Source organism: Paenibacillus sp. 2003, from assembly GCF_031455635.1.
Taxonomy (GTDB): domain Bacteria; phylum Bacillota; class Bacilli; order Paenibacillales; family Paenibacillaceae; genus Paenibacillus; species Paenibacillus amylolyticus_B.
The window spans coordinates 576,715-1,038,087 of the sequence record NZ_JAVDTB010000001.1; the positions used below are offsets into that span (position 1 = coordinate 576,715).

Here is a 461,373-nt window from a genome sequence, read left to right on the forward strand (position 1 = left end):
TCCTTGTCGCCGATCGAGTGGTACCAAACGGTAAATGAACTGCATGACCGGATCGCACGGAAAGCAGTAGAGTTATGCATTCAGGGGATGGTTGAGGAAGGCTTCGGCCAACCTCCCGTCCCCTATGCCTTTATCGTATTTGGCAGTTCCGGCAGGGAAGAAGCGACGTTATGGAGTGATCAGGATAATGGCATGATCATTTGCGATACTCCGCATGAAGGTAAAGAGGAATATTTTGCTCAGCTCGGACAGCGAATGACGGATATGTTGGAAGAGCTTGGTTACGCCAAATGCGAAGGCAAAGTCATGTGCTCTGAGCCACTCTGGAGAAAAACGCTGGCGTCATGGAAGCATCAATTAGCAGATTGGAGCTCGGATCTGAATTGGGAGCCCGTTCGTAATCTGATTATTGCTTCAGACATGCGTTTTGTTGCAGGTGAGCAAAGTCTGGCGGAGGAATGGATCACGAGTTTTTATGAACAGTTCAGACTGGTTCCTGAACTTTCGGATGCAGTTCTTCGCAATACGGTTAAACATAAAGCTACATTAAATGTACTTGGACGTGTGGTCACAGAACGATTTGGTGAACATGCAGGCGGATTTGATGTTAAGTATGGTTTGTACATTCCACTGGTGAACAGTGCCCGTTATTTGGCTTTGCAACATGGGATCAAGGAGTCATCTACGTTAAAAAGAATGGAGAGACTGACTTCACTTGAAGCTGTTCCGTTTACATTACTGGATGCATGCCAGCGGGCCTTCTTAGCCGCTTTGAAGTTTCGTAGAAGTACACCGGTTGTCATCCAAGGGGATTTGCAACATAGCAGTGGGTTCCTGGATGAGAAACAGATGAAACAAAAGCAAATTCATTATGAGCTCAGGGATACGCTCGGGTTGGTACGACGAGTGCATCGTGCTTTGCAAAGACAGTTGCGTTTTGCGGAAAGGAGACGTCCATGAGAGAGCCGGCAAGGGGCAATACAGGATTCTGGAATTCGCTGCGTCAGGGAGGGGTCCCTTCCGCCATCGCTTCCATTATGGGAGCCCCTACGGCGCAACACATGGCGTTTATCCGCTCTATGATGAGAGAACAGCGCAGACCTGAGGTTCTGCATACGCCTCTAAATGAGCTGGACGCAGTTGTATTTGATCTGGAAACGACGGGTTTTTCGCCCCAGCATGGGGATGAGATTATCTCATTTGGTGCGGTCCGTATACATGGTGGTGTCGTGCTGGAAGGAGAGCAGTTCTATACGGTGGTGCAGTCCAAGACTGCGGTTCCGGAACATATCACTGAACTTACAGGTATTACGCAGGAGATGACGCTGGACGCACCGACTTTGCTGGAAGGGCTGCATGATTTCATGTCTTTTGTAGGTGGAAACGTTCTGATTGCACACGCAAGTGCGCATGACCGAGCTTTTCTGAATGCCGCTCTGTGGCGGACTTCAAAGGTAAGGCTGACACATCGTTTAATTGATACGATGATGTTGGCCCGCTGGCTTGAACCAAGCAGGCCGGGGTATGGTCTGGATGAATTGCTGGAATCCAGAGGGATTCCGATCTATGGGCGTCACCATGCACTGGAAGATTCAAAAATGACTGCGCAGTTATGGTCTTGTTACTTGGAGGACATGATGCGTAAAAATGTGGAGACCTTGGGTGATTTGTATACCCAGCTAAGTCACGCATAACGGAACGGGAAGCAGATTGTACGAAGGCACAACGCGGTGTGTCGGATCCTGCGATTCCTTCGAGGATTCAATCAGATAACCGTTCAGATGCATATGAGATCTTAACCCGCTTGTTTGGTCGGGTGAGCCGATGAGGTACATCTGAAGCAAACCGGCGAAGGCCGGAAGAGCTTGCAAGTCCTCTAAGGAAGGAACAGGCCTGGTCTGCGGATGAGAATGGAAGATACCAATGAGCTTAGGTTCGTAAAATACGCACCGAATCCATTCGGCATCGTCCAGAGTAAAATGGTGCAGCGGGTCAGGTGCTACGTTACGAATGGGCTGAAACCGACTGATTCGTATACCGCCCGCTGCGGTTTCACCCAGCATAACCCCGCAGGCTTCTTGCGGCAGCGAAAGGAACATGTGCTTTGACATCTCTTGTTCTACGGAAGAAGGGATGTAGAAGGCGTTTTGCTGCCCGTGAAGTGCTGCCATTTGTATTCACCCCTCTCTCTTTGGCTCCTGCTATGGCAGGAGTCCTTTTTTCATTTTATTTTCTGTAATCCGGATTGTAAAATTTTAAAGGAAAAGGGTACAATAATAAAGAGAACATTTGGGAATCATGTTCTGGTGAACTGTCTTAGAGCGTGATAAACACTTAGCATGTGCAGAAATTACGGTTTTAGTTTCAACAGGCTAATTATATAAAAGGGTGGCGGGTTATGAAACGAAACATATACATACTCCTTGGTGTTGTCTTGCTGGTTGGTATTGCACTGGCCCAGAATGCGGGTGACGGCATTGCAGCCGTCTTTAAGCAGGAAGAACCCATGCCTACAGAGACGGGACCACGTGCGGGTCTTCTGGCACCTGCTTTTTCTCTGACAGCAATGGATGGGAAGACGTACAGTGTGGGCGGTGCCAAAGATAAGGCCACGTTCGTCAGTTTCTGGGCATCCTGGTGTGAGCCGTGTAAGCAGGAAGCTCCAGAGCTGAATAGAATGGCCGCGAAATACAAGGATAAGCTTGACATGTATGGGGTTAATGTAACATCATACGATAAACTCAAAGATGCCAAAGCTTTTGTGGATGAGTACCAACTGAATTTCCCTATTCCCTTGGATGAGAAGGGGACTGTGTATGCTCAATACAATGGGGTGGCTTTTCCAACGAATGTTCTGATTGACTCCAGAGGAGTTATACATGAGATTGTTCTGGGCATATTGCCCGAGAAAGAGTTGGAACGTAAGATTAAAGAGTTAATTGCGAATTAATTTTCTGCAAAGAAAGAAGCCTTTGCATCCATGAATCATGGGTACAGAGGCTTCTTTTTATTTTCCGGGAAATATGGGGTATTAGTGGTTGCTTATCCCATGAGCAGGAATAGGGAGTTTGCCCGGCTCATCCTGCAATTTTTCTTGAAGCAATGCATAGCGGAAACTGTGAACGAGCGCTTCCCAACTTGCTTCAATTACGTTCTCGGATACACCAACAGTGTTCCATGTGTTCTCCGTATTTTTGGATTCGATCAATACACGAACTTTAGCGGCGGTGGCATCTTTCTCATCCAGTACACGCACTTTGTAGTCCGACAGATGCATGTTGGCAAGTGAAGGGAAGTATTGTACCAATGCTTTCCGAAGCGCATTATCGAGTGCGTTCACCGGACCGTTACCTTCAGCAGCGGTATAAACACTTGTTCCAGCTACATTAAGTTTGACAAAAGCTTCAGAAACAACGGATTTCCCCGCCGTTTTCTCCACAAGCATTTTGAATGATTCAAAAGTGAACAATTCTTTCATGTCACCGTTCGCTTCACGAATTAACAATTCAAGCGAAGCATCTGCACCTTCGAACTGATAACCCTGATGCTCCAGGTCTTTGATCTTCTCAATAATCTGACGTGAATTGGCACTGCTTGGATCGAACTCAAGCCCCAGTTCCTGCGCTTTGGATACAATATTACTCTGTCCGGCAAGTTCCGAGACCAGCACACGTTGTTTGTTACCGACCAGTTCAGGGACGATATGTTCATAGGTACGTGAATCCCGCAGGATGGCAGAGACGTGAATCCCACCTTTGTGAGCAAAAGCAGCATTGCCGACATAAGGCTGATTAATCGGCATATTCACATTGGCAATCTCGCTAACATAACGAGCCACGTTTGTAAGTTGTCTCATGGAATCCTCAGTAACACATTCATAGCCAAGTTTCAGTTGCAGGTTCGGGATAATGGATGCGAGATTGGCGTTACCACAACGCTCTCCATAACCGTTCATTGTTCCTTGCACCTGACGGGCTCCGGCTTGTACAGCGCTGAGTGTGTTGGCCACAGCCAGTTCACAATCATTATGTGTATGGATGCCGAGATGTGCGTGAGGCAGGCTTCTATGAAGTGTGGATACGATCTCGTGTACCTCGTTTGGCATCGTCCCGCCGTTGGTATCACACATAACGAGCCAGTCCGCTCCAGCTTCGTGTGCCTTGGTCAAGACCGCTTGAGCATACTCCGGGTTATGTTTGAATCCGTCAAAGAAGTGTTCTGCATCAAAGATCACTTCCATACCATTCTGCTTCAGATAGGCGATGGAATCATAGATCATGGACAAATTTTCTTCCAATGTAGTCTGCAAAGCGGTATGCACATGGAAGTCCCATGATTTACCGACTAAAGTTGCAGCCTGAGCACCAGATTCGATCATGCGCTTCAGGTTGGCGTCTTCACTAGCAACGCTGCCTTTACGGCGGGTACTGCCAAAAGCAACAACCTTTGCGTTCAGGTTTAATTCCTTGACTCTTTTGAAAAACTCAATGTCCTTGGTATTGCTGCCGGGAATTCCGCCTTCAATATAATGGACACCCAGGTCATCAAGCTTCTTGGCAATTTTGAGTTTGTCGTCTGCCGATAAGCTGACACCCTCCCCTTGTGTGCCGTCACGTAAAGTCGTATCGAAGATGGAAATGGCCTTTGACATGAAGATCCTCCTTTGAGATAAAGCGCTCTTTTAAAAGTTTGGATTGTAAGTTGGGAAAAGCTGTTAAGTACGTTAGTGGACGAATCCTTCGATTCGGCAACGCTACACTGTGTTAAACTGGGTGCGCTGATTTGTCCTAAAGTCGTCAATTTGTATAATTAATTATTATAGCACCATTATAGCCAAATGCTACATAGAAATCGCAGTTTCATGTAACAATTAACGGATTCTAGAGAAAAAAGAAGGAGGGTAATCATAATCCGGATGTATGTTATAATCTATTATTGAGTTTTAATTGGAATATATGGAAGAAAAGGAGGGTTGATTTTTGACTTTTGTATGGGAAAATACGGCTATTGCCCTGATCACTTTGATACTTTTTGTGAGTGTAGGCTGGTTGATTATTCGGTCTCTGATCAGATCTCGCAGAAAATAAATGTTCGTGACTGAATTAACATAACGGGTTTGATATACTATAGAAGAAAGAAATTCGTTTCATTAATTAGTGTGCAAGAAAGGGCGGGGGTTCATGATGTCTTCAGACGGCAATCCTCCAGCGAATGTGGATCAATACTACCCTACAGCCGGACGGGTGATTCTGCATGTCGATATGAATGCTTTCTACTGCTCTGTACATGAAGCCGAGGAACCAGATTTATATAGAGGAAAAGCAACGGCCGTTGCGGGCAGCAGTGAACTGCGAAAGGGTGTAATTGTAACCTGCTCATATGCCGCTCGTAATCGAGGCATCTCAACAGGTATGGTTGTCCACCAAGCCTTGAAAAAGTGCCCTGATCTCATTGTGATTCGTCCTGATTTTCATTTATATCGTCAATATTCAAGAGCTTTCATGCAGATTGCGTATAGTTATACCCCTCAACTTGAGGCAACGTCCATTGATGAATGTTATCTTGATATTACAGGGTCAAGGCAATTCGGGAATCCAATGGAGATTGCGGAGAGCATTCAGCGTAGAATCAAGGATGAATTGGGGCTGCCATGTTCCATTGGCATTGCACCCAACAAATTATTGGCAAAAATGGCTTCGGATCTGAAAAAACCGAACGGTATCTCCATTTTACGTATGAGGGACGTACCCCGGATTCTTTGGCACAGGCCATGTAACGAGATGTTTGGCATTGGCAAAAAAACGGCTGAAAAGCTGAAAAAACTGGGCATTGGAACGATTGGTCAATTGGCCAAGTCGGATGAGAACATGTTGACCGAACTATTCGGAGTTAATGGAGCATGGCTCAAAAATTCTGCGAATGGCATTAACCATTCCGCAGTTCACGCGGAACGGGAAGCCAATAAATCCATTGGACATACAACCACTTTACCGGCGGATGTATCGGATATGAATGAGATTCATCGGGTATTCCTCAATATAAGTGACCAGGTAGCCAGAAGATTGCGCAAGCACGAAATGTTCAGCCAGGGTATTCAGATTACGATCCGCACACCGGATATGAAGACAATCACCCGATCACGTCTAATGGAAGTTCCTACGGAGGATGCAACGGTCATTTACCGTGAGGCCTGTAAACTATTTGAGAAGCATTGGGGTAGTGGCAAGCCTGTACGCATGCTGGGTGTGACACTTCAGAACCTGATTCCAAGAGAAGAATCCGCTGTGCAGATGGACTTGTTTGAATATGAGCAGAAGCCCAAGAAGGACAATCTGATTCGGATTATGGATCAGTTACGTGATAAATTTGGTGAGAATGCTGTTGTGACCGCAGGCATGCTTGGGGACGATCCTTCCGTGCTGCTTCGGAATCATAAAGTGCGCGGTACTTCCCTGCAAAAAGATAACTTGCAAAGTCTTGATTAAATAAGGGATAATAGAGACTTGTGGTTGCAAAATGATTTGTAATTATCCTTACTTTGTATTAATATGTTTCTAGATAAAAACACTGTACGTTTCGAATTTTAGGAGGAGAGAATGTAAATGAGTAAATATACTTGGGTTGAAAAAGACACATGCATCGCATGTGGCGCTTGTGGAGCAACGGCTCCAGACATCTACGATTATGATGATGAAGGTTTGGCTGAAGTTATCTTTGACGGCGATGCTAACCATGGTGTCAAAGCTATACCAGACGACTTGTTTGACGATATGCAGGATGCATGCGATGGCTGCCCTACAGATTCAATCAAAGTAGCGGACGAGCCTTTCAATAAAGAAGGCTAAGTATTTCTCACATGAACATAGAGCACTTTCTTTTGTCTTAACGACAAGGGAAGGTGCTTTTTTTGCATTCATTTAACTGTGATTATCTGACTATAGATCAAGGACGAACATTGTCGAACCCCCTTTTTTCCACCGGGTACTCAAGTCCTATGGATTCAACGCTTGGTTATGCCGATATATAATGATATACGGAAAAAGGCGAAATAGTGGAGGGTCGGATGCAAAATACTCATCTAAGAACATATGTCAAGAAACATCCCGACAATAAAATGGCCTGGTATCTGCTTGGAAAGGAGTACTTGGGCGAAGGGCAGGAGGCCAAAGCCAATTATTGTTTTCAGCAAGCGGGCGAGGTTTACGAGGCATTTGAACGTAGTAAAGCTCCTGCTGACATCTGGGTGGACTATCAGGACAAACTGGTGGAAATGTCTGAGCAAAAAGAGAAAAAACAACGTAGACGCAAAATGTGGCTTACGTTGTTCATGCTGCTTGTGCTGGCAGGTCTGCCACCTGCGGACGCTCCGGGTTTCAGTCGTGAAGCGGCCGACGCACTGTCAGCAGCATTGGAATCCACAGAGGATATCGCAGCGCCTGTAGAAGCGGATAAACAGGTTGGAACTGCATCCATTCCACCAAGTAATGTGTTCACCGCTGCGGCATTTGTTGGAGGCAACCATGGGGAGGCTGCGCTCGCAGCTGCCTGGTCCGGGTCTGGCCCGAAAATAGAAACTTCGGCTGTACTGGGTATGCAAACCTCGGATGAATGGTCTTTATGGAAGCGAAATATGCCTGTGAAATACATAGTACAAACCAACACAAGCGGGAAATTGACTGTACAGAGTTATGATGCCAAGCAATGTAACTGTGAACCTCCTGAGATCACGCCGAAAATCAAAAAGATGGCCTTGGCGTGGACCGCCAAGCAGGAAGCCGCTGCATCATTATCAAGTGCAATCGTTGCCTATCGCAAAAAAAATGACGCTTGGCCCAAGAGTGTAACGCAATTGGCCCAGCCATTTCCGAACAATATTCTGGGAGAGACTGCGCCAGGTATGACCGAGATGTTTCCGAAGCTGTTAGCTTTGCATCAAGGAAAGGCACAGGAAGGAAAGAGCGACTCAAATGGTAAAGAGAACGGTTCGACGACTTCGAATTCGTCTCAAGGCAAAAATGCCGCTTTTGCAGATACGCTGGGAGGTCAGCCTTTTTTGCAGGAGCCGCTGGAGATTGTCATTGATAAGGATAAACATAAACTTGCATTAATCAGTGGGGATACCATTGTTCGTATGTATGATGTGGGACTTGGCGGTGATCGAACACCGGAGGGGTCATTTGTCATTACAGATAAAGTCGTCAATCCGAATGGACGCTCGAACGGGGAGTTCGGAAGCAGAGGTATGCAGCTCTCGAATACGAATTATGCCATCCATGGGACCAACGAGCCAAACAGTATCGGACTGGATGAGTCCCTTGGATGTGTGAGAATGCGTACAGGAGATGTAGAAGAGTTATTCGCTCTTGCTCCGCAAGGCACTCCGGTACGCATTGGAGAAGGTGTACTGCCAGATCTGACGCTTGTTCCAGAAGCAAAGCAGCGTTATCAGCATACACTTGTTCCAAAGCAGAATAATCCGAACAAAACGTATCACTGGCTGAATTGATTTGTTTGATATGTAGAATCAGATGGATTCAGCCTGAATCATCTACATGTTGGCAATAATGATAAGAGCACCAATGATGATGATCAAGCCGCCTACACTCGCTGCAGTCCATGCAATGGCTTTGCGATTCACTTCTTCTTTCTTTTGCTGTAATGCAGGTGGTTTACGTTTGGGAGCCATGAGTTATTCCTCCTTATTTGGAATAGAACTGGTGTAGAGTAACCATGCTCTCATTGTAAAGAATTCAACTCGTCATTACCAGTGGGCGGGTGGATTTCTTGTGAGCATTTTGTATTATTCGATTTGTGCTGTCTATGCGCAAATTACTTTCCTTTTTAATAAGAAACAGATAGACTTGTGTGTAGAGTGTTTTTTTACATATGAAAAGACGGACAACGGCTTTTTGGCGTACCGGACCAGAACGGAGTGAGTGATTTGTTATACAGAAGTCTTGCTAAACCTTTGTTGTTCAAAATGGACCCTGAACAGGCCCATCATCTGATTATTGGCGGCCTTAGTGGCATGGGTAGCATCCGTCCGGTTCCTTCCGGACTGCGAGTGATGTACGGCGTTCGTGAAACGTCTGATCTGGCTGTTGACATGTTTGGGTGTCATTTCCCTACACCTGTTGGTCTGGCTGCGGGTCTGGACAAAAACGGGCAGGCCGTAACGGGCTTTTCTTCCATCGGATTTGGATTCATGGAAGTGGGAACCGTGACACCACTTGCACAACCAGGTAACGATCAACCACGGCTGTTCCGTTTGCCTCCAGATGAGGCTTTGGTGAACCGGATGGGCTTCAACAATCTTGGTGCGGAAGCGATGGCAGGTGAATTGGCACGTCTACAGGATCGGCGTATTCCAGTGGCTGTTAACATCGGCAAGAATAAGGCAACGTCTAATGAGGAAGCTCACTTGGACTATTCGAAGTGCATTCAGGCATTATACGATTATGCTGATCTGTTCGTGGTTAATATCAGTTCACCAAATACACCGGATTTGCGTAATCTGCAACATGGGAATGAATTGAAGGAACTGCTCGCTGCGGTTATGAACGAGATGAACGTGCAGCATGCACGAGCGGGCGGAGCGACCAAATCCGTTCTGGTGAAGATCGCACCGGATGTGAATGATCAGGAACTTGAATATATGGTTCGCACCATTGCAGACAGCGGTGTTGCTGGCATTATTGCAACGAACACAACCATCAGTCGTACAGGACTTTCCCACCAACATGCGAAAGAAACTGGCGGTCTGAGCGGCAAACCTCTGCGTGAGCGTTCTACGGAGATTATTCGCCAGATCTATCGTCAGACCGAAGGCAAACTTCCGATCATCGGTTCAGGTGGTATTTTCACAAGTGAGGATGCTTACGAGAAAATTAAAGCCGGAGCAAGTCTGGTCGAAATATATACAGCATTAATCTACGAAGGACCTGAGGTGAATCGGCGTATTCATGCCGGACTGCGTGAGTTACTGCGCAAGGACGGTTATCGTCATATCTCTGAAGCGGTTGGTGCGGAGCATCGTTAAGAAGGAATGTGGATCCCCGGATTGAAAATATAGAAGCATGGAAGAGCGTAAAATGGTTCGGGACTCTTCCCCCCACCAAACATCATGTATAATGGAATAGAACAGGGGACGCTATAGAGACAGGAGGCATAAGCATGGACGGTAGAGACTGGGGTACATTTTTACTTCCTTATGAACAAGCGGTAGAGGAATTAAAAGTTAAGTTTAAGACAATGCGGGCGGAGCTGAAAAAACGGGAAGAGTATGCCCCGATTGAATTCGTTACCGGTCGTGTCAAAAAAATATCCAGTATTCTGGAGAAATCCAGACGACTTAATGTGTCGCTTGATGACGTGGAGACAGGCATTGAGGATATTGCAGGTATCCGTATCATGTGCCAATTCGTAGATGATATCCGTCGGGTTGCCGAATACATTCGAGGCCGCAAGGATCTCACGGTACTCATTGAGAAAGATTATATTACGAATTTCAAAGAGAGCGGCTATCGCAGCTTCCATATGATTATTGAGTATCCCGTTCAGACGGCTCTGGGACAAAAGATCGTATTGGCCGAGATTCAGATCCGTACACTTGCCATGAATTTCTGGGCTACCATTGAACATTCTCTGAGTTATAAATTTCGGGAGAGTTTACCGGATGATATGCGAGCCAGGTTGAAAAAAACAGCGGAGGCCGCTTTTGTACTGGATAATGAGATGTCTGCCATTCGTCTACAGATTTTGGAGGCACAGAAGGCATTTGAGGATGATTCCAATATCGTGTCAAGAACATTGAATATCATTCATCAATTATACTTCTACCACCTTGTCAGTGAAGCGATTGAAGCACAGAAGCGTTTTAACGATTACTGGGAACGACATGATATGGAAGGGCTCAAAGACTTGCTGGATGACGTGAAAACACTTCTGAACAACGCCAGAAAGGGCGAAAACCCGGATGAGCATCTATGAGCCACTGTACATTGACTACTTAATCTACTTCAATCGGGATCAGGATTATTTCGAGTGCCATGAGGTGCTGGAAGAATTGTGGCTTGAGCGGGACCGGGATTCTCTCTATAAAGGATTGTTGCAGATTGCTGTTGGATTATACCACTTCAGGAATGGCAATCTCCGCGGAGGCACGATGATGTTACAGAGCTCACTTGACCTTCTGGAACCTTATCCTGATACGATTCTGGGCATTGACCTTGGGACTTTGGTGCGGGATGTACAGGAAATCGTGAAGGAACTGTCCCAATCAGATGCTCAGTCTGTGACTTATAGGGATTTGTCCATACGAATTGTGGATGAGGTCTTAGAACAGGAGATATCTAGAAGATCGCTTGAGCTAAAACCTAATATTCCGCAACGCCGGAGTCCTACCAGAGGGCGAATATACGAAGAGAAGATGAAGGCCATGGAGCAGGGTAAAAGTTAAGCCGTAATCAGTCTTAGCATTCAAATGAGCATCCAATGGATATGAAGTTCCATGATTATGAAACACCCCGACGATTCCTGTAAAGGGAAAGATCGGGGTGTTTTTGAATGTTGCGTCATATTCAGATAATTGCAGGTGGCACAGCCTGTCCTTCAACAGAACAGTGTCTGGTGATATAAGTACCTTTATTGTGCTTAATTATGAAAATGATCTATTAGTTAGCTTGCCGAAGGAGTGGCACTGCCTTTATATTTTTGGAAGAATTGTTTGTAATCATCCAGCGTATAGCCTTGGTCACTGCCATTCTCTTGAAGTCCGCCAACCATACGGTCTTTCTCGACACCGGCCTCATAATAGACGAGTGTAGGCGTGAACTCGATGTTGTAATCGGTCCATCCTGCTTCGAATTCGCGCAGATTGAACTGCGGAAGCTCAATACCTTCACTGTCAACCAGTGGCATCAACTGAGGTGTTGTGGCACGGCAGTGCGAGCAGTCGGAAGCGAAGAAATAAACAAAAAAGCTGTCTTTGTTATCGATTTTGGCTTTGAGATCAGCGGGCACAATAATTTGTTGATAGTTGGGATCACTAAGCAATTCACGTGTAGCTGGATTAAGCTTGGAAGCAGCGATGCCATAAGCATTTTCCACTGAATCCATCTGTTTTTTGGATTGTTGGTCTACGACAACCAATGCTGCAATCATAATGATTAAAATACCCAGGAATATAAGGATCGCAGCACTTTTCTTTTTCTTCTTGGATTTCATTGGACATCCCCCATCGATCATATCGAAATATAGTTTGGGCAAAAATAAAGGTTGGGATAATATGCATAAACACCCGAATTTTTGCTCAGGAATCAATCTACTTGCCATTATACTACATTACACGCTGTAGTGGAATAGATACGATATGATAGGAAAGCAAAGCTTGGATATGATAAAATAAAACGATATTGCAATCTTACCAAGACAGGATGAGTGGGAATATGGGTGTAAAGTTACCTTTGATATTTGCTGAGCGAATGAAAAGTTTGCTGGGTGATGAGTTTGAACAATTTATGAAATCTTATGAACAGTCTCCCCATGCGGGACTGAGAGTGAATACGCTAAAAATATCGATGGAACAATTCGATGAGATTGCTCCGTTTGACCTAAGACCTATTCCGTGGTGTGAGACAGGATTCTATGTACCTCATGGTGTTAAACCGGGGCTGCACCCTTATTATCATGCAGGTCTGTATTATATACAGGAACCAAGTGCAATGGCTCCAGTTGAATTATTGCAGGTGGAGCCTGGAGATCGCGTGCTTGATCTATGTGCTGCTCCGGGAGGAAAAACGACACAGATTGCTGCAAAGCTGCAAGGCAAGGGTGTACTCGTCACGAACGATATCCATGCTGAACGCACAAAAGCGCTGGCCAAGAACGTGGAATTGTACGGGGTACGTAACGCCGTTGTGTTGAATGAATCGCCAGAGCGGATCGCAAATGCATTTCCTCATTATTTTGACAAAGTATTAATTGATGCGCCTTGCTCAGGTGAAGGCATGTTCCGCAAGGATGAAGACATGGTGAAATCGTGGGAACATCATTCGGTGGAAAAATGTGTGCTCATGCAGCGGGATATCTTGGAGACTGCGGCACGATTGCTGGCTCCGGGAGGTACCATTGTATATTCGACATGTACCTTTGCGCCGGAGGAAAATGAAGCGATGATTGCGGAGTTCCTGAATGTAAACCGTGATTTCGTAGTCATGGAAATTCCTGAAGAGACAGGGTTTGCTCCAGGACGTCCGGAATGGGTACGTCAGATGATGCCTGAGAAGGCGGAAGAGACGGAAGCTGTGTTGGATCAAACGCGTGGTACCGCAAGATTGTGGCCTCACCTTTTGGAAGGAGAGGGACATTATGTCGCTGTATTGCAGCATCGTGCAGGGCAAGGATTAGAAACAGATCAACCTGGAGTAGTTAAAGAAGGAGCAATGGAGTATGGACAGGTCGAAGATGTGTCCAGGATTGAAGTAGAGGGGAACAAGGATCACTCTATTGCTGCTTCTTCAATTGCTATGACCAAGGCTGATCGTAAAAAGGAACGTTTGTTGCGAATCGAATCCCGAGAGTCCCATGACAGACAAGCTGATGGCGGCAAGAATTCGGGTAGACAGAGCAAAAAAGGTAAAGATCACGGTGGACGTAAATCGGAACGGGGTCAGGGACGCGGAGCTGATCCGGCACGTATTGATCCGGTTGCGATCTACACTCAGTTTATGAAAGAACAATTGGAGATTGAGTTAACTGGAGAGACGGTATGTTACGGAGATCGTGTGTATCAATCATCGGTTGGTGCAGCTCGGTTGAAGGGACTGAAAGTCATTCGTCCAGGCTGGTTTATGGGCACGATCAAGAATGGACGATTTGTTCCGTCCCACCCGCTTGCGTGTGCTCTGAATGCATCTGAAGCACGGAGAAGCGTAAATTTGTCATCCGCTGATGGCGAAGCCGTGAGATACCTCAAGGGTGAAACGTTAAATATTGAAGAAGAACGAGTGGTGCTCAAGGCGGATACGTTTGCCAAAGGGTACGTTCTTGTATGTGTAGATGGTTATGCCGCTGGCTGGGGAAAATGGCTGGATGGTGTACTGAAGAATGAATATCCGGCAGGCTGGAGGTGGACATCGGTATGAGTGGAAAAGGGAAACAAACACTGCGTCTAGATAAGATATTGAGTCATATGGGTGTGGGAACACGTAGTGAACTCAAAAAGATGGTGAAACAGGGCAGAATCCATGTAGATGGCAAAGCAGTGAAAGACAGCGGCGTACAGGTGAATCCGGAGGTTAACGTCATTGAAGCCGATGGGGAGCGAATTGTGTATCGGGAGATGATCTATCTGATGCTGCATAAACCTCCTGGTGTCGTGTCTGCTACCGAGGATAACAGAGATAAGACGGTACTGGATCTGCTGCGGAAAGAGGATAGGGTCTTCAACCCGTTTCCTGTGGGACGACTGGATAAGGATACGGAGGGACTGCTCATTCTCACGAATGACGGTCCACTTGCCCATGATCTGTTATCTCCACGCAAGCATGTGCCCAAAACCTACGAAGCCCGTGTATTGGGAAACGTGGAGGATGCAGATGTGCAACGTTTCAAAGCGGGCATTCAATTGGATGACGGATACGAGACATTGCCTGCTGAGCTGACTATACTTGGCCGGGAAGAGACCGAAGAAGGCATGATCTCGTCGATCTCGCTTATTATTCACGAAGGGAAATTTCATCAGGTGAAACGTATGTTTCAGGCGGTAGGCAAGCGAGTGATCTATCTGAAACGCGTCGCCATGGGTGAGCTTGAATTAGCTTCCGATCTTGCTATCGGAAGCTATCGTGAACTAACCGCAGATGAGTTGAGCCTTCTGCGGAAGTAAAAGCTCCCGTCCTTCGCGAAGCGGAGCAGGGAGTTGTGGAGGGAAGCGAAGCCCCGATACTAACGCCGCAGGCGAAAAAGCTCCCGTCCTTTGCGAAGCGGAGCAGGGAGTTGTGGAGGGAAGCGAAGCCCCGATACCAACGCCGAAGGCGAGAAAGCTCCCGTTCTTCACGAAGTGAAGCAGGGAGCCGGGCAGAGAGCGAAGCCCTGCCCGTAATGGTCCCGGTTAAGCTTGGGCGGGACCGCCGCTGACCAGCGGTGTGCCCGGCAACAAGCGTTCCTACGACAATCGTTACATAGCAAGACCCGACCTAACACCGATGAGCAAGACGGGAGTCCAGAGGGCAGAGCCCTCTGGGGCCCTCCCTCGGAAGGGAGGGTTTGGGTGGGTGCGACAACTAACAGATGAGGATGAAGCCAGAATGACTTATAAATTAATTGCACTTGATGTAGATGGAACACTGCTGAATGATCATCATGAACTTACCGAATGGACTCAGGAGACCTTGATCCAAGCTTCCCGTCAGGGAGCAGAGATCGTTCTGTGTTCAGGTAGAGGTCCTGCCAACACGATTCCTTTTATGGAGCAGATGGGACTGGATGGATATGTGATTACGCATAATGGCGCCGTAACGGCGCAAGTCGATACCCGTGAGGTGGTTCATCATTTTGCATTAGATGGACAAGGACTGGAGCCAATCATATCCTACTGTCGAACCAATGGAGTACATTTTGATATCAATACAGCATTTGGTCTGTATGTGGATCAACCAGAAGGTTTGGGTTTGCAGGTGCGTGAGATGTATTACAACTTTATGGCAGAGCCACTGAAGTTACCCAAGTGGGTTGACATGACAGAACCGCTGGCGAAATTCACTGCATTTGGTCCGATTGAACAGATGGATGCAGTACTTCAGGAATGGTCTACTTGGAATCTGCCTTATTATATGACACGGAGTGGTGACTTTTTTATTGATCTGATGCATCCCGAAGCGTCCAAAGGCGCTGCGCTTAAAAGGCTTGCCGAATCAAAGGGAATCATGCCTTCGGAGATCATGGCAATTGGTAACTACTTTAATGATATTACGATGCTGACCTTTGCGGGCAAAGGTATTGCCATGGATAACTCACCGGACGAGGTGAAAGCTGCTGCGGACGAGGTTACACTCTCCAATAACGAGCAGGGTGTGGCACACGCGATCCAAAAATATGTGTTATCCGTTTAACCTTACATCTTATATTTGATATCCACGGTTCCCTCATAATCTACCGTCTTTAGGGGCATCCTAAGAGAATAACTTTAGGAATGGAGGAGGACACGTGATGAAATATGATGTGGAATTGGTTGCAGACCTGCGGACATCAGGTGGAGAAGTACAGGACGTGATGGTCAATGGTCAATATGCAGGCTCACTTTTCCTTGTGTACAGAGAAGGAGATCGTTTATCAGGTAGTCTTCAGATCGAGCAGGAGTCTCTGCCAGATGGTACAGAGGAACGTATCGTGGAAAAAGTACATGCCTATGTCCAATCTCTTGCAGATGCGTTGGAAGCTGCATATTATGAAGTGCTGGTTAGTTGTGGCTCATTACATTCGGTTCTGCATAAGCCTGAGTCAGAGACAATGTGGCCGTCTGAAGAGATGAATCATGACGAAGGCAGTTATGACGATATAGACAGCAGCAGTGGCAGTAAGGTAATCCCTGTTTCTCAAGCCGAATCGTTTACATATGAAGATCGGGATCAGGTTCTGGAGATGGAAATGGTAAGCGCAGGACGCAGCATATCGACGTATATATTCAATGATGTCGAAGGGCAGGAACTTGCAGAAGCTTCCTTAAAACAATATGGCGCTGATGTACAAGGTGAAATACACTGGTATGACGAGCCGGAAGAGAATCAATTGGAAGCTGCGGCAGAGTTGCTGGTCAGAGAGCTGGATGAAGATATCATCGATACGATTACAATCCGCATGTGGCATCAGGGCAACGAACTTGAGACGCTAGAGTGGGTACATCGCGATTTCTCCGAGGAGTTTGAGGATACCGATGAATCGGATCTGGATGAGTTGGAAGCTGCTGAAGAAACATGTTATGTCATGTTGAAGCGTAAGGATCGGGAGTTCCGGATATATGAGCTGTTTCTTCAGGAACGAGGTGGATTGCCTGTGGGAACAGCAACAATAGACACTTCTCATTCGGATCTTACGGGATACATTGATTACGAGGTTCCTGGTACTAGCATTCAGCGAAAGAGTCTAGTCGAAGTGTTGATGCAGGAGTTGGAAAAGGAAATGGAGTTTGATACCCTGCACCTGACGATGTTGTATCGAAATCAGATTATTGATGAAGCCAGAATAGATGGGTAAAAGGCAGCTGCCTTTTACCTTTTTTATGTTCTCATTTTGACGAAAAATCCATTTCCCGGTATAGTACCATTAGTTTAAAAGAGATCAGGAAGCGGAGGAGAACAATGATGCACTCATTCAGGATCAGTAGCGAATATATTAACGATGGTTTTCAAGCGGTTCATGCGAAGCCGGAAGATACGGAGGATGTGATGTCGCTGCTGGTGGAGACAGCCGAATGGTTACAGAGCCAAGGTTCTTCCCAATGGAACGCTTTGCTTAAAGGTGAAGATTCACATGATACGGCAGGGGCGATTCGGCGTGGAGATGTGTTTGTATTTAAAAAAGGAGCGGACGTAGCGGGGATGGTCATCCTTTTGGTTCAGCCAAGCCCTTGGGATATTCATCTTTGGGGTTCAAAAGCTCATGCCGAGGATGGCGCAATTTATCTGCATCGGCTAGCAATTCGAAGAAAATATGCTCAGAGCGGTCTGGGACGATCCATTTTGCAATGGTCCAGCAGCGGCATACATTTTGAAGGCAAACAAACTGTTCGGTTAGATTGCGGAGCGAGCAATGCTACGTTGAACGCCTTTTACGCGCGGAACGGGTATACTTTTTTGGGAGAGACCGATGGTTACAGTACATATGAGAAGCCCGTGGAGGTATTAAGCTGAAATTCTGGTTATCCAATGAATATGTTGACGACAAGCACGAGCGGTTGACTGCTGGATTAAGCTTTTGCTTCTGAGGGGAACGTTTCATGAATATGTTGTATATACGAGTTATCGTAATATAGATGTTCCGGCTTCCCTATGTCATAATGGATAGTAGAGCAGTACGTAAGTTAGAAAGGGGGAAACTAACGGTGAAATTGCTGCAGGCGCTTTTCTTTCCTCCGGAGCAGCCCGGAGGTGTATCCTCTATGATTCCGTATATGCAAGAGAGATTTACAACCCCGAGGTGGGAAATGGATCTATTCTCGTTGCCAAAGCGAATTCGCAACAAGGGCAGAGAGGAAGTTCAGTTCGAAACGTTTGACTGGACGGAATATCAGGATAGTCCTGTTGTCCAAAAATATATTCAAACCTATCGTGATTATCTTTGGTGGACCAAACTGCGTATTCAGAAGCCCTATGATCTGATCCATGCACACCACCCAATTGCAGGACTTGCGATGAAAACGGTTTTCCCGGATACACCCCTTATTCAGACGATTCACTCCAGTTATGAACGAGAATTGATCCTTAATGGACGCATTGAAACGGATGGACCGGAGCATCGATTCCTGCTTGCGATATATGGTGAGCTGGAACATCAGGCAGAGCGCCTCTTGACGGTGTCGGATTCGTTCCGTCGTTATCTGGCTCCCTATGTGAAGGAACCTGATGTCATCGGTGTGATTCCCAATGGATTTGATGAGAAGCGCTTTAAGCCGATTCCTCATGATAATGCGATACCACAGCTGGTCACGGTATGTCGGCTTGTTCCGGCAAAAGGGTTGGATATTCTTTTCAAAGCCTGTGCGGAGCTGAAGGGCCGAGGTCATGATTATGTGTTACATATTATTGGAGACGGACCGATTCGTCCTGATCTGGAAGAATTGGCGCAGCGATTGGGAATCTATAATGAGACCATTTTCTATGGTTACACACTGCACCCTGAGGAATTCATGCCATTCTTTGATATTTTTGTACTTCCTTCACGGGCAGAGGCATTTGGTTCCGTCTTCGCTGAAGCGGCGCTGAGTTGTCTTGCTCTTGTGGGTACGGATGTAGGTGGTATACCGGAACAGATCGAGAATGGTAGCAATGGGTTGCTTGTACCGGCAGAAGATCCTTCTGCACTGGCTGAAGCGCTTGAAAAGGTGATGCTCGATCCGGCTTATCGTTATGAACTTGCCCGTTCAGCGTGTGAAAAAGCCAAAACACATTACTCGCTCGGCAGATCGGTCAATGAGTTGAAGAAGATGTATTTACAGTTTCCCAGCAAGGCCTAAAAGAGAGAGCAAAAAGTGCGAGCCGCTGTGCTAAACAGCGGCTTTTTTTCATGCAAAAGGAAGGCGCATGAGTGATGAATTATGGTATGAAGCAAACGGATGCTCATATTCATGAAGTACATCACCGTTTATATATTTTTGCGTCCACGGAAGGCACCCCAGCGGTTTAATACCAATTTGGCTGCCCAGAACAGTGCCAAACTTCCGAAGATAGGGTAAAGGATGGATAGTAGAGAACTGAATCCAAACTGACTGAGTGAGTAACACAGCAGCATAATGGTTAATGTAATGAAACGGGGATGAACGCGTATATGTTGTCTGAGTTGCAAGGTCATGCCGTAGATATCGGCAACAAATGTACTGAATATTTCCATGAAAATAAGGGATACATATACAGATTGTACTGCCCATCCAAGTTGAAAGGCAATGCTGCCCATCGGAATTTCGAATTGGATGATGCCTGGCATCTGTGCTGACATGGCAAAATGAGCTGCCATCAGCATGAAACCTACGCCAATTCCACCCAATACTCCGCCCCACTTCAGCACATTCCGACTGCGAATCTGGTTGCCAACGGGCACAAGAACAGCTTGAGCTAACGCCAGATTGAACGAACTATACAACAGTGGAGACAGCCATACTTGAATAGGATTTGAGTCTGTCGTCAATGTGATGAATCGGGAAGCTCCTGGATGATGGATGGTACTGGTGATCATGAGCAGAGATAACAGCAGCATCATGGGCACGACGATGCTATTCATTTGAAGGATAGCCTGGATGCCCCGACCGAGAAGCAGATATGTCCCTACAAGTGTGACGATCAGACCTGTCTGATAATGCAAACCCAGATGTTCGACAAAAACGGAACCCGCTCCGGCAAGCATGACGCTGTTCACGCCAATGAGAATGAGAAGGGTCACCCAGGTGATCCATTTGCCCGCCTTGGGCCCGAATAAATGTTTGTTCAGGTCCTCATAAGAGCGGGACCCGGTATCGTGAGCGATCAGCATCATTTTGGTACCTAACCAGACAAAGAGCATGGTGGATAAGCCTATGGTGACGGTGGCCCATTTGCCATACTGGGTAAAAAACTGCAAAATTTCCTGCCCTGTAGCGAAGCCGGCTCCGACAACCGTTCCGATGTATGTAAATGCGATCTGCAGCACCCGAAATGCCTGTTTCATGTGTTTCCCCTCTCAGGCCCCTGAATAGTTTGGACATGCGGGTACCATGGTACAAGGTATGCTTGACCCACGAAAGTCATGACAATCGATAATGTGCTTTGGCTTGAATTGTGTCTCAAGGACAGCGCCCAGGCAATTTCGCTTGAACTTATAGATAGATATATGATACTTTTACCTCATAGGATAGGCTTGGGAGGTCAAATCATGGAATTATTGAAACAACGAATTTTACAAGAGGGTGTTGTTATCTCGGATCAAGTATTGAAACTGGATGGTCTGTTGAACCACCAGATTGATCCTGCATTAACGATGGAGATGGGACGTGAGTTTGCAGCCCGTTTTCGTGAAAGTGGAGTGACTCGGGTAATCACGGTAGAATCCTCAGGGATTCCGGTTGCGTTTGCAGCAGCCTATGAACTTGGGGTGCCACTTGTATTCGCCCGTCGCAAAAAAACACTTCTGGCTGATCCTGATGCTTACTGTGAGCGCGTACCGTCCTTTACCAAAGGAATTGTAACTGACATTATGGTATCTCGCGAGTTCATTCATGAGAATGACCGCATTTTGTTCATTGATGATATTATTGCCAATGGCGATGCTGCTCGTGGCGTCATCAAAATTATCGAGCGTTCCGGTGCGGAACTTGTCGGATTCGGCGTTGTGGTCGAGAAAAGTTTCCAGGCAGGGGCACGCACGATTCGTGAACAGGGTATTCCGGTGGAAGCCTTGGTACGCATTCGTTCCCTGAACGATGGTACGGTACAATTTGACGATAACGAAATGTGACATTTTAAAGGAATAGGGCCTATTTTTTGAACTATGCCTTTGCATGACCGCGGATTTCATTTATAATGGGGTTATGTTAGGGAGAGGAGGCAACACCATGGGGAACCAACCGGCAACAGAACAATTTTTTAATGATAAGCTGGCGGAATCGAAAGTTCATTTTGAACGTGCCCTGGATTGTAAACATACGGAATTCGATGACCTTTATCCCTATATGATTGAACATCCTCAATTTTTCTGGTACAAACGCTATGTTGCCTGGTCAGAATTACTGACGATTGTAGGCTTGTGCGAAGAGTTGTCCTTCTCTTGGAAAGAACAATTTACACCGCATCAAGTGGAGTACCTTGAAGAACGTGTGATGTCCGCCAAAGTGCTTGATTTTTGGTTCGAGAAGAACGACAGCAAAGAGCACGCGCAGCGGTAACTTTCAGTCGGGACATAATTTCGAATGACATGACAGTCCGATACAGTCACGTGAGACCTAAATGACATTTCATTTAGGTCTCTTTTTGTAAATAAATTTGGAATATAGGAGCCATGAAGATGATCAGTGATACAGAACTGGACGCCCTGCGTCTGTCAGGTGAGAAAGTAAGAGTAGTACGGGACGAGCTGGAATCTAACGATGTAACCGGGATTGTTGTTGCCTGGGATGGCGAGCAGGTACTTATCCGGCGTCAGAATCGACGTGTAGTTAAGCTGGATCGCAGTTACAAATATCAGCTGTTCAGCGAGCCTCGCCAGAGTCCACTTGGTGAGTAATAGCTTATAATTATGGCAGAGCCATGAGCGTTTAAATGTTTGGAATTACCATGATTTCTTGGCATAATTGACTCACTCGGGAGAGAAGATAGGTACAGTGAGGAAGATCTGTAACTATAAGCCGAGAGGGTGTGCTACAAGCCATGACATTGATGAATGATAAAGTTCATGCCTACAAGGATCAGATTGGAGCATTAAGCGATGTACTGCCAGGTGTGGTGAAGTCGTATCATGAGTTTACCGGAGAATGTTTCCAACCTGGCGTGATTGATGCCAAGACAAAACAGCTAATTGCGCTTGGGATTGGATTATTCGCCAACAATGAGGTATGTACCTTCTACCATGTAGAAGAAGCCCGTGCCAAGGGAGCAACAGATCAGGAGATTATGGAGACCGTTGCGGTGGCCGGAGCTGTTGGAGGAGGACATGCCCTGTCTCAGGGTGCGATGCGAGTGCAGAAGGCGCTGCATTAATAAGCAATACAACATACATTTTAAGTACAAAAAAGGCATCCGGTTAATAACCGATGCCTTTTTGTATGTGAATTACATTTTACCTAACATTTTATCATACATAAACTGTCCAGTTACCCGACGTGCTGTTACGTAACGATCATTGAAGTATGGATTCGATAACTTCGTGATGCTTACACCTTTACTGCTGGAGGCATGAGCGAATTGTCCGCCGCCGATATATACACCTGTATGTGAAATGCCTTTGCCCATCGTATTGAAGAACACCAGATCACCTGTGCGAATGTTGCTTTTCGATACAGGCGTACCTGCTTTGGCTTGCTGCTGTGAAGTACGTGGCAATTCAATGCTGTATTTGTTGAAAAGATATCTCATAAAACCAGAACAGTCGAAGCCGGCTACAGTCGTGCCACCCCATTTGTAAGGTATACCTGTCATGTTGTTCACTACGGAGTTGATACTGCTTGCCTCTGTGCTTGTTGCCCCGGATGTAAATAATACAGCTGCTCCAAAAATGGAGATAATCAGTTTTTTCAAAATCAATGTTCTCCCTTCGATGCCTACGGAGTTAGCTAAGGGTTCGGTAGAAGGTTCCCTATATTTCCTATGTATAAGAATAATTCACCCAAATTGGTTCCCCCGTTTTCAAACATGAAACTCGGCAATGAATAATTAAGTTTTTGTAACTATTTGAAACTATATTGCATAAATGCGTAATTGTCAAACCCATTTAAAACCCTTCGTAATACCTCAATGTTAGCGGAATTAAGGTTTTTATATGAAAGAAGGGATCAAGTTTGGGAATCATTCATGACAAAAACGTCATTAATGATTCGTTTAAGACGAATTTGGATAAATAAATAGGTTTGTCATGAGTTAAAAGAACTATCCCGTTATGTAGAATTAGAGAGATTATATTCATTAAGTTGCATATATTGACAAAAATCGATTTTTTGCATATTATCTGATTATCCAATCCACATATTGGATTTAAATTGATTTTATTATGCGATAAATACAAATAAAGGAGGTTTGGGGGCGTATATCATAGGTAAAGTAGAAGTGGAAGATTTATAAAAATGAACATAGGAGAGTGTTACATTTGAAAGCGAAGAAAATAATTACTTTTGTCCTGGCATGTACGATGGTGTTCTCAGCAGTTGGAATGGCAGTTCTTCCTGTAGGGACGGTATCTGCTGCGGATGCATCGGGTACTACAGCGAGTATTTCTGATATTTTGAAGAACCAGCTGCCGGATGGAGGTTGGAGAAAAGATTATAAACAGACAAGTGGAGAGTGGGCGAAGTCCACGATTGACAACAAGGCTACATACTCAGAAATTAGAAGATTGGCGAAGGAATTTAAAAAGACAAATGATCCGCGATACTCCACAGCTGCAATCAAAGGAATTAACTTTTTGATCAACATGCAGTATTCAAACGGCGGATGGCCACAAGTTTACCAAAGCTCCGGATATCACAAGCACATTACCTACAATGATGATGCCATGATTAATGTAATGATCATGCTGGATGAAGTAGCAGCACGCAAAGGTGATTTCTCGTTTATCGACAGCACACTTGCTAACCGTAGTAAAAATTCAGTTGCCAAAGGTGTGGAGGCGATTTTGAATACACAAGTCGTTTCAGGTGGTAAGCTGACAGCATGGGGACAACAACATGATTCCAGTTCCCTTAAACCAGCGAGCGCAAGAATCTACGAAGTGCCATCGCTGACAGCTGGAGAGAGTGTAACGATTGTTAAATTTCTGAAAACCAGACCTGCTAACGCTAAAATTACCGCATCCATTAAAGGAGCGGAGGCTTGGTTTAACAAGGTGAAAATTACGGGGTATAAATATGAAAGAGCTAATGGAGATAGTAAAATTATCGCTGATTCCAAAGCTGCACCAATTTGGGCACGCTTCTATGAGATAGGAACGGATAGACCAATCTTTATTGGTCGTGACGGGGTAGTTAAATACAAATTAAGTGATATTGATAAAGAAAGAAGAGGCGGTTACGCATGGTATGGCAACTGGCCTTCCAAGCTGTAATTTGCAGTATGCTTCCGTTTTAATGAACCAAGCTATTAATAGTTAAAGGTAAAACCCGAATCGACATGGACGTCTGGTTCGGGTTTTATTGTTATTATTTTCAGTGTTGACATGATAGATACCGCATGATATATTATTTCTTGTCGCCGATATTGATCACGGAGATACAATATGCGGTCGTGGCGGAATTGGCAGACGCGCACGGTTCAGGTCCGTGTGGGCTAACCCCCGTGGAGGTTCGAGTCCTCTCGACCGCATCTAATAAAAAGACTCCTTAAGCTAACGCTTAAGGAGTCTTTTTTTGCATTTTTTGATATAACATTAACTTTAGATTTGAGTATCCAACAGGTTAGTGCTTAGCTGCACGTACAGCAAATGTCTTCCATCAGCCCATACGGAACGTTTATTGTGCTGCGGTAACATTAACGCTGTCAATATTCGGTCCTTCGGATCCGGTGGTGACCACTTTCAATGTATTGGTCCCCGTGTTCATGGGGACCTGTATTGTTTTTTCAACCCATGTGGACCAGCTTCCCGTAGCCGGAAAGGGCTCGTTGCTAATGACTTTGGTTCCGTTCACAAAAATGTCGAGGTTCCGAGTGCCGCTTTCCAGCGCATAACGAAACTTTACATTTTTGGTGCCTGTAATCGTATTGTTAATGGCGTTCCATTGAATGGCTGAACCAGTCATCGCATTGAAGTTAACATACCCGGAGCCAGTGTAACCAGGGTAGATCGTTTCAATGGTAGCATCCGTAAGAGTTGTTCCGGTCTCGGCTTCATAAGTAGTGCCACTACCTGTATTTCCGCCGTTATTCCCGCCAGTAATGTTGGCAACAAACGTTGTTACGCTCTGAGGTGGGAGCTGTGCCGTGAAGGCCCCATTGGATACGTTAAGCGAGGCCCCGCTTGCCAGGTTGCGACTGCTGTCCGTAATCCATGAGGACACCGTGGAGGCATTACCATTTTGCAGAACGAATTTTTGGCTTGTGGCCGAAGTTCCACGGTTAATTGCTACGACAACGACCTTGTTATCCCCTTTGTAGGCAGAAACAAATGTGTTCGTATCCGGGTTTTTGGTTGCATCCACTCTGAGATAGCCAGGACGTACAAATTTGGAGAAATGGGCCATATTATACCCGCGTTTGCTTATGGTACCGTCCTCTTTCATCGGACCATACTGTCTGCGGATGTACCACCACACATAGGCCTGGAAATCACCTTCTACCATGGCATTGTGCATGTGATAGGAAACGTCTAGTGCTTCAGGCCAGCGGTCTGCTGAGTTGTTGTCACTGTTCGGAACATACACCTCAGTCATCCACAGTTCTTTGCCAGCTCCTTTTTGCTTGAAGAGAGGGTAGGCAAAATTCGAAATCTGAGTTCCGTACGTATGTGCTCCCAGAATGTCCATGTTGGCAAGGGCCTGCGGATCATTCAGGATTGGGTCGGATATGTTCTTTAAGTACTGGAAGGATTCAGGTGCCATGACTTTGGTACCTTGAATGGAACCAGCATTTTCTTTCATGAATCGAAGGATCTCTTGTGGAGTCCACCAGGTCCAGTCATGAGCATAATCCGGTTCATTTTGTACCGAAATGGCATACAGATCTACACCGTTATTTTTCATGTAGGATACAAAGTCGTTCAGATGTTGCGCATATGCGGCATATTTGTCGTATTTCAGACGTTTGGCATTGGTATCCCCATTACGGTTGAATGTTTCAACCATACTGCTCGGAGGATTCCACGGGGATGCGAATACGATAGCCCCCTTTTCAATAGCCCGTTTGGCTGTGGCAACTTCACGATACCAGTTATTAGAATCTGGATCAACGTAGATCCTGAGAATTGAAAAGCCTAACTGATTCTGGTCGTTACCAAAAGCAGTTTCACGTTGAGCGGGCGTCAGATCACCAATCCAGGCAGGAAGGTTAATGCCCCCAAAGCCCTTGATCAGCTGTTTTTCCGAGGACAAATTAATGTTGGCATCGCTGGCTGCTGACACATTTGTCGGGGTTAACATCAAAGGCAGGGCTGTTAAACAGGCCAAAAGAACATTAATCGTCTTTTTTAGTTTGAATTTCACTACTTTCATCCTCCTCGATAATGGTAAATGGTTACATAGATAAAACGCGACCAGGGATAACAAACAAGAATAGCGGATTGCCTGGCATTTATTTTATGTAAACCCTTTCAAAACCTCCTTCCATAAATCATAGGAAAGAAATGAAGCACATGAATTCTTTCATGTGTTGATTCTACTAAATAATTCCTAGACTGAAAACCTGACAAATTACAGTATTTTTTCTAATTAATCTCTATTTTCTAACTGTTCAATGACAGTTCTTGTCTGAATACAAAGGAGAAAACTGGAATGATGGAGATCTTCGTTTGAAATAGAGGTCTCCAATGGCGGGGATGTCGTTATTAAGGAAGGCTTTGGCTTACATATTCCTGCCTTCATTATCAAACAATGAGATCACAGAAGTTACGGGGAGGGAATCATGATGAAAGTACAGAGAAAGATTTATCGATTAACTGCAGGTATTATGGCATTTTTGATTGTGATTTACGCAGGCATATCAGTAGGAGGGCCAACAGTAGCAGCTTCAGAGTCCACATCGAATCACAATCGGTTAGCGATTATCATCGATGATGTTGGTAATGACATGAAGGGTACGGCCGAGATCCTGGCAATGCCAGTTAAACTAACGGTAGCGGTCATGCCTTTTTTGCCAACAACGAAGAAAGATGCGATAGCTGCACATGAAAAGGGGATGGATGTGATTGTGCACATGCCCATGGAACCCAAGAAAGGACGACCTGAATGGCTGGGCCCGGGTGCAATCACATCCAATCTAACAGATGAAGAAGTCCGCTCACGCGTGGAGAAAGCGATTGATGATGTGCCCCACGCAATTGGCATGAACAATCATATGGGTTCCAAAATTACTTCGGACAAACGCATCATGTCAATTGTGCTCGATGTATGCAAGGAGCGGGGCCTCTTCTTTGTAGACAGCCGTACGAACTTTCGCTCCGTGGTGGGGGAACTGGCCGTATCCAAAAATATGCCACCTGTAGGTAATGACATTTTCCTGGATGATCAAAACTCCAAGCAACTCATTCGCAAGCAACTGGATCTGGCTGCTCAGCGTGCGATCGACAAGAATATCTGTGTTGTCATTGGTCATGTCGGTCATTCGGGGATGAACACATCCGCAGTAATTCGTGAATCCGTCTCCCGTCTGCAAAATCAGGTTCAATTTGTAGGAATCGGTGATCTGGTTCGAGATGTGTGGCAATGGCATTCTGCTCCTACACTACCGACAGGTAATAAATAATGCCATTGGCAATGGACTGGGCGATTCGTTTTTGCTCAGCGGGGTCATTCATTCTGGCTCGATCTGCCGCATTGCTCAAAAATCCGGTTTCAACGATGACGGCAGGTTGCTTCACGTAATTTAATATATAAAAGGGCTTGCCCCATACGACCCCGTGCTCCGTTCCGTACAACTTGTTCATGGCATCCTGAATGGATTGGGCCAGCAAGTAACTCCTGCCTTCCTTCTGGTGCAGTACCACCGGGCCGTGTGCATTCGATCGGGGGCTCCAGTTCGCATGAATGCTGACCACGATATCTGTACTTACTTCTTCGCTAAGGCTTTTACGTTGGGCAAGATCTCTGGTATGACGGGAGCGGCTGTTCAGCCAGCGGTTCTCATCACTAAGTGCATAATCACCAAGTCGATTGATGATAACGGCATAACCTTTGCTGCGAAGCAGGAGATAGACCTTTTGGCTAATGGCCAGGTTGATATCTTTTTCCAGCACTCCTTGGGCTGAGGTACCACCGTCAATACCGCCATGGCCTACGTCGAGCAGGATAACGGGTGCTGCAAAGGCATGATGACTTGAGCGATAAGCATCTCCATCGGTCACCGGAAGCATGGATGGACTGTTCTGGGACGGGGCTGCTTTTCCATAAGCGACATGAGGCAGCATGAGAAGGCAATGGAAGCTGATTAGCAAGGCTACCGAAGCGGTCAGCAGCTTATACATGGGAATACACACTCCTTCATGAAATAGGTATCGAATGCAGATTAACGACTCGATGGATACCTTTGGCATTAGACTGTGCATTCTGAGGGTTTTCATACTTCTTTCAATAAAAAATGTTTAACCAGTACACATCCTGCACACAATAGAACTATCGTAAGATCCGCGAATGTGCAGGAGCGAAGGAGGCAGAATTATGGCCAAAAGTGATGAGTTGGTAAAATACATTACGCAGCGTGTTGTTCATTATATCGATACGCCGAAGGATGAGAGGAAAGGCCGCACCAAAAGGAAAGAGCCGTGGGCGATGAAGTGGTTTGGTATGATCCCTTTCGCTGTATCCCTGTGGGTGGGGAAAAAGGAAAAAGAATTCGATACAGAGTCTCATAAACGAAGTTCTTCGGGTAAAGGGTGACAATCGCTTACCTATTTCACTAATGTTAAACCAAAAGACGCAATCCCTTAATATAATGGGAAGGCGTCTTATTTGTTGTGGATGTTTATAATTTTAAAGTTATCTGACCGAATCTTAAGAATTTGCTGATGATCAAGGATTTACGATGTAAAAATGACCATCTTGCTGCAATGTGCTCAAAGGGACAAAGCGTTGAATGGATGATTTTCCACCTAGCGCTACATATAGACTGGACTCTGCTTCCTGATCTGTATGCCACAGCTGATAACCGCTAACGGGTAAAGGACCGCCGTATACGATATTACGATCACCCGCTGAGAAAACAATCCCTTGATTCTCCCCGTGTTGTATTACATCTTGTGCCCGGTTGGCAGCAACAGGCTTGGCGGTAATCCACAACAGATTGTCAGCCGGATTAAAGACGGGTCTGAGATAAATTGGATCGACTGAAAAAGATGGCGTTGTGAACAAATCAGTTATGCTGGCAGAGATCTGTTTGGAATCAGCCTCCAGCAGGTTCAGGAACTCTGACGGTAGTACATCTCCGTTCGTAGCATCAATATAAAGTGCAGGATGGTTAGGTTGTTCCACTTTCCAATAAGCCAGCAGGGGAAGAGCATAACCAAGATGAAGCTCTCCTCCGCCAGCAAGTAATGCCTCAAGGTTCACATGTTGTTGATCCAAGGCTTGTCCAAGAAGTTCATTGTTGTATGGTGACTGTTCTCCATGACCATATTCACTAAGCATCAACTGACCCTGCTCTGTGACTGTAATAATCATATATCCGATAGGTTTGCCTTCAAATACAGCTTGTACGAGCCAGCTATGTGTACCTGGCCCCAGAGGGTAGAAGTCCAGATCGGCGTTCTTCCAATGTGCTTCGGCGTTCGCTGTACCAAGTGTAACAGCTTGTTGCTCTGCAAACCGTTGCACAGCAGCGGGAGCAAGCTTTTCATTCTGAATGGCATGATGTTCGGGACTATATTCTCTTGATGATGCGCGGGATAGCGAAGACGTTTTTTGTTCCTCTGCATGGGCTATCGACCAAAAAGAGAATAGGGCAAGACAACTGAACAAGCCCAAGGTCATACAAGTTGTTTTCCGAGCGTTGTGCCAACACGTATGAAAGAATCGTTTCAAATTTACACCTACTTTTCATTTATCCGTTGCCTGAGCGGGTCCTAGTTTCATTCTAGGGTACAGGCTATGCAAAGGTTGCCGCAACCTGTCGGGCAGCTGATCATGAATAAACACTACTTTTGCCAGCATTTGCAGGAAAAGTAGTGTCTTCGTCTATCTTAAGTGAAACATGCCGCTGCTAATGGCAGTCACTTTCACTTTGGGTTCATATTGCCAGATCATCTCGGTCCGGCGTGTCTCGTACTGCAGTTTCATAGCTTCACGATCTATTACCGCCTGTTTTGCTTTCTCTTCTTCGGCATCTGTCTCGGAGTCGATCGGTACTGCGGCCTCTGCCGCCAGTTCTACATCTGCTCCAATGGGTTTAGCGTTAGTTATATCCAGAACTTTTTTCAGTGGTGCAGGTGGCGTGCGGTTAGAATGGACATTTTCCGTGTCTGAGGTTATGTTACCTGGTGATTCTACTTCAGGCATATCTTCTCGGAGTACCGCCTCATAGTAGGTGTCCAACACGTCCAGCTCCAGATCAAGCCGCTCTTGGGCTTTCTCTGCCCAGCTATAATCGAGTTCCTGCAAGCGGTTTGTCAAATGAGATTCCAAAGCAGCTCCGGCATCAAATAACGAAACTTTAGCTGTCTGTACATGCATGTTCTCCGCAAGCCTCGGACTAAGATCACGTCGGTTCAGCTTAGTGCCGAATTTCTCTATAATTTCACCCGAGCGAAGGGAGATGCCGAGAAAATGCAATTCCTCCCGTTTCAAATCACAGGCGAATTCCACCTTGAAACAGACACCAAGCCAAGGCTCATATACGGCTGGCGCTGTAGCGCGCAATTGCCGTTTGGCAGCCTGTTCGAACAGGTTTACGAAGGCACCGCCTTCACGGGCAGCGCCGAAAATCTGCTGCAGTCTGCGACTGCCGTACACCACTTCTTCACGTAATATTCGTCCTGGCCCCAGCTGTGGCAGTGATGGCGTAATACCAAAGTAACGGCCTAGAATAGTTTCTTTTGGTGGCTCGCCTTGAGGACTGCCGTTGGTTACGCCATTCGTTTCAGCAGCGTTAGGTGATGCTTGTGCAGCTTTGGCTTCTGCTGCTTCAATGGCCTGCTGATAACTGTCAGGATCAAATATAAATGTAAAGGACATCGTCTCAGCGGGTGCTCCGGTTCGTTCCACGAACCCCCAATAATAGGGGCGATTGGTCAACGCTTTGTCCGCCTCAGGCGAGAGTTTGACTGTAACATGGGCAGGGGAACGCTCCATAATTTGACAATCAAGTGCTTCCAGATAGGTGAGAACATATGCCTGCACTTCATGGGGAGACATGGTCATGAGTTAGCTACCTCCTTTGCGAAGATCTAACAACCCGGATACGGGAGGGCCTTCATCGGCAACCTCACGTTGAATGGAGTTCAGCGATTGTCCAAGTGAGTCCATTTTACGGCGAATATCTTCATCAGTTTGTGATTCCAACATGATTTTGTACAAACTTTTCTCAATAGACTCCTTCTTCTCCAACCGTTCCAGAATGACATCCAGCCCGCCGATCACCATCTCAAACATATTGATCTTCTCATGCAGCAGATTCAGAATATGTTCCTCAATCGTTCCAGTCGTGGATAAATTGAAGATGTTCACGTCATTTTGCTGTCCAAGCCGGTGTACCCGACCGATCCGCTGCTCTACCCGCATGGGGTTCCAAGGCAGATCAAAGTTGATCATATGATGGCAAAATTGCAGATTGATGCCTTCACCACCTGCTTCGGTTGCAATCATGGCCTGCACACGCCCGCGGAAGAGATCCATCATCCAGTCTTTTTTGCCTCGATTCATGCCACCCCGATAGGGTACCGCCGTAAGCCCATTGTTGCGGAAATAGTTTAGCAGATACTCCTGCGTGGCCCGGTATTCAGTGAAGATAATTACTTTTTCATTCATGTTCCGAATCAGTTCCATTGTTTTCTCGGCTTTGGTATTTTCCTTGATCGCTTTAATATGGGCAACGAGTTCCCAAATCTTGTCCCGAAGGGGAGAGTCCAGCGGAAGTTTCTTTGACAGATTAACCAGCGTCACGAATACAGCATCCCGACTGCTGCACACTTCACGCTGCAATGTAACAAGGGAGAGCATGCTGCTCAGGTTGCCACCAGCTTCCTGGTACTGGTCTTTGACAAAGGAAGTCACACCATCATAAAGCGCTTGTTCTTCGGGCGATAGTTGCAGATTCACGTTGGAGACGTTCCGTTTGGTAAATTGAACGGGGCCTTCGCCACGGCGGTTACGAATCATGACTTTGGATAACTCGTTCTTAAGCTGCTCCTGATTTTTCGGAACCCGTTTGTCTACAACAAAGTTGGCCGCAAAGTCACCCTGACGACCCAGTTGACCGGGCTTCAGCAGGTTAATCAGATTGAACAATTCGCTCATATCGTTCTGCACAGGTGTAGCTGTGAGCAGCAGACAATACTTTTTGCGCAATTTCAGCATGAATTGATAGTTGGTTGTTTTCTTGTTTTTGAGCTTATGAGCCTCGTCAATAATAATCATGTCGTAATCGGTATTCAGCAGCATATCTTTATGCGGGTCACGTTTGGCTGTATCCATGGAAGCAACAACCACTTCATTCTGCCAGGAATAGGCCTTTTTCTGGGCAATGGCAGGGATGCCAAATTTCGAATTCAACTCCCGTACCCATTGCAGCACAAGAGACGCTGGCACGAGAATGAGTACCTTGGATACGAGACCCCGAACCATATATTCTTTCAGAATGAGACCGGCTTCAATGGTTTTGCCAAGACCCACCTCATCGGCGAGAATGGCCCGGCCTGACATTTCAAATAATACTCTGCGAGCAGTGTCCATCTGGTGAGGGAGTGGAGTAAGGCCTTGTAGATGCTTCAAACACTGGATCTCGTCAAAATTGGGAATCAGATTGGTTTCTTCAGCTTGAATGCCCAGTTGGAAGAGTCGATAATCCCCCCAAGGACCTCCTTTATCCAGTCGTGATTCCAATTGATTAATCCAGCTTCGATCAAATTCCAATGGAACGGGCAGCTCGGCTACAGGTTGATTCGTGTGGTGCGGGTTTTTCCGGTTCATGGTGCTTCCTCCCCTGCCATACGTGATGACGTTTTATTCGTAGGTAATAGTATGGACGAATGAGAGTCAGTTCATAACTATACAAGTTGAACTACAGTTTATTTGCACGAACACTACGATGACAGAACAACCTTCCAATCGCTGTTATCCCCAGATTTCTTTGATTCCCTTTTTCTGAAGGGGAAATCCGGGGATAAAGGCGAACGCTTCGCTTTTTCAGGTTTTTTCTGTCCTCTCCGTTGACGTGCAAATGAATAGTTAACTTATATTGAACCCAGAAATTTAGTAAAGGCACATGTTTTTTCTGTGCCAAAAAATTCACAGATGTCGTATTCATGCGTATGAGGGTGTGTGAAGAAGTTTGTCCGAGCAGAGGAGTCTATAAAATAAGGTCTGTGATAAAAGTCATATAGAAAATCAATATATGGTGTATTATACTGGATTTAAATCACTATATGTGGTGTTTCATCATAATTTATTCTTATAGTGAAAATGGAGCTTGAATCCGGGGAGGTTGAACGTAGCGATGAAATCGAACCAACGATCGTACCAATTAGAAGGACTTAGCGAAAAAATATTCCTGGACCGATACGCCTGGAAGGACGCTGATTCAAATCATGCCAAGGTCGGAGATGTGGTACTCGTATTAACTAAGGATGATCCCAAGTTCCCAACCAAGGAAGTGGGCGAAATCATAGAACGTCAGGGTCAGCTTGTACAGGTAAGAACTCGAAGCGGAGAGATGATCGAGACAAACGTGGAGAAATTGACACTCAACATTGAAAAAACACCGGAAGAGATGTGGGACCGTCTTGCCAAAGCGATGGCTTCTGTCGAATCCACAGCCGATCAGCGGGCAACGTGGGAGTCCAAGTTCCGGTCTGTGTTGGAAGGTTGGAAGTTAGTACCTGGAGGACGCATTGCTGCGGGCGCGGGGGCAAGCGATGAGCTGACACTCTTCAATTGTTATGTCATTCCGTCTCCACAGGATAGTCGGGGTGGCATCATGAGGACATTGACCGAGATGACGGAGATTATGGCACGAGGGGGAGGCGTGGGTATTAATCTGTCCTCTTTGCGTCCTCGCCGAGCGGTGGTGAAAGGTGTCAACGGATCATCCAGCGGTTCCGTATCGTGGGGCGGATTGTTCAGTTATACGACTGGACTGATTGAACAGGGCGGAAGCCGCCGGGGTGCGCTCATGCTCATGATGAATGACTGGCATCCGGATGTGCTTGATTTTATTACCGTGAAACAAACGATGGGGCAGGTGACCAATGCCAATCTGTCTGTATGTGTGAGCAACGCATTTATGGAGGCTGTCAAGCAGGACGGAGATTGGGAGTTGGTTTTCCCCGATACGAACGATCCAGACTACGACACCGAGTGGAACGGGGATATGCAGAAGTGGAAAGCCGCAGGTCATTCGGTGGTGCACTATCGTACGCTGAAAGCTCGTGAAATCTGGCATACCATTATTGAATCAGCCTGGAAATCGGCAGAGCCTGGTGTGGTATTCATGGAGTACTACAACCAGATGTCCAACAGCTGGTACTTTAACCCGATCATCTGTACTAATCCTTGCGGTGAACAAGGTCTGCCTGGCTGGGGGGTATGTAATCTGTCTGCGATCAATCTGTCCAAATTCTATGATGAAACGAATCATGATGTGGCATGGGATGAACTGGCGGAAACCACTCGTATCTCGGCTAGATTTTTGGACAATGTCATCGATGCAACACCATATCATTTTGAGGAAAATAGACTGAATCAGCAGCGTGAACGCCGGGTTGGGCTTGGCACCATGGGACTGGCAGAGCTGATGATTAAGCTGCGTATCCGATACGGCAGTCCTGAATCCCTTATTTTTCTGGATAAACTGTATGGATTCATGGCGAAGGAGGCCTATCTGGCATCGGCAGAGATTGCAGCAGAGAAGGGAGCTTTCCCAGCTTTCGAAGCTGAACCGTACTTACAGAGTGGATTCATGAAAAACATGGTTGCAACGTACCCTGAAGTGGGAGAGGCCATTCGTAAACAGGGCATTCGAAATGTCACGCTGATCACTCAGGCGCCAACGGGAAGTACTGGTACGATGGTGGGCACATCCACAGGTATTGAGCCGTATTTCGCCTTCAAGTATTTCCGTCAAAGCCGTCTAGGTTATGATGAACAGTTCGTACCCATTGCGCAAGATTGGCTGGATGAACATCCGGGTGAAGCTTTACCAGACTATTATGTGACGGCGATGGATCTGTCGGCTGAGAATCACATCCGGGTGCAGGCTGCGATCCAGCAATGGGTGGATAGTTCCATCTCGAAGACGGCCAACTGTCCGGCTGATTTTACGGTGGAGGATACGGCTGAGCTGTACGAACTGGCCTTTGACCTTGGCTGTAAGGGAGTAACGATATATCGCGACGGCAGCAGGGATGTGCAGGTGTTGTCCACGTCGAAGAAGGAAGAGGCCAAGACCGAAGATGAAAACACGGGGGAAGCAGGAGAGAAGACTGCCGTATCTGCAATAGATAACCCGAATAATATTGGAGGGCAGGCAGGTGTTGGATCTTTCAGTAGCGAGGTTGATGTTGAGACTCTTTCTTCTGATCAAGCCCCTTCTTCTGCTACAGTGCTGGATAAACAATACAGAAGCCGTCCTCAAGTACTGCGCGGTGCAACATACAAAATCAATACGCCATTCGGGATGGCTTACATTACGATCAACGATCTGGAGGGAACGCCGGGTGAGATCTTCCTGAACGTGGGCAAAGCGGGATCGGACGTGTTTGCCATGGCTGAGGCACTCGGTCGAGTGTGCTCTCTGTTCCTTCGATACGGAGATCATGGGCACAAGGTTGAACTCTTGATCAAACATCTCAAGGGAATCGGCGGTTCGGGAGCGATTGGCTTCGGAGCCAACAGGGTTGAATCGATTGCTGATGCAGTCGCCAAAGCATTGGAAAGTCATGTACAGAGCAACGCTCAGGAGAACGAAACTGGAGTAACAAAAGAACAGAACCAAGTGAAGAGCGTATATCCACAAGTGGAGGATCAGAAAACCTTTACCGAATCGAGAGATTTATGTCCTTCATGCGGCTCGGCATCCCTGATGAATGTGGAAGGTTGCAAAACATGCAGCAACTGTGGGTACAGTAAGTGCAATTAAATACCTTTTGAAAAAAGAGAAAAAGAAAGACACTCCTGACTCCATTACGAAGTCAGGAATGCCTTTTCGTCATTTAGCTAACTGACACCAATCCTGGCATCGATCTGCAAGTGATTGCAGTTCATTAAATAAAACGCCAGCATGGTAGCCGTCGCACACGGCGTGATGTAACTGAACGGATAAGGGAAGATATACTTGATCGTTTTGTTGAACATATTTCCCCATCGTGAAAATAGGCAACAAGTAGGTTCCCTCATTGTAAATATTCAGATTAAATCCAGTAAAGTTCACCCAGGGAATGCTGGAAACGGGAAATGTATTTGGCGGTTCATTGGGTTTGGCAACAAATTGTTTGTGATCTTTGTAATTCCTCATATCTTCCAGATAACGAATGTGGAATGTCTCGAAATCTTCATGGAATGTCGTCCAGATCGTTGAGAAACTCTTGTCGTCCTCATGAAAAATCGTATAACTCGGAGACATTTCGTCCCAGTAGCCCAATCTCCCCTCGGCATCAAAACAGGTTCGGAATTCCCTGTGTGCATTGACGACCGTAGAGATCATATGAATAAGAGCGGGATAGAACTTCAATCCTTTAAGCTTCAGTTCGTTGATCAATAGAGTGATATCCAGATTAGCAGTTATGCTGTAAGTACATCTGACCTGATTCAAGTAGTGGTCAAAGTATGGCTTTCGATCCCACTGATCTAACACGATTGAATTAAACATAAGTTATAACCTCCTAAATTTGAATATTGCCTTCATTTAGGAGGTATATTTGACTGATTTGACCATATCCTATCACATTCCCAGTATCGTATTTTTAGAAATTGACCATCTCAGTATAACATGATGCTGAATGTGTCGCTTATAGCGAAATCCTCTGCAAAACGCTTTTTCAACCAGATTTTTTACTTTATAATTAAAGTTGTGTTTATAACGAAGAAGAGAGGGGATTAGATGCGTCAGCCGATAGAAGAACCCATATTTTATTCTTATCCTGGAATGGTAGCGGTGGTGACTTCACGTCATGAGGGAGTTCAGAATGTGATGGCGTCCGGATGGCATACATACATCGGATCATCACCAGGCGTATATGGCATCTCCCTTCGTAAGGAAACATACTCCTATGAACTCATTGAGAAGAGTGGCGTATTCGGTGTTCATTTCCTGCCAGGTCATCGATCGGAGTGGATTCAAGCTGCAGGAACGTTCAGTGGAAGAGCTACGGATAAATTCACAAGATTCGGCATTCCATATGAGGAAGGAATCAAGGTAAGTGTACCCATTTTGACAGACGCTTATTTTGCTTATGAATGCAAGGTTATGGAGATTACGACATATGGTGACCATGAATGGATTGCAGGCGAAGTGTTGCAGCGATATCAGGATCAGAAGTATTTTCTGGAGAATGGAATGGTTGATCTGGAGAAGTTGCAAATCCCAATGTACACAGGGCGTTCAACATACCGGATCATGGATGCGAGAACAGAAGAAAAGATTCACCCGTTCCACCTCTAGGGTCCTAGGCAAGAAGAAGCAATTATGAGCAAAACTTTCAATCCGGTCTGACATAGGTTTATAATGGATATTGGCTGCTGAGCAAGTCGGCAGCCTTTTGTTATGGATTCAATTGTTTCAATCGATGTATGCGTGGGTATGCCGGTTTGCGCAAGCGGGACAGGTAATTTTAGCCACTCGATGAAAAGTACTATATTTAACGACAAAATTAGAGTATGATTTTACAGCTATATGAGCTGGCAGGAAAGGTTACATCGGTTTAATCGTTTGTAACTATTCCTGTAAAGTATGAGGCTTATTTCGGGCGTATAATGCTAAACGTGAACTCACGAATGAATATAAAGAATATTTTAATGATTAAACTTAATGGGCAGGCAATTCGTCTTCTTTAAGATTATAGAATTCACACAGAATGTAGCATCATCGGATCGTGCTTCAAACAGAAGCTTTTCTTATGTTGTAAATGAAAGATGGAAGGTGCAATACGTATGTTAATGACAACCAGAACGATCAGGAGTTCCTTTATGCCCCCAACACCGATGTTGTTGACTCACAGTAACAAGGAGGGGCATGCATGTCACAATCGTTAAATCGTAAGAGACATATGAATGGACTTGACGGTTTGCGAGCCATCGCTGTACTTGCGGTAATCGCGTATCATCTGAATTTGGATTTTATTCCGGGCGGACTGCTCGGTGTAGGGATATTCTTTGTTCTCTCGGGATATTTAATTACAGATATTCTCGTGTCACAGTGGCAGGAACATGGACGCATTTCACTCGGTGACTTCTGGGTAAGACGGGTAAGGCGTTTGCTTCCAGGCATGCTGACCATGACAGCTGTGGTGATGATCTGGTTAGCTTGTACAGACCCATCCCGGCTTGCTGCGCTTCGTGGTGATATCGTTTCGGGTGTATTATACATAAGCAATTGGTGGTATATCTTTCACAACGTTTCCTATTTCGAAAGTTTTGGCCCTCCATCACCGTTTGGACATTTCTGGTCACTGGCTGTGGAAGAGCAATTTTATCTTATATGGCCTCTTCTACTGATCGCAGCAATCGTAGTGTTCAAAAGAAAGGGATGGCTGGTCGTCTTCATTGTCGTCGCGGCTGAATTGTCTGCTGGCGCAATGGCCATCATGTATAATCCGGATCTGGACCCGAGCCGTGTATATTATGGAACAGACACGCGGGCATTCGCACTGCTTGCCGGTGCTGCTCTTGCAGTGGTGTGGCCTAGTCGCAAGCTGTCGAACTCTCTGTCTGGCATGAACCGGCTTGTGCTCGATGTGTCGGGACTTGCTGCGCTCGCTTTGTTAATCTACATGATGCTGAACAGCAGTGAATATGATGCGTTTCTGTATCAAGGGGGTATGGTGCTTCAGGCTATCGCAACAACGTTGCTGGTAGCGGTGTTGGCTCACCCATCGTCTTTCCTGGCACGTATCATTGGAGCGAAGCCATTACGCTGGATCGGAGAGCGATCCTACGGATTATATCTGTGGCATTATCCTGTCATTATGTTAACCAATCCCGCGGTGGATACGGGAGGAGCACATCCTGTACGAATCATTTTACAGGTTGCTGCAACGGTTGTACTGGCCTCATTGTCCCTTAAATATATTGAAAATCCGATTCGGTACAACGGATTCCGTGATTCTTGGTCCCGATTATGGGGAAGAGGGCGGTCATCGATCGGTATACGTAACGTATGGTGGAAGCGGGCAGGTCTGTTGATGACGATTCTGCTGTTGTCCTATACGGTATCTCAGATGATGGTCTCACATGCAGCGAACTCCGATTCCCATTCGGTATCGATGTCCAACACATTGAATGGAGAGAATTCCGTAGAAGAAGAACAGGGACAGGATGTGTTGCCAGCTATTACAGCGACGTCAGGCTCTGGTCAAAAGAAGAACGATGCTCATACCCATAAACCGGAAGCAGGAACGAAAGATGATCCGGGGAAAAACGAGAAACCAACAGGAGAGTCTGCTCCAGACTCAAAACCTGACGACCAAGACAATTCAGTGAATCCTGGCAAGGACGGTCAGTCTGAAGATAAGCCGGCTGATGACTCCGTGACTAACGAGAATGATACACCAGATGACGCTGGAGCGAATCAATCCGATAATAAGGATCATGCGGTTGATGCACCTGATTCATCTCAGGACAATGAAGAAACGGCTCCTCCTGCCCAGGATGGCAAGGTTCATTATACCGTCATTGGAGATTCGGTGATTTTGGATGCAAAACCGTATCTGGAGCAAAGTATATCGGGAGTGTATGTGGACGGACATGTCGGTCGTCAGATGTGGCAGGCAGGTGATGTATTGGAAGGTCTGAAGCAAAACAACCAAATGGGCAGCAAAGTGGTGCTGGAGCTCGGGACGAATGGTTCCTTTAACTCCAAAAACTTGAATGCTGTGCTTGATTATCTGAAGGATGAGGATCAGGTATATCTGGTTACTGTGCGTGTACCTCGTCCGTGGGAACGAACGGTGAACAGAGCTTTGAATGAGGCAGCATCCAAATACAGCAATGTCTCGTTGATTGACTGGAACAGTGCAAGTGAGGGACATGACGAATATTTTGAAAAAGACGGCGTACATCTCACTACGCAAGGATCCGAAGCTTTTGCAGATCTGGTGAAAAACAGTATCCAATAATACGCAATCCATATTTAATACGATTTAGCACTTATTCATTATATATAGCCTGGGTTGAAGCTACCGACGGCTGCAACAAGAAAGAGCTCTCATTGTGAGGGCTCTTTTTATATGTTATGAACAAATAAGTCAACAAAGCAAATTCCAAACAGGGGAACCGATATTTTTCACCCCTGCATCCGTGGATCGTCACCTTACGGTATGATAGCGTTAACATTTACAATAAGTGTATTCAAATCGCCGAGGGGGATTATAGAGATGTTGAAAAAATGGCTTTCGGGTTTCCTGGCAATAACATTGTTCTCCATTATTCTGGCTGGCTGTGCTGGCGGGGACACTTCAGAAGGAGGCAGTGGCAATGACAAAGTAACCGTCACTCTCTGGCACAACTGGACCGGACAGGATGCAAAGGCGGTTGCGATGCGCAAAATAATTGAAGATTTTCGCGCGGCGCATCCAGATATTGAAGTTGTGGATGAAGGCCTGCCAACAGATGGTCTCAAAACCCGGCTTCGTACGGTGGCAGCTGCCAACGAGATGCCAGACCTGTTCGTGATGTGGCCGGATGCCATGACAAAGGAATTTGTGAAAGGTGACCTGTTACAGCCCATTAATACCGAGCTGGACGCAAAGCCGGAGTGGAAAGACAACTTCATCCCGAATGCATTAGACGGATACACCGTGGATGGGAATATCTACTCCGTGCCGATGAATCTGGCGCCAAGTTCCTTCATTTATTACAATGAAGCTTTGTTCAAACAGTACAACGTAAAAGTGCCTGAGACCTGGGCGGAACTGGAACAAGCGATTGCTACGTTTAATCAAAATAAAGTCATTCCCATGGCACTTGGCAACAAAGCCAACTGGGTAGCTCAATCAACGATATTTAGTACACTGGCTGATCGGATTACCGGCACAGACTGGTTCCTGAAAGCGACAGCACAAGATGGTGCAAGCTTTACCGATCCGCAATTTATTGAAGCCTTGAACAAGATGCAGGAGCTTGGCAACACCAAGGCATTCCAGGATGGATTCAACAGTATCGATGAGACACAGATGATGCAGCTTTATTTCCAAGGTAAGGCAGCGATGGTCATGAACGGTGGATGGGCCTTGGCAAATCTGGTGAACAATGCACCTGAAGAGGTGTTGAACAACACCCATATTACGATTCTTCCTCCAGTGGACGGAGGTCAGGGTGAACCAAGAACAACATCCGGTGTTGTAGGAACCGGGTTGGGTGTAAGTAAAAAGCTGAGCGGTGCACAAAAAGAGGCAGCGATGAAGCTGTTCTACGCGCTGGCAGGACCTGATGGTCAGAAGGCCACATTGGATAGCAGCACATTGGTGAGTTACAAGATTGATCTGGACAAAACCAAAGCACATCCATTGTTCGTAGAATTATATGATCTGATGCAGGAAGTGAAGATCACGCCAGTATACGATTCCAAGCTGGGATCGGCAACGGTTGAGGTTATTAATAATGCATTGCAAGAGTTGCTTATGGGCGGCAAGGCCGAAGACATTGCGGCTAAAATTCAGGCGGCTCAAGCCAATGCAGTTAGTCAGTAACCATTCGTTAAAACCCCTTCCCGGCAGGGGAGGGGTTTTAAGTATGGATGAGATAGTCAGTTGCAAGTTGATAAAGGCATTTATGGAAGGGAAGTGAACAGATGAACGCACTGCGCAGTCGGCGTTTTATTATGCTGGGGCTGGCCCCGGCAGTCATCATTTATGCATTGTTTGTATTTGTACCGGTCGTGTGGTCGGCATACTACGGTTTCTTCAACTGGTCCGGCATCGGCGCATCCAAATATATTGGTGTGGATAATTACGTGGAGATCTGGCATGATCCTGTGTTCTGGCGGGCACTGAAAAATAACGTTATTTTTGTGTTGGCATCGGTATTTGGACAAATTCCGTTAGCGCTGATGCTGGCGGTCATCTTACACAAAAGCAATCCATTACAGCGGTTTCTGCGCTCAGCCGTATTTCTGCCGATGGTGTTATCCACTGTAGTTATCGGTATGATCTGGCAGTATATCTATCATCCGCAGATCGGGATATTGAACTTTCTGCTGGACGCACTGGGGCTGGAAAGTTGGAAGCTGCAATGGCTGTCCGATGACAAGATTGCAATTTTCTCATTGGTACCGCCGCTGCTCTGGAGCTTTGTCGGGTTGTATCTAATTATCTTCATCTCGGCGCTACAGAATATTCCCGGCGAGATTCATGATGCTGCCAAAATAGACGGGGCTTCAGGAATCCGGAAGCTGGTATCCGTCTCTTTGCCCATGATCTGGGGTACGGTTCAGGTAGCGATCATTCTATGTATTTCGGGTAGTCTGAAATCATTCGATCTGGTCTACATCATGACCAAGGGTGGTCCGGCACATGCGACAGAACTGCTTGCAACGTATATGTACAATTCAACCTTTACAACATACCGATATGGTTTTGGTAGTGCGATCTCAACAACCATCGTACTGATTTCCCTGCTGCTGATCGGAACAAGCCAGTGGCTAACCAGTCGCAAACGAAAAGAGAATCAATAGAGAGGAGGAGTTATCATGCAAGTGACACCTGTATCCATGCCATCACCACGAAGCAGCTCGGGCCATCCGATTCGCCGCCTACGTAGCGGAATTGTTTGGACGCTGCTAACGGTCTATGGTATTTTAACATTGTATCCGTTCTACTGGCTCGTGATTAGTGCATTCAAAACAAATGAAGATTTCTATAGCAGGCCCTTTGGTCTGCCGGAAAACTGGAATGTTGCCAATTTCAGCAATGCATGGGAAAGCTCCAGGCTGGGGACCGCTTTTGGCAATTCACTAATCGTATCGGTGGGTTCACTTATTCTAACGCTGTTTATTGCAGCGCTGGCTTCATTCATCCTGGCTCGTTTCCAGTTTCGCTGGAAAGGGTTAATCATGACCTTCTTTGTTGTTGGCATGCTCATTCCGATCCATAGTACACTTGTCCCCTTATTTATTTTAATGAAACAGATGTCCCTGCTAAATACGTACTGGGCCTTAATATTACCTTATACGGCTTTTGCATTGCCTACGGCAATTTTTGTGCTTACTGCTTATCTGACAAGTGTTCCACGTGATATTGAAGAAGCAGCTTTTATTGATGGAACAGGACTTTGGGGGCTGTTTACCCGGATCATGTTACCCATGTCCGTACCTGCGTTGTCAACGGTTACGATCCTGAGTTTCTTGCATGCGTGGAATGACTTTTCATTTGCGCTTGTATTCATCAACAAAACCGGATTGAAAACGTTACCGCTGGCCATTGCGAACTTTGCGGATGGGTATCAGACGGATTACGGATTAACGCTTGCTGCCATGACCCTGTCGGTCATTCCAACCATTATCTTGTATCTCGTATTCCAGGAACAGGTTATGAAAGGTATGACAGCCGGAGCTGTCAAAGGGTAAGCGAAAGCGCATCCAGAGGAGGAGAAACGTTTGGCACGCTGGCTCACATCTTCGTTACAAAGGAAGCTATCCGTCGTTGTGACGGCTTCAATGATTGTGCCTTTGCTGGCCTTGGGCCTGTTTGCCTTTCTAATCTCTTCCCGCATCACAGAGCAAAAAACAAAGCTGTCCGGCATGGATACGCTGAAACAGGTAGAGGCCAATCTTCGTTATATGTTGCAGGATGCCGAGAATCTCTCCATTTTCCTGATTGGAGAACGGGACATCCAGCAGTATCTTAGCCACAATGAAGATCATGAGCTGGACCGGGTGGATATCCTGGGCAGGATGACCAATCTGGCGGCTTCCAAGAAATATATTGCGAACATCGCCATATATCCAAGCCGATTCGATGCCACATTGTCTACGGCTACCTGGTATGAATCCAATAATTCAAGTTTATCTTATCCACCAGTGCCGAGCGGAGAAGCAGTGAAAAAATGGACGGGGGTATATCCGGTCCAGAATTATGCGGGTATACAAAATGTGATCACATTGGTTCGGCCGATTCGCAGTATCCATGATTATCGACCCATCGGCTGGTTAGCCATTAGTCTGGATGAGAAGGCCATATCCAAGGGATGGGCCGCTCTGGGATTAGGCAGAGGGCAAGGCAGACTGGAGCTCATCGGCAGTTCTGGAGAAATTCTGTCTTCGATGGACAAATCCCGGCTTGGACTCAAGCTGGAAGGTGTCGAACCAGGGATTTCGACGTTAATTCAGGATGGCGGTAGCGGAACCACCACGTATGGCAGTGGTGACGATAAACGGACGTTGCTCTATTATCCGGAAGAATTGACGGGGTGGACGTTGGTTGGAACGGTTCCTTATGACCAGTACAAGTCGGAGAATCGGTACATTCTTATTCTAACCGGCTGCGCCGTTGCGATGTCTGCTGCGATCAGTGCTGGCTTGGTCTGGTTTACGGTGCGGCGTGTGACGAGGCCGCTTCGTGTGCTTACCCGGCATCTGTCCCGAATTGATCCAGAACGTCCGCTTCCTTTGTTTCGATCTGAAAGTGATGACGAGATTGGCAGGCTTGGGGAGAGTTACAATCTGCTCGGTGCACATATTCAGTTATTGAAGGAAGAGGTTATTCGAGGTGAAGCTCGCAAAAAAGAAGCGGATCTTCGTGTGCTTCAGGCGCAGATTAACCCGCACTTTCTGTATAACACGCTCTCTTCAATTCATTGGATTGCCTTGATGTCTGAAGAGAAGCGGATCGCGGATATGGTTGAGGGCCTGAGTGATTTTCTACGTATCAGCTTGAATAATGGTCAGGATTACTGCCCTGTGGAACAGGAGATCGCTCATACTCGCCATTATGTGCGTGTGCAGTCGATTCGTTTCCCTGATCAATTTGTGTTGCATTATATCGTAGATCCAGCGCTTGAGAAGCGAATGATGCTGAAGCTATTGCTGCAACCGCTTGTTGAGAACGCCATGATTCATGGCATTCAGCCCAAAGCAGGCGTGGGCACCATCACCATAATGATTCGCAAGGATCCGGATAATGAACAGATGAATGTGCTGGTGCTGGATGATGGTGTCGGCATGGAGCCGGACATGCTGGAACAATTAAGGATTAGCATTAGGGAATGGAAGGGAAAACAGCCGGAAAAACAGCTAAACCAAGGCGGTTATGGGCTCTGCAATGTGAATGAGAGGCTGCTGCTCCATTATGGAGCGGATGCACAGCTTGAAGTAGACAGCAGGGTTGGGGGAGGTACCCGGATTTCGTTTTCCATTCCAATCTTGGAGGGTTCGCCATGAGACTATTAATTGTTGATGATGAAGTGATTATCCGTACAGGGCTTGCCAGCGTTATCGCTTGGCATGAACTCGGAATTGAACTTCTTCAACCTGCTGCCTCGGCAGAGGAGGCGTTAACACGCATGGCTGAGGAACGTCCGCATATCCTGATGACGGATATTCGGATGACAGGTAGATCAGGGCTGGAACTTGCAGAAGAGGGCCTGCGATTGCTACCTGAGCTGGAGGTCATTATTTTGTCCGGATACGATGACTTTTCTTATGCGCAACAGGCGATTCGCCAAGGTGTCACAGATTATCTGCTCAAAACAAGCAAGCCGGAAGAGATCATCAAGACCGTATTACAGGCCAAACAGCGAATCACGGAACGTTGGGCAGAGAAGTCCAGAGAGGGCCAGCTTATGCGGGAAAATCGGGAGCGGTTATTTGCTGGATGGATCATTGATGGTGACACCGCTTCGGGCCATTTTCCTTCATTCTTGCGATCTGATGTTGGAAAAGAGGCAGGGGGTGGTGGCCTTGATGATGAACAGCTTCTCAGACAAGTCATTATTCTTCGAGCAGAGGGTTGGGATCGATCCTCGGATGCGCTATTACGATTTGCGGTGCAGAATACCCTGGAGGATATGTTACCTGGTGCCATTGCTCATGTAGAGAAACAGCAAATTATTTGTGTAGTTGCATGGCCGCCTGTGGAACATGAAACTACGTTCAGGCTGGAGAGTGCATTACGTCGGGTGGAGCAATTACTGAAGTGCACCCTGCGCGCAGCGGTAGGTCTGCCTGTGCGTGGATATGCAGATCTGCACGAAAGCTACAGAACTGCTTCAGCTGCATTCCGATATCGGGGTTTGATGGATTATAAAGTATGGCATTATGAGCACATTCAGGATCGTCAAGGTGGCAAAACCGTACTTACGCACGAAGAGGAGACCACACTTGGTACATTATTACTGGATAATGATTCAGTCACGTTAACGACATGGACGCGGGAACTTGTGGCTAAGTTGATTACAGAACCGGAGGTCACACCAGAATCGTTCAGTGCCTGTCTGCACTCAGCCGTTATTGCAGGTCATCGCTGGCTGACTCGCACAATGCGAGCCACAGGGCGTGAAGAACCCACAAGGCTCGAGCCATGGTTGCCGGAACCCGATGCCGAAGCTGCGGAGCTCGGGGATATGCTGTTCCATCATCTGTATGGTCTGATGCATGTCTATCATAGCCGAATGGCTCAGGGACAGGCTGCCCATGTGCAGAAGGCTATCGGTTATATTGAATCTTCATTGGCGCAGGATATTAATCTGCAGCAGGTAGCTGGACATGTTCATTTGCATCCGGGTCACCTCAGTGAGCTGTTTAAAAAAGAAATGGGTGTGACCTTCGGAGATTTTGTCACCGATATGCGTATACGAAGAGCGATGGATATGCTCGCGGTGTCTCCAGCGAAGGTTAGTGAGGTCGCTGCCATCAGCGGCTACGAGGACGTGAAATATTTTAGCAGACTGTTCAAAAAACATACCGGCAAGACCCCGAGTGAATATCGCGAAGAGGCGTTGTCGTTCAAGCCTTCGGGAAGTTAGAGATGAGCAGATTAGGAAACATGTCTTGCCTTACTGCAAACGTTTTCGATAGGGTATTACTCAGGGTTATTGGAGAGTGAGGGCATACTGATGAAGACCTATAGTTCAAGTCAGGATTTATCGGGACAATGGAAGATACAACATTTTGAAGTTGGAGAGAAGCGGGCAATGGATGTGGCAGCAGCTGCGCTGGATGACCGTTTCTGGATTGGGGCTGAAGTGCCTGGCGATGTACACGCTGCACTGGTTGAGCGTAGTATCATTGATCCGCCCTATTATGGACATAATGATGCCAAAAGTCGCTGGATTGAGCAAAAGGAATGGTGGTACCGCACAACCTTCAATCTGGTGAGAGATACAGAGATCGAGGAGCACTTTGAATTGGTGTTCGAAGGATTGGACACATTTGCAACGGTGTATGTGAATGGACATGAAGTTGGAAAAACGGCGAATATGCTTATGTCACATACTTTTAACGTAACGTCTCTGGTACGCAGTGGGTGGAATGCGATTGCTGTCAAGTTTGATCCGCTTCATCTGCATCACCGGGACAAAGAAACCTTCGACTGGTCCTCGTATACGAAGGAACGGCCATGGCTGCGCAAAGCAGCGATGAACTTTGGCTGGGACTGGGGGCCGCGCATGGTTACGGTGGGGATCTGGGGTGCCGTACGACTGGAAAAACGAACAATCGCCAAGCTGGAAAGTGTGTATGCTCGAACGGAATCAGTCAGTACAGAGCTTGCTGTATTACGCGTCACGGCGGATGTGAAGTCAGTCTTGTCTTACCGTAGCAGACAGAAACGTGAGCAGGCTGTGGTTGCGACCTGTAATGTTCGTCTGTTGGATCGCAGCGGACACGAGGTGGCAGGTGCCAGTGAACTACCTCTAGAAGGTGGTAAGGCAGAAACCACATTAAACATTACGTCACCTCAGTTATGGTGGACTCATGATCTGGGTGAACCTTATCTGTATACGCTGGAGGTTACATTATACGCAGATGGCGTTGAGGTGGATCGTTATAGCGAGCCTTATGGGTTACGAACGATTGAGCTGGCTCTTCACAATGAACGGGGTGAAGATACATTTACGTTTATTCTGAACGGAGTCAAAGTATATGCCAAGGGTGCCAACTGGATTCCGGCTGATCATCTGATTGGTGCCATCAAAACTTCCCGGTATCGTGAGCTTGTCGAGCTGTCGGTGGAAGGGCATATGAACATGCTGCGTGTCTGGGCTGGTGGTATATATGAGAAGGATGCCTTCTACGATGAGTGTGATCGGCAAGGGGTGTTGGTGTGGCAGGATTTTGCATTTGCGAATGCATTGTTCCCGGATTTCAATCGTGATTTCATGGATAATGTGCGGCAAGAGGTAGAAAACAATGTCCTGCGCCTGCGTAACCGTGCCTCGCTTGCCATCTGGTGTGGTAATAACGAGATTGACTGGCTCTATGATATGAAGTCGGCAAGTGGAGATATTACCAGTCCGTTCTACGGCGAACAGATATATCATGAGCTAATCCCTGAAGTGCTGGAGCGCTTGGATCTGTCTCGTCCGTACTGGCCTTCTTCGCCGTTCGGGGACAGCAACGGTCAGGATGCGAATGACCCGGATGTGGGGGATCGCCACAATTGGCAGGTATGGCATGGTTCGGTCTATCCAAGGAAGCATGGAGAGCCACCTCTGCTGGACTACAGTATTGAAGGTGTGACGTTCAAAAATTATAAAAAGGATCGTGCGTTGTTCAGCAGTGAATTTGGTATGCACGCCTCGGCCAATCGTTACACCCTGGAGAAAAATATGCCCGCAGGTCAGTTTTACTGGGGCAGTCCGGAGATGGCCTATCGTAACAAGGATACCAATCATCAAAAAGGTATTTTGCTAATGGAGGGTTACACAGGGATTCCGCAAAATATAGAGGAGTACATGAATTATTCCATGCTGACTCAAGCAGAAGGATTGCGCTATGGGATAGAACATTTCCGGCGCATCAATCACCGTAACAGCGGTGCGCTCGTGTGGCAATTGAATGACAGTTGGCCAGGGACAAGCTGGTCCATGATCGATTATGAACTGCTGCCGAAGGCATCCTTTTATTATGGGAAAATATTCTTTCATCCTGTCCTGTTGTCACTGGAGCATGAGCCGGGTGATCCGCTTGCGTTGTGGGTTGTGAACGATACACGTGACGTCTTAAATGGGGAGCTTCGACTTAATGTCTATGCATTGAGTGGAGAGAAGATCTACTCCAGCTCACATGCTGTTGAAGTAACATCCCAATCCTCACGGTGTATTGCTGAATTAACTGAAGTAGAGGTGCTACAGGGTAGACGCGCGGAGGAAGTAATGGTTGAGTTGGTATCCGAAGGATTTGCGGCACCGAGCAATCGATACTTCTTGCGTGATCCTAAGGATGTGACGTTGCCAGAGTCGCAATTGAGCGTACATGTGAATGAAGAGGAACAGTCTGTAACGGTTACGGCCAGTAGTGCGATTGCACGATTGGTGAAGCTGGAGCTTCCCCTTGGACGTGTACGATTCAGTGACAATTATTTCGATCTGCTCCCCGGTGAGAGCCGAACAGTGAGACTACGTCATCCAGAGCAAACGTCTCTGCCTCTGACGGAACTTCGAGTTAGTGCCATGAACGGCAGAGAAGGATAAAATAATAATAACAGACTTCGAATCTTATTCGAGGTTCAAGGTGGTAATCCTGATCAGGGATGCCACCTTTTTTACTTTTGCAGCAGGGTGAGTTCCTGTCGTTGTGTCAGGTGGTTTTGTCCTTATTCCACAAGCGAAACTTCCAATCGGGTTCACATCTTGGATCATTAAGGTTAGAATGATATAAAGAAATCGTTTTCAAAGGAGGTGGATTCATGTCATTTGTCTTTTACCCGGAGATGGTTATATTCTTTCTGATGTTGATCCTGCTGATTGTTGGTATTGTATATATCGTTCGTAAAAGCAAACAAGTATTGCGCCGCTTAAGTAATCTGGAGAAAGCAGTATATGAAAAAGACAACATCTCATCCTATCCGAAGGACCTTGATACTGTACAAGAAACACCCAGAGAAGACACGTTTGCTCCACGCAAACGAAAATGAAGATACGGAATTACATAAAAAAAGATAAACCAACAAACCAAAGAGCCGATTCTTCTCTATGAGGAAGTGATCGGCTGTTTGGGCATATAGGCATTTTATCCGTATTAACTAGGTTTAGAGAAAGGATTCATAACGCTGTTGGAAAGAGGATTCCATCTCCACTTGTCGAGCAAGTTGCTGCTGTACCTTTGCACCGCGAATCGTCTGAAGTTCCTGAAGTTGTGCAGTGGAACTGAATTGATCTGCAGCCATTTGGACAAGTAATTCGGAGAGCACATCCGCATCTTCGAGCGCGGCATTAAGTCCAAACGCACCGGTTGGCGTCATGGTATGAGCGGCATCACCGATGAGTACAACATTGTCCTGTGCCCACGACTGGCAATAGCTGCTTTCGACAGATAACAGAACAAAATCACTCCAGCTCTGAATATTGGCAGCTACAGAATCAGACAGGCAAGGAAAAGCAGATACAAGTTTATCTACAAAAGGAGCAATCGGCTGCTCTCGCAGCTTGGAGTAAGCTCCCTCGGGAATGTTCCATCCAATCTGAACATAACCGCCGAACTGTGAGAACAGTGCGAGCTGTTGACCATCCATGCTGGCCATCCGAACAGCGGGTTCCCAACCTACGGGTGCCGGAATGCGTGCCCAGAGCAGATCATACCCGTGCTTGCGAATCTCCGGGGTCATACCGGAATGTTTGCGTACAGCAGAGTATCTGCCATCAGCACCAACAATTACAGATGCTTCAATGGAGGCAGGAACGCCGTTCTGCCGAATGTTAATACCCACGACCTGGCCGTTCTTGTCTCGTAACAAACCGGTCATAATCGTATTGAATAGTACTTGTTTATATGAACTGTGCTGCTGAGCATGCGACACGATGGCTTCCAGGAGATGATCTTGGGGTACATGAATACCAACATGAGATTCTCCATTGCCCGGTGATACCGTATGAATAATCTGCCCATTTTCCCAATACTGAATCTGTTCCAAGAGCAGCGCTCCGCGTTCCTGAATGAGGGAATAGAGGCCGTGTTTATTCAAAATGGCTTCGCCATCCACATTGAGCAACTCCCCGCGAAAAGACTTGTGCAGGTGGGGCTGCCGCTCAATGAGCATCGTGGAGATTCCTTTTTGATTCAGTAAATAAGAAAGCAAAGCACCGCCAGGACCTGCGCCGACGATGCAAACATCTGTTTTAAGTTGAGATTGTATATTCTGATTCATGTGCATAAGTCCCTTGCATTATAATGGTGACGCTTTATTTACTTTATAACAACAGATTTATTAAAATCATTAAGTAACTAAAAGTAACTTTAAAGATATAGGTTATTATAAACAAACCCGTTGCCATAATGCAATAGGTGAAACCCAAAATATAACAAGAGTCTTGTAGTCAACTAAAGGGTGTCGGATACAAGCGCATTTTTCACAAACATCATAGTGTAAATATGTTACAATATAAGGTAGGTTATGATGAAAGGCAGGAGGAACGTTTATGAGCCCGGATACGGAGCGAAACTCTCAATTGGCAAATGTAGATCAATTGTTGGAGGCCTTCTTCAGATATAAAAATAAAGTATTGGATCAGCAGCAGAAGACCGAAACCAACTGTAAACTGAATCCGACAAAAAGTCATATATTGGGCATGATTTTACGTGAAAAACGCTGTATGGCGGTTGATGTGGCCAGACAACTCAGCTTGTCTTCCGGCGCAACCACCATTGTACTGAACCAACTGGAGACAGAAGGGTTGATCCAGCGTGTGCGCAGTGAAGAAGATCGGAGAATTGTGTGGCTGTCCTTAACGGATGAAGGCGCGCAACTTGCCAAGACACTTAATGCGAATCGCGGCCGAATGACGTGGGAATTGTTGCAAGCACTTTCCGAAGAGGAGCAACAGCAGATGTTTGGCATGCTGAAGAAAATTGAACTGAAACTGCTGGAGAACATGAAGTCGTTTGAGCAGATCCACCGGTAGTCCATATATGACTTGATTCCTTGAAGACGTCAGTCCTCATGAGTTTATCCCTATTTGCGGGGGGATGAACCTTGAAGACTGGCGTTTTTGAGTTGGTTTACAAATGAAAGCGAACCACATGATCCGTTAAGCCTTCCTGGATCAAAACTTCTTTTTGTTTGCTGCCCATCAGGTCAAAGTGGGGAAATGGCTGCCGCCGATGAATGTATCGGGGGTCCAGCCCATGATCGTTGCACCAACGCTCGAGACGTTCCAGATCTGCGCAGCCAACTTTGGTGACACTGGTGATACCGGGAAATCGATTGTCAATCCAAAAATGAGTGAGGTACGCAATCTCACCACGAGCCACTTGTTCCTTCCACGCAGCAAGCTCTTGTCGTTTAATTCCAAATGCCATAGATGCAAGTTCCTTTCCAAACGGGTATTGTCCTGAGCATATTGTAACATCTTATATACAGAATCCATCAGAATTCTTCAATCTATATAAGTTAACTAAAGATTATTTACACTGACACTACGATGACAGAATAACCTTCCAATCGCTGTTATCCCCAGATTTTTTTGATTCCCTTTTCCAAAGGGGAAAATCCGGGGATAGCGTATGCTTCCGATGCAGCTTTCTTTCAGAAAGCTTTTAGGCGAACGCTTCGCTTTTTCAGGTTTTTTCTGTCCTCTCCGTTATCGTGTAAATGAATAGTTCAACTTATATAGACTAGTCTGAGAGCAGTTAAATGGGTATATGAATATGACAACATTTTTATAATGAAGTATGGATTATGTTAAAATAAACCTATACAACAAAGGTTTCACCACTTCTATAGCGGAAAGGGATTGTCATCATGGAAATATTTATTGCCGTACTTGTGTTACTTGTCCTGATCGGTTTATCCAATATTTTAAACCGGTTTGTACCCTTTATTCCCGTTCCGCTTATTCAAATCGTGCTTGGTGTAGCTATAGCTTTGCTTCCCGCAGGTGTTCACCTGCCGTTGAATCCGGAATTGTTCTTTGTACTTTTCATCGCACCTTTGTTATACAACGATGGTAAACGAACGCCAAGAAATGAATTATGGAATCTGCGTGCACCGATACTTCTGCTTGCATTAGGGCTTGTATTCGTGACAGTAGTCGTGGCGGGATATGCCATTCACTGGCTGATTCCTTCGATTCCGTTACCTGCTGCTTTTGCTCTTGCAGCCATATTGTCCCCGACAGATGCAGTGGCCGTTGGCGCCATGGCAGGGCGAGTACATTTGCCCAAAGGCATACATAGACTTCTTGAAGGTGAAGCATTAATGAATGATGCATCCGGCTTGGTCGCCTTCAAATTCGCGATTGCAGCCACAGTTACAGGTGTATTTTCCCTGGCGAATGCAACCTTCAGTTTTATTCTGATTGCGATTGGCGGACTTCTTGTCGGGGCATTGTTATCTTTTCTGTTAATCAGGCTAGGGGTATGGATCCGTAGACTGGGCATGGAAGATGTGACCATTCACATGCTGCTGCAAATCCTGACGCCATTTATCATCTATCTGGTAAGTGAAGAAATTGGGGTATCAGGTATTCTAGCGGTAGTGGCAGGCGGTATTATCCACGCCATTGAGCGTGACCGCGCTGAATCGGTTCAGTTAAAAATGCAGGTGGTATCTGCGAGCACATGGTCAGTCATTTTATTTATACTAAATGGTCTGGTGTTTGTTATTCTGGGTGTACAGGTCCCGGATGTGTTGAGTACCATATTTGAAAATGTTTCGTTTAATAATCTGCAGGTGTTGGGGTATGTGGGCTTGATCTCGGTGCTACTGCTGGTTCTGCGTTTTCTCTGGATCTATCTGTTCTGGCAAGGGAATGAATTGCTGCGTACCAAATCCTCTATTGGCCGGCCCAGATTCAAGGATATTACGATCATTTCCCTCTCTGGGGTGCGGGGGGCTGTAACATTGGCGGGTGCGTTCTCCATTCCTTATGTGCTTCAGGATGGATCACCTTTCCCTGAACGGGATCTGATTATTTTCCTCGCGGCAGGAGTTATCCTCTTCTCCCTGATTGCGGCGAGCGTGTTTCTTCCAGTTCTGGCCAAGGACGATGGGAAATCCACAGAAGAAACACCGCAGAAGTCAGAACGAAAAGCACATGACATTATGCTGAATGCGGCAATACGAGCTGTCAAATCCGAAATGAACGATGAGAACAAAGCTGCGGCACTCGCGGTTGTCTCCGACTTGTCCAAGTACATCAGACAGGCCGCAGGTCAGCTTACCGCCGATAAACGCAAAGATATTCAGAAACAAGAAACGGCTATTAACCTGATTGCCACCCGGGCGGAGCGTAAAGAAGTTGAAGTAATGTTAGACGAAAATGCAATTGCTTCTGATGCGGCCTTCAAATGTGACAGCTGGCTGGATCGCAAGGAAATGATGCTGGCGAATCGCGCGAACACTCAGTTCATGACCTCGATCAGCGAGATCGGGCGTGTGTTAGGACATCTCTTCACCAACCGGTCCCAGAAGCCGAATCAACCATTCATGCTTGAAAATGCAGAACTGTTTCGTCAGGTGAAGTTACGTACCTCTGAAGCGGCAATTAAGGCTATTCGTGCCCATATGAACGATGGGAATCGAGTCGTCGCACTGTCGGTCATTGCCAAGTATGAGCGTGTAATTGCCAAATTGCGCACCTGGAACCAAGGTAAAACGGAAGATCCATTTAATCAGGAGAAATTGGAGTTGCAAATGGTGGCGATTCAGGAACAGCGCAATACGGTTCAGCAACTGTATGAAAACGGTGAAATCACCCGTGATGTGGCTGCGAAACTGCGCCGGTTTATTAACGACGTGGAAGCAACTGCGCTGAAAAACACCTAATCCGATAAATCCGATATTTTAAATATGCTAAAGGGTTTGATATAATATGGGACAAGAAAGACGTTACAAGTAAATTGTACTTATTCGATCAGTGAAGGAGAGATGAGACATGGCAGAACAACAAATTCGGTTGGGCAAGACGGATCTGATCGTGAATCCCATTGGACTGGGTGCGAATGCAGTAGGCGGACATAATATCTATCCGGACATGCTGAATGATGAGACGGGTAAGGAAGTGGTTCGTACAGCTTTGAAACAAGGTATTAACTTTGTGGATACGGCATACATCTATGGACCGGAGCATTCCGAACGACTGATTGGTGAAGTACTGAAGGAAACCGGTCAGCGGCAGAATACCATCATTGCAACCAAGGCAGCTCATAAATTAGTGGATGGCAAGATTGTCATAGATAACTCACCTGCTTTTCTGAAAACAGCAGTGGATGAGGCGTTGAAACGTCTGCAAACCGATTACATTGATCTGTTCTACATCCACTTTCCGGATGAACATACGCCTAAGGATGAAGCGGTAGATACCTTAAAACAATTAAAAGACGCTGGCAAAATTCGTGCCATTGGCGTATCTAATTTCTCCATTGATCAGTTGCGTGAAGCCAACAAGGACGGGTATGTAGACGTACTGCAATCTGAATATAATCTGTTCAAAAGAGATGCGGAGAAAGAGCTATTGCCGTATACGGCTGAGCATAACATTTCTTTTGTTCCTTACTTCCCTCTGGCAGCGGGACTGCTGGGCGGGAAATATAATCGTGATACAACCTTTCAGGATGGACGGGCGAAGAACCCGCTGTTCACAGGTGAAGCTTTTATTGAAAATCTCGATAAAGTTGAGCAACTGCGCAGCATAGCACAATCCAAAGATGTTGAGGTTGCTCATCTGGTTTTGGCCTGGTACCTGACTCAGCCTTCCATTGATGCATTGATTCCGGGTGCCAAGCGACCTGAGCAGGTCATTAACAATCTGCAAACATTAAATGTGGAATTAACTGCTGAGGAAATTGCAGTCGTGGATCAGATCTTTCGTTAATGAGTTCGGGTGAATCGGGAAATGCTAACAGGGAGTTTACGTATGAAGACAAAGTGAGGACACCACATGAACCTGAAGGCAGCCCGAGTCATCGGAATGTTCACGCTAATTATTTTGCTGGGTAGCAGTTCTGCCTATGCAAAGCCTGTACAGAAGAACCGTCAGTATTATGAGGAACGAGGAGAGATTGTGTGGGAAGTTCCCACACAGGATAAACTCATCGCCCTTACCTTTGATGATGGACCAGATCCGATTCAGACTCCGCAGATTCTGGCTTTGTTACAGCAGTATCATGCTAAAGGAACTTTTTTTGTACTTGGCAAATGGGCAGATAAATTTCCTGAACTGATTAAGCAGGAACAGCTCGAAGGGCATGAAATCGCCAACCATACGTATGCGCATACGTATGCAGTTCGATCAACTAGTGCGGACAAGTACATGAAGGATATGAACGAAGCGGAAAGTTCCATCATTAAAGCAGGTGCGGAGCGTCCCTTGTTGTTCAGGCCACCGGGCGGCTATTACAATGACATGGTCATCCAGGCTGCCAAACAAAAAGGGTATACCATTGTACTCTGGTCTTGGCATCAGGATACACGGGACTGGGCTTCTCCAGGTGTATCGGCTATCGTTAACAAAGTGTTGAAGAACGCACGTAATGGGGATATTGTACTTTTTCACGATAAGGTGGAAGGCAAGTCGCATACGGTAGCAGCACTCAAAACGATTCTGCCGAAACTGCAGCAGCAGGGGTACCAATTTGTTACGGTGTCTGAGCTACTTGCTGTAAAGGCACGCGAAGCCGCGAAGGATGGAACTTCGCCTTCGTCTATATTGAAGCATGTGCAGCCCTGAACATGGTAATCCAATTAGAAACCGTAGGTCTCAGTTGAAGAGACCTGCGGTTTCTTTATCTTGGTCTTCATATCAACCATGGAATCAGGCGTAGGAGGTTATTGCCGTGTCCCTTTTGTTTTGAAACCAAAACGTCTACAATAGATGGAGCTTTGTGTTTAAGGGTTATATAGTATACAAGATATGAATTACGACATAGAGGAGAGTGAACATAATGAATGGACAACAACGTGTAAATATTAAGCCAGGTCTGGAAGTGGACATTGTGCTGAAGCAGGATCAAGCTACAGGTAAGCTGACACGTGGCATTGTGAAGGATCTGTTAACCAAGTCACCTACGCATCCACATGGAATCAAAGTACGACTGACGAGTGGTCAAGTGGGACGTGTGAAACAGGTCATTACAGGAGGCTCGAACTAACTGTGGCCCAAGGTGGGGAGATGAGTACTACCGCAGAAGTAATGGCACATCTGGCTTCGGGTAATACACGTCAGCAGGACGCCTATTATGTGTTACAGAGCAGTGGATTGCTCGAAATATTAGCTGACTATCACCCGTATCCAGCAGGAACGGTACCGATTGATATTGATATTCCGGGCAGTGATCTGGATCTGCTGTGTTATGCAGAGGATCTGGATGTGTTTGAAGCCGAGATATACAATCGAATCGGAGCCGTTGCTGAATTTCAATGTGTACGTGGTGGGGATCTTCCAGACCAACGTCCTTATGTGACTTGTAATTTGCAAGTGGGACATTGGCCTGTGGAGATTTTTGCCCAATCCGTGCCAGTTTACAGGCAGAATGCATACCTACATATGATCGTAGAGTGGAGATTGTTGCAACTGTGGGGAGACGCGGGACACCGCGAGATCCGCAGACTCAAACAGGCAGGGTGGAAGACGGAGCCTGCATTTGCTTCTGTACTTGGATTACAGGGAGATCCATATGTGGACATGCTGCATCTGGCCGAGATGAAGCGAGAAGATCTCTGGAACTGGGCGCGTTTACGCACGTTTTTTTGAACGGTTTAGCATAATCTTTGGTCAGATTAGAAAGATGGCTACAATTGTTGTTACCGTGAGTCCCAGAAGTACAGGCTTCAGGTTGCGTCTTGCAAGTTCAAAAGGATTGACTCCGCAGATTGCAGCAGCAGGAATCAGTGCCCATGGAATCAAGGTTCCACCACCTACCCATATAGCTGCAACCTGACCTAATGCTGTCAGTACAGGTGCGGAATCTGCCGAGCCTGCAAACATGGACGCAATCGAGCCAACCAGGGATATCCCCGAGAACCCCGAACCATCCATTCCGGTCACTGCTCCGGTTACCGTCATTGTAATGGCGCCCACCGTATCATTTAATGGCACCAGCCCAGCAAGCGCGACCCCGAGATCATTCACAATCCCGTGTGAACCTTCAGGAAGAGGGTTGATGAACAACTCCGTAATTGCAGCATCTCCCAGATAAAAAAATGCGGCTATGGGAATAACCGGTCCAAACACCTTGAAACCAAACTGAAATCCTTCTATTAAATAGTTGGTCGTTTCCTCTGGTCCCGCATGTTGATGTGCGGCAAGGGTGACAGCGATCAGTATAACCACAGCGGTTCCGCCAATCAGAGCTGTTGCGTCGCCACCTTGCAACTTCAATACAAACATCAGAATCACATCAACTGCGAATAACAGAGGGATAAGCAGAGCAAACGCCTTTTGCAGACGGGGCGACATGGCTTGACGTTGAACAGGCTGATTAGCGGGTAGGGAGGTGGACACAGCCTCTGATGAAGAAGAAGGTTCCGTGCTCACGGTACCTGATGTAACGTTTGGGAAATGAACAGGTGAACCTGATTTCATCTCTTTGCGCAGCATCCAGAAGGCTGTAAGTGTAGATACAGTGCCCATGACAATGACCAGAGGTATGCTGGCCGTCATGACGGAAGTAACCGGTATACCCGCCGCATCAGCTGTAAGTTTGGGAGCCCCCTGAATAATGTAATCTCCCGACAGTGCTATTCCATGTCCGAACAGGTTCATGGCAATAGCAGCTCCAATCGGAGGAAGACCTACACGCACGGCTACAGGAAGCAGTACTGCACCGACGAGTGCTACTGCCGGGGATGGCCAGAAAAATAGCGATACTACCATCATGATCAATCCGATACCCCAATACGCGACCTGAGGAGAACGGATAAACCGGGTGACGGGTGTTACCATGACCTCATTAATGCCGGTTCTGATTAGAACACGGCTCATCGCCACAATAATCGAGATGATGAAGATCGTACTCAACAATTCTTTTGTTGCATAGATAAAACTGCTGAAGATCCCAGCAACTGACCCGCTTAAGGTTTCGGTTGCCAGAAGTCCAATGGTCATAATACCTGCGACACAGATGATCGTGGTGTCCCTGCGCCGGATCATAACTGCGATGATCAAGACGATAAATGCCAGATAGACATAGTGTAACGCAGTGAGTTGAATATTCATCGAACAGGCCTCCCTACATCCTGGTGACTAACCCGAGGAGTGATATATCGTATGCATGTCAAGATCGGGCGTTCGTGGAGTCCGGGGCTTGCCGCAGCATTTATTTTTAGGGAGAAGCTTCAGAGTAATAAATGAAGGATTTATTTTACAACTGGAGAATTTATTACAACATGAAGCTTGTTACTCTTGAAATTGGAGCGGATGAAAGTCACCAGAAATGATATGTGAAGGTCACGGGACCCCATAGACAATGGCAAGCAGGGGTGATTACAATAAACATGCCATCGTAAGGAAGAAAATAGAAAAACTATGTTGAACTAAAAGGGCGGGAATCCATAATCCATGAATTTTATCCGTTCACTTCGTTTTAAATTTATAGTGGGTCTTACATTGATCATGCTGCCATTATTCATGCTGCTTTATTACAACAACGTCTACGCTATGAAAGTTGTACGCGACAAAGTATCCCTCACCAATATGAATCATCTCGCCAAGAGTGTGGAGCAGAATGAACGTGTATTACAGGAGACAAATCGGTATTTGTATAGTCTGGGTGAGCGGGACCCGGATATTATCTCTCTGTTTTTTCTGAAATACGGCAGCGGTGATTATATCATTGCAAAGCAACGGATTATGAACAAATTCATGACAGATATCGGTTTTTATAATCTAATCGATTCTTTTTTTCTATATGATGCCGTGAATGATGATCTGCTGCTCGCCACTTCAGGCAATTATGATGTCAAAAAGTCGGTTGTGCAGGAGAGTATGCCAGTCCAGATGCAGCAATTGGAAGGGGATATCCAGAAGCCGGAATGGAGCATCGTGCGTGGCGGGACGTGGAATGCGCTGGTGAAAACGGTGCGAATCAACCAGCAGTTCTATGCAGGTGCACTTGTTGATATGAATGCACTGAATCATACACAACAATTCACTGAATCCGGAGATCGGGGAGGCGCAGTCATTGTTGGAACAGACGGTGGGGCACTATCGGATTCCACATTAAATACTGCACAGATTCAGCTGGCTGCAGCGCATCTTCCCGGCCTGAAGAATCCGTATCAGGTTATCTCTGAAGTTGTGAACAAGGGAGAAGCACGTCAATATTTGATGCTGGGTATTGCCTCGGCCATGTCCGAGATGAATTATATCGTGCTGCTGCCTGAGGAAGACATGATGCGTAACCTCCCGTTTTTCCAGCAGATCATTCGTCTGCTTCCCATTGGTGCGGCAGTAATTCTGGTTACTGCACTGATCTTTTTGCGGCATCTGTTATTCCGCCCGATGAATGCGTTAATCCGAGGCATGAGAAGGGTGAGCCGTGGAGATCTCGATGTGAAGCTGGACCCGCCATCTTCCTCGGAACTTGAATTTATGACACGAAGTTTCAATCAAATGACCAGTGAGATCAGGCATCTGAAGATTGATGTGTATGAGGAACAGCTGCGGACGCGGGAGGCAGAGTTCAAACAACTGCAGATGCAGATCAATCCTCACTTTTACCTGAATTCACTCAATATTATTCATAGTCTGGCTTCCTTGCAAAAGCATGAGTTGGTGCAGCAGATGGCTGGTCATCTGGCCGATTATTTTCGATTCAGTCTGCGTGCAGGCAAACGTGTTATTCGTCTGGATGAAGAGCTCGAGCACATTCGTCATTACTTAGAAATTCAAAAGCTGAGGTTTCCAAGCAGATTCGATTTTGAACTGGATGTCGAACCGAATCTGGGACATTATGTGATTCCGCCATTAACCATTCAGCCTTTTGTAGAGAATGCCATTATTCATGGATTTCAGCGCCGGACACAAGCATTTGTCATTCGGATCGTGGCGCGCCTCGGTGAGAAGTCGTCCGGTCAGATCGATGGGACGGTGCTTCAACTGATGATTGTGGACAATGGTGTCGGATTTGAAGAGGAGTTGTTGGGGCGTCTGCAACATGGTCAATACGCTGAAGACCCGAGTGGACAGCATATCGGTATATGGAACGTGGCTCATCGGCTTTTAGTAAAGTATGGTGATCAGGCCAGTTTGCAGTTTGGCAATGAGGTGGATCATGGCGCCAAAGTCATCATTGATTTACCCGCTCAGACCGAAGAGGAAGAAGGGGGAGCCTATGCGGAACCTGTTGATCGTGGATGATGAAGTGTATGCATTACAAGCAATGGTGGAAGGAGTCGATTGGCAAGCAGCAGGTATTGACCAAGTATACAGTGCTGGTGATGCCGAAGAGGCAAGAAAGATTTTAAGGGCAGATGCTATCGATATCATGATCTGTGATATCGAGATGCCCGGTGAAACAGGGCTTGACCTGCAAAGCTGGGTGTTGAAACATGATCCAGGCATACTGACCATTTTCCTGACAGGGCATGCTTTATTCGATTATGCTCAGACAGCCATTAAGCTAAACAGCTTTGATTATGTGTTGAAGCCGGCTCCAGCTGATCAATTGATTAAGGTAGTAACTCAGGCAGTGGAAAAGATCAAGGATGGAGAGCAGCGTACCCGTACCAACGAAGTTTATGAGACCGTATACAAACGCTGGAAAACCCATAAACCGCTGCTGACGGAACGCTTCTGGAAAGATGCCATCTCACAGCGTATCACGTTAACCGAACAACGGTTGCAAGAGCTCGCAGAACTGTATGGTGCCGAGATTGATCCGCAGGCTCGTGTGTTACCCATTGTGATCTCGGTAGAGGAATGGGTGCGTGATTTTGATTTGCGTGACGAAGAGGTATTGGAATATGCCCTTCGTAATGCAGCCAAAGAGATGCTGCTTGGCGACAAGCCCGGTGAGGTGTTTCAGGATCAAAGTGGATTAAATATTGTGCTTGCTTATGAGCAAGATGGCATCATTCCGAGTGCGAGCGAAGTGGCACAACGTTGTCAGGGGTATATTCAGGAATGTGGTACGTATTTCTACTGCCGGTTGTCCTGTTATGTTGGTGCCTCGGTTGCTGTAACTGAGCTGCAAGGCATGTTAAATGAACTGATGGATATGGAACGGCGCAATATTAAGGAGCTTGAAGAAGTTTTTGTCTATGATGAGCGGGGAAGAGATCAGGAAGATCGCTTTTTGCCCATTCCATGGTTTTCGGAATTATCCATTCTTTTTGAGACGGGTAAAGTAGGGGATTTGCGAGAACGTGTGGATGAGATTTTTGAGTTGCTTGCTGCCCAGGAGGGATTGTCTCCTGAAATGCTGCATCTCTACTATCATGCCATGCTGCATGTGGTCTATCCGCTACTTCATCAGAAAAACGTATCAATACGCAGTCTTTATCCGGGTGAACGGGAGCCGGAAGAGGGTATGGTGACAAGGTCGTTGCCGCAGTTGAAACAGTGGACGTCGGATCTGATTGATCGTGTTATCCCGGTGTTGTACCCGGACGATCATAGCCCCATGACCATTGTGGATCAGTTGTGCGTTTATATTGAAACTCATATTGGTGAAGAACTTATGCGAGAGGAGCTTGCAGCTTTTGCCGGATTCAATCCCGCTTATCTATCGCGTCTATTTCGGAAAGAGAAGGGGATGTCCCTATCTGAGTTTATTCTGCAGGGCAGAGTAGCCAAAGCGAAGACATTGTTGTCCCAGTCCACCGTCAAAGTGACGGATATTGCTGGCAAGGTGGGGTACTATAATTACTCGCATTTCACCAAAATGTTCAAAAAGTGCACGGGTATAACGCCACAGGAGTTTCGAAAACAGTCACGTACCGTATAGTTCAGGGCGCAGCATGCTGCGCCTTTGTTTTGTTTATTTTGGCACTAAAGTCATAATTTGATAAGTCAACAGGTCACCACAGCAGATAGAGGTCTTACTCGCCCCGCCGTATACTTGAACCACAGGAGCCGCAACGGAGCTTCATCCTGAGGAAGAATTCAAGAGGAGTGAGGGAGAACAAGTTATGAAGACACAACCCCAGGCGGGTAAGGGAGTACGGATATCGGAAATACCGGGAGAAACAGTCCGAAAGCGCAAGTCTGTGTGGCACAATCTTGGCAAATTCAAGGTGCTGTATCTCATGTTCTTGCCAGGTGTCCTGTTTCTGCTGGTGAACAACTACATGCCGATGTTCGGCGTTCTGATCGCATTCAAAAATGTAAACTATGCTGATGGTATTTGGGGTAGCCCATGGAGTGGATGGGACAATTTTAAATATTTGTTCTCCACCAGTGATGCATGGGAAATTACCCGAAATACACTCGCGTATAACACGGTGTTCATTGCACTGAATCTCTTTGTAGGTGTCGGGCTTGCTATTCTGCTCAATGAAGTGAAGAACAAGGCAATGTCCAAGTTATATCAATCACTTATGCTATTACCGTATTTCCTGTCCATGATTGTGGTCAGTTATCTGGTACTGGCTTTCCTGGGCAAGGATTCAGGCTTCATGAACTCAACGATTCTGCAGATGTTCGGTGGTCAGCCGATCGACTGGTATTCAGAGCCGAAGTATTGGCCGTATATTTTGCCACTGGTGAACACATGGAAGAATATTGGATATTATGCCGTCATTTATCTGGCAGCTGTCGTGGGTATCGATGAAGAATATTATGAAGCAGCTGTGCTTGATGGTGCAACCAAATGGCATCAGATACGCTTCATTACCATTCCGTTTCTCGTCCCATTAATCGTCATTATGACGTTATTGCAAATTGGCCGTATATTCTATGCAGACTTCAGTCTGTTCTACCAGGTTCCACTGGAATCAGGAGCACTGTTCCCTGTAACGAATGTACTGGATACCTACGTATATCGTACGTTCCTTATCGGTGGAGATATCGGGATGTCATCAGCAGCCGGTCTATACCAAGCAATCGTTGGATTTGTGCTGGTTCTTGTATCCAATACCATCGTAAGGCGAATAGATAAAGATAATGCATTATTTTGAGAGGAGGCAAGTCAGCTGTGAAATCACGTGATCCACTAGCCGTATCGAAGCGTTCCGCATCCGTTATTCATGCGATGTTTCTATTCTATGCCATTGCCTGTATCGTGCCGATCCTGCTTGTCTTCGCCATCTCATTTTCGGACGAGACAACAGTAATTGCCAATGGATATAAGCTTATTCCAGAGAAGTTCAGCCTGACGGCTTATGAGTTTCTGTTCAGAGATATGGATCAGATCATTCACTCGTATGGTATATCCTTTATCGTTACCGTTGTAGGTACCATTACAAGTGTTGCGCTGACCGCATTGTATGCGTATCCACTCTCACGGAGAGATCTGCCTTACCGGGGCTGGTTCGCCTTTTTCATCTTCTTCACAATGTTGTTCAATGGGGGTCTGGTACCTTGGTACCTGGTCTATGTCAACGTATTGGATCTGAAAAACTCCCTACTGGCACTCATTATGCCGCTACTGCTATCCCCATTCTTTGTACTGGTCATGCGTACATTCTTCGCGAACTCCATTCCGGTGTCCATTCTGGAATCGGCTCGGATTGATGGTGCGGGAGAATTGAGAACGTTTGCACGTATCGTGCTTCCGCTCTCTCTTCCCGTAATGGCAACCGTCGCGTTGTTCAGTACATTGAATTACTGGAATGACTGGTACCTTAGCATGATTTTTATATCAGATAACCGGACGATCAGCCTTCAGTACCTTATGTACCGGACGCTGCTCGATATTCAATATTTAACAACCAACTCCAACGTCTCTTCACAGATTTCGTCGCAGGGTGGATTGCTGAATCTACCTAACAAAACTCTGCAAATGGCGATGGCTGTGGTCGGTATTGGTCCAATTGTACTGGCATATCCGTTCTTCCAGCGTTATTTCATCAAAGGTCTTACGGTTGGCGCTGTGAAGGGATAACTCTAAACCGGTTAGCGGAGTGGGCAAGGTAAATAAAGATGGACTGAAAGGGCATATACAGAAGTAGTTATCGGTTTAATTGTGAATTGGGGAATTCGGTTGTATGGTTCAACACATGACAGGAGGGGTTCAATTGGTTAGATCATTAAAGGTATGGTCACGCATGATGGCAACGGTTATGGCGCTGAGCCTGGTGCTGGCTGCTTGCTCATCAGACAAGGGTGGAACAACAACACCTGGCGCAGAAGGCGGAGGAGCAAGTGAAGGTGGGGGCAAACCCTATGAAGTGACACTGTTCTATCCAGGGACACCACAGAAGGATGTCGCTCTGGTGGAAGCCGAGATTAACAAAAAGATGGAACCGAAGATCGGAGCCACGCTTAAGATCAATGCGATTGACTGGGGGCAATGGGATAACAAGCTGAATCTCATGATTTCTTCAGGTGAAAAATCAGACATTATCTTCACAGCAGCTTGGCAGAACTACACGGTGAATGTAGCTAAAGGCGCATTCTTACCATTGAATGATCTGCTTGATGCACATGGTCAGGATATTAAGAAAAACCTGGACCCTGCCTTCCTGGAAGGTTCCCAGGTAGACGGCGTGAATTACGGCGTTCCTACGAATAAGGAACTTGCTGCCACACGTGGTGTGTTGGTACGTAAAGATCTGGCTGACAAGTATAAGCTGGACCTGACAGCTGTAAAGACATGGGCTGATCTGGAGCCTCTGCTCAAAACAATCAAGGAAAACGAGCCAGCCATCACACCATTCTATATGTCAAACACCAATGGTAACGGGCTGTTAGAGAATCTGGATTGGGATTATCTCGGTGATGCTTCCGTACCTGGAGTCATCTCCAAAACAGCAGGCGGAACAACGGTGCTGAATGAAGTGGAGACTCCAGAATTCAAAGAAGCGGCTGAACTCGCTCGCAAGTGGTATCAAGCGGGATATATCAACAGTGATGCTGCTACTTCTAATGTGTTCCCGAAAGACCAGGCGAAGGCTGGAAAAGCGTTTCTCTGGACAGATGGCATGAAGCCAGGCAAGGATAAAGAAGAAGAAGGGTATGTGGGCTTCCCACTCACTCAGATTGAGATGACACAGCCGACAATCACGACGGGTGATGCGTCTGGAGCGATGCTTGCAATCTCCCGTTCTTCCGAACAACCGGAGAAAGCGATGCAGGTCATTAACCTGCTGCATTCCGACAAGGAAATTAACAACTTGCTGAACTTCGGAATTGAAGGTACACATTATGTGAAAAAAGACGGACAGGATAATATCATTGCGCTCCCTGATGGCGTAGATGCCAACAGTCGTACCTATAACCCTGGTGCCCAATGGCAGCTTGGTAACCAGTTCCTGAACTTCCTCTGGGATAATGAAGATCCACAGAAATGGGAGAAGTTCAAAGAGTTTAACGCCAAAGGTGTGAAGTCGCCAGCACTGGGCTTTACGTTCAACAGCCAATCTGTTAAAAATGAAATTGCGGCGGTCAACAACGTGAACAAACAGTTCAAGCCGGGTATGACATCGGGCGCCGTTGATCCAAATGAGATGATTCCGAAATATCTGGAGAAATTGAAAGCAGCGGGAATTGATAAAATTATTGCAGCCAAACAGGAACAACTTGATGCATTCCTTGCCCAGAAGTAAATGATTATCAGCCATGACAGAGAGACCTGTGTTACTACAAGCTCTTGTCAGCGGTGAAAATGGAGGACGTTTTCGGTGAACAACCGAAGACGTTCTTTTTATTGTTGTTTTTTTGATTTGGATTGTTAATCATAAATAGGAAAAATATGATATAATAAGGTGGTTGATTAGGGGGTGTTCGTGTGTCGAGAACCAGACTTGTGTTCTCAGGGGCTTTATTGCTATTTGCTATCATCTTTACATTTAACCATCATCTTGGTTTTTCTGTTGGGGATACCATGCTGTCAGCAATAGGTATATCACCGTATACTACGTCTTATTTAAGTGGTGTACATATCACACTTTTCCTAGGATTGGGGATCTTCGCTTGCGGATTTTACCTTACACGCAAAGAAATCGGGAAATCATTCCCCGGTCTTGCAAAAGGGTTATGGATCGTAGTTATCGCTATCGTTTTCAGTTACTCGTACATGACGGATAAATTCATGTATGTTGCCAAGTGGGGAGCTACAGGCATTAATGCGGTATCCTATGTACAGAATGCAAGCTCTTGTACCTTTAACGTGCTGAAAACGGGTGAGACCCGAGCAACCTGTGACCTGACACTCAAAAATTACGGCAGAGATTCCGTATCCGCCGTGTTATTGCCTGATCTCGCACGCAGTTATAAGTTTAAGGACGATCCACTATTGGAAGCTTTGCAGTCTGTCCAATTAAGGCCCGTACATGTTGAGATTGAACGTCATGGAACGTTTACAGGTAAGTTGGAGTTTTACGGGAAAGCGGAATCCCCTCTGTTCGTCAATGGGAAACTTATGGATATTGTGCTGGATGTAGGCGTGGACGGAGCAAATACGGTATTTGATTATGATATTCCATAGTTGATATTTTTATAGAAAAAAAGAATAATTACATAAACAGAAGTGGAATAAGGTTTGAGTTGAATAGAAAGATCAAAGATATATACTGAAATTAGATAGAGAGCTGGCTAATCGCTGGCTCTTTTTGTGCGTGGAAGTTGCATTTAGTGCAGATATATTGGTTTTATCTCCTTCCCCCTTGAATTGGTAACGCTTACGCTAGATAATGAATCAGTTTGTCTCAAAAAAATAGTTTGTCTTTAGCGCTTACATCATTACAATTAATGTCACGACAAATTAAGACAAGGTGAGATGAAAAGATGTCATATCGGACAAACCTGTTTTCCAAAATGGTCATTCTTATTCTGATTATGCTGATTCCTGTAGTGCTTTTGTATTGGTACTCCAATCACAAAACAACAGCTGTTCTCAGAGATGAGTTGAATCGATCAAATAGTAACCAGCTTGAATTTTTCCAAAATCAAGTGAACACACACATCGAACTGTTATCCTCATGGCCGAATCTGCTCATACATGATCCTGATATTGCCAGCTTCAAGCGAATCTATGCGGATAGTAACTACTTTGATCTGGATGCGATCAACCTGGTCAAACGTATTCAGAATAAGCTGAGTATTCAGGAAAGCTCATCCAATTGGGCTACGAAATTATATCTGTATTCTCCTTCGCTGGGCAGAGTGGTTTCCGAAAGGGACGCACGTTCTTACGATAAACAAGCGCTAAGAGAGAATATCAGTTCCGGCTGGGATGTACGCAAAATTCAGGATGGGGAAGATGACCGGTTCATGTTTAGCTGGATTACGGTATCTCCGTACGGTATTAAAGACCCAGCTAATAATGCGGAAACGATTATTAAACTGGAGTTTGATAGTGACAACATTCGGGATATGCTCGACAAATTCAAAGACGATGGCAGGCATGATCCCTTCTATTTCCGAGAAGAATCGGGAGTTATCTATAACCGGACTTCAGATCGTTCCCTAACGAATCAGTTGATGGAAGAACTGTCCGTTCATAAACTTCAGGACGTTGATAACCGTACAGTGGTGATCGGGGACGAGCCTTACATGGTTAACACGGTGAAATCCAGTACAACAGGCTGGTATTTGGTGGACTACATGCCCCTGTCAGATATTCTGAAGCCTATTCATCAATCCAATATGCTGTTCTATTCTTCCATGATTTGTTTGTTGTTAATGAGTTTTGGTGTGGCGTATTTGTTCTATGTTCAGGTACAGGTACCAGTGAAACAACTCATTCGCGGGTTCCAGCGGTTGAAGCAGGAAGATTATTCAGTGAGGATTAAGCCAAAGGGCCGCAATGAATTCAGTTTCCTGTCCGAACGTTTCAACTTGATGGTGGAGCAGATCCAGCAGTTATTTGAACACGTTTACCTGGAACAGATTCATGTGCGTGAAGCCCGGTTGAAGCAGCTGCAATCGCAGATTAACCCGCACTTTTTCTATAATTGTTTCTCCTTCATTACGAGTATGGCGAAGCTGAAGCGTATGGACGCTGTTGTAGCGATGTCGCATAACCTATCGCGATATTATCGGTATACGACAAGACAGGAGCGGGACGTGGTACCGTTGACAGAAGAGATTGAATTTGTCAGCTGTTATCTGGAGATCCAACGGATGCGTATGGACCGGATTCATTACAAGCTTGATCTGTCTGATGAGATGTTAAGACAGGAGGTACCGCCACTCATCGTGCAACCATTGGTGGAGAATGCAGTGATTCACGGCATCGAAGCGGACGCGGAAGCAGGAGAAATAAGAGTATCCGGGGAGAAACAGGGCGGTGTCATGGTTCTTGTGGTAGAAGATGATGGGCAAGGTATGACGCAGGAGGCACGTGAGGCGCTTCTGAGTAAGCTCAGGGGAACGATGGATCAGGAGATGGGCTGTGGCCTGTGGAATGTGAATCAGCGACTCCAGCTTCGATATGGGGAGCAGGCTGGGCTTGATATAACGGAATCGGAACTTGGCGGGTTACGCGTTACACTGTCATGGCCTGCCGAGCAGGAGTTTCTTCTGGAGAATGAAGGATAAGCACTTGGAATGTGTAGCGCATGATGCACGATGGAATCCATTTGCAGAATGAACGAAATAGGGAGTGAATCACTTGATTGATATATTGCTGGTAGATGATGAGACATACGTAACAGAAAGTCTGGAACTTACGATCCCCTGGGGAGAGCTTGGAGTAACGACCGTGCTGCGTGCCGCATCCGGTAAGGAAGCGTTGGAGATTATGGAGGAAAATGCAGTAGATATCGTAGTTACCGATATTCGCATGCCTGGCATGTCAGGACTGGATCTCATTGCAGAGGTAAGCAAGCGCTGGTCTCATATCCGCTGTATTTTACTAACGGGTCACAGTGATTTTGATTATGCTAAAAAAGCCATTCAATTGCAGGCAGCGGATTATATCTTGAAACCCGTAAACGATGATGAGTTTATGGGATCGGTGTCGGCAGCCATCACGTCTCTTCGCGATGAGTGGGATGAATTTGATAAATATCACCGGCTTTTATACAGTCGGAAGTCTGACTATAAGATTTTACGAGAAAATCTTATGCATGATCTGCTGCTGGGACGTGAGATCACGGCCCGGGCGCTTCGGGAACAACTGCAACAATATGAGATTCATATTGATCCGGAACAATCGGCTGTGATGATGCTGATTCGCCTTACAGGACGCTTCTCATCAATGGACCAGCAGTCTCTGGATCTGATGGATTTTGCGGTAGGTAATATTGCAGAGGAAGTACTCGGAGAGCAATTTAACGTGTGGTTTGGTCGCGGACCCCATGAGTGTCTGGTTATGTTCTTGCAGAATCAAGATCAGATCGAAGCTCCGCAGATGGACTTGGAGACGCTGAGAATCTCAGCTGAAACTTTCCGTGAGCATGTCATTCGATATTTACAGGGAGATCTGTCCATGGTAGTTACACCGTCATTTCCCTTTAATGAGTTGACAGCAGCTTATCGAAAAAGTCTGGGTTCGCTTGTCCTTTCAGGACCGGAAGAACACAAGATTATATATATGGACATGGATCAGGCACTCAGCAAAAGACCGGAGAATGATGCGACGCAGGCGCTCGAAGAGCTGTACAAACCGCCTGTACTTCCGCAATTGCTTGAGACCAAGCAATGGGAAGCGGCAGCGCGTAAGCTGAACGCGGTCTTTGACGCGGCAGAACAGGTTCGATTGTCTAGAGAACATGTGTATGAGATGTATCTGTCGGTAACCAATGCATTTATGTATATCGCCCATAAACAGGGGCATCTGGTGCATGAGATTGATCATGCGGGATTCGATCTGCTCCTTGCTCATCAACTGATTCAATCCCCCGAGAAGCTGCGGCGCTGGGCAACCGAGATGCTGGCGAAGCTTCAGGAAGAATTGTCCGATCAGGAAGGTGTGCAGAGCCGCAGACATGTGATCAAGCAGGTTCAGGAGTTGGTTACAAGAGATACAGGACAGGATCTGTCAGTGAAGATGATTGCGGACAAGGTATATTTACACCCCGTATATCTATCGAAAATTTACAAGGCAGAGACAGGGGAAGGTCTTGGGGACTACATGATTCGTATGCGCATGGAACGTGCTCTGTATCTGCTTAAGAATACCAATAAAAAAATATACGAGATTACGAGTGAACTTGGCTATCAAAATCCGCAATATTTCAGCAAAATGTTCAAAAAACATTATGGTATGACACCAAATGAATTTCGGGATCAGGCATAATTACAACAACATTCCAGAATATAGGTTGGCAAAGGTGCAGAAATCTTGATTTCGTATCATAGGCTCAAAGGCCTGGTCAGCCTATAATGAAAGGGTAACCAAAACGATTTAAGGGGGAACAACATGAGAGCGCAATCAACGAAAAAGAGATTCTTGACGCTTCTCGCTACAACGCTGAGTCTAACTGTCGTTCTTGCAGGATGTTCAGGAGGCAGTGGGGGCGGAGATAGTGCAACACCAAGTACATCTGGAACCCAAAACGAATACAAAGAAAAGTATGATCCGGAAGTAACCATTACAACAGCATGGGGAATTGACCCTGAGCTGAAGTTTAAAAATGGCGAATCCATGGAAAATAACGTGGCTACCAAGTGGGCCAAGGATCAATTCGGGATTAATATTAGCTCGCTCTGGTCTGTAACGGATACGAATGGCGCATTTGCAACCAAACTTCGCCTGGCGATGTCTTCTGGTCAAGATATGCCTGAAATTGTAACGGTGGGTGACAACTTGCTTGCTCAGGATCTGATTGATTCCGGCATGTATCAGGAAGTTGGTCCACTGTTCGACAAATATGCTTCAGACACATGGAAAAAAGCGATGGAGCAAGATCCTAACGTATGGAACCAATATAGCCGTGATGGTAAAAGAATGGGTATCCCTGTTCTGGACTATGCATACAACAATGATTACTTGCTCTGGATTCGTCAGGACTGGCTGGATAAGCTGAAGCTGGAAGCTCCAAAAACAATCGATGAGCTGGAAACCGTTATGGAAGCTTTCAAAAACAATAACCCGGACGGTTTGGCTCCTGAAAAAGTCACTCCGCTCAGCATTGGTTTCAAAACATCCATGAATACATGGATGGGAGACCCATCCTGGATTTTCGGAGCATATGGAACATTACCGTTCCAATGGAATCTGGCTGCGGATGGCAAGCTGGAGTATGGTTCCATCAATCCCGGTATGAAGCAAGGTTTGGTCAAATTGAGCGAATGGCTTAAAAAGGGGTATATCCCACAGGAAGCAGCGCTATGGGATGAGAACAAAACAGCAGAGCCCGCAGTTGCAGGAACCGCCGGCATTATCCCAGGTCCTTACTGGATGAGTGGATGGCCGTTGACTGACACAGTGAAGAATTCGCCTGGTGCCGTTTGGAAACCGATTGAAATTCCAACGGGTCCTGAAGGTAAAGCAATGCGTCATGGAACACAATTCGTAAACGGTGTTACGTTGATCAAAGCAGATATGGAACACCCTGAGGCGTTCTTCACGTATCAGAACTACCTGTTTGACAATTATGCTGATCCTGCACCGGGTAGCCCGTATGATAACGGTCTATTCGACGGATATGACTACCAGCTGGACGCGAACGGAAAACAGAAAAAGCCAGACGAAATTGATGGCGGATATGTCAATGTCGTACGTTACCTGTTAGTTCGTGATGGTGCACGTATTCCAGATGCACAGATGAAAGCGTTGCTTAATTTGGCTGATGGCAAAGAGCCTGAAAGCAAGCTGGAAAAAGACGTGGCCGTAAACTATGGACCAGAAACTCCTGCAGCAGCGAAAGTGTTGCTGAGCCAAGAAGAAATTTCCTTCAAAAACATGTTCACAGGTCCAACAACACAGACGATGAAATCCAAGTTGGACTATTTGAATAAAATCGAGAATCAAGCATTTAACGAAATTATCTATGGCAAAAATCCGGCGGATGCGTTTGATACCTTTGTACAAACGTGGAAATCGGGTGGTGGTGACCAAATCACGCAAGAGGTTAACGAATGGTATGACAGTGTGAAAAAATAGTTACAAGCAGCGCTCAGACGACTAACGTCTGGGCGCTTTTTTTGTTTATTCAAGTTAAGGCAAAGTGGTTGAATTTGTGCCATTTATATTGCTTTTATGTGCTGTTTGGGCCCCATAAAAGGTTGATATAATCGCATTATAAGCCACTCAGGGAGTACTTGAGTAGGAAGAAATACAGGGGGAGCAATCATGAGAACTTTGAAACGCACTTGGCCATTCCACGTTATGCTGTTGCCAGCCATTATCTTTCTGATTATCTTCAGTTATGTGCCTATGGGCGGGATCATTATGGCATTCCAGAACTACAAGCCATGGCTTGGGATTAGCGGTTCTGAATGGGTTGGGCTGGACAATTTTAGATATCTGTTTGAACGTGAAGACAGCTTACAGGTCATCTGGAACACATTGATTATTGCTGTACTTAAACTGATTTTTAATTTATTTGTTCCATTTGTTTTTGCCATTCTTTTGAATGAGGTTCGCAAGATGGCTATACAGCGAACGATCCAAACACTTGTCTATTTACCTCACTTCTTGTCCTGGGTCATTCTGGGCGGGATTTTGATAGATCTGTTGTCAACAGGCGGCTTGGTTAACCGGGTTCTGGGAACCTTTGGACTCGGGCCATATTTCTTCCTTGGAGACAACAGTTGGTTCCGATCTACGGTCATTCTGACAGATGTGTGGAAAGAATTTGGCTATAACATGATTGTCTTTCTGGCTGCCCTTGCCGGAATTAATCCAGCATTGTACGAAGCAGCGGAAATTGACGGAGCAGGACGCTGGAAACAGACACTGCACATTACAATTCCTTCACTTGTGCCGATGCTGATGGTTGTAGGAACACTGGCACTTGGTAACGTACTGAATGCCGGATTTGACCAGATTTTCAACTTGTATAACCCGCTCGTATATCAAACGGGTGACATCATTGATACATTCGTATATCGTTCCGCAATGCAAAATGGTGAGATGGGCTTTGCAACGGCGATCGGATTATTCAAATCGGTTATTAGCATGATCTTGATTCTTGTATCTTACAGCTTAGCCAAAAAATACGCTGGATACCGCATATTCTAAACGAATGAACAGAGAAAGAAGGGACCACGATGTATCATAAATCATTGCCTTATCGCGTGTTTAATATAGTCAATACCTGCTTTCTGATTCTAATTGCCATCATGTGTATCATACCGATGGTTCATGTACTGGCGGTATCCTTTAGTACAAAGGCTGCTGCCGATGCAAATTTGGTCAATCTCTGGCCTGTAGGTTTCTCCCTTGAGGCATACAAAAAGACAATGAACAATCCAATTTTCTTGAACTCGCTCTGGATCTCACTGTTACGTACAGTGATTGGTACAGCTATCACCTTGCTGATTACGTTCCTGGCGGCGTATCCGTTGTCCAAAGAGAATAGTGAGTTCAAAGGCAGAACGATTTACTCCTGGATTTTTGTATTTAGCATGATTTTCAATGGAGGGCTGGTTCCATTCTATATGGTTATCCAGAAGATCGGGTTGATGGATTCCTTCTGGGTACTTGTACTACCGGGGGCGGTTAATACATTCCTTGTCATCCTGATGCTGAACTTCTTCCGTGGTATTCCAAAAGAGCTGGAGGAAGCAGCGCTGATGGATGGAGCTAACCATTTCAGAACATTGTTCAGTATCTTCCTTCCCATTTCGATGCCGTCCATTGCAACAATTGCATTGTTCAGTATGGTGTTCCACTGGAATTCCTGGTTTGATGGCTTGCTCTATATGAATAACGCCAAGGATTACCCACTTGCTACATTTATGCAAACAGTCATTATTGGACGTGACATGAGTAGCATGAGCATGAATCCCAAAGAGATGGAATCTCTCTCTCAAACTACGGTAAGGGCAGCTCAGATCTTCATCGGAAGTGCACCAATCTTGATTGTGTATCCTTTCCTGCAACGTTTCTTTGTCAAAGGTATGACGTTGGGCTCAGTTAAAGGCTGAGCCTGTACCCCAAATTAATGGAGGTTGATACAGTGAGCAATTTGACGGAAAAGACATTCATTCTGGGAATGGATGTGTCCTTTATGGATGAAATCGAACAGCATGGCGGGAGTTATAGTGATGTGGATGGCAAGGAACAAGACTTGCTGTCCATCCTGAAGATTAATGACGCTAACGCGATACGACTTCGAATCTGGAATGATCCTGTTGGTGGATTCTGCAATCTGGAGCGGACGGTGGAGGTAGCCAAACGGATCAAGGAACAGGGATTGAAATTTTTGCTGGATTTCCATTACTCTGATCGCTGGGCTGATCCAGCCAATCAATGGAAGCCGAAAGCATGGGAGAATCTGTCCTATGAAGAGCTTCAACGTGCGGTATGCATGTATACGGCTGACGTTCTGAGAACGTTGAAGGAACACGATGCGCTTCCAGACATGGTGCAGGTGGGCAACGAGATTACCCCAGGCATGTTATGGAATGAGGGACGTGTTGGTGGAGAAGAGCATGATACGGATGAACAGTGGGAGCGTTTTGCCGGCCTTGTGAAGTACGGAATTGCTGCGGTCAAATCCGTTGACGCGGATATTCAGATTATGATACATATTGATCGTGGTGGAGATAACGCCGAGAGCCGCAAGTTTTACGATCGCTTTGAAGCACTGGGTGTGGAGTTCGATATCATTGGTCTCTCGTATTATCCTTGGTGGCATGGCACACTTGATGCGTTACGTGATAATCTTCATGATCTGGCTGAGCGTTATGGCAAACCGATCAATGTAGTTGAAACCGCTTATCCATGGACGTTGGAGCAGCCGGAAGGCATTGAATGGATTTTGAATCAGGAAGATATGTTGTTGCCAGGATACCCTGCAAGTGTAGAGGGACAGACCAAATATCTGAAGGATTTATTGCAGATTATCCGCGAAGTTCCTGGTGGTTTGGGGCACGGATTCTATTATTGGGAACCTGCCTGGATACCAAGTAAAGAAGAATGGTCCGTCGGGCACCCGAATAACTGGGGCAACCTCACCATGTTTGATTTTAAAGGTCGCAAGTTGGAATCGTTTACAGCACTCGCTACTGCAGAAGAATCTGATGTCGTGACATACGTGTAATCTAGCGTAATACGTATCTTCTGTGAAGTCGTTGTTATCGTATATAAATTAAAAAAACAGTAATTAAAGCAAGGGAGTTGTCCTTATGACATACAAATTTCCACCTGTAAGTTCCAAAGCCCCGCACATGTTGCATGGCGCAGACTATAACCCGGAGCAATGGCTCCGCTACCCTGAAGTTCTGGAAGAAGATATTCGCTTGATGAAGCTTGCCAAGTGTAACGTGATGTCCATTGGTATCTTCTCATGGGTATCCCTTGAGCCGGAAGAGGGTGTATACACGTTTGAATGGCTGGATCAGGTATTGGATCGATTTGCAGCAAACGGCATCTATGCATTCCTGGCTACACCAAGTGGTGCCAGACCTGCCTGGATGTCCGCGAAGTATCCGGAAGTGCTCCGTGTATCCGAGAAGCGTGTCCGCAATCTGCATGGTTTCCGTCACAACCATTGTTATACTTCCCCGGTATACCGTGAAAAGGTTACTGCGATCAACACAAAACTGGCAGAGCGTTATTCGGATCATCCGGCTGTAATCGGCTGGCATATCTCAAACGAGTTCGGCGGAGACTGTCATTGTGATTATTGTCAGGAAGCGTTCCGTGGTTGGGTTCAGAATAAGTATAAAACACTCGATGAACTTAATCATTCGTGGTGGACCACATTCTGGAGCCATACGGTTACAGACTGGAGTCAAGTGGAATCTCCTGCTCCACACGGTGAGACACAGGTACACGCGATGAATCTGGATTGGCGCCGTTTCGTTACGGATCAGACAGCTGATTTTATCGTGCATGAAACGAAACCTTTGAAAGCTCAGAATCCCGATCTGCCAGTCACAACGAACCTGATGGAATTCTATGGCGGTCTGAACTATTGGAAGTTCGCCGATATTCTGGACTTCCTCTCTTGGGACAGTTATCCGACTTGGCATGATGCAGATGACGACGCGAAACAGGCATCCCGTATCGCAATGATGCATGATATCGTTCGTTCCATCAAAGGCGGTCAGCCGTTCTTGCTGATGGAGAGTACTCCAAGTTCTACGAATTGGCAAGATGTCAGCAAGCTGAAAAAACCTGGCATGCATCTGCTCTCTTCTCTCCAGGCTGTGGCACACGGTTCCGATAGTGTTCAGTACTTCCAGTGGAGAAAAAGCCGGGGGTCCAGTGAGAAACTTCATGGTGCGGTGGTAGACCACGTAGGAACGGAACACACTCGAGTGTTCCAAGATGTCACCGACGTAGGAACGGCTCTTGAAGGTATGGAAGCCATTGTAGGAACAGCGGTTCCGGCAGAAGTTGCAATCATATTTGATTGGGAAAACCGCTGGGCCGTTAATGATTCCCAGGGTCCACGCAATATCGGTGTGAAGTATGAGCAGACCGTGGAAGAGCATTACGAAGCGTTTTGGAAAAAGGGAGTCGCTGTAGACGTTATCGATATGGATGCAGATCTGTCCAAGTACAAGCTGCTGATTGCGCCAATGCTCTATCTGGTACGTGAAGGTGTCGGGGAACGCATTGAGAAGTTTGTAGAACAAGGTGGTACGTTTGTAGCAACTTACTGGTCTGGTATTGTAAATGAAAACGATCTGTGTTTCCTGGGTGGATTCCCAGGCCCACTGCGTAAGACACTTGGCATCTGGTCCGAGGAAATTGACGGACTGCATGATCGTGATCTGAACGGAATCATTCCGGAGAAGGGCAATGAGCTTCAGCTCAATACAGCGTATGATGCAATTGAACTGTGTGATCTGATTCATCTGGAAGGCGCGAAGTCACTGGCTACTTATCGTTCTGACTTTTATGCCGGACGTCCGGCATTGACGGTTAACCAGTTGGGTTCAGGAAAAGCATATTACGTAGCGACACGTCTGAAAGCACCATTCTATGATGATTTCTATGCGAAACTAATCGCTGACCTGAACATTGAGCGTGGACTTGAAACCGAGTTGCCTGCCGGAACAACGGCACATACACGTACAGATGGTACAGCAGATTATGTGTTTGTACAGAACTACACGCCAGATGAGAAGCTGGTTGAACTAGATGGACAGTCCTATACCGATCTGCTCAGTGGTGATGCCGTGGAAGCAAGTCTCAGCTTGAAGCCATATGACATTTGTGTTCTGCGCAGACCGGCTGCCCGGAAATAATATAGGTTCTATATGTTACTAAATAAATGAAGTTAGTATTAAGAAGAGATTGCCCTGAAACGCCTGCATTGGTGTTCAGGGCATCTTTTTTATTTTATGCATTTGGCTGTTGAACGACTTTTTCTGGACAAGATAAAGGATAAACGTGTCCGCGCAGCGAAGACAAACACGTAACATGTAACTCAAGACTTTCAGTCTGGGAGGAATGGAAATGAATCAAAGAAATCTGGATGGTAACAGCATTATTATTCGACTGGAAATGACAACTAAGGATATCAAGTTTGGCGAAGTGGCTTCGGCCATCTCGGAAGCTGGGGGAGACATCATTGCAATCGACGTGATTTCCACCAATCAGGATGTAAGCGTGCGCGACTTGACGGTCGCAGTTACAGATGCACAAGATAACAGTAAAATTATAGAAGGGGTGCGCCAGCTTAAAGGTGTGTCCATTATTAATGTATCGGATCGGACGTTCCTGCTTCATCTGGGCGGTAAGATCGAAGTAACACCAAAGACCCCGATTCAAAACCGGGAAGATCTGTCACGTGTGTACACACCGGATGTGGCTCGTGTATGTTCAGCCATTTCAGAAGAACCTGGCAAAGCCTTCTCATTGACAATTAAACGGAATACAGTGGCCGTCATATCTGATGGCAGTGCGGTGCTTGGGCTTGGTAATATTGGGCCTCGTGCAGCGATGCCTGTCATGGAAGGTAAAGCGATGTTATTCAAACAGTTTGCTGGTGTGGATGCTTTCCCAATCTGCCTGGACACACAGGATACCGAGGAAATCATACGTACTGTGAAAGCGATATCACCTGGTTTTGGCGGCATTAATCTGGAGGATATCTCGTCACCGCGTTGTTTCGAAATTGAACGTCGTCTGAATGAGGAATTGGACATTCCTGTATTTCATGATGACCAGCATGGCACAGCGGTTGTGTTATATGCCGGTCTGATCAATGCGCTCAAACTGGTGGGCAAGTCCATTGAAGATGTGAAGATTGTGGTCTGCGGTATTGGTGCAGCAGGTGTAGCTTGCAGCAACATATTATTGTCTGCAGGAGCCAGTCGACTTATTGGTGTCGATCGTGAGGGTGCGATTGTACGGACACAAACCTATGAGAATGAAGTCTGGAGTGATTATGCAGCTCGTACAAACCCGGAACTGGAAACCGGATCACTGCGCGATGTCATCCGTGGAGCGGACGTGTTCATTGGCCTGTCCCGCGGCAATCTGTTAACTCGCGAAGATGTGCAGACCATGGCAGAAGATCCAATTGTGTTTGCAATGGCAAACCCGGTACCTGAGATAATGCCTGCATTGGTGGAAGACATTGTGGCGGTAATGGCAACAGGCCGATCCGATTATCCGAATCAGATCAACAACGTGTTATGTTTCCCGGGTATCTTCAGGGCAGTTCTGGATTGCCGAGCCACCGAAATTAATGAAGAAATGAAGTTGGCAGCTGCGCAAGCGATTGCTTCGGCCATTACGGATGAAGAGCGTACACGTTATTACATTATTCCGAGTGTGTTCAATGATAAAGTGGTCAAATCGATGCGCAGTCGCGTGATTGAAGCAGCTATTAAGACGGGTGTAGCTCGGCGTATTCCGCGTGAACAGGCCCGTGAAGGCGGGGAATCGTAAGATGTCAGAGAACCCTCTTCAATCTGGTGGGAATCTGCAGGAATTAGGGCACATGCATAATATAGATGGAATAACGGCAGGAGAGGCAGTTCTGCGCGACGCCCGATCCTTTGTTCAAAGGGACTCATCCAAGCATAGTGATGGTCATGACTGGCCGCACATTGAACGGGTAACCGCACTTGCGGTTGAACTCGCTCACCGCATGGGTGCAGATCCATTTGTCTGCGAACTGGCTGCTTTATTACATGATGTACCGGATGAGAAGCTGAATGAGAGCTTGGAAGCCGGGATGGCCAAGCTGAATGACTGGCTGGATACCCAGCCTCTTGACCCGGATATACGTAATAAGGTTGTAGGTATTATTAACACTATCTCATATGCGGGAGGGCAGCGCCCTGCAGTCAGTTCGCTTGAAGCACAGGTTGTGCAGGATGCAGATCGACTGGATGCACTTGGTGCGATTGGGATCGCGCGAACCTTTGCCTTTTCAGGAGCCAGAGGGCGCGAGATGTACAATCCCTTCCTCCCCCCACGGGAGCAGATGACCCGTGAGGAATATCGTAATGGGCGCAGCACAACGATAAATCACTTTTACGAGAAGTTGTTCAAGCTCAAGGATCTGATGAATACCTCCTATGGCAGGGAGCTGGCGGAACAGCGTCATGATTATATGGTGCAGTTTGTGGACCAGTTCAAAAGGGAATGGGAGGGCACGGACCGTTAGGCAGGCATAATAAGCATGAGTATTCCACAGAGGTATAATAAGTAACAGAGGCGAATCTTTGAAGTGGAGAAATCCATTTTGAAGATTTGCTTCTTTTTGGGTTAATAATGTGTATTAACATACATAAAGAAATCAATTTCACAATACCTCTGACTTATGACATGGCAACGGAAGACCTTACATGGTACAATAAATCGTTCTCCTGAATGAATTCAGGCAAAAAAAGAAATATGGGGTAATAATGAACATGATCATCAAATGTAAAATTTCAGGTTCGGTAAAGAGGAGGGGTCACCACCATGTCGTTTGGTGCACGTGTACTTAAGACGGGGATCGCGGTCACGCTTGCCTTGTACCTAAGCAGCCTGTTCTTGAACCCGCAATCTCCCGTGCCTGCCGCAATCGCGGCTATATTCGCCATGCAGCCTTCCATCTATCGTTCCTGGAAATACTTCCTGGATCAATTGCAAACAACCACGCTGGGAGCTATTGTCGCCCTGGTGGGGGGCATGGTGTTGTCCAATGAGCCAATCGCCGTTGGATTAATTATTGTACTTGTCATCATGATCTGTCTTAAATTGAATATGGGTGAGACGGTTGGCCTGACACTGGTCACGGTTGTATCCATTATGGAAGCCTCGGGTGACTGGCATTTTGCACTCAATCGTTTTCTGTTGACACTGGTTGGTATCGTATCGGCGTTTCTCATTAACATTACGGTATTTCCTCCGAAACCGAAGGTTCAGTTCGTGAAGCAGATCCATAGTGTATTCAGCGGTATGTCGTTACTGCTGCGAACCTCGATCTCGGATGAGATCAAGGAAGTTGTATTCCGGGAGGAGAAAAGCAACCTTGGTGGTTCCATTAAGTCTTTGTCCGACAAGTATAATTTGTTCGAAGAGGAACAGAAAAAGATGAAACGTTCGAAATTCAGCGAAACTCGTCAGATGGTGGTCTACAAACAAATGCTGCTGAGTCTGCAAAAAGGGTATGAGGTGCTGGATTCGGTGGAACGCCACTATTTCCAGGCACCGCGGACAACGGCCATGGATCAGTTTTTTGACTCACATCTTGAACTGGTTATCAAATTCCATGAGCATGCACTGCTTAAGTTCGAGGATAAGCTGAAACCTAATGGAGAAGAGGCCGCACAGTTTGTATTGGATAATGACCGTTTCATGGAGCAGGCGATCACCCAGTTTGATATCGACAAGGAAGGGATGTTACGATTGTCGATCGTGGCTGCTGCGATCTATGATTACGGATATCAGTTGGAACGTCTGAATCGACTTGCCGAGCATGTGCATAGTGCCAGTGAAGACAAAGAATCACAGGACAAAATTTTAAATTGGCTTAAGTGGCCTTAAGTGCGAGTTCAAAAAGGCTGGTTTTCAGTACCGAGAAGATGGAATGAAGCTAGAAATGGAGTAGCGGAGCGTAGGAAAAACTACGTGAGCAACGGACATTTCGGCTGAATTTCATATTCGATGCTGATGATGCCGTTAGGCATGACTCGTAATCAAAAGTAGACTTTTTGAACAACCTCTCTAAGTGCGAATTGCGCACCTGCTTGGCGATCATATACAATGTAGTTACAACATTGCCCGGACCATCGTGTCCGGGTTGTTTTGTCATACATAGGGCTGAAGCGCATGAATGATTTTTAACGAACTGAGGGATAGAGACATGATTATAGAGGAATTGGACGCTGAACTAATGGAATGGTTGAGTGGGACAAATCTGGAGCATAAACAGCATGAAGCCATGCAACTGCTAACCGTATCTGAGGATCAATGGCCGCATCAGGCGATGATCAGTATGGGGGAAGTGATTGCGATAAATCCGCATCAGCTTAGACTTGCTTTATGGCCAGGTACACAGACCAGTATGAACATGAGTAAAACAGGCAAGGCTACCTTGATTGCGGTTCAAGGACATCGATTGCTGCATATCCGTATAGAAGTAGAACGGCTGTCTGAGATTAAGGGCGCTGTTCATCTGAGAGATCGTTTTGAAGCACAAGTGCTCCATGTACGTGTGGATCACGCGCCATATGCGGAGATCACTTCAGGAATAACCTTTCAATTAAAAGATGAATTTGGAGCAATTACACGCTGGAAAGAGACGATTGAAGAATTACGAAAATAGGCAGGAGTAGCTAAATCAGATGAGGACCCGGTGATTGGGTAATAATGAAGAAGAAAACAACAAAAAACGCCTCCGCTTGCATCGGGACGTTGTCACTGGTACAATAAAAAATGGTTTTCAGAAATTAGAACTAATTAACATATAATTAAAATGTTTACTTTCTAATAATTATACCATTGCCTTTTCGGGCTTGTCAAATGGGATTTTGAGGACACAATCCGGGGAAAGAGGGGCTATTAACATATGAGTACAGATCAGCAATGGAATGAGGAACAACAACGGGTCAACACCGTGACCGATCAGATTGAACGCAAGATCACAACGTTAGAAGATGAAGTAGGCTCCTTTCGTGACGAAGTGGTTGGAATGAGAAAAGACTTTTGGGACGAAGTCACGATGAACTTTAGTGAAGCGGACGATGTCGGAGAGACATCAACCAGCATGCGGCAGCAGTCACAGGTACTATCCGATCGGGAGCGCAGCCATCTAAATACAGCGGCTGCATTGGACAAAATGAAACGACTGCATCACTCACCATATTTCGGGCGTATTGATTTCAAGGAAGACGGGTATCCAAATGCAGAACGCATTTACCTGGGCATTGCCTCGTTGCTGGATGAAAAAGAGGAATCCTTTCTGGTCTACGACTGGCGTGCACCGATCTCAAACCTGTATTATGACGGGGCGCCAGGCCCAATTACGTACCAGACACCAAGCGGGGAGATCAGCGGTGATATAAAGATGAAGCGGCAGTTTGTCATTCGGGACGGACGTATCCGGTTTATGTTTGACACAGGGGTTACGATTGGTGATGAGCTGTTGCAGGCCGTGCTCAGTCGAACTTCGGATGCACAGATGAAGAGTATTGTAGCGACCATTCAGAAGGAGCAGAACCGGATTATCCGTAATGACCGGACACGCATGCTCATTGTGCAAGGCGCAGCTGGCAGTGGCAAAACATCGGCGGCTCTCCAGCGTGTGGCATATCTTCTCTATAAATACCGCGAGCATCTGCAAGCGGATCAGATGGTTCTTTTTTCACCAAATCCGATGTTCAACAGTTATGTCTCCACGGTACTGCCTGAGCTTGGGGAGGAAAACATGTTGCAAACGACCTTCCAGGAGTATTTGGAGCGCCGTTTGGGTCGTGAATATCAACTGGAAGATCCGTTTATTCAACTCGAATATGTACTTACAGGGACGGAAGATCCCGATTACGATGTTCGCATGTCCAGCATTCGGTTCAAGTCGTCCGAAACTTTCCTCAAGGTTATTACACGTTATAAGGAAAGCATGTTGTCAGGTGGCATGAAATTCAAGCCGGTACGCTTCCAGGGCCGAGCGATTGTCACGTCAGAGGCTATGGCTGAGAAATTCTATAGTTTCGAATCGTCCGTTAAGCTGGTGAGTCGACTGGAGATGTTGCGGGACTGGATGCTGAAAGAACTGTCTGCCTTTGGTAAAGGTGAACTGGATGCGCCTTGGGTTGATCAGCAGCTTGATCTAATGGAGCCGGAGGATCTGCAACGTGCGTATCAACGGTTGAAGCGCAAGCAAAAAGGAAAGACCCATACGTTTAATGACTTCGAGCAGGAAAGAGAAATTCTGGCACGTATGGTGGTCAGTGACCGACTCAAACCGTTGCGGAAATGGATCAAGTCCTTACGATTCGTTGATATAAGACAATTATATTCACATCTGTTCAACGATCAGGCTCAGATGGAGCGATTGCTGGGTGATGAAGCGCTGCCTGCTCAATGGGATGAAATCTGTAAGATGACTTTACGCAGATTGAAGGCTCAGGAGTTGGCATATGAAGATATTACCCCATACTTGTACTTGCGTGAGCTTATGCTTGGATTCCATATTAATTCCAATATTCGCCATGTCATCATTGATGAAGCCCAGGATTATTCTGCGTTTCAGTTGGCATTTATGAAGAGATTGTTCCCACGGGCGAAAATAACAGCACTTGGTGACTTTAATCAGGCAATCTATGCCCACTCTTCTGTACTAAGTGGAACAGGACCCTTGACTAACCTGTACGGACCAGACAACACGGAAGTCATTGAGCTGACCAGAAGTTATCGATCTACCCGGGAGATTGTGGAGTTTACCCGTGGCATGGTGCCTGGTGGGGAAGAAATTATTCCATTTAACCGCAGCGGTGAGAAACCTAAAGTTATCGTTTCTTCTGATTCAGAGCGTCATATAAACGTCATCACGACAGACCTGAAGCACTTGATTAAGGAAGGGTACGAATCGGTTGCAGTCATCTGCAAGACCGCCGAAGAGAGCAGAGACGTACATGCTGCATTGGGTAAGGCGCTGCCCACAGCACCGAAGTTAATCAAGAAAACGACGCTGGCTTTTGAGCAGGGTGTTCATGTGATCCCGGCGTATCTGGCCAAAGGTGTGGAGTTTGATGCTGTCCTGATCTATGACGGCTCTGCGGAGCAGTATGCTCAGGAACATGAACGCAAATTGTTCTATACGGCTTGCACACGAGCAATGCATCTGCTGCACGTTTACTGTGTGGGCACACCGAGTCCGTTCATTACCGCCCAGTCGGAAGAATGGTATGATCTTGGCAAGGTGTCTGCTGCGCAAGTGGACTGACATAACACCTCATATGCATGAAGAAGGCTTCCGTTCAATGGAACGGGAGTCTTTCTGTATATGATACATAGATCGGGAAGAAGCTAGCTTAGCGAGGGAATTATACGTGATGAGGTTACAGCCATATAGGTGATCGTATTGATAAAAATACCTAACGTAAATTCGTAAGGATTGGTCCCGTGGATAAATATGACTGCATAATTTGTATTTAAGCACAATGGATGTGATTTTTCTTTACACATGAAGTCCGGAATCATATAATCGTAACAATATATTTTTTTTGGATCGTTTATTAAAGGAGGCAACAAAATGAACAAACCATCTTTTGAACGGCCACTTATGGCCGATTGTGTACCTGATTTGGTCGCTACAGCACGGGGAGATTTGCCAGCGACTTTGGTCATTCGGGGAGGTACGCTGGTAAACGTGATATCGGGTGAGATTTTGCCGGAGATGTCCATAGCCGTACAGGGAGCTCGAATCGCTTATGTCGGTAAAGATGTAAGCCACACCATTGGAGAACATACCCGGATTATTGAAGCAAACGGTAAGTATATCGCTCCTGGTTTGCTGGATGGACACTGCCATATTGAAAGTACACAGATGAAAGTAACCGAGTTTGCGAGAGCGGTATTGCCTTCAGGCACGACCGGAGGTTTCTTTGACCCACATGAGATCTCTAACGTGCTTGGTCTCAAAGGGCTGAGACTGATGCTGGATGAAGCGCGGACCACACCGATGGCTGCTTATATGCAGGTGGCTTCCTGTGTGCCTTCCACCCATCCAGGATTGGAGACAACAGGTGCGTATATCGGGCCTGAAGAGGTAGCTGAGGCTCTTTCCTGGGGGCCGGACATGATTGGCCTTGGTGAAGTGATGAACTTCCCTGGGGTAGTCTATGGGGACGAGACGATGATCGGTGAGATACAGGCGACCCTCCGGGCAGGTAAAGTGGCAGACGGTCATTTCACCTGGGCTGCAGATGACTGGCGTCTGCCAGCGTATGCAGCGAGTGGCGTTACAGGAGATCATGAATGTGTGACCAAGGAAGATGTGGTCGAACGTCTGCGACTCGGGATGTACGCGAAGATGCGCCAAGGTTCGGCATGGCATGATGTAGCAGAGACGATTAAAGCCTGCACTGAACTTGGACTGGATACACGCCGGATGATGCTGGTGACCGATGACCGAAGCTCTGAATCCCTGCTCAAAGAAGGACATATGGATTTTGTTGTGCGTCTCGCAATCTCCCAAGGCGTGAAGCCTGTCACTGCTTTCCAGATGGCAACCATTAACACGGCTGAGCGCTTCGGAGTTGCGCGTGACATTGGAGCGATTATTCCAGGCAATATAGCCGATATTCTTCTGCTGGACGGCCGGTTGGCGGATGTACGTGTGGGCATGACGATTGCTGCCGGGCAAGTTGTAGCCGAGAACGGGAAAATGACGGCGGTCTGGGACAGCTTCACGTACCCTGAGGAAGCGCTGAACACGGTGAAGTTAGAAGCTAATATTCAGCCGGAAGATCTGGAGTTGGCTGCGCCGATTCAAGAGGGGATCATTGGTGCCAAAATCATTCATGTGACAGAGAACCATGTGGATACAAAGGAGAAACACCTGCCTGTTACCGTAGAGAACGGCAAGGTTGTGGTTTCAACTTCAGGGGAAGTATGCAAAATTGCGGTATTGGAGCGTCACAAACAAACCGGGAATCGAGCGGTAGCGCTTGTTGGGGGCATCGGCTTCACATCCCCTGCAGCGATTGCGATGACGGTTGCTCATGATAGTCACAACCTGTTGATTATCGGTAATGATGATGCGCTAATGGCTGAAGCCGGTAATCGCGTCATTCGTATGCAGGGCGGGGTCGCCGTGGTAACGGCAGCAGGTGTAACCGAATTCCCGCTGCGGATTGCAGGTTTGATGTCAACCGAGCCATTCGAAGTCGTTGCAGCCCAATCGGCAGCAGTCAGTGAAGCTTTACAGTCCGCAGGATGTACATTAAATAATGCGTTCATGACACTTTCGTTATTGGCGCTGGTTGTGATTCCGGAATTACGTTTGTCCGACAAGGGGCTTGTGCGGATCTCGGCAGAAGGTATTGAACTGGTGTCCCTTTTCGATGAAGTGGTTGAGAATACACCTGTAGCTCCATCGGGTAATGAATGAACGGAAATGTCGACTAGAACATCATTAAATAGGGTTCCATATAAAGCCGCCTTAGGGCGGTTTTTTGGTGTGCTTTTGGAGAAAGCGCTTTCTAGGTCTTCTGGAGCTTAGTGTAAATATGGCAATAATGACTGAAGTCATGCTGAAATAAGGATTGAATTTGAAAATAATGAATAATTGCGACTTTTGAACTATACATACAGAACTACGAATTCCCGAAATATAGTTATATGATTCTTTCGTCGTAAGTCTTGAAGATGATATTGCATATAAAAGCAATCCAAATTCGTCGTACCTAATAAGTATCCATTAAATGAATATGAAACGACACAATTTCATCCAGATTTGCACGTCAGAGCTGATAACTTCAGAGGGAGTGTACAAATATGAAAAGCAAAAGGGGTTACCGTTTTATCTTATTACTGAGTTGTTTGATCCTGTGTGCGAGCACGGCCTGTTCTTCCAAAGCCATTGCGGATGGTTCAGTCGACAGTTATGCAACGATTCATGGAGAACTTGATATGCCAGTGAGAGCGACTTGGGTATGGGATACCACCCAGATCCGAAGTAATCCTCAAGAGGTGTTGAATTACGCTACAGCGAACAAGATCAATACGATCTATCTGCAGATGAACCGGGATATCAAAATTCCTGAGTATAAAAGTTTTATCCGTCAGGCGAGAGCCAAGAACATTGCGGTGGATGTCATGGATGGAAGATCAGCTTGGGGCTTGACGGAAAGTCGGGAGCAGATTGCATCTTTCCTGGACTGGATCGAGGCATATCAGGCGCAGGCGTTGTCCAATGAGAAGTTTGCTGGTATTCATCTGGATATTGAGCCACATGTGCACCCACAATGGAAAATAAATCAGGCCAGTGTGATTACCCAGTGGCAAGGAAATGTGGAGTACATTGTTGAGCGAGCATCACGGATGAAGATGCCGGTAGCGGCAGATCTGCCTTTTTGGCTGGATAACTACAAAATTCCGGGTTCAACAATGGCCGTAAGCAGCTGGATGATTCGCAAGTTCGATTCCATCACCATTATGGCTTACCGCGATACAGCTGCTGCAATCTATAGTGTAGCGAAGGATGAACTTGCAGAAGCAGCTCTGCTCGGCAAGACGATCTCAATCGCCGTGGAAACAAAGCAAAGTAAGGAAGGCGACTTCATTACTTTTTATGAAGAGGGATCTGCTTATATGGAAGCACAATTGAAGTTGGTCGAAAAAATGGCTTCAGTACATGCGTCCTTTAACGGTTTCTCCGTACATGAGTACACTTCATGGAAGACGCTGAAAAAGTGAGACATCAATAAACTTCTTAGCGCAATGTTTGTAGCAGCACATGAACTGAGTTCTAACTGAGACAACGTGCCTCAGAGCGTTACTTTGTTAGTTCTTGGGAAGTGGAAGTTGATAAAGAAGGTGTTTGCAGCGGAATAGCTGTGAGCACCTTCTTCTTTTACACCTGAACTAGGGCAGACTCCATTCCTACGTTCTCATAGAACATTTTGCGATACTGTGAAGGTGTGGTAGCTTTATGCTTTTTAAATGTAGTGATGAAGTAGCTTAGATGCTCAAAACCCACATCCATGGCGATATCAACAATTTTGTGATCCGTATTCTCAAGCTGAACACAGGCCTGTTGAACGCGGTAATAGTTAATGTAATCAACCGGGGTTTTCTGCACCATCTGTTTGAAGAAACGGCAGAAGTGTCCTTCGCTCATATTGGCTTCATCGGCCAGTTCTTTCAGCTTTAATGGTTCAGGATAACGTTTGTGGATATACCCGAGCACGGATTTCAGGCGCTCTACCTTGTCATGACTCCCTGTAGCTACGGTGCCTTTGAGCGGAGCAGGTCTCATATGTTCGAACATTCGGGCAAATATGAGGTACAGGTACGCTTTTGTTGACATTTCACACGTTTCGGTCCGGGTAGCATGGTCCGCAAATATGCGTTTCAGGTGATCCAGAATTTCTTGTCCCCAATCCTCATCTGCCTTGATATGACTGGGGGGAATCACCGTTTTGCGTACCAGTGGACCGATGAATTTCTCTTGGACCGTATCGAAGGTGCGGCTGCCGAGCAGCTCCGGATTAAACACAATGGAAGAGAATACACAGGGTACATCGCCCTTCAGATAGCCCGCATGAATTTCACCTCGATTGATAAAAATCGCTTCTCCAGCTTGAACCTCAACGGTGTTCATATCGATCTGAAAGACGGCACAGCCTTTGGTCACCATGGTGAACTCCATCTCATCATGCCAGTGGCAATCGAGAATGCTATCCCCGTTCAGTTGTTGAATATCCGGGTACACACTGACGGGATACATGGCATTGCCGTGAATCCGGTCTTCTCGTAATCGTTCACGTTCCATATCAGATTCTCCTTTTGTATCATTATTAATGTAATCGTTTCCATAGATTGGTGGTGATGTTCAAGAATCGGATGTTTATTATCAAAATCGTGATATATTTGGTCAAAATAAGAGAAGAAATTCGTTATTAATATCAATATTATTATAATATAACCAAAGGGGGAAAGAAAACATGAAATTTACTGATGGATTCTGGATGACTCGTGAAGGGTACCAGATTCAAAACCCAACTGACATTCGTGATATTGTGCAAAAAGAGAATTCTGTGACCGTATATGCGGCAACTAAATATATTCGTAGCAAAGGCGACACTCTGAACGGTACATTGCTGAAAGCAACGTACAGCTCACCAATGCCTAACGTTATTCGTGTAACTCTGAATCACCATAAGGGCGGAGTGAAAAAAGGGCCTGAATTTGAGCTTAACACACAAGAAGCAAACGTTGAGATCTCAAAAAATGAACAAGGCGCTGTTTTGAGAAGCGGCAATCTGGAAGTTCAAATCGACAAAACAAACGGTTGGGACATTAGCTTCCTGTATGGAGGAAAACGGATTACAGGTAGCGGTCAAAGAGCTGCTGGTTATATTACAGGTCCAAGTAAGGAAGCATACTTCCGCGAGCAGCTTGATCTTGGTATTGGTGAATACGTTTACGGACTTGGTGAGCGCTTCACGCCGTTTGTTAAGAATGGCCAAATCGTCGATACCTGGAATGAGGACGGGGGTACAAGCAGTGAGCAGTCCTATAAGAACATTCCGTTTTATTTGTCCAATAAAGGATATGGCGTATTTGTAAATCATCCTGAACGCGTATCATATGAGATTGCATCCGAGAATGTATCTAAAGTTCAGTTCAGCGTAGAAGGCGAGACGTTGGAGTACTTCATTATCGGCGGTGACAATCCTAAGGATGTACTTGATAATTATACGAAATTAACAGGTAAACCAGCGCTTCCACCGGCATGGACTTTTGGTCTGTGGCTGACAACGTCATTCACAACGGATTATGATGAAGCAACGGTTAACCATTTTGTAGATGGCATGGCTGAACGTGATCTTCCGCTGTCTGTATTCCATTTTGACTGCTTCTGGATGAAGGAATACCAATGGTCTGATTTTGTATGGGATGAAGCGATGTTCCCGGATCCGGAAGGCATGCTTGCACGTCTGAAAGAGAAGGGCCTTAAAATCTGTGCTTGGATCAATCCATATATTGCAGAAAAATCCTACTTGTTCGATGAGGGTATGGAGAACGGTTATCTGGTGAAAAGAGCCGATGGCAGCGTATGGCAATGGGATATGTGGCAAGCAGGCATGGCTCTGGTTGACTTCACGAATCCGGATGCTGTGAATTGGTATAAGAGTAAGCTCGAAGTCCTGCTTGATCAAGGTGTAGATTCCTTCAAGACCGACTTCGGTGAAAGAATTCCGACAGATGTTGTGTACTTCGATGGTTCTGATCCAGTTAAAATGCACAACTATTATACACAACTCTATAACAAAGCTGTATTTGAATTGCTTGAAGAGAAGATTGGCAAAAACGAAGCTGCCCTGTTTGCACGCTCTGCAACAGCAGGTGGGCAACAATTCCCGGTTCACTGGGGCGGTGACTGCTCTTCCACGTATGAATCCATGGCTGAATCGCTTCGCGGTGGCCTCTCACTGGGGCTTTCCGGTTTCGGATTCTGGAGCCATGATATCAGTGGTTTTGAAAGCACAGCGAGCCCTGACGTATACAAACGCTGGGTACAATTCGGACTTTTGTCTTCCCACAGCCGCCTGCACGGAAGCACTTCGTATCGTGTGCCTTGGTTGTTTGACGAGGAATCCGTGGACGTTGTTCGTGACTTTACCAAACTCAAAATCAGCCTGATGCCGTACCTGTACAATTCTGCGGTAGAGTCAACGGTAAAAGGTATTCCGATGATGCGCGCTATGCTGCTGGATTTCCCAGAGGACCCAACAACATACAGCCTGGATACGCAATACATGTTCGGTGATTCAATCCTGGTGGCTCCAATCTTCAACAAGGAAGGCGATGTGCGTTATTACCTGCCTGAAGGAACTTGGACGAACTATCTGACAGGAGCGAAAGTACAAGGTGGACGCTGGATCAGTGAAAACCATGACTTCAAAACACTGCCAATGATGGTTAAGCCAAACAGCCTGATCGCTGTGGGTGCGGTGGATAGCAAACCGGATTACGATTTTGCGAATGATGTGTCCTTGCACTTGTTCGAACTGGCTGATGGTCAAACGGCTCAAGCTGTCGTTGTGAACCAAGCGGCAGAGCAGGAGCTGACAGTTAACGTTACACGTAATGGATCAGTGCTGGATGTTCGTGCTGAAGGTGCAGGTAAACCTTGGAACATCGTGCTTCGTGGTATTGAAAGTGTATCCAGCGTTGAAGGTGGTTCCCAAGTGTCTGGTGCAACTGGTGTTGTCGTTACGGCAGCAACAGGCGCAAGCGCGCTTACAATCCAACTGTAAAATGATATAGTAAAAGAAAAGGACGGTGCCGAAAGGTGCCGTCTGTTTGTCTACGATGATAGGAGATTGAATGAAATGAGTACAATGAGTTCCGGTTTGCACTGCACGATATCAGCAGAGATGCTGCATCAACTGGTAGAGATTAATTTTGGAAGCGATGCCAAAGTGAAGGAGTTTGGTCTCCTGCAAGGTGGACTTTTTAATACAACCTATCGGATTCACCTTGAACATACATCCTATACGGATGTGATTTTACGTTTGGCTCCAGAGCGGGGAGAGATGGCGGCTGGTTCTGCGAGTGACCCACTCTTTTCTTTTGAACGTACGATGATGGCGGCTGAACCGATTGTGTATGAATATTACCGTAAGGCAGGCATTCCTGCTCCCAACATTATCGCCTGTGATGACAGCGGATCCATCATTCCAAGAACGTACATGTTTATGGAATTTATCCCGAGTAAGCAGCTGGATCACGCATCGATTTCAGACATAGACAAAGAGCGATTGTATCATCAGCTTGGCGTCTATACCGCCATCATGCATCAGATCGAGGGGGCATCGTTTGGGTGGCCGCAGGGTGATGGGACGATTAGAGGCTCGGATCAATGGTCCGAGGTGCTGCACTCTTTTGCAGAAGAAACGGCACTTAAAGCTGCTCAAGCCGATTATATGTCAGGGGTAGGAGAAGAAATCGCAGCTATATTCATCAAAAATAAAGACTTATTTGATCAAGTGACCCGTCCAGTACTCGTTCATAATGACCTGTGGGAAGCAAATGTACTTGTTCATCAGGAAAATGGTGAGCTGAACATTGCGGCCATCATTGACGGAGATCGTTCCATGTTTGCCGACAGGGAGTTTGAAGCCATATTGTCGACAGAATCAGCGGCTTTTCATGAAGGATATGATCGTCCACTGGACTCATCCGCTGAAGGACAGGCACGCAGGCTTGCGTACCGAATACTGTCTTCGTATTTTAATGCCTACGTTCATGAACATCAGGTCAATCAACCTGAAGACGGTCAGAAGTATCGCCAGCGTACGCTGGATTTACTGGAGCAATGGAAGCAACTTGGACTTAACTAATTCGTAGGAGGAATGAAGGATGAAGGAGTATCATCAATACCCGATGTGGGATGCGTCACTTTCACTTGAGGAAAGGTTGGATGACCTGATTGCACGATTGACAACGGAGGAGAAGATCAGACTAATTCCTACACGCGAAGCAGCTGTACCAAGACTGGGCATTCCAGCCTACAACGTTGGGGGCGAAGCTGCCCACGGGGTTGCATGGAAAGGGGAGGCAACGGTATTTCCACAACCGCTCGGTCTATCAAGTACCTGGAATACAAGGCTCATGCGGGAGATTGGTTCAGTCATTGGTGATGAAGCTAGGGCATACCATCACCGTGATCCTGAGGTTCACGGGTTAACATTGTGGGCACCAACGGTTGATCTGGAACGTGACCCACGCTGGGGCAGAACGGAAGAGGGATATGGCGAGGACCCGGTCCTCACGGGAGAAATGTCGGCAGCTCTCGTCAAAGGTATGCAGGGAAGTGACCCTTTTTATCTGAAAATGGTTGCTACATTGAAACACTTTTTTGCCAATAATAATGAGAAAGATCGGCTGAATTGTTCATCCAGCATCGATCCGCGGAATCTGCGGGAATATTATTTAAAAGCTTTTGAGACACCATTTGTGGAAGGCGGAGCCTTGTCCATGATGACAGCTTACAATTCCATCAACGGTACACCTGCCATTGAAAGTCCATATGTGAATGATGTGGTTAAGGGTGAGTGGGCGATGCCAGGTTTCATTGTATGTGATGGTGGAGACCTGTCACAGACGGTGAACTATCATGGTTATCACACCAGTCATGCCGAATCAGCAGCAGGTGCGTTGAAGGCAGGAGTGGATTGTCTTACAGATGAAGTTGATCTTGTTGTATCTGCTCTGGAGGAGGCTCTTGACCGGAATCTGTTGGAGATCGCTGATTTGGACAGAGCCATCCGCAACATCTTTGGTGTGCGGATGCGACTTGGACAACTGGATCAGTCGGGGCAAAATCCTTATGTGTCTATACCTGAATCTGTATTATGTGCACCAGAGCACGCCAAACTTAGTTATCGTGCGGCTGCCGAATCAATTGTTTTGCTCCAAAATGATGGATTGCTTCCCTTGCAGCCAGAAGCGTTGCAGAAAATCAGTGTGATTGGGCCGCTTGCGGATGTTGTCTATACCGATTGGTACAGTGGCACACTGCCTTATCGTGTATCCGTCCTCGATGGATTGCGCAATCGACTACCTCATTCAGACATAACGTATTCAGATGGGAATGACCGTATTCAGCTGAAGATAACAGACGGTCAGGTTATTACCTTGGGTGCGGAAGGTACACTCGTCGCTGTGCCGGAAGCCAGTGCACCTACAGCCGCCGAATTTGTACATCAGGATTGGGGTTGGGGAAGTCACACGCTGAGAAGTGTGAAAAATAACCGTTACGTTAGCTTAACCGAGCAAGGCATCTATCAGGCAAACGCACCGCAGATCGGTGGCTGGTTTGTGAAGGAAGTTGTTCGCATAGATCCTCTAACGGACGGAAGTAACACCTTGCGGACGTGGAACGGTATCCCTGTTGGACTGAGCGAATATCAGGGACAGTCTGCTGTATCACCACCACGGCCACAAGGAGAACAAACTACAGGTACAAGTACAACTCAGGACAATGTGAGTGCCTCTGGACACGCAAGTCAATCACCAGGCAATACACAGATACCTTTTGCATTCAATATTGATATTGTGACCAGCGGAATACAACAAGCCGTAGAAGCTGCACGTAGCAGTCAGGCATCTGTCGTTGTTGTTGGCAACAGCCCATATATCAACGGCAAAGAAGAAATTGACCGCCCAAGTCTGCTGCTTCCGCCGAGTCAGGTCGAACTTGTCAAAGCCGTGTGTGAAGCCAATCCCAATACGGTGGTTGTCATTATGGGCAGTTATCCATTTGCCTTGCAGGAGTTGAAAGGTATTGCCCGCGCAATCGTTTATATGACACATGCTGGTCAGGAATTGGGGAACGCGCTTGCAGATGTGCTGTTAGGTTATTATGCCCCGGCAGGCAGATTGAATATGACATGGTATGAAGACGAATCACAGCTTCCTGACATGATGGATTATGACATCATTCAGAATGGCATGACCTATATGTATCATGAAGGACCGGTTCAATATGCATTTGGTCATGGCCTGACGTATTCCGAATTCGAATACGAAGCGATTCGTGTAAGTCGAAGTGCTCCGAGTGAATCCACCACCACAGATCAATTAAAGATTGAAGTGGAGGTACACAATACAGGTGAACGTGACAGTGATGAAGTCGTACAGATCTATGGATCTTCATATACCTCCCGAGTGAAACGTGCACAGAAGCAACTGCTTGCTTTCCGTCGTGTTCATGTCAAAGCAGGGACGCATATTACGATAAGTTTCGAGGTTCCTGTTCAGAAGCTGGCGCTATGGGATGTTACCCGAGATCGATACTGCCTGGAGACAGCGACCTGGGCCATCCTGGCAGGGCGTTCTTCGGCAGATATACGTCAGTCGGCTGATATTGAAATTGAAGGGGAGACGATTCCTGATCGCCCGCTGCACTTGCTTACCTTTGCCGAGAATTACGATGCTTGTGCAGGTGTTCAACTGGATGAATGTCTGGAAGGACGTTCGGCAGTTCGAGCAATCACTCGGGAAGAACCCTTATATCGAGAGGAGCAGTTGTCCTGGATCGCTTTCAACCATAATGCTGTTCAGGAAGTACAAGGATTTGAAGCCAGAGTGGCAGCTTTTGGGGAAGAGGGCAGACTGGAGATTCGTTCCGGAGGACTGGAGGGCGAACTGCTCGGTGTGTGTGAAGTTTCTGGACCCGGAGGCAGTGTGAACGGAAAAGATATCAAGTGGACAACAGTCCAGTGTTCGCTTGAGGCACCACATAAGGTGAATGAGCTGTATATTATTTTCAAAGGTGGAGCAGCGTTACGGCACTTTAGATTGTTGTAGTTGTAGACATCATTGAACCAAAGAAGCTGTCTTGCATGAATACGTGCAGGCAGCTTTTGTATGTGAACAAGCGGTAACATCCAGCATGTCCTGAATAATCAACCTCCGAAACAACCACAATAATGCTGTTGTGTGTAGAATCTGTAAAGGTGGTTGTGGTATGAACGACAAAAAGTGGGACCTCGTCGCACTTGCTTCCATCCCTTTAATTATGACCTTGGGAAACTCCATGCTGATACCGATCTTGCCACAAATTGAACGTGAGTTGAACGTATCTGCATTTAAGGTCAGCATGCTTATTACAGTCTACGCTGTAGTTGCTATCCTGCTTATTCCACTCGCAGGATATTTATCTGATCGCTTTGGCAGAAAAGCAGTCATTATTCCAAGCCTCATTATTGCAGCCGTCGGGGGTGCTGTAGCTGGTGTAGCTGCATGGATGCTGGATGGAAACGCAGCATACTGGTCCATTTTAGGTGGCCGATTATTGCAGGGGGTTGGAGCAGCCGGTGCATTCCCTATTGTCATTCCGTTGGTTGGGGATATGTTCAATGATGAAGATCAGGTAAGTAAAAGTTTGGGAATCATTGAAACCTCCAATACATTTGGTAAAGTGTTAAGCCCGATTTTGGGTGCAGCGCTGGCTATCTGGTTGTGGTATTTACCATTTATGGCTATTCCTGTATTATGTGTCCTTTCACTGATTCTGGTTATTTTCCTGGTGAAGACACCCAAGAAAAAAGAGAAGCCACCCACCTTTACGGAATTTGTGGCTTCCATTCGGGACGTTTTGAAAGAAAAAGGGCGATGGTTGTACGCTCTGTTTGCGATCGGCGGAATTTGCATGTTTATTCTTTTTGGCGTGCTTTATTATCTATCCGAGACATTGGAGAGCGAGTTCGCCATGAAAGGGATCGTAAAAGGTCTCGTGCTTGCCATTCCGTTGGCGGCGCTGTGTCTGTTTTCCTTTTTCGCAGGAAAATGGATCGGAAAGAGTAAGCCTCGTATGAAATGGCTTGGGTTCGCAGGACTTGTTCTTGTAACCGTTTCGCTGGGTGTTATTGGAATTTTCGATAATATCTATATTGTGATTGGACTTTTTACATTGGGGAGTGCCGGAATAGGAGCAACCTTACCGTGTCTGGATGCCTTAATCACTGAAGGTATAGATAAGAAACAGCGAGGCACGATTACGTCTTTGTTCAGCAGCATGCGATTTATCGGTGTATCCCTTGGCCCCCCTGTTGTGTCTTTACTGATTGGCAAACAACATTTTTTGCTTTTTGGTGTGCTTGCTGCATCTGGAGCCGTAGGCGGGTTGCTTACATTATTTGCAGTGAAGCCGGATAAGGGAGATCAACCTACTTCAGGAAGCGGACAGAAACAGGATGAACGACATATCGATCGGATCGAGACGAGTAGAGGTTATGCTCCCATAGGTCGCAAGAAAAGTCCATTTTAGATAGACGGTGTTGTATGCTACGTTCATTCCGAAGTTGTATTAAGTTTGTTTAACATTCAGATCTGTTCCAATAAAAAACGCGTTTACGCCTAAGAAAGCGGATGAATTTGCTTTCTCGGTGTAAACGCGTTTTTATGTTCAGAATGACTTTAACCGATCATTCGTGTTTGCTCTTATTCGACTGGCTAGTTTCGGTGTTGCCAGCTCCAGATTTCTTGGATTGATCTTGAGGTGGTTCCGTTGCAGTGATATGAGTATGAGCGAGCAGAGCATGAGGTTCAATGGAGAAGCTGCCGCTTCGTTTTCCCTGAATCAGATATATAAGCAAGAACAGAATCATAAACATCACGGAATATCGATACATATCAGTATAACTGGTTATGGCCGCAATGGCGCCAAGAAGAAGGGCACCGGTCGCAATACCCAGATCCAGCGAGTTCAAAAACATACCGTTAGCCATACCCCGTTGAGTAGGAGATACAACTTGAATCATCCAGGTCTGCAGAGACGACTGCATGGAACCATAACCGATTCCGTAGATAAAGGCAGCGATGAACAGGACGGACATGGAGGTTGCATACGAGAGCAGAATGAGGCCGACTGCAACGAATATTGCCCCTGGAATGAGCAGTGCTTTTGGACCTTTATTGTCATAGATCCGTCCTGCAAATGGTCTAACCAATAACACGGCGAGTGCATTGAACAAAAAGAACAGCGCAGGATTGGCCAGATTGGCTTCCTTACCATACAAAACGATGAATCCGACAAGCCCACCATAGGTGATGGATAGTAGGCAATTCAGCACACTGGGCAGAATCAGCTTGCGGTTGAAAGGTGTCTTCTGTTTCGGGTTGGACCCTGAAGCACTTGTTGTGGCTTGTGGCATGATGGTTGTACTGTTATCGGTTCTGGCTGCTTTTTTGCGTGTCAGCGAATAACTCAGTGGATAGATCACAGCGAGGACACCCGCAGTACATAACATCAGGGTTACAAATCCAGCACCTTGGAGCAGAGTAACCCCAATGATTGGCCCCATAGACATAGCCAGGCTAGTCGATAGACCAAAGTAACCCATTCCTTCACCCATTCGTTTGACGGGCACAATGTCCGAGGCCATCGTTGGAAAAGCGGTACTGCTCATACCAAACCCGATACCAAACAACATTCTAAGCAACAAGAGCACAGCTATACCAGCAGCAAAATAATAGCCGAGCGTTGCCAGCAGGGCTACGGACAGGCCTATATAGATCATGGCGTTACGATGGCCCTTCTCCAGTGCTTTCGCGGAATAGAGACGGGCTGCAATGGCACTTAGTGCAAACAGACAGGTGAATAAACTTACTTCAAATGCATTGGCGTGAAATCGCTCCTGAACGTAGGACGGAAGCGGAGAGACAATCATGTGCAGTTGCAAGAACAACAAGAAGTTGCACAGCATCAGCAGTATAAAATCGGTGGTCCATAGTCTAACTTGTTGTGTAGATTGTTCTTTCATGATGATGTATTCCCCCTGAGTTGTGATTCATTACAAGTTGCGGTTAATGAGGGAAAGAGTATGTTTAAATGCTTCCATCTGGTCTTCGGATATACCTTCAGCAAGTTCTTTATTCATTTCTCTTTCAATCGGAACGAGGATATCAATTAACGCTTTGCCTTCCGTGGTGAGATATAACAGATAGGCTCTGCGATCCTGTTCGCTGGTCCGGCGTTCTACCCAGCCTTTTTTCTCAAGCAGATCAATAATCCGCGCAGTGGTGGGTTGGTCTTTGAAGACACGTGCAGCGAGCTCCTTCTGATTAACACCTTCACCGCGGTCAACATTAAAGAGAACAGAAAATTGCTCTGTCGTAATATCATAAGGTTTGAATCGTGTCGCAAGTAAAGCTACAGCTTTACGATGTGTGAAACCCAGCATGAATCCAACAGATTGTTCCAGTGTATAGTCCATGTAATTGCTAGACCTCGCTTCCATAATAAAATGTCCCAATCAATTAGTTGTTATAACAACTATATGTCGAACAAGTATTTTTGTCAAAATGAAATATTCTCATATCGAACGTACGTGTGCACTGTGCAATCATCCAAAAATACTGTTAGAATAGTGATGAAACCGCTTTTATGGAATCGATATCTAGAGTGCTTGAAGAATGGAGAAAACCAATCTGCTCTAACTAATGTTGGAGATGACCAAGGAGAGCTGTGTATGCTAAAGAATATACCCGCAATAATACCTCCAGAGTTACTCAAAATCATGTCCGAAATGGGCCATGGAGACGAGTTGGTTTTGGCGGATGGCAATTTCCCCGCAGCCAGTCATGCCAAGCGACTGGTACGCTGTGATGCACTGGGAGTTGTTGAACTGCTGGATGCCATCCTGCAATTATATCCACTGGATACCTATGCTGAGCGTCCCGCTGCTGTCATGCAGGTTGTAAAAGGGGATCAGGTGATCCCGATCATATGGGAAGACTATCGCCGGTTGATTGAAGAATACGAAGGCATTACGGATGCTTTTGATCATGAAGAGCGATTTGATTTTTATAAACGGGCTTCGAATGCCTATGTGATTGTTGCAACGGGTGAGCGAGCGCAATATGCCAATCTGATTTTGAAGAAAGGCGTCATTTTCCCCGATGCTGATCCCGGTCAGGAACAGCAGAATGCTGAATCGAACTGAATAATTACGGCGACGGAGCAGTGGATGCTTTGGTCGCCTTTTTATTTTTGCCAATATGAAGTCAATATAACAAAACGTACAGAATTGGTATGGACTAGATAAGTAAGATGTAATCTGGAAGCGCGCATGAACGAATGTCAGCTCACTGCTCAGGATACTACAAACTTTGATGCAGATGATGAATGGGGAAAAGGAAAGGACTGTTTTACAATTGAAGAAATACAACCGATGAGACGATGGTCTCCATCCCAGAGGAGTTGAGTGAAATGCAGCACCGAATCAGACAAGCGGGTCTTCTTGATAGTAACGAAGTGGGACGATTGTTCAATGAGTACAGGATGTTCTACAACCAAAATGCTGACATTGAGGCAGCACGTCAGTATATTAGAGAACGAATGGAAGGCCATGAATCGGTGATTTTGGTAGCAGAAAAGCCAATCTCCAATGGCTTAATCTGTACTGGATTCGTTCAACTGTATCCCAGTTTCAGTTCGGTATCGATGGGGCCTGTCTGGGTGCTAAATGATCTATATGTGCATCCGAATTATCGTCAGCAAGGTATTGCAAGGAAGCTCTTGCAAGCAGCCAAGCGATTGGCATTTGAGCGTGGAGTTCTTCGTATATCACTTTCTACTGAGTTAAGTAACAAGCAAGCCCAAGCTTTATATGAATCCGAAGGATATGCACAGGATACCAAATTCATGTATTATGAACTTAATGTATAAGAGGTTGATCAAAAAGACGCATTATATAAATGAATGGCAGACTCGTGTCGTCGGGAAAGAGGGAGGGGAGTCGCAACATGATGCAGTGGATTGCCATGATCACGATGTTAATTGATCATATAGGAGCTGTCTTTTTTCCACATATTATAGAACTGAGGATCATAGGTCGTATCGCTTTTCCAATCTATGCTTTTGCAGTGTATATCGGTTATAAACATACACGAGACGTACAAAAATACATATGGCGCCTGTTCTGGATCGCGATCATATCACAGGTGCCGTTCATGGCTGCGTTTAATCATTATTCTCTGAACGTGGTATGGACATTGTGGTCAGCCCTGTTGGTATTATTCGTTATCGATAAATTGCCATCCCGTCTACTGGGCATTCCGATTGTAATTGGAGTTGGTTGGTTCATGGAAATTAGCCATATGGATTACGGGATGTACGGGTTGTTATTGGTTCTGTTATTCCGTTATTTCCAGGGTCCTGTGCTTGTCGTGGCACATGTCTTGTTAAATGCACTATATCTTCTGCTGCATAACAGCTCTGTGCAAATGTATAGTGTGCTCGCAACCGCCGGCATTGCTATTGCTCAGTATTACCAGGCGGGTTTCCGTATGAAAGGGCCGCGTTGGGTCTGGCGTTATTTCTATCCAGCTCATCTTGCCATCATTGCAATTATCCGATGGGTCTAAAAGAATGATCCGAAAATGCGAAGAAAAGAAGCCATCTTATCGTCAGTGAATGACGATAGATGGCTTCTCTTTGTGTGACCTTATTTATTAAATGCTAATGATAAAGTGAACTTACTCCATTGCTGTAGAAGTGCCGTTATGGCGCCGGATTGCAGACGGGAAATATCCAATCTGAACGGCGTAGTCTAACATGGCGGAGATGAAGCGATCATCTGTTTTTGCACATGAGATTCCGGCAGGTTCCACATAAGCCGTTGTGACAGGGCAAGCATAGACATATGCTGAATCCTTCGCACCGTCGCCTTCAAGCTGTGCAATAGCCAACTGAAGAGCTTCCGGCTCTTTGCTGATGCTCGCATCGAACAACCAACGGGTGTAATCCGCGAAAGGTAGCGTTTCAACTTCGTAACCAGCCCGATTCACAGAACGGATCAGCTCATCATAGCGGATGGGCTCCGGATTACAGATGTGGAATACACGACCGGCGGTATCCTGACGTAAGGCCAGATGAACGATAGCTTCACTTGCATAGTTGATCGGTGTAAAATCAACCATCCAGTCAGCCGCAGGAGCCTTGCCGAGCAATAACATCGCTTTGATCATACGATAGAAGGCGTTGCTATCAATATTGGACTGGAAGCGTCCAGTTTCGGAGTGGCAAGTGAGATTACCAGCACGATAGATGCTGACAGGTACACCTTCCTCTGCCGCAATCATGAGCACTTTCTCGGCTTCAAGCTTGCTGTCCGAATACAGGTTGTCCACATGCAAGTCAGCCGGGAACCGATCATATTGCAGAGAAGATTCCCATTGTCCGCTGAGTGCCAGATCTTCCGTAATACCCATCGTGGATACATGGTGGAAGGAAGCACCTGGTTTGCTGCGAATCAAGTCTAGCAATGCGACCGTTCCTTCCACGTTTGTTTTGGCGAACTGATCGGCATCGCCAAAATGACGTACGTCTGCAGCGCAGTGGATGACACGGTCAATTCGATCCTGAACATAAGCCGTTTGGTCAGCTGACAGACCGAGGTTAGGTTGTTCGAGATCCCCTTCAATAATCTCCACACGAGTGGAAAGCTGGTCAGTCAGTTGTTTGCCGAAATAACCTTCCAACACGTTAGTCAAACGTTCCATTGCAGTTATTCCATTGGATGGTCGACGAACAAGGGTGTAGATTCGTGTGCTGGAATTCAGAATTAACTGTTGCAGCACATGAGAGCCCAGATAACCTGTTGCTCCGGTAAGTAACACATGCTCAGGTTCACGAATGAGCGGATACCCCAACTGGGATGTTAGCTCCACAGGGTGTTCGGATAATTGTGTAATCATACCGTCGGTCACCACTGAATCCGTAACTTCTGCAGCACTGAGAGACAATACTTCCACACGACGAGCGAGAGCACGGACTGTTTTTTCGGCAAAGAAGTCGGCAATTTTCAGCTGTGGATAATGTGGCTTCAGAATAACCAGTACATGAATGACCCGGAGTGAATCACCACCGATATTGAAGAAGCTGTCTTCGACACCGAAGTCATCGTGCTGAAGGATTTCTTTCCATGCGTCCAGGATAATGGATTCCGTCTCCGTCTCAGGCATGACCCGGTCAGGGCGATCTTCATGTCGTTCCACATGAGGCAGGGATACCATCGCTTTGCGATTGATTTTTCCAGTTGGTGCAATCGGCATTTCATCCAGCTGACAGATCCACTTCGGTACAAAATAAGAAGGGAGTTTCTCCGTCAGTTCTGCCTTGATGTCCGAAACAGAGAGGGTACTGCCATCTTTCGATGTAAAGTAACCAACCAGCATATTTTGTCCATCGGATTCTTTCTTCGGAATGACGGCAACGTTCTGGATCTGATCAAGCCGTGCAAAGTGATCTTCAATCTCCCCGATCTCAATCCGGTGACCACGAATTTTTAGCTGAGAGTCACTGCGACCAACATATTCCAGCAAACCGGTATCCAGCAATTTGGCAATATCGCCAGACTTGTAGATTTTCTCACCTATTGCAAACGGGTTCTCAATGAATGCTTGCTCTGTACGTTCTGGCTGATTCAGATAACCTTTGGCCAATGCAGGGGTAGCAATATATACCTCACCAGGTACACCTGCCGGACAGAGCTGTTGTTCTTCATTTACAATGTATACTTTGTAGTTATGAATCGGTTTACCGATAGGGATATTCACCACATGTTCGGGAACCTGTTCACTGATGCGGTGAGTAGTTGTGGCTACTGTACATTCGGTAGGTCCGTACACATTAACAATATCAATCTGGTTCCCAAATTTGCGCTGGAAGGCACGAACTTGTTCACCATATAACGCTTCTCCGGCTACAGTAATGATTCTGACTTTGGCCAGCTTGTGGAAACCTTCATCGGATAAGTAGGAAGCAAGCTGATTGAAGAAAATCGTAGGCAGTATCGTAATGATGTTTGTTCCTGTCCGTTCAATTGCACTTGCGAATTCTTCAACGGATACCCGTTCTTCCGCAGACAACAGATATAATTCTGCTCCATAGAACAAGGCGCCAATGGTATCCCACACGGATGCATCAAAGCTGTATGTAGCAAACTGGGTTAATACATCACCTGGTTGAATGTCACAATCACGCTGAACCACACTGCCAAGATTGGTTACACCCCGGTGGGCAATCAGTGCACCTTTGGGTTTACCGGTCGACCCTGACGTGTAGATAATATACGCAAGATCATCTGGCTGAATATCCAGATTGGGATTACTTGCTGCAAAGCCGGCTAAACGACCATCCACAGCGAGAATCTGACGGACCGTAGCTATACTGGAGAATAAGCTGGAAGCTTGGGCATAAGAAGCCTCTGTTGTCAGCACGAATGAGGACGCCGTATCTTCCACGATATAACTGTTACGTTCTTGTGGATGCTCAGGGTCGATCGGAACATATGCACCACCTGCCTTCAGAATACCAAGCAGGGAGATGATGGTCTCCAGACTTCGATCCATAAAGATACTGACGAATTCACCTTTCTGCAATCCATTGGATAACAGAACACGTGCAACCTGATTAGCTCGTTCATTCAATTCCCTGTACGTATAACTTTTGGATGGCGATGTTATCGCCGGTGAATCCGGATATGCCGCTGCCGTTGCTTCGAACCAGCCATGAACCGTCTGATTCTCTGGTTCGAGAACAGAAGTATCATTCATTTCACGGTAAAGCAATCGATCTGAGGCAGAAAGAATATCTACCGTACCGATTGCTTTCTCACCGTCACGCACAAGGGCGAGTAGAAGAGTCTGATAATATTCTGCATATCTCAGCACGGTAGACTCTTTTAACAGTGAACTATCATAGAACAGATCGAGGATGAGCATGTTCTGATCATCTCGAACGTTCCAGTTTAATATTTGAGGAGCTTGAGGCAACTGAACACTATTCAGCATAAAAAACGATTCAGGGTATCCACCGTTTTGCAACGTGTATTCAATCTTGAGCTGCTCTGAAACCTGATGACATAGTTGGTTAAAGGTCAATTTGCCCTGAATCTGTAATGAAAGATAGGAAGCTGCCTGATCGGGGGACAGTATACCTATGGCAAGTTCCTGTTCAGCTGACAATCGGAATAACAAGGCTGCATAAGCTGAGAGGAGTACCGGGTACACCATCTGTTCTCCATACTTCTGTTTAAGTTCACGGCTCAGAGAAGCATGTAATGTGATTTGAGCAGACTGATAAGAGAATGATTGTTGACGTCGCCCAAAATCCAGTGGAATCTGCAGAACGGGCAAGCTAGATTCCATGGAATGGGAAGAAGATGGTTGGTTTTCAATCACTTCAGTTATTCCTCCTTGGTTCAAACCGAATGTTTGTGGATTTGAATTATTGTTTGCTTACATTGAAATGAGAGATCAATTCTTGGAGTTCCTCAGACATGGTATTAAGACGTGTGGAGGAGTCTACCAGTGTAATCAAAGATGCTTTTTGCTCATCAACAGATGAGGAAATTTGTTCACTGCTGTTTGCTGTCTTACTTACGCTTGAAGACAAGTCGTCCGCTGTAGCGGTCATTTCCTCCGTACCCGCAGAGATTTCTTCCGTCGCGCTTGATACTTCCTGAATCTGATTAGATACTTTTTTCGCTGCTTCTAAAATATCTTCGAAAAGTTGTCCTGTTTGATCGGCTACGCTGAGTCCTGTATCTACTTCTGACGTACCTTGTTCCATTGCACGTACAGCTTGTTTAATTCCAGCTTGAATCTCTTGGATCAATACGCCAACCTGGCTGGTTGCTTGTTCAGACTGCTCGGCAAGTTTGCGTACTTCACCTGCAACAACTGCAAATCCTCTTCCTTCTTCACCAACACGAGCTGCTTCAATGGATGCATTAAGAGCAAGCAAGTTGGTCTGGCTGGAGATTCCCGAGATGATATTGAGAATATCGCCAATTTCCTGTGAACGACTCTCTAGAACCTCAATGGCAGAAGCGGTATTCTTAACCGATTCGGTAATCAGATTCATCTGTTCAGATACCTGACGGACAACACTGTTACCTTGTTGTGAACGACGTTCCATTTCATAGGCTTCATCGGCTACACTTGCCGAGCTGCTGGCAATCGTCTGGATTACGGTAGCCATCTCGGACATGGCACGTGCACTATCCCGGGTTGCCTGTTCCTGTGAACGAATGTTGGAAGTGATTTGAGTCACATTATTATTAATAGAATCTGCATTCTCACTGTTGCGCTCGGAAACTTCATATAGCTCTTTGGCAGACTGATTTACTTCTTGTGATGTGATTTGAACTTTAACGATAGTATCGTTGATTTTGCGAACCATGGTGTTGAACTTCTCGTTAACGAGTCCCAGATCGTCTTTGCCTGTAGGAATGTTGACATTCAAATTACCCCGACTGACGTCATCAATTCCTTTGATCAAGTGACGGATAGGGGAAAGTGTGTTTTTAACTACAAGGTATTGGATAATCAGGAATAACAGCAAGAAGGCCACAAGGATGATAATTCCGTTTTTAAGCAAGGAGTTCAGTCCTGCGGGTACGGCTGATGCATCTGCATCAATGGCAAAATATGAGAAAATCTTACCGTTGCTGTCTTTGATTGGATATGCAATGGTTGTCCATGTTCCGAAATCATCGGAATAAAATGTTGTGAATGTTGGGCGATCCGTATTAAGCATTTCTTTCAGTGCATTGGCTACAACGACCGGCTGCTCATACATATCACCAATATTTACGTTCTCACTTTGAAAAGCCTCTCTTAGGTTGGTCGGCATCGCTACAAGGGAAGTTTGTCTCTTGTTATCGCCACCGAGCTCAACACCGAAGATGTAGGCTTGTGCAATGTTAGGATAATATTCTTGCATTTCATCGAAATACGCTCGTAATTTCGTTTGTGTTGCTCCATCATAGCTACCTTCTTCAATAGCAGCTTGTACCTCGGCAGGATTGATATCTTCAGCCCATTTTTTGGTGATTTGTTCCACCTGTCCATGCAGTTGATCAACAAGAACTGTTTTCTGGAAATAGTAACTGCTTGCGATAAGTGCTACCCCGATGATAATGATATTGGTAAATGAGAGTAACAAATTTTTGGAGAAAAACGACATGCTTTTCCAACTTAATGATTTCACTAAATTCCACTCCTGATCTTCTTTAAATTAAGAAACTTTAGGTTTGCTTTGGTACAGTGAACTAGATCATTCCGTGATCCCCTCCAAAGGAAATTTATGCGACCATGGTCTTGGTTTATCAGTCGCTTTCGTAGAGACTTATGTACCGTATGAACCATAGGTGTCTAATTATTAAAACACATCTATAATTAATATGTCGTATAAAATGTCGTTAAATTGAATAGTATCGTTAAAATTTTTTTAATATTTTACGTATTTATGGACATATCAGATGTATTATAGGTATTTAGAACTGTTTATTTTAAAATTTCCCATTTTTTAGCTTCATTCTGTATTCTATAACATGGTGGGTAAAAATACATCCTTCAACAAAACAAAAATATGATGGCAAAGATGCACCAGAAGGCACGGATATACATCGGAAGCGGTTTTATCTATAATAACTACATATGCATTTCTCAAATTATGAGCAGCGGGGGTTTATAGATGAATCTTAAACAGATAGCAGCAGAGCGTGCGGCAGAATATGTTGAAGATGGAATGAAGGTTGGATTGGGTACAGGTTCAACAGCTTATTATGCCATCTGCCGGATCGGTGAGCGGGTACGTGATGGATTAAACATTCAAGCAGTTGCCACTTCAGAGGCTTCGGACAAGCTTGCCCGTGAATGGGGGATTCCCATCATCCCATTTGACCAGATTGGACGTCTGGATCTGACCATTGATGGCGCTGATGAAGTAGATCCCGAATTTAACCTGATTAAAGGGGGGGGCGGGGCTCTTTTGCGTGAGAAAATCGTGGCGGCCAATAGTGACAAATTGATTATTGTAGCGGATGGCAGCAAAGCCGTGCAAAAGTTGGGGAAATTCCCGCTTCCAGTTGAGGTGGTTCCATTTGCTTCTGAGTGGACCTTCCAGGCGCTCGAAAAATTGGGGTGTCAACCACAGTGGCGGATGGATGGACAGCAACGTTATCTGACAGACAACGGAAACCTGATAGCGGATTGCCACTTGGAGGCGATTGATCATGCTGCGGATCTTAATGTTCAATTGAACATGTTACCAGGTGTTGTTGATAACGGACTATTTGTTGATATGGCTAGTACAGTCATTCTTGCCAATGCGGACGGAAGTATCGAAGAGCTTCATCGTTCTTAATATGGAAGAGGGTGCTTTTCATCGTATGAAAGAACTGCCAATCGTTGATGGTGAACTTGTGCTCAGGTGTGTGGAGAAACAGGATCTGAAAGAACTCTATGAATTGATCTACAGTGATGACGTACCCGAATGGAAGCAATGGGATGCACCCTATTACCCACTTAAACACGAAAGTTATGAAAGTTTTGAACAAGGTATGCTCAAACGTATGGACGTAGATTCAGGCGATTCCAAACCCGTATCAATCCGTATTATTGAATCCGACAGACAAATTGTGGGTACAATCAGCTATTACATAGAAGATGAGTTATCCATGTGGCTGGAAATGGGGATTGTAATATACAGATCTGTCCAGTGGGGACGCGGGGTTGGCACACGCTCACTTGTCATGTGGTCAAGTCATTTGTTCGAACAGCTGCCTTTGGTTCGGGTTGGATTGACTACTTGGTCTGGTAATGAACGAATGATACGTGCGGCTGTGAAAGCCGGATTACAGGTGGAGGGGCGAATGCGGAAGTGTCGTATCGTTCGCGGGCAGTACTATGATTCAATTCGTATGGGGATGCTCCGTGAGGAGTGGGAGCAGAAACTGGCCTCTCATACGAGCCGAAATGTAAACAACTGATGGAGGATTATTGAAATGCTGAACACGGAGGACAACCGGGAACTGTCTTTACAATTATTCGTGGTTCTTGTTCGGGCCTACAATTCTGTGACCTCACGTTCCAATCGGGACATCCAGAGTCACGGACTGAATACGACAGAATTTGGTGTGCTTGATTTGTTATATCATAAGGGACCGCAGGCATTGCAAAAGATTGGTGAAAAGGTGTTAATGTCCAGTGGTAATATTACGTACGTTGTAGATAAGTTGCAAAATAAAAATCTGCTGTTTCGTCGACCATCCAAGGAAGATCGGCGTGTCATTTACGCTGAGTTAACCGAGGAAGGAAGAGAATTGTTCACACAGATATTTCCTCAACATCATCAGGTCATCATTGATGCTTTGGAAGGACTTGACCCTTCCGAGAAAGTGGATGCGATTAAGATGTTGAAGAAGCTGGGATTGGCGGCAGAAGGGAAAGCTGACTTGCGTTCATAACGCAGGTCAGTTTTTTTGTGGATCTCGAAAAGTACAGGTATATACTGGCTGACTGACTTGCAAGGCCCTCCATAATATAGGAAGATTGTTCTATACATTCATCGTGTGTAAAACATGATTATCAAAAGTTCATGTATAATGGAACAGAACGATTAAGAGCGGAATGGATGGATTGGATCAAGTAGAAGAACCTATCCCGATTGCAAGTTAGCTAACATCGATCTCATTCTGGATTAGTCACGAATGATGATAGAGATGTGATGCGGGTAGAGGAGGGGTGCATCTATGAGTCATCAAGAAGCAGGAGAACGTTTACTCCAGGAATCGGGGAACTTGGCTGATAAAATAACGGAGAAACAGTATCTCAGACAGCCCGATTTACTTGAGCGATTTGGCGAGAACGGAAAAATGCGAACCAAACAGGATTCTCAGTATAGCTTGAACTATTTGGCAGAAAGTGCGCTCTTACAGAGTCCTGGCCTGTTTACTCATTATATTGCGTGGCTGAAAGTTCTACTTGAAGGTTACAAGGTATCACAAGAAGACCTGGCGATTAATCTCAACCTGATTAAAGAGACATTGGAAGAAGAATTTGACCACCCGTCAAAGGCACTTCTGCTCGATTATCTGGAGATGGGAATATATAGAACAACACAAATGGAGTCACAGGCGGGTTACATTAACGAATCCATGCCATATGGAGATGCAGCGCAATCGTACTTGCAGTGTTTGCTTGAGAATAAACGGAAAGAAGCCTTCGAGATCATTGAAGCTCAGTTAGAAGCTGGGGTGACGATTCGTGATATTTATCGATATATTTTTCAGCCTACCCAATATGAAGTCGGGCGATTGTGGCAGAGCCATCGGATCAGTGTGGGGCAAGAGCACTTTTGTACGGCAGCGACCCAATCATTCATATCACGTCTCTATTCTCGTTGGTTGATTCATACGGGTCAGGGTAAAAGGCTAGTTGCCACCTGTGTAGGCAGTGAACAACATGAGATCGGACTGCGTATGCTCACAGATGTGTTCGAGATGGAGGGCTGGGATACGCACTATCTGGGAGCCAATGTTCCTAATGGAAGTGTAGTAGAGGCTATAGAGCGCCATCAGGGTGATGTTATTGCGATTTCAGTTACGATGACGTATCACCTTCATCTGGCCAAAGAATTGATTCAACTGATTCGTCATCATCCGGCAACGGCACATGTGAAGATTATGGTTGGGGGATATCCTTTTAATATTGATCAGGATTTGTGGAAAACGATAGGAGCCGACGGTTATGCTCCGGGAGCCGATGAGGCAGTTGCGGTTGCAGAACAGTTATTGGCTCAGCCAGCTACATGCAATCATCTGGATCTGGATATGGTTAGGGATTAGGAGAGGGATGATGTGATGTCTAATGAGAACGGAGAGATACAGAGGCTACGCAGAACGATTGAGCAGTTATCGGATCAGATGATCCGGAGCAAAGAGCAAGAGGAACGGATACTCGCGGAATTCTCGGATATGAATAATGAACTGGTAACACTCCAGCGTCTGCTTGCGAAGAACAATAACAGTCTTGAAGCTGCACGTCAGCAAGCAGTAGATGCAGGGGAATCCAAAAGCGCATTTATTGCAGGCATCAGTCATGATTTCCGTACGCCATTAAATGGCATATTGGGGATGGCTGAGATGCTTAGGCTGTCTCCCTTGTCTGAAGAACAGGAGAATTCCGTTTCCGTTATACAGGATGCTGCCAAACTGCTGCTTAAGCTGATTCAGGATCTTCTGGATCTGTCCAAACTTGAGGCGGGGCAGATGCGACTTGAAATGGGAGAAGTCGATCTGCAAGAGACGATAAACTATATTGTTCGTTTGCTTGAACCCCAAGTCAGAAAGAACGGAAATCAGTTATCAGTAGACTGTGATCCCAGCATCTCTAATCTTCTTGAAGGGGATTCAACGAGAATTACTCAGATATTAATCAACCTAATACAGAATGCGAACAAATTCACTTCAGAAGGTACGGTGCGGATACGAGTTACCCTTATGAAAGATGATGAGATTACACAAATGATCCGCTTTGAAGTCGAAGATACGGGGATTGGTATCTCCGAAGAAGATCAGAACCAGTTATTTCAACCCTACATGCAGACTGAACGTGGACGATCAAGTGAGTATGGAGGAACGGGCCTTGGATTATCGATCTGCAGGTCGCTCGTTACACTGATGGAAGGTCATATTGGAGTAGACAGTCAGGAGGGTGAAGGATCAACATTCTGGTTCGAACTTACACTTGGTAAGAAAGACGGTAACCAGTCCGCTAACCAGTCTGTTGCTTCCGCTCAAGAGCATCAGGGGCAGGATATGGATGATGAAGCTCCTTCTGTATCTGTATTGCTGGCCGATGATAATGTCATCAACCGACAGCTTGTTATGTTACAGCTCAAGAAACTGGGAATAACCCAAGTGGACGCTGTAGTGAATGGGGAAGAGGCAATAGCTGCTTTTCTCAGCAAAAAATACAGTTTGATTCTTATGGACTATATGATGCCATTGATGGACGGTTTGGAGGCAACACGCAAAATCCGCTCGATAGAAATGGATGAAATGCGCCATACCACACCAATCATTGCAATGACAGGTAATGTCATGCAGGGAGAGAAAGACAAGTGTATGGAGGCCGGGATGAACGACTTTATTGGCAAACCCTTCACGCTGGAAATTCTGAGTAAGATGATACAGAAGTGGCAGCAATCCTCCGATGCGACAGAGGTACTGAATATGAGCATCGTGCATGAGATTGCGGAATTAAACACCGATGGCGATCGTACACTCCTTGGTATGTTGTTGGACATGTATCGTACCGAAACACCTGGAAAAATTGAGGTGCTGCGCAGAAATATTGTGTCCGGTGACCATGTTGCTGCAACTGAAGTAGCTCATGACCTTAAATCAGGGAGTCTGAGTCTGGGAATTCGTTATTTATCAACTTTGTTTGCCCAGATAGAGCAATTCGCGAAGGAAGGTCAATCACGGAAAGCAGAACCTTTGCTGGATGCTTTGTTACCTGCCTATCAAGCAGCATGTGCATCACTGCAACGAGTAAGTAAAGATTGAAGATATCTTAATAAGGAAAGAGGGTAGGACCCCTTCATGTTATTCTACGTACTTGCAGCACTGGTACTGATCCTTCTTGCTCTTCTGTGGACAGGTGGACTTTATTTTTTCAAAACCGCCATCCGCCGTACGCCAAAAACGTTTTTGGTGGATAATCCAAATCTGATGCCTGAACCGGACAATGAAATCATCAGCAGTGCTTCTGACCTGAAGTGGCTGGATGTTCAGCCTACAGAAGAGATATCTCTTCAATCGCATGATGGATTAAAACTGCACGGTACATGGCTTAGTTCCAATAAGGGGTCAGATCAGACAGTGATTCTGGCACATGGTTATTCGGGGAAAGGTAGAGAAATGGCTGGTTTTGCCCGATTTTATGCTGAAAAACATGGGTATAACGTGTTAATGCCGGATGATCGGGGGCATGGCCGCAGCGAAGGTGACATCATCGGTTTTGGCTGGTTAGATCGGAAGGATTATGTCCAGTGGAGCAACTGGGTGCTTGAAAAAGTGGGTACACAAGGGGAAATCCTATTGCACGGCATATCCATGGGAGGAGCAACCGTACTGATGACTGGTGGTGAAGTTCTGCCAAGCCAAGTTAAAGCGATTGTCTCTGATTGTGCGTATACCTCCGTAGAAGAAGAACTGACATTCCAGTTAAAGCAATTATACAAACTTCCTGCATTTCCGTTTATACCTGTCACAAGTCTGATCTCCCGGTGGAAAGCAGGGTATTCCTTTAGAGAGGCTTCGGCTCTCAAGCAGCTTGCCAAAGTTAACGTTCCCGTGTTATTCATCCACGGTGAGGCTGATACGTTTGTACCGACGGAAATGGTGTACAGGTTGTATGAAGCTTGCCGAACCAAAAAGGAATTGCTGACCGTCCCGCGTGCGGGTCATGGCACAGCGTTTCAAGTTGATCGCACTGGATATGAGGCGGCACTGGAATCCTTTATGAAGAAAAATCTGTCGCCTTCGTGCCTCGTACCTGAAAGTTCAGAGGCCAAGTAATGCGATGATCTTGTGTTTAGAGGTATGCCCATGATCAAGGGGGCGCGGCGTTAAATTGATTTTTTTGTGACAATCTGGGTATTAAGTAGAAGATGCAAATCATTTTCTAAGCGATGGGGGTATCTTGATGGGAAACGAACAATTTGAGGCTGCGCGAAAAGCAGAGGCAGGTTATCATTCCAATTTCTATCAGAATAATGAATTATTCGCCTCTGGCACCTGGATGTCCAGGCCAATGCCTATGGTTATGGATATGCTGGAACGTATCCTTGCTCACAAGGAGGAACTGCGTGTCCTCGATCTGGGATGCGGAGTAGGAAGGCATACGATACCGATTGCACAGCGTCTTGCACAAACGAACAGTGAAGTCATCGGGGTGGATTTACTGGATGAGGCAGTAGACGGACTTCGCAAGTATGCGAAGGAATATCAGGTTGATCATATCGTACAGGCAGTGAAAGCAGATGTTGAACATTATGCTGTGGAGTCAAACTATTTTGATTATATCGCTGCTTGTTCTTGTCTGGAACATGTTTCGAATAAGCAAGCCTTCATGGAAGCACTAGAGCGATTACAAGCAGGAACTCGAACAGGTGGTATTCATTGTATTACCATGAGTACCAATGTGGAGGAAAAAGAAATCAATACAGGCAAGGAGATTAAACCATTAATTGAGCTGAACCTGCCCACAGCCGAGGCGATTGCTATACTGGAGGATGCCTACAAAGGCTGGAATATTCTGCTTCAGGAACACGTTACACAGACGATTGAAGAGGAAAAGTATGATGAACCGACACAATTTCGTTGTGAACTGCTTCGTTTCGCTGTGCAAAAGCAATAAATTCTCTGCCGGGACCTGACAATGGACCCGGCACTTTAATGTGTGGTCTGAAGGGAGATCGTTAAGGATGAATACATATGTAATAGGGATGGATGGAGGAGGGAGCCACACGCGTGTGGCTGTCGCAGATCAGAACGGGAAGATTTTATCCTATGTACAAAAGAATGGTTGCAACCGCTATCACGATACCAATGCTGAGCAAAATGTGCTGGAGGGTATCGCTGAAGCCATAACTCAGGCTGGACTCCAATCAGATCAGATCGCTGCCATTCAGGCAGGAATGGCGGGTCTGAATCGGCCTGAAGATACAGTTTGGGCGGAGGCATTACTCGCTCGTACGGGGATTACAGGCAGGATCAGTGCGGTAAACGATACGCACATCGCACATACAGCGGCCTTCGACGGTGAGCCAGGTATTGTCGCTATTGGAGGAACAGGATCTCTGATCCTTGGCAGAACCGAACAGGGAGCTTGGCTCCGAAATGATGAGTTCGGACATTACGCGCCTACAGCAGCACGTTTTTTAGCTTACGACACGGTGCATTCCATCCTCGCGGGGCGTTATGGGCCGCAGGACCAAGCTTGGATTGAGCAGGTGTTGAAATATTGGAATGTAGCCTCAATTCGAGAGCTCGCTACGCTGGGGATAGCCGGTTTTGCCGAAAATAAACAGGCGACCAACCGGAAATTTGGTCAGATGGCGTCTATGGTGACTGAAGCTGCTGATCGGAATATTCCCCTTGCAGTTAGGGTGTGCGACTCGGCTGCCGATACGGCTGTTGTGGGAATCCTCATGCTGGCGTCCTGTTTCGATCAGCCCACAGTGTCCATGACGCTTACCGGAAGCTGTCTGAGTTCACCATATATGGTGAAGGCTGTTCAGAAAGGACTGGATGCTACTTACAGGCCCGATGGGAAAAGAATTCAGTACATAACCAGTGACTTGTTGGCAGTTGGGGGCGCACTGCTGGATGCTTATCATTTGGCGCAGATCAACGTATCGGATAACATCTCAACTGTGCTTCAATCGGAGCTGAATCGGCACACGACTTGAACTTTGAGAGCCTAACGACTACAATACGATAACGGAAACAAGCAAGGTATAGGAGGAATCAAGGTGTTAATTAATCTGAAATCACGCATACAGGAGCCGGAAGTACAGGAACTGTTGTCCTACTCGGTCTTTCCTGATCCGGATCACTTGAACCGTGCGTTGCAACAATATGTAGAGAAAGACGAACTGCAAATGGCCGGTTACGAAGATGAGGGACAATTGATCGGTCTGATTGGATATGAGAAGACAGGAACAAGTGAGGTTACCATTCATCATATCTCGGTTTTGCCTGAAAACCGCTTTAAAAATTATGGACGTGGTATGATCTCACAACTGTTGGCAACATACAATCCCGATAGACTGATCGCTGAGACCGAGCTGGAAGCCGTCGAGTTTTATCGGAATACGGGATTCGTGGTATATAGTCTGGGTGAATTATACCCAGGTGTGGAGCGATTCCGTTGTGTGCTTGAAAAAGAGGAAGATACAGACGAAGAGTAGCACAGAGGCATTTTATTACTAAGAAATATATGGATTATAATCATTACAGGATGTTGGATTTGGCAATGAGCTGAGTCGGACGTCCTGTTTTTTTGTCGTTTTCATCAAAAAAGCAGGAAAAAAGTATTGATTTATAAGATTGTTTCATTATAGAATAGTTTCACATAAGAATAGTTCGTTAAGTGAACTATATAGATTCGGGAAAGGAGAATGAAGAATGAATACACCGGATGCAAAAAGTTTGGTAAACCGCTATTTGGATGCTTCTTTTCTGGTAAACAAGCGGTTTGATACGCGGATACGTGAACAAGTGGGGCAGACCATAACGACCGATCAGTTCTGCGCACTTCGTCTGATTGAAGAGAAACCTTCCTGCACACCCTCTGATCTGGCAGAGCTTCTGTGCATAGGCAAGAGCAGCATTACCGCTTTGGTCAACAAGCTGGTAGATCGCGATCTTGTCCATCGGGCAGGGGATGAACGCGACCGCCGCGTTGTATATCTGACACTGACGGATACCGGACGACAGGTATACAGGGAAACAGAACAGGAAATACAGCAGATTCTGGAGCCGTATCTGGTTCATTTTAAACCGGAAGAGGTTCGAATTTTCATTGAATCTTTTGAGAAGCTTGCAGCTTTGCTAACGCATGAAGGAGGACAGGAGAACGAATGAGAGCGATACTAAAAGCAAGATGGTGGTTAATGGGGCTATGGGTTGTTGTAGCTGCCGTGTTGATGTTTACTGCCCCTAACATGAGTGAACTGATTCGGGAAAAGGGACAGTTTTCGGTTCCGGAAGGGTACTCTTCCACCCAGGCAGCAGCAATTTTGAATGAAGCTGCAGCACAAAAAGGAGAACAGCAAGGCAGCCAGATCGCTCTTGTATTTTATAATCCGGAAGGTCTGGGTATCACGGGGAAACAAGAGGCAGAGAAGGCCGTTAAAAACTTGGAGGCCGACAAGGAGAAGCTGGGCATTCTGTCCATTCTGGAACCTTTCTCTCAGCCTGAACTGTCAGAGAAGATGATCTCAGCTGATGGCAAAACGATTCTAACATCGCTATCCATTGATCAGGGAGATCGTACGGTCAAGGAAATGCGGGAAGACCTGAATGAAGCATTGAAGTCCGTCAATGTGGAGCACTACATAACCGGTAAAGGTCTGATTGATGAAGACACCATTGAAAGTTCACAAGAGGGGCTTAAGAAATCGGAATATATTACAGTTGTCTTTATTTTACTCATTCTGTTCCTGGTCTTCCGTTCGTTTGTAGCTCCGTTTGTCCCGCTGCTGACGGTGGGGATCAGTTACATTGTATCGCAACAGATTGTTGCATTCCTCGTGGATGGAGTCGACTTCCCGATATCAACGTTTACACAGATCTTTATGGTCGCCGTTATGTTCGGGATTGGTACGGATTACTGCATCCTGTTAATCAGTCGGTTCAAGGAAGAACTGGCTCATCATGAGAATACGTGGGACGCCATCATTGCTACCTATCGTACGGCCGGTAAAACGGTACTCTTCTCAGCACTAGCTGTGCTGGTTGGATTCATTGCGATCGGCTTTGCCCAGTTTATGTTGTACCGCTCTGCGGTTGCCGTAGCTGTAGGTATTGCTGTGATGATGCTTGCCTTGGTGACCATCGTACCATTCTTCATGGCTGTGCTGGGCAAGAAGTTATTCTGGCCGTCGAAGGGTTCACTTGAACATGCAGAGAGCAAGATCTATGGTGCAGCTGGTCGCTTCTCGCTGAAACGTCCATGGGCTGCGCTGCTCATCGTTGCAGCTGTCTGTGTGCCTCTTCTGGCAACCTACGATGGCAAACTGTCGTTCAACAGTCTCGATGAGATTGGCGAGAAATATGATTCCGTAAAAGCATTCAACATTATCTCTGACAGCTTCGGTCCGGGTGAATCGCTGCCGGGTCAGATCGTCATCCAGAACGATGAAGCGATGGATAATGCGAAGTATATGGCCGTTGCCGAGAAAATTAGCCGGGAAGTAGAGAAAGTAGCCGGAGTCTCTGGTGTCCGTAGTATGACACGACCTACGGGGGATGAGATTAAAGATTTTGAAGTTACACAGCAAGTCGGAACATTATCGGATGGACTGGGTGAAGGCAAGACGGGTCTGGACAAAATCCGTGATGGTCTGAGTGAAGCCAGCAGTCAGCTAAGTAAAAATGAACCACAGTTAAAAGAAGCTGCTGATGGAGCAGGTGAACTTACTAAAGGAACCTCCCAGTTGCAATCGGGTATCACGCAACTCAGTCAGGGACTTGGGCAGATTGAAAAAGGTATTCGAGATGGTTCCGCAGGTGCTGGGGATCTGAAAGCAGGGCTCCAGCAAGCCAAAACAAGTGCAGATCAACTTGCGCAGGCGAACAATCAGTTGCTTGAAGCCTATCGTCAGGCGGGAGCAGGGGTCGCTGCACTGGGGGATGGAACCCGCGAACTGGAACAACAGCTGAACGGGGTTTCAACAGCTCTAACCAGTCTGTCCGAATCCTTTACAGCACTTGAAGAGCGTTATCCTGAATTGCAGCAAGATGCTGACTACCAGCGTATCAAAGGCACGATTGGTGAAACAGGTTCTGGTACAGCGCAGCTTGCTCAAGGTTTGGGTCAGATTAAAACCAAGCTTGGAGAAGCCGCTGCTGGAATTAATCAGGCCAATGAAGGGTTTGCCTCCGCAGCAGCCGGACAAAAGGCGCTTGCCGATGGCCTGGGTCAAATTGTAACGGGAATCGGTCAGTTGCAATCCGGTCTCAAACAGGCTGCGGATGGTCAGGGCAAAGTGATTAGCGAAATTCCTTCCATTCAGGATGGACTTGGCCAGCTTCAGGGTGGTCAGGAGAAAATTCAGCAAGGCTTCTCGGATCTGAGTGGTCAGCTGACACAACTGACAGATGGACTGAACCAGAGTGTCGATGGTATTAAACAGGTATCCGGGGGACTGGATTCCGCGCAGGACTACCTGACGCAATTGCAAGATTCACCAGATTCCGATCTGGCAGGCTGGTACGTTCCTGAAGAAGCACTGAACAGCAAAGACTTCACACAGGTGTTTGATACGTATCTGTCCCAAGATAGGAAAACGATGACGATTGATGTTATTTTGGCCGAAAATCCATACGGAACAGAGGCGATTGATCGTGTTCCTGACATTGAGGCGGCAGTACATCGTGCGGTACAAGACAGTACGCTTGAAAAAGCAGACATCGCCATAGGTGGCGTTACGAGTACATTTGCAGATCTGCAGGAGATCTCGAATAACGACTATACACGTACTGTAATGTTGATGCTGGCGGGTACATTCATTATTCTGGTCGTGCTGCTTCGCTCGGTCATTATGCCATTGTATCTGATCGTTTCCTTATTACTGGCTTATTTCACATCGATGGCGTTAACCGAAGTGATCTTTGTTAATATCCTCGGATTTGCAGGCATCAGCTGGGTTACTCCGTTCTTCGGATTTGTCATGCTGATTGCACTTGGTGTGGATTATAGTATCTTCCTGATGGACCGTTTCAATGAGAACAAAGGTATGAAAGTACAGGATGCGATGTTGTACGCGATGAAGAACATGGGAACCGTCATTTTATCTGCAGCGGTCATTCTGAGCGGTACATTTGCTGCCATGTATCCATCCGGTGTTCTCTCGATGATGCAGATTGCCACAGTAGTCCTTAGCGGACTGATCTTGTACTCTCTGCTGTTCCTGCCATTCTTCGTCCCAGTGATGGTGAAGATGTTTGGCCGGGCCAACTGGTGGCCATTCCCGAACAAGGAACAATCAGATTCCGTTGATTCGGATCGAACCATAGGCATGTAATGCATTGCAATGGATTAGGCTCTGCCGCGTTATGCGGCAGGGCTTTTTTCTTTTTTTACCTCTACAGAAGAACAATGGTTTTATGCAAAAGAAAGGTGCATGCCTAAGGACACCATCCCGCGCCTTGTCTCGCCACTCATCATAAGATATAGAGCAGTTCATTATTGTTCAGAGACATCACAGCAGAGAGGGGCGACGGGATGGTATATCGATACGTGGCTATAGGCGATTCATTAACGGTAGGTACAGGAGCGTTGCTGGGCACCGGCTTTGTTCCTTTATATCGGCGAATGGCAGAAATGAATGTTCGTACGTTTGTATCCATGGAAAATATGGGCGTGAATGGACTGACGTCGGGGGAAATGTTGCAGATGATCTCTTCGCATCCCCGAGTGCGGCAATCGCTCCGTGAAGCGGATATCATTACCATATCTATTGGCGGGAATGATCTGATTCGTACGTTCAAAGCAAGTAATGGCATTCCAAATGCCAGCAAAATGACACAGGTGCTCGGAGAAACCCGCAGTAATGTATCCCAGATCATGCGACACATTCGGCAGTTAAAGGGCAACCATGAGTATATGGTCCGATCCATCGGATTGTACAACCCGTATCCACAAGCGACGGAAGCTGCGTACTGGGTGCGCCAATATAATTCGTTTTTGAATGGAGCGGGATCAGGCAACTATGTGTGTGCTCAGGTGTATGACAGGTTTGAAGGTCGTGAGCGTGAACTGTTGTTCTGGGACAGAGTGCATCCCAATGCAAGAGGATATCGTGTCATTGCAGAGCAGCTTAATCGGACGGGATATTATCCGTTCTCTTGATCACTTTGGAACAGAACTAGACCGAGCGATGGACTTCCTTTAAGATAAATAGAAGACAGTTCCATTTTGTGAGATAAAGGGGTTAATTTTTGGTGCAAAATATCGATTCCGGTTCCCTCCATCATTCAGAGCAGCAACGTATATCCGAAGTGTTGGCCTTATATGGTTTCACATCGGACTGGAAAGGCGAACGTGGAAAGGGTGGGATGAATAATTCTACTTACATGCTCCATGTAGACGGGACTAATTACGTCATGAGACAATATGAAACACATAATGATCCGATGAAAATCGCCTTTGAACACGAGGTGCTGGAAGCCCTCCAACGTTCAAACTTTAAGCTTGATACACCTTCACCTGTAAGGCGGTTATCTGGTGAGCGAGGTACATTTCTTCCTGTAAAAGATACCCTCACAGGTCATACCAAAATCGTGACTCTGTTTCATTATAGGGAAGGAGTCAATCCCATCTGGCATACACCAAATCAATTGATAGGGCTCGGTAAAGCGGCGGGGGCTCTTTCTTCTGTTATGGCTACGTTGGATATACCACTTGAACCTGTGTATCCACCGTACTATCGAATTCAGGATGCGTATCCGCTCTGTTCACCAGAACGATTATTACAGCTATGCACATCGCCGCCGGAGCAATTGGCCGCATGTGCGAATGAGTTGAAGCAACTGAGAGATGCGCTGCCAGATCTGTTTGAAGCCCTGCGGGGAATGGAACATCTGCCGCATCAATTGGTTCATGGGGACGTGAATGCCTCGAATGTATTGGTAGATCAGCAGGATGGTGAAATCTGTGCCATTTTGGATTTTGAATTTGCGACATGGGATTTGCGGGTAATGGAGCTGGCTGTTCCGATGTCTGACCTCCTTACCATGGACAAGAGTGAAGATTGGATGTGGCAGGCACAGGAGGGACTGATCAGGGGATTTCGGGAACAGGTCAGCCTGGAACCGGAAGAGTTGCTGGCCATACCTCGATTGATTTTGCTGCGCAGTCTGGATGTGGTCATGCATTTCATCAGTCGGATGTTTGAGGGTACAGATGAGCCGGAAGTGGCTGTGGAGCAGATTGTGAAACTCAAACAGCGGATGGACTGGATGCGTCTTCATGAAGAACGACTGCGTGAGATATTGGTGTATTAATATCGTTGTTAAGAATAAAGTGCACTGGTTCTGCTCATACGAGGGCAGAGATCAGTGCACTTTTATTGGTTAGAAAAGTGATATATGAAGATTACGGCGTATAGCGGATGACATTACAATCCACGTTTGCGGAACCAACTGCGGACAGCCCAGCGGCGCTCCTGACGTTTTTTGTATTTGGGTAACGAACGATAGACGTTCAACGATTGCTCGTAAGCCTGTTTTGCATCAGCATTACGTCCGAGGGAACGATGAACCGAGCCGAGCAGATAATACGCTTCACTGGAAGAGGAATGAATCTCCTGAAACTGATGCACATAATCCAACGCCTTATCTTCATGCGTATCTTTGAAGGCACCAGCAAGGGTTAGGTACGGGCGTCCGTACTTGACTCTGGGGTTGATCTCGAGGGCTTTTAAAATATGACGTTCTCCCTGTTCGATGTTACCTAGATGAAGCTCAGTCGTCCCCAGTGCCTCCCAGTACTCAGCCGATTGTTCGTATGGGCGCTCCAGTTCAAGTAATAACGCATGTGCCTCACTGTAACGCTTGCGCTCAATTAACAGGCGAGCCAGTTCCAGCTTGGAGGAAACTTCATTGGGACTCATGGCAAGCTGTTGCCGAAGCCGGGAGATGTTACGCATACGCTTCAGAGGTTTCGTGAAGCTTGGGAATACGCCAACATAGCGACGATCCAGGAAATACAGTATAACGAGTAAAATGAGGATGGCAATGAACGGATTACCTACAATCCGCCATAAAAGGCCAAAGATAAGAAATTTAATAAGCACAGGTTCAACTCCATTTATGATGTAATCGCGTTTCGTACACTTAAAATATATTTCGCCTGATCCAGCGGGTTAACTCCTCTGCGTTTGCGAGTATGATTCACATCCGCAGTACAATCTTGATATCCGGCAAACGAAGTCGTAAGCACCCCGCGGCCACTTGTCTCGGAACGCAGTTTCACCGGATAATCCATTGAGGTGGCAAGAGGCATAACTCCTTCAATAATGCAACGTCCGCTACCAATGACGGGGGCTTCGAAGGTTGCCCGCATATGTACCAGATCGCTAAGGGCCTTACCGCCGTATTCTTCCGGGACCGTCAGTCGGAACTGAAGAAGGGGTTCCAGCAACGTGGTACCTGTTCTCGACAATCCAGCCATGATTCCCATAGGCGTGGCTACGACAAAATCCAATGGATGCGTATGCCAGACATGATGTTCCCCTTCCACCAGCGTGATGCGCAGATCGGTTACTTCCCAACCGAGCATACCTTGAGACAAGGCTTCCGGAATTCGTCGTTCAACTTCATTCTGATAACGTAACAGCAAATCATCTGTCCTTACGGTCGAGGCATAGATCAGACCGCTTCCGCGAGGCAAGGGTTCAATCTTGAAGCGCAGGATGGCCCAGCAGGGCTTAGGCATCGTATAGGCGATGTAACCTTCTCCGGCTGTACGGGGTGTCTCCTTATAGATGACGGATGGCGGATCAAACACGACATCCAATCCGAAACGACTCAGCAACAGGCTGGATAAAATCTCAAGCTGTATGGTTCCCATGACCTTGAGATGCAGTTCTCGTTCCTCCGGCAACCATTGCAGGTCGAGTAAGGGATCTTCATCCGTCAACTCTTGCAATGCTGCAACAAGATCGGGGTACTGTACAGGGTCCTTGCCATGCACTTGTACGGTCAGCAAAGGTACAGCCATCTGTGGCAGAGGAGGTACACCCTCAGGATTGCCGATAATGTCACCCACATGTGTGTCACTCAGTCCGTACAGCACAGCAATCTGTCCCGCGTGAACGGCACCGGTATCCGCCCATTTTCGTCCATCCATGCGGCGAATCTGTGTCACTTTCTCTTCAAGCTCCCGCGTCGAATTATGGATGGTATCCCGATTGTGTAAGCTGCCACCATACATACGGACGTAAGCCGTACGTCCCATCGTGCGATCACGTTCAATTTTGAACACAACACCGGATACGGGAGAGTCCACTGGTTGTGCAGGTGCAGGCAGAAATGCAAGGACCGTGTCCAGCAATGCCGTGACGCCAATTCCTTTGCCGGAAGCGCCATAACACACAGGGAACATCTCACCCTGATGCACATAGCGCAGGAACGCTTCATTCAGATCCCTTTGCGATAACGGAGTTTCCTGAATGTAGGCTTCCATGACCTCTTCGTCCAGCTCGGCAAGTATCTCGACCAGACCTGGAATGGAAGGTGTACCATCTGACAGAGAATCTTGATTAGGGTTCCATAGGGAGTCGATGCCATGAAATGAATCTTCATGGAGCTGATACGTTTGGATTTCGCATGCGAAAGGGGACAGGGTAGAACGAATCTGCTCCATGACTGCTGGGGCAGATGCGCCAATCCGATCCATTTTATTAATATAAATGATGGTTGGGATGCGAAGTGAACGAAGGGCATGCCAGATGGCTTCACTCTGGGACTGAATGCCTTCAACTGCCGACAGAATGAGAATAGCGCCATCCATTACCCGTAGCGTTCGCTCTACTTCGGAGCTAAAATCAATGTGACCAGGCGTATCAATGAGGTCAATGATGGTGTCTTTCCAGATCAGAGAGGTCATGGCTGCTTGAACGGATATGCCACGTTCTTTCTCAATGTCCAGGGAGTCTGTGGCTGTTGTTCCGTCATCTACACGTCCCGGACTGCGGACGACACCACTCTCAAATAACATATGCTCGGTGGTGGTTGTTTTCCCCGCATCCACATGGGCGAAGATGCCAATATTCCTGCGATTCAATTCGTTTAACATGGAATGCTAAGCTCCTCTGACAACGGAATGCAATGTTTCCGACAAGTAATAATCCAGATTATCATACCACATCTTCCATATGGAAGAATATGTGGATATATATGATTAAAGCGTGGGACCTAAGCCACGGCTGGTTCTATTTTAACGTGAACTGTTCATGGTTCTGCGGTAAGCTGCGGGCGTTGTGCCGGTTAATTTTTTGAATTGACGGTAAAAGTGAGGCAGACTGTCGAACCCGCAAGCATCGGCCACGGCTGCCATCGTCTCATCACCTTGCACCAGATGCTCTTTTGCCATAATAACCCTTCGAGCTAAAGCGTAATCCGTCAGAGTCATTCCCGTGTATCGTTTGAAGGCACGACTGAAATGGGCAGGGGATACAGAGGCGTACTGCGCCAGTTCAGGGAGAGAGAGGCCATTCCGAAGGTTATCGTCAATATGAGAGATCGTAGAAGAGAGCCATGAGGGACCTGGAGCCGATTTACCCGGATTCGCAGGTCCCGCAGCTTCCAGACGTTCCAGAAAAATGAGCAACAGTTGCAGCCTTAACAGGGCCGCATGTGCGCTTAGATGATGACCGAGCTGGAATTCGGTCTGAATATCATCAATAAGGGCGGCCACCTGTGATTGCTCCTCCGTGTTCAGATGCCTCTTATACACGCGTTGTTTACGACAACGTTCAAACAGACTCAGCAAGGAAGAAGCAGCGCCTCCGGCGGTGGATGCCAGCAATCCCGGGCTGAAGAACAATGCGGAAGATGTGACCGGATTGCCTGCATCCGGCAAGGCACGGTGAACCGTACTGCCTGGAATAATGAACAAATCTCCTTCCTGCATATCCTCAAGTCCTGTATCAATAAAGATGCTTCCCTGTCCACGATATACATAGATAATTTCATGCCAGTCGTGAAGGTGATCTGGTAATTCGTTCTGAGGGGATTTGGTGTCGCTGTACACCAGGCGGAACGGAATACCGGATTCTGCTTGAATAGTCGTACGAACAGGTGAACGTTCCATAAAGCTCCTTTCCAGACGATCGTCTTCAACGAGATGTTATACCTGGTCATGAGAGAGTATATTTACCGCAATATAAGCAATTTAATTTCCTTTTATTGATGATACAATGAATTTAAAGCGTTTACAATAAAAGGGTGCAGAGCCTTCGAGCTGCATTCCGACAGTACAAATAATCGATGAGGTGAGTGTCCATGTCGGCAAGCACGAAACGGCCAAGGTTGAAGCTGAATTTACTGGGGAGCGATGGTCAGCGCAAGTGCAAGGAGATTATGGAGCGTCCCGTGAAGGTTTTGCAGATTGGAGAAGGTAATTTCTTGCGAGGATTTGCAGACTGGATGCTTCATGAGAGTGCCAGACAAGGCAAATTCCATGGAAGTGTAGCCGTTACCCAACCACGACCGGGAGGCAAAGCCAAGCTGGAGCAGATTCGTGATCAGGACGGATTATATACGATGATTACGCGTGGGCTGTCTCAAGGAAAGCCGGTTGAGCGGACAGAGTTGATCTCCATTTTCTCACAGTGTATCAATCCGTATGAGGAATGGGATACCTTTCTGAACTTGGCGGAACTGCCTTCACTTGAGTTCGTTATTTCCAATACAACCGAATCAGGATTGAAATATACGTATACGGACTATATCGAGGGTGAACCGGTCCAATCATTTCCGGGGAAATTAACAGTTTTCCTGCATCAGCGATATTTGAAATTTGATGGTGATCCATCCAGAGGTTTGATTCATCTGCCATGCGAACTGCTTGAAGGCAATGGTGACGTGCTTCGCAGTTGTGTTCTCCGTCATAGTGAGGATTATGGGTATTCGGAAGGCTTCCGCTCATGGATCGAGAACCATAATCACTTCTTGAACAATCTGGTAGATCGAATCGTAACAGGTGCGCCGACCCAGGAGGAAGCCGATTCCCTGACGAATCGCTGGGGGTACGAGGACCAATTGATTAATACGGCAGAGCCATATCATTTCTGGGCTATTCAGGGTGATGAATCATTGGACAAAAAACTTCCTCTCAAGCAGGCAGGTCTCAATGTACATTGGGTGAAAGATCTGAAGCCTTTTCAGGTACGCAAAGTTCGTATTTTGAATGGGGCGCATACCTTAATGTCATCACTAGGTATTCTCCAAGGCAAGCAGCATGTGAGAGAAACGATGGAAGATCCACATTTTGGCACTTGGATCAGGGAAGCTGTGCATCAGGAGATTGTGCCTGCTCTGGATATGCCCGATCATCAGCTGGACCAGTATGCAGAAGAAGTGTTCGAACGGTTCCTTAACCCATATATTGATCACAAATTGCAAGATATTGCTTTGAATACGATCGGAAAATTCAAGGTGCGTGTGCTGCCTACACTTTTGTCTTATGAGCAAAATCAGGGAAGTTGGCCAGAACGTTTAATTCAAGGGTTTGCTGGATTATTGTGTCTCTATCGTCCGGTAAATACGCCAGAAGGTTACAAGGGACAACGACTGAATGGGGAGGACATTCTGTTGCGGGATGACCCGGATGTCCTGGCTGCTTTGGCTGCACACTGGGACGGTTATGACACGCTTAACAGGGATCAGAACCAACTGGATGACCGGGTAGCGGCTGTGTTGTCGGATACCCTGATCTGGGGCGAAAATCTGGATGCAAGAGAGGGGCTGCGTGCAGCACTTGTTCGTGAAATCGGATTGTTGGAAGGTGAAGGGAAATGAACACAACAAGTACAATCAATGACTGGATTGCCATTCAACCACAGGATGACGTCATTATAGCGCTTCGTGACTATGCCAAAGGAGAACAAATTACACTGCCAGACGGAGTTTCTTTTAATTTGGTGGATGACGTGCCCAAAGGGCATAAGATTGCTGTGCATACCCTGGCACCGGGTGATGATGTGATGAAGTATGGTTTCTCCATCGGGATTGCCCAAGAGCAGATCGAGCAGGGAAGCTGGATTCATAGTCACAATCTGAAGACGGGGCTGCACGGATTGCTTGAATATGAGTATCAACCGGGAGCTCAGGTTCAGACGGACATGCCTCCGGAACATCTGCGCTCATTCGATGGATATTTGCGCCCCAATGGTGAAGCAGGTATTCGTAATGAGATCTGGATTGTGAATACGGTTGGATGTATAAATAAAGTGTGTGAAGCTTTGGCACGTATGGGTCAGTCCCAGTTTGGAAGCCGGGTAGATGGTGTGTTTCACTTTCCACATCCATTCGGGTGTTCACAGCTTGGTGATGATCTGAAGTATACACAACAGCTGCTGGCCTCCTTGGTGGAGCATCCGAATGCAGGAGGCGTGCTCGTCATCGGTCTGGGCTGTGAGAACAACCAAGTAGACGAGTTCCGTGAGTGTATTGCTCCGGAATACCGCGGCAAAGTACGGTTTCTCAAAGCACAGGAAACTGATGACGAGCTTGAGGAAGGGCTTCGACTGATGGAAGAACTTGTGGAGATCGCTGAACATGAACAACGGCAGCCGCTTCCGCTCAGCAAACTCAAAATTGGTTTGAAGTGTGGCGGTTCCGATGGTTTATCCGGCATTACAGCCAATCCGTTGGTCGGTGCAGTTGCTGATATGCTGGTTGCTGCCGGGGGTACGGCTATTCTGACGGAAGTTCCGGAGATGTTTGGTGCGGAGACGATCTTAATGAACCGGGCTGCCAATGAGCAGGTATTTCACGATTTGGTGGACCTCGTGAACGGCTTCAAGCAATATTTTGTGAACCATGGCCAGAACATCTATGAGAATCCTTCACCCGGTAATAAGGCTGGTGGCATCACAACGCTGGAGGAAAAGTCACTTGGATGTACGCAAAAGGGAGGACGTTCTTCCGTAGTCGACGTTCTGCGCTATGGCAAACGTGTAACTCAAACCGGTCTGAACATTGTAGAAGCACCGGGTAATGACCTGGTATCTGTAACGGCACTGTCTGCGGCGGGTGCCCATATTGTGCTCTTCACAACAGGGCGGGGGACTCCCTTCGGAGGTCCGGTACCTACCGTCAAGATTGCGACCCAATCCGATCTGGCAAATCGCAAAAAACACTGGATTGATTTCAACGCAGGCCAGCTGTTGGAGGGGCAGACGATGGATGAGGTCAAAGTACAGCTGTTCAGCCAGCTGATTGACATTGCTTCAGGACGGTCCCATACACTCAGTGAGCAGCATGGATTCCGGGAGATTGCCATATTCAAGGATGGCGTAATTCTCTAAATCCATTCTGGATGGAGGCTTTTAATCGTTTGGGTTACATTATATGATGAACCACAGCCAATTCCGGTTGAAATCTGCACTACAACCGGAATTGGCTTTATTTAGATTCCACGGATGCCAAGCGCTTTGGAGATGCTTGATAATGCGGCAGGTGAAGCATGTTGCTGTAGTTGCGCAGTCAACAGTTCACGTGCCTCTTCTATGCTGCCTTCAAATGGCTTAATGTCATGACGTTGCATCCAGTGATCTGCGGTTTCATATGCGGAGCTGTTCCATGCAACTTTGCCTTCTGCGAGCCCCTCTTTTTCTTTGGTTCCACTGATCACAATGGCTGCACAGCCCTGAAGGTCCAGAAGTCCACGGTCAAATGTTTTTTTGTCCTCTTTTGCCCCGAAACCGGCTTGTGATCGCAAGGCACGTCCATCGATGCCTTCCTGTTCTGCAACTAAGGCATGGAGTTTGAACGCTTCACGGGAGAGCAGACCCGCTTCATACTGTTCCTTGATGGTTCTGGAATCGGCAAGCAGTCGGTGTACCCAAGGGAAGTATTCAGATGAGACAAGAAGCGCTTTCTTTTTGACAAATTTTCCATATGCAGCAATGCCCTCTTCAGCCAGGCGTGAACGCCATAACCAGGGATCGAATTCATCATCCTTGTGCCAATGCTCTTTGGGGGTTAGCGATGACAAAGAAGGATATTCGGCAAATAGTGGTGCCAGAGGCAGCAGCCCCATAGACTGGATACGCTGTACTGCTTCTTCGTACGTTATAACGGCTTCATATGTCATGATATCAGTAGGCTCCTTTTTGTGTGTAGTCAGGCTACGACTTGGTTGAAGCAAGGTATCTCCGGCTCACTTCCTCGGCATGCTGACGAATCTCACTGCGAAGTTGGAGGGGTTCGATCACTTCGGCTTCACGTCCCAATCGGTAAAAGAATCGTACGGCCCAGTCCCATTCCCCTGGTGGACAAAGGAATGATAATTCCCAGAGATCCGGGGCAATTTCAATCATCTTTTCACCAATATGCTCGTCCTGTTCGGCTTCAATCATTCCCCGATAACTCAGTTGTGCCTTGACCAGGGTTGGCGGCTGTTCTGGAGGGATCGGCTTGCTCTGCTGTTGATCCACCTGTTCGTTAAGCACCTGTGCATCCTGTGGTTCGATCGCTTTGACATCGATAATTCGGTCAACCCGGAACAGACGCTGTTCACCATGTTCGAGGGAATATGCTTCACAGTACCAGAAGCCGGAGGAAGCATATACCCGTGCGGGACAGATATGCAACCATCGCTGACGCGATACGGAGCGATACAGCACACTGAGCCACTCGTGTTCGGGTATGCATGCCAGCAATGCGTCCAGATGAGGAAGAATGTAATTGCGGTCTGGAATATGATGATGCAGCTGTTTGAGCATGGGATCAATTCGCGACATAATATCATCCGGAATGATGGCCTTAACTTTGTTCATCAGGGTCCAGCGTTTCTCATGAAAGGGTGTGTCGGCGTAGCGACTTAGACCTTCAAGAGCGAATAGGAGCGTCGCTGCTTCTACCGGGTCCAGCTGTAATGGGGGTAAAACGTAACCCTCCATCAGTCTGAAACCGCCTCCCGGACCGGAAATGGCAATAATGGGCACATTCATCTCGGAGAGGGACTGAATATCCCGAAGAATCGTGCGACGGGAAACTTCAAATTTCTCACCTAATGAGTGTGCCGTTTCGTGACCATGCTGTAATGCCATTACGATGGCAGCAAGCCGATTTGTTCTGTTCATGTCAGCCACTCCGTTTCGATCTGCGCCGCCGGAAAGTGAAGTCGTAGTTATATTTCTATTGTAACAAAGAATAAGTGACATCATGAGTGTCACCAATATTTCAACTGTTCATTATTTTATAATGGATCAGCATCAGGATTCACAAGCATGTTCCGGCAGGCTTTGTTAAAATGTGTTTCTCGTCCAATTCGCTTTGCATACTGATATTTCCTTCTATCAAAAATACCACAGATCATGCCAAAAACCCGCATCCGGTGTAGACGGATACGGGAAGTAGCAGCTTTTGGCTTACAGAAGACGATAAAGGTCTGAAATCTATACCAATATCCTCGCTGAAGACAATAACAAGTATAAAAGGAATGAATATGTGACACTTTGTATCACGGGTATTTCTATCACATTATATTATTCCGAATGATTTCAATGAAGTGAAATCGCTTATTTCATTTCGAGCAGTTGCACTCCACGGGCTTCAATCTCAACACTTCCCGAAAGCTCACGATTGGTGAGCAGATCATGTGCTTTAGCTGTTCCCAGATCATAGGATTGCGTGGTTGCGTTATGGTTCATGACAAACAGGTACGGTTTACCTTCTTTGGTTCGTGCGCTTACTTCAACACCTTCTGGTGTCTCAAGCAAGGACTCTACGTTCTTGGCTGCTGCAAGCTGTCCCAGCAAACCATCCAGGAAGCGCTCATCCGGGTCGGATGCAACGTACCAGGCTTCACCTTGACCAAAGGTATTACGTGTCACAACAGGCATGCCTTTATAAAAGTCGTCTCCATACTCCGCGATGACTTCGGCTCCTTCACTGTGCAGCAGGTCACACAGCATGCCGCAGCCATACTCTCCTTGAAGATCACCGTACGTTTCTTTGAGGACAATGCGGTTCTTTTGCTCAGGCAGCAGGGCATCAATCTCTTCCACCCAGATTCCGAGCAGTTTACGGAGTTCTCCCGGATATCCACCTGTAGTCACGAGATCGTTCTCGTTCACAATGCCACTGAAGAAGGTCGTCAGGAATGTTCCACCTGCTTCAACATACTTCTCCAGTTTGGTGGCAAACCCTGGTTTTACCATGTAAAGGACAGGGGCAAGGACAATGTCGTATTTGCTCATATCCGTATCCACACTGATGATATCTACCTGGATGTTGCGACGGAAGAAGGCTGCGTAGTATTTATGGATCTGATCCACATAGTTCAGGGCAACCGTAGGTCCGCTTGATTTTTCGATGGCCCACCAGTTATCCCAGTCGAACACAATCGCTACTTTGGATTCAACAGATGCATCCAGCGTGGTATCTCCAAGGATCTGCAATTCCTTACCCAACTCAGCGACTTCGCGGAATACACGTGTGTTCTCATGCCCAGCATGCTCAATAACTGCACCATGATACTTCTCACAGGCACCGATGGAGCGGCGAAGCTGGAAGAACATAATGGTATCGGCCCCGTGCGCAACAGATTGATAACTCCACAGACGCATGACACCTGGACGTTTCAGTGAGTTATACGGCTGCCAGTTCTGTTGACTTGGTGTTTGCTCCATCAGCATGAACGGTTGACCATCCTTCAGTCCGCGCATAAGGTCATGAGCCATTGCCGTGAAGCTGACAGGAGTGGCGAGACCAGGATAACTGTCCCAGGAGACGATATCCAAATATTTTGCCCATTTGAAATAGTCCAATTGTTTGAAGAATCCCATCAGATTGGTAGTAACGACGGAGTCCGGAATATGTTTTTTGATCGCATCGTATTCCAACAGATAACAATCCAGCATACTGTCTGAGTTGAAGCGAGAGTAGTCCAGCGAGATTCCCTGGAACGTTGAATTATTGTTACCCCAATGTTCGCTCAGGTTGCTTGGTAATACAATCTCGTCCCAATCGTAGAAGGTATGCCCCCAGAAATTCGTGTTCCATGCTTTGTTGACCTGTTCCAGAGTCTGATAGCGTTCTTTCAGATACACGCGGAATGCTTTCTCACAGTTGTCACAGTAGCACTCACCGCCATATTCGTTGGAGATGTGCCATACGAGAACCGCGGGGTGATCCTTGTATCGTTCGGCCAGTTTATCTGCAATCTTCTCAGCATATTTGCGATAGGTCGGGCTGTTGGGACAGGAATTATGGCGCCCACCGAATTTGCGTTTGCGTCCATCGGCATCTACACGAAGCACGTCTGGATATTTCTTTGCCATCCAAGCCGGATGGGCAGCAGTGCTTGTTGCAAGGCATATATAGACACCATTTTCATATAAACGATTAATTAGTTGGTCGAGTTCTTCAAAACGGTAAGTAACTTCATCAGGCTGAATCAGTGCCCATGAAAATACGTTGATCGTGGCAATATCAATGCCTGCCAATTGGAACATGCGCAGGTCTTCAAGGTGGGTTTCGTGATCCCACTGTTCCGGGTTATAATCGCCCCCGTAGAACATTTTGGGCAGTTTGCTGCTAATCAATGTGTTCACCTCTTGTATAAGAATAATCCTATACTATATGATACATATGACTTTTAAAATATAATAAAAGTAATGACTCATATAAGAATACGGAAGTGTATTTCAGCTTATACCCAAGGAGGCATCCCATGTTTATCTCCCCCCGACATCAACGATATTTCATGACATCACGTGATCAGCCGCTGCCCCTTTATATTGAGAGCCTGGGTTATAACGGCAATCAGGAGAAGGTGTCCAGACCTGTGGGGTATCCCTGTTACCACTGGCTTCAGACCGTGAAGGGAGCCGGAGAATTCAAGTTTGCCGGGTCCACGGTCATACTGGGGGAAGCATCCGGTATTTTGCTGCCACCGAATGAACCGCATGAATATGTGCGCGCCCAAGGAGAGTGGGAGACCCTTTACATAACATTTGGCGGTTCCCAGTGTCCGGCAATCTTGGAGTCACTTAGTCTGGGTGAAGCGGCGTTCCATCAGTGGGAGCAGAGCAGCCCGTTCAACGATTACGGCCAGGAAGTGCTGGATTCGATCAGAAGTGATCAGGATTTGTCGGGACTCGAGGCGTCAGCGGATATATACCGATTTCTGATTTTGCTCAAAAAACATGGCATGACGGGCAATCGTTCTTCCATCTCACATGCCGTGGAGAGACTCGCTCCGCTCATTGCATTCATGGAACAGCATTATGCGAATCCCGAGATTGGGCTCGAACATATGGCTGACCTCACAGGGATCTCATCCAGACATCTGAACACCTTGTTCAAGCAGTCCTTTGGCATGACAGCCTACAGTTATTTCATTTTGCTACGCATTCGCAAAGCCAAGGAAATCATGACCGCAGACCATAGACCCACGATTAGGGAAACTGCAGTTAGGGTTGGCTTTCGGGATGCAAGCCATTTTGTAGCAACCTTTCGCAGGATTGAGGGGGTGACTCCTGAACAGTTCCGTAATTTGTACTAACATGTACCCAAATGAACAAAAAGTGATGCCAGGAAGGTATTGATGCGTTAGGGTCATTACCGTTATGATGGTATCGATTCCTGAGATTCGAAAACGTTTAAACGGACCCATGTATCCGTTCTATTTGGAGAGGATGATTGAAGATGACAACGACTATACCCTTATGGGATCATGCTGCACCTTATGCAGCCCAGGGCCATGAAGACGAAATGCCACATTTGATTCCATTTATTCACCCCGGTTCAGAGAGCGCTGTCATTGTGTGTCCAGGTGGCGGTTATGGATTTTTGGCTGATCATGAAGGTGCTCCAATAGCTGAATTGTTGAACCGTGCAGGTATAAGTGCATTTGTCCTGAAATATCGGGTGGCGCCTCACCAGCATCCTGCACCGATAACAGATGGTCAGCGTGCCATACGTTATGTTCGTGCTCATGCTGAGCAGTATGGCATCAACCCTGCCAAGATTGCAGTACTCGGTTTCTCCGCAGGCGGACATCTCACAGCAACATTGGGAACGCTGTATGATGAGGGACAACCGGATCATGAGGACCTCATTGAACGCCAGAGTTCACGCCCGGACCGAGTTATTCTCTGTTATCCGGTAATTACGATGGAGTCCTATGGACATGCCGGTTCCCGTGAGAATTTGCTTGGGTCTGATGCGTCTGCCGAGCAGATCAAGGCTTTCAGTGCGGAGCAGCAAGTGAGAGCGGATGCTCCTGAAGCGTTCATCTGGCACACCAGCGCTGACCAGGCAGTGCCTGTAGAGAATAGCTTGCGTTACGCACTTGCATTGGGCGAGCATGGCATTCCCTATGATTTGCACGTTTTTGAGAAAGGTTCACATGGTCTTGGATTGGCTGAGGACAACCATGCGATTCGGGTATGGTCGGATCTGTGTCTCACATGGCTCAAGAATCAAGGCTGGTAATTTTTCTGGCTGGTATCAAGTGAACGGTCCTGACTAATCGAGTAATCCATATATTAGCGCTTTGAAGCGAAGGAGAAAATAACGATGAAATTGCAAAAAAACGACAAACTTCTGTTTATCGGGGATTCGATTACAGATTGTGGTCGGGAGCATCCTGTAGGTGAAGGCAGTTCAGGTCTGGGCCATGGTTACGTAGCGCAAGTGTATGCCCTCTTGCGGTCCATCTATCCGGAATTGATGTTGCGTGTCCAAAATGTGGGTAATGGTGGAAATACGATTCGTGATCTGAAACAGCGCTGGGATCGTGATGTGCTTGACCTTAAACCGGACTGGCTGACGATCATGATTGGCATTAATGATGTATGGCGTCAGTTCGACAACCCATTGTCAACAGACTCACATGTGTTTCTTGAAGAATACGAATCCACATTGCGTGAACTGGTGGCTTCGGTTCGTCCCAACCTGAAAGGTCTGGTACTAATGACGCCTTATTATCTTGAGGCCAATCCGGAAGATCCGATGCGGGCAACGATGGATATCTACGGAGAAGCGGTACGCAGGGTAGCCAGTGAGTATGATGCGGTGTATGTGGATACACAGGCTGCATTTGCTCCATTTTGGGATCATTTCTATACGTCTGTGTTGACTTATGACCGGGTACATCCGGATGCAACGGGCCATATGGTACTGTCCAAAGCATTCTTGGATGCCATCGGATTCGAATGGTCAGGCGGCGTCAAATCTGAATAAGGACGTGATGGCATGAGCGACGTAACTGTAGCAGTACAAACCCCGGCATTACTGGGGGAAGGACCAAGCTGGGATGCGGAGAACAATCGATTATTGTGGGTAGATATTGAAAGCTTTAAGGTGCATGTGTATGATCCGGCTACAGGGCAGGATCAGGCTTATGATGTCGGTGAACATGTCGGGGCTGTTGTTCCCTATCGTGGTGACGAAGTTTTGGTTGCTTTACGCAGTGGATTCCATACGTATCACTTGCATACGGGTGAGCTGCATGCCATTGAGGACCCCGAACAAGATAAGGATACCAATCGTTTTAATGATGGAAAATGTGATGCGAAGGGCCGATTCTGGGCAGGCACGATGAGCATGAATAATGAAAGCAAAGCCGGATCGTTGTATTGTTTGGAGCAAGGGCAACCCGTTCGCACAATGGTACAAGGTGTGTCTACATCCAACGGCCTGGGCTGGAGTCCGGATCGGCAGACCATGTATTACATTGATACCCCGACACGTTCTATTGACCGGTTTGATTTTGATCTGACGGCAGGTACGATACAAAATCGGACAAGTGTCATTCACATACCGGAGGAATTCGGTTTTCCGGATGGGATGACGGTTGATGGTGAGGGCATGCTGTGGGTTGCGCACTGGGGCGGAGGAAGAGTCACTCGCTGGAACCCGCATACATCAGAACTGTTGCAACAGATCGAGGTGCCGGCAGATCAGGTAACATCCTGCTGTTTTGGTGGACCGGATCTCGAAGAGTTATACATTACAACAGCACGTATAGGGATTAAGGAAGAACGTCTGAAAGAGACACCGGATGCGGGCTCACTTTTTGTCATCAGACCGGGGGTTAAAGGGCAGGAGACTCACACTTATGGTAGCCAGAAATAATATGTAGGAAAGGGTGTAATTATGAAATTAAATCATCTGAACCTAACAGTTACTGATGTTCCAGCTGCTCGCGAGTTTTTAGAGACTTATTTTGGTATGACATGTGAAGGTACGAGAGGAAACGCATTTGCAGTTATGTTTGATGATGAAGGTTTTATTCTCACTCTAATGAAGGGTAAAAACGTACTCTATCCAATGACTTTTCATATCGGATTTCCCCAACCGACCGAACAAGAGGTTGACAGGATATATAGTCTTTTGAAAGACAATGGTTTTGAAGTAGACGCACCTAAGCATGCACACGGTTATACTTTTTATGTTGAAGCCCCTGGTGGATTTACTGTTGAAGTCTTGTGTTAATCTATATCCCATTGAAGTCGCTATTTTAGCGGCTTTTTTGTTGTATAAACAAGTTTAAACACTGAAAAAAATTTACAAAAATCGGAATTCGACAGAGGGGTTTGGAGATTGCCAGCGAATGTTATTTATTGAAAGTATTATCCAGATAACCGCGAATCAAGAACAATTATGTAAGCGCTTAACAATATGACTGGAAGGGGGTGAGGCTTCTTGTATCGAGGGATGCATTGATTCGTCTGGCACGCCATCATCAGCACGATGAGACAGCGAGGATAGACCGAAATGCAGTAACGAAGTAGAAGAGGAGGATAAGTTGATATGAGAAAGTTTATGAGGAAATTGCGAATGATGGGTCTGACGGTTGCCGTAGTAACCGCCTCGCTGGGAGGACTTGCTGGAACGACAGCGGCGGCACCAAGTGAAGCCTATGAGTGGAAAAATGTGGTGACGGGTGCAGGAGGCGGGTTTGTACCAGGCATTATTTTCAACGAGTCGGAAAAGGATCTGATCTATGCCCGTACGGATATCGGGGGAGCCTATCGCTGGAATGCGGCTGACGAGAGGTGGATACCCTTAACGGATTTTGTCGGCTGGGATGACTGGAACAAGAATGGTGTGGACGCACTGGCTACGGACCCGGTTGATCCCGATCGTGTGTATATGGCAGTTGGGACGTATACGAATTCGTGGGACCAAAATAATGGCTCCATCTTACGCTCTACGGACCGGGGAGATACATGGCAGACCACAACACTTCCGTTCAAAGTGGGCGGCAACATGCCGGGACGTTCAATGGGAGAACGCCTGACCGTGGACCCGAATGACAACAGTATTCTGTATTTCGGTGCACGAAGTGGTCATGGGTTATGGAAAAGTATCGATTACGGTGTGACCTGGAACGAAGTCACAAGCTTCCCGAATCCGGGAAATTATGTGCAAGATCCTTCGAATGAATATACCAGTGACATCGTAGGTCTGGCATGGATTACGTTTGACAAAACAACAGGTTCGGCAGGGCAAGCAACCCAGACAATCTATGTGGGTGTTGCGGATAAAGCTCAAAGCGTGTATCGCAGCACAAATGGCGGCCTGACCTGGTCAGCTGTTGCTGGTCAACCCACAGGTTATATCCCGCATCATGGTGTGTTTGATTCAGACGGAAGCCTCTATATTACGTACAGCGATGGTGTTGGACCTTATGATGGGGAAAAAGGTGACGTGTGGAAACTGAACACGTCGACAGGTGTCTGGACCAATATCAGCCCTGTTCCAAGCAGCAGCACGGATAATTATTTTGGATATGGCGGATTGGCTGTTGATGCCCAGAATCCCGGTACATTGATGGTTGCGACATTAAATTCCTGGTGGCCGGATGCCACCCTGTTCCGTAGTACAGATGGCGGAGCGACATGGACACGCATATGGGAATTTGAAGGATATCCGAACCGGAAGTTACGTTATACACAGGATATTTCGGCAGCGCCATGGCTCACATTTGGCACCATTCCTGCCCCACCCGAAACAACCCCGAAACTGGGCTGGATGATCGGTGATCTGGAGATTGATCCGTTTGATTCGGATCGCATGATGTATGGAACGGGTGCTACGATCTATGGAACGAAGAACCTGACAGACTGGGATGATGATGAAAAAATCAATATTTCAGTGATGGCGAAAGGGGTTGAGGAGATTGCCGTACTCGATCTGATCAGCCCGCCAAGTGGTGCACATTTGATAAGTGGAGTGGGGGATGTCTCCGGATTCCGTCATAACAATCTGGACCAGGCGCCAGCTACCATATTTACGAGCCCGAACTATTCTTCCACAGAAAGTCTGGATTTTGCAGAGTTAAGTCCAAATACGATGGTTCGCGTAGGTAAAGCAGATTATGCTGCTGATCCAAATGCAAAATCCATTGGTTTGTCCAGTGACGGAGGTACTACGTGGTATAAGGCCAATGCAGAACCTGCCGGCACAACCGGAGGGGGGACTGTAGCCATCTCTGCGGATGGTAACCGACTGGTGTGGAGCACATCAGACAAAGGTGTACATTACTCGACTGGCGGCAATTCCTGGACGGCAAGTACGGGGATACCTGCACAGGCGAAAGTGGTTTCAGATCGTGTAAACCCAAACAAATTTTATGGATTTGCAGCGGGTAAAATCTATGTGAGTGTGAATGGTGGTGCTACCTTCACGGCATCACCTGCGACCGGACTTCCGATGGAAGGAAATGCCGATCTGGATGCCGTTCCAGGTGTTGAAGGCGAACTCTGGTTTGCTGGTGGTAGTGAGGAAGAAGGTCCTTACGGATTATGGCATTCTACGGATTCAGGAGCGACATTCACAAAGCTTGCCAATGTAGAGGAAGCAGACAGTATCGGATTTGGTAAAGCGGCCCCTGGGCAGAGCGTTGTTGCGTTATACACGGTTGCACAGATCGATGGAACACGTGGATTCTTCCGCTCCGATGACGGTGGTGCCAATTGGGTTCGTATCAATGATGATCAGCATCAGTATGCTCGTGTAACTACTATTACGGGTGATCCGCGTTTGTATGGAAGAGTATATCTCGGAACAAATGGCCGCGGAATTTTGTATGCTGACCGTGTTGGAGGTAACAATGGCGGAGGAGACGGCGGGGGTACTCCAGTGACCAACTCTGCGATTACACCGGTTACAGCCGAATTTGATCGCAAAGCAGGCAATCAGGTTAATATTCCAGTCACGTTAACACTTAACGGCAATACACTTGCATCCATTCGCAACGGGAATGCAACGCTGGTTTCAGGTACAGATTACACGTTGACAGGCAATGAGGTCGTATTAAGTAAAAACTACCTGGCTTCACTGCCAAATGGCGCAGCGACGCTAACCTTTCAATTCAGCGCAGGCGCTCCTGCGACCTTGAATCTGCTCATTAAAGACACGACAGCTGCACCTGTTGGAACCATACGTATTGAGATGTTTAACAGCAACACTTCAGCAACGGGCAGCTCGATTAGTCCCAAATTCAAACTGACAAATACGGGTACTACAGCCTTGAATCTGTCTGATGTGAAAATCAGATACTATTACACGATAAACGGTGAACAGCCTCAGAACTTCTTTGCTGACTGGGCGACTGCTGGCAGTGCGAATGTAACAGGCACGTTCAGTGCACTCAATCCGGTACGGACAGGTGCTGACCACGTGCTTGAGATTGGATTCACAGCTTCCGCTGGAACTCTGAATGCAGGACAAAGCACGGAAATCCATACGCGCATCTCCAAGAACAATTGGACCAACTATACGCAAACGGATGATTATTCTTTTGCAGGTAGTCAGACTTCCTATACGGACTGGTCCAAAGTCACCGGTTATATCGCGGGAAGTCTCCAATGGGGAATTGAACCATAAGTGAGTGATTTAACGAAATAGGATTGAAATAGGGGTCCTGATTCGCCAAATGATCAAATGGCGAGTCGGGGCTTCTTATTTTGTCGAAATATAGTGTAAACTATAGATAGTTACCATTGCTTAAAGGATCGTTTTAAGATATAAAAAGATGTACAATCAATTTAAAATTAATGTAACCGCTAACACTGGAAAGTGTTTATAACCGATATATAATAGTTGGTATAGCCTGTACAGATATAGAGGAAAGATTAGACAAGGGGGTCGCGATCATGAACCGGTTGTGCAAGGTGCTGATTGTTGACGATGAGTTTCTGGTAAGACAGGGCATAAAGCACCATATGAACTGGGAAGCGGAAGGATTTATCATTGTGGGTGAAGCTTCCAACGGTGAAGAAGGATTACAGCAGGTGAACCTGTTAAAACCGGATATTGTGATCACCGATATTGTCATGCCTGTCATGGATGGCGAAACGTTTGTCCGTACACTTAAAGCCAGTAATCCACAGATTGAAGTTATTGTACTTAGCAGCTTCAGTGAATTCGAGTATGTGCGTTCAACGCTTCAGCACGGGGCAGCCGATTATATACTGAAACCCAAGCTGGATACAAATGAATTATTGCAAGTCCTTCAACGCACAGCGGGTAAAATTCCCGAGCTACAGTTCGAGCCTTCGCACGATGGCTGGAGACTTGGGCAACTGATGGAGAAGATGCTGTCCGGATTTACACTGGATGAAGATAGCGAAATGCCGATGATTCGAGATACCTTTCCGTATGAATCCTTTCGCTTGCTTGTGTATAAACCCGTGGGTGCTGGAGGGTATCCACTGAAGCTGGATCAAGAACAGATTGAATCCAAGCTCCGCAGCGATCTGCCTGAAGTAGAATGTGCAATGGTTCCCGCAGAGGGTACATTACCTGTGATGCTTCTTAATGTCGATCCTGCGCGAGATGAATGGATGCTTGAACGGATCAGACAGTTGGCCAGTGAAAATGCAGCAGGAGAAGGCAGTCCTGGTTGGGTGCTTAGTGAAAGCTTTACTTCATTTGAACAAATGGGTGTTGTTTACCGGGAACATCTGATTAAGCTGATTGAATATCGCTTTTATTATAAGGATCGACCAATCCTGGTGTATGGTGAACTGCCTCCAATGCATCCCGCAGGTTACCAGTTTAATGTGAATATGTTTTTGCAGCATGTGAAGCGTAACCGGGTCGAAGCGGCAAGGGAGTATTTACAGGATCATGCAAAAACACTTGGACGGGATTATATTGCCGATGTGTTTGAGATCAAATCATTTCTCGGTAACTTGATCTTTAACGTGACCATTACCCTCGCGGATATGGATGTCCAGTCCGCCGGGCTGGAAGAGAGCAAATATACGTATTTTAAAAATGTGGACGGGGCTTCAAGTCTGGACGAAGTTATGACTGTGCTTGACCAATTCATGACGGAAGTTCAGGAGTGCACCGTTGGTGCGGGTGGAAAACGAAGTGATCCCAACATGAAGATGCTGCTGGATTACATGCATGAGCACTTTGATCAGCCGCTCGGGCTTGCTGAAGTAGCCAAGCATTTTCATTTTAATCCATCGTATTTATCAAGTTATTTCTCATCTCACAAAAAAGAAGGATTTAATGAATACTTAAATAAAATTCGGATAGAAAAAGCCGAGGAATTGCTCCGATCCGATGATGTAACGATCTCTGAGATTAGCAGTATGGTAGGCTATTCCGATCATAGTTACTTTTGCAAAGTGTTCAAAAAATTCACCGGATTATCACCAAGCCGATACCGGCGCAAATTCTGGGCATAAAGTCAGAAGGATAAGATCATGAAAAAATGGATGAACCAATTATCTCGTCTCGGATTGTTTCCCAAGTTGTTTTTGGTTATGGTGGTCAGTATTGTCCTCGTTTCTGTACTCATCTTATGGACGACCATTCACATGTCAACCAATCTGTTTACCGAGACGTTCAGTATCACAAACTCCAAGGTGCTTAATCAGATCAAGACAAATTTTGAGTCATTTAACGAGGCCATTGCTGCCGTATCGAATAATGTGACGCAGAGTGGATCGATCCGAGGATTCCTGTCGGAAGGAGATGCCGATTCCCTCACGATGGCCAAATCCTTCTATAATATGAGGGAAACGATGGATCGAATTCAATCCATAACCGAATCCTACGAAGTAGGGATAACGATTATCGGGATTAATGGACGGAGCTATTCCACGAATCGCGCTCACCTTCAGTTGTCCGTGGATGAATTGAAGCAAGAGCCAATTACGATGGAAGCTGCTGAGACGCCCAGTCGTCTTATCTTTGATGATTACCAAAACGAGGCAATGATCGGGAGTCAGCAGATGATCTCTGCGACGAAGGCGTTGACGGACCGAACACGCAGCCGAATATACGGTACGCTCTATGTCACGATGAGAGAAGACATATTCCGGCAATTTTACAGCAGCTTTACAAGTCGTGGCAATGATGTGGTCATTATGAATGAAAAAGGTGAGATTGTATCATCGAATCGTGAAGACTGGATCGGAACAACCCAGCTGGATTTGCTATCGTATGCCCGGGATATGAACAATAACTCTCCGAGAAGTATTAATGCTCGTGTGATGGATCAGGATAGCGTTGTGCTATCCGAGTATCTACCGTTCTATCGGTTTTACATTGTCAATGTCGTGGATAAGGATCTGGCGATGGGTCAACTCATCGACATGAAGACGGTTGCCCTGATCTGTGCAGCTATTGTTGTAGGTGCCCTTATTCTGGTATTTCTCATCACCAGCCAGATTACCAAGTCCCTGCGCAGACTTGTGAAGCAGATGTCCAATATTACGAAAAGTGATCTGGACAACTATATTCCGGTGAGTGGAAGCTACGAGAGCAGGCAGCTGGGCCATGCTTACAATTACATGCTTGATGAACTGCATGATTATGTGGATCAGTTAGTACAGACCCAGCATGAACAACGTAACGCAGAGCTTGCGGCATTACAGAGTCAGATTAATCCTCACTTCTTGTACAATACACTTGCATCTGTCAAAGTTCTGGTGCAACAAGGCAACAAAGACAGGGCTGCGGAGACCATTAATGCATTAATTGGATTGCTGCAAAATACGATCAGTGATGTGAGTCAGACTGTTACAGTGGAACAAGAAGTCGAGAATTTGAAAAATTATGTCTTCATTAATCACGTCAGATATGGTGGCCGGATTAAAGCAGCTTTCTACGTGGCTCCGGATTGTACACACTATCATGTACCCAAACTGATGATCCAGCCGTTTATCGAGAATGCATTTTTCCATGGATTCATCAAGAAAGAAACGGGTACGATTCATGTCATGGTTTCCAGAGCGGGAGAATCACTCATCTGTGAGATTATGGACAATGGGGATGGAATTGAAGGGCTTGTCATGGGAGAAACGTTGCCCAATCCAAAGAACAATCGTCAACTATTCAGCGGTATCGGTATTCGCAATGTACATGACCGTATTGAGTTATTATATGGTTCACCTTATGGTGTCACCATTATGAGTACGGTTGGGGAAGGAACGAGAGTCACCGTTACACTGCCTTTAATCACGAGTTGAATCGAAACCCGATTCGATTAAATACACTTAAAATCGAGATCCCTCGCTTCTGTTTTCTACAGAGACGGGGGATTTTCACGTGTCAGAGGTAAAGCGGGTGAAATCATTTTTGTACTATTTCAAGATCAAGAAATTACAAAATCAAAAGAAATTACAAAAAACCAAATTTAATGCAAACGGTTTCTGTAAAGGTTTTCATTGTGGCAATAAGATGACAAATCCGTACAAAATTATTACTAACGAATGGAGATATGGGAATGATAAGATGAATACATCGAAAGCAACCGCTTTCAGAAAACGCAAACAAATTACACACAAAGAGGTTGAAGGGGAGTTGAATGTTTTGAAAAAAATGTGGGTATTGATGCTCGTTACAGTACTGCTGTTGTCCGCATGTTCATCCGGTGGCGGAGGTAAGTCCGCTAGTGGTGGTGACGAAAAAACAAACGAAATTACGGTCTGGGCTTGGGACAAAGCTTTTAACGTAGCTGCAATGGAAACAGCAAAAGAAGCATATCAAAAAGCAAATCCTGATGTGAAAATTAACATCATTGAATACGCTCAAGCTGATATCATTCAGAAACTGAACACAGGTCTTAACTCCGGAACTGCCAGCGGTCTTCCAAACGTAGTTCTGATTGAAGACTATCGTTCACAAAGCTTCCTGAATGCATATCCGGATGCGTTCAAAGATCTGTCTTCCAGTATCACGGCTTCCGATTTTGCAGATTACAAACTCGGACCAACAGCGTTTGATGGCAAACAATACGGAGTACCATTTGACTCTGGCGTTGCTGGTTTGTACTACAGAACAGACCTGCTGGAGCAAGCTGGCTACAAAGCAGCTGACCTGCAAGACATCACTTGGGATGATTACATCCAAATTGGTAAAGACGTAAAAGCTAAAACAGGTAAAGAGCTTCTTTCTCTTGACCCGAATGACCTTGGTTTGATTCGTATGATGATCCAAACTGCAGGTAAATGGTATTCCACAGAAGATGGTAAAACACCTGACATTGCTACTAACGCTGCACTGAAAGAAGCTTTCATCACCTACAAAGCGATGATGGATGCCAACATTGTTAAATTGCACTCTGATTGGAGTCAATTCGTTGCCAACGCCAATAACGGTAGCGTAGCAACAATTCCTACAGGTAACTGGTTCTCACCATCAGTACGTCAAGAAGCTTCCCAATCCGGTAAATGGGCTGTAGCTCCAATGCCGAAAATGGCTGGTCAACCAAACTCTGTTCACGCATCCAACTTGGGTGGTAGCTCTTGGTATGTTATGAACAACGTTCCTGGTGCAGATCAAGCAGCTGATTTTGTAGCAAAAACATTTGGTTCTGACAAACAATTGTATCAAGATCTGTTGAACAACATCGGCGCAATTGGTACGTACAAACCAGCAGTTGATGGCGAAGCTTATGCGAAAGCAGACGAGTACTTCGGCGGACAAAAAATCTTCACAGACTTTGCGAATTGGACGAAAGAAATTCCAAGCGTAAACTATGGTATCAACACATATGCCATTGAAGATATTCTGGTTGTAGAAATGCAAGCATTCCTGAACGGAAAATCAATCGATGACGTTCTGGCTGATGCACAAAAACAAGCTGAAGCACAATTAAACTAAGATACCCAAGGTAACTTATAGAACCCTAGGAAACATCGGAACCGTCTCCCATGTCCGGCGCAAGTCGAACCGGATATGGTGAGAGGCTCCGTGGGTTCTACCCATGTTCCATGGAGAGAGAGGAGCCATACTGTGAAAGCCATGAATACAGGAGACAGTCTCCAAAAGAAAAATAATTTGACTGGATGGGCTTTTGTTTTGCTGGCTGTTGTCGGGATTGTTGCATTTTACTTCTACCCGATGATCCAAGCGCTGCTCTTATCGTTCAAGTCTGGTGTAGGAGCCAATCTTGAATTTTCGGGCCTTTCTAACTACAAAAGATTGTTAGTGGATACAACGTTCCGTACAGCATTATCGAATACATTTATCTACTTGATTATTCAAGTGCCTGTAATGATTATTCTTGGTTTGTTTATTTCCGTATTGCTGAATGACAGCACACTACGCTTCCGGAGCTTCTTCCGTACAGCGATTTTCTTGCCTTGTGTAACTTCATTGGTAGCGTACTCTGTTGTATTCAAATATTTGTTCGCACCCGATGGAATGGTGAATCAATTCCTTATGGGCTTGCACATTATTGGCGATCCAATTCAATGGATCACAGACCCGTTCTGGGCTAAAATTACGATCATAATCGCCGTTACTTGGCGTTGGACCGGATATAACATGATTTTCTATCTGTCATCCCTGCAAAACATCGATCAATCGATCTATGAAGCTGCAAGAATTGACGGAGCGAATGCTTTTACACAATTCTTCAAAATCACAGTACCTTTGCTTAAACCGATTATCCTCTTCACGTCCATCACATCAACGATTGGTACATTGCAAATCTTCGATGAGATCATGAATATTACCAAAGGTGGTCCAGGTAATGCGACCATGTCGATTTCACAATACATCTACAACCTTTCGTTCAAATATTCACCGGACTTCGGTTATGCAGCAACAGTGTCTTATTCCATCGTAATCTTGATTATTGTATTGTCCATCATCCAGTTTAAAGTGGCAGGTGATAATAAAAATGGCTAAAGCTAAAGCAAAACGGATTTTCACGTATGTGTTCCTATCCATCGTCGCCTTTGTATCCATTTTCCCTTTCTTCTGGATGCTGGTCAGTTCAACAAATGCATCAGTCGATGTCACCAAGGGTAGACTGCTGCCCGGTTCAGCTTTTATTGATAACTTCAACAAACTGATTGATTCGACAAATCTGGTACAGGCTCTCGGAAACTCGGCGATTATCTCTGTAATCTCCACTGTCTTGGCACTGTTTATTGGTTCCATGGCAGGTTATGGCTTCGAGGTATATCGCACGAAGTCCCGTGATGTCGTGTTTAATATCCTGTTGTTGTCCATGATGATCCCGTTTGCAGCGATTATGGTACCATTGTATCGTATGTTTGCAACAATCTCGGGAGTTGCACCGGTTATCGGAATCAACACGATGGCAGCAGTGATCCTGCCAACCATCGCAACAGCGTTCCTGATCTTTTTCTTCCGTCAGAACACCAAAATGTTCCCAAAAGACTTGCTGGAAGCTGGACGTATTGATGGTTTGAGTGAACTCGGCATCTTCTTGAAGATCTATATGCCAACCATGAAAACAACATATGCAGCGGCAGCAATCATTACATTCATGAGTAGCTGGAACAACTATCTGTGGCCACTCATTGTATTGCAAACACCTGACCAACAAACGATTCCACTGTTGATCTCAAATCTGGGTGCTGGTTATTCTCCGGATTACGGAGTAATCATGACAGCAATCGTGATTGCAACACTGCCTACAGCAATCGTTTTCTTCATCATGCAGAAACATTTTGTTGCAGGTATGGTAGGTTCCGTGAAGTAATGAAAACAGCATAATCCGTGCAAATGACGGATGCAGGAAAGAAGAGAGGGCGCTGTTATGGCGTACCTCTGTCTTTTTTGTTTATGTAAAGCAAAAGGAAATCCAGCGTAAACCTTGAATAAGTCAAACTATAACGTTTTAAAGGGAGAGAGAGCCGATGAAAGCAACAAAGGCAGATATCAACTGGTTGGGGGACGTAAGTGTATTTGAGGTGAACCGTCTTCATGCCTATTCCGATCACCGTTACTACCAAACAATGGACGAGGCTGTAGGTTCAGGCGCGATGTCCATGCGTTATGATCTGAATGGTACGTGGAAATTCAACTATGCAATTCGTCCAGACAGCCGTTCTGAGTTTTTCTATACATCCGATTTTTCCAGTGAAGGCTGGGATGATATTGAAGTTCCGGGGCATATCCAACTACAAGGATACGGACAGATTCAATATGTAAATACACAATATCCTTGGGATGGACTGAACGAAATTCGTCCGCCGGCATTGCCACAGGATAAAAATCCGGTTGGAAGTTACATTCGCACATTCCACCTGCCGACAGGTTGGGAGTCGAATCCGGTATATATTTCTTTCCAAGGTGTAGAGTCTGCATTCTATGTATGGCTTAATGGACAATTCGTAGGATACGGGGAGGACAGCTTCACGCCATCTGATTTTGACCTGACGCCATTCCTTCAGGATGGAGAGAACAAACTCGCGGTTGAGGTGTATCAACGCAGCACAGGCAGCTGGCTGGAAGACCAGGATTTCTGGCGTTTCTCCGGCATTTTCAGAGATGTGTATCTGTATACCGTCCCGACTGCACACGTACGTGATGTTCATGTTCGCACAGATCTGGACAAGTCCTATACCAACGGTACTTTGCAAGTGGATCTGAAGCTGGAAGGAAAAGCGGTTGCAGGAGCACGTGTAGAGGCTGAACTTCGCGATCGTGAAGGTAATACCGTTAAAACGTTTGAATCCAAAGTTAACGATGGACAAGTAAGTCTTCGGGAAGATATTGGTACAGTGAATCTGTGGAGCGCAGAGATTCCATACTTGTATCGCCTTTATATTCGTGTATATGATGCTGCGGGTACACTGGTTGAGGTTGTTCCTCAAGCCGTTGGTTTCCGTACATTTGAAATGATCGATAAAGTGATGCACATCAACGGTAAACGTATCGTATTCAAAGGTGTGAATCGCCATGAGTTCAACCCGCGTCGTGGACGTGCGGTTACGAAGGAAGATATGCTGTGGGATGTTCGTACGATCAAACAGAACAACATGAATGCCGTACGTACGTCACACTATCCAAACCAAAGTCTTTGGTATGAGTTGTGTGATGAATACGGACTTTATGTTATTGACGAGATGAACCTGGAGACACACGGATCTTGGCAGAAACTTGGCGCCGTTGAGCCTTCATGGGTTATTCCAGGTGACAAACCGGAGTGGCATGATATCGTTATGGACCGCGCTGTATCCATGGTGGAGCGTGACAAAAACCATCCGTCCATTCTGATCTGGTCTTGTGGTAATGAATCACATGGTGGTGAAGTCATCTACAAAGTATCCCAATACTTCAAATCGGCTGATCCAACACGTCTGGTACATTATGAAGGTGTATTCCATGATCGCCGTTTCGATGAAACAAGTGATATGGAGACTCGCATGTATGCCAAACCGGCGGACATTGAGGAATTCCTGAATGCAAACCCGACGAAACCTTATATCAGCTGTGAGTACATGCATGCCATGGGTAACTCTATTGGCGGTATGCACAAGTATACGGAGTTGGAAGACAAATATCCGATGTATCAAGGTGGATTCATCTGGGATTACATCGACCAATCCATTTATAAAAAAGATCGTTACGGCAAAGAATTCCTCGCTTATGGCGGAGATTTTGGTGATCGGCCATCAGACTATTCGTTCTGTGGCAACGGTATTGTCCATGCTGATCGTAAAGTAACTGCGAAAATGCAGGAGGTTAAATTCCTGTACCAGAACATCAAGCTGTTCCCGGATCGTGAAGGCGTCAAAATCGTAAACGGTAATCTGTTCGCAGATACATCTGTATTGGAACTGGTATACAGCCTGGAGCGTGAGGGACATGAAGTGCTGCGTGGAACATTGGAAGTGAACGTGGATGCGCAAAGCGAGACAGTAGTTAAGCTTCCGCTGGGTACAGAATCCCTGGTGGGCGGCGAGTACGCTGTGAACACCGCATTTGTGTTAAAAGAAGCTACACTGTGGGCTGACAAAGGCGAAGAAGTGGCATTTGGACAGTTTATTTTCACACAGGATCAGGTAAATGATGCAGCCCAGACGGACCTGAACCTTGTAAGTGATGTACAAGTGGTTGAAGGTGACGTTAACATCGGTGTTCGTGCTGGCAAAACGCATGCGCTGTTCTCCAAACAGTTTGGCACACTGGTTTCCCTAAAATTGTCCGGTCGTGAGACCATTGCTGTACCACCTGCACCGCTCTTCTGGCGTGCAATGACGGATAATGACAAAGGAATGGCGATGGGCTTCGAACTGGGTGCCTGGTATGCAGCGAGCCTGATGCCACGTTCTGTAGAGTGGAAAGCGGAACAGAAACCGGATCAATACCGGATCGAGTTCACGTACAAGCTCAACATTTCGGAGGATGTACAAGTGAAAGTGGTCTATACTGTACATGCAGATGGAAGCGTGCGTGTGCATAATACGTACAAAGGTACAGCTGGATTGCCTAACCTGCCAATCCATGCATTGTCCTTCAGAACATCACCTGACTTCGAAAACGTGGAATGGCTCGCGATGGGACCCGAAGAAAACTATGCAGACCGCGCATTTGGCGCACGTCTGGGTATCCATGGAAGTAAGGTAGCTGATACCGTGGCTCCTTATCTGGTACCGCAGGAATCGGGCAACCGTACGGGCGTACGTTGGGCCAAATTGACAGACAACGCGGGACGTGGCTTCAAAATTGAAGCGTCAGGAACTCCGGTTGAGCTGAATGTATCACCATATACAGCATTTGAGCTGGAGAACGCACAGCATGCGTACGAATTGCCTCCTGTGCACTATACGGTCGTGACTGTAGCAGGAAAACAAATGGGTGTTGGCGGTGATGATAGCTGGGGTGCTCCAGTTCATCCGGAATACCTGATCCCTTCAGACGGCGAACTGACATTTGAATTTGTCATTCGTGCACTGTAAGTAAAAGAATCGTACAGAATAAAGAATGTATACTATAAAGAACAGAGGTCTTCGCTCATCGGAGGCCTCTGTTTTGTTATGTCAACGAACAGCTTGAGAGGCATTGTATGAAACCGTTCTCTCTCCAACCTCGTAATGTACGAGACAGGAAACATAAGAGGGGGTTCAAGATGAGTAAAAAAGCAAAGACAGGTATATGGGTGACGGTGTTGGTCTTTCTGGGCATCATTGTTGGATGTTTCATATGGTATTTCAATACCGCTTCAGGTGAACGTGCACTCAAAACGATGAGGTCCAATAACTCGGGCGGCCTGGAGAGGGTTGTTAAAGTGTACAGCAATAATGGTGAATTGATTCAGACCTATGACGGCAAAATTGACGTGGAAGATACGGAATACGGCAATAAAGTATTATTTGATCTCAATGGGAAACGCGTTGTGATCTATAATGCAACGATTGTTGTAGAAGAGAAGTAAAGCGTAAATCGCAGTCTTGAAGGAACGCTGGTTCGGAATTTGGAATGACACCCTATTGCTTATATGGTAAAATTAAGGAAATGATATTAGGGTCGGGTGAGATTTTTATGGTGGAGATGTACCTCATAATCACTGTTGCAATTTTGGGAATGATCCTGTTCTATAGCTTGATCGCTTATTTTTTGATTCGTTTCATTTCGAGAAAAGCATTCAAGCTTCTTACGTTAACCAAATATGAAATGATGGAGATTATAATCTGGCTCGCCGTGCTGTTTATTACCTTCATGATGATTAAGACGGGTTCGATAAATCTTCTCTTGCCGGTTGTTTTACTTATCATTCCATTGATCAATTTACGACTTTCCAATCGGAAACATAGAGAGCTGAATTAGCATAGCTTCCTGTTGTAATACACAAGAATGATAAACATTAGGAAAGGTTGACGGAGTTTACATCACTAGTCAGCCTTTTTTAGTTTCATTACGAATGTTGAAAATGAACAAGGAGGAGTTTAGTGATGATTCTGGGCCGATCAACTGACACTTCAGGTTTAACGCAAGTTGCCAATCTTTCGGATGAGTTGCAGTCTGTGTTTGATAAAGCAGAAAGCAAATATCAAGTAGTCGATATAGAACTCTTCTTTGTTTTCAGGTGTCTTCCTGAAGAATACGATAGAAGGTCCACGGTTAGGCATGTGAAGAAGGAGAAGGTCATCTATTTTGATCTGGTGGTCAGTGAGGATCGGTATAAGACATTAAGCAAAAGCAAACAACGGTATGCGTTAAGCCATGAGTTTTATGCTTTTTTGAGTGAAAAGATACAGAAATACAAGATTGAACATTTAAAAGTGAATGAGTTTATCGCAGATATGGGCATGTGGCTGAGGGAGATTGGATGGTTGCAGACTGAAGAGGAAGCCGAAATAAGTGAATTTGAAGAAAAATATAACTAACATAATAAATGAAAACTTAAACAACAAAAAGAAGCCCTCTTTCGAGAGCTTCTTTTTCATGGGAGAGGAGAAACCGGACGAAGAGCTTATGGGGAAACGTAAGTCTTCTCCGCGGTTGTCTACGACACTTGTGATGTCGATAATTATAGAATCGCCCGATTGTTTCCTTTTTATACATATGCGTCAACAATTCGTCAACAATTTTCCAAGGGAAATGAAGACCGCACATTTTTCAAACTGAACCCGAGTGTGGTACGATAGTCGTATCAATAAACTTACATAGAGAAAAGGTGACTCGTCAAGTGAGAGTGGTATCTGGGAGTGCAAAAGGCAGGCCGCTAAAGGCTGTTCCTGGCACGGGTACGCGGCCGACCACCGACAAGGTGAAGGAAGCGTTATTTAGCATGGTTGGTCCTTATTTTGAGGGCGGCACAGCATTGGATCTGTTTGCAGGCAGTGGAGGTCTCGGTATTGAGGCGCTGAGCCGCGGCATGGACAAGGCTGTTTTTGTTGATTTGGAATCGAAAAGTATTGAAGTTATCCGCATGAATCTGAAGGCGACCAAGCTTGAAGACCAGGCGGCCGTATATCGTAATGATGCAGGTCGGGCATTGAAGGCACTCGCCAAACGAGGCACAACGTTTGATCTGGTGTTTCTTGACCCGCCATATCGCATGAAGAACGGGCACGAGTTGATGTTAACCATGCACGAACTGGAACTTTTGGAACCCGAAGCAACCATCGTGCTTGAATATGAATCCAAACATGATTACCCTGAGCAATTCGGCCCGTTTGAACAAACGCGCAAGGCTTTGTATGGGGAGACGGCAGTATCCATCTACTATTATTCGCCTGAAGCAGTTGAAGATGGAGAATCCATTACACCGGAAGAGGAGGCTCCTCATGACTGAAATGATACATCGACAGGAACGGATCGCCGTATATCCTGGAAGTTTTGATCCCGTAACGATGGGGCATCTGGATATTATCGCCAGAGCGTCGAAGCAATTTGATCGCGTCATTGTGGCTGTGTTGAACAATATGAGCAAAAATCCGCTGTTTACGGTGGAGGAACGCAAAGAACTGATTACGGAAGTAACCCGTCATCTACCAAATGTGGAGGTGGACAGTTTCCGCGATCTGACGGCCAATTACGTCCGGCAAAAGGAAGCTCAGGTCATCGTTCGTGGTATACGCTCGGTAACCGATTTTGAATACGAGTTGCAATTGGCATCGACCAACAGCAAGTTGAACCCGGATGCGGAAACGATATTTATGATGACAAATCCGAAGTATTCCTATTTAAGTTCCAGCATCGTCAAAGAAATCGCTCATTATCATGGAGATGTTACAGATCTTGTCTCACCTGAAGTGGAAGCTGCGCTCCGTCAGAAAATCAGCGAGAAAACCGGCGGTTAAACCAGAAGGTAAGACCCGATAGACTAATCATGACTGCAAGAAGTAACGCAAGACCCATACATGCAGCAGGGAAGACACTCCAAATGGTGTTGATCGTGTATGTGTTACCTGGACTATGTATGAATAGCCAACCGAATGGTGTTGAGAGGTCTTGCTCTGCATTCGTCTGTAATGTGGTCCAGACTTCTGTGCTATAACGGCTGAACGGCATCCATAGGAACAGACTGATGAAAAAAGCGATTAATCCATGAGTCAGGCGAACTCCAGCAAAGTACAACATCGATTTGGTGCCCGGACCAGTAGTTTTCAAGACAGCAGAAACTTGCAGATGGGAGCATAAACCACCCCATCCGAGAACGGCTGCAAGTAGAGACATGAGCAGCATGGGTGTTAATGAAGTCTGGCTCAAATGATAGGTGCCCAGGTGAAGCTCGAAGAAGGCTGGCCAAAGCGCAGCAGAGGAGCCGGGAGTCAGATAAAGGGAGACCAACCGGATAAACACGGCAAAACCGATCATGTATCCTCCAGTCATCATCAAGGTCTGTACAGCTTGGGATACGGTGTCACCGAGCAGTTTGCCAAATCCTCTTCCATCACGACTATGGGCTTCTCTGGCTGCAATCATCATATCGGACCATATACTGCGTCGTTTAGACGTAGCATGGTGGGGTGCAGATGAGCGACTTGTGCAACTTGCAGGACTTGTAGGCTGAGAATCAAGAGAGCTGTTATCTGCTTGCAGGGCTGTCGAGCCAACCCTGTTTGTTCGGTTACCCGCTGCAGGCAGGAGACGCGTGGCAAGAATGGCAGCAATCCAGCCGCTGATCCAGTGGACCAGGAGTAGAAAATATCCGGCCGCTGGCTGGTGGAGAAAAGCAGCACCGACGACCAGTATGATCATCATTGGATTGGCAAAATGAGATGCCGCCGCAAGGACAACCGCCTGCTTGGCGGTAATTTGTCTATCCTGAAATAAACGGGATACCGCATCTGCTCCTGCGGGGAATCCGCCGCACATGCCAACAGCAATCGCCAGACCTGCGTTGCCTGGAAGTCTAAACCACCGTTGCATCAACGGTCCAAGCAAAGCCCCGATTGCATGGGTGAAGCCAAACGCAGTGAGCATTTGGGATAACATAAGGAACGGGAGCATGGCAGGGAAGATGATTTTCCACCATATATCCAGACCTTGAATAGAGGCGTCAAACGCTTCTTTGGGGGACGCAACTACCGCAATGACCAACATTAAAGCGCCGGTGCTTAGGATTATCGTTCGTAACGGGCCAGAATCTCTAACCTCGCTCTGTAATGTCATCGTTTCACCTCATATCAGATAACGCCGATTTGGCATCTGAATCGTTATGGACGGCCGAATGACGCCCGAAGGGCGGTTCGGCCTTGACCGGACAGGCTATTGTATACAGCGGCCTATCCGGCCTGTACCATTGTATGCACAAGGACCAGAGTGTTAGACTTGAAAAAATGATTAAACAAGATGGAATTACTATCGCTGATTAGTGTAGAGTTCAGCTTATATAGAGATACAAAGAACGGAGGCTCATGCGATGAATCGGATTCGGAAATCTGGCGGATTCAGAGCTTCGATCTTTGTGATCGTGGTAGCTCTGGTCGTCTATGTTGCCGTGTACATGCCAACGCCGTATATCATATATATGCCTGGCAGTGCAGATGAAGTAAAACCAATGGTAACCGTTAAGGGTGGAGACCAGGAAGAACGCGGTGTGTTCATGATGACGACCGTGTCGGCAACATATGCCAATGTGTTTTTGCTAGGAACCTCTCTGTTCAATAAAAATGCTCAAGTGGATAAAAAGGAAGACCGACTGCGCGGCAAAAGCGAAGCGGAATACTCTGCTGAACAGGTGTGGTTCATGAGTGACTCACAATCCTCCGCAATGGAGGCTGCATATGAGCAGGCTGATGTGGCTTACTCTATTGTACCTGAACATATCTTTGTATTTGGACTGTCCGAAGACCCAAAACCGGAAGGAGACATTGCTCCGGGAGATATCATTCTGGGAGTGAACGGAACAGCTACGCCGGATAATACGGTGCTTTCTTCCCAGTTAAAAGATAAAAAGGTCGGAGATACAGTCGAAATGCAACTGGAACGTGGTGGAGAGACCATTAGCCGGGACGTGAAACTGATTCAGGTAAAAGACAGTAAAACGGGTGAAACGCGCCCGGGACTCGGCGTTATGATTGGTGCGGTTCAGAAGGTGAAAGCTGAAGATCCGGACAAACAGATCTCCTTTACAGATACTCAGGTTGGTGGTCCGTCTGCCGGCTTGATGTTTACGTTGGAGATCTATAACCAGTTAACACCTGGAGATCTGACCAAGGGGCATCGAATTGCGGGTACGGGTACCATTACCAAGGACGGTGTGGTGGGTGCCATTGGTGGTGTAGTGCACAAGATTGTAGCCGCTGACCGAAAAGAAGCGGAGATCTTCTTTGTGCCTAAGGATAACTATAAGGAAGCAGCAGCCAAGGCTGAACAGATCGGCACCAAAATGAAGCTTGTGCCTGTGGGCACGGTGGATGATGCGCTGGCTTATTTGAAAACCTTGTCCGTGAAATCATAGGTTATAATCGGGCGGGAAGAGATCGAGCCAACGTTGAACCGCATGAATAAAGAACGGATGAAATCAGAATAATTGATTGCATTGGAATGAAGTGTGATCAAGAGATTTGAGAAGATCAACAGAAGTTAATAAGGAAATCCCCTTGTTGCGAGGTGCCTGAGCGGCGCGCAGCAAGGGGATTTTTTTAATTGTATAAAAGCGAATTACAGCCTTACAGACGACTCATAGTAGTCACTGAACATCTTGCGTGTGTCCTTATGCTCGCAAGCGAGCCCATACGCAACCTGAGCTTGTATATCCAGTTCAAGTTGATTGTGTGTGAACGTCGACGGTTTCAGTACAACAGGCAGTGAGGCGGTCTTCTTCATTTGTTTAAGCAGGCTCTGCCCTTGAGCATTAAATCCGAGGACTCGGAGATATCCAGGTCCGGTAGCCAATTGCTCTGGTGAACACTCGGCTTTGGTGTGATTCAGGAGCAGGTGGGCGAGCATACGCTGGAGTTTGGTGCGTGTGTATCGTTTGGTCTTCAGTGCATTCAGGAGTGCTTCGACTGAAGGCTCCGGGAGCTGAGCGAGTGCACGGCTCAGTCGGTGTTCCAGGCCTTCCGTGACTTCGGCGATGCGTTCCAGCTCGGAGGCACGGCGGGTGGCCGCAAGGTGCAACAGCGGCTGCGCAAAGCGCTCCCAGTGTATGGGAGCGCGCCCTTCCTGCCATTCGCGATGCAGAATGGCAAGAGTTGCCGCCGGCACGTAGGGCGCGGCGGCGTTGGGTCCGTCCGCCATCAGCAAGCGGCGGACGGCTGTGGCACTGGCGATCGCCCCCGGCCCGGGCGTCGCCTCATGATACGCGGCACCGGTACGCGCCGCCGTAAAGGGCTGGATCGCGCTGCCAAGTCTTTGCAGCGCGATCAGGTAGTGCAGCCCAAGCGAATTGTTGGGCTGCTCCAGCAGTGCAGCGGCGTCGTGAACATCGACGCCGCCGGGCGCCAGTGCCGCCGCCGCGCCTGCGTACGCGGCGGGGTAACTGGCGCCTTCCCGCAGGCGGCGCGCGATGTCCTCGCGCATCCCTGCGGGCTCCACAGCCAGCACGCGCGCAATGCGCTGCAGGCTGTCCAGGTCGCCGGACTCGCTGCCGAAGCAGAGCGAGTCCACAATGCCGGTGCGGTGCAGCAGCGATACCGCACCGAAGGCAAACCACTCGGCCGGTTGGACCGCGTACGCAACCGGCAGTTCAAGCACGAGATCCGCGCCTGCGTGCAGCGCCATCTCGGTGCGTGCCCTTTTACCAATGATGGCGGGTTCGCCACGCTGGAGAAAAGGGCCGCTCATAACTGCAACAACGGCGTCTGCGCCGCTTAGCCGCCGAGCTTCTTGCAAATGATAGACATGCCCATTGTGCAAGGGGTTATATTCAACAATGACGCCTACGGCTTTCATGATTAGACGTACTCCTTTCGATTGGATAACCGAGTATGTATAACATCCATTCCATCATAGGGGATGTCATGTATTAGATCAAATCATGCACCAATTCAGACAAGAAAAAGGCACAAATCCAACATCAGCAGATGTCAGACTGTGCCTGCAAATCTATTGTATATTACAGATTTTCAATAATCGGAGAACGACTTCTTCATCTTAATAAATCATCATAATAGGACACTTACCCATACACTTATATACATTAGGAAGAAGTTAGGCTAATCACATCTCGCAATCTCAGCACGCTTAGACACTTTCCGGCGCGGGAGATAGACTTGCTTTCGGCCCAAAAAATTCATAATGAATGTTGTCCGCTGTAACACCAAGCGCCTGAAGTTCCGTATAAATCGCCCGCATAAACGAAACCGGCCCACACAGATAATAGGTGGCATCCAGTTCATCAATCACTTGACGAAGCCAGGTGGCATCCATATAACCTTCCTTATGAAAATACTCATTTTCACGATCAGCCTCCTCAGGTTGAGTATAACAATAATAAGCTTTAACGCCCTGATTACGTTTGGCCAGACTGTTCACATGATCACGGAACGCGTGCGATTGACCATTGGGACTTGCATGCAAAAATGTAATGGTGCGATTTTCACTCAAGTTAACCAGTGTATTTAACATGCTGATCATGGGCGTTAGACCGACACCACCACTCAGGAGAACAACAGGTCGTTTATCGTCTGCAATCAGCGTGAAGTCGCCAGCAGGAGCGGATAGCTCCACCAGACTACCTTCTTCAATGTGATTGTGGAGATACGTGGATATAACTCCGTCAGGGCGCTCTAATACACCTCGCTCACGTTTAACGGAAATGCGATAGTAGGGTTTACCCGGGGTATCTGAAAGGCTATACTGACGAATCTGGGTAAATGACTGTGCCTCTGGCTGGATTTTGATACTGATGTATTGTCCCGATTCATAACTGGCAATGGGCTGACCATCGTCTGGAACGAGGTAAAAGGACGTGATGATTTCACTTTCCTGCACTTTCTTGGCAACCTTGAAGGTACGAAATCCTTCCCAGCCACCCGTCTGGTTTTCCGCTTTTGTATACATATCCTGTTCGATCCCGATAAAGGCACCTGCGATGACATTATAGGCTTCGCCCCATGCTGTGATAATCTCATCCGTTGCTGCGTCTCCAAGGACATCTTTGATGGCTTGAAGCAGATAGGTGCCGACAATCGCGTATTGCTCAGGAACGATACCCAGGCTGCGATGTTTATGTGCAACTTGCCGGACGGCAGGCAGGATGGATGACAGATTATCGATATGCAGGGCAGCGGTGTATACCATATTGGCGAGGGCGGCTTGCTGTCGACCCTGTTTCTGATTTGCGTGATTGAAAATATTCAGTAGTTCCGGATGAGCTGCGAACATCGTTTCGTAAAAATGGCGTGTGATCGCTTCACCGTGAACTTCAAGTACGGGTACTGTAGATTTAATGACTCTAATGGTGTGCTCACTTAACATACATTTTCCCTCCCGATATGATATGAAATAGTTGGATAATAAATCGGTCATGGAGCTGATCGTGCTTTGGTTTATAGCAAGTATAGATAGGGGGCAAGCGGGTCTGTGTGATATAGATCACACTAAACGTTAACGAAATGTGACCAGTGTTTGCAAGGAACTACAACTAAAATGACGACTTGTGATTTATCTTGAAGTGAGTCTATAATAGACCAGATGGAGTAAACGGTTCTGAGCCATTGGTTTTAAAAAGGGTGTAAAGTTAAAAGTGTTGACAAACGTCTTGAAAAATCGGTATAATGATTTTTGTTTGTTAAGTCAATTTCATAATACTTTTAACGATGAATCGTCAGAATACATACAGTCAGGATATATTGCTTTACAAAAGCAGGCTTGACCTGTATAACTGTCGTGATACGTTTGACATGAATTATGAAATTGGTTTCGTTTGGAGTGATGGAAATGTTAATGCCATTTCGCAAAGTGGCTACCAGTGATGGCCCCCTGAAGTTTAACGAACAGTGGGATATCAAGGAACTGGTTTCTAACCGACAAGATATCACAGCCGTTACCCCGCTGACTGCGGACTTATCTGCAGAATTCAGAGAAGGTGACGTTGTGGATGTTCATGGCAAGCTGACCATAGGAGTGGACATGTTGTGCTCCCGTTGTCTTAAGCCGATCAATGAACATTTTCATATTGATTTTCATGAGCAATTCAAGCAGGGAAAACAGCCAGAGGAATTACACGAAGACGATGATACGCTCTATGTGGATGGAGATAGCGTTGATCTGAAGGGTTATGCCGAGGAAGCTTTTCTGCTGGATCTTCCGTTTATACCGCTATGTAGCGATACATGCAAAGGGTTATGCCCCAAGTGTGGCCATGAGCTGAACGAAGGTGACTGCGGTTGTGATAACCAGGTTATCGATCCGCGGCTTGCAGGGCTCAAGGATTTTTTTAAATGAGCATGATTGAAAATCGAACATTTTAAGACTACCTGCAAAGGTTGATTTTGATAAGGAGGTGGGAATAATGGCAGTACCTCAACGGAGAACGTCCAAGACGCGTCGCGACAAACGTCGCACTCACTTTAAATTGGCTGTACCGGGCATGGTGAAATGTGAACAATGTGGCGAACTTAAACTTAGTCACCACGTGTGCAAAGTGTGCGGAACGTACAAAGCAAGAGAGATCATCTCTCAATAATAGTTGGACATTAAGTAGCACTTCATTTCGATGAGGTGCTACTTTTTTTGGATTAGAGAGTGTAGGTAGAGTGAGCTAACAAACATGAAATCCTTGCTCCACAAGGGTGAATTGTTTTTGTTAGGCCAGTCTTTCTTTTTGACACGGGATGAGATATACTATAGTTTAGTACCAGGTTCTAAGATTTGACGTTACATATAGATGAACCATAATCCGTTTGAGAACGACCCTGGTGACCAGGGATGCAACTATAGAAGCAACACGAAAGAATGGTTGAACTGGCCGGACGGGACGGTTCCGTAAACGATACAGCGGGGGGTGTCAGGCATCGAACGTGTACCGAAGAGACAGAGGCAACAGCAGTTAACCAAAATGATAGAAGAGAACCCGTTTGTGACGGATCAGGAACTTACACGCCAATTGAAGGTGAGTATTCAGACGATTCGTCTTGACAGGCTGGAACTTGGAATACCCGAACTTCGGGAGCGGATGAAACTGATGGCAGAGCTCTCGTATGATCAGGTACGCTCGTTGCCCTTGCATGAGATTATCGGTGATATTGTGGATCTACAACTGGATAAAAGCGGGATTTCCCTGTTTGAGATTAAGGAAGAACACGTGTTTTCCAGAACAGGCATTGCACGTGGACACTATGTCTTTGCACAGGCTAACTCCTTGGCTGTAGCGATTATTAATGACGAGATCGCGTTGACTGCATCAGCAGACATTCGCTTTGTCCGTTCGGTTCATTTGGGAGAGAAATGTATTGCAAAGGCTTATGTGAGATCGATTCCGGGTCAAAAGGGCAAAGCCAAAGTGGAAGTATTCACTTATGTAGGTGAAGAAATGGTGTTTCAAGGCAACTTTGTAATCTACCATTCAGGTGGAGAAGACAGCGGAGAAGGAGGTCATTTGGAATGAAAATCGTCATTGATGCCATGGGAGGCGACAATGCACCTGCATCAACGGTAGAAGGTGCGATTGCCGCAGCCACGGATTGGGCGGATACACAGATCGTCCTGATCGGCGATGAAGCCAAGCTGGAGCCTCTTTTGAGTCAGTCAGGCGTGAGACCTGCCAATCTTACGGTCCGGCATGCTTCCGAAGTTATTGGTTCGGATGATGAACCCGTCAAAGCAGTGCGTCGCAAGAAGGATGCCTCCATGGTGGTCGCAGGCCGCATGCTGAAAGAGGGCGAAGCGGACGCGATGATCTCGGCGGGCAATACTGGAGCGTTGATGACAGCGGGTTTGCTTGTTGTAGGTCGCATGGAAGGCATTGAACGTCCGGCGCTTGCGCCTATGATTCCAACGATTGATGATGTAGGTGTGCTTGCGCTGGATCTCGGAGCGAATATGGATGCCAAACCGGAGCACCTTGCACAATATGGCCTGATGGGCAGTTTGTATCGGCAAAAAGTACAGGGCATTGAGTCCCCACGAGTGGGCTTGCTCAATGTAGGAACAGAGCCAGGCAAGGGAAATGAGTTAACCAAACATGCATACCCTTTACTGGAACAACTCCCAATTCGGTTTGTCGGTAATGTGGAGGCACGTGATGTGCTGACTGGTGCTTGTGATGTGCTTGTATGTGACGGTTTTGCAGGAAATATCCTGCTGAAGTCGCTGGAAGGCACAGCAGGTGCCATTTTCGCCTTGCTTAAGGAACAATTTTCATCTTCTCTCAAAAGTAAACTGGCTGCAGCTGTACTAATGCCTGAGCTGCGTGGGTTGAAACGAAAGCTGGATTATACGGAGCATGGCGGAGCGCCACTCCTCGGTTTGAGCAGACTGGTTGTGAAAAGTCATGGATCTGCTGATGGCAATGCCATCAAAAATGCTGTGCGCCAAGCTCGGATTGCAGTGCAGAACCAGCTGGTAGAGAGCATATCTAAGGAAATTAGCGGGAAGTGAGTGACGATATGAATAATTTGCGCCCAGTAGGGGTTATTGGTACAGGGAAATATGTGCCTGAGAAAATTTTGACGAATAGCGATCTGGAGAAAATGGTCGATACCAATGACGAGTGGATCGTCAGTCGTACAGGAATCAAAGAGCGTCACATCGCTGCACCTGATCAGGCAACTTCTGATCTGGCATACGAAGCGGCTATTAAAGCCCTTGAATCTGCAGGTATGACAGGCAGTGATCTTGATCTGATTATTGTTGCAACCATTACTCCGGATTCTTCGTTCCCGTCGACAGCCTGCATCTTACAGGACAAATTGGGTGCAAAAGGTGCCGCAGCATTTGATCTGTCGGCTGCTTGTTCCGGATTTGTATATGGTTTGGCTAGTGCTACGAGCTTCATCCAAAGCGGTATGTACAACAATGCACTTGTTATCGGTGCGGACTGCTTGTCTCGCATTACGGATTATACAGACCGTAACACATGTGTCCTCTTTGGTGATGGAGCTGGCGCGGTAGTCGTTGGTGAAGTTCCGGAAGGTCGCGGCTTCAAAGCATTCGATCTAGGTGCTGAAGGTTCTGGCGGTAGTCTTCTTCAGATGGAAGGCGGCGGTTCCCGTCTGCCTGCTTCCGCAGAGACCGTTGAAAATAAAAAACATTACATCTACATGAACGGTCGTGAAGTGTTCAAGTTTGCGGTACGTGTCATGGGGACGGCTACCATTGAGGTATTACGCAAGGCTGGTATGGAGCGTACGGATGTGGATCTGTTTGTTCCTCACCAAGCGAATATTCGGATTATCCAATCTGCGATGCAACGACTTGAACTTCCTGAAGAAAAGGTTGTAGTCAACGTGGATAAGTATGCAAACACATCGGCTGCTTCCATCCCGCTTGCTCTGGTAGAAGCTGCGGAGGAAGGTCGCATGAAAGCCGGAGATACCGTCCTGATGGTTGGATTCGGTGGCGGTTTGACATGGGGTGCATCGGTACTCGTTTGGTAAAATAGACATCTGGGAGATGAATGAGATGGGTAAAATAGCATTTGTATTTCCCGGACAGGGATCACAGGCTGTAGGCATGGCCAAGGACGCGTATGAGTCCGTGCCTGCGGCAACCGAGATTTTTCGCACAGCAGATGAAACATTGGGTTTCTCGCTGAGCAACCTTGTATTTGAAGGACCGGAGACCGAGTTGAAACAGACATCAAATACACAACCGGCTCTGTTGACAGCAAGTATTGCCTTGCTTGAAGCTTTCAAAGAAAAAGGAATTCAGCCTGACTATACGGCTGGACACAGTCTGGGAGAATACAGTGCACTGGTGGCAGCGGGCGTTCTTTCGTTTGCTGACGCAGTGAGCACTGTGCGGGCACGTGGTCAGTATATGGAACAGGCAGTACCGGGTGGACAAGGAGCGATGGCTGCTGTATTGGGTGCGGATCGGGAAGCGCTGGGGGTGCTTTGCCGTGACGTATCTGAAAGTGGTCATGCGGTTGAACTTGCCAATATGAATTGTCCGGGACAAATCGTCATTTCTGGTGTGAAGGAAGGCGTAGCTGCTGTCGCGGAACGAGTGAAAGAAGCAGGCGGTAAACGCGCCATTGCATTGGAAGTAAGCGGTCCGTTCCACTCTTCATTGATGAAGGGTGCAGCCGAGAAGCTGGCAGAGAAACTGAAAACCGTTACGTTCTCACCAGCAGCGGTCCCCGTAGTCGCTAATGTGACTGCAAGACCTGCAGAGGATGGACAGGTTCAGGATTTGTTGACAGCTCAGGTCTATTCTCCTGTATTATGGGAAGACAGTGTGACATGGCTTATTGAGCAAGGCGTGGATACGTTCATCGAGATTGGATCTGGCAGTGTATTGACCGGTTTGATTAAAAAAACAGATAAAACCGTAAAACTGTACAATGTGAACAGTCTTGAAACGCTCGAAGCAACGGCAAGTGAATTAGAAGGAGTTATATGAGTTAAACTAAACTTTTTACACGAGAACGGAGAGGACAGAAAAAAACTGAAGAAGCGGAGCGTTCGCCTAAAAGCTTTCTGAAAGAAAGCTACATCGGAAGCATACGCTATCACCGGATTTTCCCTTTAGAAAAGGGAATCAAAAAATCTGGGGATAACAGCGATCGGAAGTTTATTCTGTCATCGGAGTGGCAAGTGTAAACATTCTTTGGTTGAACTGATATAGATTTGGGGAAAGGAGGAATGATTATGTCTAAACCATTAGAAGGTAAAAATGCACTCGTTACCGGGGCATCCCGGGGCATTGGGCGCAGTATTGCGCTGGCACTTGCAGAAGCTGGAGCGAACGTAGCCGTGAATTATGCGGGTAGCCAAGCGGCAGCTGAGGAAGTGGCGGAAGCGATTCGTGCCAAAGGGGTCAAGGCGATTACACTTCAAGCCAATGTTGGCCTGATGGATGAAGCTGAACAAATGGTCAAAGCTACACTCGAAGCATGGGGCAACGTTGATATTCTGGTGAACAATGCCGGTATTACCCGTGATAATCTGATCATGCGTATGAAAGAGGAAGAATTCGATCAGGTTATTGAAACCAATCTCAAAGGTGTGTTTAACTGCCTTAAGGCGGTTACACGTCCAATGATGAAACAACGGTCGGGAAGAATTATCAATATCTCCTCGGTTGTAGGTGTTCTCGGTAATGCTGGACAAGCAAACTATGTTGCTGCCAAGGCAGGAGTCATTGGTCTGACGAAGGCATCTGCTCGTGAACTGGCTTCCCGTGGAATCACAGTCAACTGTGTAGCACCAGGTTTCATTGAGACGGATATGACAAAAGAGTTGTCCCAGGAGCTGGTAGACGGTATGCTGAGTGGTATTCCGTTGTCCCGTTTGGGTCACCCGGATGAAATTGCCGGTGTAGTTACGTTCCTGGCTTCGCAGGCTTCATCTTATATGACAGGGCAGACGCTGCATGTCGATGGTGGCATGTACATGTAATTCTTCCCGGACTTGAACAATAGTCGGGGAACAGGCGCTGGACGATCCGAAATGCCGGAAAAAGGCCGGGTTCCCCGGCCGGGAGCCGCATATGTCTTCTATGGCATTTTGCCTGCGATTCTCGTATAATACCAAAGAAGGAGGTGAACCGGATGTCCGATGTATTGGAGCGTGTAAAACGCATCGTCGTCGACCGCTTGGGCGCAGACGAAGCTGAAGTTACACTTGAAGCATCTTTCAAAGAAGATTTGGGTGCTGATTCTTTGGATGTAGTGGAATTGGTCATGGAATTGGAAGATGAATTTGATTTGGAAATCTCTGATGAAGATGCAGAAAAAATCACGACCGTAGGTGAAGTTGTAAACTACATACAATCTCATACCTAAAGTCATTTTTAGTCCCGCACATGTTTTCGAACAGGCGGGACTTCTCATCATTCATTGGTTTTTCTCATTCCGCAAGCAGCTCTACTCAAACAGGCCTATCTTGGTTGAGTAGATGTCTGTTCGCGGATATTCCCACAAAATACTTGCGTAATGCAGTCGATATAGAGGTGACTCGGTTTGAAACAAAGAGTAGTAATTACCGGAATGGGCGTAATGACATCGCTCGGAAAAGATTTGGAAACGTTCTGGGGCAGTTTAATGGCAGGAAAGTCCGGAATTTCTCAGATTGAGGCGTTTGATGTTAGTGAATACACGACACAGATTGCAGCCGAGATCAAGGATTTCAACCCGGAAGAATATATGGATCGCAAGGATGCTCGCAAAATGGACCGTTTTGTACAGTTCGCTGTGGCAGCCGGCTTCAAAGCCGTTGAAGACAGTGGTCTGAAAATTAACGAGAATATTGATGCAGAGCGTTTCGGTGTATCCATCGGATCAGGTATTGGTGGATTGGGTACGTGGGAGGACCAACATAATGCATTGTTGCAAAAAGGTCCAAAACGGGTAAGCCCATTCTTTATTCCCATGATGATCTCCAACATGGCTTCAGGCCAAATGTCCATTTCTCTTGGTGCCAAAGGTCCTAACATTAACGTTGTTACGGCTTGTGCAACAGGTACACACTCCATCGGAGATTCCTTCAAGCTGATTGCTAATGGTGATGCAGATGCCATGATCTGTGGTGGTGCGGAAGCAACAATCAGACCAACGGGTCTTGCAGGGTTCTGTGCGATGCGCGCAATGTCTACACGTAATGATGATCCTGCGAAGTCCAGCCGTCCTTTTGATACAGAACGTGATGGTTTTGTTATGGGCGAAGGCGCTGGTGTTCTGATTCTGGAATCCCTAGAGCATGCTCAAAAACGTGGTGCACGCATTTATGGTGAAGTGATCGGTTACGGTCTGACAGGTGATGCACATCACATGACAGAACCAGATCCAGACGGAGCAGCACGTTGCATGAAGATGGCACTTCGCAATGCGGGTATTGAGCCTGAAGAAGTGGATTACATCAATGCACACGGAACTTCGACGCCTGTAGGTGACAGATCCGAAACGCTTGCGATCAAAAAGGCGTTTGGTGATCATGCGTACAAGCTCGCAGTGAGTTCCACTAAATCCATGACGGGCCACATGCTTGGCGCTGCTGGTGGTGTAGAAGCGGTCATCTGCGGATTGTCACTGACACATCAGACACTGGCTCCAACGATTAACCTGGAAAATCAGGATCCGGAATGTGATCTGGATTATGTACCAAATGTTCCACGTCAAACCAAAGTTAATATTGCCATGTCCAATTCATTTGGATTCGGCGGTCACAATGCCACCATTATTCTCAAAAAATTTGAAGCATAAGGGGCTAGTTCGTTTGAGTGAAGATCTGAAGCAGTTACAACATAAACTTCAAATCAAATTTGACAACAGGCAGCTTTTAAAACAAGCGTTTACCCATGCTTCTTATGTAAACGAACACCGGTTCAGTCAGCATCAGGACAACGAGCGCCTGGAGTTTCTGGGCGATGCCGTGCTGGAACTGACTGTATCGGAATACTTGTATCATTTGTATCCTAACCGTCCGGAAGGTGAATTAACTAAGCTGCGGGCATCCATTGTCTGTGAGCCTTCCCTCGTCAAATTTGCTGAAGCGTTGGGTTTTGGGCAGTATGTACTTCTTGGTAAAGGTGAGGAACTAACTGGAGGACGGACACGGCCGGCTCTGCTGGCGGATGTGTTTGAATCTTTCATTGGTGCATTGTATCTGGATCAGGGGCTTGCGCCTGTCCGGGCATTTCTCGACCAGCATGTCTTCCCATTAATCGTATTGGGCAGCAAGCTGCAAATGAGTGATTACAAAACGGAACTGCAGGAACTTACTCAGCATCACAATATGGGAGCTTTGGAATACCGTATCGTTGAGGAACGGGGACCTGCCCATGAACGTGAGTTTGTCTCGGAGGTCCATATGGGTCAAGAACGGCTTGGTAGAGGCACAGGACGTTCCAAAAAGGAAGCGGAACAACAGGCTGCATCTGCAGCACTTGATCGACTGAAGCTTCCGGAAGCCGGAGCTTAACCGATAGCGCATAGACAAACGAAGAGCAAAGAGCAGCCCGTGGGTCCGCCCCGGCGGAAGTAATCGGCCGGACTGCTTTTTGCTCTTTTTTTTTGTAAAGAGGTTCAGGGGAGTTGGCCTGATACTTAGGCGCTGGAATGCAATACTTGAAATTTGCAAGAGGAGGTGACGAGAAACCCTATGTTTTTAAAACGGATTGAATTGGGTGGATTCAAGTCATTCGCCGACAAAACGGAGATGGAGTTCGTTCGTGGCATTACGGCTGTTGTAGGTCCGAACGGAAGTGGCAAGAGTAATATATCGGACGGAATCCGCTGGGTTCTGGGGGAACAAAGTGCCAAGTCGCTGCGTGGTGGCAAGATGGAAGATATCATCTTTGCAGGCAGTGACGCACGGAAAGCCGTTAATTTCGGTGAGGTGTCGCTAACACTCGATAACGAGGATCATGCACTTGCATTGGATTTCGGTGAGGTGACGGTGACTCGTCGTGTACATCGCAGCGGAGATAGTGAATATTTTATTAACAAGCAATCTTGTCGTTTGAAGGATATCACAGAGTTGTTTATGGATACCGGCATCGGTAAGGAAGCCTACTCGATTATTGGACAGGGGCGAATCGAAGAGATTCTCAGTACCCGTTCAGAGGATCGCAGAGGTATCTTTGAAGAAGCTTCAGGTATCGTTAAATATAAATCCCGCAAGCGGGATGCAACGCGCAAACTGGATGAGACAGAGCAGAATTTGCTGCGTATTCATGATCTGGTGACTGAACTGGAAGATCAGATTGGACCGCTAAAGGAACAATCGGAGAAAGCGATCCACTATAAAGAACTTCGTTCACAGCTCAAATCGCAGGAAATTTCCATGTATGTGTACCAGATCGAACAGATTCATGCATCCTGGAGTAAGGCCAATGAGCGACTGCAATCCCTGAAGCAGGAAGAGGTTGGACTCGCAGCGATTGTCTCTACCCATGATGCCAAGCTGGAAAATGATCGGAATGCGCTGCGTATCCTGGAAACAGAGACAGAGCAACTGCAAGCCGCTTTATTGCAATTCAGTGAAGCGACAGAGAAAAGTGAAGGGCTTGGAGAATTGCTCAAGGAGCGCTCCCACCATCTGCAAACAAATCAGGAGCAGCTCAAAGTAACGCTTGCCGCCAGTGAGGAGAGACATCGCGAACGGGAAACCGAGCTGCTTGCACTGCGTGAGAAGTTTGGCAAGCTTGAGCATGAACTGAATGATGTGAGAAATCAGTTGTCTCAGGAAGAAGCCAAACTCATCGGTGTCACAGGCGGCATTAGTCAGCAGCAAGAGGAAAGCCTCAAAGGCAATTTGCTGGAACTGATGAATCAGATGGCTCAGACACGCAATGAAATTCGTTATGTGGATCAGCAGAAAGAAACGCTGGAGCGCAGAATGAATCGCGCGGCTGAGGAATCGGGCAAATGGGAAGATCAAAAAGAGACACTGGAAAGTCGCAAAGCGGACATTGAGCAAAAAGTTGTTCGCTTGGGCAAAGAAATCAGTGATCTGCGTGGTGGTTACATTACGGAAAGTGAACGACTCCAGTCGCTGCAGAAGCTGCTTGAAGAAAGTCGGGGCACAGTTCGTAAATGGGAACAGAAGCGTGAAGCTCAAGTTTCCCGCCGCGATACGATGAAAGAGATGCAGGATGATTTTGACGGATTCATGTTGGGTGTCAAGGAGGTCCTCAAGGCTTCACGCAAAGGCACACTTAACGGTGTTCATGGAGCTGTAGCTGAACTCGTCAAAGTTCCAGAAAAGATTGAACTTGCTGTAGAGACAGCGATGGGAGCATCCTTGCAGCATGTGGTCATGGAAAATGAATCAGTTTCCAGACAGGCAATTGCTTTCCTGAAGCAACGCCAGTTGGGGCGTGCAACGTTCCTGCCTCTGGATGTCATTCGTCCTCGTGCCATTGGAGCAGCTGAACGTTCCATGATCGAAGGTATGGAGGGTTTTGTGGGGATCGGTGCTGATCTCGTTCAATTCGAATCCAAGTACGCTTCGATCATTGGCAGCTTGCTCGGTAATGTTATTATTGCCGAAACGCTGGAGGTTGCGAATAAAATTGCGGCGCGCTGCCAGTATCGTTTCCGGGTTGTGACACTTGAAGGTGACGTGGTCAATGCGGGTGGTTCCATGACGGGTGGTAGCCAGCACAAGAAAAATGTGAGTCTGCTCAGTCGGAAACGGCAGCTGGACCAGCTCGATCAGGATATTTTGGATACGGAAAATCAGATCGTGAAACTGCATCGCAGTGTGGATGATGTAAAAGTTCAACTGGAGCAGTGTCAGGACAAACTGGATGAACTTCGTCAGTCCGGTGACGATACCCGAAATGCAGAACAGCAGGCTTCGATGGAAATGAAGCAGGTAGAGCATGAGCTTCGCCATGTGCTTGAACAGGTTGCCGTTGCCGGGCAGGAGAAGAGCGGCTTTACTGAAGAGATCAAAGAGCTGGATACGGCTCGCATCGTCGCTGTGAAGAAGCTGGAGCAGCTTGAAGAGGAAGAAAAAGCGACTCATCGTGCCATTCATGCAGCTGAGTTTGCTCGGAAAGCCAATGAATCCGCGAAGGAAGAATTGCAGAGCCAACTCACCGAATTGAAAGTGCGCGAAGGCAAGCTCGATCAGGAGCGATTCTCCAATGGAGAACAATTGCGACGTCTGGAGCGGGAAGTGGAGTCGCTGGTGAAAGATCTTCGTCAGAATCGCACGTTGCTGGCTTCGATGGAAGCAGATCTCAAGAAAACACAGACCGAGAGTGTCAAGCAGATTGAAGATCTGAACCAGTACAAGCTGAAAAAAGCGGAAGCTTCCCAGGAGCTGGACTTCAAACGTGCTGCCCGAAGTGAGTTGTCTAAAAAGCTTGAGCTTGCCGAGAGCGAAACGAAGGAACAGCGCACGCAGTTAAAAGCTGTGGAAGAGCAGATGCGACAGACGGAAATTTCCGTGAACCGGCTGGATGTTGAGCTGGAAAATATACTGCGAAAACTGACGGATGAATACGAACTGGGCTATGAACTGGCCAAAGAGCGTTATCCTGTGCCGGAAAATGTGGAGCATACACAGGCAGAAGTACAGAAGCTGAAACGCAGTATATCCGCCCTGGGTGATGTTAACCTGGGAGCGATTGAGGAGTTCCAGCGAGTCAATGAGCGATACGAGTTCCTGAGTGAACAGAAGAATGACTTGGTGGAAGCCAAAACAACGTTGTATCAGGTTATTCGGGAAATGGAAGACGAGATGGCGAAGCGATTCAAGATCACGTTTGATGCCATCCGCCGTGAGTTCGGCACCGTGTTTACCAAGCTGTTTGGCGGGGGACGAGCTGATCTTGTTCTGATGGACCCGGAGCGTTTGCTAGAAACGGGAATAGATATTGTGGCTCAGCCACCAGGCAAGAAACTGCAAAACCTGCAACTGTTATCCGGTGGGGAGCGGGCTTTGACGGCAATGGCTTTGTTATTTGCCATTCTGCATGTCAAACCTGTACCATTCTGCGTGCTGGATGAAGTTGAGGCAGCGCTGGACGAAGCTAACGTCGTACGTTTTGCCCAGTACTTGCGTGAATTCTCCGAACAGACACAGTTCATCGTTGTTACCCATCGTAAAGGTACGATGGAAGAGGCAGATGTGCTGTACGGTGTTACGATGGAAGAGGGCGGAGTATCCAAGCTTGTTTCGGTTAAACTGGAAGATGAGGAAGCAGTAATTGCCTGATCTGATCCAAACCTGCGAGACAAATGAACTCATTGTAATCATTGAAAATCATTCAGATTGAGCATTTTTGCAAAAGCGCTTAGATTATGTACACGATGGAGGGGCTTTATGAGTTTTTTTAAAAAGCTGAGAGACAGCATTGCAAGCAAAACGGAGTCGGTCACCAAACAGTTCAAGGATGGATTGGAAAAGACACGTAAAGGGCTAGTGGAAAAAGTGTCGGATCTCGTAATCCGCCGCAAAAAAATCGATGAAGAGTTCTATGAAGAATTGGAAGAGATTCTGATTGGAGCAGACGTTGGCGTTAATACCGTTATGAATCTGATCGAAGATCTGCGCGTTGAAGTGAAAAAACGCAAAATTGAGGACGCGGCTGAACTGCAGCCTGTGTTGTCTGAGAAACTGACGGATCTTCTTCGCGGTGAACAGAATAACGAATTGAAAATGAACCCGAATGGCATTACCGTTATTTTGTTCGTTGGCGTTAACGGTGTTGGTAAAACAACAACGATTGGCAAGCTGGCACATCGATTTAAACAGCAAGGTAAAAAAGTCATCATGGCAGCTGGAGATACGTTCCGTGCCGGAGCCATTGAACAGCTGGAAGTATGGGGACAACGTGCCGGTGTAGATGTTATCAAACAGCAATCTGGTTCTGATCCAGCAGCGGTTATGTATGATGCGGTACAGGCAGCGAAACAACGGGGTGCGGATGTTCTGCTCTGTGATACAGCAGGTCGTTTGCAAAACAAATCGAACCTGATGGACGAGCTTAACAAGATCTATCGTGTCATTCAGCGTGAAATTCCGGATGCTCCGCATGAAGTACTGATGGTACTGGATGCAACAACAGGTCAAAATGCTTTAAACCAGGCTAAACTTTTCGGTGAGAAAAGCGGTGTAACTGGCCTCGTACTGACGAAACTGGATGGAACAGCCAAAGGGGGGATCGTTGTTGCGATCCGTCAGGAGCTGGACTTGCCTGTGAAACTCGTGGGACTTGGTGAGAAGATTGATGATCTGCAACCGTTTGATTCTGAGCAATTTGTGCATGCTTTGTTCGCCGGATTGATCCAGGAGCAGCCAGCGGAAAGTGCTGAAGAAGAGGAAGCTAATTCCTAGAATCATTAATAATAGGATGAATTAATAATGTTAACCCTATTGCCAGTGATATACGTGATAAGTGTCACGTGTAATGTCACTGGCAATACGTGTATAATGGAGGAATAAAGAAGGCAATGTTAAAGGGTTAGAAAGGACGGTTGAAAATGGCCAATACGTATACCTATTCTCGCCGTGAAGAAGTCGCCAATGCGGTGACACATGGAATCGGCGCTGCACTCAGTGTAGCTGCACTGGTGATATTGATTGTATTTTCAAGTATGAAAGGCACGGCTTGGCATGTGGTCAGTTTCACGATTTACGGGATCACCATGCTGCTGCTCTATACAAGTTCTACACTCGTGCATGCATGGAAAGATGGAAAAGTGAAAGATTTATTTGAGATTTTCGACCATTCTTCCATTTATTTGTTTATTGCGGGATCGTACACTCCGCTTTTGTTTATTGCTGTTCGCGGTACACTTGGATGGACCCTGTTTGGTATAATCTGGGGTATCGCATTATTCGGCGTGATCTTTAAGGCGTTTTTTACGAAAAAGTTTCTATTCATGTCCACGATTTTCTATATTGCGATGGGCTGGCTCATCGTTATTGCCTGGCAACCTCTTATGGCTGCCATTCCTACAGGCGGCATTATGTTGCTGGTTGCTGGAGGCCTGATGTATACACTGGGTACGCTCTTTTATGTGTGGCGTGGATTTCCGTACCACCATGCGATTTGGCATCTCTTTGTGCTAGCAGGAAGTATTCTTCATTTCTTTATGGTACTGCTGTACCTGACACCACTTCGTTAGAACACCATAAACGGATGCATCTCCACGGACTGAGACGCATTCGTTTTTCTTCTACATAGAGGTGATCGCAGAGATACAGATAGGATTTCCTTGTTGTAAAAAAGGACATAAACCACCGGTTAAACATCGAAATAACATATCATCAGAGCTGTTTTGATTGTGACAAGTATTTTTGCTTGACAACCTGATTTGTTTTAGGTATTATTAGGAACGTTGCAAGAGTGTAAAGTGTTTTTCCTTGACGAAGGGAGTGCCCCGATGTGAGTCAAGAAAATCGGCTTGAGAAGACAAACCGGATTAACTTGCTGTTTGCTTTTTATGAATTGTTACTTACCGAGAAACAGCAGACTTTTCTAAAGTATTACTTTCATGACGATTTCTCACTTGGTGAAATTGCAGCCGAGTTTGAGATCAGCCGCCAGGCGGTATACGAGCATATCAAGCGTGCCGAGCAAGTGCTGGAAAATTACGAAAGCAAGCTGGGCTTGCTGGAAAAGCATGAACGGCGTAATCGCAATCTTGAAGATTTGCAAAATGCATTGGAACGCGCAGGCGTCTCCATTGATAACAACAAACAAATACACGATATTGTTGCTCAGCTTAGTGAATGAAAAATTGGCTGAGCGGAACGTATCGGTCTTGAAAACAGTATTAAAGCTTAAGGAGGTGGGATCATGGCATTTGAAGGATTAACGACCCGATTACAGAATGTGTTCAGCAAGCTGCGCGGCAAAGGCAAGGTGTCTGATGAAGATGTAGCCGAGGCTATGCGCGAGGTACGTCTGGCATTGCTCGAAGCGGATGTAAACTTCAAAGTGGTCAAGGAATTCATCGCCAAGGTGAAAGAGAAGGCTGTTGGCAAAGAAGTGATGGAGAGCTTCACGCCGGGAATGGTCATCATCGACATCGTTAACAAGGAACTAACGGATTTGATGGGTGGAAGCCAAGCCAAATTGGCTAAAGCGAACAAACCGCCTACGGTGCTGATGATGGTTGGTTTGCAGGGTGCTGGTAAAACAACCACATCGGGTAAACTGGCTAAAATGCTGCAAAAGCAAAACAGCAGACCATTGCTTGTTGCAGGAGATATTTATCGTCCGGCAGCGATCAAACAGTTGCAAGTACTTGGCGAGCAGATCAAAGCGCCGGTATTCACACTGGGAGATCAGACAAGCCCTGTTGAGATCGCACGTCAAGGTCTTCAACATGCCAAAGATAACGGTAATGACTATGTTATTATCGATACAGCTGGACGTCTGCATGTTGATGAAGAACTGATGGAAGAACTTCGCCAGATTCACAGCGTAGTGAATCCAGATGAAGTACTGCTTGTCGTAGACAGCATGACAGGTCAGGATGCGGTTAACGTAGCAGAACACTTTAACCAGCAGCTTAATCTGACCGGGGTTGTCCTGACAAAGCTGGATGGAGATACTCGTGGTGGTGCTGCGCTTTCTGTCAAAGCAGTTACGGGTTGTCCAATCAAGTTTGCTTCCCTTGGAGAGAAACTTGACGCTTTGGAGCCGTTCCACCCGGAACGTATGGCTTCACGGATCCTCGGTATGGGTGATATGTTATCTCTGATTGAGAAAGCACAATTAAACATTGATACCGATAAAGCCAAGGAAATGGAACGGAAGATGCGTAATGCAGAATTCACGTTTGAAGATTTCCTGGAGCAGATGGATCAAGTGAAAAAGCTGGGACCAATCGATCAGATCATGGATATGATTCCCGGCATGGGCAAGATGAAACAAGCCAAGGATCTGAAGGTTGATGATAAACAGATGGGCCGGATCGAAGCGATCGTTTACTCAATGACGACCGAGGAGAAACGCAACCCGGACATGATCAACCACAGCCGCCGGAAGCGTATTGCTACCGGAAGCGGAACATCTCTGGCTGAAGTAAATCGTCTGATCAAGCAATTTGATGAGATGCGCCGCATGATGAAACAGTTCTCGGATATGATGGGACCTAAAGGCGGTAAAAATAAAGCGATGAAGCAGCTTAAAGGTATGGGTAAAGGAATGAAGTTTCCTTTCCGTTGATTTAAGCGAAGCTGGATCATATACAGATTTCATTGAAGGAGGTGAATTTTCAAATGGCAGTTCGTATTCGTCTGAAACGTATGGGTGCTCACAAAGCTCCTTTCTACCGCGTAGTGGTATCGGATTCCCGTTCCCCACGTGACGGTCGTTTTATCGAGGAGATCGGTTACTACAACCCGGTTGAACAACCGGCTGTTGTTAAGATCGATGAAGATAAAGCATTGGCATGGCTTCAAAACGGTGCACAAGCATCTGACACTGTCCGCAACTTGCTTAGCAAAGCGGGCGTGATGAAGAAGTTCCACGAGTCTAAATTATCTAAATAAAGTGCTGATTCGGAGGGTCATCTATGGAAGAATTAGTAAGCATAATTGCTAAGGCTTTAGTCGATCATCCGGAAGATGTGGCGGTTCGGACGGTTGAGAAAGACCGGCTTGTCGTTTATGAGTTAACCGTACATCCTGACGATGTCGGGAAGGTAATTGGTAAACAGGGACGAATCGCGAAATCACTTCGTACGGTCGTCACATCAGCAGCAGTTAAGATGGATAAACGGGTTACCGTTGATATCATATCTTAAAGATATACGAAAGGGGGTTAGGATGCATGTCCTAGCCCCTTTTCGTGCATGCTGAACTTAATAGGTTGGATTAGATATTGAATTAAAATATTTTTGGGTATGAGTGACTTCGGAGTAGTGTAGGGGACGGGATCGATTCTGGAGAAGCGTTAGCGTTAGCGTTCGCCTTTATCACCTCATTTTCACCTTTTAAAGTAAGTTCGAAAAATGAGGGGTAACAGCGATCGAATGAACGAACCGTCGCCGGAACGACCGTACGAGAGTCGAAGTAGCTGTTTAGTTTGATTTAATTTCGTAGGAGGAATTATGGCAGATTTTATGAATGTAGGTAAAATCGTTAATACGCATGGAATTCGCGGTGAGGTGAGAATCATGCCTTTAACCGATTTCCCGGAAGTGCGTTTCGCGAAAAATGCAGAGTTGTTTTTCTTTACACCAGATAATCATCCAGTCATGGTTAACGTGGAATCTTCACGTTTGCATAAAAATATGTATATTCTTCGTCTGAAAGAGTACGGCAACATTAATGAAGTAGAAAAGTTTAAAGGCGGCATGGCCAAAGTGTTAAAAGAGAACCTGGCTGAGCTGGACGAAGGTGAATACTACTTCCATCAAATCGTTGGGTGTTCGGTCATAACCGAAGAGGGTGAAACGCTTGGAACCATCTCTGAAATTTTGACTCCGGGTGCCAATGATGTATGGGTTGTCAAAACGCCAGCAGGTAAAGAAGTGCTGATTCCCGTTATTGATGATGTAGTGCTTGATGTAGATATCGAACAGAAGCAAGTGAAGATTCACCTGATGGAAGGGCTGCTGTAACATGAAAGTGGATGTATTAACGCTATTCCCGGAGATGTTTGACGGTGTGTTCGGAGCAAGCATTCTGGGTAAAGCTCAAACGAAGGGGCTCGTATCCCTTGGTGCAACCAACTTCCGAAATTATGCGACCAATAAACACAATACAGTAGATGATGCTCCTTACGGCGGAGGTGGCGGCATGGTGCTGAAACCAGATCCGATCTTTGCTGCTGTAGAAGATGTTCTGGAGCAACGCGGAGAAGCTGCATCGATGAAACCTCCACGTATCATTCTAATGTGTCCGCAAGGTGAGACGTTTACACAGAAAAAAGCAGAAGAACTTGTGCAAGAAGATCATCTGATTTTTATATGTGGACATTATGAAGGTTACGATGAGCGTATCCGCGAATTTCTCGTGACGGATGAACTATCCATTGGTGATTACGTACTCACGGGTGGGGAGTTGCCTGCAATGGTTGCGATTGACAGCATCGTACGCCTTATTCCCGGTGTGCTTGGCAATGAGACAAGTGCCGTGACAGATTCATTCAGCACTGGACTCCTCGAATATCCACACTACACACGTCCACCCGAGTTTAGGGGCATGAAAGTACCGGATATGCTGTTGTCGGGACATCATCTGAACATTGAGGCATGGCGCAGAGAACAGTCGTTGCTTCGTACGCTGGAGCGCAGACCGGAGATGTTGGAAACGGCCGATTTGACGGATAAAGAACGTATTTGGTTGAAAAAGATACGCTCAAACCGTAAACATAGCACAGAGTAAGTATATGTATCGTATAAACACGTAAATATTATTTTCCAGAGTTCGAAAAGGTCGACCTTGATACCAAAGGTTGGCTTTTTTTGTGTACATTGAAAAGAATACTGGATTTCCATTAGTATATTTTGGGCTGGACGGAGATTCCCAAACCTGAAATTCTGAGAAAACGAGGTGGTGTATGGTTCGAGTGTGGCAGACACCAAGTGCATATTGGAGTACAAAAAGATTTTATTCCCGCCACAAAAGCTCATCCGGCATTTCATGTACAACATTTGGATCAGTTACGTAATCAGCTCATTCATAACCAAATTCATATCGTAGATGACGAAGCAAGGGTAGATGAAGGTGTAAGACGTTTCTATATAAATGATCCTTTTGGCAATCGTCTTGAGTTTTTAGAGTGGGTTTAAAATCATTCATTTAAATCGTTTAATTACGTAGGCACTTTTTTGCAGCTTTGAACTTTTTTGCATGATTCTAAATAGGGTTGTAAAAGAAAGGGATTTTCTTTATGGTGAACTCAGCTGGATTTGAATAATAAAGATAGCTGAGGAGGAAGGTTATGAATCATCAGCCTTATGAAATCGCCAGAGTAGATATTAGCCAAGCTGGAGAACGCTGCAAAATGCTTTTGGGAGATCTGAATGGGGATGGCAGACTTGAGATGTTGCTGGTACAGGCAGATGGGGGTATAGACGATCGGTATGTCCCACATCAGGTATGTTGTTTGACTGCGTTTGATCTGGAAGGAACATTACTATGGCAGGTTGGAACTCCTGATCCCGATGCAGGTGGTCCGGGTTCAGACTATCCCGCTCAGATCGCAGATTGGGATGGAGATGGAAATAATGAAGTATTGTGTGTTATGGACAAACAATTTCTCGTGTTGGATGGCCGGACCGGAGAGATCAAAGAAACACGTGATCTGCCAGGGGATGAAGCACATGACTGCATTATTCTCGCCAACCTGACTGGTAACCAGCAGAAAATGGACATTATTACTGAAAGACCGCTATAAGACGTTATGGGCACTCGACCATGATTTTAATTTGTTATGGAAGCATGAAGGGAATCCGGGACATTTTCCATGGGTATATGACATCGATGGAGATGGGAAAGATGAAGTGATGGCCGGATATGACATGCTGGATCATGATGGGACGTTGTTATGGTCTTGTCATAATCTCGAGGATCATGCTGACTGTATATGGTTTGGAGTCGTTGACGGTGATGGGGAAGTTGAGGTTGTTATCGGTGGCAGTGTCACGGTCATGATGGACCGCTATGGTAATGAGAAGTGGCGTTATGAAGATTCGATTGAATCACAGCATATTGCATTGGGTCATTTTTGTACTGGAATGGAAGGTTTACAGATTGCAGGCCTGGACCGGATTGTCCGAGGGGATGAGCATGGTAAGGATGGAATGTTCATGCTGGATAGCGCAGGGCAAGAAATTTGGAAAGAAAATCGCACGACTCGGGGCTGGTTAACCATTATAGAGCCTGTGTGTAACTGGGATGAGGGTGGACTCGATTATATTTTGGCGTATCGCAGAGGTGGAGATGTGTTGCCTTCTTTGGTAGATGGAGATATGAAAACGGTTACTGAATTCCCGAAAGAGGGATATGCGGTACATGCAGATCTGGTTCAGACAGGGAAAGAACAGATCATTATCTATGACGCAGAGGAAGCGGTGATGTATTCCAGCTCTCCGATGACATTATCACTTACCGATGCAAAAAAAGCCAAGCCACAGCTTAAAAGGCTGTATAGCTCGACTCTGTATCCAGGCGGTGAAGTTAATCTCTAGGTTTCACTGCTCATTCTCAGATGCAGGTAATCCATTCTGCGGACTGGATTCCGGCTGAAGCAAGGACGCCAGGTCAGTACCTGTCGTGACCGTCAAGCGAGGTAGCTTCATGGGATGATCTCCTGGATGCACAAATCCAGACTTTACGGTAAAGGCCATGCGATATCCATGTTGCTGTAACTTGTAGATCATCTGTGTGCTGGTATAACCAAAAGGATAGGCCAAATAAGGTGTGTCTATTCCGGTTTCCTTCATTTGCTCGATATCATCATCCAGAAGACTGGTGTCCAGACCGACAGGTACGCTGTTCCCACAACGCATAAATCCCTTATGATGCAGGTTATAGGTATGGCTGTTGAACTCAAATACGTCGGTTGCTGCCTGCATCTCTGGCTTGGAGATGAAACTGTTGATGGCGGGCTCAAATACCGAAGGTTTATCCTGAATTTTACTGCCTATGACAAACAGCGAGGCATGAAAATTATATTTCTGAAGCACAGGGTAAGCTAATGTATAATTGTTCTGGTATCCGTCATCAAAGGTAATAACAATGGACTTCAGTGGTAGGGAAATCTTCCCGCTAACATATTGCTCAAGCTGATCCAGTGTAATCGTACGGTAGCCTTCATCGTGCAGGTATTTCATATTTTGCTCAAAATCCTCCAGATTAATGATGGATTTATTATCTGTCTCGTGATTGTTCAGTTTGGGCTCTATGTAATGATACATCAGTACAGGAACTTCTGTAGCAGTACCTTGTTCAATCTTGAAGGTAGAACGATCCAGTGCAGATTGGTTAGAGAAGTCAGTGTGTGACAGCTCGAATGCTTTGCGTTTGACTATGTCCCAAGATGTGCAGGCTTTGTGTGACAGTGCGTTCGTTGGATGAGTTACGGCATATGCATATAGTGTAATGGAGCATGTGAGCATGGCAAGTAAGACAAGTGTGATCTTTTTCCAATATTTCATAAGTCTAAGAGTTCTCCTTTTAAAGTGGTCATTAAGTTATATCATAGACGATATTTCTACACCGGAAGTTACAGTATTTTTTCCTGTATCAGGTTGACTTGCAGAGGAGAGCGTTGATTCACGGTCCATATGAGAGAATGTATTTTAGAATGAAGTCAACATGAGATGGATGAGTATCAGCGTTGCTCATTGATCAATAGGCATTTTGTATAATTTCTCTTGTGTTTTGATATGCTGCGTGATACAATAAGTCTGTTATGTGGAATACGGCGGTCCTCTATGGATAATGAAGGAGACAAGGTGATCTCTGGAAGAAGTATGAACGCCTGTACGGAAGGAGGGAGTCATAGATGAATATCGTTCAAGCGATTACACAAGAACAACTTCGTAAGGATATTCCGAGTTTTCGTCCTGGTGACACTTTGAAAGTGCACGTTAAGGTAATCGAGGGAACTCGTGAGCGTATCCAATTGTTCGAAGGTGTTGTGATTAAACGCCGTGGTGGTGGAATCAGTGAGACTTTTACAGTTCGTAAAATTTCTTACGGTGTAGGTGTGGAAAGAGCTTTCCCGCTTCATTCCCCAAAAATCGATAGAATCGAAGTGGCTCGCCGTGGTAAAGTGCGTCGTGCGAAGCTTTATTATCTTCGTGAACTACGCGGTAAAGCAGCGAGAATTAAAGAAATTCGTTAATATAACGGATACCGGGAAGGGCTTGGAGACAAGCCCTTTTCGTTTTTGTCCGGGAAAAGTTGAACCGGAGGTACACTTCCGAGTAAAATGGTATGGCAACACATGTGGTGAATAGTCCGGGAGGCTTGTAAAATCAGTTATTGAAGTGCGTGTTCAAAAGACCGGTTTTAGTACCGACTTTTTGAACAACCTCTTGAAGGCATTTGAATTGTGGATTAAATGTACTGTAATGCTTGGTGAAAGATTACATAACTGATGTGAATGTTTTGTATCCATCCATTGAGTTATTGGAACGATACAGAATGCTGGATGTGTGTACTGCTATAAACATGTACTGTGAAGAGAGGAAGATCTTGAATGGAACAAGAAGTTCAACATGACCGGGGCAATCCTGCCGAAGAGAAAAACAGTCGATCCAAAAAAGCCAAAAATGAAATTGTTGAATGGCTTAAAGCCATTGTTATCGCATTAGTTCTCGTCATTCTGATTCGGTGGTTGCTCTTCAAACCGTTTGTTGTGGACGGTCCGTCCATGCAGCCGAACTTTGAAACGGGTGAACGTGTGATCGTCAACGAGATCTTATATGATATCAGAGAACCGAAGCGCGGTGAAGTTATCGTCTTCCACGTACCATCCGAAGGTCGAGATTTCATTAAACGTGTTATTGCTGTAGAAGGTGATACAGTTGAGGTTCAGGACGATACCGTGATGGTTAACGGTAAAAAGGTTGATGAAACATATATTCAAGGAGCCATTGATGCAGCTGAAGCCAATGGTGGAACCTATAACGTGAAGGATTTCCCGAATGAGCAGTTCCCTGATGGCAAAGTGCCGGCAGGTCATGTGTTTGTCATGGGAGACAACCGTCCAAATAGTACAGACAGCCGTATGATCGGTTATGTTTCGTTAAAAGATATTATTGGTCGTGCAGATGTGATTTTCTGGCCGATCGGTGAGATTAAGTGGATCAACCACTGAAATTGAAGTAAATAATGAGGTGAAGACAAGTTGACGATACAATGGTTTCCAGGTCATATGACTCGAGCCAGACGCCAGATACAGGATAAGTTAAAGCTCATCGACGTGGTCATCGAACTATTGGATGCCCGTCTGCCTGTCTCCAGCCGTAATCCGATGATTGACGAAATATTGCTGGATAAACCCCGGATGATTTTGTTGAACAAATCGGATTTGGCAGATGCTAAAGTGACGCAAGAATGGATTGAATATTTCAAAAAAGAAGGAATTACTGCTTTTCCTGTAGATGCTTCGACGGGAACCAATGTTAAAGATATTCCCGTGCAGGCCAAGCTTCTTCTTAAAGAAAAAATTGACCGTCAAATTGCTAAAGGGATTAATCCTCGTGCGGTTCGTGGGTTGATCGTAGGGATTCCCAATGTAGGTAAATCAACACTGATTAACCGACTGGCTGGACGGAGTATTGCGTTAACAGGAGATCGTCCTGGTGTGACGAAGGGGCAACAGTGGATCAAGGTAGGCAAAGAAATGGAGTTATTGGATACTCCGGGTATTCTGTGGCCTAAGTTCGAAGATCAAAATGTAGGTTATCGTCTTGCCGTAACAGGTGCGATCAAAGAGGAAATTTTGAATGCAGAGGATATCGCCTTTTTTGGAATCAGTTACCTGATGCGTTATTACTGGGACGCTTTGGAAGAGAGATACGGACTTCAGGAATTCTCCAGGGATGCAGATGATTCAGACAGTGTTATTGCGATTATGGAACAAGTCGGACGTATCCGTGGATGTGTTGTAAGCGGTGGACGCATTGATCTGGAAAAGGCATCACGAGCATTTCTGCGTGAACTGCGAGCGGGTAAAATGGGACGTTTCTCTATGGAAGCCCCCTATTAAAAAAATGGACTCTACACGATGAAGATCATTATCTTCATTTGTTCATTTCATATATACAAGTGCCGAAAGAAGCGGCCGTTACCGGATTACCGGGAGCGGTCGTTTTTTTGTGTATACAAACGCGGAAGTAGAGCTGGAACATACGTTGAAAACGATAAAATGGAAGAGGATTGAAGAACAGTACGCTTTATGGAATTGGCTGGCCTATATATCAGGTGGGTCAGAATCGTGCTATGATAAATGGTGGTGCAATTTAAACTAGACGAGGTCTGATATATTCAATTTAAACCATCAAATACCGATAAATGAAGACATCACTATCTTTATATTGTAAATCTCAAGGAAAAGTTTTGCTGAGAGAGACAGGTTGTACAGAACAAAAGACAGAGGATCTACGTCTATATTATAAAAAGTTGTAAGTGATACGCATGCTGAAAAAGCGTGGGTAGAGGAGATGAGTATTATGTTTGAAAATAATGAAGAGATCGGGTTGAATCTACTGGATACCCCGATTGGACAAAAGAAGAAAAAAGAAGCCAGTGAACCTCGAGACCTGTTGCTCTACGAGCGGGAGTATTGGGACAGTGGATTTGAACGTATTGCTGGGATTGATGAGGTAGGACGGGGCTGTTTGTTTGGGGATGTTGTTGCAGCGGCGGTTATTTTACCGAAGGATCTCATCCTGGAAGGTGTGAATGACTCCAAGAAATTAACGGAGAAAAAACGAGATGCATTATATGACGTCATTATGGAAAAAGCGCTGGCGGTAGGTATCGGGTACGCGGATGCAGAGACAATTGATCGGCTTAACATCAAGCAGGCTGCGAGACTTGCGATGAAACGAGCTGTTGAAGCATTGGGAGAAACTCCTGATTATATGCTGGTGGATGCCGAGAAGGTGGATGTGAATGTACCTCAACTGTCCATTATTAAAGGTGATGCCAATAGTCAATCGATCGCAGCGGCATCTATTATTGCCAAGGTAACGCGAGATCGGCTGTGTAAGGAAGAATGGGATACGTTATATCCGGAATATGGTTTGTCGATACATAAAGGATATGCAACAAAAGTTCATCGGGAGCAAATTATGGCATTGGGGGCGACCCCGATGCATCGGCGCAGTTTTCTGGGCAACCTGCTTGGAGAGCAGCAATCTTTGTTTTAACACAGGTTTGAAGAAAGGAGGGGGAGAGATTTGAATATCGGTTCCATGATAAAGGGGTTAATGGGAGATAGTAAGCCCGGCAATGCCAAACCGCTTGAATTAAAGGAAGGTCAGGTGGTTCGTGGCTCCGTCGTTAGTGTATCCGATGATGGGGGAGAAGCAGTTCTGCAGATTCAAGGTGTGCAGGTGCGCGCCAAGTTGGAGACTCCACTCCGTCCGGGTGAGACCACGTTGCTGCAAGTGCAGCCTCCAGGTGAAAATGGCATAACGGTAATGAAACCTATGTCGGGAACACTTGCTGAGCTGCCACAAGCTTCGCTGAACAACCTGCTTAAGGATGTAGGACTGCCGGATACAAAAGGGAACCGGGAACTGTTACTTGCCATGCAGCGTAGCGGAGTGCCGCTAACGAAGGATAATGTGGCAATGGTCCAGAATATGATGACTGCCAAACCTGCACAGGTCTCTGTGGAAGAATGGGTGCAGGCGACAGGGATTGCTTTTCAGCGTGGTCTTCCGGTTACGGCGGAAACAGTAAAAGGATTACACCAGACGGTGTTTGGACCCCCTCTGCATCAGTTGTTAAGCGGGTTGGCTGATCAGTTGGAAACGATGCTGACTCAAACAACAGGTAAACCGCTATTGCCTGGAGAACAATCTGCTACGTTGAAACCAGCAGTCATGGCTGGTGTACCTGTTGTACCGAATGCTTCACAGACGGAAGAAGGATTAGCTGCATCAGGCAATGGTCGTCAGGTGACTGGAACCGGAACACCTGCTTTGTCAACGCAACAAGGACAAGCGGGATTGGCAGGATCTATATCCATGACGGATGGAGGAGCAGAGGATGCAGGTACTGCGGTGAAAGGAAACTTGCAGGCCGGCGGAGGCACAGGAAATGCTGAAGCCGGGGCAAAGGCAGTTGCCAGCAACGTTGAAACGGCTGGCAAAGGGGGCGCAGGTATTCCGTCTGGAACCGGAATACCTGGAGAGAGCCCGCGAGGGGCTGACGCGGGGCAAGCTGGGAGCAGCCCGGGTACACCGGGGGCGGCAGCTGAATCTGTGGCTGGCCGTGTAAGTGCGGGCCAGCCTGAAGCAGGCGCGGCCGGTCGGACTGACGGCCGCGCTGAAACGCCTGCTGCTGCGGGGACTCCGTCCGCTGCAGGCCAGGCGGCGCCAGCAGCGCCTACGGCAGCGCAGCTGGCGCCCAAGCTGCTGGCGCTGCTGGACGCCCTGCGCAGCGCGTCCACTGCCGCACCGGCACAGCCTGGTGCGGCAGCACAGGCCGCCCCTGCATCGCAGGGCGGCCAGGCGGCTGCGGCTGCCGGAGGCGTGCCGCAGCCGTTGCCAGCCGGCGCTGATGCGCCGCCGGCTGGTGGTAGTGCCGCAGCACCTGCGGGAGCTGCGGCAGTGCCCGCGCCTGTCACCCACGAGGGGGACCCGTGGGTGGGGCGCGTGCTGAAGCTGCTCGGTGCGGAGCACGAGCAGCAGGCCGTTCACGGCGCGGCAGCGCAGCCGCGCGTGGGGGATGCGGCGAGTCCGGCGAATGCGGACACGCTGAAGGGCTTGCTGCTGCAGCTTGCCAGCAGCGAAGGTGCACCAGCGGCGCTTAAGGATGCCGCCGGACAGGCCGTGCAATATTTGACAGGTCAGCAGTTATTGCTGACGACAGATCGCAGTGCTACCTTTGCACAGATGCACTGGTTTATTCCGATCACTGGACCAGACGGGGAAGAAACGGCGTCTGTTCAGATTCAATCACGTCGTGGACCTCGTGGAGAGCTGGATGCGTCCAACTGCCGTCTATGGTTTGATCTGGACATGAAAAGTCTTGGGCCTACTCTGGTAGATGTCCATGTGGTTAATAACATTGTTAGTCTGCGTGTATTAAATGATCGCGAAGGAATGGGACCGCTCCTGGAGAGCGGACGAGAGGTCATCCATCAGGCATTGGACAAGCTGGGCTATCAACTGCTGACCTTTAAGGCGGAACCGTGGCCTGTGGGGCAGGAACCGGGCGCGGAACGAAAAACGAGGGCCTCGGACTATAGTCCTGAACGATACAAAGGGGTGGACTTGAAGGTATGAAAGACGAGTCGTCACAACCGGACCTGCTTTCCAAAAAGGCGGTTGCCCTAAAATATGTCCCTGGAGAGAGTGAAGCACCTGTTGTTGTAGCCAAGGGGCGCGGCAAAGTGGCAGAAGCCATTCTGGATAAAGCCAGAGAAAATGGCGTGGCTGTTCAGGAGGATGCAGCACTTGTGGAGGTGCTCTCCAAATTGGATCTGGATGAACAGATTCCGGCAGAACTGTATCAACTAGTCGCAGAGGTGCTAACGTATGTCTACCGTGCAGATCGACTGGCCTCAGGACGTGAGGAAAATGAGTCATGGTAGAACGTAGATTGGGCCAGGGGCCGGATCTAAAGCTCACACGACAGCAGAAGGGTCGATTAGGTGAAGAGGCTGCCTGTCAATGGTTGCGAGAGAACGATTATCGGATCATTAGACAGAACTGGCGTTGCCGTAGCGGTGAGATTGACATCATTGCTTCCTGCGAGGGTCTGATTGTCTTTGTAGAAGTAAGAAGCAGAAGTGGAGCCGCTCAGTACGGTACACCTCAGGAATCGGTTGATATGCGTAAAATGCAGCAGGTGCGTTCAACCGCATCCGTTTATTTGCAAATGACGGGAGAGACGGAACTTCAGATCCGTTTTGATGTAATTGCCGTAATGCTTGATCAAGCAGGAAAAACTGTCTCTGTGAATCATATTGTTAATGCTTTTTAAGAATTACACTAGAAGTTATTGTTGTATTATGTGATACGAAATGTATCTTTTTTAATGTGAGTCGGTCAGTGATTTCGAAGTACAAGTTTAATTATGTCTTATCTTTGCATTCGTTTTAGTTTTAAAATTAGTTAATATACTAAAGCCGTAGTTCCTCTTTATACAGGAACTGCGGCTTTTTTTGATTTAACTATGAAATCACTAAACAGAGGAGAGAGCATTGATAATAAAATCATTGTATTTCAGAAATTTATAGATACAAAATGTATCATTTGTAATAAACTAAGAAAGTTGAAAAATTTAAAGAGAGGTTGGTGGGATGTATGAAAGAGCTTCAGAATACTTCGAACAACACAGTAAAAAAAGTATGGGAGTGCCCTCGGATGGAAGTGATGGATATCAGCGAGACCATGAACGGTGGACAGGGGATTTGGCAATATGTTTGGGACGGAGAATTCTGGAAGCTTGAACTTATGGTCAGTTAATTTAAGAGGCTAAAGAGGAATGTTTGATCAATAAAATAAATGGTGAGGTGTAGTGAGAAGATGCAGATAAGTATCAAATGGATAATTCGACTAAGTACACTATCTTTATGTTTCATTTTGTTTGGAATCATGTATTCCGGAGTTTCTTATGCAGCCGATCCATCTACACAGGCAAGTGTATCAGGTAAAGTTATTGATCGTCAGGGACTACCTGTCAAGGACGCTACTGTCAAGTATTGGCTTAATTATCGTGGGGATACGTCAGAAAAAAGCGTGAAGACGGATGGGAATGGACGGTATCATATTATAGAGTCCGTTGAAGACAATACGGAAATTACTTTTGTAGTTGAAGCAGAGGGTTATGTGAGGTACAGACACTATAGCTCCTACGGATTGTCCGGTGGAGAACAAATACAGCTAGATTTTCGTATTTATGAACCTTCCACGATTGTGGGAACAGTCAAAGATCAGGCGGGCAAACCTGTTCCAGATGCTCGTATAAAAGTATCAAGTGTCTTTGATCGTATAGTGAAATCTGATCAGCAAGGTCGATATGTGGTTACAGGAATTGATTACGCATATAATCCAAACACTGCAATATGGGTAGATGCCGATGATTATATGCTATATGAACAGGGTCGCTTGAGTGTCCGTGAGGGAGGAACCTTGAGAGTGGATGTTGTTTTGGCAGAGGCGGCACACGTGCGGGGAAAAGTTGTAGATGAGTCGGGCAATCCAGTAAGTGGGGCTAAAGTTAATGCTGGAGGTTCGGCAACAACAGATGCTCAAGGTAACTATTTTATAAAGCGCGTGCCAACAGGCACCAGAACAATAACGGGGGAAGCAACAGGATACTTAAAATCTACTCAGAACGTTATCCTCGTACAAGGAGATCATAATACGTTTAATATCGTACTTAAGAAAGATGCAGATATTACACCTCCAGTAACCAAGTACAGATTAGTTCCTATTACAGATACTGTGAACGGGAAAATATACATCAAAGGATTTACATTCAGACTTCAGGCAACAGACGAAGTCAAAGGTTCGGGCGTAAAAACAACGCAATATCGAATCAATGGGGGAGAATGGAAGAACTATGAAGGACCCGTCAAGTTTTATGCCCCTGAAGTCAAGGTGGTAGAGTACTATAGTACAGATGTTGCAGGTAACCAGGAGAAGTACAACAAAATGGATTTTGTTAATGGCACATTTGAAGGGAATGGCACGTTTGAAGGGGAGAGTTACGACGATTGATTAATCGTTGATATGATATGTGAATGAATAACATGAGAATAAAAGACGGTTCTGACTTGATGATCTCTCGTGGTGAATCAAGATTCAGAGTCGTCTTTTCTGTTCGTAATGACCTTAACGGTAATGATCTCTGCCGCCCCTTTGAATCTCGTGATCAGATGGGTGTATAATCAAGAAGGTAAACTGGTATTTTTTTATGTCATAAAGAAATTATATTGAATGTACAAGACCGCGAATCACTATTGCGGCTGCAAATGATTTTATAAACAGGAGGTACGGCCGATGAGTAAAGCTACGAAAACAATAAATGAAGTCAGGAACGCGATTCAAAACCGTCGTACGGTGAAAAAATTCAAAAAAGAAGCTGTTCCTACACAGCAGATTATAGAATTGCTGGACACCGCAGTCTGGGCTCCTAACCATAAACTGCGTGAACCTTGGAGATTTTTGTTGTTTACCGGAAATGGACGGAAGAAACTGGCTGAGGCTATTGATGCAGAAATGGGAGAAGACAACAAATTCTCAGCCAATATTATGCAAGTTCCATCCGTTATGCTTGTCGTGCTGGAAGAAGATCCAAGACAGAATATCTGGGACGAAGACTTCGCTGCGGTCAGTGCATTGGTCCAGAACTTTATGCTTGCAGCCTGGAGTGAAGACATTGGAACGTTCTGGGTGACCAAGCCATTCTTGTACGCTCCCAAATTCCGCAAACCGCTTGGAATAGAGGCGGGAGAGAAGATTGTAGGCATGATTTATATGGGATACCCTGATGTTATTCCTTCTGCCAAAGAACGCACACCAGCTAAGGACAAACTCACTCTTTTTGAATAATAAATTATTAAATTATTGTAGACCTTAGCTATATACGATCCCCTTATGTTACAGGGGAATTTACGTACAAGTACCTTTCTTCACAGAAGAGAAGGGCTTGTACGTTTTTTGTCATGTTGGCGTATCCGCATTGCAGAATCTGCATAAGAAATCTTTCTCGATCTTCCTCTGCTGTCTGCAGTTTCATGCCCATTTCACTGCCTTTGGGTAAATTGGCCTGTTCTTTCCTCCATATGCTTCTAAAATAGCTTCAAAATAAATTAAGATCCAGTTGACGATACTGGATGGCTTCAGCCACATGAGCTGTGACAATTTCACCTTCATGGTCCAGATCGGCAATTGTCTGTGCCATCTTGATAATCCGATCATGTGCACGCATGCTCAGGTTTAACGTTTGCAGCGTTTGCTCTAACAGTTGCTCTGCCTCTTGGGGGAGATGGATTGTTCGTCGCAAAAGCGTGCCGGATAGCTGGCTATTCCAACGAACCGAACTTTGGGCATAACGTGTAGCCTGAATTTGATGAGCGTGGATCACTTTTGCCTGCATTTCTTCAGAGGAAGGGGAAGCAGCAGACTTGCGCCACTCGCCTGGTGGAGGAACCTCAACCTGAAGATCAATGCGGTCCAGAAGTGGTCCTGAAATCTTAGCTCGGTATGCGGCAACACGGGCTGGACTACATATGCAGCGTTGCTCCTCCGAATGAGCGGACAAATATCCGCAGGGACAGGGATTCATGGAACATGCAAGCATGAACTGGGCCGGAAAGGTGAATGCAGCGCGAGCCCGACTAATTGTCACTGTGCGATCCTCTAACGGCTGCCTTAATACCTCCAGCACTTGGCGTTGGAATTCAGGTAATTCATCCAGAAACAATATGCCCCGGTGGGCAAGGCTCACTTCACCCGGTTTTGGGATACCACCGCCTCCAATCAGACCAGAAGTGGATATTGTATGGTGAGGTGAGCGAAAAGGTCTATCTGCAATCAGGCCTTGAGGCGCTTCTTTCAATTTACCTGCGGCACTTAATACTTTGGTTACTTCTAACGCTTCATCTTCTGACAATGGCGGAAGGATGCTAGGCAAACGTTTGATTAACATCGTTTTGCCCGTGCCCGGCGGTCCAACGAGCAGTATATTATGCATACCGGCTGCAGCGATCATAAGCGCGCGTTTTACATGATGCTGCCCCAGAACATCGCTATAGTCATCTGCAAATGATGGTATTTGACTCGGATTTCTATCCGCTATCTTATGAGTTTTATCTGTTATAGGAGCAACGAGGTGAGCATAGTTTTTCAACACAATTGGTCCTGCATTCGAATTATTTGGTATTCCCACTGAACTAGCGGGTTGATCTGGGTTTTCTGGAGCAATATCTTGTAAATGACGAATGCCAAACACCTGGATACCTCGAATCAGTGACGCTTCCTCCACGTTATTCAAAGGCAAAAGCACGGAAGTAAAGCCTTTTCGTTTGGCCAGATCCACCATGGATAAAATGCCGGGCACGGACCTGATCGAACCGTCCAACGCCAGTTCGCCAACCACTAGTGTCCGTTCCTGGGGAGGAAGTACAAGCTGGCTGCTTGTCATAAGTAAAGCAATAGCAATGGCTAGATCAAAGGAAGATCCTTCCTTGCGCAGATCAGCGGGGGCCAGATTGATTGTGATCCGCTGTAACGGATACTGATATCCGCAGTTTTTAATCGCTGCACGAACACGTTCAACGGCCTCCCGAATGGCTGAATCCGGTAAACCGATGATGGATGTCTGTGGCAGACCATTGGATAAATCGGTTTCCACTTCGATCAGAACGCCATCGATTCCGTACAAACACGCACTGTGTAATTTTCCGTACATGACAAAGAAACACCTCACTCGATTCTTGACTCCGCATAATACGGGCCAGTCTACGAATTAAGGTGCTTCCTCAGCTTCTACTAAGCATTTTATATAAAAGGAATCATGGAGTCAACCTGTCATTATCATTGCTGTAGTCATCATTCCAGATCCCTGAATTTTAGTTATGGAAGGAAATCATTAAAGCGAATTTATTCCATTGACCTTATGTATTATTTTTATTGAATCATGGGATGTACTGCTGGTCATCTATTCATATTTATATTTTACACAATCTAATTTAACATAATTAAATTGAATGGTAAAATCATTTGTGCTCAATTATTCTGTTTTTTTTCTAATTTGTGATAAGATAGATTTATAGTTCCTTTTTTATAAGGAATAGAATGCACAATAGGCAGGTGAGAAAGATATATGCAGACTGACAGTTTGAAGCTGGATAACCAATTATGCTTTGCCATATATGCTTGTTCACGTGAGATTACGAAGATGTACCAGCCCTATCTGGAGGTGCTCGGCGTAACGTATTCACAGTATCTGGTTCTGATGGTATTGTGGGAACGTGAAGAATGCACGGTTAAGGAGATCGGGGAGGCGCTGTACCTCGATTCGGGAACGTTGACACCACTTCTCAAACGGTTGCAGTCAGCAGGACTTATTAATCGCGAACGCTCTGCTCAGGATGAACGAAAAGTATTAATTACATTAACCGACTCCGGCCGTGAGCTGCGGAACAAGGCATTGTCCATACCTGAATCCATTCAGGGAGATGCGTGTTTGAACAGTACAGAGTTTGAAGCTTTGCTGGGTCAGTTCAAAGGGTTGCTGGAAAAAGTTCACGAAACCAACACGAACGCAGCCAAAAAATAAAATGTAGTTTTACATCAAGGAAACCTTAGCTTTTAGCTGAGGTTTTTTCCATATATACCCAAGCATTCACAATATGGGATCATACTCATATCAAAATACTGTCTATTAACCATTAATTTTTTAAGGAAAGCGTTTTAAAAACGTGTTACAATGAATTGGGTTTAAGTGAAAATAGTCAACATTTGTCTTTTGTTAGTCTACCAACCCGCCTTGTTGCAGTCATGTTGATAGGAGGATTCGAGAATGAATATCCATGAATATCAAGGAAAAGAAGTACTGAAACAGTATGGAGTTACCGTTCCAAACGGAAAGGTTGCTTATACAGTCGATGAAGCGGTTGCGGCCGCAGAGGCACTGGGCAGTCCGGTGACTGTTGTTAAAGCGCAAATTCACGCAGGTGGCCGGGGTAAAGCCGGCGGCGTAAAAGTGGCGAAGAGTACGGATGAAGTTCGTGCCTATGCTTCCGAAATTCTGGGCAAAGTATTGGTAACACACCAGACTGGACCAGAAGGCAAAGAAGTGAAACGTCTTCTGATTGAAGAAGGATGCGATATCCGCAAAGAGTATTATGTGGGTGTTGTTGTGGACCGTGCCACAGGCCGTGTAGTTATGATGGCTTCCGAAGAAGGCGGTACTGAGATTGAAGAAGTAGCTGAAGCTACACCTGAGAAAATTTTCAAAGAAATCATTGACCCTGCCATTGGATTGCAAGTGTTCCAGGCCCGTAAACTGGCTTACAGCATTAAGATTCCGAATGAACTGGTGAACAAAGCTGTTAAGTTCATGCTCGCGCTGTACACTGCATTTGTCGAAAAAGATTGCTCTATTGCCGAGATCAATCCTCTCGTTGTTACCGGAGATGGAAACGTTATCGCGCTAGATGCAAAATTGAACTTTGACTCCAACGCCCTGTTCCGTCACAAAGACATTTTGGAACTGCGTGACCTGGATGAAGAGGATGAAAAAGAAATCGAAGCTTCCAAATACGACCTCAGCTACATAGCACTTGATGGCAACATCGGCTGTATGGTCAATGGTGCGGGACTTGCGATGGCGACGATGGACATTATCAAATACTACGGTGGAGACCCGGCCAACTTCCTTGACGTTGGGGGCGGTGCAACAACGGAGAAGGTGACTGAAGCATTTAAGATCATCTTGTCCGATGCCAAAGTAGCTGGGATCTTTGTTAACATTTTCGGTGGCATCATGCGCTGTGATGTTATCGCCAATGGTGTTGTTGAAGCCGCGAAGCAGCTTGGCCTGACCAAACCGCTGGTTGTTCGTCTTGAAGGAACTAACGTGGAGCTTGGCAAACGTATTCTGGGTGAATCTGGCCTGAATATCGTTCCTGCTGATTCCATGGCCGATGGTGCACAGAAAATTGTTGCCCTCGTAAAATAAGTTCATTCCTTAGTACCGGAGCTGTCCGGGAATTGAAAAATAACCGTAAGGATGTGAAGCAACGTGAGTATTTTGATCGATAAAAATACAAAAGTCATTACGCAAGGCATTACGGGTTCAACGGGAATGTTCCACACGAAGGGCGCATTGGACTACGGAACCCAGATGGTAGGCGGAGTTACACCGGGTAAAGGCGGAACTAATGTGGATATCACGTTGGAAGACGGTACAGTAGCTAGTCTGCCGGTGTTCAACACTGTGCAGGAAGCGAAGGAAGCTACAGGCGCAACAGCGAGCGTCATTTACGTTCCTCCTGCATTTGCAGCAGATTCCATTATGGAAGCTGTTGATGCTGAGCTGGACCTCGTAATCTGTATTACAGAAGGTATTCCGGTTCTTGACATGATCAAGGTTGACCGCTTCATGGAAGGTAAAAATACCGTCCTGATCGGACCAAACTGTCCAGGTGTCATTACACCAGGCGAATGTAAAATCGGTATCATGCCTGGTTATATCCATATGGCAGGGCACGTAGGCGTTGTTTCCCGTAGTGGAACACTTACCTATGAAGCCGTTCATCAACTGACGACACGTGGCATTGGACAATCTTCTGCTGTAGGAATCGGGGGAGACCCTGTAAAAGGCTCCGAGTTCATTGATATCCTCAAACGGTTCAATGAAGATCCACAGACTCATGCGGTCATCATGATTGGTGAGATTGGTGGTACAGCTGAAGAGGATGCTGCAGATTGGGTGCGTGAAAACATGACCAAACCGGTTGTTGGTTTTATCGGTGGCGTAACAGCGCCTCCAGGCAAACGGATGGGCCATGCTGGCGCTATTATCTCTGGCGGTAAAGGTACAGCCAAAGAGAAAATTGCGAAGCTGGAATCATGTGGAATCAAAGTAGCACCAACTCCTGCTGAGATGGGTTCGACTTTGGTGAGTGTACTTGAGGAACGCGGTATTTTGAATTTGTGCACGACACATTAATTCTTTTTCGTTATAATAGAAGAAACGGCTCGGAAATGATCTATTTCTGGTAGACCGACTATTATGGTTACGGAAAAGGTAAGCAACCTTTTGTCCTTGAACAGGGCGAAGGGTTGCTTTTTTGCGTTTTTTTACGGAAAAAGAGGGAGGAATTGTCCCTCATCCGCGTAAACGCTTGCATTCCGTGGTCACTTAACACACAATATGAGGGAAGATCTCTTCCCGCTCTGGGAGGTTTATGGTATGGAAGAACGATGGATCTTGTTTGGGTTACATGAGATGGAGGGCATTGGCAAAAAAACAATCTCGAAACTTATTCTGGGACAACATGAATTACCCGATCTATTGAATTATGGGGAAAGCGACTGGGTAGCAGCAGGCTTGCGCAAAGATCAAGCTGCACGTTTGACTAGCCAATTTACTATCGACTGGATTGAGAGTAAAAGAGAACACGTTTACAATCAGGGGATAGAGGTTATTACTTATCTGGATCAGAATTATCCCATATTAATGAAGGAAACCGTTCAGCCTCCCTGGGTAATGTATGCTCGAGGGGATGTTAGTTTGCTACACAATTCGTCTATTGCCATGGTGGGAACTCGTATGCCGACCGTGTATGGGCGCAAAGTTGGAGAAAAGCTGGCAGAGCAATTATGCAATGCAGGACTGACGATTGTAAGCGGGCTTGCCCGCGGTATTGATAGCGTATGTCATGAGGCAGTACTACGTGCTAAAGGAAAAACGATTGCAGTATTCGGAACAGGGATTGATAATATATACCCACCCGAAAATACAAGTCTCGCTGAGCGAATCGCGGAGACGGGGCTGCTTTTGTCGGAATATCCACCAGGTACGCGAGCGCGCCAGGGATTATTTCCAGAACGGAATCGAATCATTGCCGGTCTTACATTGGGAACATTGGTTGTTGAGGCTGACACTCGCAGTGGTTCACTCATTACAGCAGATGCTGCGCTTGAAGCAGGCAGGGATGTATTTGCAGTCCCTGGACCTATTACATCGCCGAAAAGTCGGGGAGCACATAATCTTATCCGTCAAGGGGCCAAATTGGTCACTTGTGCAGCAGATGTATTGGAAGAGTATCGATTGGGCTTGCCAAATGCAGAACAACTTCCTTACAATAGAGGACGTTCGACTGAAACAACCGAGCCTTCCGGGCGAGGGATATTCCCTGAGGTTAAGCTCTCTCCAGATGAACAACGTGTGATTTATCTGTTGGAACAGGGAGAACAATCATTGGATCAACTGGTTGAGCTGCTTGGTTGGGATTTTGGACATTTGCATTCAGTTCTGTTATCTTTAATCATAAAAAAGCAGATTAGCCAATTACCAGGCACTAAATACGCGAGGGTATGACGAAGCTACAACCTACGTAGTGCGTGGAAATATATAATTAGCAGAAGTTATTAACTATGCATAAGCTTACAGAAACAGTTTCATGACAGTTTCATGACTGAGAGGAGGATGAACCTATGGCGGATGCACTCGTAATCGTGGAGTCGCCCTCAAAGGCGAAGACGATAGGCAAATATTTAGGCAGCAAGTTCATCGTAAAAGCTTCGATGGGGCATGTTCGCGATTTGCCAAAGAGTCAGATCGGCGTTGAGGTAGAGAATGATTTTAATCCGAAATATATTACGATCCGCGGCAAAGGTTCAATCTTGAAAGAACTGAAGGATGCACGGAAGAAAGTGAAAAAAGTGTATCTCGCAGCTGACCCGGATCGCGAAGGTGAGGCTATCGCATGGCATTTGGCCCATGCCCTTGAACTGGACGATACGGCAGATTGCCGGGTTGTATTTAATGAAATTACAAAACAGGCGGTCAAAGATGCGTTTAAAACGCCGCGGAAAATCAATATGGATTTGGTTAACGCGCAGCAGGCAAGACGTATTTTGGATCGGCTTGTTGGATATAAAATTAGTCCGTTATTATGGAAGAAAGTGAAAAAAGGTTTGTCTGCAGGCCGGGTTCAGTCCGTGGCTGTTAAAATCATTTTAGATCGTGAAAATGAAATTGATGATTTTGAGCCGGAAGAATACTGGAGCATTACCGCCAAACTGACAGCAGACGGCAATCCGTTTGAAGCCAAGTTTCATAAACTGAACGGGGCCAAAACAGAGCTGGGCAGTGAAGCGGAAGTGCAAGCGATCCTGAAACAGATCGAAGGTGCAGACTTTACGATCAAGGAAGTTAAAGAGAAAGAACGGAGCCGTAACCCTTCCGCCCCGTTTACGACGAGTTCTCTGCAACAGGAAGCGGCGCGTAAATTGAATTTCAGAGCTTCCAAGACGATGTCGGTCGCCCAACAACTATATGAAGGTGTAGACCTTGGAAAAGAAGGCACAGTAGGTCTCATCACGTATATGCGTACGGACTCCACACGAATTGCGGCATCTGCACAAGAAGAAGCCAAAGAATATATCGTTGGTAAGTATGGTGAGCCATTTGCACCTGAGACTCCACGAAACTATTCCAAAAAAGCAGCTAATGCTCAGGATGCGCATGAAGCGATTCGTCCAACTTCAATTCTGCGTGATCCTGACTCAATCAAGTCATTCATGAGTCGCGATCAGTTCCGGTTGTATAAACTGGTATGGGAACGTTTTGTAGCGAGCCAGATGTCTTCGGCTATCCTGGATACACTCTCTGTAGATATTGCTGCGGGGGACACCATTTTCCGTGCAGCAGGTTCGAAGGTACGGTTCCAAGGTTTCATGAAGGTATATGTTGAAGGAAACGACGATGGTACAACCGATGAAGATCGTCTGCTGCCTCCGTTGAAAAGTGGAGATGTGCTTGAGAAGCAGGAGATTGAGCCAAAACAGCATTTTACACAACCGCCACCCCGATATACGGAGGCAAGGTTGGTTAAGACGCTTGAGGAATTGGGTATAGGGCGTCCAAGTACATATGCGCCAACACTGGAGACCATTCAGAAGCGCGGATATGTTGCGATAGAGGAAAAGAAATTCATGCCAACGGAACTTGGCGAACTGGTCATCGAACAGATGGAAGAGTTTTTCCCGGAAATCCTGAATGTAGAGTTTACCGCAAACATGGAAGGTGATCTTGACCATGTGGAGGAAGGTTCCGAGGATTGGGTCAAAGTACTCGCAGAATTCTATGAATCTTTTGAGAAACGCCTTGAGTTTGCGGAAGAAGAAATGAAAGAAATCGAGATTGAAGACGAAGTATCGGATGAGATCTGTGAGAAGTGCGGCAAACCGCTGGTTTATAAACTCGGACGTTTTGGCAAGTTTCTTGCGTGCTCTGGCTTCCCTGATTGCCGGAATACCAAACCGATTATTAAGGATATCGGCGTGACTTGTCCGAAGTGTAAGGAAGGTCATGTTGTTGAGCGTCGTAGCAAAAAAGGACGTATTTTCTACGGTTGTGACAAATATCCTGAATGCGATTTTGTCTCATGGGACAGACCTTCAGCCAAACCATGTCCAAGTTGTGGATCGCTAATGATTGAAAAGCGGAACAAAAAGGGAGCACGATTGCAGTGTACTTCATGTGATCATCAGGAGCCGGTGGATGAACCGGATGACGAATCAGCAGATTAGTATGTATATGAATCAATTATAGTGAAATATGAAATTGCTTTATGGGGGTAAATAATTTTGACAAATGAACAACAAGTAACCGTTATTGGTGCCGGGCTGGCAGGAACAGAAGCGGCCTGGCAGATTGCAAGTCGCGGCGTACGCGTAAAATTATACGAGATGAGACCTGTTGTGAAAACGCCAGCTCATCATACGGATAAATTTGCAGAACTGGTATGTAGCAATTCGCTGCGTGCGAATGGATTGACCAATGCAGTGGGTGTGTTAAAAGAAGAAATGAGAATGCTCAATTCTCTTGTATTGTCAGCAGCAGACAAACATGCAGTTCCAGCAGGTGGGGCACTTGCTGTGGACCGAGATGGATTTTCAGGTGAGATTACATCCACGTTGCACCAACATCCGCTCATCGAAGTGGTGAATGAGGAATTAACTTCTCTGCCGGAAGATGGCATCGTTGTTGTTGCAACGGGGCCGCTGACTTCACCTGCTTTGTCTGAGCAAATCAAGGCACTAATGGGAGAAGAGTATTTCTACTTCTATGATGCAGCTGCACCGATCATCGAAAAAGATTCAATTGATATGAATAAAGTGTATCTGGCTTCCCGTTATGATAAGGGTGAAGCGGCATATCTGAACTGTCCGATGACAGAAGAAGAGTTTGATGTCTTCTATGAAGCTCTCATTACTGCTGAAGTCGCTCAATTAAAAGAGTTTGAGAAAGAAATCTACTTTGAAGGCTGTATGCCAATCGAAGTGATGATGAAACGCGGAAAACAGACGGCTCTGTTTGGTCCAATGAAACCGGTAGGTCTGGTTAATCCTCATACAGGAGAGTTGCCACATGCGGTTGTTCAGCTTAGACAGGACAATGCAGCTGGAACCCTGTATAACTTGGTGGGCTTCCAGACGCATCTGAAGTGGGGAGAACAGAAACGTGTCTTTTCTCTTATTCCTGGACTTGAAAATGCAGAATTCGTTCGTTATGGCGTAATGCACCGTAATACATTTATTAACTCTCCTAAACTGCTTCTTCCAACGTATCAGTTTAAAGAGCGTCCAAACCTGTTCTTTGCAGGTCAGATGACGGGTGTAGAAGGATATGTGGAATCTGCTGCATCAGGGCTTATTGCCGGCATGAACGCAGCCAAAGCAGCACTTGGGCAGGAACTGGTGGTATTGCCCGTAGAAACAACACTTGGCAGTATGGCTCAGTATATTACAACGGCTGACTTCAAGCACTTCCAACCAATGAACGCAAACTTTGGTTTGTTGCCTAAGCTTGAAACGAAGATTCGTAACAAAAAGGAAAAAAATGAAGCTATTGCACAGCGAGCACTGGATGGCATCACTAGTTTTGCTGCGGCAGAAGGTCTAACTGTTCCGGAACGCGTATAAATTATTCGTGGGAGGATGCTGATATCATGGATATGTCATTTCATGCTACAACGATCTGTGCTGTTCGTCATAATGGTAAAGCTGCAATCGCAGGAGATGGTCAGGTGACCATGGGCCAAAGTGTTGTGATGAAGAATACAGCCAAGAAGGTAAGACGTTTGTACCGCGGACAGGTTGTTGCTGGCTTTGCTGGTTCTGTGGCGGATGCGATCACCCTGTTTGAGAAATTCGAAGGTAAGCTGGAGGAGCACCATGGTAACTTGCAGCGTGCCGCGGTAGAGCTTGCCAAGGATTGGCGTCAGGATCGGATCTTGCGTAAGCTTGAGGCGCTCTTGATTGTGATGGACAAATCAGGTATGCTGCTCATTTCAGGCGGCGGGGAGATTATCGAACCGGATGATGACGTTATTGCTATCGGATCAGGTGGAAACTTTGCCTTATCTGCTGCGCGTGCGTTGAAACGTCATGCAGTAAACCTGGAAGCGAAAGATATTGCGCGTGAATCGCTTCAGATTGCATCGGAGTTATGTGTATATACCAATAATAATATTATTGTAGAAGAGTTATAAGCCAAAGAAATCTCCCGTAGTGGAGCATGATTCTGTAATCTGCTCCAGGACGTCTAGGGGATTCTTTGTCCTTGTTAGGTAAAATAAATTCAACATACTGCTAGGAGGGAAGCAATATGAATACTCAAGCGTTAACACCGAGACAGATTGTTGCAGAGCTTGACAAGTATATTGTAGGTCAAAAGAAAGCTAAAAAATCGGTAGCCGTGGCCCTTCGTAATCGTTATCGGCGTAGTCTTTTGCCTGAGCACACTCAGGACGACATTGTGCCTAAAAATATCTTGATGATTGGACCTACCGGTGTGGGTAAAACGGAGATCGCCCGTCGCCTCGCTAAACTGGTAGGTGCGCCATTTGTGAAAGTGGAAGCTACCAAGTTCACTGAAGTAGGTTACGTTGGTCGTGACGTTGAATCGATGGTGCGTGATCTAATTGAGACATCACTGCGGATGGTGAAGCTGGAGCGGACTGAAAAAGTGAAGGACAAAGCTGAAGAAGCTGCCAATGAACGAATTGTACATATTTTGGCTCCTTCACAGTCCAAGTCCAAGAATCAGCGTAATCCCTTTGAGATGATCTTTGGGAATAATGGCAACAACGTTCAGGAACAGGATGAGCCTGAACCGGATACTGGGGTTGCCGAACGCCGCCGTAAGATCAAGTTTGATTTGTTATCTGGCAAGTTGGAGGATGACATCATTGAAATTGATGTCGAAGACACTGCACCTAACATGATGGACATGTTTGCTGGTCAAGGTAATGATCAGATGGGCATGAACATGCAGGAGATGTTTGGTAGCTTGCTGCCTCGTCGTACGAAAAAACGTAAACTCGCTATTAAAGAAGCGCGTAAAGTGTTGATCCAGGAAGAAGCAGGGAAATTGATCGACATGGACGATGTTACCCAGGAGTCCATTCGCCGGGCGGAGCAGACAGGTATCATATTCATTGATGAAATTGACAAGGTTGCCAGTCAAGGACGCGGTAGTGGACCCGATGTATCCCGTGAGGGTGTGCAACGTGACATTCTGCCTATCGTAGAGGGCTCTACAGTAATGACGAAGTATGGTCCTGTCAAAACGGATTATATTCTGTTTATGGCAGCTGGCGCATTCCACGTCGCCAAACCCTCTGATCTGATTCCGGAGCTTCAGGGACGCTTCCCAATTCGTGTGGAACTAAGCAGTCTAACACTGGAGGAGTTTGTATCCATTCTGACTGAACCCCAAAATGCACTGACCAAGCAGTATGTTGATCTGTTGCGGACAGAGAATATTGAGATTGAGTTCTCGGATGAGGCCATTCGCGAGATTGCCAAATTGGCTGAATCCGTCAATCAAAATACAGAAAATATAGGTGCTCGTCGATTGCATACGATTCTTGAAAAGCTTTTGGAGGATTTATCCTTTGAGGCACCTGAGCTTACACTGGAACGTATGGTGATTACTCCGGAGTATGTCCGGGAGAAATTAAATGATATTGCGCTTGATCGTGATTTGAGCCAGTATATCCTGTAACATGCGGCTAGCAATGTAGCTGTTAAAACGATGCTATAAATGAACGATATGCACGAGAGTAGAGGACATTTGTGTGATCGACAAAGGGAAGCAATCCTTTAGCGAATCACAAAGGCCCTCATACTTAACGCATATCGTTTATTTTTGTTTCCATCTAAAGGATTTCGATGTTACAACCGATAAAAGATGTGGGGTTGTTGTACGGGATCGACAATACCTAGGACTTGTGCCGCATGTATACGAAGTTAAAACCTATCAGAGTGATAATTATTCTTCGTTTCAATACCCAACGATTCCCATTAAAAGGATTTTCCTTATTCCAAGTCTGGTCATCGGTTTAGTCGATAGATTGGTAAATGTTGCGTAAATGCGCAAAATGATGAATTGTAGAAAAGTGTGAAGCCACTAATTGTTTTCTTAAAATTAAAATATAGAGACTCTACTTAATTGTTAAGAAAGTGTTGTGTAGGAAGGACGAGTTTTCTTCATTCTTGAAAGATAACTTGTCAATTGATTAATATACAGCTTTGTATGTATACCTATCGTATTGTCCATAAACCCTTAGTATAACAGCAAAAAATTCTAACATTATCAACTATGAAATATTCGGAAATATACATAATTACGGGCGTTGTAAGCTCATGTTGAGACTTGAAAGTTTTTTTTTATTTTAAGAATGTTTAAGAACAATAAGGGAGAGTATTAACATACTTTTGTTTTGGGCCCGAACATTTACGAAAAAATTCATAATTTGCAGAAAATACACAAAAAGCCCCGTCTTTCAGAAAAGATAGGGCTTTTTTCTTATTGTAATATATCCCAAACTCGAAGAAACTTATGTTATACGACAACATCAGAGTTAATTCTACTTAAGTCCTAGAAAACCGTGTAAAGACGAATGTTTTTGTCGAAAAAACATAAGAATTTTCAAGGGAAAAGATTCAATCTTTTTCCATTACTTCTAAAGAGAGGAGGGGGATTGTGAATCTTTTAAACGATATCAGCTTTAAAAGATTGCAAGGTGCACTCGATGCGTCCAATATCAGACAACGAACGATTGCTGACAACATCGCGAACGCCGATACCCCGTATTTCAAGCGCTCGAACGTTTCTTTTGAAGAAATGTTGCAAGGGCAAATGAATGGAGATATGCCTGTTCTTAAGGGTAAAGTAACTGATGCAAGGCATTTTGTCATAGGTCCTTCCTCTTCCGTACCAACGCCAGTAGTTAATATGGACCAGTCAACCTCCATGAATAACAACGAAAACAATGTCGATATAGACAGAGAAATGAGTCTTCTGGCGGAGAATCAGTTGCGCTATAACGCTTATATTCAGCAAGTGAACGAACAAATTAAAATCATGCGTGTTGGCGTGGAAGGGAGATAACCTAAATTGAACATTAGTAATAGTTTTAGTATTAGCAGCTCAGCTCTGACAGCCCAACGGTTGCGGATGGACGTTATATCTTCCAACATTGCCAACGCAGAGACGACGCGCGCGAGCGTATCTAATGGTGAAGCGGTCCCTTACAAACGTAAAATGGTTGTGCTTGAGCCGAATAAAACGTCATTTGGTACGATGCTGCAAAATCAGATGAGAGGTAGCGGTTCAGGAGATGGCGTAAGAGTAACGGAGATTCGCGAGGATCAGTCACCTTTGAAACCTGTGTATGACCCTTCTCATCCGGATGCCAATGCAGAAGGATATGTATTTATGCCTAATGTGGATATTGCGAAAGAAATGGTCGACATGATTTCTGCCTCGCGTTCCTATGAAGCAAACGTAACAGCACTGAATTCAACCAAAGCGATGATCTCCAAAGCTTTGGAGATTGGAAGATAATCTGCTTAGAAATGAAAATAAGAAAAATACAAACCAGGGATGAAGGGGAGGGACATTAATGATTCAGAACAACATGTTTAGCACACAGGGGATACAACCGCTACAGATGAAGAGTGCAACCGAAAGTAAGCCTTCTACACCAGCCGAAACCATTCAGAGCTTCGGTACATACTTACAGAATGCATTAGGGTCCGTTGCAGCACAGGAGGCTCAATCGCATGAAATGTCGAATCAATTTTTGGTCGGCAAAGCGAATGTGGATCAGGTGATGATTGCTTCAGAACAGGCCTTGTTAAGCCTACAACTCACAACTCAAGTCCGAAACAAAGTGGTCGAAGCATACCAGGAAGTTATGCGAACGCAGTTATAAAATAACCTACTTGCGCTTCGATAATAGCGCTGATCATTACAACAAAGCAGCTGCGATGCTGCTCCTGATCGTCAACCTATGAAACGGCTAGGGTTGAGTAAGGACAGACTAAGCAAAGTTTCGGATGGGGTGACAGAGTGAATGAGAGAATCGCCCAGTACAGGGATAAGGCATCCCAGTATTGGAATAGTTTTAGCAAAAAACAAAAAGTATTATTTATATCCACCTTCCTGTTTCTGATTTTGGCTGCAGTTGTACTCACGATGCAATTGTCAAAAACGGAATATGAAGTTGCTTTTACAGATTTGAATGCAAGTGATTCAGCCGGCGTGATCAGTTATCTCGATTCATCTAGCATTCCATACAAATTAAGTTCAGATGGCAAGACCATATCTGTACCGAGTACAAGTGTTGCAATTGCAAAGGTGAATGTTGGATCTCAAGGGATTATTCAGAATGGTTCATTAGGATATAAGTCATTCGAGGAGTCATCATCCCCCATCGGGATGACGGATAAAGAGTTTGATGTAAAGTACAACAACGCTATAAACGGAGAAGTTGAACAGTTACTTCAGCGGATGCAAGGGATACAGGATGCCAAAGTACTCGTTAATATGCCGAAAGATAACATCTTTGCTGGTTTAGAAGAACAAGACAAAGCATCAGCATCGGTAGCTCTCCAATTCAAACCGGGTTATCACCCAAATCAGGCAGCGGTAGATGGCTACTTTAACTTGGTTAAGACTGCAATTCCTAATCTGCCTGTTGAGAACATCACAATTACAAACACAGATGAAGCAGAATTGATTCCAACTGCCCGAGGTGGCAGTGGCGGGTTGTCTTCCGAAGTTCAAGAGAACATGGCATTACAGAAAAAGTTTGAAAACGATGTCCGTAACAACGTAAAGCAATTCCTTTCCCAGATTGTAGGCGAAGATAAAGTTAATGTTTTGGTAGCCTCCAAACTTAATTTCGACAAAGAAACACGTAAGGAAAATCTGGTCACACCTGTTGATGTAGATAATATGAAAGGCATCGAAATCAGTGTGCAGGAGATTCAAAAGAGCTACACTGGCGCAAGCAACCCAACAGGTGGTGTTGCTGGCACAGGACAAGAGGAAGTTCCGGGTTACCCTTCATCTGATGCAACCGGTAATTCTACCTCTGAAGAATCATCAAGCACTATAAACTACGATGTTAATCGAATCGCCAAGGATATAATTTCCAGTCCGTATACTGTAAAAGACTTAACCATTAACGTTGCAGTTGAACCACCAAATGGAGAAACAGAATTACAGGGACCGGTTCAGGACGCAATTGAGAACATTTTGGTTAACATTGTTCGTGCTTCACTGGCAGACTCAGGTACTGTAATAAGTGACGCCGATCTGACAAAGAAAGTTTCAGTCATGTCACAAGGATTCCAGTCTGCCTCTGCAGACAATACAGGTTTCCAGCTTTCCTCAACGATGATGTGGGGTGGAGGCGCACTCATAGCGGCATTGATCGCAGCGGTAGTTATTTTGTTAGTACGCCGTCGCCGTAAACAAAACGAAGTCGAAGAAGAAGAGATTCCTCTTCCAATAGCAACAGAGTTCCCGTCCATTACGCTGGACAGTGTAACGAACGAAAGTCAGGTGCGCAAACAATTGGAGAGTTTGGCCAAGAAAAAGCCAGACGAATTCGTCAATCTGCTGCGTACATGGCTGGCTGACGAATAGAGGTGAACGCATTGGCGAAGGCAAGCAGTCAAGGTTTGACTGGAAGACAAAAAGCAGCAATTTTGTTGATTACATTAGGTCCGGAAGTATCGGCTCAGATCTTCAAACATCTGCGTGATGAGGAGATTGAGCAACTTACGTTGGAGATTGCCAACGTTCGCAAGGTTGATTCTTCCGAAAAGGACATGATCATGGCCGAGTTTCACCAGATCTGTCTGGCGCAGGAATATATCTCTCAGGGCGGTATCAATTATGCGAGAGAAATCCTGGAGAAAGCTTTGGGTTCTTCCAAAGCACTTGAAGTCATTAACCGTTTGACAGCTACGCTGCAAGTCAGACCGTTTGACTTTGCACGCAAAGCTGATCCAAATCAAATTTTGAACTTTATTCAGAATGAAAGTCCGCAAACGATCGCGCTGGTTCTGTCTTATCTCCAGTTCGAACAAGCTGCAGCGATTCTGTCATCTTTACCACAAGAGAAGCAGGCAGATGTCGCTCGCCGCGTCGCAGTTATGGACAGTACTTCGCCAGAAGTTATCTCTCAAGTGGAGCGGGTTCTGGAACAGAAGTTATCTTCTACCGTAACGCAGGATTACACCAATGCGGGTGGTATCGAATCGATCGTTCAGATTCTGAACGGAGTCGATCGGGGTACAGAACGTACCATTTTGGACTCGCTCGAGATTCAGGATCCGGAGCTTGCAGAGGAAATCAAAAAACGCATGTTTGTATTCGAAGATATCGTCAATGTGGATGATCGATCGATTCAGCGCATTATTCGGGATATCGACAACGCAGATTTGCAGCTGGCACTCAAAGTGGCAAGCGAAGAAGTTCGGGATGCCGTGTTCCGGAATATGTCGAAACGGATGTCCGAAACATTCAAAGAAGAGATGGAGTTCATGGGACCTGTGCGATTGCGTGATGTTGAGGAAGCTCAGACACGTATCGTAGGAACGATACGCAGATTGGAAGAAGCCGGTGAGATCATTATCGCACGCGGTGGAGGAGATGATATCATTGTCTAATTTGATTAAGTCTTTCCAGTATGTACCCGTTGATGACCGTAAAAAACTTGAAAATCATCATCATTATGTTGGTGCTGAGGAGTCTGAAACGGAATTATACGGTGATAGTGCTGAAGATTCTGAAGCAGAAACGCTTCAAGCACGCGTGGACGAAGAAACAAAACGTCTTACCGCAGAGATGCTGGAAGATGCCAAGGAGTTTGCAGAAAAGCAAGTACGTGAAGCTTCAGAAGAGGCAGAGCGCATGCTTCAAGAGGCCCGTGAACAGATCGACAGCTGGTGGCAGGAACAACGACAACAGGATGAACATCTCACCGAAGCGCTACGTTCACAAGGTTTCCAACAGGGTTTTGAAGAAGGCAAAGTACAAGCTGAACTGGATCTCCAGGTGCAGATCGAAAAGATGATGATTGAAGCCCAGGAAGTGCTCAAGGAAGCTTATGTAGCTAAAGAACAGATCATTCAGGAAGCCGAACCGTTCCTCGTGGACCTCGCTTGCGGGATCGCTGAGAAAGTCATTGATAAGCAACTTACCATTGAACCCGATCATACATTGGAACTGATTCGTCAGAGTTTGTCACGTAAACGGGAGCAGGGTTTGATCACACTCTGTGTGGCACCTGATCAGTTTACATTTGTACAGGCAGCTCGTGAAGAATTGTCTCTGTCCATTGACTCTCAGGCAGAATTGCAGATTTTGCCTGATTCAACGGTCAAAGATAAGGGATGTGTCATTCGTTCTTCGTTCGGAAGTGTAGATGCGAGAATTGATACACAGCTTGCTGAGATTAAAAAAGAACTGGTCCGCATAGCACTTGAGGATGAGGAGCGAAAAAATCAACATGAAGGTTCTTAGTTCACAGCGATATATGGAACATTTGCGCCAATTCGATCCTGTTCGTATTAACGGCAAAGTCACTCAGGTCATTGGTCTTATGGTGGAGTCAGAAGGGCCAGATGCAAGTATCGGTGACGTATGTTATATCTATCCTGGTAAATCAGCCAAGCCTCTTCAGGCCGAAGTTGTTGGGTTTCGAGATAACAAAGTGCTGCTTATGCCACTGGGTGAACTTCAATCCATCGGTCCTGGTTGTGATGTAGTAGGTACGGGTAAACCACTTGGCGTTCAGGTAGGCTCCGAATTGCTCGGTAAAGTATTGGACGGACTTGGACAACCGCTGGACGGTTCCCTTCTCCCATCCAGAATGCCGATGTACTCTACCTCCAATACACCGGTTAATCCAATGGATCGTCCACGTGTACTTGAAACGATGGGTGTTGGTGTAAGAGCTATCGATGGATTGCTGACCGTAGGTAAGGGACAGCGTGTAGGTATTTTTGCCGGCTCTGGTGTTGGTAAGAGTACATTGATGGGCATGATCGCTCGTAATACAGCAGCAGATGTCAATGTCATCGCGCTTGTGGGTGAGCGTGGACGTGAGGTGCGCGACTTTATTGAACGGGATCTGGGTCCAGAAGGACTGGAACGCTCCGTAGTCATTGTTGCAACTTCAGATCAGCCTGCCCTGATTCGGATTAAGGGAGCAGTTATTGCGACCACTATTGCAGAGTATTTCCGAGATCGTGGAATGAACGTGATGCTCATGATGGATTCGGTAACCCGATATGCAATGGCACAAAGGGAAGTTGGTCTGGCCGTAGGTGAACCTCCGGCAATGAGAGGATATACGCCATCGGTTTTTGCAAGTTTGCCCAAACTGCTTGAACGGGCGGGTACAGGACCTACCGGTTCGATTACAGCCTTTTACACCGTTCTGGTCGATGGGGATGACATGAATGAACCAATCGCGGATGCGGTAAGGGGTATTCTGGATGGACACATTGTGTTGAATCGATCCATTGCAAATAAAGGTCATTTTCCGGCGATTGATGTGCTAGCCAGCATAAGTCGTGTTATGAAGGATATTGCTCCGGAAGAGCAGTTGGAAGCCGTTAATAATATGAAACGTTTGATGGCTGTGTACAAGGAATCGGAAGATTTGATCAATATTGGAGCTTACCAGCGGGGATCAAATGCAGCCATAGATGAATCGATAGACCAGATTGATAGTATATGGAACTTTACCAAGCAGAAAGTCGACGAGAAAGTCACTTTAAGTGAAGTACAGGAACGTTTGATTCTTGAATTTGCAAGGAGATGAATGGTTAAGCGATGAAATTTCGATATCATTTCCAGAAAGTTGTTGACCTGAAGAGTAATGAAAAAACACAGGCAGAGTGGATGTTATCCACAGCGATCGGTAAACTTCAGACGGAGGAAGAACATCTGATACAACTTCTGAACGATAGAAATAATCTGATCGGGATTATCCAATCTGCTACGGAAAATACAGCGTCTGTAAACAGTCTGCAGGAGATGCAGCGTTATGTACACCACCTTGACGAGTGCATTTCACGCAAAAACAGTGATGTTAAACACGCTCAGGTCAATGTGCAGCGGAATCAGACGTTTCTAAACGGTAAGATGATTGACGAAAAAGTATGGCTTGGAGCGAGAGACAAGGCCAAGATCAAATTTCAGCAGGAGATGCTCCTCCGGGAACAGAACGATCTGGACGAGATGGCTACTGTACGCTTCGCTGCCAAAGCCGGACGCGCGAATTGATGTGAGCCGGACGCGAAGTTGTCTCGTGAAGGAGGAATGAACGATGGCTGTTAAAGATGATAGCGACATGGAAAAAGAGTCGGGAGGCGGTTGGGAAAAATTTCTGATGATTTCAATCCCGATTGTATTCACCGTAGTACTGCTAGGTGTACTACTTACGCTATTTAATGTAGATATTCGTAATAATTTGTTTGAATTCGCCAACAAGATACCAGTAGTCAAGGAATGGGTACCTGATCCTGTACTGGATCCGGAGAAGGAGAAGCTGGAGAAGAGTGAGCAGCAGGTTGAAAGTGCTGAAGCCACAATCGAAAAGCTGAAATCCCAGGTAACTGCCAAAGAAACAGAGCTCAAGGCAGCACAGGAAGCGACAACAACCGAAGCAAAGAAGGCCACGGACCTTCAGAAGAAGTTGGATGATGCGGAAAAAGCGGCTGAAACGGCTACAACAGCAACGCCAGAGACGGAATCTGATTATCAAAAACAAATCAAAGATTTGGCTAAAATGTATGCGGACATGAGCCCAAGCAAAGCTGCACCGATTTTGCAAAATATGACGAATGAGGAAATGGTATTGTTGTTGAATGCCATGCAGTCATCTGCTCGGACCAAGGTGCTTGAGAAGATGGACCCGAAAACAGCAGCCGATGTCACCATGATGATGAAGGATGCTAAACCGTCCGGGGATCTGGCACTGGATGCACTGCAGTCCAGATTGAAGAAAGAAACCGCAGCAACTTCAACTGCATCCACAACCACAAGCAAAAACCTGGATAAAAACCAGCTTAGTCAAACATTTGCTTCGATGTCTGCTTCAAGTGGTGCCAAGTTGCTATTGGAAACATACAAGTTAAGTCCTGACAAAACTTTGACCATCCTGAATTCAGTTGATGATGCAACACGTTCTCAATTGCTTGAGAACATGTCTTCAGAGGACTCGGTTGCAACTGCAAAAATTTTGAACAGATTAATGGGTAACAAGTAGAGTTGATTACACTGTATAACCGAGAGGAGGTGAAAATAAATGTCGATTGTCTATCAAATGGCATCCACAGCATCTTCAAAAGCAACAGGAGCAGGTCAGACAACCGGAGCACAATCGAAAGGTTCAGCTGCAGGTGCTAGCGGTGAATTTCTCCAAACTCTTGCACAATCGCTATCTGGAGGAAACACAGAAGGTGATAGTTCAAGCGCTACTGGAAGTTTAACTGCCAATCCGTTGGTGTTTTCCTTTGATACAAGTGAAGAAGGAGAAACGGCATCAATCACGGCTATACTGAATTCGTTGTTCACGGACTTGGATTCACTTGACGAAGCTTTGGAAAATGACCCAGCTCTACTTGCAGGTTTGCAAACTCTGATTCAACAGATGTATACACAATTAAGTAATCCTTCAGGTACTAATGCAGAAGGTTCCGACGAGTCTTCGAACGGAGCGGAAAGTGTAAAAACAGTACCCGCAATTGAACTGTCGCAGCATCCGGCAGCAGTACGTTTTGTTCTGCAAGATATGCTTACACAATTAGTAGCTGGAATGAATGACCCTGAGAGTAACGTTGCAAAGAACGCTCCTGAATTCAAACATTTGTTACAATCTCTGCAGAGTCAGCTTCAAGAGGCTGGAGTGGATACCACCAGTAACAAAGGATGGACTGAACTGAAATCCATACTGGATACATTGACTGCAGTTAAGGATCAGACTGCACAGGTCGCTCCAAGTACTTCGCTTCAAACATCCAAACAGGATTCGGTCGTACCACAAGTTCTTGTTGCGGCAGTGGCAAATTCTGGAACCCAGGTGAAAGCTGAGGCTGAGACAACATCTGCTTCAAATGCAGGTGGAGAAGTGGAACACTCAACCATCATTACTGCAGGAGAGCTGTCCTTGCGTTCATCAGGTACTACAGCAGGAAAACCGGCTGAACCTGTAATGCAAACATCACAGTTTGCCAAGGAAATGACACAGTTTGTTGTTAACAAGCTGGATATTGTCCAGCAAAAAGGATTTTCCGAGGCGACCATCTCACTTCGGCCTGAGCATCTAGGTAAATTGGATGTTCAAATTACCTTGCAGAACGGGCAGTTGGTTGCACGGTTTATGACTGAGCATACGATGGCTAAAGACATGCTTGAACAACAAATGACGCAGCTGCGTTCTTCACTTCAAGCCCAGGGGATTCAGGTGGAACGACTTGAGGTTACCCAGAACAGTTCAATTGGATCACAGATGTATCAGGACGGAGGCCGTCAGCCGGGAAGTAACTCTCAGCAACAACGCCGTTCGCGTGAGCGTGAGGAACAATCGGATGATGCTATAGCTACAGCAGGGATTCAAGAAGAATTGCGTAACTGGCGTAGCGAGCAAGTCGAAGGAAACGAATTACAGAGAGATACATTTAGTGCTAAGGCTTAAACAGAAATGAGGTGAGCATATGGCTAATGAAATTGTTTCAACGAATAATACCTGGCCGAACTATTCGGCAGCCAATAAAGCAACCACAAGTGCTGCAACAAAAGAATTGGGTAAAGATCAGTTTCTAAAAATCCTGATTACCCAGCTGCAAAATCAAGACCCGATGCAGCCGATGGAGGATAAGGAATTTATCGCTCAAATGGCACAGTTCAGCTCAGTGGAACAACTGGTCAATATTTCTACGCAGCTTAAAACATTGAACCAGTCCCTTGGTGCTGTATCTGGCATGATTGGCATGGAGGTAAGTTGGCTTTCTTCTAATAAAGATGATAACGGAACTCTTCGTCAGGGTATTGTAGATTCCATCATTGTAAGAGATAGCGTTCAATACGCAAAAGTGGGCAACGACGAGATTAAGCTGGATGAGATTATTCAGGTGAATTATCCAAAACAGGCAGAAGAGAGTCAAACTCCGGTACAGAACGTTCAGGATGTAACCCCTGAAACGAACGAGAGCCAGGCAGTTGAATCATCCGCTGAAACGGGTGATACGGAAGATAGCGGGAAAACGATATGAGTGATCGCATAACGGTTGGACAATTATATGCAGCCCCGATTACACCGAATATGCTTCAAAGACCCAAAACGGGAGAAGCTTCGGCTATACCCGAAAAACCTTTTGCAAAGGTGCTGGAAGATAACCTTCTGAAATTGAGCAATCATGCTGCCAAACGATTGGAACAGCGTGGTATTGAACTCAAGACCGAGCAAATGGAACAGATTGGTTCTGCTTTGGACAAAGCTGCTGCCAAAGGAGCCAAAGAGTCATTGATTTTAATGCAGGATATGGCTTTTATCGTCAATGTCAAAAATCGTACTGTGGTTACAGCTATGGATAGTGAGAGCATGAAGGATAATGTGTTCACTCAGATTGATAGTGCCGTAATCATTTCTTGACCGGCTGGCCCTTCTCGGGAGCCGGAATGCCGCTGACCGACTGATGCGGTAACCAAATGAAGACTGGGAGGATTTTTTAAAATGTTGAAATCAATGTACTCAGGCGTTTCCGGGATGCGGGGTTTCCAAACAAAACTCGACGTAATTGGTAACAATATTGCGAACGTAAATACGGTTGGCTTCAAAGGCAGTCGGGTTATGTTCAAAGATATTATGAGCCAAACAACGGCAGGGGTAACTGCCCCTGGCGATGCAAGTGGTGGTGTCAATGCAAAACAAATCGGTCTTGGTGTATCGGTAGGTTCAATTGATACGCTGCATCTGGCAGGTAGCCCTATGACAACGAATAATCCAACAGATCTTCGGATTAATGGAGATGGATTCTTCTTGGTACGTTTGAGTGAAGATCAGGAAGTACCTTACCTAACTCGTGCGGGGGATTTCCATGTGGATGCTGCACGTAACCTTTTGACTTCGGATGGATTGTTTGTTCTGGATAACGGTGGTGGAAATATTACGATACCGGATGATGTTGTTTCCTTCACGATTGGTCAGGATGGAACAATTAACCAGACCATGGCAGACGGAACCATCGAAGCAGGTCCACAGATTGGAATAGGTAAAGTTGTCAATCCAGAAGGCCTTGAGAAAATTGGGGGCAACTTGTACCGTATGACAGCAAACGCGAATCCGGATGGGGTGCTGGAACCATTGACAGCGAACAGTGCTGAGGACGGAACAGGAGCAATCATTGCTGGACAGCTCGAGATGTCTAACGTGGATCTCACTGGAGAGTTTACTGAGATGATCGTAGCTCAACGTGGATTCCAGGCAAACTCCCGGATCATTACAACGTCGGATGAAATACTTCAGGAAGTTGTTAACCTGAAACGTTAATAACTGATTAATGAATTTTTAAAACGTGGGGGAGCTTGCTCCTCCCACTCTGATCAAGGGGGCTTAGCATGATTTCGGTTACGCGGTTAAATGGTTCTCCCATGTGGTTAAATGCGCTGATGGTTGAAATTGTGGAAGAGACGCCGGATACGTATATTACTCTGGTAACTGGAAAGAGACTGATTGTGCTTGAAAAAGCCGCAGACGTTATTTCCAAGATTAAAGATTACAACCGTGAAATCGGGGTTCAGGCAGCCACTATTAAAGTGCAGCAAACGGAGGAATCCTGATGAAAAAAATGATGCCCTGGCTTGCAACAATGTTGCTGGCGATAACACTCATTGTGGTGGTTGTGTTTGTATTTATGCAAGGACAGAACGGGAATAAGGACGACACACATACGGCGGCAGCTTCAGAAGCCAAGAAGATGACTGCGGATGAGATTGTAGAGGTTTCCTCTGAACTTGGAGAAATTAAAACCAATTTGGCTGATACGGATCATGTTGTAATCGTCAGCTTCTCATTCAAGTTGACTGACAAAACTGCAAAAGAAGATTTTGAGAAAATCAAAGAAATTGTGGTGAAACCAATCATCATTCAGACACTTGCAGATACGAAGTCTGAGGAACTGGCTACAGCGAAGGGCCGAATATTATTTAACGAGAAATTGACCGGTCTTATTAATGAAGCTTTACCAGAAGGTAATCTAAGTAGTACGAGCTTTTCATCCATTGTGATAGCAACGATGTAAATGAACAGAACATGCTGTAGACCTGTAAGGGGGTGAGAACATGGTGGATGTATTATCACAAAATGAGATTGACGCCCTATTAGCAGCCCTTTCTTCTGGTGAAATGGACGCAGAAGAATTGAAGAAGGAAGAAACTCAGAAGAAAATTAGATCGTACGATTTTAAGCGGGCAGTGCGTTTTTCCAAAGACCATATCAGAAGCTTGACTCGTATTCACGAAAACTTTGCACGCTTTCTCACCACTTATTTTTCAGCCCAACTGCGGACGTTCGTTCAAATCAATGTCGTTCAGGTCGAACAGTTGCCTTATGATGAGTTTATCCGTTCTATTCCTAAGATGACGATATTGAACATTTTTGAAGCGGAGCCACTACAGGGACGAATGGTGATGGAAGTCCATCCAAACGTGGGATATGCGATGCTGGATCGCCTTCTTGGTGGAACCGGGAGTGCTCCAACAAAGATTGCATCGATGACGGAGATTGAAACGACCATCATGGAACGAATATTCAGCCGTGCATTTGAAAGTTTGCAAGAAGCATGGAAGACCGTGTTGGATATTACCCCGAGGATGGAAGCGCTCGAGACCAATCCGCAATTTATGCAGATTGTATCTCCCAATGAGACCATTGCTCTGATCTCGCTCAGTACCAAAATTGGTGACACGACAGGCATGATCAATCTATGCATACCGCATGTCGTTCTTGAACCTATTATGTCACGGTTGTCAACTCATCAGTGGTTTGTTTCGGAGAAGAAAACGAGAGCTCCAGAGGAGTATGATGCTCTAAGAGAGCGCGTGAACAAAGCCAAGTTACCCATCGTTGCGGAATTGGGAGAATCCAGAATTTCAATTGCAGAATTTCTGGGTCTATCCGTTGGTGATGTCATTACGTTGAACAAACCAGTTGATGAGGGACTTTCCATTAAAGTGGGTGACAAACTGAAATACATGGGCAGTCCGGGAACAATCAAGGACCGTGTGGCTGTGCAAATAGACGAGATTGTCACCGAAGGAGTTGAAGAATTTGACGAGTAAGGATTATTTATCCCAAGAAGAAATCGATGCTTTGCTCAGGCAATCGGAATCGATAAACAGCTCGGAACCCGCTGAAAAGACGGTTGATGATTTTTTGACCGAGCTGGAGCAGGATGCCTTGGGGGAGATTGGTAACATTACATTTGGTAGCGCGGCAACAGCCTTATCCACGCTATTAGGCCTCAAAGTAGATATTACAACACCTAAAGTTTCTATCATTAGTCGAACGCAGTTTGAAGAAGCTTTTCCTAAGCCACATGTTGCCGTTCATGTAAATTACGTGGATGGATTCGAAGGCATTAACTCACTTGTTATCAAGAAGAGAGATGCTCAAGTCATCGCTGATTTGATGCTGGGTGGCGAAGGAAATCCGGTCGATGAAGAACTGAATGAAATCCATATTAGTGCGGTACAGGAAGCGATGAACCAGATGATGGGTTCCTCTGCAACCTCAATGTCCACGATTTTTAATCGTTTTGTGAATATTTCCCCTCCGGGAATCGATATTCTCAATCTGGAGAGTGGAGAGGGTGTAAGTAATCTTCCAGCAGATGAGACCCTCATTCAAGTTTCATTTCGTTTGTTAATCGGGGATCTGATCGACTCCAATCTGATGCAGTTGCTTCCAGTTCATTTTGCCAAAAACATGGTAGATATGCTAATTGGAGGCGCTCAGGAGTCAACTGCCAGCGCACCGGTGGCATCAACACCTGAACCTGCGCCAGCAGCTGTACCAGCAACGCCACCACCGGTTGCGGAGCAGCCGCCCGTTCAGCACCAACAGGCTCCACAACAGCCTGCTCAGGACTATAACGGATATGGACAGGCCCCGATGGGTATGCCTCAAGGAATGCCGCCACAGCAGCCGTATGGCATGCCACCGCAGCAACCTTATGGTGCACCTCAACATTACGGTGGAATGCCAAATAGGAATGTTAACGTACAACCAGTTCAATTCGCCAATTTGCAAAATGGGTCGTATGGTCAGGTAGACGAAAACAATTTGAATTTATTGATGGACATTCCCCTTAAAGTCACCGTAGAATTAGGAAGGACCCAGAAGCAAATTAAAGATATTTTGGAACTGTCACAGGGTTCGATTGTCGAACTGGATAAGTTAGCCGGGGAACCTGTCGATATTTTGGTGAATAACAAACTGATCGCTAAGGGAGAAGTTGTCGTTATTGACGAAAACTTTGGTGTTCGTGTTATAGATATCGTTAGCCAATGGGACCGAATTCAGAAATTACAATAAGCACAATTTAGGGAGGACTTGAATCAAGATGGCAAACCGAATTTTAGTCGTAGACGACGCTGCATTTATGAGAATGATGATCCGGGACATTTTGTCCAAAAATGGATATGAGGTTGTTGGTGAGGCACAGGATGGCTCACAAGCAATTGAGAAATTTAAAGAGCTTCGTCCGGATCTGATCACAATGGATATCACGATGCCTGAGATGGACGGCATTGCAGCTTTGAAAGAAATCAAGAAGATTGATGCTAACGCAAAAGTGATTATGTGCTCTGCGATGGGTCAACAAGCGATGGTAATCGACGCTATTCAAGCAGGTGCTAAAGACTTTATCGTTAAACCGTTCCAATCTGACCGGGTTATCGAAGCGATCAGCAAGACACTGGGCGTTTAAGAGACATGATGATGGCTCAGGGTGATATTCCAGGAGGAGCTGGCGTGGGAAGTAATTATTATTTACAGCTTGTGTGGGTGATTGTTGTCCTGGCCGTCATCCTGGCCCTTATTGTTTATCTGATTCGTTTTTTAAACAAACGGAATCAGCAAATGTTCCGGCACGGCACAATTCGTACCCTGGGCGGGGTTGGACTGGGGCAAAACAAGTCGTTGCAAATTATGGAGATTGGTGGATGTGTATATCTGCTTGGTGTAGGTGAAGACATCCAGTTGATAGACAAGGTTTCGGATCTGGAAGAGGCCCAAAGAATCATTGATTCCTTCGAACGAGATGCTGCTGCACAACAAGGAAATCTCTCACCTCTCATTGCCAAGCTCACAAAACGTTTCCGTAGAGAAGAACCGCCGCGGGAAATGGAACTAGAGGACACAACTTCTTTTCACGAAATGTTTGAATCCAAACTTCGGCAGATGCCTAACCGTAAAGAGAAGATGGAAAAGCTCCTGGATAAAGACAATACTACAGATCGGTCGAGGGATTCATGAAGAAAAAGATTTGGTTAGCGTGTTGTTTATTAGGACTTATCAGTCTGGCATCTGTAACGGTTGCCTTTGCCGAACCCATTCCGAATATTGATATTCAGATTGGAAACGGTGATGGAGGGACACCAAGCACGAGTTCACTGTCCATCATTCTGTTAATTACGGTGCTTAGTATTGCTCCAGCAATGCTTGTACTGATGACCAGTTTTACTCGGATTGTGATTGTGCTCGGTTTTATACGTACATCTTTGGGTACACAACAAATGCCACCCAATCAGGTGCTGGTCGGATTGGCGCTATTTCTGACACTTTTCATTATGTCGCCGACGTTGTCTTCCATAAATCAGGTAGCGCTTCAGCCCTATCTCCAGGGAGAGCTTACGCAAACCGAGGCACTTGAAAAAGCAGCGGATCCCATAAAGAAATTTATGTTTAGTCACACCAGAGAAAAAGATCTGTTACTGTTTATGAAGTACAATCAGACTGAACAACCAAAGACCTACCAGGATATCCCAATTACTGTTATGGTGCCGGCATATGTAATCAGTGAGTTAAAGACAGCATTCCAGATGGGGTTTATGATTTTTATTCCGTTTCTGGTTATAGACATTGTTGTCGCGAGTACACTCATGGCAATGGGGATGATGATGCTTCCGCCGGTCATGATCTCATTACCTTTCAAAATACTGCTCTTTGTCCTTGTGGACGGGTGGTACCTGGTAGTCAAGTCACTGTTGCTGAGTTTTAACACTTGATCCGGAAAGTTAAAGGAGGACGGTCATGACTTCGGAATTTATTATCGGTCTGGCCGGGAAAGCGGTATACACGTCATTGCTGGCCAGCGCACCCATGCTTATACTAGCTCTGGTTGTAGGACTTGCAATCAGTATTTTTCAAGCGACAACTCAAATTCAGGAACAAACATTAGCTTTTGTACCCAAGATTGTTGCCGTACTTCTGGCAGTACTTTTGTTTGGACCTTGGATCTTAAATATTTTGGTCGATTTTACGTTTAACATCCTCGATAATCTATACAGATACATAGGGTAGGCTTTAGCAGATGGAGACATTGTTGCAAAGTTTCCCTGTCGCTCTGCTTATGTTTTGTCGAATCACATCATTTTTTGTAACTGCGCCAGTTTTTTCGGCTCGAAATGTGCCGGCTTCAGTTAAAATTGGTATCTCTGCATTTGTCACATTATCTGTCTATCTGATTTACGGAATAGACCAGACCGTACCCACAGACCTGAGTTATGTCTTATTGATCATCAGAGAGATTCTAATTGGCTTGCTTTTAGGTTTTGTGGCTTATCTGTTGATGACAGCTGTTCAGACTGCGGGGACCTTTATCGATCTACAAATCGGTTTTGGGATGGCTAATGTATTTGATCCGATGACAGGCGCTTCAGCACCACTTACGGGTAACTTGAAATATGCATTTGCTATGCTTCTGTTTCTAACGATGAATGGTCACCATTATTTACTGGATGCGATAGTCTACAGTTACCGGTGGGTTCCGTTATCGAATATATTTTTCCTGCGGTTGGCTGACGGAAGTATTGCTGAATTTTTGGTCCGGACATTAGGCCAATCATTTATGCTGGCCTTTCAGATGTCGGCTCCGATTGTAGTTGCGTTGTTTTTGACGGATGTTGGATTGGGTTTTTTGGCCAAAACTGCTCCTCAATTTAATGTCTTCGCAGTCGGAATGCCGCTTAAGCTACTTGTAGGTCTTGCTATTTTGCTTTTGCTGGTTCCCAGTTTCTCCTTTGTATTTAGTCAATTGTTCGAAGCGATATTCAGATCGATGGAAAAATTGCTTGGAACCATTGGACAAAGGCCCGGCTGAGTGAAACGGAGGAAAAGACACGGATGAAACTTCAACTCGACCTCCAGTTGTTTTCAGGGGAGAAGACAGAGAAAGCTACCCCGAAAAAGAGACAGGATACACGAAAAAAAGGACAGGTTGTCAAAAGCGCTGAATTATCTGGCGCATCCATTCTCCTAATCGCGTTTTTGATCATGATGGTATTCAGCAATTTCTATAAAGAACGTATAGTTCGTCTGTTTACAGATATCTTCATCAATCGATTGAGTATGGAAATCACCGGAGAGAATGTGATGGCGCTTATGATGCGCTATGGCATTGAAGTTTTGTTATTGATCGCTCCCGTTTTGCTGGGTGCGTTACTGGTTGCTTTGATCGTTAACTACATGCAAGTTGGTTTTCTTCTTGTAGGGGAAGGTTTGAAGCCAAAACTTGAGAAACTGGACCCGATTAAAGGTTTCAAAAATATATTCTCTCTTCGCTCATTAGTGGAATTTGCTAAATCCATTTTGAAAATGTCGATTATCGGTTATCTCGTTTACAGTGCAATTAAGGGCTATCAGTCAGATATTGCTTCACTTTCTCATTTTTCATTGGATGCTATTTTACATTTCGCTGCGTCGATCACTTTAAGTCTTGGTATCAAGATTGCAGTGGCATTAATGATACTTGCGATATTTGATTACATGTATCAGAAGTATGACCATGAGAAGAAGATTCGTATGTCCAAGCAAGACATCAAAGACGAGTACAAAAAAATGGAAGGTGATCCGCTGATCAAAGGTAAAATCCGGGAACGCCAGCGTCGTATGGCTATGCAGCGTATGATGCAGGAAGTGCCGAATGCGGATGTAATCATCACGAACCCAACTCACTTTGCGGTTGCGTTAAAGTATGAAGGTTCCGAGATGGAGGCACCACAAATTATTGCCAAAGGTCAGGATTATGTCGCCTTGCGTATTAAGGAAATTGCCAAAGAAAACGGTGTTATTACGATGGAAAACAAGCCGCTGGCACGGGCATTGTTCCAGAGAGCCGAGATTGGTGACGCTATACCGGCCGATTTGTTTCAAGCGGTAGCTGAAGTGCTGGCTTATGTATATAAACTAAAGGGCAGAAAGAAATAAAAGGGGATCGGAGGCCGTACATTCATTGAAGATTAAAGATATAGCTGTCCTTGCGGGTATCATTGGCATTGTGTTGATGATGATTCTTCCGATCCCAACCTGGCTGTTGGACTTGTTGCTGGTCGTCAATATTTCAATTGCACTGATGATACTCCTTGTTGCAATGAACAGCAAAGAAGCGTTGCAGTTTTCTATTTTTCCAGCTTTGTTGTTGATCACTACACTATTCCGACTGGCACTGAACATTTCGACAACCAAGCTAATCCTTGGTGATGGGGATGCCGGAGCCGTAGTTGCTACCTTTGGTAGCTGGATTGCTGGAGGGCAAATTGCGATTGGATTTATCGTGTTTTTGATCCTCGTTGTTGTTCAGTTTATCGTCATTACAAAGGGGTCTGAGCGTGTAGCTGAAGTTGCTGCCCGATTCACTCTCGATGCGATGCCTGGTAAACAAATGAGTATCGATGCGGATCTGAATGCGGGTCTAATCAACGAGCAACAAGCTCGTGAGCGTCGTTCCAAAATTGAACGTGAAGCCGATTTTTATGGAGCGATGGATGGAGCAAGTAAATTCGTAAAAGGTGACGCAATTGCAAGTATTATCATCCTCCTGATCAATCTCATTGGTGGATTTATAATCGGTATGACTGTGCATGGGATGGCTTTTGCAGATGCAATGTCAACGTACTCTGTATTGACTATCGGAGATGGACTGGTAAGCCAAATCCCTGCTTTGCTTATTTCCACAGCAGCAGGACTTATCGTCACCAGAGCGTCTTCAGAAGGAAACCTGGCAGATGATATTACGGGGCAACTGTTTACATATCCAATACTTATTTATATCGTAGCTTTCGTTATTGCCATGCTCGGTTTCTTCACACCAATTCATGTTATTACTACACTTCCGTTGGCAGGTGTGTTGGCATATGCCGCGTGGCGTATGCAGAATAATCTGAATTTGAAACAAGTAGCGGAAGAACAGTTGGAAGAAGAACAGCAGATTGAAGAGGTTAGAAGTCCTGAAAGTGTAATTAACCTGCTTCAGGTGGACCCTATTGAGTTTGAATTTGGTTATGGTTTAATACCGCTTGCTGATAATCAGCAGGGTGGGGACTTATTGGATCGGATCATTATGATTCGGAGGCAGTGTGCTCTTGAACTGGGGTTGGTCGTTCCGGTCATACGGATTCGAGATAATATCCAGCTCAGACCTAATGAGTATGTTATCAAAATCAAGGGTAATGTGGTAGGTGGCGGAGAACTGTTGTTGAATCATTACCTTGCCATGAGTCCTGGCTATGATGAGGAGTCTGTGACAGGTATTGAAACGACAGAACCTGCTTTTGGACTTCCGGCACTATGGATTGATGAAGTAACCAAAGACAGAGCCGAACTTGCAGGATATACGGTCGTTGATCCGCCTTCCGTTGTGGCTACACATCTGACGGAACTGATTAAGAAACATGCGCATGAGTTACTTGGAAGACAAGAGACAAAAGCACTTGTGGATAATCTCAGAGAGAACTATTCTGCCCTTGTGGATGAACTGATCCCTTCTCTACTTTCCATTGGTGATGTACAGAAAGTGCTTGCTAAGTTATTGCGTGAGAAAATATCTATTCGGGATATGGTTACCATCTTCGAGACACTGGCTGATTATGGTACGTATACGAAGGATCCTGATGTGCTGACTGAATACGTCAGACAATCCCTCTCACGTCAGATTACTCAGCAGTTCTCACAGAAAGGTGAGACACTTCGAGTGATCACGGTTGGACCTGGTCTTGAGAAGAAAATTGCTGAAAGTGTGCAACAATCGGATCAAGGCAGTTATCTTGCGCTAGACCCTGTATCTACACAAAGTGTATATCAGAAGCTGAGTGAACAAGTGAACCGATTGATTCAATCAGGTCAACAACCTGTTGTATTAACTTCTCCAACCATTCGGATGTATCTGCGTCAGGTTATTGAACGTACTATGCAGGACATTCCTGTGCTTTCCTACAGCGAGTTGGAGCCGAATGTTGAAATTCAAAGTATCGGGGTGGTGAACTTATGAGAGTAAAACAATACGTTGTTGAGACCATGCCCGAAGCTATGCTTCAAATTCGCAAAGACCTGGGAAGTGATGCCGTTATTCTGTCCACCAAAGAGATTAAGGTGGGCGGTGTGCTGGGAATGTTTCGTAAAAAAAGGATTGAAGTTGTAGCTGCAGTGGATAAGGAAGAAAACAAGCAAACAACAAAGCCAGTACAAAATCAATTCACACCTGTACCTCGTGCATTTGTACCTGAGGCTTATCGGCAAGCAGCTCGTTCGTTTGTTGCGGCTTCTGATGAGTCGGCTACAACGAATACAGCTGATCAAAGTGTACAGGACCAATCTGCTGCTGCCCCGTCTGTGTTTGAATCGCGTAATATCGGTTCAGACATAGACAGCGGCTCAGGTTCTTCGAGCACGGATCATAAACCGCGACCGCAAGGGGCGGATTTTTCGGGTTCAACAACTGGTCCAAAGCCAACAGGTTCAGACCTGCAGCAGGATAAGTTGATGACTGAATTGCAGGATCTTAAACAAATGGTGACTAGGCTTTCAAAGCAAGGTACTTCTGCGGACCCTGTGCCAGAGGAACTGCATACGATCCGAGAACGTTTGACAGAACAAGATGTCTGGCCTGAAGTATGGGAATCCTGGTTTGATTCAATTCAAGCAAAATGGTCTGAGGATGGATTGAAAGAACAGGATGTAGAACAAGTGGTGAAGCTTGAGGTCATGCACTTTTTGGAGCAACGTATTGAAGAAGGCATTCTTCCTACCACGCGAATCGTCTATGTAGCTGGACCAACCGGTGTAGGGAAAACGACGACAATTGCGAAATTAGCCGCTGAACAAATGTTCAAAAAACAGCGTAAAGTTGGATTCATTACATCAGATACGTATCGGATTTCGGCAGTAGAACAGCTTAGAACGTATGCATCTATACTGAATGTTCCGCTTGAGGTGGTGCAATCGCCCGGTGATACACAACGTGCCATTTCTCGATTAGAGAATTGTGATTTGATCTTTATGGATACAGCGGGTAGAAACTATAGAAATGAATTACTTGTTTCGGAACTGCAAAGTTTGCTTGCTCCTGTAGAGAATAGCGAAACCTTTCTGGTCATGAGCATGACCTCCAAAAGTGCTGATATGGTTCAGATCACGGAACATTTCAGTAAATATGGTCTGGATAAGGTGATTTTCACCAAAATGGATGAGACTGGGAGCTGCGGTCCGCTATTTAACTTGTTACACCGTTTTCCACTCAAGCTCGCATATGTGGCAAATGGACAAAATGTTCCGGACGATTTGTTGAAACCAGATGCAGATTCGTTGTCTAAACAGTTGCTGGGAGAATGGTCACAATGAAGGATCAGGCAGCTGCACTTCGAAGTATGGTCTCTGCGCCATTGGAATTGGAAGGCATTGAGCGAGATATTCGATCCTCAAAAATCATTACTGTGGCCAGTGGTAAGGGAGGTGTTGGTAAATCCAATTTCACACTGAACTTTGCCTTGGCATTGCAGGCTTTGGGGCAAAAGGTACTTGTATTTGATGCCGATATTGGAATGGCTAATATTGATGTTCTTATGGGTACGTCTTCTTCCTATAATCTTTACCACCTGTTGTACCGACAAAAATCCATAAGGGAAATCATACAACTGGGTGCCAGTGGCTTGCCTTACATTGCTGGAGGATCGGGCATGAAAGAGTTGTTCTCATTGTCAGATCGTGATCTGGAGTTTTTCGCCAGTCAAGTCGAGGATATTGCCCAGGAAATGGATTATGTCATCTTTGACACTGGGGCAGGACTCTCCAGAGAGAATATGAAGTTCATCGGTGCTGCTGATGAATGCCTGATTATAACTACACCTGAACCGACTTCAATAACCGATGCTTATGCTTTAGTCAAAGTTATGCACGGCCAGGAAAATGCTACGCCCTTTCGGATGATCGTTAACCGGGTGGAAGACGAACGAGAAGCGGAACGGGTGGCAGAAAAAATAGCTGGAGTGGCGAGGCGGTTTTTGCAGACGGATATTCCGCTGCTTGGGTATATTTCAGAAGACGCCCAGGTAGTCAAGGCGGTTAAAAGGCAAATGCCCTATAGTCTGGCTTATCCGAATGCCAAAGCCTCCAAAGATATAGAGAAACTTGCTCTTCGTTATCTGGCTGTACCTGCAACTCCGGGATCCGGAACCTTGACAGGAATCAGGGGATTTATGAATAAGTGGCTTAAACGGACAACATGATTTCTGAATAAAGGAAACAGGGGTGACACAACATGGCGGTGTATCAAGTATTGGTTGTCGATGATTCCGCTTTTATGCGTAAGATTGTTACGGATTTGATCCAAGCGGATCCGGAATTCAAGGTTACGGCAACGGCATCAAACGGTAGAGAAGCGATTCAAAAATCACTAGAATTGAAACCCGATATTATTACAATGGACGTTGAGATGCCCGAAATGAATGGGTTGGATGCATTAAAATCAATTATGAAGGAATCCTTCGTTCCTGTGATTATGCTCTCTGGTATCAATGAACAAGGCATGAAAGAAACCATTATGGCGCTTGAAGCCGGGGCATTTGACTTTATTCGCAAACCATCTATTTCACATGACCAGGATATTGCTCAAGTAGGTAAAGCCTTGGTTGAGCGCATGCGTGCTGCGATGAATGAGATCAAAAGAAAAGCTGATCGTGAGTTATCCATGAAAAATAGAGACATGTTGCGAGGAGCAGTTGCTCCCCCAACTCAGCCAGTGCAGAAAGAAATGCCGGTCAGGGATCCAGCGGAGCCTGTGAAAAAAACGATCGAACCTGTCCAAACGAGTCAACGCTCTCTTCGAGAGCGGACTGAAGCCTTTCAGGCCAAATCAAAGAAACCAATTGAACCAGTGTCACCTTCAAAACCAGGTCGCGTAGAGAACAAACCGGAGCCATTGCCAAAAGCTGAGCGCAATTTGGGGACGAAGGCAGAAAAAGCAGTGAGGTCAGCTAATCCAGTACAGACTCCAAAGGAAGTTCGACTACCTAATGCAGCTAGAGTGGCAGCTGATCAAATAGCGGCAACCTCTGCCTCTGCAAAAGCCAAGGATGTAATCAAGCCCAATCCTGTCCCCAAAGGTGGAGGGGGGCTGGAAGGACCATTCAACAAACTTGTGGCAATAGGTTGTTCTACGGGTGGACCGAGGGCTCTCAAGACATTGCTTGAGCAGTTGCCTGCTGATTTGCCTGCACCAGTCATTATTGTGCAGCATATGCCGCCCAATTTCACACGTTCTCTGGCTCAACGATTGAATACATTCAGTCCACTGCATGTGGTTGAAGCTGAAGAGGGCATGGTTCTGAAAAAAGGAACCGCCTATATAGCACCCGGCGGATTCCATGTGAAAGTTAACAAAACAGCAGACGGGAAGTTTATCGTGAAGCTGACTGAAGATCAACCAGTGAATGGACATAGACCTTCAGTGGATACGATGTTTGAGTCACTTCTGCCGTTTACATCTTTACAAAGGCATCTTGTTTTGCTAACGGGAATGGGAAGTGATGGAGCACGTATGATGAAGAGATTATACGAAGCTGGAGTTACATCAACCTTTGCCGAGAATGAAGAAACATGTGTTGTATATGGTATGCCGCGTTCTGCTGTAGAGCTGCAATGCGTTCGTCATCTTCTGCCATTGCAGGAGATTGCTTCTAAACTTGTTCAAGCAGTGAAATAACGGAGTGTAACTCACGGAGGAGGTGCCTCACAATGGACATGAACCAATATTTATCCATGTTTATTGATGAGTCTAATGATCATCTGCAATCGCTTAACGAAAACATGCTTCAACTTGAAGGCAATCCGGAAGACCTGGGCATAGTTCAGGTTATATTCCGCTCTGCTCATACCTTGAAGGGTATGGCAGCAACTATGGGCTTTGAAGATTTGGCATCACTGACACATAAAATGGAAAATGTGTTGGATCTGGTTCGTAATGAGAAGTTGAAAATGCAGGATTACATTTTTGATACCATGTTCAAGAGTCTGGACGCTTTGGAAACCATGGTTCAGGATATTACCGAAGGTGGACAAGGTAAAGCAGATGTGTCGTCAATCGTAGCTTCACTTCAGGCCATTGAAAATGGTGAAATGACAAACGGAAATGGACCTGCTGCAGAAACAAACAAGCCGGCTAACGCTTCAATCTCTTCGGCTGTTGAGCTGGATGAATTCCAATATTCAGTGCTGGATCAGTCGATCGCCGAAGGTCATCGTGTGTTCTACGTGGATGTGCTTGTTAGCGAGCATAGCCAGTTAAAAGGTGTACGGGCTTATATGGTCTTTGATATGCTGGAACGTTCAGGTGAAGTGGTTAAGGCTTACCCATCCGTTCAGGATATTGAGCAGGAGAAGTTTGAGCGCAGTTTCTCGTTGTATTACATAACAACTAAAGAGGCGCATGAACTGGAAGAAGGCATCATGAGTATCTCTGAAATTGAAAGTGCGAAGCTCATTCAACTGGATCAGGAGACTCTTCAGCAGATGGCCAATCAGATAGCAGCTACAGTTGAAGCGCCACCCGCTCCAACAGCTGTAGCTGAGGTTGCTTCGCCGGATAAGAATTCTGTACCCAAAGAAGAAGCCACAACGGCAACAGCTAAAACAGCTGCACCGAAGCAAGCTGCTGCACCTTCACGTACCATTCGTGTGGATATTGAACGTCTCGACGTATTGATGAACCTGTTCAGTGAATTGTTGATTGACCGTTCACGTCTGGAGCAACTGGCCAGTGAAACAGGCAACAATGATTTATCCGATACAGTAGCTCATTTAAGTCGAGTTAGCACAGATTTGCAAAATATTGTACTGAAACTGCGGATGGTTCCGGTAGATACCGTATTTAATCGATTCCCGCGCATGATCCGTGATCTGGCTAAGACACTTGATAAAAAAATCGATCTGGTGATTACAGGTGCTGAAACGGAACTGGATCGTACGGTAATTGATGAGATTGGTGATCCGCTTGTGCATTTACTGCGTAACGCGGTTGACCATGGTGTGGAATCCATTGCAGAGCGTGTAGCTGCAGGTAAACCAGAGATGGGTACAGTAAACCTGCGTGCCTTCCACAGTGGAAATCACGTATTTATCGAGATTGAAGATGATGGTAAAGGTATCTATCGCGACAAGCTTTTGAAAACCGCGATCAAACGTGGTGTTGTAACCGAAGAACAAGGTGCCAAGATGAGTGACGATGAAGTGAACCAACTGTTGTTCGCACCTGGTTTTAGTACTGCTGATATTATCTCGGATATCTCTGGCCGGGGCGTTGGCTTGGATGTAGTAAAATCGAAGATTACTTCGCTTGGCGGTAATGTAACGATTCATTCAACTCCAGGCAAAGGCACGAACTTCTCTGTTCAGCTTCCGTTGACTCTATCCATTATTGCTGCAATGCTTGTACGACTTGGTTCAGAGAAATACGCTGTTCCGTTGTCCTCCATTGTAGAGACGGCCATTGTACAACGTGAGCAAGTTCGTAATATTCACGGCAATAAAATGATCACGTTCCGTGAGTCACTGATTCCGTACTTGTCTTTGAGCGAAGTTTTCTCCGTACCGGATTTCAATGACGCTGATGAGCAGGAAACAGAAATTGTCGTGATTCGCAAAGGCGACCGTCTTGCAGCTGTAGCTGTTGAAGAATTTATTGGACAAAGTGAGATTGTTCTCAAATCAATGGGAACCTATCTTCCTGCTATTGAAGGAATCTCTGGAGCAACCATTCTCGGAGATGGACAAGTAGCCCTGATTCTTGATCCTAATGCATTTATTAAATAAGCATAGATCTAAGTCTTACATTTAATAGGGAGGTTTTTTACATGGAAGAAGAGTTGAAAGTCATCGTCTTTAAATTGGGTTCCGAAGAGTATGGTATTGAGGTAGATAAGGTTCAGACGATTGAGCGCATGATGCCAATTACCCGTGTTCCCAAGACACTTTCCTTTGTAAAAGGAGTTATTAATCTACGCGGTGTTGTAATTCCGGTCATTGATCTACGCGGTCGTTTCTCTCTTCCGGAAACGGAATACACGGATCAGACTCGTATTGTTATCGTAGGTGTAGACGACATGCAAGTAGGCTTTATCGTAGATTCTGCCAATGATGTTATTGATATCAAGAGCAGTGCGATCGATAGCCCGCCAGAAGTGGTTGGCGGCGTCAAAGCGAGATACCTGCGAGGTGTTGCTAAATTGGAGGATTCACGCTTGTTGATTATGCTCAACCTAAATGAAGTATTAAATAAAAGCGAGATTGTACAGCTGGAAAGTGTTGAGGGCTAGTACCGTGGAGATGTTCAACCGATTTGAGGTATTCCAGATGGATGTGCTCAAAGAGGTCGGTAACATTGGAGCAGGCAACGCCGCAACGGCGTTGTCTCAACTCCTCAACAGACCGATTGACATGGGTGTACCTACAGTACAAATGCTCCCTTTTGAAGAAGTTGCCGAAAAAGTGGGCGGAGATGAACGCATCGTGGTTACCGTGTTTCTTCGTGTAGAAGGCGAAGCACCGGGAAATCTTTTCTTTATGATGACACCAGAGGCTGCTAAAATGTTGTTGAATAGACTTGCAGGGTTTGATCTGAAAGAAGGGCTCGCTTTTACAGATATGGAACAATCAGCGCTTTCCGAAATTGGAAATATTTTGGCCGGATCCTATCTCTCTTCTTTGGCAGATTTCACAAAGTTGTCTATGTATCCAACTGTTCCAGGACTTTCCATCGACATGGCAGGTGCCATTCTAAGTTATGGTTTGCTGCAATTTGGCGAGATGGGTGACGCTGCATTGTTGATTGACACATCTTTCTTTGAAGGTGAAGATCAAGTGGAGGGTCAGTTTTTCCTCATTCCGGATCCACCATCCTTTGCAAAGATATTTGAATCGCTAGGGGTGCCACTGAGCCATGATTGAGGACAAAAGCGTCGTTAAAGTCGGTATGGCGGATTTAAACATCGCTCATCTTCCTGGTGTGATCCGTACGACTGGCTTGGGTTCGTGTGTGGGATTAACAATGTATGACCCACATTTGAAGCTGGCTGGAATGGCGCATGTCATGCTTCCTACTTCAGAGATCGCCCGTGAAGGGAAACTGAACACTGCGAAATATGCGGATACGGCGTTGCCTGAGCTTTTGGAAAAGATGATAAAACTAGGCGCTTCTCACTCACGTATTGTGTCTAAAATGGCCGGAGGCTCTCAGATGTTTGCCTTTGCTGGCGCTGGAGATACAATGCGCATTGGACCAAGGAATGCAGATTCTTGTCGAGAGTGGCTTCAAAAACTCAACATCCCTCTTCTAGCAGAAGATACGGGTGGGAATTATGGACGAACGATTGAGATGGATTGTGAAACTGGACTTTTGACTATTCGAAGTGTACAAATGGGTGTAAAGGAACTATAAGACTATGATAGGAAACTACCGCATTAATCTTGGAGCAGGCATCGTTGGGTTTATTCTTACTTTTTTTGTAGCATACAGCAGCAATGTGCTGATGACCAGTTTAATTCGCGGATTGATCGGATTCGTAGCCTGGTTTGTCCTTGCATATGGTTTACGCTGGGGATTGGGATTGCTGCTGAACCCTCAGATCGAGGGAAATGGGTATGGTTATGATTCACCAAATGCTCAAGATCAAAGAGGTTCACAGGTGGACATTAAAATCGAAGACGATGGACAAGAGCTGAATGATTTGCTCAAGAGTGGACAGAACGCTTCATCTGGGGACGATCTTCCGCCATCTGAGACGAAAGCTCCAACGGGATTCGCCCCTTTGGATCCGCCTAAACTTGTCCGGACCAAGGATCCGGAGGAATTGGCGCAGGCCGTTCGTCACCTGACAGACAAATAAGGAGGGTGAAAGCAATTGAACGAGCGTAAAGCTTCACATTTGAACCATTCTGATCTGTGGGAAAAGTGGAAAGAACATGGAGATCTTGAAGCCAAGAAAACTTTGATTGAAAAGTATCTTCATATTGTAAATTATGTATCCGGTCGACTGGCTGTGGGTTTGCCCAAAAATGTTCCCAAGGATGACTTGGAAAGCAATGGCGTTATGGGTTTAATTGATGCATTGGAGAAGTTCGACTATGAACGTGGTCTGCAATTTGAAACTTATGCATCATGGAGGGTCCGCGGAGCCATTCTTGACGGTCTGCGTCAAGGTGATTGGGTTCCGCGTTCTGTGCGGGAGAAGGCCAAGCGAATCGAAGACGCCTACCAACAGCTGGAACAAAGTTATCTCAGGTCTGTTAGTGATGAGGAAATGAGCGAGTACTTGGACGTATCCACTAAAGATTTTCAACATATGCTTCAGGAAGTGGCAGTCATGTCACTTTGCTCGCTGGAGGACCCAATTCGTGAGGAAGAGTCTGAGACTCGTCTGTCTTTGATGGTGGATGAGAAAGCCAAAAATCCGGATTATAAAGTGAATGAGTTTTATTTGAAGGAAGCTTTGGTGCAAGGGCTTGACAAGTTGACGGTAAAAGAGAGAACGGTTGTTTCACTATTGTATTACGAAGATCTTTCTCTTAGTGAAATTGCTGAGGTTATGTCTCTTTCTCCGTCTCGTATATCCCAGTTACATTCCAAGGCAATATTACGATTACGCGGCACGTTGGACAAACAGAAAGATTTGTTGATGCGTAAAGATTAATAGAGAGAAGTAATATCATTGGAGTTTGGGGAGTGGAAAGTCTAAAAGGGGGAAGAATTGCGGTGACACAGCGGACTGCTTTGGAACAATGTTTAAACGTTGTTTTATCGGACGACAAATGCACAGCCTACCTTGAATTTTCCAAAGAGGAAGAAGGCTTTGCCTGCACGATCGATGAACTTGAACAATTTGTGGCAAACAAGGGCATCAAACAAGGTGTATCGCGAGAGGCACTATTACTTTTTGTGAACAACCCTGAAACCTATTTGAAAGATAAATACAAGATTGCAGAAGGTGTCGCTCCCATTCAAGGAACAGATGGCTTCATCAAGGTTCTGGTTGGAATGGACGATACGAATGAACGACGACCACTGGAATCGGAAGATGGAACTGTCGATTACAAAGAAGTGACCCGGTTAAACAATGTCCGTAGTGGTCAGATCATTGCAGAGCGGATCGCTCCTAGCGATGGCATACCAGGCAGGGCAGTAACGGGTGAGGAAATTCCTTATCGTCCGGGAAAAGAAGCTCGGTTTAAAGTTGGGAAAAACGTTGTGATTAACCCGGATGGTTCTGCGATGTATGCTGCACTGGATGGGCTGGTTACCAAAACGGACGGTCACAAACTGAATGTTTTTCCGGTCTATGAAGTCAATGGTGACGTTGACTACAATAACGGTAATATCGACTTTGTAGGCACAGTTGTCATACGAGGCAATGTACTTACCGGGTTTAAAGTAAAAGCAGCAGGTGACATTCGTGTCGTCGGAGGTGTCGAAGGAGCTGAACTGGAAGCAGGCGGCTCAATCGAAATTACCGGTGGTATTATTGGTTATAACAAAGGACTGGTACAAGCAGGCCATAATGTTAAATGTACTTTCATTCAAGAAGGCAACGTGGATGCCGGTGAAGATGTTCTGGTTTCCCAAAGTATTATGCATTCCAATATTCGTGCAGGCCATGGTGTCATCTGTGCGGGCACCAAGGGTCTTATCGTTGGTGGCTCGATCCAGGCTGGTCAGAACGTCTCAGCGCGTGTTGTGGGCAACAGCATGTCCACGGTCACTTCCATTGAGGTTGGTGTGCTACCAAAGCTGCGTAACGAACTCAATGATTTGCGCAAGGAAGTCAGAGAGCAGATGAATTCCTTGGATAAAACGAAGAAAGCTTTGACATTGCTGGATCAATTAGCTGCCGCTGGACAACTAACTCCAGATAAGATGTCGATGCGAATCAAGCTGAATGCTACGCAGAAATCTGCTCTTCGCATAAGTGAAGAAACGAAAATGCGTATCTTTGAAATTGAAAAGGCACTTGAAGATACAAGTAAGGCTCGTGTTGATATTCTGAAGATGATTTATGGAGGCTCTAAAATAGTTATCGGCAGATACACGAAATTTATTAAAGATCCAGTGAGTCGAATTTCATTTTATTATCACGATGGTGATATTACGATGGTTCCATACGTTTAAGTACAGCATTCAGGCACAGGAAGAAATCCATTCGAAACCGTGAGGTGAGCGTATGAGTTTCAAAGCAGTGGAGTTGCAGATTGCGGTACCACGAACAAGTGAAGCGGGACGTTATCAAAGTGAAGCCCAGCAGCGACCGATTACGGATCAGAATCTTTTGGCAGAGCAAACGTCGAAAGAAGCAAATGAAGCAAGGCAACGAAGTGAAGCAATGGACGAAACTTCACAGACTTCGGTGCGTGATGGTCATAACCATGATGGGGATCAGCAGAGTGGTTCCGATGGACAGGAGACTGCTCAGGGTCAAGAACATGTCAAACCTGCAGAGCATCCGTATAAGGGAAAACACATAGATCTGTCTTTATAATAAATGGTTGTTATGGACATGCAGACTTGCGCACCGATGGTTGAATCAGAAGGAGAGAACCCAATTTGTCACCATGGATCATTATTGTCATATTAGGGGCCTGCGCCATCGCCTACGCTTATATTATGCCTCGGAAAAACAAGGCGCAAGAGCCTGGGCATCAACTGGTGCAGGAAATGGAATCTACGCTTGAACACTACATGACCGAGATCGAAAACGATAATGATGCTCTTATTCAACGTGTGGCTGAAATGAAGGGAGAAGCGACAGCAGCCGATCAACGTATGCAATTGCAACTTCAGGAATTACAGCAGCGGTTGGATCAGCTGGAACAGAGCAAAAAGAATGAACCTGTCGCAACTGTTCCACATTCCGGTAATGTATCCGTACAATCTTCCGAAGGTTTGCAAGCACAAGCGCTCGTGAAAAGTGTACAAGCAGAGGCAGCCCAGCAGGCGTTAGAAGCAGACCTACAGACCAGTGAAGTCGAATCTTTGCCTGGGCGTGAGTCGATTAAAGATCGATATGCAGAACTCTTTAATCTACATGCTGAGGGTAAGTCGATGGATGCCATATCCAAGCAGACAGGCATTCAGCGTGGTGAAGTACAGTTAATACTGCAACTGGCAGAACGGGAGGAAAGCTAAGTCATGGACAAGCGATCCTTATGGATTGGTCTGGGGAGCGGTATGATTATTGGTGCAGTTTTGCTTCAACTGGCCACAGTAGGACAAAATGCATTATCTGATAGTAATCTTGACCCTGAGCAGACCGCCAATATGACGAAAGAACAGCTGGAAACAGTCGCAAAAAGCCTGGATATGAAGTTGATCGGTTCTGAAGAGGAATTGTACACAGAAGCTGAGTGGGTAGAGAAGAAAAAGCAGGAAAGCAGTGAGTTGCAAGGGGAAACAGCAACACCACCTGAGGCAGTAACCTCTACGGAAACACCTGCAGAGCCTGAGAAGCCACAAGAGCCTGCTGCAAGTGAAGGTGAAGGGCAGAAAGAGATAACTGAACCGAAGACAACAGAACCTGTAACGCCGAGCAATCCGAAAGGCGCAACAGTATCATTTAAAGTACGTTCAGGCAATAGTCTGGCGATCGTTGCAGCAAACCTAAAAACCGCGGGAATCGTAGATGATGCTCAAGCATTCATAAAGGCTGGCAAGGCTGAGCGAATCAATACCAAAATCCAAGTGGGTACCTATGCGCTTGAAAAAGGCGAAAGTTTCAAATCCATTATCGCAAAAATTACGAAAGAACCGTCAAACTGAGCATGCTCGGACAGGACGGTTTTTGCGTATTAAACGGTGCATTTTCAAAGCTTGATAATAATTAGCGTTGAGTTACATATCAGGTTTAAATTGATTCGATACTAGGAAAAAACGAAAAGTAGATTTTAGCTTTAAAGACTGTTGCATCGGACAGTTAGTTATGCTATATTAGATAACGGTGTTAAAACACACGCATGTGCTAATTTTGTTGAGGGTGCTTTCCTTATGGAGAGTCTTGGCGAAAAATGATGCCGGCGGAGGACACAATAAAAACCATATTAGGAGGTGTGTGAAGATGGCAGTAATCTCCATGAAGCAGCTTCTCGAAGCTGGGGTACACTTCGGTCACCAAACTCGTCGTTGGAACCCAAAAATGGATCGTTATATCTTCACTGAAAGAAACGGAATTTATATCATCGACTTGCAAAAGACGGTGAAAAAAGTCGAAGAGGCTTACAACTTCGTTAAAGGAATCGCAGGAGAGAATGGTAAAATTCTTTTCGTGGGTACTAAGAAACAAGCTCAAGATTCCGTTAAAGAAGAAGCTGAACGTGCTGGTCAATTCTATATTAACCAACGCTGGCTCGGCGGTACCCTGACTAACTTCCAAACTATTCAAAAACGTATTGATCGTTTGAAACAGTTGGAAGCTTGGGAAGAAGACGGTACATTCGCTGTATTGCCTAAAAAAGAAGTTATCTTGCTTCGCAAAGAAAAAGATCGTCTGGAGAAATTCTTGGGCGGTATTAAAAATATGAAAGGCCTGCCAAGCGCCCTGTTCATCATCGATCCACGCAAAGAGCGTATCGCTGTTGCGGAAGCTCGCAAATTGGGTATCCCAATTGTTGGTATCGTTGATACTAACTGCGATCCGGACGAGATCGATTATGTTATCCCAGGTAATGACGACGCGATCCGCGCTGTTAAATTGCTGACAGGTAAAATGGCTGACGCTGTAATCGAAGCTAACCAAGGCGAAGAAACTTCCGCTTAATAGATTCGAACATATGTTATAAACTAAATGAAAAGGGTGGTTGGCAGGTGGATAACCTCTCACTGCCCTTTTTTTAGAGTGTACGTACAATACTTAATTTTGGAGGGAATTTATAATGGCAGTTAATGCGAGTGCAGTAAAAGAACTTCGCGAAAGAACGGGCGCTGGTATGCTCGATTGTAAGAAAGCACTGGAAGAAGCAAACGGTGATGTAACAAAAGCAGCTGAATTGTTGCGTGAGAAAGGTCTTTCTGCAGCAGCAAGCAAAGCAGGCCGTGCAGCAACTGAAGGCGTTGTAGAATCTTACATCCACGCTGGTGGACGTATTGGTGTCTTGGTTGAAGTTAACTGTGAAACAGACTTCGTTGGTAAAACGGATCAATTTAAGGATTTTGTTAAAGATGTAGCTATGCAAATCGCTGCAGCTAATCCTAAATTCGTTACACGCGAAGAAGTTCCTGCAGATGAGCTGGAAAAAGAAAAAGAAATCCTGAAAGCTCAAGCTCTTAACGAAGGCAAACCAGAGAAAATCATTGAAAAAATGGTTGAAGGCCGTATCGGTAAATACTACGAAGAGTACTGCCTGATGGAACAAACTTTCGTTAAAGATCCAGACAAAACGATCTCTCAATTGCTGAACGAAAAAATCAGCCAAATTGGTGAAAATATCTCTATCCGTCGTTTCGTTCGTTACGAACTGGGTGAAGGTCTTGAGAAAAAAGTAGACAACTTCGTAGAAGAAGTAATGTCCCAAGTAAACAAATAAGACGGTTTCTATAAACCGGCGAGCAGAATTGATTTTCGAAGATATAAGAATGATGAAACTTCGAAGCGTAAACTCCCTTATATCTCAGGAAAACAGTGCCTTACCGGTTAAACGTTTTTCCTAAAAGAGCGGAACACAACTGTGTTCCTTTCTTTTTAAGCAGGAGGCCATGCGCGAGAAGTTTTGTTGGTTGGACACCAAGCGTGTTCGATTCAAAGTGGAGGGTGAATAATTGGAACAGCCAGTATTTAAACGTGTTGTCTTAAAGGTCAGCGGAGAGTCTCTTTCCGGTCAAAACGGCTACGGTATTGATGCAGATACGATCTCGTCGATTGCCCAACAGGTAAAAGAGGTTGTTGCACTTGGTGTACAGGTTGCTATTGTATGTGGCGGCGGAAACATCTGGCGTGGAATTGCCGGTAGCGAAAATGGCATCGATCGTGCAACTGCCGATTATATGGGTATGCTGGCGACAGTAATGAACTCGCTGGCACTGCAAGATGCTTTGGAACAGATTGAAGTGCCTACGCGTGTACAGACATCTATTGCAATGCAACAGATTGCAGAGCCTTATATTCGTCGTAGAGCTATTCGCCATCTGGAGAAAGGCCGGGTCGTTATTTTTGCAGCAGGTACAGGTAACCCGTTCTTTTCCACGGATACAACAGCAGCACTGCGCGCAGCGGAGATTGAAGCAGAAGTTATCTTGATGGCCAAAAATAAAGTTGATGGTGTATACTCAGCAGATCCGTTTAAGGACAGTACAGCTGTGAAATTTGATCAGTTGACTTACATGGATATTCTTAACAAAGACCTTGGTGTAATGGATTCGACGGCATCCTCGCTTTGTAAGGACAACAACATCCCGTTGATCGTATTTGCCATTACGGAACAAGGTAACATCAAACGTGTTGTTCTGGGCGAGCGTATCGGAACAATCGTTAAAGGGAGTGTAGATTAATGCCACAAGCGGTTAAACAACATGCCGAAGAGCGTATGGAAAAAGCAATTCAAGCATTGCGTCGTGACTTGGCTACTTTGCGTGCAGGCCGCGCAACTCCAGCTCTTCTGGACCGAATTCAGGTAGAGTATTATGGAGCAATGACGCCATTGAATCAACTCGCTAATATCAGTACTCCGGATTCCCGTACACTGATGATTCAGCCTTGGGACAAATCCTCCATGGGTGACATCGAGCGTGCCATCATGAAATCGGATCTGGGTCTTACTCCAGCCAATGATGGTAGCATGATCCGTTTGTCTATTCCGGCATTGACGGAAGAACGTAGAGCGGAACTTGTTAAGTTGACGAAGAAGTTCGGTGAAGAAGGTAAAGTAGCGATTCGTAACATTCGCCGTGACGCGAATGATGACATCAAGAAAATGGAGAAGTCAGATATTTCCGAGGATGAATCCCGGAGACATCAGGACGATATCCAAAAATCGACCGACAAGTTTATTGCTGAAGTCGATAAGGTACTCGCTGCCAAAGAAAAAGAAATCATGGAAGTGTAAGACAAGCGCAGCCCCTCCAATACGGTGGGGTTTTGTCTCTTTTTCCAAGCTTCAGATAAAGAAACTTCAGGGATTTTGGAGGAACAGGAATGATCAAACGGGTTCGGTCGTGGTGGAATGGGGCTGACAAGCAGGAAACGCTGACTATATCCGAGGACAATATCCCGCAGCACGTCGCCATCATCATGGACGGCAATGGACGATGGGCCAAACGTTTGGGACTCCCGCGTATAGCCGGGCACCAAAATGGTATGAAGGCGGTCAAACGTGCGACCATCGCGGCGGATGAACTGGGCATCAAATATCTGACGATGTACGCTTTTTCGACAGAAAACTGGACGCGTCCAAAAGAAGAAGTGGATTTTCTGATGCGACTTCCGCAAGAATTTCTAGCCATAGAGCTGGATGAACTTATAGAAAAAAATGTGCGCATTCGCATGATGGGTCAAGAAGAACATTTACCTTCTCATACCATTAATGCCTTGCGGGAAGCCATTCGTCTTACGGAACATAATACAGGTCTCGTTTTGAACTTTGCAATGAACTATGGAAGTCGTCGTGAAATGACGGACTGTGTTAAACAGATCGCTCTGCAGGTGAAATCGGGGGAACTATCGGCAGAGGACATAACACCTGAACTCATTGATAGACATATGCTTACGGCTGACATGCCCGATCCGGATCTGCTGATTCGGACGAGTGGAGAGTTGAGATTAAGCAACTTTATGCTCTGGCAGCTTGCATATAGTGAATTATGGTTTACGGATATATACTGGCCCGAATTTGGCAAAAAGCATTTGCTTGAAGCAGTAGCCGAATATCAGCGCAGAACAAGGCGTTACGGCGGTTTGAAATAGATGGAGGATGAAGCCGTTGAAACAGCGATTAACGACAGGAATCATAGCAGGTGTGTTGTTTTTAGGTTTTTGCATGCTGGGCGGACCCTGGTACCATGGTTTGGTATTGCTTATGGCTCTCATCGGTTATTATGAATTTGTTAAAATGACCGGGGTGATGCCTTTTTCAGGTGTGGCCCTGATTGGATATGCTGGTGTTTTTGCCATCGTGTTTCCTTGGGAAATGCTTTGGGAGGTAAGACCGCTATCCTTATTTCAGGTCATCTGGATAGTAATGCTTGTACTGATGACAGCTTCGGTTGTCACCAAAAATAAGGTTTCCGTGAATACAGTGGCGATGCTTTTCCTTGGCGTGTTGTATATAGGAATCGGTTTCTATTACATTGCAGAATCCAGACATCTGCATCATGGATTGTTCTGGACGTTCCTGTTGCTGGGCTCCATATGGGCCAGTGATGCAGGAGCTTATTTTGTAGGGAAACTAATTGGTAAAAACAAACTGTGGCCTTCCATCAGTCCAAACAAAACCGTGGAGGGTGCACTGGGTGGCATCGTGATTGCAATTGTTACTTCTGTTATTTTTGCATTAGTATCAGATGGTTTGCTTTCCTGGCAGAGAGCGATTGTGATCGGAATTGCGTGTGCAGTTGTAGGTCAGATGGGTGACTTGATCCAGTCTGCATACAAACGTGTATATAATATCAAGGATTCAGGCAGTCTTCTCCCAGGGCATGGAGGCATTCTTGATCGGTGCGACAGCTGGATTGTTGTTTTTCCATTCGTACATATACTAATGCTACTGCCCTACTAAAGAAGAACATGAGTCTGAGATAACAGCATTGTTCGCCGTAGGCATTGGATAATTAAAGATGAGGTGCAGCATGAAAAAAATTGCGATTCTCGGGTCAACCGGTTCCATTGGAACCCAGACACTGGACGTAGTTGATATGCATCCAGAACTCTTTCAAGTGGAGGGACTGGCTGCCGGAGGCAATACAGACCTGCTGATCGAACAAACCAAACGTTACCGACCGAAGAAGGTATCGGTGGGGTCCAAAGAATTAGCGGAGAAGGTAGCTCCACATTTGCCTGCAGGAACGCAACTGTTTTATGGCACAGAAGGACTCGTAGAAGTTGCGGCAGGAACCGATGCGCATACGGTTGTTACAGCGGTGGTGGGGAGTGTTGGATTGGAGTCAACGCTTGCTGCCATAGACGCAGGCAAACAGATCGGGCTGGCCAACAAGGAGACATTGGTTACGGCGGGGCATATTGTTACTACAAGAGCGGCTGCCAAAGGAGTCTCTTTGCTACCCATCGATAGTGAGCACTCTGCGATATACCAATGTTTGAATGGTGAAAACAGAGAACGCTTGGCAGGTATTACACTCACCGCTTCAGGTGGATCATTCCGTGATCTTACCCGTGAACAGTTGAAGAGTGTGACTATAGAGGATGCGCTTAAACATCCGAATTGGTCAATGGGGTCCAAAATTACGATAGACTCGGCAACGATGGTTAACAAGGGTCTCGAGGTCATTGAAGCACATTGGTTATTTGGTCTTCGATATGATCAGATTAATGTATTGCTTCACCCAGAGAGTGTTATTCATTCCTATGTGGAATTTGATGACACAAGCATCATCGCACAACTGGGTAATCCGGATATGCGAGTTCCAATTCAATATGCACTGACGTACCCTGACCGCTTGCCATCACCAGCACAGCGTCTGTCTCTTGCTCAAGCTGGGAAATTACATTTCCGTGAGATGGATATGGAACGGTTCCCGTGTTTAAGAATGGCGTATGAGTGTGGTAAAATGGGAGGAACCGCAACAACGGCGTTTAATGCAGCCAACGAGGTTGCTGTAGCCCGTTTCTTGCGTAAAGAGATTTCATTCCTTAAAATAGAAGATATTATTGCTTCTGTGCTGGAAGCACACCACAATGTAGACAAGCCTGATCTGCAGGAGATCGCGCGTTGTGATCAGGAGAGCCGTAAGCTTGCGGCCAGTCTGTAATCTCTTTTTTCATAACAAATTGGAAGAAGTGATTCTCTTGTGCGGCATCAGAGAATAATGATAATCTAGAGGGACAGACTGCGGTATGTGCCGTGAAGGAGGATGGATAGGGATTGGAAACCATACAAGTGGTATTTCTAACGGTGCTCATGTTCTTTGTCATCGTGACGGTTCATGAATGGGGGCATTATTATTTTGCCAAACGCGCCGGTATTCTTGTACGGGAGTTTGCGATCGGTTTTGGTCCCAAATTGTTCTCATATAAAAGAAACGAGACTCAGTTTACATTACGTTTGTTGCCTTTTGGTGGATATGCACGGATGGCAGGGGAAGATCCGGAACTGGTAGAGATCCAGGAAGGACAGACCATCGCGGTAAGATCAGCGGATGACCAGGTGAAGATGATTTATCTGGATCAGTTGGATAACCGTAAAAATGTAATACGTGGTGAAGTCATCTCCATTGATATGGAGAATGCACTGAAGCTTCAACTGGATGTAGATGGTGAGATTCAGGAGTATCGTATTCATCCTCAAGCAATGTTGGTAAGCCGTGGCAAACAAACGCAGATTGCACCGAAAGATCGTCAATTCGGCAGCAAAACCGTTGGACAGCGTGCATTGGCTATTTTTGCGGGCCCACTCATGAACTTTATCTTGGCCTTTGTGCTGTTTGCTGTATATGCACAGATGGCAGGAGTTCCGGTGGAAAATCCAAAAAATCTTGAAATTGGTGAAGTCCTTGAAGGTGGGGCAGCCGATCAGGCGAACCTGCAAAAGGGTGATATTATTGAGACGATCAATGGTACTGTTATTGGTACAGATTCACAAAAAATGGTGTCGATGATTGCCGATTCCAAAGACAAGCCGATGGAATGGACGCTACGCCGGGGTTCGGATACGTTTAATATAACGATTACTCCACGTGCTGTAGAAGGACAAGAGGGCGGTAAAGTGGGAATCGTACCTACGCTACCAACCCGATCTGTTGGATTTGTAGAGACATTTAAAGTCTCAGGCGTGGCCATGGTTGATACAACCAAAATAATATTTGAAGGTTTTAAACATCTGATCAATCAATTCAACATGGATGATATTGGTGGTCCAGTTCGTACATTTGAAGTGACAGGGCAAATTGCTAAACAAGGGATTGAGCAGTTAACGAGATGGGCAGCGATTTTGAGTCTATATCTTGGGATATTTAACCTGCTACCAATACCTGCACTGGACGGCAGTCGTCTGGTATTTTTGGGAATTGAAGCGCTGCGTGGCAGACCTGTTGATCCCAATCGTGAAGGCATGGTGCATTTCATCGGATTTGCGATGTTGTTTGTGTTAATGCTGGCAGTAACTTACAATGATATATTACGTTTAATTAACGGATAATTACGGTTGGACTAGGCTCTGGACATTCAGAGATAGTCGTTATGGGAGGACGCTGGAGTCTTATGTCAAAGGAAAATGATAAACAGTTCGTGACTGAAATCACACCACAGGGTGAGGACTTCTCACGCTGGTACATTGATGTTATCAAAAAAGCTGATCTCATGGACTATGCACCCGTACGCGGTTGTATTGTGTTTAAACCAGACGGCTTTGAAATCTGGGAACATATTAAGGATGAGTTGGATCGTCGTTTCCGGGAAACGGGTCATCGCAATGCGTACTTCCCGATGTTCATTCCTGAGAGCTTCTTTCAAAAGGAAAAAGAGCACGTGGAAGGTTTTAATCCTGAATTACCATGGGTTACGGAAGCCGGCGGAGAGAAGCTGGAAGAACGGCTGGCAATCCGTCCTACATCCGAAACGATTATTGGTCACATGTATTCCAAGTGGATTCAGTCTTATCGGGACCTTCCGGTACTGATCAACCAGTGGGCTAACGTAGTTCGTTGGGAAAAAAGAACGTTGCCTTTCCTTCGCACAAGTGAGTTCCTGTGGCAGGAAGGTCATACTGCGCATGAGACGGAAGAAGAAGCACGTGAAGAAACGATGAAAATGCTTGAGATTTATCGTGAAGTGGTTGAGGAATACTTGGCTATTCCTGTAATTGTGGGTCAGAAAACCAAGTCCGAGAAGTTTGCGGGTGCGGTGGATACGTACTCGATCGAAGCCATGATGAAGGATGGACGTGCAGTACAAGCAGGTACATCTCACTACATGGGGACTAACTTTGCAAAAGCATTTGAAATCCAGTATCTTAGCCGCAATAATGTGCTGGAGCTGGCTTACACTACTTCATGGGGAGTAAGCACACGTTTGATCGGTGCATTAATTATGGTTCACGGAGATGACCGTGGTCTAGTACTTCCTCCTAAAGTCGCACCAACACAAGTGGTTATGATTCCAATTGGCCCTCCGAAAACGCGTGATGCTGTTGTTGGGCGTGCAGATGAGTTGTTCACTGAGTTGAAAAAAGCTGGAGTCCGTGTGAAAATGGATGATCGCAGCGATGTTCGCCCAGGTTGGAAGTTCAATGAATACGAGATGCGCGGTGTTCCGATTCGTCTGGAGATTGGTCCACGTGATATGGAAAATGGCGTTTGTGTACTCGTATCACGCATCACAGGTGAGAAGAAAGTGGTAGAACAAGCAAACCTGGTAGAAGAGATCCAGGCTATGCTGACACAGATTCAGGTAGATATGTTAGAGCGTGCTCGCACATTTATGTCGGATAACTTCTACTCCGTGGATACACTCGATGAGATGAAAGAACTGATGGAAAATAAACGCGGGTTTACACTGGCTGGATGGTGCGGTTCAGAAGCTTGCGAAGATAAAGTAAGAGAAGTCACAGGTGCAACAAGCCGGAACATTCCGTTCCAGCCTGCGGAAGAAAAGCATACGTGCCTGGCTTGTGGTGAACAGGCAGAACACACAGTTGTGTTTGCTAGAGCGTATTAAGTCAGGATAACCTGACTATATACATTGAACTAAACATTTACATGAGAACGTAGAGAACAGAAATAACCTGAAGAAGCAAAGCGTTCGCCTTTATCCCCGGATTTTCACCTTTGTAAAAGGGAATCAAAAAATCTGGGGATAACAGCGATCTGAAGGTTGTTCTGTTATCGGAGTGGTAAGTGTAAATATCTCTTTGTTCAATTTATATAATGACACGTACGGACTGTAAGAGTAATGAATGGAGAGCTTCTGTCGGATAAAATGAGTCGGTGCGAGTTCGGATCGGTGACATTTTTGAATGCAGGGGCTTTTCATGCTTTAAGGGGGTACAAGGAGGAACACGATGAGCGGATTCGAGGAGAAGAGAAAACGGTTTGAGTTGTTGATGAAACAGGCAGAGCTTCCGGCTGGTCTGTTAGAGCCCTATTTTTTGGATGGATGGATTGAACAAGTAGAGACCAATCGAAGTAATCGGGAATGGAATATTCTGATTGCGAAGGATACGTTGGTACCCGCTCCAATCTATCGCACATTTTGCCTGCATATTCAAGAGAAGATGAATCATATCGCCAAAATTTCATTTGGCTTCAAATACACGGACCAAGTACAAAATGGTGATATCGTCAGTGAATATTGGAATCTGTTTCTGGAGTGGGTTACCCGTGAGATTCCATCTGTAAATGGTTGGATGAACCGGACAACCTTTGAATGTGAAGAGGATCTTCTACAACTGACAATGAGTGATGCAACGTCGATGGAATTGGCTCGTAAGAAACAGATTGATCAAGCTATTACAAAATTCTATGAAAAATACTTTCATCTACCTCTTCGCATCAAGATGCAAGTGGGTGAAGTGGGAAGCAATAAAGAGGCCATGGAACAGTTCCAAGCCCAAAAACGTGTAGAAGAACTTGAGGTCATCGAGAAGATGATGAGTGAAGTGGACACAGAAATCCAGGTGGATGAGGAGCAGGGTGATCTGCGTTTGCAAATGGGTTATGACATCAAGGAACCTGCGGTACCTATGCAGGAAATTCAGGATGAAGAGAAAAAGGTCACGCTTCAAGGTTCGGTGTTTGGACTGGATCGTAAAGAACTGCGAAACGGAAACACATTGTTTACCTTCTACCTGACCGACTTCACGGATTCAATGCAAATGAAGATGTTTGCCAAAACAAAAGAGGATGTAAAAATTCTCAGTTTGTTGGCTAACGGTAAATGGGTAAAAGTGCGTGGTCGTGTAGAATATGACCGGTTTATGCAAATTCCTGAACTCGCCATGATTCCTTCGGATTTGATTGAAGTTAAAGCACCGCCGTCTCGCAAAGATAATGCACCAGAGAAACGGGTGGAGTTCCATTTGCACTCTACAATGAGTACGATGGATGCTGTAACTTCAATTGACAAATACGTGAAAATGGCAGCCGAGTGGGGACATAAGGCGATTGCTGTCACTGATCATGGTGGGGTGCAGGTATATCCCGAGGCTTCCAAGGCTGCTAAGAAAAACGGGATTAAGATGATCTACGGCCTTGAGGCCAATGTCGTGAATGACTCTGTTGCCGTTGTAATGGCTCCTCAGCCATTGGATCTCCAAACAGCAACATACATCGTATTTGATATCGAGACCACAGGTTTGTCGGTAACACAGAACAAAATCATTGAGATTGCAGCCGTGAAGATGCAAGATGGTAAAGAAATCGACCGGTTTGCAACGTTTGTGAATCCGCATGAACGTATTCCCTACAACATTCAGCAGTTGACCAATATTAATGATGACATGGTAAAAGACGCACCTGAGCTGGAGCCTGTTATTCGTGATTTTGTACAGTTTGCTGGTGATGGTGTGCTTGTTGCGCATAATGCACGTTTTGACATGGGCTTTATCCAGGCTTCGTTGAAGCAAATTGGATTGCCAGAGCTTCCTAACCCGGTCCTTGACACATTGGAACTGGCGAGATTGTTATTTCCAAAAAACAAGAACCACCGTCTGAATACAATGGCGGATAAGTATAAGGTTGGACTTGAAAGTCATCACCGTGCCATTGATGATACGGTTGCACTCGCGGGTATACTAATCGGATTATTAAATGATGCTGCTCAGATGAAAGGATTAACGAGGCTTGATCGCTTGAACGATTATGTAGGTGTCGACTTGTCGAATACAAGACCTTTCCATTGTGGAATCTATGCATTGAATGATGTCGGTAAGAAAAATCTATATAAGCTGGTATCTCTTTCTCATACGGAACATTTCAAGCGGGTACCGTGCATTCCCAAATCAAAACTGATTAATTTGCGTGAAGGCCTTGTAGTTATATCGGGCTGTGAAAAAGGGGAGTTTTTCGAAGCGGTGCTTAACAAATCGCTCGAAGAAGCGGAAGAGATCGCTGAGTTCTATGACATACTGGAGATTCAACCACTTACCATGTATATGCATTTGGTGGATAAAGGGTTGGTGGCTACACCCGAAGAAATCAAAACAGCGATCCGTAAAGTCATTGATATAGGTGCAAAACTTAATAAACCGGTCATAGCTACAGGTAACGTGCACTATTTGGAACCACGTGACAAGTTATATCGGGATATCACCATTCACGGTATTACAGGATTTAGTCCACTGAAAGATCAACGTAAACCGGATGCACATTTTAGAACAACAGAGGAAATGCTGGAAGAGTTCCAGTTCCTGGGTCAAGACAAAGCATACGAGGTCGTTGTTACAAATACGGTGGAGTTGTCTGACCGATTTGAGGAAATTAAGCTGTTCCCGGACAAACTGTTTACTCCGATTCTGGAAGGTGCGGACGAAGAAATCCGTAATACCTGCTATAACACTGCCAAGTCCATCTATGGTGAGGAATTACCGGAAGTAATCGTGGCACGACTAGAGAAAGAACTCATTCCAATCATTAAATACGGTTTTTCTGCCAACTATCTGATCTCGGAACGCTTGGTTAAAAAATCAAATCAGGATGGTTATCTCGTAGGTTCGCGGGGATCGGTAGGCTCCTCGGTTGTTGCTACATTCCTGGGGATATCCGAGGTTAATCCACTGCCTGCTCATTACATTTGTGTGAATTCGGAGTGCAAACACAGCGAGTGGTTCCTGGACGGCAGTGTTCGGAGTGGTTTTGACCTTCCAGAGAAAGAATGTCCGAATTGTGGTGGTACGCTTAAAGGAGAAGGCCAGGATATCCCTTTTGAGACCTTCCTTGGATTTAAAGGAGATAAAGTTCCCGATATTGACTTGAACTTCTCTGGTGATTATCAGCCTCATGCCCATAACTATACGAAAGTACTATTTAGTGAGAAGAGTGTTTTCCGTGCGGGTACCATTGGTACGGTGGCTGAGAAAACAGCATTTGGTTTTGCCAAGAAGTATGAGGAAGAACATCACAAGAAATGGCGCGGAGCGGAATTGAATCGATTAGCTTCAGGGTGTACAGGGGTAAAACGGAGTACTGGACAACATCCCGGCGGTATTGTCGTGGTACCTGATTATATCGAGGTCGAAGACGTTACACCTGTTCAGTTTCCGGCTGACGACGTTAATGCGGAGTGGAAAACGACACACTTTGATTATCATGCTTTTGAAGAAAACTTGCTGAAACTTGATATTCTGGGGCACGATGATCCAACTATGATGCGGATGTTGCAGGATTTGACAGGGGTCGACCCAACGACCATTCCGATGAATGATCCCAAAGTCATGAGCATGTTTAACTCAACCGATGCTCTGGGTGTTACACCGGAACAGATTAGGTCGCCGGTCGCGACGTTTGGCGTGCCAGAGATGGGAACGAAGTTTGTACGTCAGATGCTTGTTGAATCCCAACCGACGTCCTTTGCCGATTTACTGCAGATTTCCGGATTGTCCCATGGTACAGGGGTATGGCTTGGAAACGCTCAGGATCTGATTAAGAACGGAACGTGTAACATTAAGACGGTAATTGGTTGTCGGGATGATATCATGTTATTCCTGATCTATAAAACGGGCATGGACGCAAGTCTTGCCTTTAAGATTACCGAGAGTGTTCGTAAGGGACGGGGGCTGCCACAGGAATGGATTGACGAGATGAAGAATTGTAAAGTGCCTCAATGGTACATTGATTCGTGTCTCAAAATCCAGTACATGTTCCCGAAGGCTCACGCGGCCGCTTATGTTATTTCGGCAGTACGTACGGCGTTCTTCAAGCTGTATCATCCGATTGAATATTACGCAACTTACTTTACCGTGCGGGCGGATGAGATTGATATCGAACTGATGTGTCAGGGATATGACGCGATCTATCGCAAAATTACGGAAATTGAGCAATTGGGTTTCCAAGCACCTCCAAAAGAGAAAAACATGTTACCTGTCCTGGAAATGGGTCTGGAAATGGCAGCACGCGGATTCTCGCTGAAGTCCATTGACTTATACCGTTCGGAAGCGACAAAGTTCATCGTTGACGGAAAATCACTAATCCCTCCATTTTCGGCGTTGGCAGGAATCGGGGATAATGCTGCTCGCAATATTGCTGCAGCAAGAGATCATGGTGAGTTTCTATCGGTTGAGGACTTCCAGCAGAAGTCGAAAGCAAGTAAGACCATTGTTGAACTCCTGTCCAATATGGGATGTTTCCGTGGCTTACCAGAGAGCAATCAGCTTTCTCTTTTCTAGGATTGAATTTGGATCTAAACATAGCGATTGCTGGGGGAACGTAATTTTTCCTTCATTAGTAAGTAAACTGCCTGAACCATCGCTTACTTGTCACTATTACCAGACTATGTTATAATTTTTGAAGTGAACGAGATAGTACGAATTTCTAAAGAGTGGGGAAACCCACTCTTTAGTCTTTGGTATACAAGAATCTTGGGTATTGAATAATCTGCCAGTGCTTTTTTGCTGGTGTAACCTAAGTTGGAGGTTATTGGTTTTGAGCACAACGAACATTAAATCTACCGTGGAAGAAATGATCCAACCCTACTTGAACGAACAAGGCTTCGAGCTGGTTGACATCGAATACGTCAAAGAAGGCAGCAACTGGTTTTTACGGGTGTATGTCGACAAAGAGGGTGGCATCGACATCGACGATTGCGTCTTGATCAGCGAAAAGCTGAGCGCCAAGCTGGATGAGAACGATCCGATTCCAACCATCTATTTCCTTGAAGTGTCTTCTCCCGGTGCGGAGCGTCCACTGAAAAAACCTGAGGACGTTACCAAATCTGTAGGCAAAAATGTTTTTGTTACAACCTACGAGCCGGTGAACGGATTGAAGGAATTTGAAGGCAAGCTGCTTTCCTTTGATGACGGGGAACTCGTGATCGAAGCAGGCAAAAAACAGCATGCCATTTCTTATGATAAGGTTGCCAGTGCGCGCCTAGCTATTTTGTTTTAAGTGCCTTGTTCACTTTATTAATGAAAAAGACACATCTCACGATAACGGCAAGGTGCTCATGAGTTCAGAGCCTTTCGCCGTTTTACGTATGAGATGCCATGTTTGAAAGGGGGATCAACATTCATGAGTATGGATTTTATTGAAGCAATGAATGAATTGGAACGGGAAAAAGGGATCAGCAAGGATGTGCTGTTTGAAGCGATCGAGGCTGCACTAATTTCCAGCTACAAGCGGAATTTCAACACGGCCCAGAATGTGCGTGTTGACATGAACCGTAATACGGGAGTTATTCGGGTATATGCCCGTAAATTGATCGTGGAAGAAGTCCTGGATTCACGTACCGAAATTTCATTGCCTGCTGCACGAGAAATCAACCCACACTTCCAGCTGGAAGATATTGCGGAGATTGAAGTTACGCCGCGTGATTTCGGACGTATCGCCGCACAAACTGCCAAACAGGTAGTGACCCAGCGGATTCGTGAAGCCGAACGCGGCCTGATCTACAACGCTTTCGTAGATAAGGAAGAAGATATCGTTACGGGAGTGGTGCAGCGTCAGGATTTGCGCAATATCTACATCGATCTGGGCAAAATCGAAGCGGCTTTACCGCTGACCGAATTGATGCCGAACGAGAAGTTTGTTCATGGTGACCGTATTAAGGCGTATATCACCAAGGTCGAGAATACGACGAAAGGGCCGCAAATCATTTTGTCCCGTACCCATCCGGGCCTCTTGAAACGTCTCTTTGAACTGGAAGTGCCCGAGATCTTTGACGGTGTAGTTGAAATTCGCTCCGTCGCTCGCGAAGCAGGGTTCCGCTCCAAGATTGCCGTTCATTCCCGCAACGAGGAAGTTGATCCAGTTGGATCATGTGTAGGTCCTAAGGGAATGCGCGTGCAGACCATTGTGGGTGAGCTGCGCGGTGAAAAAATCGACATCGTTCGTTTCTCCGATCAGGTAGACGAATATGTTGCTAATGCACTGAGTCCTTCCAAAGTATTGGAAGTTCATGTATTTGAGGAAGAAAAGATGGCTCGGGTTATCGTTCCGGACTATCAACTGTCGCTCGCAATTGGTATCAAAGGCCAAAATGCCAGATTGGCAGCCAAATTAACCGGCTGGAAAATCGACATTAAGAGCGAGAGCCAGGCGGAACAGGAATTCGGCAGAGAAAAAGATTCTTCTTCTGAAATGCATCAGGATTCCGTCTCCGTCGACTAAAGTAAAGTACGGGGGGCGCTGACGTATGAAACCAAAAAAAGTGCCGCTGCGCAAATGTGTGGCATGCCAAGAAATGATGCCCAAAAAGCAGCTGATTCGCATTGTTAAAACGCCAGAGGATGAAGTGCTGATCGATTTGACTGGCAAAAAATCCGGACGTGGTGCCTATTTATGCGGCAAAGAGTCCTGTTTTAAGCTCGCACTCAAAAACCGGGCTTTGGATCGGGCGTTAAAAGGCAAAGTCTCACCTGAAATTTACGAGCAATTATCAGCTGACTTCATCGCGGTTGAGGATGAATTCAAAGCAGCACAGGAGCGTGAACATGACTAATATTAAAACGCTGTCTTATTTGGGACTCTCTATGCGTGCAGGTAAACTTGTAACAGGTGAAGAAATTGTACTTAAAGCGATCCGTTCTTCCGAAGCTAAAATGGTTATTGTTGCGGGTGACGCCTCAGCCAATACACAAAAGAAATTTCGCGATAAATGCGGAACTTATAAGGTTCCTCTGTTGATCGGATTTGACCGGGATAGTCTGGGTTCAAGTATCGGCAAAGACACGCGTGTTGTTCTTGCAGTAACGGATCGAGGGTTTGCAAAAATGATCTCCAAGCAAGTCGGTATAATGTCGGAGGTGGAGTATATTGAGTAAACAGGAAAACAAGGATAAATTGCGAGTTTATGAATATGCGAAGTCCCTTAATATGAGTAGTAAAGAAATTATAACCATTCTTAAAAAGCTGGAAATTCCCGTAAACAATCATATGAGTGTCATGGAGAATGGTTCAGTCGGTAAGGTGGAACAATTTTTTAAAGATATAAAATCCACTGCTGCTTCGAAACAAGGCAACGATGCAAAACCAGTTGCTACTTCGGCAGTGCGCAGTGACAAACCAGTGGACAGCAACAAGCCGGCCGGCGGAGTGAACACGCCGAAGAGCAGTAACCCATCCGGTAGTCCCGTACAAACAAAAATACAACAGGAAAAGCAGGTAGGTATGAACAATAGACCAAATTCCAACAATAACAATGGCACCCAAAGACCCAGCGGCCAAGACAGCCGCAACAGAACGAACTCTTCCCAAGGCTCAAGCCAAGGAGGACAATCAACTAACCGTCCAAGACCAGCTCAAGGTGGACAAAGCAGTACTGCATCCCGTCCGCAAGGATCGGGTCAACGTCCAAATAACAGCGGTGGCGGTCAAGTAAGAACTTCAGGACCTAACAGCGGTGGTAATACAGGTACTGCTGGCAACCGTAGCGGTGGCCAAGGTCAGAGCCAAGGACAAGGCCAACGTCGAAGCGGCCCAGGTGGTACTACTGGCAGCAACAACAATAGTGGTAACCGTTCGAACAGCGGTGGCGGTGGACGTCGTTATGATGACAACCGTGGCGGCAACTTCCGTGGTAACCGTGGTGGCAAGAACAACCGCAACAGAAATCAACAACAGTACCAACAACGTGAGAAAATTGATAACACACCTAAGAAAATCATCGTTCGTGGTGATATGACTGTAGGTGAAACAGCGAAGTTGCTCCATAAGGATGCTTCCGAAGTTATCAAAAAGCTCATCGCTATGGGCGTTATGGCAACAATCAACCAAGAGCTTGATATCGAAACGATCCTTCTGCTTTCAGGTGAATTCGGTGTTGAGGTTGAAGTGAAGATTGTGCTTGAAGATGACCGTTTTGAAACACTGGAAGAGAATGATGATGCTGCTGACTTGCAAGCTCGTCCTCCGGTAGTTACAATCATGGGTCACGTTGACCATGGTAAAACAACTTTGCTGGATGCCATTCGTTCCACGAATGTAACAGGCGGCGAAGCAGGCGGAATCACGCAACATATTGGTGCATACCAAGTCGAAATCAACAACAAAAAAATTACGTTCCTGGATACTCCGGGTCATGAAGCGTTTACAGCGATGCGTGCACGTGGAGCACAGGTTACGGATATTACAATTATTGTTGTAGCTGCCGATGACGGTGTTATGCCACAAACGGTTGAGGCAATTAACCATGCCAAAGCTGCGGGGCTTCCAATTATCGTGGCTGTCAATAAAATTGACAAACCGGGCGCTGATCCGGATAAAGTAAAACAAGAATTGACTAACTATGAACTCGTTCCGGAAGAGTGGGGCGGAGATACCATCTTTGTTAACGTATCAGCAAAACAAAGAATGGGTCTGGAAGGTCTGCTTGAAATGATTCTGCTCGTTGCAGAAGTGAACGAATACAAAGCGAACCCGGACAAACGTGCCCGTGGTACAGTGATTGAAGCCGAGCTGGATAAAGGACGTGGCCCAGTTGCACGTATCCTCGTACAGCACGGTACATTGAAAGTCGGCGATGCTTTCGTAGCAGGTAACTGCTTCGGTCGTGTCCGTGCGATGGTCAATGACAAAGGTCGTCGTCTGAAAGAGGCTGGACCTTCAACACCTGTAGAAATCACAGGTTTGACTGAAGTTCCAGGTGCGGGAGATCCATTCATGGTGTTTGAAGATGAGCGCAAAGCGCGTTCCATCGCTGACAAACGTGCGATTACGCAACGTGAATCCGATCTGGGTACACATACTCGCGTAACGTTGGATGATCTGTTCCAACACATCAAAGATGGCGAGATCAAAGATCTGAACGTAATCATCAAAGGTGACGTACAAGGTTCGGTTGAAGCATTGAAAGGTTCCCTTGCGAAGATCGAAGTTGAAGGTGTACGCGTGAAAATCATTCATAGCGGCGCTGGTGCAATCACTGAGTCCGACATCATTTTGGCGGCAGCATCCAATGCCATCGTGATTGGTTTCAACGTTCGTCCTGATAACCAGGCGAAAGCAACTGCAGATCAAGAGCAGGTAGACATTCGTCTGCATCGCGTAATCTACAGTGTTATCGAAGAAATTGAACAAGCGATGAAAGGTATGCTTGATCCGATCTACAAAGAAAAAGTTATCGGTCATGCTGAAGTTCGGAGCACGTTCTCCATCAGTAAAGTGGGTACCATCGCTGGTTGTATGGTTACCTCGGGTAAAATTACGCGTTCTGCGGAAGCACGCCTGATTCGTGATGGCATTGTCCTTTACGAAGGTAAGCTGGATTCCCTGAAACGTTATAAAGATGATGCCAAAGAAGTAGCACAAGGTTACGAGTGCGGTATCACACTTGATAAATATAATGATCTCAAAGAAGGCGACGTTATCGAAGCTTTCATTATGGAGACAGTACAACGATAAGCAAGGAAGCATGAGGTGAACAACGATGGCTAAGATTCGTACAGGTAGAGTGGGCGAGCAGATCAAGAAAGAAATCAGTCTGCTCATCCAGTCTGAACTGAAAGATCCACGTATCGGCTTTATTACGGTAACGGGAGTCGAAGTGACAGGAGACTTGTCGCAAGCCAAAGTTTATCTGAGTGTCTTCGGTGAACAGGAGCAAAAAGATAACACGCTCAAAGCTCTGGCAAAAGCAAATGGATTTTTGCGTTCCGAGCTGGGTAAACGTATCCGGTTCCGGCATGTTCCCGAATTGATATTTAAGATTGATGAATCCATCGCTTATGGCAGCCGAATTGAGAAGCTGCTTGGCGATATTGGTTCCGACAAGAACGAATCCCAGTAACAGAATAGAGGAGACGGCAATGCACACTTATGAACAGGCGCTCCAGGCCGGAAAGCAATTTCTGCTGGAGCATGATGATTACCTGGTCGTGTCGCATGTACAGCCGGACGGTGACGCAGTCAGCTCGACGGTAACGGTGGGCTGGCTGCTGTCATGTCTGGGTAAGACATTCACGATGATTAATGAAGGCGAAATCCCCGGGCGCATGCAATTTTTGTGGGAAGCAGGCAACATTGTGAACATGACCGAACAACCACTGCAGCGAAAATATAAAGCTGTTATCTGTGTGGATTGTGCAGACTTTGCCAGAGTAGGTTTGACACGTCATTATTTCGAAGACGATGCTGTTATTTTGAATATTGATCATCACCCTACAAATGACGGTTATGGTACAGTCAACATCATTAAGTCAGATGCTGCTGCAACGGCTGAAATTTTGTTCGATTTTCTTAACCTGTTCCAAGTAACATGGGATAAAGATGTTGCGACGGCAGTTTATACAGGATTGCTTACCGATACAGGTGGGTTCCGTTATGCCAACACCAGTCCAAATGTAATGACAACGGCATCCAGACTGCTTGAACATGGCGTGGATGGACCCTATCTCGCCCAGACTTTGTTGGAGCAGGTGACTCTTCCACAAGTTCGGATTTTGAATCAGGCACTATCAAGCCTGCGGATGACAGATGATGGAAAGATAGCCTGGGTTGTTATTACACCAGATGATATGGTCGCTTGTGGAGCAGCTAATGAAGATCTTGAAGGGGTAGTGAACTATCCGCGCAACATTCAGGGCGTGGAAGTTGGTATCTTTTTCAAAGTCATCAACGAGAATGCAGTCAAGGTTTCTTTGCGTTCAGCTGGTAAGATTGATGTTGCTGCACTAGCACAGACCTTTGGCGGAGGCGGGCATGTGCTTGCAGCCGGATGTCGTCTGGAAGGCAGACTTGATGATATTGTCGCAAAAGTACTGAAGCAGGTGAATTCACAATGGTAAAGCCATTTGAAGGTGTACTTCCGGTATATAAACCGGCGGGATTTACTTCTCATGATGTTGTAGCCAAAATGCGTCGCATTCTCAAAATGAAGCGCATTGGCCATACGGGCACACTTGACCCACAAGTTACAGGCGTTCTGCCGCTCTGTCTTGGACGGGCGACACGTGTGGTGGAGTACATGCAGGAGCTTCCGAAGGAATATCTGGCTACGCTTAGATTGGGACTGTCTACTGACACAGAGGATATGACAGGGGAAGTCATTGAGCGGGCTGAAACGACTGTGGAAGTAACACAGGAACAGGTTCAACAGGTGCTTGAGCAGTTTCTGGGCACGATCTCACAGGTACCACCTATGTATTCTGCGGTAAAGGTAGACGGCAAACGTCTTTATGAGCTTGCTCGTGAAGGTAAGACGGTAGAGCGTAAGAGCCGTGAGGTCACAATCTATGAGCTCGAACTTACAGGAATTGAGACTCAGGGTGAGACCACCGATATATCCTTCCGGGCCTTATGTTCAAAAGGTACCTATATTCGGACATTGTGTGTAGACATCGGCCGACAACTCGGATATCCATCGACCATGGTTCGACTGGAGCGTACGATATCGGCAGGTATCTCTGCAGATCGTTGTCTTCGTATTGAAGAAGTGGAACAACTTATGGCTGATGGGACTTTGGCGGAGGCGCTGATTCCTGTTGACGAGGCTATTGCTTCGATTCCGGCCCACAAGGTTGGAGAAGAACAGGCCAAAGGAGCACTTCAAGGACAGAAACTGTCTGCACGTCTTCTGGAACCCCCTGTAGAGCAACCTGGTTTGTTACGGTTGTATGCTCAGGATGATACGTTTCTGGGGATATTTGAACGGGATGAACTAAAACCAACGGTGAGGGCAGTTAAAGTCTTTTTGCCGGAATAAAGAGGTCTCGGGCTTGAAGCTGTTGTGGTGATGCTCAAGCTTGGCCTATCTAGTGAAATGCAGGTGAATGATTGTGAAAACCGTAATGCTAACCTATCCGCAGACGTTACATTCGACTGAGCTGAGCACACTTCCGCAAGTGCTTGCGATTGGTCAATTCGACGGACTGCATCTCGGACATGCAAGTGTCATTTTATCAGCTGTCCGCATTGCGCGGGAAACGGGCATGCAGGCAGCGGTCATGACCTTTCATCCACATCCGAAGGAAGTTATGCGCAAAGGGGATTACGAGGGTTATTTAACTCCCTTGAGAGATAAAGAAGACATCTTGGCAGGAATGGGCGTTGATGTACTTTATGTGGTGGAGTTCAATGAAGATTTCTCCCGGTTGACGCCACAACAATTCGTACAGGACCTGTTGATTCCTCTTCAGACACGAACAGCAGTGGTGGGTTTTGACTTCCGTTTCGGTCATAAGGGTGCAGGGGATGAACAGCTTCTTCGTACTTTGGGAGAAGGAGAGATGACGGTGGAAACCGTTCCTCCTTTCTTGTTAAATGGTGAAAAAGTGAGCAGTTCTCTCATTCGGGGCCTGTTGAAACGTGGGGAGATAGATGAAGCCAGTCAGTGGCTTGGTCGACCTTACAGCATTAGAGGAACCGTTATTCACGGGGAGAAGCGTGGACGAACGATTGGATTTCCTACAGCCAACCTTGAACTCACGGATCATTACGTTACCCCGTCGAAGGGTGTTTACGCTGTTCGTGTGCAGTATGGAGAACAGGAACTGCACGGCGTAATGAATCTCGGTGTGAAACCTACGTTTCACGAAAGCAGGATGAAACCTACGTTTGAAGTGCACCTGCTTGATTTTGACGGACACTTGTATGACCAGGAACTAAAGGTTGATCTCGTTCACTATATTCGTGCAGAACGAAAGTTTGACTCCATTGATGCATTGATTAGCCAGATTCGTGAAGATGCATTAACTGCCGGCCGCCTGTTATCTTAAAGGTTCTGGATTAAATGCATGTTTACATTTACTTTAACTAGGCAATTATGATATACTGTACTACGTTGTCGATTGAGACAACATTAACCTTGGCTTGGTTGCTTGCTCTCACCGGCGGTGACGAGGCTAATGGCGATTATATTGAAGGAGGTGAACAGGATGGCATTGACTCAAGAACGTAAACAACAACTGATCGACGAGCACAAAACTCACGAGTCCGATACAGGATCTCCAGAGGTGCAAGTTGCTATCCTTACGGAAAACATCAGAAGTTTGACAGACCACTTGCGTACGCATAAGAAAGACCACCACTCACGTCGTGGACTTTTGAAAATGGTAGGTCAACGTCGTAAGCTTTTGGCTTACGTGAAAAACAAAGATGTTAAACGTTACAGCGCACTGATCGAAAAACTCGGATTGCGTCGTTAATTATCGTACATGTTTTCAAAACCAACCTGGCTGTTATCCGTCATTCTTTTGTCTAAAAGGACAAGCGGAACTTACAGCCGGGTTGTTTTGTAGATGAACATGTTGCCATATATTTGTAGATGGGGCTCCGTGAGGAGCTTTTGTTGTGCAGGTTAGCATGTTGAAAGTTCCATACATAGCTAATGAATGCAGGACAAGCAGGAAATACTGTAAATATGCAGAATCCATTGAATTAGGAACGAATAAAAGGAGGGGTTTCATGGAACAGCGTGTAGAAATGCAGCTTGGTGGAAGAAAGCTTACGTTTGAGACCGGGCGTTTGGCCAAGCAGGCTAATGCTGCCGTTAAGGTAACATACGGGGATACCGTGGTATTGTGTACCGTGACAGCATCAAGTGAGCCGAAAGATCTGGACTTTTTCCCATTAACGGTGAACTATGAAGAAAGATTGTACGCCGTAGGTAAAATTCCGGGTGGATTTATTAAACGTGAAGGCAGACCGAGTGAGAAAGCTATTCTTTCAAGCCGTCTGACAGACCGTCCAATTCGTCCATTGTTCCCGGAAGGCTTCCGGAATGATGTACAAGTTCTGAATATCGTTATGAGTGTGGACCAGGATTGCGAACCGCAAATCGCTGCAATGATCGGTACATCAGCAGCATTGAGCATTTCGGATGTTCCATTCAGCGGACCGATTGGTGGCGTGAAAGTTGGACGTATTGATGGCGAGTTCATCATTAACCCAACGATTGCACAGCTTGAAGTCAGTGAACTTGAGCTGGTGGTTGCAGGAACTAAGGATGCCATCATGATGGTTGAGGCTGAAGCAAACGAATTACCGGAAGAAGTAATGCTTGAAGCAATCATGTTTGGACATGACGAGATCAAAAACATTGTTGCGGTAATCGAACAACTCGTGCAAGTTGCTGGTAAAGAAAAAATGGCTGTTAAGTTGCATGCCGTTAATGCTGAAGTCAACAGCAGTGTGCGTGATTTCGCAAGTGCTCGTCTGGTTGAAGCCGTTAAAATTGCCGAGAAGCATGCTCGTCAAGATGCAATCGATCTAGTGAATGACGAAACTGTTGCTCACTTTGAAGAGAAATATATTGAAAGTCCTGAATTGCTTAAAGACGTGAAGGAAGTCCTGCACGATATCGTTAAAGAAGAAGTGCGCCGTCTGATCACACATGATAAAGTTCGTCCGGATGGACGTGGACTTGCTGAGATTCGTCCAATTGAATGTGATACTTCCCTGCTGCCACGTACGCACGGTTCAGGTTTGTTCACACGTGGACAAACACAAGCACTTAGCATCTGTACCCTTGGTGCACTGGGCGATGTTCAGATTTTGGACGGAATCAGCCTTGAAGAAACGAAACGTTTCATGCATCACTATAATTTCCCACCATTCAGCGTAGGTGAAGCTCGTCCATTACGTGCTCCAGGCCGTCGCGAAATCGGACATGGTGCTCTGGGTGAGCGTGCGCTTTCCAAAGTCATCCCTTCCGAAACAGACTTCCCATACACGATTCGTCTCGTATCTGAAGTTCTGGAATCCAACGGTTCAACTTCCCAGGCAAGTATCTGTGCCAGCACACTAGCTATGATGGATGCAGGTGTACCAATCAAAGCTCCAGTTGCGGGTGTAGCTATGGGTCTGATCAAAGATGGAGATCATGTATCCATTCTGAGTGATATTCAAGGTATGGAAGATCACCTCGGTGATATGGACTTCAAAGTAGCCGGAACACCTGAAGGTGTAACTGCGATTCAAATGGACATCAAAATTGATGGTATTGATCGTCAAATTTTGTCTGAAGCATTGGCTCAAGCCAAAGAAGGTCGTTTGCACATCTTGAGCAAAATGACTGAAGTGATGAATACGCCACGTGAGCAGTTATCACAATATGCACCTAAAATTACAACGATGCATATCAATCCGGACAAAATCCGTGATGTGATCGGTGCAGGTGGTAAAATTATCAATAAAATCATCGAAGAAACCGGTGTTAAAATTGATATTGAACAGGATGGACGTGTCTTTATCGCTTCTTCCAACCAGGAGATGAATGATAAAGCCAAAGCGATCATCGAAGGTATTGTGCGCGAAGTATTGGTCGGCGAGATTTATGTCGGCAAAGTAAAACGCGTAGAGAAATTCGGTGCATTCGTTGAAGTACTTCCGAACAAAGAAGGTCTGGTACACATCTCGCAACTGTCAACTGAACGTGTTGCCAAAGTGGAAGATGTTGTAGCTATCGGTGATTCCATTACGGTAAAAGTAACGGAAATTGACCCACAAGGTCGAATCAACTTGTCCCGTAAAGCAGTTTTGACTGCTGAAGCTCCGGCTCAATCCTAGGATACCGAAGCGACAGGTTATAAATGGATAGATTGAATGAAGAGACAGAATGTGAATTTCTGGCTCTTTTTTTAACGTTTAAATATGTAAAGCAAGGATGAAACCATGGCTTAGCATTCATATTTTTGCCCTTGTCCTCATATGATGGGGACAAAGACGGCGGGAGGATGGAGCTGTGGGAAACCAATCCAAAAAGCTGGCGGCTGTTCTGGCGGGTGTGACTGCGGTCATATTGATCGGACAAGTTGGCAGTGTACGTACATACATTACGGAGATCCGTGATGGACCAGGTACGCAAAATGCTTTTGACATGTTTAAGGAGGCAACTGGAGAAGATGCGCTGTTGTCTGCGATTCGGGATAAAGCGGCTGAAACGAAAATTGCTCCGGTGAATGCCAGAGTGGATCGGGTATGGAAAGCAATTCCTGGTTATAATGGCATTGAGATTGATGTGGAAGCGACATACCGTAAGGCGCTGAGTGGAACGTTGAATACCAAAATAGCGTATGTCTACCGTCAGATTGAGCCGGAGATTCAGCTTAAAGATTTGGGTGCACATCCGATCTATCGGGGCAATGCAAACAAACCGATGGTTTCTTTTATGATTAATGTGGCCTGGGGGAACGAGTACATTAAACCGATGCTGGATACGCTTGATGCCGAGAAAGTGAAGGCTACTTTTTTTCTGGATGGAAGTTGGTTAAGCAAAAACGTTGAACTGGCCAAAGAAATTCAGAAACGTGGGCATGAGATGTCCAACCATGCATATTCTCACCCTAATATGAGTCGATTGAGCGCAGAACGGGCCAAGCTGGAAATTAGCAAAACCCAGGATCTGCTCCATAAAACACTGGGCGTAGAGAATCGTTGGTTTGCTCCGCCTTCCGGTGACTTTAATCAAAAGACCGTTGACATTGCTTCATCCATGGGACTGCAAACCGTGTTATGGACAGTAGATACTGTGGATTGGCGTAAGCCAAGCCCGGATGCCGTTGTTGCCAAAATTGCGAAAAATACCGAGGCAGGCACGTTAATTCTAATGCACCCTACAGCTGCTTCTTCGGGAGCTCTAAAGGGCATGATTCAATCCATACGGGCCAAAGGTTTGGTGCTCGGAACAGTAAGTGAGACGCTGTCTTCGGAACGTGTAAATACCTCTGCGGTTGAGTGAACGTTGTTTTTTTGTTAATATCAAACAGTTGGAACCAAATGTCGATTTCAATTTCAAGGTTGAGATCAAGGCAATTATAGAGATGTAGGAGGGCCACCATGAAAAAAATTCAGCTGGGCAATGGCCTCAGAGTTGTCATGGAACAGATACCGACCTGCCGTTCTGTGTCTTTCGGAATATGGGTCAAGACAGGTTCGCGCAATGAGCAACCTGCAAGTAACGGAGTATCACATTTTATTGAACACATGTTGTTCAAAGGAACAGATCGTTATGATGCCAAGGCGATTGCGGAGCAGTTCGATGCGATCGGTGGTAACGTGAACGCGTTCACTTCCAAAGAATACACGTGTTATTATGCTAAAGTGTTGGATGAACATTTGCCGATTGCGGTTGATGTATTGTCTGATATGTTTTTCCGCTCCAAAATGGATGATGGTGAATTGATCAAGGAGAAAAATGTCATTCTGGAAGAAATCTCGATGTATGAAGATACGCCTGATGATATGGTTCATGATCTGATGGCCTTGGCCGCCTATGGTGAGCATCCACTCGCATACCCAATCCTGGGTACGGAAGAACGTCTCAAAGCGATGGATTCCAGTCATCTGCGTGCATATATGAAGGAGCACTACACGATTGAGAACACAGTCATTAGTATCGCGGGTAATATTGATGACAGTGTAATCGATCTGATGGAGAAACATTTTGGTGCTTTTGATGTAAATGGAGTAACCGAAGCAGTCACGATGCCAGCCTTCCAAAGCGGACAGCTCTTTCACAAAAAGAAAACGGAACAGAATCATATCTGTATTTCGTTCCCGGGCTGTAAAATCGGAGATCCCCTGCAATTCGCTATGGTTGTTCTGAATAACGCCATTGGTGGAGGCATGAGCTCCAGACTGTTCCAGGAAATTCGTGAGAAACGGGGTCTTGCGTACTCCGTGTATTCCTATCATAGCTCTCATGCGGACAGCGGACTTTTCACGATATATGCGGGTACAGCACCGAAACAGACCAAAGAAGTGCTTGATCTGACCAAAGAGGTTCTGCGCGACCTGGCTGTAAACGGCTTGTCCGAAGATGAACTTCGTAAAGGAAAAGAACAGCTGAAAGGCAGCTTGATTCTGAGCTTGGAAAGCACAGGCAGTCGCATGAATCGTCTGGGTAAAAACGAACTCATGCTGGGCAGACACCATACGCTGGATGAGATGATCACCAAAATTGAGCAAGTTACCATGGACGATATTAACGCGGTACTTGATCTGATGTTTGCTGAACCTTTTGCACTTGCTATGGTTGGCGCTTCAGATAAGACGATCGCTGGATTGAGAAGGGATGATTTTGTTGCATTACGTTCAAATACAGAAACTGCCGGGCAATGAAGATATTAAACTGCCTCAAAAAATGTCGGAGCTGGCATCCGGCTTTGATGTAGTAGCTGCACTTCAGGAAGATGTTGTGTTGCAGCCGGGTCAGCGTACGCTGATTCCTACCGGACTTGCGATGGCAATGCCAGCTGGATTGGAAGCACAGATCCGTCCTCGGAGCGGACTGGCTTTCAAACATGGAATTACCTGCCTCAACACACCGGGGACCATTGATGCGGATTATCGCGGAGAAGTTAAAGTTCTGTTGATTAATCTGGGTCAGGAACCGTTCACGATTGTACGGGGAGAGCGCATCGCACAGATCGTCTTCCAGACCGTGCCTGCGGTTGAATTGACGGAAGTGAATGAACTTTCGGAAACGGTACGCGGTGAAGGCGGATTCGGTCATACCGGGAAATAAGCAGCGTAAATATACCCATTCTTTAGAGTCGCCCCTGACAGGGGCGGCTCTTTTTTACATTCGAGAAACGGAAGGTGGAATGCAATTATTGTTTTCACCCCCCTGTGGGCCCCTGCATACGATAAGGCATACATGTGGTGAAAGGAGTGACGTCCCGATGCTGACCGGAGTCCGGATTGTAGTCCTGGGCGGAGATGCGCGGCAGCTTGAAGTCATTCAAAAGTGCGCTGAGCTGGATGCAACGGTAAGTGTGGTGGGTTTCGATAAAATAGAGCGTTCCATTCCAGGGATTGAGCACCAGGAACTGGAGGACGAAGTGTTTGCTTCCGCAGATGTACTGGTACTGCCTGTCGTCGGTTGCGATGACCTGGGAAAAGTAAGTACTTCATTCAGTGACACACCGATCTATTTGAAAAAGGAACATATTGCAGCATTACCGGAGCATTGTATTGTGTTCACAGGTATGGCAAAGCCGTTCTTGCGCGAACTTTGTCTTGAAAATGGGCTGCGACTTGTTGAAGTACTTGATCGTGATGATATTGCACTTTACAACTCTATTCCAACAGCTGAGGGAGCCATCGCCATAGCTATTCGGGAGACGGACTTCACAATCCATGGTTCGGAATGCATTGTGCTTGGCATTGGTCGAACAGGATTCACAATGGCCAAAACATTGCAGGGACTTGGAGCAAATGTACGGGTGGGAATCAGGCGGGAAGAGGATGCTGCCCGCGCTACAATAATGGGCTGGAAGCCTTTCATGACAACGGATTTGGCCGCTCAAACCGGGGAAGTTGACTTGCTTTTTAATACGATACCGACTATGATAATCACAGCACAAATCCTGTCCAGAATGCCGCAAAAGGCTGTCATTATCGACCTCGCATCCGCTCCTGGCGGCTGTGATTTCAGGTATGCCGACAAACGCGGTATCAAAGCGCTACTTGCGCCTGGCCTCCCCGGCATTGTTGCTCCCAAAACGGCTGGCGGCATTATTGCCGACGCGTTGATCCGTTTGCTTTTGGAAGAACAGAACGCACGGGAGGTTAAATCATGAACTGGCAGGGAAAAACGGTAGGTTATGCAATTACGGGTTCTCATTGTACGTTTGAAGAGGTTATGCCGGTAATTAGCCGCTTCGTAGCTGAAGGTGCCAACGTCATTCCGATTATTTCGAATTCGGTTCTGACGACGGATACACGCTTTGGTACGGCGCAAAATTGGCAAAAACAGTTGAAAGATATAACAGGTAATGATATCATTTCTACAATTGTTGAAGCGGAGCCATTAGGGCCTTCCAAGCTGCTTGATGTGCTGGTTATTGCTCCATGCACAGGGAATACAACAAGCAAGCTGGCTAATGCGATGACCGACAGTCCAGTGCTAATGGCAGCCAAAGCGCAGATGCGCAATCAGCGTCCGCTTGTGCTCGCGATTTCCACGAATGACGGTCTGGGCTTGAATGCTGCGAATATCGCCAAATTGCTCGTGGCTAAATACTTGTATTTTGTGCCATTTGGGCAAGACGATCCAGTGAAAAAACCAAACTCGTTAGTCGCCAAAATGGAATTGATTCCAGAGGCTTGCTGGAGTGCTCTTGAGGGCAAACAGTTGCAGCCGATGATTGTGGAGCGTTCTTCACAGGCTTGATGGAACAATGATTCGGTGACAACGTTTATGCGCTTGGAGAAATGAAGAAGGGTTCGAGAGACAAAGAAAATCATGGGGGACGATATGCTGGATTGAACAGCTACTATGTCCACGTTCCTGTCTATAAGGCATTCCTGCTTGCGGGCAGTACAGGTTAAGCAAGCGGGAGAGGTCTATTGTGAATGTATGCGTCATGACCTCGATAACTGAAATTATCGCATCAGAACGCTCCCTAGAGTGATCCATTTGTTGATTTGACCCGTGTCCAGTCTTCTTGCGTACACAAATGGAGGAATAAAGATGCGTATCATGGTACAGAAATTCGGAGGCACGTCTCTCTCCACTGTTCAGGCGAGAGAGCATGTGCTCCGTCACGTTAAACGTGAACTTGAAGCAGGATTGAGTCTGGTCATCGTTGTGTCTGCGATGGGACGCCGCGGCGAGCCATATGCGACTGATACGTTGCTGGACTGGGCTGCACAGAACGGAAACGCACTATCCGCACGCGAAAAGGATTTACTGCTGTGCTGTGGTGAAATCATATCTGCGACAACATTGAGCAGTTTACTCGAACATGAAGGCATTCCAACTACAGTGCTGACCGGTGCACAAGCAGGTTTTGTGACGGACGACAATTTCGGGAATGCCCGGATATTGGATGTCCGTCCTGTTCGTGTGTTGGAGCAGCTTCAACTCGGCCGTGTCGTTGTTGTAACCGGATTTCAGGGGCAGACAGAGAACGGAGACTTCACGACACTGGGTCGTGGGGGAAGCGATACGTCTGCTACAGCTCTGGGTGCAGCATTACGTGCTGAAATGGTGGATATCTACACAGATGTGAACGGGATACTTACCGCTGATCCGCGAATTGTTGAGGATGCACGTCCACTGACTGTTGTGAGTTATGCAGAGATCTGTAACATGGCCCACCACGGGGCCAAGGTAATCCATCCACGTGCGGTTGAGATTGCGATGCAATCCCAGATTCCAGTAAGGGTAAGATCTACTTTTGCAGACACGGAAGGAACGCTGGTTACGCATCCGGAAGGATTCCAGGATGTGCAGACAGGCATTGTTGACCGTTATGTAACAGGCATCGCCTACGTGAGCAATGTAACGCAAATTACGGTGGATGTGCCTGGTGGTGCAGATCGATTGCAACTAAAAGTGTTCAAAACCATGGCTGAGAATTCAATCAGCGTTGATTTTATTAATGTTACCCCCTCGGGAGTTGTCTATACGGTTTTTGACAGTGATTCCGAGAAAGCCATACAGGTATTGCAGGAGATAGGTCTCAAGCCACAAAGCCTTTCCGGTTGTGCCAAAGTGTCCGTCATTGGCGGAGGCATTAATGGTGTACCTGGAATCATGGCTCGAATCGTGGAGTCCTTGACACTGGCAGACATTCAGATCCTGCAATCGGCAGATTCGAATACAACGATCTGGGTACTCGTAAAAAAAGAAGATATGGTTCAGGCCCTGAGGGCACTTCACGCCTCATTCGAACTTCATTTGTAAATAACTGAAGTTAGAGGAGCCAAACCTGTTTTGAAGGAGGAATCGAATTGGACTTTGGAAGATTGATTACAGCAATGGTCACTCCGTTCAATGAACAAGGAGAGATTCATTGGGAGGAAACGGCACGTCTAATCGACTATCTAATTGTAGATCAAAAGTCGGAGACGCTTGTGGTTTCTGGAACAACAGGGGAGTCTCCAACACTTAGTGATACTGAGAAAGTTCAATTATTCGAATTTGCAGTGAAACATGCGGCCGGTCGGTGCAAAATTATAGCCGGAACGGGAAGCAATAACACGGCACATTCCATCCATTTGACACAGGAAGCTGAACGTGCCGGAGTGGATGGCATATTGTTGGTTGTTCCGTATTACAACAAACCCAGCCAAGAAGGTTTGTTCAAACATTTTGAAGCGATTGCAGGCTCTACCAAGCTGCCAATTATGCTCTACAACGTGCCTGGACGTACAGTAACCAGCCTGTCAGCAGCGACAACGCTTCGTCTTGCACAGATTCCTAACATCGTCGCTACGAAGGAATGTGCGTCTATGGAGCAGGTTACTTTGATTGCAGCAAGTGCTCCAGAAAATTTCAGAGTTTATTCCGGTGATGATGCTTCAGGCTTACCAGCGATTGCGGTTGGAGCACATGGAATTGTCAGCGTGGCCAGTCATGTCGTAGGGGCAGAAATGAAGAAGATGATTGACGCCTTCTATGGCGGAGCACCTCTTCAGGCTGCTCAGATTCATCAGCAGTTGTTCCCGGTGTTCAAAGGCCTGTTTGAGTGTCCACAGCCTCTACCAAACCCTGTAGCGGTGAAATATGCGCTGACATTGCGTGGTCTAGACGTTGGTTCCGTACGGTTGCCACTTATTCCGCCAACGGAAGAGGAGCAGGTTTATATCAAAGGTTTGCTTAATTTGTAATCATTTTGGTTGTATATGGACTATTTTATTAATCATGGAAATATCCTTCAGATCAGCAAAAGAACCGCTCCTCTTCGTAGAGGCTGCGGTTCTTTTTTTTACGAGTAATGTGAGGTTTCTTTTCCACTGCCAAGGGGAAACCTACAGGTTAACGAGAGAGTGACTTGTTTTTTTTGTTTTTAATCATGTATAATGATGTCAAGTGACTGGGTGCGGTATTTTTTTGAAATTGAAAGCGACATCGTTTCGTGGTGTAGCTTTGCGGTGAAAAAGGAAGGAACGGCTAAGAGGGAATTTCAACTCCAACTTGTTGGTCAAAGGGAATAACTTCGAAGAACTTCTTCCAAATATCGTGAATAAAGGTGTTCTTTTGCATTCATCCCGATAGGTGGGTATGTGATGTATGGACTACTTTTCTTAACTTACAATAAATAATAAGGTACGACGTCCAACTACCATAGGAGGTTTAGATTCATTTGTCTAAGAAAAATAATAACGATAAACTGATGATTTTTGCTTTGGGCGGCGTAGGCGAGATTGGTAAAAACATGTACGTCATCCAATACGCCAACGACATTGTAGTCGTAGATGCTGGTCTTAAATTCCCGGAAGAAGATATGCTTGGTATTGATATTGTCATCCCTGACATTTCTTACCTGACTGAGAACCGTGACAAAGTAAGAGGAATCATCCTTACTCACGGACATGAAGATCACATTGGTGGTCTGCCATATGTTCTCAAACATCTGAATGTTCCTGTATACGGAACAAGACTTACGCTTGGACTTGTAGAAAACAAGTTGAAAGAAGCGAATCTGCTGGGTGAAACAAAACGTATTCTGATTGATGCTGATTCCGAGATCCAACTTGGATCTGTTCTGAAAGCATCGTTCTTCGCTACTAACCATAGTATTCCGGATTCTGTTGGTGTATGTGTCGAAACACCGGAAGGTGCAGTTGTTCACACAGGTGACTTCAAATTCGACCATACTCCAGTCAATGGTCAATATGCAGATCTTCAGCGTATGGCACAGATCGGAACAAATGGCGTGTTAGCGCTGTTGTCCGACAGTACGAATGCTGAGAAACCTGGATTCACACCATCGGAGAAAAATGTGGGTATCGTTCTGGAAGATATCTTCCGTAAAGCTAGTCAACGTGTTGTTGTAGCGACATTTGCTTCCAACGTACACCGTATCCAACAGGTGATCAATGCAGCAGAAGTGACTGGACGTAAAGTTGCAGTTATCGGACGGAGCATGGTGAACGTGGTTGGTATTGCTTCAGAACTGGGTTATCTTGAGATTCCGGATGGCATGATCATTGAACCTGAAGAAGTAGGCAAAATGGCTGCTGATCGTGTCGTGATTCTCTGCACAGGAAGTCAAGGCGAGCCAATGTCAGCATTGACACGTATGGCTCGTTCCACACACCGTAAAGTGGACATCCTGCCAGGCGACACCGTTATTATCGCAGCAACACCGGTTCCAGGTAATGAAAAATATGTAGGCCGTACGATTGATGAACTGTTCCGTCTGGGCGCTAACGTGCATTACAGCGGTGCTAACAGTGGTGTCCACGTATCTGGTCACGGTAGCCAGGAAGAGCTGAAACTGATGCTCAACCTGATGAAACCGAAATTCTTCTTGCCAATTCACGGTGAATTCCGTATGCAGCGTCGCCACGCGGTTCTTGCTGAATCTGTAGGGGTAGAACCTGAGAACATTTTCATCACGGATATCGGTGAAGTGATTGAAATTCAAGGTGGAGCAGCACGTAGAGCAGGTAAAGTTACTGCAGGTAATGTGTTGATTGACGGCTTGGGTGTAGGCGATGTGGGTAACATTGTACTTCGTGACCGCAAATTGTTGTCACAAGATGGTATCCTTGTTGTTGTGGTAACACTGAGCAAACAGGATGGAAAAATTGTTTCCGGTCCTGACATCATCTCTCGCGGATTTGTGTATGTACGTGAATCGGAAGGACTACTGGATGAGGCCAACCGGATCGTTAGCAGCACATTGCAGAAGTTGATGAGTGAGAACGTTAACGAGTGGGCTTCACTCAAAACAAATGTTAAAGATGCACTGGGACGCTTCCTGTATGAGCAAACTCGTCGTAGACCGATGATTTTGCCAATCATTATGGAAGTTTAAAATAGGCTAAACAAAAACATATATTCAGGCACACAGTCGCCCCTTCTCTACGAGTAATATTGGACGGTTCCTCGTAGAGAAGGGGCTTTTTTGCGTTTTCAGGAAGATCTGCAATAGGGTCAATATGTGAAGCAATTTGATGTAGCGGGTATAAGGCGGTTGGAAAAATCCCCATACTAAGGAAATACATTAAATGTTTCTGGAGAAGGGGATTATTGAAATGAATGAACGTATGAATGGCAAGCAGGCATCAAGATCCAATCAACCGGAAGTTGAAGCACCGGAGATTCCGATTCAGGAGGACAAGGCCATCTCTCCCGTGACAGAGACTATTCAGCAATTTGGGCAGACACAGTCGCCTGCAGGTGAATCGAATATTTTCTGTATGACCATTATTGGACAGGTCGAAGGGCATTTGATTTTGCCACCACAAAATAAAACAACAAAGTATGAGCATATCATTCCACAACTGGTGGCCGCAGAACAGAATCAGCGTATTGAAGGTATACTGATCATTTTGAACACGGTAGGGGGAGATGTAGAGGCGGGTCTGGCCATTGCAGAGATGATTGCTTCTCTGAGCAAACCTACGGTTACTGTGGTCATTGGAGGCGGGCATAGCATTGGAGTACCGATTGCTGTAGCTTCAACATATTCCCTCATTGCCGGAAGTGCAACGATGACGATCCATCCCATTCGGATGAATGGTCTTGTCATTGGTGTACCTCAAACGTTTGAGTATATGGAGAAAATGCAGGAGCGGGTTGTTCGGTTCGTGACTTCGCATTCGAATATCTCTGAAGAGATGTTCAAAGAACTGATGTTTAAGACCGGTGAGTTAAATCGGGATATTGGTACAGCTGTAGGAAGCGCAGATGCAGTGAAATATGGATTGATGGATGCGGTAGGCGGGATTGGGCAGGCTATTGCTCAGTTAAATCAGCTCATAGGAGACAAGAGACAGACCCTGCAGGCGGGAGGTTATACCCAATGACATTATATACAGTGATGCCCCCGGAACAACTCTGGTCGGGAATGTGGAAAGAGGGCGAAGATACAAAGGAGATCAAGATGAATGGTTTATTGATGCAGGTGAGACCTGTTAATGACAATGAAGCCGTTATTGTACGTTTGCTGGATTGTCCACTTGAAGCTTATCTCAATCCTGCTAATATGCCCGGTTCGACCATTCCGCTTTCGGGTAACTTGGGATCAGCATAACGCGACGAATTCAGACAAATTGAGCAGAAAAAGAACATATGTACGGATTATATTTGTATGGTATAATATTCTTCTGGGGGTGACCTGATTTTGGCCAGAAGAAAAAAGAGGAAAAAAAAGGGCGCTGGTTTTAGTGGCGTTTTAAAATATGAAATTTACGGGATTGTGCTTATTACCCTTGCTGTCATAGCATTATCGGGTGAAGCCACCGTTGGACGTTCGCTTTCCAAGATGTTCGGACTGATGCTTGGTAAGTTTTATTTTGCGATTCCACTTGTTGGTATTTATTATGGTCTCATGGTGATGATTCACCGGAAATGGCCGAGTGGCTGGACTACACGCAAAACAGGACTGGTATTGCTGGTCTTTGCTTTAACCTTGATGAGTACCGTCTCTGCAATGCACCAGAAACTCATTCCGGTTGGTGCGCTTGAGCCTGGTGCTGTGATTACGCAGGTACATAATGATATGCAAACTGAGTTGCTAACCCCTGCTGCGCCAGGGGAGAGGGACTCCATGCTTAACAAGGACATCAGCGGTGGTTATCTCGGAGCTGGGCAATTTGCTCTTTTCCTGTGGCTGTTCGGCAGCCTTGGGGCGAGACTCATCATGATTGTCATGTTTATCATCAGTTTTATGCTGATTACAAGTCTATCTTATGTGGATCTGATTCGAATATTCCGAACCAAGATCTGGGATGCCGGGAGTTCGATGTACAAGAAGCTGGAGTCGAGGCCTTCTGCACGTTCTGCTTCAGCATCTGATGGAAGGAAGAAAGGTAACGCTCGTAAAGTGGTGCCTGTTCCTGTTGAAGATGACGAAGACGAGTATGAGGATGAATTAGAGGAACAGCATCTGCCAAAACGAAAAGCGCCAATATTCTTCCAACTTTTCGGGAAATGGGGAGCTAATCGTGAACAGGCGACATCAGGACGTGAAATGGATGAGGTCGATTCGGCAGAAACAGAACAGATTGTGTACCGCGCCGAACAAGATCACAATGTAGAGGCGTGGCAGGATGCGACCGAAGACGTAGTGAACAAATCAGCTTCATCACGTGTTCCTGTTCAGGCTAAACCTAACTCAGCGCCGATCATTCGAGACTTTTTCGAGCACGTCAGAGCAGAAGAGGCAAGCATTGAAGATGATCTGGACGATGCTTATCCGTTCCCGGATGATCTGGCCGATCCAAACGTAGTACAACAGGGCGAGCATGCCATTAAAATAACGGATGAACTGGTTGAGACAGAGTGGTCTGCATCCGATGCGGGTACGAACGGATTGAATGCTGTGGATGAGATTCAGAGTGGAGAAGAAGTACCTAATGATGCAATGCAGGGAACAGATACTCCTACTCCTGAAGGGCAGGACACACAACCGGTGAAACCACCACCGCCACCTCCTAAGCCGTACAAGCTGCCGTCATTCCGTCTCCTTGCCAAGCCAAACAATGGGGGCAAGGCGGGTGACCAGAAGGATTATATGCAGACAGCACGCAAGCTGGAAGCTACACTGGAGAGTTTTGGTGTTCGCGCCAAGGTGCTTGAAGTGGTCCGGGGCCCTGCCGTTACAAGGTATGAAATTCAGCCTGATATTGGTGTTAAGGTCAGCAGGATTGTCAGCCTAACTGATGATATCGCGTTGGCTCTGGCGGCAAAGGATATTCGGATGGAAGCACCGATTCCCGGAAAGTCTGCTATTGGTATCGAAGTACCTAATGGTGAGGTATCGGTTGTAACGATGCGTGAGGTAATGGAGACGGCGACGTTCCAGGATGCAGAATCCAAAGTGACCATTGCATTTGGCCGAGATATCTCCGGACAGACGATTATTGGTAACTTGGCTCGTATGCCCCATTTGCTGGTCGCGGGTGCTACAGGTTCCGGAAAGTCGGTGTGTATTAACGGTATTATTACCAGCATATTGTACAAAGCCAAGCCGGATGAAGTGAAGTTCCTGATGGTCGACCCCAAGATGGTTGAGTTGAACGTATATAACGGAATTCCACATCTGATGGCGCCAGTAGTAACGGATCCTAAACGAGCGTCACTTGCTCTCAAAAAGATTGTGGTTGAGATGGAGAAACGATATGAACTGTTCTCCAAATCAGGCACGCGTAACGTCGAGGGTTACAATAATCTGATGAAAGATAATCCTGCGGCTGTTCTGCCTTATATCGTTGTCATTGTGGATGAGCTTGCAGATCTGATGATGGTTGCAGCCGGAGATGTGGAGGATGCCATTGCACGACTCGCTCAGATGGCTCGTGCAGCCGGCATCCATCTGATTATTGCCACACAGCGCCCTTCTGTTGACGTTATTACCGGGGTAATCAAGGCTAACATTCCATCGCGGATTGCCTTCGGTGTATCCTCACAAGTTGATTCCAGAACGATTCTGGATATGGGTGGGGCTGAGAAGCTGTTGGGTCGTGGAGACATGTTGTTCATGCCTATGGGCGCATCAAAACCGGTTCGTGTACAAGGTGCATTTATGAGCGATGAAGAAGTCGAGAATATTGTAAACTACGTACGTGGTCAAGGTGAAGCGCAGTATGATGAATCCATTGTACCTGAAGTGGATGATTCCATTCAGGCAGCAGATGAAGTACAGGATGAGTTATATGAGCAAGCTGTACAGATTATTTTGGAGGCAAAACAAGCTTCAGTCTCCCTGTTGCAACGTCGTATGCGGGTTGGTTACACACGTGCAGCGCGTTTAATTGACTCCATGGAAGCCCGGGGTGTAATTGGTCCTTATGAGGGCAGCAAACCAAGAGAAGTACTGGTTTCACTTGAACAGTATCAGCAGAATAAAATAAGCTCGTAGTGTAACATGTAACATGGTTAAAACGAATCGTTTAAGCCCTCAACCGTATTGGTTGAGGGCTTTTTGCTTGCTGAGCAGACTGAAGTTTTGCCATCTACTCCAAAGATCGGATGATTTGGTGCATAGGAAACAAGCAGGCTTGTCATAATAACCTTAGCGATTCTGTTAATCCCACAAGAGAAAGGTAGAGCACAGTCGATGCGAAAAATGAACCTATGGCTTTTCACTGCTATTTTGCTGATATCCGCATTGGGGATTCGTTATTTGCTTCCTGGGAATACAGCAACTGAAAGTTCAGCCGAGCGTACACCGCGGGTAGAAGAAAAGGCCTTGCCTACGTTTAGCAGCAATACAGTGAAATATGGAAGTTACGGTCAGGATGTATATGAGCTTCAGGGGCGTCTGAAGTACCTGGGATTTTACAATGGTAAAATCGACAGTAATTTTGGCAGCAGCACGCTGAAATCCGTCAAATGGTTTCAATCCGAGTTTGGCATGAAGGCAGACGGTGTGGTTGGAGCTGAGACCAAGCTCAAGCTGTACAATGCCTCAACCAAATGGTCGCCAACAGAGCCGCCGCTACACAAGGAATCCTCAGGTGGCGGTGGAGGCAGCAACAATACGGCAGATAAAGAGCAAGACAATATGGGATCTGCCAATGCACTTGGTCTCTCGGAGAATGAACTCAAGATTATGGCTAACGCAGTATATGGTGAAGCCCGAGGGGAACCGTTTGAAGGTCAAGTCGCAGTAGCAGCAGTAATTCTGAATCGCGTAAATTCACCAAGTTTTCCAAGTACGCCTTCTGGTGTGATTTTTCAACCAGGTGCATTTACGGCTGTAGCGGACGGACAGATCTATCTGGAACCGAACGCACAAGCCAAAAAGGCAGTTGAGCAGGCCTTAAATGGATGGGATCCGTCCGGTGGATGTCTCTATTATTTTAACCCGAAGACAGCAACATCCAAATGGATCTGGACCCGTCCACAAGTGAAAACAATCGGACAGCATATCTTTTGTATGTGATGATGTTGGAAGCAACCAGAAGGCGTGACTTCGGTTGCTTCTTGCCTTTTGAATGGGTTAAAATGGTTGTTACGTTTAGCTTAATACGATTGCATGATAAATGACGCCGTAAAGGGGTTTTGACATTTGAATACATCAGGATTCGAAAGAGGTAGCAAGAGAGAGTTTCGTATACATGTGCTTCCGACTAAACGTTTCAAAACGTTTGCTATATCGTTATATGCAGGAGTTCCCTTACGGGAAGATACAGTAACCAAAGTAGCACTGACACCTTTTGTTCTGCGACGCGGCACGGAGTCCTATCCAGAAACAACGCAATTTCGTGAGCAACTGGAGCATCTGTATGGAGCAGGTTTTGGTTTTGACGTTTATAAACGCGGGGATTACCAGATTGTACAGTTCCGAATGGATACCATTAATGATTCTTTTGTTGGAGGGGATGAGCAGTTACTGGATCGTTCATTTGCCTTCCTTGGAGAGGTTCTTACACGACCTGCACAGGAGAATGGACATTTCAGGACGTCTTATGTACAAGCAGAGCGAGAGACTGTTCGTAAAAAGCTGGAGTCCATCGTGAATGATAAAATGCGCTATGCCGCTGAACGCAGTATCGAGGAAATGTGCAAGAACGAGCCGTACCGTCTTCATCCCCTGGGTGAGCGAAAGGATCTGCCCGGGATTGAGCCTGACACACTGACTGCGTCTTATCAGGAGTGGCTGCAACAGGCGAGTATGGATCTTTACGTGGTAGGGGATACGACACTGGAGGAAGTGGAGAACCTTGTTCAGCGTCATTTCAATGTAGATCGAACGTCCTCCTCCGATTACCAGACACAGGCAGCAGTTCGAGGAGATAAGGAAGTAGAGACCGTTATTGAGCGACTGAATGTGAGTCAGGGAAAACTCAATATGGGACTCCGTACATCGATCACTTATGGAGATCCTCAGTATGCAGCAGCACTAATGTACAACGGGATTCTCGGTGGTTATCCTCATTCCAAACTGTTTGTTAATGTTCGTGAAAAAGAAAGCCTGGCGTATTACGCTTCTTCGCGATATGACGGACATAAAGGCATTGCCACGATTCAATCCGGGATTGAAATCCCTAATTATGAGAAGGCTGTCACCATCATCAAGCAGCAGTTGGAGGAAATGAAAAGCGGCACAATCAGTGATCTGGAAATGTCCCAGACCAAAGCAATGATCCGTAACCTGCTTAAGGAAATGCAGGATTCGGCTTTTGAGATGATCGCTTATGATTTCAATCGACAGTTGTCTGGCAAAGAGAGAACGGCTGAAGAACTGCTGGCTCAGGTAGAACATATTAGCAAGGAAGATGTTCGTGAGGCGGCAGAACAGTTCCGTCTGGATACGATTTATTTCTTGCGGGACGAGAAGGAGGAATAGTCGGTGGAGAGCATTCGGTATGAACATTTGCAGGAGACACTATATTACGAAGTAATGGATAACGGACTGCATGTCTATATTTTGCCTAAACCGGGATTCCAGAAAACGTATGCTACGTTTGCAACCAAGTATGGATCGGTGGATAATCATTTTCAGGTTGAGGGACAGGAAGCAGTCAAGGTTCCGGATGGAATTGCCCATTTTCTGGAGCATAAAATGTTTGAAGAACCAACAGGCGATATCTTTGCAACATTTGCGTCTCACGGTGCCTCAGCTAACGCATTTACGAGCTTCGATCAGACGGTTTATTTGTTTTCAGCGACCGAATATGTGAATGAAAATATACAAACATTAGTTGACTTTGTGCAAAATCCTTACTTCACGGATCAAAATGTGGAAAAGGAAAAAGGCATTATCGGACAGGAAATTGACATGTATGCTGATAATCCGGATTGGCGTGTTTATTTTGGATTGATTGAGGCAATGTATCAGAAACATCCGGTGCATATCGATATTGCAGGAACGGTGGAATCCATTCGTACGATTACCAAAGAGATGTTGTATGAGTGTTATAACACCTTCTATCACCCGAGTAATATGCTCTTATTCGTGGTAGGTGGTGTAGATCCACAGGAAGTCATTGATATGGTCCGTTCGAACCAGGAACAGAAAGATTATAAGCCACAGGGGAGTATTCAACGTTTCTTTGAGCCGGAGCCTGAGCAGGTAGGAGAAGCCAGAAGGGAAGCAAAACTGGCTGTTTCACTGCCCAAATGTCTGTTTGGGTTCAAGGAGACGGACGTTGGACTTACAGGGGAACAATTGTTACGGCGGGATATGACAACACAGCTGATGATGGATCTTTTGTTTGGCTCAAGCACACGATTATTTCAGAAGCTCTACGATGAAGATCTGATCTCGGACAGCTTTGGACATGAGTATAACAGTTCGCCGCAATACGCGTTTTCAGCTATTGGTGGTGACACGAAAGATCCGGATCAACTGCTGGCACGTATACGTGAAGAAGTGGATGCCATTGTAGAAAAGGGGTTCGAATCCACGGATTTTGAACGTGCACGCAAAAAGAAAATAGGCGGATATTTGCGTATGCTCAATTCTCCGGAGAACATTGCGCATGAATTTACACGTCAGCAATTCCGTGGCGGTGATTTCTTCAATATGCTTCCGCTTTATGAATCGATTACACTGGAAGATGTAAATCTCAGACTGAGAGAGCATATTCGCTGGGATCAACTGGCTGTTTCGCTAGTCGTGAGTCCTTGATATGGAGAGGGGAACAGGACAATTGAAGGCAATTGGGGAAATGACTGTACTGGTGACTGGAGCAAGCGGTGGCATCGGAGCCGCTATCGCAGAACGTTTCGCCAGAGTGGGAATGAATGTTGTTATACACTATATGAAATCGCATGAAGCAGCGAATGAAGCCGCCAGACGGTGCATGGAACAGGGCAGTGGAAAAATCATGACCGTGTCTGCGGATCTTCGCAGCCGGGAACAGATTGAACGTATGCGTGAGAAGCTGGAGTCACACAATCTCATGCCAGATATCCTCGTGAACAATGCAGGCATCTCGCACTATGGGATGTTGTCTGATGTTACAGAGGAGATCTGGGATGAAGTGATGGCCATTAATCTCAAAGGCACGTTTATGTGTACACAGGAAATGATGCCTCACATGATCTCCCAAAGGTATGGTCGAATCATTAATGTATCGTCGATCTGGGGGCTGTCCGGTGCCTCTTGCGAAGTGTTGTATTCTACAACCAAGGGCGGGGTAAATGCATTCACCAAGGCACTTGCAAAAGAACTCGCACCTTCTGGAGTAACCGTAAATGCTGTTGCTCCTGGCGCCGTTCAGACATCCATGTTGAACCATCTGGATCAGAGTGAACTGAAGATGCTGGAAGAGGAAATTCCGGCAGGAAGACTTGCTCAACCTGATGAAATCTCATCACTGGTTTATTTTCTGGCCCTCCCTGAATCGGGTTATATCAATGGGCAGATTATTAGTCCAAACGGCGGTTGGTTAACGTAAAAAACAAGAAAACTTGACTGGCTGTGAACAAAACAGGTGAAGGTTGCTGAGAAGCAGCCGTCTTCCGGATTATTTTCAAAATGCTCGTATATAAAATGCCTCGAAAGCACATATTACAACTGTTGATTTTAAATCTCATGCGTCATCTAAGGAGGATTTATCATGTCAACAGAAAAAACAGTGCTCTCCAGTTTTGACACATGGAAGAAGTTTCTGGGTGACCGCGTACTGCAAGCAGAGAAGATGGGAATGAGTGAAGAAACCATCAACAAACTTGCGTATGAAATCGGCGACTTCCTTGATGAGAAAGTCGATCCGGCGAACCATTCCAACCGGGCATTGAAAGAGTTATGGGATGTCGGCGATGCAGATGAGCGTCGTACGATTGCGTGCCTGATGGTCAAATTGGCCAAACAAAACGCATAAGATTACAGATGAAGAGCTCCCGCAAGGGGGCTTTTCTCTAATGATTACAAACGGATTACAGAGCTGTTCTTGTAATTCATTTTCATTTTATATATCATTAACGTGACCCATTTTTAGAAGATGTCTCAGATTGTTGTCCAGTGGACACGTTCTGTTGCTGTCGAATAATGTGGAATAATGCATTACGGGGTGTTGAAATGGAATCTAAACAATGGTACATGGAATATAAAATACATAAGAACAGACCCGGTTTGTTAGGTGATATCGCCTCTATGCTGGGGATGCTTGAAGTGAATATATTGACCATTAACGGTGTTGAAGGCAAAACTCGAGGCATGCTGCTTGAATCGGATGATGATGAAAAAATCCGTTTGCTTGGTGAAATGCTTGGCAAAGTAAACAGCATCACCGTATCGGCTTTGCGTCAACCTAAATTGGTGGATATTTTGGCCGTGCGTCATGGCAGATACATTGACCGTGACTCGGATGATCGCAAGACATTTCGTTTCACACGAGATGAACTTGGGTTACTTGTGGACTTTTTGGGTGAAGTATTTAAGAGGGAAGGCAATCAGGTCATCGGTTTGCGCGGAATGCCTCGTGTTGGTAAAACGGAGTCTATTATTGCGGGCAGCGTATGTGCAATGAAGCGATGGACGTTTGTTTCCTCCACACTTCTTCGTCAGACGATAAGGAGTCAAATGTCCGAAGACGAATTGAACCCGAACAATGTCTTCATCATTGACGGAATTGTAAGTACGATTCGTTCCAGCGAGCGGCATTACAATTTGTTGCAGGATATTATGTCGATGCCAAGTACCAAAGTTATTGAACATCCGGATATTTTTGTGCAGGAATCCGAATATGATTTTAATGATTTTGATATTATTATTGAACTTCGCAACAATCCGAATGAAGAAATTATTTATGATACGTTTACGGCTAGCTACACCGACGAATTGTAAGGAACCGTACGGAATCATGAAATAGATTAGCAACAACTCAAGAGATAAACATAAGGAGGAGATGGCATGTCTGAACTGGGTCAGCAGTTAAGGGAGGCCCGGCTGCAAAAAGGGATGAGTCTTGACGATGTACAGGAAATGACAAAAATTCGCAAGAGGTATCTGGAGGCCATAGAAGCAGGAGACTATAAAGTGCTGCCGGGTAGCTTCTATGTGCGTGCTTTCATCAAAACCTATGCGGAGACCGTGGGACTGAATCCTGATGAGCTGCTGGAGGGACACAAAAAAGACGTACCCGCAGAAGAGACGGAAGCAACGATGGAACCGGTTATTCAGAAGCGTTCCAGCCGTCCGGTTGAGCGTAGTAATCGGTGGATGTCTGTCGCGCTGATGTGGACATTCCCTGTTTTGATCGTAGTACTGTTGTATGTATACGTGGTGTATAACAATGGTGATGAATCAGACAATCCGGGGCTTGATTCAGTCAAAATTACAGACAGTCAACAACAGCCTGAGGATAAACCGGATCCACCTGCCGACAACGGACAGGCAACTAATCCGCCTGCGACAGATTCAGGTACTGACGGTACTGGTGAGGGCGACGCTGGCGGTAATGGTGGCGGTACAGACACTGAAGGACAGACGGACGGTCAAACTGATGGCCAAACTGATGGTCAAACCGACGGACAAACGGGAGAAAATCAGGAAGAACCGACAGACAATTCACCGTCTAATGTGACTGTTGCAGAAGATGGGAAATCAGGAAATATTACGAACTTTAAAGTTAACGGTAGTGCAGGGCAACCTGTAACGGTTACGATCAAAGCAACAGGTCATAGCTGGCTGGAAGTGTACAAAGGCGAAAACTCCAGTGGAGAGAAGTTGGAGTATGGTAACACAGCCGAAGGTGACAGCTATACCTTTGAGTTGGATAGTACAGGAATGTATATTAAGTCCGGTTACGCTGCAGCGACCACGATTGAGGTTGGCGGGCAAGTTGTAACGGATGGCAAGGCGACCAATCGGATCCGTCTGAAGCTTGGTGAAGACAGTAGTAACACTACTTCTTCCACAGGTGTTGAAAATGGATCAACGGACGGTACAGGGGGTACCACGGGTAGCGAATAACCAGGTCAACTGCAGGAGACAATAATCGTGTCTTAACTTGCAGTTAACTTTTGGTGAAGTGAGGTGGATGGCTGTGACAGTCAGCTGGATCGTAACAGGTTTAGGGATCATTGTCAGCCTCCTGGGTTATTACCTGACTCCAAGTGCTTGGGGTTACGGAATATTGGGTTTTGGACTTGCACATGTACTTTTGGGTGTGCTCGATATGTTCAGACAGCCCAACCGCAGCCGCTATTAGTTGGAAGCTGGATCAGCAAGCATTTTTGGCAGCCACTTGAAGTGGCTGCCAAAAATGCTTTTTTCTTTGTGTAAAACAGCTTGAAATTAGACTTTTGCTTAAGGTATCCTCTATAATGTTACAGAACATACGATTAACTGAAAGGGTGACTGGTTTGAGCTCAGAAAATTCATTTGATATCGTGTCCAAAATGGACTTGCAAGAACTGACAAATGCCGTTACACAAACCGAGAAAGAAATTGGCACTCGTTATGACTTCAAGGGCAGCAAGAGCAGCCTGAAACTGGATAAGGATGCGTTAACGATCGTATCTGATGATGAGACCAAACTCAAGGCTGTCATTGACGTGCTGCAATCCAAAATGGCGAAGCGTGGTCTACCATTGAAAAACATCGATTACGCAAAGGTAGAGCCAGCGTCTTCTGGTACAGTCCGCCAGCGTTTGAATTTTAAACAGGGGATTGATCAGGACATCGCCAAGAAAATCAATATTCTTATTCGGGACTCCAAGATGAAAGTGAAGAGTCAGATTCAGGGAGACCAGCTGCGGGTAACTGGTAAGAGTAAAAATGATTTGCAAGCTGTCATGCAGCTGCTAAATGGTGCTAATCTACCTCTGGATTTGCAATATACAAATTTTAAGTAATATGGTCATTTTGTAGCTAAAGTGTTTTTTGACACGGTATTGGGCGTATATTATACTAAGTGTGCATTGCTGGCAGTCAAGCATCAAGTCCAGTCCTCATCGTTTGCTGACTTTGTGAAAAGCAGTACATCTTCTGGAAGTCACCGGAACGTTTAAAGCGGTTTTGCTTTTGAGCGGTTGACTTTATTTTTTGCGTTTCTACATAGTGGGATCATGTTAATCTGGATTGACATTGAAACTGTACATTTCATGTTCCGGATGATGATAACGGGATTATGATGATTGTTTGGAGTAATGGAGGATATGAGGGAGGGCGTCTTGTGAATTTACCCAACCGGATTACGCTTGCACGAATTTGCTTAATCCCTTTTTTGATGGTGTTCCTGCTCGTGGATTTTCCATTTTATCCAGAGCCGTTGCAGCTTGGAAGCTTTTCGCTTCCGTATAATCAACTGATTGCTGCTGTTATTTTTATCATCGCCGCAAGCACAGATGGAATTGACGGATACCTTGCGCGGAAAAATAACATGGTTACCAATCTGGGGAAACTGCTCGATCCACTCGCAGACAAGCTGCTGGTTACTGCAGTATTGATCTCGCTTGTGGAGATGGGCAAGCTGGATTCCTGGATTGCAGTTGTTATTATTAGTCGTGAATTTGCAGTTACCGGCTTGCGTCAAATTGCATTGCTTGATGGTTCGGTTGTTGCCGCCAGTGCTTGGGGCAAGCTGAAGACTGTAGTGCAGATTGTGGCGATTGTGCTGTTGCTGTTGAATAATTTCCCGTTTTCATACACGGGTATTCACGTCGATATTATTGCGGTATGGGCAGCAGCGCTTATTACCATCTGGTCGGGTATCGATTACTTTATCAAAAACAAAAATTTGCTTCATTTAACAAAAGCATAATGGTTTGTTCTTAAATGGGTAATCATGAAGGAAGCATTGGGTCAGGGGCAATAGGAAATTATCCTATTGCCCTTTGATCACTCACCACGTGTATAGGAGGATGCTCAATGAAGGCAGAAATCATTGCAGTTGGCACAGAGCTGCTGCTTGGACAAATCGTCAATACCAATGCCAGATACCTATCCCGTGAATTGGCTGCGATGGGGATCGATGTATATTTCCAAACGGTGGTTGGGGATAACCTGAACCGACTTAGTGAAGCTATTCGCATTGCGCAGAGCCGTGCAGACATTATTTTATTTTCCGGTGGCATCGGACCTACCCAAGATGATCTGACCAAGGATGCGCTCGCAGCTGTTCTTAACCGAAAACTGCATACAGATCGAATGGCAATGGACAAAATTGAGAGCTTTTTCAGAGATCGTAATGTGGACATGACAGAGAATAACCGACGTCAGGCGATCGTTATTGATGGCGGAACACCTCTGGCCAATGAAACGGGCCTTGCGGCAGGAAATGCGATTTCTGACAATGACAAATATTATGTTGTGATGCCTGGACCACCTAAAGAGCTGATTCCAATGTTTGAACAGGAAGTCAAACCTTGGCTGTTCCAGCATGTACTCACAGAAGAGATGCCGATCTATTCCCGAATGCTCAAATTCGCAGGTATTGGTGAATCTGCTTTGGAAGATCGACTATTGGATCTGATTGACGCGCAGACAGACCCTACGATTGCTCCTTACGCGAGCGAAGGCGAAGTTACGGTACGTGTATCCACAAAGGCTGCGAGTGAGGGAGAGGCGAAGCTGAAGCTGGATGCGATGGAGGTTCAGATTCGGGAGCGTTTGACAGAACATCTCTACGCGAATGAGGATGTGCCTATAGAGTACACGATTGTAACCATGATGTCTGACATGGGGCTGACGCTCAGCGCTGCTGAGAGCTGTACAGGAGGGCTTGTCATGCAAAGTCTGACCTCTGTACCCGGAAGTGCGTCAATGCTCAAAGGTGGAATTGTTTGTTACTCCAATGAAATTAAAGAAAAGCTGCTGAATGTGCCTCATGATTATCTGGAAGGTGAAGATGCACCAGGGGCGGTAAGTCCTGAGGTTGCAAAAGTGCTTGCTGAGCAGATCCGCATGATTGGCGATGCTGATTTTGGCTTGGCTGTTACCGGTGTAGCTGGACCGGGATATTCGGAACGCAAACCACCCGGACTTGTCTTCATCGCTCTTGCTGAACGTGGAAAAGAAACGGAAATTCATGAGCTGCGTATTAATGGTAATCGCGAGACGGTTCGCATTCGTTCAGCCAAAGCGATTCTCTATCGTTTATGGCAAAAACTTGTGGCGATGGATTGATTAGTTAATAGCTTCGATTGCATTTACAGTTCCAAGCAAGTATAATTAAGGAAGACGGAAGAACCGTAGAATTAGGCTTTACAGCCTTGTTTACGGTTCTTTTTTCTGTTTAATGGAAAGTTTCCTTGAGGAAGAGGCGCCTCGGCCTTTACAAAAAAAACGAATGTATGTTCGAAAAAAAGCTTGGCAAACGTGTTAAAACAAGGTATCATTATCTTATAAACAGTAAAGGGTGTGAGCTTATTGTCAGACCGTCGTGCCGCGCTTGATATGGCGCTCCGTCAAATAGAGAAGCAATTTGGTAAAGGATCCATCATGAAACTGGGTGAGTCCACGCATATGAATGTGGAAATTATTCCCAGTGGTTCCTTGGCTTTGGATATTGCATTAGGAACAGGCGGCTTGCCTAAAGGCCGTATTGTTGAAATATATGGACCTGAATCCTCAGGTAAAACAACTGTCGCATTGCATGCGATTGCTGAAGTACAACGCGTTGGTGGACAAGCAGCATTTATCGATGCCGAGCATGCTCTTGATCCTCAATATGCAAGCAAATTGGGTGTTAACATTGACGAATTGCTTCTATCTCAGCCAGATACGGGTGAGCAAGGGCTGGAAATTGCAGAAGCTCTTGTGCGCAGTGGTGCAGTAGATATCGTTGTTATTGACTCTGTAGCCGCATTGGTACCAAAAGCAGAGATTGAAGGCGAAATGGGTGATTCACACGTAGGTTTGCAAGCGCGTTTGATGTCTCAGGCGCTGCGTAAATTGTCTGGTGCAATCAGCAAATCCAAAACAATCGCAATCTTCATCAACCAGCTTCGTGAGAAAGTCGGCGTTATGTTTGGTAACCCAGAAACAACACCTGGTGGTCGTGCTCTGAAGTTTTATTCCACAGTACGTCTGGATGTGCGTCGTATTGAGAGTATCAAATCAGGCAATGACATGATTGGTAACCGTACTCGTATTAAAGTCGTGAAAAACAAAGTAGCACCTCCGTTTAAACAAGCGGAAGTGGATATCATGTACGGTGAGGGTATCTCGAGAGAAGGCAGTATCATTGACATTGGTACAGAGCTGGACATCGTTAATAAAAGTGGTGCATGGTACTCATACGAAGGCGAGCGTTTAGGACAAGGCCGTGAGAACGCGAAGCAGTTCATGAAAGAGCATAAAGATATTGCTGAAATCATTGAACAAAAAATTCGTGTAGCAAGTAACTTGACTACTGCAGTTCCTGCGCCAACTAGTGAAGAGCAACAAAAAGAAGCAGCAGAAGAACAAGAATTGTTTGAAATCAACGAGTAATCTCTCAAGTCCTCCCTTGTTGGGAGGATCCTGAGGGTGTTGCCCTCTGGACTCCGTAAACTTATCTGATTGAGCTTGGATCAATCTGGATAATGGATTGTAGTGGGTGTACTCGTGCTGCCTAACAGCCCCTGTCCCAATGGACAGGGGCTGTTAGCACGCTAACTGTGGAGTAAAGGCCGGGCTGAGTTCCCGGTCTTTTGTATTATTAGTGTTCTTTGTCTTCTTTGTCTTATGTGAAGATGTGCTTGGCGTAGTCAGAATGAAAATGTTATGAAAGGGGAGACCAGAATGGATCAACATGACGAGGACTTATATGAAGAAGCAGAACAGGACGGCCTATCCCAATTTCCGGACAACGAAGAACTGGCTATTACACGTGTAGAACGAACGAAGAGCAGGCAAGCTCGCTATCGAATCAATTTTGGTATCCACTCCATTACGGTTCTTGAAGATGTGATGATAAAATACAGGATGACTCAAGGCAATACGTTTATGAAGAAGGATCTGGAAGAAATCATTGTAGCTGATGAGCGACAGCGGACGTATGCACAGTCTCTGCGCTTTTTGGAGCATAAGCCGCGAACACGCCATGAATTAAGTCAGAAACTTCGTCAAAAAGAGTTTGCTGCACCATTAATTGAAGAGACGCTGGATCGACTTGAGCGGGAGAAGTTAGTGGATGACGATCTATTTGCGAAGGAATGGACAAGACAGCGTATGGAGGGCAAGCGGAAGGGAAAACTGTGGATAAGGCAAGAGCTGCGTCAAAAGGGCATTGCCAATGATCTAATTGCTGAAGCACTGGAAGGTGTTAGTACGGATGCGGAATTTGAGACTGCTCTGAGTGCCGGACGCAAAAAATGGAATCAGGTCAAAGGGGACGTCAAAGCAAAGAAAAATAAAACGCTTCCCTTCCTAATGAGACGTGGTTTTTCAATGGATATGGTGCGCCGGGTCGTGAATTGTTTAATTGAAGAAGATGAGGCTGGGGACCCTGAAGATGACGAAGCGTTGTTATGGGATTAGCAGACTAGAGTCTCTATACTGCATTCTCTTGACAATTTCTTTCGTCAAATACTAAAATGGACATGAGTCTGTAAGAAATGGACAACCCTTTTTCCTTCCAAAAAAGCGGTTTCGGTTTCTTAAGATTTATACCATTCTTAATTATGGGTTCGCTGGAAACAGTGAATAGTACGTGGAAACATGTACATGTGAAATGAAAATCGGCGGGGGATCGCCGTGAGTATTCGTTATTCCCAAACATATGTAAGGTTTGAAAACTGCAAATTGACCCAAGGAATGCCTTGGAGGAACCAACGAGGAGGTGAACAGTATGGAAATTGCAATCACGATCGCTCTCGTTGCAGCCGCGCTATTCATTGGGTTCGGAGTAGGATATTTTATTCGCAAATCTCTTGCAGAGGCTAAAATCTCTAGTGCGGAACAAGCTGCCGTACAAATCGTGGAGAACGCGAAGAAAGAGGCAGAAGCACTGAAGAAAGAAACGGTGCTGGAGGCGAAGGATGAAATCCATCGCATTCGCGCTGAAGCTGAAAAAGACACTCGTGAACGTCGAAATGAAATTCAACGACAAGAAAGACGATTGTTGCAAAAAGAAGAGTCGCTGGATAAAAAATTGGAATCACTCGAACGTAAAGAAGAGCAAGTGGCTAACAAAGAGAAACGAATTGATGAGACTCAGCAGCAGATCGAAATGATTTACAAAAACCAGGTGACAGAGTTGGAACGTATATCCAACCTCACCATGGAAGACGCACGCAGTATCATACTGTCCAACGTAGAACAGGAAGTTCGTCATGAGACGGCTCAAATGATCAAGGACATTGAACAACAAGCGAAGGAAGAAGCGGACAAAAAGTCCCGCGAGATTATTACACTCGCCATCCAACGCTGTGCGGCTGACCACGTAGCGGAAACAACGGTATCTGTTGTTACCCTGCCAAATGAAGAAATGAAAGGCCGGATTATCGGTCGTGAAGGACGTAACATCCGTGCGCTTGAAACCCTTACAGGGATTGACCTCATTATCGATGATACGCCAGAAGCTGTTATTCTGTCGGGCTTTGACCCGATTCGCCGTGAGATCGCCCGTACTGCCCTGGAGAAACTGGTGGCTGATGGACGTATTCACCCGGCACGGATTGAAGAGATGGTTGAGAAATCCCGCAAAGAAGTGGATGAGCGCATCCGTGAGTACGGTGAGCAAGCTACCTTTGAAGTGGGCGTGCATGGTCTGCATCCGGATCTGATCAAAATTTTGGGCCGGTTGAAGTTCCGTACAAGTTACGGTCAAAACGTCTTGAAACATTCCATGGAAGTCGCTTATCTGGCTGGACTGATGGCTGGCGAACTCGGAGAAGACGTAACTCTGGCAAGACGTGCAGGTCTATTGCATGACATCGGTAAAGCGCTGGATCACGAAGTGGAAGGATCACACGTCGAAATTGGCGTGGAACTGGCGAAGAAATACAAAGAACATCCGGTTGTAATCAACAGTATCGCGTCCCATCACGGAGATTGTGAAGCGACTTCGGTCATTGCCATGTTGGTTGGCGCAGCAGATGCGCTCTCCGCAGCAAGACCAGGCGCACGCCGCGAAACGCTGGAAACGTATATCAAACGACTGGAGAAGCTGGAAGAAATCTCAGAATCCTTCGAAGGTGTCGAGAAATCGTACGCCATTCAGGCCGGACGCGAAGTTCGCGTTATGGTACAGCCTGAGAAGATCGATGATGCTGAAGCCTTCCGCTTAGCCCGTGACATCACGAAGATGATTGAGAATGAACTCGACTATCCGGGTCACATCAAAGTCACCGTCATCCGGGAAACCCGTGCGGTTGAATACGCAAAATAGAGCATTACGGAAAAGTGGCCGCAGTAGTGGGCCACTTTTCCTGTTGATAGCCTGTTAAAATGCAACTACACATCATGGAGCATGAGATAGAGTCCTGCAAAGGTTCAACATTTGAAGTAAGAGGACTTTGCAGGAATTGAGGAGGCAGTAATCAATGAAAGTTTTGTTTATTGGTGACATTGTAGGTAACGTGGGACGTAAGGCACTAAAGGAAAATTTACCATATCTGAAATCGAAGTATAAGCCACATGTGGTGATTGTGAATGGTGAAAATGCGGCAGCAGGTCGCGGCATTACCGGTGCAATCGCAAATGAGTTTTTCAACTGGGGTGTACATGGTATTACACTTGGTAATCATACTTGGGACAATAAGGATATTTTTGATTTTATAGATGATGAGCCGCGCATGATTCGTCCAGCGAACTTTCCACCAGGAACACCAGGACGAGGATACACGGTTGTCAAAGGCGAAGGGAAAGAGCTGGCAATTGTCAATCTGCAAGGAAGAACGTTCCTGCCTGCTCTGGATTGTCCATTCCGTGTAGCTGATGAAATTGTAGATGAGCTGCGCCAAGACCATAAATGTATTTTGGTCGATATGCATGCTGAAGCGACGTCAGAAAAGATTGCCATGGGATGGCATCTGGATGGACGTGCGTCTCTCGTTGTAGGTACACATACGCATGTACAGAGTAATGATGATCGGATTTTGCCTGGAGGAACAGCTTACTTGACGGATGCAGGCATGGTAGGGCCTCGTGACGGCATATTGGGCATGGAGCGTGAGGCCGTGCTGCGTAAGTTCTACACTCAGCTACCTGTACGTTTTGTTGTGGATGATGGCAAATGGCACTTCCATGGTGTTTTTGTTGAAATTGATGAAGCTACAGGTGCGGCAACACGCATCGAAAAAATTCGTCTGATGGAGGACGAGTGGCGCATGGAATAGGGGTATTGTCCCAATTTGCAGGGAAACCCGTCTAAAAAGAAGGAATTTTTTTGCCTCCCGCGAATAACATCTAGTAAGTGGAAACAAACTTTCAACATTCCCAGGGAGGTACTTACCATGGATGTATTAAAAGTTTCAGCAAAGTCCAATCCTAATTCTGTAGCCGGCGCTCTTGCAGGGGTTCTTCGTGAACGTGGAAATGCTGAACTGCAGGCAATTGGAGCGGGAGCACTGAACCAAGCCATTAAAGCGGTAGCGATAGCCCGGGGATTTGTAGCACCAAGCGGAGTTGACCTGATTTGTATTCCAGCTTTTACAGACATTGTGATCGACGGCGAGGACCGAACGGCCATTAAGCTGATTGTGGAGCCCAGATAATACATGCAGTATGCATTGAACCTGTTTACGATGGATGTAGACAGGTTTTTTTGCGTTTTTTTTGCAATAAATATTGAGGAGGGTATAAGATGTCCATGTCTGATTGGCGTGTAGCTGATTTTCACTGTGATGCACTGAGCAAAATTTTGATGCAGCCTGCTCTTTCATTCCAAGATGCTCCACAACTGGATGTGAACTTGCAACGTTTGAAAGAGGGGAATGTAGGGTTGCAGGCGTTCGCCATCTATTTACCCGAAGTGCTTGGCAGAGGCAAGTTTGAACATGTGATGGGGCAGCTGGAGATTTATCGTAGACGTGTGGAGAGAAGTCAGGCGCGGCCTGGCGGTACACAGACGTTGTTATGGCGGGAACAGGTGGCTCAGGTGGGGCAAACCGAGGGTCCGTGGGGATTAATCACACTGGAGGGTGTGGATGGCCTGGAGGGCAACCTGTTCTATCTGGAGTTATGTTATCAGATGGGCGTTCGAATCATTGGACTAACGTGGAATTATGCCAATTGGGCGGCTGACGGAGTATTGGAGAAGCGTGGAGCAGGTCTGACCGAGAAGGGGAAGGAACTGGTGCGCCAGTGTAATGAAATCGGAATGCTGCTCGACGTGTCACATCTGACAGAGAAAGGTTTTTGGGAACTGGCTGACTTGAGTAAACGTCCTTTTATCGCCTCCCACTCCAACAGCTATAGCGTATGTCCCCATGTGCGTAATCTGAAAGATGATCAGATTCAGGCTATCATTGCCCGGGAAGGGCGGATTGGACTGACGTTTGTACCCTGGTTTGTCAAGCAGGAGGGTGAGGTACGTATAGAAGATCTGTTGCCTCATATTGAGGAGATCTGCTCTCTGGGCGGGCAACATCACCTGATGATGGGGTCCGATTTTGATGGAATTTCAACGTATATTCAGAGACTTGAACATTCAGGACATTATCCGAGACTGACGGAAATCTTGCTCAAACATTATGATGAACATCTGGTTCGTGGCTGGTTGTGGGGGAATGCAATGAGTTATCTGGGGGAACACTTGCCAGAGAGCAATCCAAAGATAAAGGGGGCTTCCATGAAATAGTGAACTGGTGTGTGCGTTGAATGTGTTGAATTGAAACTAGTTTTCCAAATAAAGGACGGGAATGATGGTGAAATAAGTGTATTTCATGAATTTTCACCAGTTCGTTTTCATTTCACTCCAAAAAGGGGTATAATACCATTGGATTGTTAAGAGCCTGAGTACAGGCCATAGATAAACAAGGAGTGAAATTTACAATGAGTAAAACAGTACCTGTGGGCGTATCTGCCCGTCACATTCATGTATCCCAAGAACACGTTGAAATTTTGTTTGGCAAAGGTTATGAACTGACTGAATTTAAACCTCTGTCCCAACCTGGCCAATACGCTGCTAACGAGACAGTAGCGGTAATTGGTTCGAAAGGACAGTTTGATAAAGTGCGTATCCTTGGACCTGTTCGCCCTGAAACGCAACTGGAGATCTCCATGACAGATTCATTTGCGATTGGTGTTAAAGCACCTGTACGTGAATCTGGAAGCATTGAAGGTACACCAGGAATCACAATTAAAGGTCCTGCTGGCGAAGTTACGATTGATAAAGGTGTTATCGTTGCTGCTCGTCACATTCACTTCCATACTTCTGATGCTGCTAAATGGGGTATCGAGGACAAACAAATGCTGAAAGTTCGCCTGGGCGGAGATCGCGGTCTTGTACTGGAAAATGTACTGGCTCGTGTATCCGATTCTTTCGCACTGGACATGCATATTGATACAGATGAAGCTAACGCTGCTGGCGCTCGTAATGGCGACACTGCTGAAATCATCGATTAATTACATGTAATAGCTTTAGCCGCCAATTGGGGCGGTCTGAATAACATATAAACCTGAGCACAGCCACAGGGGCCGGTTAATTCCAGCCCTGATGGCAAGGCTCAGGTTTTTGTATTTTCTGAGTGTTCTTCTGAACATGGCATGTTACGGATTAGACGAAGGGACATGCGCTTTGGATGTGGAACTACAGCCCAATTCATGCTATAATTTGCTGTAATGCTCTTTTAGTGTTCCAAGCAAGAAATTCACCTGGAACAGGGATGAATGAACGATTTTTTATTAATAGAGGCTGTAAGGAGTGACCGAAGGAAATGGCTAAAGACTCAAAAAAGGATTACTCCCAATATTTTGATTTCTCCGATGCCAAAGTAATTTCGCAAGATGAATTCAGCAAAAAGATAAGAATCCGGGGCCGTGAGATTAACATCAAATCGGAACCCAATCATCGTCAGGAGAAACAGCGGGGCAAGGAAGACGTCCAGGTGCTTTACGAAAATGCCGTTCCCGATGAACTGAAAAACATAGGGAAAGGCAAACATTATATTGTATATACGTATGGATGTCAGATGAACGAGCATGACTCGGAAACCATCAAAGGACTGCTTGAGTCTATGGGATATCAGGCTACAGAGAATCGCAAAGAAGCTGATATTATTCTGCTCAATACGTGTGCCATACGGGAAAATGCGGAAGATAAAGTATTTGGTGAGCTTGGTCACCTGAAAACGCTAAAACTCGAACGTCCGGGATTGTTACTTGGCGTATGCGGGTGTATGTCCCAAGAAGAAGGCGTCGTCAACCGAATCATGCAGAAGCATGGCTTTGTGGATATGATCTTTGGTACACATAATGTGCATCGACTGCCACATCTAATCCAGGAAGCACTGTTCAGCAAAGAAATGGTTGTTGAGGTGTGGTCCAAGGAAGGCGACATTATTGAGAACCTGCCGAAGAAACGTGAGGGTATGCGCGGCTGGGTGAACATTATGTATGGCTGCGACAAGTTCTGTACATATTGCATCGTTCCGTTCACGCGGGGCAAAGAACGCAGCCGTCGTCCTGAAGATGTCATTGCCGAAGTTAGGGATTTGGCACGACAAGGCTTTAAGGAGATCACGCTGCTTGGTCAAAATGTGAATGCGTACGGCAAGGACTTCACCGACCTGAACTACAGCTTTGGTGACTTAATGGATGCCATTCGCCAAATTGATATTCCGCGAGTACGGTTTACAACCAGTCACCCACGTGACTTCGATGATCGCTTGATTGAAGTGCTGGCCAAGGGCGGAAATTTGGTGGAGCACATTCATCTTCCGGTGCAATCTGGCAGTTCAGAAGTACTCAAACGTATGAGCCGCAAGTATAGCCGGGAACACTATCTGAAGCTGGCTGACAAAATTAAAAAGGCCATCCCGGATGTTGTGTTGACAACGGATATTATTGTTGGTTTTCCGGGGGAAACGGAAGAACAGTTTGAAGATACACTTTCCCTTGTCCGTGAAGTAGGGTATGATTTTGCCTATACCTTTATTTATTCCCCACGGGAAGGTACACCGGCTGCGGTGATGGAAGACAACGTACCGATGGAAGTGAAGAAGGAACGTTTGAAGCGCTTGAACGAAACGATCAACGAATACAGCCATCGAAGCAATGAAGAGCAACGCGGCAAAATCGTTGAAGTACTCGTTGAAGGCGAGAGCAAACGGAATTCTGAAGTTCTGGCAGGACGTACGCGCAGCAACAAGCTGGTGCATTTTGAAGGACCTAAAGATTTGATCGGTACTTTCGTACAAGTGGAAATCACCGATCCGATGACTTTTTATATTCGGGGCAACCTGCTCTCCGAGCCGGTAGCTGCCAATCAGTAATACACACAACAATAAGATGAGAATTTTGGGGTTCAATATCAGGTTCGGACATTTGCGCAAGTAGCGGAGGGGACGGAATCGGTCTGTAGAAGCGAAGCGTTCGCCTTTGTCTCCGGAGTTTAACCTTGAACAGTTGTAATCAGAAAAATCCGGAGACAACAGCGATCAAAAGAACGATCCGTACCTGCAGCGGTCATGGAGCAGACGTTTGAACTCATTTGAGCCCAGGTTCTCATCTTATATCATCTCATAGAATGGAGCGATTTCAGTGGCGCAGGAAGAAGTGCAGTACAACCATTATGGAATGCCAACCTACGATACGCGCAATCTGGTCATACGCGACGACATTATGGGAAAAGCCAAAGAATTGGCTGATATGCTCGGAACGAGTGAGGAAGTTAGACAGTTTCAACAGGCTGAAACCAAAATTCGTGATCATGAGCGCATCCAGCAGTTGATTGCAACGATCAAGAAAAAACAAAAAGAGATTGTTGCTTTTGAAAGCTTCAAAAATGTAGAGATGGTCAGCAAAATTGAACAGGAAATTGACGATCTGCAAAGCGAACTGGACAGTATTCCATTGGTTACGGAATTCCAGCAGAGCCAGAGCGACATCAACTACTTGCTTCAACTCGTGATCTCTGTAATCCGGGATACGGTTTCTGAAAAAGTAAACGTGGAGGCTGGAACGGATTCACCTCCGACCAGTTGCGGTTAAATGACGGAAGGGTGCGGACGCTGTCCGCGCCTTTTTTGACATTACATAACCGTTAACAAGTTAACGTGGAGTGGCTATCGCCAAGTACTCGGAATATAATTCCAAGCAAAGCTCCACGCTGTGGGGTTATTTTGTGTGGCCTAGCTGATTTTTAATGATAAAGGCACATGACATCAAGAGAGCTTGATACGTACAGTAAATAAAGGAGAAATGAATAATGAGTATTTTGGACAAAATGGTGGAAGACGGAGACGGACGATTCTGGGGATTTCTCGGCTGTCGTTATATTAAAGGAGACGGCAAAGAAGTACAGATCGCGTTGACAGCAGGCGAACATCATACCAACTCCATGGGGATTATTCATGGGGGTGTATTAACTTCACTGATGGATCAGGCGATGGGTATGGTAGCAACAGCAGCAATGGAAGTGGACGGCTGTGTGACAACGAATCTGAACGTACATTTTCTCGCACCAATGAAACAAGGGGAGTTAACGGTGACAGCTACGGTACTGCATCAAGCAGGACGCAGTGTGACGACTCAATCGGAGGTTCGTGATGCATCGGGCACGTTGGGATGTATGGCTACGGCGACATTCCGCATAGCACGCCCTAGAACGTAACGCACGAATCCTGCGGTTGACAAAATATATTATTATGTCATAATGAAATTATCAAAATGAAAATAGTCGGTGGTGCCCATGAGCGAAAACTACGAACACTTCAATGCAGAGAGCGACGAACAAGCAGCACGTGCCTATAGTTCCAAAAAATATCGTACCCCCGATGGTGTTCCTGCGGATATCGTTATGTTCACCTTGACCAAGCGGGAGCGCAAGACGGTGACGAAGACACTTCCCATTCGGGAACTGAAAGTGATGCTAATCAAGCGCAAAGGCTGGCCTTTTGCAGGAAGATGGGCATTACCCGGTGGATTTTGTCAGGAGAATGAATCCATCTACGGTGCAGCTAAGCGTGAGCTGATGGAAGAGACAGGTGTAGATGGTGGACATCTGGAGTACTTGAATGTATACAGTCAGCCGGGTCGTGACCCGAGGGGCTGGATTATCTCTCACGCATTTTTCGCGCTTGTGGAAGAATGGATGTTGGATCAACGTCAAGCAGCAGATGATGCTGAGGATGTTGGATTGTTCACCATTCAGGAGGCGCTGCAAGAACTGGAACTGGCCTTTGATCACAGAACAATCATCGAAGATGCTTATCGACGTATTCAACAGCAGATGCTGGAAACGACGATTGCTCGTCAGTTCCTGCCACGTGATTTTACATTAAGTGAATTATATCAGGTTATTCAAAGTGTTGTACCGGATTTTGAAGAACCAAACTTCATTCGCAAGATTACGTCTACCCGCAGCCGTAAAGGCATTGTGGAAGAAGTACGGGATGAAGAGGGGAACCTGGTGAGTTCCAACCAGTACTCGCAGCGTCCGGCGCAGCTATATCGTTTTACAGAACTCGTACCACGACTTTCCATCTATACGTAATAAGGTGTAGGTGCGTCAATTGGATTGAATCAGAATCAACCATTTCTGGGATAAGGGAGTGTTGACGATGAAAGCACTGATTGTCATTGATTTTACGAAGGATTTTGTGACAGGTTCTTTGCCTGTAGGTCAGCCGGCAGTAGAGATCGAAGAGACGATTGCAGCTGTAACCGAGGCCTATTGTAAGAACAAGCATGAGGTAATCATGGCTGTGGATCTGCACGAAGAAAATGATCCGTACCACCCGGAGACTGTACTTTTCCCACCTCATAACATCAGAAATACGGAGGGAAGACAGTTATATGGACGTCTTGCCCAAGTGATGGAAGAACGAAAAACCGATATTCGGTGGATGGATAAGACGAGATATAGTGCATTCTGTGGGACCGATCTGGAACTCAGACTGCGTGCACGTGGTATTACGGATATTGCACTGATTGGGGTATGTACGGATATTTGTATATTGCATACTGCAGTGGATGCTTACAATAAAGGTTTTCATATTACGGTATATGAAGATGCTGTTGCCAGCTTTAATCCGGCAGGACATGAATGGGCGCTAGGACATTTTCGTTCCAGCCTGGGTGCTTCGGTGGTTAAGGCGAGTGAGACAGTCCTTGCGTAATTTAATCGATAATCCTGTTGGGTTGACCTCCCTGTTAGGAACCGGATGAATGTGGTGAATGGTGTATAGAGTTTTGTTACGGGAGACTTGTTTGTTTAATACGGATGAACAGAATCATGAAGAATAAGTCTCCATATGTTAACCCGTGTCCACAGATGAAACCTGGGGGCACGAGCGGAAGTCAGAGAGGATGAGACAAATGCAGACAACTAGCCTGGCTTTACATACGGATAAATATCAGATCAATATGATGTACGCCCATTGGGTGAATGGTACTCACAAGCGGAAGGCGGTATTTGAAGCCTATTTCCGTAAGCTTCCTTTTGGCAACGGATATGCGGTATTTGCCGGATTAGAACGGATTGTGAACTACATCAGCCAGCTTCGGTTTACGATGGACGACATCAAATTTTTATCCAAACAAGAGGAAAATTACGATCCGGTCTTTCTGGAAGAGTTGCTCCAGTTTTCATTTCAGGGGACGATTCATTCCATGAAGGAGGGCGCAATTGTTTTCCCTGACGAACCGCTCATTCGGGTAGAAGGCTCCATTATGGAGACACAATTGGTGGAGACGGCGATACTTAACTTCATGAATTATCAGACGTTGATTGCAACCAAGGCTTCGCGGATCAAACAGGTGGCACAACAGGATACGTTGCTCGAATTCGGTACACGGCGTGCACAGGAAGCGGATGCTGCCATCTGGGGCGCACGAGCTTCGTATGTAGCAGGCTTCCATGCAACGTCCAACATGCTGGCCGGAGAGCGCTTCGGAATCCCAACAGCAGGTACACACGCCCATTCCTGGGTACAGAGCTTTATGAGTGAACAGGAGGCGTTTGACGTGTATGCCAAAGTGTTGCCTGATCAGGTTACATTATTGGTTGATACCTTTGACACGTTGAACAGTGGAGTACCTCACGCCATCAAGACAGCCAAGAAGTTGGAGAGCCAAGGCAAAAAGATGAACGCGATTCGTCTGGACAGCGGTGACCTTGCGTACTTGTCGATTCAGGCACGTCAGATGCTGGATGAGGCTGGGCTGGATTATGTGAAAATTGTAGCATCCAATGATTTGGATGAAAATACGATTTTCAACCTGAAGGCTCAAGGAGCACGGATAGATACATGGGGTGTTGGTACACAGTTGATTACGGCTTCTGACCAGCCATCTTTGGGTGGAGTGTACAAATTGGTGGAGCGTGAAGTGGACGGTGCCATGCTGCCTACGATCAAAATATCTGCCAATCCTGAAAAGGTGTCCACTCCAGGTAAAAAGGAAGTGTTCCGGATCATTGATCCGAAACATGGCAAAGCGATTGCAGATTATATCTGCTATCCAGATGAAGAGCAGCCGCTACAGGGCGGACCGCTCAAGCTGTTCAACCCGCTACACCCTTACCTGAAAAAGACGGTTACCCGCTACGAAGCGGTTAATATGCTGGAGCCAATCTTTGTGAATGGACGTAAAGTGTATGAACTGCCTAATCTGGATGAGATTCGGGCGTACCACCGGGAACAGATGAACCTCTTCTGGCCGGAATACCAACGGAAACTCAACCCGGAGATCTACCGTGTGAACATCAGCCCTGCGGCATGGAATATGAAGCAGAAGCTCATTGCGGAACATGTGAAATCCACAGAGGAATGATCTACACATAAGAATTACAAAGAGGCATAACCAGTGGGGATACTGGCTTATGCCTTTTTGATGCCTATAAAATGTATACGTTCTTAGCGGAGTTGAACGATTCAATGATCGCAAGCAAAATTTCCCGCTATACGCGTTCTGTCTTCTGTGAAAGTACGTCGATAGTTGATAGACTTTATTCTTATATGATCCCGATGAGATGGACCAGTGATGTAAGAAATCTCATGGACAGACTGCCCAGGTAGCAGGCTATACTGGAATTTGTCTTGTTCAGTTCGAGAGGTTGTTCAAAAATAGACTTTTGAACATGTATTTACAGGGGGAACAGCAGTCATTATTTCTCGGGAAAGCGCAGGAGACGCCAAATTCTGCAACTATTGATTCAATCCCGCAGCTGCAGGGGATGAAAGTAAGAGGAGGTGCAGACATGAGATGGATACTAGGACTGGTCTGGATCGCTTTTATTGCCTATGCATTGTTGTTGGCACCGGGGCAGTCACCTGGAAGTGATCCGATTTTCAAAGAACTGATTACAATGCAAAGCAAAGAACCTTGGGTACTTACGGTATTTTCGTGGTTAGGTATTTTCCCGGCAGTTTATACTTGTATGCTGTTAAGAACATCTGTGAAAGAACGAGGTGGCCGTGTACCGGCTTGGCCTTTTGTTATACTTTCTTTCGGACTTGGTGCTTTTGCGCTGCTTCCCTATTATGCATGGTCGTCATCCGCAAATAGAGCTTCGGGTTACACAAGCTTGCATTTTGGTCGTCAGCGGGAGTCGGTAATTGGACGGGTAGCAGCCCACAAGTTGACGCATGTAGTCCTTCTGCTGTTGACGCTGGGTACGGCATTCTATGCCGTGACGCAAGGTCATCCGGATGTATATATGGACGCGTTCAAGCAATCTGCCTTTGTACATATCATGACGATTGATTTTGTACTGCTGACCTTGCTTTCCGTGATTGCGATATACAGGGATGCCAGAGGCAGTCGACGTTCACCAGCTTGGGCCGCGGCAGGCATCATCCCTATTGTGGGTCCGCTAATCTATCTGTTGACGCTCAGGAGAGACAGAGCTTGATCATCAACATCTGAAGAATCCAGAAGTAAAAGGTAGCCGTTAAGCCTGAATACGAACAATTCATGTGCTTAATGGAAAAATATATAAAATCCAAAGAAGGAGTGGCTATCGATGAAAAACCATTTTAACGCATATGTTGTCCGTAAAGAAGAACAGGGAGGAGTGAAAGCTGCTATAGAGCAACTGAAGAAGGAAGATCTGCCAAATGGAGATGTAACGGTACAGGTGCAATATTCCAGTGTCAATTATAAAGACGGACTCGCGACTCTTGAAAAGGGTGGTGTCGTTCGTGAGTACCCGATGGTACCGGGAATTGATCTGGCTGGAACGGTAGAGGAGTCGGTCAGTGGACGTTTTGCACCAGGAGATCGGGTGATCAGTACAGGATTTGAATCTGGCGTATCCCATTACGGAGGGTACAGCGAGTATGCGCGTCTGCGCAGTGAATGGCTGGTGCCTCTGCCACCGGGTCTCAGTGAGAAAGAAGCCATGGCAATTGGAACCGCAGGATTTACGGCTGCACTTTCGGTAGATGCGCTGTTACAGGCTGGAGTGACACCGGCGATGGGCAAGGTTCTGGTTACGGGTGCAACGGGTGGCGTTGGCAGTATGGCGGTTGCCATTCTGGCGAAACTTGGCTTCCAAGTAACAGCCAGCACAGGCAAGAAGGAGCAGGAGGAGTCATTGCTCCGAAACTTGGGCGCCTCAGAGGTTATTACTCGTGAAGAAGCTGATGCTCCAGCTAAAGGAGCCATGGGGAAACAGCTATGGGCGGGTGTTGTTGATCCAACAGGAGGACCGGCTCTCGCGGAGCGATTGAAACAGATTCAATATGGAGGTGCAGTAGCGGTATCCGGGTTGACCGGAGGTACAGCTTTTGAATCTACGGTACTTCCGTTTATTCTGCGTGGTATCCAGCTTATTGGTATAGACTCTGTATATTGTCCGATGGAACGTCGGGAACGATTGTGGAAACTGCTCGGCGGAGAATGGAAACCGGAGCGCGCGCTGGAACTGGGAATCCGCGAAATTTCTCTGGACCAGTTGCCTCATACGCTTGAGACGATACTCCAAGGTGGTGCGGTAGGTCGGACTGTGGTCAATACAATATCAGATCTGCCATCCGCATAAGTTTCCAAGTCCTAAGACATGCTAATTCTACCTGATTGGGTCACAGTACATGTGACTGGAAAGGAAGGATTGGCATGTGTTTTGATAGAAAAGGACGAAGTCTGGTTCGAAGAACAATGAAGTCGATACTTGTAAGTGGTGTGTTGATCACAAGTGTCTGGTCCCTGGTGGCTTGTTCGGCATCATCCATTGAGCAGGAGCGGAAGGTCTACACCCGTGAAGCGACAGATGAAGGAAATATGCGGGCACAGAGTCAGGGACACGGATTAAACGGTGAATTGGTGAGTGAGATCAGTAAGAGTTTTGAAGCAAAAGGCATTCAGCTGATGAATAATATGTCTGCCGATGACGGGCATGGTGGGATCTCTTATATGTATTTGTTGAATGGAAGTGGCAGACACATCGTGAAAGTCCATATTTTCAGTGATGCAGCTACCCGGGCTGCGAGCATGAAACAAATGTATAGTGAGAATCGTGATGAGGCTGTCTTGGAGAATGCGCTTGGCCGGACAACGATTCGCAGCAAAGGATACGTCTCACTTGTTTATACAGCTTCGGGTGGGGAAAAGGACAAGTATGAACAGGATGTTATGCAGGTGTTCCAACATGTGCTGGGGCAAATAAGGTAAGTTGAGCGAGATCCCCTTCGTACTTTATTATACAGCTGAAAATAAACCCGAAAAACCCGTCTGATCTCTCAGACGGGTTTATATATTTCACGCATCACATGCCGCAGCTCGGGCAAAATGAGTTTTTCCATGGCCAATTTGACAGCTCCTTTGGAGCCCGGCATGGAGAAGACGGCTGTGCGTCCAATTGTTCCAGCGACGGCTCTGCTCAGGATGGCAGCGGAACCGATATCTTCGGTGTAACTGAGAAAACGGAAGATCTCACCAAAGCCCGGAAGTTCCTTGTCGAGTAGCGAGGATACCGCTTCGTAGGTTGTATCTCGGGGTGCAATTCCTGTTCCCCCGCTGAGCAGCACGGCTTCGATATCATCACGAACAGCTGCATCTTGCAGGATGCTTCGAATGTTCTCCGTTTCATCTGGAGTGATGATGTATTCAACAATCTGATAACCCGCTTCACTCAGAAGCTGGTGCATGAGCTGGCCACTGGTATCGGTGTCTTTGGTGCGTGTGTCCGACACTGTAACTATCATGCACGATACCGTGGTCGGAGCTTCCTGGCGATGTTGTTCCACTGAATTAGTCATGAAACTTCCTCCTTCAATCAACATGTCCTCATAGCATAGACCATCCGTTAGCATCAGGCAATGTACTGGGGAAGAATTGAACATGATTGCATAACGAATGCGGGATGGTGTACACTCGCTAGATATAGATAGACTAGGTTACAAGAAGGACAATCAGAGAGGTGTATACGCATGAATGAAACAATTTTAAAAGAACAATCCATACCTGTATATATACTTTCAGGTTTTTTGGGAAGTGGAAAAACAACACTGCTTGTTCAGTTGATCGAACATTGGCAACAGCAGGGTTTGCGTCCCGCAGTGGTTATGAATGAGTTAGGCGAAGTCAATCTGGATGGTCAGATTGTGGATTCCACCGTTCCGATGACCGAGATGTTAGGTGGATGCATCTGTTGTACCGTACGTGGTGACTTGGGATTGCAGCTTGCTGATCTCGTTCAAGAAGAATCACCGGATGTGATCATCATTGAAGCCACCGGTGCCGCGAACCCAATGGAGATTCTGGATGCAGTTACAGAGACCTCACTTTACATGCGATTGGAACTGAAAAGTCTCATTACCGTTGTGGATGCAGCGCATCTATCAGGTCTGTATCAGGAGCAGAAGGGGCAGACCTTCAAACTGATGCAGGAGCAGATTCGTTGTGCGTCTGTGCTTCTTTTGAATAAAACGGATCGGGTGAGTGCACAGGAACTGCAAGATTTGGAACAGCTTTTGGCAAAATGGAATGGCTTCGCACCTGTAATTCCTACGGTCAAGTGTGAGGTGGAGATGGATCTGTTGCTTCGCAGCGGGGCAGACGTGCATATACGTGATTCAGCTTCTGAAGCAGGTAAGCCGGCTCACCAAGAGCATCATGTGCATACGGAAACCTGTGGTACAGATGGATGCAGTCATGGACATGAACATACACATCATACAGTCCAAGGCGATGCTACGAATACTGCCTCATCCCATAGTCATGACCACGGTCACGAGCATTCCGCTCCTCATGCATCACACGAACATGTCATGGTATATACGCATTATTTCAGTCATCCGGTGAATAGCGAAGCGTTTGAACAGTTTGTATCTGCTTTGCCCCGGGATGTCTATCGAGCCAAAGGCATTTTATCGTTTAGTGACACGGCGAGCCGTTTCTGGTTCCAGTATGCCTACCGTGAATCGGACTATATGAAGATCACACCTCAGGGAGATGTCCCTAATGTTGCAGTGTTTATAGGTGAACATTTTGACCAAACTGTCATTCGTGACCAATTACTGGAATTGGAAGCGATAAAGTAGGTTAGATGATTCAATGTTCCTCCGAACTGGGTATTAAGATGCATAGCAAACTTTGCCTGGGAGGTAACTTTAAATGACACAACAACAATATCAACAATGTATCGATGCTTGCCTGGAGTGCATGAATGCTTGCAACGTATGTTACATATCGAGTCTGAAAGAATATGATCTGGCGATGCTGCGTGATTGCATTCGTTTGAATCGGGAATGTGCGGAGATCTGCAGTTTTGCTGCACAAGCGATGACACGTGGAAGTGATTTCATTGCTGAAATATGCGAATTGTGTGTGAAAGCTTGTGAAGCTTGCGCCGCAGAGTGTGGCAAACACCACCATGATCACTGCCAAGCATGTGCAGAGGCTTGCCGCAGATGTGCAGAAGCTTGCCGGTTGATGGCAGCAGTAGCGTAAATATTATTTCACTGGAATATTTAATTAAAAACGATAATGACCTTGGTCCCCTAAGGGAAGGCAGTGAACACAGGCATCTGAGACGATGTGCCTATGTATTGCCTTTCAGTAGGGGATTTTTAATGCAGGTTGCCAAGTCTGATCGTGGTATGTATAATGATGGCAATGAATTGAAACGAAGAATATCAATGATCGGGAGAGTAGCCAGATCCATACATGACAGCGAGCCGGGAGAGGTGGAAGCCGGTATGACATGACCTGAGTGAACCGCACCCGTGAGATGATTATCCGAAAAGATGTACGTATCCCGATTGGGGATAGGCCATATCTGTCTGAGGGTAACCCGGCTTGCGACCGTTATACGCATCGAGCGGAACGGATTCTATTGGTATGTATGTTGATGCATATTAAGAGTAGCTGTTCACCTAGAGTGGTACCGCGGGAACTGTTAAGTCAGCTCTCGTCTCTTATTTAGAGACGAGAGCTTTTTTGTGTTTATTTTCACCCAATAATGAATGGATAAGGAGTGTTTGATATGTTGATGAAGCAGGCTGCGGCCGATATTGCCCCTTTAACGGGATTGAATGAAAAAGAGGTTATGAGATTACTGGAAGTCCCACCACAGGCGGAGATGGGTGATGCAGCCTTCCCTTGTTTTGCATTGGCGAAGTCATTAAAGAAAGCACCGGCAGTCATTGCGACCGAGCTCGCAACGGGATTGCAGGCATCTGGAATTGAAGCTACGCCCGCCGGACCGTATGTAAATATCCGTTTCAATCGGGAGAAGCTCGCGCCGAATCTGCTGAAAGAACTAGGGGATGCCGCATTCGGTAAGCTTCAGCTTGGTCAGGGTTCGCGTGTTGTGATTGACATGTCTTCCCCTAACATCGCGAAACCCTTCGGTATTGGACATTTGCGTTCTACTGTAATCGGTGCAGCGCTGTATCGGTTGTATAACGAAGCCGGTTATACCTCCGTAAGTGTGAATCATCTGGGAGACTGGGGAACCCAGTTTGGCAAGCAGATCGCAGCATATAAACGGTGGGGCAATGATGAAGCGTTGCAGGCAGACCCGATCCGTACGTCTCTGGAGCTGTATGTGCGCTTCCACGATGAGGCGGAGAACGATCCTTCACTGGAAATTGAGGCACGCGAGTGGTTCCGCAAGCTGGAGCAAGGGGATGAAGAAGCACAGCGGTTATGGGCGTTCTTTGTGGAAGTAAGCATGAAGGAATTCAACCGGATGTATGAACGTCTGAATGTACAGTTCGACCATACGCTGGGGGAGAGCTTTTACAATGACAAGATGGCCCCGGTGGTTGAAGAACTCAAGGCGAAAGGTTTACTTGAAGAGAGTGATGGAGCACTCGTGGTACGTCTTGAGGACGAGAACATGCCCCCGTGCCTGATTATCAAAAAAGATGGAACAACCATCTATCCTACCCGGGATCTAGCCACAGCGGTGTATCGTCATGAGGTGATGAAGGCAGATCGGTTGTTATACGTGGTTGGAGGCGAGCAGAAGCTACATTTCCGGCAGGTATTTGCGGTCCTATCCCGTATGGGGCATGAATGGTCTGCGAAGTGTGAACATATCCCGTTTGGATTAATGCGTTTTGAGGGACGGAAAATGTCTACACGCCGCGGTAAAGTTGTCTTCTTGCAGGAAGTGTTGGATGAGGCAGTCGCTCGTGCCTTGCAGATTATTCAGGAGAAAAACCCGGATCTGGAGAACCCTCAGAAGGTGGCCGAGGCTGTTGGTGTCGGTGCCATTATCTTCGGTGATCTGCGTAATAATCGGCTTAACGATGTGGACTTCTCATTGGAGGATGCAGTGAGTTTTGAAGGGGAGACCGGACCTTATGTGCAATATACCCATGCCCGGATTCAAAGTGTACTTGCCAAGGCAGAAGAGGCGATCCATGTGGAACATGAAAACCCTCTGCCTAACCCCAGCCTTGCGGAAGGTGAGAATGACACAGTAACCACTCCATCCCTTATCGGAGATACCGCATGGGCGTTGCTGAAACTGCTGGGTGAATATCCCGAGTATCTGGAAAAAGCAATTCATCGGAATGAGCCTTCGGTCATTGCCAAATATACAATAGATGTCGCTCAAGCGTTCAACCGCTTCTATCACGCTGAACGGATTGCGGATGCGCCATCTGATGTAAGATTCTTCCGGGTGGCATTGGCCAAACGGACTGCCGAACGCCTCGCGTACAGTTTACATTTGCTAGGTGTGCAAGCTCCGGAACGGATGTGATCCCAGTGATATGGAGTGCACGTGGTCTTTTCAAGAAGTCCGATCAAGCTAGACCAGACTCATCAGGTCGAGTTATATTGCTTCAACAAGTGAGCAAACGATTAGGTCATGCTCAGGTACTGAATCAAATTAATCTGGAAGTGAAACAGGGCGAATGCGCTGTGCTTGTGGGCAGAAACGGTTCTGGCAAAAGCACGTTGCTACGTATATTGGCGGGTAGTTTGTTACCTGATACAGGATCGATTCATTGCACATTAAAGGGTTCTGCAAAGTATGCAGTAGATGGCCTGCCACGTGTACCATTTACATCTGGAGAGTACTTGTGGGAGATGGGACGGATTCGGGGCATTCGCCCCGAATTACTGCGTGAGCGGATAAGAGAACTTAGTGAACTTTTATATCTGGATACCGCGATCGATCAGAAGTTACCCCTATTGTCCAAGGGCACATTGCAAAAAGTAAATTTGATTCAGGCCCTGTTACCTGGACCGGGTGGTCTTTTGTTGCTGGATGAACCGTTGTCAGGCTTGGATATTCCAGCTCAAGAGGCAGTTGTATCCTTACTGGGACAATGGAAGGTTGAGGGGACATCCATCGTTACAGCTTGTCATGAACCGTTGCTTATTGAACGTTTGGCAGACCAAGTGGTTGTGTTGCAGAAAGGTCGTGTACTCCGCTACTGGAGTCGCAAGGATTTATTACAAGCTGGCGAACCAGTTGTACATATTCAAAGTCTGATGGAAACTGAAGAGAATTTGGCTAACGATCCATCCATTTTAAAACAACCTGGAGTGCTGTCTTTAGTTCGTAATACAAGTTCGGAAAAATCAAATTCACGGATGTGGGATTGGAAAGTAGTTCAACAATCAACAGATGATGTCCTCAGAATGATTTTGGCATCCGGAGGTTCGATTGTGTCTGTACAACAGGAGGAAAGTCAATTACATATGGAAAGTCTGCTGGAAGGACAACATCCAGCTGTACATGCGAGTCGTGGAGGTGTCACAGAATCTGTGGACTTAAGTTCTTCCATGGATGATGCGGGGGGAGAAGCCGAATGATCTATCTGACCCGATATTTGTTAAGGCATCACATTCGCTCACAGAAATATTTTGCACCGGTTATCTTTTATATCATCGCCATGCTGCTGATCTATTCCTACAAACCCAACCCTATTGCGGACAGTTACAGTGTTACGGCTATGCTGTTATTTCTGGCAGCTGCTTGGCTCGGAGTAATGGTGATGAATACCGAACCTGCAAAGCAGGTTCAATTACTCGTCCTACATGCAGGAAGCAGGCGTAAGGTAGTAACAAGTCAACTCATCTGTGCCTGGATAATGCAATTCCTGCTCACCGCAATCACTGTGCTGTATCCCGTGTTCGCGGGAATGTTCGAGAGACAACCCACAGGTGAGGAGTGGATGATTACTTGGTTAGGACATCTGGGGTTATCGTTGCTGGGATTGAGCATCAGTGTATTCTTTCAAAAATCGTACATTCCCTTGCTTAGTCGAAGTATGCCTGCCCTCATGATTATATTATTACTATCGTTTATCCAAGGTTCCTTAAGTGAACGTTTGCCTGAATCGTTAGAATGGCTTGGCCGCATTCTTCCGCCAGCCTTTTATCTGGTTCGTGAGATGATGTTATTTGATGAATCAAAGATGGACTCTTTTGTTTGGGTTACGCTATGGACTGTATTTTATGCATCGGTATTACTAATCATCCATGTGTGGCTGTCCGGAAGAAGAGATCTGCGGAGTTAGAAGACGCGCTCCCCGATAACTTGAATGTTGCTCTTGGTTTGGTTAGGATAGAGGGACATGGAATGGTTAACATTGTACGGTTGAAGGGGGCGCTCGCAATGCAAAATACAGATATCCAGAATGGTGACATGCTGGACAGCGAACACTCCAGGGAATTGTTTGCCTATTACGGATTGGCAGTGTACTACGGGCAGGCGCTTGAACAGCAGCTGGTCAATCTGATTTTATTAATGAAAATGTCTCAGGGCAAAGCCGTGTCTGAAGAGGATCTGGAAGATCTGTACGAACGAAAGATGAGCAGTTCACTGGGGCAGCTCATTCACGAAGTGCGCCATCATTTTACATTTTCAGAGGAAGAGACTCGCCAGTTGAATGAATTATGGCAGCAACGTAACCGTATCGTACATCATTATTTCAAGGAACGAATTCACGAGACATTCAGTCCGGAAGGACGATCACGCATGATTAAGGAATTGGAGGATTTCAAAGACCGTGCACAGGAGTTGGAGATCCGTCTTCAGCAATATACGGGTGCTTGGATTGCAGAGCTTGGTCTGGATGCCGAATCCGCAGCAGCTCTGCAAACGCTGGAGCGTATGCATACCGAGAGTATGCAAGCAAGGGCTTTGGAAGAGGATGAATGACAAGCAAACAGATAACGAAACGCTGGATATTAATGACGGCTCTGGCTGTAGTATTGGTTGGAATCCTGTGGACTGTGGTTACCGCAATACGCATATCAGCATATACGGATGAGGATTCATCCAGGATATCGGATGCAGCGATCATTCTGGGCGCAGCCGTGGCGGGGGATAACCCTTCACCTGTATTTCGCGAACGTATTGAACACGCGATTGAATTATACCGTCAGGGTACAGTTCGTAATCTGCTTTTCACAGGCGGGTCAGGTGATGATGGAGAACATACGGAAGCTGAAGTTGGTCAGAAGTATGCCATCGCACATGGAGTAGATCCTGCGGACATTCGCATAGAGACCAAATCCAGAATTACCGAGGAAAATCTAGTCAATTCAATTCCAATTGGTGAACAGGCCGGTTATCAAACCTATACGATTGTGAGTGATCCGTTACATATGAAACGGGCCATGAAGCTGGCTGCCGGACTGGGTATGGATGCCGTACCATCTCCGACACGAACTACGGCGTATCGAACCTGGCGCAGCAAGTTTCCTTTTCTCGGAAGGGAGACTGTAATGTACATGGGATATACAATCAAAGGATGGATAGATAATCCGCAGCAGCCATGAGGCTGCATGTGGATTTTTTTTGTCTGGGCGAAATAAACATTATCGGAACATGCCTCCAGATGTAAGTACAAAAAACCGATCTACACCGCAAACCCTGAGGTAGCTGTGTAGATCGGTTTTTGTTTTGCCGTCGAGTACGTCAATTTGACTGGTTACTTAAAGAGCGTTCTGTTTTACTCTGTTATGCATTTCCTCCTGCAAAGGAGGCTGATGTTCGAACGGTCTCGCCTGACGGATTCTCGAGCGTTGCGACCGCTGCTGCTTGCGCACCTTGCTGAAGCTGATACATCTTATAATAGCGGCCTTTAAGCTCCATCAGTTCATCATGTGCACCTTGCTCAACGATACGCCCGCGATGCAAAACCAGAATCTGATCTGCTGAACGGATGGTGGAGAGACGGTGAGCAATAATGAAGGTGGTACGTCCTTTTTTGAGGACTTCGAGTGCGTTTTGAATTAAAGCTTCCGTTTCCGTATCGATATTGGCTGTCGCTTCATCCAGAATGAGGATGGCCGGATCAAACGCCAGTGCACGCGCGAAGGAGATCAATTGACGCTGTCCAGCGGATAATGTGCTTCCTTTTTCGATGACAGGTTCGTCAAAGCCTTGAGGCAAATGAGCCAGTATGCGTTCGGCTCCTACATCACGCAGCGCCTGTTCAATTCGTTCACGGGAGATCTTCTCATCGCCTAGACTGACGTTGGAAGCAATGGTGCCTGTGAACAGATACGGGTCCTGCAATACAATCCCCATATGCTCGCGAATCCACTGTTTAGGCAGATCTTTGACGTTCTGACCGTCAATCGTGATCTTGCCTTTTTGCGGATCATAGAACCGGAACAGCAGGTTGATGATGGAGCTTTTACCCGAACCGGTGTGACCGACCAGAGCGACCGTCTGACCTTGGGATGCTTTAAACGAGATATTATTGAGCACATAATCCTTTTTATAGGCAAAGGATACATCGTCGAAGACAACATTTCCCTTGTATCTTGGCATGGAGCCATCGGTTACGGGTTCTCCCTTTTCATCCATCAGCTCAAAGACGCGACCAGCAGATACGAGGGAGGAGTCCAGGTTGGCGAGCTGATTCACCATGCCGGTAATTGGCTGGAACAAGCGGCCCAGCACATCCACGAAGGCATACAGAACACCCAGGGAGATAATACTTGTGCCATCCAGCACACTGGAACCGAAGTACCACAGGACCACCGCAAAGGCGATATTCCGTAATACGTTAACCAGATTGTGTGAGGTGAAGGCATTCAGGTTCAGCATTTTGTTCTGGTGTTTCATATAGTCATCATTCAGATCTTCGAATTCCTGTTTGGTTTGTTTCTGATGGCGGAATACGCGGATAATGGACATCCCCTGAATGGACTCGTTAATGATTGCATTGATCTCACTCAGTCGTGATCGAATGATCGTGTTGTAGCGAGTGGCGAATTTGCGATAGAGCACAATCCAAGTAATGAGCATCGGCACAACGAATAATGAGATCAGACCCAGGCGAACATCAAGCAGGAAGAGTGCAACATACACACCTGTAATCGTGATGATTCCTGAGAAAAAGTTCGAAAGAACGGCAACGAACAGATCCTTGACGGCTTCTGTATCGTTCGTGACCCGTGATACAACTTTACCTGCGGGCAGGTTATCAAAAAAGTGCACCGGCAGTCGCTGAATATGGGCATACACATCGTTTCGCAGTCTTTGAATGACCTTATTGGCCGAGGATTGCAGCCAGAAAGTTTTACCAAACTCCATAATGACCGAGATCACGAGGAAGATCATGTAGTACACAATTAATTGATAGATGCTGGGCATCTCCGGTTTGTAAAAAGCAAACAGTTCACCAGCGGACAGGGGTGTTGCCGCATATTGGCCTGTCACTTCACCTGCGCGTGTAACCGTGAGGGTTCCATCCGCATATGTGCGGTCCCCGTCAGGTGCATTGACCGGTTCATTTACAAAATAAAAACTTTTGCCGGCTTGTAATACCCGCACTTCGTTACCTTTGTTTTCATCCGGTTCGAACAAGCCTTCGCGTTTGTAGTTCTTACCGTTGTAGACTGCGGCTTCATCTGAAGCTGTCGTCTCATAGAAAGGCTGCTCAATCGCGAGCAAGTGATTGTCGATCATGGATTTGGCGATGAACGGCCCGGCAAGCTCGGCCGCAACACCAATGGTAAGCATAATTAATGCAGCGATAAATGTTCCTTTGGCTTTCAAGGCGTAATCAAGCAGCCTTTTGCCTGTATTAGACTTCAATGCATTGACCTCCTACGTGGACAGATTGGACTCGACCTGTTGCCGTTCATACTGTTCACGGTACCAGCCGTTCATGGCTAACAGTTCCTGGTGAGTGCCTTCTTCCGTAATTTTCCCGTGCTCCAGTACGATGATTCGGTCAGCATGTTCAATAGCAGACAGGCGATGAGTCGAGATCAGCGTGGTTTTGCCCGAGCGTTTGTTGCGTATATTTTCAATAATTTTGGCTTCAGTACGTGCATCGACAGCAGATAAAGCATCATCAAGGATCAGAATATCAGGATTAGCAATAAAGGCACGTGCCAGCGATACCCGCTGTTTCTGTCCACCGGACAGAGAGATTCCTTTTTCACCAACAAGTGTATCCAGTCCATCGGACAAAGTCCCCAGATCCCCGTCAAAAGCGGCGGTACGAATGGCTTCCATAATGACTTCATCACTGGCCCCAGGTTTACCGAATTGAATGTTCTGACGAACTGATTTGGAGAACAGAACTTGTTCCTGTGGTACGTACCCAATCCAGCTGTGCAAGTCATCTTTGGCGATATCCTGAATCGGATGACCCGAGATGCTTAATGTGCCCGAACCGGCAGGGTATTCATGAAGCAGTTGTTTGAGCAAAGTAGACTTACCGCTACCCGTACGACCCACAACACCCAATGTTTGACCCCGTCGCAGCGAAAAGCTGATATGACTGAGATTGTTGACAGTGGAACTTGGGTAACGGAATGTAACATCCTGCATCGCAATTTCTTCCGGATTCGTAACGTGAGCAGGTTGCTCCACATCCTGTACGGCAGGTTCTACCGATAAAGTCTCGTTGACCCGATCAAGGGAAGCGCTACCGCGCTGCATCAGGTTAATCAATTCGCCGATGGCGAACATGGGCCAGATCATCATCCCCAGGTACATGTTAAATGATACGAGATCCCCCAGGGTAATTTCATTATGAAATACAAGATATATGCCGTAGGCAAGTGCAATCACATAACTGAGTCCAACGAAGAGTCGGATGGTGGGTTCGAACAGGGCATCCATTCTGGCAACAGCCAGGTTTTTGCGATACACATCTTCGGTCACGTCGGCGAACCGTTTCTCGTCCAGACGTTCCTGCACATAGGCACGTACGACACGAATACCGGCGATGGATTCCAGCACCTGGTCGTTCATGTCTCCGAATGCGTCCTGTGCCAGAGTGTAACGTTGATGTACTGCTTTACCATAGATCATCATGGCAATGGCGATAAAAGGTAAAGGCAGGATTGCCGCCAAGGTCAGTTTCCAGCTGACCAGAAAACCCATGGCGAACAATACGGTGGCCAGAAAGGCTGTAGAGTCTGTTAAGGTCAGCATGCCGAAGCCTGCTGTAGTGGCAATGGAACGAAGATCATTGGTGGCCCGAGCCATCAGATCTCCTGTTCTGTTTTTCTCAAAAAAGGGAGGAGTCATCCGTAACAAGTGGTCCATAAAGCGTGAACGAAGCAGCCGTTCCACCAGATTGGCACCACCGAACAGTTTGTGCATCCAAACGTATGTAACCAGATAGATTATGATGACCGTTCCTAGAATAAGCAAAATATAACGGGTAAGTGAGGTGCCGGTAATGGAACCGCGCACAATCTCGTCGATGGCATTGCCAAGAAGACGGGGAGGCAGCAGTTCGGCAATGCCCACCAAAATAAGCAAGATGACACCGGTCAGGTATCGTTTGCGTTCCAGCCGGAAGAACCAGGCCAGGTTTTTAAGTACAGAGAACAAGTGTTATCCCTTCCTTTCGATGTCCAAGAAATGCAGATTCCGTTCATGTATGCCGAAATGTACCCACAAAAAAAGACATACCGCACGCAGGCGGTATGTCTTCATATAATCATACGGCAGCATGGCTCAGAGAACAGAGCCGCCACCATATATAAGTTCGATTGTGAGTAAACATCACAGAGGTTCTAATGAAAGAACGCCTTGTCATGCCGACTTATGAACGGAATAATGATTTCGGGTGTGCTCCGGTATTTAGTTGTGTGCTGAATTGACCAATCATATGTTTGTTAAACACCGTAATCACCCTTTCTTTTTTGGAAATAAATACAATGTAGACCTCGTATGTTTGCATCTTAACACCGGCTTTTACAATCTGTCAAACATTTTTCACAACTTATTTTGTCTTTATGTGGTCACTCGGGTTTGTATTCAAGTCCCTGTCGAGATATGATGGAACATATATATACAGAAGGAGCTGACACCAAATGAGTACCATACATGTATCCGATCAAGCTGCTCGCTGGTACAAAGAAGAACTGAATTTGAACGAGGGAGACAGCATTCGATTTTTTGCCCGTTATAGCTCTGGCGGAGGTCTTCACCCTGGATTTTCGCTAGGTATTGCTGTGGAGAAACCAAGACATCCTGCGGATCAAACCGAAGTGTCGGGGATTCAATTTTTTATGGAAGATCATGATTATTGGTATCTGAAAGGGCACCAACTGCATGTGGATATCGTGGATGAAGGTCAGGATATCGAATATCGTTATACCGAAATCTAATCCTTGAAGTATTGCTAAGCAATAGATGGATTACAGGTCGCCACCGGCTTCCGAGTAGGAGGAGGGGATAAGCAGTGAATCTGCCAGCACGAGATTTGGCCCAGTATATCGCGAAACGCTCTCATATTGTTGTAAAGGCGGCTGTGCGGGCTGAGAACGAACAAGGTGAATTACTGCTGATTCAGCATGCTGAACACGGTCACTGGCGGTTGCCAGCAGGTGAGATGCGCCCGGGTGAGGCCATTGAAGATGCTGCACATCGGGAGTTATGGGAAGAGACAGGTTGGACTGCTGATACCATGACACTGGAAGGCCTCTATTCGGGGCCAGACCTTCGGTATCTGCATTCAAGCGGAGATGAAGAGTATTATGTCATTGCCCTGTTTCAGACAGTGATCGTTCAGGATGACCTTGTCGAGTCGCGTGTAAATAGTGATGCGGGTCTGAAGTTTTTTGCGCTGGAGTCGTTACCACCTCTGAATGAGATTAGCCGAATTCTGTTAGCGCGGGATATTGCAGAATAAAATAAGTGTTGACGCAAAAAATGACCTTGGCATCCACGATAAAGTGGGTGACAAGGTCATTTTTTTTGAATATCCGATTCACGTGCTCAGAGCATGAATTACACCTGATCCAGTGGTTCATCATCCATCGCAAAATCAAAATCATCAATATCAAATACCTGTACAGGTGATTCTGACTCAATGATGCGTGCGATCAGTTCAACCTGATCGGTGAGAATCGGTATACTCAGGCGCTGAGATGTCAGCAGCAGTTCTGTTTCAATGGGATCGAAATACTCCCCGTACTGTGCCGTATCTATTGCATTGATAATGGCAATGGATACTTGGTCACCAAATAAAATGGAGGGGCTTTTGGCCCATGGAACAAGTAACGCACGCTCTATTTTTTTCTTATTCAGCGGTTCCTCGAAATAAGAAATCATTTCATTGATTTTGGATTTCACATGCTGATCATCTGCCGGGTTATCCATCATGGGATCAGGACTGGTCTGGAATTCATATAGCTCAAGGATGGTGGTATAAGGAACAATATATTCAACAGGCGCGGGCGGCGCTAACAATTGACCGTAAATGGCCACCATCACGGCTTCTGTAATAAACTGACGTGACATGGTTCCTGAATCCTCCTGCGCCATTAATAGTTGCAAAGTGAATCTATATTTTCATGCAACAGCATAACCATAATAGTACGTGTTCAAATAGGACGGTTTTCAGTACCGAGAAGATGGGATGAAGCTAGAAATGGAATAGCGGAGCGTAGGGAAAACTACGTGAGCAACCAAAATGTTTCCTTCGGAAACATACTTCGTAAGCCTCCCGCTTATTTCGGCTGAATTCCATATTCGATGCTGATGATGCCTCTAGGCATCCTTCGTAATCAAAAGCGGACTTTTTGAACAACCTCTAATATGCATTATTCTGCTGTAGACTCGTGTACATAATTTGCATGAATAGAAGTATATCACACAACGGTGGGAAATACAGCCAATCTGCATAGCATGTCAGGTCACAACCTTCACAACTTGAATCAGGATTTGCCCAGTAGCAATGATAAAATTCCCGCCGCAATCAATGGACCCACAGGTACACCCTTGAACAGGGCAACCCCAAGTACCGTTCCGATTAACAGCCCTGCAACGACAGTTGGCTGTGTACCCATCAGCGTAGCGCCACGTCCTCCGAGATATGCCACCAGTAATCCTACGCCAATAGCGAGTAGTGATTTCCAGTGCAGGAAAGACTCGCCGATCGTCTGCAAACTCATCTTACCACTGGCAAGAGGTGCCATCACGCCAATGGTCAGAATAATAATGCCCAGTGTAAGTCCGTATTTTTCAAGCCATGGAAATGCCTGATTCAGGTTCAGGACTCGTAGCAACAACAGAAATACCATCGCTACAGTCACAGGTGTGTTGCTGCTGATAATCCCGAGAGCCGCAAATACGAGCAACAGCAGGGAAGTCATATCCATTGTTTTCATTTCCCTTCGGTCTGTCCACGTTGTTTGCTAACGATATGTTCCGCAATGTAACGTCCATGCCAGCGCCCGGATTCAATAAAAACTTCATTGGCATTACGACCCGAAGCGATGACTCCGCCCACATATACACCAGGTACGCTGCTTTCCATCGTTTGTGCATCATATAGAGGTTTATCCATATCATCAGACATCTCCACACCTACCGACGTGAGTAGTTGACGATCCGGACGGAAACCGGTCATGGCCAGTACGAAGTCATTATCCAGTTCCCGAGTGGAACCATCCGTGTGTATCAGACGAATCGAATCATCCAGTATTTCATTCACGCGTGATTCCAAGTGGAGTGTGATACGCCCTTTTGTCACCATGCTCTCGAATAGCGGACGTACCCATGGTTTAATATGCTGGGACAGACCACTGCCGCGATAAACCATATCAATATGCGCTCCGACCCGAACCAGTTCCATGGCCGCATCCACGGCTGAGTTGCTTCCGCCAATAATGGCGACACGTGTACGGGTATAAGGGTGGGCTTCCCGGAAGTAGTGGGTTACTTTATCTTTATCTTCTCCAGGAATGCCCAGATAGTTAGGATGGTCAAAATAACCGGTAGCTACAACTACATTACGTCCAACATGTACGATGGCCTCCCCGCGGCGATTGAGCGTATGTACCTCAAACGTACCATCATCCTTGCGTTTAATTTCACGGGCTTCCTCATAGTTATGAACACGCAGACCAAAATGTTCGGCTACCCTGCGATAATAGGCAAGTGCTTCATAACGAAACGGTTTATCATTAGGTGTGCTGAACGGAACGTTTCCGATCTCAAGCAGCTCGGCTGTGCTGAAAAACTGCATATGGGTTGGATACAGATAAATAGATTGAACGATATTGTATTTCTCAACGATCACAGCGGACAGTCCCAGCCGCTCACATTCAATGGCAGCAGACAGACCGCATGGGCCTCCGCCGATAATAATGACATCTTCCATGTTCTTAATCCTCCTTATTTCAAGCAATATAATCCTACCGTAAATAACGAGCCAATGCCAGTTCAAGCGTGAGTTTAAATTAGACAAGCTTACTTGAATCCAAAGGAGTTGACGTGGAGAGGAGAAAAGAATAATATCAAATTAGATATATATCTAAACGAAAGCGAGATGAACGATGATGCAGCTGGAGAAAATTGTGGCTTATCATAAAGCGTTGGCTGATCCGACCCGGCTTCGCATGCTGCTGTTGTTGGCACAGGGTGAACTGCACGGACAGGCACTTGCCGAGCGGCTGAATCTGTCACAACCAACCGTGACACATCATGCATCCAAGCTGAGAGAGGCGGCGCTGATCAAGGAACGACGAGAGAAAAATACAGTGTATTTCACACTCAATCCTTCGTTTATCCGCGAGAATGCACAGGCTTCGGTTGATTTTATCTTTAAGCGAGAGGAGGTTGCGGATATGAGTGATGTGAATGAAACATTGAAAGCGTCTGTCATGAGAAATTTTTTCTCCAAAGATGGACGACTGCGTCAGATTCCGGCTCAATACAAGAAAAAACTGATTGTACTTGGTCATCTGGTCGAGCAGCTTGAATTTGGTCGGAAGTATACGGAGAAAGAAATCAATATATTTATAAAGCAATACCATGAAGACTTTGCCACGATTCGGCGGGAATTTATCATGCATCAGTTCATGTATCGGGAAGAGGAGATCTATGAATTGAATCCGAAGGAAATGTGGACACGCTGGGATCAGGTCAAATAGAGTAGGCTGGTGGTAAAAATAGTTTGGGCTTGACAACTGTAAAGCTCAGTGTGTAACATAATGGATAATTCTACAAGGGAGGCGATTGTTTATGACAAACTTAAATGCAGTATACGTTAATTTGAATATGAACAGCGTCTCCGGAACGGATCAAAGCATGTAATTTTGCGTTAGCTGGATAGCAGTATCCATTGTAACGTGAAGTATCGCATGCTCAGATGAAGCCACGGGTGACGCACCCGTGGCTTTTTTGTTTGCCGATAAAAGGGTGTTCCTGAATTGTTTATAGCGGAGGGTTAAGTATTCTATCCGGTAGATCTACAAGAAGGGATGATCTTTGATTCGGCTAACTACTTATTGCCGCGGGTGTATTTTACTCGTGGTTTTTTGTTTTGATCTGAACCGGAGATGATTGTTCACTCGGTTTGAACGAAGTAAACAAACTTATTTTGGGAGGAATTTTTATTTTAGATAACCATATTGAGAAGTACGGCTGGTCTGCAAAGTGGCAGGAACTGTGGCAAGAGACAGGGATGGAAGAGCAGGAGAAAAAGCCAGCCAGAATTATCGCAGACCATGGACATCTGCAACGTCTGATTACAGAAGAGGGCGAATGCTGGGGAAGAATTTCGGGCCGAATGCGTCATGATAGTCTGGAGACCAGCTTGGTACCGGCGGTTGGAGATTGGGTGGCAATTACAGGTCAGGCAGGTGAAGAAGCAATTATTCACAATCTGGTGCCACGTCGGAGCAGGGTATCGAGACAGGCGGCAGGTCCAGTGACCAAGGAACAATTAATCGCCGCAAACGTAGATACACTGTTAATCGTGGCTGCACTTAATCATGATTTCAACCTTAGACGACTCGAAAGATACGTGCTGATGGCCTGGAATGGTGGCGTAAGGCCAGTCATTGTTCTGAGCAAAAGTGATCTGTGCAACAATGTGGAAGAACAGATCCGAAGTGTAGAGGGAATTGCTCCAGGTGTTGAAGTGTTTGCGATATCTGCAGTGGAGGGTCAAGGGAAATCCTTGCTGGAACGATATTTGCAGCCAGGGCTGACTGTTGCGCTCACAGGATCATCTGGCAGTGGCAAGTCTACGCTGGTGAACTGGATGATGGGTGAGGATGTGCAGCTTACGCAATCCGTCCGCGAGGGAGACAGCCGTGGGAGACATACGACAACACACCGGGAGATGTTTGTACTTCCACAGGGAGCCGTATTGATCGATACTCCAGGTATGCGTGAGCTTAATCTCTGGGATGAGGGCAATGAGGGGCTGTCGCAGGCGTTTGGAGAAATTGAAGAACTTGCCGCCACGTGCAGATTTCTGGATTGCAGTCATACACGGGAAGCTGGATGTGCAGTGAAAGAGGCCATACAGGATGGTTCATTGGATGAAAAAAGACTGAATAATTATCTGAAAATGCAGAAGGAATTGCAATATCAGCAACGCAAGGAAGAAGTGGCATCCAGAAGGCGTACCGCTTCCAGCAAACCGGCCAATAGTCGCAAACCCAAGCACTCCCGTAGTGTGAAAGAGTGGGAGGAAGCCTGAAATCAGGCGGGCATCATCCGGTATCTTGCATAAGATAGGTCAGGAGGGATGTCATTATGCCAGATTACAGGATTATTGTAGATCTGTCTGACCACATGTTATATCTTCTGGATGGCAATCAGGTGATTAAGGGTTATCCCGTAGCCACCGGCAAGATGCTCACACAGACTCCAAACGGGGAGTTCACTATTATTAACAAACAATCCAATCCAGGTGGGCCATTTGGCGTCTTGTGGATGGGACTGTCTGCTCCCCATTATGGCATACACGGAACCAATGAGCCTTGGTCTATTGGCAAATCCGTCTCCCATGGTTGTATACGCATGTACAACTCGGATGTACTGGATCTGTCTTCCAAGGTATCCGTAGGCACTAGAGTAACGATCCGGCCGTAGGGCCGGATTTTACTTTATAAGAGGTAGTTCAAAAAGTCCACTTTTGATTACGAATCATGCCTAGCGGCATCATCAGCATCGAATATGAAATTCAGCCGAAATGTCCGTTGCTCACGTAGCTCTATCTACGCTCCGCTACTCCATTTCTAGCTTCATTCCATCTTCTCGGTACTGAAAACCAGACTTTTTGAACACGCATTATAAGGTCAAGAGTAACCGGGTAGCAAATAAGTTCATAATGGATGAATTTGGAATTATAGAAAGAAGAACATATAATATGGTAAAGTTGCGGCAGTTACGAGAGAAAGTGAGTGATAGCTATGCTGATCAGGCGGGCGCGTGAAGGGGATGCGCAAGGGATAGCCCATGTACATACGGAGAGTTGGAAAACAACGTATCGGGGAATTGTGCCTGACGATTTTTTGGATCATTTGACTATAGAATCAAGATTGTCCCAGTGGGAGAAGACCATTCGTTCTGGCGAAAAGGATCAGATCCTGGTGGTAGCTGAACAGGATCATGGGAACATTGTCGGATTTGCTTGTGGGGGTAAGGAGCGAGAAGGCAAATTACCTTATGATGGAGAGTTGTACGCTATATATTTGCTGAAGGAAGTGCAACAAACGGGGATAGGTCAGCAACTCGCGACACATGTCGTTCATCATCTGCAAACCCACAATATGAAACGTTTGATCATATGGGCTTTGGAGCGTAATTCAGCTTGCCGCTTCTATGAAAAGATGGGAGGCACTCCAGTCCAGACACAGTCCCTCCGTATTGGTGGTCAAGATCTGATCGAAGTTGGCTATGGATGGGAAGACTTGAGCCTCTTTGGAGAGAATCGCCTGCCTGACAGATGAAAGACGTGCAGGGGCGGCAAAATACAGTGGAGTGTGTTGTTTCCTTAAGCTTAAGGAATGGAAGGTGAATTCAGATCTACACGTTTGCGTAATTCTGAACAAGGTTAATGAAGTATTACACCGTTATGCAGGTGTGACATTTAATCTTGATCAGGAGGCGTATTCACATGACTTTAATGGACACTGAACATACAACATGGACGAAACAATATATTAATGGCAAATGGGTAAATGGCTCCGGTGAGAAAACAATGGAGAATATCAATCCTTATACGGGAGAAGTTACTGCCACATGGCGCTCTTCCAATAAGAAAGACATAGATAAGGCTTATGAGTCAGCTCAGAAAAATTCGATGGAATGGGCGAAGTCATTACCTGCTGCGAAAGAAGAGGTATTGCGTAAAGTTTCATCCCTGATGGCAGAGCGAAAAGAGGAGATCATTCAACTGTTGATCACGGAATCCGGGAGTACCCGAATCAAATCGGAGGCGGAGTTTGCAGCGGCTAAACGCATTGTGGATGAAGCAGCATCTTTTCCTTATCGCATGAAGGGTGAGATTATTCCATCCAATACTCCTGGCAAAGAGAACCGTGTGGTTCGTGAGCCGAAGGGAGTGATTGGTGTTATCGGGCCATGGAACTTCCCTCTGCATCTATGCCTTCGATCCGTAGCTCCAGCGATTGCTCTTGGTAATGGTGTGGTGATTAAACCAGCATCGGACACTCCGATTACGGCAGGTTGGCTCATTGCCGATTTGTTTGAACAAGCTGGTCTGCCTGAGGGCGTGCTGAATGTCGTTGCCGGAAGTGGCAGCGAGATCGGGGATTACTTTGTCGCTCATCCGGTTCCAAAAGTAATTTCATTTACGGGTTCCACAGAAGTTGGACAGGGGATCGGTAAACTGGCGGGTGAACATTTAAAAGAAACAGCACTGGAACTAGGCGGCAACAACGCCATGGTTGTGCTGGAAGATGCGGACATTGAACGTGCTGCCGAAGCGGCGGTCTTTGGCAAGTTTCTGCATCAGGGACAGATCTGCATGGCGCTGAATCGTATCATTGTGCATGCCGATATATACGACCAATTCGTCGAATCATTTGTTGCCAAAACGAAGAATGTCCAGGCAGGTGATCCGGCGGATGTCAAAACACTCGTGGGTCCTCTCATTCGGGAAAAAGAGGTAGATCGATTGCTGGAGCTTGTGAACAAAAGCAAGGCCGAAGGGGCACGGTTATTGCTCGGGGGGAACAGTAAAGGCAGCGTGCTGTCTCCTACTGTACTTGCCGATGTTAAACCTGAACAGGATATCGTGGAGCAGGAATTGTTTGGCCCAGTAGCAGTGATCATGAAGGCTCATGATGAGCAGGAAGCTGTACGTTTGGCGAATGATACTCCTTATGGACTTAGTGGTTCCGTATTCACCAAAGATCTGAATCGAGGATATCAGGTTGCCCAGCGCATTGAATCGGGTATGGTGCATGTAAATGATCAGTCTGTGAACGATGAAGCGCATGTGATGTTTGGCGGTGAAAAAGCTTCAGGGATTGGACGTTTCGGTGGTGATTGGGCCATTGAGAAGTTTACACGTACTCGTTGGATCAGCATTCAGCACCAATATCGGGAATATCCGGGAGTGAAATAAGTCGAAAAAGAGTGAACTAACAGGGGCATTTATGAATGAATAGAATGGGTAACAAAAAGATCGACAAATCATGCGAAAGTCCGTCTCCAGCTTGGTGGAACGGGCTTTTTGCACAATTTTACACCTCAGCAAAATACGGCTTAATATAAGAACGGAAAAGCTGTTTGGGGCTTACGCTATCTGGTTATTTATGGATACACGGAAGAATCGATCCGTAAATCCAATGGCAAAGGGGCTTTAATTTCATGTCCATTGACCGCTTTATTCTGAGGAAACTGAATACCTGTCAGGAAGAACATACACGTGCCAATTTGGTTCGGCTGTTTGTCATTCGTATTCGTAAAGCCGAGATTGCGGAAGAACATGATGCCGCCTATGTCCTGAGCAAACTGCACTGAGTGATGGCCGATAATGATTGTGATCCGCTGTTAGCGTGTATACAACTCAAAAAAGGAAGCTTGTCTATAACGACAGCTTCCTTTTTCATGTCTTGTAATAAATGTGTCTTGGTTGACTCCTTTTAATATAAGGATAAAGCAAGGGAGTCGTTTTCACTTCGACTGTGGAGAATGGCTTCTCCATTAACAATCTCAATACTAATTAAAGAATGCAGACATTTTTGAATGGCGCGTTTACCGTTGCTAATTTTATGCTCAAGAGCACTGCTAAGCAATCTTAATGTCTTCTGCATAGGTTGTTTGTTTTCTTGATTAAAATATACAGGGATTGATTTGTTTTGAAAGGTTATTAGGGTTCTCACTTGAAATCACCTCACGGTTGTTATTTCATACAGCTAATATTAAATTCCAATGCTTAAAATTACCTTAAAATCAGCTTATGAAAACATAAAGGTGGGTAATGTTTGAAAAGTGTTCACAATTCAATTGTGAGCGAAGGAATAAAAGTCCTGAAAAACGTAACTTAATTACCATTAAAATGGAACGAAAAACGAAAATTTTCGTATCCTCGCAATATTTAATTGCATACCTGCCACGAAAGTTCTGAGTCGAATGTACGATATTTTAATATATACGTGGGTCATATGTAACAAAATTACAGGTGGTACATTGCAAACAGGGTGTTTATGTAAGAAAATAGGGTTGATATAACGATTCATTCTCTTTTTTTTGATTTATTCTGACATTAGGACAATTTACATATGAGACCATGGGAGGGATTCGGATGATTCTAACCGTGTATTCCGGCCGCGAGGAAGGAGAATGGTTCGACATCGATGTTCCGGACGAATGTACCATTGAACATTTGAAGACATTACTCGGCGTTCGCATTTTTGGACAGGCACCGGGAGACGGCATTCAGTACATCCTTGAAGCCAAGTTTCCGGAAGGTCTGTGGTTCTCTCCACAGAACGCACAGCAGTTAATGGAAACAGGGCTGCGACAAGGCAGTTGCGTACGTGTCCAGCGGGCTTTTTCAACGACTTCGGAAGAAGCGCCTGTATACGGAAGACGTTCATTGTTTCAACAGGACAGCAACGAATAGGGCTTTTGAACGTATACATTCATTATTGAACGAACTAAAGGAGGTCTTCTCTTCGTGAATGTGTTATATCAGCGTTCTCCAAGAATGACACCGGTTCTCAAGGAAGAGAGACTCGAAATACTCAGGCCTCCAACAGAACCGAGCAAACCCACGTTTTCCATGATATCCATTATTGTGCCGATCATGATGACCATGGTTAGCATTGGTTTCTACGTATATATCAATATGACCGGCAAAATGGGCAACAGCAATTATATGATGTTTCAGATGATGACGGTCATGATGATGCTTACTTCTTACACCATTCCATTCTTCGTGTATCTGAGCAACAAGAAATCATATCGCAAAAAATTGGAAGAACGAAAAACAATGTATCTTGCCCAATTGGACAAACACCGGGAAGAACTGAAGGAAGCTCAGGCGGAGCAAGTGAAGAGCCTGTACGAAATTCATGGTGATCCGGGTGTGTGTCTTCAAGTGGTGAAGAACCGGAACAGTTCCTTGTGGGAGCGTTCACCAGAGGATGATGATTTCCTTCAGGTACGCATTGGTACGGGAGAGATTCCATTCCGCATCAAACTTCAGGTTCCGCGGATTGATGGTTACGAGAAGGATGAGCTGATTGAAGCGGCCCATGAACTTGCGGCTGAATTCCAGACGGTACCGGAGGCTTCCATTACATTGCCTTTGTTCCAATCGAAGGTTATGGGACTTGTCGGCGATCGGGAGGAAGTGCTTGCTTCCCTGCGAGTCATCATCTCACAACTGACGGTACGCCATTCCCCGGATGAACTGAAGCTTGCTGCTTTCTATGAAGAAAAGGACAGCAAGGAATGGGACTGGCTTCGCTGGATGCCCCATATCTGGGATGAAGACCAAGGACAACGCTATATGGCCGACAGGCACAGCGGTGCGCATCAATTGGCGGACAGCTTGTTTTCCGTGTTGAACCGGCGCCGTAACAATAAGGAAGACCGTTATAAGAAAAGCGTACAAACGCCGTGTTACGTTGTGATTCTCTCCGATACGCAATTGATTGAAGAAGAACCGTTACTTCCGCTGCTGTTGGAGTCGGCTCAGGACATTGATGTATGCACCATCATACTGGCTAATCGCAAGGAGTCTCTACCGATGCATTGTCAGTTGATTATGGATGCCTCCAAAGGCAAAGGGGTGTATATCAAAAAAACGGAAGATGCGGATGTTATTCAACAAACGTACAAGCCTGATGTGATCTCAAAGGAAATGGCAGAGGCGCTTTCCCGTTATATGTCACCGATCCGGTTAAAACGGTCATCTGCATCAGATATCCCGCAAGTGCTTCCGTTATTCGATATGCTGAGTACATCACGCGTGGAAGATCTGGATGTGGTGTCCAGGTGGGGACAGACGAGATATCCTGACACGCTGCCCGTACCCATGGGTGTACGAGCTGGCGGCAAAAAAATAGCGATAAATCTGCATGACAAAATTGAACGTCAGGGTCATGGTCCACATGGTCTGATTGCAGGTACAACCGGTTCAGGTAAAAGTGAAGTTATCCAGTCCATCGTAGCTTCACTCGCTGCTGAATTCCATCCACATGATCTGGCCTTCATGCTGATTGACTATAAAGGTGGCGGGATGTCCAATACATTTGTTGATCTGCCACATGTGGTAGGGACGATCACCAATCTGGATGGGAATCTGATCGAGCGGGCGAATATCTCACTTCGTGCCGAACTGGTCAGAAGGCAAAAAATATTAAATGATGCGGGAAACCTCCAGCATATTGATGAATATTACAAGATTCTGCGTTCCAGACATGAACAGCCTCTGCCACATCTGGTTATTATCATTGACGAGTTTGCTCAATTGAAGCGGGACCAGCCGGAGTTCATGGATGAATTGATCAGTATCGCGGCCATTGGCCGGACACTTGGGGTTCATCTAATTCTGGCAACCCAAAAGCCGGCTGGTGTTGTGGACGATAAAATATGGAGTAATTCGCGCTTCCGGATCTGCCTTCGCGTACAGAGTGAGGGAGATAGCAGGGACATGATCAAGATTCCAAATGCTGCCTGGATTACAAAGCCTGGTCGTGGATATTTCCAGGTTGGTAGTGATGAAGTGTTTGAAGAAATGCAATTCGCCTGGAGTGGTGCACCTTATAACCAGCAAGAGGATTCAACAACGGTATTGCCTGTTATGGAAGTGCGCCTGAACGGTAAGCGGGAGCCTCTGTTAACTGGAGAGCGCAGAGCCGTTCTCAAAGGTGAAGATGTTCCGAAACAGCTTCAGGTATTTATTGATTATGTTGCGCAGTCTGCAGCGGATGCGGGTATCCGTCGTTTGCCAGGCCCATGGTTGCCACCTCTACCAGAGACACTGGAATGGGAAAGTCTTCAGGAATGGCAGGAAGAAGAGAAACGGGATCTGCTGCTTGATGGCGGGGCGAGTGGTCTGAAACCACTGGTTGGTTTGCTGGATGATCTCCCTAATCAGCGCCAACAGCCGCTCGCATTGCCTGTGGATCAAGGCCATTTGGTCGTGTACGGCATGCCAGGACTGGGCAAAACAACATTTGTTCAGACCTTGCTTATGTCTCTGGCCCGTTCCCACAGAACTGAGCCTTGGCATGGTTACATTATCGACATGGGTCGCATGATGAAGGACTTTGCAGCACTACCTCAGATCGGTGGCGTGATGATGGCTGAAGAGGAAGACCGGATCAAGCGGTTATTCCGCTATATTCTCAAGCTGTCAGCACAACGCAAAGATATCATCTCGGAGGCGGGTGTTAAAACGATTTCGGCGTACCGCCGTTCAGCTCACGCGGCAGTCCCGCAGGTTGTGGTCGTCATTGATGGTTATCTTTCATTCCGCAATGCCTATCCGGAAGAAAATGAACTTCTGGAGACGATCCTGCGTGAAGGCGGAAGTCTGGGTATCACCTTTGTGCTTACTGCGAATCGGGTAACCGATGTATTTGAAAAATTCAGAAGTAATATTCCCAATGCGGTTTCATTTGAGTTATCCGATCCAAGCGATTATTATTATGCCGTGGGGAGACCTTCCAAGGCACCAAGCCAACTTCCGCCAGGAAGAGGTCTGGTCAAAGGGCAAGTGCCTCCATTAATGTTCCAGGCGGCATTACCTTCTTCAGGGGAAGATGAGGGCAAGCGTTCATCGGCACTGCGCCGTACGATTGCTGAGATTCGCCAAGGCTGGACAGGGGAAGAAGCGCCGCAGATTGCTCCACTTCCGGAAGAGATCAAACTGAAAGATCTGCTCATTCGGACAGGATCATATGGTCAGGCTTGGGATACATCGTCTGTAACTGTCCCTGTGGGATTGCTTACGGATGATCTGGAACCATTCGAGCTTAATCTGCGTGAAGGTCCGCATTTCATGGTAACGAGTCCGATGGAAGGCGGCAAAACGACATTTTTATTGACATGGATGTTATCACTGGCTTATCATGCTTCTCCGGAAGATGTGCAAATATACACAGTAGATATGCGTTATGGCTCAGGTGGGCTGGGGGAAATCAGCAGTTTGTCCCATGTCCGTGGACATGTATCGCGAGAAGAACAGCTTGCACCTGTCATTCAACAGTTGTACGATGAAGTTCTGAAAAGAGGCGAGATTTCCGGTGGACCGGAACTTGTGCTCGTCATCGACGATGCGGACACCTTGTCCAAGCAGCTAAACGATTTTAATGTAAAAGATCAATTGGGAGCGATTGTTCGTCAAGGAAGGGATCGCGGTGTACACGTGATTCTATCCGGGGTTCCGGCAGACTTCCCGACCTTCGGTTCTGACTGGGTAACGGATGTGAAGGCTTCCCAGAGCGGAATGCTGTTCGGGACTTTAGACCCTAACGATCTTTCGTTCTTCCGTATACCTTATTCCGAATCTGGAGGTAGTTCAGGTGGGCTGAAGGTACTGCCTCCGGGTCAAGGTTATTATGTAAAACGTAAATATTCCAGGGTTAAAGGTGCAGTTCCATGTGATGACAGCTGGAAAATGACCGATTGGATTTCTGAAATTCGTGACCGATGGCATGTTGTAGTTTGAGGGGAGGTGGCTCATAATGTTGACGGTTCATGATTCTAAGCAAAAGGTAGTCACGTTGCAAACAAAGGAACTTTTTTTCCTGGCTGGTATTCTCGGTTCAGACCGACTGCTTGGTGTGGAAGATCCGTTTCGCGGCTATATGGCTGAGGATATCGCGAGGGAGTGGGAGCGGGTCAAAACCTCCCTGCTTGACAAAGGATATCTGATTCGGGATCAGGATACCGATGAGCTGATCATGACACCGACCGTTTTCTCCAGGGTAGCCATTGCCGGATTGTCCGACAGAGCTTGTTGGATTCGCTACACGATCAACGGCAAGTCGTATGAGAGTTATATACATTGCACGGATGAGCGGGTCGTTGAAGTTTCCCGTGTTGACGACGTACCGGACTCGTTCCGGCTCAGTGATCTGGGAAGTGTTCGTGAAGCCATCGATGTTCTGATAGAGCGGATGAAATGGAGCGGCCATTCTCCTGCTGAGAAACCGGCCCTTATGTGCTCCAAGAAAAAATTTTATGATGTCATGAATGAGCTCGAAAACAGCGGAGTACAGACCGTAGCAGCGGAACTCGAACAGGAGACAAGTGATCCTGAGGGCTCACTTGCACTGGCACGCTGTCTGGTGGGTAAGGAGTCAGACGGGGAGCTCAGGTTGCTTGTATGGAATGAAGACGGGTGGAAGTCGCAGTCGGCAGCATTTGCTGCAAGTGCGGTATCCAACTGGTTGTTCCGGATGAGCACTGCGGCTTCAGATGATTGGCTTGTTGCAGCACTAACGACTAGAGAACAGTTTCACGAGATGCTGCTGGACTGGCTTAAACAGCCTGCAGGGGAAGAGGAAAGGTGATGGTAAATGCGCATTCGTGTGGAACCGGATGTGCTTCGGGCACTGAGCAAGCAGATTCAGTATGCAGCGGAGCAAATACAGCAAAAGATGACAGTGTTGGATCAGGCGATTCATTCGCTGGAGTGGGAGGTTGAATCCCGTGCAGCGGTGATGAATGAATGGAATCACAGTAAACGACTGGGCGAGGATGCGCTGCGTCGATTAATGGACTTAAGCGTACAGCTGGGACGCAAAGCGTTGTTATTCCAGCAGGCAGACATGGAGTATCGTTCCGTGCTGAGTCATGTGAACACAGCCTATGGTAATGCGGTCAATATGCTGAATGTTCTTCAGAACAATCGTACAGGAGAAATCATGCCTGCACATTCTGCAACTGTAGCTGTAGTATCCGATCCCCTTTCCGCAATGGCGGCCGTATATCGTGTTCAGGATGCCGCTCCGCCTGATGGCTCCCCGGCTACACTGGTGCAGGCTATGCAGCCTGAGCCTGTAGCATGGAGATTCACAGATCCTTCCTTTCGGGGAAGAAGAGGGACCGAGCCTGTGGTTTCCTGAACAGCATGAATAAAAGTGACAGCAGAAAGTGAATATTTTTTTGTAAATAGGCTGTTAGGAGAAGTTTCAAGTGCTGAAAATGGGGTAAATAGGATTAGGTCCTTCGGCTTTTGTCCGATTGATCCTGGTATAGTACAATTTGAATAAGTAAAAATTTAATTGCACAAACCAAGGAGGAATTTACAAATGGCAGGACGTATTTTAGTTACCCCAGAGCAGCTTGATCAGGTTTCCAATCAATTTAAACAAAGCGGTGAGCAAAGTCAGCAAATCGTATCTACATTGACTCAATCCATCACAAGCATGGAAGGACAATGGGAAGGTATGACAAAACAACGCTTCTTCCAGGAGTTCCAAGAAGCTAGCAAACAAATGCAATCATTCGTTCAAACGCTGAACAGCATCAGCGCTGAACTTACAGCTATTGCTAACAAATTCCGTACAGCTGACCAAGCTCGTTAATCTGCTTTACATAGATCAGGCCGATGTGAAGTCTGAATTCGTCCTGAGTTATAGGTGGATAGCAAGCTGAAGATGTACAACTACAGCAAAAACCGGGCGTTGTCACAACACCCGGTTTTTGCTGCAACTATGACACTAGGACAGAGAGAGGGATAAGCATGTCTTTTCAACCAAATCCCGGGGATGAAGTGGTGATTAACGACATTGCCTATACGATTGGGCAACATCCGGCTGCGCCGGGTCTGGCTTATGCCCAAGCCGGAAGGCAGGGGATTGTTTATCAGTTGATACCCCGTAATGGTTCCATTCATGGGGCTAAAGCACTAAAAGTATTTTTTCCTAAATTCCGTATTCCGGCTATGGTATATCAGTCTGAGCATATGGAGTCTTATAGTGAACTGCCAGGTTTGCAGGTATGCAAGCGTGATGTGCTCACTCCGGAAAGAAACGGAGCGCTCATTGGAAAACATCCCGATCTGTTATATGCGGTGTTGATGCCATGGGTGCAAGGTCAGACCTGGTTCGATGTGATCAGTGATCAGAGACAGTTGACGGCTGAGGAGAGCCTGAAGCTGGCTAGAGCGCTTGCAGGAACGGGTTCGGCTATGGAACAACGTGGACTGGCTCACTGTGATATGTCCGCTCCCAATGTAATGATTCCGTTTTTTTCCGAAGTGGAGAACCTGGGGAAGACGTCTGCGGTAGAACTTGTGGATGTCGAGCAGATGTACGGTTCCAAGATGGATCGTCCGGATGCCTTGCTTGCCGGGTCACCCGGTTATGCAGCCCATCGAACAGTGCACAGCGGTTTGTGGAGTTCATATGCTGACCGATTTGCCGGAGCTGTTATCATTGCTGAAATGTTAAGTTGGTCGGACCCTGTGATTGTAGAGAAAGCGTGGGGCGAAAGTTATTTTGACCAGCATGAAATGCAAACGGTGAGTGAACGGTATTATGCGATGCGGGAGTCCCTTGAGAAGCGTTGGGGTTCCAAACTGTCAGATCTGTTCATTCGAGCTTGGGAAAGTCACGATCTGAGCAGCTGTCCGACGTTTGGTGAGTGGTATGTTGCATTGGCTGCGGTAGACGTGGATCAGGCCAATGCGGCGGCTGCTGCGACATCGGAAGAAGAAGCTGCCAATCCGTCGGAAGCTGATGTGAATCTGAAAAAGAGCTCAGAACCAGTAAGTGAACCGGTGAATACGCAAGACGGGAACCGTCCCCAAACGCCGCACTCTCCCGATCAGGAAGCGGTTGTGAACCGTCTGTTCCTGCAAGCAAGAGCCCTGGAGGATGAAGATAAACCGGCTGCAGCACTGGAAGTGTACCGCTCGCTTTATCATTTTATTCCTCATAACAGCGCGATGCAGATGGAAGTGGAGGCTGCAATCAAGGAACTGGATGCCAAGCTTAATCCAAAAGAAGACACAGACAAACCTGTACCTGTGCCATTCTACAGATCCAAAAAGTTCATGATATCCTCCGCTGTGCTTATTGTATTGCTGGCAGGTGGCGTGCCAACGGTCAAAATACTCGCCGATCAGGCAGAGGTGAAACAGAAAGAACAGCAGGAAGCCACACGACTGGCAGATATCAAAGCTGCGGAAGAGGCTGAAGCAGCAAAGGCAGCTGCGCTCAAACAGCAGGAAGAACAAGAGAAGCAAAAGGCCGCAGATGCTGCAAAACTGGACGCAGAGGAAAAGAAAAAGCTCGCTGAAGCCAAGCAGAAGGCAGCTGATGCAAAGAAAAAAGAAGAAGAACGTAAGGCGTTACAGGCCAAATACGACAAACAGGCGAAATATGAGGCCTTTCTGGTGAAGCAGGAGCAGCAGAAGAAAGAAGCCGCTAAGAGAGCGCAGCAGGAGAAGTACGATAAACAGGCAAAATATGAAGCTTATCTGGTCTGGAAAAAAGAGAATGATGCCAAGCTTGCAAAACAGGAAGCGGAGCGTAAAGCGGCAGCTGAAGTTAAACGTCAACAGGAGATTGCTCAGAAAGCAGCTCTGAAGAAAAAACGTGCCCAGAATGTGGTCACGCTGATTGCTCATTACAATAAGACGTATAACGCGCAAAAAGGCAGAAAAATTGAAAATGCGGAAGCATATGCCCGTGATTTCAAAAATCTTTACAATACCGATGCTTCCTATTTCAAAGGTGTCGGCAAAGTGGCGGCTCGAATGAGTGCCATTAACAAATTCCTGAGCAACAACAGCTACACGTTGCCCAACTTATAGTACGTGTTCAAAAAGGACGGTTTTCAGTACCGAGAAGATGGGATGAAGCTAGAAATGGAGTAGCGGAGCGTAGGGAGAACTACGTGAGCAACGGACATTTCGGCTGAATTTCATATTCGATGCTGATGATGCCTATAGGCATCCATCGTAATCAAAAGCGGACTTTTTGAACAACTTCTTATAAATTAATGTGAATGATGGAGGTGACTCACCCTAGATGAACTACACGATTCAAGCATCACAGCGTACACCTGCACTTATTATATATTTAATTGATATTAGCGCCTCCATGAACATGGTTCTGGAAAATCGTCGACGGATTGACGTCGTCTATGATGCCCTATCTCTCGCGATCCGCCAAATGGTATTTCGCTCTACTAAGGGAAATCGTCTGACGCCTCGCTATCGTATAGCCATATTGGCTTACAGCGATGATGTATATGACTTGTTGAACGGAATCAAAGGGATTGACGAGATTGCTGCCGTTGGTTCTTTGCCTGACCTGACCCCGAGACGGTTTTCAGATTCTGCGAAGGCTTTCCTACAGGCGGAAAAGATTCTACAGGCCGAAATTCCGAATATGCAGGACTGTCCTGCGCCACTTGTATGCCACATGACCGATGGGGTAGCCACAGGTGAAGATCCCGAACCTATTGCAAAAAGAATCATGGGGATGAGTGTACCTGACGGCAATGTACTGGTGGAGAACATTTTTATATCGGATCATCTGCTGGATGGGCCAATTGCTGAACCTAGAAGATGGAAGGGAATCTCTTCGGAAACGAATCTACAGGATGAGCATGGAGAGAAGCTGCGGAATATGTCATCCGTCCTGCCCGAAAGTTATCGGGAAATGCTTGTTGAAGCTGATTATTTGCTTGCACCCGGTGCACTCATGATGCTGCCAGGTACATGTGCAGAATTAGTATCAATCGGGTTCCAGATGTCCGCTGCTACGCCTGTGAGATAGGAGGGGAATCATGAGAGCGATGCGTTTGGCAACATTGTCTGCTGGAGATAAGGGGGGCCATGCCGAGCAACGGCATGGCAACTTTCGCTATGTGAGTGTACAGACCGGGGAACAGCCGCTAACTCGCTATCAGGGCACATTTAAGTGCAGATATGGTTATGGCAGAGCGGCTGAGACGGTACATCAGGGAGATACCGGACAGGACTTTGCTGCGGTACGTATGAAAGGGAATATCTGCAATTTTGTTTTGTGTGATGGCGTAGGCATGAGTTACCTGGGCGATTTTGCAGCGCGTTTTCTGGGGAATGCTTTGCTGGATTGGTTGGAAACGACGCAACACACAACGGTAGAGGGTGTTGAGCGTCTTCTCCATGATCTTACCCTTCCCGCATCTGAGCAATTGGAGAAATTACAGCCACTGGAAAGTTCCCCTTTGTTGCTGCGTGAAGTGTTGATGGAAAAGCGAAGTCGGGGCAGTCAGGCCATGTATGTCTGTGGGCGGATTGAGCTTACGGGAGGCGGCCGCAAAAGCCGTGTATGGTTAGCGTGGCAAGGAGATTCCCGTATTCGTCTGTGGCGTAATGGCCAGGAACAGTCTGAATTATTTCAGACTCACTGTAAGACAAATGAGCGTTGGTCTACACTTGAAGGACCTGTTGGTGGTAAGCCGCACATCTGCGAGATGAAAGGGTCGGCAGGGGATTCACTGCGTCTTCAGTTATATACGGATGGACTGAACGACCTGGATGCCATTCAAGCCTATGTCCCGGATGAACACATTCAGGTATTGCTGGATGCTACACATACCGGCGGACTTGAAGATGATGCCGCTTTCATTGAGCTGGAATGGTGAGTGCCAGTCATCAAGTTGTGGATCGATCTTAATGTTGCTGTGACATTGGTGTAGGTCAACGGTGAAAAAACTTGCTGGTGTTGATTTAAAAGACACTCTTTTTGGGTAATCTTGTGAAGAATTGACTTTGAGCTTGAACGTACATTCTTACATAATTGCTAATCAAAGGAGTGGAATGGATAATGACACAACATAACGGCAAGTCACGGTTCCAAGGCAAGGTTGCGATTATTACCGGAGCAGGATCCGGGATTGGGAAAGCCACTGCGGTCAAGCTGGCTAAAGAGGGTGCACATGTTGCATTGTTTGATCTGGTGAATGATCGGATCTCGGAAACGGAAGCAGAGATTAATGCGCTGCACCCTGGTGCGGCAAGAGCATTTGATGTAGACATTTCCGACCCGGCACGTGTGGAAAAGGCTGTACTGGAAACCGTTGAGTTATTCGGCGGTTTGGATATTGTTTTTGCCAATGCGGGCATTAACGGTGTCTCGGCACCCATTGAGGAAATTCAGGTTGAAGATTGGCAGCAGATTATTACAACCAACCTGAATGGTACATTTTTCACGATTAAATATGCATTGCCTCACGTAAAAAAACGGGGTGGCGGCAGTATTATCATTACGAGTTCCATCAACGGCAATCAACGCTTCTCAAGCTTTGGCATGTCGGCGTACAGCACGTCCAAGGCAGGGCAGGTTGCTTTTGCCAAGATGGCTGCGCTTGAGCTGGCGAAGTTCAAGATACGTGTGAACGTGATCTGCCCAGGAGCGATTGCGACAAATATCGATCAAAGTACGGTCAAAACGGATGATCTGCAACAGATCATTATACCGATGGAGTTCCCGGAAGGACAGCAACCGCTTGCGGACGGGCCGGGTCAGCCGGAACATGTTGCCGATCTGGTAAGTTTCCTCGCATCGTCCGAATCCAGACATATTACCGGAGCAGAGATCGTCATTGATGGTGCCGAATCATTGCTCAGTTAAGTGAGCATTCTGGATAAATTTCATTATTACTTAGGTGTGTCTTAGGGTGTGTCTGGGATAGTCGTTCCTCTGGAACGGCTTTTTTTGTTATAATGCTAACATTCGAATAGAGATACTGAAGAGCAGTAGGGTACATTCATTAGGAGCGATCATATGCATATAGAGTTACCGATACAAGAGGTTATTCCTGAGTTAAGACAATTATTTCGGGATCAAGATACAGGGGTGTTAATTGCAGAGCCGGGGGCGGGAAAAACAACTGTTGTACCGCTGGCTTTGATGGAGGAGCCGTGGGTTGTGGGACGGAAAATCATTATGCTGGAACCCCGAAGGCTGGCTGCGCGTTCGGCTGCATCGAGAATGGCGGCTACGCTAGGGGAAAAAGCGGGTCAGACCGTAGGATATCGTGTACGCATGGATACCCGGGTGAGTCAGGGGACACGCATTGAAGTTGTGACGGAAGGGGTATTGACCCGGATGTTGCAGCAGGACCAGGGTCTTGAGGATACGGCGATGATTATATTTGATGAATTCCATGAGCGGCATCTACACGGGGACTTGGGCTTGGCCCTGGCATTGGAATCCCGAGCGATGTTACGTCCAGATCTGAAATTACTGGTGATGTCGGCGACCCTTGATCCTGTTCCCGTCTGTGGGTTGCTTGGCGAAGGTACAAAATCAATTCACTGTCCCGGGCGCACCTTTCCGGTGGAAACACGATATGTGCCAAGACCGGCAGCTATGCAGTTGGAACAATTCACGGCTCAGAATGTGACCAGGGCATTAGCTGAACAGGAGGGAGACGTGCTTGTTTTCCTTCCTGGCGCAAGAGAGATACACCGCACAGAGCGAGAGTTATTAAACGGTTCTCTTCCTGCGCATGTGAAAGTTCATTCCCTGTATGGCAGTATGCCGGTGGAACAACAGGATGAGGCCATACGGCCGGCCCCTGAGGGGTCGCGCAAAGTTGTGCTGTCCACTTCCATTGCGGAATCCAGCCTCACACTCGCTGGAGTCAAGATTGTGGTAGACGCAGGGCTGAGTCGTGCATCGGCATTTTCGCCGCGCACGGGCATGAGCCGGCTTGTCACCCTGCCGGTGTCCAAGGCGTCAGCCGACCAACGGCGGGGGCGTGCAGGGCGAATTGCCCCGGGGGTGTGTTACCGGCTATGGAGCGAAGAGGTTCATGGGGGACTGCCTGAGGCAGCTCGCCCGGAGATCACTTCCGCGGATCTTGCGCCGCTGGCGCTGGAGCTTGCCGTCTGGGGTGTCCAGTCCCCAGCAGAGCTGCAATGGCTGGACACCCCGCCTGACGCCGCCTACGGCCAGGCACAGGCGCTGCTGCGCCAGCTGGGCGGCCTGGACTACGCAGGCCGCATCACGCCCTTCGGGCGGCGGATGAACACGCTGGGCGTGCATCCGCGACTGGCCAGCATGCTGCTCCGCGCGGTGGAGCTTGGGCTGGCCAGCTACGCCAGCATGATGTCGGCACTGCTGCAGGAGCCTGCCGGCCTCCGCAGCAGTGGCAGTGCAGGCGCGGGCACGGACCTTCGCCCGCGCGTAGAGGCGCTGCTGACCGCGGACAGCAGCGGCATGCCGCAAGCGGCAGTGGCTGTCGCAGACGGCGCGGCCGTGCGGCGCATGCTCCAGGAGAGCCGCCAGCTGCGCTCGGCGCTCGGCCCGGCGGCCGATCCGGTGCGGCCGGATGAGGACAGCTGCGGATTGCTGCTGTCCTTCGCCTATCCGGACCGGATCGGGCAACGCCGGGAGGACGGCCGCTATCTGCTGAGCAGCGGCCGCGGCGTACGGCTCGCAGCGACAGAATCGCTGAGCCGTTCAGCGTATCTGGTCGCAGCCGAGGCAGACGACCAGGGCGCAGATGCGCGCATCCTGCTGGCTGCGCCGTTGCAGGAGCAGACATTGTTACAGGCAGCTCAGCACCTGCTGCAAGATGAAGTGCAAGTGGCCTGGGATTCCAATACCCGCAGCGTGCGAGCGCATAAGAGACTTCGTATTGGAGCCCTTGTGATGAAAAAGAGCAGTGTTGCACAGCCACCTGAAGATCAGGTGCTGGAAGCACTATTAACCGGAATTCGAATGGAAGGGCTGGATTGTCTGCCATGGACCAAAACGTCCAGACAGCTTGCGGACAGGCTGCGGTTCCTGCATCTCCATCTACCTGAGTGGCCCGACCTGATCGAAGATGATCTGACCGAAGAGTTGGCTGAGCATCTTACACCTTATCTGACAGGCATGCGATCGGCAGCCGACCTCAAGAGATTGTCGATGCAAGATGTATTGCTTGGTGGTCTGAGCTGGGGGCAACGACAACAACTGGACGATGAAGCTCCGACGCATATACAGGTGCCCAGTGGATCGCGTATTCCTGTGGACTACAGCCGTCCCGAGGCTCCTGCTCTGGCGGTGAGATTACAGGAGATGTTTGGACAACAGGAGACACCGCGTATAGCTGGTGGGCGAGTCCCAGTGACCATTCATTTGTTATCGCCGGCTCAGCGACCTGTACAGGTCACACGAGATTTGGCCAATTTCTGGCGTGAGACCTACTTTGACGTCAAAAAAGATCTGAAAGGACGTTATCCGAAGCATTACTGGCCGGATAATCCACTTGAAGCAGTGGCCACCAATCGGGCCAAACCACGGGGGAAATAGATGAAAGATTTCATTTTTTCAGATATCAACGATGTGGTTCCCAAAGGGCGCGCTCTTCATCAGGGTTAGAATCTGCTGAACAATTCTCAGTTTTGTAACTGATCGAATCAGTCTCTACCTTAAAAGCATCATCCTCTAACCAGGACATGTCTCAAAACTCGCTAACATGCAACTTTTACGGCCTTTTCGCTCCATGCTACGTTACTTTCCCTTGACGTGCCCTTGTACGCCTGCCGAAAACTTCCGGCATGGGACGAGAATTCGGCAAAATCTGCTTCTTTAGAGGTTGAAGGCACGCCCCAGAGCGTATCTTCAAACCTGCCGAGCCGAAGCGTAACTGCACGTGCCTGGGGAGCTGAACATGGAGCAGAACCATGGAGCGGAGCGCTAACACTAACGAACTTGTGACGTCTTATTCAGCGATTTGAAGCGCCCGCAGCAATCTAAGGAATCTGAAACACCTTATATCTGAATAACCAGCTGTGTACAACAGGTTTGCAGGTGATTTTGGTAAATAACATGTCTCAGATTCATTAAAAAATAAAAGGAGTGCCCGAAGGCTAAATAAGACGTCCTCGGTTCCTTAGAAATCGTCTGGACAATTCACCAGGATCAGCCAGTCTGGACTTCAAGATGTTCTGGACGCCCACGTCCTTCAACGTAGAGCATGCTTGACAACGTATTACATGCCTGAGTTGAACGCATACTCTGATGAGGAATAAAAAGGGATGAACTTCAGCAATTCATTGCTATTAACACATACGATATTGACTTGCAAGCGTTTGAAAGAAACGAAGACGGGTAATAACCTAACGAACCACTCAATCAGATGAGGAGGGATTCATTATGCAAAAGAAAATCGTAGGTGTGTTTAATACAGAACGTGAAGCATCGCAAGCTATCGAGGGTCTGAAAGCACAAGGATTCACTTCAGACGAAATCTCCGTTGTTACGCAAGATCGGGATGAACTGAAGGCAATTCGGGAAGAGACAGGTACCAAAGCCCCTGAAGGTGTGGCTGCAGGTGCAGCAACAGGTGGTGTACTTGGTGGCGTAGCCGGTCTGCTAGCAGGTATCGGTGCACTGGCTATACCCGGTATAGGACCGATTCTGGCCGCAGGACCCATTGCAGCAGCATTTACCGGTGCAGCTGTAGGTGCAGGAGCTGGCGGATTGGTGGGTGGACTTGTGGGTCTTGGTATTCCGGAAGAGGACGCTAAACAGTATGAGGAGTATGTACAGAATGGTAAAATCCTGCTGCTCGTAGATTCTACGGATCGGGACTCCGATGTGTACGATGTATTCAGTGGCAACAGCCAGCTTAACCGGGACAGAGCCGAAGCAGCTCATCGCGGAGATGTGCCAGCCGAACGTCCGGATCTGGATATGGAAGAACGCAGACTGGAAGCCCAAAACAAGGCAGCGCGATTCGGTAACAATACATTCCTGTAATATTGCCGCAAATATAATCGATATGAAATAGAACCCAATGACTTAATATCTGTAAAATGGAATGACATATATGATCCACCAGATGGTCATTAGCCGGTTTCCTTAAGGGAAGCCGGCTTTTGTCCCTGTGTTGCATATGGGTGGGTATGGGTGTCAATAATGTCGGATGGTGTTTTTACCCAGTCAAGCAGGGAATAACAATACATATAACAGTACAGCCAAAGCGAGTCCAATCACCAGTAGCATCCATGTGAGAAACCGAATTAAACCGGTCGATGCCTGAAACGTCTGTTCATTGATTTGTGTACGCTTCCGATGATAGGCTGCTGCAGAATACACAATGATGGATATGCCGCCAATCAGAGAAGTGATACCCGTAATAATCGCCGCAATATGTGCAAGTTGATCATACGCCGACGAATTGAAGCCAAATCCGGCAGCAAGAAAGCCGATGCCCGCCATGGCAATACCGGTGCGTACCCAAGCCAGAAAAGTTCGCTCGTTAGCTAGATGTTGTTGGACATACTTGGAATCGGTAGTGGTTAGGTCTTTGTCTGTTAACGAAATGTGAATCAACCCCGTTCATTAGATATACGGCTTCATTGTACGTTGTTTTTATTGCAAAACCAAGAAAAGGAGTCTGAATGTATGCCTCGCAAAGAACGAATTACAGAAATAGAAAGTTTAAGGGGAATCGCCTTTGGAGCGGTGGTTCTCCAGCATTCCATCGCACATTACTCTCTGGTCCCGGAAACGAGACTGGAGGATGGGGTGTTACTGGCCATACTGCTGATGCTCTCCAAATTTGCAGTTCCTTTATTCATATTCATAACAGGGATGGTGCTTTTTTATAACACGGGAGACAAGCTGCACTATGGCCAGTTCATGAGAAAAAGAGTAAACGACGTGATCGTGCCTTATCTGATCTGGTCACTCATTTATTTTACACTTGCACCGGGTGGTTGGACCGGATTTGGATGGAATGACATCCCAGACCTAGGCCTGAAGTTGCTTACGGGCAAAACGACTTCACACTTTTGGTACATCATCATGTTGATTCAGTTTTATCTGTTATTTCCGCTCTTTTTGCGAGCCATTCGTTATGTATATAACCGATATGAGGCCAAGGGGCGCTTGATCGCATTACTGATTTCTGGTGTGGTGTATCTTGTACTTGCGGATCAATTAAGAAACATCGCCAAGTTCATGGAACGGGTGAATATCCCGGTGCTGACAGATGCTTTTACAACGTATGCAGACCGCAATTTCCTCTATTTCTTTATTTATTTTGTAATTGGTGCAGCAGCGGGGTTATCCGTCCAGCACTGGAATGAATGGATTCAACGATTGCGCTGGATATACTGGACAGTGTTTATTGTTCTGGGTCTGCGGTTTACTTATTTATTAATGCTGGAGTTTCAGAAGCCGGAAGGAATCAAAATTACATTCTACACAGTCAGCTTGATCCGCCCTGATATGGCACTCTTTCTGATTGCTTCAATTATGGTCATGTACCAGCTGGCCGGGAAACTGCATAACCTCAGGGCTACACGATTGCTGGGATGGATTGGTGGTGTATCGTATGGCGGTTATCTGATGCATATGTTGATGCTGCGGTATAGCTACATTCCGGATGAGTTATTTTACGTTGCTATGGGCTGGAACCCTGTCGTCCGAATGATCATCACCTGGTTGTTGGCTCTTACATTATCCTGTGTACTGACATGGCTTATCTCGCGTGTAAGCTGGGGCAAATGGATTGTGGGGACTGTATCCAAGCCTGCCCGCAATAAATGAATATATCAACATATGAAAAATTCACAACAGAATCACAGCTTTACAGGATCGTACAGGGTCTATGCCGATATTGGAATTCAGGATTCAGCTATGCAGGAAACAGCATTCAGGACTACAGATGTAACAGCCTTTAAAATTCGATGGAACGACTCGCTGGGTTCCTGAAATAAAACAAACTTTCCAATACTATTTAAAATTTCATTACATGAAAAATTCACAACAAAAAACCTTTTTCCGTGCTTCCCCCAGCTTAACGCGTATTCACACGATTTCTTTCTCACCTTCTTTGAAGATGGATAAAAGGCAGACCAAGCGGAGAAAGATGGCAGAACCCGAACATAAGTTTTATAATACTAGATATATAGGTTCTGACAGGAGGGGAATGAACGTGGCTTTTATGATTGCACAGCGGGCATTTATCAAGCTGTATCTGATTACGATGGTTGAACAGCACAGGGGGTATGGTTACGAGATGCTGGAGGCGATGAAGCAGGAATTCAAAGACTACGGTTATGTACCACCCCAGAGCGAGGTATATCGGGCACTGCATGAATTGGTACAGCAAGGTGTTTTTTATCGCACGAAGAAGCTGAAGGGCAATGATCCAAAGGTCGATTTTCAGGAAATCGTTCTATATCATTTCACAGATGATGGTGCGGAAAAAGCTGAGTTATATAAGAAACAGGTCAAAACGGATCTGGATCGTTGTCTCGGCATGTTACACAAGGCAGAAGAGGACAATTACGGTACGAAAGGAAGATGAGCATGAACAGACACTTACAGTGGGGAGTACTCGGTACGTCAACCATTGCCAAAAATGCAGTCATTCCGGCGATCCAGCAGTCTGAACGTGGTGAGGTGTTGGCGATTGCCAGCCGTAGCAAGGAAAAAGCGGAAACCCTTGCCGAAGAACTCGGCATTGCCAGATCATATGGCAGTTATGAAGAGCTCATCGCTGATCCGGACATTGAAGCCGTCTATATTCCTTTGCCTAACCATATGCACAAAGAATGGACCATCAAAGCGGCACAGGCTGGCAAACATGTGTTGTGTGAGAAACCAGCTGCCCTGAATGCAGATGAATCAGCAGAAATGATCGAGGTGTGTGAGCAGCATGGTGTTCTTTTTGCAGAGGCGATTATGTATCGATATCATCCCAAGCACAGACGTGTGCAAGAGATTATAGCTAGTGGAGAGATTGGCATTGTCAGAGCCATCCATGGTAACTTTACCTGTAATACCGCTGATGACAAGGAAAATGTAAGGTTCAAAAGAGAGATGGGCGGCGGGTCATTATTTGATCTTGGCGTGTATCCGATCTCGGCAGCCCGGATGTATCTGGGACAGGAACCGGAAGCGGTGACAGTTCACGCTCTATTCTCGGACGAGCATGATGGCGTGGATATGATGGCGTCGGGACTGGTAGAATTTCCGAATTCGGTCGCTTTAACTTTTGACTGCGGCATGTGGGCTTCAGGACGGGCGGAGATGGAGATTCTCGGGACGGAAGGGCGGATCGAACTGCCAAAAGTATTTGGCTGGGAGAATAGTGATATTCCACCTCAGATTATTGTGCACACCGATTCGGTCAGCCGTGAGGAGCGTGTATCCGTGTCGAATTCCTATGTGCTTCAGGTAGAGACGTTTGCAACGGCTGTGCTTGAAGGAGAAGCCTTGCCTTTCAGTCCGGAAAATACCATTCAAAACATGCGCGTTATTGATGCGTGCCTGGAATCGGCTCGAACTCGTCAACGTGTGCAACTGATCGATTAGGTCAGGTCAGTTTAAACATACTAGAAAAGTAGACTCCATCTTCTGGGATGAGAGTCTTTTTTTTGTCTTAAAATGTTACAATTATAATATTTTACAATTTAAACGTCTTCATTTGATATTTCTACCAAAATGATGTGTTATAAATAGTCATGAGATGACTTGTTTACTATAATCTAGCAGAACGCAAAACTAGAAAGTTATAGCTTGCAGTATGCATATCGTGACAACGTTCATCTAATTTGAGGGATCGGGAGGCCGGATTGATGAAAAAGTTGATATCCACCGCATTACTGGCATTGTTGTTAACGTTTGTTTTCCTCACAGGATCACAGTTCACTCCAGTCGCACAGCAGAAGGCATCTGCTGCAACATGTACCATCATCAATACGTTTACAGGTGTAGCAAACTATTTGAGTGCAAACGGAACGTTGCCATGTAACTTTATTACCAAATCACAGGCAACAGGACTCGGCTGGGTAGCGTCAAAAGGAAACTTGGCTGTAGTGGCTCCTGGGAAAAGTATCGGTGGGGACACATTTGGCAATCGGGAGGGACTGCTGCCTTCGGCCAGCGGACGTACATGGCGCGAAGCGGATATTAACTATACTTCCGGCTTCCGTAATTCGGATCGGATTGTGTACTCCAATGATGGACTCATCTACAAAACGACAGATCACTATGCATCATTTACACGTTTGAAATAGAGGAAGGAGCAGCCATGATTACCGTGATTCTGGATGGAGAAGACTTTGCTAGTAGCGCTGAACTTCATCAACAATTAAAGGATAAGCTGAAGCTACCGGATTTTTATGGCGGTAATCTCGACGCTCTGTGGGATTGTCTGACGGGTACGATTGAACTTCCACTAGAGTTAAAATGGACCAACTATCAAATCAGCGAAGAACGACTAGGGAATGAAGCAGGCCGGATACGTGATTTGATGTTGGAGGTACAGGCGGAACGGTCTGGATTTATATTGCGTGTTGAGAAGTAGCAGCAAATAAAGGCAGTTCAAATACATTCCATCCCGAGCAGACCACTTGTGGTCTGTTTTTTTGTGTGTTATAGGAGATTGTTCAAAATTCCGCTGTTAATTACGAATCTTCTGAAAGCAGAGCGAGATTTTACTTTGCCTACTTAGCGTTAAAATTATTTTCACGGAGGCATTGATTTCTTCATAATTTACGTTAAAATAAAATTAACATGAAAAATATTTTAACGTTGAGGAGAGAAAAAGAATGAATGATAGCTCAGCAGTTAGCAAGCAAGGTATGGGTGAGTTAATACGAATCAGACCGTATATGCAGTTTATGCTTAGTAAAGTGGTATCCAGATTTGGTGATTCAATTGATTCGATTGCCTACAGTTGGATGGTGTATATTCTAACCGGTTCAAAAGTGTTGATGGGTACGTTGCTGGCGGTGAATTTTTTGCCCAATATCCTTCTGGGTCTGTTCGCCGGGGCTTTGGTTGATCGCATGTCTCCCAAAAGAGTGATTGTGATTACCAATACTGGTCGCGGATTATTTGTTGGTATTACAGCTCTACTGTTTGGATTGGGCCAACTTGAAGTCTGGCATCTGTTTGTCATTACAATTCTGAATTCTTTGCTGGAATGCTTCACTAGTCCTGCGGAAGTATCAAGTGTCCCCCGATTGCTTCCCCCATCAATGCTGCTTTCGGGTAATGCGATGTCCTCTTCTGCAACCAGAGTGGCCGAACTCGCAGGACTTGCAGTGGCGGGTGCCCTTATTGCTACAATAGGCATTGCCTGGACGATCCTGATTGATGCGGGGTTGTTTGCGCTAAGTGCTTTAATTATGAGCCGAGTGGGCTATCCTGAAGTATCAACATCTGCTAACAATGAAGATAAAACAACAATGGGAATAGATTCTCTTCCATCCGACAAAAGTAGCATATTCTCCGAAATGGCAGAAGCTTTTCATTTTCTCCGTAAACATGCCTTATTGTTAATTGTCTCCATCCTGTTTGCCTTCGTTAATTTCTGCCTGATGCCGTTCAATGTTCTCCGTACACCCTATGTCATTGAAACGTTGCATGCTGGCGCTGGGGGATTAAGTCTGCTCAGTGGGCTGATGGTGGGAGGTATGCTGCTTAGCGGTGTATGGTTGACACAAAGGGGAGCGAATTATCGTAAAAGTGTGCTGGTCATCAGCGGTATTGTCATGCTGGGTCTCAGTTATGCCATGACGGCACTACCAGCCTATATGACTTCCTTCCAATTGCCAGTTGCGGCTGCCTTTTGTCTTCTGATGGGGATGGGGATTCCACTGGCTACAACCCCGCTAGGTACCTATCTAATGGAAGTTACCCCTTCGGAGATGCTGGGCAGAGTGTATGCCCTTCAGACTATGCTCGTCTTGAGTGTTGCACCACTTGGGAGTCTGGTTTCGGGAGCACTTGCAGATTGGATGACCATGCCTGTTCTGTTTATCGTTTTTGGTATTATGCTTGCCATGTCAGCAGGTATGCTATTATTTAGCAAAAGTTTTCGAAGTGCTCTGTGAAGATATTGAGAAGTGATCATTAGCCGATTTTCTGTATCCAGTCATTTCTGGCTCGTTTTGACCGAAGTCCTGACGCAGCGGTATAATAGAGATATCGATGGACAACAGGTACCCGGAAATGAGGCTACAGGGATGCAGCACAAAGTTCTTTCAACAATTGAAGAAATTAAAATCTACTCCGATCCGTATCGGATACAGATTATGAATATGTTTAACAAGCAGGGCAGACCATCCACTGTCAAAGAGATCGCCGACCAGATGGGTGAGGTGCCAGCCAAAGTTCACTATCATGTAAAAAAGCTGGAGAGAATTGGTCTGCTGACGATCGTTTCCACACGTGAGATTAATGGGATTATCGCAAAATATTATGAACCATTCACCGGAGAGATCCATCTCCGTCACGAAGATGAAGACAAGGAAAACTCACCATTAAAACAGGTGTTTCGGTCCGAGACGCTCAAATTATTAAATGAGATGTTCGAACAAAGTCGTCAGCGATTCATGCATCAGGCGGAAAATGAAGATCGGATGTTTCTCTCGGACATCACGTTGTATGCAACTCGTGAGGAAGTAGAGCAGTTGTATAAAAACATCATAAAAATCTGTGAACCCTATACAACAAAAGAGAATCGACAAGGGGAACAGGAGGTCTTTCAGTTATTCTCAGCGCTCTCCAAACCTATAGTGAAAATACCTGTTTCCAAGACAGATGCAAAAGAGAAAAAGAAAGCTACGTCTGATAAGGGCAAATCAACTTCGAAAACGTCTCGATCTGTGTCGAAGCGGCAGGGATCTGCATCATCTGGTCGTGAGTCTGAAGAATAAACGAACGGAATATATGGGTTCAGTGTTATCGCTGGAAGCAAGTAACGGCAAACGTGAGAGACTGCTATGGAGAAAACTAGAAAAAGCCGCCCAATGGCGGCTTTTTAATGCGTGATAAGGAAGGCTAATGGTGGAACAGCCTATTGAATCCAATTCAATTTTGACGCCTACCGTTTCAGTTCATAACGAAGTTACATGTTCTCATCGTAACCCTTCACATCACGTTTGGCTGCGGTTGCGGGGGAATTAGATGTGCCATATTCTTCGACCGCTTCCCAAGCATCTGCGTTGTCGAACTTACCGGCCCGCTGCTGTCTTCCTTCTCCAGCACCACTCGGAGGCATGGTCATCACTTCTTCTTCAACGGGCCGATCGTTGCTGATCTCCCGATTAGGCGTGTCGTCAATACAGTAAGCGGTATAGGGGATAGCCTCAAGTCGTTCGAAGGGAATATCTTCGCCGCACGTTACACAGGTTCCATATGTACCTTGCTCCATACGTTCCAATGCGTCGTTCACTTGATTGAATTCGTCTGTTAATGTATCGTCGATCGCCAGATCACGGCTGCGTTCAAATGTTTCCGTACCGGCATCTGCCGGATGATTATCGTAGGAGGACAGCTCACCGGTTGAATCTTTCAGCGACTGGGCCGGAGCACCGTCTTCCATGCTGGATTCAAAATGACGCTGCAAGTTTTCACGTTGCTCCAAAAGGGCGTTTTTCAGTATTTGATGTTGATCTTTAGTTAATGTACTCATAAGGACATGCTCCTTTCCCGTTGTGGGGTGTAGTGTGTCTTTACCCGAAATGGATGAAAAGCAATCATTTTCGTGAGGAATAGGGCTGTATCGTTTTATATCTGACGGATTATGTGTTATAAAAAATAGAGAGAGAAAATGCCGTATGTTCTTCAAGGAAATAGAACCACGGCTTGGCCTATAATGGAGGTTGTCAATATGGATGAACATATGAAACGAAGATTGGATAAACAGAGACAATTGTTCAAACAATTGGGAGTGCAGCTAGATGCGTTATCGATTCATGAAAAACAATTTAATTATAAACTTCGTGGTTATGATCCGGATGAGGTAGATGCTTATCTTGACCTGGTCATCAAAGATTACGAACGTTTCTATGCCAATATTGCAGATCTGATGGACAAATGGCAAGAGCAGCAGTTAACGATCCGAGATCTCAAGTCGTCCGCAAAACCGGTGGAAGATCCAACCAAGATTGATCGCAAACAGCTGGATGATATTGTGAAACAACTGGAATATAGTGTGCGACAGCTCAAGATCAGAGCACGTCCCGAGAAGGATCTGTTCTCTGAATAAAATCAGCATGACTAGGATTATATTAAATAAAGGTGGTTAATCATGAGTACTCATTTTTCGGTCAGTGTGCATTGTTTGTTGTTATTGTCACTCAGCGCGCCTGAACGAATCACGTCTGCACATATTGCAGGTAGCGTGAATACCAACCCTGTCGTCGTCAGACGTATACTGGGCGGGCTGAAAAAGGCAGGATTAGTGAACTCTTCTCCTGGAACAAGAGGTTTCTACCTGGCGAAGCCATCAAGTGAAATCACATTAGACATGATCTATCAGGCTGCGAAGGACGAAGGTCCATTGTTCCCGATTCACGGCAATTGTAACCCGGATTGTGAAGTGGGCTTGCATATAGACAGCTTGCTGACCAATCTGTATCAGGTTGCGGAGTCCAAGGTGGAGCAGTTCTTCGCATCCATTACCCTTGAAGATATGGAACGTTCCAGTTCCCAGATGTTAGCTGTCCCATCGCAGTCAGAGTAGATTGTAATCAGAGGTAAAGGAAAGGTGGGTTGTTATATGAAAATCGTAGTAATCTCTGACACGCATTTATCACGTAAATCACGGAAGTTACCGACTAGGCTCCTGGATGTATTGCCGAGTGCAGATCTCATTCTTCATGCCGGTGACTGGTCGGATTGGAGCGTATACCCATTGCTTAGTGAGTATGCACCAGTTGAAGGTGTAGCTGGTAATACGGACCCGTCCGAAATCGCTGAAAAACTGGGGTATTCCCGTATTGTTGAAGTGGAAGGACTTCGTCTGGGTCTTGTGCACGGGCATCTGGGATCAAAGGGTACGGAGCAGAATGCAATTCATACCTTTGCAGGCCAGCATGTGGATGCTGTGATCTACGGACACTCACACATCCCGGTGATGCATACCGTGGACAACACACTGGTATTTAATCCGGGGTCGCCTACGGATCGGCGTTTTCAGAAACAATACTCATTTGGCATCATGACAATAGATCAGGGGAAAATACAGGCTGAACACGTGTTCTTTGATCGGGATTAGACAAAGAAGCTCGGTTATACAAATTGGACGAGTACAATAGCCAGAACCAGAATCTGCTACTGAAGTCGCGATTGGATAACTGATAGGGAACCTTTTCCTCAAATTTCACCTTATATATAGTTGTTGTACAAGGCATCTTTGAACAGAATTGAAATCTGTTCCAAGGATGTCTTTTTGATATGCGATCACATGATTCTCTTGGGAAGTTATCTCTGAATGGGGAATGTGCTCTGTTCGTTATCTGTCATTCATCTGTTGTTGTTTTCCCCTATGGTGACGTTCAGTGGAGTGATACAATGCCTTTACGACATAAAATGAATACGTTTACATAAGGAGATGGAGCATGATGAAACTGTCTGTATTCACTGTGGCTACCCCTGATCTGAATGCAGAAGAATTGGCATCGGCTGCGGCAGCAGCGGGGATTGATGGTATTGAGTGGAGATTCCGTGGAATTCCTGAAGAGGCAATGTCCGAAGAGCCGTCTTATTGGAGAAATAATCGATGCTCGGTAGATCCGGGCCGTTGGCAGGAACAGATTCCTGTTTTTCGTGAAGCAGCGTTAGGGCAAGGTCGGAAATCCATTGCACTTGTGCCGTATCTGAACTGTGGAGATCTGTCTGCCACCAAGCAAGCGTTTCAGGCTGCGGCTGGTTTAGGAGCATCTATGATGCGTGTGGGTGTCCCTGGATATGATCGCAAGAGCAGTTATCCTGAGTTGTATCGTAAAGCCGTTGATTACCTGAGTGAAGTACAGGATTTAGCCAAACAGTACAACATCAAGGCAATTGTAGAGACACATCATCAGACGATTGCACCGACGGCATCGCTTGCCTATCGGCTTGTGCAATCGTTCGACCCGCAGCATGTGGGTGTGTTGTACGATCCAGGCAACATGGTGCATGAAGGGTATGAGAATCATCGGATGGGACTTGAGCTGCTAGGTCCGTATCTCGCTCATGTGCATGTGAAGAATGCCGGGTGGTTTGAACCCGAAGTTAAGGATTCGCAAAAGGATAATGTGACTGAGAAGAATAGCGGATTGGCTCTGAATACAGCCTGGAAATGTCAATGGACCCCCCTGACTGAAGGCATGGTCGATTGGGTACAGATGGTGCGGGATCTTCGTGCCGTCGGGTATGACGGATATTACGGAATTGAGGACTTTAGTGGAGCCTTGGGATCCAAGGCGATGTTACAGCATTTTGCAAACGTTTTTGCCGAAATTGAGCGTCGTGTGGACGAGGAGGAGCAGTCATGAGTATCGTACGAGTAGCGGTGATTGGTATTGGAAACATGGGAGCAGCTCATGCCAGAACATTGGTTGCTGGAGAAGTACCGGGTGCAGAATTGGTCGCCGTATGTGATGTAAGAAAAGAAATGGAGAGCTGGGTATCCAGTCATCTTCCGGCTACGGTCACCTATTGGCAGGATGCAGAGCAGATGATGGCTTCGGGTACGATTGATGCGGTCATTATTGCAACGCCGCACTATGACCACCCGGAACAGGCGATTCAGGCTTTCCAGCATGGCTTGCATGTCATGATCGAGAAGCCAGCAGGCGTGTATACGAAACAGGTACGCAAGATGAATGAAGCGGCCGCAGCCAGCGGTAAAGTCTTTTCCATGATGTACAACCAGCGTACCAACCCACTCTACATTAAACTGAGAGACTTGATTGCTTCGGGAGAACTGGGAGAGGTACGGCGCACCAACTGGATTATTACGAACTGGTATCGGTCCCAAAGTTACTATGATTCCGGCGGCTGGCGGGCAACCTGGGCAGGTGAAGGTGGTGGTGTGCTGATTAATCAGGACCCGCATCAACTGGATCTGTGGCAGTGGACGATCGGCATGATGCCGGTGCGAATGCGTGCTTTCTGTTCGTTTGGCAAGTATCGGAATATTGAAGTGGAAGATGATGTAACCGCATATGTGGAGTATGAAAATGGTGCAACGGGTGTCTTTGTAACGACTACGGGCGAAGCACCAGGTACGAACCGATTCGAGGTCAACGGAGACCGGGGTAAAATCGTAATTGAAGATGGAAAGCTTACGTTCTGGCGACTTCGGGAAACTGAGCCGGAATTCAATCAGCGGTTTACCGGAGGTTTTGGACAGCCAGAATGCTGGAAATGTGAGGTTCCGATTACAGGTGTGGAAACGGGTCACCCGGGTCTGATTCGTAACTGGGTTGATGCGATTCGTACAGGCGCACCCCTCATTGCTCCCGGTGAAGATGGTATACATGGATTAACATTGTCGAATGCGATGTTGCTGTCTACCTGGACGGATAACTGGGTGAATCTGCCGATCGATGAGGATCTGTTCTACGAGCATCTGCAGGAACGCATTGCTGGATCAACGACGAAGAAAGACAAGACATTCAGTGGCAGTCAACCTGCTGATCTTAGTCAGACGTTTAAATGAAGACGATTTGTTATATAAGTTAAACTAATCATTTACACGTAACGGAGAGGACAGAAAATACCTGAAAAAGCGAAGCGTTCGCCTTTATCTCCGGATTTTCCCCTCTGGAAAAGGGAATCGAAAAATCTGGGAATAACAGCGATTGGAAGGTAATTCTGTCATCGTAGTATCAGTGTAGATAATCTTTAGTTCAGCTTATATAGGCGAGTTCATTGTAATCAAAATTTTATAATAAGGATGGGATGACATGGCTAAAGACGGAATGTTCTATGCACCGAAAAGTGTCACAAAAGAGGTCGTATGTGGTCCGGGTGAGTTCACTATTGCTGCAGTTGCGCTGGATCATGGGCACATCTACGGCATGGTTGGGGGATTGTTGGAGGCAGGGGCTACCCTCAAGTGGGTATACGATCCGGACCCGAAGAAGGTAGAGGCATTCAGGAAGCAGTTTCCACAGGCTCAAGTCGCTGGATCTGAGGCAGAAGTGCTTGCAGATGATGAGGTGTTATTGGTGGCAAGTGCAGCGATCACTTCAGATCGTGCGCCGCTTGGCATGAGAGTTCTGGCCGCAGGCAAGGATTATTTTACAGACAAAGCCCCATTTACCACGCTGGAGCAATTAAAGCTTGCACGAGAAGAAGTGAAGCGAACAGGCAAGAAGTACATGGTGTATTATAGTGAACGACTGCATGTAGAAAGTGCGATCTACGCAGGACAGCTCATTGAACAAGGGGCAATCGGCAAAGTAGTGCAAGTTATGGGTACAGGCCCGCATCGCCTGAACGCCGGAGGAAGACCCGACTGGTTCTTCAAGCATGAGCAGTATGGCGGCATTCTCTGTGATATCGGGAGTCACCAGATCGAACAATTTCTGACGTTTGCATCATGTACGGACGCGGAGGTAGGGTTCAGCCGGGTGCATAACTTCAATCACCCACAGTTCCCGGAATTGGAAGACTTCGGCGAAGCTTCGCTGATTGGGGATAACGGTGCTTCCGGTTACTTCCGAGTGGACTGGTTCACACCGGATGGTCTGGGCACATGGGGCGATGGGCGTACAGTTATTCTGGGAACGGACGGTTATATCGAGCTGCGGAAGTATATCGATGTAGCGAGAGAACCGGAAGGAGATCAGGTCTATCTGGTAAACCATGAAGGCGAGTTTCGCTACAGCGTGAAGGGCAAGGTCGGTTATCCGTTCTTTGGTCAACTGATTCGCGATTGTCTGGATCGCACCGAGACAGCCATGACACAGGAACATGCATTCAAAGCGGCAGAACTCTGTCTGATTGCACAGCATAAAGCGATGAGCGAGCGCGTGGTGTGGAGTAGCGGAGCGAAGTAAATGTTTTAGGTGAAAGGAAGCAAAGGTTGATCACTAAAGGTTAACCGTAATTTTTCTTTTATTGAGTGAGGAAAGAGCAGCCTAAATGTTAAACTGCATCCTACATGTTAGTCTTTTCTAACGAATGGAGCAGTTCACACTGGGGCTGCTTTTTTAAGTATGTTCGTGACTTCGCAGATGGATTAATATGGGTTATATTATATTTAGTTATGGTGTGGATTGAAAAGAGAGGTATTTACGAATTAGTAGATATGATGTTAGCTGAAATAGACCTATTACATTTTAGGAGCAAATAATGAATATCACTTTCTCGAAATGGGTGCAATATTATCGAAGAAATAATCAAAACCTCAAATATATTCATTGGGATGACAACTATAAATTAACAACTAATGAAAGAGAAATAATCATTAAGTCAATTCAACAGTTTCAATTAGGAGAAAACTCTGAAGGTAAACATCTAATTAAACGTGCGCAAGAATATGTACATCAGACACAAGATCAGGATTACTATGAAGCGCTTATAGAATTCATTAAAGAAGAACAGAGGCACGCTAGAGATCTAGGCAGATTTATGAAGGTACAGGGAATCCCACTCCTTCGTAGACATTGGGTGGACAATGTATTTAGAAGATTACGTCGATATGCGAGTCTAGAACAATCAGTCATTGTTCTATTAACTGCTGAGATCATTGCTAAGTTGTACTATAAAGCCTTGCAAAAATCTACAAAGTCAGAAGTATTAATAGATTTATGTAATCAGATTTTAAGTGATGAGGAGAAACATGTTCAGTTTCAATCCGAAACACTTCATAAATTTGCTCAAAATAGAAACGTCTTCTTTAACAGAATAATATATATCCTTCGTAGAATCCTTTTTGAAGGAACGCTAATTATAGTGTGGTATCAACATAAGCCTGTATTTAAAGCTGGGGGATATAAACTCAAAAGTTACTACTATGAATGCCGTCATGAGTTTAACTTAACAAAGAAATTATAGCTAATTCACAGTAGAGGTTTACGTCAGATAACATTATATCCATACTTTAGGTCCTGACGCTCCCTCGGTCAGCCCGAAGGGAATTGGCAGGGAAGTGGAATCAGGCGGACACATCCACACCGACTAACCCCATCGCGTTCGCCCCGAACGTGGTTTAAGTCGGTGGGGCATCGTGGATACAGTAACGTTATAGGAAATCAGCGTATAAAAATACAAAATAAATTATTCAAACACTGAATAGGAGTGGAATCATGCTGGAAGCGGTTATTTTCGATATGGATGGTACACTATTTCAAACAAACAAAATCTTAGAGTTATCGTTAGAAGAAACGTTTTCTATCTTGAGGTCTCGTAATGAATGGTCGAGTGAAACTCCAATTCAAAAATATCGTGAAATTATGGGAGTTCCTCTACCAGTAGTTTGGGAAACGTTATTACCGAACCATTCAAACGAAATCAGACGAGTTGTAGACGAAATCTTCTTGGAGAAGTTAATTGCAAATATTAATTATGGCAACGGTGCGCTTTATCCGCATGTCAAAGAAGTTTTTGATTTTTTAAAACAGGAAGGCTGCTTAATTTTTATTGCAAGTAATGGACTAATCGAATACCTCAATGCTATCGTTAACTGTTACAAGTTAAATAATTGGGTGACAGAAACCTTTAGCATCCAACAAATAGAGACTCAGAATAAGGATGACTTAGTTAGATATATCCTTATGAAATATCACATCAACAATGCTGCTGTAGTTGGCGACAGGATCTCTGATATCAAAGCAGCAAAAAACAATGGATTGAAGGTTTTCGGTTGTCGATTTGACTTTGCCCAAGAATGGGAGCTTAAACAAGCGGATTATATTATTGATGATTTACTTGAATTGAAAAAATATATTTAACATCATGGGAAGTGGAATATTTGTGTAAGTATTTTCGAATAAGACGCTGACATCATATAACATCATATTCAAGCAGCGGCTCTTCACGGAGCCTTGGTCTGCAAGGATTTCGGAGAGGAATTTCGGCAGACCCCCTTTTGGGGTTGATGAATACAGGAACGTTATGTCCCTAAGAGCTTTAAAGCATAATGACACTTTTTGGAGGTTAATTGATGGGAGCATGGGGAACTGGAATTTTCGAGAACGATGATGTATTAGATTGGAAGGCAGATTTACTTGATTCTGATGACATCGAATTAATTGAAGAGACGATTGAAGAAGTATTAGAAGAAGATTATATTGAGTCAGATTTAGCTTCCAATGCTTTAGGAGCAATTGAGATCCTTGTAGCATTACAAGGTAATCCTGGGAAAGAAATTTTGAATAATCAAAGTAATACAGAGGATCTATATGACTGGATCGATAAACATAAAGGAAAAGGAAAAAAACTTATTTCAAAAGCTAAACGAGCAGTTAAGAAAATTAAGAAAGATTCAGAACTAAAAGAGCTATGGGAAGAATCAGAAGAATATCCGACCTGGTTAAATACAATAAATGACTTAGAAAATCGATTGTAAAGAAATGGATATTTTTTTCGAGAAGAGGGAACTTCACATAACAAAATATTCAAGCTGCGGCTCCGTTGGAGCCTTGGTCTGCTGGAAGGATTCCGATGAGGTAATTTCGCCAGACAACCCCTTTGGGGTTCATGAATAAAGGAACGTTAGCATAAATCAGGGGAATGCTTAATTAAATTATAAAGATTAGATAAACTATTAGTTAAGGACGGTGATTTCAATGAGTAGCTTGTTACTAACCTCTTGTGGTTTTTATACTGAAGATATTAAAAATCAATTTCTGGATTTTATTGATGGAGATATTTCTCAATTAAAAGTCTCAATTATTACAACAGCATCCCCTAGAAAAGAAACTAATAGATATGCACAAAGAGCAATGCAAGAGTTTAAGGACATGGGATTTCAACATATCAATTTTGTAGATATTGAATTTGATGACCCGCAAATTCTCTTACATAGAGATGTTATATATATCAATGGTGGAAATCCATTTACATTATTGTATTACGCGAAGAAAAGTGGTGCTGATGAAGTTATTAAAACACTGGCTGCACAGAATGTAATTATAGTTGGTGTAAGTGCAGGAACGTTATTACTGGGCCCGAATATTAACATTGTCGATTTCTTTACTCCACAGATGAACATAATAGATTTGACGGATTTTAAGGCATTAGGTGTAACTGACAAGCTTATTTTTCCTCACTATGATCGAGAGGACATATTTAAAGATAGTACTAATAAAACAATTGAAGAGAGAATAGTAGAGTTTGAATCCAATGAGAACTGTAAGGTGACGAGGCTTAAAGATGAAGAATATATCTCAATCTTAATAAACCAAACACATTGAATGTCGTAAATTCATTGAAAGTAGCTCGAAGAAGCCCCTGAAATCTTGCCAACACCGTATTCACGGTGCGGGGCTACGCCACTTGGTCTGCCAGTGGGATTTCGAGGAAGTAGTATCCAGCAGACAACTCCTGCGAGGCTAAGTCTTCGACTTAGTCTCTCGGGTTCGTGAATACAACAACGGTAGATAAAATAACGAAGAAGTCTATATTGGGAGTTGATTCATTGAAGTATTCAACTGTAGTTCTTGACTTGGACGGAACATTATTAAATTCAAAAAAAGAAGTATCTAAGAGAAACGTAGATGCGGTCTTATCTTGTTATCAGAAAGGGATGAGAATAATATTTGCAACAGCTCGACCGCCCAGGGCGGTTAATTGGTTGCTTCCACAAGGATTAGTAGATATCGGGGCTTTTGTATATTACAACGGAGCTCAAGTGATATGTAAGGAAACCAAGATAGAAATTAATGAATCAATCCCTGCTAATGTAACTACAGAAATTCTTGATTACTGTTTGAAGTGTGACCCTCAAATTGAGCTGACTATGGAAGTGAAGGATGAGTGGTTTAGTTTAAGAGAGCTTGATTATATTAGCTCAATGAACACACAATCAAACCCCATAGTAAAACCCTTAAAAGAATTAAAGCAATATGATGCTACGAAGATACTTCTGAATGGCAATAATCACAATTCTGGATTGTTTGAAAAATTCGAGGGTAGAGTGAATATACTAATTACGGATAATAATAAATTAGTACAAATCATGCCTCTTCTGGCATCTAAGGAAATGGCAATTACTAAACTCTGTGAATTATATAATGTAAAATTGGATTCCGTTATTGTATTTGGTGATGATCATAATGATGTAGGCCTCTTTAAGATGGCGGGATATTCTATTGCTATGGGAAATGCGATTAGGGAATTGAAGGAAATCGCTGATGAAATAACCGTTAATAATGATGAAAACGGTGTTGCTGTAAGTCTAGAAAGATTTTGTGGGTAACTCTAGGTTATTTTATCTCACAGTAAATTCATACACCGTCGCACTTGCTCCTCGGTCGCCAAGAAGGATATCGGAGAAGTTGATTAAGGCGACACATTCAATCAGCGAAGTCTATTGGCCCGTTCCCTACGGTAAGCTGCTTGAACGTCAGGAATACAACAACGTTAGCCGAAAGAAGTTCTCTTTTAGGAGGAGTCTATATGATATTAGAAAAAGTTATAAATAGAATTGCAATACAAAGTGAATATAAGGATTTGGTTGATAAGTATGTGGATCATATCCTTAACGAATTCAAAGATAAGATTCATAGCATTTATATGTGTGGCTCGATACCAAAAGGAACAGCTAAACCTTTTAAGTCAGATGCAGACTTTACCATTGTATGTGCAAATCCCGAAGATATTGATTACGAAAGATTGTCAATGATCAAAGACAGGCTTTTGGAAGAATATCCATTCGTCACTAAGATGGATACGATTATTTGCTCGATTGATGATGTATTAAGTAGACCGAATGAGTGGGGTTTTTGGGTTAAGATCATCTGTGTTTGCATACATGGGGAGGACATTGGTGAAAAAGTAGCACCGATCATGATTTCTCCAGAATTTATTTTAGACTTAAATACAGAGACCAAGGAGGAAGTAGATCGTGTACATCGTTCACTTTCTAATGTTAGTGATAACTCAATGAAAACTAGATATATTAAAGGTTACTCTAAGAGATTAATCCGTGCATTATACTCTTTGGTTTTAGAAGATACAGGGGTATGGGAAGATGAAATCATTAAGATGAAGGATGCCATAGTAAACTATTGCTCGATTGACGGCGCTTTAGTTGAGTATCTGTATGCTTGTTACTTGGATAGCGATGTATCTGTTGAAGAGTTTCTGGAAAATGCAGATGAAGTATATCACTATTTTGAGAATGCCTTAAAAATAATGGCTGCTTCAAGAACTTCCTCTGGCTAACAACATTTTGACGATATTGGTCACTCTGAGAGGCGATCTCGTCGTATAACATAATATTCAGGCAGCGGCTCCTTCGGAGCCTTGGTCTGCGGATGGATTTCGAAGAGGGATTTCAGCAGTCAACCCCATTGGGGTTCGTGAATACAGGAACGTTATAAGAAATCATTTGCAAGAATAAAAAAACAAAAACCTGTTTAAATTACTGCAGTGTAGATTAGCAATTCTATAAGAAACATACCAAACCTTTACATGGTATCTTGTAGTCAATACATTACATCATATTAACAAAGGAGATCTGAAAATGAGAAAACTCGTTTTATTTCTGCACGCTTCACTTGATGGGTTTGTAGAAGGACCGAACGGTGAAATGGACATTGGCTGGGTTTCCTACGATGCTGATTTGGAGAAACACGCGCAAGAAGTTTTGAGTACTGCTGACACAGTCCTTTGGGGACGTGGAACTTATCAGATGATGCATAGTTACTGGCCATCTGTGTCTTCAGACCCATCAGCTTCGCAGTATGAACGGAATCATGCCGAGTGGATCGAAAAGACAGCCAAAATCGTATTTTCCACAAAGTTGGAGAAAGTCGAATGGAACAATTCCAGACTGGTGAAAGAAGATGTCGAGGAAGAGATTAAGAACCTCAAACAGCAGCCAGGCAAGGATATAGTTATCCTCGGCAGTCCCAGGTTTGCGCGCCACGTGATGGGTCTTGATCTAATCGATGAGTACAAAATCACGGTTTCTCCGGTCCTGATCGGCAGCGGCCTGCCATTGTTTCAAGGACTCCAAGAGAAGACCAATCTTAAGCTTATCGAAAATAAAACTTTCAAGTCGGGAGCCATTGGTCTCTGTTACCAGACGGTTAGATGACTAGCCTCGTAAAGTGTTTGTATTTCCTAATCAGTCAGCGGGGTTAACTAACGGAACGATAGTTAAAAATGAATGATGGTATCAAGCCGCGGGGCAACCGCCCCTTGGTCTGCCAGAGGTATTTCGAGGAAGTCGTATCAGGCAAACAATTCCCTCGGGGTTCATGAATATTCATGAATACAGGAACGTTATACGAAACAGTTCGAAAGCAGGGAAATATGAAAACAAACAAGGCGATGAGAAATTTATTGAATGAGCTTGCTCAATCAATTGAATCTATTAATTCGAATTTATTTAACCCTACTTTTCGTGAATGGGACAATTGCATCATCATTGATGCTTCAGGTTTAAAAGAGATAGATTCTATTGAAGAAACCCTTTATCAAGATCGAACGCATTTAGAAGCTTCAATTAATCATTACCATATAAAGGATTTAAGGACTGGAATAAAACTTATTTCGAATTGGAAAGAGAGTTTAAAGTTAAACTACCCTAAAAATGAATTTATTTTGATTTTAAGTTCTACAATTGAAGGAGAAGATGTCGTCATTAGATTCTATCAATTTAGAGATCATGAACTTGAATGGATTAAACTAAATGATCTTGAAGGGTATAAAGATGAAGCTATTTTAGTCATTGAGATTTTGAATGCAGTTCGATGATGCGAAGTGCTTCGTATAACATAATATTCAAGTAGCGGCTCTAACGGAGCCTTGGTCTGCTAGAAAAATTTCGAGGAGTATTGCAGCAGACAACCCTTAGGGAAACAACAAAGCTGGAAACCTTATTCAAGCTATGCGATACATTTAATTGTAAAAAAATAAATCGTGAAGGTCAATTCGAGAAGCGATTCCATCCTATAACATAATATTCAAATATTGCTCCTTGGGAGCCTGGGGCTGCGGATGGATTTTGAGAAGAGTTTCAGCAAACATCCCCTTCGGGGTCTTGAATATAGAAACGTTGTCCAATACTCCCAATCCAAACAACAAGCATAGGAGCAATATAATGACAATCATTTTCAAAGAAGTAAAAGACATTGATACACAAGCAATTCAAGAACTGTTTCACTCGGTGGACTGGAAATCAGGAGATTTCCCAGAAGATCTGAGACAAGCAATAAACAACTCACATACGGTTATTACAGCATGGGATGATACTAAATTAGTTGGCTTAATAAATGCATTGTCTGACGGCGTGATGACAGTATATTTTCATTACATGTTAGTACACAAAGAATATCAATCATTAGGAATTGGAAAGAAAATGATGGAAAAAATGCTTAGTCGATATTCTAATATCAAAACAAAAGTGCTTATATCCTATGATAGTGCAGAAAAGTTCTATGGATTATTTGGATTTAAGCCAGAAGAAGGAACTAAAGCCATGTTTATTTCAGATATGGTATAGCATTTTGTGAGTTTATCAAAGAAGTTGGGATCATCAGATAACAACACTTTTCACTTCTAGGGATTTAGCTATAGCAATTAGAAAAAGAGTGGATATATAAACCAACATAGGAGGAATTAGAATGAAATTTATCGTTTCTGCTAGTGTAATCGTTCTCAATGAACATAATGAGATTTTACTCATGAAAGGTCGAAGAGGCTGGGAAATGCCTCAAGGTTGTGTTGAAGAAGGAGAGACTATTAGCCAGGCAGCAGTACGAGAAGTGAAAGAGGAAACAGGAATTGACATCGAATTAATTAAATTTTGTGGTTTGTATCAGAACATAACGCGCGGCGTATGCAACAATATATTTACTGGAAAACCGATTGGTGGAGCTTTAACTACCAGTGATGAAAGTGAAGAGGTGGGCTACTTTACTTTAGAAGAAGCTCAACAAATGATTACATGGGGGAATTTCTATGAAAGAATTCAGAATGCATTAGATGAGCAAAGCCATCCTTTTTTGATTGAATTTTCAGAATAAGGTTTCTCATTAGATAAAGACAAATTGACGCATTGGGTTTGCTCCCTCGGCCCGAAGACGAGATCTGGATAGATTGGAGTCGCTCCTCTCTTGGTGATGTTCTAGACAAACACCATTCTACCCAAGATAGGGCGCTTCCTTATATTATTGTACCTTCGTAACTCAGGTTTAATTGCGCTAGTTTCTAATCAAAATACAGATATGAGAGTAGTTTAATATAAGGAGCAGACCGGGAACAAAGGTTGCTTCTTTTTTCGCTTTTACACTTCGCAAATGGAACATTGTGGGTTATATTGGATATGATTTGGTTCTATAGTAGAGAAATGGAGAGGTGGTCAACTTTGGATGAGAATATACGTTTTCCGATCGGACACTTTGAGCCAAGTCTTAAATTCTCTAATGAGGACCGAATTCACATCATAGATCGAATTCCCGGAATTACGAAGACCTTAAAAGATATTACACAACATCTCATTGATGATCAACTCTGTACTCCTTATCGTGAAGGCGGTTGGACAATCACACAGATTGTGCACCACCTTGCGGACAATGACATGAACGCTTATATCAGGTTCAAGAGAGCATTAACTGAAGAGGAACCGATGGCAAGCTCGTATCGAGAGGATTTATGGGTATCATTACATGATTACTGGAATACGCCCATCGAAGAATCAATTTTGCTGATGGAGATACTACACAAGCGATTTCTCGCTCTACTGTATGGTTTACATCCTGATCAGTTTAGACGAACACTCCGAACAGAAGTATTAGGTACAATTTCATTGGATATGGCGATTCAAAGATTTGTATGGCACGGGCAGCATCATATTGCTCAGATAAAATCTTGTATATCTTCACAGAGGTGGTAGGGTCTTATACATGTCTCAAGTATGGAGGTAACATATGGGGAATGGAAGGATTTTGGGTATTGCCTACAACGTGATACCAGTGAGAGATCTTGATGTGTCAGCCGCCTGGTTTGTAAAACATTTTGGATTTAACATTCGCCACCAACGCGAAGGATATTTGAGTTTATTTCGGGGGAATCGACCAATTTTGGACTTGATCCAAAGCGATCATGAAACACGAGCGACATTTGAAGTACATCAGAAAAAGAGATGGGTCATTACATTTTTCACCGATGACATTGGTTCTTTACATAACTATTTAACATCAGAGAATGTGAAAGTAGGGGATATTAGTGATGAGGGACACTATGGGAAGTTTTTTGTGTTAGAAGATCTGGACGGCAATATATTTGATGTGTGGGAACACCATGATTGTGAATTGAATTTTTAATGAGGAACTTTGGTCAGTTGCTATCATTTACCGAGGGTTTAGGGGGATGCAGGTGTTGGTTGAAGACGAGAAAATATATCCTGACTGTTCAGTTGAAATAAGAATAGTAGACGTTGGCGGCTTAACAAAGTCCCAGCTTATTCAGAAACTGGACCGATACTCTATCTTATTGAATAAATATGGAGAACAGTTGTTAAATGATGAAAGATTTATACTTTCCAGTAGAAAGCAAAGCTTGCAAACGGTTGAGTTGACCGTCAGACAACTTGGATTTTCGGATGGTGCTACGACTCTCCAGTTATTTCGAAGAGCAAATGAACTTGGATTGGAATGTTGTCCGGTTGAGTTAGGACCTTATCTAAGACTGCAATATTTGGATCAGCCGGAGATATGTTCTACCCATATTTCAGAGGGTAACAAAGCTCCGTCCGGCTCCATTACCATAGCATCTGCAGCCCTTACGGAGGATAATGATTTTCCAAAAGGTTTTTATCTCAGAAGAATAAACGATAAGTTATGGTTACGAGGATATCTTGCCGACGATTTGCATATTTGGAGTCCTCATGATCGTTTTATCTTCTGTAGGTCTCAGCTTTTTATAGCATGAAGATCAGAAAGGTATTTTTGAAAGGAAAGGAGTGAAAGACCAATGGATATCAAAAACAAAAGCGGAGATGTGCTTGGAAAAATTCAAATTGAATCCTTACGCAACGATAGTGCGATTGACCGGATCGTCATTGACTTAAAGCCTGGTGAGGGGAAGGCGATTTATACCGCAGATGCTACGGAGAACCAATTCACGCAACAGACCAATTATGCAGCCATTCCATGGAGAGAGGGTTTGGAACAATTGGAGAAACTTTATTCTCCATGGCAGCCGAAATTTCCGATTGATTCTGATATCGATGCCATTCATGTATTTTATGGATTTGATAATCTAACTCCGCAAGAAATCGATGAAATGATTGAAGAAAGTAACAGGACAGGCAGAAATGTAGTGATACGAGATTTGAAGCCAAATAAGAGGGTTGTGGGCATCAGCATCACGTATCAAGAATACGGTGGTTATAAACTTAATATTTTTGGAACAACAAAGAGCCGAATCACGTTGCCTGATCATGATGGTACTACGGTTAAGCAAGTAGCCATACGTGGCGTCCAAGCATTTTTTATTGTCAATAACGAAACTTCCCAATTGATATGGATCGAAGAGGATGTGCATGGGAAGGCACTTCAATACGAGATCATTGGTAGAAACATGTCAGAAGATTTTGTGATGAAGATTGCGAATTCAATGAACTGATAAATTTTATTTTATTTTGAGTGAGGTGCAACGATGAGTTACAAAGCTATTCTCATAGACCAATTAAATGCCTGTTATCATGACAAGAGCTGGTTTACTCCGCTTCATGATATGTTGACAGACCTCAATTCTGCGGAAGCCGCTTATGTAAAGAATGAGGGAGAGCATTCCATTTGGGCGATCGTCAATCATCTTATTTTCTGGAATGAGAGGTGGCTTGAGAGATATGTTGCCGAACAGGTCGACGGGCTGCATTCAGTGAATAATGAGGATACATTTGACATAGATCCGTCTAACCTGAACGATGTGGAGTGGCGCAAGACACTACATAGACTGAAAACCGTTTTTAGTGATTGGAACAAGGCACTCGAAGATAGCGAAGAACATAAATTGACCCGTGAAATTCCTTCCTATTTCAACGCGCCCTGGTGGGGAGTTGTATCGAATCTATGTATTCATAATGCCTATCATATTGGCCAGATCATGCTGCTCAAAAAATCAATGAAACACACGTAATACAAGCTGTATTAGGTTTATAAAATTATACTTAAGCAAAGGAAGATGACTTTCATGGAAAAAGGCAAAATTATATTTTTGAACGGTGTAACCAGCTCTGGTAAAACTTCAATTGTAGAGGCGATGCAATCATACGATGATCCGTTTTTCTATGTTGTCGCTAATGATCTTTTTGAAAATACGATCGGTGATAAACATCTTCAGACGGATTACTGGAAGTATCTGAGTGAGACGATTGTAATGATGTATCATACGGCAAAAGTATTCTCAGACCATGGCAAGCATGTTCTGATCGATGGCATACTGGTTGAAAGACCAGAGCTCGCGCCGCATTATGAACAAGTCAAACAGATTTTTGAAGGTTATCAACTGGATATCGTTGAGTTATATTGCCCCCTCGACATCTGTCGTCAGCGTAACATTGAGCGTGGTGATCGCAGAGAAGAGCAATCGGATGAGCAGCATCAAATCATGGCTTCCGACATTCAGTATAGTTACTCGGTGGATACGAGTGTGCATACACCTGAGGAATGTGCCGAGATGATTATCAATACGCTGTTTAAAAGTGAATAAAGGTTCACTGTATGAATTGAAGAGAATGATTGTCCTCGAATTGTATTGAGGAGAACAATAGAGACCAGTGATGAGAACAATGAGTTGTTTTTTAATCACACGGGAATTTATATCCTTTAAGGGAGGCTGTAGTAAACTCAGATTTCAAGAGTTTTGGGATACACCGGTTCAATCATGCCAGGAAGCTGTAGGGTACGAACATAGTAGGTTAGGGGGATGACATTGCTTTCTGCATATTGGAGGTACTTTTTATATGTAACTGAACATAAATTGAATGTTTTAATCGAGTGCTGGCATGAAGGTTTATATGCACAGGGGTTGCTTCATGATTTATCCAAGTTTTGTCCTCAAGAATTTATTCCTTATGCAATCAAGTTTTATGCGGGTCGTAAAGATGAAGATACAGAACTAAGATGGAAGAACGCATGGTTACATCACCAGAATCATAATAAACATCATTGGGAGTACTGGATTGTAAACAGAACTACAAAAGAAGCTCTGCCTATGCCAAAAAAATATTTTATAGAAATGGTATGTGACTGGAGGTCTTTTTCGAGAAAATGGGGCCGCAGAGTCAAAGATTCCAATTTGGCAGAACGCATGATGAACTCGGAAGATGTTATTCTACATCCAATGACGAGAGAAGCGCTTATGCAGTACTTATTAGAGAGGTGAATAATGATGATCCAAGATGATATGCGCTTTTTGGAATTGGCCATAGAAGAGCGGGCTGCCGTAAAACGAAAAATGCGAAAAGAATGGAATGTTAGACGGGGAATTATCAATAAAGTGTGGGATGAAAAGTTCATATGATAACAGGTGGAATTACAAAAAGTACTCTGATTAATGATTTAAGACGATTAGGTGTTAAGAAGGGCATGACGATAATCGTTCATTCCTCCTTCAAAGCAATAGGTAAGGTTATAGGCGGCCCGGTAAGTGTTATTTTAGCTCTGGAAGAAGCCGTCGGAACCAATGGAACCATTGTCATGCCCACTCAAACAGAACATCTTTGTGAACCTTCAGAGCATGACGCGAACCTGTCTTCAGAGGAAATTGAGTTCATCAAAGACAATATGCCTATTTATTATCCTGACTTAACACCAACCTCGTATATGGGCATCATTCCTGAGGTGTTTCGGAGGCAAGATGGTGTGTTTCGAAGCTCACATCCGCACATGTCTTTTGCTGCAGAAATCTCCGTTAGGAAAAATCTATGATTTGAGTGGATACATTCTGTTACTTGGTGCGCCAACAAATAGTAACACTTCCTTGCACCTGGCCGAGTATAAACAGCAGAATACATTTGTTAAGCCAAAAGTCTGGGGAGTAAAAATGCTGGTGGATGGAATCGAACAATGGACTACATACGATGATATTAACAATGAATCGAATGATTTTGAATTGATTTTTAATGAGTTTAAGATCCAGACTAAGGCTGTTACCGAAGGAATGGTAGGGAAAGCTGTGAGTTATTTGATACCCCAAAGAGAGATGGTTGATTTTGCTTTGGGATGGATGAATCGCAACCGAAGAGAACATATAGGGCAGTGAATCATCTCAAAAAGAAAGAAGGGGGAAATGTAATCATGACCAAAGAGATTGAGCATTTGCTTCAAGCTTTTGAAGAATGGACGTTGTTTGTCAAGACGATGACTCATCTCGAGGAGAGGATATGGAATTCCAGCATGGAAGAAGGGAAATGGACGATAAAATCGATCGTCAGCCACATGATGTTATGGGACCGATATTTTTACAAGGAAGCGATTGAGAAGATTGCGCTGAAGCAGGAAGTTACGTTGAAACATATCAATTTTGAAGAGTTTAATCGCAAAGCTATTGAGTACGGGAACCGAACAGAGACGTCCGAAATCGTAAATAAGGCTATTACGTACCGCCATAAAATTATGAATGACATTCGAGGGTTATCGGAGGAACAGCTTCATCAGACGTATTTGGACGCAGAGGGTAACGTATTTTATATTCCCCAATACCTTAAAGATTTTATATGGCATGACCAGCATCATATGCAACCGTTGAAGAAATATCTTTCCAACCTTGAAGCGTAAAATTTTAGCAGGTAGGGGCGGCACGGAATACAGCAGTTTGCTTGCTTTGAATATAATATGTATCCCAAACTAGGGAGGGATTGTAGTGAGTACTCATACAATTGAATTAACCCAGGGAAATCTGATTGGTTCCTTTACCAATGAGGTAACTCCCATTTTGAGCGTGAAATCTGGAGATTCCATTCGGGTTCAGACGCTGGATGCGGGCTGGGGAACGGGTGTGAGTTATGTGGAACGCAAGAAACCTTTTGATCGACAAGGTGAAAAAGATGGAGGTCATGCCTTAATCGGTCCGGTCTATATCGATGAGGCGAAGCAAGGGCAGACGTTGGAGATTGTATTTAATGAGATCGTACCCGGGAGTTACGGGTTTACTTCCGCTGGCGGATATCCGAACTGGCAGAACCAGAAGTTACATCTAACAGCGGTTGAAGAACTGTCGCTGAACTGGACACTTGATCGCCACACGATGAGTGGAACCTGTGAAATAAACGGGAAAACCTTCACGGTATCTCTCTCGCCGTTCATGGGAGTAGTGGGAATGCCACCTGAAGCTGGAGGAATTCATACGACTTGGCCGCCACGTTATTGTGGAGGGAACATCGACTGCAAGGAATTGGTGCAGGGAAGTAAATTATACTTACCTATCCCTGTAAACGGTGGTTATCTCGCGATTGGTGATGGTCATGCACGGCAGGGGGACGGTGAAGTCAGCTGTCAGGCCATTGAATGTCCGATGGAGCTTGTCGATATCACGATCAACGTGATTAATGATATGATTTTAACCAATCCTCGTGCACATACGCCATCCGGCTGGATTACCTTCGGTTTTCATGAAGATCTGAATGAGGCTACGGTTCAAGCATTAGACGGAATGCTCCATCTGATTGGTGAGTTGTACGGACTAGATCGAGTGGAAGCGATTGCACTTGGAAGCGCGGTAATTGACCTGCGTATCACCCAAATTGTGAATGGCGTTAAGGGTGTGCATGCTGTCCTTCCACATGATGCTTTTAAGTAACTTGAGCCCCGTTATACGTCGTATTAGATGAACTTGGGAGTCGATAAAATGAGAGGCAGACCACAGATCGTTTTAGATATCGCAGGGGTTTTGTTAAGTAATATGTCATTGACGTGCTGGAGAGATATGATTCAGGAAACCAACCTATCGGCAGCATCCTTGAAAGTACATTTTACAGGAATCAAGCGACAGCTCTGGACAGGAATAATGCGAGAAGAAGAGTTCTGGCAATCGTTGAATCAGGCTTATCCCGAATTATCAATAAGCCGAGCGAAGGACATCTTAACCAATTCAATTGTTCCCTTACCAGCGGCTCAATACCTTGAGCGATGGAGTGAGTTTGCCGATATCCATCTGCTCAGCAATCATTGTAAGGAGTGGATTGAGCCGAATCTGAACCGTTTAAGCTTATTTACCAAAAGTATAACCATCTATAATCAAGTGGGTTTATGCAAGCCTGAGATTGAGATATATCAACGGGTCGAGACCTTCCTGGCAGCTGGAGAAGAGGCAGCATGCATAACTGGCACACCGTGCATAACCGCTAAACTCCAAATTGCTTTAGATGATGATCTAAATGCTTGTATATGCCTTTACCCCATTGCTCGGCTGTTAATTTTCCGAAGAAGGGATGGGGGTGGCGCGAGAATTTTTCTGAAGCACCTTGTTGAAAGATATTAATCTGCTGCTCAAGCTTTTCTTTTTCTGCCATAAACTGTCGTTGGTCATCAATAATGATTGTCGGGATCGTAGACATATTATGGGGCAAGGGCTTGTCATTATAAAACATTGGTTTTGCGAACCGTCCTATAAGTACCCCAAGTAATCCTCTAGGTGGAAAAGCATTTCCTAAGGGGATATCATGAAATGCTGAACAGTGAGCCAGCATTTGAGAGACCTGCATCGTGCCCCATTCAGGGATGGATTTTTCACTAAGTTGAGCCATGCGCTCTGTAATTTCAGCAGCATTTATCGTATCAAATATACTTTTCACAAGAACACCTCAGTCCTCTAGGATATAAAATTTGAACTTAAACTATCATCATTCTCTTATTGAAAGATTTATCCTCTTACTATCAAGAATAATAAGATATGGTAAGTTTAGTCAATGTATTATGGGAAAATCACAATTGAAATCGGAGGATGCGAACTTGGAAAATAAGGAAACATTTAATCTCGTAGCAGATGAATATGAACGATATAGACCTGTCTATCCGAGTGAAATCTTTGATGATATTTTTACATATCTGAATCTTAATAAAGAGGATTCCATTCTTGAGATTGGCTGCGGAACGGGGCAGGCCACTGGCGGATTGGTGAGCAAAGATTATACAAACATCACGTGTATTGAATTAGGCAGCAACTTGGCACAGTTCACCGCAGACAAATTCAAGTCATATCCATCGATTCAAGTAATCAACAATTCCTTTGAGGACTGGAATAATGAAGGAGAGCGATTTCAATTGATTGTGTCTGGAACGGCCTTTCACTTCATTGATCCGGAAGTTGGTTACCACCGGGCTTGGGAATTGCTAGAGAATACAGGCGGCATTGGACTTTTCTGGACGATTCATGTACCGGTCTATGACCAGCTGCACAATGAAATTCGTTCCCACTACATAGCATTAGCCCCTCATCTGGATGATTCTCAATATCCTTCGCCAGATGAAGTTATCCAGGAGCGTAAAGAAATAACAGAAAAATCCGGCTTGTTCACGGATATTGAGGTTAAGGAGTATAACTGGATACAGACTTGCTCCAGCGAAGAATATGTCGCTTTATTAAATACCAATTCCAAACATCAACAGCTGGCTGAGGATGTTCGGCATTCACTTCTGGAGCGAGTCAAAGATTCCATTGATGCTGCAGGTGGAACGATAGAGAAACAACATAAGGTTGCTCTTTTTCTAGGGAAGAAAAAGGTCTAAGAATATATGTTTTTATTATTCTACTGAAGAACAGGAGAGAATATATGAGTGATCCGCGTTCAACATACAGTATCCAAACGGCAGTTTTAAGTTTACAAGAGGAATTAGAGAGATTAAAGATGCAGGCGGTAATGGGGTGGCCCAAAGAGTTCCGAAATCTGGAATGGTATGGTTTGAAAAATGGAATGCGTGTATTGGAGGTCGGAAGCGGACCCGGTTACATTACAGAGCAACTATTGAACAGTCTGCCGGACAGCGAGCTTACCTCGCTTGAGATTGATCGTTCACTGCAAACACAAGCCAAAGAACGGCTGAAAGATATTCCTTCCACGCGATTACAATTTGTAGAGTCGTCCATCTACCAGATGGATCTGCCTGATGATTCTTTTGATTTTGTCGTGGCAAGACTTATCTTTCTTCATTTGAACAATCCTGACGAAGCTGCAAAAGAGATATTTCGTGTACTGAAACCTGGCGGCCGTCTTGCTATTATTGATGTGGATGACGGTGTTTTTGGAGCAGTGAATCCTGATGTCCCTGCTTTGCATACGGTATTAATGAAGATTTCGGACTATGTAGCACAACACGGCGGTAATCGCTTAATTGGCAGAAGTCTGCCGCGTCTCCTTTCTGAGAGCGGATACATCGATGTTGACATTGATTCTGTCCTTCAACATAGTGATCTGTTAGGCATAGAAGGGTTTAAGCACCAGTTTAATCTTAATCGTTTTGTACATTTTGCTGAAAAAGGTGTGATCAGTTCGGAGGAGTTTGCTCAGCTGCAACACGCTTCTGAAGCGATAAATCATTCGCCGGAAGCCTATGCCATGATGAATTTCATTACAGCTTGCGGCACGAAGCCCTTGTAAGAACTGTGTACCTTTGAAATAAGCTTTACTTGCTCGGTGCTCGGACACTGTCTATGACAGACTAAGCTTCCTAAGAGACGGAGGATGGGAATGAATATCGCTCAAGCTTTTCAGGAAACTGTAGTGCAAGGAGATCATCAAGGTATGATTGATTTGCTGAAAAAATATGAACAATCCAGCAAGCTATCTGTCAATGAACGAGGTTGGGTCTACTGGAATGTTTCCGATGGTTATGCCTTGTTAAGAGAGCCGGAACTGCTTTATGCCAATCACCGGGCATTCTTCGAATGGGGGAAAGAAAATCTCGCCCCGGAGCAGTTACACTGGATCGTTTCGGATTCAACACAAGCGTTGTCATTATCTCTGGGGAACTACTTTAATTATTGGATTGATTGGTACCAATATGCTTGTGATCATGCCCCGAAGTTGGATACCAACCGAGGTGTTCGATTCGAGAGCCATCGGGCTTTGGGTGGTTCGCTTTGGGTTTTGGAGAGATACAGTGAAATGGACAGTGTGCTTGAAAATATGAACCAGCTCATACAAGAAGATGATAAATGGTCCAATATTTTTTTTGCCCGAATTACATATAACAAACAGCGTCTGACTAGGCTTTATCATGCCGGGGATTTTGCGGGAGTCGAAGCTCTTGTGAACGAAACGATGGACTGGATTGATGTAATCAATAATGGAGCATTACGCATTTCAAGAAAAGATGAAGTGGTCGGCAGCTGGGAAGATATTAATGTCTCCAGAAATTAGCAGAGAGATATCACAATTGCGTTAAACAATTTGGCCTGTATTTTAACGGATATCGAAAGGTATGAGGAAAGTGTGAATTTGTTTATCCAGATACAGGAACGTGGTCACCACATGAATGCATATGGTTTTTCCAAATGGATATATTCGATCTGGAAGACAAGAGGGACTGAGGCAGTTAAAGATGAATTAGTAGCTAATGCATCTTATGAAATAGCTGACCTTGTGAAACATACTCCTGAACTATTAGAGATCAAAGATTAGGTTTGAGGTTGTATAAAAGAGGACTGAACTTCAAGGACTAAGAAAGAAGGAATGCATGAAGTGAACTATGACATCTTGTTAAACAGATTTCCGAATGTGAACATTGTTAAACTAACAGGTGGTTATACCAATACGACCCTTTTACTTGAGGGAACTGATCCGCAGATGATTGCTAAAATCTATCATGTAGAGAATACAGATGCAAGGACAGAAATAAGCTCGCTAACGTTGTTAAATCATTCTGGCGTGACTCCGCGAGTGCATGATTGCTTTGAAAAAGAAAACTGGCTGTTTGTTATGATGGATTACGTTCCAGGAATAAACGCACAGATGCTGCTGGATGAAGACGGACTTGACCAAGGCAGGAAAATTTATGAGCAGCTTGGTATATATCTCGCCAGAGACGTGCACTCCATCAAACGATATGATTACGAAGCAGAGTTGCCAGTCATAACGAAGTCCGCTGTTGATGTGGAGGAACTTGAGTTTGTACCCTCCGGAATCAAAAGCATGGTAAAAGAAGTGTTGGACATTTCCAATCATGGGGAGCAAACTCTGATTCACGGAGATTACGGACCGCATAATGTCATGTTATCCAACGATTCAATGTTCATTTTGGACTGGGAGTGGGCAGGGTGGGGCAATCCGTTGTTTGATATCGCATGGGTGGTGTGGTTTGTGCATCTTCATTATCCTCACATGGCAAAGGATCTGTCAGAAGTCTTCTTAAATGCATATACAGAACGTACAGATATTGAAGTAACAAATGATCTAATTAGGGCATATTCCACATCCAAAGTAATACAGATCATGGACCGAATCAAGAATGCTCATCCAGATGTACATAGGGAATGGCTGCGCAGATTAGAATGGACACTGCAAGCGAGCTTTGGCAAGGCTTAATCGGAAAATTTCATGAAACGTTGAGAGGAGTGATGTGCTATGAGAAACAATACAAATCTGAGTAGAAGAAATGGAGTTGCCAGAGGTGTTTTGTCTAACGCAGAGGACCCCCAAGGAAGGGATTCCTTTGTGTAATTTTCACTAGGAGGAATTTCAATCTATGATTCATTTAAAACGTGTGTCGGTGGATAATTGGTATGCATGTACTCAACTGAATGTAACGGAAGAACAGAAAAAAAGTTTTCCCGCGCCGGTTGTATATTGGATTGCTGAATCCAAGGTTGTGACCGATTTTCGACCCATGGCCATCTATGTTGATTCGGATCTGGTTGGTTTTGCTGTGTACTCAGATAAGCCAGATCATGAGGATAACTATTGGCTTCTTGCTCTAATGATAGATACCAAATATCAAGGCAGAGGTTATGGAAGAGAATCGCTTAAGAAGTTGATTGATCTAATGAAAGAATCGCTGAAATGCAAACGCATCATGATTGGGCACAGGCCGGAAAATGGTATCGCCGGAAATCTGTATGAATCACTTGGTTTTCAGAGAGTAAGTGAGGGATTGATCGATGGCGAAGTCGTTCGGCTTCTAAGATGCAAGTAGTACCAGAACGCACGCGCTTTGGTTTGTAAAGGAGGTAGCTTGTCTTTGAAGCATGTACACATTATTTTCTCATTACTCTTCATCATGTTAGGAATTGTGATTATTACGATCTCGAAAATGATTGAAGAGGTGATTCCCAAGTTAGGGTATGCAGCATTCCAGTCAGCAGCAGCTGGCAGTTATACTCCGAGTGATTATCAAGTGAATTTTGAACTGAATTATTGGATAGGCGCGATATGCATTTTGGGTGGAGTTATCTGTTTATTAGCTAGAATGAGTTGGGTTCAGAGCTCCATTCGTGAAATGAATATAAGAAACAAAGCGTTTGATGAAACCCATAATTATGACGATACAAGAGAACTGAAATAGGTTATGAAATGACATAAAAAAAGAAAGGGCAGATCAACATGATTACATTCCAATACTTTGAACCGGAAGATTTTGATCAACTGATCGAATGGAGTGGGGATGAAGCATTTCTGCTCCAGTGGGCCGGCCCTCAGTTCCATTATCCACTTTCCAGAGAACAGCTATCGGATTATTTGCATGGTGCCAATGATAAGAAAACTTCGAATAAGTTCATTTATAAAGTGCTGGATGAAACGACTCAGGAGATTGTGGGCCATATTGCTCTTGGCGGTATCGATCGATATAATCGTTCAGGACGTATCGGTAAGGTGCTTCTTGGTAAGCCATATCAGGGTAAAGGCTATGGGAAGCAAATGATCGATGAGGCACTTCGAATTGGATTTGAAGAGGAGAAGTTACACCGGATCAGTCTGGGCGTATTTGATTTTAATGCCTCAGCCATCCGATGTTATGAAAAAGCGGGCTTTGTACAGGAAGGACTTATTCGTGATGCGAGAAGACATGAAGATACCTTCTGGAATCTTATCGAGATGAGCATTCTAGAAAACGAATGGAAGAAATGACTTCTCAAAAGGACTCATCATACTTGAGAGGAGGGTTACCCTCTCGTCATGCTGAACATACTGAAAAAGCTGACTTTTTGGTTTGTTATTTTCTCGCTAACCGTATGTTTTATTAATCTATCAGGGAACGATGATAAGAATATTCTGATTTATCTAACGAATCCTATAAATCCGTTGCTGAATGACTGGTTGACCAAAATAAATACAAATCCAGAGACGAACTCATTGTTCAGGCCGTTAATATACTTGTTCCATTTGATTTTTTGGGGCGGAGTGGGGTTCATCCTGGATCAGCTCATTATGAAGCTTAAACGTAAAGGATAGATATGAGCAACTCTCAGAAAAAGGTCATCTTTCTTGGGAAACACTTCGATGAACGGATGTAATAACTACGTGTACGAAAATTTAAATGGGGATGTCCTCCTGTCATCAGAATGACAGGAGGACATCCCCTTAATTAATTGCTTCCTGGTTTATTTCAATGATCCCCGTATCAATAAATTCCTTCACAGGCACACCGTCGCTAGCGAGTAACAGGGTCTCCATCATTTTGGCACCCCAGACTCCTTCATTCTGCGAAATAACGGCAGACAATTGACCGTTGAGCAACCCGTTTTCACTGGTCGGGCTGTCACCGAACGCGATCAAATGCCGGTTAAGGCCTTTCGCTTTCCAGATCAGGGTAGAGGCAGAGACGGAAACAAAATCGAGTCCGATAATCGCATTGAAGTGAGGGTGAGCTTGAATCATGTTCTCCATATCGGACATGGCGCGATCTTCATTCCCTTGATGATAACGAACCTCCAAGATTTCGATGTCTGTTTCACTGCGGATATAATCAATGAATCCATTAAGCCGCTGTTGTAAACCTTGCATCTCCTCCAAGCCATTCTCGACAAGAATCATACCTTGATTATGCAGGAGTCGTGTAGTTGTCATCGCGAACTGCTGGCCAGTGCGATAGTTATCGGCGCCCACATAAGCGATTCGATGACTGGATGGGACATCTGACTCAAATGTAATGACAGGAATACCCGCAGCTTGGGCTGCATCAATAACGGGAGTAAGTGCAGCAGCATCTACAGGCGATATAGCTATCCCGTCCACATGCTGTTTGATCATATTTTCCATGATACGAATCTGTTGTTCGGTATTGGCTTCATCAGGTGCGTTTACGATTAACGTGATATTGTGTTTCCCTGCATATTCAGTTGCATCTTTCGTAATCATCTCATACGTTGGATAAGTCATTGGATATATAATACCGAAAGTTTTGCTCGCTGCAGATTTCTCTACGGGTGAAGTTGCAGGATGTGTTGCGGCCATTTGCTGTGGACGAATGTGTGCCGAACCGGATGAAATGATCATCGGGAACAGCAGTATGAGTGTAAGTAAAAGTGCAAATTTAATTTTACTCATACATCGGCTCTTTTCTCATATCTGATGGTCTGGCCTGCGATTCCTCGGTTCCTTGGGTTCGGTATTCTTTTGGCGTAAAACCTGTTGTTTTCTTGAATATATTAGAAAAATAGTGAGAATCGTTAAAACCGACTTTGTAAGCAACCTCAAAGGTTTTGTTGCTGGTTGTTTTCAACAGCTCCTTGGCTTTACCGATTCGAATCCGGGTTAGATACTCCGTTATCGTTTGACCAGTTTCCTGACTGAAAATCTTGCTTAGATGACTTGGACTGATTCTTACGTGTGCAGATATCATCTTCAACGAGACCTGTTCGTTATTGTATTCACGGGATACATAGGCTTTCACCTGATCAATGACATCACTGTATTTTCCAGAGCACGCTGCTCTTCTCTGCCATAACAGGTTAAGCAGGGAACACAGATATTGGGTGCAATCCTCCCAGCACATAATCTTCCGAATCGTCTGCTGTAGGGAAGTAATGTTCTCATCCGAATGGTCACTCATGCGGAACAACTGATTCGCGAGCCGAAACGACTCCAGCGTAAGATCATTCAACAGATAGAAGCCATACGATGAGGATTTCCAGTCGAAGGACTGTAATGGAGCGGCAAACTCCTGCACAAAATGGTCACGCTGATTGGGGCTGCCGATTTTGAGAAATTCAAGAAACGAATTCCTGTCGAGAAAAAGAGTCGTTTGCTCATCCAGGTTAATTTCACGTAGAGAAGCTCTGTTCTGAAGGGTGAGCCGGGTAATATATTTATCCTCCTCCGCTTCCAGATACGAGACATGAATGCCTTGCAGCCGCTCCTGTTGACTGCCAATGCCCAGAATAATATTACATTTGAACGTATGCTCAAGCTCCATACGAACCCGCCCGCGAAGCTGCTCCAGATATACGGATATGTTCTCATCGTCATTATACTTGAGCAGAAGCACGAGCTCCGTCCGGCTTCGAATATAAGGAAGAAGTTCTACGTGGGGATCACGAGTTTCTTCCAGTATGGGAATCAGCTTCTTCATCATAGATTCCGAGTCCGGGGAATCCTCTGTTAATCGAACGTCGATAATGACAATTGTATAATACCTGGCCGAGAGAGGAAGTGAGAGTTGTTTGGCTGATTCGATCGCATCGGTTGTACCGATGAGTCCTCCGCACAGATCGGCCAGCAGTTTTTCTTTGGTGATCGTCCGGCTTGTCATGCGTTGGTGTTCTTCATCCATTTGTTTGCTGACCTTATGAAGCATTTGGATTAGCTCTGCTGCGCTAATGGGCTTTAGACAGTACTCGGTCACACCAAGTCGGATGGCCTCCTGGGCAAAGCTGAATTCATCATGACCGCTCATGATAATGATTTTGATATCAGGTTGTTGAGTGCGAACGATGGAGGTCAGTTCCAATCCGTTCATAAATGGCATTTTGATATCTGTAATCAAAATATCCGGAGCCCATTCATGAATTAAAGGTAACGCAAGCTCGCCGTCGGGTGCATCCCCGCAATAGTGAAAACCTTCCTTTTCCCAATCGATGCAGCTGCGTATATTCTCCCGAATTCCAATTTCGTCATCCACGATCATCACCTTTTTCAATGGTTAACCTCCTTGCTTTTGGGGATACGAATCATAAATGTGCTTCCTTCCATATACGTACTTTCCATTTCAACACCATAAGCTGGTCCGAAATAGAGCCGAATCCGGTGATGTACATTGAGCAGGCCGAATCCGCCTTCCTGCTCGTCATCTTGGGGGGAACGGGAACCTGCCGGTTTCTCCAGCTCTTCACGTAATTGTGCCAATCGATCCGCAGACATGCCAATTCCGTTGTCCTGTACGGTGAGAATGATGCTGTTCTCCTCTACATATCCGTGTATGGATATCAGCCCTTGACCGCGTTTATTTTTGATCCCATGGTAGAGCGCGTTTTCAATCAGGGGCTGCAGCGTCATTTTCAAAATGGGATAGTCCTGAAGCTCACGATCAACGCTGATCTCGTAGGTGAGAATATCGTGGTACCTCATCTGTTGAATAACCAAGTAACTCCGCGCATGTTCAAGCTCGGTTTGAATGGATACCCAGTCGAATCCTTTGTTCAGACTCAAACGAAAGAACTTCGAGAGGGCCTGCACAAGTTTGATTACATTTTCTTTTTTCTCTGCTTCAGCCATCCATAAAATAGACTCCAACGTGTTATACAGGAAATGAGGGTTGATTTGAGCTTGCAGCGTACGTAGTTCAGCTATTTTCACCTGTTCATTCTCCCGAATGCTCTTTTCGATTAACATTTTGAGCTTATCCAGCATCACGTTGAAGCTTTTGCCCAGATCAGCAATTTCGTCCGAGCCGTGTGGTGTGACTTTGGCTTCCAAGTAACCGTTTGCAGCTTTACGCATCTTGTTCATCAGAATTTGGATGGGAAGAATCAGTCGATTATTCAGGAAAAAATATAACGATATTGCAAAGAAGGCACTTAACAAAACCGTGATGATGATCAATTGGCGAATGCTATTGGCCTCTGCAATGATTTCCTGATAAGGAGCTACCCCGATCATTTTCCATCCGGTCTGTTTTGAGGTGCTGTATACAACAAACTGGGGTTTGGATCCTGCAGACAGGATAAAGCTGTCGTGCTGTAGATGTAAAGGGACCGATCGGATCTGATCCATCATGGTTATGGATGCCGGGGTGGCATCCGGCCTGAAGAGTGTATTTCCGTGTTGATCACTAATATAGAAAAAACCGGAATCCTTAATGGGGGTATTCGTCAAAAAATCATCAATGAACGAATCATTTAAATCAATTACTATGAAACCGATGACCTCATGTGTAATTCTCTCTTTGACCGTGGTTATAATTGAAAGCGCATTCTGTTTAGGGTAAGCAAACCCATCCAGCCTGTTATATTCGGCATAGGCCGCAGAATGAGGGATGCGCAGAATGGCATCCGGATACTGTATCAGATACTTGAAGTACGGGTTACGCAGCGGATTTCGTTCCAGCTTGAACACGCCTTTTCGTTCACTTATGCCTTTTCCATAAAAATTCACGAACGAGATATTAAGTACCTTGTCATACTTGTAGGTTTCCCGATAAAGATTGTATGTCTGAAGGATGGCTTTGGCTTCCGGGTAGGACTCCGATTGAGAATACAGATATTGAAGCACTTGCGGGTTCTTGCCCAGTTCGAGCAGCCGTTCCGTATCCTCAAACAAGATGTCAATGTTCCTGGCAAGCTGGTCGGCAACCAGTTGTGTCGAGGCCTTGTTATGATTGGATACGACCGTATAGGATTTGTGGTAAGAAATCAATCCAACCACGATCAGTGGTACTGAACTGAGGATGATAAACATGCTGAGTAATTTAAGCCTGAGGCTTGAAGCAATCCATTGAATGAGTTTCAACGTATTCCACTCCATCTGAAGGGATCAAAAATGTATCATTAGTATAACATGATTTTCTAATATGTAAGAGAATCGCTAAATACTACACAATTAAACAAAGAAATTACACTTTTTAAACTCCATTTTTTGAAATTACTAAATTATTACATAAATAAAGTATGAGACTCCATATAAGCTCGGAATGAAAGCGTTCTATAATGTGGTCACACCACAAGGTGAAATGAAAAAAGGGAGGATCACAACATGCGAACCAAAAAAAAGTGGGGACTTGCCATAACATTGGCTATGGTGATGCTGGTCAGCACGGCATGTAGCAGTACCAATGGAGGAGCAGGCTCCGATAATGAAACTTCAACGAGTGGGAATGGCAGTACACCTGCCAGCGCCAAAACAATTACGCTTGGTTTCTCGCAGGTTGGTGCGGAGAGTGGCTGGCGTTCGGCGAATACCAAGTCGATTCAGGATTCAGCCAAAGAAGCGGGTTATGACTTGAAATTCTCCGATGCGCAGCAGAAGCAGGAAAATCAAATTAAAGCATTGCGATCCTTCATACAGCAGAAGGTAACGGTGATTGCTTTTTCCCCTGTTGTAGAATCCGGTTGGGATACCGTATTGAAGGAAGCGAAGGATGCAGGCATTCCCGTGATTTTGACGGACCGTGCTGTGGATTCGCCGGATAAAATGCTCTACAAAACCTTTATTGGCTCCGACTTTGTAGAAGAAGGACGCAAAGCAGGTCAGTGGCTGAGTGACCAATACAAGGACACACAAGACGAGATCAATATCGTTGAGCTGCAGGGTACAACAGGCTCCGCACCAGCGAATGACCGTCAAGAGGGCTTTATGGAATTGATAGCTTCCAATTCGAAGCTTAAAGTAATTGCTTCACAATCGGGTGACTTTACACGTGCCAAAGGCAAGGAAGTCATGCAAGCTTTCCTCAAAGCACATAAAAAAATAGATGTTCTCTATGCACATAATGACGATATGGCACTTGGTGCAATTCAGGCCATTGAAGCGGCAGGATTGAAACCAGGCGTAGATATTACCATTATCTCTGTGGATGCCGTGAAGGATGGGATGCAGGCTGCTGCTGATGGCAAAATCAACTTTATCGTTGAATGTAATCCGTTGTTAGGACCTCAATTAATGGAAGCGGTTCAATCGGTAGTAGACGGGAAAGACATCGAACCCCGAATCGTTACGGATGAGACGACCTTCACATCGGAGCAAGCCAAAGAAGCATTGCCAACACGCGAATATTAAAAGCAGATTCGTATAACACCGAAAAGTCATTTTTCGACCAGGCTGTCGCTAAATGACTTTTTTCCATAACAAAGGAGAGGGTTATATGGCCGAGCAAGCACCCATTTTGCAAATGACAGGCATCACCAAACAATTTCCCGGGGTTAAAGCGCTGTCCAGCGTCAGCTTTCGCTTGTTTCCGGGCGAGATTCATGCCTTGATGGGTGAGAACGGAGCGGGGAAGTCGACGCTTATTAAAGTTCTGACGGGCGTTTATTCCATTGATGAAGGAACGGTAACGATGGGTCATCGCGAACTTTCCATTTCCGGTCCGCTCGAAGCACAGAAGGCGGGAATCAGTACCGTTTACCAGGAGGTTAATCTCTGCCCAAACTTAACGGTTGCTGAGAATATTTTCATCGGGCGGGAACCGATGCGATTTGGCAAAATCAATTGGAAGCAAATGAACAAAGATGCGGAGAACCTTCTGCGAGACAGATTACATCTGTCCATCGACGTTAAGGCTCCTTTACAGACCTACTCGGTCGCGATGCAACAACTGATTGCAATTGCAAGAGCACTCAGCATCTCGGCAAAAGTGCTCATATTGGATGAACCCACATCCAGTCTGGACAAAAATGAGGTTCAGCAACTGTTTCGTATTATGCACAAATTAAAGAGTGAAGGTCTCGCAATTCTTTTTGTTACTCATTTTCTTGATCAGGTATACGAAATGTCGGATCGTCTAACGGTGCTCCGTAACGGGGAATTGGAAGGAGAGTACATAGCCGCAGAACTTCCACGCATGGAACTGGTTCTCAAGATGATCGGCAAGGAGCTCGAGGTGCTTGAGGAACTTCCGAAGGAAGCGGATGCTGCCCAGGCGGAGTCGGGAGAACTGTTAATTACCGCTAAGGCACTTGGACGCAAAGGAGCAATTGAGCCTTTTGATCTGGACATTCGCAAGGGAGAAGTCGTGGGCTTGGCTGGGTTATTGGGGTCTGGTCGTACCGAGATCGCTCGCCTTTTCTTTGGTGCAGATCGTTCAGATGTAGGCAAGCTGCTCGTTGTAGATACAGGAAGTACGGTCAAGTCGCCGCGTCATGCAATTGATCAGAATATTGCTTTTTGCTCCGAGAACCGTAAAACCGAAGGCATAATTGATGATTTGACCATTCGGGAGAACATTATTCTGGCTTTACAAGCGACACGAGGTTGGTCCAAACCAATCTCACGCAAGAAACAGGATGAGATCGCCGAAAAGTACATCAACCTGTTAAATATCCATCCGAAAAACCCGGAGCATTTAATTAAAAATCTGAGCGGCGGTAATCAGCAAAAGGTGTTGCTTGCACGGTGGCTGCTGATGAACCCCGATCTGTTGATTCTCGATGAACCTACGCGTGGAATTGATATCGGTGCAAAGACTGAGATACAGAAGCTGGTGCTCTCTCTGTCGAAGCAGGGCATGGCCGTGCTGTTCATTTCGTCCGAGCTGGAAGAAGTGATTCGTGTCAGCCACCGGATTGCCGTAATCCGGGACCGCAAAAAAGTGAAAGAACTTAGCGGGGATCAGATCCATCAACAGCAAATCATGAAAGCAATGGCAGGAGGTTAAAGAGATGGCGGGCAAGATGCGTAAACATCATTTGTTTTGGCCGTTATGTATGCTTGGTTTACTTTTAATCTTTAATTTGCTGTACTCTCCGGATTTCTTCTCCCTCGTCATGCGTGAAGGGAATCTGTATGGCAGCTTGATTGATATTCTCAATTTTGGAGCGCCTTTAATTCTGGTATCGATCGGTATGACACTGGTGATTGCGACCGGAGGTATCGACTTGTCCGTGGGCTCCATTGTAGCGATCTCCGGTGCTGTGGCTTGTATGAGCATCAGCAGAGGAGTGGATCAGAGTTCGCTCTGGCTTGTGTTGGGTGCACTTGGATTATCTATAGGTCTCTCACTGATCTTGGGCATATGGAACGGGGCGCTGGTTTCGGTTGCCCGAATCCAGCCCATTATTGCAACGCTTATCCTGATGGTAGCCGGACGTGGGATTGCGCAATTAATTACGAGTGGACAGATTATTACGGTATCCAACGCGAACTACACCTATATCGGGGCAGGTTCGCTTGCAGCATTACCTTTTTCCATCTTCATCGTATTAACTGTGCTGCTTGTTGCCTCATTGTTGACAAGAAAAACGGCACTTGGACTGTTTATTGAATCGGTTGGAAGTAACGCAAACGCGAGCCAACTGGCAGGTATTCGTTCAAAAACGGTTATTCTCACGGTATATGTCTTCTGTGGTCTGTGTGCCGGCATTGCCGGGCTTATTCTCAGCTCGAATGTATCCAGTGCGGATGGAAATAACGCAGGTCTATGGTATGAACTTGATGCCATTCTTGCGGTAGTCATCGGGGGTACTTCGCTCAATGGTGGTCGTTTCTATCTAATGGGTACCGTCGTTGGAGCACTCATTATCCAAACCTTAACAACGACGATCTATATGATTGGCGTCCCGCCAGAAGTTACACTGGTTGTCAAAGCCTTTGTTGTACTGGCCGTATGTTTGATTCAATCCGATTCATTCCGCAATTCCATGGTGATCCGTTGGAAAAAACGGAAGTTTCCAGCCGAACAGGGGGTTAACCGCCATGTTTCTTAATCGTAAGTATCTCCCGGTCCTTGTCACCTTCGGTTTGCTGGCCGTGATGTTTGCTATAGGCTCTTTCCGGTATACAGGGTTCTTTTCCACACAGGTATTGCTTAATCTTCTCATTGATAACGCATTTCTGATTATCACGGCGATTGGCATGACTTTTGTGATTGTATCGGGAGGAATCGACCTGTCGGTTGGTTCTGTCATTGCGCTGACGACCATCATTAGCGCAAGTCTGGTCGAGAAGCAAGGGTGGTCGCCTGCGATCGTTATACCGATGGTGCTTGTCATGGGTGCGCTCTTTGGCACAGTCATGGGGGCGATCATCCACTATTTTAAAATTCAGCCTTTCATCGTGACACTGGCAGGCATGTTTTTGGCGCGGGGGCTGTGTTATGTCATTAGTCTCGACACCATTACCATTACAAATCCATTTTACACACAGGTTGCGCAGGCGAAAATTTCCCTGCCAGGGGGCAGCTTTGTCTCCATTAATGTGATTATTGCTCTGGTCATTGTACTGCTCGCGATCTACCTGGCACATTACACCCGGTTCGGGCGCAACGTTTACGCCATCGGCGGAAGCGAGCAATCCGCGCTGCTTATGGGACTGCCGGTTGCACGTACCAAAATCCTGGTGTACACGTTCAGCGGTTTGTGCTCCGCGCTTGCCGGTGTTGTCTTCACCTTTTACATGTTATCCGGTTATGGATTACACGCCATGGGTCTTGAACTCGATACCATCGCCGCTGTTGTAATAGGAGGCACCTTGTTAACAGGTGGTGTGGGGTATGTGGCGGGAACCTTTATTGGTGTATTGATCCAGGGGGCTATCCAAACTATAATTAGCTTCGAAGGCACGCTAAGCTCATGGTGGACCAAGATTGTGATTGGCCTAATGTTGTTTGTTTTTATTTTATTCCAACGACTGCTTAGCGGGCGGCGAGTATCCTCGAAATCACTGCATTAAGTGGATCGAATGAAATGAAATTGCACACAAATACCGACACAATTGTATAACTAGATGTGCTCTGCATCGGTGGCAGCAGAGACTAACATGGAGATGGGAGATGCGTGAATGAGAAGACATGTGATCGGGTTGTATTTGTTCATACTGCTACTGCTGCTTGTCGGTTGTACAACACCTGAGTCTGAATCTGTGTCTCCTCCCATCTCGTCTAACAACTTGGAAACTCTCCCATCTGTTGAGGAATGGATGGAATCAGCGGTAGCAAGGGATACCTCTACGAAACCGATTGTCTTGGGTTTTTCTCAACTGGGTAGAGAGAGTGCCTGGCGTCTGGCAAACTCCACGTCTATCCGGAATGCTGCGGCAGAATCGGGAATCTCCCTTGTAATAAAAAATGCAGAACAGTCTCAGACGAAACAGTTCGAGGCTGTTCGGTCGTTCATCAGGCAAAAGGTGGATGTCATTGCCATTGCACCGGTCGTGGAATCGGGCTGGGATGGTATTCTTCAGGAGGCCAGGGATGCAGGTATACCTGTGATCATCGTAGACCGGTCAGTTGATGTTAAAGACACTTCACTTTTTGTGACAACGATTGGATCGGACTTTTATGAGGAAGGTGTGAAGGCCGGGAAGTACATTCAGGATCGGATGCGAAATCATCCGGGTTGGATACGGATTGCCGAACTGCAAGGCACGAGTGGTTCTACACCCTCTATCCAGCGTGGCGAGGGCTTTAGAAGCATTTTCGAAACCAGAGCAGATATCATCTTCTCACAAAGTGCTCCTGCCGATTTTACGGAGGACAACGGCAAACAAGTGATGAAAGAATTCCTTCAGGTCCCGGAAGACGAACGGCCGCAGGTTCTTTTTGCCCATAATGATGAAATGGCTTTTGGCGCCATACAAGCGATTGAAGAAGCTGGGTTGAAGCCGGGAGAGGACATTATCATTGTTTCGGTGGACGGCTCCCGCAAAGCACTTGAAATTCTAGCCAGTGGGAAAATCAACGCTGTGGTGGAATGTAACCCGCTGCTTGGTCCTCAGCTTATGCAGGCTACAAAAGAAATTATTGCAGGGCGTACACTCCCGAAGCGCATGGCACCCCCGGAGGACATTTTTACACAGGAGAGTGCTAGACGGGAGATGTACAACAGGCGATTCTAGAACATGCGAAAAAAATAGAACATTTTGGATAAAATTCAATTTACTTTAAATAAACTTATCGTTTATACTGAACTCACCTTGAACTAAAGTTCTTTTCTATGAGAAAAGACGTAGCGGTTTGCATACTTTTGAAAGCGCTTTTTTCAAGGGGTAAAAGTTCGATAAAGAGAGGGAGTGTAGAAGGTATTATGCTGTCAATATATTATGAGGAGGTAATTTTATGTTCAAAGTAAAGCTGGCAAAGGTGGTAATATCTCTCGCACTTTTCGGTACCTTGTTTTCTATTCCAGGGGTGCCTAATGCTCGTGCTGCAGATGCAAGTTGTCCGAATGGTTATGTAGGTCTGACGTTTGATGATGGCCCATCTGGAAATACAACAAACATGCTTAACGCGTTGAAGCAGGCGGGCTTACGGGCAACGATGTTCAATGTTGGACAAAATGCACAAAATAATAAATCTCTGGTTACTGCACAGGTGGCAGCTGGGATGTGGATTGGAAATCATTCCTATACACATCCAAACATGACTACATTAAACAGTTCTCAGATGTCGTCAGAGATTACTCGGACACAGCAGACGATCCAGTCCATTACCGGAAGTTCACCTAAACTGTTCAGACCTCCTTACGGTGCGACAAATGCGACCTTGAAATCCGTTGTGAGCCAAAACGGCCTGAAGGAAGTACTGTGGAACGTGGATTCCCAAGACTGGAATGGTGCCAGCGCAGCCCAGATCGTGGCGGCTGTGAACACGATGAAAAGTGGTGACGTCATTCTAATGCATGATCAGTACCAGACGACACTTCAAGCCATTCCACAGATTGCACAAAATCTGAAGAATCGTGGCCTTTGCTCCGGCATGATTTCACCGACGACAGGTCGGGCAGTCGCTCCTGATGGCGGCACCACCAATCCCCCAGGTACGTCAACAAAAGTAGAAGCCGAGAATATGACCAAAGGTGGACAATACACCGGCAATATCAGTTCTCCTTTCAATGGCGTGGTCCTTTATGCCAACAATGATTTGGTTAAATACACTCAGAATTTTGCAACGAGCACTCATAATTTCTCGCTTCGTGGAGCTTCAAACAATGCCAACATGGCTAGAGTGGATTTGAAGATTGGCGGACAGACCAAGGGGACCTTTTACTTTGGCGGGAGTTCACCAGCGGTCTATACCCTGAATAATATCAGCCATGGAACGGGAAATCAGGTCATTGAGTTGGTTGTAACAGCCGATGACGGGACATGGGATATGTACATCGATTACTTGGAAATACATTAACAAGCTTAAGGCTGATTGAAAAATAATGCACTATGATGAACTCCCGTTGGGTTGACCCAATGGGAGTTCATCATGTTTTTGGCCATTTTGTAACACAAAAGTGGAAGGAAAACATTTATAATGGATGAAATTGTATGTGAAGAATCTGGTTTCTATTGAAAAATTTCATTGAATAGAAGTGGAGTGATCAAATGATCATCATGATTAACGGAGCGTTTGGTTCGGGAAAAACATCTGCAGCAGAAGCACTTCAGCCCTTAATTCCTAACAGCATGATCTACGATCCTGAAGAAATAGGGTATATGCTGAGAAAACTTCTTCCAGAGAATTGTAGAGAGGAAAGGGAATGTACGGATGATTTTCAAGATATCGATCTGTGGAAAATTCTAACCGTAAAGACGGCTAAAGAAGTAAAGCAGAAATACAACAAACACTTAATTGTCCCCATGACCATCTATAAAGAGGAAAACTTTAATTACATCTATAATGGGTTGAAAGAGATCGATCAGGACATTTATCATTTTTGCCTAATGGCTACAGAAGAGACGATTTATCATCGTTTGGCTAAACGCGGAGATAAATATGGAGGCTGGCAGTATCAACAAGCACCAAAGTGTGTTGAAGCTTTCAAGGATGAAAAATTTCAAACTCGCATTATTACCGATCATCTGGAGACTAGTGAAATCATCGAAATTATTTTGAAGAAAATGAACAGAAGAGGATGGAACCTAATTGACGACTGTGACTTTTGAAGAGGTAACCGAACAGCACCTCCCTGAAATTAGAGAGATTTATAACTATTATGTAATGAATACAACGATTTCGTTTCATACGGAGGAATTAGATCTTGATCAGATTAAATCCTCTGTGATGAACAAAGATACACGGTATAAAACTTACGTAATTTTTGAAAACAATCAAATGATGGGCTATGTTCTGATAACCCAGTATAAGAGTAAACAGGCATATGACATTTGCGGTGAGGTCACCATATATTTAAAGCCCGATATTTTGGGAAAAGGCTTGGGTAAACAAGCACTACGTTTTATTGAGAAGATTGCAAAAGAACAAGGATTCCATACCTTAATTGCGACGATTTGCATGGAGAATACAAGAAGTAAATCATTATTTGAGAGAAATGGTTATGAACAATGTGCTCTGTTTAAAGAGATTGGATATAAATTTGATAGAAAGCTGGATATTGGAAGTTTCCAAAAGATATTGTAAGGAGAATTCAGAATGAGTAAAAACCTATACATTATATCCGGCCCCCCTGGAGTAGGGAAATCTACAACTTCAAAGTTGCTAGTTCAGACTTTAGATAAAAGTGCCTACATTTCTGGAGATGCGGTTAGTCACTTTCCGGTCAAAGGGCGAGGTAAACCCTGGCTTGATAAGGATACAAACGACTTAACTTGGAAAAATATATCTAGTCTGGTGAAAAACTTATTGGATTATAAATACGATGTAGTGCTGGATTATGTGGCCTTTCCGGAAGACATTGATGGATTAATGACAGAATTGGCAGACTATCATGTTCGCATAATCTATGTTGTATTGATGGTTGATCGTCAAACCGTTATTCATAGAGACCTTCTAAGAGCAGAGGAACATCAAATGAAAGAAAGAAGTGTGCTTTTGCTGGATGCGTTTGAAAATCATCCGGATCTGAGAGTAGATAACAAGCTGTATACTAATCATTTTACGGAAGAACAACTACCTGAAATAGTAAGTGAAATTATAAATAATGAGAAATATCGATTGAAATAATCCGTACCTCGTCACTTTGTATGATAGATTGTAACAGAGACAGCGAAAAAGCTGTCTCTTTATTCATCTCAACAAGTTTATGTGCAACTTTATACAAGCCTACCGAAATTACTCTTCTTCGTTTAGAAAAACAAAACCACTGTCAACAAGCCCCTGTAAATACTCGTCAAAGCTGTTTGCAATCACTACGTATTCGTCAGGGTCGTGCAAAAAGCGAATGATTTGACCACGTACACCTCCATCAGTAGGATTAAAATCAATATAAAGTCTGGATGTTCCACCATTGTTCATACAGTCTGAAAAATGAATATATTTCCCTGGAAGAAGCCCCTCAGGATTGATCTTAGAGTCAACGGCATCCTCTTCATCTTCGTATTCTAAAAGATAAGAGACGTCTTCTTCATTTTTTGAACTTTCGAGCATTTGTTGGGTAGACAGTAAGTAATATGGATATCTACCTTCTTCAACATCTGAGCCAAGAATACAAACCGTAATTTCTTTTTCTCCGTACTTCCTCCAATATGTACCATCAATATTTTCAAGTAAAACGATGAGTGATTCTGGACAATTTGGATATTTTGATCTTAATGTAGTTATATCTTCTTTTGTAGCACCGCTCGCTGTTTTCAGTTCCTCAAGTTCTTCTGGTGATAATGCTGCTCTTAATCCATTTAAAAATTTGTTTACCAAATCCATTATGTTGACCTCCCAATCATAAAATATAAAGCAAATATACGCAGATAAAATAAATGTACTGCGTTGGTGTGAAAAATATATCCCCTACAATATGTCCTGTATACTAAGATCAGTTTATCATTTTTCTCTAGTTTATTGGCAACTACAAGTATTAACTATCGGTCTGGTGATAAAGGCGCGTGGGGTTAGCTGCTAAGGTTGGATAGACCCTCCCATATTTTCGTAGTACAATTATGTAAGTAATTGGAATGCTTAGTTTTATAGTAACGATATAGAGGAGCGGAATACATTGTCATTACATATGCTGCACGGAAATTTTAATACATATGATAGGCATTCTATGAGGGTTCTGCTCAATAGCTCTTCAACCAGGATGTGAGTGAAAATCTCCTATAATATTTGAATGTTTATGAATACGATTACATCTTATGAAGGAGGGATTTCACCTTGTCTGAGTATTATTGGGATGACCAGATTGAATATCTGAGAAATACGCGATGGCTTTATTATAACGATGATTATCTTGAGTTTCTGGTTCAACGTGTATGGAATATTGAAAATTCAGTAGATATTATCGACTATGGGTGTGGATATGGCTATCTCGGCTTGAAACTGCTTCCTTTATTACCCGAGGGATCAACCTATACCGGATTAGACAGAGGTAAGGAATTGATTACGCAGGCCAAAGAGATTTTCTCAAAGACCTCTTATCAAACGACTTTTATAGTAGATGACATTGAAACAGTGCAAGTGAAACGTCAATACGATATTGCGATAAGTCATGCCTTCTTATTACATACAACAGAGCCTAACACCATTCTTCAGAAGATGATTGACAGTGTAGTAGATGAAGGTAGAATCATATGTTTTGAACCTCATTGGATCGCTAATATGTCAAATTATGAATTACATGGACTTGAACAATCCAAGATTGTTCAGCTTGGTGTTCTCCAAAAATTGTTCGAGGAGGATACCAAACGGAATGGTAAAGACGGAAATATCGGTATGAAGATTCCAATCCTGCTTAGCCAACTTGGCTTGAGAAATGTAGAATGCCGGGTGAGTGACAAGGTTAACTTCTTAGATCAACACATGGCAGATTCGGATAAGGAAAAGCTTTTTCATGCATTAAAAGAAGAAGGACTGGGACAAGAACCGAATGACAGACATGAAGGTGTTACTCATTTGATGGAAAGAGGACTGAATTCAGAAGAAGCGAATAGAGAATATGAAGCAGAGAGTGTATTTGCTAGGAAGTTTAATGAAAACTCATGGTTAACTTACGCTCCAAACCTGAAAATTACATCGGGAATTGTGACGAGATAAGTGTATTGTTTCTAATACTCATAAGGAGGTACAGAGGATGATATATAGGAGAAAAACCTATGTTATTGCGACTTCTTTTGTAGAAGAGTTTAATGCTCTATTTAATGATGTTTTGCTGCCATCCCAGTTGAAATACGGATCAAGACTTATTGGAAGATGGCATACACCAATCGATGATGAAACCAGTGAAATTTTTGCGATGTGGGAATACGACACCCTTGAACAATACGAAGAGATTGAGAAAAATATAAAATCAGATGTCAGAACACGTAGAGCGAGTTCAAGCGCGTTTTGATCAGATCGGAAGACATCGGTATAAAGAAGTATTTCGAGAAGAAATTAGGCAAGCATTTTTCACATCAACAATAGATCGCGAACAAACGATTTTGAAGAGAAATATAAGAAAAAGGAGATGAAAGTATGATAGAGACAGAACGACTTATATTTCGGAAATATACTAAAAATGATTTTGATTTACTTTTTGAGATGACACGTGAGCCAAATATGATGAAATTTATAAGACATGGAGGACCTTGGACCAAGGAAGAAACCATGCAAAGTCTGGAAAAGTTCATCAACTGGAATAAAGACGATAAAGGGCTGTTCCTCGCATTTAATAAAGAGGATAACAAGTTAATTGGAACCTCTGGACTGATTCCTCAAATCATTGAAGGCAATGATGAGCTTGAAGTTGGTTACTGGGTTATAGAGCAATACTGGGGAATGGGTTACGGATATGAACAAGCAAAAGCGTGGAAAGAATATGGCATGGATCACTTGAAACAGAAAAGATTAATATCTTTAATTCAACATGGCAATGTGGGTTCTATGAAAGTCGCGCAAAAGAATGGCATGAAACACGAGAAGGACGTAGATATCATTGGGAAAAAGGTAGTAGTGTACTCCATTGAGGTGAATGGATGATGACTCCATTCCCTGAATTAGAAACCAAAAGATTGCTGTTAAGAGAGATTAAACAGAGTGATTCCCAAGACATATTTCAAATTTTTTCTTCAGATGAAGTTACAAAATTCTACGATGTACAAAGTTTTACGAATACCAAACAAGCTGAAGAACTCATACAAAGATGGACTGAACGATTCGTGAATGGTCAGGTTATCCGCTGGGGAATTGCTTTGAAATCGGACAACAGAATTATTGGAACATGCGGCTTTCATGGTTGGATGAAACAACATTATAAAGCTGTGATGGGATATGAGTTAGCACCGGAGTTCTGGCGGCAGGGTTACATGACCGAGGTAACTCAGAAAATCGTTGAATATGGATTCAAGAACCTTGAATTAAACAGAATTGAAGCATTTGTAGAGCCAGAGAACGCGGGATCAAGAAAGTTGCTTGAGAAAATTGGTTTCAGTGAAGAAGGCATATTGAAAGAACATTTTATTTGGAAAAATCGATTTGTTGATAATGTCCTCTATGCATGTTTGAAGAAAGAATATGTATGAGAATACGAATTATTGGATCTTGCGGTAGTGGGAAATCAACATTAGCCAAAGAATTGTCGGATAAATACGGTATTCCTTCCTATGAATTAGACAATCTCATATGGGACAGAAGCGCCGAAAATCTGAGATATCCTGAAAGTGTTAGGGATGAATCCTTCCAATCTATTGTCAGTTCAGAAGCTTGGATCATAGAAGGAGTGCAGTGCAAAGATTGGACCATAAAGTCCATCCAGGAAGCGGATTTGATTTTTGTATTAGCTCCAAATGTTTTCATTAGAGATTATCGGATTATAAAGAGGTTTGTATTGTCCAGAGTGGGTTTGCAACCGTGGAATTACAAGCAGTCATTCAAGAACTTATGCAAGATGATTGTGAAATGGAACCATCAATATAATTTAGAAGAAGTTATGTGTACAATTAACAAAAACCATAAGACTGCAACAATCACGAAGAATAAAAAACAAGCGATACAGTTGATTGAACATCATTTGGAAGTGGTTGTAAGTGAAAGTGAAAAGAACCTTAGAGATAATCAAAGATTATCGAAAGAGGAGATACAGTGGTGAATATAAAGATACAACCAGTCACACGAGAGAATTGGGAAGAGGCACTGAAGATCTCTTTGTATGAACACCAAGCGTCATTAGTTCCATCTGTTATTGAGGGGATCGCTTACGCCTATATAAAACCGTGGGATGAAGCATTTGATCCTTACGTACTTGAGATTGATGGGAAGGTATTTGGTTTCTTTTATCTGAGTTATACTCCCGATAGTACAGATAATTACTGGATTGGTGGTTTTCAAATCGATAAATCCTATCAAGGCAAAGGAATGGGAAAGCGCGCTATAAGAGCCATTCTAGATTACATTACAAAACAGCATCCGGTATGCAAGGTTATTTCATTAACGGTTGAACGGGATAATGAAATAGCACAGAACTTGTATAAGGGCATGTCCTTCATTAGTGAGAATAGAACCAATTCAGATGATGAAGTGATCTACAGGTTGGAAATAAAATGATAGACTCAGCATTATATCTATATGAAGAAGGTTATAGAGCATTTGGTAGGATAGATGAATATCTGGCTGAACAAAACACAACTAGGAAGTGATAAGATGATTAGTTTGAGAAAAATTACGCTGGATAATCGTCGTGCCATATTTAACCTGGAGGTCTCGGATGATCAACGGCAATTCGTGGCCTCCAATCTGTCGAGTGTAGCCTCATGTTATGTTCTTTCGCAAAATGGAGGTCATCCATTTCCTTTTGCTATATATATGGACGATCAACCGGTAGGATTTGTGATGATTACCTATGGCATTACTGGATATGATCTACCCTCTATCGCGGATAGTAGTTATTGCATTCTGAGACTGATGATTGATCATCAATATCAGAACCGCGGATATGGACGACAAGCTATGGTAGAAGTTTTGGAATTTATTCGTACATACCCAGCTGGACCTGCAAAATATTGCTGGATTTCTTATAGTCCCGAAAATGTCAGCGCGAAAAAATTATATGAAAGCTTTGGTTTCGTAGACAACGGCGAGATCTGTCATGATGAGTTAATAACCGTATTGGAGCTTTGAATCATAGGAGAAGGGAGTGTTATATATCACTGAATTTAATGATCTCGCAAGAGAGATCAAAAGAAATAAAGTGGACGATTAAGCATCTGTTAACGATGTCTTCGGGCCTGCACTATCCAGGGAATGAAGCGATGATTTTATCTAAGAATTGGACGGAATTTGTTCTTGAGCAGCCAGGATTCACAAGGGATTGCGATCGGTGGTTTTGGTTTGCGAATGAAGTTCGAAGATATGCTGAAATTTGGAGTGTTATACGCTCAGAATGGGGAGTGGAATTCGAAACAACTCATCAAAGACGCTGAAAATAAAACGTTTTATGCTATGGGCATGGGCGGCGGAAGAGGGCAATATATCTTTGTTAACCAAGATCGAGGATTGGTTGCGGTATTCACAACGATTATATCCGATAATAGCTTGTTACCACTTCAGTGGTTTAACAATTATATATTGAAAGAATAGTTGTTTATGGGAGAGATAACATGAGCCAATGGTTTGATCTAGATGAACTTGATCCAGAGTTAATCAAATTTGCAGTGATAATCGCTAAATATAACCATAAATTCATCATTATCAAAAATAGGAAAAGAGGAGGTTGGGAAATCCCAGGAGGCAACAAAGAAATAGGGGAAACACTTTTACACACGGCAAGTCGAGAACTCTATGAAGAGACAGGGGCAGTACGCTTCGAATTAATACCTTATGGTGTATATGAATGGAATGGGAGCTTTGGTATGGTTTCTTATGCTGAGGTTAAATTGCTGGAGAGCTTACCGGAGTCTGAAATTGATGAAATAAAGTTTGTGGATGTATTACCTGAAGGGATGAACTTCGGAGATATGTTTTATCGTTTCTCAGACAGATGGGATGGACTTGAGAACTATGAGCTTAAGAAATACACCATTGAAATAAATCATTTGAATGAGTTACCAGTAATTAAAATAAGCTAGTTTTAGTTGGAGAAACTCTATTTTGAAACTAAAGGAGATGAAAAGAATTAGTGAATAAGAATAAGGGACTCATCATGTCACTATTACTTTTATTGCTTTTAATTTTGTTATGGGATTCCTTTCGAACTTCAATTTTTGAAGCAGTTACTGTTCAAAAGATTAGTGAAAATGAAATGACTGTAATTAATTTTAATAATCTTGAAAGAACAATAGCCGTTCCAATGGATATATCTAAACTAATTGAAGAGAACAAGGAATACACTATTTTGTACGATAAAAGGGTCTTTGATAAATACAGACTTCGATCAATAAAGCCATAGGATTTTAGAAATAACTTAGGAAAGAATGGATGGAAACGACCATGATAACGTATAGAATGTTGACCCTTGATGATGTGAATCAGCTGCAGGAAATAGATCGCTCGGAACATATTGATCTCATCTATGAAATGAGAGAGAACCGATTGGTTGAGCTTGAACAAAATCATGAGTGCTCAAACTGGGATGAGATGCTTTTGAAAGAGATTCAAAATCGATATGTCTATGAATTAGAACAAGGTGGCATGGCATATGGCGCGTTTGCTGACGATCAATTAATCGGATTTGGTGTGCTGGCACATCAATATAGAGGAAAAGAACGAAATCAATTACAAGTTGACTTGATGTATGTCTCACGCGGGTACAGAAGACAAGGCGTTGGAAAATGTATTCTAAACGAGTTAGGTGAAGAGGCTAAGAAACGTGGCGCACAGTATCTGTATATCTCCTCCACAGAGACGAGATCAGCGGTATCCTTTTATAGAAGTCAGGGCAGTCAGATTGCAAGCGAGATTGATCAAGAACTTTATGACAAAGAGTCGAAAGATATACACATGATAAAGGAGCTGGGCACATGACAACGGTTGGGATACTCGGAACCATTCATAATCCAGAACTCAGAGATCGATATCATTGTTCCCTTTCCCTTTACAAGGATGTGATTACTGAGTTTAAACCAGATCTCATTTGTGGTGAAGTTCATCCGCAGAGTTGGTTGAAGTATCTGAAGGACAAACATGATAGAGGATACTGGGGAGAACCAGCTAGTGAGTATTGGGAATTGGTCTTCCCTTTATGCGAGGAGCATAACATCCCATTTGTCCCTATAGATTGGTTTGAATTGGATGTGTGGAATGCATTTGATCCATTCAACGGTTATTCGGGCGTGGAACGCCAAGAACTTGAACAACGGGACGATCATTGGTTTGCAGAGCAAATGGAGACGTATCAGTTTGGCGAGATTCCTTTTAATTCAAAGCAGTTCGATCGTGTAACCAGACAAAAGTATGAATGGTTGCATCAGGTAAACGCGAAGGCACAGAACTTTCGCTGGGTGGTCCGTAATCAGATTATGATTCAAAGAGTCAAAAATACAATTGAAGCTCATCCAGGAAAACGAATCCTCTGTATCGTAGGAGCCGATCACAATTACATCTTCCAAGAAGAGCTGATGATAGAACCCGTTGAATTGTTGTATCCGTTACGATAAAGGAACCGTTGGTAGAATTACAAATGAAACTTATATTTAAGGAGCATTACATGCGCAAAAAAATACGTAAAACACTCAAATACAGCATACTTAGTATTATTTTAATAGTTATAGTAGCTCTGATATTTCCCACATGGACACCGAAAATTAAAGGTGAAAACAGCATTAGCATGTTAGAGCAGGTCGAAATTAACGGTACAGGGCATGAAGTCATGATCAGAGGTGTTGATCGGACTAACCCTATCCTGATTTTTGTGCATGGTGGGCCGGGATGCTCGGAGATTCCATACGTAAGGAAGTATCAGAAAGAGCTTGAGCAATACTTCACGGTGGTGCATTATGATCAACGTGGGAGTGGGAAGTCCTATCACTTTTTTGAGGATTACTCAAATCTAACAACAGATGTATTAGTAGATGATTTGTTAGCGTTAAGGGATTATGTATCTAAAGAGTTAGGTCAAGAGAAGGTTATATTAATCGGTCATTCATTTGGTACATACATCGGGATGAAAGCTGCGGCTAAAGCACCCACTCAGTTTCACGCTTATATAGGCATTGGACAGATGGCTAATACACTTCAGAGCGAACTGGAAAGTTTGGAGTACACGTACGAGCAAGCGAAACAAGCCGGTAATGCAGAGGACGTAAAAAAACTAGAGCTAATTCGCAGCTCGATCGAGCAAGGAAAGGCCCTTACGCCTAGAATTTTGTTGCAAAAGTACGGTGGTGCAGCCAGGCTCATCCATGAGAATAGAGATTATATTTCAGGATTCCTTTTAAATCCCGAATACAATGGGCTGGATATGATTCGCTTTTATACAGGGATGTTCAGTTCACAAGACATCTTACTGAAGGAAGCATTTGATCAAAATTTACCTGATATTGTTGATCATCTGGAGATTCCTACCTATTTTGTAACGGGTAAATATGATTATATGACCACTGCGAATGCAGCACGTGATTATTTCAAAGTACTCGATGCACCGATCAAAGATTTCGTTGTATTTAACGAGTCGGCGCATTACCCACAGTTCGAGGAGAAAGAAAAATTCGTAAAGTGGTTAAATGAGCTATTTTAATATACATGGAGAGGAGCAAGATCATATTGTTAAATGATTTCATTGAGCTTGAAGAAGAGAGTGATGAGAGTTACCGGTGTTACACTCTGCAAAATACAGTGCAAATATTTGAACATTGCATACAGCATGAGGATTTAAATGACGTCCGAATATATGTGTCCACTAATACACCGTTAGTTTCAATTGATGATAAAATAGAAGACTACATTAAGTGGTTTTCAACTTGTGAGACTGTCTTTCGAGAATATTATGAGAATGAACTTCAGGAAAAAGTACATCAGAATTGGTTTAATGAGATTGAAGTCTATCGTGTAGATATCACATTTAACAGTATAGCCGACTACGGTGCAACAATATCTTGCGGAGATAATATCCTGCGCGATCACATCATGATTATTGATTTTGATAGAGAACACATTCAAGCAATTAAATTAAACGGATAGATGGATTATTTTGTAGTAAATAGTCAAAAAAGAGCAATAAAGATATCGCTTTATTTTCCATATATGTGTTATTATGTTGGTGCCAGACGAAATTTTCATTTGTTTGATCGATAGGAAAGGAGGCGCGAATTCTCGAATCATTCAATCTGAATCAATAGATTAACTGCACTGCTTGTTAAAAATAATAGAATAAGCGGAGGTATGGTTATGTTCAAAAAATGGAAGAAATTCAGCATCAGCAGCTTGGCGCTTGTGTTAGTGGCTGCCGTGGCTTTTACCGGATGGAGCCCCAAAGCATCAGCAGCAGACGCTTCGCAAGTGGTGGCTGAGATGGGTGCAGGTTGGAATCTGGGCAATCAGCTGGAAGCAGCGGTAAATGGCACACCGAGTGAGACAGCTTGGGGCAATCCTACGGTGACTCCGGCGCTGATCCAAAAAGTGAAAGCTGCGGGCTTCAAGTCTATTCGTATTCCCATCTCCTATTTGAATAACATTGGAAGCGCTCCCAATTATACAATTAATGCGGCATGGTTGAATCGAATTCAGCAAGTTGTGGATTATGCGTACAATGAAGGTATGTATGTCATCATCAATATTCATGGTGATGGGTATAATTCCGTACAGGGTGGATGGCTGCTTGTGAATGGTGGCAATCAGACTGCCATTAAGGAAAAATATAAGAAAGTGTGGTAGCAGATTGCCACCAAGTTTAGCAACTACAATGATCGCCTTATTTTCGAATCCATGAACGAAGTTTTTGATGGCAACTATGGCAATCCGAACTCGGCGTATTACGCCAACCTGAATGCTTACAATCAGATCTTTGTGGATACGGTTCGTCAAACTGGAGGCAACAACAATGCCAGATGGTTGCTGATTCCAGGTTGGAATACCAATATTGACTTCACCGTTGGTAATTATGGCTTTGTGCTCCCGACAGATAATTTCAGATCCTCGGCCATTCCTAGTTCGCAGAAAAGAATTATGATCTCGGCACACTACTACTCTCCATGGGATTTTGCAGGTGAGGAAAACGGTAATATCACGCAGTGGGGTGCAACGGCTACGAATCCTGCAAAGAAATCTACTTGGGGACAAGAGGATTACTTGGAATCACAGTTCAAGTCCATGTACGATAAATTTGTCACTCAAGGCTATCCTGTAGTGATTGGTGAATTCGGTTCAATTGACAAAACATCGTATGATTCAACCAACAATGTATATCGTGCAGCATATGCCAAAGCAGTTACAGCAAAAGCTAAAAAATACAAAATGGTTCCTGTTTATTGGGATAACGGGCATAACGGTCAACATGGATTCGCCTTATTTAACCGTTCGAACAATACCGTGACTCAGCAAAGTATCATTAATGCGATCATGCAGGGTATGCAATAGTTTACTGTCTATCTGTATCCGTGTAAACGGCGTGTTCCTTCAAAAGGGACATGCCGTTTTTTATGCTACCCGGAGATAAATTTGAACAACATTTACCAATGCATTTTACATAAGCGACATACAGAATTCATTAAATCCCACAATAGCTTTTATATACTTAATTTGCTTGATATAGCGAACTAAAAGGACTAGGTGGTAGACAGAATGTTAAAAAAACGTGATTTGCAGGAATGCCATTCACTGTACAGCTTAATGATGGACCCCGCAGTTTTTCCCTACGTTCGTTATGCATGCCAATCGTATGAGGAATATCTATTCCTGACTAAACAATTGATGGCTGAAGAAGAACAAAAAACGGTGATTTCCCGAACGATTTTGAATGAAACAGGGCAGCCTATTGGAACCATTGATTTATATCATATTGAGCATCAAACCGGTTTTTTAGCCACTTGGATCGGATCACCGTTTTTTGGAAATGGGTATAGCCAAAGAGCCAAATCAGCCTTTTTTGTTGAATTGTTTCTGGAACATGGGATTGAAACGGTATTTATGAAGATACGCAAGCAGAATATAAGATCCAGAAAAGCGGTACAAAAACTGCCTTATGTGAAGTTAGCCAATGATGTGTATCCAGATGTATATCAACGGATTAATATGAATGAACAGATGTATGATCTGTATTATGTTGGACGGTCAGCCTTTTTCGAAAATAGTATGGATCTGCACCAAGTGGTAGCTACGTAACTTATTCAGAGAGCGTCAACAGCGGCGTCAGTGATGACGCCGCTATTTGATATGATGATACAGGAACGGACCGTGAATATAACATGCAGGAATATGGAATAGAGAATCGAAAGACATTAGTAGATAACCTCATAAAAAGTGGACGGTTAATCAAGGAGGCATGAAATGAATAATATTAACAAGATTTTGGGTGTAGTCCTCATGCTTGGCAGTGTGTTTATTTCAACGATGGAGAGAATTTCAACACGAGTCTCTGTCGCTATAGTAGAAGCAGGATACGCTTCAGGAGGGACCAGCGTACCCCAGTTTGCTCAGATGAACGAGCATCCAACAGGTTTACTCGTATACTTCATGTTCTTCGTTGGATTCATACTATTGGTCGCGGGATTCCCAGGGAGTTATAAGAAAAATCGTAATCATGGGCATAACAAGGAAGTTTAGCTTGAGGAGGGATGAAAGTGGCCAAGCAGGAGGAAGTGTTATCGGGAGGTAATGTGAATCAGGTTGTCCGAATAGGTGAGACGGTTCGCAGGCATGCGAAACCAAATCCATATGTGATTGAATTGCTTTTACATCTCGAAAAAGTTGGTTATGATCATGCCCCTCGATTTCTGGGAATAGATGAACAGGGGAGAGAAACGCTCTCTTACCTCGAAGGCATCGTTCCAAGCAATGACTACCCTGATCTAGAAGAATATATGTGGTCAGACGAATCTTTGATTGAAGTCGCGAAACTGTTGAGAAGTTACCATGATGCGACGGTTGGATTTACAACAACATCAGTATCAACGAACAGATATCCAGGCATAACTGAAGATGAAGTTGTATGTCATAACGATTTTGCGCCGTATAATGTGGTGTACAAGGATGGCCGTCCTCAAGGCATTATTGATTTTGATATGGCGGGTCCGGGTCCGCGAATGTGGGATATCGCCTATGTCTTGTATACATCCGTTCCACTCGCAGATTTCTCACCAGAGATGGACGGAAAGGGTGTAATGCCATACGTCAGCCAGGCGCACGGAACTATTCGAAAAGAACGAATTGCCTTATTCATGGCTACGTACGGGCTGAGTGTTCCAGCAGATTTGAAGGATTGGGTCATATCCCGTATCCGTTTCATGTGTAAAACACTGACTGATCGTGCGGCTGATGGAGAAGTTGCTTTTATGAAGATGGTCGAAGAGGGTCATCTGGCCCACTATGAGAAAGAAGTCATTTTTCTTGAAAACCATTGGGATGAATGGGTTTGAAAGGTAATGCTAATAGACCGCGTGATAGCCTACGGGCTGGACAGCGGTTTTTTTTGTTTCCATCTTTCGAATTCCTGTAAATTCCTTTCTAATCATTTTCAACAATTGTGATCAACAATACAGCAATATAGTTCAGATTAGATCGAAATAACTGTGATACAATTCATTGTAAAGCGCTATCATTGTAAATTATTAAACTATATTGCTTTTTATATTCTGGGAAGGGAGATCTTTACTGATGCTAACCATACACACCCCGACGAATATTGCTTTGCAGGAAAATGAAGTTTATGTGCGATCAGAAGCAGATAATTTTCAGGATGAATGGCCTGTTCATACGCATAATGGGTATGAGATACATTATTTTATTCAAGGAGATGCAACCTTTCTAATCGGTGACCGAATATATAAGCCGCTGCCTGGAGATATGTTTATATTCAGAGGCGGTGTGCCCCACCGAATCAATCCTTCAAGAGAAATCGTGTACAAGCGAAGTTTTGTCAATTTCACGGAATTATTGCTTTTGGACATGCTTGCTGTCAGTCAATTGGAGAATCTGATGTCCATATTCCGTCATCCCAATGGGTTATTGGTGCATTGGCCTCCGGAGGAGCGCGAGTATATCACAGCTATATTTAAGGGAATCAAGGAGGAGATGGAGGCAGGAAATACAGGGTACAAAACAATGGTCAAATTAAGTCTTACCCAATTGCTACTGCGGATTTACCGGAAAACGACCAGTGAGCAATCCGCCAATCCTATTTTATGTTCTTCCCAGAAGCAGACAAGCGTAAGCCGTGTTCTTCATTATTTAAACCAGAACTATACGGAGAATGTTTCGTTGGATGAATTGTCCAAAACACTCCATTTGAATAAATACTACATTTGTCATTCTTTCAAAGAGACGACGGGATATACCATAAGCAATTATGTTATACGGAAAAGAGTTGCAGAGGCCAAAAAATTGTTGCTGTCTACGGATGCACCGATTTTGTCCATATCTGAGACGCTAGGTTTTAACACACCTGTATATTTTAGCAGGGCCTTTAAACAATATGTGGGTGTATCACCACAGTTATTCCGTAAAAGTGAATTGCTTAACGAAGCCAAAATTCATTAGACCCTTCCAAGGAGATGTTGATATGACAAAAAGAACAACGTTTAAGCTCACCACTAGCATGGTATTGGTCATGTTACTCATCGTATTGACTGCTTGCGGAAATTCAGGTACCAATGCTAATCCAAAACAAACAACTCTGGATTTCCTGTGGTTCTCTGATGGCAAAGAAGGAGAGGTCATCAAGGAAATCATTAAAGATTATGAGCAGACCAATACCAAGGTTAAAATCAACCTGATTGAAGTTGGCTTCAAGGATATCCAAACCAAATTAAAAACCATGTTATCCGGTGGAAAGCCACCTGCCCTGAGCCGGATCACGGATACCGGATCATTTGCTAATCAGGCGGTTGATCTGACACCTTACGTGGACAATGCGGATCAATTCGAGGATCAATTTATTGACTCACTTAAACCTTACTATGTTATTAACGACAAGCTAGTAGCGGCGCCTATGGATGTCACAGCGAATGGGCTTATTTATAACAAAACCTTATTTAATAAAGCGGGCGTCAAAGTACCGACATCTCCTGACCAGGTATGGACGTGGGATGAATACACAGCTGCGTTAAAAGAGGTTATGGACAAAGGCGGAGCACGTTATGGCATGGTATGGGATGTCACACCGCATAGATGGTCCACTCTTTTGTATCAGAATGGCGGAAGCATCTTAACAGAGGATGGCACTGCAGCAGCGATTAACAATGAAGCCGGAATCCGTAGCATGGAGCAGTTCAAACAGCTTCATCAAGAAGGGATCATGCCCGAATCCGTATGGCTCGGAGGGGAAAATCCGAACAACCTGTTCCGTTCAGGGACGGTGGCTACCCACTGGGCTGGCAACTGGATGATCAGCAATTACAAGGATATCACCGATTTTGAATGGGGAGTCACCTATATGCCAAAAGGAACACAACGTTCTTCCGTACCAGGCGGGAAGTTTCTGATGGCTTTCAAAGGCAGTGGATATGAGCAGGAGGCAGCAGAATTTATTGAATACTTAACGTCCAAAGAAGTGAATTCAAAATATAATCAGGAGTCATTGTTTATGAGTCCACGGAAGGACAGCGCTGTCCTGAATTATGAATTTGGCAAGGAGATGTTTGAAATCTTCGCGGATGAACTGAAGAACAGTTCGCCTCTTGCAGCTAATGACTGGTCCAGGCAGACCATTATATCCAAAATTACAACGGACCTGAAAAATAATATTGTTGAGGTTCTATCCGATAAGGCAACTCCGCAGGAGGCACTGGATCGAACAGCCAAACTGATTAACGAGGCTATTGGCAGTCAATAAACGTAAAGCCATGTGTCTAATTCGTATACGGGGGCTTAGCGATTCCTGTAAAGCCTCCCTTTCCGAATAACGCATAAGGAAGGGGCAAGCAGATGAGTGAAGGACAACGATTAAACAGGAATACGCTGGCAAGACAGAACAGGAAGCTCGTTATTGCTCCTTATCTGTTTATATTACCCAATCTCCTGATCTTTGGAACTTTTATCGTATTTCCCTCTTTATTGGGCCTCTATTATTCCTTCCATGTCTATGATGGATTGAACCCAATGAAGTTCAACGGGCTGGACAATTATATCAAAATTATGGGAGATCGGGAATTTTGGTCGACCATCGGACGAACGGGGATTTATGCAGCAATTGTTGTCCCGCTAATATATGCAGCAGCGCTCGGCATTGCTTTGCTGCTTGCGCGCGAGATTAGAATGCGCGGGTTCTTCAGGGCCGTATTTTACTGGCCGACCATGATTTCTTACATTATCGTAGGATTGACCTGGAAGTGGATTTTCGGAGATTCATTTGGCATTTTGAATCATCTGTTAACTGTGGTTGGTGTGGAACCTGTCGGCTTTTTAACCTCTTCCTTTTGGGCAAATACGGCTGTAATCATCGCGACAGTATGGTCACGTGCAGGCTTTTTCATGGTCATTTTTATCGCGGGTTTGCAGGCTATACCTACGGATTATTATGAGGCTGCCCGCTTGGACGGGGCAACGGGAATGAAGGTGTTTCGCTATATCACGCTCCCGCTTTTGAAGCCCACAAGCTTGCTTGTTGTTATGCTGACTCTGATTGACGCGTTCAAAGCATTTCCACTTATGTTTGCGCTTACAGGTGGTGGGCCGGGCAAAGATACCACCTATATTGTCCAATATATTTATGAGATTGGCTTTAACAGACAGGAGCTCGGTCTGGCCAGTGCCATGTCGGTGATGCTGTTTATCCTTATTGGTGGATTCTCGGCTCTGCAATTCCGTCTATCGAAAGGAGGGGCTACGTAATGGTAATGAAGCCTATGGTCAAAGTTGTCATCTACAGTATGTTAACTGTTGCTGCAGTGGTGTGGCTCCTGCCTGTCCTGTGGGTCGTGATTTCTTCTCTGAAAACGAATAGCGATCTATACAGCTTCCCTCCCAAGTTGTGGCCGCAGCCCGTCACCTTTGAGCATTTCAAGGCGGCATTCAGCAAAGGCGATTTTGGCTTATATTTTATGAATAGTACGATCGTAACGGTGTCCTCAACGCTGCTGCTGTTATTGATTAATTCCATGGCAGGCTTTGCACTCGCGAAGTACCGCTTCCGCGGAAGCTCGATCATATTAATTGCTTTTATCTCAACACTTATGATTCCGATTGAGGTAATCATGATTCCTATATTCAAGGTGCTGAGCGCACTTGGGATGTATAATAGCCTGCTCGCGATTATTATCCCACCAGCAGCAACCCCGACTGGTGTGTTCCTTATGCGGCAGTATTTGCTGAGCGTACCGGACGAGCTACTGGAAGCTGCACGGATGGATGGAGCGGGTGAATGGAAAATTTATTGGAGCATTATTCTTCCCATAGCGAAGCCGATTCTTGCGGTGCTCGCAATCTTCTCCTTCATGTGGAGATGGGATGATTTTGTATGGCCGTTAATTGCGATCAGTGACCCATCGAAATATACGATTCAGCTTGCACTTTCTAATTTTATTGGTGAATACAACGTGGATTGGGGAAGTTTGCTTGCGATGTCCGTCATCACGATGCTTCCGGTACTGATTGTTTTTATGGTTTTCCAGCGTTATTTTGTCAGCGGTATGATTACTTCAGGAATGAAAGGATGAGTTGAATGTCAGATACCACCCGGAGTGGGATGGATACCTTGAATTATAAACCTATGAAATTAGGTCACAATCAGGTCATTAATCATTGGATGATCAGCGGCATATATACGAAGCCTGTTGCCTTTGTTCCAACAACGATGGAGGGAGATATTAATGATTGGCTAATCGATGGTTTTGCCATTCATGAGAATCCATGCAGAAAGGAATTTGTAGAACATAGGAGAACGCAGCCTGTTAACCGATTTTTTGATCAATGGAGCGAGTTTCCTAGCCCGGGAGACGACTTCGTTGGAGAAGAGAACGGAATGCCTTGGGCACTGTATTCTCCTTGGAATAATCCACGGGTGGAGCAATCAGGATTTTGGTTTGTACCGACACATCTGCGCAGTTACGCGGCGACAAGACTGATTTCTCCGACTGCTCATACCGCCTCTTTGCGGATTAAGACCTATGGCAGTCTGACGTTGTGGGTGAATGGGGAAATGGTAACGGACTTTGCACCACTCACGCGTAACAAGGAACAGGAAATCGTTATTAAAGCTGAACTTGTAGCCGGAATCAATGAGATCTATGCCTGTTGGGAGGATCTGGCTGAGCGGGATACCATGTATGCTTTTGCGGTGGAATACCTGGGAGACGAGGAATTGGTGATTTCCCTGCCTATTGCTCCTCATTTGGCGGAGTCTGTAATATCGGCAGAGGAAGCCCTCGAACAGGCTTATTTTCCTTCGGATCTCTTCAGAGGTGAGCAGATTAAGCTCAAGCTGCCGCTTCCCTTACCGGACATCGTTAGAGAGGTGGATATTCAGTATGGCAATTTTTTTGACGGTACCGAAAATAAGACGATACAGATAGCCGAAAAGGAAACGGACCTGGTCCTGGCACATACGAATCAACTCGGTCATCATTACGTATACTTCACCCTGTCTATTTCAGTTTCAAATATTGTACTAACCAAGAAGTTTGGCTGCCAATCCTATGATACCAGCTATGATGAGGCCGCCCAGCAAGCTTCGGATATTGAAGCCCGCAAATCCCTAGCTCTGCAATGCATTGCCGAGAAGGGCAGTCCTAATATCCATAAGGCCATCGCCATGCTGAAAACAGGAGGCAATCTGCAAGAAGCGGAGAACATTTTGCTTGATGGTGTGGAAGGGATTGAGCAACGGAAGGATTGCAGTGACTTCTATCTGGTGGGGCTGTTCCGTCTTTGGAGAGATGAGCGAAATAGCGGTCTGTTCAGTGAATCGTTCTGGGATCGGGTAAAAGCAAGCATTCTGGGCTATCGGTATTGGATAGATGAACCTGGCGATGATGTGATGTGGTTCTTCAGTGAGAACCATGCCTTGTTGTTCCATACCAATGAGCTGTTAGCTGGACAATTGTTTGGAGATGAAACATTCAGCAACAGTGGTGAATCCGGTGAAGTACACCGTCAAAAAGCAGAGCGGAGGCTTGCATTATGGTTTGAGCGCTTTTTGGATGAAGGATTGGCAGAATGGAATTCAAGTGCATACATTCCGATTGATGCGGTTGGGCTATTGCATATCTATGAGTTTGCCCATAATGAACAGCTCAGGCAGCAAGCCAAAAAGGCAATGGACCTGTTATTCTATTATATTACCGTTCAGATGCATCAAGGAGTCTTGTCCACAACGTTTGGGCGCAGCTATGAGAAGGAACTGCTGGGTGGTTATGCAGCGGGCACCACTTCAATGTGCTGGATCGCTTATGGCGTTGGCAATGTAAACAATTATTCAATCAGCAATGTTGCCTTGAGTTTATCCGATTACAGTCCTCCAGCAGCATATCAGGAGCATCTGTTGCTCGGGGACAATCAGCAGTTGGTGTTCGCTAATCAGCAGGGCAAGGGAGGTTACGCCAAGCTCTATCATTGTCGGACAAAAGAATATTCCTTATCCTCAATCATTCGCTTCCGCCCAGGCAAGCCAGGTTATCAGGAGCATGTCCAGCATTTATCTCTGTCACCTGAGGCGCTGATCTGGGTGAATCATCCGGCAGAAATATACAAGCATGGAGATGGTCGACCTTGCTTCTGGGCTGGGAATGGGATATTGCCCGATGTTGTTCAGCATGAGGGGATCGCTTTGATGATGTTTGATATTCCTGCGGATCACAACTCTGACTGGACACATGCTTATTTTCCTACTCACTCCTTAACGGAATGGGTAAGGCATGAGAACTGGCATTTTGCCCGTTTGGATAAGGGTTATGCAGCTATATATGCAGCTAACGGGACGAGTATGGAGAGCAACGGGGTGACAAGAGAGCGTGAACTTATTTCCCCTGGCTTGCGTAACGCCTGGATTTTAAGAGCAGGAAGCGAGCAGCAATTCGGGTCATTTGACGCTTTTATCAACCAAGTTCGTTCTGCAAGCCCGCAATTCGACAGTCAAGCTTTAACTCTCACTCTAACAGACCCGGTATATGGTCCAATTCAATGGGGAATGAACAAGCCTTTTCTTATTAAAGAAGAGGAAATTATACACGAAGGTTATGGAGTGAAGGGACAACTGAAGTTACTGGACATGGAGCGCTGAATCGTGTGCAAGAAACCAAGGGAGTGATAACCAACATGCTGAATCAAATGGTGCTGCAGGAGAGAATAAGCAAGGTATCTCAAGCTATGGAGTCTATGAAAAACACAAGCATCAATGAACAGTTTCCCATCGGACTAATCGACATACATCTATGGGAATGGCCGCAAGGTGTCGGTCTGTATGGCTTGCTTCAGCTCCATGAGGCAACGAAAGATCCCAAAGTGCTGGAATTTCTGAAATCATGGTACAATGCAAGGCTGATGGAAGGGTTACCGGAAAAAAATGTGAACACCTGTGCTCCGCTCCTTACTTTGATCTCACTATGCGAGCTGACCGGAAACAAAGAGTACGAACAGGTTTGTGAGGAGTGGAGCAGCTGGCTCATGGATGGACTGCTGCGAACCGGAGATGGTGCGTTTCAACATATGATCACGGGAGATGCCAATGATGGTCAAATTCTGATTGATACCCTGTTTATGACGGTGCTATTTTTGGCCAAGGCAGGGGTATACTTCAAGAAACCCGACATGGTGGAAGAAGCCAAACGACAGTTTCTTGTGCATATCAAATATCTATATAACAAGAAAACCGGATTGTTCTATCATGGCTGGGATTTCAATGAAAATCATAATTATGGTGCTGTTCATTGGGGAAGAGGCAATGCATGGTATACGGCGGGAGTTATGGATTTCCTGAATATCATTCCGATCGAAGACGGGCTGAAGGCCTATCTATTGGATACAGCAACCGCTCAAGTCAGAGCACTGAGCAAGCTTCAGGGTGAGGATGGCATGTGGCACACTGTGCTGGATGATCCAACCTCTTACAAAGAAACCTCGGCAACAGCAGCGATTGGATACGGCATTCTCAAGGGAATTCGGTATGGATACCTGGATGAATCCTATCGCCAGAATGGCTTGAGTGCGCTTGAAGCGGTGTTGAAACATATTGATGATCACGGAGTTGTACAGCAGGTGTCCTATGGTACACCTGTGGGGCAGGATGCTCAGTTTTATAAAGATATAGCGATCAGTCCGATGGGCTATGGACAAGCACTTACGTTGTTTATCTTGATTGAGGGCTTACGGGTTCCAACCGCCGAATAGAAGAAGGCGGACTTGTACGGAGGATGGGGGATACAGTTTTCTGTATCCTCCTTTTGGTTTGAAAGGGCACCTATTTTGTTCTATACTCCTTTGAAGTGCCTCTACTAAATAGATTATTGAAGGAGTAGTGAAAAATTTGGAGCTCAAAGAACGTCCAAAGATAGCAATCAAGAAAACGAGAGTAGAAATAGTGTTAGACATCACGACATTTATGTTGTTTATTATCTTTACGTTATACTTCACCCAGCAATGGATGACATTACCGAATGAGTTGCCGATACACTTTAATATGAAAGGAGAACCGGATGGGTGGGGGGGAAAGTGGGTCGTTTGGATACCATTAATAATCGGACTTATATTATGGATTGGTCTATCGACTCTTGAAAAATACCCACATACATATAATTACTTGAACTTAAATTTAGACAACGCAGAGAGACAATATACAAATGCTCGTATCATGGTTAATGTAATGAAGGCTGAAATAACACTGTTTTTCATGTATATAAGTTGGATGATCCTTGGTTTTTCCAGTGAAAAAGAGGCTAACAACGGTTGGTTGCCCATTGTTATATTCATTATCGTTTTATTTGGTTCAATTGCATTTTTTATATACAGATCCTTTAAGTTGAAATAGACCTCTTTAAAGGCATTGGAATAACCTCTAGAATTCATGAGAAATCCCAGGGGTTATTCCAATGTGTTTTGCGTTTAGCTTTTGCCTGTCAACCTTGGCTCCCCATAGGCCCGAATCTCGATTAACTCCGCGTACTTGCTTCCATTGGTGGCATCCATGTTCACTCTAAGCGCCTGTGAATACACAGGTGTATCCAGGGTATGATTGACTTTTCTTTTGCGGTTTTCCGTTACATTTACAATCTCGATCCATTCCCCAGACCGACTTAATACCTCCACCTGATAATCACGCACAAGTTCAGGCATCACACGGAATGCAGTCTGATGGTGATGTAAATTAACCAGATCCTCGTTTACATCATCATTAAACGTCAAGTGCAATTCAGCCAAGGTTTGTGGCTCTTCCCATGTCAGTTGTACCCATTCCGGCTTGCCAGACTGCATCGGCTGCGACATCCACTGTTGCGGCCCACCGTAAGGGCGATGGTAACCGTTGATCGTGTTGTCCGCTGAATAGGCCGTGGTCTCAGAGAGGGTACGACAGCAGAAGGGCTGACGCGCCAACCCCTGCATAGACCATAATACGACAGGCTGATCCGTGGCATGATCCTCCAGATTTTTGGACACGTGGTTTTCTTCTGTTTTGAAGAAGATCAGCACCCCGCTGTGTGCTTCTGTCGAATGGTAGAGTGAGACGGCTTTATTGGAGCGGATGATCATAAAAGCATTCTGTGGTTCTTCCGGTCGCCATTCGAGCGGCAGCTTCACCCACTGCGCAGTTCCTGTTGTAACGTTAACACTCGCCGTAACTTGTAACGAATGCGGGACGTAGTTCTCCTTACGCCCCGTATCCCACAGCTCTACCGTCAGCGCGGTATCGCTGGATGCATCCAGCAGCAGCTCCAGGCCGCTGAGCACTGGATGCACAGGCAGCAGCAGGGCAACATCCGTACCCAGCGGGTACGTCTCGCCAGGCTGCTCAAGGGCGATGCCCGTCAGCGTGCTGGAGGCTGTAACCTTGGCACGCCGGGCCAGATCCAGCTCATCGTGGCTGCGCACCCCGATGATGGAAGCGTCCTGCCGCAGCAACGTCTGCTGCAGGACCGCCAGATGCCTCGCGTACAGCTCGCGCGGCGACACCCCCATGGCCGCGCAGAGCGCCGCGCCCGTACCCGCGGCTTCGCCGATGACCGCGCATGTTGCCATGACGCGCGTTGTGCCGAAGGCGACATGTGATGCGCTGATGTCGCGCCCGGCCATGAGCATATTTCGCACATTTGCGGAATACAGCGAGCGGAACGGCACGTGATATACGCCATCGGCATGCATATGCTTCGAGCCGCTCGCTTCGGCGTACATGCCCTGCGGGGGATGCAGGTCAATGGACCAGCCGCCAAAGGCAACGGCATCCGGGAACTCCCGCTGGCTGATAATATCGTTCTGGGTGAGCACATAGTCACCCGTGAAGCGGCGGTACTCCCTTTTGCCAGGCAGCGAACCGATCCACTCCAGCGTCATCTGGTCAGCTTCGAACTTGCCGGAGTTCTTGATATAGTCCCAGATTCCGTAGATCACGGACCACAGCTCATCACGGATCAGCTCATTGTCATGAACGGTGTCATGTTCACCGCCCCATTCAATCCACCAGTAATGACAACCGGAATCCCCGCTGCGAATGACCCGGCGAATCGGAATACTCGTCTGCGTGATATCCTTGGCAAAAGAAGGCGGGATATAACGGACAGGCGCACCAGCATCCTTGGTATAGAAGAGAAGTGTACTGCCCAGCGTGATCTCATCGGCAACCTCCGGTGCCCATTCTTCACCGTATTCGCTGCGGGCTTCCCGGCCGAGCGCAAACTTGGCACCAGCCAAAAAGCCAACCAGTCCATCACCTGTACAGTCCAGATAGATCTGACTTTCGAATCGGATTTTGCGCTCAGAACCCATCATCCACCCGGTTACAGAGGTGATCATGCGTTCATCTCCATCCCCAGTGGCCTCGACTTCATGTACATCCGTGTTCAGATACAGGCTAATGTTGGATTCAGCTCGAACGGCTTCCAGAATGATCAAGTCCCAGAGATAAGGATTGCCCTCCGGATTACGATACTGATTCTCTACAAACAGTTCCCCCATTATGCCCGTCTCGCGGGCATAGCGGTTAATTCCGTGGGCGGTAGCGCCGCAGACCCATACGCGTACTTCACTGCTGGAATTGCCGCCGAGTACAGGACGATTCTGCACCAGAGCGACCTGCTGGCCCAGCCGGGCAGCAGATATGGCAGCGCATACGCCAGCAAGCCCGCCCCCGATGACGGTGATATCCGGTTTAACGAGTTCGTGCTTCATATGAACACCTCTCTCATTGAATATGGATGAGCCTAAGCTCAGATTTCATATCTATAATTTCATATTAGTTCTATATATTTACTTTTCAAATACACTATATTATCATCGAGCATATACTTTATTTCATAACAAAGGCAGGTGTGTCATGGACCTCCTTAATCACATCTACTGGAAGAAGAAAGCTGAATTTGCTCTGGCAGAAGATATCTACGACGCTTGGGTGGTCTTTGCCGTTGAAGAGGGCGTATTTCGTTATGATATTGATGGGCAGACCGGAGAGGCGGGTTTTGCTGATCTGGTGTTATGTCCGCCCCACGTTCCTTTTCGCAGAGAGACGGTAACACCGCTGACGTTTCACTATATGCTGTTCCGTTGTAACTCCGCAGAGGGTGAGAGTCTCCTGCCGCCAATCGGAAAATCCCTCATTAATGATACGAAGCGTCTGGCTTCAACATATGCCTACCTGCGTCAGGCGAGCGAGGACAACGATGAGGCTACAACAGGATGGAAAACTCATCTGATGTTGGATTTGTGGCGGCTGTATCAATGGGAGCGCAGACAGAGCAGGCTAATGGAAACCAAGTTTACGGAGGATGCTCTGATGGCTGAAGCGGCAGTGTTGTTGGAGGAGTGGGCAGGAGAGGCGGTCAGTCTCCGAATGTTGGCCGAACATTTGGCTTTGAGTCCAGTCCAGCTCACCCGAAGGTTCCGGGAGGCCTTTCAAGAGACACCATCTGATTATTTGAAAGCGATTCGTCTCAAAAAGGCAAAAGCCTTGCTGGCAGATAGCCGTCTGACCCTCACGCAGATAGCTGAGAGATGTGGATATGAGAACGGATTTTATCTGAGCCGCGTATTTTCGTCCACCATAGGAATCAGTCCCTCGGAGTATCGGAGACGACATCAAGTATGAAAAAAGGCTATCATCCTTCTAGCCATCCATTCATTCACTCACTCATTCATTCATTTCTTTCTTACACGAATAGAACATATCTGTGTAGTTCACATGGATGCAGGAAACGGATATCACAAATCCATGCAAATCATCCGCCCCCGGCTGTGAATGGCAGGTAGATGCTATAATGGGGTCATTAATTGTAGGGGAGCGAGCACTAAGGAATGAAGAAACCAAATTGGAAAAGTTGGTTGCCACAGCGGCTCAGGTACCGTCTGTTCGGTGCATTTGTGGTGTTGATTCTTTTGCCGTTCAGTGCATTGAATGTCTACAATTATCAGCAGATTGAATCGCTGGTCGAGCAGAAAATCAGTGAGCAGAGCCATGAGCAACTAGTCCAGATGTACCGCTCCTTGGAGGACCAGATGAGCATTGCCTTCAAAACGCTCATTTTTCTGGAACAGGATTCCGCGGTAAGAAGTGTGCTAACCTCCCCGGACAGCCGTACGCCGCTGGAGAACAAGTCGCTGGTAGAAGAAAAGTTCAAGATGATCAACAACAGTTTCTTCCTATATAACCCTTCGGTGTACTTTACCTTGCTGGATTTTCATGATAGCGTTTACACTTCGTATTTGCCCAAAAAAGCACTGACTTATGGCCCCTATCTGGAACAATTCCGCGAACGTTTGGGGGAAATAACCATTCCAAAAGGCGGTACGGATTCACACTCGCTTCAACCGGAAGAACTTTTCTATCGCTGGGATGCACGGGATTCTAACCCTGTGCTCCGAGAGTTATCCTCCAGCCCATATCTGTTGTCGCTGTATGCTTACATGAAAGATAGCGGCGGCAAGCGATACGGGCTGGCACGAATTAGCATTGATTATTCCTACTGGTTCCAGACCATGCTGAAGGATTCCCAGACTAACCAAGAGTATTACCTTATTACAGGTAGTGGAGAGACCATCGCCAGTTCATCCAAAACATCGGTGCTTTCCCCGGAGGTTACGCGTGAAATAGCTCTTCATCCGGCACAGGCTTATCTGACTGATCCAGCCTCGGATACGCTGATTAACTACGTGTACATTGAATCACTGGACTGGTATATGGTGAATCGCATTCCGCTGTCCATTCTGTTTACAGAGATATCCGAGCTTAAACAACGTTACTTTCTGACCTTTTTTGGCTTCACAGGAGCATTTGTAGTGATGGCTTTTATGATCTCGGCAACGTTCACGCGCCCCTTGTCGCACTTACAGAATAAGATGAGGGAGGTTGTCCGCAAAAACCTCAAGATTCGTATTCCCGAAGGCCGCAGCCGTGGGGAAGTGCTGGAACTGACACGCACGTTCAATACGATGCTGGATGATGCCAATCAGATGATCAACAGACTCAAGGCGGAGGAACGCCAGAAGGAAGCGGTACATTTTCATATGCTCCTGGCCCAGATGAATCCGCACTTTCTCCTAAATACATTGAATACAATGAAATGGAGCGCGATCCGCAGCGGGAATGAAGAGATCTCCGAGATGTGTGTTTCCTTGGGCAAATTACTGGAGGTTAGCCTGAATTCACAGGTCGAATTGGTATACCTGAAGGACGAGATTGAGTTGGTTCAAGCCTACCTTCATATTCAGCGGATTCGTTACCGCGATAGCTTTGAGGTGACTTGTGAATTTGACGATAAACTGGAATATGCGCTGGTGCCCAAGCTGAGCTTGCAGCCACTGGTGGAGAATGCCATTCACCACGGTGTCGGGCCACTGGAACATCTTGGTCAGATCCGCATCGGAATTTACAGGCAAGACACAGGAAAGCTGATGCTGGAGGTGGCAGACAACGGAATTGGAATGGAGGAATCCCGGCGTTTGCAAATGACCCGCACACGTCCGGGGATCGGCCTGTCTAACCTTAAGGAACGATTGCGGTTATTGTTCAAAGGCCAAAGTGAACTTGAAGTGATTGATACCAAGCCGGGGACATTAGTGAGGTTCAGCATTCCTTTTTTATTGTCGACGCCTTACGTACAGAAGCGATCAGACTAGCGCACTGGAGAGGGGAATCTGGCATGTGGAAAGTATTACTTGTGGAAGATGAAGTATTTGTACGTGAGTCGGTGAGAGAGATTATTTCCTGGGAAGAGCTGGGCTTCACGGTCATCGGGGAATCCGGTAACGGGACCGAAGCGCTGGCGATGATTATACAGGATACACCGGATCTGGTACTGACCGATATTGTCATGCCAGGTATGGATGGTCTGGAATTACTCAAACAGACCCGTCAGGCCGGGTTAAAAACCAAATTTGTCATGCTCACCTGTATGGGGGAGTTCGAATATGTACGCCGTGCAATGGAATACGGGGCTTCCAATTATATTCTGAAACTGTCCATGAGTGTGAATTCACTGCGTGATACACTCCGTAAAGTAAGTGCAGAACTGGGAGCTTCGACTGAAGCCCGGACAGAGACAGATCATCATCAAGTGCCACCTTCCTCACAGGTTCTCACATCAACGCCTGATTTGCCTAATTCTCTTACCGGCTCTTCTGCGCCCTCGCCTGAACCTGATCTTCCGTTCACACCTGTTCGTGAGCCGATTGTGAAGCATCCGGAGATTAGCAAAATAATTCAGTATATCGGACAGCATTACGACCAGGACATTACCGTCAAATCCATGTCACGATATGTGATGATGGGCGAGAATTATGTGAGTGCTTTGTTCAAAAAGAAAACCGGCCATACCCTGATTCACTACTTGCACGGGGTACGGATGGAGAAAGCGGCTGAATACTTGCGTGAGACGGATCTTCCTGTACAGGAGATTGGTTACCGGGTAGGATTCGGAAGCGATAATTATTTTATCAAAATATTCAAGCGTTGGACCGGTTGCACGCCCAGTCAGTACCGCCATCGCTCATGACTCACAGGATGAGTAGAAGGGATATGTGTACCGAGTGCTCAGGCAAGCACAAGTAAATCCGTATTTTTGTTCAATCCGAATCATGGATATGTATCTTATGAACCCAGCAAGGTCCCTGCTACGATATAACGGAAGGCATCACTTCAATTCAGGGAGGTCATGTGACCAGATGAGAATCAAAAAAGGATTAACCGGGTTAATCGTAGGTGCGCTGATGCTGGGCTTGCTTGCCGGCTGTGTAGGTAAAAATGAGACGAACGGTGGAGATAACGGAGGTGGAGCGGCAGGGGGGAAAGTGAAGCTCACCATGTGGGGGGCGGTGCCGCCGGAGAATGGTCCACAGGAGGTGGTAGATACCTGGAATGCGGAGCATCCTGATATTCAGGTGGAATATGTGCGGTTTGTGAATGATGATGATGGCAACCTGAAGCTGGATACGGCGCTGTCCACCGGGCAGAACGTCGATCTGTATGTCAACTATACCCTCACGAATCTGGATAAACGCATCAAGGGTGGGACAGCACTGGATCTGGGTGAGTTCACTGATTACAACATTGATGAGAAAATGGGTGAAGATGCGGCTTCCTGGAAAGTGGACGGCAAATATTACGGGATGCCAACCAAGAAAAACGCTGCCTTTTTCGCACTAAACATGAAAGCGCTTGATCAGGCCGGACTGAGTGTTCCAAAAGCTTGGACTTGGGATGAAGCCCGTGAATATGCACTTAAGCTGAAGGCTTCTGGCTTCAAGTACGGATTGGTGCAGCATACCGCTTCCTATGTAGACCCGCTCGATTCCGTTCTGGTGAAGAACGGTTATGTTAAGGCAGACGGCACTTCCAACCTCGATGATCCACTTGTTACCAAATGGCTGGAGACATTGAACGGAATGATGAAGGAGGATGCAACCACCCCTCCGCTCGGAGAGCAGCTGACTTCCAAAATGCCGGTGGAAAACATGTTCCTTGGCGGTGAGTCTGCCATGATTAACATCGGCGAATGGCTGATCCGTACATCAAACAATATGACCGAGTTCCCGCGGGATTGGAAAATCGCCTTTGCCCCTGTACCGAGACTGGTTGCACAGGAAGCAGATATGGTGAAGAGCGGAGGACTTGGTGACTTTATCGCGATCAATTCCAAGTCGAAAAATAAAGAAGCCGCATGGGAATTCCTGAAATGGTACGCCGATGGGGGAATGATGCCGATGGCTGCGGGTGGACGGTTGCCTTCCTCGAATGCGGTTGATCAACAGACTGCCATTGATCATCTGCTGGGCGATTATGCCGATTCTTATGATAAGGAGTCACTGGAATTTGTGTTGTATGGTGACGAGACACCTACGTTTGTCCGCAGCATTGCGCAGGAAGTGGTTGATCTGCGTGCACAGGAGTATGAAAAGTTCTTCCTTGGTAACCAGACTGCCGAAGTTACGGTTCAGAACATGGTCAAACGTCATAATGACTGGCTGAAGCAGAATCAATAGAATGCAAAAGTAATATGTCCAAAGGCCGTCCCTAAAGGGGCGGTTTTTTCTATATAAGTAATAGAACAATTCCATGTTGTTTTCCTGCCGAAAGGCACTGCTGAAATACATATATCTGTGATATCAGGTACAGGGTTATGTTCCTTAAATAATGGAGGACATCTTGTTATGCTTAATTCCAGAACAGATGTTAAGGAGTGGGGGAGCATATGCATAAATCCTGGATGAAACGGCAGAGCAGGCTCGGGTATTTGTTTATTGGACCCAATATGATTGGCGTGCTGTTGTTTTTTATTATACCGGCTGTTTATTCGTTCTATCTCATGTTCACCGATTACAAATTCATGAGCCCGGAGACGAATTTCGTCGGGCTGGACAATATCCGCCGGATGTTGAATGATGATCTGTTTGGCGTGGCGCTGCGAAATACATTTGTATTTCTGTTAGCGGTTCCAGTATCGATGGGGTTGGCATTTATCGTGGCTGTGGCATTGAACAAGTCGGTGTACTGGCAAAAAACACTGCGTGCTCTCTATTTCATGCCCTATATCACCAGCGGTGTTGCCATCGCCTTTGTCTGGATGCTGCTGTTCCAGCCAACGTCGGGGCCGATTAACGGTTTTTTGCGCGGGATTGGTATTACGAATCCACCCGGCTGGTTATCAACAACTGAATGGTCCATGTATGCGATTGATATCATCTGGATCTGGTTCATGTTGGGTTACAACATGATTATTTATCTGGCCGCTTTGCAGGAAATTCCGGAGGAATTGATTGAGGCTGCACGGATTGATGGAGCCCGCCCCTGGCAGACCATTCGTCAAGTGATTTGGCCGCTTGTGAGCCCAACTACCTTTTTGCTGCTGATTACAGGACTGATTATGACGATCAAAAACTTTGGTATTATTCAGGCGATTACTCAGGGTGGGCCGGGAAACAGTACAACGGTGTTGTCGCTGTTTATCTACCAGAATGCCTTCCGATATTACGAGATGGGATATGCTGCTGCCATTAGCTGGGCGCTCTTTGCCATCATCATGGTCTTCACAGTAATGCAGTGGCTCGGACAGAAACGTTGGGTTCACTATTAAGGAGGGAAGGGATCGGTATGGAGAAACCAATTGCCACGAACGCGAAGCCCACAGCTCCGCATGTACCTAAAGGTAAAGTCCGCATGGAGTCCTTGACCCAGATTCGAAAAATCATACTGACAATTCTGATGTCCGGGTTTGCTTTGCTGATGATTATGCCGTTTATCTGGATGATTAGCACGTCGTTCAAATCTCCTGCGGACGTATTCACCTATCCCATCCAATGGATACCCTCCAGCCTGAACTGGGAGCATCACATTAAGGTCTGGAGCGGAGCGGATACCTTTGCCACCTATTATCTGAACTCGTTGAAAATATCACTAATTAGCACGATCGGAGCTGTGTTTCTCTCGGCGTTTGCAGCTTATGGCTTCGCAAGGATTCAATTCAAAGGACGGGAGACACTGTTCCTCATCTATCTCTCGATGATGATGGTGCCTCCGCAGGTGCTCTTTGTGCCCAAGTTCCTCATGTTCGAATGGGTCGGCATCTATAATACGCATTGGGCCTTGATTCTGCCCGGAATGTTCACGATCTTTGGGGTGTTTATGCTGCGGCAATTCTTCCTGTCGGTGCCATCAGAGATTTCGGAAGCGGCGTTCATCGACGGTGCCGGTCACCTGCGCATATTTTTCAGGCTGATTCTGCCCTTGGCTAAGCCAGCGCTGGCTACACTTGCGATCATTGATTTCTCCTGGCACTGGAATGACTATGAGAATGCGCTTGTGTTCCTCATCGACAAAGACCTGTATACCGTGCCGCTCGGACTGCAGAACTTTATTCTGGAGAACAATGTGGATTACAACGGCATGATGGCCGCTGCCACGGCAGGCATTATTCCGATGATCATCGTTTTTCTGGTGGGGCAGCATTATATTATCCAGGGCGTGGCCGGAAGTGCCGTGAAGGGCTGAAGCTGCTACCACTGCAATCCATCAAATACCCCTTTTGCTGAACGAAGAAATCTTCGCGGCAGAAGGGTTTTCTGTTGAAAGGGAGAATAACGATCTTTCCGCAATACAATAGTTCAAACTTCGTATATAATATAAAATCATATGATGCTGTATGACTACATAACTATCGCGAGGTGCACTAGACTTATGCCAACCATCTACGACTTTACCGTAACCAGAACAAGTGGAGAGCGTTTCCCACTCTATCAATATGAAGGAAAACCTGTGCTCATCGTAAACACGGCAAGTAAATGTAAATATACGCACCAGTTTGATGACATGCAGAAGCTGTATGACCAGTACAAGGATCAAGGACTTCAGATTATTGGTTTCCCATGCAACCAGTTTGCAGAGCAAGAGCCTGGAAGCAGTTCGGAAGCAGAATCCTTCTGCCAGATTAACTATGGTGTGAAATTTCCGATGTTCTCCAAATTGGACGTGAATGGAGAAGGGGCGCACCCTCTCTACGACTTTTTGAAAAAATCAGGGCCTTTTGCTGGCTTTGATGAAACCGATATACAGGCCAAACTATTGAAATTGATGGTGTCCGATAAAGCACCAGAATGGTTACATGGAGATGCAATCAAATGGAATTTCACGAAATTCCTGATTGATGCAGAGGGTCGTGTGGTCAGACGCTTCGAACCGATCGACTCCATCGACGAGATTCAAGAGAGTATTAAACAGCTTCTATAATTTCACTTTCATATATCCTACAGGGGCATGACACAAATCGTTTCCCTCTTCCGAACAGGAGGTGCATGAATGTGCCGAGCATGATGCAATTTAGTGCTTCACTGGAGTATAGTTACCGATCCACCAGCACGTTTAACCCAGGCAAGTCAGATGGATTCCATTCACATCCACATTATGAGATTTATTATTTTCATGATGGAGAATGTACCTATATCATAGGAGACCGGGTATATAACCTGGAGCCAGGTGATCTGGTGTTAATGCATGGCTTGACTCTTCATCGACCACATCCGAAGCCAGGCAGTGCTTACGAGCGAAGCACACTGCATTTTGATCCGTCTGCCATTCGCAGTAGCCTGCATCCGGACCGTATGGCTGAGGTTTTGAGGCCATTTGAAGAACTCAGAAATTGCCGGGTCAATCTGAAGGGGGATAGCCGCTCTGAATTCGAAGCTCTATTGCATGATCTTCATCGTCTGTCTCAAAGTCAGAGCAATTTCAGGCAAGAGCGAATGAATGTCAGACTGTGTGATCTGTTGTATTTTGTAGCAGAGATCTGCCAGGGTGATGTCCAGGAACAACTTCCCTCATCGGAGAGGGAGCGGCATGTCCAACACATTATTCGTTATGTGGATACCCATTATATGAAGGACATTGGTCTGGATGATCTGGCACTGGAATTACATCTATCCAAGCCATATCTGGCAGGTATGTTCAAGGAAATGACAGGTTTGACGATATTCAAATACTTGTATGACCGTCGCATCAATCAGGCGAAGCTTTTGTTTCAGTTCCAGCCTGAGATCACCGTGACAGAAGCAAGTCGATTGTCCGGTTTCAAACGCCTTTCGCATTTTAGTCGGATGTTCAAACAAAGTGTGGGATGTTCGCCTGATCTATACCGTACCCAATTGCATCGCCAATCATAGAAGTCTTCTTCTGTAAGCTAACCAGCTTGTCTGGTTGGCTTTTTTTGTTGATTTTCGTTCGAAGAATGCATACCACTGTGTTTAGAGCACACGCAGAACAGGTAAAGAAAGGTAATGAAACCAGAGGAGGCGATTATGAATGAAACAGCGCACACCGGATCAGAATAATAGTGATACCCATCAGGAACAATCCCATGACAATCCTGAACAATATAAGACAGAGCACGAAAGTCTGCTTGACCGACATGAAGAAGAACAGACTGTAGATCCAATTCCGATGGAAGATTTGAATATGGAGGCTCAGGAAGAGAAGAATAAAGATCAGACAAAAAGTAACTCGTCTACGGAAGAGAAATACCGGGCGGATTATCGCAAAAAGTCGGGCGAAGGATAATTCCAAATTCCAATTGCTGTGTTGGGCAAACTTGTTGAAATGTTTTCGGTCAATGTATATTTAGTGAAAATAAATTAGTTTGTTGACTAATGTATGTTACTATATTATAGTTACTATGTTGACAGTTGAAAAAAATTCGGGAGGCGAATAAGAATGACAACTTTTTTTGATGCGTTGAAAAACAGAAGATCTTATTATGGAATCAGCAAGGAATCTACAATTTCGGATGCTAAAATCCAGGAAATCGTAGAAGAAGCGGTGAAATATACACCAACTTCCTTTAACTCACAAACATCCCGTGCCGTTGTATTGCTCGGTGAACAACATGATAAATTGTGGAATCACACAGAAGAAATTTTGCGTGAAGTAGTAGGCAATGAAGAAGCCTTCAAATCCACAGCAGAAAAAATGACTGGATTCCGCAGCGGATATGGTACGGTTCTCTTCTTCGAAGATAACAATGCGATCGCACAGCTTCAACAAAATTTTGCAGCTTATGCAGATAACTTCCCAATCTGGGCTAATCAATCCAACGGTATGTTGCAACTGGTAATCTGGACTGCTCTGGAACAAGAAGGTCTGGGTGCATCTTTGCAGCACTACAACCCGTTGATTGACGAGAAAGTGAAGCAAGAATGGAACATTCCTGAGAACTGGAGATTGATCGCTCAAATGCCATTTGGTAAACCTACGGCAGCACCGGGTGAGAAAGAATTCCAACCAATTGAAGAGCGCGTAAAAGTACACAAGTAAGCTTCGCATTCCCAACATTTAACCACATACGGCCTCGCTTCAATTTGATACGATGATAGTTGATCGTAATCCAATGAAGCGAGGCTTTTTAATGTGAATAATAGATTAAAAGACATAACGAACCAACGGATATGGAAAATGGCTTTATGCGGGTTATTAACACTTGGATCGGTGGCTGGATACGGCTCTACTGTTCAGGCTGCAACCGTGCAGCAACAGTTTGAGGATACACGCACCAGTTATGCGAAGGATGCCATTACACATCTGGTAGACAAAGGCATTGCTGCCGGTACTTCAGAGACTACGTTTGAACCGAAGAAAGCCGTTACTCGTGCAGAATTTGCGACGTTTGCGGTGAGATTACTAGGTTTGAAGCCCGTTAAAAATAATATAAATCCCTATCAGGATATAAGCATGAATGCCTGGTATTACGGCAACGTTGCCGCCATGACGAATCTTTTTATTCTGGAGGGTAAGGGTCAGGGAACGTTCCAGCCTAATGCTTCCATTACGCGCGAAGAAGCGGCTGCCCTTCTTGTTCGAATGTTAAAACAACAACCCATAGAGACATCACTCTTATCTTCAACGTATTTTGACGCAGCGGATATCTCGGACTGGGCACGTCCTTATGTGCAGACGGTATATCAACTTGGACTAATGCGGGGAAGCGGAGGCGTGTTTCGACCACATGACCAGGTAACGCGAGAAGAAGCAGCCGTAATGCTCGATGCCATTTTACAAAAGAAAACATGGTCTGAGCAATTAAAACGTGGGGATGAACTTGGCGTTCAGTTGGGCTGGCAATATAACTCCACTACAGCTGAATTCAAGAAGCAAGTGGAACAGTCTGAGGTCAATACGCTTGTCCCACGCTGGTTTTTCCTGAACAGCAGTATGAAAGTAACGGATCACGCAGACCCGGCATTGATCTCCTGGGCATCCGCCACCGACAGGCAGCTATGGCCATTACTTGGGAATCGTTCCGATTCGGCACTTACCCATCAGATGTTATCCAGCTCAGCCAACCGAGCGGCAGTGATCTCACAGGTAGCCGCTTATGTCAAAACCTATAAACTGGACGGTATTAATGTGGACTTCGAGAATGTTGATCCGGCAGATCGTGAAGGTCTGACGGCATTTGTCACCTCCTTGACGGCTACGTTGCACGCACTGGGTGCAGTTGTTTCTGTGGATGTATCGCCAGACCTGGGTACTGATTGGACGGATGCATTTGATTATGCCAAACTGGGCGCTGTATCGGATTATATGGTGCTGATGGGATACGAGGAACACTGGAACGGTGATCCGAAAGCAGGATCAGTGGCTTCTCTTCCATGGGTGGAAAAGGCTTTGGATACCATGCTCTCCGAGGTGGTACGTGCTAAAACAATTTTGGCCCTTCCGCTGTATACACGAGACTGGTCTTCAGTGAATCCAGCAACCAGCTCTTGGGACATTACATTGGCAGACCAGGGAATGCGTGCGCATGCTACGGGATCTGTAAGACGATGGGATGCAAGTCTGGTTCAATATATTATCGGGTACAACAGTAATGGTAAGCCAAGATATATATGGGCAGAGGATAGTCGTTCGTTATCAGCCAAAGTGTTAATGAGTGAGCAACGGCAAATCGCTGGACTGGCTTACTGGTATATGGGCGGCGAAACAGCGGATATATGGAACGCCATTTCGAATGCTTCGCGATTTGAATCGTATAACTTCTAAATATTCATGAATTGGATAGACCCAATCTCACCGGGATGCTGCCGGATGGTTTGGGTCTGTTTGTTTTGGTATAAGATAAGGAATATGAGGAATCGTTTAAGCTTGGCTGAACGGTTTAATGTATAGAAGGACAAACAATTTAATTAAATTAGATAAATGGAAGTTCAGGAGGAGAAGGAGCATGCGAGAGGTTGATTGCATAATCGTAGGTGGAGGGCTCGCAGGGCTTCAGGCAGCCATTCAGCTTGGACGTTATTCAGCTCATCAGGTGTTGGTAATCGACGCGGGAGAAGGCAGATCGACGTTGTGCCGGACTTATCATAATATCCTCGGTTTCCCCGATGGGGTATCCGGTGAAGAGCTTAGAGAACGAGGCAGGATGCAGGCAGAGCGGACCGGTGTATCTTTTGAGAAAGACCGTATTGTTAAAGCAGGACGTCATGGAGAGAAGATCCAATTGTTCGGTACTTCAGGAACTGAATATAGGAGCAAAACCGTGTTATTGGCAACGGGGCTCACGGATAGAGTTCCGGACATTCCGGGACTAACCCCTACGCTGGGTCGAACAGTGTATGTCTGCCCTGATTGCGATGGTTATGAGATTCAGGATCAACGTACGGTACTATTGGGATCTGGCGAACCAGGTGCCAATATGGCGATGATATTAATTCAGCGTACGAATGATCTGTTATATATCAATCATGAGCAGGCTCCCATATCTGCAGAGCTGCATCGCAGCATGAAAGAGGCGGGAGTTCGTTATCTGGAAGCGGCTGTCCAGGAAGTACAACAGATTGAGGATGGCCATATCACCGGTGTTCTGACCGAGGATGGACAGATCTTTGAGTCGGAGCGTGGATTTATCGCATTTGGAGGCAATCGTGTACACTATGAACTGGCGGAGCAGCTGGGAGCTGTAATCGCAGTTAATAAACATGTGGAAGCTGATCCGCGCAGCTTGCAGGCAGCGACGAATGTGTGGATTGCCGGGGATCTGGGCCTGCACGCAGAACAAGCAACCGTTGCGATGGGTGAAGGTTCCATTGCCGCGATCTGGATTCATAAGGCGTTACAGCAGATGACAAAGGATTCACGTTGAACCTCACCTTCAAATATGAGGTTGATTATTTAATTGTTCATTACCAAAAAGTCCTCCCAAGCCATATATGTGGCAGGAGGACTTTTTGAGCTATCTTTTGCTAGGGAAAAAAGGATTACGCTTATTTGTCTGATGAATCCGTTGACTTGGAAGATGACGACTTGTCCTTCGAGTCATGGGAGAAGTCTTTGCGAATGTTGTCCACGATATCGCCAACCACGCCTTCAATCATATCGGTTGGTCCGGGATTATTTTTGTCTGGATGGATAACGGTATTCACTCCTGGTTCAAGTTCATCATTTTTCTTCTCATGTTTGGTTTTATCACGCATGGGATATCCCTCCTGGTTCAATATTGTATAAGGTGTTCATTAACATATCCAAACACCGTTACGTATATGTAAACGATTAACCGCTGTAGTTCTTTTGAAACGTGTACTTGCTCATATATAGAAGATATATACAGAATTGAACGTACTGATTAAACTTCTGCAATACGTTTATATTATAGATAACCAATTGATTATGAAGTCTAAAGGTTAAAACCAATAAACAAACTAATATACAGGAGGTTATTCAGATGAATGAACAAAATCATGTAATCCATAAAGATGGTCAGGTTTCAACGGACAAGGTGGACAATGCAATCGAAAAGATTGCACCGGAAGAGAGAGAACAGATTTTACAAAACTTTGATGCATTCAAAGAATACCTGGGTAAACGAATTGCGATGGGCGAGTCTATCGGATTAAGTGAAGAACAGATGGCTAAAATTGCCCAGAAAGTAGCTGACCATCTGGCTGCGAACGAAGAGCCTCGTAACCGTGAAGAAAAACTGCTTCAGGAGCTGTGGAATGTCGGCAAGGAAGATGAACGTCACATGTTGGCTCATATGCTCGTTCGTTTGGCACAAGACTCCACAACCAATCATTAAAATTAACATGTATGCATAAGCATAATATTCATGAACAAACATAAGAATCTTATGCTAGTCAATAACCTCTGAATGGCGATGCCTTCAGGGGTTATTGCCGTTTACGGAGACTACAGACACGAGTGATGACGCACATTGTAACTATTTTTAATCTGGCTGATACTTTTATAATCCCTGTTCCAAGTATGATAGGAAAAGAAAGAACGTTGGAATCGATAGTTCACATGAGCGTTTGAGAAGCAAGACTTCCGGTTAAGGAATAGTAACGTTCATATTAAGGAGAGATGTTACCTATGAAGAACGCGACAAAACAATGGAAACTAGGAATGATCGGTGCAGTTGTTGCTTTACTTGGCATGATTGTGCTGACTACATATTTACTTACCCCTGCGAATGCTCAAGGTAGTACGGATGCTCAACAACCTTCTGCGAAAGAAGCTCAGGTTGCAAACTCCGAGATGTTTACAGCCTATGTTGAAGGTATGCATATAGAAGACGGCAAATTGTTTATGACAGTGGACAAGATTGGCTGGTATCAGGGTGAAGAAGCCGATGCGATTTTTGCACAGCGCAATCCGGAAGCAGGTATAGAGGGTGCTCCAGATGGTTACTATATTGTCAATGACAGCAAAGAGCAGGAGCAGGTTGAGGTTAGTGCCAATGCTGAAGTATTGATGCAGTTGTATGATCGGGATGGTACGATGCAGGGCGCAGACATTCAGTGGAATGAACCCGTGACATTATCCAAGTTCGAATCGTTGTATGAGAATACCCGTATTCTTGATCTGTCCGTATTTCCGTATCATCTGACGGTGCAGGACGGAAAAGTTACTAAAATTGTACAACAATACATCCCATAAAAATAAGATGAAATTCATCATTCAAGCATTCCTCCTGTTCATTGGAACGGTGAGGGATGCTTTTTGGTTATGACAAATTCATGAAAGCGATTGTAATTAATGGTAGGTACATGTATCATTATTGGAATGGCGTTTTTACATAGTTCAGGAGGAGCCTCATGCTTAAAGACATGATTGCATTAACTAAGCCCGGACTTCTAAGGTTAAATGTGTTTGCGGTGGCGGTAGGATTCTGGGTAGCTTCAAAATGGGATATCAGCTGGTTATCTCTGCTCATGGTCGTGATTGGATCAACTTTGGTTATTGCTTCAGCTTGTGTAATCAACAATTATTGGGATCGTGAATTGGACCAAAAGATGGAGCGTACCAAAAAAAGGATGGATTACATTAACCATCTGAAGCCAGGGTTTGTGCTTGGCTATGGCATTATCCTTGGTATTGCAGGACTAGCAGTACTGTATCTCCTGGTGAACCCGTTATCAGGCTGGATGGCATTGCTTGGGTGGTTCGCTTACATCGTGATTTACACGATGTGGTTGAAACGCAGTTCAACGTGGAGCACGTCGCTGGGTGGAATTGCGGGAGCGATGCCTCCTGTCATCGGTTATACGTCTGTAACCAATGAGATTGATGCAGGTGCCTGGTTGCTGTTCGCGCTTTTGTTCTTGTGGCAACCACCACACTTCTGGTCATTGGGTATTCGCCGGGTAGAGGAGTATCGTGCTGCGGGCTTCCCGTTATTGCCAGTGGTTAAAGGGGTGAAACGCACCAAGTTTCAGATGATTCCTTATGTTTTTCTGCTGCTTCCTGCTGTATTTCTGTTGTATTATTACGACTACGTAGGTCTGGTATTTCTGATTGTATCTCTGGTCGGTGGATTGATCTGGTTCGTGCATACACTTAGCGGACTGAAGACACAGGATGATGAGAAGTGGGCAAAAGTGAACTTTCTGATCTCGGTTAATTATCTCATGCTCGTATTTATTGTCATGGTAGCGAATACGGTATGGTCTTAATCAGACGATGAACAGATCATTTTTCAGAGAGATTTCAGCTTAAGCTAGTTGGCTGCATCGAATGAAAAAGCACACTATGGAATAGCGTTTGGACAACCTTGAGTTGTTACAACATATTCTCTGGGGTGCTTTTTTGGTATAATAAAACAATTGAATCATATATGTGGAAATTATAATGCAAGATGGGAAGTGACAGCATGAGTAATTTGGAACAGGCCGTAAGATGGAGACAAGAAGGTAAGGTGCAGGAAGCGATTGAACTACTGCAAGAGATTACAGTCCAGGAACCCGAGAATGCGAATGTCTGGTATCAGCTCGCTTGGGCGCATGATTCGCTTGGGTTAGAGCGAGAAGCTGTTCCGCATTATGAGAAGGCACTGAGTCTTGGACTTTCTGGCGAGGACAGGGCAGGTGCAATACTCGGACTAGGCAGTACATATCGAACGCTTGGACAGTATGAGCAGGCAAAGGTTTGGTTTGAAACGGGCATGAAAGAATTCCCGGCGTACCGGGAATTTGAGGTTTTCTATGCCATGGTGCTCTATAATCTGGGTGAACATGCAGAAGCGATGCAACGATTGCTCGTGCAACTTGCGGACACATCAAGTGACAAGAGAATCAATGACTATAACCGAGCAATCCGTTACTACGCAGATCAGCTGGATCGGGTGTGGGAATAGATCGAATACGCAGAAAAGGGAGATGGATGAATGAGCTCCAATCAAGATCTGAAACAGGTGAATGAAAGGTTGGATCAAATTGAGAAAAAGCTGGATAACCTGGGAGGTAGCCAGCAGAACAAACACTCACCTGGCGTGCGCTTCCTAATTGGTTTTGGCATCACGATTGCGGTTATATCTGTACTGCTGCTGACTCTTGGTGTTATACAATTTGTGAGTAACGTGAGTAACGGATAGAAAAAGTCGATCATGACGACAGGTAGTGAGTTCTCCAAAGTTACATAGCCGGGCCGAGCCACTGTTGCACCTCTTCAATGAAACGCCGCGTAGCTGGCGATAGATTAACCAAAGACGGGCAGGCCATGCCAATCGTACGATAAGGATCTCCAGTTAGTGGCACGAGCGCGAGCGAATCAGTATGATTTTGAAGTACCATTTCCGGCAGCAAACTGATTCCGAGACCATTCCGGACCATCGCCATGATAGCTTGATCTTCTGCGACTTCATAGACGACATTAAGCATGGCTGCATGCTGCCGGATCAGTCGTTCAATCTCGTTATCTCCGCCCCACTTGGGCAGAATAAAGGGTTGCTCCAGCAGAATATCAAACGAAACAGACTCCTCTGAGGCGAGAGGATGATCCAGAGGCAGGATGCACATCATCCTGTCTTTTTGTAATGGAATGGTCTCAAAAGGCGATGAATCGCCGAGGGACAGAAATCCGAGATCGATGGCGCCTCCAGCCAGCCAGCCCTCAATCTCAGCATAATCGCCTTCCCACAGCTTGATCTCAATTCCCGGGTGACGCAGGCGAAATTGTTTCAGGATGCCCGGCAACCATTGTGTGGAGACACTTGCGAAGGTACCAATACGCACCGTACCAATCTCCGCGCCGCGAATGAGGGAGATTTCCTGGTTCATCAGTTCCGTCCAGCGCAGAATCTCACGGGTGTATCCCAGAATGCGTTCGCCTTCAGCGGTAACACGCACACCGGAGCGGCCGCGATGGAGCAGTGAAAAACCACATTCTGTCTCCAGACTGGCAATGGCATGGCTGACTGCGGATTGGGTGATATTCAGCGCTTCTGCTGCTTTGGTAAGACTGCCATATTCCACAACGGTATTCAAAATTTCGTATTTGATCAGTGACATGAATGGTCCCGTTCCTTCCCATTTTCGATGCATGAGTTTATTTCATATAATCTATTATAAATATTCATTTTTATAATGCAAAGAGATCGTTTATACTTGCCAAGGCGAGTTAGTTCGACGTACGATCACACAGATCAGAATACATAGAATGAAGGTTGAAGCAAGATGAATGGTGTACAGGTTAATCAAGGTCAGGCAACGAGAAGAGCGGACATCCAGATGCTGCTCGCAACGGTCATCTGGGGATCATCCTATCTGTTTATGAAGTCGGGCCTAGAGTCCATGCAAGAACTGAATATGGTCGCATTTCGTTTTGGAATTGCCTTTATTGCGGCAGGACTTCTTTTTCATCGGCGGTTGTTTAAGATGGATCGCAGAACACTTGTGGCCGGAGCGATTATGGGGACAGCTTTATTTGCTGCCTTTGTATTTATCACCTATGGTGTGCAACGAACAACGACATCCCAAGCGGGATTCTTGATAAGTTTGGCCGTTATTTTTGTACCGATCCTGACGACCATCCAGCATCGTCGTATGCCGGACAAACGATTGACGCTCAGTATCCTGGTTGCAGTTACCGGGCTTGGCTTGTTGACGCTTCAACATGAGCTTAGTCTGCACACGGGAGATATTCTGTGCATACTAGCAGCACTTGTGTATGCCATCTATATAATGATTGCTGGCAAGTTCACACCGAAGCATGATCCACTAACATTGGGAACAGTTCAATTAGGTGTTGCAGCGATGTGGGGAATTGCAGCTACATTCATGCTGGAAACGCCACGTATGCCCGATACGGCTGAATCCTGGGCAGCCATTCTTGGCTTAGGTGTTTTGTGTAGCGGCTTGGGGTACATTCTGCAGACACTCGCGCAGCGTCATGCCTCTCCTACAAGAACAAGTCTGATTTTCTCACTCGAACCACTGTTTGCAGCAGCATTTGCATTTACCTTTCAAGGAGAGTCGCTAACGTTGCAAGGGTATGCAGGAGCAGCTTTGATGTTGGTCGGTGTTCTGATCACAGAGATCAAACTTCCACAGCCTATCTTCTGGCGCAGAAAACGCCCGGTTTTACAGTCGGAACTCGGCGATCAGGGAGCATCAGGCGTATAATTGGCGGACAAAGGGTCCTTTCGTCATCTTCTATGGAAGGTGGGGAGAGGGCCTTTTTGGTTATGTTGCACACCTTGTGAAACAGATAAACAATTACCTAACAAAAACAGAATAACATAACCTTGTTTTGTTGATTTTTGTTTTTTATGCTACACTGAATGGAAAATTAGGAAAAACGGGTGAGTAGGATGGCCAAAAGAGTAACGATGCAGCAAATTGCGGATGCTGCGGGAGTGTCCAAATTCGCAGTCTCCCGTGCGCTGACAGGCAAGCCTGGTGTGAGTGAGCATACACGCGAGATGATTGTCAGAACGGCGGGGCAGCTTGGGTATTTCAGAACCGAACCGAAGCGTTATCCGGGTGAGACACAGATATCAGCGGAGATGAAGCCAGAAGCGGAGCGACAAGGCACGATATTGATTCTATTTCCCAACATTCGTTCTCAGAATCGGTCCTCCTTGTACTGGGGTCCTGTGTTTGACGGAATTTCTGAGAGGTTGAATGAGAAGGGAATGGATATTTTAACGTTAACAGAACCCTCTTCAGATCGGATGTTTTCGGTCCTTAATCCCGAAGCAATCAGCGGAGTCATTACCGTGGGCACCATCTCGACATCGGTATTGCTGGAGATTTACAGGCTGCGTATTCCACTTGTTATGGTGGATCATGAAGACCCTGCCATATACGCAGACTCAGTTTTTACGGACAATATAAAGTGTATGAAAGAACTGGTTAACATGCTCGTTGGAAAAGGATACAGAAGGTTCCAGTTTGCCGGGCAACTGCCCGATGCTGCAAGCTTTCGAGAGCGCTGGCTTGGATATCGTACTGTGCTGGAAGAGAAACAGTTGGAGGGGGAACAGCAAGAAGGCTTACTGGGACCAGAGTATGATCAGATCCGGAGATCCATTGCTGAAATGGAGCTGGAGGATATCCCTGAAGTTATCGTGTGTGCGAATGATCATACAGCTGTCATTGTCATTCAGGCACTCCAAAGTCGAGGCATTCAGGTGCCTGAACGCTGTGCCGTAACCGGATTTGACAATACGCAGACGGATGAACCCATTCTTGCTTCAGTACATATTAACAAAGAGAATCTGGGAACGAGAGCAGTAGATCAGCTGTTGTGGCGGATCAAACACTTGGATGAACCTTATGAACGCAAGCTGATCTATTCGGAATTAATTATTCGTGATGAATATAACGCCAGTATACAGTAATGGGATATGAACTTACGGGCTCATTTTAACAATGATCATACGGGTAAATGAAATGAGGTGAAAGACATGGAGAGGTTAGAGCTTCATGTCTTTTTGTTATGCAGAAACTATTTAACAAATTAAATTACAAAACAGATTGACTATAAGAAGCATATCGTGTTAATTTTGTTTTGTAAGTTATTTGTTTTTATACTAACAAAACCTAACAAAATATTGGTTAACAACTCTAACAACAATGGAGGCTGTCATGAGCACAATACAATCACAGGTTTTTCAGAATTGGACGTTCAAGGCTTGCGAAGATCAAGAGTGGATGCCGGCTCAGGTGCCCGGCTGTGTGCATACAGATTTGCTGAAGCTGGGCAAGATTCCAGATCCTTTTTATGGAACAAACGAGAAGGAAGTACAGTGGATTGATAAGATAGATTGGGAATATCAGACGGAATTTGACGTTGCCGAAGCGTTGTTCTCCCAGGAACATCTGGAACTGGTGTTTGATGGTCTTGATACATATGCGGATGTGTATGTGAATGATGTGCATGTGTTATCAGCAGATAATATGTTCCGAGTATGGAAGGCAGATGTAAAGGCTGTATTGAAGGGAAACGGTAACATTCTTCGAATACGTTTTCGGTCACCGATTCAGGAAGATCTGCCTAAGCTGGAGAAGCTCGGATATGCATTACCGGCATCCAATGATCAGTCCGATGTTGGCGGACTTGGCGACAAGAGAGTAAGTATTTTTGCACGTAAAGCCCCGTATCACTATGGTTGGGACTGGGGTCCGCGTTTTGTAACCAGTGGGATCTGGCGTGAAGCACGTCTTGAAGGTTGGACACAGGTACGAATCAATGATGTGTATATCCAGCAAAATGAAGTAAGCGCTACCTCAGCTTCATTAACTGCTGTTGTGGAAGTCGAGACATCACAAGCGGTAGATACGATTATTCGTATCGGCGCAGATGGACAGAGATGGGAAAGATCCGTATCACTACAACCCGGAACTCAGACTGTGGAGATTCCAATCTCCATTGATGAACCGAAACTGTGGTGGAGCCGTGGGCTTGGTGATCCGCATATGTACACCTTCCTTACCGAAGTGCTTCAAGGTGAGCGAGCTGTGGCTGAATCTACAGTGAAGACTGGGCTTCGTTCCATTCGGCTGGTACGTGACAAAGATGAAGCAGGAGCATCCTTTTATTTTGAACTAAATGGTGTTGCGGTCTTTGCCAAAGGGGCCAACCACATTCCGAATGATAGCTTCATCACTGAAATTACTCATGAACGTTATCGTCATGAGATCGTATCCGCAGCCGAGTCCAATATGAATATGCTGCGCGTGTGGGGTGGCGGAATCTATGAGCAGGATGTGTTCTACGAACTGTGTGATGAATATGGAATCCTGGTATGGCAAGACTTCATGTTTGCTTGCAGCATGTATCCAGGAGATGAAGCGTTCCTGAACAGTGTGAGACATGAGGCGATTGATAATGTGAAACGTCTGCGCAACCATCCAAGTATTGCACTCTGGTGTGGGAACAACGAGATTGATTCGGCTTGGGCTCACTATGTTGAGAATGGTGGCTGGGGTTGGAAAAAGGAATTTACTGCCGAGCAGCGTGAGAGCATCTGGGCCGATTACGAAGCCATCTTCCATGATCTGCTGCCAGAAGTCGTTGAAGCGTATGCTCCAGGTGTGGATTACTGGCCTTCTTCACCACTTGTATCACTGACAGGGGATGAGAAGCAACATGCGCACCCGTCCACAGCCGAAGGGGATATCCACTACTGGGGCGTGTGGCACAATGTAGAACCGTTCGAAAACTATAACGTGCATGTGGGTCGTTTCATGAGTGAATACGGATTCCAGTCTTTCCCGGAGTACAAGTCAGTACGCACTTACGCGGAAGAAGAAGATCTGGCTCTGGAATCGGAAGTCATGCTTGCACATCAAAAGAATGGGGCAGGCAATCGTCTGATCAAACAGTACATGGATATGTACATGCATGAATCGAAGGACTTCCCATCGTTCCTGTATATGAGCCAGGTGCTTCAAGCGGAAGCGATGAAGACAGCCATTGAAGCGCACCGTCGCCGCAAACCATTCTGCATGGGCACACTTTACTGGCAAATGAATGATTGCTGGCCGGTGGCTTCATGGGCAGGTATGGACTACCTTGGTCGTTGGAAAGCATTGCAATATTATGCGAAACGTAGCTTCGCCGATGTGCTCGTATCCGTAGATGGAACAAAAGAAGATACAACAGATATATATATCATCTCGGATCAATTACAACCTGTAAAAGGGCAATTACAGATTCGTTTGCTCGGGTTCGATGGAACGGTGCATCGTGATGAAACACATGACGTGACCTTGGCACCTAATACAGGTGATCGAGTGCTGTCATTACGTAACACGGAATGGCTTGAAGGTCATGATACAGCTAACACGCTGCTGCGCCTGGATCTGAAACAGGAAGGTGCGGCGAATATCGTACAGGAACACTATTTTGTACCGTCCAAAGACCTTGCTCTGCAGCCTGCAAACATCAATGTAAGCGGAGGAGCGGATGAGAACGGCGTTCATCTGGTACTGGAAAGTGATGTGCTTGCTAAACAGGTATGGCTATCTTCGGATGTGGAGGGTGTCTTCTCGGATAACTTCTTCGACTTGATTCCTGGCATTCCGGTGAAGGTGCAGTTCACTTCCAGAGAGGGTTTGCAGTCTAATGATGTGATATCAAATCCGGGACCGATCGAGGTTCGATCCATGATTGATTTTATTCGTTTGACCTAGAAGAAACGGTTGGAGTCTCTCGTAAGAGAGATTTCAACCTTTTTTTATTGAAACCTGACTCCATTTATATATCGTAATGGTTTCGTAATACTTCGCTTAGAGAATCGTAAGCTGTCTTGCTTATTGTAATCCATGTAAGTAATAAACGAATGGAGAGTGATAAGAATGATGAAAACGAATAAGAGCAAAAAAGTGATGGTAGCAGCGGTATTGATGATGTCTATGGCCTTTTCTGGATTGGCAAGTGCTGCAGATATGAAAACGATTAAAAAGGATGGCATGGAGCTTGTTCAATTGAGACAGGCGGCGAAAATGTATGATTACAGCATTATGTGGGACAGCAAGGACAGATCTGTAACTTTGATGTATATGGGCAAAATGGAAGACACGATGATGGAAGAAGACATGATGATGGAAGACGAAATGAAGATGAAAGATGACAAAATGATGGAAGACGAAAAGATGATGAAAGACGACATGATGATGGAAGACACGATGATGCCTGCGGGAAAAACGATTAAATTGTGGATTGGATCGAAAAAAATCATGGTAGACGGTATGCAAGTTAACTTGAAATCGATGCCTGTCATCCATGAAGGGAATTCGTATGCGGCTGAGTCTGTAATTAAACAGTACATGATGCCAGCCATGGGAATGAAGTAATTTAAGGGCTAAGCAGCGCCATCACCATATGATATGATTGGCTCAAATGTATTTTCTGGAATATGGGGTGGGTTCGTTTGAATGAATGTGTACTGGTTGCTGATGATGATACGAATATTACCGACGTTTGTCGCAGGTATTTGGAACGGGAAGGTTATCTTGTTGTGACGGCCAAGGACGGTTTGGAGGCTATTGAGCTGTGGCACAGCCAAACGCCAAGCTTGATTGTGCTCGACCTGATGATGCCACATAAGAATGGTTGGGAAGTATGCAACGAGATTCGGCAAACTGAGGATGTGCCCATTGTAATGCTGACGGCCCGGGGTGAGGAACAGGACCGTCTGATGGGACTGACGATGGGGGCGGATGATTATCTGACCAAACCTTTTAGTCCGAGAGAACTTGTTTTACGTGTGAAGGCAATCCTGCGGAGAATGCGAATTGCGCAGGCATCACCTGTTACAACATCTGAATATACGATCAATTATGAAGGGCTTACCATTGATTTTACCAAGCGTGAAGTGCATATCAGCGGGCAGGCCATTGAATTGACCGTTACAGAGTTTGAGATGTTGTATTTGCTGGCAAGTCACCCGGGTCAGGTGTTCTCCCGTAATCAGATGTTAAGCAAGATTTGGGATTTTAGCTATGAGGGAGATACAACAACAGTGACTGTACATGTTCGGAGACTACGAGAGAAGATCGAACAGAATCCTTCTGATCCAAAATATATTAAAACAGTTTGGGGTATAGGCTACAAGTTTGCGGGTGGCAGTTCATGAAACTTCGCACATACTTGGTGTTGTCCAGTCTCACAGGCATTGGCGTATTATTAATTTGTTTGTTCATCAGTTATTCCAAAATGCTGCTTACGATCGAACAATTGTATTGGTTATCGGCTATAACGGCAGGGGTAGGCTTACTTTCATTTATTCTTCAATATTTGCTGACTAAGCCATTAGAGAAATCAATTGCGCGAATTACACAGCAGACGATCCGAATTGCCGAAGGGGATTTCCATACGGAAGTCCCTCTCATCGGTACGCAGGAATTTAAGCTCCTGGCACAGCAATTTAATGAAATGAGTTCCAAGCTGAAGGAAAGCTTTGATCATCTGCATCACTCAGAAACCGCGAGACGAGAGTTGATCGCCAATGTTTCCCATGATTTACGGACTCCCTTGGCATCCATTCAGTCATTCGTCGAAGCGTTGGAGGATGATGTCATTAAGGATAAAGAAACCTTTCAACGTTACCTGAACACGATACGACTTGAAACGAAGCGTTTGGGAGGGCTTATTCAAGATTTGTTCGAATTATCCAGCCTGGAAGCGCAAGGGGAGGTATTTGAGCCTCAGCCTTGTCACGTCGATGAGTTGCTGCTCAGTACGTTGGAGAGTTTTTCGTTTCATCTCGCCGAGAAAACGCTGAACGTTGAAATCGATTTGCCCGATAAATTACCAGCCGCGGTCATGATGCCTGCACAAATGAAGCGGGTCCTTTCCAATTTGCTGCAAAATGCCATTCAATACTCTCCTGTTGAAGGAAAAATCATTCTGGCTGCCGAAGAAAAGGGGCCGTTTATACGAATTTCAGTTACAGATGAAGGGGAAGGCATTGAAGCGGAGGAAACTTCGCGTATATTTGAACGTTTTTATCGAATTGACAAATCACGTAGTAAGAGCAATGGTGGGGCCGGGCTTGGCCTTGCTATCGCTCAATCGATTGTGGAACTCCATGGTGGCGAGATCGGGGTTCAGAGTACAAAAGGAGAAGGAAGCTGCTTCTGGTTCACGCTTCCGATCTACGTCAGTCGTTAACCTTGGTTAATCATACGCAGTATTTATTCAGGTGGTGAATGACTTGACCAGTGATTTGGTTTTTCTTTTCGGCGTTTTTGGTGCAGGATTGTTATCGTTTTTTGCGCCATGTATTCTGCCGCTGATCCCGGTATATGTGTCTTATCTATCCGGAAGTATGGTCAACGGTACGAATCAGCAGCAGCCTGACACCAACTCGGTTCGGTTGCGGTCCACACTTGTTTTGCGGACATTTTTATTTGTTCTTGGGCTGTCCCTGGTATTTGTTTTACTCGGTTTTGGTTCCGGCATCGTTGGTAATTTGATCTCAAGTCCTGTGTTTATTGCCATCTGCGGAGCCATCGTGGTGCTTTTTGGGATTTATCAAACCGGGTTGATCCGACTATCCTGGCTGGAACGGGAGAGAAAGCTGTCAAACGATCAAGCCAAACGGGGAGGGTATGTCGGAGCGTTCCTGTTGGGTCTGACGTTTAGTTTTGGCTGGACGCCTTGTATCGGGCCTGTTCTGGCTGCCATTCTTGGTATCGCCGCAGGAGAAGGCTCTCCACTGTATGGCGGGTTTCTCATGTTCCTGTATACCCTTGGATTAGCGATTCCTTTCTTGATCCTGTCCGTTTTTTCGGAATATGTTATGAAGCGGATACGTCGTTTATACAGGTACATGGGTGTCATAAAAATAACTTCCGGCTGTATTCTTATTGTCATGGGACTATTGTTAATGACAGACCGACTAAACAGCTTGGTGACCTGGTTTCAATAATCATTGGAGGAATTTGGTATGAAGACGGCACGGAAATGGATGTTATCTGTAATCGTATTTGCTGGAGTCCTGTTAATCTTGAGCGCATGTGGATCACAGCAAACTGAATCAAAACAAACGGGGTCATCATCAGCCCCAGCATCAACATCCGATATGAGTTCGTCAACCATGATGAACAAGGGAGAGACGGCTCCTGAATTTTCATTGCGTGATCTGAAAGGAAACACGGTTGGACTTTCTGATGTTCAAGGCAAGAAAGTGTATGTGAAATACTGGGCTTCCTGGTGTTCCATCTGCCTTGCGGGTTTGGAAGACCTGAACAATCTGGCTGGTCAAAACAATGATTTTCAAGTCATCACGATTGTGACGCCAGACTACAAAGGAGAGAAGTCCTCCCAAGCGTTTACCGAATGGTTTGACCAACAGCCGTATGATAACATAACTGTTCTTTTGGATGAGAAAGGTGTATGGGCCAAGAAATTTGGTGTCAGAGCATATCCTAGTTCCTTTTATATTGGCTCTGATGGTATTTTAACGAAAACGCAGCCAGGGCATGCATCCAATGAACAGATCATGGAATCATTACAAGAGATTTTGTGAGAAGGGAGGAAGTGTCATGAAAAGGACGCTGCTCGGCTTGTGCCTCATTGTTATAGCGATAGCTGTGTCTGCTTGTGGAAACAGGGCTGAGAGCCATTCATCTTCATCTTCGATATCCACTCAACCTGTTAAGGCATCGAGTATCTCCGAGGAAAACCTGAGTAACCTGTACTTGGCAGGAGGCTGTTTCTGGGGTGTGGAGGCATATATGGCTCGTATTCCAGGGGTTCAGGATGTGACTTCCGGTTATGCCAACGGTGAAGGAGAGAATCCAACCTATGAGGATGTTATTCGCGGGGACCAGGGGTTTGCGGAGACCGTTCATGTAAAATTTGATCCGCAGCAAGTATCTTTGCAGAAATTGCTGGAATCTTATTTTCGAGTTATTGATCCTACCAGCTTGAATAAACAGGGCAATGATCGTGGCATTCAGTATCGGACAGGAATATATTATACGTTGCCTGAAGATGCCAAAATCATCGAGCAGGCTGTAGAGGCAGAGCAAGCAAAATATGACCAACCCATTGTAACGGAGGTAATGCCTCTGCAGAATTATTATTTGGCGGAGGAGTACCATCAGGATTATTTGGAAAAAAATCCGAATGGATATTGTCACATTGATATGACTGTCCTGGATGACCTGGAGATTGGGATTGATCCCGCTCAATATCCACGTCCAACAGATGAACAATTAAAGAAACGATTAACAGACGAACAGTATGCGGTCACGGTAAACAATGATACGGAGCATGCATTCAGTAACGAATACTGGGATAATGAGGAGCCCGGTCTGTACGTGGATATTGCAACGGGAGAGCCGTTATTCACCAGCCGGGATAAGTATAATTCCGGTTGCGGGTGGCCGAGTTTTACAAAACCGATTGTACCTGAGGTTGTTACCTATACAACGGATACGAGCTTTGGGATGGAACGCACGGAGGTACGAAGCCGGGCAGGTGACATCCACCTCGGTCATGTGTTCGATGATGGTCCCGAAGATCGCGGCGGCAAACGTTACTGTATTAATAGTTCATCGATCCGGTTTATTCCCTTAGACAAGATGGAGGAAGAACGATACGGATATTTATTGTCATTTGTCGAGTAGAGAAATACGTATCTGCCGATGCAGTTTCCAATACAGGACGCATTCAGGTTTGTTCCATGGCTGACTTTATCAAAAGAATAAGGCCATAATTTTAGAACGGTTGAGATCTCTCTATGAGGGGGTTCGACCGTTTTTTATTTTGCGGCATCTAACAAAAACGGAGGTAGGCTTCTAAGATGGTTCCATCATTGTTATAATTGATAATAATTATCAATTATAGGCCGGTTTTTAGTCACAATGCCAAGGTATTGTGCATGTTTGATTGCTTAGGAGAGGGAGTTTATATGGGAATTCAGAATGACATCAAGCTGTGGGATCAGGTACAGGTTCGCGTGCTTGATGTGCGTCTTATATCACTCGCAACACACGAGTTCATACGCAATTATGTGTTACCGACCAGTGCATTTGTGTATGTTCAAGGCAGGGGGCAGGTCGGGCTGGACGAGGAGGTATGGACTACAGGCCAGTTCTTGCTGCTGCATGCGGGAAAAGGAAGACGTCTGACACTTGAAGCGACAGGGGTTATGGAGGTACATCTGATTTTGTACAAATCAACCTTGCCCTCCAACGTGCTTGTGGAGTACCGAATGATGTTGAACCAGCGTAATCCGTTTGAAGAGTCCTGGGCGACAGTGCCGGATCAAACACTTGAGCTACGTGAGCTTGTGCGGAATATACATGAATGCTGGTCAGGGCAGGAGCGAGTGAGCAAAATTCAGGTCAAAGTGTATTTCTTTCAACTGGTACAGCTTGTCTTGTTACAGCGGAGTCGCATGTTTAACGAAGTTCAACAGCCTTCGCTTACCGATCAGGTTTTGCGATATATCAAAGCTCATTACCGGGAATCGATCTCACTTGATTTGCTTGCCCAGTCCTTGAGTTACAGTCCGCAATATTTATCACGCAAATTCAAGGAACAGACGGGATGTACACCGACAGAATATGTGATTCGGTTACGAATGGCTGAGGCAAGGAGTCTGCTTGCGTCCACAGAAGCTTCATTACAGGAGATTGCTGCGTATGTGGGTTATATGGACCCGTTTTATTTCAATCGTATATTCAAAAAAGAGACCGGTATCACACCCGGGCAATATCGGACGAAACAGCAGGAAAACTCGAAATCAGTTTCAAAAAGTACATTAAATGCAACAAATGAATCCATTGTAACAGGAGGGGATGAACGTTATCCTTTAATTGATGATGATAATCATTATCAATATAAGGGAGATGAGGAAATCAACATGTTTAACCATTTTAAATCAGCGATCATGTCGCTTGCGCTTGTACTCACATTGAGTGCTTGTGGAACAGCCCAGCAGGGGGCAGAAACATCCGAAGTTGCGGCTGAACCCGAACAACTGGCAGTAGTGGAAACACAAATGGTAAATACGACCTTTGGTGAGGTAGAAATTCCTGCACATCCGGAGCGAGTCGCTGCCATAGATTATCTGGGAACGGTGCTTGCTCTTGGTGTCAAACCGATTGGTGGAGGCCAATTTCTAATGAACAGTCCTTATCTGGAAGGTCACATGGATGGTCTTGAGACCATAGGGGATTCCGTTGAACAATTGATGGAGCTGGAACCTGATCTTATTATTACATTGAATCCGGACAAGGCGGCTTATGAGAAATATAGCAAGATTGCTCCGACCGTTTCGATCGCATCCATCACTTTCCCGACACTGAAGGACGAAGTAAACTATTTCGGTAAAGTCCTTGGCAAAGAAGCGGAAGCAGAGAAGTGGCTGGCTGATTTTGATGAGGAGATTGCCAAAATCAAGCAGGAGGTGCAGAGTGTTGTTCCAGCTGACGCTACATTCTCCGTTATGCAGGAATATGATCGCCAAGTCTTCATTTTTGGCAATCAGTCGGGTCGGGGAGGGCGTAACATCTATGAATTGCTTGGATTGCAAGCACCAAAGAACATTCCATCCGAGTTGATGCAGGGCGCTTATCATGAATTCTCTATAGAACTGCTCTCCAAATATGCCGGAGATTACATTGTGCTGACCAGCAAGTCTCAGTTGAAAGACCTTCAGGCAGATCCGATCTGGGGTTCATTACCTGCTATCAAAAATGGAAAAGTGTACATATGGACGGAAGAACAATCCTGGTTCCGTGACCCTATCGCCTTGTTGAAACAGACACAGGATCTGGCTGAATGGATTATTGGACTTAATACACCGTCTAAGTAAGGAACTTCAAAAAAACCGTGCTTCCCAGTTTGCTGAGCAGCACGGTTTTCATATTTCTATGTAGGACTGAACAGTAGAAGGGGATTAGCTGCCTGTAGGCAGATGAAGTAACAGTGTGATTACCGCATAAGAGTTTATTCGCTCTTTTGTTCGTTTTGAATTTCTTGCAGATCCTCCAGCTGGAGTGTAAGGTCATTCTCGGGGTTTGCACTCACAATGACTTCTGACTGTGATTGTTGCTGACCTGGCTGATTCGAGTTGGCGGCAGGTTTGATCACGTAGAGACTTTGAACGGAGTTGAGCAGGCTGGCAGGGGTGTCATCATACGTTTCCAGGAAGAGTACATAGTCTTTGGTAGGAATCAGCTTGAGGTTGTCATCATTAATAATCTCGGTGTTGCCAAGTTGTCCGCCAAGTTGCTTCACTTCAAGTTTTTCCCCGGCAGTGTAACCGCCTTTATAGGATTCAGCGACTTGAATCGTGTGGATCGTATAGATTTTCTCAAATGAAGATGGCTCTCCGCCCGAGTCGGACGCGGGGGTTAACTCGTTTTCATTTGCAGCATCAGTAACTTGTACGATATCGTTTAAAGCTTCCACACGAGTCTCAACAACACTGCCTTTCACAATTGTATTTGCTCTCTCGGACAGGTCGCCAATGCTGGCATAACTCGGGTAATCTTCAGAAGCAATAATGGTCATGGGTGCATCGGATGGGGACGCGGTAGGTGTAACAGAAGAACATCCAACAGCAGATAAAATGAAAATGGAAGAGAGAAGCAGCGTTAATACTCGATTTTTGTTCATGGATAGGAATCCTCCTTGGATTTTTGGGATAAGTTCGTAGCAGATTAGTACTTGGATCTTACGTTATTGATATCAAAGGTTTGAGGTTGGGTCATGGAATTGCGGTTGCGGGAGTAAGACATAATGGAAGGACTGTTTGTTGTCGGGTTGTCACCGAGCCAGATGGAGTGTCCGAGTTCGTGGACAAATACGCTTTGAATGAAGTTGGATAAGTTGGTTGCGTCAGGGGTAATTGTGGATGCATTGAGTTCGATGCGGAAGCTTACGACTTGACTGCCGGATACGGAGGCGTAGTTGACACCATATGCTGTATTATTGAAGTTTCCTGCGGTGATGGTGTTTGGAGAGTTACTTGTTTTGGTGAATTTAACTTTGGCACCTGCATTGTTCCAGTTGGTAAGGGAAGCGTCCATGGGAGTCTGCCATGCGGAGGCGTAATTATACGTACGAATGGGGATGGTGGTGCTGGGATAACCGTAGGTTAGAAAGGTTGCCGCATAGATGGTACTGCCAAACATCGCAATCGCTGAGAACAACATGATGCTCATCAAAAACTTCCTTTTCATACTTAAAACCTCCAATAAATGTATTTTATTCTCTATTATAGTAACAAGTAATAGTTGAGTTGAAATGAGTCCGAGGTCGTTGTTTTTGTCGTGAAAAACATGAAATAACTCTTGATCCGACCATAATGGTGTCAAAATAAGTCATTTTCTGTTCAATGTTCATGCATAATTTCCCTGAAATTACAAACAATACGTTCAACTTCTCACAGGGAAAGGTAGTGCTTGAGCATGTGTAACCGTTTTTCATTGGCAGCCGATTTGGACGAAGTCAGAGATCATTTCAAGATTCAGCGAGTGATGTATTATTACAAAAACCGATACAATATCAGCCCAACCCAGCATACGCCGATTATTTTGCATCAGGATGGTGAGCGTGTATTGGATGAGTTTCGGTGGGGGTTCATTCCATTCTGGGGTCGTGATGCTGTTAACGCAAATCTTATGACGGTGCATGAGAATCCTTCCTATTACAAACTGGTAGAGACCAAGCGCTGCGTCATTCCCTGCAATGGATTATATTACTGGCGGCAAGAGGGCAAGAAAAGTTACGCGGTTCGTGTTGTCATGCCGGATCGCGGTCTCTTCGGTATTGCTGGGTTATACGAGGTGTGGAGAGATACACGGAAAGAGCCGCTTCGTACCTGCACGATGCTTATGACAGGCGCAAACATGGTTACACGCGAGTTTGGCAGTAAAATGCCAGCGATCCTCTCTGAAGAAGAGATCAACACCTGGCTTGATCCGGCTAATACACGGGTGACTCAGTTGTTACCGCTATTAAAATCGTATAACAGTACAGAGATGAATTTGTATCCAGTCACCCCAATGGTTGCCAACGATGAACACGATTGTTACGAATGCGTAGAAGAGATGGATCAGAAGCTGGCCTACGTTCGGAGTTTCTGAATATCCTTTGGATGATGTGAAGGACTTTGGATAGAATGAAGAAGATTAAGGGGCTGAGAGTCTGGAGACACTCTGCTCTTTTTTCCTTTCTGAAAATGAAAAGTTGCAATTGCAGTGAAACGTAACTATAATCATTACAGTAAGTGAACGCATATATTCATATATCTATTAAAAGAGATATTTATAATCAGGAGGGAACCACGAATGAATCCAAAGTTTAACCAGATGTTTGAACAAGTTTCACTACCGACTGGTATTACACTGAAAAACCGTATCGTGCTCGCTCCCATGACTCATATGTCCTCGAATGCGGATGGTACGATATCCGACGCTGAACTTGCTTATTATGCACGTCGCACCGGTGGTGCTGGCATGTCGATTACGGCTGTAGGGCATGTAACAGAGCATGGCATTGGTTTTCCGGCTCAGTTTGGCGTCTATGATGACCGCTTCATTCCTGGTCTGAAGAAACTGGCTGACACCATGAAACAACAAGGCTCCGTAGCTGTATTGCAAATTTTCCATGCGGGCCGTTTGACTCCTGAACAAGCTGTACCTGCGGGTCAAGTAGTTGCTCCTAGTGCGGTTGCAAGTGAGCGTCCGGGATCTCCTGAACCAAGAGAATTGACGGATGCCGAGATTACTTCCATTATCAAAGACTTTGGTGAAGCGACACGTCGTGCAATTGAAGCTGGTTTTGATGGTGTTGAGATTCACGGTGCTAACGGTTATCTGATCCAGCAATTCTTCTCCCCTCATTCCAACCGACGTGAAGATCGTTGGGGCGGAAGTGTAGAGAAACGTCTGACATTCCCACTTGCTGTAGTGGATGAGATTCAGAAAGTGGTTGCCGAACATACGAAACTGCCGTTCATCATTGGTTACCGTTTCTCCCCGGAAGAGCCGGAAACACCGGGACTCACGATGGAAGATACGTATGCACTGGTGGATGCGCTTAAAGATAAAAAACTGGATTACCTGCACGTTTCCTTGAACGAATTCTGGTCCAAGCCAAGACGTGGCGAAGCAGATACACGTTCAAGAATGGAATTCATCTTGGATCGTGTGAACGGTAAATTGCCTGTGATTGGCGTAGGTTCAATTCATACAGCTGATGAGGCCGCTGAGGCGCTCCAAACGGGAGTACCACTACTTGCCATTGGACGTGAGCTGATTATTGAACCGGATTGGGTTGAGAAAATCGAGAGCGGACGGGAAGAAGATATTGAAACGATTCTGACCAAATCGGATCAGGAACGTCTGGTTATCCCTGACGGATTGTGGAATGCAATCATCCACACGCCGGGCTGGTTCCCTATGGCAGAAGATAAATAATATACACTTCAGAACTGGAATGGAGGGGGCGAAAGCTCCCTCTTTTTGCACATGGTCCAGATTCTTCTTGTCATCGCTCTGTGGTATGATGGATGAACAGGATCAACTGGATAATCAACGGTTTGGAGTGAAGGAATATGCTCGTAGCTGAACGGTATGAGAAAATAGTGGAATGGGTGGATACGCAAGGCAGTATGCGTGTGACCGAACTTAGTGAGCGCTGCGGGGTGACGGAAGAGACGATACGTCGTGATCTGGACAAGCTCGAACAGGCGGGCAGGCTCAGAAGGTCCCATGGCGGGGCGGTCAGCGTAAAATACAAGGAAGAGTTACAGTCGGAGATTCCGTATCCGGAACGTGCTGTAGCCCATGCAGAAGAGAAGCGCAGAATTGCAAGCGAAGCGGTGAAAATGGTGGAACCCGGCGACCGGATTGCTCTGGATGCAAGTACAACCGCGTGGTATATGGCGGCAGGATTGCCGAACATTCCACTGACCGTATTAACCAATTCGATAAAAGTGGCCGCAGAGCTGAGTAACAAGGAGCAGATTCGTGTGATTGCCACAGGTGGGCAATTGGCTTCGAAGTCACTGTCTTTTGTAGGACCTCTCGCGGAACGTTCGTTGGATGCGTATCATGTCGATAAAGTGTTTTTGTCTTGCAAAGGGGTGCATCTGACCAAAGGCATCAGTGAGTCAAATGAATTACAGGCCTTGGTGAAGCAGAAAATGATCCAGATTGCGGATGAAGTCATATTACTTGCAGATTCCAGCAAATTTAATATACAGGCATTTACCAGAGTCGCTGAGATGAGCAGTGTGGCAAAAGTGATTACAGATCAGGGTGTAGATGAAGAGCAAGTTAGCGCGTTGATTGAGCAGAATATTACGTGTATACGTGTGTAAATAAGAAAGGAATGAATGTCATGAAACATCCTTTTCATCTGAAAGCGGTATGGAATGGTGGGCGTAACAGTGAGGGAACAATCGATGCAGGTGGATTAAAAACGGTCATATCGATTCCGAAGGAGATGGGCGGACCCGGTACGGGAACTAACCCGGACGAGATGCTGCTGGGTGCAGCCTCCACCTGTTACCTGATCACACTGGCAGCGATGCTGGAGCGTTCGGATATTACGCCGGATGAATTGACGCTTGAATCGGAAGCAACGGTAGATGTTACGAATAACGTATTTACGTACGAACGGATCGTACATAGACCCCGGATTGTACTCAGCCAAGATGCTTCAGAGGCGGATCTGACCAAGGCTGAGCGCCTGGCGCATAAGGCTGAATCATCCTGTATGATCTCCCGAGCGGTGGCAGGTAATGTCCAGATGGAGACACAACCGGTCATTGTTACTACAGGAGCTAACGCGGTGTGATATACTGAAGAATAGACGATTCAAGTTGTCATTTGTGTAAAATAAGGAGTAATTCGGTATGAACACACAGAAGCGCAAGACTAACCGCTGGGTACGTTTAACACGTGCTATGAAGCTGAATTTTCTCAAATTGTTACGTGCTCCCGGAGGTGCCCATAAAGTATCTACCGGATTTGCCATAGGGTTCGGACTGGAACTGATCGTGATCTCGACCGCTTCCCTAATATATCTCGTATTTTATCCAATTGTGCGATTGTCTGGGGGTTCGGTGCCAGCAGCGATTGTTGGTAATGTGATCGGGAAACTTACGTTTTTACCTATTATCCTGATGCCGCTCGCGAAACAAATTGGCTCATGGATATTGCCTGCTCACAGCATGGGACAGGGACCGGTACATGAGAGTGCATTCATGGAGCTGTTTCGGGGGAACTGGTCGGCCGTGAGTGAATTGTTGCTTGGTGGACTGGATATTCTGGCAGGCATGTCCGTGTTTGGTGTCATTATGGGTGTGATTTCGTACTTTGTCGTGAAATTCTTCTACGTCAGAGCGCTCAACCGGCGTTATGAAGGCCGGCTGGAGAAACGCCGACAAGCGGATATCGCTTCGGTATCACCTCCGGTATTAATCAGGAAGCCATCACAATCATAATGGGCAGCATCAACATGGATGCAGCGGTGGTCCACAGAATGCAGCGGGATACAAACTGCGGAGAAGCATTGAACTGTTCAGCCAAAATAACGGCGTTCACTGCTGTCGGCATCGATGCGAGGATCAGCAGCACACTGAACAACGTGCCTTCGACCTGAAGCGCGGTCAGTATCAGCCAGGACAGGATTGGCGCAGCTGCGAGACGGACCACAAGCCCGGTCCAGAAAGCTCGGCGTACATTGGGCAACCAAGGCACCGTTGCACCTTTTGGTCTGAGCATCTGTGCTCCCAGAATGGCGAGAACGACAGGAGAGTAGCCCGCTGCCAGCATGGAGATTCCTCCATCCAGCGCTTCAGGCAGGCTCAGATTGGACGCACGCAGCGAAATGGCGATGCCAGCAGCATAAATGGATGGCATGCGGAAAACGGACAGGATCGCATCTTTCACCGTGAATTCGGATCTCGCGGCAAAAAAGATACCTACCGTATTAACAATAATCATCTGTCCAATAACGTAGACAGAAGCCTTGTCCAGTCCAAGCTGACCAAAGGCAAGCAGTACAAGCGGGAGCCCGTAATTCACGCAGTTCGTAAACGTGGAGACGAGGGTGAGACCCGCTTTTTCGCTTGCACCCAGACGGAAAATCCGGCTTAACAGCTCGGCGAGTGCCCACAAGGCAATCAGATTAATAATAGAGAACCAGAACGTGCTGGTGACGTCCGTCCAGGTAATCTCGGCATGCAGCAATGTATTGAAGATGAGCGCAGGGCTCAAAATATAAAGGGAAAAGGTCGAGAGCGACCGGGTATCCCAATTTTTGAAGCGTTTTAACAGAATACCTCCAATCACGGGAAGTGAGATCGGCAGGAACACATGGTATAACGTGAGTAAAAATGAGTGAAGCAATGCAATTCAGTCCCTTCTGGATGAAAAACTGATCTTATCATAGCAGAAGATGCATCTCATATGAATGGATATCAGTATGATGATGTGTAGTAATCGCCTTGTTTAACTAAGGATTTCCCTGCTGGGCAACGACAGCGGATTGCTATTTTGATATGGCAGATTTATTATAGAAGAGGTGCAACAAGATTACATACACATAGAGGAGGAAACTGTAATGAGTGAATCAAAACGCTTGCTCGTACTTGCTGGCTCATACGCTGAAGCGGAAAATGAGGGCATTTATGCATATGAATTGAATGAGGATACAGGCAGCTTGTCCAAGCTTGACGGCATCGCGGGCGTGAAAAACCCAACGTTTGTCAACGTGGATGCTGAGGGTAACAAACTGTATGCGATTGGTGAAACAGCGTCAGCTGAAGGCAACAAAATGTCTGAAGCGGTAGCTCTGAGCATTGATCCTTCTACAGGAAAATTAACGTTGCTGAACCGGAATAACTCCATTTCAGCTCCGCCATGTCACATCCAGCGTGACCCTTCCGGCAAATACTTGATTCTCTCCAGCTACCACGGTGGTCTGGTAGGTCTGCAAGCCTTGACGGATAACGGTGAAGTTGGAGCGCTTCTGGACGAGAAGAAACATGAAGGACAAGGTGCGCATCCTGAGCGTCAGGACAAGCCACATGTGCACTCCGCATTCTTCAGCCCGGATGGTAAATACATGATGGTACAGGATCTGGGCGCGGATAACATTGCGATCTATTCCATTGATGCAGACAAAAATGAACTTGTGCTGCACAGTGAAACCAAAACGCATCCGGGAGCTGGCCCACGTCACTTGGCGTTCCACCCGAATGGTCAATTCGCTTATGTCATCAATGAAGTGGATTCTTCCATTACTTCGTTCCAATATGATGCAGCAGCGGGTACGTTGACTGAATTGTCTACAGTATCCACACTGCCTGATGGATATGATGGCAAAGAGAATACAACAGCAGAAATCACTGTTTCCAATGATGGACGTTATGTATATGGTTCTAACCGTGGACATGACAGCATCGTTGTATTTGCAGTGGATGCAGACAAAGGTCACCTGACACTGGTTGAACATGTATCTGCTGAAGGTGAGCATCCGCGTCATTTTGCTCTGACACCTAACGGCAAATTGCTGATCGCTGCTAACCGCGATACGAACAACCTCGTGACATTCACGGTGGATCAGGAGAGCGGCCGTCTGAAATACACAGGTCACAGCACAGGTGTATCCAAGCCGGTATGCGTGAAACCAGTATATCTGTAAAATGATAAATTTCTAAACCAGCCCTGGCTGGATTGAAAATGATAACGATCATAAAGATAAAGACTCTGCCATGTGGCGGGGTCTTTTCTATTGAATATCTTATTGGATGATTAGGCTGTTGCTCTGCTGTAAGCGGGTGGATTGGAATAGAGGATTAATTCTACATTTGATTCACCTAACAACGAAAAATTATCAATAGTATCGCCCAAGTAACTACCCCACTTCAAAGTGCGTACTTCCTGAATGGATAGTCAGGGTCTACAATGAGTGAGTAGCCAAAACAAACACTGCATGCATCTCTACAGACAAATTGGTGCAGGCTAAATATCTAATTATTATTTTTACAGGAACGGCCCATATTTGAACAACAAAGGAGAAATAAATGATGAAATTGCAATTGGCACTCGATTTGGTAAACATCCCTGAAGGTATCGCACTGGTTAAAGAGGTTGAACAATATATTGATATCGTTGAGATTGGTACACCAATCGTTATTAATGAAGGTTTGCACGCGGTAAAAGCGATGAAAGAAGCATTCCCTAATCTGCAAGTTCTTGCAGACCTTAAAATCATGGACGCAGGCGGTTATGAAATCATGAAAGCTGCTGAGGCTGGTGCGGATCTGATCACTGTGCTTGGGGCAACCAACGATAGCACGATCAAAGGTGCAGTAGCAGAAGCGAAGAAACAAAACAAACAAGTTCTTGTAGACATGATTAACGTGCCTAACCTTGAACAACGTGCTCGTGAAATTGATGCGCTTGGCGTAGATTACATCTGTGTACACACAGGTTATGACTTGCAAGCTGAAGGACAAAGCCCGTTCGAAGATCTGCAAACAATCAAAGCTGCTGTGAAAAACGCTAAAACGGCTGTCGCTGGTGGAATCAAGCTGGAAACATTGCCAGAAGTAATCAAAGCACAACCGGATCTGGTTATTGTAGGTGGCGGTATCACAGGACAAGCTGACAAAGCCGCAGTTGCAGCTGAAATGCAACGTCTTGTTAAACAAGGGTAAGCAGATGAGCAAAACACAATACGCAGCGGACATCTTGAAGGAGCTGGAACGTACGTTAAGCCAGATCGATGATGCTGAAATGCAAGCGATGGCTGAACACATTCTGGCTGCGGAACAGATTTTTGTAGCAGGAGCAGGCCGGTCAGGACTTATGGGAAAGGCTTTTGCCATGAGACTGATGCAGATGGGGCTTCGTGTATATGTGGTGGGCGAGACCGTTACACCCGGGATCAGCTCGAAGGATTTCCTCTTGCTGTGCTCTGGCTCAGGAGAGACAGGCAGTCTCGCAGCTATGGCTAAGAAGGCTAGTCAAGCAGGAGCACCTGTCGGCCTGATTACGATTAAGCCAGAGTCCACGATCGGTCAATTGGCAACTACGGTAGTACGCCTTCCGGCTTCAGCCAAAGAGGACACAGCGACTTCCGGAGCGGAAGTAACCATCCAGCCAATGGGCTCGCTGTTTGAACAGGGACTGTTAATCGGCATGGATGCTCTCATCCTTACGATGATGGAAATGAAGGGTATGACCGGAGCGGATATGTTTGGCCGCCACGCGAACCTGGAATAGTGAATAGATGAAAGACCGGAATCCTTTGATCATGAAGGGTTCTGGTCTTTTCTGCGATACATAATCATTCATCTGTATAGGTTTTATCCGTGATTTACAGTTAATCTTTGCATCCCGACCAGGCTGTAGTAGAATTAATAGATAGCTGTATCGAATGAATGTACTTATTACATCATGCATGGAGCGGAAAGCTTCCCTCGTGTGAAGTGTCCCCGTGATATGTGTAATATACGCGATATAAGATTGAAGATGAGGGGGCTCGGAGCCATGGCAGCCGAAGTCAAGGAACGGATTAACCTGAAAGAAATCAACTGTGAGAAGGAATTGACCCTTGCGGTGATTGGTGGCAAATGGAAACTGATTATTTTGTGGCATTTGGGTCTGGAAGGCACCAAACGTTTCAGTGAGCTGAAACGCCTAATCCCTCATATTACCCAGAAGATGCTGACCAACCAGCTTCGTGAGCTGGAGGAAGACAAGTTGATTGAGCGCAAGGTGTATGCAGAGGTACCTCCTCGGGTGGAATATACGTTGACAGATCACGGCCAGAGCCTGATGCCTGTGCTGCACGCAATGTATAACTGGGGTAAAAATTACGGTGAAAATGTAATCTGGAAAGAAAGCTAAATAGTAAGATTTACAATGAACCGCCGGAAAATGGATACTTCCATAACCAGCGGTTTTTTAGTTACTTTCAAATTTGGTCACATGATCAATAGTTTACTCCAAACGCAGCGGGCAGAAATAGACTTAAGAAGCGGAGCTAAAAGCTTTCCGGAAGAAAGCTACATTGTAAGCATGCCCTTCGCCTTTTTTCGGGATGAACCTTTTATATAGATTGAACTAAACATTCACACGAGAACGTAGAGGACAGAAAGAACCTGAAGAAGCGGAGCGTTCGCCTTTATCACCGGATTTTCACCTTTATAAAATTGAATCAAAAAATTAGGGGATAACAGCGATCGGAAGGTTGTTCTGTCATCGGAGTGGTAAGTGTGAATATTCTTTAGTCCAATCTATACTCTCCTGAACCAAAAGTCTCATTATTTGCAAATGTCATGTATACATAAACCGATTATGATACGATGAGAGATATTGGAAATGCAAGGAGGATGACAACTAAAGATGGAAAAAATACGTACACGTGCTGAGGTAAATCCGGAAACTACTTGGGATCTGAAAGACTTGTTTGTAACCGATGTAGAGTGGGAGCAGGAGCTTCGATCACTTCCACTGGCTGCTGCCCAGATCGAAACGTTCAAAGGACGTCTTGGCGAAGGCGCTGAACAATTGCTGGCTTGTCTGGATGCGCGTGAAGCTTTGCAGGAGCGTATCGGCAAGACGGCTTCTTATGCTCGACTGAAGCAGTCAGAGGACAGCACCAATCCGGTCAATATTGAGAATTCAGCCAAGGCAGGAGATATCCTATCAAATCTGTCGTCATCCTTGTCTTTTGTTAATTCGGAGATCGTTGATCTGCCGGAGGGAACCGTTGAACGTTACCTTGCAGAACTTCCGGGATTGGAGCCGTATGCGCGGAGTTTGGAGCGTTTGATTCGAGAAAAAGCACATCGGCTTACCCCAGAGACCGAGAAGGTACTCGCTTCACTAGGAGAGGTACTGGATTCGCCATACCGTATCTATCTGCGCGGTAAACTGGCAGACATGACGTTTGACGATGCTCTCGATGGAGAAGACAATAATCGGCCACTGTCCTGGTCATTCTATGAAAATAATTATGAGATGTCATCTGATACCAAGCTGCGCCGTTCTGCTTATGCTGCGTTCAGCTCGACATTAAATGATTACAAAAATACGTTTGCAGAAGGTTATGCAACCGAAGTGAAGAAACAGGTTGTTTTATCCAGGCTGCGTGGTTACGACGATGTTACAGATATGCTTCTCAGCCCACAACAAGTGAGCAAAGAGATGTACAATAATATTCTGGATATTATCCAGCAGGAACTCGCACCTCATATGCGCAGACTGGCGGCTCTCAAGAAACGTGAGCTGGGTCTGGACAAGCTGATGTTCTGTGATCTGAAGGCTCCGCTTGATCCAGAATTTAGTCCCGCCATTACATATGATGAGGCGTGCACACTCATCCGAGAAGCACTTGATGTGCTTGGGCCAGAGTATGGCGAGATCGTAGAGCGCGCATTCAGTGAACGCTGGGTGGATTACGCAGATAATGCAGGCAAATCCACAGGGGCATTTTGTTCCTCTATATATGGTTCACACTCCTATATCTTGATCTCATGGGCGAACAATATGCGCGGAGCATTTACACTTGCCCATGAAGTGGGACATGCAGGCCACTTCATGCTTGCGGGACGTTACCAACGGCTCACAAATACAAGACCATCACTTTATTTCATTGAGGCACCATCGACCATGAATGAAATGCTGCTGGCAGATCATCTATTGAAGCGTTCCGATAATCCGAGAATGCGTCGTTGGGTCATTTTGCAACTGTTGAATACGTATTACCATAACTTCGTTACGCATCTACTGGAAGGTGAATTACAGCGCAGGGTGTATGCACGCGCAACCAAAGATGAGCCCATTACGGCGAAGACGTTAAGTCAGCTCAAAGGAGACATCCTTTCCGAATTCTGGGGACCTGATCTGGTAATTGATGAAGGGGCCAAACTCACGTGGATGAGACAACCTCATTATTATATGGGACTATATCCATATACCTATGCGGCAGGTTTGACGGCTTCCACCGCGGCAGCACAGAAGATTCGGGAAGAAGGACAGCCTGCGGTAGATCGCTGGCTTGATGCACTCAAAGCTGGTGGAAGTCTCACTCCACAGGAGTTAATGAAGCTTGCGGGTGTGGATATGTCCGGACCTGAGCCAATTCGTTCTGCGGTTGCTTATGTCGGTAGTCTGGTCGACGAACTTGAACGTCTGTATTCCTGATCTGGTTCATATAGTATACGGACAAGGCAGAACGGGTTGTCTGCATGCACCGCCTTCCTTGCGTGGGGGGCGGTGCATCTTATTTTTGCAAGGGGAAAGGAACGATGATGAATGGCGTTAACGAGCGTGTCCTCATCGATGGGCCAATTAAGCGTGGACGGCTTTGGTGTGTTTGACGACATGAGTGGAGTACCGGGTTTTGAAGGCAATCAGGGTGGTTTTTTTTCGGGATTGAATGAGTTTGGTGCCATGGGTGCGTTTGTTTCCATTTTTATTGGTGCCGTATTTCTTATTGTTGCGGGTGTGATTGTATATGCCATCATCTCAGGGGTACGCACGTGGTCATCGAATAACGCAGCGGCATTGTTAACCCTGCATTCAACGGTGGTGGCGAAACGAACAGAAGTATCAGGTGGCAGCGGGGATAGCAGTGCGACTACCCGGTATTATGTTACATTTGAATTCGACAATGGGGAGCGCATTGAACTGATCGTTGGCGGAAACCATTATGGCATGCTGGTGGAAAATGATCGGGGGATGCTGACGTATCAGGGTACGAGGTTTAAGCATTTTGAGAGAGATGTACAGCCCCAGTCGGGAGTAAACAAAGGTCAATTTTATACGTAAAAAAAGAACTGCGGCTCCTCCCAAGTGGGAGAGAGTCGTTTTTGGTATACCCAAAAGAAAGAAAAACCGAAGGGTATTCAAACGCTTACATTGGTGATATACTCGTAAAATAAAGTAAAACAGTATTAAACAAAAGAAAACAAACAATAAATACAGAATAAAGTACAGGGTCACGGACTGAATCAAGTGATACCGTTTGGAAAATAGGATTGGTTCGAAAGGTTGGTGAAGCGCGGTGAGTGTGCTGGCTTATGATTTGGGCGCTGGGAGCGGGAGAGCGCTACTAGGACATCTGAATGATCGTGGGATCGAAACGAGCGAAATTCATCGGTTCAAGAATGAACCGGTGAAGGTTGGCGAGCGGATGCACTGGGATATTCTGCGATTACATCATGAATTGTTGCAAGGGCTTACCTTTGTGAAACAGCAAGGAGAAAAGCCAGAGAGTCTGGGGATCGATTCCTGGGGCGTTGATTTTGGTCTGCTTGGCAGTAATGGTGAGCTTCTGGGTAACCCGTATCATTACCGTGATACACAGTTTAACGGCATCATGGATCAGGTACGCCAAGAACTGAGCTCCCAGCGAATCTTCGAACGTACAGGGATTCAGTTTCTTAGCTTTAATACCCTGTATCAGTTGGCAACCCTTCAACGTAGCGGTTCTCCGCTTCTTCATGAAGCAGAGCGGTTTCTCATGATTCCGGATTTGCTTCGATATTTTCTGACGGGAGAAGCCGTGAATGAGTTCACCAATGCAACGACAACACAAATATATAATCCATCGGAGGGTCAATGGGACGGTGAGTTGCTGAAGCATATTCGCATTTCGGAGAAACTCTTTGGTGAAGTGGTGATGCCAGGCACCCGTGTTGGACAGTTGCGCAGCAGCATCTGTAACGACCTTGGTCTTTCTCCTATACCTGTGATCGCAGTAGCGGAGCATGATACGGGTTCAGCCGTTGTGGCTGTTCCTGCAACGGAACGTTCATTTGCTTACCTGAGCTGTGGAACCTGGTCCCTGATGGGGACGGAGATAGATCATCCTGCGATTAGTGCCGAGAGTCTGGCTTTGAACTTCACGAATGAAGGCGGGGCGGGCGGAACATTCCGTCTGCTGAAGAACATTATGGGCTTATGGATTTTGCAGGAAAGCATGCGGGAGTGGGACCGCCAAGGGCAGGGAATTAGCTATGATGCGTTATTAGCAAAGGCTGAACAGGCACCTCCATTTGCCAGTTTGTTTGATCCGGATGATGAACTGTTTATGCCAGCAGGAGATATGACGACGCGTATACGTCAGTATTGCCGTGATACAGGGCAGGTGATACCAGAGAATCAGGGGGCTATTGCCCGGGCAATTCTGGAGAGTCTGGCATTGAAGTATAGGAGAGTCCTGGAATGGACGGAACAATTATCGGGACAGACGTTCAACGGATTGCATATGGTCGGAGGAGGTATCCAGAACCGCCTGTTATGTCAGTGGACTGCAAATTCCATTGGCAAGCCGGTATGGGCAGGTCCGGCAGAGGGAAGTGCCATCGGGAATATGGCCGTGCAATGGATGGCGAGTGGAGCTTTTAAAGATATCTGGGAGGCCCGTAAGGCCATTCGAGATTCATTTCCGGTAACTACGTATGAGCCGCAAGACAGGTCAATCTGGGAAGATGCTTACGGCAGATTTCTGCGTGTGACGGCTTCATCTAATTCACAAGCGGGGAGTGAGGTGTAACATGCTGGCAGCCGAGCGGTATGACCGAATTGTGGAGATGGTGAATGTAAAGGGCAGTATGCGTGTATCCGAGCTTAGTGAGCGCTGCCGGGTGACGGAGGAAACCATCCGGCGTGACCTGGATCGGCTGGAACAGGCAGGACGACTACGCCGATCTCACGGTGGTGCAGTGAGTGTGAAGGAAGATCAACCGGAGATCCCTTACCGGATCAGGGAGACAACCCATGCGGAAGAGAAAAAGCGGATTGCACAAGCCGCTCTGGCGATGATTAATCCGGGTGATCGCATTCTGTTGGATGCGAGCACAACGGCAGGTTATATGGCAGCGAACATGCCGGATTTCCCGCTGACGGTTTTAACCAACTCGATTCAAATCGCCACTGAACTCAGCAGCCGTGACAAGGTTGAGGTCATCTCAACAGGGGGCCAGTTGGCATCTCGCTCGTTGTCTTTTGTTGGGCCGCTCGCGGAGCGTTCTCTGGAAACGTATCACGTGGATAAAATGTTCATGTCGTGCAAAGGTGTACATCTCGAAGGTGGCGGAATCAGTGAATCCAATGAACTCCAGGCAAGGCTGAAGCAGAAGATGGTTGGCATATCCGATCAAGTCATCTTACTTGCAGATGCCAGTAAATTTGGTGTCCGTGCTTTTGCCCGGGTATCCGGGTTAAATGCAGTCCATACGATCGTTACCGATCAGCCATTGGAGGCTGAACAGACAGAACGTTTGAGCGAATACGACATAGGGATTATTACGGTTTAAACAGCGATCGGAAGGTTATTCTGTCATCGGAGTGTTCAGTGTAAATATTCTTTAGTTATTCATCTACTAATCAGTTAATAGGAGCGTGTAATTATGAAGGTCTCCTTATTCATTACCTGCCTCAGCGATGCCATCTATCCCCGAGTGGGGGAAGCCATGGTCAGATTGCTCGCCGCTCATGGCGTTCGGCTGGATTTTCCACCGGTTCAGACCTGCTGCGGTCAGCCTTCCTACAATAGCGGGTACTGGGATGAGACTCGGGTAGCGGCCAAAACGATTCTTGAAGCATTTGACGACAGTGATTTTGTGGTATGTCCTTCCGGATCGTGTACGTATATGATTCATCATTATCCCGAACTGTTCGCGGATGAACCGGTGTGGCTGGAGAAGGCAAAACGATTGGAAGCGAAAGCCTATGAGTTTACTCAATTCCTCGTTCAGGTACTCGGGATAACCGATCTGGGCGCACATTTTCCACACAAAGTAACCTATCATCCATCCTGCCACGGCAGTCGTCTGCTGGGTGTAAAGGATGAGCCGATGGCATTACTATCCCAAGTAAAGGGACTGGAATTGGTCCCCCTGCCGTTTGCTGAGGATTGCTGCGGGTTTGGGGGTACCTTTGCCATTAAAATGTCCGATATTTCGGGAGCGATGGTGACGGAGAAAGTTGATCATGTCAAAGAGACACAAGCTGAAGTGCTGGTTGGTCTGGACATGGCCTGTCTGATGAATATCGCAGGTAATCTGCGTTATCGGAATGAACCGGTGCGTGTGATGCATCTGGCGGAACTACTGTATGAGGGGGTGCGAACAGGATGAGCCAACCGGGAGTTATGGATACTACGGTCAAAGAACGTGCCGGACTGGCCTTGAATGATGATTTTCTGCGTAAAGCGGTCAAATTCACGACAGAACGATTGCGTAACGGAAAGAAGTCTGCCTCAGAAGAACATGGAAATTGGGATGAATGGCGGGAGCGTGGCCGTCAGATTCGTCTGCATACGATTGCGTATCTGGATTATTATCTGAATGAATTTGTGAATAACGCTCGTGCGAATGGGGTTCATATTCATTTTGCAGATACATCGGTGGAAGCAGCGGCCATTGCGCTGGATATTGCGGCGCACAAGCAGGCTTCTACGGTGGTGAAGTCCAAATCGATGGTGTCGGAGGAAGTACATCTGAATCATGTGCTGGAGTCGGCGGGCATTGAAGCCATCGAGACCGACCTGGGTGAATACATCATACAGTTGGCAGGCGAGGCCCCATCTCATATTGTGATTCCAGCCATCCATAAGAACCGCTATCAGATTGCAGAGTTGTTATCAAAGGAAGCGGGTGAAATTCTGGAGCCGGACACCACGGTACTTGCTGGATTTGTTCGCAAAAAGCTGCGCGAGAAGTTCCTCGAAGCAGATATAGGCATGACCGGCTGCAATTTTGCGATTGCAGAGACAGGTTCCATGGTTTTGTTCGAAAATGAAGGCAATGCCCGTATGGTATCCACTGTTCCAAAAACGCAGATTACACTGATGGGCATGGAGCGGATCATCCCCTCGTGGACGGATCTGGAGGTCATGGCAACCTTGTTGCCACGCTCCGCAACAGGTCAGAAACTAACGATGTACATGTCAGGCATCACAGGTCCTCGCCGCACAACGGATGGAGATGGACCCGATGAAATGCACATTATTATCGTGGACAACGGTCGATCCTTACAGCTCGGTGATCCTGAATTCCAAGAATTGCTGAATTGTATTCGCTGTGGTGCTTGTCTGAATGCTTGCCCGGTATATCGCCATATTGGGGGCCATGCCTATGGTGGCACCTATAGTGGTCCGATTGGTGCGGTACTGACACCTGCACTCAATGGCAATATTGATGAATGGAATGATATTGCGGGTGCTTCGAGTCTGTGTGGAGCCTGTTACGAAGCATGTCCAGTTAAAATACCGCTACATGATATGCTTGTTTATCTACGCAGGCGTAAAGTGGAAGACGGTCATGGAAACAAAATGGAGAGCATGGGCATGAAGGGTTTTGCTGCCGTTGTATCCAATTCCAAACGCTTCAGTGCGGCCATACGTCTGGGACAGATCGGGCAGAAGGCAGTTGTGCGTAACAACGGCATTACTCTCAAGTTGGGTCCACTCAAAGGCTGGAACAATTATCGGGTTGCCCCAAGTCTCGCCAAGAAATCCTTCCGGCAACAATGGAACAAGCTGGATCAGGAACTGAACCAGGAGCAACCGGCCATGGATTCTTCCGTTCGCAGTCGCATGGAGCAGATTATTCGTGAACGAGAAGAAGGGGAGGGTAAGCATGGTCACTGAACATCAGCAATGGCTCGCACAATTGGAGAAGAAGTCCATGGAGAAACAGGAGCAGTTCATGAATGACATTGCTTCGAAATTGAGAAGACCAAGGCAACGCCAAGCGCCAACCCAACCCTTTCGGGGAGCACCCGACTTTTGGACTGAATTGGAATGGGATGAAGAGAAGCGTATTCAAGCATTTACTGATAACTTTGTAAGTGTAGGCGCCCACATTGCCCGGGTTCAGAACATGGAAGAAGTATCTCAATTTATAGCCAACAAATCTCATGAGCTGAGTGCCAAATATATCATTCGTCAAAATGAACAGGCGCTAAAGGATCTCGGATTGGAAGAGCAGTTAACGGATGTGCAGATCTCAGTCTGGAATAGTCAGGCGGATGAGAACTGGAGGGCTCGTGCAGCTGAGGCTGATATCGGTGTGGTCATGGCGGATTATGCGACAGCATACACAGGCTCGGTTACTGTACTTTCTTCACCGGAAAAAGGTCGCTCGGTTAGTCTGTTGCCTACGGTACTCATCATCATTATTCCAGTGGATCGACTGTACACCAGACTGGGTGAGACGCTGGATCGATTTGACGAAGCGGGAAGAGAGAATCTTCCGGCAGGTATCCACTTTATTTCAGGGCCAAGCCGCTCTTCCGATATTGAAAATGATTTAACCATTGGCGTACACGGACCAGGGATTGTATATGGTTTAATCATGGGTTAACGGTGTGCTAAGCGTGATGTCAAATCATGATTTTAATAACTGTCCAAGATGCAGTATTTGAATGCTGAGGGCAGTTTTTTATTCGGTCTACTATAGTTAAAAGCTATTAAAATTATATTAATTATATATTTCACCTATTAATATGGTGGGTGTATAATTCTTCTCAAAGAGAGAATTGATGTGAGATACAAAAGTGAAAGAGGAGGATGAATACAGATGAGTATATTTTCTTACCAAGTTCCGTTTATGGAGGGACACAAGGGTGATTTTTCTGCTTATAAAGGGAAGGTTCTGCTTATTGTGAATACAGCAAGTCGGTGCAGCTACTCCCGGCAATTCAGTGAACTTCAGCAGATGTATGAGAAATATGGTGATCAGGGGCTGGAGATTCTGGCGTTCCCTTGTAATCAGTTTAACGACAAAGAACCTGGCAGTAGCTTTGAGATTGCCGAGTATTGCAGGAGTCAGTTTCAGATCTCCTTTCCGATCCTCGAGAAGGTTGAGGTCGTTGGGCAATTCATGCATCCTTTGTTCCGTTATCTGATTGAAGAAGCGCCATTTCAAGGTTATGATCTGGACACGAAGGAAGGACAGTGGATGGACACCTTTGTGAAGGAGAAGCATCCAGAATTGTATCAAGGGGACGGGATCAAATGGAATTTCACCAAATTCCTGATTGACCGCAGTGGGAACGTCCATGGCCGTTATGAAACGACAGTTGCTCCATTAGAGATGGAGTCGGCTATTCAGTTTCTGTTAAAGAAATCATAAGTATATACCTTAATCCCTGTCCTGAGGTCCTATGACTTTGGGACTGTTGAAGATTGGAACTGGAAATGTTAGGGTAAAAGAAGATAACGAAGTCCTCCATTTTTTTTAATCAAAAATGACCAATATACCATCTCAGTCAGTTAGTTCTTTGTTGGTTTTATCGTTATCTGGATGAAATATGAAAATGTGCAAAAAATAACTTGAATCTGTTGATCTGAAGAGCAAGTGTATCGCGTCTGTAAATCAAGTCATTATTTTGTAGTTGTAGAACTCTTAACATGGAAAGAAGGAGTGAGTGTCATGCCACCAATTTCAGTGCCTCAACCGAAAACATTTGGCCCACTGGGCAATTTGCCGCAATTGAACTTTGAAGAGCCGGTGCAGTCACTGGTGAAACTGGCTGAAGAATATGGACCGATCTTTCGTATGGAGTACCCCGGGCGAAGTGAATTGTATATTTCCGGTCACAAACTGGTCGCCGAGGTAACGGATGAATCCAAATTCGACAAACGTGTGTGGGCACCCCTTGCGAAGGTTCGTGCTTTTGCAGGAGATGGGCTATTTACGAGTTGGACCGAGGAGCCGAATTGGAAAAAAGCCCATAACGTACTGCTGCCAAGTTTCAGTCAACGTGCCATGCAGGGATATCACAACAAAATGATTGATCTGGCTGTGCAGCTGGTTCAGAAATGGTCACGATTGAACCCGGATGAGACGGTTAACGTTCCGGATGATATGACACGTCTTACGCTCGACACGATTGGACTCTGTGGGTTCAACTATCGGTTTAACAGCTTCTACCGGGAAGAACCACATCCATTCATTACGAGCATGGTTCGTGCGTTGGATGAATCCATGAGTTCATTGCAGCGACTGCGTCTGCAAGACAAGCTGATGATCACCAAAAAGAAACAGTTTGAACAGGATATCCGTTCCATGTTCTCTTTGGTGGATCACATTATTGCCGAGCGTAAAGAGAAACCGCAGGAAGGCGCAGATGATCTGTTGTCCCACATGCTCAGCGGCAAGGACCCGGAGACAGGAGAAACGCTGGATGATGAGAACATCCGTTATCAGATTATTACATTCCTGATTGCTGGACATGAGACCACAAGTGGACTGTTATCCTTCGCCGTTTATTATCTGATGAAGAATCCGGATACGCTGGCTAAAGCCCAAGCTGAGGTGGATCAGATTCTGAAAGATCCGGTTCCCACGTACAACCAGGTTCGCAATCTGAAGTACGTCCGCATGGTTTTGAACGAAGCATTGCGGTTATGGCCGACGGCCCCGGCATTTTCTCTGTATGCAAAAGAGGACACGGTACTTGCGGGTCAATATCCTTTGCAAAAAGGAGACAGCGTCAGTGTACTTATTCCCAAGCTGCATCGCGACCGCGAAGCCTGGGGAGACGACGTAGAGGAATTCCGTCCGGAACGGTTCGAAGATCCGAGCAAAGTGCCGCATGATGCCTATAAACCTTTTGGTAACGGCCAACGGGCCTGCATTGGTCAGCAGTTTGCACTTCAGGAAGCAACGCTGGTACTGGGCATGGTGCTGAAGCATTTTGACTTCATCGATCATTCTGATTATCAGTTAAAGGTGAAAGAAACGCTGACGCTCAAACCGGATAACTTCACAATTCGTGTACGTGCGCGTGGGGGGCAGCCAGTCATGGCCGTTCCAGGTGTAGCGGTCGAAGAACCGAAGCCGGTTGCCAAAAGAACGGAGCCGGATGCAGCGAATGCCCACCACACACCGATGCTTGTTCTGTACGGTTCCAATCTGGGTACAGCCGAAGGCATTGCACGTGAAATTGCGGATACCGCCAGATACCAGGGTTTCCGCAGTGAGGTCGCTGCGCTGGATGATCGTGTTGGCAAACTGCCAAAGGATGGTGCCGTCATTATTGTCAGTGCATCCTATAACGGTCAGCCGCCAAGTAATGCCAAGATGTTTGTCGAGTGGATTGAACACGCCGATGCCAATGAATTCAAAGGGGTGCGTTTCGCCGTTCTTGGATGCGGTGACCACAACTGGGCCAGCACCTATCAGCGTATTCCGCGTCTAATCGATGAACAGTTATCTTCCAGAGGAGCAGAGCGGTTATCACCGCTGGGTGAGTCAGATGCTAGCGGAGATTTCGAGAAACAGGTGGGGGATTGGACAGAGCAATTATGGCCTGATCTCGCACGAACAATGGGACTGAAGCTAAACACAAGCTCCAATAGCGAACGCAGTTCACTATCTGTACAGTTTGTCAGTGGGCTCGCCGTAACACCGCTTGCGGATACGTATGATGCTCATGTGGCAGAAGTGCTCGAGAACAGGGAGCTTCACGACGCGGGCAGTGAACGCAGCACACGTCACCTGGAGATCAAATTGCCTGAAGGCATAACCTACAAGGAAGGGGATCACCTGGGCATTCTGCCGCAGAATCCACCGGAACTTGTGGAACGTGTACTTCGTCGATACGGGTTTACCGGAACGGAGCATCTCGTTCTGGATGCATCCGGTCGGAGTGCCGCACATCTACCATTGCATCAACCGGTTAACCTGTATGATCTGCTCAGTCATAGCGTCGAGCTTCAGGAGGCGGCAACTCGTGCGCAGTTGAGAGAAATGGCAGCATACACCGTATGTCCACCGCATAAGAAGGAACTTGAAGCGCTGCTTGATGAATCTGTGTATATGGATGAAGTGCGGAATAAACGGATCTCCATGCTGGATTATCTGGTGAAATATGAGGCATGTGAACTGCCGTTTGAGCGTTTCCTTGAATTACTGCCTTCATTAAAAGCCAGATATTATTCGATCTCCAGTTCACCGCGTGTGCAACCCGATCAAGCGAGTATTACGGTCAGTGTTGTGCGTGCCCCGGCATGGAGTGGACAGGGAGAATACAGAGGTATTGCGTCCAACTATCTGGCTAACCTGAAGTCGGGTGACGAGATCGTGATGTTCACGCGGACACCGGAATCCGGGTTTCAACTGCCGGAGG

At 45.8% G+C, this 461,373-nt stretch carries 424 protein-coding genes, 1 tRNA gene, 4 pseudogenes and 1 riboswitch (2 of these 430 cut by a window edge); of the genes and pseudogenes, 378 read left to right on the forward strand and 51 right to left on the reverse strand.

Going from position 1 to position 461,373, the window contains the following annotated elements:
• Both J2X75_RS02775 and J2X75_RS02780 read left to right on the forward strand, forming a co-directional pair.
• Positions 1-960, forward strand: partial view of a DUF294 nucleotidyltransferase-like domain-containing protein gene (locus J2X75_RS02775; RefSeq protein WP_397383475.1) — the 3' portion only. Its footprint begins 126 nt before the window's first position; the window shows 960 of its 1,086 coding nt (coding positions 127-1,086); the start codon falls outside the window, past its left edge; the stop codon is at positions 958-960.
• Positions 957-1,694 carry an exonuclease domain-containing protein gene (locus tag J2X75_RS02780; RefSeq protein ID WP_091032202.1) on the forward strand — a complete coding sequence of 246 codons (738 nt, stop codon included), beginning with the start codon at positions 957-959 and terminating at the stop codon, positions 1,692-1,694. The genes J2X75_RS02775 and J2X75_RS02780 overlap by 4 nt, the downstream gene beginning before the upstream one ends.
• Here the strand turns inward: J2X75_RS02780 and J2X75_RS02785 are convergent.
• Positions 1,680-2,171, reverse strand: a complete 492-nt coding sequence (locus tag J2X75_RS02785; protein ID WP_310334181.1) for a M67 family metallopeptidase — start codon at positions 2,169-2,171, stop codon at positions 1,680-1,682. The two genes, J2X75_RS02780 and J2X75_RS02785, sit on opposite strands and share 15 nt — an antisense overlap.
• Positions 2,172-2,398: 227 nt before the next feature.
• On the opposite strand from J2X75_RS02785, the gene J2X75_RS02790 reads away from it, so the two are divergent.
• Positions 2,399-2,950 carry a TlpA family protein disulfide reductase gene (locus J2X75_RS02790; RefSeq protein WP_310334182.1) on the forward strand — a complete coding sequence of 184 codons (552 nt, stop codon included), beginning with the start codon at positions 2,399-2,401 and terminating at the stop codon, positions 2,948-2,950.
• An 81-nt stretch (positions 2,951-3,031) separates the two neighbouring features.
• Here the strand turns inward: J2X75_RS02790 and cimA are convergent, their stop codons facing one another.
• Positions 3,032-4,651, reverse strand: coding sequence for a citramalate synthase (gene cimA, locus J2X75_RS02795; protein ID WP_310334185.1), 1,620 nt, complete (start codon positions 4,649-4,651; stop codon positions 3,032-3,034).
• 532 nt (positions 4,652-5,183) lie between these two features.
• Here cimA and J2X75_RS02800 point away from each other — a divergent pair.
• The 3 genes from J2X75_RS02800 to J2X75_RS02810 all read left to right on the forward strand — a co-directional run bounded on the left by J2X75_RS02800 (position 5,184) and on the right by J2X75_RS02810 (position 8,506).
• Positions 5,184-6,485, forward strand: a complete 1,302-nt coding sequence (locus J2X75_RS02800) for a DNA polymerase IV (protein ID WP_310336628.1) — start codon at positions 5,184-5,186, stop codon at positions 6,483-6,485.
• A gap of 117 nt (positions 6,486-6,602) precedes the next feature.
• Positions 6,603-6,845, forward strand: coding sequence for a ferredoxin (locus tag J2X75_RS02805; RefSeq protein WP_017689369.1), 243 nt, complete (start codon positions 6,603-6,605; stop codon positions 6,843-6,845).
• Positions 6,846-7,063: 218 nt separating this feature from the next.
• Positions 7,064-8,506 (forward strand): L,D-transpeptidase family protein, encoded by a 1,443-nt coding sequence (locus tag J2X75_RS02810; protein ID WP_310334186.1) that lies wholly within the window; start codon positions 7,064-7,066, stop codon positions 8,504-8,506.
• 42 nt (positions 8,507-8,548) lie between these two features.
• On the opposite strand, the gene J2X75_RS02815 is transcribed toward J2X75_RS02810, so the two are convergent.
• Positions 8,549-8,686, reverse strand: a complete 138-nt coding sequence (locus J2X75_RS02815; RefSeq protein ID WP_017689367.1) for a hypothetical protein — start codon at positions 8,684-8,686, stop codon at positions 8,549-8,551.
• A 255-nt stretch (positions 8,687-8,941) separates the two neighbouring features.
• On the opposite strand from J2X75_RS02815, the gene J2X75_RS02820 reads away from it, so the two are divergent.
• From J2X75_RS02820 to J2X75_RS02830, 3 genes are all read left to right on the forward strand, one after another.
• A complete protein-coding gene (locus J2X75_RS02820; protein WP_124115506.1) occupies positions 8,942-10,039 on the forward strand; it encodes a quinone-dependent dihydroorotate dehydrogenase in 1,098 nt (365 codons plus the stop codon).
• Positions 10,040-10,173: 134 nt separating this feature from the next.
• On the forward strand, positions 10,174-10,989 hold the full coding sequence (yjbM, locus tag J2X75_RS02825) for a GTP diphosphokinase (RefSeq protein WP_124113953.1): 816 nt from the start codon (positions 10,174-10,176) through the stop codon (positions 10,987-10,989).
• On the forward strand, positions 10,976-11,458 hold the full coding sequence (locus J2X75_RS02830; RefSeq protein WP_310334189.1) for a DUF309 domain-containing protein: 483 nt from the start codon (positions 10,976-10,978) through the stop codon (positions 11,456-11,458). The genes yjbM and J2X75_RS02830 overlap by 14 nt, the downstream gene beginning before the upstream one ends.
• Before the next feature lie 218 nt (positions 11,459-11,676).
• Here J2X75_RS02830 and J2X75_RS02835 read toward each other — a convergent pair whose 3' ends face one another.
• The gene (locus J2X75_RS02835; RefSeq protein ID WP_253433370.1) at positions 11,677-12,225 is read right to left on the reverse strand and encodes a thioredoxin family protein; all 549 of its coding nucleotides are present in this window, start codon (positions 12,223-12,225) and stop codon (positions 11,677-11,679) included.
• 221 nt (positions 12,226-12,446) lie between these two features.
• Here J2X75_RS02835 and J2X75_RS02840 point away from each other — a divergent pair, with 221 nt between their 5' ends.
• From J2X75_RS02840 to J2X75_RS02865, 6 genes are all read left to right on the forward strand, one after another.
• Positions 12,447-14,144 carry an RsmB/NOP family class I SAM-dependent RNA methyltransferase gene (locus J2X75_RS02840; RefSeq protein WP_310334192.1) on the forward strand — a complete coding sequence of 566 codons (1,698 nt, stop codon included), beginning with the start codon at positions 12,447-12,449 and terminating at the stop codon, positions 14,142-14,144.
• Positions 14,141-14,887: a pseudouridine synthase gene (locus J2X75_RS02845; RefSeq protein WP_310334194.1), complete on the forward strand. Its 747-nt coding sequence runs from the start codon at positions 14,141-14,143 to the stop codon at positions 14,885-14,887. Before J2X75_RS02840 ends, J2X75_RS02845 begins: the two co-directional genes overlap by 4 nt.
• Before the next feature lie 421 nt (positions 14,888-15,308).
• Positions 15,309-16,112: a Cof-type HAD-IIB family hydrolase gene (locus J2X75_RS02850; RefSeq protein WP_036670159.1), complete on the forward strand. Its 804-nt coding sequence runs from the start codon at positions 15,309-15,311 to the stop codon at positions 16,110-16,112.
• A gap of 97 nt (positions 16,113-16,209) precedes the next feature.
• On the forward strand, positions 16,210-17,253 hold the full coding sequence (locus J2X75_RS02855; RefSeq protein WP_310334196.1) for a hypothetical protein: 1,044 nt from the start codon (positions 16,210-16,212) through the stop codon (positions 17,251-17,253).
• A 107-nt stretch (positions 17,254-17,360) separates the two neighbouring features.
• On the forward strand, positions 17,361-17,909 hold the full coding sequence (locus tag J2X75_RS02860) for a GNAT family N-acetyltransferase (RefSeq protein ID WP_310336629.1): 549 nt from the start codon (positions 17,361-17,363) through the stop codon (positions 17,907-17,909).
• 191 nt (positions 17,910-18,100) lie between these two features.
• The gene (locus tag J2X75_RS02865; protein WP_074094467.1) at positions 18,101-19,231 is read left to right on the forward strand and encodes a glycosyltransferase family 4 protein; all 1,131 of its coding nucleotides are present in this window, start codon (positions 18,101-18,103) and stop codon (positions 19,229-19,231) included.
• A gap of 128 nt (positions 19,232-19,359) precedes the next feature.
• Here J2X75_RS02865 and J2X75_RS02870 read toward each other — a convergent pair whose 3' ends face one another.
• Positions 19,360-20,415, reverse strand: a complete 1,056-nt coding sequence (locus J2X75_RS02870; protein WP_310334199.1) for a YkvI family membrane protein — start codon at positions 20,413-20,415, stop codon at positions 19,360-19,362.
• A gap of 204 nt (positions 20,416-20,619) precedes the next feature.
• Between J2X75_RS02870 and J2X75_RS02875 the strand changes: the two genes are divergently transcribed.
• The 4 genes from J2X75_RS02875 (at position 20,620) to J2X75_RS02890 (ending at position 22,439) form a co-directional block, all read left to right on the forward strand.
• Positions 20,620-21,201, forward strand: coding sequence for a xanthine phosphoribosyltransferase (locus J2X75_RS02875; protein WP_036609617.1), 582 nt, complete (start codon positions 20,620-20,622; stop codon positions 21,199-21,201).
• Between the two features lie 97 nt (positions 21,202-21,298).
• Entirely contained in the window at positions 21,299-21,628 is a 330-nt protein-coding gene (locus tag J2X75_RS02880; protein ID WP_036609615.1) for a hypothetical protein, read from the forward strand.
• A gap of 119 nt (positions 21,629-21,747) precedes the next feature.
• Positions 21,748-21,966 (forward strand): hypothetical protein, encoded by a 219-nt coding sequence (locus J2X75_RS02885; protein WP_124113962.1) that lies wholly within the window; start codon positions 21,748-21,750, stop codon positions 21,964-21,966.
• A gap of 143 nt (positions 21,967-22,109) precedes the next feature.
• Complete coding sequence (locus J2X75_RS02890) at positions 22,110-22,439, forward strand: carboxymuconolactone decarboxylase family protein (protein ID WP_017689352.1); 330 nt, start codon at positions 22,110-22,112, stop codon at positions 22,437-22,439.
• A 72-nt stretch (positions 22,440-22,511) separates the two neighbouring features.
• Here the strand turns inward: J2X75_RS02890 and J2X75_RS02895 are convergent, their stop codons facing one another.
• Positions 22,512-22,976, reverse strand: a complete 465-nt coding sequence (locus J2X75_RS02895; RefSeq protein ID WP_124113963.1) for a C40 family peptidase — start codon at positions 22,974-22,976, stop codon at positions 22,512-22,514.
• 5 nt (positions 22,977-22,981) lie between these two features.
• Positions 22,982-23,113, reverse strand: a riboswitch (cyclic di-AMP (ydaO/yuaA leader).
• Positions 23,114-23,532: 419 nt separating this feature from the next.
• Here J2X75_RS02895 and pelA point away from each other — a divergent pair.
• Both pelA and J2X75_RS02905 read left to right on the forward strand, forming a co-directional pair.
• Positions 23,533-24,495 (forward strand): pectate lyase, encoded by a 963-nt coding sequence (gene pelA / locus J2X75_RS02900; protein ID WP_223868839.1) that lies wholly within the window; start codon positions 23,533-23,535, stop codon positions 24,493-24,495.
• 173 nt (positions 24,496-24,668) lie between these two features.
• Positions 24,669-24,752: transfer RNA gene (locus J2X75_RS02905), tRNA-Leu, on the forward strand.
• A gap of 146 nt (positions 24,753-24,898) precedes the next feature.
• Here J2X75_RS02905 and xynC read toward each other — a convergent pair.
• The gene (gene xynC / locus J2X75_RS02910) at positions 24,899-26,593 is read right to left on the reverse strand and encodes a glucuronoarabinoxylan endo-1,4-beta-xylanase XynC (RefSeq protein ID WP_397382995.1); all 1,695 of its coding nucleotides are present in this window, start codon (positions 26,591-26,593) and stop codon (positions 24,899-24,901) included.
• 454 nt (positions 26,594-27,047) lie between these two features.
• On the opposite strand from xynC, the gene J2X75_RS02915 reads away from it, so the two are divergent.
• Complete coding sequence (locus tag J2X75_RS02915) at positions 27,048-27,842, forward strand: divergent polysaccharide deacetylase family protein (RefSeq protein WP_397383478.1); 795 nt, start codon at positions 27,048-27,050, stop codon at positions 27,840-27,842.
• Here the strand turns inward: J2X75_RS02915 and J2X75_RS02920 are convergent.
• Complete coding sequence (locus J2X75_RS02920) at positions 27,817-28,560, reverse strand: N-acetylmuramoyl-L-alanine amidase family protein (protein ID WP_307537906.1); 744 nt, start codon at positions 28,558-28,560, stop codon at positions 27,817-27,819. The genes J2X75_RS02915 and J2X75_RS02920 overlap by 26 nt on opposite strands.
• 193 nt (positions 28,561-28,753) lie before the next feature.
• On the opposite strand from J2X75_RS02920, the gene J2X75_RS02925 reads away from it, so the two are divergent.
• Positions 28,754-28,972, forward strand: coding sequence for a YqzE family protein (locus tag J2X75_RS02925; protein ID WP_150364930.1), 219 nt, complete (start codon positions 28,754-28,756; stop codon positions 28,970-28,972).
• Positions 28,973-29,104: 132 nt separating this feature from the next.
• Here J2X75_RS02925 and J2X75_RS02930 read toward each other — a convergent pair whose 3' ends face one another.
• From J2X75_RS02930 to J2X75_RS02940, 3 genes are all read right to left on the reverse strand, one after another.
• Positions 29,105-30,061, reverse strand: coding sequence for a hypothetical protein (locus tag J2X75_RS02930; protein ID WP_310334210.1), 957 nt, complete (start codon positions 30,059-30,061; stop codon positions 29,105-29,107).
• Positions 30,062-30,265: 204 nt separating this feature from the next.
• Positions 30,266-31,447 carry a YqhG family protein gene (locus J2X75_RS02935; protein WP_310334212.1) on the reverse strand — a complete coding sequence of 394 codons (1,182 nt, stop codon included), beginning with the start codon at positions 31,445-31,447 and terminating at the stop codon, positions 30,266-30,268.
• 3 nt (positions 31,448-31,450) lie between these two features.
• On the reverse strand, positions 31,451-33,214 hold the full coding sequence (locus J2X75_RS02940; RefSeq protein WP_310334213.1) for a DEAD/DEAH box helicase: 1,764 nt from the start codon (positions 33,212-33,214) through the stop codon (positions 31,451-31,453).
• A 526-nt stretch (positions 33,215-33,740) separates the two neighbouring features.
• Here J2X75_RS02940 and J2X75_RS02945 point away from each other — a divergent pair.
• Positions 33,741-36,380, forward strand: a complete 2,640-nt coding sequence (locus tag J2X75_RS02945) for an adenosylcobalamin-dependent ribonucleoside-diphosphate reductase (protein ID WP_310334214.1) — start codon at positions 33,741-33,743, stop codon at positions 36,378-36,380.
• Positions 36,381-36,449: 69 nt separating this feature from the next.
• Here J2X75_RS02945 and catA read toward each other — a convergent pair whose 3' ends face one another.
• Entirely contained in the window at positions 36,450-37,109 is a 660-nt protein-coding gene (gene catA, locus J2X75_RS02950; protein ID WP_310334216.1) for a type A chloramphenicol O-acetyltransferase, read from the reverse strand.
• A 231-nt stretch (positions 37,110-37,340) separates the two neighbouring features.
• Here catA and J2X75_RS02955 point away from each other — a divergent pair, with 231 nt between their 5' ends.
• The 9 genes from J2X75_RS02955 to J2X75_RS02995 all read left to right on the forward strand — a co-directional run bounded on the left by J2X75_RS02955 (position 37,341) and on the right by J2X75_RS02995 (position 50,523).
• A complete protein-coding gene (locus J2X75_RS02955) occupies positions 37,341-37,901 on the forward strand; it encodes a flavin reductase family protein (RefSeq protein ID WP_307537891.1) in 561 nt (186 codons plus the stop codon).
• Positions 37,902-38,475: 574 nt separating this feature from the next.
• Positions 38,476-40,572, forward strand: a complete 2,097-nt coding sequence (locus J2X75_RS02960) for an acyltransferase family protein (RefSeq protein ID WP_310334218.1) — start codon at positions 38,476-38,478, stop codon at positions 40,570-40,572.
• A gap of 258 nt (positions 40,573-40,830) precedes the next feature.
• Entirely contained in the window at positions 40,831-42,144 is a 1,314-nt protein-coding gene (locus tag J2X75_RS02965; protein WP_310334219.1) for an extracellular solute-binding protein, read from the forward strand.
• Positions 42,145-42,245: 101 nt separating this feature from the next.
• Positions 42,246-43,127: a carbohydrate ABC transporter permease gene (locus J2X75_RS02970; protein WP_091032136.1), complete on the forward strand. Its 882-nt coding sequence runs from the start codon at positions 42,246-42,248 to the stop codon at positions 43,125-43,127.
• A gap of 36 nt (positions 43,128-43,163) precedes the next feature.
• Positions 43,164-44,018 carry a carbohydrate ABC transporter permease gene (locus J2X75_RS02975; RefSeq protein WP_165790059.1) on the forward strand — a complete coding sequence of 285 codons (855 nt, stop codon included), beginning with the start codon at positions 43,164-43,166 and terminating at the stop codon, positions 44,016-44,018.
• 30 nt (positions 44,019-44,048) lie between these two features.
• Positions 44,049-45,830 carry a cache domain-containing sensor histidine kinase gene (locus J2X75_RS02980; RefSeq protein ID WP_310334223.1) on the forward strand — a complete coding sequence of 594 codons (1,782 nt, stop codon included), beginning with the start codon at positions 44,049-44,051 and terminating at the stop codon, positions 45,828-45,830.
• The gene (locus J2X75_RS02985) at positions 45,827-47,413 is read left to right on the forward strand and encodes a helix-turn-helix domain-containing protein (protein ID WP_310334224.1); all 1,587 of its coding nucleotides are present in this window, start codon (positions 45,827-45,829) and stop codon (positions 47,411-47,413) included. The genes J2X75_RS02980 and J2X75_RS02985 overlap by 4 nt, the downstream gene beginning before the upstream one ends.
• A gap of 90 nt (positions 47,414-47,503) precedes the next feature.
• A complete protein-coding gene (locus tag J2X75_RS02990; protein WP_310334226.1) occupies positions 47,504-50,080 on the forward strand; it encodes a beta-mannosidase in 2,577 nt (858 codons plus the stop codon).
• Positions 50,081-50,295: 215 nt separating this feature from the next.
• Positions 50,296-50,523: a hypothetical protein gene (locus J2X75_RS02995; RefSeq protein WP_307537880.1), complete on the forward strand. Its 228-nt coding sequence runs from the start codon at positions 50,296-50,298 to the stop codon at positions 50,521-50,523.
• A gap of 114 nt (positions 50,524-50,637) precedes the next feature.
• Here J2X75_RS02995 and J2X75_RS03000 read toward each other — a convergent pair whose 3' ends face one another.
• Positions 50,638-51,753 carry an FAD-dependent monooxygenase gene (locus J2X75_RS03000; protein ID WP_310334227.1) on the reverse strand — a complete coding sequence of 372 codons (1,116 nt, stop codon included), beginning with the start codon at positions 51,751-51,753 and terminating at the stop codon, positions 50,638-50,640.
• A gap of 271 nt (positions 51,754-52,024) precedes the next feature.
• Between J2X75_RS03000 and J2X75_RS03005 the strand changes: the two genes are divergently transcribed.
• Positions 52,025-52,507: a MarR family winged helix-turn-helix transcriptional regulator gene (locus J2X75_RS03005; RefSeq protein ID WP_036609579.1), complete on the forward strand. Its 483-nt coding sequence runs from the start codon at positions 52,025-52,027 to the stop codon at positions 52,505-52,507.
• A 97-nt stretch (positions 52,508-52,604) separates the two neighbouring features.
• On the opposite strand, the gene J2X75_RS03010 is transcribed toward J2X75_RS03005, so the two are convergent.
• On the reverse strand, positions 52,605-52,904 hold the full coding sequence (locus tag J2X75_RS03010) for a hypothetical protein (RefSeq protein WP_091032117.1): 300 nt from the start codon (positions 52,902-52,904) through the stop codon (positions 52,605-52,607).
• Between the two features lie 442 nt (positions 52,905-53,346).
• On the opposite strand from J2X75_RS03010, the gene J2X75_RS03015 reads away from it, so the two are divergent.
• From J2X75_RS03015 to J2X75_RS03035, 5 genes are all read left to right on the forward strand, one after another.
• Positions 53,347-55,371 carry a Na+/H+ antiporter gene (locus J2X75_RS03015; RefSeq protein ID WP_074094489.1) on the forward strand — a complete coding sequence of 675 codons (2,025 nt, stop codon included), beginning with the start codon at positions 53,347-53,349 and terminating at the stop codon, positions 55,369-55,371.
• 109 nt (positions 55,372-55,480) lie between these two features.
• On the forward strand, positions 55,481-56,419 hold the full coding sequence (locus tag J2X75_RS03020) for an aldo/keto reductase (RefSeq protein ID WP_310334231.1): 939 nt from the start codon (positions 55,481-55,483) through the stop codon (positions 56,417-56,419).
• Positions 56,420-56,485: 66 nt separating this feature from the next.
• Positions 56,486-57,274, forward strand: a complete 789-nt coding sequence (locus J2X75_RS03025) for a polysaccharide deacetylase family protein (RefSeq protein WP_310334233.1) — start codon at positions 56,486-56,488, stop codon at positions 57,272-57,274.
• A gap of 214 nt (positions 57,275-57,488) precedes the next feature.
• Positions 57,489-57,695, forward strand: coding sequence for a YwbE family protein (locus J2X75_RS03030; protein ID WP_026081155.1), 207 nt, complete (start codon positions 57,489-57,491; stop codon positions 57,693-57,695).
• A gap of 20 nt (positions 57,696-57,715) precedes the next feature.
• On the forward strand, positions 57,716-58,297 hold the full coding sequence (locus J2X75_RS03035; RefSeq protein WP_310334235.1) for a DUF4269 domain-containing protein: 582 nt from the start codon (positions 57,716-57,718) through the stop codon (positions 58,295-58,297).
• A gap of 21 nt (positions 58,298-58,318) precedes the next feature.
• Here the strand turns inward: J2X75_RS03035 and J2X75_RS03040 are convergent, their stop codons facing one another.
• Positions 58,319-59,761: a hypothetical protein gene (locus J2X75_RS03040; RefSeq protein ID WP_310334237.1), complete on the reverse strand. Its 1,443-nt coding sequence runs from the start codon at positions 59,759-59,761 to the stop codon at positions 58,319-58,321.
• Positions 59,762-60,103: 342 nt separating this feature from the next.
• Here J2X75_RS03040 and J2X75_RS03045 point away from each other — a divergent pair, with 342 nt between their 5' ends.
• From J2X75_RS03045 to J2X75_RS03140, 20 genes are all read left to right on the forward strand, one after another.
• Positions 60,104-61,903, forward strand: a complete 1,800-nt coding sequence (locus tag J2X75_RS03045; protein ID WP_310334238.1) for a sensor histidine kinase — start codon at positions 60,104-60,106, stop codon at positions 61,901-61,903.
• A complete protein-coding gene (locus J2X75_RS03050) occupies positions 61,878-63,491 on the forward strand; it encodes a response regulator transcription factor (protein WP_310334239.1) in 1,614 nt (537 codons plus the stop codon). The genes J2X75_RS03045 and J2X75_RS03050 overlap by 26 nt, the downstream gene beginning before the upstream one ends.
• A 184-nt stretch (positions 63,492-63,675) precedes the next feature.
• Positions 63,676-64,662: an ABC transporter permease gene (locus J2X75_RS03055; protein WP_076208980.1), complete on the forward strand. Its 987-nt coding sequence runs from the start codon at positions 63,676-63,678 to the stop codon at positions 64,660-64,662.
• Between the two features lie 17 nt (positions 64,663-64,679).
• A complete protein-coding gene (locus J2X75_RS03060; RefSeq protein ID WP_017689303.1) occupies positions 64,680-65,588 on the forward strand; it encodes a carbohydrate ABC transporter permease in 909 nt (302 codons plus the stop codon).
• Positions 65,589-65,721: 133 nt separating this feature from the next.
• Positions 65,722-67,251 carry an ABC transporter substrate-binding protein gene (locus J2X75_RS03065; protein ID WP_074094495.1) on the forward strand — a complete coding sequence of 510 codons (1,530 nt, stop codon included), beginning with the start codon at positions 65,722-65,724 and terminating at the stop codon, positions 67,249-67,251.
• A gap of 182 nt (positions 67,252-67,433) precedes the next feature.
• On the forward strand, positions 67,434-68,132 hold the full coding sequence (locus J2X75_RS03070; RefSeq protein ID WP_310334240.1) for a hypothetical protein: 699 nt from the start codon (positions 67,434-67,436) through the stop codon (positions 68,130-68,132).
• A gap of 299 nt (positions 68,133-68,431) precedes the next feature.
• Entirely contained in the window at positions 68,432-70,186 is a 1,755-nt protein-coding gene (locus J2X75_RS03075) for a sensor histidine kinase (protein ID WP_310334241.1), read from the forward strand.
• A 73-nt stretch (positions 70,187-70,259) separates the two neighbouring features.
• Positions 70,260-71,888, forward strand: coding sequence for a response regulator (locus J2X75_RS03080; protein WP_310334242.1), 1,629 nt, complete (start codon positions 70,260-70,262; stop codon positions 71,886-71,888).
• Positions 71,889-72,011: 123 nt separating this feature from the next.
• Entirely contained in the window at positions 72,012-73,697 is a 1,686-nt protein-coding gene (locus J2X75_RS03085; RefSeq protein ID WP_091017433.1) for a type 2 periplasmic-binding domain-containing protein, read from the forward strand.
• A gap of 189 nt (positions 73,698-73,886) precedes the next feature.
• Positions 73,887-74,777, forward strand: coding sequence for an ABC transporter permease (locus J2X75_RS03090; RefSeq protein WP_074094500.1), 891 nt, complete (start codon positions 73,887-73,889; stop codon positions 74,775-74,777).
• 29 nt (positions 74,778-74,806) lie between these two features.
• Positions 74,807-75,685: a carbohydrate ABC transporter permease gene (locus J2X75_RS03095; RefSeq protein ID WP_091017431.1), complete on the forward strand. Its 879-nt coding sequence runs from the start codon at positions 74,807-74,809 to the stop codon at positions 75,683-75,685.
• 32 nt (positions 75,686-75,717) lie between these two features.
• The gene (locus J2X75_RS03100) at positions 75,718-76,803 is read left to right on the forward strand and encodes a glycoside hydrolase family 53 protein (protein WP_310334245.1); all 1,086 of its coding nucleotides are present in this window, start codon (positions 75,718-75,720) and stop codon (positions 76,801-76,803) included.
• A gap of 85 nt (positions 76,804-76,888) precedes the next feature.
• Positions 76,889-78,961 carry a beta-galactosidase gene (locus J2X75_RS03105; protein ID WP_310334246.1) on the forward strand — a complete coding sequence of 691 codons (2,073 nt, stop codon included), beginning with the start codon at positions 76,889-76,891 and terminating at the stop codon, positions 78,959-78,961.
• 211 nt (positions 78,962-79,172) lie between these two features.
• The gene (locus J2X75_RS03110) at positions 79,173-80,612 is read left to right on the forward strand and encodes an NAD-dependent malic enzyme (protein ID WP_124113995.1); all 1,440 of its coding nucleotides are present in this window, start codon (positions 79,173-79,175) and stop codon (positions 80,610-80,612) included.
• Between the two features lies 1 nt (position 80,613).
• Positions 80,614-81,336, forward strand: coding sequence for an HD domain-containing protein (locus J2X75_RS03115; RefSeq protein ID WP_310334248.1), 723 nt, complete (start codon positions 80,614-80,616; stop codon positions 81,334-81,336).
• 299 nt (positions 81,337-81,635) lie between these two features.
• On the forward strand, positions 81,636-82,703 hold the full coding sequence (locus J2X75_RS03120; RefSeq protein ID WP_017689291.1) for an FUSC family protein: 1,068 nt from the start codon (positions 81,636-81,638) through the stop codon (positions 82,701-82,703).
• Positions 82,704-83,022: 319 nt separating this feature from the next.
• The gene (locus J2X75_RS03125; RefSeq protein ID WP_310334250.1) at positions 83,023-83,484 is read left to right on the forward strand and encodes a pyridoxamine 5'-phosphate oxidase family protein; all 462 of its coding nucleotides are present in this window, start codon (positions 83,023-83,025) and stop codon (positions 83,482-83,484) included.
• A gap of 243 nt (positions 83,485-83,727) precedes the next feature.
• Complete coding sequence (gene helD / locus J2X75_RS03130; RefSeq protein WP_310334252.1) at positions 83,728-86,103, forward strand: RNA polymerase recycling motor HelD; 2,376 nt, start codon at positions 83,728-83,730, stop codon at positions 86,101-86,103.
• A gap of 309 nt (positions 86,104-86,412) precedes the next feature.
• Positions 86,413-88,272, forward strand: coding sequence for an adenine deaminase (locus J2X75_RS03135; protein ID WP_310334253.1), 1,860 nt, complete (start codon positions 86,413-86,415; stop codon positions 88,270-88,272).
• 386 nt (positions 88,273-88,658) lie between these two features.
• A complete protein-coding gene (locus J2X75_RS03140; RefSeq protein WP_310334254.1) occupies positions 88,659-89,579 on the forward strand; it encodes a hypothetical protein in 921 nt (306 codons plus the stop codon).
• Between the two features lie 157 nt (positions 89,580-89,736).
• Here the strand turns inward: J2X75_RS03140 and J2X75_RS03145 are convergent, their stop codons facing one another.
• Positions 89,737-90,657 (reverse strand): AraC family transcriptional regulator, encoded by a 921-nt coding sequence (locus J2X75_RS03145; RefSeq protein ID WP_310334255.1) that lies wholly within the window; start codon positions 90,655-90,657, stop codon positions 89,737-89,739.
• 172 nt (positions 90,658-90,829) lie between these two features.
• Between J2X75_RS03145 and yicI the strand changes: the two genes are divergently transcribed.
• From yicI to bcbE, 4 genes are all read left to right on the forward strand, one after another.
• Entirely contained in the window at positions 90,830-93,148 is a 2,319-nt protein-coding gene (gene yicI, locus J2X75_RS03150; RefSeq protein ID WP_310334256.1) for an alpha-xylosidase, read from the forward strand.
• A gap of 75 nt (positions 93,149-93,223) precedes the next feature.
• The gene (locus tag J2X75_RS03155; protein ID WP_307537828.1) at positions 93,224-94,234 is read left to right on the forward strand and encodes a phosphotransferase family protein; all 1,011 of its coding nucleotides are present in this window, start codon (positions 93,224-93,226) and stop codon (positions 94,232-94,234) included.
• A 19-nt stretch (positions 94,235-94,253) separates the two neighbouring features.
• Positions 94,254-97,205 (forward strand): glycoside hydrolase family 3 C-terminal domain-containing protein, encoded by a 2,952-nt coding sequence (locus tag J2X75_RS03160; RefSeq protein ID WP_310334257.1) that lies wholly within the window; start codon positions 94,254-94,256, stop codon positions 97,203-97,205.
• A gap of 160 nt (positions 97,206-97,365) precedes the next feature.
• A complete protein-coding gene (bcbE, locus tag J2X75_RS03165) occupies positions 97,366-98,667 on the forward strand; it encodes a bacillibactin exporter BcbE (protein WP_124114006.1) in 1,302 nt (433 codons plus the stop codon).
• 157 nt (positions 98,668-98,824) lie between these two features.
• Here the strand turns inward: bcbE and J2X75_RS03170 are convergent, their stop codons facing one another.
• Together J2X75_RS03170 and J2X75_RS03175 are read right to left on the reverse strand one after the other, a co-directional pair.
• Positions 98,825-100,162, reverse strand: coding sequence for an MFS transporter (locus J2X75_RS03170; RefSeq protein WP_310334258.1), 1,338 nt, complete (start codon positions 100,160-100,162; stop codon positions 98,825-98,827).
• Between the two features lie 30 nt (positions 100,163-100,192).
• Entirely contained in the window at positions 100,193-100,639 is a 447-nt protein-coding gene (locus J2X75_RS03175; protein ID WP_310334260.1) for a MarR family winged helix-turn-helix transcriptional regulator, read from the reverse strand.
• 231 nt (positions 100,640-100,870) lie between these two features.
• Here J2X75_RS03175 and J2X75_RS03180 point away from each other — a divergent pair, with 231 nt between their 5' ends.
• The 3 genes from J2X75_RS03180 to J2X75_RS03190 all read left to right on the forward strand — a co-directional run bounded on the left by J2X75_RS03180 (position 100,871) and on the right by J2X75_RS03190 (position 102,767).
• Positions 100,871-101,344, forward strand: coding sequence for an RbsD/FucU family protein (locus J2X75_RS03180; protein WP_036609525.1), 474 nt, complete (start codon positions 100,871-100,873; stop codon positions 101,342-101,344).
• A 266-nt stretch (positions 101,345-101,610) separates the two neighbouring features.
• Entirely contained in the window at positions 101,611-102,069 is a 459-nt protein-coding gene (locus tag J2X75_RS03185) for a GNAT family N-acetyltransferase (RefSeq protein ID WP_310334262.1), read from the forward strand.
• Between the two features lie 77 nt (positions 102,070-102,146).
• A complete protein-coding gene (locus J2X75_RS03190; RefSeq protein ID WP_310334263.1) occupies positions 102,147-102,767 on the forward strand; it encodes a TraX family protein in 621 nt (206 codons plus the stop codon).
• Between the two features lie 111 nt (positions 102,768-102,878).
• Here J2X75_RS03190 and J2X75_RS03195 read toward each other — a convergent pair whose 3' ends face one another.
• Together J2X75_RS03195 and J2X75_RS03200 are read right to left on the reverse strand one after the other, a co-directional pair.
• Positions 102,879-106,553, reverse strand: coding sequence for a non-ribosomal peptide synthetase family protein (locus J2X75_RS03195; protein WP_397383480.1), 3,675 nt, complete (start codon positions 106,551-106,553; stop codon positions 102,879-102,881).
• A 79-nt stretch (positions 106,554-106,632) separates the two neighbouring features.
• Entirely contained in the window at positions 106,633-108,375 is a 1,743-nt protein-coding gene (locus J2X75_RS03200; protein ID WP_310336630.1) for a methyl-accepting chemotaxis protein, read from the reverse strand.
• A 510-nt stretch (positions 108,376-108,885) separates the two neighbouring features.
• Here J2X75_RS03200 and rpiA point away from each other — a divergent pair.
• The 13 genes from rpiA to J2X75_RS03265 all read left to right on the forward strand — a co-directional run bounded on the left by rpiA (position 108,886) and on the right by J2X75_RS03265 (position 122,995).
• Positions 108,886-109,557: a ribose-5-phosphate isomerase RpiA gene (rpiA, locus tag J2X75_RS03205; protein WP_150364904.1), complete on the forward strand. Its 672-nt coding sequence runs from the start codon at positions 108,886-108,888 to the stop codon at positions 109,555-109,557.
• Positions 109,558-109,582: 25 nt separating this feature from the next.
• Positions 109,583-110,182: a GNAT family N-acetyltransferase gene (locus J2X75_RS03210; RefSeq protein ID WP_310334265.1), complete on the forward strand. Its 600-nt coding sequence runs from the start codon at positions 109,583-109,585 to the stop codon at positions 110,180-110,182.
• Between the two features lie 15 nt (positions 110,183-110,197).
• Positions 110,198-110,659, forward strand: coding sequence for a MarR family winged helix-turn-helix transcriptional regulator (locus tag J2X75_RS03215; RefSeq protein ID WP_310334266.1), 462 nt, complete (start codon positions 110,198-110,200; stop codon positions 110,657-110,659).
• Between the two features lie 285 nt (positions 110,660-110,944).
• Entirely contained in the window at positions 110,945-112,039 is a 1,095-nt protein-coding gene (locus J2X75_RS03220) for a cobalamin B12-binding domain-containing protein (RefSeq protein WP_310334268.1), read from the forward strand.
• A 15-nt stretch (positions 112,040-112,054) separates the two neighbouring features.
• Positions 112,055-113,764 carry an ATP-binding protein gene (locus tag J2X75_RS03225; RefSeq protein ID WP_310336631.1) on the forward strand — a complete coding sequence of 570 codons (1,710 nt, stop codon included), beginning with the start codon at positions 112,055-112,057 and terminating at the stop codon, positions 113,762-113,764.
• 36 nt (positions 113,765-113,800) lie between these two features.
• Complete coding sequence (locus J2X75_RS03230) at positions 113,801-114,778, forward strand: alpha/beta hydrolase (protein ID WP_310334269.1); 978 nt, start codon at positions 113,801-113,803, stop codon at positions 114,776-114,778.
• A 127-nt stretch (positions 114,779-114,905) separates the two neighbouring features.
• Entirely contained in the window at positions 114,906-115,619 is a 714-nt protein-coding gene (locus tag J2X75_RS03235) for a class I SAM-dependent methyltransferase (RefSeq protein WP_310334271.1), read from the forward strand.
• Positions 115,620-115,686: 67 nt separating this feature from the next.
• Positions 115,687-116,673, forward strand: a complete 987-nt coding sequence (locus J2X75_RS03240; protein WP_310334272.1) for a BadF/BadG/BcrA/BcrD ATPase family protein — start codon at positions 115,687-115,689, stop codon at positions 116,671-116,673.
• 63 nt (positions 116,674-116,736) lie between these two features.
• The gene (locus tag J2X75_RS03245; RefSeq protein ID WP_215075506.1) at positions 116,737-117,174 is read left to right on the forward strand and encodes a GNAT family N-acetyltransferase; all 438 of its coding nucleotides are present in this window, start codon (positions 116,737-116,739) and stop codon (positions 117,172-117,174) included.
• A gap of 217 nt (positions 117,175-117,391) precedes the next feature.
• Positions 117,392-117,850: a MarR family winged helix-turn-helix transcriptional regulator gene (locus J2X75_RS03250; RefSeq protein ID WP_091017386.1), complete on the forward strand. Its 459-nt coding sequence runs from the start codon at positions 117,392-117,394 to the stop codon at positions 117,848-117,850.
• Positions 117,847-121,014, forward strand: a complete 3,168-nt coding sequence (locus tag J2X75_RS03255; protein WP_310334275.1) for an MMPL/RND family transporter — start codon at positions 117,847-117,849, stop codon at positions 121,012-121,014. Before J2X75_RS03250 ends, J2X75_RS03255 begins: the two co-directional genes overlap by 4 nt.
• Positions 121,015-121,214: 200 nt before the next feature.
• Positions 121,215-121,841 (forward strand): GDSL-type esterase/lipase family protein, encoded by a 627-nt coding sequence (locus J2X75_RS03260; RefSeq protein WP_310334277.1) that lies wholly within the window; start codon positions 121,215-121,217, stop codon positions 121,839-121,841.
• A 92-nt stretch (positions 121,842-121,933) separates the two neighbouring features.
• On the forward strand, positions 121,934-122,995 hold the full coding sequence (locus J2X75_RS03265) for a phosphotransferase (protein ID WP_310334278.1): 1,062 nt from the start codon (positions 121,934-121,936) through the stop codon (positions 122,993-122,995).
• 113 nt (positions 122,996-123,108) lie between these two features.
• On the opposite strand, the gene J2X75_RS03270 is transcribed toward J2X75_RS03265, so the two are convergent.
• The 3 genes from J2X75_RS03270 to J2X75_RS03280 all read right to left on the reverse strand — a co-directional run bounded on the left by J2X75_RS03270 (position 123,109) and on the right by J2X75_RS03280 (position 126,806).
• Positions 123,109-123,786, reverse strand: a complete 678-nt coding sequence (locus tag J2X75_RS03270; RefSeq protein WP_253433605.1) for a tetratricopeptide repeat protein — start codon at positions 123,784-123,786, stop codon at positions 123,109-123,111.
• A gap of 14 nt (positions 123,787-123,800) precedes the next feature.
• Entirely contained in the window at positions 123,801-125,789 is a 1,989-nt protein-coding gene (locus tag J2X75_RS03275; RefSeq protein ID WP_310334281.1) for a GTP-binding protein, read from the reverse strand.
• A gap of 141 nt (positions 125,790-125,930) precedes the next feature.
• Positions 125,931-126,806 (reverse strand): AraC family transcriptional regulator, encoded by an 876-nt coding sequence (locus J2X75_RS03280; RefSeq protein ID WP_310334283.1) that lies wholly within the window; start codon positions 126,804-126,806, stop codon positions 125,931-125,933.
• A 191-nt stretch (positions 126,807-126,997) separates the two neighbouring features.
• Between J2X75_RS03280 and J2X75_RS03285 the strand changes: the two genes are divergently transcribed.
• Together J2X75_RS03285 and J2X75_RS03290 are read left to right on the forward strand one after the other, a co-directional pair.
• Entirely contained in the window at positions 126,998-128,515 is a 1,518-nt protein-coding gene (locus J2X75_RS03285) for a tagaturonate reductase (protein ID WP_310334284.1), read from the forward strand.
• Positions 128,512-130,026, forward strand: coding sequence for a UxaA family hydrolase (locus J2X75_RS03290; protein ID WP_310334286.1), 1,515 nt, complete (start codon positions 128,512-128,514; stop codon positions 130,024-130,026). Before J2X75_RS03285 ends, J2X75_RS03290 begins: the two co-directional genes overlap by 4 nt.
• Before the next feature lie 101 nt (positions 130,027-130,127).
• Here the strand turns inward: J2X75_RS03290 and J2X75_RS03295 are convergent, their stop codons facing one another.
• The 3 genes from J2X75_RS03295 to J2X75_RS03305 form a co-directional block, all read right to left on the reverse strand.
• Entirely contained in the window at positions 130,128-130,814 is a 687-nt protein-coding gene (locus J2X75_RS03295; RefSeq protein ID WP_310334288.1) for an AlkZ-related protein, read from the reverse strand.
• Between the two features lie 34 nt (positions 130,815-130,848).
• Positions 130,849-131,805 (reverse strand): helix-turn-helix transcriptional regulator, encoded by a 957-nt coding sequence (locus J2X75_RS03300; RefSeq protein WP_124114029.1) that lies wholly within the window; start codon positions 131,803-131,805, stop codon positions 130,849-130,851.
• A 438-nt stretch (positions 131,806-132,243) separates the two neighbouring features.
• Positions 132,244-134,271, reverse strand: a complete 2,028-nt coding sequence (locus tag J2X75_RS03305; RefSeq protein WP_307537784.1) for a beta-galactosidase — start codon at positions 134,269-134,271, stop codon at positions 132,244-132,246.
• Between the two features lie 128 nt (positions 134,272-134,399).
• On the opposite strand from J2X75_RS03305, the gene J2X75_RS03310 reads away from it, so the two are divergent.
• The 16 genes from J2X75_RS03310 (at position 134,400) to coaD (ending at position 154,716) form a co-directional block, all read left to right on the forward strand.
• A complete protein-coding gene (locus J2X75_RS03310; protein ID WP_124114031.1) occupies positions 134,400-135,233 on the forward strand; it encodes an AraC family transcriptional regulator in 834 nt (277 codons plus the stop codon).
• A 143-nt stretch (positions 135,234-135,376) separates the two neighbouring features.
• Positions 135,377-136,165 carry an alpha/beta hydrolase gene (locus tag J2X75_RS03315; RefSeq protein WP_091017368.1) on the forward strand — a complete coding sequence of 263 codons (789 nt, stop codon included), beginning with the start codon at positions 135,377-135,379 and terminating at the stop codon, positions 136,163-136,165.
• Between the two features lie 84 nt (positions 136,166-136,249).
• Positions 136,250-136,915 (forward strand): SGNH/GDSL hydrolase family protein, encoded by a 666-nt coding sequence (locus tag J2X75_RS03320; RefSeq protein WP_047842445.1) that lies wholly within the window; start codon positions 136,250-136,252, stop codon positions 136,913-136,915.
• A gap of 12 nt (positions 136,916-136,927) precedes the next feature.
• Positions 136,928-137,809 (forward strand): SMP-30/gluconolactonase/LRE family protein, encoded by an 882-nt coding sequence (locus tag J2X75_RS03325; protein WP_192132368.1) that lies wholly within the window; start codon positions 136,928-136,930, stop codon positions 137,807-137,809.
• Between the two features lie 21 nt (positions 137,810-137,830).
• Entirely contained in the window at positions 137,831-138,169 is a 339-nt protein-coding gene (locus J2X75_RS03330) for a VOC family protein (RefSeq protein WP_091017364.1), read from the forward strand.
• A 318-nt stretch (positions 138,170-138,487) separates the two neighbouring features.
• Positions 138,488-141,568 carry a X2-like carbohydrate binding domain-containing protein gene (locus J2X75_RS03335; protein WP_310334294.1) on the forward strand — a complete coding sequence of 1,027 codons (3,081 nt, stop codon included), beginning with the start codon at positions 138,488-138,490 and terminating at the stop codon, positions 141,566-141,568.
• 269 nt (positions 141,569-141,837) lie between these two features.
• Positions 141,838-143,385, forward strand: coding sequence for a response regulator transcription factor (locus J2X75_RS03340; protein WP_310334295.1), 1,548 nt, complete (start codon positions 141,838-141,840; stop codon positions 143,383-143,385).
• 18 nt (positions 143,386-143,403) lie between these two features.
• Positions 143,404-145,173, forward strand: coding sequence for a sensor histidine kinase (locus J2X75_RS03345; protein ID WP_310334296.1), 1,770 nt, complete (start codon positions 143,404-143,406; stop codon positions 145,171-145,173).
• A gap of 352 nt (positions 145,174-145,525) precedes the next feature.
• Positions 145,526-146,809, forward strand: a complete 1,284-nt coding sequence (locus J2X75_RS03350; protein WP_310336632.1) for an extracellular solute-binding protein — start codon at positions 145,526-145,528, stop codon at positions 146,807-146,809.
• Between the two features lie 141 nt (positions 146,810-146,950).
• Positions 146,951-147,841 carry a carbohydrate ABC transporter permease gene (locus J2X75_RS03355; protein WP_036610887.1) on the forward strand — a complete coding sequence of 297 codons (891 nt, stop codon included), beginning with the start codon at positions 146,951-146,953 and terminating at the stop codon, positions 147,839-147,841.
• Entirely contained in the window at positions 147,834-148,664 is an 831-nt protein-coding gene (locus tag J2X75_RS03360) for a carbohydrate ABC transporter permease (RefSeq protein ID WP_062833750.1), read from the forward strand. The genes J2X75_RS03355 and J2X75_RS03360 overlap by 8 nt, the downstream gene beginning before the upstream one ends.
• A 157-nt stretch (positions 148,665-148,821) precedes the next feature.
• Complete coding sequence (lacZ, locus tag J2X75_RS03365; protein WP_310334298.1) at positions 148,822-151,869, forward strand: beta-galactosidase, LacZ type; 3,048 nt, start codon at positions 148,822-148,824, stop codon at positions 151,867-151,869.
• A 170-nt stretch (positions 151,870-152,039) separates the two neighbouring features.
• Complete coding sequence (locus J2X75_RS03370; RefSeq protein ID WP_017689244.1) at positions 152,040-152,345, forward strand: hypothetical protein; 306 nt, start codon at positions 152,040-152,042, stop codon at positions 152,343-152,345.
• Positions 152,346-152,859: 514 nt separating this feature from the next.
• A complete protein-coding gene (locus tag J2X75_RS03375; RefSeq protein ID WP_310334299.1) occupies positions 152,860-153,297 on the forward strand; it encodes a hypothetical protein in 438 nt (145 codons plus the stop codon).
• Between the two features lie 302 nt (positions 153,298-153,599).
• Positions 153,600-154,208 (forward strand): 16S rRNA (guanine(966)-N(2))-methyltransferase RsmD, encoded by a 609-nt coding sequence (gene rsmD, locus J2X75_RS03380; RefSeq protein ID WP_124114041.1) that lies wholly within the window; start codon positions 153,600-153,602, stop codon positions 154,206-154,208.
• A 1-nt stretch (position 154,209) separates the two neighbouring features.
• Entirely contained in the window at positions 154,210-154,716 is a 507-nt protein-coding gene (gene coaD / locus J2X75_RS03385; RefSeq protein ID WP_085981453.1) for a pantetheine-phosphate adenylyltransferase, read from the forward strand.
• On the opposite strand, the gene J2X75_RS03390 is transcribed toward coaD, so the two are convergent.
• Positions 154,694-156,031 (reverse strand): nucleoside recognition domain-containing protein, encoded by a 1,338-nt coding sequence (locus J2X75_RS03390; protein ID WP_310334300.1) that lies wholly within the window; start codon positions 156,029-156,031, stop codon positions 154,694-154,696. The genes coaD and J2X75_RS03390 overlap by 23 nt on opposite strands.
• A gap of 250 nt (positions 156,032-156,281) precedes the next feature.
• On the opposite strand from J2X75_RS03390, the gene J2X75_RS03395 reads away from it, so the two are divergent.
• Entirely contained in the window at positions 156,282-157,322 is a 1,041-nt protein-coding gene (locus J2X75_RS03395) for a SepM family pheromone-processing serine protease (RefSeq protein WP_310334301.1), read from the forward strand.
• Between the two features lie 203 nt (positions 157,323-157,525).
• Here the strand turns inward: J2X75_RS03395 and J2X75_RS03400 are convergent, their stop codons facing one another.
• Together J2X75_RS03400 and hmpA are read right to left on the reverse strand one after the other, a co-directional pair.
• Positions 157,526-158,758 carry a nucleotidyltransferase gene (locus J2X75_RS03400; protein ID WP_310334302.1) on the reverse strand — a complete coding sequence of 411 codons (1,233 nt, stop codon included), beginning with the start codon at positions 158,756-158,758 and terminating at the stop codon, positions 157,526-157,528.
• A gap of 291 nt (positions 158,759-159,049) precedes the next feature.
• Positions 159,050-160,285 (reverse strand): NO-inducible flavohemoprotein, encoded by a 1,236-nt coding sequence (hmpA, locus tag J2X75_RS03405; protein WP_310334305.1) that lies wholly within the window; start codon positions 160,283-160,285, stop codon positions 159,050-159,052.
• Between the two features lie 462 nt (positions 160,286-160,747).
• On the opposite strand from hmpA, the gene J2X75_RS03410 reads away from it, so the two are divergent.
• The 21 genes and pseudogenes from J2X75_RS03410 to J2X75_RS03510 all read left to right on the forward strand — a co-directional run bounded on the left by J2X75_RS03410 (position 160,748) and on the right by J2X75_RS03510 (position 180,581).
• Positions 160,748-161,254 carry a YceD family protein gene (locus J2X75_RS03410; protein WP_091031953.1) on the forward strand — a complete coding sequence of 169 codons (507 nt, stop codon included), beginning with the start codon at positions 160,748-160,750 and terminating at the stop codon, positions 161,252-161,254.
• A 67-nt stretch (positions 161,255-161,321) separates the two neighbouring features.
• Positions 161,322-161,495 carry a 50S ribosomal protein L32 gene (rpmF, locus tag J2X75_RS03415; RefSeq protein WP_017689233.1) on the forward strand — a complete coding sequence of 58 codons (174 nt, stop codon included), beginning with the start codon at positions 161,322-161,324 and terminating at the stop codon, positions 161,493-161,495.
• A gap of 372 nt (positions 161,496-161,867) precedes the next feature.
• A complete protein-coding gene (fapR, locus tag J2X75_RS03420) occupies positions 161,868-162,416 on the forward strand; it encodes a transcription factor FapR (RefSeq protein WP_047842457.1) in 549 nt (182 codons plus the stop codon).
• Positions 162,413-163,408, forward strand: a complete 996-nt coding sequence (plsX, locus tag J2X75_RS03425; RefSeq protein ID WP_310334306.1) for a phosphate acyltransferase PlsX — start codon at positions 162,413-162,415, stop codon at positions 163,406-163,408. Before fapR ends, plsX begins: the two co-directional genes overlap by 4 nt.
• Positions 163,409-163,416: 8 nt before the next feature.
• Positions 163,417-164,406 (forward strand): beta-ketoacyl-ACP synthase III, encoded by a 990-nt coding sequence (locus J2X75_RS03430; RefSeq protein WP_076209487.1) that lies wholly within the window; start codon positions 163,417-163,419, stop codon positions 164,404-164,406.
• Between the two features lie 25 nt (positions 164,407-164,431).
• Positions 164,432-165,373 (forward strand): ACP S-malonyltransferase, encoded by a 942-nt coding sequence (gene fabD, locus J2X75_RS03435; RefSeq protein WP_310334307.1) that lies wholly within the window; start codon positions 164,432-164,434, stop codon positions 165,371-165,373.
• Positions 165,374-165,621: 248 nt separating this feature from the next.
• Complete coding sequence (fabG, locus tag J2X75_RS03440; protein WP_150364881.1) at positions 165,622-166,371, forward strand: 3-oxoacyl-[acyl-carrier-protein] reductase; 750 nt, start codon at positions 165,622-165,624, stop codon at positions 166,369-166,371.
• Positions 166,372-166,523: 152 nt separating this feature from the next.
• Positions 166,524-166,757, forward strand: a complete 234-nt coding sequence (gene acpP, locus J2X75_RS03445) for an acyl carrier protein (protein WP_024630176.1) — start codon at positions 166,524-166,526, stop codon at positions 166,755-166,757.
• A gap of 177 nt (positions 166,758-166,934) precedes the next feature.
• Positions 166,935-168,173, forward strand: coding sequence for a beta-ketoacyl-ACP synthase II (fabF, locus tag J2X75_RS03450; RefSeq protein WP_062833763.1), 1,239 nt, complete (start codon positions 166,935-166,937; stop codon positions 168,171-168,173).
• 13 nt (positions 168,174-168,186) lie between these two features.
• Positions 168,187-168,891, forward strand: a complete 705-nt coding sequence (gene rnc / locus J2X75_RS03455; RefSeq protein WP_091031948.1) for a ribonuclease III — start codon at positions 168,187-168,189, stop codon at positions 168,889-168,891.
• Positions 168,892-169,071: 180 nt separating this feature from the next.
• Positions 169,072-172,641, forward strand: a complete 3,570-nt coding sequence (gene smc, locus J2X75_RS03460) for a chromosome segregation protein SMC (protein ID WP_310334309.1) — start codon at positions 169,072-169,074, stop codon at positions 172,639-172,641.
• A 108-nt stretch (positions 172,642-172,749) separates the two neighbouring features.
• Positions 172,750-173,763, forward strand: a complete 1,014-nt coding sequence (gene ftsY, locus J2X75_RS03465; RefSeq protein WP_307537741.1) for a signal recognition particle-docking protein FtsY — start codon at positions 172,750-172,752, stop codon at positions 173,761-173,763.
• Positions 173,764-173,909: 146 nt separating this feature from the next.
• Positions 173,910-174,557 (forward strand): PAQR family membrane homeostasis protein TrhA, encoded by a 648-nt coding sequence (gene trhA, locus J2X75_RS03470; protein WP_310334312.1) that lies wholly within the window; start codon positions 173,910-173,912, stop codon positions 174,555-174,557.
• Positions 174,558-174,817: 260 nt separating this feature from the next.
• Positions 174,818-175,168 carry a YlxM family DNA-binding protein gene (gene ylxM, locus J2X75_RS03475; protein WP_017689221.1) on the forward strand — a complete coding sequence of 117 codons (351 nt, stop codon included), beginning with the start codon at positions 174,818-174,820 and terminating at the stop codon, positions 175,166-175,168.
• A 63-nt stretch (positions 175,169-175,231) separates the two neighbouring features.
• The gene (gene ffh / locus J2X75_RS03480; RefSeq protein WP_062833767.1) at positions 175,232-176,608 is read left to right on the forward strand and encodes a signal recognition particle protein; all 1,377 of its coding nucleotides are present in this window, start codon (positions 175,232-175,234) and stop codon (positions 176,606-176,608) included.
• Between the two features lie 53 nt (positions 176,609-176,661).
• Complete coding sequence (rpsP, locus tag J2X75_RS03485; protein WP_017689219.1) at positions 176,662-176,934, forward strand: 30S ribosomal protein S16; 273 nt, start codon at positions 176,662-176,664, stop codon at positions 176,932-176,934.
• Positions 176,935-176,957: 23 nt separating this feature from the next.
• Positions 176,958-177,188: a KH domain-containing protein gene (locus tag J2X75_RS03490; protein ID WP_024630185.1), complete on the forward strand. Its 231-nt coding sequence runs from the start codon at positions 176,958-176,960 to the stop codon at positions 177,186-177,188.
• A gap of 306 nt (positions 177,189-177,494) precedes the next feature.
• The gene (gene rimM, locus J2X75_RS03495; RefSeq protein ID WP_310334315.1) at positions 177,495-178,007 is read left to right on the forward strand and encodes a ribosome maturation factor RimM; all 513 of its coding nucleotides are present in this window, start codon (positions 177,495-177,497) and stop codon (positions 178,005-178,007) included.
• A gap of 1 nt (position 178,008) precedes the next feature.
• Positions 178,009-178,773 (forward strand): tRNA (guanosine(37)-N1)-methyltransferase TrmD, encoded by a 765-nt coding sequence (gene trmD / locus J2X75_RS03500; protein WP_310334317.1) that lies wholly within the window; start codon positions 178,009-178,011, stop codon positions 178,771-178,773.
• A 119-nt stretch (positions 178,774-178,892) separates the two neighbouring features.
• A pseudogene (locus tag J2X75_RS03505) lies at positions 178,893-179,180 on the forward strand (VOC family protein); the annotation flags it as partial.
• Between the two features lie 152 nt (positions 179,181-179,332).
• Positions 179,333-180,581, forward strand: a pseudogene (locus J2X75_RS03510) (hypothetical protein).
• 3 nt (positions 180,582-180,584) lie between these two features.
• Here J2X75_RS03510 and J2X75_RS03515 read toward each other — a convergent pair.
• Entirely contained in the window at positions 180,585-181,550 is a 966-nt protein-coding gene (locus tag J2X75_RS03515; RefSeq protein WP_310334318.1) for a polysaccharide deacetylase family protein, read from the reverse strand.
• Between the two features lie 350 nt (positions 181,551-181,900).
• Here J2X75_RS03515 and rplS point away from each other — a divergent pair, with 350 nt between their 5' ends.
• The 10 genes from rplS (at position 181,901) to J2X75_RS03565 (ending at position 190,643) form a co-directional block, all read left to right on the forward strand.
• Entirely contained in the window at positions 181,901-182,242 is a 342-nt protein-coding gene (rplS, locus tag J2X75_RS03520) for a 50S ribosomal protein L19 (protein ID WP_024630190.1), read from the forward strand.
• A 357-nt stretch (positions 182,243-182,599) separates the two neighbouring features.
• A complete protein-coding gene (lepB, locus tag J2X75_RS03525) occupies positions 182,600-183,220 on the forward strand; it encodes a signal peptidase I (RefSeq protein ID WP_017689211.1) in 621 nt (206 codons plus the stop codon).
• Between the two features lie 30 nt (positions 183,221-183,250).
• A complete protein-coding gene (gene ylqF, locus J2X75_RS03530; protein WP_124114055.1) occupies positions 183,251-184,114 on the forward strand; it encodes a ribosome biogenesis GTPase YlqF in 864 nt (287 codons plus the stop codon).
• A 463-nt stretch (positions 184,115-184,577) separates the two neighbouring features.
• Positions 184,578-185,279, forward strand: coding sequence for a ribonuclease HII (locus tag J2X75_RS03535; protein ID WP_310334319.1), 702 nt, complete (start codon positions 184,578-184,580; stop codon positions 185,277-185,279).
• 30 nt (positions 185,280-185,309) lie between these two features.
• The gene (locus J2X75_RS03540; RefSeq protein ID WP_310334320.1) at positions 185,310-187,367 is read left to right on the forward strand and encodes a DNA ligase; all 2,058 of its coding nucleotides are present in this window, start codon (positions 185,310-185,312) and stop codon (positions 187,365-187,367) included.
• Positions 187,364-187,675 (forward strand): EscU/YscU/HrcU family type III secretion system export apparatus switch protein, encoded by a 312-nt coding sequence (locus J2X75_RS03545; protein ID WP_124114058.1) that lies wholly within the window; start codon positions 187,364-187,366, stop codon positions 187,673-187,675. Before J2X75_RS03540 ends, J2X75_RS03545 begins: the two co-directional genes overlap by 4 nt.
• Positions 187,669-188,067: a YraN family protein gene (locus tag J2X75_RS03550; RefSeq protein ID WP_310334322.1), complete on the forward strand. Its 399-nt coding sequence runs from the start codon at positions 187,669-187,671 to the stop codon at positions 188,065-188,067. The genes J2X75_RS03545 and J2X75_RS03550 overlap by 7 nt, the downstream gene beginning before the upstream one ends.
• Before the next feature lie 323 nt (positions 188,068-188,390).
• The gene (locus J2X75_RS03555) at positions 188,391-188,552 is read left to right on the forward strand and encodes a paeninodin family lasso peptide (protein WP_307537720.1); all 162 of its coding nucleotides are present in this window, start codon (positions 188,391-188,393) and stop codon (positions 188,550-188,552) included.
• Between the two features lie 60 nt (positions 188,553-188,612).
• Positions 188,613-189,809 (forward strand): carboxypeptidase-like regulatory domain-containing protein, encoded by a 1,197-nt coding sequence (locus J2X75_RS03560; RefSeq protein WP_310334325.1) that lies wholly within the window; start codon positions 188,613-188,615, stop codon positions 189,807-189,809.
• 282 nt (positions 189,810-190,091) lie between these two features.
• The gene (locus J2X75_RS03565; RefSeq protein WP_105598201.1) at positions 190,092-190,643 is read left to right on the forward strand and encodes a nitroreductase family protein; all 552 of its coding nucleotides are present in this window, start codon (positions 190,092-190,094) and stop codon (positions 190,641-190,643) included.
• 250 nt (positions 190,644-190,893) lie between these two features.
• Here J2X75_RS03565 and J2X75_RS03570 read toward each other — a convergent pair whose 3' ends face one another.
• Positions 190,894-192,504, reverse strand: a complete 1,611-nt coding sequence (locus J2X75_RS03570) for a YifB family Mg chelatase-like AAA ATPase (RefSeq protein WP_310334329.1) — start codon at positions 192,502-192,504, stop codon at positions 190,894-190,896.
• A 414-nt stretch (positions 192,505-192,918) separates the two neighbouring features.
• Between J2X75_RS03570 and J2X75_RS03575 the strand changes: the two genes are divergently transcribed.
• The 104 genes from J2X75_RS03575 to J2X75_RS04090 all read left to right on the forward strand — a co-directional run bounded on the left by J2X75_RS03575 (position 192,919) and on the right by J2X75_RS04090 (position 300,493).
• Complete coding sequence (locus J2X75_RS03575; protein ID WP_017689201.1) at positions 192,919-193,374, forward strand: MarR family winged helix-turn-helix transcriptional regulator; 456 nt, start codon at positions 192,919-192,921, stop codon at positions 193,372-193,374.
• 243 nt (positions 193,375-193,617) lie between these two features.
• A complete protein-coding gene (sucC, locus tag J2X75_RS03580) occupies positions 193,618-194,778 on the forward strand; it encodes an ADP-forming succinate--CoA ligase subunit beta (RefSeq protein ID WP_036609384.1) in 1,161 nt (386 codons plus the stop codon).
• 63 nt (positions 194,779-194,841) lie between these two features.
• Positions 194,842-195,771, forward strand: a complete 930-nt coding sequence (sucD, locus tag J2X75_RS03585; protein WP_036609382.1) for a succinate--CoA ligase subunit alpha — start codon at positions 194,842-194,844, stop codon at positions 195,769-195,771.
• Between the two features lie 243 nt (positions 195,772-196,014).
• Positions 196,015-197,145 (forward strand): DNA-processing protein DprA, encoded by a 1,131-nt coding sequence (gene dprA / locus J2X75_RS03590; RefSeq protein ID WP_310334335.1) that lies wholly within the window; start codon positions 196,015-196,017, stop codon positions 197,143-197,145.
• Positions 197,146-197,261: 116 nt separating this feature from the next.
• A complete protein-coding gene (topA, locus tag J2X75_RS03595) occupies positions 197,262-199,361 on the forward strand; it encodes a type I DNA topoisomerase (protein ID WP_124114065.1) in 2,100 nt (699 codons plus the stop codon).
• 57 nt (positions 199,362-199,418) lie between these two features.
• Positions 199,419-200,756: an FADH(2)-oxidizing methylenetetrahydrofolate--tRNA-(uracil(54)-C(5))-methyltransferase TrmFO gene (trmFO, locus tag J2X75_RS03600; RefSeq protein WP_310334338.1), complete on the forward strand. Its 1,338-nt coding sequence runs from the start codon at positions 199,419-199,421 to the stop codon at positions 200,754-200,756.
• Positions 200,757-200,782: 26 nt separating this feature from the next.
• Positions 200,783-201,325, forward strand: a complete 543-nt coding sequence (gene hslV, locus J2X75_RS03605; RefSeq protein ID WP_017689194.1) for an ATP-dependent protease subunit HslV — start codon at positions 200,783-200,785, stop codon at positions 201,323-201,325.
• A 116-nt stretch (positions 201,326-201,441) separates the two neighbouring features.
• Entirely contained in the window at positions 201,442-202,842 is a 1,401-nt protein-coding gene (hslU, locus tag J2X75_RS03610) for an ATP-dependent protease ATPase subunit HslU (RefSeq protein WP_076208906.1), read from the forward strand.
• 981 nt (positions 202,843-203,823) lie between these two features.
• Positions 203,824-204,231: a flagellar basal body rod protein FlgB gene (gene flgB, locus J2X75_RS03615; protein ID WP_076208905.1), complete on the forward strand. Its 408-nt coding sequence runs from the start codon at positions 203,824-203,826 to the stop codon at positions 204,229-204,231.
• A gap of 6 nt (positions 204,232-204,237) precedes the next feature.
• Positions 204,238-204,687 carry a flagellar basal body rod protein FlgC gene (gene flgC / locus J2X75_RS03620; RefSeq protein ID WP_017689191.1) on the forward strand — a complete coding sequence of 150 codons (450 nt, stop codon included), beginning with the start codon at positions 204,238-204,240 and terminating at the stop codon, positions 204,685-204,687.
• Between the two features lie 58 nt (positions 204,688-204,745).
• Positions 204,746-205,057 (forward strand): flagellar hook-basal body complex protein FliE, encoded by a 312-nt coding sequence (gene fliE / locus J2X75_RS03625; RefSeq protein ID WP_017689190.1) that lies wholly within the window; start codon positions 204,746-204,748, stop codon positions 205,055-205,057.
• Positions 205,058-205,194: 137 nt separating this feature from the next.
• Positions 205,195-206,778, forward strand: a complete 1,584-nt coding sequence (fliF, locus tag J2X75_RS03630) for a flagellar basal-body MS-ring/collar protein FliF (protein ID WP_076208903.1) — start codon at positions 205,195-205,197, stop codon at positions 206,776-206,778.
• Positions 206,779-206,789: 11 nt separating this feature from the next.
• Complete coding sequence (gene fliG / locus J2X75_RS03635) at positions 206,790-207,806, forward strand: flagellar motor switch protein FliG (protein ID WP_047842476.1); 1,017 nt, start codon at positions 206,790-206,792, stop codon at positions 207,804-207,806.
• Positions 207,799-208,662, forward strand: coding sequence for a FliH/SctL family protein (locus J2X75_RS03640; RefSeq protein ID WP_310334353.1), 864 nt, complete (start codon positions 207,799-207,801; stop codon positions 208,660-208,662). Before fliG ends, J2X75_RS03640 begins: the two co-directional genes overlap by 8 nt.
• Positions 208,649-209,968: a flagellar protein export ATPase FliI gene (gene fliI / locus J2X75_RS03645; protein WP_036609365.1), complete on the forward strand. Its 1,320-nt coding sequence runs from the start codon at positions 208,649-208,651 to the stop codon at positions 209,966-209,968. The genes J2X75_RS03640 and fliI overlap by 14 nt, the downstream gene beginning before the upstream one ends.
• Positions 209,969-209,979: 11 nt before the next feature.
• Positions 209,980-210,432, forward strand: a complete 453-nt coding sequence (gene fliJ, locus J2X75_RS03650) for a flagellar export protein FliJ (protein ID WP_310334356.1) — start codon at positions 209,980-209,982, stop codon at positions 210,430-210,432.
• A gap of 43 nt (positions 210,433-210,475) precedes the next feature.
• A complete protein-coding gene (locus J2X75_RS03655) occupies positions 210,476-211,417 on the forward strand; it encodes a MotE family protein (RefSeq protein ID WP_310334359.1) in 942 nt (313 codons plus the stop codon).
• Between the two features lie 39 nt (positions 211,418-211,456).
• Positions 211,457-212,845: a flagellar hook-length control protein FliK gene (locus J2X75_RS03660; protein ID WP_310334360.1), complete on the forward strand. Its 1,389-nt coding sequence runs from the start codon at positions 211,457-211,459 to the stop codon at positions 212,843-212,845.
• A 19-nt stretch (positions 212,846-212,864) separates the two neighbouring features.
• A complete protein-coding gene (locus J2X75_RS03665) occupies positions 212,865-213,422 on the forward strand; it encodes a flagellar hook capping FlgD N-terminal domain-containing protein (protein ID WP_310334361.1) in 558 nt (185 codons plus the stop codon).
• Complete coding sequence (locus J2X75_RS03670) at positions 213,419-213,802, forward strand: TIGR02530 family flagellar biosynthesis protein (RefSeq protein ID WP_310334363.1); 384 nt, start codon at positions 213,419-213,421, stop codon at positions 213,800-213,802. Before J2X75_RS03665 ends, J2X75_RS03670 begins: the two co-directional genes overlap by 4 nt.
• 81 nt (positions 213,803-213,883) lie before the next feature.
• Positions 213,884-214,699 (forward strand): flagellar basal body rod protein FlgG, encoded by an 816-nt coding sequence (gene flgG, locus J2X75_RS03675; RefSeq protein WP_264929307.1) that lies wholly within the window; start codon positions 213,884-213,886, stop codon positions 214,697-214,699.
• Between the two features lie 68 nt (positions 214,700-214,767).
• The gene (locus J2X75_RS03680; protein ID WP_017689179.1) at positions 214,768-214,989 is read left to right on the forward strand and encodes a flagellar FlbD family protein; all 222 of its coding nucleotides are present in this window, start codon (positions 214,768-214,770) and stop codon (positions 214,987-214,989) included.
• Complete coding sequence (locus tag J2X75_RS03685) at positions 214,989-215,450, forward strand: flagellar basal body-associated FliL family protein (RefSeq protein ID WP_310334365.1); 462 nt, start codon at positions 214,989-214,991, stop codon at positions 215,448-215,450. Before J2X75_RS03680 ends, J2X75_RS03685 begins: the two co-directional genes overlap by 1 nt.
• A 40-nt stretch (positions 215,451-215,490) precedes the next feature.
• On the forward strand, positions 215,491-216,489 hold the full coding sequence (gene fliM, locus J2X75_RS03690; RefSeq protein ID WP_124114075.1) for a flagellar motor switch protein FliM: 999 nt from the start codon (positions 215,491-215,493) through the stop codon (positions 216,487-216,489).
• The gene (gene fliY, locus J2X75_RS03695; RefSeq protein WP_310334368.1) at positions 216,479-217,744 is read left to right on the forward strand and encodes a flagellar motor switch phosphatase FliY; all 1,266 of its coding nucleotides are present in this window, start codon (positions 216,479-216,481) and stop codon (positions 217,742-217,744) included. Before fliM ends, fliY begins: the two co-directional genes overlap by 11 nt.
• Before the next feature lie 28 nt (positions 217,745-217,772).
• Complete coding sequence (locus J2X75_RS03700) at positions 217,773-218,138, forward strand: response regulator (protein WP_017689175.1); 366 nt, start codon at positions 217,773-217,775, stop codon at positions 218,136-218,138.
• Positions 218,139-218,149: 11 nt separating this feature from the next.
• Positions 218,150-218,686 (forward strand): flagellar biosynthetic protein FliO, encoded by a 537-nt coding sequence (locus J2X75_RS03705; protein WP_091017292.1) that lies wholly within the window; start codon positions 218,150-218,152, stop codon positions 218,684-218,686.
• Positions 218,683-219,438 (forward strand): flagellar type III secretion system pore protein FliP, encoded by a 756-nt coding sequence (fliP, locus tag J2X75_RS03710; RefSeq protein WP_017689173.1) that lies wholly within the window; start codon positions 218,683-218,685, stop codon positions 219,436-219,438. Before J2X75_RS03705 ends, fliP begins: the two co-directional genes overlap by 4 nt.
• Positions 219,439-219,463: 25 nt before the next feature.
• Positions 219,464-219,733 (forward strand): flagellar biosynthesis protein FliQ, encoded by a 270-nt coding sequence (fliQ, locus tag J2X75_RS03715; RefSeq protein WP_047842485.1) that lies wholly within the window; start codon positions 219,464-219,466, stop codon positions 219,731-219,733.
• Positions 219,734-219,743: 10 nt separating this feature from the next.
• A complete protein-coding gene (gene fliR, locus J2X75_RS03720) occupies positions 219,744-220,532 on the forward strand; it encodes a flagellar biosynthetic protein FliR (protein ID WP_310334371.1) in 789 nt (262 codons plus the stop codon).
• Between the two features lie 23 nt (positions 220,533-220,555).
• On the forward strand, positions 220,556-221,638 hold the full coding sequence (gene flhB, locus J2X75_RS03725; RefSeq protein WP_310334374.1) for a flagellar biosynthesis protein FlhB: 1,083 nt from the start codon (positions 220,556-220,558) through the stop codon (positions 221,636-221,638).
• Positions 221,639-221,663: 25 nt separating this feature from the next.
• Positions 221,664-223,697, forward strand: a complete 2,034-nt coding sequence (flhA, locus tag J2X75_RS03730) for a flagellar biosynthesis protein FlhA (protein WP_017689169.1) — start codon at positions 221,664-221,666, stop codon at positions 223,695-223,697.
• Entirely contained in the window at positions 223,694-225,046 is a 1,353-nt protein-coding gene (gene flhF, locus J2X75_RS03735; RefSeq protein WP_310334375.1) for a flagellar biosynthesis GTPase FlhF, read from the forward strand. Before flhA ends, flhF begins: the two co-directional genes overlap by 4 nt.
• Positions 225,043-225,930, forward strand: a complete 888-nt coding sequence (locus J2X75_RS03740) for a MinD/ParA family protein (RefSeq protein WP_017689167.1) — start codon at positions 225,043-225,045, stop codon at positions 225,928-225,930. Before flhF ends, J2X75_RS03740 begins: the two co-directional genes overlap by 4 nt.
• Before the next feature lie 32 nt (positions 225,931-225,962).
• The gene (gene cheB, locus J2X75_RS03745) at positions 225,963-227,405 is read left to right on the forward strand and encodes a chemotaxis-specific protein-glutamate methyltransferase CheB (RefSeq protein ID WP_310334378.1); all 1,443 of its coding nucleotides are present in this window, start codon (positions 225,963-225,965) and stop codon (positions 227,403-227,405) included.
• Positions 227,406-227,437: 32 nt separating this feature from the next.
• Positions 227,438-229,510 (forward strand): chemotaxis protein CheA, encoded by a 2,073-nt coding sequence (locus tag J2X75_RS03750; protein WP_310334380.1) that lies wholly within the window; start codon positions 227,438-227,440, stop codon positions 229,508-229,510.
• A gap of 41 nt (positions 229,511-229,551) precedes the next feature.
• A complete protein-coding gene (locus J2X75_RS03755; RefSeq protein ID WP_036609340.1) occupies positions 229,552-230,013 on the forward strand; it encodes a chemotaxis protein CheW in 462 nt (153 codons plus the stop codon).
• A 10-nt stretch (positions 230,014-230,023) separates the two neighbouring features.
• Positions 230,024-230,644 carry a chemotaxis protein CheC gene (locus tag J2X75_RS03760; protein ID WP_310336636.1) on the forward strand — a complete coding sequence of 207 codons (621 nt, stop codon included), beginning with the start codon at positions 230,024-230,026 and terminating at the stop codon, positions 230,642-230,644.
• A complete protein-coding gene (locus tag J2X75_RS03765) occupies positions 230,637-231,134 on the forward strand; it encodes a chemotaxis protein CheD (RefSeq protein ID WP_017689162.1) in 498 nt (165 codons plus the stop codon). The genes J2X75_RS03760 and J2X75_RS03765 overlap by 8 nt, the downstream gene beginning before the upstream one ends.
• Before the next feature lie 4 nt (positions 231,135-231,138).
• Positions 231,139-231,582 (forward strand): hypothetical protein, encoded by a 444-nt coding sequence (locus J2X75_RS03770; RefSeq protein WP_076208888.1) that lies wholly within the window; start codon positions 231,139-231,141, stop codon positions 231,580-231,582.
• Between the two features lie 15 nt (positions 231,583-231,597).
• Positions 231,598-232,386, forward strand: a complete 789-nt coding sequence (locus J2X75_RS03775; protein WP_017689160.1) for a FliA/WhiG family RNA polymerase sigma factor — start codon at positions 231,598-231,600, stop codon at positions 232,384-232,386.
• Positions 232,387-232,448: 62 nt separating this feature from the next.
• A complete protein-coding gene (locus tag J2X75_RS03780; RefSeq protein ID WP_310334384.1) occupies positions 232,449-233,858 on the forward strand; it encodes a flagellar assembly protein A in 1,410 nt (469 codons plus the stop codon).
• A gap of 52 nt (positions 233,859-233,910) precedes the next feature.
• Positions 233,911-234,225: a hypothetical protein gene (locus J2X75_RS03785; RefSeq protein WP_310334386.1), complete on the forward strand. Its 315-nt coding sequence runs from the start codon at positions 233,911-233,913 to the stop codon at positions 234,223-234,225.
• A gap of 65 nt (positions 234,226-234,290) precedes the next feature.
• Positions 234,291-234,872, forward strand: a complete 582-nt coding sequence (locus J2X75_RS03790; RefSeq protein ID WP_310334389.1) for a hypothetical protein — start codon at positions 234,291-234,293, stop codon at positions 234,870-234,872.
• Positions 234,873-234,875: 3 nt separating this feature from the next.
• Positions 234,876-235,502: a hypothetical protein gene (locus J2X75_RS03795; protein ID WP_310334390.1), complete on the forward strand. Its 627-nt coding sequence runs from the start codon at positions 234,876-234,878 to the stop codon at positions 235,500-235,502.
• Positions 235,503-235,797: 295 nt separating this feature from the next.
• Positions 235,798-236,496 carry a 30S ribosomal protein S2 gene (gene rpsB / locus J2X75_RS03800; RefSeq protein WP_017689155.1) on the forward strand — a complete coding sequence of 233 codons (699 nt, stop codon included), beginning with the start codon at positions 235,798-235,800 and terminating at the stop codon, positions 236,494-236,496.
• Positions 236,497-236,611: 115 nt separating this feature from the next.
• The gene (gene tsf, locus J2X75_RS03805) at positions 236,612-237,262 is read left to right on the forward strand and encodes a translation elongation factor Ts (protein ID WP_124114084.1); all 651 of its coding nucleotides are present in this window, start codon (positions 236,612-236,614) and stop codon (positions 237,260-237,262) included.
• A 232-nt stretch (positions 237,263-237,494) separates the two neighbouring features.
• Positions 237,495-238,223, forward strand: a complete 729-nt coding sequence (pyrH, locus tag J2X75_RS03810; RefSeq protein WP_017689153.1) for a UMP kinase — start codon at positions 237,495-237,497, stop codon at positions 238,221-238,223.
• Entirely contained in the window at positions 238,223-238,777 is a 555-nt protein-coding gene (frr, locus tag J2X75_RS03815; protein ID WP_017689152.1) for a ribosome recycling factor, read from the forward strand. Before pyrH ends, frr begins: the two co-directional genes overlap by 1 nt.
• 89 nt (positions 238,778-238,866) lie before the next feature.
• On the forward strand, positions 238,867-239,634 hold the full coding sequence (locus tag J2X75_RS03820) for an undecaprenyl pyrophosphate synthase (protein ID WP_105410033.1): 768 nt from the start codon (positions 238,867-238,869) through the stop codon (positions 239,632-239,634).
• 16 nt (positions 239,635-239,650) lie between these two features.
• Positions 239,651-240,445 carry a phosphatidate cytidylyltransferase gene (locus J2X75_RS03825; protein ID WP_310334397.1) on the forward strand — a complete coding sequence of 265 codons (795 nt, stop codon included), beginning with the start codon at positions 239,651-239,653 and terminating at the stop codon, positions 240,443-240,445.
• A gap of 70 nt (positions 240,446-240,515) precedes the next feature.
• Positions 240,516-241,655, forward strand: coding sequence for a 1-deoxy-D-xylulose-5-phosphate reductoisomerase (locus J2X75_RS03830; RefSeq protein WP_310334398.1), 1,140 nt, complete (start codon positions 240,516-240,518; stop codon positions 241,653-241,655).
• Between the two features lie 113 nt (positions 241,656-241,768).
• Positions 241,769-243,040, forward strand: a complete 1,272-nt coding sequence (gene rseP, locus J2X75_RS03835; RefSeq protein WP_307537666.1) for an RIP metalloprotease RseP — start codon at positions 241,769-241,771, stop codon at positions 243,038-243,040.
• Between the two features lie 62 nt (positions 243,041-243,102).
• Positions 243,103-244,557, forward strand: a complete 1,455-nt coding sequence (proS, locus tag J2X75_RS03840; protein ID WP_091031854.1) for a proline--tRNA ligase — start codon at positions 243,103-243,105, stop codon at positions 244,555-244,557.
• A gap of 343 nt (positions 244,558-244,900) precedes the next feature.
• A complete protein-coding gene (locus J2X75_RS03845) occupies positions 244,901-249,220 on the forward strand; it encodes a PolC-type DNA polymerase III (protein ID WP_310334401.1) in 4,320 nt (1,439 codons plus the stop codon).
• Between the two features lie 256 nt (positions 249,221-249,476).
• Complete coding sequence (gene rimP / locus J2X75_RS03850) at positions 249,477-249,938, forward strand: ribosome maturation factor RimP (RefSeq protein ID WP_091017262.1); 462 nt, start codon at positions 249,477-249,479, stop codon at positions 249,936-249,938.
• A gap of 123 nt (positions 249,939-250,061) precedes the next feature.
• Positions 250,062-251,159, forward strand: a complete 1,098-nt coding sequence (gene nusA, locus J2X75_RS03855) for a transcription termination factor NusA (RefSeq protein ID WP_062833827.1) — start codon at positions 250,062-250,064, stop codon at positions 251,157-251,159.
• Positions 251,160-251,184: 25 nt separating this feature from the next.
• Complete coding sequence (gene rnpM / locus J2X75_RS03860) at positions 251,185-251,490, forward strand: RNase P modulator RnpM (RefSeq protein WP_310334405.1); 306 nt, start codon at positions 251,185-251,187, stop codon at positions 251,488-251,490.
• Positions 251,483-251,812 (forward strand): L7Ae/L30e/S12e/Gadd45 family ribosomal protein, encoded by a 330-nt coding sequence (locus J2X75_RS03865; RefSeq protein ID WP_017689142.1) that lies wholly within the window; start codon positions 251,483-251,485, stop codon positions 251,810-251,812. The genes rnpM and J2X75_RS03865 overlap by 8 nt, the downstream gene beginning before the upstream one ends.
• The gene (gene infB, locus J2X75_RS03870; RefSeq protein ID WP_091031850.1) at positions 251,805-254,390 is read left to right on the forward strand and encodes a translation initiation factor IF-2; all 2,586 of its coding nucleotides are present in this window, start codon (positions 251,805-251,807) and stop codon (positions 254,388-254,390) included. Before J2X75_RS03865 ends, infB begins: the two co-directional genes overlap by 8 nt.
• Before the next feature lie 25 nt (positions 254,391-254,415).
• Positions 254,416-254,775, forward strand: coding sequence for a 30S ribosome-binding factor RbfA (rbfA, locus tag J2X75_RS03875; protein ID WP_017689140.1), 360 nt, complete (start codon positions 254,416-254,418; stop codon positions 254,773-254,775).
• A gap of 19 nt (positions 254,776-254,794) precedes the next feature.
• The gene (locus tag J2X75_RS03880; protein WP_310334407.1) at positions 254,795-255,772 is read left to right on the forward strand and encodes a DHH family phosphoesterase; all 978 of its coding nucleotides are present in this window, start codon (positions 254,795-254,797) and stop codon (positions 255,770-255,772) included.
• Entirely contained in the window at positions 255,766-256,689 is a 924-nt protein-coding gene (gene truB / locus J2X75_RS03885; protein ID WP_124114090.1) for a tRNA pseudouridine(55) synthase TruB, read from the forward strand. The genes J2X75_RS03880 and truB overlap by 7 nt, the downstream gene beginning before the upstream one ends.
• 73 nt (positions 256,690-256,762) lie before the next feature.
• Complete coding sequence (locus J2X75_RS03890; protein WP_397383043.1) at positions 256,763-257,701, forward strand: bifunctional riboflavin kinase/FAD synthetase; 939 nt, start codon at positions 256,763-256,765, stop codon at positions 257,699-257,701.
• Positions 257,702-257,860: 159 nt separating this feature from the next.
• Entirely contained in the window at positions 257,861-258,130 is a 270-nt protein-coding gene (gene rpsO / locus J2X75_RS03895) for a 30S ribosomal protein S15 (RefSeq protein ID WP_056700672.1), read from the forward strand.
• A 259-nt stretch (positions 258,131-258,389) separates the two neighbouring features.
• Complete coding sequence (gene pnp / locus J2X75_RS03900; protein ID WP_091031843.1) at positions 258,390-260,492, forward strand: polyribonucleotide nucleotidyltransferase; 2,103 nt, start codon at positions 258,390-258,392, stop codon at positions 260,490-260,492.
• 175 nt (positions 260,493-260,667) lie between these two features.
• Positions 260,668-261,663, forward strand: coding sequence for a polysaccharide deacetylase family protein (locus J2X75_RS03905; protein ID WP_124114091.1), 996 nt, complete (start codon positions 260,668-260,670; stop codon positions 261,661-261,663).
• A gap of 98 nt (positions 261,664-261,761) precedes the next feature.
• Entirely contained in the window at positions 261,762-263,045 is a 1,284-nt protein-coding gene (locus J2X75_RS03910; RefSeq protein ID WP_062833834.1) for a M16 family metallopeptidase, read from the forward strand.
• Positions 263,005-263,451: a dUTP diphosphatase gene (gene dut / locus J2X75_RS03915; RefSeq protein ID WP_017689132.1), complete on the forward strand. Its 447-nt coding sequence runs from the start codon at positions 263,005-263,007 to the stop codon at positions 263,449-263,451. Before J2X75_RS03910 ends, dut begins: the two co-directional genes overlap by 41 nt.
• Before the next feature lie 157 nt (positions 263,452-263,608).
• The gene (gene dpsA, locus J2X75_RS03920) at positions 263,609-264,508 is read left to right on the forward strand and encodes a dipicolinate synthase subunit DpsA (RefSeq protein ID WP_124114092.1); all 900 of its coding nucleotides are present in this window, start codon (positions 263,609-263,611) and stop codon (positions 264,506-264,508) included.
• Entirely contained in the window at positions 264,505-265,101 is a 597-nt protein-coding gene (locus J2X75_RS03925) for a dipicolinate synthase subunit B (protein WP_062833836.1), read from the forward strand. Before dpsA ends, J2X75_RS03925 begins: the two co-directional genes overlap by 4 nt.
• 300 nt (positions 265,102-265,401) lie before the next feature.
• Positions 265,402-266,619, forward strand: coding sequence for an aspartate kinase (dapG, locus tag J2X75_RS03930; RefSeq protein WP_017689129.1), 1,218 nt, complete (start codon positions 265,402-265,404; stop codon positions 266,617-266,619).
• Positions 266,620-266,666: 47 nt separating this feature from the next.
• Positions 266,667-267,545 carry a 4-hydroxy-tetrahydrodipicolinate synthase gene (gene dapA / locus J2X75_RS03935; protein WP_124114093.1) on the forward strand — a complete coding sequence of 293 codons (879 nt, stop codon included), beginning with the start codon at positions 266,667-266,669 and terminating at the stop codon, positions 267,543-267,545.
• Between the two features lie 476 nt (positions 267,546-268,021).
• Positions 268,022-269,701 (forward strand): ribonuclease J, encoded by a 1,680-nt coding sequence (locus tag J2X75_RS03940; RefSeq protein WP_076208870.1) that lies wholly within the window; start codon positions 268,022-268,024, stop codon positions 269,699-269,701.
• Positions 269,702-269,921: 220 nt separating this feature from the next.
• Entirely contained in the window at positions 269,922-270,695 is a 774-nt protein-coding gene (locus J2X75_RS03945; protein ID WP_223869123.1) for a ClpP family protease, read from the forward strand.
• The gene (locus J2X75_RS03950) at positions 270,692-270,922 is read left to right on the forward strand and encodes a YlzJ-like family protein (RefSeq protein WP_036670404.1); all 231 of its coding nucleotides are present in this window, start codon (positions 270,692-270,694) and stop codon (positions 270,920-270,922) included. Before J2X75_RS03945 ends, J2X75_RS03950 begins: the two co-directional genes overlap by 4 nt.
• 90 nt (positions 270,923-271,012) lie before the next feature.
• Positions 271,013-273,751, forward strand: a complete 2,739-nt coding sequence (locus tag J2X75_RS03955; RefSeq protein ID WP_310334417.1) for an FtsK/SpoIIIE family DNA translocase — start codon at positions 271,013-271,015, stop codon at positions 273,749-273,751.
• 198 nt (positions 273,752-273,949) lie between these two features.
• Positions 273,950-274,777: a spore cortex-lytic enzyme gene (sleB, locus tag J2X75_RS03960; RefSeq protein WP_310334419.1), complete on the forward strand. Its 828-nt coding sequence runs from the start codon at positions 273,950-273,952 to the stop codon at positions 274,775-274,777.
• Positions 274,778-274,903: 126 nt separating this feature from the next.
• The gene (yfmF, locus tag J2X75_RS03965; protein WP_310334420.1) at positions 274,904-276,184 is read left to right on the forward strand and encodes an EF-P 5-aminopentanol modification-associated protein YfmF; all 1,281 of its coding nucleotides are present in this window, start codon (positions 274,904-274,906) and stop codon (positions 276,182-276,184) included.
• A gap of 3 nt (positions 276,185-276,187) precedes the next feature.
• Entirely contained in the window at positions 276,188-277,468 is a 1,281-nt protein-coding gene (yfmH, locus tag J2X75_RS03970; protein WP_150367657.1) for an EF-P 5-aminopentanol modification-associated protein YfmH, read from the forward strand.
• A 1-nt stretch (position 277,469) separates the two neighbouring features.
• Positions 277,470-278,240: an elongation factor P 5-aminopentanone reductase gene (ymfI, locus tag J2X75_RS03975; RefSeq protein WP_026081137.1), complete on the forward strand. Its 771-nt coding sequence runs from the start codon at positions 277,470-277,472 to the stop codon at positions 278,238-278,240.
• Between the two features lie 162 nt (positions 278,241-278,402).
• Positions 278,403-278,666: a DUF3243 domain-containing protein gene (locus J2X75_RS03980; protein WP_017689119.1), complete on the forward strand. Its 264-nt coding sequence runs from the start codon at positions 278,403-278,405 to the stop codon at positions 278,664-278,666.
• A 197-nt stretch (positions 278,667-278,863) separates the two neighbouring features.
• A complete protein-coding gene (locus tag J2X75_RS03985) occupies positions 278,864-279,631 on the forward strand; it encodes a DUF3388 domain-containing protein (protein ID WP_047842510.1) in 768 nt (255 codons plus the stop codon).
• Positions 279,632-279,697: 66 nt separating this feature from the next.
• Positions 279,698-280,759: a helix-turn-helix domain-containing protein gene (locus tag J2X75_RS03990; RefSeq protein WP_310334425.1), complete on the forward strand. Its 1,062-nt coding sequence runs from the start codon at positions 279,698-279,700 to the stop codon at positions 280,757-280,759.
• Between the two features lie 73 nt (positions 280,760-280,832).
• Positions 280,833-280,997: a hypothetical protein gene (locus J2X75_RS03995; protein WP_167350848.1), complete on the forward strand. Its 165-nt coding sequence runs from the start codon at positions 280,833-280,835 to the stop codon at positions 280,995-280,997.
• 154 nt (positions 280,998-281,151) lie between these two features.
• Positions 281,152-281,643 (forward strand): YajQ family cyclic di-GMP-binding protein, encoded by a 492-nt coding sequence (locus J2X75_RS04000; RefSeq protein WP_017689115.1) that lies wholly within the window; start codon positions 281,152-281,154, stop codon positions 281,641-281,643.
• Between the two features lie 320 nt (positions 281,644-281,963).
• Positions 281,964-282,551 carry a CDP-diacylglycerol--glycerol-3-phosphate 3-phosphatidyltransferase gene (gene pgsA, locus J2X75_RS04005; RefSeq protein ID WP_062833849.1) on the forward strand — a complete coding sequence of 196 codons (588 nt, stop codon included), beginning with the start codon at positions 281,964-281,966 and terminating at the stop codon, positions 282,549-282,551.
• A gap of 107 nt (positions 282,552-282,658) precedes the next feature.
• Positions 282,659-283,915, forward strand: coding sequence for a competence/damage-inducible protein A (locus J2X75_RS04010; RefSeq protein ID WP_124114099.1), 1,257 nt, complete (start codon positions 282,659-282,661; stop codon positions 283,913-283,915).
• Positions 283,916-284,158: 243 nt separating this feature from the next.
• Positions 284,159-285,223, forward strand: a complete 1,065-nt coding sequence (gene recA / locus J2X75_RS04015; RefSeq protein ID WP_053783851.1) for a recombinase RecA — start codon at positions 284,159-284,161, stop codon at positions 285,221-285,223.
• Positions 285,224-285,514: 291 nt separating this feature from the next.
• Complete coding sequence (locus J2X75_RS04020) at positions 285,515-286,252, forward strand: regulatory protein RecX (protein ID WP_310334428.1); 738 nt, start codon at positions 285,515-285,517, stop codon at positions 286,250-286,252.
• A gap of 310 nt (positions 286,253-286,562) precedes the next feature.
• The gene (gene rny, locus J2X75_RS04025) at positions 286,563-288,104 is read left to right on the forward strand and encodes a ribonuclease Y (RefSeq protein ID WP_036670418.1); all 1,542 of its coding nucleotides are present in this window, start codon (positions 286,563-286,565) and stop codon (positions 288,102-288,104) included.
• A gap of 154 nt (positions 288,105-288,258) precedes the next feature.
• Positions 288,259-289,053, forward strand: a complete 795-nt coding sequence (locus tag J2X75_RS04030) for a TIGR00282 family metallophosphoesterase (RefSeq protein ID WP_017689109.1) — start codon at positions 288,259-288,261, stop codon at positions 289,051-289,053.
• A gap of 117 nt (positions 289,054-289,170) precedes the next feature.
• A complete protein-coding gene (locus J2X75_RS04035) occupies positions 289,171-289,431 on the forward strand; it encodes a stage V sporulation protein S (protein WP_007430104.1) in 261 nt (86 codons plus the stop codon).
• Between the two features lie 89 nt (positions 289,432-289,520).
• Positions 289,521-290,516 carry a dipeptidase gene (locus J2X75_RS04040; RefSeq protein ID WP_310334431.1) on the forward strand — a complete coding sequence of 332 codons (996 nt, stop codon included), beginning with the start codon at positions 289,521-289,523 and terminating at the stop codon, positions 290,514-290,516.
• A gap of 194 nt (positions 290,517-290,710) precedes the next feature.
• Complete coding sequence (pduL, locus tag J2X75_RS04045; protein ID WP_017689107.1) at positions 290,711-291,283, forward strand: phosphate propanoyltransferase; 573 nt, start codon at positions 290,711-290,713, stop codon at positions 291,281-291,283.
• Between the two features lie 311 nt (positions 291,284-291,594).
• Complete coding sequence (miaB, locus tag J2X75_RS04050) at positions 291,595-293,151, forward strand: tRNA (N6-isopentenyl adenosine(37)-C2)-methylthiotransferase MiaB (protein WP_310334433.1); 1,557 nt, start codon at positions 291,595-291,597, stop codon at positions 293,149-293,151.
• Positions 293,152-293,455: 304 nt separating this feature from the next.
• Positions 293,456-293,869 (forward strand): YlbF/YmcA family competence regulator, encoded by a 414-nt coding sequence (locus J2X75_RS04055; RefSeq protein ID WP_272907590.1) that lies wholly within the window; start codon positions 293,456-293,458, stop codon positions 293,867-293,869.
• A gap of 217 nt (positions 293,870-294,086) precedes the next feature.
• The gene (locus J2X75_RS04060) at positions 294,087-294,491 is read left to right on the forward strand and encodes a PaaI family thioesterase (RefSeq protein ID WP_036609249.1); all 405 of its coding nucleotides are present in this window, start codon (positions 294,087-294,089) and stop codon (positions 294,489-294,491) included.
• 78 nt (positions 294,492-294,569) lie between these two features.
• Complete coding sequence (locus J2X75_RS04065) at positions 294,570-295,373, forward strand: NUDIX hydrolase (protein WP_062833857.1); 804 nt, start codon at positions 294,570-294,572, stop codon at positions 295,371-295,373.
• Positions 295,374-295,440: 67 nt separating this feature from the next.
• Positions 295,441-295,998, forward strand: coding sequence for a cysteine hydrolase family protein (locus J2X75_RS04070; protein ID WP_091017228.1), 558 nt, complete (start codon positions 295,441-295,443; stop codon positions 295,996-295,998).
• A gap of 199 nt (positions 295,999-296,197) precedes the next feature.
• Complete coding sequence (locus J2X75_RS04075) at positions 296,198-297,652, forward strand: nicotinate phosphoribosyltransferase (RefSeq protein WP_091017227.1); 1,455 nt, start codon at positions 296,198-296,200, stop codon at positions 297,650-297,652.
• 427 nt (positions 297,653-298,079) lie between these two features.
• Positions 298,080-298,733: a hypothetical protein gene (locus J2X75_RS04080; RefSeq protein ID WP_310334438.1), complete on the forward strand. Its 654-nt coding sequence runs from the start codon at positions 298,080-298,082 to the stop codon at positions 298,731-298,733.
• Between the two features lie 111 nt (positions 298,734-298,844).
• On the forward strand, positions 298,845-299,864 hold the full coding sequence (locus tag J2X75_RS04085) for an oxidoreductase (RefSeq protein ID WP_310334439.1): 1,020 nt from the start codon (positions 298,845-298,847) through the stop codon (positions 299,862-299,864).
• 74 nt (positions 299,865-299,938) lie between these two features.
• On the forward strand, positions 299,939-300,493 hold the full coding sequence (locus J2X75_RS04090) for a hypothetical protein (protein WP_105598228.1): 555 nt from the start codon (positions 299,939-299,941) through the stop codon (positions 300,491-300,493).
• Positions 300,494-300,561: 68 nt separating this feature from the next.
• Here J2X75_RS04090 and J2X75_RS04095 read toward each other — a convergent pair whose 3' ends face one another.
• Positions 300,562-301,080, reverse strand: coding sequence for a MogA/MoaB family molybdenum cofactor biosynthesis protein (locus J2X75_RS04095; RefSeq protein WP_091017221.1), 519 nt, complete (start codon positions 301,078-301,080; stop codon positions 300,562-300,564).
• A 171-nt stretch (positions 301,081-301,251) separates the two neighbouring features.
• On the opposite strand from J2X75_RS04095, the gene J2X75_RS04100 reads away from it, so the two are divergent.
• The 8 genes from J2X75_RS04100 to J2X75_RS04135 all read left to right on the forward strand — a co-directional run bounded on the left by J2X75_RS04100 (position 301,252) and on the right by J2X75_RS04135 (position 308,074).
• A complete protein-coding gene (locus tag J2X75_RS04100; RefSeq protein ID WP_310334441.1) occupies positions 301,252-302,364 on the forward strand; it encodes a CobW family GTP-binding protein in 1,113 nt (370 codons plus the stop codon).
• Positions 302,365-302,437: 73 nt separating this feature from the next.
• The gene (locus J2X75_RS04105) at positions 302,438-302,773 is read left to right on the forward strand and encodes a four-helix bundle copper-binding protein (RefSeq protein WP_036609230.1); all 336 of its coding nucleotides are present in this window, start codon (positions 302,438-302,440) and stop codon (positions 302,771-302,773) included.
• A gap of 122 nt (positions 302,774-302,895) precedes the next feature.
• The gene (locus J2X75_RS04110) at positions 302,896-303,030 is read left to right on the forward strand and encodes a hypothetical protein (protein ID WP_256704105.1); all 135 of its coding nucleotides are present in this window, start codon (positions 302,896-302,898) and stop codon (positions 303,028-303,030) included.
• Positions 303,031-303,308: 278 nt separating this feature from the next.
• Positions 303,309-305,039 carry an arginine--tRNA ligase gene (gene argS, locus J2X75_RS04115; RefSeq protein ID WP_310334446.1) on the forward strand — a complete coding sequence of 577 codons (1,731 nt, stop codon included), beginning with the start codon at positions 303,309-303,311 and terminating at the stop codon, positions 305,037-305,039.
• A gap of 5 nt (positions 305,040-305,044) precedes the next feature.
• Positions 305,045-306,100 carry an ATP-binding cassette domain-containing protein gene (locus J2X75_RS04120; protein ID WP_310334448.1) on the forward strand — a complete coding sequence of 352 codons (1,056 nt, stop codon included), beginning with the start codon at positions 305,045-305,047 and terminating at the stop codon, positions 306,098-306,100.
• The gene (locus J2X75_RS04125; RefSeq protein ID WP_310334450.1) at positions 306,097-306,807 is read left to right on the forward strand and encodes a hypothetical protein; all 711 of its coding nucleotides are present in this window, start codon (positions 306,097-306,099) and stop codon (positions 306,805-306,807) included. The genes J2X75_RS04120 and J2X75_RS04125 overlap by 4 nt, the downstream gene beginning before the upstream one ends.
• 98 nt (positions 306,808-306,905) lie before the next feature.
• On the forward strand, positions 306,906-307,451 hold the full coding sequence (locus J2X75_RS04130; RefSeq protein WP_053061520.1) for a hypothetical protein: 546 nt from the start codon (positions 306,906-306,908) through the stop codon (positions 307,449-307,451).
• Complete coding sequence (locus J2X75_RS04135) at positions 307,448-308,074, forward strand: YdcF family protein (RefSeq protein ID WP_310334454.1); 627 nt, start codon at positions 307,448-307,450, stop codon at positions 308,072-308,074. The genes J2X75_RS04130 and J2X75_RS04135 overlap by 4 nt, the downstream gene beginning before the upstream one ends.
• Before the next feature lie 181 nt (positions 308,075-308,255).
• Here the strand turns inward: J2X75_RS04135 and J2X75_RS04140 are convergent, their stop codons facing one another.
• Together J2X75_RS04140 and J2X75_RS04145 are read right to left on the reverse strand one after the other, a co-directional pair.
• Positions 308,256-310,346, reverse strand: coding sequence for an ABC transporter ATP-binding protein (locus J2X75_RS04140; RefSeq protein WP_310334456.1), 2,091 nt, complete (start codon positions 310,344-310,346; stop codon positions 308,256-308,258).
• Between the two features lie 12 nt (positions 310,347-310,358).
• Complete coding sequence (locus J2X75_RS04145) at positions 310,359-312,104, reverse strand: ABC transporter ATP-binding protein (RefSeq protein ID WP_310334457.1); 1,746 nt, start codon at positions 312,102-312,104, stop codon at positions 310,359-310,361.
• A gap of 485 nt (positions 312,105-312,589) precedes the next feature.
• On the opposite strand from J2X75_RS04145, the gene J2X75_RS04150 reads away from it, so the two are divergent.
• Both J2X75_RS04150 and J2X75_RS04155 read left to right on the forward strand, forming a co-directional pair.
• Positions 312,590-312,886: a HesB/YadR/YfhF family protein gene (locus J2X75_RS04150; RefSeq protein WP_017689086.1), complete on the forward strand. Its 297-nt coding sequence runs from the start codon at positions 312,590-312,592 to the stop codon at positions 312,884-312,886.
• A gap of 74 nt (positions 312,887-312,960) precedes the next feature.
• Entirely contained in the window at positions 312,961-313,410 is a 450-nt protein-coding gene (locus J2X75_RS04155; protein ID WP_310334459.1) for an NUDIX domain-containing protein, read from the forward strand.
• A 98-nt stretch (positions 313,411-313,508) separates the two neighbouring features.
• Here the strand turns inward: J2X75_RS04155 and J2X75_RS04160 are convergent, their stop codons facing one another.
• The 3 genes from J2X75_RS04160 to J2X75_RS04170 form a co-directional block, all read right to left on the reverse strand.
• The gene (locus tag J2X75_RS04160; protein ID WP_036609214.1) at positions 313,509-314,021 is read right to left on the reverse strand and encodes a hypothetical protein; all 513 of its coding nucleotides are present in this window, start codon (positions 314,019-314,021) and stop codon (positions 313,509-313,511) included.
• 416 nt (positions 314,022-314,437) lie between these two features.
• On the reverse strand, positions 314,438-314,881 hold the full coding sequence (locus J2X75_RS04165) for a DUF441 domain-containing protein (RefSeq protein ID WP_036609212.1): 444 nt from the start codon (positions 314,879-314,881) through the stop codon (positions 314,438-314,440).
• Positions 314,882-314,886: 5 nt separating this feature from the next.
• Positions 314,887-315,885 carry a YpdA family putative bacillithiol disulfide reductase gene (locus J2X75_RS04170; protein WP_017689082.1) on the reverse strand — a complete coding sequence of 333 codons (999 nt, stop codon included), beginning with the start codon at positions 315,883-315,885 and terminating at the stop codon, positions 314,887-314,889.
• Positions 315,886-316,063: 178 nt separating this feature from the next.
• Between J2X75_RS04170 and J2X75_RS04175 the strand changes: the two genes are divergently transcribed.
• From J2X75_RS04175 to J2X75_RS04200, 6 genes are all read left to right on the forward strand, one after another.
• Positions 316,064-316,657 carry a DUF2087 domain-containing protein gene (locus J2X75_RS04175; RefSeq protein WP_310336638.1) on the forward strand — a complete coding sequence of 198 codons (594 nt, stop codon included), beginning with the start codon at positions 316,064-316,066 and terminating at the stop codon, positions 316,655-316,657.
• Positions 316,658-317,190: 533 nt separating this feature from the next.
• Positions 317,191-318,216 (forward strand): ribosome small subunit-dependent GTPase A, encoded by a 1,026-nt coding sequence (rsgA, locus tag J2X75_RS04180; RefSeq protein ID WP_397383484.1) that lies wholly within the window; start codon positions 317,191-317,193, stop codon positions 318,214-318,216.
• 56 nt (positions 318,217-318,272) lie between these two features.
• A complete protein-coding gene (locus tag J2X75_RS04185) occupies positions 318,273-318,611 on the forward strand; it encodes a L,D-transpeptidase (RefSeq protein WP_076318547.1) in 339 nt (112 codons plus the stop codon).
• 320 nt (positions 318,612-318,931) lie between these two features.
• Positions 318,932-319,471 carry a GNAT family N-acetyltransferase gene (locus tag J2X75_RS04190; RefSeq protein WP_310336640.1) on the forward strand — a complete coding sequence of 180 codons (540 nt, stop codon included), beginning with the start codon at positions 318,932-318,934 and terminating at the stop codon, positions 319,469-319,471.
• A gap of 167 nt (positions 319,472-319,638) precedes the next feature.
• A complete protein-coding gene (locus tag J2X75_RS04195) occupies positions 319,639-321,114 on the forward strand; it encodes an aldehyde dehydrogenase family protein (protein WP_310334465.1) in 1,476 nt (491 codons plus the stop codon).
• Between the two features lie 245 nt (positions 321,115-321,359).
• The gene (locus tag J2X75_RS04200) at positions 321,360-321,512 is read left to right on the forward strand and encodes a hypothetical protein (RefSeq protein ID WP_164783094.1); all 153 of its coding nucleotides are present in this window, start codon (positions 321,360-321,362) and stop codon (positions 321,510-321,512) included.
• Positions 321,513-321,634: 122 nt separating this feature from the next.
• Here J2X75_RS04200 and J2X75_RS04205 read toward each other — a convergent pair whose 3' ends face one another.
• Entirely contained in the window at positions 321,635-321,874 is a 240-nt protein-coding gene (locus J2X75_RS04205) for a hypothetical protein (RefSeq protein ID WP_074094612.1), read from the reverse strand.
• Between the two features lie 422 nt (positions 321,875-322,296).
• Between J2X75_RS04205 and J2X75_RS04210 the strand changes: the two genes are divergently transcribed.
• The 11 genes from J2X75_RS04210 to J2X75_RS04260 all read left to right on the forward strand — a co-directional run bounded on the left by J2X75_RS04210 (position 322,297) and on the right by J2X75_RS04260 (position 337,711).
• Entirely contained in the window at positions 322,297-322,617 is a 321-nt protein-coding gene (locus tag J2X75_RS04210) for a hypothetical protein (protein ID WP_074094613.1), read from the forward strand.
• A 54-nt stretch (positions 322,618-322,671) separates the two neighbouring features.
• Complete coding sequence (gene essC, locus J2X75_RS04215; protein ID WP_310334469.1) at positions 322,672-326,676, forward strand: type VII secretion protein EssC; 4,005 nt, start codon at positions 322,672-322,674, stop codon at positions 326,674-326,676.
• Positions 326,677-326,692: 16 nt separating this feature from the next.
• Positions 326,693-327,523, forward strand: a complete 831-nt coding sequence (locus J2X75_RS04220) for a hypothetical protein (RefSeq protein ID WP_091017195.1) — start codon at positions 326,693-326,695, stop codon at positions 327,521-327,523.
• Between the two features lie 6 nt (positions 327,524-327,529).
• Complete coding sequence (locus J2X75_RS04225) at positions 327,530-328,078, forward strand: WXG100 family type VII secretion target (RefSeq protein WP_017689072.1); 549 nt, start codon at positions 327,530-327,532, stop codon at positions 328,076-328,078.
• 186 nt (positions 328,079-328,264) lie between these two features.
• Positions 328,265-328,540, forward strand: a complete 276-nt coding sequence (locus J2X75_RS04230) for a WXG100 family type VII secretion target (RefSeq protein ID WP_017689071.1) — start codon at positions 328,265-328,267, stop codon at positions 328,538-328,540.
• A gap of 158 nt (positions 328,541-328,698) precedes the next feature.
• Positions 328,699-330,774, forward strand: coding sequence for a protein kinase family protein (locus J2X75_RS04235; protein WP_310334474.1), 2,076 nt, complete (start codon positions 328,699-328,701; stop codon positions 330,772-330,774).
• 217 nt (positions 330,775-330,991) lie between these two features.
• Positions 330,992-331,744 (forward strand): vWA domain-containing protein, encoded by a 753-nt coding sequence (locus J2X75_RS04240; RefSeq protein ID WP_124114120.1) that lies wholly within the window; start codon positions 330,992-330,994, stop codon positions 331,742-331,744.
• A gap of 10 nt (positions 331,745-331,754) precedes the next feature.
• Positions 331,755-332,597, forward strand: a complete 843-nt coding sequence (locus J2X75_RS04245) for a protein phosphatase 2C domain-containing protein (protein ID WP_036609194.1) — start codon at positions 331,755-331,757, stop codon at positions 332,595-332,597.
• A 182-nt stretch (positions 332,598-332,779) separates the two neighbouring features.
• On the forward strand, positions 332,780-333,586 hold the full coding sequence (locus tag J2X75_RS04250; protein WP_017689067.1) for an SDR family oxidoreductase: 807 nt from the start codon (positions 332,780-332,782) through the stop codon (positions 333,584-333,586).
• Between the two features lie 153 nt (positions 333,587-333,739).
• The gene (gene hrpB / locus J2X75_RS04255) at positions 333,740-336,259 is read left to right on the forward strand and encodes an ATP-dependent helicase HrpB (protein ID WP_310334476.1); all 2,520 of its coding nucleotides are present in this window, start codon (positions 333,740-333,742) and stop codon (positions 336,257-336,259) included.
• Positions 336,260-337,105: 846 nt separating this feature from the next.
• Entirely contained in the window at positions 337,106-337,711 is a 606-nt protein-coding gene (locus J2X75_RS04260; RefSeq protein ID WP_017689064.1) for a general stress protein, read from the forward strand.
• A 183-nt stretch (positions 337,712-337,894) separates the two neighbouring features.
• On the opposite strand, the gene J2X75_RS04265 is transcribed toward J2X75_RS04260, so the two are convergent.
• Positions 337,895-338,287: a YidH family protein gene (locus J2X75_RS04265; RefSeq protein ID WP_197997731.1), complete on the reverse strand. Its 393-nt coding sequence runs from the start codon at positions 338,285-338,287 to the stop codon at positions 337,895-337,897.
• A 72-nt stretch (positions 338,288-338,359) separates the two neighbouring features.
• On the opposite strand from J2X75_RS04265, the gene J2X75_RS04270 reads away from it, so the two are divergent.
• The 7 genes from J2X75_RS04270 to J2X75_RS04300 all read left to right on the forward strand — a co-directional run bounded on the left by J2X75_RS04270 (position 338,360) and on the right by J2X75_RS04300 (position 344,634).
• Entirely contained in the window at positions 338,360-339,508 is a 1,149-nt protein-coding gene (locus tag J2X75_RS04270; RefSeq protein ID WP_310334478.1) for an acyltransferase, read from the forward strand.
• 388 nt (positions 339,509-339,896) lie between these two features.
• Complete coding sequence (locus J2X75_RS04275; RefSeq protein WP_036609188.1) at positions 339,897-340,271, forward strand: replication termination protein; 375 nt, start codon at positions 339,897-339,899, stop codon at positions 340,269-340,271.
• A 2-nt stretch (positions 340,272-340,273) separates the two neighbouring features.
• Entirely contained in the window at positions 340,274-341,281 is a 1,008-nt protein-coding gene (locus tag J2X75_RS04280; RefSeq protein WP_307537566.1) for a Gfo/Idh/MocA family protein, read from the forward strand.
• A 263-nt stretch (positions 341,282-341,544) separates the two neighbouring features.
• Complete coding sequence (locus J2X75_RS04285; protein ID WP_036609184.1) at positions 341,545-341,985, forward strand: ribonuclease; 441 nt, start codon at positions 341,545-341,547, stop codon at positions 341,983-341,985.
• Between the two features lie 14 nt (positions 341,986-341,999).
• A complete protein-coding gene (locus tag J2X75_RS04290; RefSeq protein WP_310334483.1) occupies positions 342,000-342,275 on the forward strand; it encodes a barstar family protein in 276 nt (91 codons plus the stop codon).
• Positions 342,276-342,519: 244 nt separating this feature from the next.
• On the forward strand, positions 342,520-343,809 hold the full coding sequence (locus tag J2X75_RS04295; protein ID WP_310334485.1) for an MFS transporter: 1,290 nt from the start codon (positions 342,520-342,522) through the stop codon (positions 343,807-343,809).
• Between the two features lie 132 nt (positions 343,810-343,941).
• A complete protein-coding gene (locus J2X75_RS04300) occupies positions 343,942-344,634 on the forward strand; it encodes an ArsR/SmtB family transcription factor (RefSeq protein ID WP_310334486.1) in 693 nt (230 codons plus the stop codon).
• A gap of 191 nt (positions 344,635-344,825) precedes the next feature.
• On the opposite strand, the gene J2X75_RS04305 is transcribed toward J2X75_RS04300, so the two are convergent.
• Positions 344,826-345,392, reverse strand: coding sequence for a TraR/DksA C4-type zinc finger protein (locus J2X75_RS04305; RefSeq protein ID WP_091017177.1), 567 nt, complete (start codon positions 345,390-345,392; stop codon positions 344,826-344,828).
• A 198-nt stretch (positions 345,393-345,590) separates the two neighbouring features.
• On the opposite strand from J2X75_RS04305, the gene J2X75_RS04310 reads away from it, so the two are divergent.
• From J2X75_RS04310 to J2X75_RS04435, 26 genes and pseudogenes are all read left to right on the forward strand, one after another.
• On the forward strand, positions 345,591-345,968 hold the full coding sequence (locus tag J2X75_RS04310; RefSeq protein ID WP_017689054.1) for a DivIVA domain-containing protein: 378 nt from the start codon (positions 345,591-345,593) through the stop codon (positions 345,966-345,968).
• Positions 345,969-346,010: 42 nt separating this feature from the next.
• Complete coding sequence (locus J2X75_RS04315) at positions 346,011-346,445, forward strand: Rrf2 family transcriptional regulator (protein ID WP_149846528.1); 435 nt, start codon at positions 346,011-346,013, stop codon at positions 346,443-346,445.
• A 36-nt stretch (positions 346,446-346,481) separates the two neighbouring features.
• On the forward strand, positions 346,482-346,979 hold the full coding sequence (locus J2X75_RS04320; RefSeq protein ID WP_036670453.1) for a metallophosphoesterase family protein: 498 nt from the start codon (positions 346,482-346,484) through the stop codon (positions 346,977-346,979).
• A 346-nt stretch (positions 346,980-347,325) separates the two neighbouring features.
• Positions 347,326-348,240 (forward strand): sugar phosphate isomerase/epimerase family protein, encoded by a 915-nt coding sequence (locus J2X75_RS04325; RefSeq protein ID WP_310336642.1) that lies wholly within the window; start codon positions 347,326-347,328, stop codon positions 348,238-348,240.
• Positions 348,237-349,409, forward strand: a complete 1,173-nt coding sequence (locus J2X75_RS04330) for a Gfo/Idh/MocA family protein (RefSeq protein ID WP_310334492.1) — start codon at positions 348,237-348,239, stop codon at positions 349,407-349,409. Before J2X75_RS04325 ends, J2X75_RS04330 begins: the two co-directional genes overlap by 4 nt.
• Before the next feature lie 247 nt (positions 349,410-349,656).
• Positions 349,657-350,754 carry a Gfo/Idh/MocA family protein gene (locus J2X75_RS04335; protein ID WP_310334494.1) on the forward strand — a complete coding sequence of 366 codons (1,098 nt, stop codon included), beginning with the start codon at positions 349,657-349,659 and terminating at the stop codon, positions 350,752-350,754.
• A gap of 295 nt (positions 350,755-351,049) precedes the next feature.
• Complete coding sequence (locus J2X75_RS04340; RefSeq protein WP_310334496.1) at positions 351,050-351,754, forward strand: ferritin-like domain-containing protein; 705 nt, start codon at positions 351,050-351,052, stop codon at positions 351,752-351,754.
• A gap of 251 nt (positions 351,755-352,005) precedes the next feature.
• Entirely contained in the window at positions 352,006-352,650 is a 645-nt protein-coding gene (locus J2X75_RS04345) for an HAD hydrolase-like protein (protein WP_310334497.1), read from the forward strand.
• Between the two features lie 212 nt (positions 352,651-352,862).
• Entirely contained in the window at positions 352,863-353,267 is a 405-nt protein-coding gene (locus J2X75_RS04350; protein ID WP_310334498.1) for a DUF4259 domain-containing protein, read from the forward strand.
• 220 nt (positions 353,268-353,487) lie between these two features.
• The gene (locus tag J2X75_RS04355) at positions 353,488-354,114 is read left to right on the forward strand and encodes a Type 1 glutamine amidotransferase-like domain-containing protein (protein ID WP_310334499.1); all 627 of its coding nucleotides are present in this window, start codon (positions 353,488-353,490) and stop codon (positions 354,112-354,114) included.
• Positions 354,115-354,338: 224 nt separating this feature from the next.
• The gene (locus tag J2X75_RS04360) at positions 354,339-355,118 is read left to right on the forward strand and encodes a Cof-type HAD-IIB family hydrolase (RefSeq protein WP_310334500.1); all 780 of its coding nucleotides are present in this window, start codon (positions 354,339-354,341) and stop codon (positions 355,116-355,118) included.
• A 200-nt stretch (positions 355,119-355,318) separates the two neighbouring features.
• Positions 355,319-356,086, forward strand: a complete 768-nt coding sequence (locus J2X75_RS04365; protein ID WP_310334501.1) for a nucleotidyltransferase domain-containing protein — start codon at positions 355,319-355,321, stop codon at positions 356,084-356,086.
• 301 nt (positions 356,087-356,387) lie between these two features.
• Positions 356,388-356,963, forward strand: a complete 576-nt coding sequence (locus J2X75_RS04370; protein ID WP_310334502.1) for a dihydrofolate reductase family protein — start codon at positions 356,388-356,390, stop codon at positions 356,961-356,963.
• A 173-nt stretch (positions 356,964-357,136) separates the two neighbouring features.
• Positions 357,137-357,625: a hypothetical protein gene (locus tag J2X75_RS04375; protein WP_310334503.1), complete on the forward strand. Its 489-nt coding sequence runs from the start codon at positions 357,137-357,139 to the stop codon at positions 357,623-357,625.
• A gap of 346 nt (positions 357,626-357,971) precedes the next feature.
• Positions 357,972-358,373, forward strand: coding sequence for a GNAT family N-acetyltransferase (locus tag J2X75_RS04380; RefSeq protein ID WP_310334506.1), 402 nt, complete (start codon positions 357,972-357,974; stop codon positions 358,371-358,373).
• A 121-nt stretch (positions 358,374-358,494) separates the two neighbouring features.
• Complete coding sequence (locus J2X75_RS04385) at positions 358,495-358,896, forward strand: NUDIX hydrolase (RefSeq protein WP_310334508.1); 402 nt, start codon at positions 358,495-358,497, stop codon at positions 358,894-358,896.
• A 323-nt stretch (positions 358,897-359,219) separates the two neighbouring features.
• The gene (locus J2X75_RS04390; RefSeq protein ID WP_310336643.1) at positions 359,220-359,765 is read left to right on the forward strand and encodes a YfiT family bacillithiol transferase; all 546 of its coding nucleotides are present in this window, start codon (positions 359,220-359,222) and stop codon (positions 359,763-359,765) included.
• 34 nt (positions 359,766-359,799) lie between these two features.
• A complete protein-coding gene (locus tag J2X75_RS04395) occupies positions 359,800-360,195 on the forward strand; it encodes a VOC family protein (RefSeq protein ID WP_310334509.1) in 396 nt (131 codons plus the stop codon).
• A 46-nt stretch (positions 360,196-360,241) separates the two neighbouring features.
• Complete coding sequence (locus tag J2X75_RS04400; RefSeq protein ID WP_310334510.1) at positions 360,242-360,802, forward strand: helicase; 561 nt, start codon at positions 360,242-360,244, stop codon at positions 360,800-360,802.
• 42 nt (positions 360,803-360,844) lie between these two features.
• Positions 360,845-361,498, forward strand: coding sequence for a DUF4367 domain-containing protein (locus J2X75_RS04405; protein ID WP_310334511.1), 654 nt, complete (start codon positions 360,845-360,847; stop codon positions 361,496-361,498).
• Between the two features lie 33 nt (positions 361,499-361,531).
• Positions 361,532-362,014, forward strand: a complete 483-nt coding sequence (locus tag J2X75_RS04410) for a DinB family protein (protein ID WP_310334513.1) — start codon at positions 361,532-361,534, stop codon at positions 362,012-362,014.
• Between the two features lie 54 nt (positions 362,015-362,068).
• The gene (locus tag J2X75_RS04415) at positions 362,069-362,587 is read left to right on the forward strand and encodes a phosphotransferase-like protein (RefSeq protein WP_310334515.1); all 519 of its coding nucleotides are present in this window, start codon (positions 362,069-362,071) and stop codon (positions 362,585-362,587) included.
• A 222-nt stretch (positions 362,588-362,809) separates the two neighbouring features.
• Positions 362,810-363,262: a DUF5662 family protein gene (locus tag J2X75_RS04420; protein WP_310334516.1), complete on the forward strand. Its 453-nt coding sequence runs from the start codon at positions 362,810-362,812 to the stop codon at positions 363,260-363,262.
• 203 nt (positions 363,263-363,465) lie between these two features.
• A pseudogene (locus J2X75_RS04425) lies at positions 363,466-364,141 on the forward strand (AAC(3) family N-acetyltransferase).
• Positions 364,142-364,176: 35 nt separating this feature from the next.
• Positions 364,177-364,656: a DinB family protein gene (locus J2X75_RS04430; protein ID WP_310334517.1), complete on the forward strand. Its 480-nt coding sequence runs from the start codon at positions 364,177-364,179 to the stop codon at positions 364,654-364,656.
• 85 nt (positions 364,657-364,741) lie between these two features.
• Positions 364,742-365,677, forward strand: coding sequence for an acetamidase/formamidase family protein (locus J2X75_RS04435; protein ID WP_310334519.1), 936 nt, complete (start codon positions 364,742-364,744; stop codon positions 365,675-365,677).
• 544 nt (positions 365,678-366,221) lie between these two features.
• Here the strand turns inward: J2X75_RS04435 and J2X75_RS04440 are convergent.
• Positions 366,222-366,671 carry a DUF1569 domain-containing protein gene (locus J2X75_RS04440; protein ID WP_310334521.1) on the reverse strand — a complete coding sequence of 150 codons (450 nt, stop codon included), beginning with the start codon at positions 366,669-366,671 and terminating at the stop codon, positions 366,222-366,224.
• 157 nt (positions 366,672-366,828) lie between these two features.
• Between J2X75_RS04440 and J2X75_RS04445 the strand changes: the two genes are divergently transcribed.
• The 7 genes from J2X75_RS04445 (at position 366,829) to J2X75_RS04475 (ending at position 371,939) form a co-directional block, all read left to right on the forward strand.
• Positions 366,829-367,605 carry a class I SAM-dependent methyltransferase gene (locus tag J2X75_RS04445; protein ID WP_310334523.1) on the forward strand — a complete coding sequence of 259 codons (777 nt, stop codon included), beginning with the start codon at positions 366,829-366,831 and terminating at the stop codon, positions 367,603-367,605.
• Between the two features lie 44 nt (positions 367,606-367,649).
• Positions 367,650-368,474, forward strand: a complete 825-nt coding sequence (locus tag J2X75_RS04450; protein ID WP_310334527.1) for a methyltransferase domain-containing protein — start codon at positions 367,650-367,652, stop codon at positions 368,472-368,474.
• 90 nt (positions 368,475-368,564) lie between these two features.
• A complete protein-coding gene (locus tag J2X75_RS04455) occupies positions 368,565-369,236 on the forward strand; it encodes a hypothetical protein (RefSeq protein WP_310334529.1) in 672 nt (223 codons plus the stop codon).
• A 321-nt stretch (positions 369,237-369,557) separates the two neighbouring features.
• A complete protein-coding gene (locus J2X75_RS04460; protein WP_310334531.1) occupies positions 369,558-370,400 on the forward strand; it encodes a phosphotransferase family protein in 843 nt (280 codons plus the stop codon).
• 160 nt (positions 370,401-370,560) lie between these two features.
• A complete protein-coding gene (locus tag J2X75_RS04465; protein ID WP_310334533.1) occupies positions 370,561-371,007 on the forward strand; it encodes a GNAT family N-acetyltransferase in 447 nt (148 codons plus the stop codon).
• A 45-nt stretch (positions 371,008-371,052) separates the two neighbouring features.
• A complete protein-coding gene (locus J2X75_RS04470) occupies positions 371,053-371,376 on the forward strand; it encodes a hypothetical protein (RefSeq protein ID WP_310334535.1) in 324 nt (107 codons plus the stop codon).
• A 38-nt stretch (positions 371,377-371,414) separates the two neighbouring features.
• The gene (locus J2X75_RS04475; protein ID WP_310334537.1) at positions 371,415-371,939 is read left to right on the forward strand and encodes a GNAT family N-acetyltransferase; all 525 of its coding nucleotides are present in this window, start codon (positions 371,415-371,417) and stop codon (positions 371,937-371,939) included.
• Between the two features lie 453 nt (positions 371,940-372,392).
• Here J2X75_RS04475 and J2X75_RS04480 read toward each other — a convergent pair whose 3' ends face one another.
• Genes J2X75_RS04480 through J2X75_RS04490 form a run of 3 tightly spaced genes read right to left on the reverse strand, consistent with a single transcriptional unit; the run spans position 372,393 to position 376,757 of the window.
• The gene (locus J2X75_RS04480) at positions 372,393-373,358 is read right to left on the reverse strand and encodes a sugar ABC transporter substrate-binding protein (protein WP_310334539.1); all 966 of its coding nucleotides are present in this window, start codon (positions 373,356-373,358) and stop codon (positions 372,393-372,395) included.
• Entirely contained in the window at positions 373,351-374,940 is a 1,590-nt protein-coding gene (locus J2X75_RS04485) for a response regulator (RefSeq protein ID WP_310336644.1), read from the reverse strand. Before J2X75_RS04485 ends, J2X75_RS04480 begins: the two co-directional genes overlap by 8 nt.
• A 5-nt stretch (positions 374,941-374,945) precedes the next feature.
• Positions 374,946-376,757, reverse strand: a complete 1,812-nt coding sequence (locus J2X75_RS04490) for a cache domain-containing sensor histidine kinase (protein ID WP_310334541.1) — start codon at positions 376,755-376,757, stop codon at positions 374,946-374,948.
• 243 nt (positions 376,758-377,000) lie between these two features.
• Between J2X75_RS04490 and J2X75_RS04495 the strand changes: the two genes are divergently transcribed.
• From J2X75_RS04495 to J2X75_RS04535, 9 genes are all read left to right on the forward strand, one after another.
• Positions 377,001-378,023, forward strand: coding sequence for an ABC transporter substrate-binding protein (locus tag J2X75_RS04495; RefSeq protein ID WP_310334543.1), 1,023 nt, complete (start codon positions 377,001-377,003; stop codon positions 378,021-378,023).
• An 85-nt stretch (positions 378,024-378,108) separates the two neighbouring features.
• A complete protein-coding gene (locus J2X75_RS04500; RefSeq protein WP_310334544.1) occupies positions 378,109-379,620 on the forward strand; it encodes a sugar ABC transporter ATP-binding protein in 1,512 nt (503 codons plus the stop codon).
• Positions 379,621-379,624: 4 nt separating this feature from the next.
• Positions 379,625-380,668, forward strand: a complete 1,044-nt coding sequence (locus J2X75_RS04505) for an ABC transporter permease (RefSeq protein WP_310334546.1) — start codon at positions 379,625-379,627, stop codon at positions 380,666-380,668.
• Entirely contained in the window at positions 380,658-381,632 is a 975-nt protein-coding gene (gene yjfF / locus J2X75_RS04510; protein ID WP_091017081.1) for a galactofuranose ABC transporter, permease protein YjfF, read from the forward strand. The genes J2X75_RS04505 and yjfF overlap by 11 nt, the downstream gene beginning before the upstream one ends.
• Before the next feature lie 108 nt (positions 381,633-381,740).
• Positions 381,741-382,796: an ABC transporter substrate-binding protein gene (locus tag J2X75_RS04515; protein WP_310334548.1), complete on the forward strand. Its 1,056-nt coding sequence runs from the start codon at positions 381,741-381,743 to the stop codon at positions 382,794-382,796.
• 220 nt (positions 382,797-383,016) lie between these two features.
• Entirely contained in the window at positions 383,017-384,081 is a 1,065-nt protein-coding gene (locus J2X75_RS04520; RefSeq protein ID WP_310334549.1) for a polysaccharide deacetylase family protein, read from the forward strand.
• 191 nt (positions 384,082-384,272) lie between these two features.
• The gene (locus tag J2X75_RS04525) at positions 384,273-384,833 is read left to right on the forward strand and encodes an AAA family ATPase (RefSeq protein ID WP_310334550.1); all 561 of its coding nucleotides are present in this window, start codon (positions 384,273-384,275) and stop codon (positions 384,831-384,833) included.
• Complete coding sequence (locus J2X75_RS04530) at positions 384,823-385,308, forward strand: GNAT family N-acetyltransferase (protein ID WP_310336646.1); 486 nt, start codon at positions 384,823-384,825, stop codon at positions 385,306-385,308. The genes J2X75_RS04525 and J2X75_RS04530 overlap by 11 nt, the downstream gene beginning before the upstream one ends.
• Before the next feature lie 12 nt (positions 385,309-385,320).
• On the forward strand, positions 385,321-385,851 hold the full coding sequence (locus J2X75_RS04535) for a P-loop nucleotide/nucleoside kinase family protein (protein WP_310334553.1): 531 nt from the start codon (positions 385,321-385,323) through the stop codon (positions 385,849-385,851).
• Positions 385,852-385,959: 108 nt separating this feature from the next.
• Here the strand turns inward: J2X75_RS04535 and J2X75_RS04540 are convergent, their stop codons facing one another.
• The gene (locus J2X75_RS04540) at positions 385,960-386,547 is read right to left on the reverse strand and encodes an SMI1/KNR4 family protein (RefSeq protein ID WP_105598297.1); all 588 of its coding nucleotides are present in this window, start codon (positions 386,545-386,547) and stop codon (positions 385,960-385,962) included.
• A 447-nt stretch (positions 386,548-386,994) separates the two neighbouring features.
• Here J2X75_RS04540 and J2X75_RS04545 point away from each other — a divergent pair, with 447 nt between their 5' ends.
• The 24 genes and pseudogenes from J2X75_RS04545 to J2X75_RS04660 all read left to right on the forward strand — a co-directional run bounded on the left by J2X75_RS04545 (position 386,995) and on the right by J2X75_RS04660 (position 406,861).
• Positions 386,995-387,873, forward strand: a complete 879-nt coding sequence (locus tag J2X75_RS04545) for a methyltransferase domain-containing protein (protein ID WP_310334554.1) — start codon at positions 386,995-386,997, stop codon at positions 387,871-387,873.
• Between the two features lie 37 nt (positions 387,874-387,910).
• Positions 387,911-388,168, forward strand: coding sequence for an NIPSNAP family protein (locus J2X75_RS04550; protein WP_310334555.1), 258 nt, complete (start codon positions 387,911-387,913; stop codon positions 388,166-388,168).
• Between the two features lie 125 nt (positions 388,169-388,293).
• On the forward strand, positions 388,294-388,797 hold the full coding sequence (locus J2X75_RS04555; RefSeq protein ID WP_310334556.1) for a GNAT family N-acetyltransferase: 504 nt from the start codon (positions 388,294-388,296) through the stop codon (positions 388,795-388,797).
• Positions 388,797-389,339: a GNAT family N-acetyltransferase gene (locus J2X75_RS04560; protein WP_310336647.1), complete on the forward strand. Its 543-nt coding sequence runs from the start codon at positions 388,797-388,799 to the stop codon at positions 389,337-389,339. Before J2X75_RS04555 ends, J2X75_RS04560 begins: the two co-directional genes overlap by 1 nt.
• Positions 389,336-389,905, forward strand: a complete 570-nt coding sequence (locus J2X75_RS04565) for a P-loop NTPase family protein (protein ID WP_310334558.1) — start codon at positions 389,336-389,338, stop codon at positions 389,903-389,905. The genes J2X75_RS04560 and J2X75_RS04565 overlap by 4 nt, the downstream gene beginning before the upstream one ends.
• Entirely contained in the window at positions 389,902-390,360 is a 459-nt protein-coding gene (locus tag J2X75_RS04570; RefSeq protein ID WP_310334560.1) for a GNAT family N-acetyltransferase, read from the forward strand. The genes J2X75_RS04565 and J2X75_RS04570 overlap by 4 nt, the downstream gene beginning before the upstream one ends.
• A gap of 96 nt (positions 390,361-390,456) precedes the next feature.
• Positions 390,457-390,933 (forward strand): GNAT family N-acetyltransferase, encoded by a 477-nt coding sequence (locus J2X75_RS04575; protein ID WP_310334562.1) that lies wholly within the window; start codon positions 390,457-390,459, stop codon positions 390,931-390,933.
• A gap of 165 nt (positions 390,934-391,098) precedes the next feature.
• On the forward strand, positions 391,099-391,392 hold the full coding sequence (locus tag J2X75_RS04580) for a serine hydrolase domain-containing protein (RefSeq protein WP_310334564.1): 294 nt from the start codon (positions 391,099-391,101) through the stop codon (positions 391,390-391,392).
• 20 nt (positions 391,393-391,412) lie between these two features.
• A complete protein-coding gene (locus J2X75_RS04585; RefSeq protein WP_310334566.1) occupies positions 391,413-391,880 on the forward strand; it encodes an NUDIX domain-containing protein in 468 nt (155 codons plus the stop codon).
• Between the two features lie 361 nt (positions 391,881-392,241).
• Positions 392,242-392,775, forward strand: coding sequence for a GNAT family N-acetyltransferase (locus J2X75_RS04590; protein ID WP_310334568.1), 534 nt, complete (start codon positions 392,242-392,244; stop codon positions 392,773-392,775).
• Positions 392,772-393,407: a hypothetical protein gene (locus tag J2X75_RS04595; protein ID WP_310334570.1), complete on the forward strand. Its 636-nt coding sequence runs from the start codon at positions 392,772-392,774 to the stop codon at positions 393,405-393,407. Before J2X75_RS04590 ends, J2X75_RS04595 begins: the two co-directional genes overlap by 4 nt.
• 50 nt (positions 393,408-393,457) lie before the next feature.
• A complete protein-coding gene (locus tag J2X75_RS04600; protein WP_310334573.1) occupies positions 393,458-394,486 on the forward strand; it encodes an alpha/beta fold hydrolase in 1,029 nt (342 codons plus the stop codon).
• A 26-nt stretch (positions 394,487-394,512) separates the two neighbouring features.
• Positions 394,513-394,929, forward strand: coding sequence for a hypothetical protein (locus tag J2X75_RS04605; protein ID WP_310334575.1), 417 nt, complete (start codon positions 394,513-394,515; stop codon positions 394,927-394,929).
• Positions 394,930-395,259: 330 nt separating this feature from the next.
• Positions 395,260-396,324 (forward strand): annotated as a pseudogene (locus J2X75_RS04610) (glycoside hydrolase family 5 protein).
• A gap of 204 nt (positions 396,325-396,528) precedes the next feature.
• Positions 396,529-397,068: a GNAT family N-acetyltransferase gene (locus tag J2X75_RS04615; RefSeq protein ID WP_307537419.1), complete on the forward strand. Its 540-nt coding sequence runs from the start codon at positions 396,529-396,531 to the stop codon at positions 397,066-397,068.
• A 165-nt stretch (positions 397,069-397,233) separates the two neighbouring features.
• Complete coding sequence (locus J2X75_RS04620; RefSeq protein WP_310334578.1) at positions 397,234-397,509, forward strand: hypothetical protein; 276 nt, start codon at positions 397,234-397,236, stop codon at positions 397,507-397,509.
• An 11-nt stretch (positions 397,510-397,520) separates the two neighbouring features.
• Positions 397,521-398,321, forward strand: a complete 801-nt coding sequence (locus tag J2X75_RS04625; protein WP_310334581.1) for a phosphotransferase — start codon at positions 397,521-397,523, stop codon at positions 398,319-398,321.
• Positions 398,322-398,559: 238 nt separating this feature from the next.
• Positions 398,560-399,441, forward strand: coding sequence for a helix-turn-helix domain-containing protein (locus J2X75_RS04630; RefSeq protein WP_310334582.1), 882 nt, complete (start codon positions 398,560-398,562; stop codon positions 399,439-399,441).
• A gap of 22 nt (positions 399,442-399,463) precedes the next feature.
• Positions 399,464-400,735 carry an ABC transporter substrate-binding protein gene (locus J2X75_RS04635; protein ID WP_310334583.1) on the forward strand — a complete coding sequence of 424 codons (1,272 nt, stop codon included), beginning with the start codon at positions 399,464-399,466 and terminating at the stop codon, positions 400,733-400,735.
• Positions 400,736-400,827: 92 nt separating this feature from the next.
• Positions 400,828-401,733 (forward strand): carbohydrate ABC transporter permease, encoded by a 906-nt coding sequence (locus J2X75_RS04640; RefSeq protein WP_310334584.1) that lies wholly within the window; start codon positions 400,828-400,830, stop codon positions 401,731-401,733.
• 5 nt (positions 401,734-401,738) lie between these two features.
• Positions 401,739-402,557 (forward strand): carbohydrate ABC transporter permease, encoded by an 819-nt coding sequence (locus tag J2X75_RS04645; protein WP_373419856.1) that lies wholly within the window; start codon positions 401,739-401,741, stop codon positions 402,555-402,557.
• A gap of 5 nt (positions 402,558-402,562) precedes the next feature.
• Complete coding sequence (locus tag J2X75_RS04650; protein ID WP_310334585.1) at positions 402,563-405,118, forward strand: hypothetical protein; 2,556 nt, start codon at positions 402,563-402,565, stop codon at positions 405,116-405,118.
• Between the two features lie 35 nt (positions 405,119-405,153).
• The gene (gene bglB, locus J2X75_RS04655) at positions 405,154-406,224 is read left to right on the forward strand and encodes a beta-galactosidase BglB (protein WP_310334588.1); all 1,071 of its coding nucleotides are present in this window, start codon (positions 405,154-405,156) and stop codon (positions 406,222-406,224) included.
• Positions 406,225-406,360: 136 nt separating this feature from the next.
• Positions 406,361-406,861 (forward strand): DUF1648 domain-containing protein, encoded by a 501-nt coding sequence (locus tag J2X75_RS04660; RefSeq protein WP_310334590.1) that lies wholly within the window; start codon positions 406,361-406,363, stop codon positions 406,859-406,861.
• Positions 406,862-406,935: 74 nt separating this feature from the next.
• Here J2X75_RS04660 and J2X75_RS04665 read toward each other — a convergent pair whose 3' ends face one another.
• Positions 406,936-409,212 carry an FAD-dependent oxidoreductase gene (locus J2X75_RS04665; RefSeq protein ID WP_310334592.1) on the reverse strand — a complete coding sequence of 759 codons (2,277 nt, stop codon included), beginning with the start codon at positions 409,210-409,212 and terminating at the stop codon, positions 406,936-406,938.
• 145 nt (positions 409,213-409,357) lie between these two features.
• Between J2X75_RS04665 and J2X75_RS04670 the strand changes: the two genes are divergently transcribed.
• From J2X75_RS04670 to J2X75_RS04725, 12 genes are all read left to right on the forward strand, one after another.
• Positions 409,358-410,125, forward strand: a complete 768-nt coding sequence (locus tag J2X75_RS04670; RefSeq protein WP_310334593.1) for a helix-turn-helix transcriptional regulator — start codon at positions 409,358-409,360, stop codon at positions 410,123-410,125.
• 206 nt (positions 410,126-410,331) lie between these two features.
• A complete protein-coding gene (locus J2X75_RS04675) occupies positions 410,332-412,152 on the forward strand; it encodes a cache domain-containing sensor histidine kinase (protein WP_091017031.1) in 1,821 nt (606 codons plus the stop codon).
• Positions 412,153-412,175: 23 nt separating this feature from the next.
• Positions 412,176-413,027: a response regulator transcription factor gene (locus J2X75_RS04680; protein ID WP_310334595.1), complete on the forward strand. Its 852-nt coding sequence runs from the start codon at positions 412,176-412,178 to the stop codon at positions 413,025-413,027.
• Between the two features lie 169 nt (positions 413,028-413,196).
• Positions 413,197-414,513 (forward strand): ABC transporter substrate-binding protein, encoded by a 1,317-nt coding sequence (locus tag J2X75_RS04685; RefSeq protein ID WP_310334597.1) that lies wholly within the window; start codon positions 413,197-413,199, stop codon positions 414,511-414,513.
• A gap of 209 nt (positions 414,514-414,722) precedes the next feature.
• Positions 414,723-415,604 carry a carbohydrate ABC transporter permease gene (locus tag J2X75_RS04690; RefSeq protein WP_310334598.1) on the forward strand — a complete coding sequence of 294 codons (882 nt, stop codon included), beginning with the start codon at positions 414,723-414,725 and terminating at the stop codon, positions 415,602-415,604.
• Positions 415,605-415,621: 17 nt separating this feature from the next.
• Positions 415,622-416,518 carry a carbohydrate ABC transporter permease gene (locus J2X75_RS04695; protein WP_223199923.1) on the forward strand — a complete coding sequence of 299 codons (897 nt, stop codon included), beginning with the start codon at positions 415,622-415,624 and terminating at the stop codon, positions 416,516-416,518.
• Between the two features lie 186 nt (positions 416,519-416,704).
• Positions 416,705-417,253 (forward strand): glutathione peroxidase, encoded by a 549-nt coding sequence (locus J2X75_RS04700; protein ID WP_091017021.1) that lies wholly within the window; start codon positions 416,705-416,707, stop codon positions 417,251-417,253.
• A 65-nt stretch (positions 417,254-417,318) separates the two neighbouring features.
• Positions 417,319-418,182, forward strand: coding sequence for an AraC family transcriptional regulator (locus J2X75_RS04705; protein WP_036660755.1), 864 nt, complete (start codon positions 417,319-417,321; stop codon positions 418,180-418,182).
• 139 nt (positions 418,183-418,321) lie between these two features.
• On the forward strand, positions 418,322-418,576 hold the full coding sequence (locus tag J2X75_RS04710; RefSeq protein WP_310334602.1) for a hypothetical protein: 255 nt from the start codon (positions 418,322-418,324) through the stop codon (positions 418,574-418,576).
• A 153-nt stretch (positions 418,577-418,729) separates the two neighbouring features.
• Positions 418,730-419,329, forward strand: a complete 600-nt coding sequence (locus J2X75_RS04715) for a nitroreductase family protein (protein WP_036670536.1) — start codon at positions 418,730-418,732, stop codon at positions 419,327-419,329.
• Between the two features lie 93 nt (positions 419,330-419,422).
• Entirely contained in the window at positions 419,423-421,054 is a 1,632-nt protein-coding gene (locus J2X75_RS04720; protein ID WP_310334606.1) for an S-layer homology domain-containing protein, read from the forward strand.
• A 181-nt stretch (positions 421,055-421,235) separates the two neighbouring features.
• Positions 421,236-422,153, forward strand: coding sequence for an NAD(P)/FAD-dependent oxidoreductase (locus J2X75_RS04725; RefSeq protein WP_310334608.1), 918 nt, complete (start codon positions 421,236-421,238; stop codon positions 422,151-422,153).
• Between the two features lie 121 nt (positions 422,154-422,274).
• Here the strand turns inward: J2X75_RS04725 and J2X75_RS04730 are convergent, their stop codons facing one another.
• Complete coding sequence (locus J2X75_RS04730) at positions 422,275-422,484, reverse strand: hypothetical protein (RefSeq protein ID WP_310334610.1); 210 nt, start codon at positions 422,482-422,484, stop codon at positions 422,275-422,277.
• A 248-nt stretch (positions 422,485-422,732) separates the two neighbouring features.
• Here J2X75_RS04730 and J2X75_RS04735 point away from each other — a divergent pair, with 248 nt between their 5' ends.
• From J2X75_RS04735 to J2X75_RS04755, 5 genes are all read left to right on the forward strand, one after another.
• Positions 422,733-423,086, forward strand: coding sequence for a DUF3243 domain-containing protein (locus tag J2X75_RS04735; protein ID WP_310334611.1), 354 nt, complete (start codon positions 422,733-422,735; stop codon positions 423,084-423,086).
• A 293-nt stretch (positions 423,087-423,379) separates the two neighbouring features.
• Positions 423,380-423,946: a hypothetical protein gene (locus J2X75_RS04740; RefSeq protein ID WP_310334613.1), complete on the forward strand. Its 567-nt coding sequence runs from the start codon at positions 423,380-423,382 to the stop codon at positions 423,944-423,946.
• 158 nt (positions 423,947-424,104) lie between these two features.
• Positions 424,105-424,962 carry a heme o synthase gene (gene cyoE, locus J2X75_RS04745; protein ID WP_310334614.1) on the forward strand — a complete coding sequence of 286 codons (858 nt, stop codon included), beginning with the start codon at positions 424,105-424,107 and terminating at the stop codon, positions 424,960-424,962.
• 197 nt (positions 424,963-425,159) lie between these two features.
• Positions 425,160-425,642, forward strand: a complete 483-nt coding sequence (locus J2X75_RS04750) for a tetratricopeptide repeat protein (protein WP_310334615.1) — start codon at positions 425,160-425,162, stop codon at positions 425,640-425,642.
• A 30-nt stretch (positions 425,643-425,672) separates the two neighbouring features.
• Entirely contained in the window at positions 425,673-425,879 is a 207-nt protein-coding gene (locus J2X75_RS04755) for a hypothetical protein (RefSeq protein ID WP_310334616.1), read from the forward strand.
• 40 nt (positions 425,880-425,919) lie between these two features.
• On the opposite strand, the gene J2X75_RS04760 is transcribed toward J2X75_RS04755, so the two are convergent.
• Positions 425,920-426,828 carry a LysR family transcriptional regulator gene (locus J2X75_RS04760; RefSeq protein WP_397383083.1) on the reverse strand — a complete coding sequence of 303 codons (909 nt, stop codon included), beginning with the start codon at positions 426,826-426,828 and terminating at the stop codon, positions 425,920-425,922.
• Positions 426,829-426,960: 132 nt separating this feature from the next.
• Here J2X75_RS04760 and J2X75_RS04765 point away from each other — a divergent pair, with 132 nt between their 5' ends.
• The 10 genes from J2X75_RS04765 (at position 426,961) to J2X75_RS04810 (ending at position 439,067) form a co-directional block, all read left to right on the forward strand.
• The gene (locus tag J2X75_RS04765; protein WP_310334618.1) at positions 426,961-427,908 is read left to right on the forward strand and encodes a DMT family transporter; all 948 of its coding nucleotides are present in this window, start codon (positions 426,961-426,963) and stop codon (positions 427,906-427,908) included.
• 188 nt (positions 427,909-428,096) lie between these two features.
• The gene (locus J2X75_RS04770; protein WP_307537369.1) at positions 428,097-429,128 is read left to right on the forward strand and encodes a LacI family DNA-binding transcriptional regulator; all 1,032 of its coding nucleotides are present in this window, start codon (positions 428,097-428,099) and stop codon (positions 429,126-429,128) included.
• Positions 429,129-429,375: 247 nt separating this feature from the next.
• Entirely contained in the window at positions 429,376-431,925 is a 2,550-nt protein-coding gene (locus J2X75_RS04775) for a beta-mannosidase (RefSeq protein ID WP_310334620.1), read from the forward strand.
• A gap of 165 nt (positions 431,926-432,090) precedes the next feature.
• Complete coding sequence (locus tag J2X75_RS04780) at positions 432,091-432,588, forward strand: hypothetical protein (RefSeq protein ID WP_310334622.1); 498 nt, start codon at positions 432,091-432,093, stop codon at positions 432,586-432,588.
• Positions 432,589-432,665: 77 nt separating this feature from the next.
• Complete coding sequence (locus tag J2X75_RS04785; RefSeq protein ID WP_017688950.1) at positions 432,666-433,370, forward strand: response regulator transcription factor; 705 nt, start codon at positions 432,666-432,668, stop codon at positions 433,368-433,370.
• On the forward strand, positions 433,367-434,407 hold the full coding sequence (locus tag J2X75_RS04790) for a sensor histidine kinase (RefSeq protein WP_210107875.1): 1,041 nt from the start codon (positions 433,367-433,369) through the stop codon (positions 434,405-434,407). Before J2X75_RS04785 ends, J2X75_RS04790 begins: the two co-directional genes overlap by 4 nt.
• Positions 434,408-434,441: 34 nt before the next feature.
• The gene (locus tag J2X75_RS04795) at positions 434,442-435,167 is read left to right on the forward strand and encodes a cytochrome c biogenesis CcdA family protein (RefSeq protein WP_310336650.1); all 726 of its coding nucleotides are present in this window, start codon (positions 434,442-434,444) and stop codon (positions 435,165-435,167) included.
• A gap of 18 nt (positions 435,168-435,185) precedes the next feature.
• A complete protein-coding gene (locus J2X75_RS04800) occupies positions 435,186-435,767 on the forward strand; it encodes a redoxin family protein (protein ID WP_310334628.1) in 582 nt (193 codons plus the stop codon).
• A gap of 16 nt (positions 435,768-435,783) precedes the next feature.
• Complete coding sequence (msrB, locus tag J2X75_RS04805; protein WP_310334630.1) at positions 435,784-436,872, forward strand: peptide-methionine (R)-S-oxide reductase MsrB; 1,089 nt, start codon at positions 435,784-435,786, stop codon at positions 436,870-436,872.
• A gap of 284 nt (positions 436,873-437,156) precedes the next feature.
• Positions 437,157-439,067 carry an AraC family transcriptional regulator gene (locus J2X75_RS04810; RefSeq protein ID WP_310334631.1) on the forward strand — a complete coding sequence of 637 codons (1,911 nt, stop codon included), beginning with the start codon at positions 437,157-437,159 and terminating at the stop codon, positions 439,065-439,067.
• 134 nt (positions 439,068-439,201) lie between these two features.
• On the opposite strand, the gene J2X75_RS04815 is transcribed toward J2X75_RS04810, so the two are convergent.
• Together J2X75_RS04815 and J2X75_RS04820 are read right to left on the reverse strand one after the other, a co-directional pair.
• Complete coding sequence (locus tag J2X75_RS04815) at positions 439,202-439,873, reverse strand: hypothetical protein (RefSeq protein ID WP_310334632.1); 672 nt, start codon at positions 439,871-439,873, stop codon at positions 439,202-439,204.
• A gap of 44 nt (positions 439,874-439,917) precedes the next feature.
• Complete coding sequence (locus J2X75_RS04820) at positions 439,918-440,439, reverse strand: zinc metalloprotease (RefSeq protein WP_310334633.1); 522 nt, start codon at positions 440,437-440,439, stop codon at positions 439,918-439,920.
• Between the two features lie 228 nt (positions 440,440-440,667).
• Here J2X75_RS04820 and J2X75_RS04825 point away from each other — a divergent pair, with 228 nt between their 5' ends.
• From J2X75_RS04825 to J2X75_RS04845, 5 genes are all read left to right on the forward strand, one after another.
• Positions 440,668-441,345 (forward strand): SOS response-associated peptidase, encoded by a 678-nt coding sequence (locus J2X75_RS04825; RefSeq protein WP_091016984.1) that lies wholly within the window; start codon positions 440,668-440,670, stop codon positions 441,343-441,345.
• Positions 441,346-441,549: 204 nt separating this feature from the next.
• The gene (locus J2X75_RS04830) at positions 441,550-442,680 is read left to right on the forward strand and encodes an NADH-dependent flavin oxidoreductase (RefSeq protein ID WP_310334636.1); all 1,131 of its coding nucleotides are present in this window, start codon (positions 441,550-441,552) and stop codon (positions 442,678-442,680) included.
• A 137-nt stretch (positions 442,681-442,817) separates the two neighbouring features.
• On the forward strand, positions 442,818-443,585 hold the full coding sequence (locus tag J2X75_RS04835) for a DeoR/GlpR family DNA-binding transcription regulator (RefSeq protein ID WP_105598331.1): 768 nt from the start codon (positions 442,818-442,820) through the stop codon (positions 443,583-443,585).
• A gap of 20 nt (positions 443,586-443,605) precedes the next feature.
• Positions 443,606-444,064 (forward strand): OsmC family protein, encoded by a 459-nt coding sequence (locus tag J2X75_RS04840; RefSeq protein ID WP_150367565.1) that lies wholly within the window; start codon positions 443,606-443,608, stop codon positions 444,062-444,064.
• A 58-nt stretch (positions 444,065-444,122) separates the two neighbouring features.
• Positions 444,123-444,713, forward strand: coding sequence for a DUF2062 domain-containing protein (locus J2X75_RS04845; protein ID WP_310334639.1), 591 nt, complete (start codon positions 444,123-444,125; stop codon positions 444,711-444,713).
• On the opposite strand, the gene J2X75_RS04850 is transcribed toward J2X75_RS04845, so the two are convergent.
• Entirely contained in the window at positions 444,691-445,620 is a 930-nt protein-coding gene (locus tag J2X75_RS04850; RefSeq protein ID WP_310334640.1) for an AEC family transporter, read from the reverse strand. The two genes, J2X75_RS04845 and J2X75_RS04850, sit on opposite strands and share 23 nt — an antisense overlap.
• A 214-nt stretch (positions 445,621-445,834) precedes the next feature.
• Between J2X75_RS04850 and J2X75_RS04855 the strand changes: the two genes are divergently transcribed.
• From J2X75_RS04855 to J2X75_RS04915, 13 genes are all read left to right on the forward strand, one after another.
• On the forward strand, positions 445,835-446,917 hold the full coding sequence (locus J2X75_RS04855) for a lactonase family protein (RefSeq protein WP_310334641.1): 1,083 nt from the start codon (positions 445,835-445,837) through the stop codon (positions 446,915-446,917).
• A gap of 385 nt (positions 446,918-447,302) precedes the next feature.
• Positions 447,303-447,935, forward strand: coding sequence for a 3-hexulose-6-phosphate synthase (gene hxlA, locus J2X75_RS04860; RefSeq protein ID WP_036670570.1), 633 nt, complete (start codon positions 447,303-447,305; stop codon positions 447,933-447,935).
• 4 nt (positions 447,936-447,939) lie between these two features.
• Positions 447,940-448,503, forward strand: coding sequence for a 6-phospho-3-hexuloisomerase (gene hxlB, locus J2X75_RS04865; RefSeq protein ID WP_091016976.1), 564 nt, complete (start codon positions 447,940-447,942; stop codon positions 448,501-448,503).
• 267 nt (positions 448,504-448,770) lie between these two features.
• Complete coding sequence (locus tag J2X75_RS04870; RefSeq protein ID WP_062833989.1) at positions 448,771-449,130, forward strand: winged helix-turn-helix transcriptional regulator; 360 nt, start codon at positions 448,771-448,773, stop codon at positions 449,128-449,130.
• Positions 449,131-449,628: 498 nt separating this feature from the next.
• Complete coding sequence (pepF, locus tag J2X75_RS04875) at positions 449,629-451,431, forward strand: oligoendopeptidase F (RefSeq protein WP_310334643.1); 1,803 nt, start codon at positions 449,629-449,631, stop codon at positions 451,429-451,431.
• A 111-nt stretch (positions 451,432-451,542) separates the two neighbouring features.
• Positions 451,543-452,058 carry a DUF2500 family protein gene (locus J2X75_RS04880; RefSeq protein ID WP_310334644.1) on the forward strand — a complete coding sequence of 172 codons (516 nt, stop codon included), beginning with the start codon at positions 451,543-451,545 and terminating at the stop codon, positions 452,056-452,058.
• A 235-nt stretch (positions 452,059-452,293) separates the two neighbouring features.
• A complete protein-coding gene (locus J2X75_RS04885) occupies positions 452,294-453,787 on the forward strand; it encodes a rhamnulokinase (RefSeq protein WP_310334645.1) in 1,494 nt (497 codons plus the stop codon).
• A gap of 1 nt (position 453,788) precedes the next feature.
• Positions 453,789-454,550, forward strand: a complete 762-nt coding sequence (locus tag J2X75_RS04890; protein WP_310334646.1) for a DeoR/GlpR family DNA-binding transcription regulator — start codon at positions 453,789-453,791, stop codon at positions 454,548-454,550.
• Between the two features lie 93 nt (positions 454,551-454,643).
• Positions 454,644-455,372: a (Fe-S)-binding protein gene (locus J2X75_RS04895; RefSeq protein WP_017688927.1), complete on the forward strand. Its 729-nt coding sequence runs from the start codon at positions 454,644-454,646 to the stop codon at positions 455,370-455,372.
• Positions 455,369-456,886, forward strand: a complete 1,518-nt coding sequence (locus J2X75_RS04900) for a LutB/LldF family L-lactate oxidation iron-sulfur protein (protein ID WP_310334649.1) — start codon at positions 455,369-455,371, stop codon at positions 456,884-456,886. The genes J2X75_RS04895 and J2X75_RS04900 overlap by 4 nt, the downstream gene beginning before the upstream one ends.
• Positions 456,876-457,601, forward strand: coding sequence for a LutC/YkgG family protein (locus tag J2X75_RS04905; protein WP_310334650.1), 726 nt, complete (start codon positions 456,876-456,878; stop codon positions 457,599-457,601). Before J2X75_RS04900 ends, J2X75_RS04905 begins: the two co-directional genes overlap by 11 nt.
• A 216-nt stretch (positions 457,602-457,817) precedes the next feature.
• Entirely contained in the window at positions 457,818-458,372 is a 555-nt protein-coding gene (locus tag J2X75_RS04910) for a glutathione peroxidase (protein ID WP_310334651.1), read from the forward strand.
• 300 nt (positions 458,373-458,672) lie between these two features.
• Positions 458,673-461,373, forward strand: partial view of a bifunctional cytochrome P450/NADPH--P450 reductase gene (locus J2X75_RS04915; protein ID WP_310334653.1) — the 5' portion only. Its footprint extends 473 nt past the window's final position; 2,701 of the gene's 3,174 nt are visible here — the first part of the coding sequence; the start codon lies at positions 458,673-458,675; the stop codon falls past the right edge of the window.

Coding starts and splice junctions, on each gene's coding strand:
- J2X75_RS02780 (WP_091032202.1), top strand. CDS start 957: ATGAGAGAGCCGGCAAGGGGCAATACAGGATTCTGGAATTCGCTGCGT.
- J2X75_RS02785 (WP_310334181.1), bottom strand. CDS start 2,171: ATGGCAGCACTTCACGGGCAGCAAAACGCCTTCTACATCCCTTCTTCC.
- J2X75_RS02790 (WP_310334182.1), top strand. CDS start 2,399: ATGAAACGAAACATATACATACTCCTTGGTGTTGTCTTGCTGGTTGGT.
- cimA (WP_310334185.1), bottom strand. CDS start 4,651: ATGTCAAAGGCCATTTCCATCTTCGATACGACTTTACGTGACGGCACA.
- J2X75_RS02800 (WP_310336628.1), top strand. CDS start 5,184: ATGTCTTCAGACGGCAATCCTCCAGCGAATGTGGATCAATACTACCCT.
- J2X75_RS02805 (WP_017689369.1), top strand. CDS start 6,603: ATGAGTAAATATACTTGGGTTGAAAAAGACACATGCATCGCATGTGGC.
- J2X75_RS02810 (WP_310334186.1), top strand. CDS start 7,064: ATGCAAAATACTCATCTAAGAACATATGTCAAGAAACATCCCGACAAT.
- J2X75_RS02815 (WP_017689367.1), bottom strand. CDS start 8,686: ATGGCTCCCAAACGTAAACCACCTGCATTACAGCAAAAGAAAGAAGAA.
- yjbM (WP_124113953.1), top strand. CDS start 10,174: ATGGACGGTAGAGACTGGGGTACATTTTTACTTCCTTATGAACAAGCG.
- J2X75_RS02830 (WP_310334189.1), top strand. CDS start 10,976: ATGAGCATCTATGAGCCACTGTACATTGACTACTTAATCTACTTCAAT.
- J2X75_RS02835 (WP_253433370.1), bottom strand. CDS start 12,225: ATGAAATCCAAGAAGAAAAAGAAAAGTGCTGCGATCCTTATATTCCTG.
- J2X75_RS02840 (WP_310334192.1), top strand. CDS start 12,447: ATGGGTGTAAAGTTACCTTTGATATTTGCTGAGCGAATGAAAAGTTTG.
- J2X75_RS02845 (WP_310334194.1), top strand. CDS start 14,141: ATGAGTGGAAAAGGGAAACAAACACTGCGTCTAGATAAGATATTGAGT.
- J2X75_RS02850 (WP_036670159.1), top strand. CDS start 15,309: ATGACTTATAAATTAATTGCACTTGATGTAGATGGAACACTGCTGAAT.
- J2X75_RS02855 (WP_310334196.1), top strand. CDS start 16,210: ATGAAATATGATGTGGAATTGGTTGCAGACCTGCGGACATCAGGTGGA.
- J2X75_RS02860 (WP_310336629.1), top strand. CDS start 17,361: ATGCACTCATTCAGGATCAGTAGCGAATATATTAACGATGGTTTTCAA.
- J2X75_RS02870 (WP_310334199.1), bottom strand. CDS start 20,415: ATGAAACAGGCATTTCGGGTGCTGCAGATCGCATTTACATACATCGGA.
- J2X75_RS02875 (WP_036609617.1), top strand. CDS start 20,620: ATGGAATTATTGAAACAACGAATTTTACAAGAGGGTGTTGTTATCTCG.
- J2X75_RS02880 (WP_036609615.1), top strand. CDS start 21,299: ATGGGGAACCAACCGGCAACAGAACAATTTTTTAATGATAAGCTGGCG.
- J2X75_RS02885 (WP_124113962.1), top strand. CDS start 21,748: ATGATCAGTGATACAGAACTGGACGCCCTGCGTCTGTCAGGTGAGAAA.
- J2X75_RS02890 (WP_017689352.1), top strand. CDS start 22,110: ATGACATTGATGAATGATAAAGTTCATGCCTACAAGGATCAGATTGGA.
- xynC (WP_397382995.1), bottom strand. CDS start 26,593: ATGAAAGTAGTGAAATTCAAACTAAAAAAGACGATTAATGTTCTTTTG.
- J2X75_RS02915 (WP_397383478.1), top strand. CDS start 27,048: ATGGCATTTTTGATTGTGATTTACGCAGGCATATCAGTAGGAGGGCCA.
- J2X75_RS02920 (WP_307537906.1), bottom strand. CDS start 28,560: ATGTATAAGCTGCTGACCGCTTCGGTAGCCTTGCTAATCAGCTTCCAT.
- J2X75_RS02925 (WP_150364930.1), top strand. CDS start 28,754: ATGGCCAAAAGTGATGAGTTGGTAAAATACATTACGCAGCGTGTTGTT.
- J2X75_RS02930 (WP_310334210.1), bottom strand. CDS start 30,061: ATGACCTTGGGCTTGTTCAGTTGTCTTGCCCTATTCTCTTTTTGGTCG.
- J2X75_RS02935 (WP_310334212.1), bottom strand. CDS start 31,447: ATGACCATGTCTCCCCATGAAGTGCAGGCATATGTTCTCACCTATCTG.
- J2X75_RS02940 (WP_310334213.1), bottom strand. CDS start 33,214: ATGAACCGGAAAAACCCGCACCACACGAATCAACCTGTAGCCGAGCTG.
- J2X75_RS02945 (WP_310334214.1), top strand. CDS start 33,741: ATGAAATCGAACCAACGATCGTACCAATTAGAAGGACTTAGCGAAAAA.
- catA (WP_310334216.1), bottom strand. CDS start 37,109: ATGTTTAATTCAATCGTGTTAGATCAGTGGGATCGAAAGCCATACTTT.
- J2X75_RS02955 (WP_307537891.1), top strand. CDS start 37,341: ATGCGTCAGCCGATAGAAGAACCCATATTTTATTCTTATCCTGGAATG.
- J2X75_RS02960 (WP_310334218.1), top strand. CDS start 38,476: ATGTCACAATCGTTAAATCGTAAGAGACATATGAATGGACTTGACGGT.
- J2X75_RS02965 (WP_310334219.1), top strand. CDS start 40,831: ATGTTGAAAAAATGGCTTTCGGGTTTCCTGGCAATAACATTGTTCTCC.
- J2X75_RS02970 (WP_091032136.1), top strand. CDS start 42,246: ATGAACGCACTGCGCAGTCGGCGTTTTATTATGCTGGGGCTGGCCCCG.
- J2X75_RS02975 (WP_165790059.1), top strand. CDS start 43,164: ATGCCATCACCACGAAGCAGCTCGGGCCATCCGATTCGCCGCCTACGT.
- J2X75_RS02985 (WP_310334224.1), top strand. CDS start 45,827: ATGAGACTATTAATTGTTGATGATGAAGTGATTATCCGTACAGGGCTT.
- J2X75_RS02990 (WP_310334226.1), top strand. CDS start 47,504: ATGAAGACCTATAGTTCAAGTCAGGATTTATCGGGACAATGGAAGATA.
- J2X75_RS02995 (WP_307537880.1), top strand. CDS start 50,296: ATGTCATTTGTCTTTTACCCGGAGATGGTTATATTCTTTCTGATGTTG.
- J2X75_RS03000 (WP_310334227.1), bottom strand. CDS start 51,753: ATGAATCAGAATATACAATCTCAACTTAAAACAGATGTTTGCATCGTC.
- J2X75_RS03005 (WP_036609579.1), top strand. CDS start 52,025: ATGAGCCCGGATACGGAGCGAAACTCTCAATTGGCAAATGTAGATCAA.
- J2X75_RS03010 (WP_091032117.1), bottom strand. CDS start 52,904: ATGGCATTTGGAATTAAACGACAAGAGCTTGCTGCGTGGAAGGAACAA.
- J2X75_RS03015 (WP_074094489.1), top strand. CDS start 53,347: ATGGAAATATTTATTGCCGTACTTGTGTTACTTGTCCTGATCGGTTTA.
- J2X75_RS03020 (WP_310334231.1), top strand. CDS start 55,481: ATGGCAGAACAACAAATTCGGTTGGGCAAGACGGATCTGATCGTGAAT.
- J2X75_RS03025 (WP_310334233.1), top strand. CDS start 56,486: ATGAACCTGAAGGCAGCCCGAGTCATCGGAATGTTCACGCTAATTATT.
- J2X75_RS03030 (WP_026081155.1), top strand. CDS start 57,489: ATGAATGGACAACAACGTGTAAATATTAAGCCAGGTCTGGAAGTGGAC.
- J2X75_RS03035 (WP_310334235.1), top strand. CDS start 57,716: ATGAGTACTACCGCAGAAGTAATGGCACATCTGGCTTCGGGTAATACA.
- J2X75_RS03040 (WP_310334237.1), bottom strand. CDS start 59,761: ATGAATATTCAACTCACTGCGTTACACTATGTCTATCTGGCATTTATC.
- J2X75_RS03045 (WP_310334238.1), top strand. CDS start 60,104: ATGAATTTTATCCGTTCACTTCGTTTTAAATTTATAGTGGGTCTTACA.
- J2X75_RS03050 (WP_310334239.1), top strand. CDS start 61,878: ATGCGGAACCTGTTGATCGTGGATGATGAAGTGTATGCATTACAAGCA.
- J2X75_RS03055 (WP_076208980.1), top strand. CDS start 63,676: ATGAAGACACAACCCCAGGCGGGTAAGGGAGTACGGATATCGGAAATA.
- J2X75_RS03075 (WP_310334241.1), top strand. CDS start 68,432: ATGTCATATCGGACAAACCTGTTTTCCAAAATGGTCATTCTTATTCTG.
- J2X75_RS03085 (WP_091017433.1), top strand. CDS start 72,012: ATGAGAGCGCAATCAACGAAAAAGAGATTCTTGACGCTTCTCGCTACA.
- J2X75_RS03090 (WP_074094500.1), top strand. CDS start 73,887: ATGAGAACTTTGAAACGCACTTGGCCATTCCACGTTATGCTGTTGCCA.
- J2X75_RS03095 (WP_091017431.1), top strand. CDS start 74,807: ATGTATCATAAATCATTGCCTTATCGCGTGTTTAATATAGTCAATACC.
- J2X75_RS03105 (WP_310334246.1), top strand. CDS start 76,889: ATGACATACAAATTTCCACCTGTAAGTTCCAAAGCCCCGCACATGTTG.
- J2X75_RS03110 (WP_124113995.1), top strand. CDS start 79,173: ATGAATCAAAGAAATCTGGATGGTAACAGCATTATTATTCGACTGGAA.
- J2X75_RS03115 (WP_310334248.1), top strand. CDS start 80,614: ATGTCAGAGAACCCTCTTCAATCTGGTGGGAATCTGCAGGAATTAGGG.
- J2X75_RS03120 (WP_017689291.1), top strand. CDS start 81,636: ATGTCGTTTGGTGCACGTGTACTTAAGACGGGGATCGCGGTCACGCTT.
- J2X75_RS03125 (WP_310334250.1), top strand. CDS start 83,023: ATGATTATAGAGGAATTGGACGCTGAACTAATGGAATGGTTGAGTGGG.
- helD (WP_310334252.1), top strand. CDS start 83,728: ATGAGTACAGATCAGCAATGGAATGAGGAACAACAACGGGTCAACACC.
- J2X75_RS03135 (WP_310334253.1), top strand. CDS start 86,413: ATGAACAAACCATCTTTTGAACGGCCACTTATGGCCGATTGTGTACCT.
- J2X75_RS03140 (WP_310334254.1), top strand. CDS start 88,659: ATGAAAAGCAAAAGGGGTTACCGTTTTATCTTATTACTGAGTTGTTTG.
- J2X75_RS03145 (WP_310334255.1), bottom strand. CDS start 90,657: ATGGAACGTGAACGATTACGAGAAGACCGGATTCACGGCAATGCCATG.
- yicI (WP_310334256.1), top strand. CDS start 90,830: ATGAAATTTACTGATGGATTCTGGATGACTCGTGAAGGGTACCAGATT.
- J2X75_RS03155 (WP_307537828.1), top strand. CDS start 93,224: ATGAGTACAATGAGTTCCGGTTTGCACTGCACGATATCAGCAGAGATG.
- J2X75_RS03160 (WP_310334257.1), top strand. CDS start 94,254: ATGAAGGAGTATCATCAATACCCGATGTGGGATGCGTCACTTTCACTT.
- bcbE (WP_124114006.1), top strand. CDS start 97,366: ATGAACGACAAAAAGTGGGACCTCGTCGCACTTGCTTCCATCCCTTTA.
- J2X75_RS03170 (WP_310334258.1), bottom strand. CDS start 100,162: ATGAAAGAACAATCTACACAACAAGTTAGACTATGGACCACCGATTTT.
- J2X75_RS03175 (WP_310334260.1), bottom strand. CDS start 100,639: ATGGAAGCGAGGTCTAGCAATTACATGGACTATACACTGGAACAATCT.
- J2X75_RS03180 (WP_036609525.1), top strand. CDS start 100,871: ATGCTAAAGAATATACCCGCAATAATACCTCCAGAGTTACTCAAAATC.
- J2X75_RS03185 (WP_310334262.1), top strand. CDS start 101,611: ATGCAGCACCGAATCAGACAAGCGGGTCTTCTTGATAGTAACGAAGTG.
- J2X75_RS03190 (WP_310334263.1), top strand. CDS start 102,147: ATGATGCAGTGGATTGCCATGATCACGATGTTAATTGATCATATAGGA.
- J2X75_RS03195 (WP_397383480.1), bottom strand. CDS start 106,553: ATGGAATCTAGCTTGCCCGTTCTGCAGATTCCACTGGATTTTGGGCGA.
- J2X75_RS03200 (WP_310336630.1), bottom strand. CDS start 108,375: ATGTCGTTTTTCTCCAAAAATTTGTTACTCTCATTTACCAATATCATT.
- rpiA (WP_150364904.1), top strand. CDS start 108,886: ATGAATCTTAAACAGATAGCAGCAGAGCGTGCGGCAGAATATGTTGAA.
- J2X75_RS03210 (WP_310334265.1), top strand. CDS start 109,583: ATGAAAGAACTGCCAATCGTTGATGGTGAACTTGTGCTCAGGTGTGTG.
- J2X75_RS03215 (WP_310334266.1), top strand. CDS start 110,198: ATGCTGAACACGGAGGACAACCGGGAACTGTCTTTACAATTATTCGTG.
- J2X75_RS03220 (WP_310334268.1), top strand. CDS start 110,945: ATGAGTCATCAAGAAGCAGGAGAACGTTTACTCCAGGAATCGGGGAAC.
- J2X75_RS03225 (WP_310336631.1), top strand. CDS start 112,055: ATGTCTAATGAGAACGGAGAGATACAGAGGCTACGCAGAACGATTGAG.
- J2X75_RS03230 (WP_310334269.1), top strand. CDS start 113,801: ATGTTATTCTACGTACTTGCAGCACTGGTACTGATCCTTCTTGCTCTT.
- J2X75_RS03235 (WP_310334271.1), top strand. CDS start 114,906: ATGGGAAACGAACAATTTGAGGCTGCGCGAAAAGCAGAGGCAGGTTAT.
- J2X75_RS03240 (WP_310334272.1), top strand. CDS start 115,687: ATGAATACATATGTAATAGGGATGGATGGAGGAGGGAGCCACACGCGT.
- J2X75_RS03250 (WP_091017386.1), top strand. CDS start 117,392: ATGAATACACCGGATGCAAAAAGTTTGGTAAACCGCTATTTGGATGCT.
- J2X75_RS03255 (WP_310334275.1), top strand. CDS start 117,847: ATGAGAGCGATACTAAAAGCAAGATGGTGGTTAATGGGGCTATGGGTT.
- J2X75_RS03260 (WP_310334277.1), top strand. CDS start 121,215: ATGGTATATCGATACGTGGCTATAGGCGATTCATTAACGGTAGGTACA.
- J2X75_RS03275 (WP_310334281.1), bottom strand. CDS start 125,789: ATGTTAAACGAATTGAATCGCAGGAATATTGGCATCTTCGCCCATGTG.
- J2X75_RS03280 (WP_310334283.1), bottom strand. CDS start 126,806: ATGGAACGTTCACCTGTTCGTACGACTATTCAAGCAGAATCCGGTATT.
- J2X75_RS03285 (WP_310334284.1), top strand. CDS start 126,998: ATGTCGGCAAGCACGAAACGGCCAAGGTTGAAGCTGAATTTACTGGGG.
- J2X75_RS03290 (WP_310334286.1), top strand. CDS start 128,512: ATGAACACAACAAGTACAATCAATGACTGGATTGCCATTCAACCACAG.
- J2X75_RS03295 (WP_310334288.1), bottom strand. CDS start 130,814: ATGACATATGAAGCCGTTATAACGTACGAAGAAGCAGTACAGCGTATC.
- J2X75_RS03300 (WP_124114029.1), bottom strand. CDS start 131,805: ATGAACAGAACAAATCGGCTTGCTGCCATCGTAATGGCATTACAGCAT.
- J2X75_RS03310 (WP_124114031.1), top strand. CDS start 134,400: ATGTTTATCTCCCCCCGACATCAACGATATTTCATGACATCACGTGAT.
- J2X75_RS03315 (WP_091017368.1), top strand. CDS start 135,377: ATGACAACGACTATACCCTTATGGGATCATGCTGCACCTTATGCAGCC.
- J2X75_RS03320 (WP_047842445.1), top strand. CDS start 136,250: ATGAAATTGCAAAAAAACGACAAACTTCTGTTTATCGGGGATTCGATT.
- J2X75_RS03325 (WP_192132368.1), top strand. CDS start 136,928: ATGAGCGACGTAACTGTAGCAGTACAAACCCCGGCATTACTGGGGGAA.
- J2X75_RS03330 (WP_091017364.1), top strand. CDS start 137,831: ATGAAATTAAATCATCTGAACCTAACAGTTACTGATGTTCCAGCTGCT.
- J2X75_RS03335 (WP_310334294.1), top strand. CDS start 138,488: ATGAGAAAGTTTATGAGGAAATTGCGAATGATGGGTCTGACGGTTGCC.
- J2X75_RS03340 (WP_310334295.1), top strand. CDS start 141,838: ATGAACCGGTTGTGCAAGGTGCTGATTGTTGACGATGAGTTTCTGGTA.
- J2X75_RS03345 (WP_310334296.1), top strand. CDS start 143,404: ATGAAAAAATGGATGAACCAATTATCTCGTCTCGGATTGTTTCCCAAG.
- J2X75_RS03350 (WP_310336632.1), top strand. CDS start 145,526: ATGTGGGTATTGATGCTCGTTACAGTACTGCTGTTGTCCGCATGTTCA.
- J2X75_RS03355 (WP_036610887.1), top strand. CDS start 146,951: ATGAATACAGGAGACAGTCTCCAAAAGAAAAATAATTTGACTGGATGG.
- J2X75_RS03360 (WP_062833750.1), top strand. CDS start 147,834: ATGGCTAAAGCTAAAGCAAAACGGATTTTCACGTATGTGTTCCTATCC.
- lacZ (WP_310334298.1), top strand. CDS start 148,822: ATGAAAGCAACAAAGGCAGATATCAACTGGTTGGGGGACGTAAGTGTA.
- J2X75_RS03370 (WP_017689244.1), top strand. CDS start 152,040: ATGAGTAAAAAAGCAAAGACAGGTATATGGGTGACGGTGTTGGTCTTT.
- coaD (WP_085981453.1), top strand. CDS start 154,210: ATGATACATCGACAGGAACGGATCGCCGTATATCCTGGAAGTTTTGAT.
- J2X75_RS03390 (WP_310334300.1), bottom strand. CDS start 156,031: ATGACATTACAGAGCGAGGTTAGAGATTCTGGCCCGTTACGAACGATA.
- J2X75_RS03395 (WP_310334301.1), top strand. CDS start 156,282: ATGAATCGGATTCGGAAATCTGGCGGATTCAGAGCTTCGATCTTTGTG.
- J2X75_RS03400 (WP_310334302.1), bottom strand. CDS start 158,758: ATGAAAGCCGTAGGCGTCATTGTTGAATATAACCCCTTGCACAATGGG.
- hmpA (WP_310334305.1), bottom strand. CDS start 160,285: ATGTTAAGTGAGCACACCATTAGAGTCATTAAATCTACAGTACCCGTA.
- J2X75_RS03410 (WP_091031953.1), top strand. CDS start 160,748: ATGTTAATGCCATTTCGCAAAGTGGCTACCAGTGATGGCCCCCTGAAG.
- rpmF (WP_017689233.1), top strand. CDS start 161,322: ATGGCAGTACCTCAACGGAGAACGTCCAAGACGCGTCGCGACAAACGT.
- fapR (WP_047842457.1), top strand. CDS start 161,868: ATGATAGAAGAGAACCCGTTTGTGACGGATCAGGAACTTACACGCCAA.
- plsX (WP_310334306.1), top strand. CDS start 162,413: ATGAAAATCGTCATTGATGCCATGGGAGGCGACAATGCACCTGCATCA.
- J2X75_RS03430 (WP_076209487.1), top strand. CDS start 163,417: ATGAATAATTTGCGCCCAGTAGGGGTTATTGGTACAGGGAAATATGTG.
- fabD (WP_310334307.1), top strand. CDS start 164,432: ATGGGTAAAATAGCATTTGTATTTCCCGGACAGGGATCACAGGCTGTA.
- fabG (WP_150364881.1), top strand. CDS start 165,622: ATGTCTAAACCATTAGAAGGTAAAAATGCACTCGTTACCGGGGCATCC.
- acpP (WP_024630176.1), top strand. CDS start 166,524: ATGTCCGATGTATTGGAGCGTGTAAAACGCATCGTCGTCGACCGCTTG.
- smc (WP_310334309.1), top strand. CDS start 169,072: ATGTTTTTAAAACGGATTGAATTGGGTGGATTCAAGTCATTCGCCGAC.
- ftsY (WP_307537741.1), top strand. CDS start 172,750: ATGAGTTTTTTTAAAAAGCTGAGAGACAGCATTGCAAGCAAAACGGAG.
- trhA (WP_310334312.1), top strand. CDS start 173,910: ATGGCCAATACGTATACCTATTCTCGCCGTGAAGAAGTCGCCAATGCG.
- ffh (WP_062833767.1), top strand. CDS start 175,232: ATGGCATTTGAAGGATTAACGACCCGATTACAGAATGTGTTCAGCAAG.
- rpsP (WP_017689219.1), top strand. CDS start 176,662: ATGGCAGTTCGTATTCGTCTGAAACGTATGGGTGCTCACAAAGCTCCT.
- J2X75_RS03490 (WP_024630185.1), top strand. CDS start 176,958: ATGGAAGAATTAGTAAGCATAATTGCTAAGGCTTTAGTCGATCATCCG.
- rimM (WP_310334315.1), top strand. CDS start 177,495: ATGGCAGATTTTATGAATGTAGGTAAAATCGTTAATACGCATGGAATT.
- trmD (WP_310334317.1), top strand. CDS start 178,009: ATGAAAGTGGATGTATTAACGCTATTCCCGGAGATGTTTGACGGTGTG.
- J2X75_RS03515 (WP_310334318.1), bottom strand. CDS start 181,550: ATGAAATATTGGAAAAAGATCACACTTGTCTTACTTGCCATGCTCACA.
- rplS (WP_024630190.1), top strand. CDS start 181,901: ATGAATATCGTTCAAGCGATTACACAAGAACAACTTCGTAAGGATATT.
- lepB (WP_017689211.1), top strand. CDS start 182,600: ATGGAACAAGAAGTTCAACATGACCGGGGCAATCCTGCCGAAGAGAAA.
- J2X75_RS03535 (WP_310334319.1), top strand. CDS start 184,578: ATGTTTGAAAATAATGAAGAGATCGGGTTGAATCTACTGGATACCCCG.
- J2X75_RS03545 (WP_124114058.1), top strand. CDS start 187,364: ATGAAAGACGAGTCGTCACAACCGGACCTGCTTTCCAAAAAGGCGGTT.
- J2X75_RS03550 (WP_310334322.1), top strand. CDS start 187,669: ATGGTAGAACGTAGATTGGGCCAGGGGCCGGATCTAAAGCTCACACGA.
- J2X75_RS03555 (WP_307537720.1), top strand. CDS start 188,391: ATGAAAGAGCTTCAGAATACTTCGAACAACACAGTAAAAAAAGTATGG.
- J2X75_RS03560 (WP_310334325.1), top strand. CDS start 188,613: ATGCAGATAAGTATCAAATGGATAATTCGACTAAGTACACTATCTTTA.
- J2X75_RS03565 (WP_105598201.1), top strand. CDS start 190,092: ATGAGTAAAGCTACGAAAACAATAAATGAAGTCAGGAACGCGATTCAA.
- J2X75_RS03570 (WP_310334329.1), bottom strand. CDS start 192,504: ATGTACGGAAAATTACACAGTGCGTGTTTGTACGGAATCGATGGCGTT.
- J2X75_RS03575 (WP_017689201.1), top strand. CDS start 192,919: ATGCAGACTGACAGTTTGAAGCTGGATAACCAATTATGCTTTGCCATA.
- sucC (WP_036609384.1), top strand. CDS start 193,618: ATGAATATCCATGAATATCAAGGAAAAGAAGTACTGAAACAGTATGGA.
- dprA (WP_310334335.1), top strand. CDS start 196,015: ATGGAAGAACGATGGATCTTGTTTGGGTTACATGAGATGGAGGGCATT.
- topA (WP_124114065.1), top strand. CDS start 197,262: ATGGCGGATGCACTCGTAATCGTGGAGTCGCCCTCAAAGGCGAAGACG.
- hslV (WP_017689194.1), top strand. CDS start 200,783: ATGGATATGTCATTTCATGCTACAACGATCTGTGCTGTTCGTCATAAT.
- hslU (WP_076208906.1), top strand. CDS start 201,442: ATGAATACTCAAGCGTTAACACCGAGACAGATTGTTGCAGAGCTTGAC.
- fliE (WP_017689190.1), top strand. CDS start 204,746: ATGATTCAGAACAACATGTTTAGCACACAGGGGATACAACCGCTACAG.
- fliI (WP_036609365.1), top strand. CDS start 208,649: ATGAAGGTTCTTAGTTCACAGCGATATATGGAACATTTGCGCCAATTC.
- fliJ (WP_310334356.1), top strand. CDS start 209,980: ATGAAATTTCGATATCATTTCCAGAAAGTTGTTGACCTGAAGAGTAAT.
- J2X75_RS03655 (WP_310334359.1), top strand. CDS start 210,476: ATGGCTGTTAAAGATGATAGCGACATGGAAAAAGAGTCGGGAGGCGGT.
- J2X75_RS03660 (WP_310334360.1), top strand. CDS start 211,457: ATGTCGATTGTCTATCAAATGGCATCCACAGCATCTTCAAAAGCAACA.
- J2X75_RS03665 (WP_310334361.1), top strand. CDS start 212,865: ATGGCTAATGAAATTGTTTCAACGAATAATACCTGGCCGAACTATTCG.
- J2X75_RS03670 (WP_310334363.1), top strand. CDS start 213,419: ATGAGTGATCGCATAACGGTTGGACAATTATATGCAGCCCCGATTACA.
- flgG (WP_264929307.1), top strand. CDS start 213,884: ATGTTGAAATCAATGTACTCAGGCGTTTCCGGGATGCGGGGTTTCCAA.
- J2X75_RS03680 (WP_017689179.1), top strand. CDS start 214,768: ATGATTTCGGTTACGCGGTTAAATGGTTCTCCCATGTGGTTAAATGCG.
- J2X75_RS03685 (WP_310334365.1), top strand. CDS start 214,989: ATGAAAAAAATGATGCCCTGGCTTGCAACAATGTTGCTGGCGATAACA.
- fliM (WP_124114075.1), top strand. CDS start 215,491: ATGGTGGATGTATTATCACAAAATGAGATTGACGCCCTATTAGCAGCC.
- J2X75_RS03700 (WP_017689175.1), top strand. CDS start 217,773: ATGGCAAACCGAATTTTAGTCGTAGACGACGCTGCATTTATGAGAATG.
- J2X75_RS03705 (WP_091017292.1), top strand. CDS start 218,150: ATGGCTCAGGGTGATATTCCAGGAGGAGCTGGCGTGGGAAGTAATTAT.
- fliP (WP_017689173.1), top strand. CDS start 218,683: ATGAAGAAAAAGATTTGGTTAGCGTGTTGTTTATTAGGACTTATCAGT.
- fliQ (WP_047842485.1), top strand. CDS start 219,464: ATGACTTCGGAATTTATTATCGGTCTGGCCGGGAAAGCGGTATACACG.
- fliR (WP_310334371.1), top strand. CDS start 219,744: ATGGAGACATTGTTGCAAAGTTTCCCTGTCGCTCTGCTTATGTTTTGT.
- flhB (WP_310334374.1), top strand. CDS start 220,556: ATGAAACTTCAACTCGACCTCCAGTTGTTTTCAGGGGAGAAGACAGAG.
- flhF (WP_310334375.1), top strand. CDS start 223,694: ATGAGAGTAAAACAATACGTTGTTGAGACCATGCCCGAAGCTATGCTT.
- J2X75_RS03740 (WP_017689167.1), top strand. CDS start 225,043: ATGAAGGATCAGGCAGCTGCACTTCGAAGTATGGTCTCTGCGCCATTG.
- cheB (WP_310334378.1), top strand. CDS start 225,963: ATGGCGGTGTATCAAGTATTGGTTGTCGATGATTCCGCTTTTATGCGT.
- J2X75_RS03750 (WP_310334380.1), top strand. CDS start 227,438: ATGGACATGAACCAATATTTATCCATGTTTATTGATGAGTCTAATGAT.
- J2X75_RS03755 (WP_036609340.1), top strand. CDS start 229,552: ATGGAAGAAGAGTTGAAAGTCATCGTCTTTAAATTGGGTTCCGAAGAG.
- J2X75_RS03760 (WP_310336636.1), top strand. CDS start 230,024: ATGTTCAACCGATTTGAGGTATTCCAGATGGATGTGCTCAAAGAGGTC.
- J2X75_RS03765 (WP_017689162.1), top strand. CDS start 230,637: ATGATTGAGGACAAAAGCGTCGTTAAAGTCGGTATGGCGGATTTAAAC.
- J2X75_RS03770 (WP_076208888.1), top strand. CDS start 231,139: ATGATAGGAAACTACCGCATTAATCTTGGAGCAGGCATCGTTGGGTTT.
- J2X75_RS03785 (WP_310334386.1), top strand. CDS start 233,911: ATGAGTTTCAAAGCAGTGGAGTTGCAGATTGCGGTACCACGAACAAGT.
- J2X75_RS03795 (WP_310334390.1), top strand. CDS start 234,876: ATGGACAAGCGATCCTTATGGATTGGTCTGGGGAGCGGTATGATTATT.
- rpsB (WP_017689155.1), top strand. CDS start 235,798: ATGGCAGTAATCTCCATGAAGCAGCTTCTCGAAGCTGGGGTACACTTC.
- tsf (WP_124114084.1), top strand. CDS start 236,612: ATGGCAGTTAATGCGAGTGCAGTAAAAGAACTTCGCGAAAGAACGGGC.
- frr (WP_017689152.1), top strand. CDS start 238,223: ATGCCACAAGCGGTTAAACAACATGCCGAAGAGCGTATGGAAAAAGCA.
- J2X75_RS03820 (WP_105410033.1), top strand. CDS start 238,867: ATGATCAAACGGGTTCGGTCGTGGTGGAATGGGGCTGACAAGCAGGAA.
- J2X75_RS03830 (WP_310334398.1), top strand. CDS start 240,516: ATGAAAAAAATTGCGATTCTCGGGTCAACCGGTTCCATTGGAACCCAG.
- proS (WP_091031854.1), top strand. CDS start 243,103: ATGTCAAAGGAAAATGATAAACAGTTCGTGACTGAAATCACACCACAG.
- J2X75_RS03845 (WP_310334401.1), top strand. CDS start 244,901: ATGAGCGGATTCGAGGAGAAGAGAAAACGGTTTGAGTTGTTGATGAAA.
- nusA (WP_062833827.1), top strand. CDS start 250,062: ATGAGTATGGATTTTATTGAAGCAATGAATGAATTGGAACGGGAAAAA.
- rnpM (WP_310334405.1), top strand. CDS start 251,185: ATGAAACCAAAAAAAGTGCCGCTGCGCAAATGTGTGGCATGCCAAGAA.
- J2X75_RS03865 (WP_017689142.1), top strand. CDS start 251,483: ATGACTAATATTAAAACGCTGTCTTATTTGGGACTCTCTATGCGTGCA.
- rbfA (WP_017689140.1), top strand. CDS start 254,416: ATGGCTAAGATTCGTACAGGTAGAGTGGGCGAGCAGATCAAGAAAGAA.
- J2X75_RS03880 (WP_310334407.1), top strand. CDS start 254,795: ATGCACACTTATGAACAGGCGCTCCAGGCCGGAAAGCAATTTCTGCTG.
- truB (WP_124114090.1), top strand. CDS start 255,766: ATGGTAAAGCCATTTGAAGGTGTACTTCCGGTATATAAACCGGCGGGA.
- rpsO (WP_056700672.1), top strand. CDS start 257,861: ATGGCATTGACTCAAGAACGTAAACAACAACTGATCGACGAGCACAAA.
- pnp (WP_091031843.1), top strand. CDS start 258,390: ATGGAACAGCGTGTAGAAATGCAGCTTGGTGGAAGAAAGCTTACGTTT.
- J2X75_RS03910 (WP_062833834.1), top strand. CDS start 261,762: ATGAAAAAAATTCAGCTGGGCAATGGCCTCAGAGTTGTCATGGAACAG.
- dpsA (WP_124114092.1), top strand. CDS start 263,609: ATGCTGACCGGAGTCCGGATTGTAGTCCTGGGCGGAGATGCGCGGCAG.
- J2X75_RS03925 (WP_062833836.1), top strand. CDS start 264,505: ATGAACTGGCAGGGAAAAACGGTAGGTTATGCAATTACGGGTTCTCAT.
- dapG (WP_017689129.1), top strand. CDS start 265,402: ATGCGTATCATGGTACAGAAATTCGGAGGCACGTCTCTCTCCACTGTT.
- J2X75_RS03945 (WP_223869123.1), top strand. CDS start 269,922: ATGAATGAACGTATGAATGGCAAGCAGGCATCAAGATCCAATCAACCG.
- J2X75_RS03950 (WP_036670404.1), top strand. CDS start 270,692: ATGACATTATATACAGTGATGCCCCCGGAACAACTCTGGTCGGGAATG.
- sleB (WP_310334419.1), top strand. CDS start 273,950: ATGCGAAAAATGAACCTATGGCTTTTCACTGCTATTTTGCTGATATCC.
- ymfI (WP_026081137.1), top strand. CDS start 277,470: ATGGAGAGGGGAACAGGACAATTGAAGGCAATTGGGGAAATGACTGTA.
- J2X75_RS03980 (WP_017689119.1), top strand. CDS start 278,403: ATGTCAACAGAAAAAACAGTGCTCTCCAGTTTTGACACATGGAAGAAG.
- J2X75_RS03985 (WP_047842510.1), top strand. CDS start 278,864: ATGGAATCTAAACAATGGTACATGGAATATAAAATACATAAGAACAGA.
- J2X75_RS03990 (WP_310334425.1), top strand. CDS start 279,698: ATGTCTGAACTGGGTCAGCAGTTAAGGGAGGCCCGGCTGCAAAAAGGG.
- J2X75_RS04010 (WP_124114099.1), top strand. CDS start 282,659: ATGAAGGCAGAAATCATTGCAGTTGGCACAGAGCTGCTGCTTGGACAA.
- J2X75_RS04020 (WP_310334428.1), top strand. CDS start 285,515: ATGGATCAACATGACGAGGACTTATATGAAGAAGCAGAACAGGACGGC.
- rny (WP_036670418.1), top strand. CDS start 286,563: ATGGAAATTGCAATCACGATCGCTCTCGTTGCAGCCGCGCTATTCATT.
- J2X75_RS04030 (WP_017689109.1), top strand. CDS start 288,259: ATGAAAGTTTTGTTTATTGGTGACATTGTAGGTAACGTGGGACGTAAG.
- J2X75_RS04035 (WP_007430104.1), top strand. CDS start 289,171: ATGGATGTATTAAAAGTTTCAGCAAAGTCCAATCCTAATTCTGTAGCC.
- J2X75_RS04040 (WP_310334431.1), top strand. CDS start 289,521: ATGTCCATGTCTGATTGGCGTGTAGCTGATTTTCACTGTGATGCACTG.
- pduL (WP_017689107.1), top strand. CDS start 290,711: ATGAGTAAAACAGTACCTGTGGGCGTATCTGCCCGTCACATTCATGTA.
- miaB (WP_310334433.1), top strand. CDS start 291,595: ATGGCTAAAGACTCAAAAAAGGATTACTCCCAATATTTTGATTTCTCC.
- J2X75_RS04055 (WP_272907590.1), top strand. CDS start 293,456: ATGCCAACCTACGATACGCGCAATCTGGTCATACGCGACGACATTATG.
- J2X75_RS04060 (WP_036609249.1), top strand. CDS start 294,087: ATGAGTATTTTGGACAAAATGGTGGAAGACGGAGACGGACGATTCTGG.
- J2X75_RS04065 (WP_062833857.1), top strand. CDS start 294,570: ATGAGCGAAAACTACGAACACTTCAATGCAGAGAGCGACGAACAAGCA.
- J2X75_RS04070 (WP_091017228.1), top strand. CDS start 295,441: ATGAAAGCACTGATTGTCATTGATTTTACGAAGGATTTTGTGACAGGT.
- J2X75_RS04075 (WP_091017227.1), top strand. CDS start 296,198: ATGCAGACAACTAGCCTGGCTTTACATACGGATAAATATCAGATCAAT.
- J2X75_RS04080 (WP_310334438.1), top strand. CDS start 298,080: ATGAGATGGATACTAGGACTGGTCTGGATCGCTTTTATTGCCTATGCA.
- J2X75_RS04085 (WP_310334439.1), top strand. CDS start 298,845: ATGAAAAACCATTTTAACGCATATGTTGTCCGTAAAGAAGAACAGGGA.
- J2X75_RS04090 (WP_105598228.1), top strand. CDS start 299,939: ATGTGTTTTGATAGAAAAGGACGAAGTCTGGTTCGAAGAACAATGAAG.
- J2X75_RS04095 (WP_091017221.1), bottom strand. CDS start 301,080: ATGACTAATTCAGTGGAACAACATCGCCAGGAAGCTCCGACCACGGTA.
- J2X75_RS04100 (WP_310334441.1), top strand. CDS start 301,252: ATGAATGAAACAATTTTAAAAGAACAATCCATACCTGTATATATACTT.
- J2X75_RS04105 (WP_036609230.1), top strand. CDS start 302,438: ATGACACAACAACAATATCAACAATGTATCGATGCTTGCCTGGAGTGC.
- J2X75_RS04110 (WP_256704105.1), top strand. CDS start 302,896: ATGCAGGTTGCCAAGTCTGATCGTGGTATGTATAATGATGGCAATGAA.
- argS (WP_310334446.1), top strand. CDS start 303,309: ATGTTGATGAAGCAGGCTGCGGCCGATATTGCCCCTTTAACGGGATTG.
- J2X75_RS04125 (WP_310334450.1), top strand. CDS start 306,097: ATGATCTATCTGACCCGATATTTGTTAAGGCATCACATTCGCTCACAG.
- J2X75_RS04130 (WP_053061520.1), top strand. CDS start 306,906: ATGCAAAATACAGATATCCAGAATGGTGACATGCTGGACAGCGAACAC.
- J2X75_RS04135 (WP_310334454.1), top strand. CDS start 307,448: ATGACAAGCAAACAGATAACGAAACGCTGGATATTAATGACGGCTCTG.
- J2X75_RS04150 (WP_017689086.1), top strand. CDS start 312,590: ATGAGTACCATACATGTATCCGATCAAGCTGCTCGCTGGTACAAAGAA.
- J2X75_RS04160 (WP_036609214.1), bottom strand. CDS start 314,021: ATGTCACGTCAGTTTATTACAGAAGCCGTGATGGTGGCCATTTACGGT.
- J2X75_RS04165 (WP_036609212.1), bottom strand. CDS start 314,881: ATGGATATGACTTCCCTGCTGTTGCTCGTATTTGCGGCTCTCGGGATT.
- J2X75_RS04170 (WP_017689082.1), bottom strand. CDS start 315,885: ATGGAAGATGTCATTATTATCGGCGGAGGCCCATGCGGTCTGTCTGCT.
- J2X75_RS04175 (WP_310336638.1), top strand. CDS start 316,064: ATGCAGCTGGAGAAAATTGTGGCTTATCATAAAGCGTTGGCTGATCCG.
- rsgA (WP_397383484.1), top strand. CDS start 317,191: ATGGAAGAGCAGGAGAAAAAGCCAGCCAGAATTATCGCAGACCATGGA.
- J2X75_RS04185 (WP_076318547.1), top strand. CDS start 318,273: ATGCCAGATTACAGGATTATTGTAGATCTGTCTGACCACATGTTATAT.
- J2X75_RS04190 (WP_310336640.1), top strand. CDS start 318,932: ATGCTGATCAGGCGGGCGCGTGAAGGGGATGCGCAAGGGATAGCCCAT.
- J2X75_RS04195 (WP_310334465.1), top strand. CDS start 319,639: ATGACTTTAATGGACACTGAACATACAACATGGACGAAACAATATATT.
- J2X75_RS04200 (WP_164783094.1), top strand. CDS start 321,360: ATGTCCATTGACCGCTTTATTCTGAGGAAACTGAATACCTGTCAGGAA.
- J2X75_RS04210 (WP_074094613.1), top strand. CDS start 322,297: ATGATTCTAACCGTGTATTCCGGCCGCGAGGAAGGAGAATGGTTCGAC.
- J2X75_RS04220 (WP_091017195.1), top strand. CDS start 326,693: ATGTTGACGGTTCATGATTCTAAGCAAAAGGTAGTCACGTTGCAAACA.
- J2X75_RS04225 (WP_017689072.1), top strand. CDS start 327,530: ATGCGCATTCGTGTGGAACCGGATGTGCTTCGGGCACTGAGCAAGCAG.
- J2X75_RS04230 (WP_017689071.1), top strand. CDS start 328,265: ATGGCAGGACGTATTTTAGTTACCCCAGAGCAGCTTGATCAGGTTTCC.
- J2X75_RS04235 (WP_310334474.1), top strand. CDS start 328,699: ATGTCTTTTCAACCAAATCCCGGGGATGAAGTGGTGATTAACGACATT.
- J2X75_RS04240 (WP_124114120.1), top strand. CDS start 330,992: ATGAACTACACGATTCAAGCATCACAGCGTACACCTGCACTTATTATA.
- J2X75_RS04245 (WP_036609194.1), top strand. CDS start 331,755: ATGAGAGCGATGCGTTTGGCAACATTGTCTGCTGGAGATAAGGGGGGC.
- J2X75_RS04250 (WP_017689067.1), top strand. CDS start 332,780: ATGACACAACATAACGGCAAGTCACGGTTCCAAGGCAAGGTTGCGATT.
- hrpB (WP_310334476.1), top strand. CDS start 333,740: ATGCATATAGAGTTACCGATACAAGAGGTTATTCCTGAGTTAAGACAA.
- J2X75_RS04260 (WP_017689064.1), top strand. CDS start 337,106: ATGCAAAAGAAAATCGTAGGTGTGTTTAATACAGAACGTGAAGCATCG.
- J2X75_RS04270 (WP_310334478.1), top strand. CDS start 338,360: ATGCCTCGCAAAGAACGAATTACAGAAATAGAAAGTTTAAGGGGAATC.
- J2X75_RS04280 (WP_307537566.1), top strand. CDS start 340,274: ATGAACAGACACTTACAGTGGGGAGTACTCGGTACGTCAACCATTGCC.
- J2X75_RS04285 (WP_036609184.1), top strand. CDS start 341,545: ATGAAAAAGTTGATATCCACCGCATTACTGGCATTGTTGTTAACGTTT.
- J2X75_RS04290 (WP_310334483.1), top strand. CDS start 342,000: ATGATTACCGTGATTCTGGATGGAGAAGACTTTGCTAGTAGCGCTGAA.
- J2X75_RS04295 (WP_310334485.1), top strand. CDS start 342,520: ATGAATGATAGCTCAGCAGTTAGCAAGCAAGGTATGGGTGAGTTAATA.
- J2X75_RS04300 (WP_310334486.1), top strand. CDS start 343,942: ATGCAGCACAAAGTTCTTTCAACAATTGAAGAAATTAAAATCTACTCC.
- J2X75_RS04305 (WP_091017177.1), bottom strand. CDS start 345,392: ATGAGTACATTAACTAAAGATCAACATCAAATACTGAAAAACGCCCTT.
- J2X75_RS04310 (WP_017689054.1), top strand. CDS start 345,591: ATGGATGAACATATGAAACGAAGATTGGATAAACAGAGACAATTGTTC.
- J2X75_RS04315 (WP_149846528.1), top strand. CDS start 346,011: ATGAGTACTCATTTTTCGGTCAGTGTGCATTGTTTGTTGTTATTGTCA.
- J2X75_RS04320 (WP_036670453.1), top strand. CDS start 346,482: ATGAAAATCGTAGTAATCTCTGACACGCATTTATCACGTAAATCACGG.
- J2X75_RS04325 (WP_310336642.1), top strand. CDS start 347,326: ATGAAACTGTCTGTATTCACTGTGGCTACCCCTGATCTGAATGCAGAA.
- J2X75_RS04330 (WP_310334492.1), top strand. CDS start 348,237: ATGAGTATCGTACGAGTAGCGGTGATTGGTATTGGAAACATGGGAGCA.
- J2X75_RS04335 (WP_310334494.1), top strand. CDS start 349,657: ATGGCTAAAGACGGAATGTTCTATGCACCGAAAAGTGTCACAAAAGAG.
- J2X75_RS04340 (WP_310334496.1), top strand. CDS start 351,050: ATGAATATCACTTTCTCGAAATGGGTGCAATATTATCGAAGAAATAAT.
- J2X75_RS04345 (WP_310334497.1), top strand. CDS start 352,006: ATGCTGGAAGCGGTTATTTTCGATATGGATGGTACACTATTTCAAACA.
- J2X75_RS04350 (WP_310334498.1), top strand. CDS start 352,863: ATGGGAGCATGGGGAACTGGAATTTTCGAGAACGATGATGTATTAGAT.
- J2X75_RS04355 (WP_310334499.1), top strand. CDS start 353,488: ATGAGTAGCTTGTTACTAACCTCTTGTGGTTTTTATACTGAAGATATT.
- J2X75_RS04365 (WP_310334501.1), top strand. CDS start 355,319: ATGATATTAGAAAAAGTTATAAATAGAATTGCAATACAAAGTGAATAT.
- J2X75_RS04370 (WP_310334502.1), top strand. CDS start 356,388: ATGAGAAAACTCGTTTTATTTCTGCACGCTTCACTTGATGGGTTTGTA.
- J2X75_RS04375 (WP_310334503.1), top strand. CDS start 357,137: ATGAATACAGGAACGTTATACGAAACAGTTCGAAAGCAGGGAAATATG.
- J2X75_RS04380 (WP_310334506.1), top strand. CDS start 357,972: ATGACAATCATTTTCAAAGAAGTAAAAGACATTGATACACAAGCAATT.
- J2X75_RS04385 (WP_310334508.1), top strand. CDS start 358,495: ATGAAATTTATCGTTTCTGCTAGTGTAATCGTTCTCAATGAACATAAT.
- J2X75_RS04390 (WP_310336643.1), top strand. CDS start 359,220: ATGGAGAGGTGGTCAACTTTGGATGAGAATATACGTTTTCCGATCGGA.
- J2X75_RS04395 (WP_310334509.1), top strand. CDS start 359,800: ATGGGGAATGGAAGGATTTTGGGTATTGCCTACAACGTGATACCAGTG.
- J2X75_RS04400 (WP_310334510.1), top strand. CDS start 360,242: ATGCAGGTGTTGGTTGAAGACGAGAAAATATATCCTGACTGTTCAGTT.
- J2X75_RS04405 (WP_310334511.1), top strand. CDS start 360,845: ATGGATATCAAAAACAAAAGCGGAGATGTGCTTGGAAAAATTCAAATT.
- J2X75_RS04410 (WP_310334513.1), top strand. CDS start 361,532: ATGAGTTACAAAGCTATTCTCATAGACCAATTAAATGCCTGTTATCAT.
- J2X75_RS04415 (WP_310334515.1), top strand. CDS start 362,069: ATGGAAAAAGGCAAAATTATATTTTTGAACGGTGTAACCAGCTCTGGT.
- J2X75_RS04430 (WP_310334517.1), top strand. CDS start 364,177: ATGACCAAAGAGATTGAGCATTTGCTTCAAGCTTTTGAAGAATGGACG.
- J2X75_RS04450 (WP_310334527.1), top strand. CDS start 367,650: ATGAGTGATCCGCGTTCAACATACAGTATCCAAACGGCAGTTTTAAGT.
- J2X75_RS04455 (WP_310334529.1), top strand. CDS start 368,565: ATGAATATCGCTCAAGCTTTTCAGGAAACTGTAGTGCAAGGAGATCAT.
- J2X75_RS04465 (WP_310334533.1), top strand. CDS start 370,561: ATGATTCATTTAAAACGTGTGTCGGTGGATAATTGGTATGCATGTACT.
- J2X75_RS04475 (WP_310334537.1), top strand. CDS start 371,415: ATGATTACATTCCAATACTTTGAACCGGAAGATTTTGATCAACTGATC.
- J2X75_RS04480 (WP_310334539.1), bottom strand. CDS start 373,358: ATGAGTAAAATTAAATTTGCACTTTTACTTACACTCATACTGCTGTTC.
- J2X75_RS04495 (WP_310334543.1), top strand. CDS start 377,001: ATGCGAACCAAAAAAAAGTGGGGACTTGCCATAACATTGGCTATGGTG.
- J2X75_RS04500 (WP_310334544.1), top strand. CDS start 378,109: ATGGCCGAGCAAGCACCCATTTTGCAAATGACAGGCATCACCAAACAA.
- J2X75_RS04505 (WP_310334546.1), top strand. CDS start 379,625: ATGGCGGGCAAGATGCGTAAACATCATTTGTTTTGGCCGTTATGTATG.
- yjfF (WP_091017081.1), top strand. CDS start 380,658: ATGTTTCTTAATCGTAAGTATCTCCCGGTCCTTGTCACCTTCGGTTTG.
- J2X75_RS04515 (WP_310334548.1), top strand. CDS start 381,741: ATGAGAAGACATGTGATCGGGTTGTATTTGTTCATACTGCTACTGCTG.
- J2X75_RS04520 (WP_310334549.1), top strand. CDS start 383,017: ATGTTCAAAGTAAAGCTGGCAAAGGTGGTAATATCTCTCGCACTTTTC.
- J2X75_RS04525 (WP_310334550.1), top strand. CDS start 384,273: ATGATCATCATGATTAACGGAGCGTTTGGTTCGGGAAAAACATCTGCA.
- J2X75_RS04535 (WP_310334553.1), top strand. CDS start 385,321: ATGAGTAAAAACCTATACATTATATCCGGCCCCCCTGGAGTAGGGAAA.
- J2X75_RS04540 (WP_105598297.1), bottom strand. CDS start 386,547: ATGGATTTGGTAAACAAATTTTTAAATGGATTAAGAGCAGCATTATCA.
- J2X75_RS04550 (WP_310334555.1), top strand. CDS start 387,911: ATGATATATAGGAGAAAAACCTATGTTATTGCGACTTCTTTTGTAGAA.
- J2X75_RS04555 (WP_310334556.1), top strand. CDS start 388,294: ATGATAGAGACAGAACGACTTATATTTCGGAAATATACTAAAAATGAT.
- J2X75_RS04560 (WP_310336647.1), top strand. CDS start 388,797: ATGACTCCATTCCCTGAATTAGAAACCAAAAGATTGCTGTTAAGAGAG.
- J2X75_RS04565 (WP_310334558.1), top strand. CDS start 389,336: ATGAGAATACGAATTATTGGATCTTGCGGTAGTGGGAAATCAACATTA.
- J2X75_RS04575 (WP_310334562.1), top strand. CDS start 390,457: ATGATTAGTTTGAGAAAAATTACGCTGGATAATCGTCGTGCCATATTT.
- J2X75_RS04585 (WP_310334566.1), top strand. CDS start 391,413: ATGAGCCAATGGTTTGATCTAGATGAACTTGATCCAGAGTTAATCAAA.
- J2X75_RS04590 (WP_310334568.1), top strand. CDS start 392,242: ATGATAACGTATAGAATGTTGACCCTTGATGATGTGAATCAGCTGCAG.
- J2X75_RS04595 (WP_310334570.1), top strand. CDS start 392,772: ATGACAACGGTTGGGATACTCGGAACCATTCATAATCCAGAACTCAGA.
- J2X75_RS04600 (WP_310334573.1), top strand. CDS start 393,458: ATGCGCAAAAAAATACGTAAAACACTCAAATACAGCATACTTAGTATT.
- J2X75_RS04615 (WP_307537419.1), top strand. CDS start 396,529: ATGTTAAAAAAACGTGATTTGCAGGAATGCCATTCACTGTACAGCTTA.
- J2X75_RS04620 (WP_310334578.1), top strand. CDS start 397,234: ATGAATAATATTAACAAGATTTTGGGTGTAGTCCTCATGCTTGGCAGT.
- J2X75_RS04625 (WP_310334581.1), top strand. CDS start 397,521: ATGAAAGTGGCCAAGCAGGAGGAAGTGTTATCGGGAGGTAATGTGAAT.
- J2X75_RS04630 (WP_310334582.1), top strand. CDS start 398,560: ATGCTAACCATACACACCCCGACGAATATTGCTTTGCAGGAAAATGAA.
- J2X75_RS04635 (WP_310334583.1), top strand. CDS start 399,464: ATGACAAAAAGAACAACGTTTAAGCTCACCACTAGCATGGTATTGGTC.
- J2X75_RS04640 (WP_310334584.1), top strand. CDS start 400,828: ATGAGTGAAGGACAACGATTAAACAGGAATACGCTGGCAAGACAGAAC.
- J2X75_RS04645 (WP_373419856.1), top strand. CDS start 401,739: ATGAAGCCTATGGTCAAAGTTGTCATCTACAGTATGTTAACTGTTGCT.
- J2X75_RS04650 (WP_310334585.1), top strand. CDS start 402,563: ATGTCAGATACCACCCGGAGTGGGATGGATACCTTGAATTATAAACCT.
- bglB (WP_310334588.1), top strand. CDS start 405,154: ATGCTGAATCAAATGGTGCTGCAGGAGAGAATAAGCAAGGTATCTCAA.
- J2X75_RS04665 (WP_310334592.1), bottom strand. CDS start 409,212: ATGAAGCACGAACTCGTTAAACCGGATATCACCGTCATCGGGGGCGGG.
- J2X75_RS04670 (WP_310334593.1), top strand. CDS start 409,358: ATGGACCTCCTTAATCACATCTACTGGAAGAAGAAAGCTGAATTTGCT.
- J2X75_RS04675 (WP_091017031.1), top strand. CDS start 410,332: ATGAAGAAACCAAATTGGAAAAGTTGGTTGCCACAGCGGCTCAGGTAC.
- J2X75_RS04680 (WP_310334595.1), top strand. CDS start 412,176: ATGTGGAAAGTATTACTTGTGGAAGATGAAGTATTTGTACGTGAGTCG.
- J2X75_RS04685 (WP_310334597.1), top strand. CDS start 413,197: ATGAGAATCAAAAAAGGATTAACCGGGTTAATCGTAGGTGCGCTGATG.
- J2X75_RS04690 (WP_310334598.1), top strand. CDS start 414,723: ATGCATAAATCCTGGATGAAACGGCAGAGCAGGCTCGGGTATTTGTTT.
- J2X75_RS04695 (WP_223199923.1), top strand. CDS start 415,622: ATGGAGAAACCAATTGCCACGAACGCGAAGCCCACAGCTCCGCATGTA.
- J2X75_RS04700 (WP_091017021.1), top strand. CDS start 416,705: ATGCCAACCATCTACGACTTTACCGTAACCAGAACAAGTGGAGAGCGT.
- J2X75_RS04705 (WP_036660755.1), top strand. CDS start 417,319: ATGAATGTGCCGAGCATGATGCAATTTAGTGCTTCACTGGAGTATAGT.
- J2X75_RS04710 (WP_310334602.1), top strand. CDS start 418,322: ATGAAACAGCGCACACCGGATCAGAATAATAGTGATACCCATCAGGAA.
- J2X75_RS04715 (WP_036670536.1), top strand. CDS start 418,730: ATGACAACTTTTTTTGATGCGTTGAAAAACAGAAGATCTTATTATGGA.
- J2X75_RS04725 (WP_310334608.1), top strand. CDS start 421,236: ATGCGAGAGGTTGATTGCATAATCGTAGGTGGAGGGCTCGCAGGGCTT.
- J2X75_RS04730 (WP_310334610.1), bottom strand. CDS start 422,484: ATGCGTGATAAAACCAAACATGAGAAGAAAAATGATGAACTTGAACCA.
- J2X75_RS04735 (WP_310334611.1), top strand. CDS start 422,733: ATGAATGAACAAAATCATGTAATCCATAAAGATGGTCAGGTTTCAACG.
- J2X75_RS04740 (WP_310334613.1), top strand. CDS start 423,380: ATGAAGAACGCGACAAAACAATGGAAACTAGGAATGATCGGTGCAGTT.
- cyoE (WP_310334614.1), top strand. CDS start 424,105: ATGCTTAAAGACATGATTGCATTAACTAAGCCCGGACTTCTAAGGTTA.
- J2X75_RS04750 (WP_310334615.1), top strand. CDS start 425,160: ATGAGTAATTTGGAACAGGCCGTAAGATGGAGACAAGAAGGTAAGGTG.
- J2X75_RS04755 (WP_310334616.1), top strand. CDS start 425,673: ATGAGCTCCAATCAAGATCTGAAACAGGTGAATGAAAGGTTGGATCAA.
- J2X75_RS04760 (WP_397383083.1), bottom strand. CDS start 426,828: ATGCATCGAAAATGGGAAGGAACGGGACCATTCATGTCACTGATCAAA.
- J2X75_RS04765 (WP_310334618.1), top strand. CDS start 426,961: ATGAATGGTGTACAGGTTAATCAAGGTCAGGCAACGAGAAGAGCGGAC.
- J2X75_RS04770 (WP_307537369.1), top strand. CDS start 428,097: ATGGCCAAAAGAGTAACGATGCAGCAAATTGCGGATGCTGCGGGAGTG.
- J2X75_RS04775 (WP_310334620.1), top strand. CDS start 429,376: ATGAGCACAATACAATCACAGGTTTTTCAGAATTGGACGTTCAAGGCT.
- J2X75_RS04780 (WP_310334622.1), top strand. CDS start 432,091: ATGATGAAAACGAATAAGAGCAAAAAAGTGATGGTAGCAGCGGTATTG.
- J2X75_RS04790 (WP_210107875.1), top strand. CDS start 433,367: ATGAAACTTCGCACATACTTGGTGTTGTCCAGTCTCACAGGCATTGGC.
- J2X75_RS04800 (WP_310334628.1), top strand. CDS start 435,186: ATGAAGACGGCACGGAAATGGATGTTATCTGTAATCGTATTTGCTGGA.
- msrB (WP_310334630.1), top strand. CDS start 435,784: ATGAAAAGGACGCTGCTCGGCTTGTGCCTCATTGTTATAGCGATAGCT.
- J2X75_RS04810 (WP_310334631.1), top strand. CDS start 437,157: ATGGGAATTCAGAATGACATCAAGCTGTGGGATCAGGTACAGGTTCGC.
- J2X75_RS04815 (WP_310334632.1), bottom strand. CDS start 439,873: ATGAACAAAAATCGAGTATTAACGCTGCTTCTCTCTTCCATTTTCATT.
- J2X75_RS04820 (WP_310334633.1), bottom strand. CDS start 440,439: ATGAAAAGGAAGTTTTTGATGAGCATCATGTTGTTCTCAGCGATTGCG.
- J2X75_RS04825 (WP_091016984.1), top strand. CDS start 440,668: ATGTGTAACCGTTTTTCATTGGCAGCCGATTTGGACGAAGTCAGAGAT.
- J2X75_RS04830 (WP_310334636.1), top strand. CDS start 441,550: ATGAATCCAAAGTTTAACCAGATGTTTGAACAAGTTTCACTACCGACT.
- J2X75_RS04835 (WP_105598331.1), top strand. CDS start 442,818: ATGCTCGTAGCTGAACGGTATGAGAAAATAGTGGAATGGGTGGATACG.
- J2X75_RS04840 (WP_150367565.1), top strand. CDS start 443,606: ATGAAACATCCTTTTCATCTGAAAGCGGTATGGAATGGTGGGCGTAAC.
- J2X75_RS04845 (WP_310334639.1), top strand. CDS start 444,123: ATGAACACACAGAAGCGCAAGACTAACCGCTGGGTACGTTTAACACGT.
- J2X75_RS04855 (WP_310334641.1), top strand. CDS start 445,835: ATGAGTGAATCAAAACGCTTGCTCGTACTTGCTGGCTCATACGCTGAA.
- hxlA (WP_036670570.1), top strand. CDS start 447,303: ATGAAATTGCAATTGGCACTCGATTTGGTAAACATCCCTGAAGGTATC.
- hxlB (WP_091016976.1), top strand. CDS start 447,940: ATGAGCAAAACACAATACGCAGCGGACATCTTGAAGGAGCTGGAACGT.
- J2X75_RS04870 (WP_062833989.1), top strand. CDS start 448,771: ATGGCAGCCGAAGTCAAGGAACGGATTAACCTGAAAGAAATCAACTGT.
- pepF (WP_310334643.1), top strand. CDS start 449,629: ATGGAAAAAATACGTACACGTGCTGAGGTAAATCCGGAAACTACTTGG.
- J2X75_RS04880 (WP_310334644.1), top strand. CDS start 451,543: ATGGCGTTAACGAGCGTGTCCTCATCGATGGGCCAATTAAGCGTGGAC.
- J2X75_RS04890 (WP_310334646.1), top strand. CDS start 453,789: ATGCTGGCAGCCGAGCGGTATGACCGAATTGTGGAGATGGTGAATGTA.
- J2X75_RS04895 (WP_017688927.1), top strand. CDS start 454,644: ATGAAGGTCTCCTTATTCATTACCTGCCTCAGCGATGCCATCTATCCC.
- J2X75_RS04900 (WP_310334649.1), top strand. CDS start 455,369: ATGAGCCAACCGGGAGTTATGGATACTACGGTCAAAGAACGTGCCGGA.
- J2X75_RS04905 (WP_310334650.1), top strand. CDS start 456,876: ATGGTCACTGAACATCAGCAATGGCTCGCACAATTGGAGAAGAAGTCC.
- J2X75_RS04910 (WP_310334651.1), top strand. CDS start 457,818: ATGAGTATATTTTCTTACCAAGTTCCGTTTATGGAGGGACACAAGGGT.